Raw genomic sequence first — 457,926 nt, forward strand, 5'->3', positions numbered from 1 at the left:
GGGCATTCAGATCGGTTTCAACGCCCACGACGGAGACTGAGCATGCAGCGCCGCACCTTCATCGGCCTCGGCAGCGCCCTGCTCGCCGCCGGCGCGCTCGGCGGTTGGGCCATCGCCCGGCATGACGACGGCCCGCGCCTCTACTCCGCCCGCGACGATGCCGATGGCCGGCACTATGCGGTCGGCTATCGCCTCGATGGCACCCGCGTATTCGCCACGCCGGTCGCCGAGCGTTGCCATGACGTCTACGCGCATCCGCACCTGCCGCTGGTGGTGTTCGTCGGCCGCCGACCGAGCCGCGAGAGCTACCTGCTCGACAGCCGCGACGGCAGCCTGCTGCAAGTGCTGGCCTCGCCGCCGGAACGCCACTTCTATGGCCACGGCGTGTTCCACGCCAGCGGCGAATGGTTCTACACCACCGAGAACGACACGCGCGATCCGGGGCGCGGCGTGCTCGGCGTCTATCGCGTCGATCAGCAGCGCCTGCAGCGGGTTGGCGAACACTCGACGCACGGCATCGGCCCGCACCAGCTGCTGTGGATGCCGGACGGCGAAACCCTGGTGATCGCCAACGGCGGCATCCGCACCGAAGCCGACAGCCGCGAGAAGATGAACCTCGATGCCATGCAGCCGAGCCTGGTCCTGCTGCGGCGCGATGGCACGCTGATCAGCAAGGAGCAGCTCCCCGAGCAGATGAACAGCGTGCGCCACCTCGCCGTCGCGGCCGATGGCACCATCGTCTCCGGCCAGCAGTACGAAGGCGACCCGCAAGACCGCGTGCCGCTGCTGGCGATCAAGCGGCCGGGCCAGCCCTTCCAGCACTTCCCGCTGGACGAGGCGCAGCGCCAGAGCATGAACCAGTACACCGCCAGCCTGGCGATTCACGACGAGCTGCGCCTGCTGGCGGTAACCGCACCGCGCGGCAACAAGGTGTTTGTCTGGAATCTGGACAGCGCACAGCTGCGCGAGGAGATCGCGCTGGCCGACTGCGCCGGGATCGCGGCGGTCGAGCGGGGCTTCGTCGTCAGTTCCGGCCAGAGTCGCTGCCGGCTGCTCGATTGCCGCGGCGAACGCATCCGCAGCGAACCGCTGCAACTGCCCGCAGGGCTCTGGGACAATCATTTGCGGGCGATCTGAGCTCAAGTTACCGGGCCTACGGCCGAATAAAGGGACGCTCGTTTATCCCTCTACCGAGACGCCCTTTCCATGCTCAAGAAATCGTTGCGCGCGCAAATTCTCGCCCTGATCGGCGGCAGCCTGCTGTTGCTGCTGGTGATCGCCCTGCTCTGCATTCAGCAACTGTCCCACCACGTCGAGCATTTCGGCGATCTGCTCGACGGACCGCTGAGCGAATCGCAGCTGGTCGACGAGGCGAACCTGGAATTCAAGATTCAGGTGCAGGAATGGAAGAACGTCCTGTTGCGCGGCAAGAATCCCGAGCAGCGCAACAAATACTGGGCGCAGTTCCAGGCGCAGGAGCGCAAGGTGCAAGAGCTGCTCGGCCAGCTGCAACGTGCCAGCGCTCAGAGCTCGCAGCTGTCGGGCCAGATCGCGCGCCTGCAGAACGAGCACCGTCTGCTCGGCGAGGCTTATCGCAAGGGCTTTGACGCCTTCGTCGCCGCCGATGCCGACCCGACCGCAGGCGACGCTGCGGTGGCCGGCATCGACCGCGCCGCCAGTGCGCAGATGAGCGAGCTGGTCAGCCAGTTGCGCCAGACCGCCGCCCGGCAATCCACTGAAATCCGCGAGGGCGCCGGCTCCGCCGCGCTCACCGGCGTGCTGGTGATGCTGCTTGCCAGCGCGCTGGTAGGGCTGCTCAGCCTGTGGCTGGTCAATCGCAACATCATCGAACCGACCCGCTCGCTGATCGAACACATCGCCCGCCTCAGCCAGGGCCAGTTCGCCAATCGCGTGGATGCCTCGCGGGCCGACGAACTCGGCCGGCTGGCGGTGGCCGCCAACACGCTGCGCGACTTCCTCGCCGACACCTTCAACAACCTGCAGCAGAGCGCCGCCAATCTGGATAGCGCCAGCGGCGAGCTGAATGCGATCTCAACGCTGATGGCGCAGGGCGCGAGCGAGCAGTTCTCGCGTACCGATCAGGTCGCCACCGCGATGCACGAGATGTCCGCCACTTCCCAGGAAGTCGCCCGCCACGCCGGCGATGCGGCGCACGCCGCCGATGCCGCCGATCACGCCGCGCAGCAGGGCGAGGCGGTCATGCAGTCGACGATCCAAAGCATCACCGCCATTCGCAGCGAAATCACCAGCACTGCCGAAGTGGTCCGCCGCCTGGAAGGCGACAGCGAGCGCATCGGCAAGGTACTGGAAGTGATTCGCGGCATCGCCGAGCAGACCAACCTGCTGGCGCTCAACGCGGCGATCGAAGCCGCCCGTGCGGGTGAGGCGGGACGCGGCTTCGCCGTGGTCGCCGACGAGGTTCGCACGCTGGCGCAGCGCACCGCCGAATCGACGGCCGAGATCCACCAGATCATCGACTCGGTCCAGACCGGCGCGCTCAACGCGGTACGCGCCATCGAAAGCGGCCAGCAGCGCAGCGAACAGGGCGTGGAGCAGGTCACCGAAGCCGGACGGATGCTGCAGAACATCACCGAGGCGGTCGAAGCCATCCGCGACATGAATCGCCAGATCGCCACGGCGGCCGAAGAGCAGACTGCGGTGGCCGAGGACATTTCCCGCAACCTCACCGAGATCACCTCGATCGCCACCACCAATCAGCAGCACGTCGAGCGCACCCAGGCAGCCAGCCAGAACCTGCACAACCTCTCGCTGCAGCTGAGCGACGTCACCCGCCGCCTGGCCGGCTGACTACAAGCCAGTCTACGGCGCCGCCGTGGCGCCGTTCAGGCGTGGCGCTCAGCCGCGCCCGCCCAGGCTCTGCGAGAGTCCGTAGAGCAACAGCAGCAGGTCGCCATCCGGCTGCAACGCCAGCTGCTGCGCCCGGGCTGCCGCCGCCGGCAACGGGCAGAAGTCGCGGCTTTCGCTGCTGCGTATCACGTTCGCCGTTGGTTCGCTCCAGGCCGCGCCGCACAACGAGGCGACGGTCAGCGCGCTGGCGAGGAACACTCCTCGAGCAATTTCCAGCTTCATCGCGCAAGCCCTTGATCTGAAGGAAGTCTACTGACCGTAGTACAGCCTTGGTCGGCCATCGCGCTTTGCGACAGACGGTCGCGAAGCGGCCGCCGCGCAACGGCATGCGTCTTCGCTGGCGGGAAAGTTCCGAGCAATAAAAAACCCCGCGCGAGGCGGGGTTTTTTTACAGCTTAAGGGGCCGGTCGGCTTACATCATGCCGCCCATGCCACCCATGCCGCCCATGTCCGGCATGGCCGGGGCCGGCTTGTCTTCCACGATCTCGGCAACCATCGCCTCGGTGGTGACCATCAGGCCGCCGATGGAGGCAGCAGCCTGCAGCGCGGAACGGGTCACCTTGGCCGGATCGAGGATACCCATCTCGATCATGTCACCGTAGGTGTCGGACGCGGCGTTGAAGCCGTAGTTGCCCGAACCCTGCTTGACCTTGTCGACCACCACGCTCGGCTCGCCACCGGCGTTGGCAACGATCTGACGCAGCGGAGCTTCGACGGCGCGACGCAGCAGCGCGATACCGACGTTCTGGTCTTCGTTGTCGCCCTTGAGCTCGGAGATGGCCTGCAGAGCGCGAACCAGCGCGACACCGCCGCCAGGTACCACGCCTTCTTCGACGGCTGCACGGGTGGCGTGCAGGGCGTCTTCGACGCGGGCCTTCTTCTCTTTCATCTCGACTTCGGTGCCCGCACCGACCTTGATCACGGCAACACCGCCGGCCAGCTTGGCCAGACGCTCTTGCAGCTTCTCCTTGTCGTAGTCGGAAGTGGTGTCTTCGACCTGCTTGCGGATCTGGGCAACGCGGGCTTCGATATCAGCCTGGGCGCCAGCGCCGTCGATGATGGTGGTGTTTTCCTTGTTCAGTACGACGCGCTTGGCGTTACCCAGGTGCTCCAGGGTAGCGGTTTCCAGGCTCAGGCCGACTTCTTCGGAAATCACGGTACCGCCGGTCAGGATGGCGATGTCCTGCAGCATGGCCTTGCGGCGATCGCCGAAGCCCGGGGCCTTGACCGCAGCAACCTTGACGATGCCGCGCATATTGTTGACCACCAGGGTAGCCAGGGCTTCGCCTTCGACGTCCTCGGCAACGATCAGCAGCGGACGACCGGACTTGGCAACGGCTTCCAGCACCGGCAGCAGTTCGCGGATGTTGCTGATCTTCTTGTCGACCAGCAGCAGCAGCGGGCTATCCAGCTCGGCAACCATGGTGTCCGGCTTGTTGATGAAGTACGGCGACAGGTAGCCGCGGTCGAACTGCATGCCTTCGACGACGGACAGTTCGTTCTCCAGACCCGAACCTTCTTCGACGGTGATCACGCCTTCCTTGCCTACGCGCTCCATGGCTTCGGCGATGATGTCACCGATGGAGGAGTCGGAGTTGGCGGAGATGGTGCCGACCTGGGCGATGGCCTTGGAGTCGGTGCACGGCTTGGCCAGGTTCTTCAGCTCGGCGACGATGGCGATGGTCGCCTTGTCGATGCCGCGCTTCAGGTCCATCGGGTTCATGCCGGCAGCGACGGCCTTCAGGCCTTCGTTGACGATGGCCTGAGCCAGAACGGTAGCGGTGGTGGTGCCGTCACCGGCCTCGTCGTTGGCCTTGGACGCAACGTCCTTGACCAGCTGAGCGCCCATGTTCTCGAAGCGATCCTTCAGCTCGATTTCCTTGGCGACGGAAACGCCGTCCTTGGTGATGGTCGGAGCACCGAAGCTCTTCTCCAGCACGACGTTGCGGCCTTTCGGGCCGAGGGTCGCCTTGACGGCGTCCGCCAGGACGTTCACGCCAACCAGCATCTTCTTGCGTGCGGAATCGCCGAATTTGACTTCTTTAGCAGCCATGTTGATTGATCCTCAATTCTTGAATTATCGATGGAGATTCGCGGGGTAATCAGGCTTCGACGACGGCGAGGATTTCGTTCTCGCTCATCACCAGCAGATCTTCGCCGTCGACCTTGACGGTGTTGCTGCCGGAGTACGGGCCGAACACCACCTTGTCACCGACCTTCACGGCCAGGGCGCGGACTTCGCCGTTGTCCAGAACGCGACCAGTGCCTACAGCGACGACTTCGCCACGGTTCGGCTTTTCGGCAGCGGAGCCCGGCAGGACGATGCCGCCTGCGGTCTTGGTTTCTTCTTCGCTGCGACGAATCACGACGCGGTCATGCAGAGGACGAAGCTTCATTGTCGATCTCTCCTAACTGAGTTGTTCCATGCCAATCCAGGTGATCGGCGGGTTGACGAATCCGGCGGTGCCGGTTGCGGCCCGCTACGCGAGCCGCAGAAGACGGACTGTCGAACACGACAGCGACCTTGCGGTGTCCGCTACATGCGGGCGTTCAAGAGCATTTCAAGGGGCGCGGATGAAATTTTCGTGGCAGAAAAACAGAACCGGCATGCCGAATGACATGCCGGAGGTGACACTCACTGATCGCGATCGCGGCGCTCCCATTCCCCTTCGATGACGTTCGGCCGTTGCGGACCGGAACGCGCCTGCAGGTCGTCGGCAAAGGCACGCTGACGGCGCACCTGCTCCTCGATTCGCCGGTTGACCAGACGGAAGAGGAAATTGCGACTCGGCGGAAACAGCACGATCAGCGCCAGCACGTCACTGATGAACCCCGGCAGGAACAGCAGACCGCCGCCCAGCGCCAGCATCAGCCCCTGCAGCATCTCGCGCTCGGGCAGCTCGCCGCGCGCCAGTCGCTCCCGCGCGCGCCAGGCAGTGGCGAAGCCGGCCAGGCGCATCAACAGAACGCCGGCGATGCCGCTGAGCACCAGCAGCAGGATGGTTGCCAGCGCGCCGATGGAGCTGCCGACCTTGATCAGCACGTACAGCTCGGCCAGCGGAAACAACAGGAACAGCAGAAAGAAGATTCGCATCGATGATCCTTGGCGGAAGATAGGCTTCCAGTCACCTGTAGATGACGACGCCGCAGGCCAAATTCAACCCACACGCGACGCAGTCTGTAAGCGGATTATGCGAAAGCCTGCCTGACGCGAAGCTGAATCCGCTCAGCCACGCGCCATCGCCACCAGCGCCTGGCGCACCGCCAGCGGTGTTTCGCAGGGTTCGGCGAAAGGCAGCCAGTGCAGTGCCTGACCGATGCGCAGATGAAAGCCCTCGCTGTCGATACCGGCCATCTGCGCCGGCTCGGTGCCAGGCAAGCCGGCTTGGGCGACGTAGCGCGCAATGGCCGGCGCATGGTCATCGTTCATGTGCTCGACCATGCCCCGCTCCGCCGCGCCATCGCCGACGGCAAAGGGATTGGCCAGCGCCACGTGGTCCAACCAGTGGATCGCGCCGAAACCGCCGATGTAGCGCCAACGAACCGGTTCCAAGCGCCAGAAATCGAAATCGTGCACCCGATGGTAATCGCGCGACTCGGGGAAATAACGGTAATAGCGCTGCGCGGCCGCCTCGATATCCGCCGCCTCGCTCAGCTGACGTGCTTCGGCCAGCAGCGTGAGGCGACCGGCGGCCTGCACATCGGCAGCGGCGCGCTCACCGACCAGCAGCGAGCAGCGTCCGTCGGCCTTGAGATTGCGCGTGTGCTGGGCGATCCGACTGATCAGGATCAGCGGCCAGCCTTCGGCGTCCAGGCAGTACGGCACCACCGAGCCGAAGGGGAAACCCGGCATGGCCTGGGAGTGGGTGGAGAGCACACCGCGATATTCCTTGAGCAGAAGTTGTCGGGCATGCTTGGCGGCTTCAGCGCTCACAGGGGCTCCTCACAGGGCGGGTTCGACAGGGCGCTCAGCATAACGGTTTCCCCCGCGAGCGGGGTTCTCGCAGCGAGACAACAAGAAGGAGATGGGCATGCAGCTACAAGACAAGGTCATCATCATTACCGGCGGCGGCCAGGGTCTAGGCCGGGCGATGGCCGAGCATCTGGCCGGCAAGGGCGCGCGTCTGGCGCTGGTGGATCTCAACCCGGAACGCCTGGCCGAAGCCGTGGCCGCCTGCAAGGCCGCCGGTGGCGATGCCCGCGCCTACCTGTGCAACGTCGCCGACGAGGCGCAGGTGAGCGAGATGGTTACCCAGGTGGCCACGGACTTCGGCGGTCTGCACGGGCTGGTGAACAACGCCGGCATCTTGCGCGACGGCCTGCTGCTCAAGGTCAAGGACGGCGAGATCAGCAAGATGAGCCTGGCGCAGTGGCAGGCAGTGATCGACGTCAACCTGACCGGCGTCTTCCTCTGCACCCGCGAAGTCGCGGCGAAGATGGTCGAGCTGCAGAGCCAGGGCGCGATCGTCAACATCTCCTCGATCTCCCGTGCCGGCAACATGGGCCAGACCAACTACTCCGCGGCCAAGGCCGGCGTGGCCTCGGCCACTGTGGTGTGGGCCAAGGAGCTGGCTCGCTACGGCATTCGCGTCGCTGGTGTGGCACCGGGCTTCATCGAGACCGAGATGGTCGCCAGCATGAAACCCGAGGCGCTGGAGAAGATGACCGCCGGCATTCCGCTCCGGCGCATGGGCAAGCCCGCCGAGATCGCCCATTCGGTGGCTTATATCTTCGAAAACGACTACTACACCGGGCGCATCCTCGAGCTGGATGGCGGCCTGCGCCTGTGAGCCAGACGCTGCCTATATAGCCTATATAGAAAGAAGGGCAGCCCGAGGGCTGCCCTTCTTTTTCGGCACGTTCAGCGCGCGTTACCAGCCGACGCCGAAGCCGATGCTGTAGCGGGTTTCGTCGAGGCTTTCCTCGGCGCCGCTGATGATGTCCTTCTCGGCCTTCATGTTCAGCGAGGCCCAGTCGGTCACCTTGTAGCGCAGCCCCACCTCGGCATCCAGCGCGTAATCGGCGACGTTTTCCAGCGGCTTGCCCAGCTCGCCACTGCTGAACAGCTCGAACGTCTTGCCCACCAGGTAACGGTTGTAGTCCCACTTCAGCGCGGCGAGGTAGAAGTCCTCCTCCGAGCCGTCGGCGAACTCGTAGTCGCTACGGTTGATCAGCGCGGCCAGCGAGAATGCGCCCAGGTCGTTGTCCCAGAACTGGTAACCCGGACCGGTACCGATGGTGCGCTGGCGCCGCACATCCTCGATCTGGTCGCGCTTGTAATTCAGGCGCCCCTGCCAGAACCAGTGCTCGTCGATGAAACGGTCGAGCGCGTATTCGGCGTCCCAGTTGTCGGTCACGGTCACGCCGTCGCGGTACTCGCGGTTGTAGCTGGCCGCGCCGTTGTGCCGCCAGAGACCGTGGCGCGCCTTGGTATCGAAGGACACATCGTAGTCATCGGTGTCGGTTTCGGCGCGCTTGTAGTCCATCGCCACGTCGACGTTGCCCTTCCAGGTGAAGTCCTGGATCAACGGCTTGGGATGGATGATCTGCGAGATGCTGGCCAGCTCGACGGTACGTGGCTCGCCGCCGTTGACCAGCGTGACCTTTCCAGGCTCGGAAGCCTGCAGCGACTTCGCCACCTCGCCAACCGTATCGCCCTGTTTGACGAGCAGTTTCTGATCGCTTTCCAGCGTGGCGATCTGGTTCCACTTGAGCGGGATGGAGCCGCCGTAGCTGGTTTCGATCAGCAGCTTGCCACCGTCGAGCACGCTGATCTTGCCGGTCAGGCGATCACCGTTTTTCAGCCAGACGGTGTCGGCCAGGGTGGGCAGCGCAAAAGCGCAAAGGGAGAGGCAAAGCAGGGGTCGAAAAAACATAGAAGTGCGCAAATCTGGTCAGAAACGGTTGAAGGGCTGGCATTATCCCTATGCATCCTGCTCCAGCAACCACAGACCGCCGAACGGGAATCCGGTTCATTTCCAACGCAGCGGCCTGCCATTCGAGGAAACGTCACATGCACGAGCCTTCGCCCCTGCTACCGCCCGATGCCGATGCCGAGGCACGCCGCGCCGCTGTCTATCTGGTGATGGCGCAGATCCCGCCGGGCAAGGTGATCAGCTATGGCGAACTGGCCGCCATCGCCGGTCTCGGCCGCGCCGCGCGCTGGGTCGGCCGGCTGATGGCGCAGCTGCCGGACGACACGCGCCTGCCCTGGCACCGGGTCATCGCCGCCGGCGGTCGCCTCAGCCTGCCAGCCGGCAGTCCCGCCGGGCACGAGCAGCGCATGCGCCTGCGCGCCGAGGGCCTGACCATCCGCAACGACCGCGTGGACATGCGTCGCCACGGCTGGCATTCGACGGAGCACAGCGGTTAGAGTGCGCGCTCCGTCCAGCTGCCACAGATTGTCGATGTATGTCCCGTGAAACCTGGCGCGATGCCCTCGCCGCCTATGCCAGCCCCGCCAGTCTGGCCCTGCTGCTGCTGGGGTTCGCCGCGGGACTGCCCGCCGTGCTGGTGTTCTCCACGCTCTCGGTGTGGTTGCGCGAAGCGGGCGTGTCACGGGAAACCATCGGTTTCGCCAGCTGGATCAGCCTGGCCTACGCCTTCAAGTGGGTCTGGTCGCCGATGCTCGACCAGTGGCGCTTGCCGTGGATCGGCGCCCTCGGGCGGCGGCGCTCGTGGCTGGTGCTCTCGCAAGCGCTGATCGCCCTCGGCCTGGTAGGCATGGCGTTGTGCAATCCGCAGCACAACCTGACCCTGCTGATCGCCCTGGCGGTACTGGTGGCGTTTTCTTCCGCCACCCAGGACATCGCCATCGACGCCTACCGTCTGGAAATCGCCGAGGACAAGCTGCAGGCGACTCTGGCGGCCAGCTACATGACCGGTTACCGCATCGCCATGCTGCTGGCCAGCGCCGGTGCGCTGTTCCTCGCCGAGTGGCTGGGCTCGAGCAACCTGGACTACAACCAGGCCGCCTGGAGCTTCACCTATCTCGCCTTCGCGCTGCTGATCCTGCCCGGTCTGGTCACCAGCCTGGTGATCCGCGAACCGGATGCCGGCACACCGCTGCCCAACGAACCGGCGCGCTACACCTTCAACCACCAACTCGCCGCCGTCGGCCTGCTACTGGTGCTGCTGATTTCCGTTCCCGCCATGATCAACGCGCTGATCGCCCAGGCCTGGCCACGGGCGACGCTCTATGCGCTGTTCATCCTCGGTTCGATCTCGCCGGTGGGGCGCTCGCTGCTGATTCCGGTGCGGCACATCCTCCATCAGGCCGGACAGAAGCAACGCCCGCCGCGCTTCGATTTCGCCCACCAGGCGGTTTCGGTGATCGTGCTGATCATCCTGATGGTGTCGACCACCGGCATGTTCCAGTCGTACTGGGGCGGCTACTGGCCACGCGGCACCATGTATCTGCTGATCTGCTGGGGCTGTCTGTCGGCGCGCGGTCGCATCCTGATGGGACCGGTCCTGACGCCAATCACCGATTTCATCCTGCGCTATCGCTGGCAGGCGCTACTGCTGCTCGGGCTGATCGCCACCTACCGGATGTCGGACACCGTGATGGGCGTGATGGCCAACGTGTTCTACATCGACCAGGGCTTCTCCAAGGACCAGATCGCCAGCGTCAGCAAGCTGTTCGGACTGATCATGACCCTGCTCGGCGCGGCATTCGGCGGACTGCTGATCGTGCGTTTCAGCATCCTGCCGATCCTCTTCATCGGCGGCGTCGCCTCGGCGGCGACCAACCTGATGTTCATGGCGTTGGTGCAGATGGGTGCCAATCTGAACATGCTGATCGTCACCATTTCCTGCGACAACTTCAGTGGCGGGCTGGCCTCCACGGCGTTCGTCGCCTACCTGTCGAGCCTGACCAACCTGAAGTTCTCCGCCACCCAGTACGCGCTGCTCAGCTCGCTGATGCTGCTGCTGCCGCGCCTGCTCGGCGGCTATTCGGGGGTGATGGTCGAACACCTGGGCTACAGCGATTTCTTCCTCGTCACCGCACTGCTCGGCGTGCCGACGCTGGTGCTGATCGTCTGGCAATGGCGCCGGGGGCTGCGGCAACCCGAAGACCCCGGCCAAGAGGCCACTTCCCGGCCCTGAGCCTCCGTCAGCCCTGGACCAGATGCACCACCCGCTGCGGGAATGGAATGCCGACACCCGCGGCCATCAGCCGCTCTTTGGCCAGCTCCATGAAGTCGGCGGTCACCGCACCGACATCGGCGGTCGCCGCCCACACACGCAGCACCAGCGTCACGGCGTTGTCGCCCAGCGCGGTGACCACCACCACCGGCTCGGGATCGCGCAGCACCCGCGAGTCCTCGGCGATTTCCAGCAGGATGCGGCGCGCCAGCTTGATATCGCTGCTGTAGTCGATGCCGACGCTGATCTCCGCACGGCGCTGCGGCTCGCGCGAAAAGTTGGTGATATGGCCGTTGGACAGGCTGCCGTTGGGTACCACCACGGTCTTGTTGTCGCCGGTCTTGAGCACGGTGTGGAAGATCTGGATGGAGTGAACGGTGCCGCTGACCCCCTGCGCCTCGATCCATTCGCCGACACGGAACGGCCGGAACAACAGGATCAGCACACCACCGGCGAAATTCGCCAGGCTGCCCTGCAGCGCCAGGCCGATCGCCAGACCGGCGGCACCGATGGCGGCAATGAACGACGTGGTTTCCACACCGATCATCGAGGCGACGCTGACCAGCAGCAGCACCTTGAAGACGATCCCCGCCAGGCTGCCGACGAAGCCATGCAGCGTCGGGTCGACCTGACGCCGGCGCAGCAATGCGCCGACCCGTGCCGTCAGCGTATTGATCAGCCACCAGCCGATCAGCAGTGTGATCAGCGCCAGCAGCACCTTGCTGCCGTATTGCAGTACGACCGGAAGCCACGCCTCGGACAGCCCGACCAGATAATCCACACTCATGTCCATCGGACAGACTCCTTAAAAAAACGGCGCCCGGAACTGGCCGGGCGCGGGAAACGAAACAGGCGCGTCGGCGCGCCGGATCAGTCGCGGAAGTTGTTGAACTGCAGCGGCATGCCGAAATCCTTGGCGCGCAGGTGAGCGATGGCCTCCTGCAAGTCGTCGCGCTTCTTGCCGGTGACACGCACCTGCTCGCCCTGGATCGCGGCCTGCACCTTCAGCTTGGCGTCCTTGATGTGCGCGACAATCTTCTTCGCCAGCTCCTTGTCGATGCCTTCGCGCAGCACGACTTCCTGCTTGACGACCTTGCCCGACGGATACGGATCCTTGTATTCCAGGCACTGGATGTCGATCTTGCGCTTGACCAGGCTCAACTTGAGGATCTCGATCATCTGCTCCAATTGGAAGTCGGCGTCGGCCGTCAGCTGCACGGTCAGCTCCTTCTGCTCGAACGTTCCTTTGCCGCGCAGATCGTAACGACGATCCAGCTCCTTGATCGCGTTGTCGATCGCGTTGGTGACTTCGTGCTTGTCCAGTTCGGACACCACGTCGAACGAGGGTATGGGGCTTCCTCCAGAATAGATAGCGCGACGGTCACGGACCGACCCGCGCCTGGCTTGACGGTAAAAAAAGCGCGGTCATTATAACCGTTCGACGTGATACCGCCCGGTACTCCGGCAAAGCGTGACAGGACGTCCACCCTCTCCATTGATTGAGCTTGCCCATGCCCAACCCCTCCCTCGGGATTCTGGTCGTCGACGACGCCAAGTTCTCCAGCGTCATGATCGGCCGTGCGCTCAGTAAGGCCGGCTACACCGATATCCGCTTCGCCAGCAGCGCGGACGATGCACTCGCGTTGATGGCCGAACGCCCGACCAACGTGCTGCTGGCCGACTGGTTGATGCCGCAAACCGACGGCCTGCAGCTCACCGGCGCCGTGCGCCAGCAGGATGCCGCCAGCGGCCACTACACCTACATCATCCTGCTCACCGGGCGCGAAGGCGACGATGTGCTCGGCCAGGCGTTCGACCACGGCGTCGACGACTTCATCAGCAAGGCCGCCATGCATGACCAGCTGCTGCCCCGGGTGCGCGCAGCCGAGCGGCTGTGCGGCTCGCTGCAACGGCTCAAGCAGGAGAATCGCCGGCTCGCCGATAACGTCGCCAGTCTGGAGCAGAACAGCCTGGTCGACCCGCTCACCGGCCTGGGCAATACCCGCCACCTGCTGCAGCGCCTCGATGCCAGCCTGCGACAGATGGCGAACCGCGACACGGCGCTGTGCTACCTGCACGTCGGTCTGCCCGAGATACCAGCGCTGCACGAGCGCTACGGCGAGGCCTTCCAGGTGGAGCTGCTGCGGGCGGTGGCCGCGCGCCTGCGTCAGCTGGTGCGCCCGCTGGATGTGCTGGCGCGCATCGACGAGCAGCACTTCGGCGTGCTGGCGCTGGTGGACGACATCGAGAGTTGCTCGCCGGGCAGCTTCAAGCGCCTGCACGAGGGCCTCAACCTCAAGCCGTTCAAGAGCAGCGAAGGCTTCATCTCGCTCAAGGCCGGCATCGGCCTGTTGACGCTGGACGCCCGCGGTCTGCCGCTCGAAGCGCCGGCCCTGCTGGAGCGCGCCGGCGCGCTGCTGCCCAGCGCTTACAGCACCGGGCGCATCGTTCCGCTGCGCCTGCGCCAGCCGGCCTGAGATGACCACCTGGCACGTCCTCGGCGCAGGCAGCCTCGGCAGTTTGTGGGCCGCGCGTCTGGCCCGCGCGGGTGCGCCGGTACGGCTGATCCTGCGCAACCCTGAGCGCCTGGCGGCGTACCAGGCTGCCGGCGGCCTGCGCCTGAGCGAAGGCGGCGAGGCCCAGCGCCTGGGGATTCCGGCCGAACTGGCCGACGCGACGACGCCAATCACCCGCCTGCTGGTCGCCTGCAAGGCATACGATGCCGAAGCCGCGGTCGCCAGCGTGGCGTCGCGCCTGGCGCCGCGTTGCGACCTGCTGCTGCTGCAGAACGGCCTCGGCAGCCAGCAGGCCGTCGCCCGGCGCTGGCCGCAGGCGCGCTGCATCTTCGTCTCCAGCACCGAAGGCGCCTATCGCCAGGGTGACTTCGACGTGGTGTTCGCCGGTCAGGGACAGAACTGGCTGGGCGATCCGCAGGACACCACGCCGCCGGACTGGCTGGCAACGCTGAGTGCGGCGAGGATCGCCCATCAATGGAGCGAGGACATCCTGGCGCGCCTGTGGCGCAAGCTGGCACTGAACTGTGCGATCAATCCACTGACGGTGCTGCACGACTGTCGCAACGGCGAGCTGCTGGCCCACCGGGTGCAGGTGCTGGCGCTGTGCGACGAACTCGCCGAACTGCTGCGCGCCTGCGGCCAGCCCGAGGCCGCCATGGGCCTGGCGGACGAGGTGCTGCGCGTGATCGAATCGACCGCCGCCAACTATTCGTCGATGCACCAGGACGTGGCGCGCGGCCAGCGCACAGAGATCGCCTACCTGCTCGGCCATGCCTGCGCCAGCGCCGCCCGGCTCGGCCTGCAACTGCCGGCGCTCGCCGCCGTGCAGCAGCGCCTGCATGCCGAGCTGCTCCGCCGCGGATTGCCCGTCGACTGACGCACCGCTACCCTGCGCAGGTCTTTCACGTTATCCGTGGCCGCCATGACCCTGCGCCAGCGCCTCGAAAACCTGCCGGTCGGCCGCAAGCTGCTGATCGCCCTGCTCGTCCTGCTGGCCGCCGTGCTGCTGGTGTCCAACCTCACCTTCATCAGCGCCGCTTACTGGATCTCGCGCCAGAGTGTGGCGCCGCAGGCTATGCACACCATCGGCGAACTGTTCGCCAGCGAGGCGCTGAGCACGCAGGTGCTGGCCTCCACCGACGCAGCCGATGCCGCGCTGCGGCGACTCGACGGCTATTCGCCCTTGCGCGCCGCGGTGATCTACGACACCTCCGGCAACCAGTTGGCGCAGCTGCAGCGCGGCGAGCGCCTGCGGCTACCCGAGCGGCTCGGCGATGTCGCGGCCTGGCGCGCCGGGGAAATCCGCGCCAGCCTGCTGGTCGAGCTGCCGCAACCCGGCGATCGCCCCGGTCACCTGCTGCTGGTCGCCAGCAGTGAGCTGCCCGGCGCCTTCTACACCGGCACCCTGACGGCCAGCGTCGCCATCCTGCTGGCCAGCCTGCTGCTGTGGCTGCTGGTGGCGCGGCAGATTCGCCTGCTGATTACCCGGCCGATCCGCGAGCTAGAGGCGCTGTCGCGCCAGGTCACGCGCGACGAGGATTACTCGCTGCGCGCCTTGCCGAAGAACCAGGACGAGATCGGCCGCCTGGCCGATGCCTTCAACACCATGCTTTCGCGCATGCAGGCACGCGAGCAGCAGCTCAAGCGCGCCCGCGACGACGCGCAGGATGCCTTCGATCAGGCCCGCGGCCTGGCCGAGGAAACGCGCACTTCCAACCGTCGGCTGGAGCTGGAGGTACAGGTGCGCAGCAAGATCGAGAAGAAGCTCACCGGCTTCCAGAACTACCTCAACAGCATCATCGACTCGATGCCCTCGGCGCTCATCGCGCTGGATGAGCAGCTGTACGTCACCCAGTGGAATCAGGAGGCCAGCGTGCTGTCCGGCACGCCGCTGGACGAGGCACTGAACCAGCCGGTGTTCATCGCCTTCGAGCCGCTCAAGCCGTTCCTCGCGCAGATCCGCCACGCCTCCGAGCGCCAGCAGGTGCAGAAGATCGAGCGCGTCACCTGGCGCCGCAACGACGAGCTGCGCCATTACGCGCTGACCTTCTACCCGCTGATGGGCGGTGGCGGCCGCGGCGTGGTGATCCGCATCGACGACATCACCCAGCGCATCAACATGGAAGAAATGATGGTGCAGTCCGAGAAGATGCTCTCGGTCGGCGGACTGGCGGCCGGCATGGCCCATGAGATCAACAACCCGCTGGGCGCCATCCTGCACAACGCACAGAACATCCGCCGGCGGCTGTCCGCGGACCTGGAGCGCAATCGCGAAGCGGCCGCCGAAACCGGCGTCAGCCTCGAAGCGGTCAACCTCTACCTGCAAAAGCGCGAGGTGCCGCAACTGCTCGACGGCATCCAGCAGGCCGGCTCGCGTGCGGCGAAGATCGTCAGCCACATGCTCAACTTCAGCCGCATGAGCAACCGCCAGCTGGCCGACTGCCAGTTGCCGCTGCTGATCGACCAGGCGCTGGAGATCGCCGGCAACGACTTCGCGCTGGTCGAAGGCTTCGATTTCAAGTCGATCGAGATCGTCCGCGACTTCGATCCACAGGTCGACCGCGTGCCGTGCATCGGCAACGAGTTGGAGCAGGTGCTGCTCAATCTGCTGAAGAACGCCGCCCAGGCGATCCACCAGCACCGCGGTGCGGAGCCCGGCCGCATCATCCTGCGCACCCGGCTCAATCCGCCGTGGGCGGAAATTCAGGTCGAGGACAATGGTGGCGGCATTCCAGAAGCCGTACGCAAGCGCATCTTCGAGCCGTTCTTCACCACCAAGGAGGTCGGTCAGGGAACCGGCCTGGGACTTTCCGTTTCGTATTTCATCATTACCAACAATCATCAGGGGCAGATGGAGGTGCAGTGCCAGCCCGGCTACGGCAGCACCTTCACCCTGCGCCTGCCACTGGCGACGCCGGCCGAACCGGCGGATGCCTGACGCAAGGAATCCCGCATGGGCAATCGTTTGTCAAAGATCTACACCCGTACCGGCGATGCCGGCGAAACCGGCCTGGGTGATGGCCGCCGCGTGCCCAAGAGCCATCCGCGCGTGGAGGCGATGGGCGAGGTCGATACGCTCAACAGCCAGCTCGGCCTGCTGCTTGCCGAACTGGCCGAAGCGCAGGCGCAATGGCCAGCGCTGGCTGAGCTGACGACCGTACTCGCGCCCTGCCAGCACCGCCTGTTCGACCTCGGCGGCGAGCTGGCGATGCCGGACTACCAGGCCCTCGGCACCGCGGAAATCACCCGCCTGGAGGCGGCCATCGACCGCTGGAACGATGAACTCGGCCCGCTGAAGGACTTCATCCTGCCCGGCGGCTCACGGCTGATCGCCCAGGCGCACCTGTGCCGCAGCATGGCGCGCACCGCCGAGCGGCGCTGCCAGCAGCTGAATGCCGACGAACCCCTGCGCGGCGAGCTGCTGGGCTATCTCAATCGGCTGTCCGATCTGCTGTTCGTCGCCGCGCGCCTGATCGCGCGGCGCCAGGGTTGCGCCGAGGTGCTCTGGCAGGCCGCCGAGGCACCGCGTGGCTGAACGGCCGCTCGACCCGCGCGTGCGCACCCGCGAGGGTCTGCACGCCGCGTGGGAGGCGTTCATTGTTCTGCTGGTCTGCGTGAACCTCGCGCTGCTGCTGTTCGACAGCCTGTTCCTTCTGCAACCGATCAACGAGGCGCTGGCGCGCTGGCTGCCACAGCTGCACGAACGCTACGAACAGCACATCCATCGCAACCTGCAGTACATCGATCTGGGCTTCGTCAGCCTGTTCATCCTCGACGTTTTGCTCGGCTGGACCGTGGCGCTGTTCGAGCGGCGCTATGCGCGCTGGTACTACTACCCGTTCGCCCACTGGTACGACGTGCTCGGCTGCATTCCGCTGGCCGGTCTGCGCTGGCTGCGCGTGCTGCGCATCGGCGCACTGCTGGTGCGTCTGCAGCGTCTCGGGCTGATCGACATGCGCCGCTGGGCGGTGTACGGCGTGCTCAATCGCTACTACGTACTGCTGATCGAGGAGCTGGCCGACCGGGTGATGGTCCGGCTGTTCGGCCGCCTGCAGCAGGAGATCGGCGCCAGCGACGACCTGGCCCGCCGGCTGATCGACGAGGTAGTGCGCCCGCGCAAGCAGCGCCTGCTCGACGATCTGGCGCGGCGCCTGCAGGCCATGCTGGAGGTCGGCTATCGGGACAATCGCGGTGCCATCGAGGGTTACGTGAACGGCCTGCTGCACCAGGCGCTGACCGAAAATCCGCAGATGCACAAGCTGCGGCGGCTGCCGCTCGGCGGTCATATGGCCGACAGCCTCGATCAGGCCCTGCGCGACATCGTCGCCCGCCTGCTGCAGGGTGCCATCGACGGCCTGCGCGGCCCGCAGTTCCAGGCGCTGGCGCAGAATCTCGCCGACGAGTTCTTCGAGGCCTGGCTGTACCAGGACGAGCACACCGACCTGGCGCTGGAGGAGGTTCTGGTGGACATCATCGAGGTGCTCAAGCAGCAGGTACTGGACCGCCGCTGGAGTCGCTTCGTCGGTCCACCGCCACCGCCCACGCCGCCGCAGTGAACCGGCGCCCGCAGGTCAGGCGCCATCGACCGGACGGAAGCCGGCATGGGCGCGTTCGTCGAGGCGCGCACCGATGACCATCTCGGTCGCCCAATCGACCAGGATGGTGGTGTAAGCCTCCTGGCAGCGCTCGCTGCTCAGCGCATGATCGGCGCCATCGATGATGCGATGGGTCAGCGAATGGGTGCGCTGGAACGCGGCGCGGTAACTCATGATCGTCTCGTGCGGCACATAGCTGTCGTCTTCCGACTCGACGATCAGCACGTCACCGCGGAACGCCGCGCAGGCGGCCAGCGCGCGATTCTCCTCGGCCAGCACATGGCGGCGGCGCAGGCGGTTGAGCGTGTCGCGATCGAGTTGCCGCTTGGGCATGTCCCAATCGTCGTCGCAGTACAGCGCCGGCACCCGCAGCGCCAGCCATTTCACTGGCCGCAGCGCGGTGAGGATCGCCGCGAGATACCCACCATAACTGGTGCCGACCACGGCAATGGCGGCCGGATCGATATGCGGATGCGCCGCCAGCAGATCGTAGGCGGCCAGCAGGTCACGCAGGTTCTGCTCACGGGTCACGGTCTGCTGCTGCGCCGCCGTCTGCGCGTGCCCGCGCAGGTCGAACGACAGGCAGATGCAACCGAGCCCAGCGATCCCCCGTGCCCGCGTCAGATCGCGCTGCTGGCTGCCGCCCCAGCCGTGCACGAACAGCACGCCGGGCATCTTTTCCGGCGGTGTCAGGAACGTACCGGCGATATGTTCGTCATCGACGAGGATGTCGACCGTCTCGCTATGTGTTGCCATAGTCCTCCACCTTCACGCATTTGGTTATGAAGCCCACCTCCGCATCGTTGCCACGAAACAGCACGGTCGCGCCTTCGGGCGGAGCCTGCCGCTCGCCGTAGAGTTCCACCGACGAAGCGCGCACCACGGCCACCGCATCGTCCTCGCAAAAACGCTGCAGCGCGGCCACTTCGGCGCTGCTGGCGCCGCCGATCCGCCAGGACTGCTCCAGCACCCCGGAGCGCGGCTGGCCGCGGCCATCGACGCCCTGAGCGATGTCGTAATTGCGCCGCGAAGCGAAGAAATCCCGGTAGCAAGCGGCGGCCGCCGCGTCGTAGACCTGTGCCTGGCGAACCGCCAGGCGGATGGCCTCGGTCAGGTCCAGTGCCAGCAACGCATCGAAGTCGCCGCGCACCACCACCAGGTCCGATCCGCCGTAGACTTCCTCGCCGCCGTTGTCGGCGGTCAAGCGTTGCGTGCCGTAGTAACTGGCCAGCTGGCCGCCGACCCGCACCTGACCGACGCTGAAGGTGGTCACCTGCTCCAGATGGCCTTCCAGCACCAGACCGAACTCCGTCAGCTCGCGCTCGTCAAGCGCCGCCAGCGCCTGTTCGAGCGCCTCGAGATCGTCGACGCGCTGCTGGCCACGCCCGCCAGTGGCGCGCACGGGCTTGATGCGCAGCGCGCCTTCGTGCAGCAGGCGCCGGCCCGCGTCGTGCGCATCCTCCAGGCTGAACACGCTGTAGCCGGACAGCACGCTGTCCCTGACCCGTGCGCCGAACTCGCGCGACCACCCCAGAGGCGCCGCGGCCTCAGGACGCACCAGTGGATGGGTGATCGCCTTGGTTTCGACGAACGCGTGTGGCACCACACCGCCGAACAGATCGTCTTCTGCAGCAAGGCCGAGCTCCTGCGCCTCGCGCTGGCCGATCACCGTGCCGGACGGCACCAGATAGGGTTGGGTTTCGTGACCTCGGGTCGGATCGTACTCACCGCCATAGCTCAGCCCCAGCAAGCCGGCCAGCTGCTCGGCCAGAGCGGCATGGACACGGCGCTCGTGCTCGGGCTCGCGTGCGCGGTTGGCGTAGATCATCACGACCCGGCGCGGGTTCGATGTATCGGCATTGATCATTTCTTGGACAGCTCCTGGACTGCTCGGGCAGGTATGCAACGCCGGCAATGCATTCGCGCTGCCAAGCAGCGCCGGCCGGCTGTTGGGAAATAGACCCTGGCTCGAACGCAACGATCCGTCCCGGGCAATATCCGTCACGGTGTCCGCTCGCTTCTTTGCCGTATAAAAAAAGGGAGCCGGCAGGCTCCCTTCTTCATTGCGCGAGACGCCAATCAGGCCGGCGCGGAGGTGCGGATCAGGTGATCGAAGGCGCTCAGCGAGGCCTTGGCGCCTTCGCCAACGGCGATCACGATCTGCTTGTACGGCACCGTGGTCACGTCGCCGGCGGCGAACACGCCCGGGATGCTGGTCTGGCCTTTGGCGTCGACGATGATCTCGCCGAAACGCGACAGCTCCAGGGTGCCCTTGAGCCATTCGCTGTTGGGCAGCAGGCCGATCTGCACGAAGATGCCTTCCAGCTCGACGCTGTGCATTTCTTCGCTGCTGCGGTCCTTGTAGACCAGGCCGGTGACCTTCTGGCCGTCGCCTTTGACCTCGGTGGTCTGCGCCATCTTCAGCACGCGGACGTTGGGCAGGCTGTTGAGCTTGCGCTGCAGCACGGCGTCGGCACGCAGTTCCTCACCGAATTCGAGCAGGGTCACGTGGGCGACGATGCCGGCCAGGTCGATGGCCGCTTCCACGCCGGAGTTGCCGCCGCCGATCACCGCCACGCGCTTGCCCTTGAACAGCGGGCCGTCGCAGTGCGGGCAGTAGGCGACGCCACGGCCGCGGTATTCCTGCTCGCCCGGCACGTTCATTTCGCGCCAGCGCGCGCCGGTGGCGAGTATCAGGGTCTTGGCCTTGAGTTCGCCGCCGTTCTCGAACTGCACGCGGTGCAGGCCGTCGTCGCCGGCCGGGATCAGCTGGCTGGCGCGCTGCAGGTTCATGATGTCGACGTCATACTCGCGCACGTGCTCTTCCAGCGCGCGGGCCAGTTTCGGGCCTTCGGTTTCCTTCACCGAGATGAAGTTCTCGATGGCCATGGTGTCCAGCACCTGACCGCCGAAGCGCTCGGCCGCGACGCCGGTGCGGATGCCCTTGCGCGCCGCGTAAATGGCCGCTGCGGCGCCAGCCGGGCCACCGCCGACCACCAGCACGTCGAAGGCATCCTTGGCCTTGAGCTTCTCGGCGTCACGCGCGCCGGCGCCGGTGTCGAGCTTGGCGAGGATCTCTTCCTCGTTCATGCGGCCCTGGGTGAACAGCTCGCCGTTGAGGTAGATGCTCGGCACCGACATGATCTGCCGCGCTTCGACCTCGTCCTGGAACAGCGCGCCGTCGATGGCGACGTGCTTGATGTTCGGGTTGAGCACGGCCATCAGGTTCAGCGCCTGGACCACGTCCGGGCAGTTCTGGCAGGACAGCGAGAAGTAGGTTTCGAAGCGGTAATCACCGTCGAGCGCCTTGATCTGCTCGATCACCTCCGGTGCGGTCTTCGACGGGTGACCGCCGACCTGCAGCAGGGCGAGCACCAGCGAGGTGAACTCGTGGCCCATGGGGATGCCGGCGAAACGCAGGCTGATGTTTCCGTCGATGCGGTTCAGCGAGAACGACGGCTTGCGCGCATCGTCGCCGTCGGTCTTCAAGGTGATCTTGTCGCTGAGGCTGGCGATGTCCTGCAGCAGGCTCAGCAGCTCCCGGGATTTCTCGCCGTCATCGAGGGACGCGACGATCTCGAAGGGCTGGGTGACCTTCTCCAGGTAGGCTTTCAACTGGGTCTTGAGATTGGTGTCCAACATGAGCAGCGGTACCCCGTTCGGAATTCAGGAAATAAAACGCCCGGACGGTTCGCGTCCAGGCGTTGGGTTGCCAGAGGGCTTTGGCCAGCCCTCCGGCACGCAGGGCAGATAGGCGAAGCCTTAGATCTTGCCGACCAGGTCCAGCGACGGAGCCAGGGTCTTCTCGCCTTCTTTCCACTTGGCCGGGCAGACTTCGCCCGGGTGAGCGGCGGTGTACTGAGCGGCCTTCAGCTTGCGCAGGGTCTCGCCGACGTCGCGCGCGATCTCGTTGGAGTGAATTTCCAGGGTCTTGATGACGCCTTCCGGGTTGATGATGAAGGTGCCACGCAGCGCCAGACCTTCCTCGGCGATGTGCACATCGAACGCATTGGTCAGCTGGTGAGTCGGGTCGCCGATCAGCGGGAACTGGGCCTTACCGACGGCCGGAGAGGTCTCGTGCCATACCTTGTGCGAGAAGTGAGTGTCGGTGGTGACGATGTACACCTCGGCACCAGCCTTCTGGAACTCGGCGTAGTTGTTGGCAGCGTCTTCGATCTCGGTCGGGCAGTTGAAGGTGAACGCAGCCGGCATGAAGATCAGCACGGACCACTTGCCCTTGAGGGATTCTTCGGTGACTTCGATGAACTTGCCGTTGTGGAAAGCGTTGACCTTGAACGGCTGGACTTGGGTGTTGATCAGAGACATCTGCTCACTCCTTTGGGGGTTCAGAAAACTTAACGGGGCCTACGATAGCGCAACCAGCCGCATACGGTTAATTGATTAAGGGAATAAACCGAATAGCCGTTATCTATCACCACAGATCAGCCGCAGACACAATTGCATGCTACATCCGCAAAGACCGACGATCCGTTCAGGGGTTCAGTCAGGCCAGAACGCCCGGATTCCCGCGACTCCCTGCGCACCGGCATGCAGCGCACGAGCCAGATCGCCATGCCCGAGCCCACCCAGCAGATAGGCCGGCTGATTGAAGCCTAGCAGCAACTCGCTGGCCCGCGACCAGCCTAACGGGGCTGCGTCGGGGTGCGTTGCGGTGGCCTGCACCGGTGAAAGGGTCACGAAATCGACGCCGGCTGCCGTGGCCAGCGCCAGTTCCGTCGCATCGTGACAGGATGCCGCCAACCAGCGCTCCGACGGCAACGGCCGGCCCTGGGCGGCCATTCGCCGCAGCTGCGCCGACGTCAGATGCCAGCCGGCCGCCGGAAAATCCGCGGCCCACTCCAGCGGCCCCTTGAGCATCAGTTGCGCGCGGCCGGCACAGAGCGCCAGCGCGTCGTTCGCCAGCGCCCGGTACGCCGCATCCGACAGGTCAGGCGCTCGCAGCTGGAGCAGGTGGATACCGGTATCCAGCGCCGCGGCGATGCCCTCGAGCAGCTGGCGCGGCGAGCGGTCTTCCGGGGTGATCAGGTAGCGGCGCGGCAAGCGCGCCGCGGCGATGATCGGCTGGTTGGCGGCCGGAAACGCGTACTCGGGCAGCGCCGCGGGCTCGACCCAGGCCAGAGGCTGGCCCTCGGCGCCATGCGGCTCGCCGGCGAAAGCCAGCACTTCCCAGACATCCAGCAGCACCTGCTTGTCCGGATAATCGTGACGAACCTGGATCAGCGGACGCGCGCTCGTGACCTCGATGCCCAGTTCTTCCTGCAGCTCGCGCGCCAGCGCCGCCTCGACGCTTTCGCCCGCCTCGACCTTGCCGCCGGGAAACTCCCACAGCCCGCCCTGATGCTTGTCCAGCGGGCGTTTGGCGATCAGGACACGACAGTCGGCGGATCGAATGACCGCCGCGGCGACATGGATTCGGTGCATGACAGTTCCAGAACCGCAGCCCGGGCCACCAAGCCCGGGTTGCGGCATGCTACGCGGTCAGGTGCGGTATTCGGCGTTGATCTTCACGTACTCGTGCGACAGATCGGTGGTCCAGATGGTCTCGCTGCAGTCACCACGACCCAGCTCGATGCGGATGGTGATCTCTTCGCGCGCCATCACCGCCGCGCCCTGCTCCTCGGTGTAGCTGGGCGAACGACCGCCCTGGCTGGCGATGCAGACTTCGCCGAGATAGACGTCGATCAGGCTCACATCCAGGTTCGGCACGCCGGCATAGCCAACGGCGGCGAGGATACGCCCCCAGTTGGGGTCGGAGGCGAACAGCGCGGTCTTGATCAGCGGCGAGTGGGCCACGGCGTAGGCCACGTCCAGGCATTCCTGATGGTTGGCGCCGCCGTTGACCTGCACGGTGACGAACTTGGTAGCGCCTTCACCGTCGCGCACGATGGCCTGGGCAACTTCCATGAACACTTCGCACACCGCCTGCTTGAGCTTGGCGAACAGCTCGCCGGCGGCTTCGGTGATTTCCGGCAGCTTGGCCTGGCCGGTGGCGATCAGCATGCAGCAGTCGTTGGTGGACGTGTCGCCGTCGATGGTGATGCGGTTGAACGACTTGTTCGCTGCGTCACGCACCAGGTCCTGCAGCACCTCGCGCGCCACCTTGGCGTCGGTGGCGATGTAGCCGAGCATGGTCGCCATGTTCGGACGGATCATGCCGGCGCCCTTGGAAATGCCGGTCACGGTGACGGTCACACCGTCATGCTGGAATTGGCGGCTGGCACCCTTGGGCAGGGTGTCGGTGGTCATGATGCCGGTGGCGGCCTCGGCCCAGTGGTTCTCGGCCAGATCGTCCAGGGCTGCCTGCAGGGCGCCCTCGATCTTGGCCACCGGCAGAGGTTCACCGATCACTCCGGTGGAGAACGGCAGCACGGCAGACTCGTCGACACCGGTCAGCGCTGCCAGCGCGGCACAGGTACGGCGGGCATTGGCCAGACCATCGGCGCCGGTGCCAGCGTTGGCGTTGCCGGTGTTGGTCAGCAGATAGCGCACCTCACCCGCCATGCGCTCGCGGGTCACCAGTACCGGAGCCGCGCAGAACGCGTTGGTGGTGGTCACGCCGGCGACGCGCGAGCCTTCGGCGCAGCGCATCACGACGACATCCTTGCGCCCCGGACGCTTGATGCCGGCCGACGCGATGCCGAGTTCGAAACCGGGAACCGGATGCAGAGTAGGTAGGGGACCAAGACCGACCGCCATGAGCGCGCTCCTTCAGACATAGATGGCCCGCAGGCCGAAGAACAGGGAGAAAAACGCCGCGAGCGGCAAAACCGGTCGCGGCGCGGGTTCGCAGGGGACGGGACCGCTTACTGGACCTGCCCGTGGCAATGCTTGTATTTCTTGCCCGAGCCGCACGGGCAGAGCTCGTTGCGACCGATCTTGGGCTCGGTGCGCACCGGCATCGGTGCGATTTCCGCCACAGGCTCGCCCTGTTCGGCCTCTTCCGGCTGCTGCAGGGCCGACACTTCCTCGTGCTTGAACTGCATACGCTGCGCCATCTCCTCGGCCTCGCGGCGCAGGCGCGCCTCCTCCTCGGCAGGGTCCTCACGGCGCACCTGCACATGGGAGAGCACGCGGATGCTGTCCCGCTTGATGGAGTCGAGCAGATCCTGGAACAGCGCAAAGGACTCGCGCTTGTACTCCTGCTTGGGGTTCTTCTGCGCATAGCCGCGCAGGTGGATGCCGTGGCGCAGGTGATCCATCGTCGACAGGTGGTCCTTCCACAGATCATCCAGCACGCGCAGCACGATCTGCTTCTCGAACGTGCGCAGCGCGTCGGCGCCCGCAAGCTCTTCCTTCTCGCGGTAGGCCTCGACCAGCTTCTGGGAGATGCGCTCGCGCAGGGTTTCCTCGTACAGCTTGTCGTCCTCGTCGAGCCACTGCTGCACCGGCAGACGCAAGCCGAAATCGCTGTACAGCACCGCTTCCAGACCGGCGATGTCCCACTGCTCGGGCAGCGACTGCGGCGGAATGTGCTGGCTGATGGCGGCATTCAGCGCTTCGTCGCGGAATTCGCTGATGGTCTCGCCAATCTCCTCGGCGGCCAGCAGGCTGTTGCGCATGTGGTAGATCACCTTGCGCTGCTCGTTGGCCACGTCGTCGAACTCGAGCAGCTGCTTGCGGATGTCGAAGTTGCGGCCTTCGACCTTGCGCTGCGCCTTTTCGATCGCATTGGTAACCATGCGGTGCTCGATCGCCTCGCCCGCTTCCATGCCCAGCGCCTTCATGAAGTTCTTCACCCGGTCGGAGGCGAAGATGCGCATCAGGTTGTCTTCCAGCGACAGGTAGAAGCGGCTGGAGCCCGGATCGCCCTGGCGACCAGCACGTCCACGCAGCTGGTTGTCGATACGACGCGACTCGTGACGCTCGGAGGCGATCACGTGCAGGCCGCCTGCCTCGATCACCTGCTGGTGGCGCTTCTGCCACTCGGCCTTGAGCTGCGCGACCTGTTCGTCGGTGGGGTTCTCCAGCTTGGCGACTTCCACTTCCCAGTTGCCGCCCAGAAGGATGTCGGTACCGCGGCCGGCCATGTTGGTGGCGATGGTCACCGCGCCCGGACGACCGGCCTGGGCGATGATCTCCGCTTCCTTCTCATGGTACTTGGCGTTGAGCACCTGGTGCTCGATGCCTTCCTTGATCAGCAGCTGGGAAACGTATTCCGAGCTCTCGATGGTCGCGGTACCGACCAGCACCGGACGCCCCTGCCCCTGGCATTCCTTGATGTCGGCGATGATCGCGGCGAACTTCTCTTCCTGGGTCAGGTAGACCAGGTCGTTGAAATCCTTGCGCGCCAGCGGCTTGTTGGTCGGAATGACCATGACCGGCAGGCCGTAGATCTGCATGAACTCGAACGCCTCGGTGTCGGCGGTGCCGGTCATGCCGGACAGCTTCTTGTACAGGCGGAAGTAGTTCTGGAACGTGGTCGAGGCCAGGGTCTGGCTCTCGGGCTGGATCTGCAGGCCTTCCTTCGCCTCGATAGCCTGGTGCAAGCCCTCGGAGAGGCGGCGCCCCGGCATAGTGCGACCGGTGTGCTCGTCGATCAGCAGCACCTGGTTGTTCTGCACGATGTACTCGACGTTGCGATGGAACAGCTTGTGCGCGCGCAGGCCGGCATAGACGTGGGTCAGCAGGCCCAGGTTATGCGCCGAATACAGGCTCTCGCCTTCGGCCAGCAAGCCTGCCTGGGTGAGCATTTCCTCGATGAACTGATGCCCCTGCTCGTTCAGCTCGACCTGGCGGGACTTCTCGTCGATGCTGAAGTGGCCCTCCTGGGTCACGACGCCCTCTTCCTCCTCGATGTGCTGAGTGAGGCGCGGAATCAGCGCGTTGATCTGCTGGTAGAGCTTGGAGCTGTCTTCGGACTGGCCGGAGATGATCAGCGGCGTGCGCGCCTCGTCGATGAGAATCGAGTCGACTTCGTCGATAACCGCGAAATTGAGTTCGCGCTGATTCTTCTCCTGCAGGCTGAACGCCATGTTGTCGCGCAGGTAATCGAAACCGAATTCGTTGTTGGTACCGTAGGTGATGTCGGCAGCGTAAGCGGCGCGCTTCTCCTCCGGCGGCTGGAACGGCGTGACGATACCGACCGAGAGTCCAAGGAATTCGTATAGCGGACGCATCCAGTTGGCGTCGCGGCGGGCCAGATAGTCGTTCACTGTGACCACGTGCACGCCCTTGCCGGCCAGCGCATTGAGGTACACCGCCAGAGTCGCCACCAGCGTCTTGCCTTCACCGGTGCGCATCTCGGCGATCTTGCCTTCGTGTAGGGTCATGCCGCCGATCAACTGGACATCGAAGTGACGCATGCCCATCACCCGCTTGCCGGCCTCGCGGCAGACGGCGAAGGCTTCCGGCAGTATCTGATCGAGGGTCTCGCCTTTCTCGAGACGGGCCTTGAACTCTTCGGTCTTGGCGCGCAGTTGCTCGTCGGTGAGCGACAGCATCTGTTCTTCGAGTGCATTGACGGCCTGGACCGCCTTGAGCATGCGTTTGACTTCACGCTCGTTCTTGCTTCCAAAGAGTTTCTTCAATAAAGGCGCAAACATACGACAGGGACTTCCATGCTGAGGATGGAGGCACGACCGTGGGTGACCCCGCCAGCGTGCAAAGCGGCCATTCTACTCGGAAACGTCTATGAGGAAAGCAGCACGACTGCGCACCCCGGAGGACCGGCAAAGCGCGATTTCCCGGCGTTCGCACCGGCACAACGGCCGGCAGCGCGAACGGGCGGCTACTGGCATCTGCTACCATTGCCGCCCCATCTTTCAGGCAACCGCCATGGCCTCTCGTCCGCTCCCCGCACGCGCCACCGGCGCGTTGCTCCGCGAAGCGAAACCGCTGCGCGCGCTGTTCGGCGAGGCGCGGCGCATCGATCGCCTGCAGCACCTGCTGGAAAGCCAGCTGCAGCCGGCCGCCCGCGAGCACTGCCGCGTGGCGTCGTGGCGCGAGGGTTGTCTGTTGCTGATCGTAACGGACGGCCACTGGGCCACGCGCCTGCGCTATCAGCAACGTCGTCTGCTGCGCCAGCTGCAAGCCATCGAGGAGTTCGCCGGTCTCGAACGCATCCACTTCAAGGTGCAGCCGCCGCCCCCGGCGCGTCACGAGCCGCCTCGCACGACACCGTTGTCGGCCTGTGCGGCCGACAATATTCACGCAACCGCCGAAGGTATTCGCGATCCGCGGCTACGCGCCGCGCTGGAGCGCCTGGCCAGCCGTGGCAAACCCGACTGAACCGCAGCCGGCGCGGCAGCAACCACGCGAGCGAGCAGATACTCTCGGAGGGGCGAAGCGAATGCCTCGGCCACTGCCTTTCAGGAGCGGAATTTCATGTTGATCGGCGCCCTACTCATCCTCACCTGGCTGGTGCTGCTGGTTCGTTATCCGCTGCGGGCGGTACCGATCTCGCTCGGCGCGCTGCTGTTGCTGGGACTGGTAGCTGGTTGGGTGCTGTGGCAGGAGCATCGCGAGCGACAACTGCTCGGCAGGCTCGAACTGCACCTGAACTACGCACCCGGGCCATGCCCAGCCGCGCAGCCGCTGCGCGTCACCCTGCGCAATAACAGCGGACGCGCGCTGCGCGGCCTGCGCTGGGATGTCACGGCGCACGTGCCTGGCACCCGCATCAACCTGGTACAGAACGCCTACGACACCCCCATCTATCAAGGCCCTGGTGATCTTCAGAGTGGAGCGCAGTGGCAATCCTGCCTGCCGCTGCCACCGCTGCGTGCAGGCTATCGCGCCAGCACGCTGGAGTTCCAAGCCGAGAACCTGCGCGGCCGCTTCGGCGACGATTGAACGCGCGCCTTCCCATCCGACACCTCAGCCTTTATCCTGTATGAATAAACAGTATCAATCTGCCAACTGAGCCGAGGTGGTTAATGGCCGTCGAAGTGGTATACCGCAGCAGCCGGGACCTGGAGCGTTTGTTCATGGATAAAGCCGAAGCAGACCGTCACGACAAGATGCTGGAACTGGCCGAAGCGCTGGCGACCGTTCTGCAACACGCGGTACCGTCGCTGAACGAACAGCAGAGCGAGGATCTCGGCATCTTCATGGCGCGCCACCGTGACGTTTTCTCCAGAGCGTTCAAGAACAACGCCGAGGCGCTTGCTGAGCTACCGCCACGCGACGCCTGAAGCGCGCTCGATCTGTCGGGGGCCGGGCGGCGGAAACTTGTAGGGCCCAGGCCGGGTCAATGACTCGCAGCCTTTCCAGACAGGTATTCCGGCATGACGAATTCATTCCAGCGGATCAGCGATGCATTCCAGCCGCACTACTGCGTTAACTTCAGCATCGCGAAGCCCGACGGCAGCATTCTCCTGACGCTCACCGACGCCAAAGGCGTGGCCGTGAAGCGCTTCATCAGCGCCGAGCAATGGCGCGACCCGCAGCAATTGCAACGGCTGATCACCAGCCTGCGGGTCAGTCTGACGATCGAGCGTGGTGAGTCGCCACCGCTATCCGGCTTCGCCGAAGGGACCCGCGTCGCGGCGCTGTAATCCTTCGGCCGGCGACAAATCGCTCGCCATGCTCTCCTGCCACAACAAGAACAACAAGCATCCTGAAACCCGTCATGCCGCTCGCTCGAGCCGGCACGCTTCGCCCCGCCTGAACCCCGGCGCCCGGCGCTAGCACCCACTTGCCCGCATCGTTTCAGAGCCAGGCCAGCGCCTTGGCCTTGGCTACTGCCTGGGTACGGCGCGCCACGCCGAGCTTGGTGTTGATCCGTCGCGCATGCGTCTTGACGGTATGCAGCGAGATGAACAGCTGCTCGGCGATCTCCTGATTCGAGCAGCCCTGCGCGATCAGCCGCAGCACCGTCAGCTCACGGTTGCTCAACAGCACGTCGTCGCCACAGACAGGCGTCTCGCCCGGCTCGCGCTCGTACTGCTGCAATCGGTCGCGCAGACTTTCGCCGCGGGTCGCCGCGGGAAGGATGCGCGCCAGCCATTGCGACTGCCGGTGCTGCAGCTCATACAGCGGTTTGACCAGTTGCTGGCGTACCGCCTCGCTGAGCGCCTTGCGCAACTCCTGATCGGCCTCCAGCGGCTGGCCGCATGCCAACAGCGCTTCAGCCAGCGAGAAGCGGCACTCGCACGCCAACCCCAGCCGCTGCGCTCGCAGATTCCGCTCGATCAGCCCATGCAGCGCCTGAACTGCCGCCTCCGGCTGCCCCTCCAGCATGTCGATGACGGCCAGATAGCGGCGCAAGCGCGGCAGCAGCTCGTAGAATCCCGACGGCGGCAGGAAGCGCTGGCCCTCAAACAGCTGCCGCACTTGCTCCAGCGCCGTGCGCGCCTTCTTCAGCTCGCCCTGATGCAGCCAGGCAACGCCAGTAATCAGCCGCAGGATGCCGCGAAAGCGCGCCTCCGGTACGTGTCGCCATTGCGTGAGGCGCTCGGCCTCGCGCAGCCAGTGATACGCATCGGCAAACTCATGATTGCGCGCAGCCAGTTCGGCGAGGCCGACGTAGCCGAAAAAGGCGTAGGAATCGCCGCAGGTTTCGGTTTCCAGCCGCCCCTGCTGATAGGCCTCGCGGGCCTGTTCGTCCAGCCCCTGATACGCCAGCAAATGCCCCTGCAGCAACTGCAACCGGCCGATGATCGGACTGTGCCGGACCGTGTCGCGCAGCGCACGCAACGCCTCGTCGAGCACGCCGACGGCGCGCTCGAACTCGCCAGTCAGCTCCAGCAGCTGGATGCGATCGACGCTGAGCATTACCTCGTACAGCACGCTGCCCTTGAGCCGCGCGAGCTTCATGCCTTCGCTGTTGTAATGCTGAGCCAGCTCGAGCTCGCTCTCAGCCATCGCGTGCTGGGTAAGCGCTTGCAGACACAGCACGCGTTGCGCCCAGGCATGATCGGAAAGCACCTCGAGCGCCTGCAGACAGTGCTCGCGCGCTTCGGGCTCACCGCGCAGACGCGCCAGGAAGCCGCGCAGCGCCTGCCATTGCGCCAGCAACTGGATCTGCCGACGCGCATCGGGTTGCGGGAAGAACTTGGCGAGCTCGGCCAGACAGTCGTCGACCTCGTCGAGCCGCGCGGAAACGATCAATGCCCACCCCTGCAGCACGATCAGTCGCGTGGTACTGGCGAACAGATCCTGCGGCAGCTCGCTGCGCCACTTGAGAAAATGCGAGACGTTGTCGCCGATCAGCAACTGCTCCTGCCCGTAGCGCTGCAGATAGTTCGCCGCCACCTCAGGCTGGCCCGCCCACAGCGCATGCTCGACTGCCTCGCGCATATCGCCGCGGCTGGCGAACCACTGACAAGCACGCAGATGCACCTGTGTCGACGACGTCGCCTCGGGGAAACGCTGAAGCAGCAGCGCAAGCGGTCGCCACAGGCGAAACCATTCGCCGCAGTTGTCGATCTGCCGCACGAACAGCTGGAAGGTCTTGAGTACATCGAGCAGATCGGCGCCGGTGCAATCGAGCACGTGATCGCAAAGCTCGGCGGAAAAGCGCGGCATTCGTGCCAGGGCGAACAGTGCGCGCCGGATATCCTCGCTCTGGCCCTGCAGCACTTCGCGCTGGATGTAATCGCGCAGCAAAGGCGTACCGGCCAGCAGGCGTTCGCGCAGCGCCTGCTCATCGGCGTTGAGCAGCATCAGGCAAACGCCCGCCGGCCAACCTTCGGTGCCCGCCAGCAATTGCTGGAAACTGTCCGCGGGCAGTTGCAGCCGATAGGCGCGCAGAACCTGCGCCAACTCCTCGGCCGTGAGCGCGAGGGACGCGGCGTCGAGCTCGAACAGATGCCCCTGCAGCAACAGACGCGGCAGCTTCCACGCCGGCTGCCGCCGACTGTTGACCCACCAACTCACCGAATCCGCAGTCTGCTCCAGCAGCATATCCAGACAGGCGTCCAGAGCCGGGCAAACCTCGCGCGGATAATCGTCGAGCATGATCCAGAGCGGCTGGCGAACCTGCCCGAGCAGCGCAATCAGCTGCCGTTGCACATCGCCGTCCATGATCGGAAAGCCCAGCGCCGCGGCCAGCTGGGCGTACAGCTCCTGCGGCGAAAAGAATCGACCGCTCAGGTCCAGCCAGACCAGCGTGGTATCGGCCGGCATGCGGCGGGCACATTCGCTCATCAGTACCGTCTTGCCGAAACCAGCCGGTGCGCAGATCAACCGCAACCGGCAGTCCGCGGCAAGCAGGGCGTCGGCCAGTCGCGGCCGGGCAACATGCGCCGGCGGCAGACGTGGAATATTCGCAACCTGCGCCTGCGCCGTCGCGGCGCTGATCGCATCGGGGAGGAGGCGTACGGACATGGCAACGTTTCTCTTATTCGTATATTCAGTCCATGAAATGGCCAGCGGCCGGCCAGGCGTATCCCTTTCTGGCGGTCCGCTCCACCTGTGCAACCTGACGTATCAGCAGCGTTTTGTCGACCTGCTTGTGCAATCAGCGGCCCCGTTGCACGCAGGATCGCACCCAGTTCTTCATGTTCCCTCATCCCTGCGCGCACAAAAAAGGCGGCCTGCTGGCCGCCTTTTTTACACCGAATAGCCCCTCGAGACTCAGCGCACCCCAGCGTTACGCAAGGCCGCTGGCGTGAAGTCGCGGGCGGATGCCTTGTAACCCCAGTCGAACGGCTTCTCCTCGTTGCTCATGCCGATTGCGATGTAGCGGCCGGAAATGATGTCGTAGAGCGACTCGAACGCATAGGCCGGCACCTTGTGCTGGTAGTACTGCAGCATATGCCCCTCACCCACGCGCCACAGCTGGCCACGCCCGTCGTACAGCTCCGACTGGACGATGGTCCAGGTGTCCTCGTCGACGAAGAAACGACGCTTGGCGTAGATGTTGCGCTCGCCGCTCTTCAGGTTCGCCTCGATTTCCCACACGCGGTGCAGCTCATAGCGAGCGAGATCCTGATTGACGTGCCCGGCCTTGATGATGTCGGCGTACTTCAGGTCGCTGGAGGCAATTTCAAAACTGTTGTAGGGAATGTACAGCTCCTTCTTGCCGATCAGTTTCCAGTCGTAGCGATCTGGCGCGCCGCTGAACATGTCGAAGTTGTCGGTGGTACGCATGCCGTCCGACGCAGTACCCGGACCGTCGTAGGCGACCTGCGGCGCACGCCGCACACGGCGCTGGCCGGCGTTATAGATCCAGGCCTGACGCGGATCTTTCACCTGATCGAGCGAGTCGTGCACCAGCAGCACGTTGCCCGCCAGGCGCGACGGAGCCGTCACACGCTGCTTGAAAAACAGCAGCGCGTTCTTGGCGCGCTCGGCATCCAGATCGCTCATGTCGCTCGGGAAGGCAACCTCATCCTCGAAATGAACCAGCGTATAGCTGCCGTTGGTTTGCGGGGTCGCCTGAACGATGTTGCGGCGCACGTTGCCACCGCGATAACGGGTGATGTGGTTCCAAATCACCTCGAGGCCATTCTGCGGAATCGGGAAGGCGTAGTAGCGGCTCTCGGTGAAGCCACTGACACCGTTTCCGCCTTCGACCAGCGAGACGTTCAGCGCACTTTTCTTCGCCGCTTCATAGATTTTGTCCGGCACAGCGGCGCTACGGTGCGTCGGGAATACGCGAATCTTGTAGGTTTCCGGATAGCGCTTGAACATCGCCAGCTGGCCCGCAGTCAGCTTGCTCTTGTGCTGTTCGGCATTCTGCGCGGTGATGACGAGCTTCGGCTGCTCGCCCTTGAATGGATCGGTGAGGTGGCCGCTTTTCAGCGGTGCGGCATCGGTCGTCAGACCACCGGTCCACTCGGGAATGCTGCCGTCGGCGTTACCGGCTTTTTCCGCGCCCAGCGGCGTCAGCGTCGTACCAAGCTTGGCGGCCTCCTCAGGAGACACCGCCGCCATGACGCTGTTGGCGAGCAGGGAAAGAGCCAAGACACTGAACAGTTTTCTTGTTGTTTTCATACGATTCCAGTTCCTCTGATCTGTTTGGCCGGAGGCCATCGGTAACACTTGTCGCTGACCGGATGTGCCGTCCGACGCACCGGTCAGCCAACGCCCCCTTTAGAAGTTCACGCCCACGCTGAACGCGAGGAAGTCGCGGTCGACCAGCATGTTGTAGTCGCCATCGAAGAAATCGGTGTAGGACAGGCTGGCGGTGTAGGTGTTTTGGTACTCGGCATCCAGACCGATACTGAGCGCCTTGGAATCCTCGTTGAACAGACCGTTCGGGCCATAACCATCGACGTCGTGGGAGAAAGACAGGTTCGGCTTCAGGTTGATGCCGGCGAAGACGTTGTTGTAGTCGGCGATGGCGCGCAGGCGATAGCCCCAGGAGTTGGCGGTGACGAAACCATGCCAGCCGTTGGCAGCCAGCGCGGCAGCGTCGGTAGGCGTACCGAAGTTGGCGTCGCGGCCATAGCGAACCTCGCTTGTACTCTCCAGTCCGCCAACATGCGCGTAACCAATCTCGCCCACCACAGTCACGCGCTCCGCCCCCAGCACCTGGTCGAAGAAATGGGTGAAGGTAGTTTGCAGTTGGGTGATTTCCTTGCGGTTATAGCCGCGATTATCTAGCCCTGCCCGAGTGGGGTCAGTTAGCTCAAGCGTGACGTCGGTGGTATTGATCTGGATAGGCGCGTTAGGCCGGTAACTCATTTCACCGGACCAGGCTGTGCCGGTGGGCAACGTCGTAGAGAAGCTCAAACCGTAAAGCTGGATGTCTTCAGGATATTCCAAGTAGTACTGACCGTTGCCGAGCAACACCGCGCCGCCGATCGCGGTGCCGGCCTGAGCAGCGAGTCCTCCCGCCATCTGCTGAGCCATCGGAATTGCTTGAGCCAACGGAATCCCTGCCTGCACGAGCTGCGCCACAACCGACTCGATTACCGCTTGGCCGGCTGCAGCTCCAGCCCCTTGGGCAGCAGCAAAGGTCCCAAGGCCGGCAGTATGGGTGCTCACGATCGGCGTACGACTGTGATAGTTCATGAAATAGGCACCGTACTCGGTGCTGTCGCCAAGCCAGCGCAATGCCAGGCCATACTGACCGGAGTCACGAGCATCACGGTCACCACCGCGCGGGATCATCACGCCCTCGTCGGAATAGGAAACGCCGGCGGCCGTGGCGAAGCCTCCCAGTGGCCCGTTCAATGTCGAGGCAAGCGCAGCCGGCCCGACGTTGTAATTATTGTCACAGCCATCCGCCGCGACATCAGCTCCCGAGAAGAACGTTCCGCAGTTATCGACAATCGTCTGATCCCATTCCAGCTGATAGAACGCCTCCATGCTCAGGCGGTCGGTCAGGCTCTGCGAGACGTAGAGCATGTTGACCGGAATCAGGCCTTCCTTGATCTCCGCGCCCGGGCGACGGAACGCCGCGGCGTCCAGCGGGTTGATCGAGTTGATGGAGTTGCCGATGAAGGTGCTCTCGCCCCAGCTCACCACCTGACGACCGATCCGCACGGTGCCCGGCAGCTCGCCCAGGTAATAGTTGTGATAGAGGAACGCATCGAGGATCTCGGCGCCGGAAGACTGGGCGGCTTCCTTGCGGTTGCTGTCGCTGATGTCCTTGAACAGGCGGCTCTCGTCCTTAAGCTCGAAGTCGTACCAGTACTTGCCGCGCACGAACGCGCCGCTGTCGCGATAGCGCAGCTCGAGGTCATGCACACCCTTGAAGATCTTGGAGAAGGTCTCGCCCTTCTTGAAGTTCAGTCGCCCGTCGTCACCAGTCTGAGTGAAGCCAGTGCCGCCATTGGCTGCGCCAACCAGGTCCATATCCCGATCCGCCATCGACCAGCTGGCGCCGATCGACATGGATGAGTCGAACTGGCCTTCGATCTCACCAATGTTGAAGTTGACCGCGTAGGCCGGTGCCGCGGTGCTCAGGGCAATCGCCAGAGCGAGGGATGTGGGCTGGAAGATTCCTTGCCTTGTTGTTTTTGTCATGAGGCGCTCCTGGTTGGTTCGATGTACGCCAACCCTACCCAGAGCTCTGCGGAGGGTTAAGCGCACGAAGGTTTGATTTAGCCTGTCATCCTTAAGTATGAAAGACCGTCCCAGCATTGGATTTGAGCGCGATGGCACAGCGCCGCGCCGGGGTGTGGCACATCGAGCTTAGCCATGATTCCCCGGGCGGCAAAGGCCGATATAGAGCGGCCGTGACAAAACGACACGCAAACTTGTGACGTTTATCCGAAAGTCGTAGGTGTAGCTGGAGTGGTCTCGCTGTCGCGAGCACTACGGCGCGGAAAATGAAGGCGGGACGAAGGGAAGGCGCGCAAGCGCAAAACGCCTGATGCGTGTGGTTGCGTTACGCGGCCGCGGAGCGTTTGAGACGAAACGAAACACGATGCCGCGACGTAGCGTCATAGCGACCCGAACTTCGGGTCGCCAGGAATGGCTCTGGTGCTATCGGATACGGCGTTCGAAAGCGACGGCGGCTATCACAGCCCTTTGACGGCGAAGATACCCGGCGCGTTGCGCCAATAGCCCTTGTAATCCATGCCGTAACCGAAGATGAACCGGTCGATGCAGCGCAGGCCCACATAGTTGGCCTTGAGATCCGGGCGCGCCTTGCGCTGATGATCCTTGTCGATCAGCACTGCGGTGTGCACCGCGGCGGCACCGGCATGCCGGCAAAAATCGATGATCGCGCCCAGCGTGTGACCTTCGTCGAGGATGTCATCGATGATTAGCACATCGCGATCGATGAAGGAGATTTCCGGCTTGGCCTTCCAGAACAGCTCGCCGCCGCTGGTTTCGTTGCGATAGCGCGAAGCGTGCAGATAGGACAGCTCCAGCGGGAAATTCAGCTTGGTCATCAGCTTTCCAGCGAAGATCAGCCCGCCGTTCATCACGCAGAACACTACCGGATTACGCTCCGCCAGCTCGGCATTGATCTTCCCGGCGACGGCGTCGATGGCCGCTTCGACTTCGGCTTCGGTGTACAGGCAGTCGCTTTCGGCCATGATCTGGCGGATGTGTACGAGATCGACGGACATGGAGCATTTCTCCAGATGGGCTAGCGTTGAGAAGTCAGAATCGCGGGTACGGGCCTGGTTGAAAAGTCGCCAGGCGCTCGACCGCCTGAAAAAACGACCCGCTGCCCATGTAATCTGCCTGATCGGTCAGTCAGTTCAGACCACTGTGCGGTCCTGAAGCGAAGGGACGGCACGATACTCAACCGCCCCCGGCTCAGCAAGTCGTGAGATCAACGTAACCCGCGTAGCCCGTGGCACGGCGATGCTTTACTCTACGCCGGTTTAATCGAGCGCCGGAGCCGCCCCCATGTCTATTCGAGAGATCCGCCATCCGCTGATCCGCCACAAGCTCGGCCTGATGCGCCGTGCCGACATCAGCACCAAGAACTTCCGGGAACTGGCCCAGGAAGTCGGTTCGATCCTCACCTACGAGGCGACCAGCGACCTGCCGCTGGAGCACTGCAGCATCGACGGCTGGTGCGGCCCGGTGCAGGTCGAGAAGATTTCTGGCAAGAAGATCACGGTGGTGCCCATCCTGCGCGCCGGCATCGGCATGCTTGACGGCGTGCTCAGTCTGATTCCCGGAGCGAAGGTGAGCGCGGTCGGCATCGCGCGCAACGAGCAGACCCTGCAGGCGCAGACCTACTTGGAAAAACTGGTGCCGGAAATCAACCAGCGCCTGGCCATCATCATCGATCCGATGCTGGCGACGGGCGGCTCGATGGTGGCCACCATCGACATGCTGAAGAAGGCCGGCTGCAAGGAAATTCGCGCACTGGTGCTGGTGGCCGCACCGGAAGGCATCGCCGCGGTCGAGCGCGCACATCCCGACGTGATGATTTTCACCGCCTCCATCGACGAGCGTCTGGACGAGAACGGCTACATCGTTCCCGGCCTGGGTGACGCCGGCGACAAGATCTTCGGCACCAAGCAGAAGGACGTCTGAGCATGACGAACCCGCAAGAACCTGTCGCCCGCCAGGTGCTGGCCGGTGCGCAGATGCTGTTCGTCGCGTTCGGCGCGCTGGTGCTGATGCCGCTGATCACCGGCATGGACCCCAACGTCGCACTGTTCACCGCGGGTCTCGGCACACTGCTGTTCCAGCTGGTGACGCGCCGCCAGGTGCCGGTATTCCTGGCTTCCAGTTTCGCCTTCATCGCCCCGATCATCGCTGCCAAGGGCGAGTTCGGCCTGCCGGCTGTACTCGGTGGCGTGGTCGCGGCGGGCCTGGTGTATGTGCTGCTCGGCTTCGCCGTGCGCCTGAGAGGACCGGCCTTCATCGACCGCCTGCTGCCACCAGTGGTGATCGCACCGGTGATCATCTCCATAGGTCTGGCGCTGTCGCCGGTCGCGGCCAACATGGCGATGGGCAAGGCCGGCGACGGCAGCGCCCAGTTGGTGCCCTATGCCACCGCGATGATGATCTCGATGCCGGCGCTGGTCACCACGCTGCTGGTCGCCGTGCTCGGCAAGGGCCTGTTCCGCCTGGTGCCGATCCTCGCCGGCGTCAGCGTCGGCTACGGACTGTCGCTGGCCTTCGGCGTGGTCGATACCGATGCCATCGCCGCCGCGCCCTGGCTGGCGATGCCCAACTTCGTCGCACCGGAGTTCCATCTGGGCGCAATCCTGTTCATGGTGCCGGTCGCGCTGGCTCCGGCCATCGAGCACATCGGCGGTGTGGTCGCAATCGGCAGCGTCACCGGTAACAACTACATCAAGCAGCCCGGCCTGCATCGCACCCTGCTGGGCGATGGCCTGGCCACCTCGGCCGCCGGTCTGTTCGGCGGCCCGCCCAACACCACGTATGCCGAGGTAACGGGCGCGGTGATGCTGACCAAGAACTACAACCCGAAGATCATGACCTGGGCGGCCATCTTCGCCATCGTGCTGGCGTTCATCGGCAAGTTCGGCGCGGGCCTGCTGAGCATTCCGGTGCCGGTGATGGGCGGCATTCTCTGCCTGCTGTTCGGTTCGATTGCAGTGGTCGGCTTGAGCACCCTGATCCGCCATCAGGTGGACCTCTCCGAGGCACGTAACCTGATCATCGTCTCGGTCACGCTGGTATTCGGCATCGGCGGCATGGCGTTCGGCCAGGGCGAATTCAGCCTGTCCGGCATCTCGCTGTGCGCCCTCGTCGCACTGCTGCTCAACGTGCTGTTGCCGGGCGGCGAAGGCTGGCGCAACAAGCAGCTGAACGACAGCGTTTGAAGCGGAGGACGCCAGGCCGCAACGCGCTCGACAGCTGCGCCGCCGGTGAAATTCCGCATCGGCAGCTGGAGGATGCGCCAGTGAGCTGCAGCAGCTGCGCGGCCTGCTGCTGCCGTCTGGAGGTGTTGCTGTTCGGCGAGCGCGACGTGCCAGCCCGCTTCATCGATATCGATGCCTGGGGCGCGCAGGTAATGCGCCGACTGGATGACGGCTGGTGCGCGGCGCTCGATCGCGACAGCATGCGCTGCACCATTTACGCGGTACGCCCGTTGATCTGTCGCGAATTCGAGCTGGGTTCGGCGGACTGCCTGGAAGAACGCCAAGGCAGTGCTTCGGCCTATCGCTGAGTCGTGAGAAAGGTCGCGCAGCCCCGGCCCGGAGCTGCGCGCGGCGGAACTAGAAGTCCATCCGGTAGTGCAGCGCGTAGCTTTCCACGCCATCGTTGGGATTTTTCAGCCCGGCGTTGGAGTAGTGCAGTGCGCGGATGCCAATCTCGTGCCCGCCGGCCAGACGCAGGCCGACGCCGATACGATCCTCGAACTGGAACGAGGAACCCAGCTCGCGATCCTCGACCTCGGTGCTCTCGAACGCGGCGATGCCGATGCCTGCCTCGATGTAGGGCCTGACCGACTCGCCGGCGAACTCGTAGACGAATACCGGCGCGAGCGACAGGCTGTGGTTGGCAGAGGTCTCGTCGCCCTCCCAATAGGTGTAGCCGGCATCCCAATAGCCGGTCAGCCGGCCGACATCGCTCTGCAGCCAGCTACGGTTGAAATCGAACTGCACACCAAGCCGATAGGTCATGGTCGACTCGCCGGTCTGGCCGACGGCCGCCGTCACGCCCATTGCCTGCGCAGCCGTCACCTGACCTGCGCAAAGAGCCGCAGCGACGGTAAAAGGGATCAGTTTTTTCATCGGAACTTCCTTATTTCAAGGATGGCTATTTTTGGTTGTTGTACTTCATTGAGAAACGCAACCGCATCGCGAGTTCCTAACCGGCGAAGAACTCGACGCCCGCCTTTTCACCCCAAAGTATAGGCAGCACACCCTCCATTCGCAGCGGATCGCCGCTACAGAAGAAGCGCACCCGGGCCTCGCCGGTCGCCAGCAGCTGTCGCGCGGCCAGCACCTCCTCCAGACGCCTTGCGACCGCCGCGCCGGTATCGATGAGTTGCACGTGAGACGGGACCAGCTGCGCCAGCAGTGGCCGGATGAACGGATAGTGAGTGCAGCCGAGAATCAGCGTATCGCAGCCCTCCGCCAGCAGCGGTTCCACCCAGCCCGCCAGCAGATCGCGCGTCGCGGTGCCATTCAGCTCCCCGGCCTCGATACGCTCGACCAGCCCGGGACAGGGCTGCGTTATCACCCGCACATCGCTGGCGAAGCGGTCGAGCAAGGCCGCGAAACGGGCGCTTTTCAGCGTTCCGGTGGTCGCCAGCACGCCGACTACGCCGCTACGCGTCGCCCGCGCGGCTGGCTTTACCGCTGGCTCCATGCCGATGATCGGCAACTGCGGGTGGCATTCGCGCAACTCGGCGATGCCGGCTGCGGTGGCGGTGTTACAGGCCAGCACCAGCGCCTTGGCACCCTGCTCAAGGAGAAAATCGGTGATGGTACGGCAACGCTCGCGGATGAATTCCGGGCTCTTCTCGCCGTATGGCACATGCGCGCTGTCAGCCAGATACAGCAGCGATTCGTGCGGCAGGCGATGGCGAATTTCGCGCAGCACGGAAAGCCCGCCGACGCCGGAATCGAACACGCCGACCGGCGCCGAGCACTCAGCCATCGTGGTGTCCGCAGACGGCGCAGGCCGGATCGCGCTTGACCCGCAGCTCACGCATGCGCGTGGCGAAACCATCGACCAGCAACAGCCGCCCTACCAGCGGCTCACCGAAGCCAGCCAGCAATTTCAGCGCCTCGAGTGCCTGCAAGGTGCCCACCAGGCCGACCAGCGGGCCCAGCACACCAGCCTCGCTGCAGGTCAGCTCGGCCTCACTGCCATGGCCATAGAGACAGTGGTAGCAGGGGCTCGCCGCATCACGCGGATCGAATACCGACACCTGCCCTTCCAGGCGAATCGCCGCACCGCTGACCAACGGCTTCTTCGCCGCGACGCAGGCGGCGTTCACCGCTTCGCGAATCGTGAAGTTGTCGGTGCAGTCGAGGACCAGATCGACGCCGGCAACGGCCTGCGCGAGGGTATCGGCGTCCAGTCCCGCACGGTACGGCACCAGGCGGACATGCGGATTCAGCGCATGCAGGCGGCCCATCGCCGAGTCGACCTTGTGCATGCCGAGCGCCTGGCTGTCGTGGACGATCTGGCGCTGCAGATTGGTCAGGTCCAGCGTGTCGAAGTCCGCCAGGTGCAGCTCGCCGACACCAGCAGCCGCCAGATAGAGCGCCACCGGCGAGCCCAGCCCGCCAAGCCCGACGATCAGTGCGCGGCTCTGTTTCAACCGCAGCTGGCCCTCGACATCGACCTGCTTGAGCAGAATCTGACGGCTGTAACGCAGCAGTTCTTCGTCACTGAGCATGAAATGTCTCGCAAGATGAAGGAATCACGGCAGGCGCCCCAGGCTGATGCGCTCGTGGCCGCCCAAATCGCGGCGGCTTTCGACGGCGACGAAGCCCTGATGGCTCAATAACTGGCGCACCGCAGCGGCCTGATCGAACCCGTGTTCGAGCAGCAGCCAGCCGTGCGTTTCGAGATGCGCCGGGGCCGCGGCGATGATCTGGCGGATGTCATCCAGTCCGTCGCCGCCGGCGACCAGCGCACTGCGCGGTTCGAAGCGCACGTCGCCACGCGCCAGATGGGGATCGCTGGCCGGGATGTAGGGCGGATTGCTGACGATCAGCTGATAGCGCTCGCCGCCCAGCGCCGCAAACCAGTCACTCGCGAGGAAGCGCACGTTGTTCAGCCCCAGACGCAGCCGATTGCGCTCGGCCAGCGCGACCGCCTCGTCGACCCGATCCACGCCAGTCACCTGCCAGGCAGGACGCTCTGCCGCCAGCGCCAGCGCGATAGCGCCCGTGCCAGTACCCAAATCGAGCAGTCGCGCCGGTGTCGCCGGCAGCCGTTCCAGCACGGTTTCCACCAGCAGCTCGGTATCCGGACGCGGGATCAGCGTATGCGGCGCCACCTCCAGATCGAGGCTCCAGAAGCCCTGGCGCCCCAGGATGTAGGCCACCGGCTCGCCCGCGCGGCGCCGGTGCAGCAGTTCGGCGAAACGCGCGCAGGCTTCGGCATCCGGCTCCCGCTCTGGCCAGGTGCGCAGGAAGCTGCGCGATTTGCCCAACGCCTGCGCCAGCAGCAGCTCGGCGTCCAGCCGCGCGGTCGGCGAATCGGGCAGCTCGGCGGTGTCGAGCAGGGAGCGGATGGTGGGCATAACCTTCGAGCCTCGAGCGGCGCACTGCAACGGCCACGGCGCCCCGTGGGTCATGCGGCAGGTAGCCTTGTCGTTAATCTCCCAGCGCCGCCAACTGATCGGCCTGGTATTCCTGCAGCAACGGCTCGATGACCTGCTCCGCGGCACCGGCAATCACTTCGTTGAGCGAATACAGCGTCAGGTTGATGCGGTGATCGGTCACCCGGCCCTGCGGGAAGTTGTAGGTGCGGATGCGCTCGGAGCGGTCGCCGGAGCCGACCAGCAGCTTGCGCGTCTCGGAGATTTCCTTGTGCGCGGCGGCGTCCTGGCGGTCCTGCAGCTTGGCGGCCAGCCAGGCCATCGCCTTGGCGCGATTCTTGTGCTGCGAGCGCTCTTCCTGGCACTCGACGACGATGCCGGTGGGCAGGTGGGTGATGCGGATCGCCGAGTCGGTCTTATTGACGTGCTGGCCACCGGCGCCCGAGGAGCGATAGGTGTCGACGCGCAAGTCGGCCGGATTGATCTCGATCGCCGCCTGCTCGTCAGGCTCGGGCAGCACCGCGACGGTGCAGGCCGAGGTGTGGATACGGCCCTGGGATTCGGTCTCCGGCACGCGCTGCACACGATGGGCACCGGACTCGAATTTGAGCTTGGCGTAGACGTTGTCGCCCTCGACGCGGGAGATCACCTCCTTGAAGCCACCGTGCTCGCCCTCGTTTTCCGAAAGTATCTCGACGCGCCAGCCCTGTTTCTCGGCGTAGCGCGAATACATGCGGAACAGATCACCGGCGAAGATCGCCGCCTCGTCACCACCGGTACCGGCACGGATTTCGAGGAACACGTTGCGCCCATCGTTGGGGTCCTTGGGCAGCAGCATGCGCTGCAGATTGGCTTCCAGCGTCTCGAGCTGCGCCTTGGCCTCGGCGACTTCTTCCTCGGCCATCTCGCGCAGATCGGGATCACTGTCCTTGAGCAGCGCCTGCGCGCCTTCGAGGTCCTGCTGCACCTTGCACAGCTGGCGATAGGCGGCGATCACCGGCTCGACTTCGGCGTACTCGCGCGAATAGGCGCGGAAGCGATTCTGGTCGCTGATGATTTCGGCGTCGCCGAGCAGCGCGGTGAGTTCCTCGAAGCGGTCCTGCAGGACATCCAGCTTGTTCAGCAATGAGGGTTTCATGGTTTTTCCGTGCCCTCGTGCAGGGCAAAAAGATCCTGAGCCATGCTCAGGGCTTCGACGCGCCCTTCGGCCGAAAGCTTCTTCAGCTGCACGCTGGGCGCGTGCAGCAGTTTGTTGGTCAACCCGCGGGCGAGCTGGGCGAGGACGTCCTCGGGGTTGCCGCCATTGGCCAGCAGGCGCTGTGCCTTGGCCAACTCCTCGTCGCGAATTCGCTCGGCACTCTGCCGGTAGGCCTTGAGCACATCCACCGCAGCCAGCTCGCGCAGGCGCAGCATGAAGTCTTCGGTACCGGCGGCCACCAGCTCCTCGGCCGCCTGGGCTGCGCCCTGGCGACTCTTGAGGTTCTCCGCGACCACCTCGTGCAGGTCGTCGACCGAATAGAGATAGACATCGTCCAGGTCGCCGACCTGCGGCTCGATATCCCGCGGCACGGCGATGTCGACCATGAACATCGGCTTGTGCTTGCGCTTCTTCAGCGCCTGTTCCACCGCGCCCTTGCCGAGGATCGGCAGCTGGCTGGCGGTGGAACTGATGACGATGTCGCTGTTGTGCAGCTCCTCGGGGATGTCGGCCAGCAGGATCGCCTGCGCACCGAACTCGGCCGCCAGGGCACTGGCGCGCTCCAGGGTGCGGTTGGCGACCACGATCTTCTTCACGCCCTGCTCGTGCAGATGGCGAGCGACCAGAGTGATGGTTTCGCCGGCGCCGATCAGCAATGCCCGGCTGCGCTGCAGATCGCTGAATATTTGCCGCGCCAGGCTTACGGCGGCGAAGGCGACCGAAACCGGGTTCTCGCCGATTGCCGTGTCCGTGCGTACGGTCTTGGCAGTGCTGAAGGTCGCCTGGAACAGCCGGCCGAGCAGCGGGCCGATGCTGCCGGCCTCGCGTGCCACGGCATAGGACGACTTCATCTGGCCAAGAATCTGCGGCTCGCCCAGCACCAGCGAATCGAGCCCGGAGGCGACCCGCATCATGTGCCGCACCGCCTGGTCGTCGACATGCACGTAGGCACAGGCCTTCAGCTCATCGAGGCTCAGGCCGTGGTAATCGGCCAGCCACGCCAGCACGGCATCGGCCTCGATCTGATCCTGCTGCAGGTACAGCTCGCTGCGATTGCAGGTCGAGAGAATCGCCGCCTCGCGAGTCGGCGTGACGCGACACAGCTGCTGCAAGGCCTGGACCATCTGTTCGGGAGTGAAGGCCACGCGCTCGCGGACGTCCACCGAAGCGGTCTTGTGATTGATACCAAGCGCGAGGAAAGCCATGCAGGATCGCTGATCAGACTAACGGAGCGCGCAATTCTCCTACTTCGCCTGACTCAGAACAACCATTGCCCACGATTGTCCGATACCCCTGGAACCCGCCGGCACTGCGCAAACCGCGCCCCATGTGCTTGCCTGGCGGCTTGTGTCATCATGCCGCGACCGCAGACCAGCCGTATCCTCTATATGAACAGACTCGCTCCCCTCGTCGCCCTGCTGTTTCTCGCAGGCTGCCAGTCCATTGCGCCGAACGCCCCCGACGAGGTGCCGCCGGTACAGGACGCCGCGCCTGCGACCGAACAAGCCGACGCCGGCGAGCGTGGCTCGTTCAGCCAGGAAACCCTGTATGCCCTGCTGGTCGCGGAACTTGCCGGCCAGCGCAACCGCTTCGACATTGCCTTGGGCAACTACGTCCAGCAGGCCAACGCGACCCAGGATGCGGGCGTCGCCGAACGCAGCTTCCGCATCGCCGAATACCTCGGGGCGGAACAGGCGGCATTGGATAGCGCGCTGATCTGGGCGCGCAACGCCCCGGACAACCTCGACGCGCAGCGCGCCGCGGCGGTACAGCTGGCACGCGGCGGTCGCTACGAAGAGTCGCTGGAGTTCATGGAGAAGGTCCTGCAGGGCCAGGGCGACACGCATTTCGACTTCCTCGCGCTCTCCGCCGCCGAAACCGACCCGGACACCCGGGCCGGCCTGCTGCAGAGCTTCGAGCGCCTGCTGAAGAAGTACCCGGACAATCCGCAACTGGCCTTCGGCAAGGCCGTTCTGCTGCAGCAGGATGGCAAGAGCGAGGAAGCACTGGCCCTCCTGGAAGCGCAACCGAGCGCACAGCAGCAGGTGCCGTCACTCCTGCTGCAAGCACGCCTGCTGCACGCGCTCGAGCGCGGCGACGAAGCACTCGCACTGTTGGAAAAGGGCCTGCATCGCCATCCCGAAGACAAGCGTCTGCGGCTGACCTACGCGCGCCTGCTGGTGGAGCATGAACGCCTGGACGAGGCCATGAGCGAATTCGCCACGCTCATTCAGCAGAACCCCACCGATGACGACCTGCGATTCTCGATGGCACTGGTGTGCATGGAGGCCGAAGCCTGGCGCGAGGCCATCGTCTACCTGGAGGAGCTGATCGAGCGAGGCAGCCACGTCGACGCCGCGCAGTTCAACCTCGGTCGTGCGCAGCAGGCGCTGGGCGACCAGAACAAGGCGCTGCAGGCGTTCGCTCAGGTCGGTGCGGGCAACGAGTACCTGCCGGCCAAGCTGATGCAGAGCCAGCTGCTCTATTCGCTCGACCGCGACGAAGAGGCATCCCGGGTGCTGGCTAAGGCACGCGACGAGCAGCCCGACTACGCGATCCAGCTGTACCTGATCGAGATCGAAGCGCTTTCCGAGCACAACCGCACCACGCAGGCCTGGAAGCTCGTCCAGCAGGCCCTGGAGCAGTACCCCGACGATCTCAGCCTGCTCTACACCCGCGCCATGCTCGCCGAGAAGCGCGGCGATCTCGATCAGCTGGAGCGCGACCTGCGCTTCATCATCGAGCGCGAGCCGGATAACGCGATGGCCATCAACGCACTGGGCTATACCCTCGCCGATCGCACCGAACGCCACCAGGAAGCGCTGGAGCTGATCGAGCAGGCCTACCGAATCAATCCCGACGACCCAGCCATCATGGACAGTCTGGGCTGGGTGCATTTCCGTCTGGGCAACCTGCCAGAGGCGGAGCGCCACCTGCGCAAGGCTTACGCGCAGTTTGCCGATCACGAGGTCGCCGCCCACCTCGGCGAAGTGCTCTGGGTCCGCGGTGAGCGCCGTGAAGCCCGTACGATCTGGGCGCAGGCCCTGCAGAGGGAACCGGACAGCGCGATCCTGCGCAGCACCCTCAAGCGCCTGACCGGCTCGGAGAAGCCCTGAACATGACGCTGCTGAACAAGCTTCTCGCCCCCTGCCTGGCCCTGCTGCTGGCGGGCTGCGCCGGCCTCGGCCCACGCGAATCGGTCGAAGGACCGGGCAACGCGACCGCCTGGAAGGAGCACCGCCGCCAGATCGCCAACCTTGATGGCTGGCAGATCAGCGGCAAGATCGGCATCCGCGCCCCGCAGGAATCGGGTAGCGGCACGCTTTTCTGGCTGCAGCGCCAGGATTACTTCGACATTCGCTTGTCCGGCCCGCTTGGCCGGGGCGCCACCCGCCTCACCGGACGCCCTGACGCCGTGGCGCTGGAAGTCGCCGGACAGGGTCGCTTCGAGGCCGACTCACCGGAAGCGCTGGTGGAGACCCAACTGGGCTGGCAGCTGCCGGTATCGCATCTGCTGTGGTGGGTGCGCGGCCTGCCCGCACCGGACAGCCGCAGCCGCTTGAGCCTGGACAGCGAAAGCCGCCTGGCCCGCCTAGAGCAGGACGGCTGGCAGGTGGTCTACCTCGCCTACGCCGAGCACGACGGCTTCACCCTGCCCGAGCGCATCCGCCTGCAAGGGCACGACCTGCAGATCACCCTCGTGGTCAAGGACTGGCAGCCGCGCCAGCTGGGACGCTGAATGCCCACGCTCACCCTGCCAGCACCGGCCAAACTCAACCTGATGCTGCACATCCTCGGCCGTCGTGCCGATGGCTATCACGAGCTGCAGACGTTGTTCCAGTTCCTCGACTACGGCGACGAGCTGAGCTTCAGCCCGCGTGAAGACGGCCAGATTCGCCTGCACACCGACCTGCCGGGAGTCGATCACGACAGCAACCTGATCGTCCGCGCCGCACGCCTGCTGCAGCGCGAGAGCGGCTGCACACTGGGCGCCGACATCGCGCTGACCAAGCGCCTGCCGATGGGCGGCGGCATCGGCGGCGGCAGTTCGGATGCCGCCACTACGCTGCTCGGCCTCGATCACCTGTGGCGGCTCGATCTCGGCGAAGACCGCCTGGCGGGGCTGGGGCTCGCGCTCGGCGCCGATGTGCCGGTGTTCGTCCGCGGCCACGCGGCCTTTGCCGAAGGGGTCGGCGAGCGCCTGCAACCAGTCGATCTGGAGGAACCTTGGTTTCTCGTGCTAGCGCCGCAAGTCTCTGTTAGTACAGCGGAAATATTTGCCGACCCGGAGTTGACACGTAATACCCCGGCCATTACAGTTCGCAGCCTTCTTGCTGGGGGCGGTCATAATGACTGTCAGCCGGTGGTTGAGAGGCGTTATCCAGAGGTTCGTAACGCCTTGAGCTTGCTGAACAAATTCGTTCCGGCAAGCATGACCGGCACTGGAGCTTGTGTGTTTGGGAGCTTCCCAAACGAGGGCGAGGCTGATAAAGTCCGCCGCCAACTTCCAGCCAGTTTGCCAAGTTTCGTGGCCCGCGGTCGTAACGTTTCAATGTTGCATCGCAGTCTGAAACAGATGGCGCAGGAAGCCAGTGCGTAACAAGCGAGCGGTACGATACAGGGGCGTCGCCAAGCGGTAAGGCACCAGGTTTTGATCCTGGCATGCGTTGGTTCGAATCCAGCCGCCCCTGCCATAACCTTTATCAGGTTCGTACGCGTCGAATCGCACGCGATTTTTACTCTACAGGGGCGTCGCCAAGCGGTAAGGCACCAGGTTTTGATCCTGGCATGCGTTGGTTCGAATCCAGCCGCCCCTGCCATACACTTGAAGCTGTTCAAGAGCTCGCCTTTTGAACAGCTTTTTATTCATCGGACCCACCCTCAGGCAGGTACTGCGCGTGTCCAAGATGATGGTCTTCACGGGGAACGCCAACCCCGATCTGGCCCGGCGTGTCGTACGTCAGCTGCATATCCCCCTCGGTGATGCCTATGTCGGAAAATTTTCCGACGGCGAGATCAGCGTCGAGATCAATGAAAATGTCCGCGGCAAGGATGTCTTCCTGATTCAACCGACCTGCGCCCCGACCAACGACAACCTAATGGAGCTGGTGGTGATGGCCGATGCCTTCCGCCGCTCCTCGGCCACCCGCATCACTGCCGTGGTGCCCTATTTCGGCTATGCCCGCCAGGATCGCCGTCCGCGTTCGGCTCGTGTGCCGATCAGCGCCAAGGTTGTGGCTGACATGCTCGACGTCGTCGGCGTCAACCGTGTCCTGACCGTCGACCTGCACGCCGACCAGATCCAGGGCTTCTTCGACATGCCGGTGGATAACATCTACGGCTCGCCGGTACTGGTCGATGACATCCAGGCCCAGCGCTTCGAAAACCTGATGATCGTCTCCCCCGATATCGGTGGCGTGGTACGCGCTCGCGCCGTAGCCAAGTCCCTCGGCGTCGACCTGGCGATCATCGACAAACGCCGGCCGAAGGCCAACCAGTCCGAAGTGATGCACATCATCGGCGATATCGAAGGCCGTACCTGCATCCTGGTCGACGACATGGTCGACACTGCCGGCACGCTGTGCCACGCAGCCAAGGCACTGAAGGACCACGGCGCAGCCAAGGTCTACGCCTACTGCACGCACCCGATCCTGTCCGGCCGCGCCATCGAGAACATCGAAGGCTCCGTGCTCGACGAGCTGGTGGTGACCAACACCATCCCGCTGTCGGCCGCCGCCCAGTCTTGCACCCGAATTCGCCAGCTGGACATCGCGCCAGTGGTGGCTGAAGCGGTACGCCGCATCAGCAATGCCGAATCGATCAGCGCGATGTTCCGCTAAGCGAAAGCTATCGAACACGCCCTGACGTAATGTGCCCCGCCTCGCGCGGGGCTTTTTGCCCAACAGCCCGAGCGCTGGTCGCAAGCGCGACGGGTATTGTTGTTACTGGAGAAACGAAATGACTGACTTCACCCTGAATGCCCAAGAGCGTTCCGACCTGGGGAAAGGTGCGAGCCGCCGCCTGCGTCGTAACGCCAACCTCGTGCCGGCCGTGATCTACGGTGGCGAAGCTGCGCCGCAATCGATCAGCATTCTGGCCAAAGATCTGGCCAAGATGCTGGAAAACGAAATCGCCTTCAGCAACATCATCAAGCTGAACGTCGACGGCAAAGGCCAGGACGTGGTGATCAAGGCGCTGCAGCGCCATCCGGCCAAGGGCTTCGTGCTGCACGCCGACTTCCAGCGCGTCATCGCCGGTCAGAAGCTGACCGCCACCGTTCCGGTGCACCTGATCAACCAGGAAACCTCCATTGGCGTCAAGCAGCAGGGTGGCGAGATCTACCTGAACCTGCCGGATGCCGAAGTGACCTGCCTGCCGCAGGATCTGCCGGACTTCATCGAAGTCGACATCGCCCAGATGGAAGTTGGCCAGGTTCTGCACATGAGCGACCTGAAGCTGCCGAAAGGTGTTGCCTTCGTTGCCCTGCAGCATGGTAGCGACCTGCCGGTCGTGAACATTCACGCACCGCGCGTGAGCAAGGAAGACGCTTCGAAAGAAGAAGGCGCTGCCGAGTAATCCACTCGCAGCTGCCCGCTGAGAAAAGAGGCCCCCGCCGTGACCGCCGTCAAACTGATCGTTGGCCTGGGAAATCCAGGCCCCGAATACGACCAGACCCGGCATAACGCGGGGGCTCTTTTCGTTGAGCGCCTGGCCGCCCGCGAGGGCGTCCAACTGAGCGCTGACCGCAAGTACTTCGGCCTGGTCGGCAAGTTCAGCCATCAGGGCGAAGACATCCGGCTGCTGATCCCCACCACCTATATGAACCGCAGCGGTCAGGCGGTGGCGGCACTGGCCGGTTTCTTCCGAATTCCCCTCGAGTCCATCCTGGTTGCCCACGATGAACTCGACATGCCCCCCGGCGTCGCCAAACTCAAGCAGGGCGGCGGCCATGGCGGACACAACGGGCTGCGCGACATCATCGCCAAGCTCGGTAATCAGAACGGCTTCCATCGCCTGCGCCTGGGCATCGGTCATCCCGGCCACGCCAGCCTGGTCAGCGGCTATGTACTGGGTCGTGCTCCGCAAGCTGAGCGCGAGAAGCTCGACGCGAGCATCGACTTCGCGCTGGATGTCGTGCCGCAGATTCTCGATGGCGACTGGACCCGCGCCATGCAGCGCCTGCACAGCCAGAAGGCCTGAACCTAACTCCGAGGCAAGATCATCATGGGATTCAACTGCGGCATCGTCGGTCTGCCCAATGTCGGCAAGTCCACCCTGTTTAATGCGCTGACCAAATCCGGCATCGCGGCGGAGAACTTCCCGTTCTGCACCATCGAACCGAACAGCGGGATCGTGCCGATGCCCGATGCCCGTCTCGCGGCGCTGGCCGAGATCGTCAAGCCCGAGCGCGTGCTGCCGACCACGATGGAATTCGTCGACATCGCCGGCCTCGTCGCCGGCGCCTCCAAAGGTGAAGGCCTGGGCAACAAGTTCCTCGCCAACATCCGCGAGACCGACGCCATCGCCCACGTAGTGCGCTGCTTCGAGGACGACAACGTCATTCACGTTTCCAACTCGGTCGATCCCAAGCGCGATATCGAGATCATCGACCTCGAACTGATCTTCGCCGACCTCGACAGCTGCGAGAAGCAGCTGCAGAAGGTGGCGCGCAACGCCAAGGGCGGCGACAAGGAAGCCCTGGCGCAGAAGGCGCTGCTGGAGAAGCTGATCCCGCATTTCACCGAAGGCAAGCCGGCGCGCTCGCTGCTGAAGAACCTCGGTGACGAAGAGAAGCGCCTGGTTCGCGGCTTCCACCTGCTGACCAGCAAGCCGGTCATGTACATCGCCAACGTTGCCGAGGATGGCTTCGAGAACAACCCGCACCTCGACGTGGTGAAAGCCATCGCCGAGGAGGAAGGCGCCATCGTGGTGCCGGTCTGCAACAAGATCGAGGCGGAGATCGCCGAGCTGGACGACGGCGAGGAGAAAGACATGTTCCTCGAGGCGCTGGGCCTGCAAGAGCCTGGCCTGAACCGCGTGATCCGTGCCGGCTATGAAATGCTCGGGCTGCAGACCTACTTCACCGCCGGCGTTAAGGAAGTACGCGCCTGGACCGTGAAGATCGGCGCCACCGCACCGCAGGCCGCCGCGGTGATCCACACCGATTTCGAGAAGGGCTTCATTCGCGCCGAAGTCATCGCCTACGACGACTTCATCCAGTACAAGGGCGAAGCCGGCGCCAAGGAAGCTGGCAAATGGCGCCTGGAAGGCAAGGAGTACATCGTCAAGGATGGCGACGTGATGCACTTCCGCTTCAACGTCTGACGCCACACCCGTCTCAGCAGGGCCCCGCGCGATCACCTCGCCGGGGCCTTTGTCTTTTCAGCGCGCCCGCAAAGTCGCGCTCAATACCTCTCCCGTTAGCACTTCATTGCGAATTCACTGGCTATGCTGCGGATAACGCCTGCCGAGGCGCGTCCCAGGTCCGCGGAACAACCGCTCGGCCGTCGCATTTGACAGTAGCGCACGCCAGCATTACGTTAACGTAAAGGTAACAGGCCTGACGCGACTATTTGCGGCCGCTCGAACAGAACAATTACAAGACCAACAGGTACCCTCCATGAGTTACTCCAGCCTTAACTTCGCCCTCGGCGAAACCATCGACATGCTGCGTGAGCAGGTCCAGGCCTTCGTCGCCGCCGAGCTGGCGCCGCGTGCCGAAGCCATCGATCAGGAAAACCTGTTCCCGGCGGACATGTGGAGAAAATTCGGCGAGATGGGTCTGCTCGGCGTGACCGTATCCGAGGAGTACGGCGGCGCCGGCCTCGGTTACCTCGCGCATGTGGTGGCGATGGAAGAAATCAGCCGCGGCTCGGCCTCGGTCGCCCTCTCCTACGGCGCCCACTCCAACCTGTGCGTCAACCAGATCAACCGCAACGGCAACCCCGAGCAGAAGGCCCGCTACCTGCCCAAGCTGATCAGCGGCGAACACGTCGGCGCGCTGGCCATGAGCGAGCCGAATGCCGGCTCCGACGTGGTCTCCATGAAGCTGCGCGCCGAAAAGCGCGGCGACCGCTACGTGCTCAACGGCAGCAAGACCTGGATCACCAACGGCCCGGACGCAAACACCTACGTGATCTACGCCAAGACCGACCTGGACAAGGGTCCGCACGGCATCACCGCGTTCATCGTCGAGCGCGACTGGAAAGGTTTCTCCCGCGGCAACAAGTTCGACAAGCTCGGCATGCGTGGCTCCAACACCTGCGAGCTGTTCTTCGATGACGTCGAGGTGCCGCAAGAGAACGTGCTGGGCGTCGAGAACGGCGGCGTCAAGGTGCTGATGAGCGGCCTGGATTACGAGCGCGTGGTACTGGCCGGCGGCCCGACTGGGATCATGCAGGCCTGCCTCGACGTCGTGGTGCCCTACATCCACGACCGCAAGCAGTTCGGTCAGAGCATCGGCGAGTTCCAGTTCATCCAGGGCAAGGTGGCGGACATGTACACCCAGCTCAACGCCAGTCGCGCCTATCTCTACGCCGTCGCCCAGGCCTGCGACCGTGGCGAGACCACCCGCAAAGACGCCGCCGGGGTGATCCTCTATACCGCCGAAAACGCCACGCAGATGGCCCTGCAGGCGATCCAGATCCTCGGTGGCAACGGCTATATCAACGAATTCCCCACCGGCCGCCTGCTGCGTGACGCCAAGCTCTACGAGATCGGCGCCGGCACCAGCGAGATCCGCCGGATGCTGATCGGACGCGAGCTGTTCAACGAATCCAAATAATCCGTAGGGTGGAAAACGGCCAGAGGCCTTTTCCACCGCATTTACGACAAGGTGGAAATCGCTTCGCGGATTTCCACCCTACGGGAGCCCGTCCATGGCCATCCTGCACACCCAGATCAATACCCGTTCGCCAGAGTTCGCCGCCAACAGCGCGGCGATGCTCGAACAGGTGAACAACCTGCGCGCCCTGCTCGGCCGCGTCAGCGAAGGCGGTGGCGCGACTGCCCAGCAGCGCCATGTCTCGCGCGGCAAGCTCTTGGTGCGCGAGCGCATCGACTGCCTACTCGACGCCGGCTCGGCCTTTCTCGAACTCGCGCCGCTGGCTGCCCATGAGGTGTACGGCGAAGACGTCGCCGCCGCCGGTGTCGTCGCCGGCATCGGCCGCGTCGAAGGCGTCGAGTGCATGATCATCGCCAACGACGCCACCGTGAAAGGCGGCACCTACTACCCGCTGACGGTGAAGAAGCACCTGCGCGCGCAGACCGTCGCCCGCGAGAACCGCCTGCCCTGCATCTACCTGGTGGACTCCGGTGGCGCCAACCTGCCGCGACAGGACGAGGTGTTCCCGGACCGCGAGCACTTCGGCCGCATCTTCTTCAACCAGGCCAACATGAGCGCCATGGGCATCCCGCAGATCGCCGTGGTGATGGGCTCGTGCACCGCCGGCGGCGCCTACGTGCCGGCGATGGCCGACGAGACCATCATGGTGCGCAACCAGGCGACCATCTTCCTGGCCGGCCCGCCGCTGGTGAAGGCGGCCACCGGCGAGGTGGTGACCGCCGAGGAACTGGGCGGCGCCGACGTGCACTGCAAGACCTCGGGCGTCGCCGACCACTACGCCGAGAACGACGAACACGCGCTGGCCCTTGCCCGCCGCTGCGTGGCCAACCTCAACTGGCGCAAGCTCGGCCAGTTGCAGAGCCGCGCGCCGCGCCCGCCGCTGTACGCGGCCGAGGAGCTGTACGGGGTGATCCCGGCACAGGCCAAGCAGCCCTACGACGTGCGCGAGGTGATCGCGCGGCTGGTGGATGGCAGCGAGTTCGATGAATTCAAGGCGCTGTTCGGCACCACCCTGGTCTGCGGCTTCGCCCACCTGCACGGCTACCCGATCGCCATTCTCGCCAACAACGGCATCCTGTTTTCCGAGGCCGCGCAGAAAGGCGCGCATTTCATCGAGCTGGCCTGCCAGCGCGGCGTGCCGCTGCTGTTCCTGCAGAACATCACCGGCTTCATGGTCGGCCAGAAGTACGAGGCCGGCGGCATCGCCAAGCACGGCGCCAAGCTGGTCACCGCGGTGGCCTGCGCCCAGGTGCCGAAGTTCACCGTGCTGATCGGCGGCAGCTTCGGCGCCGGCAACTACGGCATGTGCGGACGCGCCTACGACCCGCGCTTCCTGTGGATGTGGCCCAACGCGCGCATCGCGGTGATGGGCGGCGAACAGGCCGCCGGGGTGCTGGCCCAGGTCAAGCAGGAGCAGAGCGAACGCGCCGGCAAGCGCCTCGGCGACGACGAGGTGGCGGCCATCAAGCAGCCGATCCTCGAGCAGTACGAGCGCCAGGGCCATCCTTATTACTCCAGCGCGCGGCTGTGGGACGACGGCGTGATCGACCCGGCGCAGACCCGCGAGGTGCTGGGGCTGGCACTGTCCGCCGCGTTGAATGCGCCAATCGAGCCGACCCGCTTCGGCGTGTTCCGCATGTAATCCGTGCCGCCGGCAGCCGAGCGCGCCGGCGCCTGCAGTCGCATCGAGGATGCCGAGATGACCGATTTCCAGACCATCGAACTGAACAAAGACGCGCGCGGCGTGGCCACGCTCTGGCTCAACCGCGCGGACAAGAACAATGCATTCGACGCCCAGGTGATCGGCGAACTGAACGCAGCGCTGGCCCAGGTGCAGGACGATGCGGGCATCCGCTTCCTCATCCTGCGCGGGCGCGGCAAGCATTTCTCTGCTGGCGCGGATCTGGGCTGGATGCGTGAGTCGGCCAAACTCGACTACCAGGCGAACCTGGCTGACGCCCACGAACTCGGCGAGCTGATGCAGCGCCTTTACCAGCTGCCGCAGCCGACCCTGGCCGTGGTACAGGGCGCGGCCTTTGGCGGCGCGTTGGGGCTGATCGCCTGCTGCGACATGGCCATCGGCGCCCGCGACGCACTGTTCTGCCTGTCGGAAGTTCGCATCGGCCTGGCGCCGGCGGTGATCAGCCCGTACGTGGTCAAGGCCATCGGCGAGCGCGCCACCCGCCGCTACGCGCTGACCGCCGAACGTTTCGACGGCGCACGTGCCCGCGAACTCGGCCTGCTCGCAGAAACCTACCCGGCCAGTGAGCTGGACGCCGCGCTGGAGCAATGGGTCGACAACCTGCTGCTCAACAGCCCGCAGGCGCTCAAGGCCTGCAAGGACCTGCTGCTGGAAGTGGGCGATGGCGATTTCAGCGCAGACCTGCGCCAGACCACCGAACAGGCCATTGCCCGCCTGCGCACCAGCCCGGAAGGTCAGGAAGGCCTGAGCGCCTTTCTGGAAAAACGCACGCCCGCCTGGCAGGAGAAGAAGTGATGAATCGCCATATCGATACCCTGCTGGTCGCCAACCGCGGCGAGATCGCCTGCCGCGTGATGCGCACCGCCAAGGCCATGGGCCTGACCACCGTTGCGGTGCACAGCGCCATCGATGCCAGCGCGCGCCATGCCCGCGAAGCCGATATCCGCATCGACCTGGGCGGCGCCAAGCCGGCCGAGAGCTACCTGCGCATCGACAAGCTGATCGAGGCGGCCAAGGCCAGCGGCGCCCAGGCGATCCACCCGGGCTACGGCTTTCTCTCGGAGAACGCCGAGTTCGCCCGCGCCATCGAACAGGCCGGGCTGATCTTCCTCGGCCCACCCGCCTCCGCCATCGACGCCATGGGCAGCAAGTCCGCCGCCAAGGCGCTGATGGAAGAAGCCGGTGTGCCGCTAGTGCCGGGCTACCACGGCGAAGCGCAGGACGTGGAAACCTTCCGTGCTGCCGCGGAAAAGATCGGCTACCCGGTGCTGCTCAAGGCCACCGCCGGTGGCGGCGGCAAGGGCATGAAGGTGGTCGAGCGCGAGGCGGACCTGGCCGAGGCGCTGGCGTCCGCCCAGCGCGAGGCGCAGTCGTCGTTCGGTGACTCACGCATGCTGGTCGAGAAGTACGTGCTCAAGCCGCGCCATGTGGAAATCCAGGTCTTCGCCGACCAGCACGGCAACTGCCTGTACCTCAACGAGCGCGACTGCTCGATCCAGCGCCGCCATCAGAAGGTGGTCGAAGAGGCCCCTGCCCCTGGGCTGTCCCCCGAGCTGCGACGTGCCATGGGCGAAGCCGCGGTGAAGGCGGCCAAGGCCATCGGCTACGTCGGCGCCGGCACCGTGGAATTCCTGCTGGATGCCCGTGGCGAATTCTTCTTCATGGAAATGAACACTCGTCTGCAGGTCGAGCACCCGGTCACCGAGGCCATCACCGGCCTCGATCTGGTCGCCTGGCAGATTCGCGTCGCCCGTGGCGAGCAGCTGCCGATTCGCCAGGAACAGGTGCCGCTGATCGGCCATGCCATCGAGGTACGGCTGTACGCCGAGGATCCGGACAACGATTTCCTCCCCGCCACCGGCACCCTCGATCTCTACCGTGAGGCCGCGGATGGCCCGGGCCGTCGCGTCGACAGCGGCGTCGCCGAGGGCGATAGCGTGTCGCCGTTCTACGACCCGATGCTCGGCAAGCTGATCGCCTGGGGCGAGAATCGCGAGGAAGCGCGTCTGCGCCTGCTGGCCATGCTCGACGAGACCGCCGTCGGCGGCGTGCGCACCAACCTCGCCTTCCTGCGCCGCGTCGTCGGCCACCGCGCCTTTGCCGAGGCCGAGCTGGATACCGGCTTTATCCCGCGCCACGAACGCGAACTGCTGCGCCCGGCCGTCGAGCTGTCCGATGCCTTCTGGCAACAGGCTGCCGAGTGCTTCATGCAGAGCGAACCGACCACCGTTCGCGACGACGATGCCCATTCGCCGTGGTCCAAACGCAGCGGGCTGCGTTTCGGCATGCCGGCGCAGATCAGTCTGCATCTGCAGTGCAATGGCGAGAGCCGCCGGCTGAAGGTCGACCCGGCAGCGGCGCGGCAGGATGTCCACACGCCCAGGGCGATTCGCCAGGGTGATGCACTGTACCTGCAGTGGAACGGCGAATGGTTGGCCGTGCGCACCTTCGACCCCATCGCCGAAGCCGAAGCCAGCCACCAGCATCACGGCGGCCTGACCGCACCGATGAACGGCAGCATCGTCCGCGTGCTGGTCGAGCCTGGACAAAGCGTCGAGGCCGGCACCGCGCTGATCGTGCTGGAAGCAATGAAGATGGAACACAGCATCCGCAGCGCCCAGGCTGGCGTGGTCAAGAGCCTGTTCTGCAGCGAAGGCGAAATGGTCAGCGAAGGCGCGGTGCTGCTGGAGATGGAAGAAGCGTGACGGTCGCCAAGGTGGACAAGGCTTCGCCGTTGTCCACCCTACGCACGAACGCAAGGCCTTAGGGTGGAAAACGCCGCAGGCTTTTCCACCGGTAGCCGGACGCCTCGGCTGACACACATGAACCGGTGAGCCGACCAATCGCGCTCGCCCCTGGAGGACATATGAGCCTGCCCAAACAGGTCCGGCTGGTGGAAGTCGGCCCGCGTGACGGTCTGCAGAACGAGCAGCAGCCGATCAGCGTGGCGGACAAGGTGCGTCTGGTCGACGACCTGAGCGCCACCGGGCTGTCCTATATCGAAGTCGGCAGCTTCGTCTCGCCCAAGTGGGTGCCACAAATGGCGGGCTCCGCCGAAGTCTTCGCGCAGATCCAGCGCAAGGCCGGGGTCACTTACGCGGCGCTGACGCCGAACATGAAGGGCCTGGAGGCGGCCGCCGAGGCCGGCGTGAAGGAAGTCGCGGTGTTCGGTGCGGCCTCCGAAGCTTTCTCGCAGAAGAACATCAACTGCTCCATCGCCGAGAGCCTGGCACGCTTCGCGCCTTTGATGGAGGCTGCCCGCGAACACGACATTCGCGTGCGTGGCTACGTTTCCTGCGTGCTCGGCTGCCCTTACGAGGGTGAGGTCTCGCCAGCCAAGGTCGCCGAAGTGGCCCGCGAGCTGTATGCCATGGGCTGCTACGAGGTTTCCCTGGGCGACACCATCGGCACCGGCACACCGGGCAAGACCCGCACGCTGTTCGATACCGTAGCCCGCGAAGTGCCGCGCGAACGGTTGGCCGGGCATTTCCACGACACCTACGGCCAGGCGCTGGCGAATATCTATGCGAGCCTCTTGGAAGGCATCGCGGTGTTCGACAGCTCGGTCGCCGGCCTCGGCGGTTGCCCTTACGCCAAAGGCGCCAGCGGCAATGTCGCCAGCGAAGACGTGCTGTACATGTTCAACGGGCTGGACATAGCCACCGGCATCGACCTCGATGCCCTGATCGCTGCTGGCGACCGCATCAGCCGCGTGCTGGGCCGTGTCAACGGCTCGCGGGTGGCGCGCGCCCGCCATGCAGGCTGATCGGCATCGTTGTTGCATTGACGCATTCAGCCTGTGGCCGGTTCAGCCGCGGGCACGGACACAACAATAAGTAGAGGTATTTCATGAACAAGCTCTACCCCAGCGCTGCCCACGCCCTGGAAGGCCTGGTCGAGGACGGCATGACGCTCGCCGTCGGCGGCTTCGGCCTGTGCGGCATCCCCGAAGCATTGATCGCCGCCTTGCGCGACTCCGGCAAGAAGAACCTTACCGCCATCAGCAACAACGCCGGCGTCGACGGCTTCGGCCTCGGCCTGCTGCTGGAAACGCGGCAGATCAGCAAGATGGTTTCCTCCTACGTGGGCGAGAACAAGGAGTTCGAGCGCCAGTACCTGGCCGGCGAGCTGCAGCTGGAGTTCACCCCGCAAGGCACGCTGGCCGAGAAGCTGCGTGCCGGCGGCGCGGGCATCCCGGCGTTCTACACCAGGACCGGCTACGGCACGCTGGTGGCCGAGGGCAAGGAAACCCGCCAGTTCAACGGCGAGTGGTACGTGATGGAGGAATCGCTGACCGCCGATATCGCGCTGGTCAAGGCCTGGAAGGCCGACAAGGCGGGCAACCTGCTGTTTCGCAAGACCGCGCGCAACTTCAACCCGCTGGCGGCGATGGCCGGCAAGGTCTGCGTCGTCGAGGTGGAGGAGATCGTCGAGACCGGCGAGCTGGACCCGGACCAGATCCATCTGCCGGGCATCTATGTGCAACGCATCGTGCACAACCCGAGCCCGGAAAAGCGCATCGAAAAACGCACGGTGAGGAGCTGAGACCATGGCCTGGACACGTGAACAGATGGCGCAACGCGCCGCCCAGGAGCTGCAGGACGGCTTCTACGTCAACCTCGGTATCGGCCTGCCGACCCTGGTCGCCAACTACATCCCCGAAGGCATGGACGTCTGGCTGCAGAGCGAGAACGGCCTGCTCGGCATCGGCCCCTTCCCCACCGAAGAAGAGATCGACCCCGATCTGATCAACGCCGGCAAGCAGACCGTCACCGCCCTGCCCGGCTCGAGCTTCTTCGACAACGCGCAGAGCTTCGCCATGATCCGCGGCGGCCACATCAACCTGGCCATCCTCGGCGCCATGCAGGTGTCGGAAAAGGGCGACCTGGCCAACTGGATGATCCCCGGCAAGATGGTCAAGGGCATGGGCGGCGCGATGGACCTGGTGGCCGGCGTCAAGCGCGTCGTGGTGCTGATGGAGCACACCGCCAAGGGCGGTGAGCACAAGATCCTGCCGGCCTGCGACCTGCCGTTGACCGGCGTTGGCGTGGTCGACCGGATCATCACCGACCTCGGCGTGCTGGACGTCACCGAGCAGGGCCTGAAGCTGGTGGAGCTGGCCGAAGGCGTCAGCTTCGAGGAGCTGCAAGAGGCCACCGGCTGCCCGATCCAGCGCTGAACCGTATGCGCGCAATGCCCGGCGCCCGCCGCCGGCATTGCACGCCACGCCGGGGACTGGCGCCAGCACTGGCCAGTCACCTGCGCGACCGTATACTCGCCGTCGAACGCGCCCGCTGCATTGCGTCGCGGCAACGCCATTTCCGATCTGGAGTTCGTCATGCAAGACGTCGTCATCGTAGCTGCAACCCGCACCGCTATCGGCAGTTTCCAGGGCACGCTGGCCAATGTGCCGGCGGTCGAACTGGGCGCCACCGTGATCCGCGCCCTGCTGGAAAAAACCGGTATCGACCCGGCCCAGGTCGATGAAGTCATCCTCGGCCACGTGCTCACCGCCGGCGCCGGGCAGAACACCGCGCGCCAGGCCTCGATCAAGGCCGGCCTGCCTCACGCCGTACCGGCCATGACGCTGAACAAGGTCTGCGGCTCGGGCCTCAAGGCCGTGCATCTGGCCGTGCAGGCGATCCGCTGCGGCGATGCCGACGTGGTCATCGCCGGCGGCATGGAGAACATGAGCCTGGCGCCCTACGTTCTGCCCGGCGCGCGCACCGGCTTGCGCATGGGCCACGCGCAGATCGTCGATACCATGATCACCGACGGCCTGTGGGATGCCTTCAACGACTACCACATGGGCATCACCGCGGAGAACCTGGCCGACAAGTACGGCATCGACCGCGCCCAGCAGGACGCCTTCGCCGCGCAGTCGCAGCAGCGTGCCGCGGCGGCCATCGAAAGCGGCCGCTTCGATGCCGAGATCACCCCGGTCATGATTCCCCAGCGCAAGGGCGACCCGGTCGCCTTCGCCCGTGACGAGCAGCCCCGCGCCGGCACCACGGCCGAATCCCTCGGCGGCCTGCGTGCAGCCTTCAAGAAGGACGGCTGCGTCACCGCCGGCAACGCCTCGACCCTCAACGACGGCGCCGCCGCGGTGGTGCTGATGAGCGCCAGCAAGGCCGAGGCCCTCGGCCTGCCGGTACTGGCGAAGATCGCCGGTTACGCCAACGCCGGCGTCGACCCGGCGATCATGGGCATCGGCCCGGTCACCGCCACCCGCCGCTGCCTGGAGAAAGCCGGCTGGTCGCTGGCCGAGCTGGACCTGATCGAAGCCAACGAAGCCTTCGCCGTGCAGGCGCTGTCGGTGGGTAAGGAATTGGGCTGGGATGCCGATAAGGTCAACGTGAACGGCGGCGCCATCGCCCTCGGCCACCCGATCGGCGCCTCGGGCTGCCGTATCCTGGTGACCCTGCTGCACGAGATGCAGCGCCGCGACGTGAAAAAAGGCCTGGCGACGCTGTGCATCGGTGGCGGCCAGGGCGTGGCGCTGGCCATCGAACGCCCCTGAGCGGCACGTGATCCCTCGTTCGCACCGCGCACCGGTGCGGACGAGCGCGACCGGACATCGAGAACGAGCATGGCTAAACAGACCTACAGCATTTCCGACCTGGCCAACGAGCTGGACATCACCACCCGCGCCATCCGCTTCTACGAAGAACAGGGCATGCTCACCCCGACCCGCCGCGGCCAGGAGCGCATCTACACGCCCAAGGATCGCGTCACGCTGAAGCTGATCCTGCGCGGCAAGCGCATCGGCTTCTCGCTAGCCGAATGCAAAACGCTGATCGAGCTTTACGACCCCAAGGCCGGCAACCAGAAACAGCTGAACATCATGCTGCAGATGATCGCCGAGCGCCGCCAGCAACTGGAGCAGCAGCTACTCGACATCCAGCAGATGCAGCTGGAGCTGGACACCGCCGAGGAGCGCTGCCGCAGCGCGCTGCAGAGCACACTGGCGAAGCAGACGGCCGGCTGAGGGTGCGTTCGGCCACTGCAGCCCTGCATTCCAGTCAGTCCAGAACTCGAGAAAAGACTCCAGAAAACTGGACACCCCGCCTTGTCGGTGTACGGCTTTGCAGACACTCTTGAGCAACTCGGCCGGAAACGCACGGTCCTAACGCCCGTAGCCAAGCGAAGCGGCATAGGCACGCTATCTGCAAACGATCTTTCCCACGACACATGTCTGCCGTGGCGCACCCGGGCGATGTCCGCACCCACGCCGAGTTTCGCTGACTGCCGCCCGCATCAGACGGGCATTCCAATAATGGCTGCAGAGAGAACCGAACCGCCATGAGCATTGCCCGCGACGTACTCGACCATAATGGCCTCATCGTCGGCGTATCCCCGGAACGCTTCCGCATGCTGGCCATGCCCCTGCTGTTCGACCACCTCAACGCCCAGTGCGAAGGCACCATCGCGGTCAACCGGCAGGCGCGCATCGTCTGGATCAACGACAAGTACGCCGAGAAGATCGGCATCCGCGACCCCGCCAGCGTGCTCGGCCTGGAGGTCGAGCAGGTGCTGCCGGCCAGCCGTCTGCGCGAGGTGATGGAAAGCGGGCAGCCGAGCATGCTCGACCTGATGGCCTTCGGCGGCGAGCATTTCGTCGTCACCCGCATCCCGCTGCGTGACGAGGACGGCACCCTGGTCGGCGCGCTGGGTTTCGTGCTGTTCGACCGCGCGCGGCATCTCAAGCCGCTGATGGCCAAATACACCAGCCTGCAGACGCAACTGCTCGCCACGCAGAACGAATTGGCCAAGGCCCGACGGGCGCGCTACACGATCGCCGGTTTCATCGGCAACAGCCCGGCCGCCAGCGAGATCAAGCGCCAGGCCCGGCGCGCCGCGCAGCTCGACGCCACCGTGCTGCTGCGTGGCGAGACCGGCACCGGCAAGGAACTGCTGGCCCAGGGCATCCACAACCTCTCGCCGCGCGCGCGCGGGCCGTTCGTCGCGGTCAACGTCGCGGCGATCCCGGAGACGCTGGTCGAGGCCGAGCTGTTCGGCACCGCACCCGGTGCCTTCACCGGCGCCGACCGCAAGGCGCGCATCGGCAAGTTCGAGGTGGCCAACGGCGGCACGCTGTTCCTCGACGAGATCGGCGACCTGCCGCTGTCGCTGCAGGCCAAGCTGCTGCGCGTGCTGCAGGAGCAGGAGGTCGAACCGCTGGGTTCCAACCAGGTCAAGGCGCTCAACGTGCGGGTGATCGCCGCCACGCATATCGATCTGGAAGCCAAGGTAGCCGCCGGGCAGTTCCGTGACGATCTGTATTACCGCCTCAATGTGCTGGCGCTGCGGGTGCCGCCGCTGCGCGAGCGCAGCGGCGACATTCCCGCGGTGATCGAACACCTGCTCGACGACATCGCCAACCGCTCCGGCCAGCCGCCGATGGAACTCAGCCCGCAGGCGCTGGCGCTGCTCTGCGCGCAACCGTGGCGCGGCAACGTGCGTGAGCTGGGCAACCTGCTGGAGCGCGCGCAACTGTGCACCGACGGTCCGCAACTGGAAGTCGAGCACCTGCTGCCGCTGCTCGGCGAGCAGGCGAGTCCGGCGAGCAGTGCCGCTCCCGCCGCGACCAGTCGGCCCGCCGTCCCGAGCGAGCCGACCAGCGTGGACGAGGACCTGCCGCTGCAACCGCTCGCGCAGACGCTCGCCCACGCCGAACGCCGTGCACTGCAAAGCGCCTTGCGCGCCTGCCACGGCAATCGCCGGCGCGCCGCCATGGAGCTGGGCATCTCCCGCGCCAGCTTCTACAGCAAGCTCGCACAACACGGACTCAGCCAGCGCTGAGCGGTGGCGTCACGCACGCGTGTTCTGCCTGATCTATCGTTCTGTTCAGGGTGGCGATACCCGTCACCGCTCGGGAGCGACGACGATGACTGAGGATATTGGCAAGCTGGTGCTGCGCCTGGCGCTGGGCGTGCTGATGCTGCTGCACGGCATTTCGAAAGTGGTCAACGGCGTGGACGGCATCGTCGGCATGGTCACCGGCCTCGGCCTGCCTGCCGCGGTTGCCTATGGTGTGTATCTGGGCGAGGTGGTCGGCCCGCTGCTGGTGATCGTCGGACTGTACACGCGCGTCGGCGCCCTGCTGATCGCCGGCAACATGCTTTTCGCCCTGCTGCTGGCGCACCGGGCCGAGCTGTTCACGCTGGCCCCCACCGGCGGCTGGGCGCTCGAACTGCAGGGAATGTTCCTGTTCGGCGCGGTGGCCGTCCTGCTGCTCGGCGCCGGGCGTTTCAGCGTCGGCGGAACGAGCGGACGCTTCAACTAGCGCGACTGTCCGGCTGCACGGACACCTTCCAGCGCGCTGGACATCGACCCGCGCCCCGGCCTGGCACGCCCTGGTGGCAGGCCCCTCCCCGATTCTTCCTTCACCCCGCGACGCAGAGCGGCCGGTACGCCATGGGCGACCGGCCGTCGCGTTGCCGTGCGCGATACACGCCGCTGGCATGGCGCTGGCTTGAGCGGCGTAGTGCCCACTTGAGCGGCCTCGCACCGCTGCGGCGCGCTTCGTCCGACAACAACAAGAAGGAAGCCTCGCATGATCGTTCATCCCGTCATCGCCTCGATCCGGCGCCTCACGCCACTGACACTGGCCCTGTGGTTTGCCAGCCCGACGCATGCCGCCGACTGCACCGCGCTGCTCGGCAGCGAGATACCGGCCGCGGCCATCGGCCTGCCCACGCGGGGCGCGCAGGTCGTAGCGGCCAACGCCATGGCGGCCGGCGGCACTGCGCCGCAGGCCTTCGGTGCCTATTGCGACGTCAGCGCCGAGATTCGCCCCATCGACCGCGCCGCACCGCCCATCCGCCTGCGCCTGGCGCTGCCCGAGCAGTGGAACCGCAAGGCGCTGATGCTCGGCGGTGGCGGCTACAACGGCACCCTGCCGAACGTTGCCGGCAATGTCCCCGCCGGCCCGCTGGACCAGCCCACGCCGCTCGGCCGGGGCTACGCCGTGTTCGGCAGCGACTCCGGGCACGCCTTCGATCCGCTCAGCCCCGGGGGCTTTGCCTGGAACGACGAGGCCCTGGCCAACTACGCCCACGACGCGCTGAAGAAGACCCGCGATGCCGCCGTCTACCTGATCCGGCAGCGCTACGGTGCAGCCCCCGAACGCAGCTACTTCGCCGGCGGCTCTACCGGGGGGCGCGAGGCACTGGCCGTGGCGCAGCAGTGGCCGACCGACTTCCACGGCGTGATCGCCCTTTACCCCGCCTACAACGCCCTGGCACTGGACCTGCAGTTCGGCCGCATCACCCGTGCGCTCGCCGCGCCCGGCGCCTTTCCCAGCCTGGAGCAGCGCGCCGCGCTGCTGGAAGCGGCGATGCAGGCCTGCGACGGACTGGATGGCGTACGCGACGGCGTGATCAGCCATCAAGCCGCCTGCAACGCACGTTTCGATCCGGCCCGCGCCAAACTCGACGGCCGACCGCTGCGCTGCCCGGACGGAGCCGATAGCTCGCCGCGCTGCCTGTCGGACGCGCAGATCCGCGCACTGCGGGTATTCAACACACCGATCCGCTTCGGCTTCCCGCTGGCCAGCGGCGAAACCCATTACCCTGGCTTCAACACCTGGGGCACTGACCTCGGCCGGCCGGGGGAAGGCCTGCAGCTGGTAGTCAACCGCCTGGGCCTCAACACCCTGCAGCCGACCTACCCGATGCCCGTGCACGGCACCGGCTTCGCCGATGGCGCGCCCTACCACGCCGGCTTCTGGGATGAGTGGGTGCGCCACTTCGTGACGCGCAATCCCACCTTCAACTCGCTGACCCTCGATCCGCAGAACCCCGGCCCCTGGCAGGCGCGCATCAGCGAGCTGTCGCTGCGTCAGGACGTCAATGAGACCGATCTCTCCGCCTTCGCTAACAACGGCGGCAAGCTGCTCATGGCCCATGGCACCTCCGACCAGCTGGTAAGCACCCGCGCCAGCGCCCAGTACTACCAACGCATCCGCCGCGACATGGGGCCGGGCAGGACGCGTCAGTTCATGCGCTACTACGAGATCCCCGGCTACGGCCATGCCGCCAGCACGGTATTCAATGCCGCCTGGGACTCGCTTACCGCGTTGGAGAACTGGGTCGAGCGCGGCATCGCCCCGCGCCGCCAGATCGTCGCCGACAGCGCCGGCGTACCAGGACGCACCCGCCCACTATGCGAGTACCCGGGCTGGCCGAAGTACGTCGGCAAGGGTGCCGTAGATGCCGCCTCCAGCTTCGTCTGCGTGAACGCCCGCTGACCCGGGACAGGTGGCGGCCAGCGTCGTGCGCGCTGCCGCCACCGCCGTCCGCGATGCTGGACACCCGCGGCCCGCATCGATCCGACGCTGAACATGTCCGCCGAACTGGACGCTCTGCACACCAGCCGTATTAGCTCATGCCCGAGCCACGCACCAGCTCTAGCACGGGCCTCAGCGCATAGCGATTGCGCCACCGGGCCGGCTGGCACGGCTTTCGCTCAGGACTGGCAGCCGCGCGAACGCGGCGCAGAACAACAACAAGAGGAAATCCCATGCGACTCAAGCAAACCGTCGTCTGCCCACTGCTGTGCGGCAGCGCCGTTCTGATCGCCACCGGCCCCACAAACGCCGCCTTCATCGAAGACAGCAAAGCCAGCGTGGACCTGCGCAACTTCTACATGAACCGCGACTTCCGCTCCGGCGACGGGCAGTCCAAGGCCGAGGAATGGGCACAGGGCTTCATGCTGAAAATGGAGTCCGGCTACACCGAAGGCCCGATCGGCTTCGGCCTCGACGCCATCGGCCTCCTCGGCGTGAAGCTCGACTCCAGCCCCGACCGCGTCGGCACCGGTATCCTGCAGAGCGACCGCGAAGCACCCAACCGCGCCCAGGACGACTACGGCTCGGCCGGCCTCACGGCCAAGGCGAGGCTTTCGCAAACCACCCTGCATGTCGGCACCATGCAACCGCTGATTCCAGTGCTGATGCGCAACGACAGCCGCCTGCTGCCACAGACCTTCCGCGGCGCGTGGCTGCAGAGCAAGGAAATCGACGGCCTGACGCTCGATGTGGGCAGGCTCGACCGGGTCAACCAGCGCAACTCATCGGACAACGAGGAAATGACCGCCTTCAACGGCGGCCTGCGTAACATCCGCTTCGGTCGGCAGACCACCAGCGACGAGTTCCTCTTCGCCGGCGGCCGCTACGCCTGGACCCCGGAACTGAGCAGCAGCTACTACTACGGCGGGCTGGACGGCATCTACAAGGAACACAACTTCGGCCTGCTCCACGTACTGCCGCTCGGCGACAAACAGAGTTTCAAAACCGACCTGCGCTACGTGCACCAGACCGATGACGGCGGCAGCAACGTCGACGCCGACACCTTCGGCGCGATGTTCACCTACCGCATCGGCGGCCACGCCTTCGGCGCCGGCTACCAGCAAGTCTCCGGCGACACCGGCTTCGCCTACATCGCCGGCAGCGACAACTCACTGCTCAACCTGGTGCAGATCAACGACTTCGGCAACGAGGACGAACGCTCCTGGCAGGTCCGCTACGACTACGACTTCGCCGCCCTCGGCATCCCCGGCTTAACCCTCATGACCCGCTACCTCTCCGGCGATAACGTCGACCGCGGCGCTGGAGCCGGCGAAGGCAAGACCTGGGAGCGCAACACCGACCTCGCCTACGTGTTCCAGAGCGGCCCACTGAAAAACCTCGGCCTAAAACTGCGCAACGCCACCACCCGCAGCAACTTCCAGAACGACCTCGACGAGAACCGAGTGATCATCAGCTACAGCGTACCGCTCTGGTAATGACTTGCCCGTAGCAGCCACGCCGGGGCATGACGATGCGTAGTCACCTGCCCCAGACAAAAAGGGGTTAGCTTTCGCTAACCCCTTTCTCGGCCTGCAACGAATCCTGGGGCATTCGTCGATCACGATGACCGTGCGCTATGCACTATGCGCATCTGTCGCCGGACCATCTGGAATCTGCGCTTCGCCTGTCTCCACTTATCCAAAGCGGCCATGCGGTGGTATTCGCTTAATGTCCTTGCAGGTATGCTATCAATGATTTCATTGGATTCACTCGGAGGTTCTATGGCCAGCATTACGATCCGAAACCTTGACGACGACCTGAAGGCGAAATTGCGCGTTGTAGCGGCTAGTCATGGACGCTCGATGGAAGAAGAAGCCCGAATCATCATTCGGCAAGCCCTGTCGCGTCAGGAAAAGCGTGGCGGACTGGGTACTCGCATTCGCTCCCGTTTTGCTACGCTCGGCGGTGCGGAGCTCGCATTGCCTGAGCGAAAAGATAAGGCCCGAGCAGCGAGCTTCGATGAATGATCTTGCTTGATACCAATGTGTTGTCCGAGCTCATGCGAGCCAAGCCGGCGCCGCAAGTAATTGAGTGGGTCGACGCCCAGCCAGCGAGCGAGTTAGCGATCAGTGCGATCACTGTTGCGGAGATTCTTTACGGCATTGCCAGAATGCCGGATGGCAAGCGCAAACAAGGGCTGCTCGACATAGCCTCGGCCATGTTTGAGGAAGATTTCGCCGGCAATATCCTGCCGTTCGATGCAGACGCAGCCGTCCACTACGCAGAGATTGCTGCCGCGACCGAAGCGAAGGGGCGAATAGTAGATATGGCAGATGCGCAGATCGCCGCGATTGGACGGCGACACGATGCCATCATCGCGACTCGCAATACCCGTCATTTCGAGCCGTTGGGAGTGGCTTTGATCGATCCCTGGAGCGAATAGGGGTAACAGCGTTTCGTCTGTAGACAGGGCGTAGTCACTTCGTAGTCACCGGCCCAAAACAAAAAGGGGCTAGCTTTCGCTAACCCCTTGTTTTTGTATGGTGGCTACACCGGGACTTGAACCTGGGACATCAGCATTATGAATGCTGCGCTCTAACCAACTGAGCTATGTAGCCGAGTGGCGCGCATTATTCTCTGGTGCTTTTTTGCTGTCAACCCTGCCACCAGTGAATTTTTATCCTTTTCAAGCGGTTAGACCAGCGGTTGCGCGGCTGGCCAGGCTTTCGCTCAGCTGTGTTGGCGGAACGACGGGCGGGTCGCCATCAGCAGGCCACCGAAGATCAGCGCGCCGCCGATCCAGTGGAATGTCTGCAGGGCTTCGTCCAGTAGCAGCCAGCCGAGCAGCGCGGTGATCACCGGCATCAGGTAGCTGGTCATGGCCGCCTTGGACGCGCCGATCACGCTTACGCCGTGGTTCCAGGCGAGGTAGGCGATCAGCGAGGCGAACACGGCGGTGTAGCCAATCGCGACAAGGTTGTCTGCGGTCGGCGCGAAACCGCCGACGCGGCTGAGTTCCAGCAGGTAGAACGGCAGGATCAGCGGCACGCCCAGCGCCATTAGCACACCGAGCAATGTCAGTGGCGGCACCGGCAGGCGCGTGGCCCAGCGTCGCAGCAGCAGGGTGTACAGCGCCCAAGCGGCAACGGCGGCCAGCATGATCAGATCGCCACGCTGGAATGACAGGCTGCTCAGGACCTGCCAGCTGCCGCGGCTGATCAGGTAGAGCAGGCCCACGGCGGCCACGGCCATGCCGAGCCATGCGCGGCGCAGCGGCCATTCGCCGAGCAGCAGGCCGGCGCCGATGAAGGTCGCCAGCGGCAGGCAGGTGTTGACCAGGGTGAGATTGATCGCTTCGGTGCTTTGCGCCGCTGTATACAGCAGCGAGTTGTAGCTGGCGATGCCGCAGGCGGCGAGTACCGGCAGGCGCCAGCCGGCGGCGCGCAGAACGGCGCGGTGGCGCCAGATCGAGCGCGCGACGATGGGCAGCAGCAATGTCGCGGCAAGTACCCAACGCCAGAACGACAGGCCCAGCGGCGGGATCTCGTCATGAAAAGCGCGGGCCACCAAGGCGTTGCCGCTCCAGCAGACCACCGCCACCAGCAGCCCGGCGAAAGCCAGGCCGTGGCGCCGGGACGCTACGCTGGGTTGAGTGGGCGCAGACGGTACTGGGTCGGCAACTGGTCGAGGCCGCTGACGGTGACGTTGAGGTTCTTCCACAGGCCATCCTTGATGCCGTAGATGCAGCCATGCACCGAGAGCGGCTGCCCGCGGTGCCAGGCGTTCTGCACGATGGTGGTATGGCTGACGTTGGCCACTTGCTGGATTACGTTCAGCTCGCACAGGCGGTCGACCCGCTCTTCTTCGCTGGGCAGGGTCGCCAGGTGCGCGCGGTGCTCATAATAGAGGTCGCGGATGGTCCGCAGCCAGCCGTCGATCAGGCCCAACTGGTCGTCACGCATGGAGGCGCGCACACCACCGCAGCCGTAGTGACCGGTGACCAGGATGTGTTTGACCTTCAGCACGTCGACCGCGTACTGGATCACCGACAGGCAGTTGAGGTCGGTATGCAGCACCACGTTGGCGACGTTGCGGTGCACGAACAGGTCGCCGGGCAGCATGCCGACGATCTCGTTGGCCGGCACGCGCGCATCGGAGCAGCCGATCCACAGGTATTCCGGTGCCTGCTGTTTGGCCAGCTGCTCGAAGAAGGTCGGGTCTTCCTGCTTGATGGCTTCGGCCCAGCGGGCGTTGTTCTCGAACAACTGATCCAGATCGTTCATTTCTTGTCCTCGAAGTCTGGCACGCGAATGCGAACCGCTGCCGCTATGACACACCGGTTCTGCGCGGCGTCACAGCCCCTTGCGGCATACCTCCTGCGAGCTATTCGCGCGGCTGCGAGACGAACGAGCGGAGGTCGCGCAGGAAATTGTCGCGCCAGGCACTCAGATCGGCCGCACGGATCGCCCGCATCATGTGCTCGTAGCGATCACGGCGTTCGGCCAGCGGCATGCGCAGCGCCCGATCCAGCGCCTCGGCCATGCCGATGCAGTCGTACGGGTTGACGATCAGCGCCGAGGTCAGCTCGCGCGCCGCACCGGCGAAGCGCGACAGCACCAGCACGCCGGGGTCCTCGGGATTCTGCGCGGCGACGTATTCCTTGGCCACCAGATTCATGCCATCGCGCAGTGGCGTGACGAAGCCGATGCTTGCCGAGCGGAACAGCCCCATGAGAATGCGCCGCTCGTGGCTCTTGTTGAGGTAGTGCAACGGCGTCCAGTCCAGGTCCGACAGACGCCCGTTGATGTGCCCGGCCTCGCTTTCCAGCTGGCGGCGGATGCTCTGGTAGGTACGTACGTCCGAGCGCGAGGTCGGCGCGATCTGGAAGAACTCGACGTTGCGCCGGTGCTCGGGGAAACGGTCGAGGAACGCCTCGTAGGCCTTGAAGCGTTCCACCAGCCCCTTGGAATAGTCGAGGCGATCGACGCTGATGATGGTCTTGCGCGCGGTGTCACTGGTACGCCGCATGGGATGGCGGCGGCCCTTGTAGGTTTCGCCGAGCTGCTGGATCTCGTCCGGCACGACGCCGATCGGGTAGACGCCGCTGCGAAAGTTCTGCCCGTAGGCGGTCAGGCTGCCATCGGCCTCGATCACGCCGCGCACTTCACGGGTCATGTAGTCCTGAAAGGCCAGCCGGTCGGTTTCGGTCTGAAAGCCGATCAGGTCGTAGTAGCAAAGCGTCTTGAGCAGCTCGTTGTGCGGCGGGATGACGGTGAGGATTTCCGGCGGCGGAAAAGGAATGTGCAGGAAGAAGCCGATGCGATTGCGGATGCCCAGGCGACGGCATTCCTCGGCGAAGGGGATCAGGTGGTAATCGTGGATCCAGATGATGTCATCGGGCTTGAGCAGCGGTTTGAGCTTCTGCGCGAGCATCTGGTTGACCCGCCGATAGCCTTCGTACTCGTCGCGGTCGTAGCGCGCCAGGTCAATGCGGTAATGGAAGATCGGCCACAGGGTCGCGTTGGAAAAGCCACGGTAGTACTGATCGTAGTCACGCTTGGTCAGCCCGAGCGTGACGTACGTGATGTTGCCCACCTGTTCGCTGTTGATCGGCGGATCGGCGCTGATGTCGCCGTTCCAGCCGAACCAGATGCCGCCCGACTGGCGCAGGGCATCGTAGACCCCCACAGCCAGCCCGCCGGCGGCGGCCTTGCCGGCCTTGATCGGTGCTACGCGGTTGGAGACTACGACTAGTCGACTCATCGGATTCTCGCTCTCGATTGATTGTTATTGGATGCGTCCCTCATGGCAGCGCGGCGAGCAGTCGCTGCAGCCACTCGCCCACCGCGGTGACCGAAGCCAGACGCTCGCGGGCCTGCGTCGGCCCTTCGCCGACCTTGATCGAATGGCCGCCGAGCGCGTTGACCACGGCGAAACCGGCCTCGTCGGTCAGATCATCACCAAGGAACACCGGCACCTGCCCGTGAAATGGCGGCTCGGCCATGAACGCGCGGATCACCTCGCCCTTACTCGCGCCGCGCGGTTTCAGCTCGAACACGCACTTGCCCGGCTGCAGGCTGAGCACCTCGCCGTAGCGGCGGGCGAAATCGTGGGCCAGCTCGGCGGCGGTCTGTTCGAGCTGCGGTGCGAGACGAAAATGCAGGGCGAAGGCGATGCCTTTGTTTTCCAGCAGCAGGCCGGGATGGTCGGCGCAGGCCTGCGCCAGCTCCGCTCCGATGCGTTGCAGCTGGGCGTGATCGAGCGCCAGGTCGCGCGGCGCACCATCGGCGGCGCGGCGCTCGGCACCGTGCACGCCCGCGGCTGGCAACCGCAAGGGCGCGAGCAGCCTGTCGAGCTGCTGCAGCGGCCGCCCGGATATCACCGCGACGGGAATCGCGGCGGCATGCAGCCGCTGCAGCGCAGCCAGGATCGTCGGAGGAACGAACACCCGTTCCGGGCGCGGCTGTATCTCGGCCAGTGTTCCGTCGACGTCGAAGAAGAATGCACAGCGTTGCGGCGCAGGCGCCGCCGAAGGTTGTTGATCGTCCATAGAGGGTATGGACTGCCGATCAGCGGTGCTGGTTCGCCTGTTTTTCACGGCTTTGACGTCTTGAATCTTCACCGCGCGGCCCGGTCACACCTTGCAAGACCCGCCATTCACCTACGGGAGACGATCATGAGCGAGCGCAAGCCGTACACGCCGACTGAAATCGACGACACCGAAGATCGCATGGGTTCGATCGAGCAGCTCGACTTCAGCGCACGCAAGGACGAACGCAAGGGCCGCATTGGCGATGAAGTTCCTGCCGACGAGCTGGCCGATGAATTTCCGCCGGAGCGCGTGGCCGAAGCCGGGCTTAGCGGCGCGGAAACGATCGACGGCAAGACCACACTGGACGATCTCACGCCGGAAACCCTGCTGCCCGACGATGGCGCCCGATCTCCGAGCGAGCGCGGTCACGGCGGGCCGGCCGATGAGGATCTGACCGTGGTGACCGATCAGCAGATCGGCGGCGCCACGGGCCTGGACGAGGCCGAACTGGCGCGGCGCCACCCGCTGGATGGCAAACCCTGGGACGGGCCGGCCGACGGTGACGAGGACAGCGGCGTCAGCGACGGCGACGCGCTGCTGGACGAAGACGACAGCGTGCTTTCGGACGAAGAGCTGGAGGGCGATGCACCGCTGGATTCGGGACGGGACAAGCACCCCGGACAGTGACCACGCGGCTCAGTCGAGCAAGGTACAGGCCATCACCAGGGCATCCTCACGCCCTTCAGCCGACGGGTAATAGGCCCGGCGCCGGCCTACTTCGTTGAAACCGTAGCGCTCGTAGAGCCGATAGGCCGAGGCATTGCTGGCGCGCACCTCGAGAAAGCACTCGCGGCCGCCGCGCTCGCGGGCGCGCTGCATCAGGTGCTCGAGCAACCGCAGGCCGAGGCCGCGGCCCTGGCTCTGCGGCTTGACGGTGATGTTGAGCAGGTGCGCCTCGTCGAGAATCACATTGATCACGCCGTGCCCGACCTGTTGCTCGCCCTCGAACATCACCCAGCATTCGTAGGCACTCAGGGCGTCGGTGAAGATGCCGCGCGTCCACGGGTGGCTGAACGCGGCGTACTCGATCTTCAACACGGCATCGATATCCGCCGCGGTCATCGGGCGGAAGCTGACTGCATCACTCATGGCTACTCACGAACTCCTGTGCCAACGCGGCAGACTGCGGCGCATGGCTTGCCACAGCTCGGCCTTGGTCGCCGGCTGTTCCATCAAGGTTTCCAGACCGGGAATCGCCAGCGCGCGCCCGAGCCCGTCGATGGCCAGTTCGCGGCAGCAGGCCTCGGCTCCCACTTCGCCGGCGAAGCGCAGCGCCGGCAGACCGACCAGCCAGATGCAGTCGCAGCCCATCGTTTCCAGTTCTCCAGCCAGCACGCCCTGCACGTAATCGCGCGCGGCCTCGGCACCCTGGTCGAGGCTACCGCCGTGCAGCAGCGGCCAGCGGATCGGCTCGCCATCGCCGACCTGCTGCGGGCTGTCCGGCAGGCGCGCGGCGCGCAGCAGGTCCTTGAGCAGGATGTAGCCCGGATCGCGACTCTGGAACGACTCGCCAGTCGGCAGCTCCACCAGCAGCAGCACGCTGCCGGCGCGCAGCAGCTGCAGGGCGAAACGGGGTGGCGGCTCGACCGCCTTCGGCCGTTCATCGGGCGCCTGCGGGGCCGCGACTGCTTCGGGCTGCTTCGGCTCGGGCACGACGACGCGCAGCTGCGGCTTTTCCGGGCGGGCCGGCGTCGGTTCGACAGCCCGCTCGCTGGCAACCGGCACTGCCGCGTCCGGCTGCACCGGCGCGGCCTCGACCGGCGGCTGCAGCAGCTCCAGCCGCGACGGTGCGGCGAAGGGCAGTTCGGTACGCGGCAGCCAGACGGCTACCTGCATGGCGTCGAGGTAGGCGCGACGCCGGGTTTCCGTGATCAAACCCCTTCCACCTGCGGATGCGCCTTGGCGCCGACCTGCATCAGGTTCAGTGCGTTGAGGTAGGCCTTCGCCGAGGCGACGACGATGTCGGTATCGGCGCCGTTGCCGTTGACGATGCGCCCGCCCTTCTCCAGCCGCACGGTCACCTCGCCCTGGGAATCGGTGCCCTGGGTGATGGCGTTGACCGAATACAACTGCAACGTGGCGCCGGATTGAGCGATGCTCTCGATGGCCTTGAAGGTGGCATCGACCGGGCCGGAGCCTTGGGCCTGGGCGCTGTGTTCGGCGCCCTCCACGCTGACCAGCAGCCTGGCTTCAGGCACGGTGCCGGTCTTGCTGGTCACCTCCAGGCTGGCCAGCTTGTAGTGCTCGGGCGCCTCGTCGGCCAGGGTGTCGGAGACCAGCGCCTGCAGGTCTTCGTCGAAGATTTCATGCTTCTTGTCGGCCAGCTCCTTGAAGCGGCCGAAGGCGGCGTTCAGCTCGTCGCCTTCCAGCACGATGCCCAGCTCTTCCAGGCGCGAACGGAACGCGGCGCGCCCGGAATGCTTGCCCATGACCATCTTGTTGGCGTTCCAGCCGACCGACTGCGCGGACATGATCTCGTAGGTCTCGCGGTGCTTGAGCACGCCGTCCTGGTGGATGCCCGACTCGTGGGCGAAGGCGTTGGCGCCGACGATGGCCTTGTTCGGCTGCACTGGGAAGCCAGTGATGCCGGAGACCAGACGCGAGGCGGCGAGGATGTGCTCGGTCTCGATACGGGTGTGCACGCCGAGCAGGTCCTGGCGGGTCTTGATCGCCATAACGATCTCTTCCAGCGCGGCGTTGCCGGCGCGTTCGCCGAGGCCGTTGATGGTGCATTCGACCTGCCGCGCACCCGCGACCACCGCGGCCAGGGAGTTGGCCACGGCCAGGCCGAGGTCGTTATGGCAATGCACGGAGAACACCGCCTTGTCGGCATTGGGGATGCGCTCGAGCAGCTGGCGGATGGTGTCGGCGTACTGGTGCGGAATCGCATAGCCGACGGTGTCCGGGATGTTGATGGTGCGGGCGCCGGCGTCGATGGCAGCCTCGATGATGCGGCAGAGGAAATCGATCTCCGAGCGGCCGGCATCCTCGCAGGAAAATTCCACGTCGGCGCACAGACTGCGCGCCTTCTTCACCGCCTTGACCGCCTGCTCGACCACCTGGTCCGGCTGCATGCGCAGCTTGTACTGCATGTGGATCGGGCTGGTGGCGATAAAGGTGTGGATGCGCCCGGAGTTGGCGCCGGCCAGCGCTTCGGCGGCACGCTCGATGTCGGCATCGACGGCGCGCGCCAGGCTGCACACGGTGCTGTCCTTGATGTTGTCGGCGACCAGCTTCACCGCGGCGAAGTCGCCGGGGCTGGCGATGGCGAAGCCGGCCTCGATCACGTCCACCTTCAGCCGCTCCAGCGCACGGGCGATGCGCAGCTTTTCCTCACCGGTCATGGACGCGCCGGGGCTCTGCTCGCCGTCGCGCAGGGTGGTGTCGAAGATGATGACGCGATCGTTGCTGCTCATAGGAAATCCTCACGGCTGCCGAGCGCCTCTCATGGGGCGCCTGAGTGGACGGATTGTCGCGTGAAATGGACGGGGCGGGAAGGCGCAGCTGCGTTTGGCGTGGGTTGTTGTCGCGTAGGGTGGAAAACGCCGAAGGCTTTTCCACCGCGGGGGAACGTTGGTGGAAAACGCTTCGCGGTTTTCCACCCTACGCCAGAAAACACAAAGCCCGCCTTTAGGCGGGCTTTGGGCTGATCGAGCGAGCTAGAGCCATGCAAGGCGCAACGACCAGCGGAAGTAACAGCCGAAGGCTGGCCCGTAGGGTGAGCGCCAGCGAATCAAAACAGGCGAGGAAGCGGAGTTTACTGCTGTAAATGAGCATGACTCGCTCCGCTCGCCCTTCGGGCCGGCCTAAAGGCCGTTCGGTGGCAAGCCACCGTCCGAGCCTGTTTTTAACGCAGCAGGGCCGACGCGCAGCCGATCAAGCCTGATCCCAGGGACGATCGCCGCGCTCATCCTTGATCCGGGTCGGCAGGCCCATGACATCGAGCAGCTTGAGGAACGGCTGGGCCGGCAGCTCTTCGACGTTGACCATGCGCTTGGCATCCCACTCGCCACGGGCTATCAGCAGCGCTGCAGCGACCGGCGGCACGCCGGCGGTGTAGGAAATGCCCTGGCTGTCCGTCTCGGCGAAGGCTTCTTCATGGTCGGCGACGTTGTAGATGAACAGCTCGCGCGGCTGCCCATCCCTGGTGCCCTTGACCAGGTCGCCGATGCAGGTCTTGCCGGTGTAGCCCGGCGCCAGCGAGGCAGGATCAGGCAGCACGGCCTTGACCACCTTGAGCGGAACCACTTCCAGGCCTTCGGCGGTGCGCACCGGCTGCTCGGAGAGCAGGCCGAGGTTCTTCAGTACGGTGAAGACGTTGATGTAATGCTCGCCGAAGCTCATCCAGAAACGGATGTTCGGCACGTCGAGGTGCTTGGAAAGCGAGTGCACCTCGTCATGACCGGTCAGGTAGAGGCTCTGTTCACCCACGACCGGCAGGTCGTCGGTGCGTTTGACCTCGAACATGCGGTTGGTCGTCCACTGGCTGTTCTGCCAGCTGTAAACCTGACCGGTGAATTCGCGGAAATTGATTTCCGGGTCGAAATTGGTGGCGAAATACTTGCCGTGGGAACCGGCGTTGACGTCGAGGATGTCGATCGACTCGATCTTGTCGAAGTATTCCTGCTGCGCCAGGGCGGCATAGGCGTTGACCACGCCCGGGTCGAAGCCGGCTCCGAGGATGGCGGTGATGCCCTTTTCCTGGCATTCGGCCAGGTGCTTCCACTCGTAGTTGCCATACCACGGCGGCGTTTCGCAGATCTTGCCCGGCTCTTCGTGGATCGCGGTATCGAGATACGCGGCGCCGGTGTCGATGCAGGCGCGCAGCACGGACATGTTGAGGAAGGCAGAACCGACATTGATGACGATCTGCGATTCGGTTTCACGAATCAGCGCCTTGGTCGCTTCCACGTCCATGGCGTCCAGCGCATAGGCCTTGATCTCGCCGGGCTGCTTCAGCCCGCCCTTGGCCTGGACGCTGTCGATGATGGCCTGGCATTTGGAGATGCTGCGCGACGCGATAGCAATACGACCGAGTTCGTCGTTGTGCTGCGCGCACTTGTGGGCCACCACCTTGGCAACACCTCCTGCGCCAATGATAAGAACGTTTTTCTTCAATTCCGGGATCACTCCTTAATCTGCCGGCCTCAGGAGAGGCTGGACAGGTAGTCGTTAAAGTCGAACTCACGAACCACCTCGACGCTGCCGTCGAGCTGCTTTACCACGATGGACGGCATTTTCAGGCCGTTGAACCAGTTCTTCTTGACCATGGTGTAGCCTGCCGCGTCGATGAACGACAGCCGATCGCCGATGGCCAGCGGACGATCGAATTGGTATTCGCCGAAGATGTCGCCGGCCAGACAGGATTTGCCGCACACCATGTAGCTGTGCTCGCCGTCGTTGGGCGCCATCTTGGCGTTGAGGCGGTAGATCAGCAGATCGAGCATGTGCGCCTCGATGGAGCTGTCGACCACCGCGAGATGCTTGCCGTTGTAGAGGGTGTCGAGCACCGTCACTTCCAGCGAGGCGCTCATGGTGATCGCCGCTTCGCCGGGCTCCAGGTAGACCTGCACGCCGAACTTTTCCGAGAACGCCTTGAGCCGCGCACAGAAGGCATCGACGGGATAGCCTTCGCCGGTGAAATGGATGCCGCCGCCGAGGCTGACCCACTCGACCTGCGCCAGCAGATGGCCGAAGCGCTCCTCGATGGTGGTCAGCATCTCGTCGAACAGTTCGAAGCTGGAGTTCTCACAGTTGTTGTGGAACATGAAGCCACTGATCTTGCCGATCACCGCCTCGATCTTCGCCGGATCGTGTTCACCCAGTCGGCTGAACGGGCGCGCCGGGTCGGCCAGCAGATAGTCGGAGCTGCTCACCTGCGGATTGACACGCAGGCCACGGATGGTGCCCTCGGTCGCGTCGGCGAAGCGCTCGAGCTGGCCGATGGAGTTGAAGATGATCTTGTCGCAGTTGGCGACCATCTCTTCGATCTCGTCGTCGGCCCAGGCCACGCTGTAGGCGTGGGTTTCGCCGGCGAACTTCTGCCGACCGAGCTTGAGCTCGTAGAGCGACGACGAGGTGGTGCCGTCCATGTATTGCTGCATCAGGTCGAACACCGACCAGGTAGCGAAGCACTTGAGCGCCAGCAGCGCCTTGGCGCCGGACTGCTCACGCACGTAGGCGATCTTTTCCAGGTTGCCCAAGAGCTTCTGTTTGTCGATGAGGTAATACGGCGTCTTGATCATTTATCGCTGCCCATGAGGTCGCCCGCAGGAAGCGGCCGGCTCCCCGTTTGGCAAAAGGGCGAATTCTGCCGACAACTGGTGCAGATCGAAAGAGCATTGAGACATTTCGTCACCATCCACGCGTCGGCTGACCTTGCCGGGCAGGCTACCGCGCCGCGGATGACGATCAGGTGACTCACCCGGTACCGGTAGCAGCCGGTCAGCAGTAGGCCAATCAGCGGGCGCCGATGCAGTACAATCAGCGCCTTTTTTCACTGGCCGGAACCAGCGCCACGATGATCGAACCCAAGCGCGTACTGCGTGCCCTCGCCGAACACTGGACCCTGCTCGAGCCGCTGTGCGAGCGTTTCGACGCCGGCACCCTGAGCCTGGTCGAACTGCGTCACCAGCTCGGTGCGCAACTGCCGGCAGGCACGCCCACCGATATCACCGCCCTGCTCGACCAGTGGATCCGCCTGGACATCCTGGTGCCGGTGGCCAAGAGTCCCAACCGCTTCGAGCTGAACGCGCAGATCCACGACTTCCTCGCTTACCTGCGCCGCGAGCACCGCCTCGGCCTGTGCCTGGAGATCGAAGCCTACCTGCGCCACCTGGAGCGTCTGGCCGGGCATATCCTCGATGCCTTCGAGATTCGCGACGGCAACGACCTGGCCCGCCAGCTGCGCCTGCTCGACATGCGCGTACGCGATGTACTGAAGAAACTCGACAATGACGAGCAGGCGCTGGTTGCGGTAGCCGACCGGGCCAAGACCAGCGACCGCCAGATCCCGCTGCGCCAGCGCTATGCCGAGGTGCTGGCGACCTGGGACGAGTACGTCGAGCCGATGATCCAGCTGGTGTCCGCCGACGGCGCCTTCGAGCAGGGCGTTCATCGCGTCGAGCAGGTGCTGATGAAGCTGCTCGGCGAACAGCAGCGCCTCGGCCAGCTGGTGGACGACGACCTCCTGCTGCGCACTCATGCGCGCATCCTCGAAATGCAGACCACCGCCCAGCTGACCCTGCGCAAGGCCCGCGAGCTGTTGCTGCCGCTGCGCGAGGAAGCGCGTCGGCACAACGCCGTGACCCGCGGCGCGGCACTGGCGCTGTCGGCGATCCGCAAGAAGGGCCTGGACGCCGTACCACAGGCCTCGCTGCCGCTGTTCACCCGTCCACAGAGCACCTTTCTCGGCACTGCCAGCCAGGTCGAGGCCTACGTCTACGCCCTGGCCCGCTTCGAGCCGAAGCGGGCGCAGTTCCCGCGGGCCAGCGGCAAGCGCAAGGGCGAGCAGCCGCGCGCACCGCGCACCGCGCGGGAGATGATCGAGCGTTGCCAGCAGGCACTGCCGCTGTCGGACCTGATGGCCTGGCTGCTGGAACAGGAACCCGAGGGCGCCACCGACGAGCTGCTCTACTGGTTCTCGCGCCTGTCCCGCGACGCCCGCTTCCAGCGCGACCGCCTGGAACGTCGCGAGTACCTGACCCGCGAACACCGCGTCAGCCTCAGCTCCTTTGCGCTGGTGGCCAATGCCAATGGCTGATCCCTACGTAGGGTGGACAACGCTTTGCTTGTCCACCGCTGACACCGAACTTTCCGGTGGAAAAGGCTGCGCCGTTTTCCACCCTACGATTGCCTGTGAGCCACGTTTATGAACATCGACCTCAAGGAAATGACCCAGCTGGCGCCGATCTTCCGCGAGCTGTTCAAGGGCTATCACCTGTCGCGCAGCGAGCCGGAGCCCTACGCGCAGCTGTCGAACATGCAGGACCAGTACCGCGCACTGTTCAAGGCGCTCGGCTTCGAGCTGGTCTGCGATCCGCGCGGCTTCTACTACTTCGTCCCGGAGCAGATGGGCGCGCAGGTGAACAAGACCGCCCAGCGCCTGGCGCTGTTCACCTTCATCCTCGTCGAGCACCTGGCCGACCAGGGCCGCGACCCGCTGGCCGTGCTCGACGGTGGCAGCCTCGGTCGCGATGAACTGCCGGCGCTGCTGGATAAGTACCGCGACCTGTTCCTTCAGGCCGAAGTCACCACCCAGGAAGAATTGGAAGAGAAGGTCATCCGCCGCCTGACGCAGCTGGGCTTCGCCGAGGACAGCAACGGCGTCTACCGCTTCCTGCCGCCGATGCACCGTTTCCTCGACGTCTGCCTGTCGGTGCAGCAGGACCGCGATCTGGCCGCCAGCCTGCACAGCAGCGACCTGCCGCTGCCCGCCCCGGAGCTGATCGCCGAGGACGAGGGCGAAGACGACATCATCCTCATCGAGGAAGCGGCCGAAGAATCGGAAGAAGACGCCTTGGCGCGCGCCATCGCCGAAGAAAAGGAGCTTGAAGCATGAGCCAGGAACGCTACGGCATCCGCCGCTTCGCCCTGCTGAACACCGCCGGCTACAGCCTCGGCATCTTTCCGCTGGAAAACCCGCTGTCGGTCTACGGCGCCAACAACCTCGGCAAGTCCGCGTCGATCAACGCGCTGCAGTTCCCGATCCTGGCGCGCATGTCGGACATGAGCTTCGGCAAGTACAGCCTCGAGCAGTCGCGCAAGTTCTACTTCGCCTCGGACACCAGCTACATCCTCGTCGAAGTCATGCTGCCCCACGGCCCGCATGTGATCGGCGTGGCTGGCCGCGGGCCGGGCGGCGGCTTCGGCCACCAGTTCTTCGTCTACCAGGGCGCACTGGATCTGGACCACTACCAGCAGAACGGCACCTGCCTGCGCCAGCGCGAGCTGTTCGCCAACCTCGAACGCGCCGGCCTCAAGGCCTACGAGGCCAAGCCGGACGAGCTGCGCCGGCTGCTGGTCGGCGGGCATACCTCGATCCCGCTGGACATGACGCTGATCCCGCTGCGCTCGACCGGCGAGCAGAGCCTGAAGACCTTCCGCGCACTGTTCATCAACCTGTTGCATATGCGGGAAATCACGGCTGCCAAACTGAAGCAGCTGTTCCTCGATGCCTTCGAGCACAGCCTGCGCTCGGGCAGCGTCGACTATATCGCCGCGACCGAAGAAGCCTTCCGCGACGTGCGCCGCATGGAGCAGGACTACCAGGCACTGGTCGCCGCCGGCCCGCTGGTCGAGGCGCTGGCGGCCGGTGTCGCCCAGCGCGAGCTGCTGCGCGGCAAGCTGCATCGCCTGTCGCCGCTACTCGACAACCTGCTCGGCACCTGGCACGACTACGCCGATGCGCGCAAGGAAGAGCTGGTGATCCAGGCCGAGCATTATCGCCGCGAGCAGGACGGCCTGCAGAACGAACAGCGCGGTTCGACCGGCGAGCTGATGCGCCTGGAGCGCGAGATCAGCGAAATCCAGCGCTGGCTGGGCGAGCTGGCGGTGCTGAAGAACCGCTTCGCCCTGGTCGAGGACGCCCATGTGCTGGAGCAGCAGCTGCTCGCCGCCAAGGACGCCCATGACGAGCTGGCCGGTGCGCTGGCGCAGTCCCGCCAGTTCTCCAGCGAAGACCTGGACGAGCGCCTGCGTGATCTGGAAAAACGCCTGAAGTCGGTCCGGCAACAGCTCGACCATGCCGACAACAACAGCTACTCGCGTTTGCGCGAAGAGTTCTCCCAGGGCGATGTGGATCGCCTGATGCGCCTGTTCAATGGCCAGCTGTTCAGCCTGCCGCTGGGTGAAAAAGGCATCAACGCCGAGGGCGACGACTGGGTCAAGGCCGTGGAAGCGGTGCTGGATCGTTTCAAGGGCGACACCTTCTCGGTGCCGGGCCTGTCCATCGACCTCTCGCATATCGAGCCACCGGCGCTGCAGGCCCTGGCCGACCGTGCCGCCCTGCGCGACCAGAAGGATCGCCTGGAGCGCGAACTCAAGCAGCTCAAGACCCAGCATGCGGTGGCCGTCGACCGCGCGGCGAGCAAGGCCCAGGCCGAGGCGCTGTATCAGGCCGTGCTGGATGCGCAGAAAGCGCTGGAAGACTTCCGCCGCAGCCAGACCCTGGCCGCCGAGGAGCCGGCGAAGCTGGAACAGCTGGCCCAGGCCGAGGCCGCCCAGGAAGAACTCAAGCGCACCAGCGATGCCTTCGCCGAACGCGTGCAGCAGATTTCCGCCAGGCTGCAACTGGTCGGCCGCCAGCTGGCCGATCTGGAAGCCAAGGAACGCACCCTGGAAGACGCCCTGCGCCGCCGCCAGTTGCTGCCAGCCAACCTGCCCTTCGGCACGCCGTTCATGGACCCGGTGGACGATTCGCTGGACAACCTGCTGCCGCTGCTCAACGACTACCAGGACAGCTGGCAGGCGCTGCAGCGCGTCGACGGTCAGATCGAGGCGCTGTATGCCCAGGTGCGCCTGAAGGGCGTGGCCAAGTTCGACAGCGAGGAAGATCCCGAGCGTCGCCTGCAGCTGCTGGTCAACGCCTACGCCCACCGTCAGGACGAGGCGCTGACCCTGGCCAAGGCCCGCCGCGCGGCGGTCACCGACATCGCCCGGACGCTGCGCAACATCCGCAGCGACTACGAGAGCCTGGAACACCAGCTCGCGCGGTTCAACCGCGAGATCAACAAGCGCCAGGTGTCCAACCTGGCGAGCTTCCGCATCGTGTTGGCGCCGAACAAGGATGCGCTCAAGCACATCGACCAGATCATCCACAGCGCCGGCCAGTACGAGGAAGGCGAGACGCTGTCGGTGTTCGATCTGTCCCAGTCCGCCGAGCAGGACGCGAAGAACGAGGAAGCCAAGGAGTACCTGGCGCGGCTGGTGGCGGCGAACAACAACCAGCTGGGCCTGAAGGACCTGTTCGAGCTGGCGTTCGAGATCACCAAGGTCGGCGGCCAGCCAGTGATTCATACCGACATCGACGGTGCGGCGTCCAACGGCACCACCATGACCATCAAGGCGCTGACCAACATGTACCTGTTGCTGCACCTGATGGATCGCGAGCAGGCCGGGCGCATCCGCCTGCCCTACTACCTCGACGAGGCGGCAGACATCGACGAGCGCAACCAGCAGGCGCTGATCGAAACCAGCCTGCAGCTGGGCTTCGTGCCGATCCTCGCATCGGTGAAGCCTCAGGTCTCGGCCCATGTCGCCATCGACCTTGAGGGCGGCAGCGGGCCGGCCGGCATCTACATCGACGAGGCGGACTGGAAATACATCAGCCGCCGCGAACCGGTCGCCAGCCAGACCACTGCTTCAGCCCAACGGACCGAAGAGACGGCCTGATCTCCCGCAACGAAAAAAGGGCCCCGAAAGGGGCCCTTTCCATATGTGCGCAGGGGGCTTGAGCCCTCCGGCAACGCCGGTCACCTGTCGCCGGCGGCTCGCTCCAGTTCGATCTTCGGTGCCCAGCCGAACCAATCGTCCTGCGGCTCCTTGAAGAGCGCGAAGGTCTGTCCCGGCAGCGCCCGGCGTCCCATCTGCTCGCCCTCCGGCGTGGCGAAGGCGACGCCGCCCTCGAGCAGCGACTCCAGCGAATCGGTGCGCAGGCTGGCACCTTTGAACAGACTGAAATCCACACCGAAGCCACTGGTCTCCCAGAAGCGGGTGCCGGTGTGCACCAGGGGCGCGTAGCGCGGCTCGATGACGACGCGGATCAGGACGCGATCGGCGTTCTGCCCCAGCTCATAACCGGTGACCTCACCGACTTTCACCTCGCGGTAGGTCACCGCGTTGCCCGGCTTGATCGAACCCAGCCGGGCCGCGCTGAGCACCAGGCTCAACCCTTCACCGGCCTTCTGTGGCTCCCGCTCCTGGCCGGTGAAACGCGTTTGCACGCCCGCATCCGCCTTGCCCGGTGCCACCTCCAAATAGGGGCCGCTGACCAGCGTATCCAGATTAGCCGTACGCATGATGCCGAGCTCCGGCCGAACCACCCAGAACTGGGTGCCGGCGCGGGTGATGCGCGACTCCGCTGCGGTGATGCGCGCACGCAGCACGACACTCTGCAGGTCGTCGCTGAGGGTCACGCTATCCACCTGGCCCACGGCCAGCCCCTTGTAGCGAATGGGCGTACCGGCACTCAGTCCATCGCCACGCGTCAGGCGGATCTCGATCGGCGTCCCGCGCTGGATTGCACTGTCCCTGTCCTTGTGCAGTACGAAGCGCGGCACCTTCCTCGTCCCGGCAGCCTGCGGATCGGGCGTTTCGAAGGCAATACCGCCGGCAAGCAGGCTCTGCAGCGACTCGCTACGCACCTCGATACCGGACAAACCGCCGCTCAGCGAGATGCCACTGGCATTCCAGAACCGGCTCGAGCTGTTCACCAGCTCGGCGTACGGCTGCTCGATGTGCACGCCAATGACGACCTTCTGCTGGTCGCGGGAAAATTGATAGCTCTGTACGGAGCCCACCCGAACTTGGCGGTACAGCACGGGACTGCCGACATCCAACGAGCCAAGAGTGTCGCTGGTGAGTACCAAGTGCCGTCCCGGCGCGCGGACGTCCAGCGGTGGGGCTTTGGCGCGAGCGACGAACTCCCGTTTGGGGGAGGCGCTCTTTTCGCCAGGCCGGACGGCAATGAAGTTGCCTTTCACCAGCGCCTCGAGGCCGGTGATTCCGCCCAGCGAGATGGATGGTTTGACCACCCAGAAATCGGTGCCATCGACCAGGTAATCCTCGAACAGCGGATCGACCGACAACTCAGCCTGGGCGCCCTTGAGATCAGCGTCGATATCCAGCTTCTTCAGCAGACCGACCTGCATCCCGTTGTACATGACCGGGGTGCGGCCGGCCTGCAGCCCGTCGAAATCCAGCAGCGAGACCACGGCCTTGATGCCCGCCTGGGCGGCATCGAAGTCTTCGTAGAGACGGAACGGAATGCTCGGATCGGTCGCTGGGCTGTCCTTGCGGTGCGCGGGCGTGGCGAAGGCGATACCGCCAGCGACGATGCTGGCCAAGGACTCGGTACGGAACTTCACGCCGGTCAGCCCGGCATCGACGGTGACGCCGCTGGCGTTCCAGAAGCGGGTGTGCTTGCGCACCAGGTGCGCATACTCCGGCTGGATATAGAGCTGCACCTCCACGGTGCTGTCATCTTCGGCGAGCACATAGTTCTTCACCTGACCGACCTGGATCTGCCGGTAGAACACCGGGCTGCCGCGATTCAGCGAACCGAGGCGCTCGGCCTTGAGCGTCAGGTGCAGGCCGATGCGACTGTCGGACATCGGCGGCTCTTCCGCCAGGGCTACGAAGCGTCGGGCCGGTTCGCCGTCCGCGGGGCTCACGCCAATATAATTCCCGGAAACCAGTGTTTCCAGGCCGGTAATCCCTGCGAGCGTAACGCTAGGCTTGACCAGCCAGAAGCGGGTGCCGCTGCGCAGATAGCCATCGACGTCCTGATTCATCTCGATGTCGGCGACAACAACCTGCCGCCGTGCCTCGTCCTCAAGGCGCAGGTCGCGTACTACACCGATGGTCATGCCTTTATAGAGGACCGAGGTCTTGCCAATCTCGATTCCTTCTGCGCTGTCGAACACTACTTCGATATGCACGCCGCGTTCGCTGTAGGCCTGCCAGGCGAGCCAGGCACCGATTGCCAGCGCGATCAGCGGTAATATCCAGATCGCCGACCAGTTGGAGGCTGGGCGGGTTCTCGCTTGTGGCAGATCAGTCATGCTTGTTTCCGGATTCGGTGTTATCCCAGATCAGACGGGGGTCGAAGGTAATGGCGGCAAGCATCGTCAGGACCACGACACTGGCGAACGCCACCGCCCCTGTACCGGCTTCCACACTGGCGAGGCTGCCAAAGTTGACAATCGCAACAAGGATCGCGATGACGAAGATATCCAGCATCGACCAGCGCCCGATCCACTCGATGAAACGGAACACCAGCAGGCGCTGACGCGGCGACATGGGATGATGCCGTTGCACAGAGATCAGCAACATGGCGATCCCGATCAACTTGAAGGTCGGCACCAGAATACTTGCAACGAATACTACCGCGGCGATTGGGTACATGCCGTGCCGCGCCAGCGTCACCACGCCTGACATGATGGTGTCCGGCGTGCCGTTGCCGAGCATGCGGACCGTCATGATCGGTAGCAGGTTGGCCGGTAAATAGAGCAATGCCGCGCTAAGCAACAGTGCCCAGGTACGGACGATGCTGTTCGGACGCCGCATGTGCACGCACGCTCCACAGCGTGTGCAGTGTTGCCGCGCGTGCGCCGGCTGATGACGATTGAGCTGATGGCACTCGTGACAGACCATCAACCCGGCATCAGCGGCGCGCATCGACAGGCTCCGCCAACGCTTCCCAGACCTGCTGCGGCGACATCACCAGTTCCAGCCATACCTGAACGACCAACAGCCCAGCAAAGCACGCCAGGCCGATCCCGAGGCTGAGCTCAGCCATGTCTCTAAGCTTGATGATAGAAACCAGGATGCCCAGCAGGTAAACCTCAAGCATCCCCCACTCGCGCAAATGATGATATATCCGGTAAAGCAGCATCCCTAACGGCTTTGCGCGGCGAGTGGCGATACAGAGCAAGACGACGAGCTGGCACAGCAACTTCAGCAACGGAACAACCATGCTGCACAAAAGAACGACAAAAGCGATTCCCTGCATATCACTACGGTAGAGGCTGAGCACGCCCGTCCACACCGTATCATCAGTAACTCTCCCCAGCAGGTTTAACCGCATGATTGGCAGGAAATTCGCCGGGAAATAAAGCAGCAAAGCGGCCAGCACTAACGCCAGCCCCGGCCCGACGAAGCGATGACGCAGACGGAGCAGCTCATAGCCACAACGCACGCACTCCGCAACCTGTCCGTGCGCAAGCGTGGGCCGGGCCATCAATAAATCGCATTCAGGACAAGCCACCAACTGCTCAAGCGGAAGCTGGGCGAGATCTGATGCCGCATCTGGTTCGGACATGCACGCTATCCAGATAAAGAAGTCATTCTAATCGAATGCTATCGGCCGGCTAGCCAAGCTGGATCACCGCCCCGCGTCCCGTGGTGGGTTGCTTAGCATTCCAAGCATCTTTAGGACTGCTCGCAAAACGTCCCATCCGTACGGACTTGCAGGGCCGCCCACGACTGCGCCAACTCGGTAGCTGTTCGCCTCCAACGTTCACCTGGTCAACCTAGTGCTGCATCGCAGGTAATTTCTTCCGCACAAAGACAAACCCCCGAACCGCGCAAGCGGATCGGGGGTTTGGGATAGAAGCTTGACGATGACCTACTCTCACATGGGGAGACCCCACACTACCATCGGCGATGCGTCGTTTCACTACTGAGTTCGGGATGGGATCAGGTGGTTCCAACGCTCTATGGTCGTCAAGCAATTCGGTTGCTGCCTCGGTTTAGCCGCTGCAGCGAGTTGGGTATGTGATGCTGGTAACGCGAATTCTTGCAAATTTTCGGTTTGTTTGTCGACTTACCGTCTAACAGCCAAATTGTTTGGGTGTTATATGGTCAAGCCTCACGGGCAATTAGTACTGGTTAGCTCAACGCCTCACAACGCTTACACACCCAGCCTATCAACGTCGTAGTCTTCGACGGCCCTTCAGGGAGCTCAAGGCTCCAGTGAGATCTCATCTTGAGGCGAGTTTCCCGCTTAGATGCTTTCAGCGGTTATCTCTTCCGAACATAGCTACCCGGCAGTGCCACTGGCGTGACAACCGGAACACCAGAGGTTCGTCCACTCCGGTCCTCTCGTACTAGGAGCAGCCCCTCTCAAATCTCAAACGTCCACGGCAGATAGGGACCGAACTGTCTCACGACGTTCTAAACCCAGCTCGCGTACCACTTTAAATGGCGAACAGCCATACCCTTGGGACCGGCTTCAGCCCCAGGATGTGATGAGCCGACATCGAGGTGCCAAACACCGCCGTCGATATGAACTCTTGGGCGGTATCAGCCTGTTATCCCCGGAGTACCTTTTATCCGTTGAGCGATGGCCCTTCCATACAGAACCACCGGATCACTAAGACCTACTTTCGTACCTGCTCGACGTGTCTGTCTCGCAGTCAAGCGCGCTTTTGCCTTTATACTCTGCGACCGATTTCCGACCGGTCTGAGCGCACCTTCGTACTCCTCCGTTACTCTTTAGGAGGAGACCGCCCCAGTCAAACTACCCACCATACACTGTCCTCGATCCGGATAACGGACCAGAGTTAGAACCTCAAAGTTGCCAGGGTGGTATTTCAAGGATGGCTCCACGCGAACTGGCGTCCACGCTTCAAAGCCTCCCACCTATCCTACACAAGCAAATTCAAAGTCCAGTGCAAAGCTATAGTAAAGGTTCACGGGGTCTTTCCGTCTAGCCGCGGATACACTGCATCTTCACAGCGATTTCAATTTCACTGAGTCTCGGGTGGAGACAGCGCCGCCATCGTTACGCCATTCGTGCAGGTCGGAACTTACCCGACAAGGAATTTCGCTACCTTAGGACCGTTATAGTTACGGCCGCCGTTTACCGGGGCTTCGATCAAGAGCTTCGCTTGCGCTAACCCCATCAATTAACCTTCCGGCACCGGGCAGGCGTCACACCCTATACGTCCACTTTCGTGTTTGCAGAGTGCTGTGTTTTTAATAAACAGTCGCAGCGGCCTGGTATCTTCGACCGGCATGGGCTTACTGAGTAAATCATTCACCCTCACCGGCGCACCTTCTCCCGAAGTTACGGTGCCATTTTGCCTAGTTCCTTCACCCGAGTTCTCTCAAGCGCCTTGGTATTCTCTACCCAACCACCTGTGTCGGTTTGGGGTACGGTTCCTAGTTACCTGAAGCTTAGAGGCTTTTCCTGGAAGCATGGCATCAACCACTTCGCTTTCTAAAAGAAAGCTCGTCATCAGCTCTCGGCATTAAGACCCCGGATTTACCTAAGATCTCTGCCTACCACCTTAAACAAGGACAACCAACGCCTTGCTGGCCTAGCCTTCTCCGTCCCCCCATCGCAGTAACTAGAAGTACGGGAATATTAACCCGTTTCCCATCGACTACGCTCTTCAGCCTCGCCTTAGGGACCGACTCACCCTGCGTCGATTAACGTTGCGCAGGAACCCTTGGTCTTTCGGCGTGCGAGTTTTTCACTCGCATTGTCGTTACTCATGTCAGCATTCGCACTTCTGATACCTCCAGCAAGCTTCTCAACTCACCTTCACAGGCTTACAGAACGCTCCTCTACCGCTCAACTTGCGTTGAACCCGTAGCTTCGGTGCATGGTTTGAGCCCCGTTACATCTTCCGCGCAGGCCGACTCGACTAGTGAGCTATTACGCTTTCTTTAAAGGATGGCTGCTTCTAAGCCAACCTCCTAGCTGTCTAAGCCTTCCCACATCGTTTCCCACTTAACCATGACTTTGGGACCTTAGCTGACGGTCTGGGTTGTTTCCCTTTTCACGACGGACGTTAGCACCCGCCGTGTGTCTCCCGTGCTGACACTTGCCGGTATTCGGAGTTTGCATCGGTTTGGTAAGTCGGGATGACCCCCTAGCCGAAACAGTGCTCTACCCCCAGCAGTGATACACGAGGCGCTACCTAAATAGCTTTCGAGGAGAACCAGCTATCTCCGAGCTTGATTAGCCTTTCACTCCGATCCACAGGTCATCCGCTAACTTTTCAACGGTAGTCGGTTCGGTCCTCCAGTCAGTGTTACCTAACCTTCAACCTGCCCATGGATAGATCGCCCGGTTTCGGGTCTATACCCAGCGACTAAACGCCCTATTAAGACTCGCTTTCGCTACGCCTCCCCTATTCGGTTAAGCTCGCCACTGAATATAAGTCGCTGACCCATTATACAAAAGGTACGCAGTCACCTAACAAAGTAGGCTCCCACTGCTTGTACGCATACGGTTTCAGGTTCTATTTCACTCCCCTCTCCGGGGTTCTTTTCGCCTTTCCCTCACGGTACTGGTTCACTATCGGTCAGTCAGTAGTATTTAGCCTTGGAGGATGGTCCCCCCATATTCAGACAAAGTTTCTCGTGCTCCGTCCTACTCGATTTCATTGAAAAGAGACTTTCGCGTACAGGGCTATCACCCACTATGGCCGCACTTTCCAGAGCGTTCCGCTAATCTCAAATCAACTTAAGGGCTAATCCCCGTTCGCTCGCCACTACTAAGGGAATCTCGGTTGATTTCTTTTCCTCAGGGTACTTAGATGTTTCAGTTCCCCTGGTTCGCCTCTTACACCTATGTATTCAGTGCAAGATACTGAGCTTGTGCTCAGTGGGTTTCCCCATTCAGACATCTCCGGATCACAGTCTGTTTGCCGACTCCCCGAAGCTTTTCGCAGGCTACCACGTCTTTCATCGCCTCTGACTGCCAAGGCATCCACCGTATGCGCTTCTTCACTTGACCATATAACCCCAAGCAATCTGGTTACTGTCTATAACGTGAAGACGACATTCGCCGAAAATTCGCGCTTGAATTCGCAAATTTTACCTTGAGCTATCCGATCATCAGTGAAAATGATCGAACAGTCACTTCTATCACATACCCAAATTTTTAAAGAACGATTCTGGTAAAGACCAGAAATCAACATTCCACAGAAAACCTGCAAATGTTCATTTCTGAACTCTAACGAGTGGTGGTGGAGCCAAGGAGGATCGAACTCCTGACCTCCTGCGTGCAAAGCAGGCGCTCTCCCAGCTGAGCTATGGCCCCAATGTCTTGAAGCCTGCGCCCCATAACATTGGTGGGTCTGGGCAGATTCGAACTGCCGACCTCACCCTTATCAGGGGTGCGCTCTAACCAACTGAGCTACAGACCCAATCGTCTTCGCAATGAATCAAGCAATTCGTGTGGGAGCTTATGAAGAAGCTGATGTCTTCGATTAAGGAGGTGATCCAGCCGCAGGTTCCCCTACGGCTACCTTGTTACGACTTCACCCCAGTCATGAATCACTCCGTGGTAACCGTCCCCCCGAAGGTTAGACTAGCTACTTCTGGAGCAACCCACTCCCATGGTGTGACGGGCGGTGTGTACAAGGCCCGGGAACGTATTCACCGTGACATTCTGATTCACGATTACTAGCGATTCCGACTTCACGCAGTCGAGTTGCAGACTGCGATCCGGACTACGATCGGTTTTATGGGATTAGCTCCACCTCGCGGCTTGGCAACCCTTTGTACCGACCATTGTAGCACGTGTGTAGCCCAGGCCGTAAGGGCCATGATGACTTGACGTCATCCCCACCTTCCTCCGGTTTGTCACCGGCAGTCTCCTTAGAGTGCCCACCATAACGTGCTGGTAACTAAGGACAAGGGTTGCGCTCGTTACGGGACTTAACCCAACATCTCACGACACGAGCTGACGACAGCCATGCAGCACCTGTGTCTGAGTTCCCGAAGGCACCCCGCCATCTCTGGCAGGTTCTCAGCATGTCAAGGCCTGGTAAGGTTCTTCGCGTTGCTTCGAATTAAACCACATGCTCCACCGCTTGTGCGGGCCCCCGTCAATTCATTTGAGTTTTAACCTTGCGGCCGTACTCCCCAGGCGGTCGACTTAATGCGTTAGCTGCGCCACTAAGATCTCAAGGATCCCAACGGCTAGTCGACATCGTTTACGGCGTGGACTACCAGGGTATCTAATCCTGTTTGCTCCCCACGCTTTCGCACCTCAGTGTCAGTATTAGCCCAGGTGGTCGCCTTCGCCACTGGTGTTCCTTCCTATATCTACGCATTTCACCGCTACACAGGAAATTCCACCACCCTCTGCCATACTCTAGCTCGCCAGTTTTGGATGCAGTTCCCAGGTTGAGCCCGGGGCTTTCACATCCAACTTAACGAACCACCTACGCGCGCTTTACGCCCAGTAATTCCGATTAACGCTTGCACCCTTCGTATTACCGCGGCTGCTGGCACGAAGTTAGCCGGTGCTTATTCTGTCGGTAACGTCAAAACAGCAAGGTATTAACTTACTGCCCTTCCTCCCAACTTAAAGTGCTTTACAATCCGAAGACCTTCTTCACACACGCGGCATGGCTGGATCAGGCTTTCGCCCATTGTCCAATATTCCCCACTGCTGCCTCCCGTAGGAGTCTGGACCGTGTCTCAGTTCCAGTGTGACTGATCATCCTCTCAGACCAGTTACGGATCGTCGCCTTGGTGAGCCTTTACCTCGCCAACTAGCTAATCCGACCTAGGCTCATCTGATAGCGTGAGGTCCGAAGATCCCCCACTTTCTCCCGTAGGACGTATGCGGTATTAGCGTTCCTTTCGAAACGTTGTCCCCCACTACCAGGCAGATTCCTAGGCATTACTCACCCGTCCGCCGCTGAATCATGGAGCAAGCTCCACTCATCCGCTCGACTTGCATGTGTTAGGCCTGCCGCCAGCGTTCAATCTGAGCCATGATCAAACTCTTCAGTTCAATACTGCTTGGGTTTTGAGAAAACCCTAAACTTGGCTCAGCAATCGCAAATCTCTTTACAAGTAAAGAGTAACTCTCGAATTAACGAGTGTTGCTTTGTGATGCTGATAATCATGCGACTATCAGTCTTACATTCACAAGCACCCACACGAATTGCTTGATTCAGTTGTTAAAGAGCGTTTCGATCAAGCCTTTCGTCTCAACCGAGGCCGCGCATTTTACAGCAGCCTTTCTCACTGTCAAGCTGTTTTTCGAAAATCTCTTTTCTACTCAACCGCTTGCCGCTCCGATCAATCTTTATCTCTCGTCAGCGGGAGGCGAATCATACAGCGTTCAAAACCGCTGTCAACCACCTCTTTCACCGCTTCCGATCAATCCGACCGAAGCCACCAACAGGACTCAACCACCACCCTGCCAGCCCGGCGCATTCTACTCGAATCCGCCACCAACGCAACCCTCAATCTCAAAGCAACTTGTTGATTTACAAGAACTTTTAGCAGAGGACCGCGCCAGAAGTGGTGCGCATTATAGGAGGCTGAAAGTGTGCGTCAACTATTATTTAGACACTAGGCAAAAAAGAGCGCCGGCAGACGCTGACGGCGCTGCGCGAAAATCAATCTTCGATGCGGTTGCGCCGACGCATCTGCATCAAATGCTGGACGGGACCGGAGGCGGCATATGCAAGAAAGATAAGCAGCAAGACTCGCGGCGGGTCGCTAAACACGACAGCAAACACCAGCACCACGACCAAGATCGCCACGAATGGCACGCGCCCTTTTAGATCGAGGTCCTTGAAGCTGTAGTACTTGATATTGCTGACCATTAGTAGACCAGCAGCGGCAACCATTAGCGCAAACAGCATGACCAGCACAAGCGGTAGGTCCGCACCACGAACACCTTGTTCGTCCAACGCCCAGACAGCCCATACCCAACCTGCAACCACCCCGGCGGCCGCAGGGCTTGCCAATCCGATAAACCAGCGCTTATCGACCTTGCCAATCTGGGTATTGAACCGTGCCAATCTCAACGCCGCGCAAGCCACATAAATGAAGGCCACCGTCAGCCCGACGTTACCCAGCTCGGACAGCGCCCATTCATAAGCCAAAACCGCTGGCGCAAGCCCGAAAGCGACCATATCCGAGAGAGAGTCGTATTCAGCACCGAACGCGCTTTGCGTGTTGGTCAGACGAGCCACGCGCCCATCCAGACTGTCGAGTACCATCGCCACGAAAACAGTCGCCGCAGCCACGTAAAAATTTCCGTTGATCGCCGTGATGATGGAAAAGAACCCGGCAAATAGATTGGCCGTGGTGAACAGATTAGGCAGCAGATAGATTCCGCGATGGCGGACCTTTCGACCATCGGGACCTTGAGTCTCCTCGACGTGCTCGTCGATCGGCAGAATGCTTTCCGCCTCAACCGCCTTGTTCGGTTCTTCAGGTTGCTCATTCATGCACTATCACCTTCACAACAGGTACGGATAAATTCGACCAAGCCTGAAGACAGGCGGTTTAGGTCAGGCCAAACACTCGTTTTATACCAGATGACTGGACACCAAAACGAAAAAACGCGGCCGAGGCCGCGTTTCTCCAGCAGAACAGAGATCAGTTCTTGCTCTTATCGACAATCTTGTTTGCCGCGATCCAAGGCATCATCGCACGCAGCTTCTCGCCGACCACTTCGATACCGTGCGCCGCGTTGTTGCGACGATAGGCCGTCATGGACGGGTAGTTGGCGGCGCCTTCGGTGATGAACATCTTGGCGTATTCACCATTCTGGATGCGCTTGAGGGCATTGCGCATGGCGGCACGGGATTCGGCGTTGATGACTTCCGGACCGGTGACGTACTCGCCGTACTCGGCGTTGTTGGAAATCGAGTAGTTCATGTTGGCAATGCCGCCTTCGAACATCAGGTCGACGATCAGCTTCAGCTCATGCAGGCATTCGAAGTAGGCCATTTCCGGGGCGTAACCCGCCTCAACCAGGGTTTCGAAACCGGCCTTGACCAGCTCGACACAACCGCCACAAAGCACGGCCTGCTCACCGAACAGGTCAGTTTCGGTCTCGTCCTTGAAGGTGGTTTCGATGATGCCGGTACGACCGCCGCCAACGCCGCAGGCGTACGACAGCGCAACGTTACGCGCATTGCCGGAAGCATCCTGATAGATGGCGATCAGGTCAGGGATGCCGCCGCCACGCACGAACTCAGAACGCACGGTGTGGCCCGGCGCTTTCGGCGCGATCATGATTACGTCGAGGTCGGCGCGCGGCACCACCTGATTGTAGTGGATCGAAAAGCCATGGGCGAAGGCCAGGGTTGCGCCCTTCTTCAGGTTCGGCTCGATCTCGTCCTTGTACAGACGACCCTGGAACTCGTCGGGAGTCAGGATCATCACTAGGTCGGCGGCCGCGACGGCTGCCGGCACATCACTGACCTTGAGGCCATGAGCCTCGGCCTTGGCGATCGAGGACGAGCCCGGACGCAGGCCGACGGTGACGTCAACCCGGAGTCCTTCAGGTTGCACGCATGCGCGTGGCCCTGGGAACCGTAACCGATGATGGCGACTTTCTTGCCCTGGATGATCGAAAGATCGCAATCTTTATCGTATGAAACCTTCATGAAACTACCCCTGTTACCGGCCTCGTGGGCCATTCGATAAAAACGTTGCCAACTGGCTCAGCGAGCGTGGCCAGTCAGATGCTCAGTACCTTGTCGCCCCGGGATATCCCGGTGACGCCACTGCGTACAACCTCAAGAATCGCTGCGGTTCCGATGGCCTGGATGAAACTGTCCAACTTGTCGCTGGTTCCGGCCAACTGGATGGTATAGACGCTGGTGGTCACATCGACGATCTGTCCGCGGAAGATGTCGGTGGTGCGCTTGACCTCGGCGCGCTGGGCGCCGGTAGCCTTGACCTTGATGAGCATGAGCTCACGCTCGATATGTGCGCTCTCCGACAAGTCCACCAACTTGACGACTTCCACCAGCTTGTTGAGGTTCTTGGTGATCTGCTCGATCACCTCCTCGTGGCCAATGGTGGTCAGGGTCAGGCGTGACAGCGTCGGATCCTCAGTCGGCGCCACGGTCAGGCTCTCGATATTGTAGTTGCGCTGCGAGAACAACCCGACCACGCGAGACAGTGCGCCCGGTTCGTTTTCCATCAAAAGGGAAATGATGTGTCTCATGATCAGGTCCGCTCCGTCTTGCTCAGCCACATATCACGCATCGCGCCGTCTTTGATCTGCATCGGATAGACGTGCTCGCTGGTGTCAACGGCAATATCGAGGAATACCAGGCGATCCTTCATGGCAAAGGCCTCTTCCATTTTCGGTTTGAGGTCCTTCAGGTCGGTGATGCGCATACCGACGTGGCCGTAGGCCTCGGCCAGCCTGACGAAGTCCGGCAGCGACTCCATGTAGGAGTGCGAGTAGCGACTGTTGTACACCATGTCCTGCCACTGGCGGACCATACCCAGCGCACCGTTGTTGAGGTTGATGATCTTCACCGGCAGATCGTACTGCAGGCAGGTGGACAGCTCCTGGATATTCATCTGGATGCTGCCCTCCCCCGTCACCACCGCGACATCGGCTTCGGGGAAATTCAGCTTCACGCCCATAGCTGCCGGCAGACCGAAGCCCATGGTGCCGAGGCCGCCGGAGTTGAGCCAGCGGTTGGGTTTATCGAACTTGTAGTACTGGCAAGCGAACATCTGGTGCTGACCGACGTCCGAGGCAACATAGGCCTCGCCCTTGGTCACTTCGCAGAGTATTTCGATGGCGGTCTGCGGCTTGATGATCGAACCATCGCCCTTGTCGTAGGGGAACAGCCCGCGGTTGCCGCGCCACTCATCGATCTGCTTCCACCAGCTGGCGACCGTCTCGGCGTTGGGCGCCTGGCCAATTTCCTTGACGATGGCGACCATCTCGGTCAGCACGCTGTCGACTGGGCCGACGATCGGGATGTCGGCCTTGATGGTCTTGGAGATGGATGCCGGGTCGATGTCGATATGGATGATCTTGGCGTTCGGGCAGAACTTCGCCGCACCATTGATCACGCGGTCATCGAAACGCGCACCCACCGCCAGGATCACGTCGGAATGGTGCATAGCCAGGTTGGCGGTGTAGCTGCCGTGCATGCCAAGCATGCCGACGAACTGGCGATCGCTGCCCGGATAGCATCCCAGGCCCATCAAGGTGTTGGTCACCGGCAGATTAAGCATCTTCGCCAGCTCGGTCAGCTGCGTCGAGGCACCGCCCAGGACCACGCCGCCACCGGCGTAGATGATGGGCCGTTTGGCTCCCAGCAGGAGTTCCGCCGCTTTGCGAATCTGCCCCGAATGCCCACGCACAGCCGGGCTGTACGAACGCAGCTTGGCCTTCTTCGGGTAGACGTATTCGAATTTTTCGGCCGGGTTGGTCATATCCTTCGGGATGTCGATGACAACCGGCCCTGGACGCCCGGACTCGGCGAGATAGAACGCCTTCTTCATCACCTCGGGGATTTCCGACGGATGCTTGATCATGAAGCTGTGCTTCACGATGGGCCGGGAGATGCCGATCATGTCGGTTTCTTGGAAGGCATCAGTGCCGACCATGGTGCTGGGCACCTGACCGGAGATGACCACCATCGGGATCGAGTCCATGAACGCTGTAGCGATACCGGTGATGGCGTTGGTCGCCCCAGGACCGGAGGTCACCAGCACCACGCCGGCCTTGCCGGTCGCACGCGCATAGCCATCGGCCATGTGGGTGGCAGCCTGCTCGTGACGAACCAGGATGTGCTCGATGGACTTTTCCTTGAAAAGTGCATCGTAGATATGCAGAACGGCACCGCCCGGGTACCCGTAGATGTATTTAACGCCTTCGTCACGCAGAAAGCGGACGACCATTTCAGCGCCGGATAAGAGTTCCACGTTGTTCACCTCTGAAACGCCAGATAGCGACTCCCGGATCGGAGCCACCTGAAATAGGTTTACTGCCGGCAGGGCATGAGCGACGGTGGTCGCCGACTACGTCAGCCACTGACTGAGCCAGTATTGGAAGAAACCCTGTTGTCGCGGGCTCTCCACCCAGCGCGAGGTAACGCGTTGCGGGTGATGCAGGTCGGCGCGGGTAGCACCTCATGTCTGTCTAGGCTGAGCCGGTATCACTTGCGGCGAAGCGGCTCAGGACAGCAAGTTTCGGATTGTTCGGATTCGGCGCCGGCAAGTCAAGCTTGCCGTTGCGTTGAGGTACATTCAGGCTGTGATCTGGTGCAGCAGCGGCACCCGGGCTTTTGGGTATAGTGCCGCTGTTCCGCTCACACGAAGGAAAACACATGCGATCGATGGTTATTGTCGGCAGCCTCCTGCTCGCCCTGAGTAGCAGCACAATGGCCGCGCAGGTATACAAATGGGTCGACGCGCAGGGCATCACCCACTTCAGTGCGCAACCGCCGCAAGGCCAGGCCGCCCAAACTCTGAATACGGTCACACCGCCACCGAAGCCCGCCGCCGCCGAGCCAGACGCCAGTGAAAGCAGCGCGTCACTGGTGGATCAGGAGAAAATCGACCGCAAGGTCAAGCAGCAGGTTGCCGAACAGGAAGCCGAGCGCAAGCGCTATTGCGAGACATTGCAGACTAACCTGGCGCAACTGCAAAACAATCCGCGCGTACGCGTCGAGGAAAACGGCGAAGTGCGCCGCCTGAAGGAAGAGGAACGCCAATCGCGCATTGCCGAAACGAAGCAAAAGATCGAGGAGAACTGCAAGCAGTAAAACCTCCTCGCCCCTGGTCCGACGCGCAGCGCCGCCTCGCGGCGTTATTCGTTGGCAATCAGACGATCGAATTCGAGCAGAGCAGCAAGCAAGCCCCCCACGGGGCGCTCCCGATACACCACCTCTGCCATCGGATGGATACCGGACACCGACGGCAAAGGCTGACCCTCCTCAAGAATCACCTTCATCCGCGGCAGGAAAATCCACTGCAGCCATTCCTCGAACTCCAGCGTGTCGACACAGAACGGCTCAGCGCTAGCCAGCGCCACGGGCGACGGCGGCACTGACGCCCACAGCCCGAGCACACGCAATTCCCGCTCGATCAGCAGCAACTGCTGCGCCACGTCCGCTAGCCGCTCGTCCATTACAGCGCGACCTTGGCGCGCTCGCGCGCCTGGGCCGCACCCGCGGCATCACCCTGGCGTTCCCGCGCCTGGGCGATCAGCTCCCACAGGCTGGCTTGCAGAGCAGGTCGTCCGCTGGCGTAGCTCAGACCGCGACGGGAAAGCTGCTCGGCCTGTACCGCATCGCCCTGCGCCAGCCGCACCTGTGCCAGGCGGTAGAGCACCTGCGGCTCACGCGGAGCGATCCGTTGCGCGCGCTCCAGGCTGGAGGCGGCGCCGTTGAGATCACCACTGCCCTGCAACTGCTGTGCGGTGGTCAACAGCGCCAGCACCGGGCCGTCAAGCTGTTCGTCGGCCGAAAGGCCGCGCGAAGAGGGAATGCCGCTCGGCTGCGGCGCGGGCGCTGGAGCGGCCATGGAGGGTGCGGACGGCGGTGCAGCATTCCACGCACCCTGAGTCATCGGCGCAGGATCGATCGAGCCGACGATGCCGCCATCCGGTGCTGCGTAAGTCTGCAGCGGCGCCGAAGTGCCCTGCGGCACCATTACCGTCACACCGGAATCCTCCGGCAGCGCCCGGGGCGCAGGAGCGCCGCCCGGCGCCCGGTACGCCTGGCGCGCGGCCATTTCTTCGGAAACCGGCGCACCCGCATCAACCACCGGGATCGCCCGTCGGTCAACCGTGGCGCATCCGGGAAGCAGGGCCGCGGCGGCCAGTAAGATCATCCATTGCCTGTTCAATCTGCAAACCTCTTAAAAAACGCGAATAGCCAAATCCGGCGAATCACTGCAGCCAGCCTCGTACCCAGTCCATGACCGATTCGGCCGGTGCCTGGAGCCCGCAGCCAGGCCCGGCGGCCGGCTCACTGCCGCGAATATAGGGCATCTGCACCGCGCCCGGGCAGCGCTGGTCGGTCGCCTGGCCGCTACCGGAGTCGACCCAGACCTGCACGACATTGTCCGGCAGCGGCATGTTCAGCGGCAGCGGATCGGCGCGGCGCATGAAATCGGTCCAGACCTGCAGCGCCCCGGTGGCGCCGGTCAGCGAGGTCTTGCCGTTGTCGTCGCGACCAAGCCAGACCACCGCCAGCAGATCCTGGCTGAAGCCGGCAAACCAGCTGTCGCGCGAATCGTTGGTGGTTCCGGTCTTGCCGGCCAGATTCAGCGACCGTGGCAGGCGGTTGTAGGCCGAGCGCCCGGTCCCCTCGTGCATCGCCCGCTGCATTGCGTACTGCGTGAGGTAGATAGCGCCAGCATCGAAGCGCTGCTCGATCTGGAACGGGTAGCGCTTGAGCGGCTCGCCGGTGGCGGTCAGCACGCTGCGAATGCCGCGCAACGGCGTGTTGAAACCGCCGTTGGCAAGGGTCTGGTACATATCCGCGACCTCGATCGGCCGCAAGCCGCCGGCTCCTAGCAGCATCGACGGATAGGCCGGCCAGTCCGGCGTGGCGCCAAGGCGTGCCAGCGTCTTGAGCACAGTCGGCACACCGAGATCGAGCCCCAGACGCGCTGTCGACAGGTTGTAGGAGTTCGCCAGCGCTTGATACAGGTATACCGTGCCATAGGCCTGGCGACCATAGTTCTGCGGCTTCCAGACCTTGCCGTCGCCACCCTTGACCGAAAACGGCTCGTCCTCCAGCAGGCTGGTCAGCGTGTACTGACTGGGCCGCTCCAGCGCGGCGAGATAGATCGCCGGCTTGATCAACGAGCCGATTGGCCGCACCGCATCCAACGCCCGGTTGAAGCCCGCATAGCCCGGTTGCCGACTGCCGAGCATGGCCTGGATCTCGCCGGTTTCCGGGTTGGTCACCAGCATCGCGCCCTCGACGGCTTCCGCACCCTTGCCGAGGCGCTTGAGCGTCTCGCTCATCGCCGACTCAGCCTTGAGCTGCAGAATCGGATCGAAGCTGGTGAAGACGCGCAGCCCCTCCTCGGTGAGGTCCTCTTCGCGGTAGTCCTCGCGCAGCTGGCGCTTGACCAGATCGAGAAACGCCGGATAGGAACTGTCCGCCATGCTGCCGCGCTGCGTAACCCCGAGCGGCAACTGCTTGGCCACCGCGGCCTCCTCCGCGGTCACCACCTGCTGCTCGGCCAGCATGTCGAGAATAAGGTTGCGACGCTCCAGCGCGCGCTCCGGATTGCGCCGCGGGTTGTAATAGGTCGGCCCCTTGACCATCCCCACCAGCAGCGCCACCTGATGCAGCTTGAGCTCGGCCAGCGGCCGGCCGAAGAAGTACTGGCTGGCCAAACCGAAGCCATGAATCGCGCGTCGACCGTCCTGTCCGAGGAACACCTCGTTGAGGTAGGCCTCGAGAATCTCCTGCTTGTCGTAATGCAGTTCCAGCAGCACCGCCATCATCGCCTCGGTGGCCTTGCGGCTGAGGCTGCGCTCGTTGGTCAGATAGAAGTTCTTGACCAGCTGCTGGGTCAGCGTACTGCCGCCCTGACGCACCTGGCCGGCCGTCAGGTTGACCCACACGGCGCGAGCGATCGACTTGGGCGATACGCCGAAATGTTCAAAGAATTCGCGGTCTTCGACCGCCACCAGCGTCTCCACCAGATACGGCGGCACCTGATCGAGCTTGATCAGGATGCGATCCTCGTTATGCGCCGGATACAGCCCGCCGATCAGCAGCGGCTCGAGCCGCGCGACTGCCAGCTGGCCGCCGTTGGCACGATTGAGCCCCGCGACGAAGTCACCGGAAAAGCGCACGCGCACTCGCTGCGACTCCTCCGCGCCCTCGTAGAACTGGAAGCCGCGGGTATGCAGCTCGACGTTGTTGCCGGCGACCGAAGCACTACCCGGACCACTGACAGCCTTCTCGCGGCGATAGCCCAGCGCGTCGAGTTCGGTGAGGAAGTCGTCCTTGGCCAGCTTCTGCCCGACGAACAGTTCGAGCGGCCGAGCGTAGACCTTGGCGGGGATGGTCCAGCGCTTGCCGGAGAATTTCTCCTGCACCACGGCATCCAGGTATATGGCGAATCCGGCGAGGATCACCACGCCGACGATAGAGAGTTTCAGCACCCACCCCAACCAAGGGCGAGCACCACCGGCACGGCGTTTCGAGCGGGTACGGGAAGAGCGGGATCTAGTCATGGCGGCGCATTATACGCAGCTTTGCCGTGACGGTCAGACGCCCTCTCGGCGGTTTGCAGCCTGGGCCTCAGTCGCCATAATGCCGGGGTTTTCGACCGCGTGACGGGCTTCTCAGCGAAGCGCCACGCTGCTTTCAACAACTTCAACAAGGAAAGACCGTGAGCCAAGCACTGATCGCCGCCCTGCAGAATCCGGCCCTCTATCCGCATCCGGTCAACGACTTGCGGGTCATCGAAACACACATCTCCTGGGTCATTCTCACCGGCCAATTCGCCTACAAGATCAAGAAGCCGGTGGACTTCGGCTTTCTCGACTTCACTGCGCTGGCGGCACGCAAGCACTTCTGCGAAGAAGAACTGCGCCTGAACCAGCGCATGGCTGCCGGCCTGTACCTGGAGGTGCTGCCGATCACCGGTAGCGAACAGGCGCCGCAGCTGAATGGCGCGGGTGCCCCCATTGAATATGCGCTGAAAATGCGCGAATTTCCGCAATCGCAATTGCTGGCGGAAATCCAGGCGCGCGGCGAGCTGACCGACGCTCACATCGATGCGCTGGCGCGGCAGATCGCCTCCTTCCACCTGCAGACCCCGCAGGTGGCCGCTAATCACCCGCTCAACACACCCGAGGCGATCGTCGCGCCGATGCGACAGAACTTCGAGCAGATTCGCCCATTGCTGAGCGAAGACGCCGATCTGCGTCAGCTCGACGCCCTGCAGGAATGGACCGAAACCAGCATCAGCCGTCTGTGGCCGCTGCTCCAGCGGCGCTGCCAGGAAGGCTTCGTCCGCGAATGTCACGGCGATCTGCACCTGGGCAACGCCACACTGATCGACGGCGAGGTGGTGCTGTTCGACTGCATCGAATTCAACGAGCCGTTCCGCCTGATCGACATCGCTTCGGATGCCGCCTTCCTCGCGATGGACCTCGAGGACCGCGGCCTGAAATGCCAGGCACGACGCTTCCTCAATGGCTGGCTGGAGCACACCGGCGACTACGCCGCGCTCGAGCTGCTCAACCTGTACAAGGCCTATCGTGCCCTGGTGCGCGCCAAGGTCAGCCTGTTCCGTCTGTATCAGGAGCAGGACGCGGTGGAGCGCAAGGTGATCCTGCGTCAGTACCGCAGCTACGCCAACCTCGCGGAGAGCTACAGCGCCATCCCGTCGCGCTTTCTGGCGATCACCCACGGTGTATCGGCCGTCGGCAAGAGCCATGTGGCGCTGCGTCTGGTCGAAGCCCTGGGCACCGTGCGCCTGCGCTCGGATGTCGAGCGCAAGCGCCTGTACGGGGTGCAGGCGGCCGACCAGCAAGGCCACCTCAACGCCGGCATTTACAGTCAGGATGCCAGCGCAGCGACCTACCAGCGGTTGCACCAGCTTGCCGAACACGCCTTGCTCGCTGGCTTTCCGGTCGTCATCGACGCGACATACCTCAAGCAGGCGCAGCGCGAAGCGGCCTGGCAGATTGCCGAAGCCACCGGCGTACCCTTTCTGATCCTCGACTGCCATGCGCCGGATGCGGTGCTGGATCAGTGGCTCGCGCAGCGCCAGGCCGAGGGGGGTGACCCTTCGGATGCCACGCAGGAGGTGATCCGTGCGCAGCAAGCCGGTCGCGATCCGCTCAGCGAGCAGGAACAGTCGCGCAGCCGGCGCATCGACACCCACGATGCCGGCAGCCTCGACAGCTTGGTCGAAGCCATTCGCCAGCATCTGCCGGGCGTCTGAGCCAGGGGCACCGCGAGCAGATCGTGGCGCCCCTTCTATACTCACACGCACCTCTACGCGGAAACCGAACATGTCCGGCTGCTCCACGCCCACACCGCCCGCACCTCAGGCCGCACGTGACAGCGTCGAACTGTTCTCGGTACGCGCCAGCGGCTATGCGCAGTTTCGCCCGCATTACCCAGCCAGCCTGTTCGCCTGGCTGGCCGGTCAATGCCGGCAAACCGGCATGGCGCTGGATATCGCCGCCGGCAATGGCCAGGCCAGCCTGCCGCTGCAGCAGCACTTCCGTCGCGTGCTCGCCTGTGACGCCAGCGCCGCGCAATTGGATGCAGGCGCGCACTGGGAGTCCGTCGAGCGATTCGTCGCGGAGGCCGAACAGTTGCCGCTCAAGGACAACCAGCTGGATCTGATCGTGGTGGCCCAGGCGCTGCACTGGTTCGCCTCGCCGGCCTTCTTTGCCCAGGCGCGCCGGGCGCTGAAACCGGGCGGGCTGTTCTGCGCCTGGTGCTATAGCTTGCTGGAAATTGATCCGGCGCTGGACGAAATCGTCAATCGACTGCACGGCAAGACGCTCGCCGGATACTGGCCGACCGGCCGCGCAAGCGTCGACGCCGGTTATCGGGACATTCATCTGCCTTTCGCGCGACTCGCCGTTCCGCCCTTCGCCCTCGAGGCGACCTGGAGCTTCGATCAGCTGATCGGCTACCTGCGTACCTGGTCGGCCGTGACGAAGTGGCAGCAAACGCACGGCAGCGACCCGATTGCCATCGTACAGGCTTCGCTGCGCGAGGCGTGGGGCGATGTGCAGGCGTCACGACGCGTTCGTTGGCCACTCCATTTTCTTGCAGGTTATTCCACCCAGTAGCTACGCAAGGAAGCTGCCATGCACGATGAACTGCTCACCCTGCGCAACCTCGGCAAGACTTCCTCACAGTGGCTGCACGCCTCCGGCATTCATACCGCCGCCGACCTGCGCCGTCTCGGCGCGGTAGGCTCTTACCGGGCGGTCAAGGCCCGCGGTTTCAGCGCCTCCCGCGTACTCCTGTATGCCATCGAAGGCGCGCTGCGCGATCTGCCTTGGCAGGAGCTTCCGACGTCGCTGAAGGACGAGCTGAACCGGCTTCTCGACGAAGGTCACAATAAGAGCTAGCTCACAACCTCCACCGGCCAGGATTTACTCCCCCAAAGGCCGTGCCTATTGTGCGCCAACCGCATCAGCCATCGATTTCGCCTGTTCGTTCAAGGATTACCGACATGTATCTACTCGGAGAGCAACCGGCCTATGCCGATCGTCTGATCAGCCTTCTGCAGAGTATTCCGGGCCAGTTGCTCGACGGGCTGCCCCCCTGCGCTGCGCCCATCGAGTACGGGCACAGCGACGACCTCGGCAGCGAACTGGCCGCCGAACGGCTGTATCTCGTCGACAGTGGCCTGCTGCATGCGCGAATCGATGACAAACCACTGTTCTATCTGCAGGAAGGCGATCTCCTCGGCTTGCATCAGGGCAGCGAACTGCCGCCCTGCCGGTACTGCAGCGATGAACCTGTCCGCCTGATTCCTTACGCCCGCAGCGAAGTGCTCGCGCATATCCAAGCCGACGCGCACCGCCAGGAGCTGCTCATCCAGTACCTCAGCGGACACACCGCGCTGCTCGGTGATGCCCTGGCGCGTCTGCGTCAGCCGGACGTCAGACCGGCCACCGGGTTCCGCCATTTCGCTGCCGGCGACGAACTGATCCGTCAGGGCGATGAGGCCGACAACGTGTTCATCATCGTCGACGGCCGCGCGGAAGCTCTCGTCGACGGGCAGAAAGTCGGCGATGTGCAGAAGGACGAGATTTTTGGGGCGATGGCCGTTTTTACGCGCGAAAGGCGCAACGCCACTGTAGTTGCCAGCGAACCATGCACCGTCATGGTGATTCCCAAAGAGCAATTCCTCAGCCTCACACAGAACAATCCCCGTATCGCCCACAGCCTCATCGAAAGCATGGCGCGACGCATCGATCTGCTGAACAAGGAAGTCACTCAGTTACGCTTGGCCGTTCCAGCATGACGACGCCGAAAATTCTTTCATCTCAAGCGTTGACTTGCTAATGAGAATTGTTACTATTACCTCAACTGGTCGCGAGATCAGCCGGTAACTGAAGGCCCAGGCAGTCGGACTTTCAGGTTATCTCCTCATCAGGCTAATCACGGTTTTAGACCCGACTCTGTCGGGTCTTTTTTTGTCCGGCAAACATGTCCCGGTTGCTCAGCGCTTGCGCATCTGTTCGCAGTAGTCCTTGGCCGGCTGCGCCGGCGTGTACCAGACGAAATTCGCCTGCTGCGCCGCCACACGTTCGCCGACCTCGGCAAGCATCAGCACCTGGACGTTGCCCGAGCCCCCGAGATCACGCAGGTGCAAGGGCGCACCGAGATCGCGGCGCGCGTGAAAGCCCCCGGCGATCAACATCGTCGGCTTCGGCGCCGCCAGCAGGCGTGCGGCCATGCGCCGGTCGCGCTGCTGTTGCACCGCCAGCATGGCCGGCACCTGGCTGTCCGGCAGCATTCCGCAGTGAGAGTCGACGATCTGCGCGCGCAACGCCTCAGCAACCTCGGCACGCGTGGACTCGCCATCGGGCAGGTGCGGAACCTCCCGGTAGATCTGGCCGATCTCGGCGCGCGTCAGATTCGCTGGCATAAGCGAGAAAGGCTGCGCTAGCGCATAGCTGACCAGCGGACCGTAGAGCCTCCATGGCCACCCTGGTGACCAGGCCAAGGTGGTCGGTAGATCCTCCACCGGCTCGCCGCGACGCAGCTGCGTTTGCGTCCGAGCCACCGCGAGCTGCTGCTCCGGCGTCAGCATCTCCAGCAGCAGGCTGCCCTGACTGCGCCGCTCGGCCAGCGCCTGCAGCAGCCAGAGCTGCAGCGCATGATGATCGGGATTGTCATGGCGCTCGCCGACCAGCACGTAATCCGCCTCCGCCAGCCGCTGGACCAGCTGTGCGGCGCTCAGCCGCTCGCCACTGCGCAGATCGACGATCGCCCCAAGGTCTGCGTGCCCGCGCCCCTCCGGGCTCTGCCATTCGGGCAATGGAGGCAACGTCTGACAAGCCGAAAGCAACAGCAGCAACAACGGCAAGACGAAAATGCGCAAGGCTAGCTCCTCAACGGGCAATGATAAGTGGATGATCACGCTCCGGATGACGCTGCACCAGCACCTCCAAGTCGAAGACGCTCTGCAGCAGGTCGGCCCGCAGAACCTCACGCGGCGTCCCGCTCGCGCGGTTGCAGCCTTCGGCAAGCAGCAGCAGGCGGTCGCAATAGCGCGCGGCCAGGTTCAGATCATGCAGGATCACCAACACGGCCGCGCCGCGGCCCGCGACATCCCTCAACACCCGAAGGACCCTGTGCTGGTGCGCCGGATCGAGCATGGAAGTCGGCTCATCGAGCAGTAGCACCTGCCCCTCGCCCCCCGGCCAGAGTTGCGCCAGCACCCGCGCCAGATGCACGCGCTGGCGCTCGCCACCGGATAGCTCCAGATAATTGCGCGCACGCAAATGCGCGGCATCGGCCGCCTCGAGCGCTTCGGTGACGATTCGCGCATCCGCCTCACGCCCGCTGTCGTGCGGCAAACGCCCCAGCGCCACCACTTCGTCCACGCGGAAGGCAAAGTTCAGCGTCGAGCTTTGTGGCAACACCGCGAGATGACGCGCCCGCTCGCGAGCCGGCCAGTCGACCAAGGCGCGACCGTGCAGCGACACCGCCCCGGCAGCGGTCGACAGCTCACCGCTCAGCGCACCGAGCAGGCTGCTCTTGCCGGCGCCGTTGGGACCGAGCACACCGAACAGCTCTCCGGCGTGCAACCGCAGATCGATCTCCTTCACGGCCAGCCGCGCGCCGCGCCGCACCGCAATCCCTGTTGCAGTCAGCATCGGGCACGCCTTCGCAGCAGCAGATAAAGAAAGAATGGTGCGCCGAGCAGCGCGGTGACGATGCCGATCGGCAATTCGGCCGGCTGCAATGCCAGCCGCGCAACGAGATCGGCGAGCAATAGCAGACTCGCGCCGGCCAGGGCCGACGCCGGTAGCACCACACGATGGTCCGGACCGGCCAGCAGGCGCACCAGATGCGGCACTACCAGCCCGATGAAGCCGATCATCCCGGCGGCTGCCACCGCCGCACCGACACCCAGCGCGGTACAGAGCACCAGCTCACGCTTGAGCCGCTCAACCTCGAAACCGAGATGTCGCGCCTCAGATTCGCCCAGCAGCAGCGCATTCAGCGCATTGGCGCGAGTGGGCAGCCAGAGCGCGACAATACCGGTGACCAACAGCAGCGGCCACAGCCGGCCGTAGCTGGCGCTGCCGAGGCTGCCGAGATTCCAGAAGGTCAGCATGCGCAGCGTGGCATCGTCGGCCAGGTAGGTGAACAGTCCGATCAGGGCGCCGGCCAACGCGGTCAGGGCGATGCCGGCAAGCAGCATGGTCGAAACCTCCGCCTGGCCGCTCCGGTGCGCCAGCCGATAGACCAGCGCAGTGACGCACAGTCCACCGCCGAACGCGCACAGCGACAACAGGTACGGCTCGAGTGCCTCCGGCAACCCGCCGAGCAATGCGCCGCCGACGATGGCGAATGCCGCCCCCAGCGCCGCGCCGCTGGACACGCCGATCAGTCCCGGATCGGCCAGCGGATTGCGAAACAGCCCCTGCATGGCTACTCCGGAAAGCGCCAGCACGGCGCCTACCGCCAGCCCCAGCAAGGCACGCGGCAGCCGAAGCTGGCCGACGATCAGCGCGGCCTGCGCCAGCTGCGGATCATCCGGTACCAGGCCGAGCAGTCCCGGGATCACGCGCAGCGTGTCGCCCAGCGGCAGCGACACCGGCCCCAGTGCCAGCGACAGCCACAGCACCAGCGGCAGCAACAGGCCGAGCGACAGGAACAGTGTGCGCGCGTGAAGGACAGGCCCCATCCGGTTGGTCCGCCAGTAAATGAACGGGCAAGCATATAGAGAGCGCTGCCGCCGCCGCCAGCCCCGCTGTGCCGCCGCGCGCCGATGCGCGATAATCGCCGGCCGAGCGAGGAGCCCCGATGATCCGTCTATGCGCGTCGAACGAACTGGTCGAAGGCCAGAGCCGCGGTTTCGTCCTGCCGCAGATCCGCGTGCTGGCTGTGCGTCGTGACGGCGTGCCGTACCTGTACGAAAATCGCTGCCCGCACCGCGGAATCGCACTTGAGTGGTTGCCCGACCAGTTCCTCGACAGCAGCGGCAGTCTCCTGCAATGCGCGACCCATGGCGCGCTGTTCCTGATCGAATCGGGCGAATGCGTCGCCGGCCCCTGCGCCGGCCAGGGGCTGCGACCGCTGATCGGCAGCGAACGCGAGGGGGTGATCTGGTTGCACGACGAGACAATACAACGCGAGTCCTGAACGCCCGGCTTGGTTATCATGCGCCAACGTTTTCTGTGAGATCGCCATGCGCCGTCTGCTGACCCTGCTGCTTTTCCTCGTCGTGCTGCCCGCCAGCGCCGGTTTGTTCGACAGTAAGCCAAGCCCCACACTTGGCGCCCCGCTCGGCGCCCCGCTCAACAACAGCGCGGACTTCCTGCCGGTGCGCGAGGCCTTTCGCCTAAGCCTGGTAGACAGCTCCCCAACACAGGTGAAGCTGCGTTTCGTCGCCGCCGAGGGTTACTACCTTTATCGCCACCGCTTCGCATTCAAGACCCAGGAACCGGGCGTCACCATCGGCGAGGCGCAACTGCCGGCCGGTGAGCAGAAGACCGACGACTACTTCGGCGAGGTGGAGGTCTACTACGGCGTACTGGATATCGAGGTGCCGGTCGACAATCCAGAGCAGCGCCCCTTCACGCTGCAGGTAAGCTACCAGGGCTGCGCGGACAAGGGACTGTGCTATCCGCCGGAAACCGAGAATCTGACCATCGGCGGTATCGGCGCCGCATCTACCGCCGCGCCGAATGCGCCAGAGGCAAAGGGCGAGCTTTCCTGGCGGGCGATCGGGCTGTTCTTCCTCGCCGGTCTGGGGTTGACGTTCACCCCCTGTGTGCTGCCGATGCTGCCCATCCTCAGCGGCGTGGTGCTGCGCGGCCAAACGGGCGGCATGCGCAGCTTCCTGCTGTCGCTGGCCTATGTTCTGCCGATGGCGGGCGGCTTCGCTCTGCTCGGGGCTTTGATGGGCGTATTCGGCGCCGAACTGAATCTGCAGGCGCGCCTGCAGTCGCCGTGGATTCTGGTGCCCTTCGCGCTGTTCTTCGTCGCCTTCGCGCTGGCCATGTTCGGCCTGTTCGAACTGCGCCTGCCGCAGGCGCTGTCGGCGCGTCTCGATCGCGTCGCCGGCAATGCCCGCGGCGGCTCGTTCACCGGCGCGGCGCTGCTCGGGGCGATTTCCAGCCTGCTGGTATCGCCCTGTGTTTCCGCGCCGCTGGCCGGTGCCCTGCTGTACATCAGCGCCAGCGGCGATGCCTTGGGCGGCGGCCTGAAGCTGTTCGCCCTGGGCCTGGGCATGGGTGCACCGCTGGTGCTGTTCGCCACCGGCGGCGGCGCGCTGCTGCCCCGAAGTGGTCCGTGGATGGTCAGTGTGCGCAATACCTTCGGCGTCCTGCTGCTGGCAGTCGCGGTATGGATGCTCGAACGCGTGTTGCCCGGTCCGCTGGCGCTGGCATTGTGGGGTCTGCTCGCCGCCGGTTCGGCGCTGTTCCTCGGCACCCTGGAGTTCACCCAGAAAACCGCGCGGCAGAAGCTTGCGCAGCTGCTGGGACTGGTCCTGCTGGTCTACGCGCTGGCGGCCTGGGTCGGTGCGCTGCAGGGCAACTCCGATCCGCTGCGGCCGTTACCCCAGTCCAGCGCAGTGCGGGCCGACAGCGCGACCGGCGATGGCTGGCTGACCCTTGCCACCACGGCCGAACTCGATGCACAACTGGCCGCCGCACGCGCCGCTGGCCAGCCGCTGATGCTGGACTGGTACGCCGACTGGTGCGTCAGCTGCAAGGTTTTCGAACGCGAGGTCTTTGCCCATCCACAGGTGGCGCCGCGGCTGGCTGGTTATCGGCTGATCCGTTTCGACATCACCGACAGCAACGCCGAGCAGCGCGCCCTGCTCGACCGCTACCAGCTGTTCGGTCCACCGGCGATCCTGTTCTTTGATCGCGCCGGCAACGAACTGAAGGACGTCCGCGTCGTCGGCGAACTGGACGCCCGGGAATTCGGCGAGCGGCTGGATCGCGCCGAGAGCTCGCTCTAGGGACTGTTGCAGCAATCTCCAGTCATAATGCGGGCATTTCCGGCGATCGCTGCATGACTGGACAGTCAGCCCTTGCTTCGGGCATAGTTTTTCCCCTTTCCGGTGGGCGCATCGCGCGCCGCCGTTTGCCCAGAACAACAAGGACCGCCAATGGCCACGCTGCTCGTGCTCCACGGCCCCAATCTCAACCTGCTCGGCACCCGTGAACCCGGTGTGTATGGCGCCGTGACGCTGGCGCAGATCAATCAGGATCTGGAACAGCGCGCGCGCGACGGCGGCCATCACCTCCTGCATCTGCAATCGAACGCCGAATACGAGTTGATCGAGCGCATTCACGCCGCTCGCGACGAAGACGTCGACTTCATCCTGATCAATCCGGCTGCCTTCACCCACACCAGCGTCGCATTACGTGACGCGCTGCTGGCCGTGAGCATCCCATTCATCGAAGTGCACTTGTCCAACGTGCACAAGCGTGAACCTTTCCGCCATCACTCCTATTTCTCCGACGTAGCGGTAGGAGTGATCTGCGGCCTTGGCGCCAGCGGCTACCGACTGGCATTGGAGGCCGCCCTGGAACAACTCGCCGCTTCCTGACAGGCCTGTGCTCATGCCGGACCTCGAAGACGCGCGCAGCAATGCCCTTTGAACTTACCTGGGAGTCAATGCTTCATGGATATTCGCAAAGTCAAGAAACTGATCGAACTGCTGGAAGAGTCCGGTATCGACGAGCTCGAGATTCACGAGGGTGAAGAGTCCGTACGTATCAGCCGCCACAGCAAGCAAGTCGCGATGCAGCAACCGGTCTACGCGCATGCCCCTGCCGCTCCGGCCCCTGCTCCAGTCGCCGCCGCGCCGGCTGCCGATGCCGCTCCGGCAGCACCGAAGCTGAACGGGAACGTGGTTCGCTCGCCGATGGTCGGCACCTTCTACCGCGCATCCTCGCCGGAGGCCAAGGCGTTCGTCGAAGTCGGCCAGACCGTCAAGAAAGGCGACATCCTCTGCATCGTCGAAGCCATGAAGATGATGAACCACATCGAGGCCGAAATCGGCGGCACCATCGAATCCATCCTGGTGGAGAATGGTCAGCCGGTCGAATACGACCAGCCGCTGTTCACCATCGTTTGAACCGCGGAGAGCCTGCGATGTTGGAAAAAGTACTGATCGCCAACCGCGGCGAAATCGCCCTGCGAGTGCTGCGTGCCTGCAAGGAACTGGGCATCAAGACCGTAGCGGTCCATTCGACTGCCGACCGCGATCTGATGCACGTGTCGCTCGCCGATGAGTCGGTGTGCATCGGCCCGGCCTCCTCCGCTCAGTCCTACCTGAGCATCCCGGCGATCATCGCCGCGGCAGAGGTCACCGGCGCGGACGGCATCCATCCCGGCTACGGCTTCCTGGCCGAGAACGCCGACTTCGCCGAGCAGGTGGAGAAATCCGGCTTCACCTTTATCGGCCCGACCGCCGACGTGATCCGTCTGATGGGTGACAAGGTGTCGGCCAAGCACGCCATGAAGAAAGCCGGTGTACCGACCGTGCCGGGCTCCGATGGCCCGCTGCCGGAAGACGAACAGCTGGCGCTGAAGATCGCCCGTGAAGTCGGTTACCCGGTGATCATCAAGGCCGCCGGCGGCGGCGGTGGTCGCGGCATGCGCGTGGTGCACAAGGAAGAGGATCTGATCGCCTCGGCCAAGCTGACCCGCAACGAAGCCGGTGCAGCCTTCGGCAACTCGATGGTCTACCTCGAAAAATTCCTGACCAACCCGCGCCACGTGGAGATCCAGGTGCTCGCCGACGGCCAGGGCAATGCCATCCACCTGGGTGACCGCGACTGCTCGCTGCAGCGCCGCCACCAGAAGGTGATCGAGGAAGCCCCTGCTCCGCTGATCGACGAAGAAGCCCGCCGCAAGGTCCAGGCCCGTTGCGTCCAGGCCTGCATCGACATCGGCTACCGCGGCGCCGGCACGTTCGAGTTTCTCTATGAAGACGGCAACTTCTACTTCATCGAGATGAACACCCGCGTGCAGGTCGAGCACCCGGTCACCGAGATGGTCACCGGCGTCGATATCGTCAAGGAGATGCTGCTGATCGGTGGCGGCCAGAAGCTGTCGATCAAACAGGAAGATGTAGTCATTCGCGGCCACGCCGTGGAATGCCGCATCAACGCCGAAGACCCGCGCACCTTCATGCCCAGCCCGGGCAAGGTGAAGCACTTCCACGCGCCGGGCGGCAACGGCGTGCGCGTCGATTCGCACCTTTACGACGGTTATGCGGTACCGCCGCACTACGATTCGCTGATCGGCAAGCTGATCACCTTCGGCGCCAACCGCGACGAGGCGATGGGCCGCATGCGCAATGCCCTGGACGAGCTGATCGTCGACGGCATCAAGACCAACGCCCCGCTGCACCGCGACCTGGTGCGCGATGCAGGCTTCTGTAAGGGCGGCGTGAACATCCACTACCTGGAAAAGAAATTGGGTATGGACAAGCACTGAGCCACGGCTCTGCGCTGACACAGGGGCTGCCTTCGGGCAGCCCCTGTCGTTTGTGGCGCCGAATGACAAGGTCGCGCGGCGGTTTTTCACCTACCCCCAAGCACCTGCGGTGGAAAGAACCTTCGCCCCACCTTCGCCCATCCCCTGCACTGGCCGCGACCCACGCCCTCCAGTAAGCTTGCGCGCCTTGCCCCGCCCGTTTCCCAAGAGGCCCCCATGTCCTGGTTGCAGATCCGCCTTGCCATAACCCCCGATCAGGCCGCAGCGCTGGAGGACCAGCTGTTGGCGCTGGGTGCCGTCTCGGTGACGTTCATGGATGGCGAGGACCAGCCGATCTTCGAGCCGGACCTGGGCACCACGCCGTTGTGGAGTCACACCCACCTGCTTGCGCTATTCGAGGCCGATACCGATGCGGACGCGGTACTCGCCCACCTGCGCCTGCTGCGCGGTGGCGAGCTGCCCGAGCACCATATCGAACGCATCGAAGATCAGGACTGGGAGCGCAGCTGGATGGACAACTTCCAGCCGATGCGTTTCGGCCGCCGCCTGTGGATCGTGCCGAGCTGGCATACCGCGCCGGAGCCGGACGCAGTCAACCTGTTGCTCGACCCCGGCTTGGCCTTCGGCACCGGCACCCACCCGACCACTGCGCTGTGCCTGGAGTGGCTGGACGGCCAGGAACTGGCCGGCTGCCGCGTACTCGACTTCGGCTGCGGTTCGGGCATTCTCGGCATCGCCGCACTGCTGCTCGGCGCCGAATCGGCGCTGGGCACCGACATCGATCCACAGGCGTTGGAAGCCTCGCGCGACAACGCCGGCCGCAACGGCCTGCCGGCCGAAGCTTTCCCGGTCTACCTGCCCGAACACCTACCAGCGCAGGCGGTCGACGTGGTGGTCGCCAACATCCTCGCCGGTCCGCTGGTGCAACTGGCAACGCAGATCACCACGCTGGTCAAGCCCGGCGGCCGACTGGCGCTGTCCGGCATTCTTGCCGAACAGGCCGAGCAGGTTCGCCGCGCCTACGAAGGCGCCTTCGATCTCGACCCGACCGCCGACCAGGACGGCTGGGTGCGCATCAGCGGAACCCGCCGCTGAACCGCATCCGCTGTCGCCACGCGACGGGCATGAACTAGACTTGCGAGCAATTTTTGCCGGAACCCCGCATGAGCAGCTTCATCACTCAATGTCCCCACTGCCGCACCAGCTTTCGTGTCAGTCACAGCCAACTCGGCGCGGCGCGTGGCGCGGTGCGTTGCGGGGCCTGCCTTGAAGTGTTCAATGCCGCGCGTCAGCTGCTGGCCGACGAGCATCCGACGCCACCACTTGTCGTCGCCGGCCCGGCGGCTCAGCCGCCTGCGCCGTCTACCGCGCAGAGCGCAGACGAGAGTCGTTGGATCCACGACGATCTGGATCTCGACAGCCTCAACCTCGACGAGGAACTGGCCAAGCTGGAAGCGCAGGAGCGCGAGCTTGCCCAGCGCTTCAGCGAGCCCGCCGGTACGCCGCCGGCAGTCGTTGCTCCGCCGCGCGCCGAGCCGGATGAGCCGGCCGTAGCGGATACACCGCGCGCCACGCCTGAGAGTGACTCACCCGCGCCCATCGAGGCGCCGGAATCGATCGCACCGACCGAAACTACGCCATCCTTCCCGCCGAGCCCCGCTTCGGCAGCGCCCTTGCCGCCCAGCCAGACGGCAACCGCCAGCGAGCGGATCACGGCGATCCACGCCGACGAGACGCCCGCACGTGTGGAGCCCGATATCGGCGGCGCGGACGAAGCCCCGGCCGCGCCAGCACCGGAAGTATCGTCTGCCAACCACACGGCCAATCAGCGCCACGAGCCGGAGCTGGCGAACACACCACTGTTCGAACTCGACGACGAGCCGCTGCAACTCGCCTGGCAGCCACCGCGCAAACGCTGGGGCCGTGGGCTGGCGTGGGGCACGCTGAATCTTCTCGCCCTGCTCGGCCTCGCCGGCCAGTACGTGGCGTACAACTTCGACGAACTGGCGCGCCAGGACCGCTATCGCCCCTGGTTCGAGCGTCTCTGTCCGACGCTGGGTTGCACCCTGCCGAGCAAGGTTGACGTCAGCCAGATTCGCAGTAGCAACCTAGTGGTGCGCAGCCATCCGGACTTTCGCGGCGCACTGGTGGTGGACGCCATCATCTACAACCGTGCGCCCTTCGCCCAACCGTTTCCGTTGCTGGAAATCCGCTTCGCCGATCTCACCGGCAAACTGATTGCAAGCCGCAGCTTCAAGCCCAGCGAATACCTGTCGGGCGAGCTCGCCGGACAGACGGAAATGCCCCCGCAGGTCCCCATCCATATCGCCTTGGATATCCTCGACCCGGGCTCGAAGGCGGTGAACTACAGTCTGAACTTCCGCTCTCCGGAATAGCGCGGCGAGCAGCGTATTCCGCGTCCCGCGCCGGCTTCTAACCATTGGCGATAAGCCGAAGACTGTTCAGAATTTGTTCAAAACCACCTTTAACCCGTCATCCGGAGCGGGTATTATGCCCACCCTTTTTTGCAGTCCCGATCGACCTAACAAGCAGGCTCCAGGCAGGGAATCTTCATGTCAGCGGTACGCATCGGCCCCTACACCTTATCGAATCGTCTGATTCTCGCGCCCATGGCCGGCGTGACCGATCAGCCGTTCCGCCAGCTCTGCCGACGCTTCGGCGCGGGCATGGTGGTCTCGGAAATGCTCACCAGCGACGTGCGCCTGTGGAACAGCCGCAAGTCGCGCCTGCGCATGCCGCATGCCGATGAGCCGGAGCCGCGCTCGGTGCAGATCGCTGGCGGTGATCCGCAGATGCTTGCCGAGGCGGCACGGCGCAACGTCGAGCTGGGCGCACAGATCATCGATATCAACATGGGCTGCCCGGCCAAGAAGGTTTGCAACAAGGCCGCCGGCTCCGCGTTGATGCGCGACGAGCGGCTGGTCGGGCAGATCCTCGACGCCGTGGTCGCCGCCGTCGACGTGCCCGTGACCCTGAAGATCCGCACCGGCTGGGACCGCCAGAACCGCAACGGTTCGACGATCGCGCGGATCGCCGAGCAGAGTGGAATCGCCGCGCTGGCCGTGCATGGCCGTACGCGCGCCGATCTCTACACCGGCGAAGCCGAATACGACACCATCGCGACGATCAAGCAGCAGGTAACCATTCCGGTTTTCGCCAATGGCGATATCGACTCGCCACACAAGGCGCGCCAAGTGCTGCAGGCGACCGGCGCCGATGCCCTGCTGATCGGCCGGGCGGCGCAGGGCCGGCCGTGGATCTTCCGCGAGATCGAGCATTTCCTCGACACCGGAGAGCTACTGGCCCAACCATCCTCCGACGCCATCGAAGCCACCGTGCTGCAGCATCTGGACGCTCTGCACGCCTTCTACGGCGATGTCATGGGTGCGCGCATCGCCCGCAAGCACGTCGGCTGGTATCTGCAAACACTGCCGGGCGCCCGGGAATTCCGCGCCCGGTTCAATCACCTGGAAGACAGGGCGGCACAGGCTGCCAGCGTTCGGGCGTTCTTCGCCGAGCAACGATCAAGGCCCGATTCGGGGGATGGACAGGGGGTGGCCGCATGACGCTGTTGAACGAAACCTTGCTAACTGGAACCGCATCCGTGAGCGACAACGTGAACCTGAAGCAGCACCTCAACACGCCGAGCGAAGCGGGGCATACCCTTCGCGGCAGCGTGGAGAAGGCGCTGCACAACTATTTTGCCCGTCTCGAGGGTGCCGACGTCACGGACGTCTACAACCTGGTGCTCTCGGAAGTCGAGGCGCCGTTGCTGGAAACCGTGATGAATTACGTCAAGGGCAACCAGACCAAGGCCTCCGAGCTGCTGGGTCTGAACCGCGGCACCCTGCGCAAGAAACTCAAGCAGTACGACTTGCTGTAACCGATTCGCTGGATGAAGGGCGCCGCGCCGGCGCCCTTTTTCTTTCAATTCTGTCCTGATGGAATCCGAGATGACCGACCAGACCACCCGCCTTCCCGTCCGCCGCGCGCTGATCAGCGTGTCCGACAAGACCGGCGTCGTCGACTTCGCCCGTGAACTCGCCGCCCTCGGTGTCGAGATCCTCTCCACCGGCGGCACGTTCAAGCTGCTGCGCGAAAACGGCGTCGATGCCGTGGAAGTCGCCGACTACACCGGCTTCCCGGAAATGATGGACGGTCGGGTGAAGACCCTGCACCCGAAGATTCACGGCGGCATCCTCGGCCGGCGCGACCTCGACGGCGCGGTGATGGCCGAGCACGGCATCGCGCCGATCGACTTGGTGGCAGTCAATCTCTACCCGTTCGCCGCCACCGTGGCCAAGCCCGGCTGCACGCTGCCGGATGCCATCGAGAACATCGACATCGGCGGCCCGACGATGGTCCGCAGCGCGGCGAAGAACCATAAGGACGTTGCCATCGTGGTCAACGCCGACGACTACGCCGCGGTGATCGACAACCTGAAGAACGGCGGCCTGACCTACGCCCAGCGCTTCGACCTGGCGCTCAAGGCCTTCGAGCACACCGCGGCCTATGACGGCATGATCGCCAACTACCTCGGCGGCATCGACCAGAACGCGCAAACCCTCAGCACCGAGGGCCGCAGCCTGTTCCCGCGCACCTACAGCATGCAGTTCATCAAGGCGCAGGACATGCGCTATGGCGAGAATCCGCACCAGCAGGCCGCCTTCTACGTCGAGAAGCCGGACGAGGCCTGCGTCGCCACCGCCACCCAGCTGCAGGGCAAGGAACTGTCGTTCAACAACGTGGCCGACACCGATGCCGCGCTGGAATGCGTGAAGAGTTTCGTCAAACCGGCCTGTGTGATCGTCAAGCATGCCAATCCGTGCGGCGTCGCCGTGGTACCGGAAGACGAGGGCGGCATCCGCAAGGCCTACGATCTGGCCTATGCCACCGACAGCGAATCGGCGTTCGGCGGCATCATCGCCTTCAACCGCGAGCTGGACGGCGAAACCGCCCGCGCCATCGTCGAGCGCCAGTTCGTCGAGGTGATCATCGCCCCCCGCATCTCCGCCGAAGCGCGCGCCGTAGTCGCTGCCAAGGCCAACATCCGCCTGCTCGAATGCGGCCACTGGCCAGCCGAGCGGACCCCGGGTTGGGACTACAAGCGCGTCAATGGCGGCCTGCTGATCCAGAGCCGCGACATCGGCATGATCACCACCGATGACCTGAAAGTGGTCACCAAACGCGCGCCCACGGAGCAGGAAATCCATGACTTGGTGTTCGCCTGGAAGGTGGCCAAGTTCGTCAAGTCCAACGCCATCGTTTACGCCAAGAACCGCCAGACCGTCGGCGTCGGCGCCGGTCAGATGAGCCGCGTCAACTCCGCGCGCATCGCCGCGATCAAGGCCGAGCACGCCGGCCTGCAGGTGCAGGGCGCGGTCATGGCCTCCGATGCGTTCTTCCCCTTCCGCGACGGCATCGACAACGCCGCCAAGGCCGGCATCAGCGCCGTCATCCAGCCCGGCGGCTCGATGCGTGACGAAGAGGTCATCGCCGCGGCCGACGAAGCCGGTATCGCGATGGTCTTCACTGGCATGCGCCACTTCCGCCATTGATCCGCTGGTGGATGGCTTGGGCCATCCACCCTACCCCGAACGCCAGACATCGTAAGGGTGGATAACGCTTTGTTTATCCACCAAGCGGGCCGCAGGCCCGCTCCCAACGGGAGAGAGAAATGAACGTTTTGATCATCGGCAGCGGCGGTCGTGAACACGCCCTGGCCTGGAAGGTCGCGCAGGACACACGCGTCGAGAAAGTCTTCGTCGCCCCCGGCAACGCCGGCACCGCCACCGAAGCCAAGTGCGAGAACGTCGCCATCGACGTGCTGGATATCGAGGCGCTGGCCGACTTCGCCGCGAAGAATGTGCAACTGACCATCGTCGGCCCGGAAGCGCCGCTGGTGAAGGGCGTGGTCGACCTGTTCCGCGCGCGCGGCCTGGACATCTTCGGCCCGACCGCCGCCGCCGCGCAGCTGGAAGGCTCCAAGGCGTTCACCAAGGACTTCCTCGCCCGTCACAAGATTCCCACCGCCGACTACCAGAACTTCACCGAAGTGGAACCGGCGCTAGCCTACCTGCGTGAGAAAGGCGCGCCGATCGTCATCAAGGCCGACGGCCTGGCCGCCGGCAAGGGCGTGATCGTCGCCATGACCCTCGAAGAAGCCGAGGACGCCGTGCGCGACATGCTCTCCGGCAATGCCTTCGGTGACGCCGGCTCGCGGGTGGTCATCGAGGAGTTTCTCGATGGCGAGGAGGCCAGCTTCATCGTCATGGTCGACGGCGAGCACGTCCTGCCGATGGCCACCAGCCAGGACCACAAGCGCGTCGGCGACGGCGACAGCGGTCCGAACACCGGCGGCATGGGCGCCTACTCTCCGGCCCCGGTGGTCACCGCCGAGGTGCACCAGCGCGTGATGGACGAGGTGATCTACCCGACCGTGCGCGGCATGGCGGCCGAAGGCAACGTCTACACCGGCTTCCTCTACGCCGGCCTGATGATCGACAAGAGCGGCGCCCCCAAGGTCATCGAGTTCAACTGCCGCTTCGGCGATCCGGAAACCCAGCCGATCATGGTGCGTCTGGAGTCCTCGCTGGTGCTGCTGGTCGAGGCCGCGCTGGCCAAGGCACTGAACAAGGTCGAGGCGACCTGGGATCCGCGTCCCACCGTGGGCGTAGTGCTGGCGGCTGGTGGCTACCCGGGCGACTACGCCAAGGGTGACGTCATCGAAGGCCTAGCCGATGCCGCGCAACTGGACGGCAAGGTGTTCCACGCCGGCACCGCGCTGAACGCCCAAGGCCAGGTAGTCACCGCCGGCGGTCGCGTGTTGTGCGCTACTGCCATCGGCCGCACGGTATCCGATGCCCAGCAGCAAGCCTACCGCCTGGCTGAGAAGATCCGCTGGAACGGCATGTTCCACCGGCATGACATCGGCTACCGCGCTATCGCGCGTGAACGAGGCGAAGGCTGAGCAACCGCTTACCGGAAAACACGCACGGAGCCCGGATTTCCGCGCTCCGTGCGATTACAGCCGATCGGCGGCATGGCTATAATCCGCCGTCACACACATGAAGGGACTTCACCCGTGGGTCGGCTTCGGATCGTCATCGCGTTCATCTTTAGCCTGCTCCTGACTGCGCTGACCCCGCTCTCGGCACACGCGCTCCCATCCCCTTCCACGACAGTCGATTCCACCGCGCAACCCTCCAACTGGCGCCTGCTGGTTGACCAGTCCGGCCGGCTGACGCTCAACGAAGTGCTGGCGCAGCGCCCGCTGTTCCAACGCTTGGAAAAACTCGCGTACGCCGGCCCGGCCAGCGACGATGCCATCTGGCTACAGGTCAGTCTGTCACCCTACACGCAGCCGCACTGGCTCTGGCTGTTTGCGCCACGGGTGCAGTATCTCGATTACTACCTGCTGCGCGATGGCGTGCTGGAGCAACACATCGCCACCGGCGAACTGCGGCCGATGACCTCGCGTCCGTTGCCGGAGCGTGCCTACGTCTTCTCGCTACCCAACGACGATCACCCGCGCGAAGCGTATATCCGCCTGCAGTCCAGCCACCCGGTCATGTCCTGGTTCAGGATTCTCGACGAGGCCGGTCTGGTGGCACAGGCACAGCCGGCCTATCTGTTCGGCGCGCTGTTCGGCGCGCTGGCGCTGCTCACGGTGTACAACCTGCTGCGTTTCGCCTACACCCGCAGTTACAGCCACATCTGGCTGAGTCTGCTGCACGCCGCCCTGCTCGGCTGCGCCGTGGCCAACCTTGGCCTACTCGCGGTATGGCTACCGCAACTGATCTACAGCCAGCCGCTGATCGCCGACGTGTGCGCGCTGATCGCCTGCCTGGCATTGCTGGGGTTCACGCTGGGCTTCTTCGGTCGCCAGCGGCGCAACTGGATCAACTGGCTGCTCGGCATGCAGATCAACCTGATGCTCCTCCTCGCTGGCGCCGTTACGCTGACGCAGTCGCTATGGCACAGCGGCGTCATCTACGCCTGCGTCCTGCTGGCGGCGCTCAGCACCCTGGCGGTGGCGACCTACCACTGGCGGCAGGGTTACCAGCCGGCCCGGCTGGTGGTTGGCGGTCTGCTGCTGTTCAATGCCGGTTTCATCTTCTTCATTCCCGCCTTGCTGGGCTTCGACCAGCTCGACCCGGGCTGGCTTACCGGCGGGCTGTTCAGCCTGACCACCCTCAGCGGGCTGATGCTCAGCTTCGCGCTGCTCGAACGGCAGCGGCAGGTGCAGGCCGACAGCCGTACCGAACACACCGCCGCGGCGGTGATCAGCGCCGAACTCAAGACCAAGGCCGATTTCCTCGCCAAGGTCAGCCACGAGATTCGCACGCCGATGAATGGCGTGCTCGGCATGAGCGAACTGTTGCTGGGCACCTCCCTGTCGGCCAAGCAGCGCGACTACGTGCAGACGATTCACAGCTCGGGCAATGAGCTGCTCAACCTGATCAACGAGATTCTCGACATTTCCAAGCTGGAGTCGGGGCAGATCGAACTGGACGACGTACAGTTCGATCTGCATGCGCTGCTCGAGGACTGCCTGAACATCTACCGCGCCAAAGCCGAACAGCAGAAGGTCGAGCTCATCAGCCTGGTCCAGCCACAACTGCCGCCGGTGCTCGCCGGCGACCCCACGCGTCTGCGCCAAGCCCTGCTCAACCTGCTGGAAAACGCCTTCAAACAGACCGACGAAGGCGAGGTACTGCTGATCGCCGCCATCGAGGAAACTGCCGAGCGACCACGCCTGCGCATTACCGTCCAGGATAGCGGCCGCCCGCTGGAAGCCTACGAGCGCGATGCCCTGCTCAACGCCGCGCTGGACAGCCAGGACTTTCTGGCGGCGACGCGTCACGGCGGACGCCTGGGTCTGATCATCGCGCGCCAGCTGGTGCAGCTGATGGATGGTGAGCTGGGCGTGCAGACCGGCACCGACCGCGGCAACATCCTGTGGATCAGCCTGCCGCTGGCCAACGAAGGGCTCGCACCGGCCGATTCGGCCCTCGACAGCGCGCTGCAGGGGACGCGCCTGCTGGTGGTCGACGACAACGACACCTGCCGTAAGGTGCTGGTCCAGCAATGCAGCAGCTGGGGACTGGAGGTCAGCGCCGTGGCCTCGGGCAAGGAGGCGCTCGCCCTGCTGCGCACCAAGACGCACCTGAAGGAATATTTCGACGTCGTGCTGCTCGACCAGGACATGCCGGGCATGACCGGCATGCAGCTCGCCACGCGCATCAAGGAAGATTTCAGCCTCAACCATGACATTCTGCTGATCATGCTGACCGGCATGAGCAGCGCGCCGAGCAAGGTCATTGCGCGTAATGCCGGAATCAAGCGCATCCTCGCCAAACCGGTGGCCGGATACACGCTCAAGACCACCCTGGCCGACGAGCTGGCCCAGCGCGACCAGCGCCGCGAGCGAAGTGCCGCCGTCTCGCCGCCGCCCGGAATCGCACCGCTGCAGGTGCCGGATGACTTCCACATTCTCGTCGCCGAGGACAACAGCATCTCCACCAAGGTCATCCGCGGCATGCTCAACAAGCTGCATTTGCAACCGGACACGGCCAGCAATGGCGAAGAGGCGTTGCGCGCGATCCAGTCCCACCCCTACGACCTGGTATTGATGGACTGCGAAATGCCGGTGCTCGATGGCTTCGAAGCCACCCGTCAGTTGCGCCTGTGGGAAGCCGCTCACGATCGCCCGCGTACGCCAGTGGTAGCGCTCACCGCGCATATTCTCAGCGAGCACCGTGAGCGCGCACGTGAGGCCGGCATGGACGGGCACATGGCCAAGCCGGTGGAGCTGTCGCAGCTGCGCGAGTTGATCGAACACTGGATACATATCAAGGCGGCGGGCTCGCTGGCCGAGTAATCTCGCCGCCCGGAGCATTCGCTCATCGCTGTACCCCCTGTCTGCGCCCGTACGTCATCGATCCGGGACGAGGCACTGAACAAAAGCGTCTGCCCGCTGCCGATTAAGCAGTACTGGTGAAAGTCGGCGAAGACATGTAATGCTCTGCGCCCCCCGCCGGGGGTACTCACCACCTGGGCTCGACCCGTCCTGACCGCACCGGCGAAGTAAGGAGCCGAGCGATGATGAAAAAAAGCGATGCCGCCTGGACCCTGTTCGGGCTCGTGGCGGTACTGCTATCGGGCTACCTGCTGTATCACGAAGTCCGCACCATTTCCTTGGACGAGCTCGGCAACAGCCTGCTGGCCATCGGCAAGATGCACTGGCTGCTGGCCGGCGCCGCAACCCTGGGCGCATATGTGGCGCTGGCCTGGTACGACCGCATCGCGATGGCGCATCTGGGCAAACGCATTTCCTGGTGGTTCATCACCCTCTGTTCCTTCACCACCTACGCGCTGGCTCACAACATCGGCGCCTCGGTATTTTCCGGCGCGGTGGTGCGCTACCGCGCGTATCGCAGCAAGGGCCTGACACCACAGGAGATCGGTATTCTCATCGTCTTCTGCTCACTGACCTTTGCGCTCGGCACGCTGCTGGCCTGCGGAGGCGTGCTGCTCGTGCGGCCGGGCGTGCTGGACCGCATCGTCGAAGTTTCGCCGTGGGTCGCGCGCGGACTAGGCGCCCTGCTGCTGGCACTGGTGGGACTCTACGTGTTCGGCTCCTGGCGCCAGCTGGCGCCGTGGCGGCTGGGTAAGTGGCATATCGAATACCCGCGGCTGAAGGTGGTGATACGGCAGCTGATGGCCGGGCCCATGGAGCTGCTGTGCGCGGCGGCAATCATCTATTTCGCCTTGCCGGCCGCCAACAATCCCGGCTATCTGACGATTCTCGGAGTCTTTCTGGCGTCCTTCTCGCTGGCGCTGCTGTCCCACGCGCCCGGCGGGCTTGGCGTGCTCGAAGTGACCTTTCTCGCGGCGCTGCCAGAGGTGCCCACGGCCGACGTACTCGCCGCGCTGATCGTCTTTCGCGGCTTCTACCTGCTGCTGCCGTTTGCCCTGGCGATCCTCGTGGTGCTGGGATTCGAGGCCGGCCAGTGGTCGGCACGCCGCCGCAGCACTTAACCGTCGGCGCAACATTCACTGGCGAAGCTGCACGCCTCGGGCGATCATGCGGCCCTTTCAGCAAGCTGCATCGAAGACATGACCGATACCCTGCACCACGCCGAACACAAGCCGCGTCCGCTGGTCGACCTGGCAATCAGCATCGTGATTCCTTCGCTGATCCTGATGAAGCTCAGCGGCGAGCAGCGCCTGGGCGCCGATGGCGCGCTGCTGCTGGCGCTGGCCTTTCCGCTGGGCTGGGGGCTGTGGGAGCTGGCGCGCTATCGCAAGTTCAACTGGATCGCCCTGCTCGGTTTGGTCAGCGTGCTGCTCACCGGGGGCATCGGCCTGCTGCAGCTGGACACGCAATGGCTGGCGATCAAGGAAGCGGCGGTGCCGGGCATCATCGGCCTCGTCGTACTGGCCTCGACCCGCACCTCCTACCCGCTGATCCGCACGATGCTCTACAACCCCAAGGTGCTCAATGTCGAGAAAATCCACGAGCAGCTGGAGCGCAACGGCCAGACCGCGCATTTCGAGGCACGACTGCTGCGGGCGACCTACCTGCTCAGTGGCACCTTCTTTTTCTCGTCATTCATGAATTACGTGCTGGCCAAATGGATCGTCAACAGCCCGGCCGGGAGCGAGGCCTTCAATGCCGAACTGGGGCGCATGACGCTGCTGAGCTATCCGATGATCGCCATCCCTAGCATGGTGATGATGATGGCGATCTTCTTCTACCTGTGGCGCACCATCCACGGCCTGACCGGGCTGCGTCTGGAAGACATCATCGCGACGCCCCACGAGCGCCGCCCGGAAAAGTGAGGCTGACGGCGTGACTCCGTCAGAACACCAGCTTGAACAGGCCGATCACCACGATCAGGCCGATGATGAAAATGATTCCCGCCGTACCACCGATGAATTTCAACATGCCGTACCTCCGCTTATCGGGTGTCTGTAATTTTGTGACACCCGTGCGTCTGGCATGTTCGCAGCACTCCGCTCGCTGGTAGCGCGGCCCTCTGTCAGACAGCTGCCGGGCGCCGCTCCTGCCGCGCCAGCTCGGCCAGCACCTCGGCGAGGTCGGCATGCCAGTCGTGTGCGGTCAGGCCGAACGTCGCCTCGAAGCGGCTGCAATCGAGCACGGACCAGGCCGGGCGCCGTGCCGGCGTCGGGTATTGCGCCGTGGAGATCGGCGAAAGCCGCGGCACGCGCGCGAGCAGCCCGAGATCGTGCGCCTGGCGGAAGATTTCGCCGGCAAATTCGTACCAGGAGCAGCGCGGCTGCCCGCTGTAGTGATAGAGCCCCCACGCCAGCGTTCCCTGACGCGCGTAACGGCTGGCCAGCTCCAGCAGCACATCGGCAATACGACCGGCCTGTGTCGGACAGCCGACCTGATCGCTGACCACTCCGAGGGCATCACGCTGGCGCGCCAGGCGCAGCATGGTCTTGACGAAATTATTCCCGTGCACGCCGTAGACCCAGCTGGTGCGCAGGATGAGATGCGCCGGCAGACGTTGGGCGATGGCCTGCTCGCCGGCCAGCTTGCTCGCGCCATACACACCGCCGGGGGCGGTGCGATCGGCTTCGCGATAAGGCACGTGCGCATCGCCGGCGAACACGTAGTCGGTCGACAGGTGCAACAGCGGGATGCCCGCCTGGGCCGCCGCCGCCGCCAGATTGGCACAGCCGTCCCGGTTGACCGCGTAGGCCTGCTCGGCGTGGCTCTCGGCGTTGTCGACATGGGTATAGGCAGCGGTATTGATGATCAGCCCCGGCCGTTGCAGCCCTATCTCGCGCGCAATCTGGTCGGCACAGGAGATATCCAGCTGCTGACGCGTACGGCCCAGAGCCACCAGACCGAAGCCGCTGGCGCGATCGACCACTTCATGGCCAACCTGACCGCCAGCACCGCATACAAGGATTCGCATTGTTTCTTCGCCTCATGGGGACGGCCGCAACGAGCAGGTCATCCGTACCGAATTCAAAGGGCGAGCCCATCGCCCACCGCGAAGCTCGTGTTCGCGCCATAGGGAAAAGGGACGCGCGCCGAGCTCACCGCAAACCTGGCTCAACACACCGAACCAGAGCATTCACCGGCTCTTGCGCCGGGCCACGTTGAGGCCAATCGAATCGACCTTTGTTCCGTGGCGGACGCATCCTGCTACAAGTTTTCGCCTAGCAGCCGACGAACGCGAGCTGAAACGCCGTTCATGCCAGTACCACGCCAGCATCGAGCAGCACGGGCAGCGGTCGCTCCAGCCGCAACTCCTCGGGCGACAGCCGCGCCGCGTAGGCCAGCACCTGCACACCGGCGTCATGCGCCGCGCGCAGGGCGTCCGCATACAGCGGATCGATCTCGCGAGCAGGCCGCACTGCCTCGATATCGGACAGGTTCACGCAGTACAGCTGCACCGCGCGTATGCCGGCGCGCGCCAGCGCCGTCAGTTCGCGCAGATGCCGCGCCCCGCGCGTGGTGACTGCATCGGGAAACGCCGCCACCGCGCTGTCGGCGAACCCCAGGGTGACACTCTTGACCTCGACATACGCCGGCCCGTCGGCATAGTCGAGGCGAAAGTCCACGCGACTACCCTCCACCCCGTAGGCCACCTCGCGCCTGAGCCCGCGGAAACCGGCCAGCTCGCCGATCACCCCGTTCAGCAGCGCTTCCTCCACCAGCGCGTTGGCCCGCGCAGTATTCACGCAGGCCAACCGCCCCTGTGGGGTTTCCACCAGCTCCCAGGTGCCGGGCAGCTTGCGCCGGGAATCCTGGCTGCGCTGGAACCACACCCGTGCGCCCTCGCCCTTGCAGTTGAGCATCGAGCCGGTGTTGGGGCAGTGGATACACAGCTCCTCACCGGCATCGGTGACGATATCGGCGAGAAAACGTTTGTAGCGGCGAACCAGCCGGCCCGCCTCCAGCGGGCTGGAAAAGCGCATCAGCCCTGCCAGCTCTGCAGCCCGCGCGCGATCCGCGCCACCGCCTGTTCCAGCCGGGGCAGGTCCTGGGTATAGGCGAAGCGCACATGATGGCCGGCCTGATGGCGGCCGAAATCCAGCCCGGGAGTGATCGCGACGAACTCGCGCTCCAGCATGTGCTGGCAGAACGCATAGGCATCGCCGCCGAACGCACTGATATCGGCATACAGATAGAAGGCGCCCTCCGGCTCCACGGCAATGCGGAAGCCAAGCTCGCGCAGCGCCGGCAGGAGGAAGTCGCGCCGGCGAGCGAACTCCGCGCGCCGCGCCTCGAGAATCTCCAGCGTCGCCGGTTCGAAACAGGCCAGCGCGGCATGCTGGGCCATGCTCGGCGCGCTGATGTAGAGGTTCTGCGCCAGCTTTTCCAGCTCTGCCACCGCACCCGGTGGCGCCACCAACCAGCCGAGTCGCCAGCCGGTCATGCCGAAGTACTTGGAGAAGCTGTTGAGCACGAAGGCCTCGTCATCGACCTCCAGCACGCTGGCGGCGTCCACGCCATAGGTCAGGCCGTGGTAGATCTCGTCGACAACCAGATGTCCGCCATGCGCCTTCAGTGCGGCCGACAGCGCGGCCAGCTCGTCACGCCCCAGCAGCGTGCCGGTTGGATTGGCCGGCGAGGCGACCAGCGCGCCGACGCTCTGCTTGTCCCAGTAGCGCTCGACCAGCTCCGGCGTGAGCTGGTAACGCACCTCGGGGCCGACGGGCACCAGCTGCGCCGCGCCTTCGACCAGCCGCAGGAAATGCCGGTTGCATGGATAGCCGGGGTCGGCCAGCAGCCAGTGCTTGCCGGGATCGACCAGCAGACTGGCGGCCAGCAGCAGCGCACCGGAGCCGCCGGGAGTAATCAGAATGCGTTCGGGGTCAATAGACAGTCCGTAGCGGCTGGCGTAGAAACCGGCTATCGCCTCACGCAACGCCGGCAACCCGCGCGCCGCAGTATAGCGGGTATGTCCGGCGGCCAGCGCAGCCTGGCCGGCGGCGACGATAGGGGCGGCAGTGGTGAAGTCCGGCTCACCGATTTCCAGGTGGATGACGTCACGGCCCAGTGCCTGCAGCTGATTGGCCCGCTCCAGCAGGGCCATGACGTGAAAAGGTTCGATTGCGCGGCTGCGCGCACTGTAAGAAGCGGTCATCTGACCTACCTGTAGAGGACGAAACGTGGATTCTACCCAAGGTCCCGGGAACGCTGTAGCCACCGGCGGGTACGGGAGTAGCGCACCCCGATCCGATCTGGTAAGTTCGCCCGCTTGCAGCCGCAGGGCCGGCACGGGCCGGCAGGGACATATCATCCTGCGCAAATGGACATAGCGAGAGGCGTTCATCCATGCCCATTACCAAAGCAACACCGTCGAGCAAGCAACTGATTCGCGCCTTCGAGCCCTACAAGGAAACCAAGGGCGAGGAATACATGAGCGACAAGATGCGCGCTCACTTCACCGGCATCCTCAACAAGTGGAAGCAGGAGTTGATGGAGGAAGTCGATCGCACCGTGCACCACATGCAGGACGAAGCGGCCAACTTCCCCGATCCGGCCGACCGCGCCAGCCAGGAAGAAGAATTCAGCCTGGAACTGCGTGCTCGCGATCGCGAGCGCAAGCTGATCAAGAAGATCGACGAGACGCTGCAGCTGATCGAAGACAACGAGTACGGCTGGTGCGACTCCTGCGGTGTCGAGATCGGCATCCGCCGGCTGGAAGCCCGGCCCACCGCCACGCTGTGCATCGACTGCAAGACGCTGGCGGAGATCAAGGAAAAGCAGATCGGTTCCTGATCCCGAACGGGGCGCTACGGCGCCCCGCTTCATTTCCAGCCCGCCGCCATGACCTCATCCCGCCCCGCTGATCGCTACATCGGCCGCTTCGCGCCGACGCCCAGCGGTTATCTGCACTTCGGCTCGCTGTTTGCCGCTCTCGCCTCCTACCTCGACGCCCGCGCCGTTGGCGGCGACTGGCTGCTGCGCATGGAAGACATCGATCCGCCACGGGAAATGCCCGGCGCTCAGGCCGCGATTGTCGAAACCCTGCGCCGCTACGGTTTCGCCTGGGACGGCGCCATGCTGCGCCAGAGCCAACGCCAGGCCGCCTACCAGGCGGCCATCGAGCACTTGCTGGACGCCGGCCTGGCCTATGCCTGTACCTGCTCACGCAAGCAGCTGCAGGCATACCCCGGCGCTTATCCGGGTTTCTGCCGCGATGCCGGCCACGACCCGCGTGACGCCGCGATCCGCCTGCGCGTACCGGATCGCGAGTACCACTTCTGCGATCGCGTGCAGGGCGAGTACCGCCAGCACCTGGGCCGCGAGGTCGGTGACTTCGTCATCCGTCGGCGTGACGGTCTGGTCGCCTATCAACTTGCCGTGGTGCTCGACGATGCCTGGCAGGGCGTCACCGACGTGGTGCGCGGGGCCGATCTGCTCGACTCCACGCCGCGCCAGCTGTATCTGCAGGAACTGCTCGGTCTACCGCAGCCGCGCTATCTGCACCTGCCATTGATCATCCAGCCGGACGGCCACAAGCTGGGCAAGAGCTACCGCTCGCCACCGTTGCCCCCCGACGAGGCCAGCCCGTTGCTGTTGCGCGCGCTACGCGCTCTTGGCCAGCAACCAGCCGCCGAACTCGCCGGCGCCCCGGCGGCAGCGATTCTCGCCTGGGCGGTCGCGCACTGGGACGCCGGGCGCATCCCGCGCACCCGCTCACTGGCCGAGGCGCAGCTGCGGTAGCCCCGACTCGCCGCCAACCTGAAGGTTTTGCCTGCCGCCGGTGGCTTGCCGCTTGCGGCTGCTCTACCATCGACGCACTTCCGACACGAGACCCGGCATGTACATCTACCGACTGGTGCTGCTCCTGGTGGTGGGAATCTATCTGTTTTCCCCGGCGATCATGGACTGGTGGATCGACCCCAACGGTGCCTGGTACCGACCCTACCTGCTGTGGCTGATCCTCATCGTGGTGACCTTCATTCTCCAGAGCCAACGCGATGCAGACGAGCTTTAGCCTCAGCCATCTGGTGCTGATCAGCGCCGCCTATCTGCTGGCGCTGTTCGGCGTCGCCTGGGTCAGCGAGCGCGGCATCATCCCGCGTTGGATCATTCGCCATCCGCTCACCTACACCCTTTCGCTGGGCGTCTATGCCAGCGCCTGGGCCCTCTACGGCACCGTCGGGTTGGCCTATCAGTACGGCTACGGCTTTCTCGCCACCTACTTGGGGGTGTGCGGCGCGTTCCTGCTGGCGCCGGTGCTGCTCTATCCGATTCTGCGCATCACCCGTACCTATCAGCTGGCGTCGCTGGCCGACCTGTTCGCCTTCCGCTTCCGCAGCACCTGGGCCGGCGCGCTGACCACGGTGGTGATGCTGATCGGCATGCTGCCGCTGCTGGCCCTGCAGATTCAGGCGGTGGCCGATGCCATCGGCATTCTCACGCTGGAGCCGATGCAGGAGCGTGTCGCGCTCGGCTACTGCGTCCTGATCATGCTGTTCACCATCCTGTTCGGTGCACGCCACATCGCCGCCCGCGAAAAGCACGAAGGGCTGGTGTTCGCCATCGCCTTCGAATCGGTGGTCAAGCTGCTGACCTTCGGCACGATCGGGCTGTACGCGCTCTATGTGGTCTTCGGTGGGCCGCACCAGCTGGAAATCTGGCTGCTGCAGAATCAGTCGGCGCTGCAGGCCCTGCACACGCCGCTGCAGGAAGGCCCGTGGCGCACGCTGCTGCTGGTGTTCTTCGCCTCGGCCATCGTGATGCCGCACATGTATCACATGACCTTCGCCGAGAACCTCAATCCGCGCGCGCTGGTCAGCGCCAGCTGGGGCCTGCCGCTATACCTGCTGCTGATGAGCCTGGCGGTGCCGCTGATCCTCTGGGCCGGCCTCAAGCTCGGCGTGCGGACCAACCCGGAGTACTTCACCCTCGGCCTCGGCCTCACCGCGCAGAACGATGCCCTCGCGCTGATCGCCTTCATCGGCGGGCTGTCGGCTTCCAGCGGACTGATCATCGTCAGTACCCTTGCGCTGTCAGGCATGGCGCTCAACCACCTGGTGCTGCCGCTCTATCAGCCGCCCAGCGAAGGCAATATCTACCGCTGGCTGAAATGGACGCGGCGCAGCCTGATCTTCGCCATCATCATCGCCGGCTACGGCTTCTACCTGCTGCTGGGCGCCGAGCAGGACCTGTCCAACCTCGGCATCGTCGCCTTCGTGGCCACCCTGCAGTTCCTCCCCGGCGTGCTGTCGGTGCTCTACTGGCAGACGGCGAACCGGCGCGGCTACATCACCGGCCTGCTGGCCGGCATCGCCGTCTGGGTGGTGACCATGCTGCTACCGTTGGTGGGCAATCTGGATGGCTTCTACATCCCGCTGTTCAACGTGGTCTACGTGCTCGACGACACCAGCTGGCATCTGGCGGCGATCGCCTCGCTGGCGGTCAACGTGCTGGCCTTCACCCTGGTGTCGCTGTTCACCGACACCAGCACCGAGGAGCAGAGCGCGGCCGAGGCCTGCGCCGTGGAGAACGTGCGCCGGCCGCAGCGGCGCGAGCTGATGGCCGCCTCACCACAGGAATTCGCCACCCAGCTGGCCAAGCCACTCGGCGCCAAGACCGCGCAGCGCGAAGTCGAACAGGCACTGCGCGATCTGCAGCTGCCATTCGACGAGCACCGCCCGTACGCCCTGCGGCGCCTGCGCGATCGTCTCGAAGCCAATCTCTCCGGCCTGATGGGACCGAGCATCGCCCAGGACATCGTCGAAAACTTCCTGCCCTACAAGAGCGCTGCCGAAGGCTACGTCACCGAGGACATCCACTTCATCGAGAACCGGCTGGAGGAATACCACTCGCGCCTGACCGGACTCGCCGCCGAACTCGATGCGTTGCGCCGCTACCACCGGCGAACGCTGCAGGAGCTGCCGATGGGGGTCTGCTCGCTGGCCAAGGATCAGGAAATCCTCATGTGGAACAAGGCGCTGGAAGAACTCACCGACATCCCGGCGCTACAGGTGGTCGGCTCGCGCCTGCCGTCGATCGGCGAGCCGTGGAAAAGCCTGCTGGAGGGCTTCATTCAGCAGCCAGACGAGCACCTGCACAAGCAGCGCCTGTCGTTCAACGGTCATCGTCGCTGCCTCAACCTGCACAAGGCGGCGATCGCCGAGCCGCTGGCACCGGGTAACAGCGGCCTGGTGCTGCTGATCGAAGACCTCACCGAGACCCAGGAGCTGGAAGACCGCCTGGTGCACTCCGAGCGCCTGGCCAGCATCGGCCGCCTCGCCGCTGGCGTCGCCCACGAAATCGGCAACCCGATCACCGGCATCGCCTGCCTGGCGCAGAATCTGCGCGAGGAGCGCGAGCACGACGCCGAAATCACCGAGGCGAGCAACCAGATCATCGAGCAGACCAAACGCGTGTCGCGCATTGTCCAGTCGCTGATGAGCTTCGCCCATGCCGGCGAGCGCCAGCAGCGCGCCTACCCGGTGAGCCTGGCGCAAATCACCCAGGAAGCCATCGCCCTGCTGTCGCTGAACAAGAACCGCACCGAGGTACAGTTCTTCAATCTCTGCGAACCCGAGCACCTGGCCGAAGGCGATCCGCAGCGCCTTGCCCAGGTGCTGATCAACCTGCTGTCCAACGCCCGCGATGCCTCGCCGCCGGGCGGCATCATCCGCGTCAGCAGCGAAGTCGCCGAGCAGTCTGTGTATCTGATCGTCGAGGATCAGGGCAGCGGCATCTCCAAGGAAATCCAGGGGCGGCTGTTCGAGCCATTCTTCACCACCAAGGACCCGGGCGAAGGGACCGGCCTAGGGCTTGCGCTGGTCTATTCGATCGTGGAAGAGCATTATGGCCAGATCGATATCGACAGCCCGGCCGACCCGATAGCACAGCGCGGCACCCGTTTTCGCATCACCCTGCCGCGGCATGTCGAAGTGCCACATGCCGTAAGTTGAGGAGGCAACCGCAGTAGCGGCCTTCCGGTCGCATCGCCTCCAGACCGTCGAGAGAGTACTGATGTCACATATTCTGATCGTCGAAGACGAAACCATCATCCGCTCCGCCCTGCGCCGTCTGCTCGAACGCAACCAGTACGAGGTCAGCGAAGCCGGTTCGGTACAGGAGGCGCAGGAGCGCTTCAGCATTCCCGGTTTCGACCTCATCGTCAGCGACCTGCGTCTGCCCGGCGCACCGGGTACCGAACTGATCAAGCTGGCCGAAGGCACGCCGGTCCTCATCATGACCAGCTACGCCAGCCTGCGCTCGGCGGTGGACTCGATGAAGATGGGCGCGGTGGACTACATCGCCAAACCGTTCGACCACGACGAGATGCTACAAACCGTCGCGCGCATCCTGCATGACCGCCAGGAACGCGCCAGCGCAACTGCGGCCGCACCGTCCCCGGCGATCACCAGCACTCCCGCCAGCGCCCAGGGCGACATCGGCATCATCGGCCATTGTCCACCGATGCAGGACCTGTTCGGGAAGATCCGCAAGGTCGCCCCGACCGATTCCAACGTCCTGATCCAGGGCGAGTCCGGCACCGGCAAGGAACTGGTCGCCCGCGCGCTGCATAATCTGTCGCACCGCGCCAAGGCGCCGATGATCTCGGTAAACTGCGCGGCAATCCCGGAAACCCTGATCGAATCCGAGCTGTTCGGCCACGAAAAGGGCGCCTTCACTGGCGCCAGCGCTGGCCGCGCCGGGCTGGTCGAGGCGGCCGATGGCGGCACGCTGTTTCTCGACGAGATCGGCGAGCTGCCGCTGGAAGCCCAGGCACGCCTGCTGCGCGTGCTGCAGGAGGGTGAAATTCGCCGGGTCGGCTCCGTGCAGTCACAGAAGGTCGACGTGCGCCTGATCGCTGCCACCCACCGCGACCTCAAGACGCTGGCCAAGACCGGGCAGTTTCGCGAAGACCTTTATTACCGCCTGCATGTCATCGCGCTGAAGCTGCCGCCGCTGCGCGAGCGTGGTAACGATGTGCTGGAAATCGCCCGCGCCTTCCTAGCCCGCCAGTGTCAGCGGATGGGCAACGACAGCATGCATTTCTCCCGCGACGCCGAGCAGGCCATCCGTCATTACAGCTGGCCAGGCAACGTCCGCGAACTGGAGAACGCCATCGAGCGCGCGGCGATTCTGAGCGAGAGTGCGGAGATAGACGCCACGCTGCTGGGCATCGACATCGAGCTCGACGGCTTGGACGACGAATTCGACGAGCCCTGCACCTCGCTGCTGTCGGCGGCCAGCAACGAGCCGACCGAGGACCTCTCGCTGGAAGACTATTTCCAGCACTTCGTCCTCGAACACCAGGACCACATGACCGAGACCGAGCTGGCACGCAAGCTCGGCATCAGTCGCAAGTGCCTGTGGGAGCGTCGCCAGCGCCTCGGCATCCCGCGGCGCAAGTCGAGCACCACTGCGGGCTGAGATGTTACCGTCCGGCCCATGCGCCGTAACAGAATCGGGATCATCGGTAACGACGGTCCCTTTTTTTTCGCCTCCCACTTTGCATGAAAAAACTTAACTCCTTGAAAATAAACGATTTTTAAAAAGTGGCACGGCATCTGCTTTATATCCAGCACAACAACAATAACAAGCCGTCCCATAACAAGAACAAAACGAAACGACTCCAGCAAAACAACGATAAGAACGCGGAGGCGCAGCTAACTGATTCTTTTGGAGAGGATTTGCCGAAGGGCTCAACCCCGACGACCAGGCCGAGAACAACAAAAACTGCATTGAGCAGGACCCGCACTGGTTGGATCAACGATCATCGGCAACTCAGCGACCAAAGCAATCCGTTTGCTATTGGTTCCCAGGTAGGGACCTCCCGGAGGCAATGGCCGAAGGGAACAGGCGGAACAACAAAAACAATACGCCTGCACCAATAACAACAAAGCACGCAATATCTTTTATGAGGGGAGCTTCGGCTCCCCTCAGTGCTTTAAGCCCACCGCGTTTTGACACCCCTCTCGCCTTCGTTCAACATCCAGCCTCCCGATGCTAGAATCCGCGCAGTTTTCGCGGCTTTCCACGGCCATCGCCCCCATTCGCCACACAGTGCTTACCCATGCTGAAAAAGCTGTTCCAGTCTTTTCGCTTTCCCCTGCGCCGAATTCCGCCAGCTCGCCGCACCCCCGAAATACTGTCCAGCAGGCAGCACTCTTTGCAGCGCAACGCCATCAGCCGCAATGCGGTGAACGTGGTCCAGCGCCTGCAGCAAGCAGGCTACGAAGCCTATGTAGTCGGTGGCTGCGTACGCGACCTGTTACTGGACCTCGACCCCAAGGACTACGACGTCGCCACCAGCGCCACCCCCGAACAGGTACGGGCCGAATTCCGCAACGCGCGGGTTATTGGGCGCCGCTTCAAGCTGGTACACGTGCATTTCGGCCGCGAGATCATCGAAGTCGCCACGTTCCGCGCCAATCACCCCGAAGAAGACGATGACGAGGATGCCAGTCACCTGGCCGCGCGCAACGAAAGCGGACGCATTCTGCGCGACAACGTCTACGGCACGCTCGACGATGACGCCCAGCGTCGCGACTTCACCATCAATGCGCTGTACTACGACCCGACCAGCGAGCGCATTCTCGATCACACCCACGGTGTGCACGACATCCGCAATCGCCTGATCCGCTTGATCGGCGACCCCGAACAGCGCTACCAGGAAGATCCGGTGCGCATGCTGCGAGCGGTGCGTTTCGCCGCCAAGCTCGACTTCGAGATCGAACGACACAGTGCCGAGCCTATCGCCGAGCTGGCCGACTTGCTCGACGGCATCCCCTCGGCGCGCCTGTTCGACGAAACGCTCAAGCTGTTTCTCGGCGGCAAGGCCGAGCGCACCTTCGAACTGCTGCTCGAATACGACCTGTTCGCCCCACTGTTCCCGGCCAGCGCCGCGGCGCTGGAGCGCAACCCCGAGTATGCCGGCACGCTGATCCGCAATGCCCTGGCCAACACCGACCTGCGCATCCAGCAAGGTAAACCGGTCACGCCGGCGTTCCTGTTCGCCGCCCTGCTCTGGCCCGCGCTGCCGGCACGCGTGCTCGAACTGCAGGACCGCGGCATGCCGCCGATCCCCGCGATGCAGGAAGCCGCACACGACATCATCTGGGAACAGTGCCAGCGCACCGCAATTCCCAAGCGCTTCACCATTCCCATGCGCGAGATCTGGGACATGCAAGAGCGCCTGCCGCGTCGGCAAGGGCGCCGCGCCGACCAGCTGCTGGAAAACCCACGCTTTCGCGCCGGCTATGATTTCCTGCTGCTGCGCGAGAGCGCCGGCGAGAAGACCGGCGGCCTGGGCGACTGGTGGACCGACTATCAGGAAGCCAGCGACAGCGACCGGCGCAGCATGATCCGCAACCTTAGCGGCAAGGACGACGCGGGCCCGCGCAAACGTCGCCGCAGTGGCGGGCGCCGCCGTCGCGGTGCCGACGCCCCGGCCGAATAGATGGAACGGGTCTACATTGGTCTGGGCAGCAACCTGGCCGATCCGCTGCAGCAACTGCGCGGCGCCCTGCAGGCACTCGCCGACCTGCCGTGCACGCAAGTGGTCGGCGTGTCCTCGTTCTATGCCAGCGACCCCCTAGGGCCATCCGATCAGCCGCGCTACGTTAACGCCGTCGCGGCGCTGGCCACCACCCTCGCTCCGCTCGAACTGCTCGACGCGCTGCAGGCGATCGAACTCGCCCAGGGTCGCGAGCGCAAGGCCGAACGCTGGGGGCCGCGCACGCTGGACCTGGATATCCTGCTGTTTGGCGACCGGGTGATCGACGAGCCGCGCCTCCAGGTGCCGCACTATCATCTGCAGGAGCGCGCTTTCGTGCTCTACCCGCTGGCCGAACTGGCGCCCGCCCACCTGCACCTGGCCGATGGCCGCAACCTCGACGATCTGCTGGCCGCCTGTCCGTACCGCGGTCTGGAGCGTCTCGACGAAACGGTGTAACCGGACGGGTAACGCTGTAACAGCGGGGTAACACTCGCGATTGACTTAGCCACTCGCCGACCGGACTATAAGCGCCCTCTGCCGCGCGCGACGCTTCGTCGCAACGCATCGGCAACCGTGATCCCTCCGAGGCTCGAAGAGGACGGCATTCATGCCAGAGGTAACCCTGACCACGCTGCAAGGGCTCAAGCAGAAGGGCGAGAAGATCGTCATGCTCACCTGCTACGACGCCACCTTCGCCAAGACGGCCTGCGATGCCGGTGTCGAGATGCTGCTCATCGGCGATTCGCTTGGCATGGTCCTGCAGGGACACGACAGCACCCTGCCAGTCACCGTCGCCGACATGGCCTACCATACGGCCAGCGTCAAGCGCGGCAACCGTGGCGCGATGATCGTCGCCGATCTGCCGTTCATGGCCAATGCCACCACCGAGCAGACCCTGAACAACTCGGCGCTGCTGATGCAGGCCGGCGCGCACATGATCAAGCTCGAAGGCAGCGCCTGGCTGGCCGAGTCGATCCGCCTGCTGGCCGAGCGCGGCATCCCGGTTTGCGCGCACATGGGGCTGACGCCTCAGGCGGTCAACCTTTTCGGCGGCTACAAGGTGCAGGGCCGCGAAGAAGCCCAGGCGCAGCAGATGCTGGCCGACGCACGCGCTCTGCAAGCCGCTGGCGCCGCCATGCTCCTGCTCGAATGTGTGCCCAGCGAACTGGCCTCGCGCATCACCCAGGCGGTCGACATTCCGGTGATCGGAATCGGTGCCGGTAGCGAAACCGACGGCCAGGTGCTGGTCCTGCATGACATGCTGGGCCTGTCGCTGAGCGGCCGCGTACCGAAGTTCGTGAAGAACTTCATGCGCGAGCAGGGCGACATCCCGGCCGCCATCGCCGCCTACGTGCGCGCGGTCAAGACCGTCGAATTCCCCGCAGCCGAACACGGTTTCTCCGCATGAACGTCGTCAAGACCATCGCCGACCTGCGTGCCGCGGTAGCCCGCGCCCGCAGCGAGGGCAAGCGCATCGGCTTCGTGCCGACCATGGGCAACCTGCACGCCGGGCATATCGCCCTGGTGAAGAAGGCCGGCCAACGCGCCGACTTCGTGGTGGCGAGCATTTTCGTCAATCCGCTGCAGTTCGGTCCCAACGAAGATCTAGACAGTTACCCGCGCACGCTGGCAGCCGATCAGACGAAGCTGTTCGATGCCGGCTGCCATCTGCTGTTCGCCCCGGGCGTGGAGGAAATGTACCCTCACGGCCAGGCGCAGCAGACGCTCGTGCGCGTGCCCGGGGTTTCCGAAGGACTCTGTGGCGCCAGCCGCCCGGGGCACTTCGACGGCGTCTCGACGGTGGTGACCAAGCTGTTCAACATGGTCCTGCCGGATCTGGCGGTATTCGGCCAGAAGGATTTCCAGCAGCTGGCAGTGATCCGCACGATGGTGCGCGATCTGAACATGCCGGTGCAGATCATTTCCGAGCCGATCGTGCGCGCCGAGGACGGCCTGGCGCTGTCTTCGCGCAACGGTTACCTCAGCAGCGAGGAGCGTGCGATCGCTCCGGTGCTGTATCGCACGCTGTGCGAGATGAAGACGGCCCTGCTCGGCGGACAGCGCGATTACGCCGCACTGATCGCTCAGGGCCAGGCGCAACTGCAAGCCTCCGGGCTGCGGGTGGATTACCTTGAAATCCGCCACGCGCCCGACCTGCAGCCAGCCGATGCGGGCGCACGCGAGCTGGTCATTCTGGTCGCCGCGTTCCTCGGCAAGACCCGCCTGCTGGACAACCTGCTGGTCGACGTCGCCCCCCACTAACCGTCCCGCCCTGTGGCCTTGATCACACTCAGGGCTTCGGGCACACTCTGCGCCGCTTGCGCACCGGAGGACCCTGCCATGCACGCCATCATGCTCAAGGCAAAACTGCACCGCGCCGTGGTGACTCACTCAGTGCTCGACTACGAGGGCTCCTGCGCCATCGACGGCGACTGGCTCGACCTCGCCGGCATCCGCGAGTACGAACAGATCCAGATCTACAACGTCGATAACGGCGAGCGCTTCACCACCTATGCTATCCGTGGCGAGGAAGGTTCGAAGATCATTTCCGTCAACGGTGCCGCGGCACACAAGGCCGGCGTCGGCCATCGCCTGATCATCTGCACCTACGCGCACTACAGCGAAGCCGAACTGGCGAACTTCAAGCCCCACGTGCTGTACATGGGGGCCGATGGCGACCTCAGCCATACCAGCAACGCCATTCCGGTTCAGGTTGCCTGAAGCCAGCCGTACCGTAGCCAATCCGCAGCCCGAAGCGTCCCCCGCTTCGGGCTTTTTTCTTGCCGCAACCTACGGGACGTCGAGCAGGTGGAACACATCGGTCGTTTCGTTGGTCAGAGCAGTCTCGGCGGAACCGGAGTGACCGCCGCCGGCACGGTCCATACCGCTGCCAACCGTGACAGCCGCATTCAGGATGAATGCCGGTGTGCCGATCAAACGGCTGTTGAAGCCACGTAGGCCCCGGCGCATGATCCGTGCGCGCGGAATCGCGATGTCTTCATGGCCCGTCCAAGCAAAGGAAGCCGCCTTACCATGAGCTATTACCAGCACCCGCTCGATGTCACCCGCCTGCCATCCTGGACCGTTCTGGAAGAACACCGCCTGGCCATGCAGCACTTCAACATGCGCGAGGCCTTCGCCGCCGATCCGGCGCGTTTCGAGGAGCTCTCGGTTTCCTGCTGCGGGCTGTTCCTCGATTACTCGAAGAACCTCATCACTCCGCAGACCCGTGCGCTGCTGGTCAACCTCGCGCGCGAGGCGGGCGTCGAGCAGGCCGCCCATGCGATGTTTAACGGTGAGCCGGTGAACGCCTCGGAGAACCGTCCGGCGCTGCATACGGCGCTGCGCCGACCTATGGGCGACGACCTGATCGTCAACGGCACCAACCTGATGCGCGAGGTGCATGCCGCACTGGCACAGATGACCGACATCGTCGGCCGTATCCACAACAACCTGTGGCGTGGCTACAACGACAAGCCGATCACCGACGTGGTCAACATCGGCATCGGTGGCTCCTTCCTCGGTCCGCAACTGGTGTCCGAAGCGCTGCTGCCGTTCACCCAGCAATCGGGCGTGCGCTGTCATTATCTGGCGAACATCGATGGCAGCGAGTTCCGTGAGGTAACCGCCAACCTCAACGCTGAAACCACGCTGTTCATCGTCTCCAGCAAGTCGTTCGGCACCCTGGAAACCCTGAAAAACGCTCAGGCCGCACGCACCTGGTATCTGGCCCGTGGCGGCACCGAGGAGAAGCTCTATCGCCACTTTATCGCAGTGACCAGCAACAAGCAGGCGGCGATCGATTTCGGCATCCGCGAGAAGAATATCTTCCCGATGTGGGATTGGGTCGGCGGCCGCTACTCGCTGTGGTCGGCGATCGGCCTGCCCATCGCCCTGGCGATCGGCATGCACAACTTCAAGGATCTGCTCTCCGGCGCCTACAGCATGGACCAGCATTTCCTCCACGAACCGTTCGAGACCAACATGCCAGTGCTGCTGGCCATGCTTGGCATCTGGTATCACAACTTCTGGGGCGCACAGAGCTACGCCTTCCTGCCCTACGACCATTACCTGCGCAACTTCGTCAAACACCTGCAGCAGATGGACATGGAGTCCAACGGCAAGAGCGTACGCCAGGACGGCACGCCGGTTTCCTGCAGCACCGGCCCGGTGATCTGGGGCGGCGTCGGCTGCAACGGCCAGCACGCCTACCATCAGCTGCTGCACCAGGGCACGCCGCTCATCCCGGCAGATTTCATCGTGCCGGTAGTTAGCCATAACCCAGTCGCCGACCACCAGGAATGGCTGTACGCCAACTGCTTGTCACAGAGCCAGGCGCTGATGCTCGGCAAGACCCGCGCCGAAGCCGAAGCCGAACTGCGCGCCAAGGGCCTGCCGGAGCGCGAAGTGCAGCGTCTGGCGCCGCACAAGGTGATCCCCGGTAATCGCCCAAGCAACACCCTGGTGCTGGAGAGCATCAGCCCTGGCCGTCTCGGCGCGCTGATCGCGCTCTACGAGCACAAGGTGTTCGTGCAGGGTGTCATCTGGGGCATCAACTCCTTTGATCAGTGGGGCGTGGAGCTGGGCAAGGAGCTGGGCAAGGGCGTCTACGGACGTCTGACCGGCTACGACAGCCCGCCGGCCGAGGACGCCTCGACCCAGGGCCTGATCGACTTCTTCCGCGGCCGTCATCGCGGCTGAGTGTCCATCGCCCGGTGCACCTGCGCCGGGCGATATGATTCCCACGTCGAAGGTAACGCCGGCATTACGGCCTTGACGCGAGCGCATCGATAGCTGCGCTGGATCGCAAGAGGAACCCGGCGGGCATGCCATACTCCAAGGCATCCAACCGCACGGAATATCCTCGGACATGCCCAACGGAATGAAGCGCGCGCTCACGGTCGTGGTGAGCGCCCTGGTCTGTTACTGCCTGCTCGGCTTCCTCATCCTGCCTGGTGTCGCCCAGCGCATCGCCAACCAGCAGTTGGCGCGCTATGCCACGGCGCCGGCATCGCTGGAACGCATCGAGCTGAATCCCTTTACGCTCGAACTGACCGCCTTCAACCTGAGCATCGGCGAGCCCGGAGCGCGCCAGGTTGCGTTCGAGCGGCTATATCTCAATCTCTCCTGGGACAGCCTGTGGACACGTACCTTGCACCTGGCCGACATCCAGCTCGACAGGCCTGCGGTGCAGGCCGAATTCGATCCGCAAGGCACGCTCAACCTCTCCCGTCTGTTTGAGTTACCGCCCAGTCCCGAGCCCGCTGCCGAGGGCCCGCGCGAGGTCTTTCCCCTGCGCATCGACCGCCTGCGGCTGGCCGATGGCGACGTCGGCTTCCGCGACCTGCGACCGAGCGAAGCCATCGACCTGCGCTATGACGCGCTGAACATCGAACTGCACAACCTGGCGACCCGCTCCGATGGCAGCGCCGACGCCAGCCTGGTGGCTAACGGCCCGAGCGGCGGACGCATCGCCTGGCAGGGGCAGTTCGGTCTGGCGCCGATTACCTCCAGTGGCAAGCTGAAGGCCGACGGCCTGCTGCTCAAGGACATCTGGCCCTACGTGCACGATATCGTCCCGCTACAGCTGCAGGACGGTCGTCTTGACGTGAGCACCGCCTATCGTCTGGATCTGAGCGAAGGCACCCGACTCCTGCTCGACAACGCGAAAATCAAGCTTGCGCCGCTGGCCATCGATGATCCCGACGGCAAGGCGCTGATCCGTCTGGAAAGCCTGGAAATCGACGACACCGCACTGGACCTGACCGAACAGCGCATCACCATCGGCAACCTGCGCAGCAGCAAGCTGGAAACCTGGGCGGCACGCAACGCCGACGGCACGCTCGACTGGCAGGCGCTGTTTGCCCGGCCGACGCCATCGCGCGCCGCCACACCGGAGCCGCTGCCGGAAGCCGCTGCCGAAACGCCCGCTGCCGACAGCACCAACGATCCCACTTCCCGCCGCCCATGGCAGGTCTTGGTGCGCAACGCCGAACTGCGCGATTACCGCATCCACCTCGCCGACCGCGTACCCGAGCAGGATGTCGCGCTGGACGTAGGGCCGCTCGACCTGACCCTGCGCGATTTCGACAGCCTCGGCACCTCGCCCTTCCAGCTCGCCTTGCAGAGCGGCATCGGCCGCCAGGGCTCGCTGCAGGCCGAAGGCCAGCTGCAGCTCAGCCCGGCCAGCGGCACGCTCGCCATCAGCACCCGCGATATCGACCTGCGCATCGCCCAGGCCTACCTCAGCCCCTTCGTGCACCTGGAACTGCGCAGCGGTCTGCTCGACAGCCAGCTGAAGGCCGAACTGCAAAGTACCGAGCCGCTGGCATTCTCGGTCACCGGCCAAGCCGACATCACCCAGTTGCACACGCTCGACACCATCGGCAACCGCGATCTGGCGAAATGGGAACGCCTGCATCTTGAAGAGATCGACTACCGCCATCCGCAGAGTCTGAGCATCGCCAAGGTGCAGCTGCAGCAACCCTATGCGCGCTTCATCATCAATCCGGATCTGACCACCAACATCAACGACCTGCTGATCAAGCAACCCGAACCTGCCACCGCTAGCCCGAAGGCCGCGCAACCGGAGCCGGCCAGCGCGCCGCTGGCGCTGCACATCGGCGGAATCGAGATCGCCGACGGTTCTGCAAATTTTGCCGACCTCAGCCTGCGCCCGCCCTTCGGCACAGCGATCCAGGGTCTGAACGGCCGGATCGGCACCCTCGACAACCGCCAGCAAAAACCCGCTGCGGTCGATATCAAGGGCAAGGTCGATCGCTACGCGCCGGTCAGCATCAAGGGCCAGCTCACCCCCTTCGATCCGCTGCAGAGTCTGGATATCGCCACCAGCTTCAAGCAGGTGGAACTGACCACGCTGACGCCCTACTCCAGCAAGTTCGCCGGCTATCGCATCCGCAAAGGCCGGCTGAACCTGGACCTGCATTACCGCATCCAGCAGGGTCAGTTGAATGCTGAGAACAAGGTGGTGGTCGAGCAGCTGCAGCTGGGCGAAAAAGTCGACAGCCCGGACGCAGTCGACCTGCCGATTCGCCTGGCCGTGGCGCTGCTGAAGGACACCAAAGGCACGATCTCGATCGAGCTGCCGGTCACCGGCAACCTCAACGACCCACAGTTCAGCGTCATGCCGATCGTCTGGCAGACCCTGCGCAATCTGGTGCTGCGCGCCGCACAGGCACCGTTCAAGTTCATCGCCGGTCTGGTGGACGGCGATCAAGTCGATCTCAGCCAGATCGCCTTCGCGGCCGGCAGCAGCGAGCTGGATGACGAAGCACGCAAGGCACTCGATACCCTGGTCGATGCGCTGCAACAGCGTCCGGCGCTGCGTCTGGAAGTCGAAGGCATGGCGGCGGGTTCCAGCGATGGGCCGCTGCTGGCCGAACAGCGTTTGCAGCGCGAGTATCAGCAGACCCAGTACCGCATTCTCCAGCGCCGCGGCGACAAGGTGCCGGCCGATCCCAGCCTGCTGCAGGTGGAAGAAGAGGACAAGGCCGTGCTGCTCGAAGGCATCTACCGCAGCCGGCTGAAGCAGCAACCGCCAGCACAGTGGAAGGAACTGGAGGACGACGAGCGTGCCGCGCGACTCCGCGAAGCCGTCATCGCCTCCTGGGCACAGAGCAGCGCCCTGCTACGCACCCTGAGTCGCGATCGCGCAGCGGCAATCAAGGGCTATCTGGTGGATCACGGGCTGGACGCCGAGCGGGTGTTCCTACTCGACACCGGCACCACCGAACCGCTGGCCGACGGCCGCGTCGCCACCGCTCTACACCTGGGCAGCGAATGAAAATGGACATGTTTGGAAAATCCTTCCTGTACGGCTTGCTGCTACTCACCTGCTCCGGCGCGGGTGCCGATACGCTACGCTGCGGCAGCCAGCTGGTCAGTACGGGCGACCGGGCCTTCGAGGTCGAGCGCAAGTGCGGCCCGCCGGCCCAGCGCGACCTTGTCGGCTATGGCCTGAGCCCCAATGGTCGGCAGGAATTCGTGCTGGAGGAATGGACCTACGGGCCGAACAACGGCACGTTCAGTATCCTCACGTTCGAGGGCAACCGCCTGGTGCGCATCGAGTCGCAGCGTACGCGGTGAACAAATTTAGGAGTTCGCATGTCCCGCTGTTCCCTGTTTGCTCTGTTCGTCGTGCTGCTGGCCAGCGAGCCGGCAAGCGCCTCGTCCACCTTTCGCTGCAACAGCCGGCTGGTCAGCCTGGAGGCCAGCACGGCACAGGTTCGCGAGCGCTGTGGCGAACCCAGCAGTAAGGCGATGGTCGGCTACAAGGAAGTCGTCGACGAATACGGCTACCTGCAGGAAGTAGTCGTCGAGGAATGGGTCTATGGCCCCAGTCACGGCATGTACCACTACCTGCGCTTCGAGGGCAATCGCCTGCGCAGCATCGACAGCCAACGCGGCAACTGAATAAAAAACCCCACACAAGGTGGGGTTTTGTCGGACTCAGCGCCTCTTATTCGGCGACCTTCAGGCCGTCGGCGGACACGTCGGTCACGCCCTTGATCTGCCGAGCCTTGGCAACTGCGGCTTCCTTCTCTGCCTCGGTCGCGACGGTACCGGACAGCGACACTACGCCGTTCTTGGTTTCGACTTCGATATCCATACCCGGAGTAGCGTCTTCGGCCAGCAGCGTCGATTTCACCTTGGTGGTGATCCAGGTATCGGAAGCGGCGTCCTTGGCCTCTTCCACATTTTCATTGGCGGCGAGCATGACGGCTTCGGTTTTCTCGATAGCAGGCGTGCTGTCGGCCATTGCCACACCCGCCAGCGGCAGACTGAAGGCGGCAACAACGGCGGCGGCAGTGAGGGAAGTCTGAATCTTTTTCATGATGTCACTCCTGTTTCTCGTGGTTTCCGGGCATCGCTCCAACCCGGAGTCGAGAATAACAGCGCAAGTGCCATGCCAACCGAAGCGAAGGATTAATATCCTTTAAATTCAATAAGTTATGGAAAAATGAAAAACCCCGTAGACGTGCAGTATGCACGCTTGCCCTGTGCCACGCATGCATCTTGCAATCAGCTGCGCAACGAACCCGGGGTGATCCCAGATAACAAAAAAGGCCCCGAAGGGCCTTTTCTGTTCGACTGAATGTCAGGCTCAGACGCCCGACGCCTCTGCCGCTGCGACGTCCTTGATCGAGAGCTTGATGCGACCGCGGTTGTCCACGTCCAGCACCAGCACCTTCACTTCCTGGCCTTCCTTGAGCACGTCGGTGACTTTCTCGATGCGCTGATCGCTGATTTGCGAAATGTGCACCAGGCCGTCCTTGCCCGGCAGGATGTTGACGAAGGCACCGAAGTCGACGATGCGCTCGACCTTGCCGACGTAGATCTTGCCAATCTCGGCTTCGGCTGTGATGCCCAGTACGCGCTGCTTGGCCGCCTCGGCCGCTTCCTTGGTCTCGCCGAAGATCTTGATCGAGCCGTCGTCTTCGATATCGATCGACGCCTTGGTCTCTTCGCAAATGGCACGAATGGTAGCGCCACCCTTGCCAATCACATCGCGGATCTTGTCCTGATCGATCTTCATCGCCAGCATGGTCGGGGCATTGCTCGACAGCTCGCTACGCGACTGGGCAATGACCTGGTTCATCTGGCCGAGGATGTTCAGGCGCGCCTCCAGGGCCTGGCCCAGGGCGATTTCCATGATCTCTTCGGTGATGCCTTGGATCTTGATGTCCATCTGCAGCGCGGTGACGCCCTTGGCGGTACCGGCCACCTTGAAGTCCATGTCGCCCAGGTGGTCTTCGTCACCGAGGATGTCGGTCAGCACGGCGAACTTTTCGCCTTCCTTGACCAGACCCATCGCGATACCCGCGACCGGCGCCTTCATCGGCACACCGGCATCCATCAGCGCGAGCGAAGCACCGCAGACCGAGGCCATCGAGGACGAGCCGTTGGACTCGGTGATTTCCGAGACCACACGGATGGTGTAGGGGAACTCGTCGTCACGCGGCAGCATGGCGGAGACGCCACGACGGGCCAGACGCCCGTGGCCGATCTCACGACGACCGGCGCCGCCCATACGGCCACACTCACCGACCGAGAACGGCGGGAAGTTGTAGTGCAGCATGAAGGCGTCCTTCTTTTCGCCTTCCAGAGTATCGAGCAGTTGGGCGTCACGCGCGGTGCCGAGGGTCGCGACTACCAGAGCCTGGGTCTCGCCGCGGGTGAACAGCGCCGAGCCGTGGGTCTTGGGCAGCACGCCGACTTCGATCTTCAGCGGGCGCACAGTGCGGGTGTCGCGACCGTCGATGCGCGGCTTGCCGTTGACGATGTTCTCGCGAACGGTACGGTATTCCAGCAGACCGAAGGCCTCCTTGACTTCACCGACGCTAGGCTGGCCTTCGCCTTCACCGGCGAAACGGGCAACGACCTGATCGCGCAGCTCGTCCAGACGGCTGTAGCGTTGCTGCTTGATGGTGATGGTGTACGCCTGCGAGATCGCTTCGCCGAACTCGGCCTTGATCGCCGACAACAGGGCAGTATTTTCTACCGGAGCGCTCCACTCCCACGCCGGCTTGCCAGCCTCGGCAGCGAATTCCTTGACGGCCTGGATCACAGCCTGGAACTCCTGGTGGGCGAACAGTACCGCGCCGAGCATCTGGTCTTCGGTCAGCTCTTGCGCCTCGGACTCGACCATCAGCACGGCCTCTTCGGTACCGGCCACGACCATGTCCAGGCTGGAGGCTTTTAGCTGTTCGTAGGTCGGATTCAGCAGATAGCCGGTGCTTTCGTGGAAAGCCACGCGCGCGGCGCCAATCGGACCATCAAACGGGATACCCGAAATGGCCAGCGCTGCCGAGGTACCGATCATCGAGGCGATGTCCGGATCGGTCTTTTTGCTGGTGGAAACGACGGTGCAGACGACCTGCACTTCGTTCATGAAGCCTTCCGGGAACAGCGGACGGATCGGACGGTCGATCAGGCGCGAGGTCAGGGTTTCCTTCTCGGAAGGGCGACCCTCACGCTTGAAGAAGCCGCCCGGGATCTTGCCCGCAGCGTAGGTCTTCTCCTGATAGTGCACCGACAGCGGGAAAAAGCCCTTGCTCGGGTCAGCGCTCTTGGCACCGACGACGGTGACCAGCACGCTGACGTCGTCATCGACGGTTACCAGCACGGCACCGGAGGCCTGGCGAGCGATACGGCCCGTCTCAAGGGTAACGGTCGACTGACCGAACTGGAATTGCTTGATTACCGGATTCACGGTTCTTCCTTCTCTTTGTTGCCTTGGGGAAATCGGCGGGAAACTCGGGAGTCGGACCCGGGGTTTCCTGCAGAAAAGCCTGTCGCTTAAAGCCGAAAGCTGGAAGCAAGAACGATGTCCTGCTTCCAGCTTCCGATTTCCAGCGTACAGCTCGGGCGCGTCTTAGCGACGCAGACCCAGACGGCCGATGAGGGCGCTGTAACGAGTGGTGTCCTTACCCTTCAGGTAGTCCAGCAGCTTGCGGCGCTGGTTGACCATACGGATCAGACCACGACGGGAGTGGTGATCCTTGCCGTTGGCCTTGAAGTGGTCCTGCAGCTTGTTGATGTTGGCGGTCAGCAGGGCAACCTGCACTTCCGGAGAACCGGTATCGCCTTCAGCTTGCTTGTACTCGTTAACGATCTGGGCTTTCTCTTCAACGCTCAGTGCCATGATGGGCTCCTTGAGTGAACAGGCCGGGAACGGGTCCCGTGTTTAATAGAGAGGAATGACCGCGCCTGTTGACAGCCACCCTCTGACGCAACGCGCGAACGCGATGCGTACCGGTCATTCCGACCGAATCAGTCGACGCGGCGCGATGCGCCCGTCTTCGCTCACCTCACCGATACCGATGAAGCGTCCGGCGTGATCCTGTACGCGGACCATGCCGTATTTCGGCGCCTCCGGCGCCCGCACTGGCTGCCCGTGCAGCCAGTAATAAGCGCTATGTTCGGACAATTGCAGCAGCGGCCAATGTTCCAGTCCGCTGTCCACCGGTTGCAGGAACCGGTCCAGCGCCTCGGCACCGCCTTCTGCATGCGCTTGCTCCAGAGCCTCGAGCGTCACGGTCTGCGCAAGACTGAACGGCCCGGCCTGAGTCCGGCGCAGCTCGGCGACATGCGCTCCGCAGCCCAGCAGCTGGCCAAGATCTTCGACCAGCGTGCGGATATAGGTACCCTTGCTACACGCCACGGCCAAGCGCGCCTTGTCGCCCTCGAGTGCGAGCAGCTCCAGGCGCGCAATATTAACAGAACGCGGCTCGCGCTCCACCACCTCGCCGGCGCGCGCCAGCTTGTACAACGGCTGGCCGTCACGCTTGAGAGCCGAATACATCGGCGGCACCTGCTGGATGTCGCCGCGAAAGCGCGGCAGCAGCGCTTCGAACTGTTCACGCAAAACCGCCACCGGCTTGCGCTCGAGCACTTCGCCTTCAGCATCCGCCGTCGTGGTAGTGACGCCCAGCTGCATGACCGTCTCATAGGCCTTGTCGGCATCGAGCAGATACTGCGAGAACTTGGTCGCCTCGCCGAAGCACAGCGGCAGTACCCCGGTCGCCAGCGGATCGAGACTTCCGGTATGTCCGGCCTTCTCCGCATTGAGCAGCCAGCGAACCTTCTGCAGCGCCGCATTGGAAGTGAATCCGCGAGGCTTATCGAGCAGGATGATGCCGTTCACATCGCGTCGAACACGCTTGACCTGGACCACGCTTACTCTCCGCTTCCGTCGCTGTGCTTGCGATCTTCGGCGACCGCGCGCTCGATCAGCGAACTCAACTCGACGCCACGACGGATGCTGGCGTCATAGTTGAAATGCAGCTGCGGCACGCTGCGCAGCTTCATGCTCTTGCCCAACTGCATGCGCAGGAAGCCGGCAGCCTCGTTGAGAATGCGCAGGTTATCCCTGACCGCCTCCTCGTTGTCGTCCTGCCCCATGATGGTGATGAAGATCTTCGCGTGGGACAGATCCCGGCTGACGTCAACGCCGGTGATGGTGACCAGGCCCAGCCGCGGATCCTTGATCTCGCGCTGGATCAACTGGGCCAGCTCGCGCTGCATCTGATCGCCGATACGCTGGGTACGGCTGAATTCTTTGGCCATAAAAACTGCCTCTGGCTGCACGCTGCAGGCTTGAAAAATTCGTGATACCGCAAAGCCAAACGGCAAGCGTCAAGTGATCACACTCGACGCTTGCCGCTGGAAGTTTGCAACTCGGATTACAGTGAACGGGCCACTTGGACCTTCTCGAACACTTCGATCTTGTCGCCGACCTTGACGTCGTTATAGCTCTTCACACCGATACCGCATTCCATGCCGGCACGGACTTCCGAGACGTCGTCCTTGAAGCGGCGCAAGGACTCCAGCTCGCCTTCGAAGATCACCACGTCGTCGCGCAGAACGCGGATCGGGCGATTGCGGTGCACCATGCCCTCGGTAACCATGCAACCGGCAACCGCGCCGAACTTCGGCGAACGGAACACATCGCGCACCTCGGCGATACCCAGGATATTCTCGCGCACATCGCTGCCGAGCATACCGGTGAGCGCCTTCTTGACGTCCTCGATGATGTCGTAGATGACGTTGTAATAGCGCATATCCAGGCCTTCGGCCTCGACGATCTTGCGCGCGCCAGCGTCGGCACGCACGTTGAAGCCGAAGATCACCGCATTGGACGCCAGTGCCAGGTTGGCATCGGATTCGGTGATACCACCGACACCGCCACCGACTACGCGCACCTGCACCTCGTCGTTGCCCAGACCGTTGAGCGAGCCCTGGAGCGCTTCGAGCGAGCCGCGTACGTCGGCCTTGAGCACGATGTTGAGCGTCTTCTTCTCGTCCTGCCCCATCGTCTCGAAGATGTTCTCCAGCTTGCCCGCGTGGGCACGTGCCAGTTTCACTTCGCGGAACTTGCCCTGACGGAACAAGGCAACTTCGCGCGCCTTCTTCTCGTCGGCGACCACGGTGAGGTCGTCACCGGCTTCGGGCGTACCATCCAGACCGAGGATTTCCACCGGAATGGACGGACCGGCTTCCTTCACCGGTTTGCCGTTCTCGTCGAGCATGGCGCGCACGCGGCCGAAGTTCACGCCACACAGGACCATGTCGCCTTGGCGCAGCGTGCCGTCCTGAACCAGTACGGTAGCCACCGGGCCGCGGCCCTTGTCCAGGCGCGATTCGACGACCACGCCGCGACCGGGCGCCGACGGCGTAGCCTTGAGTTCGAGAATCTCGGCCTGCAGCAGAACGGCTTCCAGCAACTCGTCGACGCCGGTACCCATCTTCGCGGAAACCGGAATAAACGGCGTGTCGCCACCCCACTCCTCGGGGATCACATCGAGCGCGGCCAAGCCGTTCTTGATGTTGTCCGGATTGGCTTCCGGCTTGTCGATCTTGTTCACTGCAACCACGATCGGCACACCCGCCGCCTTCGCGTGCTGCACGGCCTCCTGGGTCTGCGGCATGACGCCGTCGTCCGCTGCCACCACCAAGATGACGATGTCGGTCGCCTTCGCCCCGCGGGCGCGCATGGCGGTGAACGCCGCGTGACCAGGGGTATCGAGGAACGTAACCATGCCACGCTCGGTTTCGACGTGGTAAGCACCGATGTGCTGAGTAATGCCACCCGCTTCTCCGACCGCAACCTTGGCTCGGCGGATGTAATCGAGCAGGGAGGTCTTGCCGTGGTCGACGTGGCCCATCACGGTTACCACGGGCGCCCGGGTCATCTCCTCGCCTTCGAACTTCAGCAGTTCGGCCAGCTGTTCCTCCAGCGCATTGTCGCTGACCAGCTTGACCTTGTGGCCGAGCTCCTCGGCCACAAGCTGCGCGGTTTCCTGGTCGAGCACCTGGTTGATGGTGACCGGCGAGCCCATTTTGAACATGAACTTGATGACTTCGGCAGCCTTGACCGACATCTGCTGGGCCAGCTCGGCCACGGTGATGGTTTCGCCGATTGAAACTTCGCGTACGACCGGTCCGGTCGGACTTTGGAAGCCATGCGCATTGCGTTTCTTGAGCTTGGACTTGCCGCGACCGCCACGACGGAAGCCGTCGGCGTCGTCCTCGCCACTGCGCACGGTGCGTGTCAGCGGCGCCTTGGTTTTGAGCGACGGGCGATGCTGTGCATGCTTGCGATCACGACGATCGTCGTCGTCGCTGCGCGGCTTCTCGGCACGGCGCGCTTCTTCTTTCTTGCGCTCATCGCTCGGAGCGGCCGCGATAGCAACTTCGACAGCTGCCGGCTCGACGGCAACTTCAGCGGCACTGGGCGGAACTGCGGCAACCGTGCTCTGCTCTTGCTGCGCCTGGCGACGGGCTTCTTCCTCGGCACGCACGCGCGCCTCTTCCTCTGCCTTCAGGCGAGCCGCTTCTTCGGCCGCGCGCTGCTCTTCCAGTTCGCGTTGCTTCTCGGCCTCGATCTCATCCGGGCTGCGCTTGACGAAGGTTTTCTTCTTGCGCACCTCGACGCTGATGGTCTTGCTGCCGCCGACCTTCAGCTTGGTGGTGGTCTTGCGCTGCAAGGTGATCTTGCGCGGCTCGTCCATCTTGGCGCCGTGACTGCTTTTCAAATGAGCCAGCAGGGCCTGCTTTTCGTTATCGGTCACCACTTGCTCGGCGCTGGTGTGCGGCAGTCCTGCCTCACGCATCTGCTGCAGCAGTCGCTCGACCGGTGTGTCGACCACTTGGGCCAGTTCTTTCACCGTGACTTGCGTCATGCATCTCTCTCCTCAGGCCGCTAATTACTTACTCGAACCAATGGGCTCGGGCGGCCATGATCAGCTTGCCGGCACGCTCTTCATCGATGCCGTCTATGTCGAGCAAGTCGTCGATCGACTGCTCGGCCAGGTCTTCGCGGGTAATCACACCCCGCACAGCCAACTCGACCGCCAGTTCTTTGTCCATGCCATCCAGCGCGAGGAGATCCTCGGCCGGTTGCGCGTCCGCCAGTTTCTCTTCGGTGGCGATAGCCTTGGTCAGCAGGCGATCCTTGGCACGTGTACGCAGTTCGTTGACGATGTCCTCATCAAACCCTTCGATGCCGAGCATCTCCTCCATCGGGACGTAGGCGACTTCCTCCAGGGAGGTGAAGCCTTCTTCGACCAGCACCTGGGCCAGCTCCTCGTCGACGTCCAGCTCTTCGATGAAGCTGCGCAGGATGTCGCCGGTCTCTTCCTGTTGCTTGGCCTGGATATCGGCCTCGGTCATCACGTTCAGCGTCCAGCCAGTCAGCTGGCTGGCCAGACGGACGTTTTGCCCACCGCGACCGATTGCCTGCGCCAGGTTGTCCTCGGCGACCGCGATATCCATCGCGTGCGCATCCTCATCGACAATGATCGCTGCCACTTCCGCCGGTGCCATCGCGTTGATCACGAACTGAGCCGGGTTGTCGTCCCACAGGACGATATCCACGCGCTCGCCGCCAATCTCGCCGGAAACTGCTTGCACGCGCGAGCCGCGCATGCCGATGCAAGCGCCTTGCGGATCAATGCGCTTGTCCTTGGAACGGACCGCAATCTTGGCGCGCGATCCCGGATCTCGCGACGCGCCCATCACTTCGATGAGACCCTCGGCGATTTCCGGCACTTCGATGCGGAATAGCTCGATCAGCATCTGCGGGGCAGTACGCGACAGGATCAGCTGCGGACCGCGGTTTTCCGTACGAATCTCCTTCAGCAGCGCACGCACGCGCGCACCGACGCGGAAGGTCTCGCGAGCGATGATGTCCTCGCGCGCCAGCAGAGCCTCGGCATTGTTGCCCAGATCAACAATCACGCTGTCGCGGGTAACCTTCTTTACCGTTCCGGAAATAATCTCGCCGAGACGATCACGATAGGCTTCGACCACCTGCGCGCGCTCAGCCTCACGTACCTTCTGCACGATGACCTGCTTGGCGGTCTGCGCGGCGATACGGCCGAACTCGATGGACTCGATCTTTTCCTCGAAAACATCGCCGAGCTTTGCATCCGCCTTGCGCTCCTGCGCCTGATCGAGCGCCAGCTGATAAGCCGGATCCTCAAAATGCTCGTCATCGACCACCGTCCAGCGGCGGAAGGTTTCATAGCTGCCGTTTTGGCGGTTGATCTCCACGCGCAGGTCGACTTCGTCCTCGTAGCGCTTTTTGGTTGCAGTGGCCAGAGCCAGCTCCAACGCTTCAAAAATGACACCAGCCGGTACGCCCTTTTCGTTGGACACCGACTCCACAACCAGCAGTACTTCTTTGCTCATCGTACGCCTCGCCTTTCGCAATCCATTGGGGTCCGCGGGATCCGCATTTAGTCAAAACGGGGGACTATGTTGGCCTTGTCGATCAGATCGACAGGCAATAGATACTCATGATCATCAACGAGTATCACCACATCCTGCTCCTCCACCCCGCGGAGAAGCCCTTGGAAATTGCGCCGCCCCTCGAAGGGGGAACGCAGTTTGATTTTTACCTGCTCGCCCACATGGGCGGCGTATTGTTCCAACTTGAACAATGGCCGATCCATACCGGGAGAGGACACCTCAAGGGTGTAATCGACACTGATGGGGTCTTCGACATCGAGCACGCCACTGAGCTGACGGCTGACCTTCTCACAATCGTCGATCAGAATACCGTTGGCGTGATCGATGTAGACTCGCAGCAGCGAATGCCTTCCCTGAGAGAGGAACTCGATACCCCAACATTGATATCCGAGCGCCTCTACCACCGGGGCCAACAAGGCCTGCAACTGTTCTAGCTTGCTCGACATCGAAGTCCCTCGCGCATGCTGTACAAACGAAAAATGGGCGAAACGCCCATCCCTGTGATCGCCTGAAATGCCGACGACCTAGCCTGAAGCCAATAAAAAGCCCCTATACAGGGGCTCTTCACCTTCACTGGTTGCGGGGGCTGGATTTGAACCAACGACCTTCGGGTTATGAGCCCGACGAGCTACCAGACTGCTCCACCCCGCGACAAACTGGGCACGAATTGTACGATCATCTTGACAATCGGTCAACCGAAACCCTGATAACAAGAAAGCCCGCACTAGGCGGGCCTACTTGTATGGTACCGAGGAGGGGACTCGAACCCCTACAGCCTATGGCCACTACCACCTCAAGGTAGCGTGTCTACCAATTCCACCACCTCGGCAAAAACCCTTTACTGCTTCTCTTGCAAAGAAGGAACGTCACCCGCCGGGTCACGCTCTTCCAGAACCGGAACATCATTTTCTGCAGGCTTGCTTGCCGGAACCTCAAGCACCGCTGGATCGGGCAGGCCCGCCTGCGAAATATTGTCAGCCTGCTCCTTGGCAAAAAACGCCAAGCCCAGACTTGTCACAAAAAAAACGCCGGCAAGTATAGCAGTAAACCGACTCAGAAAGGTAGTACTACCTTGACTTCCGAATACGGTAGCCGAAGCACCCGAACCGAATGAGGCCCCCGCATCCGCGCCCTTGCCCTGCTGCAGCAACACCAACACAACCACACCCAGGGCGACCAGCAGATGCACCACGATCACAACAGTCTGCAACATCTGATCACTTCCCCGCAGCACGACAGATCGCGCCAAATTCATTCGCTTTCAAAGAGGCACCGCCGATAAGCCCGCCGTCTACATCAGCCTGAGCAAACAATGCAACGGCATTGTCCGGCTTGACGCTTCCGCCATAAAGAATCCGCAAGTCACCGGCAATACGCGCATCCCGCTGCGCCACCACCGCTCGAATGGCCGCATGAACCTCTTGCGCCTGCTCCGGCGTCGCAGTCAGCCCGGTACCTATCGCCCAGACCGGCTCATACGCAACCACAGCCGACTCAAACGCCTTCACACCAACCACGTCGAGCACACTATTTAGCTGTTGCGACACCACATCAAGCGTCTTTCCCAGCTGACGATCTTCTAGCACCTCACCAACACAGAGGATGGGCTTCAATCCATTCGCCTGCGCTGAAGAAAACTTTCGACATACAACCTGATCGCTTTCGGCAAACAGCGATCGCCGCTCAGAGTGCCCAACCAGAACCCACGCACACCCCAAATCACGTAACTGGGCGGCTGACTCTTCGCCGGTAAAGGCCCCAAAACCGGGCTCTGTCGAACAATCCTGCGCTCCCACCGCGATAGCTTCACTCCGGAGATTACTTAAGACCTGCGCAAGATGAATAGATGAAGGCAGAATTACGACATCCACATCACCTGGAAGCTCTTCAAACCGAAGGGAGCCAATCAGCTCTGCGACGCTAGCGCGGGTACCGTTCATCTTCCAGTTACCAGCTACCATCTTGCGGCGCATGCTTTACCTCGTCGGTCAAAGTGGGCGCAGATGTTACTCAACCGCCCCCACCCTGGCAAGCAGATCACGCACAAACTTTTGCTACTACTTTCGCCAACGCCTCAGCATGCTCGCGCACCTGCTTCTCATCGTCGCCCTCTACCATGACCCGTACCAACGGTTCTGTACCGGACTTGCGCAGCAATACGCGCCCGCGACCAGCCATACGCTCAGTAACATCGTCGCAGGCTGCCTGCACGTCAGGATGTGAAAGTGGATCGATTCCGCCAGAGTAGCGCACGTTTATCAGCACCTGCGGACATTTATGCCACGCGAGGCGCTCCTGCGCGAGGGATTGGCCTCGGCGACGCAGCGCCAGTACGACTTGCAGCGCTGCAATGATGGCATCCCCGGTTGTCGTATGCTGAGCGCAAACGATATGCCCGGAATTCTCTCCCCCTAGCGGCCAACCACGCTCCAGCATCTCGGCAATGACGTAGCGGTCGCCCACCTTGGCACGCACGAACGGAATCTCGCGCGCCTTCAACGCCAGCTCCAGACCGAGATTGCTCATCAACGTACCCACCACACCACCGCTCAGGCGCTCGCGCTCCTGCAGGTCGGTAGCAATGATGTACAGAAGCTCATCGCCATCCACGACTGCCCCGGTATGATCGACCATCATCACGCGATCGCCATCGCCATCGAAGGCGATACCCATATCGGCGCCGTTCTCGACCACAGCCTTCTGCAACTGGCCGACATGGGTCGAACCGACATCTGCGTTGATATTCAGCCCATCAGGCTGCACTCCAATCACGACCACCTGCGCGCCGAGTTCGCGGAATACGCTCGGCGCAACCTTATAGGTGGCGCCATGCGCGCAATCGATAACCAACTTGAGGCCACTGAAATCGGTACTTGTCGGCACGCTGCTCTTGCAGAACTCGATGTAGCGCCCAGCCGCGTCGTTGATCCGCGACGCCTTGCCCAACTGAGCCGATTCGACAACCGTCATCGGCGCATCCAGCAACTCCTCTATCATCAGCTCGACCTCGTCCGGCAGTTTGGTGCCACGACCGGAAAAGAACTTGATGCCATTGTCGTGATGCGGATTGTGCGAGGCGCTGATCACGATACCGGCCTCGGCGTGGAACGTGCGCGTCAGATATGCCACTGCCGGCGTCGGCATCGGCCCCAGCAACAACACATCGGCACCCGCCGCAGACAGCCCGGCCTGCAATGCAGATTCGAACATATAACCGGAAATGCGGGTGTCCTTACCGATCAGGATGCGGCACTTGCCCTGCTTACGAAAAGCCATGCCTGCCGCCCAACCCAGCTTGAGCATGAAATCCGGCGTGATCGGAAACTGCCCGACATGCCCGCGAATTCCGTCCGTGCCGAAGTACTTTCTACCCATGAACACCGTCCCTTTATTCTGCAGATTGGACTGCAGCTATCATTCGAACCACGTCAATCGTCTCGGCTACGTCGTGCACGCGAATAATCTGTGCCCCCTTGGTAACCGCTAGCGCTGCCAGTGCGAGGCTGCCATAGAGCCGTTCATTCACCTCGCGCCCGAGCACCTTGCCAATCATGGTCTTGCGCGACACACCGACCAGCAGCGGCCGCCCAAGCGCATGCAGCCGCTCAAGATGCTTGAACAGACTGAGATTGTGTTCGAGCGTCTTGGCAAAGCCGAATCCTGGATCGAGCACGATTCGCTCAGCCTTGATGCCAGCGGCCACACACTCGGCCATTCGCTGTGCGAGGAAATCGCACACCTCGCTGGTCACGTCGGAGTACTGCGGGTCGTCCTGCATATCGCCAGGCTCACCCCGCATGTGCATCAGACAAACTGGCAAGCCAGTATCGAGCGCCGCATCCAATGCGCCGTCGCGACGCAGCGAGCGCACGTCATTGACCAGACCAGCACCAAGCCGCGCAACCTCTCGAATCACCGCCGGAGTCGACGTATCGACAGAAATCACCACGTCCAGCTCGCGCGCAATCGCTTCCACCACTGGCGCCACACGCTCGAGCTCTTCTGTCGGCGAAACCGCACGCGCCCCGGGGCGCGTCGACTCACCACCGACATCAAGCAGCGTTGCGCCGGCACGCACCATCGACTCGGCATGCTTCAACGCCGCATCTTTCAGCGCGTAGCGCCCACCATCGGAGAAAGAATCAGGGGTGACATTCAGAATACCCATCACTTGCGGACGGGTTAAATCAAGAACCCGGCTACCACAGGATAGCCGGGCCACAGACAACGTTTCGCTCATTTGAACGCCTTGAGGCTTAATGTTCGCCGGCCGGGCCTCCGATCGGCGTTTCTGGCCGCCCGCTCTCGGGCTGGGTTGATTTGCCCGACGCCCCCGAACCACCCTGCCAATCACGCGGTTCGCGCGGAGGCCGTCCAGCCATGATGTCGTCGATCTGCTCGGCATCGATGGTTTCGTATTTCATCAGCGCCTCAGCCATCATGTCCAGCCGATCGCGATTATCCGCCAGTATCTGTTTGGCAGTGCCGTAGCAATGATCGATGATGCTGCGCACCTCCTGATCGATCAGCTTGGCCGTCTCACCCGAAACGTTGGTGTGCTGGCTTCCGGCACTGCGACCGAGGAACACCTCGCCCTCTTCTTCGGCATACATCAGCGGTCCAAGCTTTTCCGAAAGCCCCCACTTGGTAACCATGTTTCGCGCGAGTTGCGTAGCCCGCATGATGTCGTTGGACGCGCCAGTGGTCACACCCTCGAAGCCGAGCGTCATTTCCTCGGCGATGCGCCCACCGAACAGCGAACATATCTGGCTGATCAATGCGCGTTTGGACAGGCTGTAGCGATCTTCTTCAGGAAGAAACATCGTCACGCCGAGCGCGCGACCGCGCGGGATGATCGATACCTTGTAGACCGGATCGTGCTCGGGCACCACGCGACCGACGATTGCGTGCCCCGCCTCGTGATACGCGGTATTGAGCTTCTCCTTTTCGGACATGACCATTGATTTGCGCTCGGCGCCCATCATGATCTTATCCTTGGCCAGCTCGAACTCCTTCATTTCAACGATGCGCTTGTTGGCTCGCGCGGCGAACAACGAGGCCTCGTTGACCAGATTGGCCAGATCGGCGCCGGAGAAGCCTGGAGTACCACGAGCGATCACAGCCGGTTCGACGTTATCGCCCACCGGAACCTTGCGCATGTGCACCTTGAGAATCTGCTCGCGACCGCGGATGTCCGGCAGTCCCACCACGACCTGGCGGTCGAAGCGACCGGGACGCAGCAGGGCCGGATCGAGCACGTCCGGACGGTTGGTGGCGGCGATGACGATGATGCCGTCATTCATCTCGAAACCATCCATCTCCACCAGTAACTGGTTGAGGGTCTGCTCACGCTCGTCATGACCACCGCCTAAACCCGCGCCACGGTGGCGACCCACCGCATCGATCTCGTCGATGAAGATGATGCACGGCGCATGTTTCTTAGCCTGCTCGAACATGTCGCGCACACGGCTGGCGCCGACACCGACGAACATCTCGACGAAGTCGGAACCGGAAATGGTGAAGAACGGTACCTTGGCCTCGCCAGCGATGGCCTTGGCCAGCAGCGTCTTACCGGTACCGGGAGGACCGACCATCAACACGCCGCGCGGAATTCGGCCACCGAGCCGCTGGAACTTGCCGGGATCACGCAAGAATTCGACCAGCTCATGCACTTCCTCCTTGGCCTCGTCACAACCGGCAACATCGGCAAAGGTGGTCTTGACCTGGTCTTCGGACAGCAGGCGCGCCTTGCTCTTGCCAAAGCTCATCGGGCCGCCCTTGCCACCCGCGCCGCCCTGCATCTGCCGCATGAAGAACATGAACACCGCGATGATCACCAGAATCGGGAAGCTCGCCACCAGCAGCTGCGTCCAGATGCTCTGCTGCTCCGGCTGCTTGCCTTCGATGATCACATTGTTGTTGATCAAATCGCCAATCAGGCCATTGTCCTGGATCGCAGGACGAATGGTCTTGAAGGTTTCGCCGTCGCTGCGCTTGCCGATGATCACGAAGCCGTCGACGGTCACACGCTCGACACGGCCATCCTTGACCTGCTCGATGAAGTCGGAATAGTTGAGCGTCTGCGGCTCGTTCGGGCTGGAAAAATTGTTCATCACCGTCACCAGTACAGCGGCGATGATCAGCCACAGGATGAGGTTCTTAGCCATGTCGTTCAAATTCACTACCCTCTGGAGCAGGCCCGTCAGACGGGATCTGCATGACGGCCGGATGCTTGCTCAGCCTAACTTACTACACAACGCGCACGAGCTGACAGCTCGTCTGTAACCCTATATGAAACGGCCCGACCGGCAAAACAGCCCCTGACTATCGCCCGGCCGACTTTCCTCAATCGCCTTCACTCGCCCTGCTGACCCTTGAAACCTCGCGCCAGCAGATATTGCTCACGCGAGCGGTCGCGGGAGGACAGTGGCTTGCGCATCTGCACCTTGTCGAAGTTCTGCCGCACATCCTTCAAATAGGTATCGAAGCCTTCGCCTTGGAATATCTTGATCAGAAAATCGCCACCGGGGCGCAGTACACGCGTGGCGAGATCCAGTGCGAGCTCGCAGAGAAACATCGCGCGCGGCTGATCGGACGCCCTCACTCCACTCATGTTGGGGGCCATATCGGAGATAACAAGGTCCACCGGATGCTCGCCGATGGCCTCGAGAATCTGCGCGAACACCTCGTCCTCGGTGAAGTCGCCTTGAATGAAGGTCACATCGGCGATGCTGTCCATCGGTAGGATATCGGAGGCGATGAGCCGCCCCTTGTCGCCGATAACTCGGCTGGTGACCTGTGACCAACCGCCGGGCGCCGCGCCGAGATCAACCACGGTCATGCCCGGACGCAGGATTCGATCCTTATCTTGAATCTCCAGTAGCTTGTAGCTGGCGCGGGAGCGGTAGCCGTCCCTCTGCGCCATCTTCACGTAGGGATCGTCGAAATGTTCTTTCAGCCAACGCGGGCTGGTCTTGGAGCGTGCCAAGCTGATACCTCATCTGTGCGGCCCCGAACCTGTCGGTTACACTAGCCGCCGTTTTTCAAGGGTTCTGACGCAAGGGTCGAAATATGCCGCTCACCAACGAGCAGAAGAAACACTACAAGTCCATCGGCCACCATCTGAAACCGGTTCTGATCGTAGCCGAAAACGGCCTCAGCGAAGGCGTGCTGGCCGAACTGGAGCGCGCACTGAACGATCACGAACTGATCAAGGTGCAGTTCCGAATCACCGAGCGCGAGGATCGTCACGCGCTGATGGAAGAACTCTGCAAGGCCGCCCGCTGCGAACTGGTCCAGAACATCGGCAAGATGGCGCTGGTCTATCGCAAGAATCCCAAGGCCAACAAGCAGCTCTCCAACATCCACCGCTTCCAGGCCTAACTCTCACAGGGCCTAGCCTTCGCGAATACTCAGCCCTCACGCCCCGGTGGGGGTTGCAGCACCAGCAACAGCCCGCAAAACGCCATCGCCAGATAGCTGAACAGCGACCAGTAATTCGATTCGAAAACACCGCTGCGCTCGATGAAGAAGCTGATGGCCAGTAGCAATGTCGCCAGCAGCAACTGACCGCGCAACTCGGCCGCAAATCGCGCGAGCCCTGTCAGCGGAAGCAGCACCAAAGCCTGCAAAACCACGCAGAAACCGGCGAACCCTACCAGCAACGGCCGCAGCGCCTCCGCCAGCTCGTCTACCAGGAGCGGCGCCAGTCCTACCTTGGCCAACGCGGGCAGCACGACGAAGTGCAGCAACCACAGGCCGCCGACCCAGAACGTCTGGACCAGCAGCCAGGCGATGGTACCGCCACGCACGGGACGAAGTTCAGATATGACGAACCTCGACGATTTCGTACTCGATCAGTCCGCTAGGCGTCTTCACCGCGACTACATCGCCTTCTTCCTTGCCGACCAACGCGCGGGCGATCGGCGAACTCACCGACAGCTTGCCTTGCTTGATGTCCGCCTCATCGTCGCCGACGATCTGGTAGGTCACCTGCTCGTCGGTTTCGACATTGGCGATATCCACCGTAGCGCCGAAGATCACCTTGCCGGTCGGAGTGATATTGGCGATATCAATGACCTGCGCATTCTGCAGGCGACCTTCGATATCGCGAATCCGCGCTTCGACCATCCCCTGCTGCTCGCGGGCGGCGTGGTATTCGGCGTTCTCCTTGAGGTCACCCAGTTCGCGTGCTTCGGCGATGGCCTGGGTAATCTGCGGGCGCAGTATGGTTTTCAGGTGTTTGAGTTCTTCTTCCAGGGCGCGAGCACCCTGGACGGTCATGGGGAACTTGGTCATGCGTGGATTCCTGCATGGAGATCCTGCAAGCGGCGCACGGTCTTCTCGGGACCGAACTTGAGCGCCTCACAGATCGCCTGACCACCGGCAATGGTAGTGGTGATGCAGATCTTGTGCTGCAGGGCATTGCGACGAATGGAATACGAATCGGCGATCGACTGCCGTCCTTCGGTGGTGTTGATGATCAGTGTGACCTCGTCATTTTTGATCATGTCGACCACGTGGGGCCGCCCCTCGGTCACCTTGTTCACGCGGCGCACCGGCAATCCGGCCGCCTCGATGATGCGCGCCGTACCGGCGGTCGCGACCACCTCGAAGCCCAGCCCGATCAGATCGCGGGCGACCTGCTCGACGTAGGGCTTGTCGTCTTCGCGCACGCTGATGAATGCGCAACCGGAAGTCGGCAGAATTTCGCTGGCACCCAGCTGGGCCTTCGCGAAGGCCTCGGCAAAGCTGTCGCCAACGCCCATCACTTCGCCGGTGGACTTCATTTCCGGGCCGAGGATGGTATCCACGCCGGGGAACTTGGCGAAGGGGAATACCGCTTCCTTGACGCTGAAGAACGGCGGGATGATTTCCTTGGTGAAGCCGATCTCGGCCAGCGTCTTGCCAGCCATGACGCGCGCGGCAACCTTGGCCAACGACTCACCGATACACTTGGAAACGAACGGCACGGTGCGCGAAGCACGCGGGTTCACTTCCAGCACGTAGATGTCTTCGCCCTGCACCGCCATCTGCACGTTCATCAGGCCGACCACGTCGAGCTCGAGGGCCATCTTGCGCACTTGCTCGCGGATCTCGTCCTGAATGTGCTGCGGCAGCGAATAGGCCGGCAGCGAACAGGCGGAGTCACCGGAGTGCACGCCGGCCTGTTCGATGTGCTGCATGATCGCTCCGATCACCACCTGCTCGCCGTCGCACACCGCATCCACGTCCACCTCGATGGCGCAGTTGAGGAAGTGATCGAGCAGCACCGGGCTGTCGTTGGACACCTGCACCGCTTCGCGCATGTAGCGCTTGAGCTCCTCTTCCTCGTAGACGATCTCCATCGCGCGGCCGCCGAGTACGTAGGACGGACGCACCACCAGCGGATAACCGATGGCCTTGGACGCCGCGATGGCTTCTTCCTCGCTGCGTGCCGTGGCGTTCTGCGGCTGGCGCAGGTTCAGGCGCTGCACCATCTGCTGGAAGCGCTCGCGGTCTTCGGCGCGATCGATGGCGTCCGGGCTGGTGCCGATGATCGGCACGCCGGCCTCTTCCAGGGCACGGCAAATCTTCAGCGGCGTCTGGCCACCGTACTGCACGATCACGCCCTTGGGTTGCTCGACGCGGACGATCTCCAGCACGTCTTCAAGGGTCACCGGCTCGAAGTACAGCCGGTCTGAGGTGTCGTAGTCGGTGGAGACGGTTTCCGGGTTGCAGTTGACCATGATGGTCTCGTAACCGTCTTCACGCATGGCCAGCGCGGCGTGCACGCAGCAGTAGTCGAACTCGATGCCCTGGCCGATGCGGTTGGGGCCACCACCGAGAATCATGATCTTGTCGCGGCTCGACGGGTTGGCTTCGCACTCTTCCTCATAGGTCGAGTACATGTAGGCGGTGTCGGTGGCGAATTCGGCGGCGCAGGTGTCGACGCGCTTGTAGACCGGCAGCACCTTGAGCTTGTGGCGGTGGCTGCGCAGGTTCTTCTCGGTCACGCCGAGCAGCTTGGCCAGGCGCGCGTCGGAGAAGCCCTTGCGCTTGAGTTTGTACATCAGATCGCGGTCGATGCTGGACAGCCCCAGGGTCTTGACCTGCTCTTCTTCCTTGACCAGATCCTCGATCTGCACCAGGAACCACGGGTCGATCTTGGTCAGGGCGAATACGTCCTCGACGCTTTTGCCGGCGCGGAAGGCGTCAGCGACGTACCAGATGCGCTCAGCACCCGGCACGGTCAGCTCGCGCTTGAGCGTGCTCTCGGCCTCGGCGTCGGCGAGGTTCAGCTTCGGATCGAAGCCGGTGGCGCCAACTTCCAGACCACGCAGGGCCTTCTGCATGGACTCCTGGAACGTCCGACCGATAGCCATGACTTCCCCCACCGACTTCATCTGAGTAGTCAGACGGGCATCCGCCTTGGGGAATTTTTCGAAGGCGAAACGCGGGACCTTGGTCACCACGTAGTCGATCGCCGGCTCGAAGGAGGCCGGGGTGCGGCCGCCAGTGATGTCGTTCTGCAGCTCGTCGAGGGTATAGCCGACGGCCAGCTTGGCGGCGATCTTGGCGATGGGGAAGCCGGTGGCCTTGGAGGCCAGCGCCGAGGAACGCGACACACGCGGGTTCATCTCGATGACGACCATACGGCCGGTGTTCGGGCAAATACCGAACTGCACGTTGGACCCGCCGGTTTCTACGCCGATCTCGCGCAGCACCGCCAGGGAGGCGTTGCGCATGATCTGGTATTCCTTGTCGGTCAGCGTCTGTGCCGGAGCCACGGTGATCGAGTCGCCGGTGTGCACGCCCATCGGATCGAAGTTCTCGATGGAGCAGACGATGATGCAGTTGTCCTTCTTGTCGCGGACCACCTCCATCTCGTATTCCTTCCAGCCGATCAGCGACTCGTCGATCAGCAGCTCGCTGGTCGGCGACAGATCCAGGCCGCGCGCACAGATCTCCTCGAACTCCTCACGGTTGTAGGCGATGCCGCCGCCGGTGCCGCCCATGGTGAACGACGGACGGATGATGCAGGGGAAGCCGACCTTATCGAGCACGCCGTAGGCTTCGTCCATATTGTGCGCGATGCCGGAAACCGGGCACGCCAGGCCGATGTTCTTCATCGCCTTGTCGAAGCGCGAGCGATCCTCGGCCTTGTCGATGGTGTCGGCATTGGCACCGATCATCTCGACGCCGAACTTCTCCAGCACGCCGTGCTTTTCCAGATCCAGCGCGCAGTTCAGCGCGGTCTGGCCACCCATGGTCGGCAGCAGCGCGTCGGGACGCTCCTTCTCGATGATCTTGGCCACGGTGGCCCACTTGATCGGCTCGATATAGGTGGCGTCGGCCATCGCCGGGTCGGTCATGATGGTGGCCGGGTTGGAATTCACCAGGATGACGCGGAAGCCTTCTTCCTTAAGCGCCTTGCAGGCCTGCGCGCCGGAATAGTCGAACTCACAGGCCTGGCCGATAACGATGGGGCCGGCACCGAGGATCAGGATGCTTTTGATATCTGTACGTTTTGGCATTTTATTACTCTCGAATCCTTTGGTCAGTCGGCAGGCTTAGCGGCGCTTGGCCATGGCTTCGATGAAACGGTCGAACAGCGGCGCGACATCGTGCGGGCCGGGGCTGGCCTCGGGGTGGCCCTGGAAACTAAAGGCGACCTTGTCGGTGCGCTCGATGCCCTGCAGGGTGCCGTCGAACAGCGACTTGTGGGTGGCACGCAGATTGGCCGGCAGGCTCGCCTCATCCACCGCAAAACCGTGGTTCTGGCTGGTGATCATCACCACACCGCTGTCCAGATCCTGCACCGGATGGTTGGCGCCGTGGTGGCCGTTCGGCATCTTCATCGTCCGGGCGCCCGACGCTAATGCCAGCAATTGATGGCCCAGGCAGATGCCGAACACCGGAATATCGGTCTCGAGAATTTCCTGAATCGCCTTGATCGCGTAGTCGCAAGGCTCGGGGTCGCCCGGACCATTGGCCAGGAAGATGCCGTCCGGATTGAGCGCCAGCGCTTCGCTAGCCGGCGTCTGCGCCGGCAGCACGGTGACGCGGCAACCGCGCGCGACCAGCATGCGCAGGATGTTCAACTTGACGCCATAGTCATACGCCACCACGTGGTAAGGCAGCTCTGCGGCGGGAACTTCCGGGTGACTGTCGGTCTTCAGATCCCACACACTGGAACGCCACTCGTAGCGCTCGGCGGTGCTGACCACCTTGGCCAGATCCATACCCTTGAGGCCCGGGAAGCTGCGCGCCAGTTCCAGCGCCTTCTCTTCGGTGGCATCCGCACCGGCCAGGATGCAGCCATCCTGGGCGCCTTTCTCGCGCAGGATGCGGGTAAGCCGGCGGGTGTCGATTCCGGCGATGGCGACAGTGCCGTTGGCCTTCAGATAGTCAGGCAGCGACTGCTTGTTGCGCCAGTTGCTGGCCAGCAGCGGCAGATCGCGAATGACCAGGCCGGCCGCCCATACCTGACGGGCCTCGGCATCTTCCGGCGTGGTGCCGGTGTTGCCGACGTGCGGATAAGTCAGCGTGACGATCTGCTTGGCGTAGGAAGGATCGGTGAGGATTTCCTGATAGCCGGTCATGGCGGTGTTGAAGACCACCTCGCCAATGGTTTGCCCATCGGCGCCGATGGATTCGCCGCGAAAGATGCTGCCATCGGCTAGGGCCAGAATGGCTGGCGTAGTGGCTGGCTTAGTCAAGAGACCTCCCGTAGATCAAGGCTGAAGCAGACGCAGATTGTAAAAAAGCGGGATGACGTGTGAAGGTCATCCCGCTTTTTATTTGATTCATTTCTGCGCAACTTTTAGTGGACACACTAAAGCGGGAAGCTTACAGAAAATCCCCTTTCCGGTCCAGCCAATATAGCCCGCAAGCCGAGCGCGGGCAGACGGGACGGCATCCGCGTGCGCAAAAAACTCACTTGAGCCCCAGCACATCCTGCATATCGTAGAGCCCTGCGGGCCGGCCCTCCAGCCAAAGCGCAGCGCGTACCGCGCCCTTGGCGAAGGTCATGCGACTGGAAGCTTTGTGCGTGATCTCCACCCGCTCGCCATCGGCCGCGAACAGTACCGTGTGATCGCCCACCACGTCACCGGCGCGCACCGTGGCGAAACCGATGGTCTCGCGCTGACGCGCACCGGTCTGACCTTCGCGGCCGTATACAGCCACCTTCTGCAGATCACGCCCGAGCGCCTCGGCTACCACCTCGCCCATGCGCAGCGCGGTGCCCGAAGGTGCGTCCACCTTGTGCCGGTGATGCGCCTCGATGATCTCGATGTCCACCTCGTCGCCCAGCACCCGCGCCGCGGTATCCAGCAGCTTGAGGCAGAGGTTCACACCAACGCTGAAGTTCGCAGCGAAAACGATCGGAATTTCCTTGGCCGCAGCAGCCAGACGCTCCTTTTCCTCTGGCGAGAAGCCGGTGGTGCCGATCACCATCGCCTTGCCAGCACGCCGACAGACCTCGAGATTCTTCAGCGTCACCGAGGGATGAGTGAAATCGATCACCACGTCGAACTCGTCCACCGCTCGCGCCAGATCGCCGCTGAGCGGCACGCCAATACGACCGATCGCCGCCAGCTCTCCCGCGTCGGCACCGACCAGGGTGCTGTCCGGCCGATCCACCGCTGCCGTCAGACCGGCGGCACCCGCCGTCTGTTGCACCGCCTCGATCAGGGTCTTGCCCATGCGCCCGGCGGCGCCCATCACTGCAATACGTCGCATAGCATCAGCTCCAAGCTGCAAGCCCCAAGCGGCGGGCGGTCTCATCTAGGCCACTCGCCGCCTGCAGCGATCAAACATCACCAAAAAAGCGCTTCACGCCCTCGAACCAGCCACTGGCCTTCGGCGAGTGCGATGTGTCGCCCTGCAGCGTGCTGCGGAACTCCTCGAGCAGCTCGCGCTGGCGCTTGCCCAGATTGACCGGCGTCTCGACCACCACCCGACACATCAGATCGCCTGCCGCGCCACCGCGCACAGGCGCCACACCCTTGCCGCGCAGGCGGAACTGCTTGCCGGTCTGCGTGCCTTCGGGAATCTTCAGCTTGACCCGACCATCGAGCGTCGGCACTTCCAGCTCGCCGCCGAGCGCCGCATCGGCGAAGCTGATCGGCACCTCACAGTACAGATGCTTGCCATCGCGCTGGAAGATCGGGTGCTCGCGCACGTTGACCACCACATACAGATCGCCCGCTGGCCCACCCTGAGTGCCGGCCTCGCCTTCGCCGGACAAACGGATGCGGTCGCCGGTATCGACGCCTGCCGGCACCTTGACCGACAGCGTCTTCTGCTCCTCCACCCGCCCCTGGCCGTGACAACTGCCGCACGGATCGGAAATCATCTTGCCGCTGCCGTGGCAGCGCGGGCAGGTCTGCTGCACCGAGAAGAAGCCCTGCTGCATGCGCACCTGACCGATACCGCCGCAGGTGGTACAGGTCACCGGACTGGTACCCTTCTTCGCACCGGAACCATCGCAAGTCTTGCACTCGACCAGCGTCGGCACGCGGATGGTGACCGTAGTGCCGCGCACGGCCTCTTCCAGATCCAGCTCCAGGGTGTAACGCAGATCGCTGCCACGCTGCGCGCCGCCCCGCGAGGCACCACGCGCACCGCCGAAGAAGTCGCTGAACACATCGCCGAAGATATCGGAGAAATTGGCACCACCGTAGCCAGCACCCGCGCCGGCCCCCATCTGCGGATCTACACCGGCATGGCCATACTGGTCGTACGCCGCGCGCTTGCTCGCATCGGAGAGCACTTCGTAGGCTTCGTTGGCTTCCTTGAAAGCCTCCTCGGCCGCCTTATCACCCGGATTGCGGTCGGGGTGATGCTTCATCGCAAGGCGACGATAGGCCTTCTTCAGCTCCGCCTCGCTGGCGCCGCGCTCGACACCCAGCACCTCGTAAAAATCACGTTTGGCCATATGTTTCCTGAACCCTCAAATTCGTGCCCTCCAGACACGCCGACGCGGGAGCAAGCCCCCGCGCAGCGGTTACGCCCGCCCGGCCGAAGCCGGAACGGGTTGGAGCGGAAGCAAGCCGGGGCTTACTTGTTGTCCTTGACCTCTTCGAACTCGGCATCGACCACATCGTCGCCCGCCTGGTCCTTGTCCGCGGCCGGCTGACCTTCGGCGCCCTGCGGCTGCTCGGCATACATCTTCTGCGCCAGCGGCGTGGAGGCCTGGGAGACCGCAGCGATCTTGGCCTCGATCTCAGCCTTGTCGTCGCCCTTGATCGCCAGCTCCAGTTCGCCGATGGCCTTCTCGATGGCCGTCTTGTCATCGGCACTGGCCTTGTCGCCGGCCTCGGTCAGCATCTTGCGAGTGGCGTGGACCAACTGATCGCCCTGGTTGCGGGCGGTCGCCAGCTCCTCGAACTTGCGGTCTTCCTCGGCGTTGGCCTCGGCGTCACGCACCATCTGCTCGATCTCCTCCTCGGACAGACCGGAGTTGGCCTTGATCACGATCGACTGCTGCTTGCCGGTGGCCTTGTCCTTGGCGGACACATGCAAGATGCCGTTGGCGTCGATGTCGAAGGTGACCTCGATCTGCGGCATGCCGCGCGGTGCCGGCGGAATGTCGGCCAGGTCGAAGCGGCCCAGCGACTTGTTCTGCGCCGCCTGCTTGCGCTCGCCCTGCAGCACGTGGATGGTCACGGCGCTCTGGTTGTCATCGGCAGTGGAGAACACCTGCGACTTCTTGGTCGGGATGGTGGTGTTCTTCTCGATCAGCGGGGTCATCACGCCACCGAGGGTTTCGATACCCAGGGTCAGCGGCGACACGTCGAGCAGCAACACGTCCTTGACGTCACCGGCCAGTACCGCGCCCTGAATGGCGGCACCCATGGCGACGGCTTCGTCCGGGTTGACGTCCTTGCGCGCTTCCTTGCCGAAGAACTCGGCGACCTTCTGCTGCACCAGCGGCATACGAGTCTGACCGCCGACCAGAATCACGTCATCGATCTTCGACACGTCGATACCGGCATCCTTCAGCGCGATGCGGCAAGGCTCGATGGTGCGCTCGACCAGATCCTCGACCAGCGACTCCAGCTTGGCACGGGAGATCTTCACGTTCAGGTGCTTCGGACCGGACGCATCGGCGGTGATGTACGGCAGGTTGACGTCGGTCTGCTGGCTGGAGGACAGCTCGATCTTGGCCTTCTCGGCGGCTTCCTTCAGGCGCTGCATGGCCAGCGGGTCGCCCTTGAGGTTCATGCCGGTTTCTTTCTTGAACTCCTCGACGAGGTAGTCGATCAGCCGGATGTCGAAGTCCTCGCCACCGAGGAAGGTGTCACCGTTGGTGGCCAGCACCTCGAACTGGTGCTCGCCGTCGACCTCGGCGATCTCGATCACCGACACGTCGAAGGTACCGCCACCCAGGTCATAGACGATCACGGTGTGGTCGCCCTTGGCCTTGTCCATGCCATAGGCCAGCGCCGCCGCGGTCGGCTCGTTGATGATGCGCTTGACGTCCAGACCGGCGATGCGACCGGCGTCCTTGGTGGCCTGACGCTGGCTGTCGTTGAAGTAGGCCGGCACGGTGATGACCGCTTCGGTGACCGGCTCGCCCAGATAATCCTCGGCGGTCTTCTTCATCTTCTTCAGCACTTCGGCGGAAATCTGTGGCGGCGCCATTTTCTGGCCCTTCACTTCCACCCAGGCGTCGCCGTTGTCGGCCTTAACGATGCTGTACGGCACCATCTTGATGTCTTTCTGCACGACGTCTTCTTCGAAGCGACGGCCGATCAGACGCTTGACTGCATACAGGGTGTTCTGCGGGTTGGTGACCGCCTGGCGCTTGGCGGACTGACCGACGAGGGTCTCGCCATCATTGGTGTACGCGATGATCGACGGAGTGGTACGGCCGCCTTCGGCGTTCTCGATGACCTTGACGTTGCCGTTTTCCAGAATGGAGACACAGGAGTTGGTGGTCCCCAGGTCGATACCGATGATTTTGCCCATTTAATCTCTCTCCCGAATTTCGATTGGTCCGCGCCTGTTTACCGGCTGCGGTAACACAAAAACGCTTGGCTACCAGATGGGGGTCGCCCGCCCGAATTCAAGCCTGCTCGTCGATCGAAGGCACCGCTTGCGAAGGCGCCTTGCTCACCACGACCATCGCCGGGCGCAACAAGCGGCCATTGAGCAAGTAGCCCTTCTGGAACACCTTGAGCACGCTGCCCGGCTCGGCATGGGTGCTCTCTTCCATCGCCATTGCCTGGTGATGCTCCGGATTGAAGGGCTCGCCATGCGGATCGATCTGCGTCAACTGGTGGCGTGCCAGCGTGTCGAGCAGCAGTTTGAGGGTCAGCTCGAGCCCCTCGCGCACCGGTTTGACCGCTTCGTCGTCCGGCTTCGACAGCTCGAGGCCCCGCTCCAGACTGTCGGCGACGGCCAGCAGATCGCCGGCGAACTTCTCCAGCGCAAACTTGTGCGCCTTCTCCACGTCCTGCTCGGCGCGCCGACGGATGTTCTGCATCTCGGCCGCGACACGCAGCGACTGGTCCTGGGCGGCCGCCAACTGCTCTTCGAGCGACTGCACGCGAGCAGCCAGATCGTCGCTGGCAGCAGCCTGATCCTGCTCGTCAAAGGTCTGGTTTTCCAGGTTCTGCTCGTCGGCCATGCGTCCTCCTCCTCTCGATACGATTGCGGGCGAGCGCCCGCGCTTGTGCCGCTATATGGGGGCACCCTCGCGCGGTTCAAGGGCAGGTCGCGCCGACACCGATTGACGCGCGCCAGCCAGTTGCACTCCGTTCACAAATCCAAATCCGTCGGAGGCATATTGTGGCCGCCCCAAAAAGCACTGTATAAATAAACAGCCTCACAACCCGGAGCGCCTCCATGCTGATTCATCTTTCGGTTCACAACTACGCCATCGTCGAACACCTGGACCTCGAACTGAAACGCGGCATGAGCGTGATCAGCGGCGAAACCGGCGCGGGCAAATCGATCATGCTCGACGCCCTCGGTCTCGCGCTGGGCGACCGTGCCGACAGCAGCGTGGTGCGCCTGGGCGCCGACAAGGCGGACATTCTCGCCAGCTTCGACCTGGACGACATTCCCGACGCCCGCACCTGGCTCGCCGAGCGCGACCTGGACAACGACGGCCCGTGCATCCTGCGCCGGGTCATCACTGCCGAAGGGCGCTCGCGCGGTTACATAAACGGCGCCCCCTGCCCGCAAGGCGATCTCAAGGCGCTCGGCGAACTGCTGATCGACATCCACAGCCAGCACGAGCACCAGTCGTTGCTCAAACCCGACACCCACCGACGCCTGCTCGACGAATACAGCGCCGGCCAGGAGCTTGCCCGCCAGGTGCAACTCGCGGCCCAGCGCTGGCGCCAGACGCAACAGGCGCTCGAACGGCTGAGCAACAGCAGCGACGAGCAACGCGCGCGCCAGCAGTTGCTCAGCTATCAGCTCGAAGAACTGGAAAATCTTGCGCTCGCCGAAGGCGAACTCGAACAGCTGGAACAGGAACACAAGAACCTCGCCAACGCCGGCCAGTTACTGGACGCCTGCCGCCAGGTGACAGAACTGTGCAGCGAGAGCGACGCCGGCAATGTGCTTTCCGCACTGACCTCGAGCCTGCAGCGCCTGGCCGCGTTCCAGAATCAGGCGGGGGCGCTCGGCGAGGCCGTCAACCTGCTGGCCAGCGCCCAGATCCAGGTCGAGGAGGCGGTCGGTGAGCTCAATCGCTTCGTCGATCATTTCGATGCCGATCCTCAACGCCAGCAAGCGCTGGAAGAACGCCTGGACACCATCTATACGCTGGCCCGCAAGCACCGCGTGCAGCCTGTCGACCTGGTCGCGCTGCAGCAGCGCCTGCTGGACGAACTGGAAGGCCTGAACGCGGACGACGAAGCCATTGAACGACTGAGCGAGGAGTTGGCGGCCTATGCTCGCCACTACGAGGAAAAAGCCACAGAGCTGAGCCGCATCCGCCAGGCGGCGGCCGGGGAGCTGTCGCTCGCCGTGGAAGCCGAAATCCAGCGTCTGGGCATGCCCGGCGGACGCTTCAGCGTGACGTTGAAACCGGTCGCCGAGGGCGACTACCCGCCCTACGGGTTCGAGCAGGTGGAGTTTCTCGTCAGCGCCAACCCCGGGCAGCCACTACGTCCGCTGGCCAAGGTTGCCTCCGGTGGCGAACTGTCGCGCATCAGCCTGGCGATTCAGGTCATCACCGCGCAGACCTCGCGCGTTCCAACGCTGGTCTTCGACGAGGTAGATGTCGGCATCGGCGGCCCAACTGCGGAAATCGTCGGCCAGCTGTTACGTCGGCTCGGCGAGCGCGGCCAGGTGCTGACCGTTACCCACCTGCCTCAGGTCGCTGCCCAAGGCCACCATCATCTGTTCGTGCACAAGGCCCGCGACAACGAGCAGACGCGTACCGCCGTCGCCGAGCTGCGTGGCCGCGACCGCATCGAGGAAATCGCGCGCATGCTCGGAGGCGTCGATATCACCGAGCAGTCGTTGGCACACGCGCAGCAGATGGTCACAGCAGCGCAGGCCTGACCGCAGGTACGTCACGCATGAAAAAGGCGACTCACGAGTCGCCTTTTTCATTTCGCCGAAGGAGCTCAGTCCTTCTTACGTACGTAAAGCACCAGATTGTGATCGACCAGCTCATAACCATGACGCTTGACGATCTCTTTCTGGAGCTTCTCGATTTCCTGATCGAAGAATTCGATGACCTCGCCACTGTCGACGCAGACCATATGGTCGTGGTGACCGCTATCGGCCAATTCGAATACGGCGTGCCCGCCATCGAAGTTGTGCCGAACCACCAGCCCCGCGGCCTCGAACTGCGTCAGCACGCGATAGACCGTCGCCAATCCGACATCTTCACCCGCCTCCATGAGCGCCTTGTAGACATCTTCCGCACTCATGTGCCGCTGATCCGCGGTATCCAGCATCTGCAGGATCTTGACCCGAGGCAGGGTGACTTTCAGACCAACTTTTCGTAGTTCGTTATTTTCAACCATGGGTGGCTTTCTCGCTGCTGCTGTTTCGCAGCCTCCTTCAATGCAGGTATGATCCGGGTTTCGTTGCCCAGCCAAGATAGTGGAAGTCACCCACCGATGCAAAACACCAAGCTCATGCTGACCAGCCTCACGCTCGTGGGCTTGTTCGCAATCGCCGGTTGTTCTTTTCCCGGGGTTTACAAGGTCGATATTCAACAGGGCAATGTCGTCACGCAGGACATGATAGACCAGTTGCGCCCCGGAATGACCCGCAAGCAGGTGCGCTTCATCATGGGCAACCCGCTGATCACCGACACCTTCCACGCCAATCGCTGGGACTATCTGTACAGCATCCAGCCCGGCGGCAGCGTCCGGCAGCAGGAGCGCGTAAGCCTGGTGTTCGATGGCAGCGATCAACTGGTCGGCCTGGCCGGCGACTTCATGCCAGGCGTCAGCCGCGACGAAGCCATTCTGGGCACCTCGTCGACCACCACCCAGACTCCTGCCGAGCGCGACAACAAGCCGCAACAGACGCAGGAGAAACCCGCGCCGGGCTCGCTGCTGGAACAGATCCAGCGCGAAGTCGATGCCGCCGAGCCGGTGCCGGTGCCGATTCCCGAGCCTCTCGACGTCGAGTGATAAAAAAAGCCCGGTTCATACCGGGCTTTTTTATTCCTTCATTTCGGTCTCGGCGTCGTCGCTTTTGCTCTTCGCCGCGCGGGCGGCGCGCTGCTTGCGCACCTCTTTCGGATCGGCAATCAATGGCCGATAGATTTCCACCCGCTCACCATCCTCCAGCACTCGCTCATCCGGCTTGGCCACGGCTTTACCGAATATACCCAGCGGTGCATTCGCCAAATCCAGGCCCGGAAAGAACGCCTCCATTCCTGACCCCAGCGCCGCGTCGCGGACGGTGGTTCCGGCCGGCACGGTCAGGCGCAGCAGTTTCTGCTTGTCGGCCAGGGCGTAAACCACCTCGATCGCGACTACCGGCTTATCCATATAGTTGTTTAGCTCGCTCGCAGAACGCATCGACCAAGGTATTGGCCGCCTGATTGAACAGCGGGCCCAGCGTCGCCTTCACCAGCGGACCGGCATAGTCGAAGGTCAGATCGAGGCTTATTTTGCAGGCTTTCTCGCCGAGCGCCTTGAATTCCCAGATGCCGTGTAGATGACTGAACGGCCCTTCCTCCAGCGTCATCTCGATGCGCTTGCCGGCCTGCAACTCATTGCGCGTCATGAACTTCTGGCTGAGGCCCGCCTTGGCCACGGTCATGCTGGCATGCATCTGCGTGGCGCTGCTGGCCAGCACCTCGGTCGCCGAGCACCAGGGCAGGAATTGCGGATAGCTGGCCACGTCGTTGACCATGTCGAACAGCGCGCCTGCCGGGTACGGCAACAGCGCCGATCGTTGAATATGCGTCGTCATGCAGACCTTCTACTTCTTCATGCGCCAGAAGCGCGACCCGCCGGACCGTCACACAGGAAAGCCGGACTCCCCCGCACCACGGCGCGCGCAAAAAACCGACACATTGTCAGGGATAAGCACGCGCCCCTCAAGTTTCCTGCCGCAACGCCGCCGCTGCTTGTCGCCAGCCGCGATGCGACTGCCTATAATGCGCGCCCTATGGCCAAACAGAAGAAACAGTCCCCCGGGACCATCGCGCTGAACAAGAAGGCGCTACACGATTACTTCATCGAGCAGAAGTTCGAGGCCGGCCTCGTTCTGGCTGGCTGGGAAGTGAAAAGCATGCGCGCCGGCAAGGCGCAGCTGGTCGACAGCTACGTGCTGCTCAAGGACGGCGAGGCCTGGCTGATGGGCGCGCATATCACGCCGCTGACCAGCGCCAGCACCCACGTGATTGCCGATCCGACCCGCACCCGCAAGCTGCTGCTGAACAAGCGCGAGCTGGGCAAGCTGTTCGGTGCGGTACAGCAGAAGGGCTACGCCTGCGTGGCGCTGTCGCTGTACTGGAAGAGGCACATGATCAAGTGCGAAATCGCCCTCGCCAAGGGCAAGAAGGAATTCGACAAGCGCCACACCGAGAAGGAGCGCGACTCCGATCGCGAGATCCAGCGAGCGATGCGCACCAAGGGCAAGGACGACTGAGCCTCTCCCAGTCGAAGCCCCCATCGCGCACCCATAAGGCGCGCCAAACACTCAAGCCTTGTGACCGATCACGCTCCGATCACCGTGTCGACGCTGCGCGCGCGCCAGGCGCTGGGCCTCCTGCTGCCCCTCCGCAAGCACCTCCTGCACATAGTTGATGTGCCGATGAATCACTTCACGCGCCTCGCTGGCGCGCCGGGCCATGATCGCCTCGTACAGCTCACGATGCTGACGCAACAGCATGTCCCGGGTTTCATCCCGTAAGGCGTACATGCCGCCGATGTTGGTCACCACATTGCGCTTGAGCAGATCGAACAGGCCGCGAATCGTATGCAACAGCACGGCGTTGTGGCTGGCTTCGGCTATGGCCAGATGAAACTGCGCGTCGGCAGCCCCCTCTTCGGCCCGGGTCACCGTGCCCTCGCGGTCATAGCAGTCCTGCAGAGCCATAAACGCTTCGGTCAGACGCTGCTGATCCACCTCGGTAGCGCGCAAGGCTGCGTAGTAGGCGCAACTGCCTTCCAGCGTGTGACGAAACTCCAGCAGGTCCCGCTGAGCGTCACGATTGTTTTCCAGTAGATGCAGCAACGGATCGCTGAAGGTTGAGCCCAACGACTCGGCAACGAAGTTCCCACCGCCGTGGCGACTGATCAGCAGGCCCTTGGCCGCCAGCTTCTGAATCGCCTCGCGCAGCGAGGGCCGCGACACGCCGAACTGCTCGGCCAGCGCACGCTCGGCGGGCAGCCGCTCACCGGCCTTGAGCGTGCCCTCGAGAATCATGGTTTCCAGTTGCGCAACGATGTCATCAGCCAGCCGCCGCTGGCGCACCACTCCAACTTCCATCGCGACTCGCTCTCGATTGGTTTGACCACTTTAAGAATTACGTCAGCCTAACGATCAAGGAAACGCCTCGCAACGTTGCCGCGTACTACCAATGTCTAAAGTTGGCGAATTGACGCACTTGAGCGCGAACTCTTACGCTGGCATCTCGCTGCTGTAAATTGGTATTACCACTTTACAGCGCGTTCCCAACAAGAAGAGGTGCACTCCATGACGCCGTATCGAATCCGCCAATTGCCGCTTGCCGGCCCCCTCCAGCGCCTCGTGACGGCGGGAGTCTGAATCCATGTCAAACGGTCTTCTCGCGTTTCTCGCCTTCTCCCCCATTCTGCTTGCCGCCGTCCTGCTGATCGGCCTGCGCTGGCCGGCCAAGCGCGCCATGCCGCTGGTGTACCTGCTCACCGCGGGTATTGCACTGTATGTCTGGGACATGAGCTTCAACCGCGTACTCGCCTCGACCGTACAAGGTCTGGTGATCACCGCGGGCGTTCTGTGGATCATCTTCGGCGCGATCCTGCTGCTCAATACGCTCAAGCACTCCGGCGGCATCACCGCCATCCGCGCTGGTTTTACCACTATCAGCCCTGATCGCCGCATCCAGGCCATCATCATCGCCTGGCTGTTCGGCTGCTTCATCGAGGGCGCCTCCGGCTTCGGTACGCCGGCGGCCATCGCCGCACCGCTGCTGGTCGCCATCGGCTTCCCAGCCCTGGCTGCGGTCATCCTCGGCATGCTGGTGCAATCGACGCCGGTGTCCTTCGGCGCCGTCGGCACGCCGATCATCATCGGCATCAACGGTGGTCTGGACACCGCTACACTCGGCACCCAACTGACTGCCCAAGGCTCCAGCTGGGCAGCGTTCCTGCAACTGATCACCAGTGAAGTGGCGATTCTCCACGCGCTGACCGGCACCATCATGCCGCTGATCATGGTGCTGATGCTGACCCGCTTCTTCGGCAAGGAAAAAAGCTGGAAGGCCGGCTTCGAAGTCCTGCCGTTCGCCATCTTCGGCGGCCTGGCCTTCACCGTGCCCTACGTCGCCACCGGCCTCTTCCTCGGCCCGGAGTTCCCCTCCCTGCTGGGCGGCTTGATCGGCCTGGCCATCGTCACCAGCGCCGCGCGCGTCGGATTCCTGGTGCCGAAGAAGTCCTGGGATTTCGCTGATGCCAAAGACTGGCCGAGCGAGTGGCTCGGCAGCATCGAGATGAAGCTTGAGGATCTGACCGCCAAGCCGATGAGCACCTTCCGCGCCTGGCTGCCTTACGTGCTGGTCGGCGCGCTGCTGGTGATCAGCCGCACCATTCCGGAAGTCGGCGCCTTCATGAAGTCCATCGTGCTGGTGTTCCCGGATATCCTCGGCGAGGCCGGCATCAAGGCCGACTTCATGCCGCTGTACCTGCCGGGCGGCATTCTGGTCGCCGTGGTTCTCGCCACGTTCTTCCTGCACGGCATGAAGGTTCGCGAGCTGGCCGCCGCCGTCGGCGAATCGAGCAAGGTGCTGGTCGGCGCCGGCTTCGTTCTGCTGTTCACCGTTCCCATGGTGCGCATCCTGATCAACTCCGGCGTCAACACCGCGGAACTGGCGAGCATGCCGATCACCATGGCGCGCTACGTGGCCGACAGTGTCGGCTCGGTCTATCCGCTGCTGGCGCCGAGCATCGGGGCACTGGGTGCCTTCATCGCCGGCTCGAATACCGTCAGCAACATGATGCTTAGCCAGTTCCAGTTCGGTGTCGCGCAGAACCTCGGCATCTCCGGTGCACTGATCGTCGCCGCTCAGGCGGTAGGCGCCGCGGCGGGCAACATGGTGGCGATCCACAACGTCGTCGCCGCTTCCGCTACAGTCGGACTGCTCGGCCGCGAAGGAACTACGCTTCGCAAGACGGTATGGCCGACGCTGTACTACGTTCTGGTCTCGGGCCTGCTGACGCTGATCGCGATCTACGTGGTCGGCGTGACCGACCCGCTGGTCGGAGTGTGATTCAACCGTGAAGTCTTGCCCCGCCTTGCGCGGGGCAAGAGCGTTTCCAACATCCCGCAGTTTGCGGATAACCGGGCCCACCCGGAGACCAAGCCGATGAGCGAACTCTTCTACAACGCCGCGCCGAACGCCACCCGCGTCGCGCCGCCGCTGCCCAAGCCACGCGAGTACCCGGCCAAGCCGACCCAGGTCTACCTGTTCGGTACCTGCGTGGTGGATCTGTTCTATCCCGAGGCTGGCCTGGACGCCATCCGTCTGCTCGAACGCGAAGGACTGACCGTACACTACCCGCAGGGCCAGACCTGTTGCGGCCAGCCGGCCTACACCACCGGCTACACCGACGAAGCACGCAAGGTCGCCCGCGCGCAGCTGGCGCTGTTCGCCAACGACTGGCCGGTGGTAGTGCCCTCCGGCTCCTGTGCCGGCATGCTGCGCCACCATTATCTGGAGCTGTTCAAGGACGAGCCGGAAACGCTGAAGAACGCACAGGCACTGGCCGAGCGCACCTTCGAGCTGGCCGAGTTCCTGCTCAACGTCTGCCAGGTCGAGTTCAAGGATGCCGGCACGCCGACCAAGGTCGCCCTGCACACCTCCTGCTCGGCCCGCCGCGAGATGAACACCCACCTGCACGGCCGCGCCCTGCTCGCCCAGCTGGGCCAGGTCGAGCGCGTCGAGCATGACCACGAGAGCGAATGCTGCGGCTTCGGCGGCACCTTCAGCGTGCGCATGCCCGACATCTCCGGCGCCATGGTGCTGGACAAGACCCGTGCACTGAAGGAGTCCGGCGCGCATCAGGTGGTCAGCGCCGACTGCGGCTGTCTGATGAACATCAACGGCTCGCTCGAGAAGCAGCGTGAAGCCCTGCGCGGCCAGCACCTGGCGAGCTTCCTCTGGCAACGCACCGGAGGTGCCCGATGAACGCCGAACAGCGTATTCCCGCGATCCAGATCGAGAACGCCGGTGACCCGGATTTCCGCGCCCGTGCCCGCAAGTCGCTAAAGGACGAGCAGCTGCGGCGCAACTTCCGCACCGCCATGGACTCGCTGATGACTAAGCGCGCCGCGGCGTTCAGCGATGCCGACGAACGCGAGCGGCTGCGCGAGATGGGCAACCATATCCGCGCCCGCGCACTGTCCAAGCTGCCCGAACTGCTCGAGCGGCTGGAAACCAACCTGACCCGCAACGGTGTGCACGTGCACTGGGCGGAGACGGTGGACGAGGCGAACAACATCGTCCTCGAGATCGCCCGTGCTCACGAGGCGCGACAAGTGATCAAGGGCAAATCGATGGTCAGCGAGGAGATGGAGATGAACCATTTCCTCGAAGGCCATGGCATCGAATGCCTGGAATCGGACATGGGCGAGTACATCGTCCAGCTCGACCACGAGAAGCCTTCCCATATCATCATGCCGGCCATCCACAAGAACGCCGGCCAGGTCGCGTCCTTGTTCCACGAGAAACTTGGCGTGGAATACACCAAGGACGTCGACCAACTCATTCAGATCGGCCGCCGCACCCTGCGCCAGAAGTTCTTCGAGGCCGATATCGGCGTCTCCGGCGTGAACTTCGCGGTAGCCGAAACCGGCACCCTGCTGCTGGTGGAGAACGAAGGCAACGGCCGCATGAGCACCACCGTGCCGCCGGTGCACATCGCCGTCACCGGCATCGAGAAGGTGGTGGAGAATCTGCGCGATGTGGTCCCGCTGCTCTCCTTGCTGACCCGCTCCGCGCTGGGCCAGCCCATCACTACCTACGTCAACATGATCTCCGGCCCGCGCAAGGCCCATGAGCTGGATGGCCCGCAGGAAGTGCACCTGATCCTGCTGGACAACGGCCGCAGCCAGGCCTTCGCCGACAGCGAGCTGCGCCAGACGCTCAACTGCATCCGTTGCGGCGCCTGCATGAACCACTGCCCGGTGTACACCCGCGTCGGCGGCCACACCTACGGCGAGGTCTATCCCGGGCCGATCGGCAAGATCATCACGCCGCACATGGTCGGCCTGGACAAGGTGCCGGACCACCCCAGCGCCTCGTCGCTGTGTGGCGCCTGCGGCGAAGTCTGCCCGGTGAAGATTCCGATTCCGTCCATCCTGCGGCGCCTGCGCGAGGAGAACGTCAAGGCGCCGGACGATCCGCACAAAGTCATGCGCGGCCAGGGCAGCAAATACTCGAAGCAGGAACGACTGATCTGGGCCGGCTGGCGCCTGCTCAACACCAGCCCGACGCTGTACCGCGTATTCGGCTTCTTCGCCACCCGCCTGCGCGGCCTGACGCCATCGAACATCGGCCCCTGGACGCAGAACCACAGCGCACCGAAACCCGCCGCCCGCTCGCTGCACGAGCTGGCCAAGGAACACCTGGAGGGCAAGCGATGAGCGCCAAGGCCAATATCCTCGCCAAGCTGAAGAAAAGCCTAGAAGGCACCACGCCGATCGTCGATGACTACGACGAGTCGCTGGTCACCCAGCCCTGGAGCTATGCGCCGGGGCAGCGCATCGCCCGCCTGCGCCAGCTGATGGAAGCGGTGCACACCGAAATCCACCTGACCACCGACGCCGGTTGGCCCGCCCTGCTGGAACAGCTGCTGCACGACCGCCAGCTACCGAGCCTGCTGATCGCCCCAACCACGCCGTACGGCCAGCGCTTCACCGCGCATTGCGCCGGCCGTGAAGGCCTGCCGGCGCTGAAGGCCTACGATCGCCCGGTCGAGGAGTGGAAGGAAGAGCTGTTCAACGACACCCCGGCGAGCCTCACCGGCACCCTCGGCGCCATCGCCTCCACCGGCAGCCTGATCATGTGGCCCACCCGCGAGGAGCCGCGCCTGATGAGCCTGGTGCCGCCGGTGCATTTCGCCATCCTCAAGGCCAGCGAAATTCACGACAACTTCTACGAAATCCAGCAGAAGTTCCAGTGGGCCGCCGGCATGCCGACCAATGCGCTGCTGGTTTCCGGCCCATCGAAGACCGCCGACATCGAGCAGGTGCTGGCCTATGGCGCCCACGGGCCGAAGGATCTGATCGTGCTGATCCTGGAGGACGCATGAACGCCGCCCTGCCCCTCGAACGCACTCCGCTGCCGGCGGCGTTCCTCGCCGAGGTCGAGCGGCTGATCCCCGCCGAGCGCCGCTTCGATGATCCGCTTTCCACCCTCGCCTTCGGCACAGACGCGAGCTTTTACCGGCTGATCCCCAAGCTGGTGGTGCGCGTCGAATCCGAAGCCGAAGTGGTCGCGCTGCTCAAACTGGCCCACGCGGAAAACGTCCCGGTGACTTTCCGCGCCGCCGGCACCAGCCTGTCCGGCCAGGCGATCAGCGACTCGGTGCTGATCGTGCTCGGCGACAACTGGAACGGCCGCGAGATTCGCAACGGCGGCGAGCAAATCCGCCTGCAGCCGGGCGTGATCGGTGCCAATGCCAACGCCGTGCTCGCACCCTTCCAGCGCAAGATCGGCCCCGACCCGGCCTCGATCAACGCGGCGAAGATCGGCGGCATCGTCGCCAACAACTCCAGCGGCATGTGCTGCGGCACGGCGCAGAACAGCTACAAGACCCTCGCCGGCCTGCGTGTGGTACTGGCCGACGGCACCGTGGTCGACAGCGAGGATGCCGCAAGCGTTGCCGCGTTCCGCCAGAGCCACGCGGCGCTGCTCGAGCAGCTGGCCGAGCTGGGTCGAGAGACCCGCGCCAATACCGAACTGGCCGCGAAGATCCGCCACAAGTACCGGCTGAAGAACACCACCGGCTTTTCGCTCAACGCGCTGGTCGACTACGACGAGCCGCTGGACATCCTCAACCACCTGATGGTCGGTTCCGAAGGCACCTTGGGCTTCATCAGCGCGGTGACCTACGACACCGTGCCGGACCATCCGCACAAGGCCAGCGCGCTGGTCGTGTTCCCCGACGTGGAAACCTGCTGCCTCGCCGTGCCGGTGCTCAAGCAGCAACCGGTGTCCGCGGTGGAGCTGCTCGACCGCCGCAGCCTGCGCTCGGTCGAGCACAAGGCCGGCATGCCCGAGTGGGTGAAGGAACTGTCGCCGACGGCCTGCGCGCTCCTGATCGAATCACGCGCCGCCAGTCAGTCGCTGCTGCACGAGCAGATCAACCTGATCATGACCTCCATCGCGCACTTCCCGGTGGAGAAGCAGGTCGATTTCAGCGAGGACCCGGTCGTTTACAACCAGCTGTGGAAGATCCGCAAGGACACCTTCCCGGCGGTCGGCGCCGTGCGCCAGACCGGCACCACGGTGATCATCGAGGACGTGACCTTCCCGGTCGAGCGCCTGGCCGAAGGCGTCAATCGGCTCATCGAGTTGCTCGACAAGCACCGCTACGACGAGGCGATCCTCTTCGGCCATGCCCTGGAAGGCAACCTGCACTTCGTCTTCACCCAGGGCTTCGATGATCCGGCGCAGGTCGCCCGTTACGAGGCCTTCATGGGCGAAGTGGCGCAGCTGGTTGCCGTCGAGTTCGGCGGCGCGCTCAAGGCCGAGCACGGCACCGGGCGCAACATGGCGCCCTTCGTCGAGCTGGAATGGGGCAGCGAGGCCTATGCGCTGATGTGGAAGATCAAGCGCCTGCTCGACCCCGCCGGCATCCTCAATCCGGACGTGGTGCTCTCCGAAGACCCGGACATCCACCTGAAGAATCTCAAGCCGCTGCCGGCCGCCGACGAGATCGTCGACAAGTGCATCGAATGCGGCTTCTGCGAGCCGGTCTGCCCATCCAACGGGCTGACCCTGACGCCACGCCAGCGCATCGTCATCTGGCGCGACATCCAGGCGCGCAAGCGCGCCGGTGTCGACACCACGGAAATCGAGCGGCTCTACCACTACCACGGCGTCGAGACCTGCGCCGCCACCGGCCTCTGCGCCCAGCGCTGCCCGGTGGGCATCAACACCGGCGACCTGGTGCGCAAGCTGCGCGGCCGTGAGGCGAACCGCACCGGCACCGCCAACTGGCTGGCCGATCATTTTTCCACGGCCGTGCAGGGCACCCGCTTCATGCTGCATGTGGCCAACGGCGCGCACCTGGTCATGGGCACCAAGAATCTGGCCAAGCTGTCGGCGACCATGACCAATGCCAGCAAAGGGCGCGTGCCGCAGTGGACGCCCGCAACACCGCAGCCCCTGCAACGCCTGCACCTGCCTAAGCCGCCTACGGGCGACGAGCGCCCGCGGGTGGTCTACCTCGCCGCCTGCGTATCCCGCGCCATGGGCCCGGCGGCGCGCGATCAGGAACAGGAGCCGCTGCTCGACAAGACCCGCAGTCTGCTGGAAAAGGCCGGCTACCAAGTGATCTTCCCCGATGAGTTGAACGACCTGTGCTGCGGCCAGCCGTTTGCCTCCAAGGGCTATGCCGAACAGGGCGAACGCAAGCGGCAGGAAATGCTCGACGCGCTGCTCAAGGCCAGCCGCGGCGGGCTCGACCCGATCTACTGCGATACCAGCCCCTGTACCCTGCGCCTGGTCCAGGGCCTGACCGATCAACGCCTCGACATGTACGACCCGGTGCGCTTCATCCGCACGCATCTGCTCGACAAGCTGGATTTCGTCCCGCAGGACAAGCCGATCGCCGTGCACGTCACATGCAGCACCCAGCATCTTGGGGAAGCACAGGCACTGATCGATATCGCCCGCCGCTGCGCAAACGAGGTGGTCATTCCGGAAGGCATCCACTGCTGCGGCTTCGCCGGCGACAAGGGCTTCACCACGCCGGAGCTGAACGAGCACGCACTGCGCAGCCTGAAGAACGCCGTGCAGATCTGCGAGGAAGGCATCTCCACCAGCCGCACCTGCGAGATCGGCCTGTCGCGGCATGGCGAGATCGACTATCACGGCCTGGTCTACCTGGTCGACCGCGTCACCCGGCGTAAGGCGGCCACGCCGGCCTGAATGGCGAAACGGCCCCGCGCGCAATGCCGGGGGCCGTTTCGTTTATGGCATTTCGATGAACGCTCATGCGCAATCGCAGTCGGAATTTCAGAGCCCCTGACGGGTTCGATTCGACTCGGCGCCGCCATTTCCGCAGTTTTCAGGCAGGCCCGGGAAGTCCACAAGACTGGAGGACCCACCATGAAAATTCATGCACTGCTCGCATCCGCCGTACTGCTCGCCAGTCCCGCCGTCTTCGCCGCTCAGGACCTGTGCCAGACCAATCTTCAGGAGATCGAAGACAACATGGCCACCCAGAGCACCACACTCGGCGAACCAGCCAAGAGCCAGGTCGAGGAACATGTCATGCAGGCCAAGCAGGCCCAGCAAGCTGGCGACACCGAGGGCTGCATCGCTCACTCCACCAAGGCCCTGCAGGAACTCAAAGGCCCCGGCAGCTCCGGCAGTGGCGGCTCCAGCGGCTCGGGTTCGGGCGCCGGCAACTGAGGTACCGCGGCGGGTCCGCCCTGGCGATCCCGCCGCGTCCAGCTGTACATTCTGTAACCATCATGATTAAAAAGTGATCGACACCGTGTAACGATCACCGTACACTCGTCGCCAGCACCACAAGCGACACCAGGGGCCGATTAGGATTCGACGCCGGTAACGAAACTTGAGGGGCATGCCGAGTTGGTAACAGAACTCGTAAATAAACTGTTGCAAACCTATAGTTGCCAACGACGACAACTACGAAGGGTACGCGCTAGCCGCCTAACCTTCATCTGGTCGCTTCGGCGCCAGCGGTCACTAGGGGATGCCTGTAAACCCGAAATGACCGTCAGACAGAACAGGATCGCCGCCAAGTTCGCTGTAGACGTAACGGCTAAAACTCATACAGCTCGCTCCAAGCACCCTGCCAATCGGGCGGCGCGGAGTTAACTCAGTAGATTTGGCTAAGCATGTAGAACCGATAGCGGAGAGCTGGCGGACGGGGGTTCAAATCCCCCCGGCTCCACCAATTGAAGCAAACATAAACCCCTGATTTTCCTAGCGAATTTCAGGGGTTTTGTGTTTTCAGGGGCTTCGACTGTCCCGAAAGTGTCACACCTGCCAACGGGCTAAGTTTTACCGCTTCCGCCAGATGCTCCGGTGCCAAATGCGCATAGCGCATGGTCATGGCCAAGCTGGAGTGCCCCAGGATTTTCTGTAGCGTCAGGATGTTCCCGCCCTTCTGCATGAAGTGGCTGGCGAACGTGTGTCGGAGAGCGTGACTAGCCTGCCCTTTCGGCAGCACGATGCCCGACCGGCTCAACGCTCGACGGAAGGACGTGATAGCCCCGGTGAACTGGCCGTGACGCCTCCAGTGATCACGAATGAACGCTTCCAGCTCTGCCGGGATCGGTACGGTTCGCACCTTGCTGGATTTGGTCTTGCTGTACGTGACAGCACCATTGCGCAGCCTGGACGGTGTGAGCCCTTCCGCTTCCGACCATCGAGCACCAGTCGCCAGACAGAGCAGCACGATAGGTTCGACATGCGGGTTGTCGCAGCCTTCACGAATGGCTGTCAGCAGCTCGGCTATCTGTTCCTGAGTCAGCCAGGACAGTTCCTGTTCTTCAATCCGGTAGGGCTTCATCAACTCCAGCGGGTTCGCATAGTCGATCTGGCCCAGGCCTCGCAGCTCATTGAACACCGCCCGGATATAACCCAACTCGTTGTTCAGCGTCTTGGGCGTGATGCCAGCTTCTGCCCGCAAGCGGCGTTCATGGGCATAGGTGGCCGGGTCGAGCTTTATCGCAATCGGGTCACGCAGACGCACACACAGAGCATCGAGCTTGGCTTTTCGGCGTTCGCCATCCTTGAGCATATGGCCGTGCAGATCGAACCACAGGCCAACCAACTCAGACAGTCGGCGACGATCCTTGGCCTTTGGATTCCAGGCAGCGTCAGCCGCTTTGTTGGCGATGATGTACTGCTCGTAGCGCTGGGCTTCCGCCTTGGTTGTGAACAGCTTGCGGAAACGCTGGCCACGGATAGGTTGAACATCTGCCAGCCATCGACCATCAGGGCGCTTCTTGACCGTCATACCGCCCTGCCCCACCTCACATGGCGTTCCTGCAGCAGATCCTTGATGTGCTTGTAGAGGTCGCGCTCGCTCATATCCTTGGCGGCGTAGTGATCGCGGATCACCGGCCAGCAATCCCATTGCTTCAAGGTCTCGAATGCTTTCTTAGCGCCCACTCGCTCCCGTGCCAGCAGGCTTACGAAGTTTCCCAGGAACAGCTCCACGTTCTTCCCCGAGAAGCCTCGAGAGGTCTTGTAGTAGCGCTTGTACTCGGTTTCATCGACCAGGGAATCGACCGGCAGATCGACCCGCGCATCGTCGCGCATCAGTGTCCAGATCGGATCGAAGTAACCGGGCCGGGCGAGCAACTTGAACTGGCTCAGGCCATAGCGCCACAGGCCGTCGAGGTGTGCCGAGAAGGCGGCAAAGGAGTCCGTATCGATGGCTTGGCCGGTCTTCACGTCTACCGAGCCGCTGGCGAACTGCTGGATGATCGAATGGTGATAACGCAGCTCGACGCGCCATACCTCCTGGGCCGGGTTGTAGTTCTCCGGGTCTTTTGCATCGAACGAATCCCGGCGACGCCAGACGCTTTCCCAGTAGTCGAGCTTGTCCGTTGCCCGGGCCTGTTCGGTCTTGTTGTAGATACAGAGCTGGACGCCGCCAGCGGAGCCGAACATGGACGTTTCCCCGCGACCGTAGACGCTGGACTTCGTCGCCCACTCCACCTGATTGATGCCTGAGATATCCCGATGTGTTCTGGCCCGGCAGTGCAGGCGTGCTACCAGATCCACCGGCGGTTTCCAGCCCTGGAGGTCCAACGCCAGATGGACCGCACACTGGTTGCGTTCGCGGTGAGTCATCACGGCTGCAGCGTAGTAGTCCATCCGCTCTTGCAAGCGCTCAGGCGACAACGCGTCGATGGCGTGCGGTGACACTTCGATTTTCAGGTGCGGCCCGATCTGCTCCAGCTTGGCGTTGAAGTTCTTGATCAGCAGCACGAAGCCGAGATCGGCGTTCTGCAGCTTGTACTGGTAGCCCGAGTCCCGGCCCACTCGCCCCGAGTGCCAGATCTCCCCGGCGAACTCGACCATCGCGCCCGGCTTCTCAAACAGCGCCATGATCTCGGGACGGATCAGCCCGCGGTAAAGCTGGCGGACCGTATCGACGCCGCAACGCAGCAAACGGACCTTGGACAGATCGACGATTGCCGCCGTGCCCGGATCGACGAACAGACGCCCGTTGCGATCCTCACGGGCAAGCATATCGAGACGAAGAAAATCTTTTGGTTTGGCCATTTCGTTCACTTCCTAATGCTGATTAATGCGGTTCTCAACCTTCGTTTATCTGACGTGTTACAGGGACGTCAGCGAGGGGGCGCGCGCACGCCGGCACAGGCCACGCGCCCGCTACGCTCCGCGTAGAGCTGTGCAGGCGTGCGCGCGCTTTTGGCTGGCCATGCCGTAACCACGTCGGAGAACACGTCGGTCGGATCGTCCGGGCAGGGTTGTTCCTGGATGAAGGCGGGCAGGTAGGGATGCTCGGGCGGCGGCGTACCGTCCAGGGCGATGCAGAGCGCAAGGCAGGCCAGGCCGAGAAGCAGGTGCGGCAGGCAGAGATAGGCGCGGCGCGACAGAGCGAAGAACACCAAGGGCGCCGCCCTTGTCATCCCGCTCTTGCCGCCGAGGGCTCGGGAGCGTGGGGTGGAAAAGCTACCCCACACTCCCCGCGATAGGCTGGTCATGATCGTGCAGGGTCAAGGGTGCGCTGCGCCCGTGCTTCCGTTCGACGGGACGGTGAAGCTGTCCCGACGAGCCGGGAGCGCGGCCCCTGACCTTTCAGCGTTAGGGAGGGCGACGCGGCCCAGTACGTTGCCGGAACCGTGCCGGTCGCGGTACCGCATCGCCCTGATGGTAAGAATGTCCACGAAGGGGATTTCGCTCGGCGTGCGCCCGTCGTCGACGAAGCTCACCGCCATGAAGTAGGGGTAATCCCAGACGCCTTCCTTCGCCAGCACCACGCCGACGATGTGCACGCAGCACCAGTAAGGCGGCTCGTCTTCGTCCATATGCAGCTCCAGCAGCACGGACTGGCCGATGTAAGCCTTGGCAGCTTCAGCATCCAGGGTGACGGGCTTACGCATGGCTGTAGTCTCCTTCCTTGAACTCCTTCTTGCCTTTCTTCAGGTCGGCCCGCAGCCGCGCGAGGTTGACCATGCGGAAGTCCGCGAGGCGCATCGTCGGGATGGTGCCGGTGGCGGCCCAGTCGGCGGCCTCTTCGACGGATACCCCGCTCATTTCGGCGAAGGTCTTGAGGCTGCACAGGTCGAGGCTGTCGTCTGCCTTACTCATAGCGTCCACTCCTGTTCGAGAAGCTGCTGATGCAGCAGGGCCACGTTGACCATCGTGCGCTTGCCGACCTTCTGCGACGGCAGGTAGCCGCGCTCCAACCAGGTGCGCACCACGATGGGTTCGTCGCCCATGCCGATCCATTCGGCAAACTTCGGCCACGGCATCAGGGGCGGGGCGCCGTGCAGCTTTTGCGGGTCAAAACCTTCCGTATCCATCCGCTTTACTCCACTATGCTCTGCTGTATCTCCCCAGCGGCAACTGGGAAACTATTAACCACCGAGGAATTATTTACCATCTACTGGCGATGGTCAATAATTTCCCAATGATGATCGTCTATCGAATGACAGCGGCTGATAGGGCTAGGCTTCTTCTCAAGAAGCTAGGGCCGAAAAAAACGAGCGAGCACGGCGGGGACTACGAGCGCTGGAGAAGCGTTAGTAAGGGAGTGGTGCGAGTAAGCACAGAGGAGATAGACGTATTGGTGAAGATCTTCCCCCAGTACGCTCTTTGGTTGGCAAGTGGGCAGATCGCCCCAGAAGTAGGCCAGACCAGCCCCGATTACGACGAAGCCAACCGAAACTTGAGCCAACCCAGCGCGGGATAGCAATCACACGGAAAGTAGCTAGGCGATGGTATGCCCGAGGACAGGGAACAAAGTAGAAGCAAAACGTTGGTTAACGGTCGGACTTAGCGTTTCTCCTGAGTGGAGCGAACGCATTGAGCACAACGCTAGCGGCTACGCTCAAGGTCGAGCGAGGTGATATGAAATCCTAGCTCAGAGCGTAGTATTTGTAGCTTATACGCACCTTTTTGTGGAAGGCGAGCAAACCCGGCTTCGGTAATACACACGTGATTTGGAAATGCATTATCGATGTCATGACCTTTAAGGCGGAAATCGCAACCTTTTCTGCTGTGCTCGTAGTGTTTAGAAAGATTGCTTATTAGTTGATCTTCACGGCCAAGCACTTGCGTCGCAATGTCGCCAACGCCATGCATTATCGACAGAGAAAAAAGCATAAAGAGTAAGATAGGCCCAAAAAGAACAACAAGTAGTTTCATTGGTGCTGAGGTGCCTGGGCGGAATGCCGTTCGCCCTGTTAGCAAAGCCCAGTAGAAGGCAGCAGCACAGAGGACTGTAGCTGCCATTGCAAGACTAAAACCCGTGTCGATCCACGCCGCTGATGGCACAAAATCTGTCCACAATCCATATACGCTAATCAGTGTTACTACTAGAGCGACATTAGTTATGATGACTCGGCTTTTCGAAACATCAGCAGAACCATAGAACGCTGCCTTCCATGACACAGAGCGGCTCCTTAAAGCTTAATTAAGGGGCAGGCCTTGACCCGCCCCAGAGGGGTTAAAGTTAAGCCGTTAATCGGTACGCTGCGGCGAGTAGTGCTGGCACAAGCACAGATTTCGCAATGGCAATATAGCCAAAAATTAGAGCAGAAAAGGGGACAGATTTATTTTCCCTCCCACTTAAGAATAAACAAACTGGATGGACATCCGTTGATGGAAGGGCTAGGCCCTTGGATCGTCATGTTCACAGTTGCAGTAAAGATCGAAGTCAACAGATAGACCAAGCGCCGCGATTCGAGAGATTAATTGACTATCCATATGGAACCCTGGGTTTTCATTCGTGTAGTAGCCAACGCCCTGAAGACCACACTTGTACTTGGAGACTGCGTCAAATACCTGTTCTCGCCGGCCTTCTAAGGCTTCAAGCAGCGTAACAAGATGGCGATCTTGGAACGCCTCAGTCCGCGGGAGTGAACTATGCAACTCCCAGTTGCTGAACTTCCTCGGGCGATTAGCCGGGCCTAGCTCGCCCTTCATCCATGTGAGCGTTGGTGTCAGCTTAAGCAAGTCAGTCACTTGCTCGGCCTTGCCCTCGAAATCGCGGACATAGAAGTAGGCATATGTGTCGAATGGCATACGAGAGAAGCCTAACGTTTGGTTAAGGGGACGCTTTAGCTCATCCCCGATGAGCTGAAGATCATTGCACAGTCAGAGCCCCAAAAGTGTCACAGACACAGCAAGGTACAGCAGATCAATGCGTCAGAGATAAGATGGCGACAGGCCGAACTACCTAGGGAAGCAGGCTACAGCGGCACAATGCAGAGTCCTCGACATGGGTTCAAATCCCCCCGGCTCCACCAAACACGAAGCCCCGAGACTCGAAAGAGTCTCGGGGCTTTTTCTTTGCCGTGTCGAAAGCTGAGCGAAGACGCTCAGGCCGCTATTGTCGACGGTTTCAACCGCGATCTAGCCGCAGGCAGCATGCTTGGCCGCAAGATGTGCCAGCTCTGGCCCTACTCCAATCAGTCCTACCGTCGTATCCCAGCTCACCGCAACCCCGACTGTTTCTAGCTAGCAATTCACCCATATATCGCCGGCTCCCGGTAATGCCGCGCACACGCCTCGCCGTTCGCGCGGAACAGGTGGCACTTGTCGGCCTTGAGGCCGGCAGCGAAGGTATCGCCTTCGGTGACACGCAGGTTGCCGTCGACGCAGAGGGTGATCACATCCTGCAGGCGTTCAAGGGTGAGGTAGAGCAGGTTGTACTGGCCCAGACGCTCGGCCACGGTGATCTGGCCATGGAAGGTGAAGTCGGCTTCGTCCGGCATGACGAAGTGTTCGGGGCGGATGCCGAGGGTGAGCAGGTCGCCAGCGCTGACGGCGCTGCCATCCACCGGCAGGGTCAGTGGATAACCGCTGGGCAGTTCCACGGTGACGGCTTCCGGGCTGGCGGAGACGGCGCGCACCTCGACGAAGTTCATCTGCGGCGAGCCGAGGAAGCCGGCGACGAAACGGTTCTGCGGGTAGTGATACAGGTGCAGCGGCTGGCCGACCTGAGCAATTTCGCCGGCGTTCAGCACGACGATCTTGTCGGCCAGGGTCATGGCTTCGACCTGATCGTGAGTCACATAGATCATGGTGGAGCGGATGCGCTGGTGCAGACGGGCGATCTCGATGCGCATCTGCACGCGAAGGAAGGCGTCGAGGTTCGACAGCGGTTCGTCGAAGAGGAAGACCTTGGGCTCGCGGACCATGGTGCGGCCGATGGCGACGCGCTGGCGCTGGCCGCCGGAGAGGTCCTTGGGCTTGCGTTCGAGCAGCTTGTCCAGTTGCAGGATCGCCGCGGCCGCGTCGACACGGCGCTTGATCTCCTGTTTGTCGACGTGGGCGAGCTTGAGGCCGAAGGCCATGTTCTCGGCCACCGTCATGTGCGGGTAGAGCGCGTAGGACTGGAACACCATGCCCACCGAACGGTCCTTGGGCGGCAGGTCGTTGACGCGCTGGTTGCCGATGAACAGGTCACCGGAGGTGATGTCCTCCAGCCCGGCGATCAATCGCAGCAGAGTGGATTTGCCGCAACCGGATGGACCGACGAAGACGACGAACTCACCGTCCTCGATATCCAGGTCGATATGCCGGGTGATCGGCGTACCGTCGTAACTCTTGCAGATGTCGCGCAGCGTGACACTGGCCATCGTTGTTGTTCTCCGTAGATGTCGCCATGCACTTCGTTCGTTCGCAGCGGCGGGCCGCCCCGCCGCTGCCGGCTCCCTACCGCGCTAGCCGCACGTAGCCGAAGCCATGGGCCGGCAGCCGCGCCCAATGGTCATCGTACTCGGCGAAACTCGCCGGCACGTCCATCAGCGGCACCGCTTGCGCCGGCAGCTCGTAGCTGCGTGGCAGGGCGCCGAGGTTGAACAGGCACAACCAGGCTTCTTCGCCCAGCCGGCGCTCGAACACCAGCAAGGCGTCGTCATGGTAGACCATGCGGATATCGCCCTCGATCAGCAGACGCTGCTCGCGCCGCCAGCCGAGGAAGCGCCGGTAGCAGTTGAGCATCGAATGCGGGTCGGCATCCTGCGCGGCCACAGATAGCGAGCGGTGCGAATCATCCACCGGCAACCACGGCTGGCTGCCGGTGAAGCCGGCGTGATGCGCCTCGCTCTCCCAGGGCATCGGCGTGCGGCAACCGTCGCGGCCCTTGAATTCCGGCCAGAAGGTGATGCCGTACGGATCGACCAGATCCTCGTAGCGCAGTTCCGCTTCCGGCAGGCCCAGCTCCTCGCCCTGATAGAGGCAGACGCTGCCGCGCAGGGACAGCAGCAGTGCCATCAGCAGCCGGCCGCGTTCTGGGTCGGGCCGACCATTGAGGGCCCAGCGGGTCATCACCCGCACGACGTCGTGGTTGCCCATGGACCAGCAGGACCAGCCATCGGCCAGTTCGCGCTCGATGCCTTCCACCGTGCGACGGATATAGGCCGGGCTGCACTGCTCGGTCAGCAGGTCGAACGAATAGGCCATGTGCAGCGTGTCGCCGCCGCTGGTGTAGGCGGCCATGGTGCGCAGCGATTCGTCGCAGCCGATCTCGGCCACCGAGGAGGCACCGGGATAGCGCTGCAGCAAGGCACGCAGACGGCGGAGGAATTCCAGATTTTCCGGCCGCGTCTTGTCGTAGATATGCCGCTGGTAGGCGTAGGGGTTGTCCACCCGTACGCCGATGCTGCCTTCGCGGACCTCCGTGTTCGGCGGGTTGTCGCGCAGTTCGAGGTCGTGGAAGTAGAAGTTGGCGGCGTCCAGGCGGAAGCCGTCCACGCCGAGCTTGAGCCAGAACTCCATGTCATCGAGCAACTGATCCTGCACGGCCGGGCAGTGGAAGTTCAGGTCCGGTTGGCTGGCGAGGAAATTGTGCAGGTAGTACTGCCGGCGCCGGCTGTCCCAGCTCCAGGCCGGGCCGCCGAATACCGACAGCCAGTTGTTCGGCACGCTGCCGTCCGGCTTGGGGTCGGCCCAGACGTACCAGTCGGCCTTGTCGTTGTCGCGGCTGGAGCGGCTCTCCACGAACCAGGGGTGCTGGTCCGAAGAATGATTGAGCACCTGGTCGATCAGCACGCGCATGCCGCGTTCGTGGCAGGCCTCGACCAGGCGGACGAAGTCATCCAGCGTGCCGAACAGCGGGTCGACGCCGCGGTAGTCAGCCACGTCGTAGCCGAAATCCTTCATCGGCGAGGTGAAGAAGGGTGACAGCCAGATGGCGTCGACGTTGAGGCTGGCGATGTAGTCCAGCTTGTGCAGCACGCCGGGCAGGTCGCCCACGCCGTCGCCGTTGCTGTCGAAGAAGCTGCGCGGGTAGACCTGATAGATCACCCCGCCGCGCCACCAGTTCTGAAGTTGCTCGGACATACCACGTACCTTGAGTGAGCGTGAAGACGGGGTCACTCTAGGTGCGGCAAGCGGTCGCAACATCCTCCGGCGGCGGGCTCCTGCAGGCGTAAGGGCCGGGCGTAGACCGCCTGCTGGCCGAGGGCGTAGACGGCAACAGCGAGCCGGTCAGCGCACCCGCGCCGGGTTGCCGACCACGGTGGCGCGGGCCGGCACGTCGCGGGTGACCACACTGCCGGCGCCGATCACCGCATCGTCGCCCACCGTCACACCCGGGAGGATGATCGCCCCGCCACCGACCCAGACGTTGCGACCGATATGGATCGGCCGGCCGAACTCCACGCCCGAACGACGCGCCTCGGGGTCACGCGGATGGTCGGCGGTGTAGAGCTGCACCGCCGGGCCGATCTGCGCACCGGCGCCGATGTGCACCTCGACCACATCGAGAATCACACAGTTGAAATTGAGAAAGGCGCCTTCGCCCAGGTGGATGTTGTAGCCGTAGTCGCAGTGGAACGGCGGACGGATCACCGCGCCGGCACCGACCGAGGCCAGCCGCTCGGCCAGCAGCGCCCGGCGCTCGTCCGGCGAGGCCGCCAGCGCTGCGTTGTAGCGCACCATCCAGGCCTTGGCCGCGGCCTGGTCGGCGAGGATTTCCGGGTCGCCGGGGCGGTACAGCTCGCCGGCCAGCATCTTCTGCTTTTCGCTCATCGTCATCGTGGCGCCTCCATCGCGGGAAGCCTCGAAGGTGCCACAGACGGGCGCCGCCCTCCTCCTCCCCGGGCGTCCACTCGCGGGGAGGACGACCGGCGGTCAGCCAAACCTGCTAGTCGCCCTGAATCTTGCTCAGCAAGTCGCGCGCCAGCTGCACCGCTTCGCTGCGGTGGGTGATGTTGAGCTTTTGGTAGAGGCTGCGGATGTGCGTCTTGATGGTGGTCGGCGCGACGTTGAGGTGATCGGCGATCTGCTCGTTGGACTGCCCGGCGTGGATCAGGCTCAGCACCTGCCATTCGCGCCGGGTCAGCGGCGAACGGCGGATCAGCTCGGGCACGTCGGGGCGGTTGATGATGTCCTGGATCACCGCCTCGTCCAGGGTGATGCGAATGGCGCGGCTGAAATCGCGCTGCTGCTGCGCCAGCTGGATCAAGCGCGCGGCGCGCTGGGCCTCGGCCTCATCGAGGCTGCGCTCGTGCAGCAGGCACTTGAGCATGCCGATGATCGGCTTGCCGACGCGCAGGAAGCTGCCGATGGCGCCACTGCCGCTGGCCAGGGTCATGGCCCGCTGCAGGTGATCCAGCGCCTGCTGGCGCTCCTCGCGCAACCAGTGCAGCTGCGCCAGGAGGATGTGGTTGCGGTTGCGATCCATCTCCAGGCCGTGACGCTCGGCGTCGGTCAGCAGCTGGCGCAGGATCGGTAGCGCGCGCTCCAGCTGCCCCAGCGCCAGGTGGGCACGGGCATGGTTGCGCGCATTGAGCTGGGCGAAGTGGTTGGCGCCGCCGCTCACCGGCGGGGCACTTAGCAGCCACTGGCGGATCGCCTCGCGATCCTGGCTGGAGTCCCAGTAGGCAAGCATGATCGCGTGGGCATTGGCCAGCCAGTCGATGTGGTAGCGATCGTCGGCGAGCATCGTCTGCAGCTGGGCGATGTAGTCGGCACAGGCATGCTGCTGGCCGCGGGCGTAGGCGACGCCGGCCAGCAGCGCGTAACTCTGCAGGCGCCAGCGTGGGTCGTCCAGTTCGTCGAGTATCTGGATACCCTGCAGCGCGCACTGCTCGGCAGCGTCCAGCTGGTGCCATTCCAGCAGCACCTGGCCGCGCACCCGGTAGATGAACTCGACGATGGGCGTGGCCTGCAGGTTCTGCTGCTCGATGTACTGGATGGCGCGCTCCTGCAGGGTATAGGCCTTCTGCAGATGGCCCTGGGCGATGGCGATTTCCGACAGCTGGCCGAGGCTCCAGACCACCAGGTGCGAGGCATTGATCTCCCGCGCGCGGCGCTCGGCTTCCTCGTACTGTTTCTGCGCCTGCGGCAGTTCGCCCTGAACGAAATGCGCCTCGGCCAGGCCCGACATCGCCGCCACCCGTGAGGTGCGCATGATCAGCGGCTCGCGGGTCAGCGCCTCCTGGGCCAGGGCGACGGCGCGCTGCTCGTCGCCCTGGTTCATCGCGACCTGGGCGCGGACGGCATTGAATTCGCAGACGATGCGCGCCCAGTCCTGCTCGGAGCAGCTGCGCTGCAGCGCCAGCTCGCCGGCCTTGAACCAGCGCTCGACATGATCGAATTGATAGGAGTTCTGCGACACCCACGCCTGCAGCAGGGTGAGCAGTGGCGAGCCGGCGATCACCGCTTCCGGCAGGGTTTCCAGGCACTGTTGCAGCAACCCGAGACGACCCTGGCGATAGAACGCCCGGCCGTGGCGCTGCAGGATCTCGTCGACCTGCTGCGGGTCGCCGGCCTGTACGGCATGGCGCGCAGCTTCCTCGGGCATGTTCTCGGCCAGCAGCGCGGAGGCTGCACGCAGGTGCAGCTGGTTGACCCGCTGCGGCTGGTGGGTGCGCAGCTCGCCCTGCAGGAACACGGCGAACAGCGGGTGATAGCTGTACCAGCGGCGCAGGCTGTCCAGCGGCTGGATGAACAGGCCGCCACGCTCGAGCCGTTCGAGCATCTCGCGGCCGTGACAGGCTTCGGTCAGACGATCAGCCAGGGCGGCGTCGAAGCGGTCGAGCAGGCAGGTCGCCTCGAGAAAACCGCGCAGGTCCTCGGGCAGCCCCTCGATCACCTGTTCGCGCATGTAGTCGCGGATGTCCGGGTGGCCGAGCTGCAGGTTCTCCAGGAACAGGTCCATGCCGCGGCTGGTCTGCACCTCCTGCAGGGCCAACTGCAGCGCGCAGGGCCAGCCACCGATGCGGCGGTTGAGACGCTCGACCTGCTCGCGGTTGATGCTTGCCGGCACACCCAGTTCCAGCAGCGCCTGTACCTCGTCATCCTCGAAGGCCAGCTGGCGCGCGTCGAGCAGCAGCAGCTGATGCTTGACCCGCAGCTCGGCGACACCCAGTTCGGGCAGGCGCCGGCTACACACCAGCAGGGTCATCCAGCTCGGCATATGGCGCAGGAAGAAGCGCAGCCCGGCGATCAACTCGGCGTCGTGCAGCACCTCGAACTCGTCGAGCACGATCAGGATGGCCTCGTGCTCGCCCGGCAGTTCGGCCAGTAGCTGAGTGAACAACGCATCCAGCGACACCCGGCCCTGCTCGGCCAGCGCCACTGCCAGCGGACAGCCGGCGTCCAGCTGGCGGTCCAGCGCCTGGGTCAGGTAGCGACCGAACTGCAGCCCCAGGTTGTCGTTGGCATGCAGCTGGAACCAGGCGATACGCCCATCGAAGGCCCGCGCCCACTGCGCCGCCAAGGTGGTTTTGCCGAAACCGCTGGCGGCATGCAGCACCGCCAGGCGCACCTGCGGCAGGCGCTGCTGCCACTCGTCCAGGCGCGGCCGTTCGAGCAGGCCCGGCGGCAGCATGGGAATCGCCAGCTTGGTGGGGATCAATGGCAGCAGTGGTGGCATCGCGGCATTCATGGGCGGTTCCCTGTTCTTGTTCTGCTCTTCTTATGGGGCCTGGCGCACCGGTTCGCATGGCATCCGCTCCCCGGTCTCGCGCCTCGTTTCAACTCACACGTCAGCCCTTCACCCCGCCGGCGGTCAGGCCACCGACGATCCACTTCTGGCAGTAGAGGAACACGGCGGTGATGGGCAGCCCGGAGAGTACCGCGGCGGCGGCGAAGTCGCCCCACAGGTAGTTCTGCGGATAGAGGTACTGCTGCGCGCCGACTGAGAGGGTGAGCTTGTCCACGTCCATCAGCAGCACCGAGGCGATGGGGTATTCGGTGACGCTGGTGATGAAGGCGAGGATGAACACCACCGCCAGGATCGGCACGCTCATCGGCAGCAGAATATGGAAGAACGCCTGCCAGGTGGTCGCCCCATCGACGATGGCAGCCTCCTCCAGCGAGGCGTCGATGCTCTCGAAGTAGCCCTTGATGGTCCAGATGTGCAGCGCCATGCCGCCCAGCGAGGCAACGATCACCGCGCCGTGGCTGTTCACCCCGAGCCAGCTGACGTGCTGGCCGAGCTGGTCGAACAGGGCGTAGATCGCCACCAGCGAGAGCACCGGCGGGAACATCTGGAAGATCAGCATGCCTTTGAGGATCGGCGCCTTGCCGCCGAAGCGCATGCGCGCGAAGGCGTAGGCGCTGGTGGTCGACAGGAGCAGGATCAGCGCCGAACTGACCAGGGCGATCTTCACCGAGTTCCACAGCCACAGCAGCACCGGGAACGGCGGGTTCGTCACGCTGCCGTCCTCGTGGGTGTAGGGAATGCCGAGGGCCAGCGACCAGTGCTCCAGCGTCGGGTTCTCGGGAAACAGGCTGCCGGTGGCGAAGTTGCCCTCGCGAAAGGAGATCGACACCACCATCAGCAGCGGGAAGAGGATTGCCGCGACGAAGGCCAGCAGCGCCGCGTGGGTCGCCCAGAGCCGGTAACGCGCGGATTTCGGTTGCACCATGGCCATGACCGTCTCCTTATACCTTCACTTTCGAGAGTTTGAGATTCAGCAGCGCCATGGCACCGACGAGGATGAAGATCATCGTGGCGATGGCCGCGGCCAGGGCGAAGTCCTGCCCGGAATCCTGGAAGGCGATGCGGTAGGTGTAGCTGACCAGCAGGTCCGTGGTGCCGGCCGGTGTGGTCGCGCCGATGATGTCCGGTCCGCCACGGGTCAGCAGGGTGATCAGCACGAAGTTGTTGAAGTTGAAGGCGAAGCAGGCGATCAACAGCGGCATCAGCGGCTTGATCAGCTGCGGCAGGGTAATGCGCAACAGGTTGTCCAGCGGACTGGCGCCATCGATGGCCGAGGCCTCGTACTGATCCCGCGGGATGGCCTGCAGCAAGCCCATGCACAGCAACAGCATGTAGGGGTAGCCGAGCCAGGTGTTGACGATCAGGATCATCGTGCGTGCCAGGGTCGGGTCGCTGAACCAGTCCGGTCGGATGCCGAACAGCCCTTCCAGCAGCAGGTTGATCTCGCCGAAGTTCTGGTTGAACAGGCCGCGGAACACCAGGATGGAAATGAACCCCGGCACCGCGTACGGCAGGATCAGCATCAGCCGGTAGAAGGCCTTGCCGCGCACCAGTTCCCATTGCAGCAGGCTGGCCAGCACCAGCCCCACGGCGAGGGTGAAGACCACGGTGAGCCCGGCGAAGGCGAAGGTCCAGGCGAAGATCTGCACGAAGGGTTCACGGATGCTCGGCTCACTCAGCACCCGGGTGAAGTTGGCGAAGCCGGCGAACACGGTGAAGCCCGGCGGCACCGCTTTGCCCGTCTCGTCGACATAGAAGCCGCGCTCCATGTCGGCGGTCAGACGAGTACCGCTGCGGGTATCGACCAGCACGCCGGGGCCATCCTGCCGGTAGACCGGTTCCACCGCGGCGACCTCACGCAGGCCGTACAAGCGCAGCAGGCTGCCGTCCGGCCCCTGCATGACCCATTGTTCCAGCGCCTTGCGCCGCTGAATCACCTCGCGCAACGGCAGCGCCTCGCCCAGCCCTTCGACGCTTTCAGCCGGCTGCAGCACCAGCGGCGCTTCCGCGTCCGGCTCGCCGGTCAGCGGCGGGCTGACGAACACGCCCTGTTCGCCCTTGTCGATGCGCAGGCGCTCGCCATCAGGGCTTGGATGCAGGCTGAAGCGGAAGCGCTCGCCGGCCAGGTAGGTCTGGCTCAGGTGATAGCGCTCGACCTGGGTCTGGCTGAGCAGGTGGCTGCCGCTGTAGTTGGTGAAACCGATGCCCACCGTGTAGAGCAGCGGAAAGATCACGAACACCAGCATGCCCGCCACCGACGGGAAGATGTAGCGCTGCGCGTACATGCGCCGGTTGATGAACAAGTAGCTGGCGATCGCGGTGATCACCAGCCCGAGCAGGGCGAAGGCCATCTGCTTCTGGACGTAGAGGGCGACCACCAGGTACAGCGCGAAGGCGTTGAAGGCGAGCCACGCCAGCCAGCGCGCGCCAGTGGTCAGGGAGCGGGGCAGGCCCCGGGAGGTCGTACGGGTCATGGCTGGGCTGGGCAACTCGGCACGGGCATTCACGGGAGCGAAACCTTTGAGAACGGAGCATAGTCCGCCGGCGCGCCCGAGGCGGCGGCCGGCGACGGGGTCAACGGACGATGCGCTTGGCGGCGGCGTCCAGGGCGGCATCGACGTTCTGCCGGCCGGATGAGATGTTGGTCAGCGCGGCTTCCATCGCCGACCAGAACGCGCCCATCTCTGGCACGTTGGGCATCGGCTCGCCCATCTGCGCGTTCTCGAAGGTCGCCTTGATGTGCGGGTTGGCGGACAGCTCTTCCATGTAGGCGGTGTTGGCCACCGCACCCAGCGGCACGTCGGCGTTCACCGTCTTCAGGCCGTCGACCTCGAGCAGGTAGTTCTCGAGGAATTCCACGGCCAGGTCCTTGTTCGGGCTGGCCGCGTTGAGCAGCGCGGCGGCGACACCGACGAAGGGCTTGCTCGGCTCGCCATCGACCGCTGGGATCGGTGCCACGCCGAAGTCGATACCGCTTTTCTCGATGTTCGACCAGGCCCAGGGGCCGCTGATCATCATCGCGGAATCACCTTTGTTGAAGGCTGCCTCGGCCACGCTGTAGTCGGCACCCTTGGGCATCACGCCCTTGTCGATCAAGTCGCGCAGCACCTGTGCACCGGCCTTGGCGCCGGCGTTGTTCACCCCGGTGGATTTGACGTCGTAGCCGCCGTCGGTCTGCTCGAACACATAGCCGCCCTTGGCCGACAGCAGCGGCCAGGTGAAGTAGGTGTTGTTGTAGTCCCAGAGGATGGCGCGCTTGCCCTGGGCGGCGAGCTTCTCGTTGAGCGCGAGAACGTCGTCGAAGGTCTTGGGCGGAGTATCGACCAGCGCCTTGTTGTAGATCAGGCCGATGGTTTCCACCGAGATCGGGTAGCCCCACAGCTTGTTGTCGTAGGTCACCGCCTGCCAGGAGAAGTCGGCGATACCGGACTTGGTTTCGGCGCTGGGGGTGACGGGGGTGAGCAGGCCGCTCTTGGCCCATTCGCCGATGCGGTCATGGGCCCAGATGAAGATGTCCGGGCCGTTGCCGGTGGCCGCCGCCTGCTGGAACTTGTCGGTGGCGCTGTCCGGGTGAGCCACCTCGACCGGGATGCCGGTCTCGGCGGTGAACCGCTTGCCGACCTCGGCCAGGCCCTTGTAACCCTTGTCGCCGTTGATCCAGACGACCAGCTTGCCTTCCTCGATCGCTGCCAGCGCCGGCAGCGGCAGGCTGAAGGTGGCCGCCAGGCCAATGGTGGCGAGACACCAGAATTTCGTGTTCATGCTTCGCGTTCCTCGTGGCTTCTTATTAGTTGTTCCACCTGCTGCCGGCCTGAGGCTCTGACAGTCGTTCCATCCTCGGCATGTCCTGCGCCAAGTGCATCCTCCTCCTCTAGGGGGCGAAGGGCGTAGAAGCGGGGCGTAGATCGCCGCTGGCGACATCGCAAAATACGCTGCCAAGCCTAGCGCTTACGCCTGTTGCGGGCCGCCGATGCGCAGTCAAATGCAGCGAAATCATCACGGAGCCGCCTCGATGCCTGCCAATCTCTCGTTCGACCTGCTGCTAGCCCGCATGGAGCCGGATACTCGCCGCACCAGCCACGCACCAGGCACAGACAGCTGCCACCGCAACGAAGTGCCGCAAGCCGGTGAGCGCGGCGAGGCACGCCGCCGATGAGCGCTGCCTCGCTGAGCGCTTGGGCGCGGCGCCAGACCCAGCTCACCTTTCTCGCCAGCGGCACCGAATTTCGTCTGGGCCGTGCCGAGGATTGCCCGCTGCCACCGGCCGCGCTGGCCGCCGTCAGCGGCGATGAGCCCTGGGTGCGCGCCTGCCTCGATGATGGGCTAACGGCTCGCGTCTACCGCCTCCGGCTGGCTGGCCGCGACTGGGCGCTCAAGGTTGCCCGCCGCCCCTGTCGGGTGCAGAACCCCGACGGCCAGACGAGCTTTCTCAACGAACTGCAGCGCCGCCGCGACTTCGTCCGCTTGATGCGCACGCCGGAACAGGCCGAGCGTCTGGCCGGCATCGTGCCGACGCAATACGCCTCGCTGCAGCAGGGCATCATCCTCTCGCCGTGGGTCGAAGGCCGACGCATCGAGCGCTGGGACGAGCGTCAGCTCACCGAGCTGTTCGACCTGCTGATCGCCCTGCTGCTCGCCGGCCTGTTCGAGTGGGACCTGGCCGCCGGCAACACGCTGGACGACGGTCGCATCCGCCTGTTCGATTTCGGCTACCTCTACCCCTTCGACCCACTGCGCCAGTACAACAGCGACGGCCTGGCCTCGCCGGGCTTCCACGTCGCCGAACGCTTCGAGACGCGGCAGCTGTTCGCCTGCCTGCTGCGGCTGGAACGCGAGAGCGAGGCGCAGGCACTGGCCGATTTCGAGCTGGAGAAACGCATCGCGCTGGATGCCTACCAGCGCCTGCAGCAAGAACTCGCCACCCGCGGCGCCAGCCAAGGGGTGCTGGACTGGCTGGACGACATCATGCGTCGCTGGCGCGCGGCGCTGACCGGCAATCTGGGCGCGCTGTACCTGCAGGAGGCCTGGCGCTCGCACTGGCTGGACGTGAAGGACGACCTCAGCGGGCAGAGCTGCACGCCGCTGACCCTGCAGCGTCTGGCCTGGCTCAGAGACAAAGCCACCACCCAGCATACCGAGCTGCTCGCCGGCGGTGCGCTGGCCAACGAACGACGACCCGACCGCGAGGCGCTGCTCGACGACCTGCGCCAGGCCGAAGCGCAGGCGATTCGCTGGCAGCTGCGCGATACGCGGAGCGCCGAAGGGGTGTGAGCGGTGCGCAGATTGCGCCCCGGCGGAAAGGTATTGCGGTGGTGGGCTGAAGCCCACCACAACGGCCCCGGAAACAGCCGCGACCTTATCCACAACCCGCCGCTGCGCCCATGAGGCCCAAAAAAGCCCGCCTCCTATCGGCGAGGCGGGCCATCGCTACCGCTTAAGGCTAGAACCGCCCGGCCGTGGTGGCACCTTCGCTCGGCGTCAGGCTGTTGTTCGCCCCGCTCTGCCATTGCCGCACCTGGGTGGCGTTGGCCTCGTCGCGGATCAGGCATTTCCATTCCACCGTCTGCCCGGCCGGCACGGCGATACGGCCCTTCCAGGTCGGATAGCTGCTGGTGTCGATCAGCCGTACCGCGGAGGCCGGGCTCCAGTTGCCGAGCTGGCTGACGTTGCCTACCGCGTAGACGCTGTCACCGGGTTGCGTCACGCCGTTGTCGCAGCGGAAGTTCACATTGACCAGACCTCCCTCGCCACCGTCATTCCCGCCACCATTGCCGGTGCCGCTGCGCCATACGCGCACCTGGCCATTGCTGGTATTGACTGCTTCGCTGAAGCTGCCGCTGGCGACCTGGCCGGGATTGCCCAGGTCGGAGTTGAGCGCCACCACCAGGGTCTGCTGGCTGCCGGTGACGGTGGCGACCAGGCCACTGAAGCCGCTGTGGAAGCTGATCGCCGAATCGGCGCGCACGCCGGCGGCGCGACGCACCTGGATCAGTTGGCGGATGAAGTCGCCGTAGCCCCAGTCGTACATGTGCGACCAGTACACCACCGGCGTGCCGGGGCTGGTGAGGATGTAGGCGTAGGCCTGGCGGATCAGCCCGTCCTGCAGCGGCCAGTGATGCTGGCCACCGTTCTGCCCGGGCGAGTAGTCGGTGTCGTGGTTGTCGACGAAGGTCACCGCCACCTCGCGCCAGCGCGGATCGGGGTTGCCGTTCAGGCCGTGCTTCCAGTCGGCGACCGAGCCGTTCTGCATGCGCTCCTTGAGGGCGAAGTCGAACACCGGGCATTTGGCCCGGTCGGACCAGTCCTTGATGATTTGCTGCCAACTGGCGGTGTTGCGCCAGTCCCAGCTCGGATATTCAGAGGGGCCTTTCCACAGCTCGCCGACGCAGAAGCTGCTGTCGGCGCTGTCGCTCATCCAGCTGTCGACCCGCTCGGGCGCGTAGCCGCGCACGAAATCGAAACGGAAGCCGCCAGCGCCGTACTGACCGCGCAGGTTGGCGAGTTCGTCGCGGAACATGCCGTAGACCTGCGGATGACTGGTATTGAGGTCCGCATCGCCGCCGATGAAGCGGTCGCCGTCGTCGCAGTCATTGGGGTAGTTGCCCGGGTCGGCGCAGTCGTTGCGCCAGAAGCCCTGGCCGGCCGGCAGGTTGATTTCCTTGTTCGGGTAGCCGCGGTTCATGTGGTTGGGCACCACGTCGTAGAGCACCTTCACCCCGGCACCGCCGAGCGCGCCGGCGGCCTGGCGCAGCTGGACGTCGCTGCCGTAGCGGCCGTTCTTGTTGAAGTCGTGCCAGAAGTAGCCCTCACCGCCGCCGGACTTGCCGCCGTCGGTCCAGCTGGAGAAGTCACGCCAGGGCACCGGCATCCAGATTGCCGAGAAGCCGTCGGCGGCGATGGTCGCGGCCTGCTGGCGGAGGATGTTGTACCAGTCGTTGGGCGCCTCGCGGACGACATTCCAGTGGAAGCCCTGGAGGATGATTTCGTCGCCGCCGTGGTAGCGCACGGCGTTGGGGCTTTTGCCGGCCTGATCGGCCATTGCCGGCAACGGCAGCAGGATTGCCGCCAATACGGCGGCACGCAGGATGTGGCTCATCGCAATACTCCGGTTCTTGTGCTTGTACGGGTAGCCGACGGCAGAGCCGCCGGACGAGGATGAACGCCGGTCGGAGCATCGACCGGCCCGCGCAGGCTGCTCCTGCACGCCACCGTCACCAACCTCCCCCGCCCAGTTGCCGGCGGCGTAGTGGCCAGGCCGAAGGCGGCTGGCAATCATCTGCGCCCCTCTCGTCCCAGCCCCGCCCCGGGGATTACGCCGCTCTCATCCTGATTACGCCCTGGCGCTGCGCCAGCGAAATCCGCGCCGCGGAGGATGCCGCCCCCGGTGCCATCCCCGAGGCTTTCGCCACCGCGCTGCACCGTCACCGGCCGACAGCGAAGGCGTGAACGTTCGGCATTAACAAGAAAAACAAGGACCTCGTCATGAAGCACACCGCGCACCCAAGCTTTGTTCTCAAACCCGCCTGCCTGCTCGCCGCCCTGCTGGTCGGCGGTCCGGCCCTGGCGGTCGATTTCCACGGTTACCTGCGTTCGGGCGTCGGCGCCACGGCCGGCGGCGGCGATCAGGCCTGCTTCCAGGCCGCTGGCGCACCGGCGAAATATCGCCTGGGCAACGAATGCGAAACCTACGCCGAGATCGGCCTCGGCCAGGAGGTGTGGAGCGAAGGCAACCGCAGCTTCTACGTCGACAGCATGATCGCCTACCGCTCCGATCAGGGTAACGACTGGGAAGCCGGCGGCACCGATACCGATGGCGACGAGAACAACCCGTTCGACGAGGCCGGCACCACCTCCATCCGCCAGTTCCACGTGATCGGCAAGAACCTCATCCCGAGCCTGCCGGGCGCGGCGATCTGGGCCGGCAAGCGCTACTACAAGCGCCACGACGTGCACATCAACGACTACTACTACTGGGATGTCTCCGGCCCCGGCGCCGGCATCGAAGACATCGACCTGGGCTTCGCCAAGGCCAGCGTGGCGTGGATTCGCAACACCGACGGCGACTGGGTCTACCAGGGCTCGGGCACCGGCACCAACCTGGCCAACGACACCCTCGACTTCCGCCTCGGCGGGATCGACGTCAACCCGGGCGGCAAGCTGGAGATCGGCTACGACTACGGCAAGGCCAACCTCACCGACGAGCAGGAACGCGACCCCGGCTACGAGGACCAAAAGGGCCATCTGGTCACCCTCGAGCACACCCAGAGCAACTGGTTCGGCGGCTACAACAAGCTCGCCCTGCAATACGGCACCGACGGCATCATCGGCAGCAGCGGGCGCAACAGCACCGGTAACAGCGACGGCAAGATGTTCCGCCTGGTCAACCAGGGCGTGGTCGGCCTGAGCGACAACATCGAGATGATGTACGTGCAGATCTACGAGGACCGCGACTTCGATAACGACTCCGGGCAGACCTGGGCCAGCTTCGGCGTGCGCCCGGTGTACAAATGGAGCGACGTGATGAGCACGGCGCTGGAGTTCGGCTACGACCGGGTCGATCCGCAGGCCGACGGCGAACGCACCCGCGACCTGAAGAAGCTCACCCTGGCCCAGCAGTGGTCGGCCGGCAACAGCTTCTGGGCACGCCCGCAGATCCGCGTGTTCGCCACCTATGCGCAGTGGGACGGCGGCCGTTACCAGGCCGCCAGCGAATCCATCGACGCCGGTGACGACGACGGCATCACCTTCGGCATCCAGGCCGAGGCCTGGTGGTAACCCGCGTCGGCTGAACGCCGTTGCAGGCAACGGCAGCCTTTCCGCTCCCACCGTCCAGACGGTGCCTTTTGCCCCGGCTCTGGCAGGTCGGGGCATTTTTTATCCGGAGAATCGCCATGCACCCGTTATCTCTTCTCGCCGCCGGGCTGATCGCCCTGGCGCTCGCCGGCTGCGGCAGCGAGCCGCTGCGCCGGGTCGACGCCCTCACCACCAGCCCCAAGCCACTGGAACGACCGATCGAACAGGCCCGTGCCGCACTGGCCGCCGCGCCGTCCTGCTGCAGCGGCCTCGACCAGCTGCCGTACGAGCCGCTCGAAGCCGGTTTCGCCGGTGACGTACTGATCGACAGCCAGGCGCCGGCCTACCGCTTTGAGACCGGCAAGAGTTTCCTGCGCGCCTTCAAACTGCCGGCCGGCGGCCCGTCGTTCGAGCTGCGCCTGTACAGCCAGGCCGGCAGCAGCGTGCTGGCACCCAATGCCATGCTGCTCGACAGCCGCATGCGCCCGACCCGCCTGCTGGATGCCGACGACTTCGTCTACGTGCCGCCAACCGGGCTCAAGGGCGACAGTCTGGACGCGCGCCTGCGCATCGACCGCTCGCAGCCCGAGCATCCGGGCAACGAGCGCTACCTGATCCTCTACACCAGCGACGCGCAGATGGCCGGCCAGACCACGCTCGAACACCCGGCCAAGGCCTACGCCAAGGCGCTGGGCAACGAGCCGCCGAGCATCCCCGATCCGGTGGCGCAGCACTCGCCCGTAGGTGTGATCAAGCTGGTGATGATCCCCGACAGCACCGCCGGCTCGAGCGCCAAGGGCTATGTGCCGGGCTACAGCATCGGCCAGGAGATGGGTAACGAACTGCCCGCCACGCCGGCACCGGCGGTACTGCCGGAGACCTCGGCCTACTACCGCCAGGCCATCGATGCGGCGCTGGTGCAGAAAGATCTGGAGCGCGCACTGCGTCTGGCCGACGAAGCGGCACGGGTAGGCGACAGCACGGCGAAGCAGCACCTGCTCGAACGCATCGAGATTCGCTGATCGGTCAGGCGTCGCCGGCTGGGTAACGGTGCAAGGCCACAGCCGCCGGTGGCTGTGGCCTGACGTTCATTCGCCGCGGATGTACTGTTCGAGCTGCTGGATCAGGCTGTCCTGTTCGGCCATGGTTTCCTTGACCACGTCACCGATCGACAGCAGGCCGACGGTGCGGCCCTCGTCCAGCACCGGCAGGTGGCGCAGGTGCTTCTCGGTCATGATCTCCATGCACTCGCGGATGCTCTGGCGCGGCTCCACGGTGATGACCTTGCTGGTCATGATGGCGCTGACCGGGGTGACGAACGAGGAGCGCCCCTGGAGCACGATCTTGCGCGCGTAGTCGCGCTCGCTGACGATTCCCACCAACCGCCCCGAAGCATCGGCAACCGGCAGGGCTCCGACGTTCTTCTCGGCCATCAGCTTGAGCGCGTCGAATACCGAATCCTCGGGGGCGATCATCACGATGCCTTGTGTCTGCTTGGCACCAATCACCTGCGCAACCGTTTTCATGGGACAGCTCCTTCCTGTTGGTTTTGGCGGAAATGCGGCCCATGCATCCCCGCTTCGAGCAAGCCTGAGACAGAACATATAGCGTGGCCGCGAGCGCGGCAAAGCGTTTCCGCTCGCGCCGCGGCAAGCCTGTATGCAAATGCTTCCGCCGAGTCAGGCGCTCAGCTTCAGGCCGACCAGCCCGGCGAGCAGCAACAGCGCGCTGAGCAAGCGCACGGGCGAGGCGCTTTCGCCAAAGATGACGATGCCCAACGCGACAGTGCCCAACGCACCGATGCCGACCCATATCGCGTAGGCCGTACCAACCGGCAGCACCTGCATGGCGCGGGCGAGGAGGAAAAAGCTGCCAGCCATGGCCAAGACGGTGAGCACACTGGGCAGCGGACGGGTGAACCCTTCGGAAGCCTTGAGGCCAATGGCCCAGCCTACTTCCAGAAGGCCGGCAATGATCAGCATGATCCAGGCCGAATGCATGAGGATGACTCCATCAAAACGGCAGGGTCGTCCCCGCATGATCCGACACACCGGCGGGTCGTCCCGCGGCGAATGCGACCCTAGCACAGCGGCGCACGGTGTTGGGCCGTTCAAAGCGGCCGTTGACCGTTGGCATTAGCGGCGTGACTGCGAAAGCACGGGCACGAACGAACATCGATGGATGGTACTTTTGGATCGGGTAAACGCCGACTCTCATCCCGGCGCAAATGCCATGCGGTGGATGGGTGGAGCGTCATCCACCCTACGAACCGCTCGCGTAGGGTGGAAAACTGCGAAGCATTTTCCACCGTTCCGCCCTCGCCAGCAGAGGGACGCCCTCTCCGCAAACAGTCTCAGGCCACAGCATGCCCGCGGGCCGCTTCGCTGAGGTAGAACCAGGCGGGACGCTCCAGCTCCAGTTCAGCGCCCAGCAGCGCCTCCTCGATTCGCTCCCAGCGCAGGCTGCCGAGGATCGGCAACGGCCGGCCGGGTAACTGCCGCAGCCAGGCCAGCGCCACCTGGTTGGGCGTCACGCCCAGATCGGCGGCGACCTCACTGAGTGCGCTGCACAAGCGTTCACCAAAGCGTCCACCGCCCATGGGCGACCAGGCCAACACCTGCAGGCCGGCCGCCTGCAGCGCATGCAGACTGCCGTCCCATACCCAATGCTGAGCCTGCAGAGACAGCTCGATCTGGTTGCAGCGCAGCGGCACGCACTGCGCCAGGGCCTGGCAGTGCAGGATGCCGGCGTTGGACAGCCCCACCCAGCGGACCTTGCCGCTGGCGACCAGCCCGTTCAGCGTCTCGGCTACCTCGTCGACCTGCAGCAGCGGGTCCGGGCGATGCAGCAGGAAGCCATCGAGTCGTTCCACTCCCAGCCGCGCCAGGCTGTCGTCCACCGCTCGGCGCAGGTAGCGAGAACTGGAGTCGTAGTGCTTGACCCGCCAGCGCGAACGGTCCTGCCCCGCCGGCACGATGTCGGCCTTGCCGATGATCTGCAGGCGCTGGCGCAACCCGGGTGCCTGGCGCAGGGCCGCACCGAAGTGCGCCTCGCATTGCCCGCCGGCATAGATGTCGGCATGGTCGAAGCCGTTCAGCCCGAGCTCGATACAGCGTTCGATAAAGCCCAGCAGCGCCTGGGGTTCGCCCAGCTCGGGATATTCCAGCAGGCGCATCATGCCCAGCAACAGCGGCTGGGCGAGCACGGGTGCGGCCATCGTGGCGCTCCGTCAGAAGATGTAGTCGGTGGTCAGGAAGCTCGACTGGCGGTCACGAATGATCCGGTCGACCAGCTCCTTGTTGGCCTCGTTGAAGCGCGTCGCCACCAGGGTACGGATGGAGAACACGCGCAGGGCGTCATGTACCGACAGCGTGCCCTCGGCGGAATTCTTGCGGCCGTTGAACGGATAGCTGTCCGGCCCGCGCTGGCACTGGGCGTTGATGTTGATGCGCCCGACCTGGTTGACGAAGGCATCCACCAGCCGGCCTACCTGCGCCGGGTCGTTGCCGAAGATCGACAGCTGCTGGCCGTAGTCGGAGGCGGTGACGTAGTCGATCACCTCCTGCAGGTCGCGGTACGGCACCACCGGCACCAGCGGGCCGAACTGCTCTTCGTGATAGACACGCATGGACGAATCCACCGGGCTCAGCACTGCCGGCTGGAAAAAGGTCTGGTGCGACTCGCCGCCGCCGGCGTTGATCACCCGCGCGCCCTTGGCTACGGCGTCTTCGAGTACGGCATGCAGGTAATCGGTCTTGCCCGGCTCCGGCAGCGGTGTCAGCGCCACGCCCGGCTCCCAGGGCATGCCCGCCTTGAGCGCGTTGACCCGCGCAGCGAAGCGTTCGAGGAAGCCATCGAGCACCGCCTCATGCACGAAGAGGATCTTCAGTGCGGTGCAGCGCTGACCGTTGAACGACAGCGCGCCGGTCACCGCCTCCTCCACGGCATTGTCGAGATCGACCTGCGGCAGGACGATGCCAGGGTTCTTCGCATCCAGCCCCAGCGCGGCGCGCAGGCGGTGCGGACGCGGGTGCAGTTTCTTCAGGTCGGCGGCGCCCTTGTGCGTGCCGATAAAGGCGAACACGTCGATCTTGCCGCTGGCCATCAGCGCGCTGACCGTCTCGCGACCGCGGCCGTAGATGACGTTGATGACCCCCGCCGGGAAGCTGTCGCGGAAGGCTTCGAGCAGCGGGCGGATCAGCAGTACGCCGAACTTGGCCGGTTTGAACACCACGGTGTTGCCCATGATCAGCGCCGGGATCAGCGTGGTGAAGGTTTCGTTCAGCGGGTAGTTGTACGGCCCCATGCACAGCGCCACGCCCATGGGCACGCGGCGGATCTGCCCGAGGGTGCCCTGCTCCAGCTCGAAGCGGCTGGAGCTGCGGTCCAGTTCCTTCAGCGCGTGGATGGTGTCGACGATGTAGTCGCAGGTGCGGTCGAATTCCTTCTCCGAATCCTTGAGGTTCTTGCCGATCTCCCACATCAGCAATTTGACCACCGCCTCGCGCTGCTCGCGCATACGCGCCAGGAAGGCTTCGACATGGGCGATACGCTCAGCCACGCGCATGGTCGGCCAGGCTCCGCGGCCGTAGTCATAGGCGGCAACGGCGGCGTCCAGCGCACGCAGCGCGGCGTCGGCATCCAGCAGCGGCGTGCTGCCCAGCACCACCTGACGCTCGCTGCCATCGGCCTCGCGCAGAAACACCGGGCTGCGAACTTCCGCCAGCGGGCCGTCCCAGTGCATCAACTCGCCATCGACCAGATAGTCGCGCTGCTCGACCGGAGCATCCGGCTGATAGGCAGCGGGAATCTCATCGAGACGGGGAAACAGGTCGGCAAGCGGGGGCGCAGTAGTCATGGAACCTCCAGGTAGCGAATCGGGGCGATCACGGCAGGCCCCACGCCCACCGCGATGGGTCGGACGGATTACAGCTCGCGCTGTTCGGCACGCTCGGCGCGCAGGTCGAAGTCGCGCGGCAGTTCGGCTGGCGCTGCGCTGTCCAGCGCCTGCAGGGCCTGGCACGTGGCGCTTTCGATGGCGGCCCAGTCGCCGGCACGCACGGCCTTGGCGTCGACCATCCAGGTACCACCAACGCACATCACATTGGACTGCGCCAGGTAGTCCCTGGCGTTGCGCGCGTTGACGCCACCGGTCGGGCAGAAACGGATATTGCCGAACGGCCCGCCCAGCGCCTTGAGTGCGGCGACGCCGCCACAGACTTCGGCCGGGAACAGCTTGAAGCGGCGGTAACCCAGGGCGTAACCGAGCATGATTTCCGAGGCGCTGGCCACGCCCGGCAGCAGCGGCAACGGGCTGTGCAACGCGGCATCCAGCAGCTCGCCAGTGCTGCCCGGAGAGACGATGAATTGCGCACCGGCCGCCTCGGCCTGGGCCAGCATGGCGGCATCCAGCACGGTACCGGCACCGACGATCAGTTCGGGGCGCTGCTCGCGCAGCAGGCGGATGGCACTCAGACCCAGAGCCGAGCGCAGGGTGATTTCCAGCACCTTGAGGCCACCGGCGGCCAAGGCGTCGGCCAGCGGCAGGATGTCCGCCTCGCGCTCGATGGTGATCACCGGCAGGATGCGTGCGGCACTGCACCACTGGTCGATCAGGGCGATCTTGTCGGTCATGCTGACGGCGCGGGTTTGGGTAGATGTCATGGAAGATTCCTTGCGGCCTCAGGGGCACCAGTAGATTTCGAGGGGACGGGCGAGGAAGGCGCGGATCGGCATCGCTTCATAGGATTCGCCGGCCAGGGCCTGGTTGAGCGTGGCCAGCTTGCCCGGGCCGTGCAGGGCGAGCAGGGTCAGCCGCGCGCTGGCCAGCAGCGCCAGGGACATGCTCAGGCGCTGGCGCGGTACGCTCGGCGCCTGCATCGGCAGGCAGCGCCGCGCACCACGCGGGTCGAGCGCCGCTTCCAGGTTCGGGCTGTCGGGAAACAGCGAGGCGGTGTGGCCGTCCTCGCCCATGCCCAGCACCAGCACGTCGATCGGCGGCAGTTCGGCCAATACGGCATTGGCGCGGTCAGCTGCCTCGTCGAGACTGGCCGCGCTCTGATAAAGGCCGATCAGCCGCGCCGCGGCCGCTGGTCCCTGCAACAGGTGTTGGCGCACCAGGCCTTCGTTGCTGTCGGGATGGCTGACCGGCACCCAGCGCTCGTCGGCGAGGCTGATGGTGACGTTGGCCCAGTCCAGCTCCTGCTGCGCCAGGCGCTCGAAGAACGCGATCGGGCTGCGGCCGCCGGACACCACCAGGGTCGCCGCACCGCGCTCGGCGATCGCACTGCGCAGGGCGTTGCTCACCGTCAGCGCCAGTTCGCCGGCCAGCTGGTCGGCGTTGCCGAGGCTGAAACCGAGGGTCTGCACCGGCAGATCGAGATTAGAGATCGTCATACCAACTCCTGCCGTCACGGCTGATCAGGGCAATCGAGGCAGCCGGTCCCCAGCTGCCTGCTGCGTAGGGTTTGGGAGGCGCGCCGACGCGTTGCCAGCCGTCGATCAGCTGGTCGCACCACTTCCAGGCGTATTCGATTTCGTCCTTGCGCACGAAGAGGTTCTGGTTGCCCTTCATCACTTCCAGCAGCAGACGCTCGTAGGCGTCGGGGATGCGCGGGCTCTTGTAGGTTTCCGAGAAGTTCAGCTGCAGCGGGCCGCTGCGCAGCTGCATGCCCTTGTCCAGGCCCTGGTCCTTGGTCATCACCAGCAGCGAGATGCCCTCCTGCGGCTGCAGGCGGATGATCAGCTTGTTGCCGATCAGCTGGCGCTGCTCGGGGGCGAAGATGTAATGCGGCGGCGCCTTGAAGTGGATGACGATCTGCGACAGCTTCTGCGGCATGCGCTTGCCGGTCCGCAAATAGAAGGGCACACCCGCCCAGCGCCAGTTGCAGATTTCGGCCCGCAGGGCGACGAAGGTCTCGGTGTCGCTCTGGGTGTTGGAGTTTTCCTCCTCCAGATAGCCCGGCACCTGGCGCCCGAGGATGCTGCCGGCCACGTACTGGCCGCGCACCAATTGCTGACCGAGGTGCTCCGGAGCAATCGGCGCCAGCGCCTTGAGCACCTTGACCTTCTCGTCGCGGATGCTGTCGGCTGAGAGGTCGCTGGGCGGGTCCATGGCGATCAGGCAGAGCAGCTGCAGCAGGTGGTTCTGGATCATGTCGCGCAGCTGGCCGGCCTGGTCGAAGTAGCCCCAGCGGCCCTCGATGCCGACGGTTTCGGCGACGGTGATCTCCACATGGGAAATGTGGTTCTGGTTCCACTGTGTCTCGAACAGGCTGTTGGCGAAGCGCAGGGCGATGAGGTTCTGCACCGTGTCCTTGCCCAGGTAATGATCGATGCGGTAGGTGCGGTCTTCCGGGAAGAAGCGCGCCACCGCGTCATTCACCTCGCGGGACGACCCCAGGTCATGGCCGATGGGCTTTTCCAGCACGACGCGGGTGCGCTCGGCCAGCCCCGCCTCCGCCAGCCCGGCGCAGATCGCGCCGTAGACGGAAGCCGGCGTGGCGAAGAAGGCGACGATACGCTCGGCCTGGCCGGCCTTGTCCGCCAGCGCGGCGTAATCCTCGCGGCGGCCGAACTCCATGCTCAGGTAGTCCAGACGGGCCAGGAAACGCTGCAGAACGCTTTCCTCGAGTTCGCGCTCGGCCACATGGCGACGCAGGTGCTCGGCGATCAGCGCCAGATGCGAAGCAGGCTCGCCGTCATCGCGGGCGAGGCCGAGAATGCGGGTGTCCGCCGGCAGCAGGCCGGCACGGTCGAGCTGATAAAGCGCGGGAAACAGCTTGCGCAGGGCCAGATCACCGAGGGCGCCGAACAGCGCCAGGGTGCAGGGTTCGACAGATAGTGGCGTCATGATGTTTGTTCTTCTACTAACACTGCCCTATGAATACACGCGAAGCCGCGTTTATTCAAGGAGTATGTAGTAATAAAAACAACATTTAGCCAGAAAAGGAGATTCCGGTAGTCGCTCCGCAGCCCGCTCAGTAGCATAGGGCACCTCTGACCCGCCGCATCAGGATCGTCATGGACCGCGTACACAACCTGCTCGAGCAGATCCAGCGCCGCCTCGAAGACCTCAACAAGGCCGAGCGCAAGGTGGCCGAAGTCATCCTGCGCAACCCGCAGCAGGCCACCCGTTTCAGCATCGCCGCCCTGGCGCAGACCGCACAGGTCAGCGAGCCGACGGTGAATCGCTTCTGCCGCTCGTTCGGCGTCAGCGGCTACCCGGAACTGAAGATGCAGCTGGCGCAGAGCCTGGCCAGCGGCGCCGCCTATGTCAGCCAGGCGGTAGAGCCCGACGACGGCCCGGCGGAATACACACGCAAGATCTTCGGCTCGGCCATCGCCTCGCTGGACAGCGCCTGCCAGAGCCTCGACCCGCAGCTGGTCAGCCGCGCCGTGGACCTGATGATCCAGGCCCGCCAGATCCACTTCTTCGGCCTCGGCGCCTCGGCCTCGGTGGCGCTGGATGCGCAGCACAAGTTCTTCCGCTTCAACCTGGCGGTAACCGCCCATTCGGACGTGTTGATGCAGCGCATGCTGGCGTCGGTGGCGCACACGGGCGAGCTGTTCGTGATCATTTCCTACACCGGGCGCACCCGCGAGCTGGTGGAAGTGGCGCGCATCGCCCGCCAGAACGGTGCCTCGGTGCTCGGCCTGACCGCCGCCGGCTCGCCGCTGGCCCAGGCCAGCACGCTGAGCCTGAACATTCCGCTACCCGAGGACACCGACATCTACATGCCGATGACCTCGCGCATCATCCAGCTGACGGTGCTCGACGTGCTCGCCACCGGCATGACCCTGCGCCGCGGCGTGGATTTCCAGCCGCACCTGCGCAAGGTGAAGGAAAGCCTCAATGCCAGCCGTTATCCGGCGGATGAAGAGCCGGACTAAGAGAACGGAACCGGCGCGAACGCGGGATGTTGCTATAACAACATCCCGCCAACACACCCGATCAGCGTGCCAGCGCCTGTTCCAGCGCCACACCGGCACCCTCCAGCCCCGGATAGTCCGCAGTCACCAGCCACACCGGCACATCGCCGAGATAGCCGCTCATACAGCCCTTGCTGGTAAAGCCGCGGGCGAAACCACTGGCCGCGAAGAAATCGGCGAAACGCGGCACCACACCACCGACGATATACACCCCACCGCGCGCACCGAGCGTGAGCACGTTGTTGCCGGCAACCCGCCCGAGCCACACGCAGAACTGTTCCAACGTCGCCACCGCCACATGATCACCCGCGAGCGCGGCCGCGGTGACCTCGGCCGGCGACGCCAGTCGCGGCGTCAAACCGGCCAGGGCGCAGACCGCGCGGTAGAGCAGCAACAGGCCACCGCCACTGAGCACGTCTTCGGCACGCACATGGCCAAGCTGGGCGAAGAGCATCTGCCACAGCGCCGTCTCATGCGTATCCGCCACGGGCAGGTCGACGTGCCCGCCCTCCCCCGGCAATGCACGCCAGCTGCCACTGCCCAAGGGCATCAACGCGGCGACGCCTAGCCCGGTGCCGGGCCCGATCACCAGCGCTGGCGCATCCGGCTCTGCCTCGCCAGCACAGATTACGCGCCGCCCCGCCTCGCCTATCCGCGTCATGCCCAGCGCCATGGCCGCGAAGTCGTTGATCAGCAGCAGCTCATCCAGCTGCAGGGCACCACAGAAATCCCTGCGCCCCAACCGCCAGTGGTTGTTGGTGAACACGAACTGCTCGCCCTTGACCGGCCCGGCACAGGCCAGGCAGGCCGCACCGACGCTGCCCGGCGCAAGACCGAGCGACGCTAGGTAGTACTCGACCGCCAGCTCGGGCGTGGCGAAATCCGCCGTCGCCAGGACCCGCACCGACTCCAGCCGCGAGTCGCGCCACAACGCGAAGCGCGCATTGGTGCCACCGATGTCACCGACCAGCGCCAGCCTCATCGCAGCACCTCCAGCCCGGCGGTGAACACACTGGCACCCTGTTCCGCCGAACTGAACGCCGCACGCATAAAGCCGAACAGCTCGCGGCCGCAACCCTGCACGTTCGCCGCCGGCGCCGCTGCCGGCAAGCGATCGGCCAGCTCGGCGGCATCCACCAGCACCTCGAGCACGCCGCCCTGGCCATCGACGCGCAGCAGATCGCCATCGCGCAGCCGCGCCAGCGGCCCGCCATCGATTGCCTCCGGGCAGACATGGATCGCCGCCGGCACCTTGCCCGACGCACCGGACATGCGCCCGTCGGTGACCAGCGCGACCTTGAAGCCGCGATCCTGCAGCACGCCGAGATAGGGCGTCAGCTTGTGCAGCTCCGGCATGCCGTTGGCGCGCGGCCCCTGGAAGCGCACCACGGCGACGAAATCACGCTCCAGCTCGCCAGCCTTGAACGCCTCCACCAGTTCCAGCTGATCGGAGAAGATCCGCGCCGGCGCCTCGACCACGCGATGCTCCGGCGCCACGGCGGAGACCTTCATCACCCCACGTCCGAGGTTGCCGCTCATCAGCCGCAATCCGCCCTCGGCGGAGAACGGCCGCGCCACCGGCCGCAGGATGCTTTCGTCCAGACTCGCCGCAGCCCCTTCACGCCAGGTCAGCCGGCCATCTTCGAGGAAGGGCTCCTGGGTATAGCGATAGAGGCCTCGCCCCATCACGGTATGCACATCCTCGTGTAGCAGGCCGGCGTCGAGCAGCTCGCGTACCAGCAGTGCGACGCCGCCAGCGGCATGGAAGTGATTGATGTCCGCCGAGCCGTTGGGATAGACGCGGGCCAGCGTCGGCACCACCTCGGAGAGGTCGGCCATGTCCTGCCAGGTCAGCTGAATGCCCGCCGCCTGGGCGATGGCCGGCATGTGCAGGGTGTGGTTGGTCGAGCCGCCGGTGGCATGCAGCGCGACGATGGCGTTGACCAGCACGCGCTCGTCGACCAGCTCACCGAGGGGCGTATGGCAGCCCCCCTGAGGCGTGAGCCGCGTGACCTGGCGCGCCGCCTCGATGGTCAGCGCATCGCGCAGCGGCGTCCCCGGATTGACGAAGGACGAGCCCGGCAGGTGCAGCCCCATCACTTCCATCAGCATCTGATTGGTGTTGGCGGTGCCGTAGAACGTGCAGGTGCCGGGACTGTGATAGGCCTGCATCTCGGCAGCGAGCAGCTCGTCGCGACCGGCCTTGCCTTCGGCGTAGCGCTGGCGCACCGCGGCCTTGTCCTTGTTGGCCAGGCCGGAGGGCATCGGCCCGGCCGGCACGAACACAGCGGGCAGATGACCGAAGCGCAGCGCACCGATCAACAATCCGGGGACGATCTTGTCGCAGATGCCGAGCAGCAGCGCCCCATCGAACAGGTTGTGCGACAGCGCCACCGCGGTGCTCATGGCGATCACCTCGCGACTGGCGATGGCCAGCTCCATGCCGGGCTCGCCCTGGGTGACGCCATCACACATCGCCGGCACGCCGCCGGCCACCTGCCCCACCGAGCCGATCTCGCGCAGCGCCTGGCGCAGGCGCTCCGGGTAGTCCTCGTAGGGCTGGTGCGCCGAGAGCATGTCGTTGTAGGCGGTGACGATGGCGATGTTCGCCGCATCGGGCAGGCGCAGGCGCTGCTTGTCCTGCGCGCCACAACCGGCGACGCCGTGGGCGAAGTTCGCGCACTGCGCGCCGCTGCGCGCCGGTCCCCGCGCCGCCGCTCCTCGAATCAGCGCCAGATAGCGCTCTCGGGTTGGGCGACTGCGGGCGATCAAGCGCTCGGTAACGGCGAGAACACGAGGATGCATGCGGCTGACTCCAGATTATTTTTGTTGGTTTTATACCAACATAAGCCGTATACAACAACGATCTAGCGCATTAAAAAGTAAATATATTGTTTTTATAACAAGATCACCGATTCAGCAGTTCGAGCTTTCGACGCAACTGCGCCGCGTGGGCCTTTTCCGCACGCAGCCCCGCAAAGAACTCGGCCTTCTCCCGCTCAAGGCGCTCGATGATCGCGCCAACGTTCATCAGCAGTTCGCGCAACACACGCAACTCGCTCTGCTGCCGGCGATAGCCGAACCCGAGTGCGCAAAGCGCGATCAGCACTACCAGAACGACACACAGCGACACTCCCATCACCAGCCAGGACATGCTCAGCGCTTCCATCTCTCCACTCCTTGTGCATTGGCAAAACGCCATCTTCGAGCGAGACGATATGTAGTCTCACAAGACAGGTCGATAATGTTTACTTGCACAGGTAAAGGAATGCAGCAGGTTAGCCAGGCCCTGGCGTGCCATCAGGCCCAACCCTGGAAGTCGCCGGCCGGCGGACGGCGCCGGCTGCCGGCATCAACGCCCACGCGTCGGCATACGCACGGATATGTCAGGAAACCGGACAGATGATTGACCGCCGCAGTGCCGTGCCTAGTCGCCCATCGGCAGCGCGCCGCGCCCCTCGCGGGGCTGGCTGCCGTCATGCCGCTTCAACTGCAGGAAAATGCCCGCGCCCGCCAGGCTCATGCCGCCGAGGCAGAGGAACGTCAGCTCGAAGGCATGCAGCACCTCGGCGCCCTGCGCACCCGGCACGGTGAAACCGCCCAGCAGCGCGCCTGCGGTCGCGACCCCGAGACTCATCGACAACTGCACCACCACCGAAAGCAGGCTGTTGCCGCTGCTGGCGTTGGCGTTGCTGAGGCCGATCAACGTCACGGTGTTCATCGCGGTGAACTGCAACGAGTTACCCACACCGATCAGCCCCAGGTGCGCCAGCAGCAACAGGTAGGGCGTATCGGCATCCACCGTCGCCAGCCCGGCGATCAGCATGCCGAGCAGCGCGGTGTTGCCGATCAGCAGGTTGCGGTAGCCCAGGCGGTCGAGCAGCCCCTTGGCCAGCGGCTTGACCAGCATCGCGCCCACCGCCAGCGGAATCATGCTCATCCCCGCCTGCGCCGGCGAGTAGCCCAGCGCGACCTGCAGCAGCAGCGGCAGCAGGAACGGCAACGCACCGCTGCCCAGGCGGGCGAACAGATTGCCGCAGATGCCCACCGCGAAGCTGCGCGTATGGAACAGCCGCGGGCTGAACAGCGGCGCCGGGATGCGTGCGGCACGCAGCCAGTACGCCGCCAGGCAGGCAGCGCCGGCGAACAGCAGCACCAGCACCCGTGCGTGCGGCATGCGCAGCTCGCCGAGCCCTTCCAGGGCGATGGTGATCAGCAGCATCGCCGCGCCGAACAGGATGAAACCGAGGGTATCGAAGCGCATCCGCTTGTCCGCGCGGAAATCAGGCATGAAGCGGAACGCCGCGATGCAGCCGATCACCCCGACCGGCAGGTTGATCAGGAAGATCCAGTGCCAGGAGGCGTACTGCACCAGCCAGCCGCCGAGCGTCGGCCCGAGCAGCGGCCCGACCATGCCGGGCAGCGCGATGAAGGTCATCACCCGCACGAACTCGCTGCGCGGGAAGGCCCGCAGCACCACCAGCCGTCCGACCGGCAACATCAGCGCGCCGCCGATGGCCTGCACGACGCGGGCGCCGATCAACTGATCGAGGCTCACCGACAATGCGCAGAGCAATGAGCCGAAAGTGAACAACACCACCGCAGAGAAGAACGTCTTGCGCGTGCCGAAGCGGTCGGCGATCCAGCCGGATGCCGGAATCAGCAGCGCCACGGTGAGCATGTAGGCGATCACCACGCCCTGCATGCGCAGCGGGTCCTCGGCCAGATCACGTGCCATTGCCGGCAGCGCGGTGTTGAGGATGGTGCCATCCAGCGTCTGCATGAAGAAGGCGATGGCAACCAGCCAGGGCAGGACACGGGCGGTGCGGGCGTCCAGAACGGAGGTCGGCAGCATGGCGGGCTCTAGGGCGAAGGGTTCGTCATCTTAGAGGATTCGTCTGGGCAAGGTGCGCCGCGACCGGCGCCCGACGGCCGCAACGCGGTCACCCGCGCGGCGCTGCGACAACCGGACGCGGACCGGCGCCAGCACCCGCCGCTGCTGGGATCCAGGCTGGCAGCAGCTCGCCGAGCGCGCCCGTAACAAAATATTTCTTCGGAAATTGACACGAATCATTATCATTAGAAGCCGCAAGTGCGAGTCTGTTTCCGTACTTATCCCTACCGGAGGCTTCCATGCGTATCCCCGCCACCCTCGCTATCACCACCCTGCTGCTCACCCCGCTCGCCCAGGCCAAGGAATATCCCATCGGCGAGCCGCAGCAATGCGGTGGCATGGAAGTCGGCGCGGTCTATCTGCAGCCGGTGGAAATGGACCCCGCCGGCATGATGCTCGCGGCGGCCAAATCCGACGTGCACCTGGAAGCGGACATCTCCGCCACCGAAAACAACCGCAACGGCTGGCAGGAAGGCAGTTTCGTGCCGTACCTGAGCATCCACTACACGCTGCGCAAGAAGGGTTCGAGCGAAGTCATCGAAGGCGACTTCCATCCGATGGTCGCCAACGACGGTCCGCACTACGGCGACAACGTCAAGCTGCTCGGCCCGGGCAAGTATCAGCTGACCTACAAGATCCTGCCGCCGGGCTCGGGCCACGCGATGTTCGGCCGCCACGTCGACAAGGAAACCGGCGTCGCCCCGTGGTTCGAAGGCTGCGAGCTGAACTACGAGTTCACCTACGCCGGCATCGGCAAGAAAGGCGGTTACTGAGGCGGAGAAGGCCCATGCGTACATTCCTGCTCGGCGCCCTGCTGCTGACCGGCGCTGCCGGCAGCGCCCAGGCGGCACTGCCGACTTACGAGCTGACCATCCGCGACGGCCACTTCGAACCGGCCTCGATCGAAGTGCCGGCGCGCCAGCGCTTCAAGATCGTGGTGCACAACGCCGGCAGCGGCCCGACCGAGTTCGAGAGCACGCCGCTGCGGGTGGAGAAGGTGCTGTCGCCGGGAGTGACCTCGTTCGTCGTGATCCATCCGTTGAAGCCGGGGCGCTACCCGTTCTTCGACGAATTCCATCTGGACCTTCCCGAAGGCGAGATCGTCGCCAAGTAGTTCGCAGGAGCTAGTCATGGGCCAATCCATGTTCATCGTCTGGCGCGAGAGCGTCGAGGCACTGCTGGTGATCGGCATCCTGCATGCCTGGCTGCGCCAGCAGCCGGGCGCGGGCCACGCGCTGCGCATGCTCTGGGGCGGCGTCGCGGCCGGTCTGGGGCTGGCGGTCGCGCTGGGCTGGGGCGTGCTGCGCGCCGGCGACTGGCTGGCCGGCAGCGGCGGCGAGTGGTTCCAGTGCGGCATGCTGCTGGTGGCGAGCATGCTAATCCTGCACATGGTCGGCTGGATGCATCACCACGGCCGCACCCTCAAGAGCAGCCTGCAGAACAGCGCGGCGCAGAAGCTCAGCCAGGGCAGCGGCTTCGGCCTGCTGCTGCTCGCCATGCTCGCGGTCGGGCGTGAGGGCAGCGAAACGGTGGTGTTCCTCTACGGCATCGGCAACCAGCAGCAGGGCCACGACCTCACCGGCTTCGTCATCGGCGGCGTGCTGGGCTTCGTCCTCGCGCTGCTCAGCTACGCGGCGCTGCAGGCCGGTAGCCGTTTCTTCAGCTGGCGGCGCTTCTTCCAGGTCAGCGAAGTGCTCCTGCTGTTGCTCGGCAGCGCGCTGTTGATGGCCGGACTGGATCGTTTCAGCGGCCAGCTGATGGGCATGGACGTGCCGGAGCAGTTCTACAGCTTCTTCGGCGATCCGCTGTGGGACACCTCGGCGTGGCTGGACGACGGCAGCGCGTTGGGCAGCACCATCGCCGGCCTCACCGGTTACCGTGCGATGCCGTCGCTGGCCGCGGCGCTGACCCTGCTGCTGTACTGGCTGGCGGTGTGGACCTGGCTGCGTCCGGCGCGGCCGGTGGCGCTGGCGACGAGGCCGGCATGATCGCCCAGGCGCCCTGGCTGGCGCGCGTCGGTGACTGGCTGCGTGAGCACGCCAGAATCATCCGCGCGGTGCAGTGGCTGGTGGTGGGGTTCTACCTGGTGCTGCTGGTGATCCCCGCCGTGCTGCCGCTGCCGCCCGCCCAGGCGGGCATGCTCGACAACCTCACGCTGCTGGCGCAGTTCGTCTTCTGGGGCCTGTGGTGGCCGTTCGTGCTGCTGTCGATGGTGCTGTTCGGCCGCATGTGGTGCGGCGTGCTCTGCCCGGAAGGCTCGCTGAGCGAGTGGATCAGCTGGCGCGGGCTGGGCCGCGGCACGCCGCGCTGGATACGCTGGGGCGGCTGGCCGACCGTGGCGTTCATTCTCACCACCGTCTATGGCCAGCTGATCAGCGTCTACGACTACGCCCAGGCCGCGCTGCTGATCCTCGGTGGTTCAACCGTCGCGGCGATGCTGGTGGGCTACCTCTACGGACGCGGCAAACGCGTCTGGTGCCGCTACCTGTGCCCGGTCAGCGGCGTGTTCTCGCTGCTCGCGCGCCTCGCACCGCTGCATTACAAAGTCGATGAACAGCGCTGGCTGGAAAACAGCGGTCCGCACCTGCCTACCCCCAACTGCGCGCCGCTGCTGGACATCCGTCGCATGCAGGGCGCCAGCGACTGCCACGCCTGCGGTCGGTGCAGCGGCCAGCGCGGCGCGGTGCAGCTCAGCGCCCGCTCGCCGAACCAGGAAATTCTCATCGTCGGCAACCAGCCGCAGCACAGCCACTGGGACAGCACCCTGCTGCTGTTCGGCATGCTCGGCCTGGCGATGGGCGCCTTCCAGTGGACAGTCAGCCCGTGGTTCATCGCCCTCAAGCAGGCCGCCGCCGAATGGCTGGTCGATCGCGAACTGTTCTGGCCGCTGGAAGCCGATGCGCCCTGGTGGCTGCTGACGCACTATCCGCAGGTCAACGACGCGTTCAGCTGGCTCGACGGCGCGGCGATCCTCGCCTACATCGGCGGCAGCGCCGTGCTGCTCGGCGGCGCACTGTGGCTGCTGGTGCAGGCGGCCGTGCGACTGATGGGACGCAGCGGCAACGTGTTCCACCATCTGGCGCTGAGCCTGACGCCGCTGGGCGGCGCGGGGCTGTTCCTCGGTCTTTCCGCCACCACGGTCAAGCTGCTGCGCTACGAAGGCCTGCTGCTGAGCTGGGTGCCGCTGGCACGCGCGGCGCTGCTGGTCGGCGCGATCATCTGGAGCCTGTACCTGGCCTGGAAGGTCATCGGCCGCCACGGCGCCAACGGCCTGCGCCGGCTGCTGGCATTCAGCTGCATGAGCGGCGCCGCCGCGTTGATCGGCTATGGCTGGTGGCTGCAGTTCTGGGGCTGGAACTGAGACGCGCGACCGGCATCCGCCTCAGCGCGCCGACAGCGGCGCGTTGCCAGGAATGCCCTGCACCGGCGTGCCGAGCCCCAGCGCCCGCTCGGTGAACCAACCGCGGTTGGTTTCCAGCGCGTAGCGCGCCGGGGCCTGGGCGCAACGCATCTCCCGGCTGAACGGCTCGAGGTCGATCAGGTCGACGATCACCCCCCGCTCATCGAGGAACGCCGCGGACAGCGGCAGCGGCGTGTCCTTCATCCACAGGCAGTTGTGCCGCACCTCGTCGAAGCGGAACAGCATGCCGCTGTCGGTGGCCAGCTCGCGGCGTCCCATCAGGCCGAGCTGGCGCTGCTCGGCGGTCAGCGCGTACTCCGCAGACAACTCATGTTCTCCCAGGCGCAGAGCCAGCGGTTCGGCCGCCTGTACCAGCGGCGCCAGCAGCGACAACACAAGCGCAACACGCATCGAACATCCTCCCAAACCCGTAACGAATCGGCCGTGCCTGCCGACGCCAGCATCCATCGCAGCGCGGCCGATAATGGCCAGCATAGCCAGTGCGCAGACGCCCTGCGCCGCCCACACCGGCCAGCGCATGTCCATCACGGCGGACACATGGGTCCAGCCCGGCGGACATCAAGACCTGTCCGGATAACTGAACACTTGACTGAAAAGCCAGCCGGATCAAACAGTTAGCGATCTGGCACGGAACTCGCTAAACCGTCCGGGCGGCATCGTCCGCACGCCGAACAATAACAACAACATGCCTGTCACCGCCGCGAGACTCCCGAATGCCCCGGCAGCATCCGATCGCACGGCAACAGGTCAGGAGATCGTCCCGATGAGCGTCGTCATCGCCCTTGCCGCACTGGCTCTGCTGATGCTGGCTGCATACCGCGGCTACAGCGTCATCCTCTTCGCCCCCATCGCCGCCCTCGGTGCGGTGCTGCTCACCGATCCATCCGCCGTGGCCCCGGCCTTCACCGGCGTGTTCATGGAGAAGATGGTCGGCTTCATCAAGCTGTACTTCCCGGTATTCCTGCTCGGTGCCGTGTTCGGCAAGTTGATCGAGCTGTCCGGTTTCTCGCGCTCGATCGTCGCCGCGGCGATCCGCCTGCTCGGCACGCGTCAGGCCATGCTGGTGATCGTGCTGGTCTGCGCGCTGCTGACCTACGGTGGGGTTTCGCTGTTCGTCGTGGTGTTCGCCGTGTACCCGTTCGCCGCCGAGATGTTCCGCCAGAGCGACATGCCCAAGCGGCTGATCCCGGCGACCATCGCGCTCGGTGCGTTCAGTTTCACGATGGATGCCCTGCCCGGCACCCCGCAGATCCAGAACATCATTCCCACCACCTTCTTCGGCACCACGTCGTGGGCGGCGCCCTGGCTGGGTGTGATCGGCACGCTGTTCGTGTTCAGCGTCGGCATGTTCTATCTGCATCGCCAGCTGCGCAAAGCCAAGGCGCGCGGCGAAGGCTACGGCACGGAGCTGCGCAACGAGCCGGAGACCGCCGAGGACATCGCCCTGCCCAATCCCTGGCTGGCACTGTCACCGCTGATTCTGGTGGGCGTGGCCAACCTGCTGTTCACCCGCTGGATTCCCGAGGTCTACGGCAAGACCCACAGCCTGCAACTGGCCGGCATGGCGCAGCCGGTGACCAGCGAAGTGGCCAAGCTGACCGGCATCTGGGCGGTGCAGGCGGCGTTGCTACTGGGCATTCTGCTGGTGTTGATCTGTGGCTTTCGCGCGATCAAGGCCAAGCTCGCCGAAGGCACCAGAACCGCGGTCGGCGGCGCCCTGCTGGCGTCGATGAACACCGCGTCGGAATACGGCTTCGGCGCGGTGATCGCCTCGCTGCCGGGCTTCCTGGTGCTGGCCGACGCGCTGAAGAACATCCCTAACCCGCTGGTCAACGAAGCGGTCACCGTCACCCTGCTGGCCGGCATCACCGGCTCGGCCTCGGGCGGCATGAGCATCGCCCTGGCGGCCATGTCCGACACCTTCATCGCCGCCGCCAATGCCGCCAACATCCCGCTGGAGGTGCTACACCGAATAGCGTCGATGGCGTCCGGCGGCATGGACACCCTGCCGCACAACGGCGCGGTGATCACCCTGCTGGCGGTGACCGGCCTGACCCACCGCGAGGCCTACAAGGACATCTTCGGCATCACCCTGATCAAGACCCTGGCGGTGTTCGTAGTGATCGGCGTGTTCTACGCCACCGGAATCGTTTGAGCCCGCGCGGCGAGGAGAACAACACATGAATCTGCAAGGCAAGACCGCCCTGGTCACCGGTTCCACCAGCGGGATCGGCCTGGGCATCGCCCTCAAGCTGGCCGAGGCTGGCGCCAACCTGGTCCTCAACGGCTTCGGCGACGTCGACGCGGCGCTGGCGGCGGTCCGCGCATGCGGCGGGCAGGCCATCCACCAGCCGGCCGACGTGAGCGATCCCGAACAGATCGCCGCGATGTTCGCCGCGGCCGAGCAGCAGTTCGGCGGCGTCGACATTCTGGTCAACAACGCCGGCATCCAGCACGTCGCACCGGTGGAGCAGTTCCCGGTCGAGCGCTGGGACGCGATCATCGCCATCAACCTGTCGTCGGCCTTCCACACCACGCGGCTGGCGCTGCCGGGCATGCGCCAGCGCGGCTGGGGGCGCATCATCAACCTCGCCTCGGTGCACGGTCTGGTGGGGTCGGCGCAGAAGGCCGCCTACGTGGCGGCCAAGCACGGGCTGGTCGGTCTGACCAAGGTGGTGGCGCTGGAAACCGCCACCACGGCGATCACCTGCAACGCCATCTGCCCCGGCTGGGTGCTCACGCCGCTGGTGCAGCAGCAGATCGACGAACGCGCCCGCGCCGATGGCGACACCCAGCGCGCGCGCCACGACCTGCTGGCCGAGAAGCAGCCGTCGCTGGACTTCGTCACCCCGGCGCAGCTCGGCGCACTGGTGCTGTTCCTCTGCAGCGAAGCCGGCGAGCAGGTGCGCGGCGCGGCGTGGAACATGGACGGCGGCTGGGCCGCGCAATAGCCGCTTTTCGCTGACCTGCGACAACGTCGTGGCGGGCCAGGCCCGCTGCGGCTTGGCAAGCGCCCGGCGGCTGAGGCTAGATAGCCAGCATCTCCCAGCGAAAGTCCGCGCATGACCACCATTACCAGCGAAACGCCGAACAGCGGCAAAGCTCCGGTGCACCTGGCACTGCGCCGGGTCGCCATCGACACCTACCGTGAGAACGTCGCCTACCTGCACCGCGATTGCGCGGCCTGCCGCGCCGAAGGTTTCCAGGCGCTGGCCAAGGTCGAGATCCGCGTCAACGGCAAGCGCATCCTCGCCAGCCTCAACGTGGTGGACGACTCCGCCATCGTCGGCTGCAACGAACTCGGGCTGTCCGAGGACGCCTTCGCCCAGCTCGGCGCGGAGCCCGGCGTGCCCGCGTCAATCTCCCAGGCCGAGCCGGCACCCTCGATCCCCGCGCTGCACCGCAAGATCGCCGGCGAGCGCCTGCGCCGCGAGGACTTCCACGCGATCATCCGCGACATCGCCGAGCACCGTTACTCGAAGATCGAACTGACCGCCTTCGTCGTCGCCTGCAACCAGGGTGAGCTGGACCGCGAGGAGGTGTACTTCCTCACCGACGCGATGATCCAGGTCGGCCGCCGCCTCGACTGGCGCGAGCATCCGGTGGTGGACAAGCACTGCATCGGCGGCATCCCCGGCAACCGCACCTCGATGCTGGTGGTGCCGATCGTCGCCGCCCACGGCATGCTCTGCCCGAAGACCAGCTCGCGGGCCATCACCTCGCCGGCCGGCACCGCCGACACCATGGAAGTGCTGGCCAACGTCGAGCTGCCCTTCGAGCGCCTCTGCGAAATGGTCCGCGAGGAACGCGGCTGCCTGGCCTGGGGCGGCAGCAGCGACCTCTCCCCGGCCGATGACGTGCTGATCGCCGTCGAGCGGCCACTGTCGATCGACTCGCCGGGACAGATGGTCGCCTCCATCCTGTCGAAGAAGATTGCCGCCGGTTCCACCCATCTGCTGCTGGACATTCCCATCGGCCCGACCGCCAAGGTGCGCTCGATGGCCGAGGCGCAACGCCTGCGCAAGCTGTTCGAGTTCGTGGCCACGCGCCTGGGCCTGACCCTGGACGTGGTCATCACCGACGGTCGCCAGCCGATCGGCAATGGCATCGGCCCGGTACTGGAGGCGCGCGACGTGATGCAGGTGCTGCAGAACGACCCGGCGGCGCCGATCGACCTGCGTCAGAAGGCCCTGCGCCTGGCCGGACGCATGCTCGAGTTCGATCCCGATGTGCGCGGCGGCGACGGTTATGCCATTGCCCGTGACATCCTCGACTCGGGGCGGGCGCTGAAGAAGATGCACTCGATCATCGCCGCGCAGGGTGCCAAACCCTTCGACCATAACCAGCCGCCGTTGGCACGGCTCAGCTTCGACGTGCTCGCCGACCGCGACGCCGTGGTCACCGGCATCGACAACCTGCAGCTGGCGCGCATCGCGCGGTTGGCCGGCGCGCCGAAGGTACAGGGCGCCGGCGTCGACATCCTGCGCAAACTCGGCGAACCGGTACAGGCCGGCACCTGTCTGTATCGCGTCTACGCGGACTTTCCCGCCGACCTCGCCTTCGCCCGTCAGGCCACCGAGCGCGCCAGTGGCTTCAGCCTCGGCGGGGCCGACGAGGTTCCCAGTGTATTCGTGGAGTTCTGATGCAAAGCCAGCTGCTGTATTTCGATGACGAACGCGCCGCCGCCCTGCGCCTGGCCGAGGCCTGCGGCCTGCCTGCGGCGCAGATCGAACGCCACCGTTTCCCCGATGACGAGCTGCGCCTGCGCCTGCCGCTGACCGAAGGCGAAGCGATCGCCGAGCAACTGGTGCTCTACCGCGGCCTCGATCACCCCAACGAAAAGCTGGTCGAGCTGCTGCTGGTGGCCGGCGAAGCGCGCCGCCTGGGCGCCAAGCGACTGATCCTGGTCACGCCCTATCTGGCCTACATGCGCCAGGACATCGCCTTCAACCCGGGCGAGGTGGTCAGCCAGCGGGTGATCGGCCAGCTGCTGGCCGGCCAGTTCGACGCACTCATCACCGTCGACCCGCACCTGCACCGCGTCGCCACCCTGCAGGAGGCGGTGCCGCTGGCCGATGCCGTCACCCTCTGCGCGGCCCCGGCGCTGGCGCGACTGATCGCCGAGCGGCATCCCGATGCCCTGCTGATCGGCCCGGATGCCGAGGCGCTGCAATGGATCGAAGCGGCGGCCGCCGAACATGGTTTCGACTACGGCGTGTGCCGCAAGGTACGCCACGGCGATCATCAGGTGGACATCGCCCTGCCCGATCTGACGTTCGCCGGACGCCCCGTGGTGCTGCTCGATGACGTCGCCAGCTCCGGGCGCACCCTTGCCGAGGCCGCGCAGAAACTGCTGGCCGCCGGCGCCGCCTCGGTGGACGTGGCCGTGACCCACGCGCTGTTCGCCGGCGATGCGCTGCAGGTGATCCGCGCCGCCGGTGTCGGGCACGTCTGGAGCACCGATTGCATCGCCCATGAAAGCAACGCGGTGTGCATGGCACCGCAGCTGGCCGAGGCGCTCAGGCCGCTGCTGCGCTGACGCAGGGTGGAAAACGCGCGCAGCGCTTTTCCACCGGAACCCGGCTAACCACCTCGGCGGCGGATCAACCGCGTGGACAAGGCTGCGCCGTTGTCCACCCTACGCCTCATCCAAGGCCCTCGGTTCGTCGGCGCCGACCTGCGCGGAATCGCCGTAGCGCTTCTGGCAGCGCTCGCAGAAGAACGCCCGGCGCCGGCTGCGCCCCAGTTCTTTCACCTTCACCAGCGCAATCCGGCAGCGCACGCAGGTGCGCTTGCCGTGCGCCAGCCAGTTGGCCTTGAGCACGCCGGCCCGCTTCCAGTCGAGGAACTGGAAGCTGTAGGTACGCGCCTCGCGCACCAGTTCGCGTAGCTTGGCCGGCGGCAGTTCGCCGATCAGCGACAGCGGGTGCACGCGGATGCGGTAGAGCACCTCGTTCTTGATGATGTTGCCGGAGCCGGCGAACAGCGTCTGGTCCAGCAGCGCATCACAGGCCAGCAACCGCGGGCGTTCGCGCAAGCGCTTGAGCGTCGTGCGCGGGCTCCAGGCCTCGCTCATCACATCCATGCTCCAGTCGTACGTCGCATCCAGCGGCCCGTCGATGAACTGCACCGAACAGGCATAGAAGTTCAGCTCGCCGTTGGCGAAGCCGAGGCTCAGGCGCGGCGTGGAGTCCTTGCGCTCGTTGATGCGGTAGCTGCCGAACAGCAGCAGATGGATGCGCACGGACACATCCTCCAGTTCGATCAGCAGATGCTTGCCCCAGCTGTGAAAGCCACGCACCACCTGGCCGGCCAGCCGTGCCTTGTCCACCTTGGCACTGCCTTCGGCGCGCTCGATGCGTTGACCGGTGAACGCCGCGACTTGCTCGCGGAGAATGACGATGGATGGACCTTCGGGCATGGAGGCACCAGTGGCTGGCCTGTCTCGGTTGAGACTCGCCCCGGCGCTGAAGGTGCGTCCGCCGCCGTCACCACTCCAGCTGCAGGGTGCTCTCGAACTCGCGAGGTTCACCACTCAGTGGATCGCGAAAGCGCAATCCGCGCGCCAGTAGCTTGAGCGGCCGCGCGTAGTCGTCGGCCTCGCGCGCGCAGCGTTCGAGCAACTCGGGATAGAACGGATCGTTGCAGATACCGGCACCGAGGGTCGCCATGTGCAGACGCAGCTGATGCTTGCGCCCGCTGATCGGCGTCAGCCCGTAGCGCCAGAGATCGCCGCGGCGCTCGAGCACCTCGATCAGCGTTTCGCTGTTGGGCTCGCCCTCACCTTCGCGCATGAGGAAGAACGGCTCGCCCGGCACCATGCGCAGGCGTCGGCGCAGCGGAAATTCCACATGCGGCAGCGCCGGGCAGATCGCCTCGTAGCGCTTGGCGATCTCACGCTCGCGGAACAGCGCCTGGTAGGCGCCGCGGCTGTCGCGATTGGCGGAGAACAGCACCAGCCCGGCGGTGAGGCGGTCGATGCGATGAATCGGCACCAGATCGGCATTGCCCAGGCGTTTGCTCAGGCGCGCCAGCAGGGTTTCGTTGACGTATTCGCCGGCCGGCATCACCGAAAGAAAGTGCGGCTTGTCCGCCACCACCAGGTGCTCGTCGACATGGAGGATGCGCTCCTCGAACGGCACCGGCGTCTCGTTCGGCACTTCGCGAAAGTAATGAATGCGCATGCCGACCCGGTAAGGCTGGTCGAGCGCAATCGGCTGCATGTCGGCGTCCAGCACCCGCTGACGGTTTATGCGGTCGATCCAGGTGTCACGGTCGATGGCCGGGAAGTGTGCGCACAGACAATCGAGCACGCTGCGCCAGTCGCCCTGGGGCAGATGCAGTGTGCTCGGTCGGAAATGGCAGGCGGGCATGATGTGCGGCGCGGCAGTCGGGGGGTGCAGATGATACCCGCTGCGCGCGCCGCACGAGGGCTGGATGCGGCTGGAATCACTCCTGCTTGTCGCGAGTCACTTCACCGGTCTTGCCGTCGATGCTGAACTCGTACTTCTTGCCATCCTGCTTCATGCCCTCGCCTTCCCAGCCATCGTCGTCGGCCTCGATGCCGTGCAGCTCGGTGTAGCCGGCGGCCTTGGCCTTCTCCACAGCCTGCTCGAGGGTGATCCAGTCGGCGCCCGGCTTGTCGGCGGCAATCGCGACGGCGGAACCCGAACCGAGAACGGCGATGGCCAGGGCGGCGGTGAGTTTTTTGTTGTACATGGCGCTCTTCCTTCAGTAGTGACGGACACTGAATCCGAGCCCAACCGCCGCGCCGAAGTTCAACCCGCGCGCCCGGCTACTGTTTGCGAATCGTGACAATGCGCGGGTCCATCTCGCCGTTGGTGAACTCGAACTCCACCGCATCGCCGACCGCCAGGCCCTCGAGCTGCCGCGCATCGATGCGAAACGGCATGACCATCGCCGGCCACTTCAGCTCGACCACCGGGCCGAGGGCGATGGTCACGCTGCCCTGCGTCGCGTAGATAGCGCGCAGCGTGCCGCTGGCGTGGTGCGTGACTTCGGCCTCCAGGCTGCCGCTCGCGGCCCTGTCGTCGATGGGCGGCGGCACGGTCTCGGGTTTGAGCAGGTCTTCGGCCAGCGCCGGCTGCATCAGGCAGAGAGCGGCGAGCGTCGCGACGAGGTGATTCATGATCAGGCTCCAGTGACCGAGGCAACAGCAAGCCTAGTCCTTGCGCCTGCGTCTGCCCTCGCCCGAACGATGCAAAAAACCGCCGTGGATGACATTCAGTTTCATTTAAGCCAGGGCGCATAACCTGTGAACCGTCGAAACCAACCACAGGAATCCAGACATGAAAACCCTGACCACTCTGTTCACCGCTGCCACCCTCGTCTTCGGCGCCAACCTGGCCATGGCCAAGGATCTGGGCCCGGACGAAGCCCTGAAACTGCGCGACGCCGGCACCATTCAGTCGTTCGAGAAGCTCAACGAAGCGGCGCTGGCCAAGCACCCGGGCGCTACCATCGAGGACACCGAACTCGAAGAAGCCTACGGCCGCTACGTCTATCAGCTTGAACTGCGCGACGACAAAGGTGTGCAATGGGACGTAGAACTCGACGCCAAGACCGGCGAAGTACTGCAGGACCAACAGGACGACTGAATCCAGCCATGCGTGCCCCTCTCCTCATGACGCTCCCCTTGGCACTGCTGCTCGCCGCCAACCCGGCGGCGAGCCGCGACCTGGATCAGGACGAAGCCCTGCGCTTGCGTCGGGACGGCCTGATCCAGCCGCTGGAAAACCTCCTGCAGCAGGCGCTGCAGCGGCATCCCGGCGCCAGCCTGCTGGAGGCGGAGCTGGAGGAAGAGGAAGGCCGCTACGTCTACGAAATCGAACTGCTGACCCGCGACGGCGTGGCCCGCGAACTGGAACTCGATGCGCGCGACGGCACGCTGCTCAAGGATGAGGTGGACTGATGCGCCTGCTACTGGTCGAAGACAGCGTACCGCTGGCCGACGAACTGACCGCCAGCCTCACCCGCCAAGGCTACGCCATCGACTGGCTGGCGGACGGTCGCGACGCCGACTACCAGGGCACCAGCGAACCCTATGACCTGATCATTCTCGACCTCGGTTTGCCCGGCAAGCCGGGGCTGGAGGTGCTGCGCGACTGGCGCGCACGCGGCCTCGCCACACCGGTGCTGATCCTCACCGCGCGCGGCTCCTGGGCCGAGCGCATCGAAGGGCTGAAAGCCGGTGCCGACGACTACCTGACCAAACCCTTTCATCCCGAAGAACTGCTGCTGCGCATCCAGGCGCTGTTGCGCCGCGCGCATGGCGTGGCCAATCAGCCGCTGCTGCAGGCCGGTGGCCTGGCGCTGGACGAAGCGCGCCAGAGCTGTCGCAAGGATGGCCAGGAGATCGAACTGACAGCCGGCGAATTCCGTCTGCTGCGCTATTTCATGCTGCATCCCGGCCAGCTGCTGTCCAAGACGCAGCTGACCGAGCACCTGTACGACGGTGAAACCGAGCGTGACTCGAACGTCATCGAGGTGCACATCAACCGGCTGCGCGGCAAACTCGGCCGCGAGCTGATCGAAACCCGCCGCGGCCAGGGCTACCGCTTCGGCAGTGCGCCTTGAAATCGATTCAGCGCAGTCTCAGCTTCGGTCTGGTGGCGATCCTGGTGATCGTCGGTCTGCTGCTGTTGCAGACCAGCCTGTGGCTGTTCGAGGCCGGCCTCAAGCGCAGCCTGGAAACCGACCTGCGCGAGGAGGCCGAAGGGCTGCTGATCGCCGTGGTGCGCGGTCCCGACGGCATTCAGCTCGACACCAAGCGGCTCAACCCACGCTACCACCGGGCCTTCTCCGGGCACTACTTCCAGATCGAACTGCCGGGTCGCTTGTGGCGCTCGCGCTCGCTGTGGGACGCCGCTCCGGCATGGCCAACCGAGCCCGGCATGGCCGCGGACCTGCTCGACGGCCCGCAGGAGCAGCGCCTGCTCGCCTACCGCGCCGAGTATCAGCGCGACGGCCAGCCGATCGTCATTGCCGTGGCGCAGGACTACACGCCGATCCTCGACAGCTTCGCCCGCGTACGCCTGAGCGGCCTGGGCCTGGTCGGCGTGGCGCTGCTGGTGTTCCTGCTGCTGCAACGCTACGCGGTGAGCCTGGCGCTGCGGCCGCTGGAGCGCGCCCGCCTGCAGATCGCCCAGCTGCAACAAGGCCAGCGTCAGCAGCTCGAAGGCAACGTGCCACTGGAGCTGCAACCGCTGGTCGAGCAGATCAACCATCTGCTGCAGCACACCGACGACACCCTCAAACGCTCGCGCAATGCCCTGGGCAACCTCGGCCACGCGCTGAAGACTCCGCTGGCGGTGCTCGGCAGCCTGACCCAGCGCGATGAATTCGCCGCCCATCCGGAACTGCAGGCCGCGCTGCAGGAACAGCTCGCGCAGATCCAGCAGCGCGTCAGCCGCGAATTGGGCCGTGCACGGCTGGCCGGCGACGTACTGCCCGGCGCGCATTTCGATTGCGACGTCGAGTTGCCCGCGCTGTTCGACACCCTGGCGACCATCCACCGCGCCGATCTCGACCTGCGCTGGCAGGCACCGGCAAGCTGCCGCCTGCCGTGGGACCGCGAGGACATGCTGGAACTGCTCGGCAATCTGCTGGACAACGCCTGCAAATGGGCCGGCCACACCGTCACGCTGAACATCACGCGCAGCGCCAGCGACTGGCAGATCGAAGTGAACGACGACGGCCCCGGCATTCCCGCGCCGCTGCGCTCCAAGGCAATGAGCCGCGGCATGCGGCTGGACGAAGCAGCACAAGGGCATGGTCTGGGATTGGATATCGTCGGCGACATCATCACCGCCTGGCGCGGCAGCTGGGAACTGGGCGAAAGCCCGTTGGGTGGCCTGCGGGTGACGATTCGTCTGCCGGCCGCGCAGCCACCGGGCCGTAGCGGCTGACGGCGCACCTCAGCCCGAGCGGGCCAGCTCGTTGCGAATGTCTTCGAGCAGCGTCTCGACCAGCAGAGTGTTCTGCACCTGCCGCCCGGCAATCACGCGAATCGCCTCGACGCCATTGATGGGATAGGAAACCCGTACCAGCAGTTGTCCATCGGATTGCGGCTCCACGCGCGTGCGGTATTGCGCGGAAAAATTCTCTGCCAGGTGGCGCGACATCGTTTTCATGCAGCATCTCGACACGGGTAGCCTGCAGACAAAGACCACGCGTTCTACTCGGAATCTCCCGCCACTCATCGGGAAGCCGCGACCACTCGTTCAACTGTCACCTAATGGCTCTAGGCGGGTGCTATCCGCCCTCGCGCTCGGCATATGCCAGCCAGGCCAGAAGCACCATCGCGACCAAGGCGACGGATGACATTCCCACGGCTTGCCACAACAGACTCATCGCGACCTCCTCGGCTGAATCAGCTTGAATCACGCCCCGAATATATGTAGCGTCCGACGACACGTCGAGCATGCAGACATAGGCATGTAAAGTTTTCGAACGGAACCGCCGCCATGAAAAGGGAACAATCGCTCAGCCATATCCGCTGGGACCTCGCCCTGCGCTACCGCCTGATCGAGACGGTCGCCTGGTGGGAAGGCCGCCTGACCACGGGCCATCTGATGCAGAGCTTCGGCATCAGCCGGCAGCAGGCGTCGAAGGACATCAACACTTATCTGAACGAGCATGCGCCGAAAAACCTGACATATGACCGTCACCTGAAGGGCTACAAGCCGGCGAAGAACTTCCGCCCACGCTTCATCGATGCCAGCGCCAGCGCCTACCTGCACCTGCTCGACCAGAACCGCATGCGCGCGCCGCACATCGAAGGCCTGGCGCTGGCCTATGCGCATACCGAGGTCCTGCAGGTGCCCGACCGCAGCATTCGCCCGGAAGTGCTGCGGCCGATCCTGCAGGCCTGCCGCGAAGGCCTGCGGCTGGAGACCGAATATGTATCGCTGGCCAACCCGGCGGTGGAAATCCGCGTGATGGCGCCACACACGCTGGTGTACACCGGCATGCGCTGGCACGTGCGCGCCTACTGCGAGAAGAACCGCGAATACCGCGACTTCGTCCTCAGCCGCTTTCGCGGCGAGCCGGACCTGATGGACGCAAGCGAACACACCCGCGAGCAGGACGAGGCGTGGAACACGCCGGTGACGGTGCTGATCGAGCCGGACGCACGGCTGAGCCCGGCGCAGAAGGCGATCATCGAGGTTGACTACGGCATGGCCGACGGCCAGCTGCCGGTGGAGACGCGCGGCGCGCTGGTGCAGTACGTGCTGCAGCGCTTCGGCATCGATCCGAATACGGTGCAGGCGAATGCGGCGGCGCAGCAGCTGCAGGTGGGGAATCTGCAGGCGTTGAAGGGGTGGTTGTACTCGTGAGGGGCTGGCTTGGCTCGGCAGCGGCCACAGAGTGCGCCTTGTACGGCGCCTCACTTTTTCCAGTCGCGGAAGAGGCCGTAGGGTGGAAAACCGCAGAGCGTTTTCCACCGGGGGTGGCGCGCACGCTTGTGGCTGACGTGGCGCTTTCCTCGGCTCGGGCTACAGGTTGCGCCTGGAACGGCGCCTCACTTTTCTTTGCACGCGCAAAGAAAAGTAAGCAAAAGAAAGCGCGCCCCTTCATCCGGGTCCGGGAGCTTCGCCCCCGGACTCCCCTCCTTCCGCCAGCACTCCGGGGGCCGGCGTACAAGGGCCATCCTTGGCCCTTTACGCCTCTCGCGGCATCCATGCCGCTCGTCCCCCTGCGCGCTGGCTCCACTCGGCCATCTGCAAGGAGAAGGGTGATATCGCCTGTTGGGGTGTGCATGGAAAAGCAGAGCGAAGCTGGCTTTCGATCCTTCAGGCAACTCGGACTTCCTTCCCCTTCAGGAGGCCGAACGCAGGCGTTGTGCAGGGGGACGCGAGGCATGGACGCCGAGCGAGGAACGAAGGGGCAGGGATGCCCCTTCGTGACATGCCCCCGGAGCAATGCCGGAGTGAGGGAAGTCTGGTCGTGTAGCGGCCAGACCCGGATGCAGGGGGCGCCTTCTCTTTGGTTACTTTCTCTTGGCGAGACAAGAGAAAGTGACGCGCCGTGCAAGGCGCAACCTGTAGCTCCGGCCGAGGAAAGCGCTGCGCCGTTCGCAGGCATAGGCGCCCAACAAGGTGGAAAACGCTGCGCGGTTTTCCACCCTACGGAAAGCGCCACACCCAGACACCGGGCATTGCGCTCCGCCCCACCAAAATCTCCAAACAAATTGCGTCCCGTCCCAACGTCACGGCGCGCCCACCTTCGCTCAACGAGAGCCCAAAGCCCATGCGCCTGATCCACACCTCCGACTGGCACCTCGGCCAGACCCTCCACGGCCAGGACCGCGACCACGAACACGCGCAGTTCCTCGCCTGGCTGCTCGACCAGCTGATCGCCCGCCGCGCCGACGCCCTGCTGATCGCCGGCGACGTGTTCGACACGGTCAACCCGCCACTCAAGGCCCAGGAGCGCCTCTACGACTTCATCGTCCGCGCCCACGAGAAGCTCCCGCAGCTGGACATCGTGATGATCGCCGGCAACCACGACTCGGGCGGGCGCATCGAGCTGCCGGCGCCGCTGATGAAGCGCCTCAATGCCCATGCCGTCGGCCGCATCAGCTGGGTCGCCGAGCGCCAGCTGGACCACCAGCGGCTGCTGGTGCCGCTGCACGACGCCGCTGGCAACACCGCCGCCTGGTGCCTCACCCTGCCCTTCCTGCGCCCGGCCGAGGTCACCGGAATGACGCTGGGCGACGACTACATGGCCGGCATTCGCCAGGTGCATGAACGCCTCATCGCCGCCGCCGAGGCCGTGCGCCAGCCCGGCCAGGCGCTGGTTGCCATGAGCCATGCGCACATGGCCGGCGGCGTGGTGTCGGAGGAGTCCGAGCGCAATATCGTCATCGGCAATGCCGAGGCCCTGCCGGCCAGCCTGTTTCCCGAGTCCGTCGCCTACGTCGCCCTCGGCCACCTGCACAAGCCGCAGCAGGTCGCCGGGCAGGCGCGCATCCGCTATAGCGGCTCGCCGCTGCCGCTGTCCTTCGCAGAGGTCAACTACCCGCATCAGGTGCTGCTCGTCGAACTCGACGGCGAGCAGCTGGCGCAGGTCGAAAGCCTGCCGGTGCCGCGTGCGGTGGAGATGATCCGCATCGGCCGCGCCCCGCTGGCCGAGGTGATCGCCGCGCTGGAGGCGCTGCCGCCCACCGGCCTGTTCGACGAACACCTGTCCTGGCTGGAGGTACGCGTGCTGCTCGACGAGCCGCTGCCGGACCTGCGCCAGCGCATCGAAACTGCGATAACCGGCAAGGCCTGCCGACTGGTGCGCATCGCCAGCGAGTACGCCGGCAAACGCGGCGAGACGGAATCGGACGTGCTGCTCGGCCTCGACCAGATCACCCCGCAGGAGCTGTTCGCCCGCTCCTGGGAAGAACAGTACGGCAACCCGGCAGACGAGCAGGCGCTGGACGATTTCGCCACGCTGCTGCAACGGGTCGAGTTCGCCCATGAGGAAGATGACCGATGAGAATCCTCGCCATCCGCCTGAAGAACCTGGCATCGCTGGCTGGTGAGCAGGTCATCGACTTCACCGCGGAACCCCTGGCCAGCGCCGGGTTGTTCGCCATCACCGGGCCCACCGGCGCCGGCAAGAGCACCATTCTCGACGCCCTGTGCCTGGCGCTGTTCGGCAGCACGCCGCGACTCGACAGCGTTTCGCCGCTGAACAAGGTGCCCGAGGTGGATGCCGAGATCGGCGGTGGCGACGAGCGCAACCTGCTGCGCCGCGGCTGCGGCAGCGGCTACGCCGAGGTCGATTTCGTCGGCGTCGACGGCCACCGCTACCGCGCACGCTGGGAGGTCAAGCGCGCCCGCGAGAAGATCGACGGCCGCCTGCAGGCCAGCAGCCAGAGCCTTACGGATCTCGACAGCGGCACGCTCCTGGCCAGCGGCAAGAAACGCGAATTCAAGGAATTGCTCGAAGCCCGCCTTGGACTGACCCTGGCCCAGTTCACCCGCGCCGTGCTGCTGGCGCAGAGCGAATTTTCCGCCTTCCTCAAGGCCGACGACAACGAGCGCGGCACCCTCCTGGAAAAGCTCACCGATACCGGCCTCTACAGTCGCCTCGGCCAGGCCGCGTTCGAGGCCGCCAAGGAGGCGAAGGAAGGCCTCGCCCGTCTGGAACAGCAGGCCGGTGGCCTGCAGCCACTGGAGCCGGAGCAGCGTGACGAATTGGAGCGCGAACATCAGGCCCAGCTCGACGAACTGAAAGCGCTGCAGCAGCAGCTCAAGGCGCTGGAAGCGCAGCGGCAATGGCTCAGCGAACTGCAGCGTCTGGAAAACGAGCACGAAGCCGCACGCCAGCAACTGCAGGACGCCGAAGATGAGCGCGACAGCCTTGCCGAGGCCCGGCGCATCCTCGACCTGTTCGAGCAACTGGCGCCGCAACGCCATCGTTTCCTGCGTCTGCAGGATCTCGGCCCGCTGCTGGACAAGGCCGCCGACAGCCTGGCGCGCCTGCAGCATGAGGAACAGGCCGTGCAGCAGCGCCTGGCCGAGCTGCAGAGCCAATGCAGCGCCGCCAGCGAGCAACTGCGTTCGGCCGAACAGGCGCGCCAGGACGCCGAGCCGCGGCTCGTCCAGGCGCGCCGTGAGGAGGAACGCCTGCAGCATCTGAACGCCGACCTGACCACTATCCGCGAGGACAGCACCCGGGCCGATGCCGAGGTGACTGCAGGCGCAGCGACGCTCACGCAGCTCGCCGAGCGCCAGCAGCGCGCCGCCGCGGAACTTGCCGCGCTGAGCCAGCAACTGGACAAGAGCGCCGCGCTGCAACCGCTCTGCAGCGCCTGGGACGGCTACCGCCCGCGTCTGCAACAGGCCGTCCAGCTGGCGGCACGTCTGCAGCAAGGTCAGGGCGAGCTCCCCGCGCTGGAAGCGCAGGCCCAGGCCGCCGAAACCCAGCAGAATGTGGCCCGCGAGGCACTGGACAACTTGCAACGCGAGCGCGACAGCGACGTCGGGCTGGCCGAACAGCTGGCCCGGCTGCATCGACAGCTCGACGACTGGCGCCAGGCCGAGCGCGAAACCGATGCGCTACAGCAGCTCTGGGCGCAGCAGCTGACGCTCGTCGCCAGCCAGCGCGAACTGGCCGACGCCGCCACCGTCCAGCAGACCGAGCTGGACAACCTTGTCCCGCTGGGCAAACAGGTCCGCATCGATCGAGATGCGGCCGAGCAGGCGCTCACGGTCACCCTTGCGCTGCTCGAACGCCAGCGTCTGGCACGCAGCGAGAATGTCGAGGCGCTGCGCGCGGCGCTGATCCCCGGCGAGCCCTGCCCGGTCTGCGGCAGCCACGAGCATCCCTGGCAACAGACCGATGCGCTGGTCGCCAGCCTTGCTCGGCACGATGACAGCGAGGCCGAGCGCGCGCGTCAGGCACTACAAGAACAGGACCAGCGCCTGCAGGAGCTGCGCGATCGCCATGTCGCGCTCAGCACACAGTTGCGCCAGACCCAGCAGCGCCAGAGCGAAGTCGACGCGCAGCTGCAGGCCCTGGCGCCGCGCCTGCTCGCCCTGCCCGCGCACGCACGATTGCTTGAGCAGCCTGAAGCCGAGCGTTCGCAATGGTTGGAAACGCAGCTGACGACTCTCAAAGGCCAGATCACCAGCGCCAGCCAGCGTCAGCAGCAATTGCTCGCCCTGCAACAGCGCAGCGAAACCCTGCAGCAAGCCTGGCAGACCGCGCGCGAGGCCTGTGTCGAGGCGACTCAACAGCTCGCGCGCCAGCGCGATGCCTTGGCCCGCGACAGCCTACAACTCGACGAGGAGCTGGCGGCCTTTGCCGAACTGCTGCCCGTCGAGCAACTGCAGCGCTGGCGCGAAGATCCGGCGCAGACCTTTATGCAGCTGGACGCCAGCATCGCCACGCGATTGCAGCAACTGCAGACGCAAGCCGAGCTGGCCGAGGAGCTGCGCCAGTGCGAGCAGCGCCGCAGCGACGAACAGCTGCAGCAGCGCCATCGCCAGGAGAAGCAGGCTGGCTGCAACGCGCGACTGGCTGAGCGCGAAAAGCTTCTGCTCGCCTGCCAGCAGGCGCTGCGGACCAGCCTTGGCGAGCATGGCAGCGCCAGCGCCTGGCAACAGCAGCTGGACGCAACCATCCAGGCTGCGCGGCAAACCCAGGCCGAGATCGACCAGCAACTCAACGAGAGCAAACTTGGCCTGACGCGCCTGCACAGCGAGCAACAGAACTGTCGCCAGCGCCACGCCGAATTGCAGCAGGAACGCGACGCGCTGAACGCGGAACTAGCGACCTGGCGCGTCGGCCATCCGCAGCTGGATGACGCCACCCTCGCGCAGCTGTTGCACATGGACGACCAGCTGATCGCCGAGGCGCGACAGCGCTTGCGAGAGAACAGCGAAAACCTGACCCGCTGTCGCGAACGTCTGGATGGCTGCCTCAATCGCCTGAACCTGCACAACCAGCAGCAGAGCGAAACACCGGATGCCGAGCAGCTGCAGCAGCGCCACGCCGAACAACTGCAGCAGTGCGAGCTGGCCGACCAGCACTGCGCGGAAACCCGCGCCAGGCTGATCGACGACGACAAACGCCGCAGCCAGAGCCAGGCGCTGCTCGCCGAGATCGACGCGGCGCGCGCCGAGCACCAGCGCTGGGGGCGTATCGCTGCGCTGATCGGTTCCAGCGACGGCGGTGCCTTCCGCAAGATCGCTCAGGCCTACAACCTCGATCTGCTGGTGCAGCACGCCAACGTGCAGCTGCGCCAACTGGCGCGGCGCTACCGGCTCAAGCGCGGCGGCAGCCCGCTGGGGTTGCTGGTGATGGATACCGAAATGGGTGACGAGCTGCGCTCGGTGCATTCACTGTCCGGCGGCGAGACCTTCCTCGTCTCGCTGGCGCTGGCGCTGGGCCTGGCCTCGATGGCTTCGAGCAAGCTCAGGATCGAGTCGCTGTTCATCGACGAAGGCTTCGGCAGTCTCGATCCCGAGTCGCTGCAGATCGCCATGGATGCGCTGGATTCGCTGCAGGCCCAGGGCCGCAAGGTGGCGGTGATCAGCCACGTCGCGGAGATGCACGAGCGCATTCCGGTGCAGATCCAGGTGCAGCGCCAGGGCAACGGCCAGAGTGCGCTGAAGATCGTCGGTTGAGGGGCGCCGGCGCGGTAAGCCGGCTAAGTTTCGCTTAAGTTTCGCCGCCTAGAATCACCCTCCGTTACCCCTACGTGGAGCAGGTGAAATGAACGGTAAAACGGGTGTGGCAAGCTACGGACGGCTGTCCATCGGCTTGCACTGGTTGATGCTGCTGTTGATCGCGGCGGTCTACGCGACCATCGAGCTGCGGGTCAACTTCGCCAAGGGCAGCGAGCCGCGCGAGCTGCTCAAACACTGGCACTTCATGCTCGGCATGGCAGTGTTTGCACTGGTCTGGCTGCGACTGCTGGCGCGCTGGCTGCACCCGGCGCCGAAGGCAGTGCCGGGCGCCGGCTGGGAACAGGCGCTGGCGAAGCTGATGCACCTGGCGCTGTACGCATTGATGATCGGCCTGCCGCTGCTGGGCTGGCTGACGCTGAGCGCGGCCGGCAAGCCGATTCCGTTCTTTGGCCTCGAGCTGCCGGCGCTGATCAACGCCAACAAGGACCTCGCCGGTCAGTTTAAGGAGCTGCATGAAACCCTGGCGGTTGCCGGCTACTGGCTGATCGGCCTGCACGCCGCCGCCGCGCTGTTCCACCAGTACGTGCGCCGCGACGGCACCCTGCAGCGGATGCTGCCGCAGCGCCACCGGGCCTGACCCGCCGACGCCAAAACGCCCGGTCGACTCGTCATCGACCGGGCGTTTTCGTGTCTCAGCCGAGCAGTGCGCTGAACGGCAGGTACTCGACGGTTTCGCCCTCCTCCAGCGTGCGCTCGCGCTCGACGATGGCCAGGCCATCCGCCCAGCTGGCGGAGGTCAGCATCGCCGAGCCCTGACGCGGATGCAGGCAGACGCGCAGCTCGCCATCGACCTGCTCCAGCCGCGCGCGCAGGTACTGGCGACGGTTGTTGCGCTTGCGCCAGGCGAAGCCGGCGGTCAGGCGCAGCGGGGTCGGCAGCGCATCGCGGCAGCCCTGCGCACGCAGCAGGAACGGCCGCGCCACCACCAGCGAGGTGATCAGCGCCGCCGCCGGATTGCCCGGCAGGCCGATCCACGGTTTGCCGTTGACTTCACCGAAGGCCAGCGGCTTGCCCGGCTGGATCGCCAGGCGCCACAGGTGCAGCTCGCCGAGTTCGCGGATCGCCTGCTTGAGGTGATCCTCCTCGCCCACCGAAACGCCGCCGGAGGTGATCAGGATGTCCCACTCGGCTGCCGCCTGCGCCAGGGCCTTGCGACTGGCGTCGAGGTCGTCGACCAGCACTTCGTAGTCGTGCACTTCCAGCCCGAGGCTGCGCAGCACGCCGAGCAGGCAGTAGCGGTTGGAGTTGTAGATCTGCCCCGGTGCCAACGGCTGGCCGGGTTCGCGCAGTTCGTTGCCGCTGGACAGCAGGCCGACACGCAGGCGCCGGTAGACCGCCACGCGGGCGACGCCGAAGCTCGCCAGCAGCCCCAGCTCCTGCGGACGCAGGCGTTTGCCGGCTTCCAGCACCGGCGCACCGGCTTGCAGTTCCTCGCCCTGGCGCCGTACATGGGCGCCGAGGCTGACGCCGGGGAAATGCACGCGCTCGGCCTCGATCTGGCAATCCTCCTGCGCCACCACAGTGTCGGCACCCGGCGGCAGCGGCGCGCCGGTGAAGATACGCACCGCGTGGCCGGCCGGCAGTTGCTGGTCGGCGGCATCACCCGCGGCGATGCGCCCGGCGAGCGGCAGCCAGCCACCTTCGGCCGGCAGATCGGCGGCGCGCAGGGCGTAACCGTCCATCGCGCTGTTGTCCCACGCCGGCACCGGGAACGGAGCGGCGAGCGGCTCGGCCAGCACCCGACCGAGCGCATCGGAAAGCGCCACGTGCTCCACCGCCGGCAGCGCCGGCACCCGCGCCAGCAGCGCCTCGATGGCCTCGTCGACCGGCTTCAGTCCGCTGGTGTCGCAGCCGCAGGCGCTCATGAGCGTGGCCCGCAGTAGGCGACCGCCGAGGCCTTGAGGTGCGGCACGAAGTTGCACGGCTTGGTCCGACTGTCCAGCTGCTCGACGAGAATCTTGTTCCAGGCGGTGCGGCAGGCGTTGGTCGAACCCGGCAGGCAGCAGACCAGCGTGCCGTTGCTCATGCCGGCCAGCGCGCGCGACTGCACGGTGGAGGTGCCGATCTCACCCAGCGAGAAGTGGCGGAACAGCTCGCCGAAACCATCGACGGACTTGTCCAGCAGCGGCTGCACCGCCTGCGGGGTGTTGTCGCGGGCGGTGAAGCCGGTGCCGCCGGTGATCAGCACGACCTGCACGTTCTCGCTGGCGATCCAGCTGCAGACGCGGGCACGAATCTGCCAGATGTCGTCCTTGACGATGGCGCGTTCGGCCAGGGTGTGGCCAGCGCTCGTGAGGCCGTCGATCAGCGCTTGGCCGGAGGTATCGGAATCGATGTTGCGGGTGTCGCTCACCGTGAGCACGGCGATGTTCAGCGACTGAAACTCGGTGTTGGACAGGTGAGCCATTGCTCGAAACTCCATAAAAGAAGAGGTGGCGCAGGCCAGGCCTGCGGCTGCCCGGGGACCGTTCCCCGTGGCGGGTGGTTCGTGTCGCCGGCCTCGTTCGCGGGCCACGCGAGGTGTCGCTCAGCCGCCAGTGACCGGCGGAAAGAAGGCGATCTCATCGCCATCGTGCAACGTCTCGGCGCTGCTGCACAGCGCCTGATTGCGCGCACACAGCAGATTGCGTTCGGCGAGCAGCGCCCAGGCGTGCCCGCGACGCTGCAGGTAGCGACGCAGGTCGTCGATGGTGGCGAACTCCGGCCGCCAGGGCAAACGTTCGAACTCGCAGCCAAGCAACTCACGATAACGGGCGAAGTAGCTGATGCGCAGCATGGCACCCTCAGCCGCCGCTGGCGTTCATGAAGCGCAGCACCTGCACCTCGCCGCTGCTGGCGAACTCGTGGCGCAGCGGTTTGCGCTGCAGCGCGGCGTGGATGGCGTCGATGATCGGCTGGTCGCTGGTCGGATGGCGCCGCAGCAAACCGCGCAGGTCGATGGAATTCTCGTGGCCGAGGCACAGCAGCAGGCGGCCTTCGACGGTCAGCCGCACGCGATTGCAGGTGGCGCAGAAGTTGTGCGAATGCGGCGAAATGAAGCCGATGCGCGTCTGCGGATGCGCCGGCAGGCGCACGTAACGCGCCGGCCCGCCGCTCTGCTCGGCCGAGTCGATCAGCGCGTGGCGTTCGGCGATCAGCGCGCGCACCTCGTCGCTGGAGCAGAAGCTCTCGCCGCGCGAGCGACCGACGTCGCCCAGCGGCATTTCCTCGATGAAGCTCAGGTCCAGCCCGCTGGCGATGGCGAAATCGACCAGATCGGCGACTTCTTCGGCGTTGCGGCCCTTCATCACCACGGCGTTGAGCTTGATCCGCTCGAAGCCGGCGGCACACGCTGCATTGATGCCGTCGAGCACCGGCTGCAGTTCGCCGGTGCGGGTGATGGCGTGGAATTTGTCGGCATCCAGGCTATCCAGGCTGATATTCAGCCGCTTGACCCCGGCGCGGGCCAGTGGTTCGGCGAGCTTGACCAGCTGCGAGCCGTTGGTGGTCATCACCAGTTCACGCAGGCCGGGCAAGGCCGCGATGCGTTCGCAGAGGCCGACGATGCCCTGGCGCACCAGCGGCTCGCCGCCGGTGAGGCGAATCTTCTTCACCCCCAGGCCGACGAAGATCCGCGCGATGCGCTCCAGTTCCTCCAGGCCGAGCACCTGCTGGCGCGGCAGGAAGGTCATGTCCTCGGCCATGCAGTAGACGCAGCGAAAGTCGCAACGATCGGTCACCGACATGCGCAGGTAGTCGATCTGGCGGTCGTGGGCATCGCGTAGTTGAGTCATCGCCAAGCTCTCTGTACGTCGTGGGGGATGGCGCGTCGCGAGACGGTGGATGGTCGAAACGCCATCCACCCTACCCGCCGTTACTGCATCAACGGCGTTTCCGCACCCTGGATGCGAATGCCTTCGATGTTCGCCGCGGCCACCAGGTTCTGCAGGTATTGGCTGACGCCGATCTGCCAGACGCGCTGGTTGAGCTCCGCGCGGATGGTGCCGGCTACCGCCTCGTAAGGCAGTTGCTGGCCCTCGATGCGCTGGTCGACGAACACCAGATGGAAGCCGTAGCGGCTCTCCAGCGGCTGACCGCACAGCCCCTGCGGCAGGCGGAACAGCTGGCGCTCGAACTCGGGCACGGTCTGGCCTTTGCTGATCTGACCGAGCGCACCGCCCTGAGCCTTGGATGGGCAGGCCGAGTGCGCCTCGGCCAGTTCGGCGAAGCGCTGCGGCGCCTGCGCCAGTTGGTCGAGCAGTGCCTGCGCCTGTTCGCGCGCCAGGCTGCGGGCTTCGTCGTCATCCGCCGGGCAGGCGAGCAGGATGTGCCGCACGGCCAGCAGGGGGGCGCTGAAGAAGCGCGACTGGTTGCTCTGGTAATACTGCTGGCAGGTCGCATCATCGGCCAGCGGCAGCGGAATCTCTTTTTCGATCAACGCACGGGTAGCGGCTTCTTCTTCGCTCTCGCCGTTCTCCGCAGTCACCTGCAGGCCCAGCTCGGCGATGCGTTGCTGCAGCAGCTCGCGCAGCACCAGCGCCTGGGTGGCGAGGAATACCGCTTCGTTGCGCGTATCGGCCGGGTGGTACTGCAGTTCGCGGGCGATCGCCTCGGGGCTGATCGCCACGCCGTTGACCTTGGCCCGCGGCCACTCCTGTTCGCTGGTGGCGATCAGCACCGGCGCGGCTTGCTGCACCTCATCGGTCTGTTCGTCGCTCTCGTTGGGCAGCTCCTCGAACAGGGGCGCCTCCACCGGCAGCTCTACCGCCGGCCGCGTTTCACCGCCGCAGCCACCGCCACCACCCGTACCGCCGCATCCACAACCCATGATGGTTACCTCACTCAAGCTCGAAATTCGGTTCAGTCGCGGCGGCCGGTGTCAGGCACCGGCCGCCCATCGACTCAGTTCACGCCATCCTTGAGTTTGCCCGCGGCGAAGCCCGGCTGCGGAACAGCCACACCGCTGGTTGCTGCCGGAGCCTCATAGCCACGCGGCCGCTGCGGGCGCGGCATGGCCGGCTTGACGCCCTTCTGCCGGACGATCTGGTAGCGCCGGCCCAGGTACCACACCGGCGCACTGACGATGTGTACCAGGCGGGTGAAGGGGAACAGCACGAACAGGGTCAGGCCGAGGAACACGTGCAGCTTGTACACCACGTTGACCGTCTCGATGGCGCCTGCGGCCTTGAGCGGCTGCAGGGTGACGATGCTCTGCGCCCAGGTGCCCAGCAGCACCATCACCGAGCCGTCGAGGTGGCCGAGCGAGGCAACGATGGTCAGCAGGCCGAGTACCAGCTGGGCCAGCAGCACGAAGAGGATCGCGATGTCGGAACGGCTGGACGAGGCGCGCACGCGCGGATCGCCGAGGCGGCGCTGGATCAGCAGGACCAGGCCGATCAGGCAGAGGATGCCGAAGAAGCCACCGGAAACCATCGCCACCACCTGCTTCTGACCGCTGGTGATGAAGGAGTGGTACAACGCTTCAGGCATCAGCAGGCCGACGAAGTGGCCGCAGAGGATGAAGATCACCCCGACGTGGAACAGGTTGCTCGCCAGACGCATGCCCTTGGGCTGGAGCATCTGGCTGGAGCCGGCCTTCCAGCTGTACTGCGACAGATCGAAACGCGCCCAGCTGCCGATCAGGCAGATCGCCAGGGCGATGTAGGGATAGACCCCGAACAGCAGGAAATTGAAGTTAGACATTAACGCACCTCCTGGGCCAGCGCGGCTTGCCCGTCATGCTTGAAATCGGTCCAGTGCAGCGGCACCGGGCTTTCCTCGCGAACCTTGCCCGGCCCGCTCGGCATGGATGGACACCGGTCCTGCTGCTCGGCCTGGAGGAAGTTGACCTGCTCCTCCTCCCAGACCTTGTCCAGCGCTTCCAGCGAGTCGTCGCGCTCCTCCGCGGCGACCTGCTCGCGCAGCTCGCCGACGGCCTGTTCGACGGTCTCGCCGGCGATCTGCAGCAGCGCGTGGAAGCACGCCGCGTGCGGGCTTTGGCGTTCTTCCAGACGCGCGGCCAGCAGCGCCAGCAGGTGCGCCACGTCGGCCAGCCCCTCGCGGGCCTCGAGGTCCTCGCGGGTGGCGAGGTACTCGAGGTACAGCGGGATGTAGTCGGGCAGCTCGCGCACACCGATGGCGAACCCGGCGGCCTCGTACTGCGCCATCAGATCGACCATCGCCTGGCCACGATCACGCGACTCGCCGTGCACGTGCTCGAACAGCAGCAGCGACAGCGTGCGACCGCGGTCGAACAGCTCGGTGTAGCGCTCCTGCACGTCCATCAGATCGCCGGCAGCCAGCTCGTCGAGCAGGCTGCGTAGCGCGGCGCGCTGCGCCGGACTGATCTCGCGAGCCGCGGCGATGGCCTCGGCCAGTTCGGCATGGCCATCGCGCAGCGCCTGCTCGGGATAGTCGAGCAGCAGGGAAATCACCTTGAGGATGCGCATGCTCAGTCCTCCCACAACTGGACGGTCTTGATCACGTCGCGACGGTTGGCCTTCTTCGCACCGAACATGTTGGTGTCCGAGGCGCCGGAGCAACCGCTGCCGAAGCTGAAGCCACAGCCGGAACGCTCGGCGAAGGCGTCGCTCATGGCTTCCTCGCGGTGTGCCGACGGGATCACGTAGCGGTCTTCATAGTTGGCGATGGCCAGGTAGCGGTACATGTCCTCGACCTGGGCGACCGACAGGCCGACGCTCTCCAGCACCTTGAGGTCCTGCACGCCGTCGACCTGCTCGGCGCGCTTGTAGGCGCGCATGGCGAGCATGCGCTTGAGCGCCAGCTTGACCGGCTTCTCGTCACCGGCGGTGAGCAGGTTGGCCAGGTAGCGCAGCGGAATGCGCAGGCTGTCGACGTCCGGCAGTACGCCGTCCATGCTGACGTGGCCGGCGCTGGCGGCGTTCTGGATCGGCGACAGCGGCGGCACGTACCACACCATCGGCAGCGTGCGGTATTCCGGGTGCAGCGGCAGGGCCAGCTTCCAGTCCACCGCCATCTTGTACACCGGCGACTTCTGCGCGGCCTCGATCACCGACATCGGCACGCCGTCGGCCTGGGCCTGGGCGATGACCTTCGGATCGAACGGGTCGAGGAAGATGTCCAACTGCTTCTGGTAGAGGTCCTGCTCGTTGGGCGTGCTGGCCACTTCGAGGATGCGGTCGGCGTCATACAGCAGCACGCCGAGGTAGCGGATGCGGCCCACGCAGGTCTCGGCGCAGACGGTCGGCATGCCGGCCTCGATGCGCGGGAAGCAGAAGATGCACTTCTCGGATTTACCGCTCTTCCAGTTGAAGTAGATCTTCTTGTACGGGCAGCCGCTGATGCACATGCGCCAGCCGCGGCACTTCTCCTGGTCGATGAGGACGATGCCGTCCTCCTCGCGCTTGTAGATCGCACCGCTCGGGCAGGCCGCCGCGCACGCCGGGTTGAGGCAGTGCTCGCACAGGCGCGGCAGGTACATCATGAAGGTGTTCTCGTACTGGCCGTAGATGTCGGCCTGCACCTTGTCGAAGTTCTTGTCCTTGCGGCGCTTGGCGAACTCGGTGCCGAGAATCTCCTCCCAGTTGGGACCCCACTCGATCTTCTCCATGCGCTGGCCGGAGATCAGCGAGCGCGGGCGTGCCACCGGCTGGTGATCGGAGATCGGCGCGGTGTGCAGGTTCTGGTAGTCGAAGTCGAACGGCTCGTAGTAGTCGTCGATCGAGGGCAGGTCCGGGTTGGCGAAGATGTTCGCCAGCACGCGGAACTTGCCACCGATGCGCGGGTTGATGCTGCCGTCGCTGTTACGTACCCAGCCGCCCTTCCACTTGTCCTGGTTTTCCCACTCTTTCGGGTAGCCGATACCGGGCTTGGTCTCGACGTTGTTGAACCAGGCGTATTCCATGCCTTCGCGGCTGGTCCAGACGTTCTTGCAGGTGATCGAGCAGGTGTGGCAGCCGATGCACTTGTCCAGGTTCAGGACCATGCCTACTTGTGAACGAATCTTCATGGCCTTTTTCCTCAGATATCTTGCGGCAGGGGTTGCGGCAGTGCATCGCCGTTCGGGCCGTCGAGCCAGTCGACGTTCTTCATCTTGCGTACCACGACGAATTCATCGCGGTTGCAACCGACCGTGCCGTAGTAGTTGAAGCCGTACGCCAGCTGGGCGTAGCCGCCGATCATGTGGGTGGGCTTGAGCACCACGCGGGTCACCGAGTTGTGGTGGCCGCCGCGGGTCTTGGTGGTCTCGGAGCCGGGCACGTTCACGATGCGTTCCTGGGCGTGGTACATCATCACCATGCCTTCCATCACGCGCTGGCTGACCACCGCACGGGCGGTCAGGGCGCCGTTGGCGTTGAAGCACTCGATCCAGTCGTTGTCCTCGATGCCGACCTTCTTCGCGTCGATCTCGCTCATCCACACGATCGGGCCGCCACGGCTGAGGGTCAGCATGATCAGGTTGTCGGTGTAGGTGGAGTGGATGCCCCACTTCTGGTGCGGGGTGATCCAGTTCAGCGCGATCTCCGGGTTGCCGTTGGACTTCTTGCCCTGCACGTAGCCGGTGGAACGGGTGTTGATCGGCGGCCGGTAGCTCATCAGCCCCTCGCCGAACGCCAGCATCCACGGGTGATCCTGATAGAACTGCTGGCGGCCGGTGATGGTGCGCCATGGGATCAGCTCGTGAACGTTGGTGTAGCCGGCGTTGTAGCTGACGTGCTCGTCTTCCAGGCCGGACCAGGTCGGGCTGGAGATGATCTTGCGCGGCTGCGCCTGGATGTCACGGAAGCGGATCGCCTCGTGCTCCTTGGGCAGCGCCAGGTGGCTGTGATCACGGCCGGTGAATTCCGACAGCGCGGCCCAGGCCTTGACGGCGACGTGGCCGTTGGTTTCCGGCGCCAGCGAGAGGATCACTTCCGCCGCGTCGATGGCCGTTTCGATCTTCGGCCGGCCCTGGCTGACGCCCTCCTCGCGCACCTTGTAGTTCAGCTCGCCGAGGAACTCGACCTCGTGCTCGGTGTTCCAGTTGATGCCCTTGCCGCCGTTGCCCAGCTTGTCGAGCAGCGGGCCGAGCGAGGTGAACTTCTTGTAGGTGTTCGGGTAGTCGCGCTCGACCACGGTGATGTTCGGGCAGTTCTTGCCCGGCACCGGGTCCTTGCCCTCGGTCTTCCAGTCGGTGCCGCCGAACGGCTGCGCCAGCTCACCGGGGGTGTCGTGCAGCAGCGGCACGGTGACCAGGTCCTGCTCGACGCCCAGCTGCCCTTCGGCCATCTTGGAGAAGGCCTTGGCGATGCCCTTGTAGATTTCCCAGTCGGACTTGGCTTCCCAGGCCGGGTCGATCGCCGCGGACAGCGGGTGGATGAAAGGGTGCATGTCCGAGGTGTTCATGTCGTCCTTCTCGTACCAGGTCGCGGTCGGCAGGACGATGTCGGAGTACACACAGGTGGAGGACATGCGGAAGTCGAGGGTGGTGACCAGGTCGAGCTTGCCGATGGCACCGTTATCGACCCACTCGGCCTCGGTCGGCTTGAAGCCGTCGGCGCGCTTGCCAAGGTCTTCGTTCATCACGCCGTTCTTGGTCCCCAGCAGGTACTTGAGCATGTACTCGTGGCCCTTGCCGGAGGAACCCAGCAGGTTGGAACGCCAGACGAACATGTTGCGCGGGAAGTTTTCCGGGCTGTCCGGCTGCTCGCAGGAGAAGCGCAGCGTGCCGTCCTTCAGCGACTTGGTGACGTAGTCGACCGGCGACATGCCGGCGGCCTTGGCGTCACGGCAGATCTGCAGCGGGTTGCGGTTGAGCTGCGGAGCGCTCGGCAGCCAGCCGGCACGTTCGGCGCGGATGTTGTAGTCGAGCATGTGCTCGGGGAACTGCGACTTGTCGGCCAGCGGCGAGAGCACTTCGTGGATGCTCATCTTCTCGTGACGCCACTGCGAGCTGTGGTTGTAGAAGAAGCTGGTGCCGTTCATCTGGCGCGGCGGACGGCTCCAGTCGAGGCCGAAGGCCAGCGGCAGCCAGCCGCACTGCGGACGCAGCTTTTCCTGACCGACGTAGTGGGCCCAGCCGCCACCGGTCTGACCCACGCAGCCACACAACATCAGCATGTTGATCAGGCCGCGGTAGTTCATGTCCATGTGGTACCAGTGGTTCATCGCCGCACCGACGATGATCATGGAACGACCCTTGGTCTTGTCGGCGTTGTCGGCGAACTCGCGGGCGATCTGGATCGCCTTCTCGCGCGCCACGCCGGTGATTTTCTCCTGCCAGGCCGGGGTACCCGGCACGCTGGCGTCGTCGTAGCTGGCAGCGACGTTGGCGCCGCCCAGGCCACGGGCGATACCCAGGTTGGCGGCCATCAGGTCGAACACGCTGGCGACCTTGGCGCTGCGGCCGTCGGCCAGGGTGACGCTGAGTACCGGCACGCGGCGCAGCTGGACTTCGTCGCCCTCGACCGCGGTGAAGTGCTCGTGAACCTGCCCGCCGAAGTAGGGGAAGGCAATCTCGGCGGTTTCGCCGCTGTCGATCTGGCTGAGTCGCAGATCGACGTCACGACCGGCGCCGCCCTCACGCGCCTCGATGTTCCACTTGCCCTTCTCGCCCCAGCGATAGCCGATCGAACCCTGCGGCGACACCAGCTCGCCGTTGGCGTCGACGGCAATGGTCTTCCACTCGGGGTTGTTGTCCTGGCCGAGGTTGCCGGTCAGGTCGGAGGCGCGCAGGAAGCGGTCGGCGATGAAGCTGCCGTCCTTCTCGTTGAGCAGCACCAGCATCGGCATGTCGGTGTAGCGCTTGGCGTAGTCGGTGAAGTAGGCGCTCGGCTTCTCGAGGTGGAATTCCTTGAAGATGACGTGGGCGAAGGCCTGTGCCAGCGCGGCGTCAGTGCCCTGCTTGGGGTTCAGCCACTGGTCGGTGAGCTTGGCCACCTCGGAGTAGTCCGGGGTGATCGACACGGTCTTGGTGCCCTTGTAGCGGACTTCGGTGAAGAAGTGCGCGTCCGGGGTACGCGTCTGCGGGACGTTGGAGCCCCAGGCGATGATGTAGTTGGAGTTGTACCAGTCGGCCGATTCCGGCACGTCGGTCTGCTCGCCCCATACCTGCGGCGAGGACGGCGGCAGGTCGCAGTACCAGTCGTAGAACGACAGGCACACGCCACCGATCAGCGACAGGTAACGGCTACCGGCAGCGTAGGAAACCATCGACATCGCCGGGATCGGCGAGAAGCCGACCACGCGGTCCGGGCCGTACTGCTTGACGGTGTAGACGTTGGCGGCGGCGATGATCTCGTTGACCTCGTCCCAGCTGGAGCGGATGAAGCCGCCCATGCCGCGCTTGCTCTTGTACGATTCAGCCTTGGCCTTGTCCTCGACGATGCTGGCCCAGGCATCCACCGGCGCCATGTTGCGGCGTGCCTCGCGCCAGAGTTTCAGCAACGGCTTGCGCACCTTGGGGTACTTCAGGCGGTTGGCGCTGTAGATGTACCAGCTGTAGCTCGCGCCACGCGGGCAGCCGCGCGGTTCGTGGTTGGGCAGGTCGTTGCGGGTGCGCGGGTAGTCGGTCTGCTGGGTTTCCCAGGTGATCAGGCCGTTCTTCACGTAGATCTTCCAGGAGCACGAACCGGTGCAGTTCACCCCGTGGGTGGAACGCACGATCTTGTCGTACTGCCAGCGCGAGCGGTAGACGTTCTCCCAGTCACGCGATTCGATGCGGGTTTCGCCGTGTCCGTCGGCGAACTCTCCTTGCTTGCGATTGAAAAAGCGCAGCTGGTCGAGTAGGTAACTCATCGTTTCTTTCCTCTCAGACTGAGCGCAGGTCGTGCCTGCGCTCTACTTTTAATCTCGAAGTCGACTCAGCAGGGGGTCTCGGCGCCTTTGCGCGAGTACCACCACCAGGTCACCAGAATGCAAGTCACGTAGTAGGCAACGAAGCCGTACATGGCCATCTCCGGGCCGCCGGTGAGGGCGATGGAGGAGCCGAACGACTTGGGAATGAAGAACGCACCGAAGGCGCCGATCGCCGAGCTGAAGCCCAGAACCGCAGCCGATTCCTTGCCGGCGGCACGCAGCGCTTCCTCACGGGCGGCGGCGTTCTTGCCGGCACGACGCTCGTGCAGCGTGCGGAAGATCACCGGGATCATGCGGAAGGTGGAGCCGTTGCCGATGCCGGTGGTAACGAACAGCAGCATGAACATGGCGAGGAAGCCGTAGAAGCTGCCGCCCTGTCCGGCCTCGGGCAGGAACTGCAGCACGCCGAACACCGCACCGATCATCACCACGAAGTTCCACAGGGTGACGCGCGCGCCGCCCAGCTTGTCCGCCACGAAGCCACCCAGCGGACGCACCAGGGCACCGACCAGCGGGCCGAGGAAGGCGAAGCTCAGTGCGTTGACTTCCGGGAAGGAGGTCTTGATCAGCATCGGGAACGCGGCGGCGAAGCCGATGAACGAACCGAAGGTGGCCAGGTACAGCCAGCACATCAGCCAGTTGTGCTTGCGCTTGAAGATCACCGCCTGCTCGCTGAACGAGGCGCGTGCCGACGACAGATCGTTCATGCCGAACCAGGCCGCGACGGTCACCGCGAGGATGAACGGCACCCAGATGAAACCGGCATTCTGCAGCCACAGCTGGCCGCCATCGGCCAGTTCCTGCGGCTGGCCACCGGCGGCGCCGAACAGGCCCATGCCGATCAGCAGCGGCACGCTGAACTGCATCACCGACACGCCAAGGTTGCCCAGGCCGGCGTTCAGGCCGAGCGCGGTGCCCTGCTGTGCCTTGGGGTAGAAAAAGCTGATGTTGGACATCGACGAAGCAAAGTTGCCGCCGCCGAAGCCGCACAGCAGCGCGATGATCACGAACACGCTGTAGGGCGTCTCCGGGTTCTGCACGGCGAAGCCCATCCACAGCGCCGGGATGGCCAGCGACGCGGTGCTGATCGCGGTCCAGCGGCGGCCGCCGAACACCGGCACCATGAACGAGTAGAAGATGCGCAGCGTCGCGCCAGACAGCCCCGGCAGCGCCGCCAGCCAGAACAGCTGGTCGGTGCTGAAGCCGAAACCGATGGCATTCAGCCGCACGATAACCGTGCTCCAGACCATCCACACGGCAAACGCCAGCAGCAGCGCGGGGATCGATATCCACAGGTTGCGCGTGGCGATGGCCTTGCCGGTGGCGGCCCAGAACTGAGCGTCTTCCGGGCGCCAGTCATGGATGACCGGTCCCTGTTTGGGCGGCCGTTTGGCCGCGGATGAATCGATGGCTGTCATGGACATGCTCCAGGTGGGATCAGGACGCGGAGGGCTGCTGGCCTTGGCCGGCCTTGCCCATCAGAGGGGTTTTGCGCACTTCGCTGAAGTACATCCAGATCAGGGAGACCCAGACCACGCCGTACAGCAGCATGAAGGCGGAGGAGCGCACGCCGGTGAGGTCCACCAGGGCGCCGAACATGATCGGCAGCACGAAGCCGCCCAGGCCGCCGGCCAGGCCGACGATGCCGGAGATGACGCCCATGTTTTCGGGGTAGTCATCGGAGATGTACTTGAACACCGAGGCCTTGCCGAAAGCGAAGGCGATGCCGACGATGAACATCAGCGCGGTGAACACCCAGGCGTTGAGCCCGATGTGGAAGGTGCGCGAGCCCTCGACGGTCTGGATGGTGAAATCGGTCTGCGGGTAGGACAGCAGGAACAGGCACACCCAGCTCACCCACATCACCCACCAGGTCACGCTCTGCGCGCCCCATTTGTCCGACATCCAGCCGCCCACGGCGCGCAGTACGCCGCCGGGCAGCGAGAAGCAGGCGGCCAGCAGCGCGGCGGCCTGCAGGCTGAAGCCATACTCCTGCACGTAGTACTTGGTCATCCACAGCGCCAGCGCGACGTAGCCGCCGAAGACGATTGAGTAGTACTGGCAGTAGCGCCACACGGCCGGATCCTTCAGCGCCTGCAACTGGCTCTTGAGGGTGACGGTGCTGGCCACGCGGTGCGCCTTGTTCTCGCTGGTCAGGAACCAGAACAGCAGCGCGGTGATGAACATGATCGCCGAGTAGACCTTGGGCACCATCTGCCAGCTGCCAGCGGCGATGATCGCCGGGGCGATGAACTTGGTCAGCGCCGAACCGGCGTTGCCGGCGCCGAAGATGCCCATCGCCAGGCCCTGGTTGCTCTTGTCGAACCATTTGGCGACGTAGGCGATGCCGACCGAGAAGGAGCCGCCGGCCAGGCCGACGAACAGGCCCAGCACGAGGAAGTGCCAGTAGGCGGTCGCTTCGCTGATCAGGTAGATCGGCAGCACGCAGATCAGCATCAGCATGAAGAACACGATGCGCCCGCCGAACTTGTCGGTGAGCATGCCCAGCGGCAGACGCACCAGCGAACCGGTAAGCACCGGCGTCGCGGCGAGCAGGCCGAACTGCGTTTCGTTGAGCTGGAAGATCTCCTTGATCGGCACCCCGAGCACGGCAAACATCATCCAGATCATGAAGCAGATCGTGAATGCGACGGTGCTCATCCCCAGCACCAGCCCCTGTTGCATGTTCAACTTAGCCATTGTCGGACTCCCCCGAACGCTCGACCTGGCTTGCAAGCTATTAACGCGCGGGCCGGATTCCGTTGACTTGGATCAAGACGAAATTCCCGACCAAAAGAGTATGATTTGCCCGCTACCACCTTGGAGGTAGTTAGTTTTTTTGGTTTTTTTCCTTTCAAATTCAGCTAGTTATTCAATCAGAGCCCGAACCGGCAGGCGAAGCGGCGGTCCTGGAACTCTTTGGAGGTAGCGTGCGGATATTCCACTGGTTCCGTGGGTCGCTGCCGGCAAGGGCCGGGGTCGCGGTCCTGCTGATCGGCACCCTCGCGCTGGGCAGCGCCGTCAGCGCCGGGCTGATCGCCTGGCTGAGCGAGGACGATGCCGCCGCGATCAATACCGCCGGTTCGCTGCGCATGTCGGTATACAAACTGAGCTGGCGGCTGCAGGCTGGCACCGACAACGCGGAAATCCAGCGCCAGGGCGACAACTTCCGCCACCGCCTGGAAAGCATCAACCTGACCCGCATCCTGCGCAGCGATCAGCAGTCGCCGCTCAATCAGGCCTATGCCGGCCTGCGCGAGCGCTGGCACAACCAGCTCGCGCCCGCGCTCGAGCGTGGCGATGTCGCGGTCTTCCATGCCAATGCCGACGATTTCGTCGAACAACTCAACCAGTTCGTCCTGCTGCTGCAGCGCCAGAGCGAGCGCAAGCAGAGCTGGCAGCTGGCGATCCAGGGCACCGCGCTGTTCGTCACGGTGATGGTGCTGATGGTCGGCATGTACAGCCTGCAGAGCAGCGTGCTCAGCCCGCTGCAGGAGCTGGTGCGCGCCACCGAGCGCTTCCGAGCCGGCGATCTCAGCGCGCGCGTGCAGTACCGCTCGGAGGACGAACTGGGGCACATGGCCAACAGCTTCAACGCGATGGCCGAGGCGCTGGAGCAATCGCATCACACCCTTGAGAGCCGCGTCGCCCAGAAAACCGCGCACCTCGCCCAGGCCAACGCCGCGCTGCAACTGCTCTATCAAGGCAGCCGCAGCCTGGCCAGCGGGCCGGCCAGCGCCGAATCGCTGGACAAGCTGATCGACAGTTTCCAGAACCGCCTGCCGGGCCTGCGCCTGACCCTGTGCCTGCACGGCGATCCGCGCGAACCGGCCGAGCAACTGATCGCCCTGCACGGCAGCGAGCTGCGCGAAATCTGCTCGCCGGGCGACTGCGCCACCTGCACCCTGCACCAGCGGCGCAATATCGTGGCCAGCCCGGTGGTCAACCAGGGCAGCGAGCTGGGCGAGCTGCGCGCCGCCTTCGCCGACGGCCGGCCGCCGCAGCAATGGGAGCTGGAGCTGATCGAGGCACTGGCCAACCTGATCGGCACCGCGCTGTCGCTGGAGCGTCGCCGCGAGCAAGACCACCGCCTGCTGCTGTTCGAGGAGCGCGCCATCATCGCCCGCGAACTGCACGATTCGCTGGCCCAGGCCCTGTCGTACATGAAGCTGCAGGTCAGCCGCCTGCAGACGCTGATGCACCGCGGTGAGCCGCCGGAGCAGCTGGAAAAGGTCACCGAGGAAATCCGCGACGGGCTGAACAACGCCTACCGCCAGTTGCGCGAGCTGCTCACCACCTTCCGCCTGAAGATCCAGGAAGGCGGGCTGCGCAAGGCGCTGGACGACACCGCGCGCGAATTCTCCGAGCGCGGCCAGTTCCCGGTGCAGCTGAACGTCAAGACGCTGCCGTTCGGCCTGTCGGCCAGCGAGCAGATCCACCTGCTGCAGATCGCCCGAGAGGCGCTGTCCAACTGCGCCCGCCACTCCGGCGCCAGCCATGTCTGGCTCACCGTGCAGCAGATCGGCTCGGAAGTGGAAATGCTCATCGAGGACGACGGTTGCGGGGTTTCCCTGGATTTCGACCCGCGCCTGCACCACGGCCTGACCATCATGCTCGAGCGCGCCCGCAATTTGCACGGGCGCCTGCGCATCGAACAGCGCGAGCCCAACGGTACTCGCGTGCAACTGAACTTCGCGCCGCAGTTCCTCGGCCGCGACCTCGAGAGAGACACCGCATGAACGACTTCCGCCACAGCATCCTGCTCGTCGACGACCACCCCATGATGCGTCGCGGCATGCGCCAGCTGCTCGAACTGGAAGACGACTTCGTCATCGTCGGCGAGGCCAGCGATGGCGAGGAGGCCCTGCGCCGGGTGCCGGAACTGCAGCCGGCGCTGATCCTGCTGGACAACAACATGCCCACGCTCAACGGCATCGAGACGCTCAAGCGCCTGCGCCAGGATGGCTACGACGGCAAGGTGCTGCTGTTCACGGTGTCCGATGCCGAAGAAGACGTGCGCGACGCGCTGCGCTTCGGCGCCGACGGCTACCTGCTCAAGGACATGGAGCCGGAGAAACTGATCCAGCAGATCCGTGAGGTGCTGCAAGGCGACCTGGTGGTCAGCCCGGCACTGGCGCGGGTCATGGCGCAGGCGCTGCGCGTCGGCCAGCCGGTTGCGCCGGAGGTGGAGTTGACCGAGCGCGAGCGTCAGGTGCTGAAGATGATCGCCGGCGGTAACAGCAACAAGATGATCGGCCGCAAGCTGGGCATCACCGAGGGCACGGTGAAGGTCCACGTGAAGAACCTGCTGCACAAGCTCGGGCTGCGCTCGCGGGTCGAGGCCGCCGTGTGGGCGCTGGAAAACGAGCGCCAGCGCGGCTGACACGGCGTCGCACGCCGGCTGCCCCGGCGTATCCCCAAAGACATAGTCGCCCGGCAGCCGCGCAAGGCCCGCCAGCCCTGCCTCGCAGCGCGGCAGGCAGGGCGTGCATGCGCTGGTCGCGCCCGTCTCCGCCGCACCGGGGAATACCTCCTTCGACCCCGTACCGCTTGACTCGCATCATTGGCCAACGGGCAAAGGCTCCTATCGTTCGCGCCGTCTCGCACGCCGGTCCGCTGTCGCGGATACGGCAGCGACAGCCGAATCCACATGGAAGGAGACCACATGTTTCAACACCTGCTTCGCGGCACGCTGCTGCTCGGCCTGCTGCTCGGCGCCCTGCCCGGCCAAGCCGCCATCAGCGATGCCGAAGCCATCAACCGCGCCGGCCAGCAACGCATGCTCGGCCAGCGCATCGCCAAGAGCTACCTGATGATCGGCACCCAGACCCGCAGCGAACTTGCGCAGGCGCAGCTCGATGCCAGCGTCGCCAGTGTCGAGGAAAACAGCCAGCTGCTCGGCGACTACGCCCCCAGCGCCGCGATCCGCGGGGCAGTCGACGAGGCCGGGCTGACTTGGCAGCAGCTGCGCGAACAGGCGCTTGCCGCGCCGGACAAGTCGCGCTCGCTGGAGATGCTCAAGCTGGCCGAACGCTTCCTCGCACAGAGCGAGACGCTGGCGCTGCGGATCGAACAGCACAACGGCAGCCAGCCCGCGCATCTGGTCAACCGCAGCGGCCGGCTGCGCATGCTCAGCCAGCGCATCGCCATGCTCTACCTGGCACTGAGCTGGAACCTGCCGGACGCCGAACTGCGGAGCAAATTCGATACGGCGGTGGAGGAATTCGACCAGGGCCTGGACGAACTGCACGCGGCCAAGCAGAACACCGAGCAGATCAACGATCGCCTCGAACACATCAGCAACCAATGGCGTTTCGCCCGCGTCGGTTTCAAGCTGACGGAAGACGGTCGCTACGTGCCGACGGTGATCGTCACCACCGCCGAATCGCTGCTGCAGAAGCTGGAAGCGTTGACCGCCGACTACGCCCAGCTGGCCCAGGCGACGCGCTGACTCAGGGCTGGGGATCGCCGCGGCGGAACGCTTGCGGCGCCGCGGCGTCCGCCGCCGGCGGCTCGGGTCGCGCATCGCCCACACGGAACGGCTGCGGCGGCTCGTCGACCAGCCGCCGCGTCGGCGGTTCGATCCGCTGCGCCGGGGCTTCATCGGCCTCCACCGCAGCCGGCTCGCGCAGCAACCACAGGGCCAGCGCCGCCAAAGCAGCAGCCAGCAGACGGTAGAGCAACGAGGCCAGGTCGAAGCCGATCAGCTCGCCGCCATCCAGTGCCAGCGCACCGAGGCGTCCCCCCACCAGCGCCAGCATGGTGATCACCAGCAGCACCAGTGCCGCTCGCGCGCGCTCGGGCCCGCGCATGGCCCAGAACAGGAACAGCGCCAGCCCCAGCTGCAGGCCGCCGTAGTACACCCGCATATGGCTGATCGACGCCGACTCCATCAGCAGCATGCCGTTGAGATTGGCCATTTCGTAGGGACGCAGCCAGTACGCCAGGCTGAGCGCGAACATGATCAGCGCCTGGATCGCCAGAACCAAACGGGCAAAACGCATCGAAAACTCCTGCTGTGCGACTTGGACTCCCGGTCGCCATCGGACCGTCCATCGGGCCTTTCGTTCGCCCTGCGGTGCCGGCTGGCGCATGCGCGAAGCACGGCAAGCCTGACGTCCGCGTGCAGCTATGCTCTAGTCCAGCCGGTCTGATACCGGTAGTCGTCCAACAGAGGAAACATCACCATGCGCTGGAACCGGGCTCGTCGCAGCGACAACGTAGTGGATGCCAGAGGCCGCAGCGGCATGCGCCTCGGCGGTGGGCTGGGGCTGGGCGGCATCGCCATCGTGGTGGTGCTCGGCCTGCTTTCCGGCCAGGACCCGTTGCAGATTCTCGGCCAGCTGGCCAGCCAGGGCGGTCCGGCGGTGTCGCAGCAGGGCGAACAGCCGGCCGCTGACGACCCGCAGGTGGAATTCGTCCGCGCCGTGCTCGGCGACACCGAGGACACCTGGCGCGCGCTGTTCCAGCAGAGTGGCGCACAGTACCGCGACCCGACCCTGGTGCTGTTTCGTGGCGGGGTGAACTCGGCGTGCGGCTTCGCCAGCTCGGCGGTCGGCCCGTTCTACTGCCCCGGCGACCAGCAGGTCTATCTCGACCTGCAATTCTTCGATGACATGGCCCGGCGCTTCGCCGCCGCCGGCGATTTCGCCCAGGCCTACGTGATCGCCCATGAGGTCGGTCACCATGTGCAGACGCTGCTCGGCGTCTCGCAACGGATGCAGACGGCCCGCCAGCGCGGCGCGCAGATGGAAGGCGACAATGGCCTGCTGGTGCGCCAGGAGCTGCAGGCTGACTGTTTCGCCGGCGTCTGGGCCTATCACGCGCAGCAACGCCTGGACTGGCTGGAGCAAGGCGATCTGGAGGAGGCGCTGAACGCCGCCAATGCCATCGGCGACGATCGCCTGCAGCAGCAGAGTCAGGGTCGCGTGGTGCCCGACGCCTTCACCCACGGCACCTCGGCGCAGCGCGTGCGCTGGTTCCGCGCCGGCTTCGAGCACGGCGAACCGGGACGCTGCGACACGTTCAAAACGGCGCGCCTGTAGCGCGAACGGCCGGCAGAACTAGCGGCTGGCGCTTTCCAGCAGCGCGTGCAGCGCGCGGCAGTCGCGCACGTACAGGTCGGCCAGCTCCGGCCAGGGATTCTCCGGCAGGTTGACCAGCACGCTGCGCGCCCCCGCGGCGCGGGCACACTCCAGATCGAAGCGATAGTCGCCAACCATCATCATCGCGCACGGCTCTATACCCCAGCGCGCGGCCAGCTGCAGCAGGCCGCCGGGATGCGGCTTGGGTGGTGCCTCGTCGCGGCCGAGGATGTCTTCGGCGCTGAAAAAATCGCCCAGGCCGACCGTTTCCAGCGTCACCAGCGCCAGCTCGTGGGCATTGCGGGTGAGCACGCCGAGGCGGCAATCGCGCTCGCGCAGTGCCTGCAACAACTCGAACGCACCCGTGGCCGGACGCGCCGCGCAGGCCAGCTCGCGCTCGTGCGCGAGCAGCCAGGCGCGCTTGGGCGCGGCCTGCTCCGGCGGCAGCGCAGCGAGGTGATGGAGGATGTCGTCGCTCTCGGGAATCTGCAGCGCGCGGCGGATCGCGGCGAAATCGTGCACGGCGATGGTCAGCGTGCCGTCCATGTCGAACACCCAGTAGCGCGCACCGGCGAGGTTCACATCCAGTCCTCGCGCACGCGGATCAAGCCTTCCTGCGCCACCGAGGCGACCAGCTGGCCCTGACGGTTGAAGATGCTGCCGCGGGCGAAGCCACGGGCATTACCGGCCCAGGGGCTATCGATGGAATACAGCAGCCAGTCGTCGATCTTCACCTCGCGGTGGAACCAGATCGCATGATCGAGGCTGGCCAGCTGGATGAACTTGCTCCACGAACTGACCCCGTGCGGCTGCAGCGCGGTGCCGATGAAGCTGAAGTCCGAGGCATAGGCCAGCAGGTACTTGTGCAGCGCCGGGTTGGCCGGCAGCGCGCCGTCGGCACGGAACCACAGATGGCGCACCGGCTCGATCGGCTGCGGGTTGGCCGGGTCCTGCACGGTAACCGGGCGGATCTCGATCGGCTTGGGCCGGCGCAGCTTTTCCATCACCCGCTCGGGCACCAGCGGCGAGAGCTTGTGCAGCAGGTCCCACTCGCTGGGCAGCTCGTCCGGGCCGACCACGTCGGGCATCGCCAGCTGGTGTTCGTAGCCGTGCTCGTCGGCCTGGAACGAAGCGATGCCGGTGAAGATGGTCTGGCCTTTCTGGATCGCGCTGACGCGGCGGGTCGAGAAGCTGCCGCCGTCACGCACGCGGTCAACGTCGTAGACCACCGGCTGATGCGAGTCGCCCGGGCGCAGGAAGTAGCCGTGCAGCGAGTGCACGTGGCGCGCGGCGTCGACCGTCTGGCTGGCGGCGGAAATCACCTGACCGAGTACCTGACCACCGAACAGCTGAGGAAACCCCAGATCCTGGCTGGCGCCACGGAACAGATTTTCCTCGATGCGTTCCAGCGTCAGCAGGTTGACCAGGGTATCGAGTGTCTGGGTCATGGCGGGTCCTGGATATGCGTTGATGCGGGTCGGCGATATTACGGACTTCGCCGTCAACGCTCCACCAATAGCCGACATCTACGCCCATCGCAACGACCTGCCGCGAACCGCGCAATCCTTGAGCCGCGCACCGGGCGCCACGCATACTCATTCGCCACCGCCGCCCGATTGCATCGTCCATGTCGCTCCCGCTGGTCTTTCACGACGACTACAGCCCGCCGCTGCCACCCGGGCATCGCTTCCCGATGGAAAAGTTTCGCCTGCTGCGCGATCACCTGGTCGACAGCGGCCTGACCACCGACGCTGCGCTGCGGCGCCCGATGCTGTGCCGCCATGACGTGCTCAACCTCGCCCACGACGCCGATTACGTCGCGCGCTACTGCAGCGGCGACATGAGCCCGGCGGAGCTGCGCCGGCTCGGCCTGCCATGGAGCCCGGCTCTGGCGCAGCGCACCGTGCGCGCCGTGGGCGGTTCGCTGCTCACCGCCGAGCTGGCGCTGCAGCATGGACTGGCCTGTCATCTGGCCGGCGGCACCCACCACGCACATCGCGACCATGCCTCGGGCTTCTGCATCTTCAACGATCTGGCGGTGGTGGCGCTCTATCTGCTGGAAAGCGGGCGAGTCGGCCGCGTGCTGATCTTCGACTGCGACGTGCATCAGGGCGACGGCACGGCACGCATCCTCGACGGCGTGGCGGACGCGGTGACGGTGTCGTTGCACTGCGAGAAGAACTTCCCGGTGCGCAAGGCCACCAGCGACTGGGACATTCCGCTGGCGCCGGGCCTGGGCGATGCGGAATACCTGCGGATCGTGGACGACACGCTGAACTACCTGCTGCCGCTGTATCAGCCGGACCTGGTGCTGTACGACGCCGGCGTCGACGTGCACCGTGACGATGCCCTCGGCCTGCTCGCGCTCAGCGATGCCGGGCTAGCCGCGCGCGACAGTGCGGTACTCGAGCATTGCCTCGGTCGCGACATCCCGGTGGCTGGGCTGATCGGTGGCGGCTACGACAAGGACCGCGCCCGGCTCGCCCGCCGCCACGCGCAGCTGCACATCAGTGCAGCGCAAGCCTGGCGGCAGTTCGGTCTGGAATGAAACCGCGCCGGTAAAGACCGGCGCGCTGCAAGAGATCGCTGCTACTGGCGCAGCCACGGCGGAGACGGCGGCTCGTCGCTTGGCGCATCGTCGGCGTTGCGCAGCGCTTCGCGGCGCGCCTGCTCGGCCAGGGTGGCCTTGATCTCGCGCATCACCGCATCCAGATCGGCGGCGTCTTCCGGCTCGGCGAACTCGCCGGTCAGCTCGCTCTCCGGCGTCAGCTTGCCCTGCTCGTAGAGCGCCCACATCTCCTTGGCGTAGCGGGTGAATTTCAGCTCCGGCGCGAAACGCCCGAAGTAGGCCGCCATGTTGCCGACATCGCGCTCAAGCATCTCGAAGGCGTGGTTGTTGCCGGCCGCGTCCACCGCCTGCGGCAGGTCGATGATCACCGGGCCGTGCTCATCGAGCAGCACGTTGAACTCCGACAAGTCGCCATGCACCAGCCCGGCGCAGAGCATCTTGACGATCTCGTGGATCATGAAGGCGTGAAACTCGCGGGCATCGTCCGGGTGCAGCTCGACGTCATTGAGACGCGGCGCGGCATCGCCATCCTCGCCGGCGATCATTTCCATCAGCAGCACGCCGTCGAGAAAGTCATACGGCTTGGGCACCCGCACGCCGGCGTCGGCCAGACGGAACAGCGCGGCCACCTCGGCGTTCTGCCAATTCTCTTCCTTCTCCTTGCGGCCGTGCTTGGAACCCTTGGCCATGGCGCGCGCATCGCGGCTGCTGCGTACCTTGCGGCCTTCCTGATACTTCACGGCCTGGCGGAAGCTGCGCTTGTTGGCTTCCTTGTAGACCTTGGCGCAGCGCAGTTCATCGCCACAGCGCACCACATATACCGCTGCTTCCTTGCCGCTCATCAGCGGCCGCAGCACCTCGTCGATCAGGCCATCCTCGATCAGCGGTTCGAGTCGTTTAGGCGTTTTCATCAGCGGCTTGCAGGTCCTTCTCGGTGAATGCGGGGCTGCAGGTTACGGTAAACCCCGGCGGGCTTCCATGCTCGCCCGGCAGTTTGAAAGCGCGCTGCGGATTGGCGCTCGCACAGCGAAGGCGGACAATCCCCCCAACTCTCATCGGAGCACCGCCATGCTCGACCATGACCGCTGCTGGGAAGCGCTCTGCGCGCGCGACGCCCGCTGTGACGGCGAGTTCGTCTTCGCCGTACGCTCGACCGGCATCTACTGCCGCCCCAGCTGTCCGGCGCGGCGACCGCGACGCGATCGCGTGCAGTTCTTCGGCACCGCCGAGCAGGCCGAATCCGCCGGCTTCCGCCCGTGCCGGCGCTGCTGGCCGCAGGCGCAAAGCCCGGCCGAGCAGCTCGACACGCTGGTGGCAGCCGCCTGCCGCCTGCTGGACGAAGCGCCTGAGCCGCTGACGCTCGCCCAGCTGGCGGCGCGCATCGGCCTGTCGTCCTCGCACCTGGCGCGTGCGTTCAAGGCACGCACCGGCCTCACGCCCCGCGCCTGGGCCGCCGCGCGCCGGCGCGAGCGCCTGCAGGCACAGCTGCCCGTCGCCGATAACGTGCTCGATGCGGCGCTGGCCGCCGGCTACCCGAGCACCCGCGCGCTGTATGCCGAAGCGCAGGCGCTCAGCCCGGCACAGCGCCTGCGCAAGGGAGCCGGCGAGACCTTGCGCTACGCCATCGCCCCTTGCCCGCTGGGCCTGCTGCTGCTCGCCGCGAGCGAGCGCGGCGTCTGCGCGCTGCTGTTCGGCGACGACGAGCCGGCGCTGGAACAGGAGCTGCGCGAACGTTTCGCCGCCGCTCGCCTGCAGCGCGATCAGGCCGGTCTAGGCGACTGGCTGCAGGCCGTGGTCGGCCAGCTCGAAGAACCGGCGCGCGCGGCGAAGCTGCCGCTGGATCTGCGCGGCAGTGCCTTCCAGCAGCGGGTCTGGCAGGCCTTGCAGGCCATTCCGCCGGGGCAGACGCGGCGCTATGGAGAACTCGCCCACGCACTCGACAGTCATGCCCGCGCCGTCGCCCGCGCCTGCGCGAGTAATCCGGTTGGCCTGCTGGTGCCCTGTCATCGTGTGGTCGGCGCACAGCAGGCGCTGACCGGCTACCGCTGGGGGCTGGCGCGCAAGGCCGCGCTGCTCGCCGGCGAAGCGCGGGAGAAGCCGGGAGACTGACGGCGTTTTTGCGGTCCGATGTTGTGTCGAGGCTTCTCGCCGCCGCACCGGACCCGCGCCATGACCGACCTTAAACGCTACCGCATCCATTACCGCATCAACGGCGCGCCCGCCTCGCTGCTGCTGAGTGCCTTCGAGGAACCGAGCCTGGAACAAGCCGAACTGGAAATCCTCCTAGCGCACGTACGCAACCCGCAGGCGGCGGTCGACGCGCCGTGGGAATCGCCGCTGCGCGCCAGTGAGCACAGCCGCATGGCCGAGCTGGGCGTCAGCGATATCCAGATCGAAGAAGAGTGCCGCTGAGCGTTAGCATGAGCGCCGAACCCGACTCCATCGAGCGCAGACCGTCCGTGCCACTGATCGACACCCACACCCATCTGGACTTCGAGGACTTCGACGCCGACCGCCAGGCCGTGCTGGCGCGCTGCGCGGCGCTCGGTGTCGAGCGCATCGTCGTGCTCGGCGTGCACGCGCAGAACTGGCAGCGCGTCTGGCAGCTGGCCGTCGAGCAGCCCGCCGTCTACGCCGCGCTCGGGCTGCATCCGGTGTATCAGCGGCAGCACCGCGACGAGCACCTCGCGGCGCTGGGCGAATGGCTGCAGCGCCTGCGCGGCGAAGCGAAACTGTGCGCCATCGGCGAGATCGGCCTGGACTACTACATCGACGCGCCGGACCACGAACGTCAGCAATACCTTCTCGAGCGCCAGCTCCAGCTGGCCAGCGACTTCGAACTGCCGGTGCTGCTGCACGTGCGCCGCGCCCATGCGGCGATGATCGCCACGCTCAAGCGCCATCGGCTGCGCCGCGGCGGCATCGTGCATGCCTTCAGCGGCAGCTGGGAGGAAGCGCGCGAATATCTGAAGCTGGGTTTCAGGCTGGGCCTCGGCGGCGCCGGTACCTGGCCACAGGCCCGGCGCATGCAGCGCGTGCTCGAACAGTTGCCGCTGCACGGCATCGTGCTGGAAACCGACGCGCCAGACATGCCTCCGGCGGGCCACGCCGGCGAGCGCAACAGCCCGGAGCTGCTGCCGGAAATCTGCCAGCGGCTGGCCGAACTCAAGGGCATCAGCGCCGCAGAACTCGCCGCCGCCAGCTATCGCAACAGCTACGAACTGTTCGGTTGGCCGCTCGGCGAGTCCTAGCGCCCCGCTAGACGCGGAAGGCGCCAATCAGCCGCTGCAACTGGCCCACCAGCTGAGTCAGTTCGCGGCTGGCCTGCTCGGTATGCCCGGCGCCCTCGGCGGTGCGCTTGCCGGCTTCGTTGATCGCCACGATGTTGCGGTCGATGTCGTGCGCCACGGCCGTCTGCTGCTCGGCCGCCGCGGCGATCTGCTGGCTCTGGTCGACGATGCTGCCGACCGCGCCGAGGATGTGCTCCAGCGCCTGCTCCACCTGCGCCGACTGGCTGACCGTGCCCTCAGCCAGCGCATGGCTGGCGTGCATGGTCTTCACCGCCGCGCCGACGCCGCCCTGCAGGCGCGCGATCATCTGCTCGATCTCCTCGGTGGACTGCTGCGTGCGCCGCGCCAGGTTGCGCACCTCGTCGGCGACCACGGCGAAGCCGCGGCCCTGCTCGCCGGCGCGCGCCGCCTCGATCGCGGCGTTGAGGGCGAGCAGGTTGGTCTGTTCGGCGATGCCCTTGATCACGTCGAGCACCTGGCTGATCGCCGCGCTGTCGTCGGCCAGGCGGTTGATAACCTGCACCGACTGCTCGATTTCCTCGGCCAGCCGCTGGATGCCGCTGACCTGCGCGCTGACCAGGCCACGACCGCTGACGGTTTCGGCGTTGACGTCCTGCGCACTGCCCACCGCCGCCTCGGCGCTGGTGGCCACCGCCTGGGCGGTGGCGGACATCTGGTTCATCGCCGTGGCGACCTGTTCGATCTGGCTGCGCTGCTCGGAGACCGTCTGGTTGCTCTCGCCGGAGACGTTCTCCACGCGCCCGGCCTGACGCTCGACTTCGCCGACCGTCAGGCCGACCCGCTCGATCAGCTCGCGAATCCGTGCCACACCGTCGTTGAACAGCTGGCCCAGCTCACCCAGCTCGTCGCGGCTCTGCACCGTGTAACGCGCGGTCATGTCGCCCTCGGCGACGCACTCCATGACCCGCCCGAGCCCCCGCAGCGAGGCCCGCGTCGAAACGTAGAAGCCGCCGTAGAGATAGGCCACCAGCAGCAGCACGACGCCCAGCGCGCTCAGCAGCAGGGTCATCAGCAGGCGCTTCTGCGCCAGCCGCTCGGCGAGGTCGCCTTCGAGCAGCTGCAGGATCCGGTCATTGAACTGGTAGGTCTTCGCCATCTCGGCGCCGATCCGGTCGTAGAACTGCGCCCAGGGGCGATCGAAGGCGTCGGCCATGATCACCTCGTCCTGCAGGATCTCGCTGGCAAGCCCCAGCGAATCGCGACTGGCACTGGCGTACTGGTCGAGCTGCGCGCGGGCCTCGGCGCTGCCGGCGAGGCTGTCCTGAAGCTGCGCGGCGTACTGCGCCTGCAGCCGCTCCAGCTCGAGCACCAGATTATCCAGCGTGTTGCTGGCATCGGAGTTCAGGTAGCCCTGGCCGAAAGTGTAGGAGCCCACCGCGCGCCCCTGCCCGAGCGTCGCGGTGATGGTCGGCGTCACGCTGGTCAGCAGTTCGGCCAGCTGGCGCACTTCGCGCTGGGCGTCCTGGCTGAGGCCGGACTGCCCGGCGATCAGCCGGATCATCACCTGCACGCGCCCCAGCAGGCTCGCCGCCATCGCGGCCTTGGACTGCAGCGACTGCTCCGCCTGCGCGCGGCCTAGCGCCGTGTTCAGCTCATCGCGGCGGGCGCTGAATTCGGCGATCTGCTCGGGATCGTCGCTCACCGGTTGCAGCGCCTGCAGGCGCGCCGACAGCTGGGATTCGACCTGGCCGCGACGCTCGTCGAGTACCGCGGCATTGCCGGTCTGGCCGATGATCGCCTCGATCTGCACCAGGTCGTGCCAGTCCTCCACGTCGCGCCGCAGCTGCAGCGCGGAGCCGAGCAGCGCAAGGCTCTGCAGTTCGTTGCGGGTACCGACGAACTCCCGGTACGAATCACGCACCAGGTAGAAGTTGGTCAGCAGCATGGGGACGAAGAACAACAGGCTGACAAGACTGAACTTCATGCCGAAGCTCAGCCGGTTCATGAACGCGACTGCGGGATACAACAGAGTTTTCACACGACGTCTCCCAATCTTATTGGTATGTGCTTGCGGCTGTTGCAGCCGCAGCGGGGCTCGTCAGAGAGAAGTAGCGGATCGAGTTATACGGGATATCGGTAGGCGCTTTTGTAACTTAAGGTAATGGCCTTATGGCATCGCAGCGCTGCTAGCCCGCGATGCAGCGGCCCGCGGGTATCCGCGGGCGGTTATGGCGCATCATTCAGCCAGGCGGGGTGGTTCAAGCGAGCAGCGTCCACAGCGCGAGCGCCGCGTACCAGAGCACGCGCGCGCGCACCAGCAGCGCGCCGAGGGCGTCGAGCCGGGCGACCCCCGCCTCACCGGCAATCTGCGGCTCGAGGTCGGCCGCCTGTGGGCCGACCTCGGCGAGCAGCTGGCGCGCCGGCATGTCCCAGTCGAGCAGCCGATGCAACAGCGCACGGTTGAGCGCGACGAAATTGCCGACCAGGGCGAAGCTGGCCAGCAACACCCGTACCGCCAGCCAGTCGAAGGCGTGACGCACCTGCGCGGCGCGTTCGCGCAGCGGCTCCAGCTGGGTGTGCTCGACGGTCAGCGCCAGCAGCCGATAGGCCAGTGCCGCCATCGGTCCGAGCAGCACATACCAGAAGATCACCGCAAAAAACCCCTCGTAGCTGCGCCACAGCAGCAGGCCCTGCGCCGCCTGCAGCAGGCTCGCCGGTTGCGCCTCGCGCAGCTTCAGATCGCGCTCGGCCACCAGCGCCGCGGCCTCCTCGTCGCCACGCCGCCAGGCATCGCGGAACGGCCCGAGCTCGCGCTTCACCGCACCGCGTCCGAGGCTGTACAGCACCACCAGCACATGCAGCGGCAGGCTCAGCCAGCCGTAGGCCAGCGGTTCGAGCAGCCACAGCACGCCGCCCAGCAGCAGTACCGGCAGCAGCACCAGCAGGGCGAGTGCCAGCCAGGGCGACGCGGCCTGCGGTGGCCGCGCCTCGAGCCGACGCAGCTGGGTGAGCCAGGCGCCATCGTGCTGCAGCCGATGCCGCCAATCCGAGAATTTCTCGATCAGCAGCACCAGCAGAATCACCAGAAAACTCATCGTCACGTCTTCGCTTCCTCGTTAACAGGTGATGGCGGCGGCACGCAGCCGCAGCCAGTCGAATGCGGGACCGGGATCGGTCTTGCGTCCCGGTGCGATGTCGCTGTGGCCGCAGATCCGTTCGCCGGTGATCGCCGGATAGGCCCGCTGCAGCAGCCGGCACAGCTCGATCAGCGCAACGTACTGCGCCTCGCTGTACGGCTGACAATCGGTACCCTCCAGCTCGATACCGAGGGAAAAATCGTTGCAGCCCTCGCGCTCGCCGAAGCGCGACACCCCGGCGTGCCAGGCGCGATCGAGGCAGGAGACGAATTGGGTGATCGTGCCGTCGCGCTCGATGAGGAAATGCGCCGACACACGCAGCTCGGCGATCTCGGCGAAGAACGGATGCTCGCCGCACGGCAGGCAGTTCTGGAAAAACTGCTGGACACGGCCGGTGCCGAACTGGCCGGGCGGCAGGCTGATGTTGTGAATGACCAGCAGCGAGATCTCGCCGTCCGGGCGCTCGTTGAAGTTCGGCGATGGGCAATGGCGAACGCCCTCGCACCAGCCGGTCGCGCGATCCAGATACATGGGGTGACCTTGGTTGACGGCAGGCTGGCAGGCTAGCCGCAGCGGCCCCGCCGCCGCAAGTCGGCCTGCTACCGTCGCAGCCGCGCAGCAGCCGCCTTCTCATCCCTGCGCGAGGCCAGCCGATCGGCCAACCGGGTGGGTTCGGGCAGCCGGTAGCGGGTGACATACTGCATCACCAGCCGCGGTGCACTGGCCAGGCTGACGCGGTTGCCGGGCGACACGATCAGCGGACGCACGCGCTCCTTGCTGCGCAGCACCGTACCCAGCACCTCGCCGGTCTTGCGATCGCGCAACGGCACCTGCGCGCCGCGCGCCTCGCCCAGCTCCTCGTGTTCGCCAGTGAGAATCTTCTTCGCCACGCCGATGGTCGGCAGCCCGGTCACCACGCCCAGATGCGCGGCGATCCCCAGCCGGCGTGGATGAGCGATGCCGTGGCCGTCGGAGAAGATCAGGTCGGGTACCGCCGGCAGCGCTTGCAGTGCCTGCAAGACTGCCGGCAGTTCGCGAAACGACAGCAGCCCAGGTATGTAGGGCATCGAGGTGGGAATGCGCGTCAGGCTCTGCGCGACCACCTCCAGCGTCTGCGCATCGAGCAGCACGACGGCCGCCCGGGTGATCTGTCCCTGCTCCTCGAAGCCCACGTCGACACCGGCGATTAGCCGTAGTGGCGGGAAGTCGTCCACCAGCCGCACCTGCGCCGCCAGCGTCTGCTGCAGCGCGCGCGCGGCGGCGGGCGTGCCATCCCAATCGGCGAACGGTTGCGACGGATAGGGGCTGCTCATCGTTTTCTCCTCGGTGAAAATCGTGCGCACGATCAGGCGACGGACGGCAATGGCGGCTGGACAGTCAGGGAAAAACAGACGACGCTTGCGCCGCACGACGGCAGTTTCATCCTACAGCCGGTTTACCACACAACAATCAGAAACGCCCATGAACTCGCCCGCCCTCAGTCGCATCAGCATCCTGGCCACCGAAGGGGTCTTCGCTTCGACCCTCATGCACGCCAAGGATTTCTTTCACATGGCCAGCCTGCGCCGCGGCCGGCAGCGCGGTGCGGACCTCGCGCCCGCCTTCGAAACCCGCCTGGTCAGCCCCGACGGCCAACCGGTGACCACTTTCAGCGGCACCACTATAGCCGTCGATGGCGCGCTGGAAGACGCCGACGTGGTGATCCTGCCCGCCTTCTGGGGCGACTTCGATGCACTCTGCGCGCGTTATCCGCAGGTGCTGACGTGGCTGCGGCATCGCCATGCGGCCGGCAGCACGATCTGTGGCGAGGCCACCGGGGCGTTCTGGATGGCTCAGGCCGGGCTGCTGGATCATCGCGAGGCGACGACCCACTGGCGCTTCGCCAGCGAGTTCGCCGAGCGTTTCCCGCAGGTACAGCTGAGCCCGGACAAGCACCTGACCGACAGCGATAACCTCTACTGTGCCGGCGGCACCACGTCGTCGTGCGATCTGTATCTGTACCTGGTCGAGCGCTTCTGCGGAGCTGCCGTCGCGCAAGGCATGGCGCGCGATGTGCTGTTCGAGGTGCAGCGCAGCTACCGGCCGGGGCGGCTCGGCTTCGGCGGCCAGAAGCTGCATCTTGACAGCCGCGTGCTGCAGATTCAGGAATGGCTGGAAGACCACTTCGCCGAGAAATTCCGCTTCGAGGACGTCGCGCTGCAGCACGGCATGAGCATCCGCAATTTCATGCGGCGATTCCAGGCCGCCACCGGCGACAAGCCGCTGCATTACCTGCAGCGCCTGCGCATCGAGACAGCCAAGAGCCTGCTGTCGACGACGCGCAAGAGCATCAAGACCATCAGTTATGAGGTGGGCTACGACGACGCCAGCTTCTTCGCCCGCCTGTTCCGCCAGCACACCGATGTGTCGCCGAACCAGTATCGGCAGCAGTATCGGCACAAGAGCAGCTGACGTCGGGAGGCTGTCCGAGCGGTCCGCCTCCCGCGCAAGGAACGCCCGTTCGCGTTAGGGCTTGTGCGGCCGCGCGAGGTATTCGTGCGACTGCATCTCCAGCAAACGGCTGAGGGTGCGCTGGAACTCGAACTCCAGACGTCCGCCGGCATACAGGTCCTTGAGTTCGACCTCGGCGGAAAGGATCAGCTTGACGTTACGGTCGTAGAACTCGTCGACCATGTTGATGAAGCGCCGCGCCATGTCGTCCTTGGCCACGTTCATCTGCTCGATGTTGGATACCAGCACCGCCTCGAAGATCTTGCCCAGCTCGATGTAGTCGTTCTGGCTACGCGGACCGTCGCACAGGGCACGGAACTCGAACCAGGCAACATCATTGGCTACCCGGCGCGCCATGATCTCGCGGTTCTCGATCAGCAACGCCTCGTTTTCCAGCACCGTACAGTTTTCCGTCAGCAAGCTGCGGAAGCTCTTTTCCAGGCTCAGCTCGGCCTCGGCATCCAGCGGGAAGTGATACAGCTCGGCCTGTTCCAGCGCGCGCAGGCGGTAGTCGATGCCGCTGTCGACGTTGACGATCTCGGTGTGCTTCTTCAACAGCTCGATGGCCGGCAGGAAGCGCGCGCGCTGCAAACCGTCCTTGTACAGGCCGTCCGGGACGATGTTGGAAGTCGCGACCAGACTCACACCGTTCTTGAACAGCTCGTCGAGCAGGGTCGCGAGGATCATCGCGTCGGTGATGTCGGAGACGAAGAACTCGTCGAAGCAGATCACTCTTGCCTCATCGGCAAAACGCTTGCCGATGATGGTCAGCGGGTTCTTCTCGCCCTTGAGCGTGCGCATTTCCTCGTGCACGCGCTTCATGAAGCGGTGGAAGTGCGTGCGCATCTTCTGCTTGAACGGCAGCGCATCGAAGAACGTATCGACCAGGTAGGTCTTGCCGCGACCCACGCCACCCCAAAAATAGATGCCCTTGATCGGCCCCTGCGGTTTCTTGCCGAAGAGCTTGCCGAACAATCCACTGCCGCCACGCTCGTCGGCTACCAGATCGTCGTACAGCCGCTGCAAATGGCGCACCGCGTTTTCCTGGGCGGCATCGTGGAAAAAGTCAGGACGTTGCAGGTCGGCCCGATAGCGCTCAAGAGGAGTCATGGCGGAGTCTGGGTAGTGAAACGGGGCCGACACTTTAGCGGCGCCCTCGGTCGTTGGCAATTTGCTCAGCTTGGTCAAACCTCTCGCCCTCCTCTATGGATCGGTCTCACAACGCACCGGCCGGACGCCGCGTGGTCCCGCTTACTCGGCCAGTGTCGCCAGCGCCGCGCGCACGCGCAGCATGGCTGCATCCATGGCCTCGGCGGTGTCGTAGCTGGGGCTATCGGCGATGCACTCGTCGTCCAGCCACAGGGTGAACTGGCTGCCTTCGTCCTCGCGCAGCTCCAGCGCATCCGGCCCACCGGCGATCAATCGCTGCGTCAACTGGCCGATCGCCTTCGGATTGCTCAGCGGCCGCGACAACAGCAGCTCCTCGCCATCGGCGGCGAAGAAGCGGAAGCGGAAGGCGCCGTCGGCCTCGCGAAAACTGGCGAAACGCGCGACCTTGCCGGCTTTTTTCTTCGCCGGTGCCGCGCTCTGCGTTTGGCTGGAGAAATTGCGCAGGCCTACTGCCTCGCGCAGCTCGCCGAGGAACGGCGTAGCGATCCGGCGCGCCTTGGCGGCGCCGGCCTGGAGAATTTCCTCGAGCTCGGCGGGCTTGGCGATCAGCTGACGATAGAGTTCGCGCGGCTCGCTCAGTTCATTGTCGAGCAGCTCGAACAGTCGCTGTTTGGCCTCGCCCCAAGCCAGACCGTCACTCAGCTCGGCCCTGAACGTGGCCAGTTGCGCCGGGGTGGCGAAGGCCTGGTAGAGCGTGAACAGGTGCGAGCTGTCCGGATCCTTCGGCTCGCCCGGCAGCTTGGAGTCGGTGACGATGCGCGCTACCGCAGCCTTCAGCTCCTTGGCGCTGCCGAACAGCGGGATGGTGTTGTCGTAGCTCTTGGACATCTTGCGTCCGTCAAGGCCCGGCAGCGTTGCCACGCTCTCTTCGATCACGGCCTCGGGCAGCGTGAACAGCTCGCGGCCCTGGCCAAACAGGTGGTTGAAGCGCTGGGCGATGTCACGCGCCATCTCGACATGCTGGATCTGGTCGCGACCGACCGGCACCTTGTGCGCGTTGAACATGAGGATGTCCGCCGCCATCAGCACCGGGTAGCTGTACAGCCCCATCGTCACGCCGGCGTCCGGGTCTTCGCCGTTCTCGACATTCTTGTCCACCGAAGCCTTGTAGGCGTGCGCGCGGTTGAGCAGACCTTTGGCGGTGACACAGGTGAGCAGCCAGGTCAGCTCGGGGATTTCCGGCACGTCGGACTGCCGGTAGAAGGTCACGCGCTCGGCGTCCAGACCGCAGGCCAGCCAGGTCGCGGCGATTTCCAGACGCGAGCATTGGATGCGCAGCGGGTCGTCGCACTTGATCAGCGCGTGGTAGTCCGCGAGGAAATAGAACGAGTCGGCCGAGGCCGCACGGCTGGCGATCACGGCCGGACGGATGGCGCCGGCGTAGTTGCCCAGGTGAGGCGTGCCGGTGGTGGTGATGCCGGTGAGAATTCGGGTCTTCATCGCGTTGATCTCGTATCGATGCGATGCAGGCACGGACAAGGACGTGCCTGCGCGTGGCGGGCGAAAAGCTACAGGCGGGGTGCCACCAGCTCCTTCAGCTCCACCAGCTTGGCGTGGAAAAAGTGGCCGCATTCTGCCACTTTCAGCAGCTCATGGGGGCGCGTAAGCGCGGCCGAATAGGCGTACACCGAGGCGGGGTCGATCACTTCGTCCTGCTCCGGCTGGATGATGGTCAGCGAGCCCTGCGCGGGCTGTGCCTGGCCGGCCAGGCGCGACACCGCTGGCGCCACCAGAAACAGCTTATCCGGCGCCCTGCCCTGTGCCTCGAGGCGTACAGCCAGAGCAGCTGCGACGAACCCACCGAAGGAAAACCCCAGCAGGCAGAGCGGCAGATCGGGACGCTGCGCCGCCAGCCAGCGCAATGCGGCTTCGGCGTCGTCCACCTCCCCTTCCTGCATGTCGTGCTCGCCGGCGCTGCCGCCGACCCCGCGATAGTTGAACCGCAGCGTGCTGTAGCCCTGGTCGCGCGCCGTACGCTGCAAGGTCGAGACAACCTTGTTCAGCATCGTGCCGCCCTTGACCGGGTTGGGATGGCAGATCAGCGCCAGCCCCCGGGCCTGCGGTTGATCGAAGTACAGGGCCTCGAGCGCACCGCATGGGCCGTCGAGAGAGAGGGGGGTTTCGCGTTTCAGCAAGGGAAGGAACTCCGTGACCTTGGGACGAGTCGACTCGTCTTGCTTTACCAGTTGCCGAATGCCGCGGGCTTGCCACGGTGTACAGCGCAGGTATGAGAAGTTAACGTAAGCACAGCCGTTTTACATAGAAGGAAGGACTCGTGGAACAGACCCTCGCGACCTGGTTGCTCCCGATCGTCGGCCTCATCGCCGGCATCGCCATTGGCTACCTGGTGGCTCGCAACAGCGCGCCCAACCGTACGCAACGCCAAGTGGACGACCTGCAGGAGCGTTTCGATACCTACCAGAGCGAAGTGGTTACCCACTTCAACACGACTGCTGCCCTGCTGCGCAAGCTCACCAGCAGCTACCAGGACATTCAGGACCACCTGAGCGAAGGCGCCGACCGCCTGGCACTCGACGAGCAGACCCGCGAACGCCTGCTCGCCGCGCTGCGCAATGATGACCATTCCAGCCCGCGCGAACGCCTGAGCTCGCCGGCGTTCACCGAACCACCGAAGGACTATGCGCCCAAGGACGACGACGCGCCCGGCACGCTGCACGAGAACTTTGGTTTCAAGCAGCGCCACTGAGGCGTTGGCGGGAGCACCATGGCGTTCCCGCACCCCTCCTTTTTTTACTGCCGCAGACGCATCGACAGATCCACCGCGCGCACGTGCTTGGTCAGCGCACCGATGGAGATGTAATCCACTCCAGTCTGCGCCACCGCAAGCAGCGTCTCCTCGCCGATACCGCCAGACGCCTCCAGCTTGGCGCGACCACGCGCCAGGTCGACCGCCGTGCGCATGTCGTCGAGACTCAGCTCGTCCAGCATGACGATATCGGCGCCAGCCTGCAGCGCCTGCTCCAGTTCGTCGAGACTTTCGACCTCGACCTCGACCGGCTTGCCCGGGGCAATACGATGCGCCGCCACGATCGCCTGAGCGATACTGCCGCAGGCAGCAATGTGGTTCTCCTTGATCAGGAACGCATCGTAGAGGCCGATACGATGGTTATGGCAGCCACCACAGGTCACCGCGTACTTCTGCGCAAGACGCAGGCCAGGCAGCGTCTTGCGGGTGTCGAGCAGTTTCACGCCGGTACCCTCGACCAGATCGGCATAGTGCCGGCAATTCGTCGCGACGCCGGATAACGTCTGTAGAAAATTCAACGCCGTGCGCTCGCCGGTCAACAGCGCGCGCGCCGGTCCTTCGAGATTAAACAGCACCTGATCGGCCTCGACTCGCTCGCCATCGGCCACTTGCCAGTGCACCGCGACCCGCGGATCAAGCTGGCGGAACACCGCATCGACCCATGCCACACCGCTGATTACCGCCGCTTCCCGGGTAATGACCGAGGCATGCGCGAGGCGCTCCGCCGGGATCAGCTGCGCGGTGATGTCGCCGCTACCGACATCTTCCGCAAGCGCCCGACGAACGGTGGCATCAATTTCAGCGGAAAGATCGGCAAGTGTCAGGTTAGGCATGGCAGACTCCACATGGTTTGATCCGAAGTATAAAGGCGGCCCGCAAAGTAGTGCGACCTCCGACATAGACCGCCTGCGCTGACCGTTCGGCAGAAACTCGCCGGGGATCTGTGACCTGGATCATGCCGGACAAAAATCCGGATTCGATTAGCCACAATGGTGGTCGATAATCGGCTTAATTATTCTGGCGCCACATAAATGACGCCATTCAGCTCCTTTTGTTACCCTTGACGCCCACGAAGCGTACGTGACCGCCCGACCGGCCGGCGACCACAGGAGAGTCTCGATGCGAACCGATGCCAAAGTGGTGCACCTGAACAAGGCCACCCCTGAGCTCAGACCAACGTCACCGGCCGCCAAGCTGCCGGTGGCGCTGATCAGCGTGCGCGACAAGGCCGCCCAGCAACTGCGTCAGGCGTTGCAAACGCTGTTCGACAATGCCGACGATTCGCTGTTCGAGATCGCCGATCGCGCCACCAGCAACACCGAACAAAGCGCGTTCTTCGAAGCCATGCGCGACCTGCGCATGAAGCGACGCACCATCGAGCGCAGCTTCCTGCATCAGCTGTTCGAAGCCTTCGCCACGCTCAACCAGTACGAGATCGGCAAGCCCCAGCCGCTGGAAGGTGTGTCCTTCGACAGCCTTAGCCTGGTGCAGAATGACGAACTGGAAGAGTCCGTTGCGATCGACACGATGGTGACCAAAGTGACCGGGCGCACCATTCCTGCGCTCGGCCACCTGACGACGCGCATGAACGCGCTGGTCAGCAGAAAGCTCGACGACAAGTCCAACCCGCTCGGCCCGAGCGCGATCTGCGACTACTTCCTCGCCGCCTGCAGCAGTCTCGGCGTGCCGATCAAGGTCAAGCTGATCATTCTCAAACTCTTCGAAAAGTACGTACTGACCGAACTGGATCAACTCTACACGGAAGCCAATCTAACGCTCGCAGCAGCCGGCATCCTGCCCGAACTGCAGTCGACCGCTCCACATCGCTCTCACCGGCCGAGCACTGGCGCCAGCACCAGCAGCTCCGCAAGCACGCATGCCAGCCAGACGAACATGCACGAGAGCGGCCAGCAGGAAGCCGTCTTCAGTGCACTGCTTGACCTGCTTTCCGAAGCTCGCAACAGCAGCGCACTGACCCCACGCAGCGCGCCCAGCGATGCAATCCCGATTTCCAGCAACGACCTGCTGCGCCTGCTATCGCACATGCAGGCGCGCGCACCGCAAACCGTTGACGAGCACAACCTGCAGGGACAGCTCGATCAGCTACTCCAGCGCGTGAGCGCCAAAAGCGGCAGATCGCGCGTGGTCGGCGAAGTCGACGAAGACGTGATCAATCTCGTGTCGATGTTGTTCGAGTTCATTCTCGACGACCGCAATTTGCCGGATTCGCTCAAGGCGCTGATTGGCCGCCTGCAGATACCGCTGCTCAAAGTAGCGGTACTGGACAAGACGTTCTTCAGCCGCGGCAGTCACCCGGCTCGCCGCCTGCTCAACGAGATCGCCTCGGCAGCTTTGGGCTGGAGCGACCAGGATGAAGCGCAGCGCGATAGTCTGTATCAGAAGATCGAGCAGATCGTGGCGCGCCTGCTGAACGATTTCACCGACGACCCGAGCATTTTCTCCGAGTTGCTGGCGGACTTCCTCGCCTTCATCGGCGACGAGCGCCGGCGCAGTGAACTGCTCGAGCAACGCACCCGCGATGCAGAGGAAGGACGCGCCAAGGCCGAGATCGCCCGCCAGGCCGTTGAACAGGCACTCAATCAGCGACTTCTCGGCAAGACCCTGCCTGAAGTGGTGGTACGCCTGCTACAGGAGGCCTGGAGCAAAGTCCTGCTGCTGATTTGCCTGAAACATGGCACGCAGTCGACGCAGTGGGACGATGCGCTGATGACGATGGATGAACTGATCTGGAGCGTGACGCCGCATGCCGACGAACAGTCGCGCGAGCAGCTCATGCAGCTGGTGCCTAACCTGCTCAAGTCCCTGCGCGAAGGTCTGACCAGCGCTGCATTCGATCCGTTCTCCACCGGAGAGTTCTTCACCCAGCTGGAGGCTCTGCACGTTCAGACGCTGCAACGTTTTGAGCAGCCTGTAACCGAAGCGGCCGTGAGCATGGACGCTGCCCAGCCCGCGACCCTACCGGAAACCACCACTCCGCCAACGCCTGTCATGGTTGAAGTGGTCGAGGAGATTCAGCTGCTGACGCCCGGCGAAAGTCGCGAGCGCCAGCCCGAGGCCTGCCTGCCCGAGCACGACGAGGCACTGAACCAGGTCGACAACCTGCGTGTGGGTAGCTGGGTGGAGTTCCAGGAAGATGAAGAGCACAAGCTGCGCTGCAAATTGGCTGCGGTGATCAAACCGACCGGCCGCTACATCTTCGTCAACCGCACCGGCATGAAGGTCCTGGAGAAAACCCGCATGGGCCTGGCCAGCGAGTTCCAGCGCGGCGCCATCCGCCTCCTCAACGACACGCTGCTGTTCGACCGCGCGCTGGAGTCCGTGATCGGCAACCTGCGCAAATTGAAGAACAACTGACCCTCCTCCCCCGCGACGCGAGCCCTTTGCGGGCCTCGCGGCCACGCGCTTGGCATTTCACCCGGTACGACTAGACTCAGCGCATGCCATTCGAGGTGCTTATGTCCAGCCGCCTGAATCCCGAAGACCAGCAGCGCGTAGACGACTATCTCAGCGCACCACAGCATCAGGTCGAGCGTCAGCCGTTCCGCCCGTGGCTCCTGCTCGCATTGGTACTGAGTGTGGTTCTCGGCCTCGGCCTGCTGAGCCGCCTGCTTGGCCGTCTGGTGACATGAGGCAAGGCACTAGCGCGAGCGGGATCCGTCTTCACAAAAACGAGCCATAAAAAAAGCTGGATGCCATTTCTGACATCCAGCTTTCTATGACTTCTTGCGAAGCCTTGTATGGTGGGTCGTGTAGGATTCGAACCTACGACCAATTGGTTAAAAGCCAACTGCTCTACCAACTGAGCTAACGACCCAAAAATGGTCGGGGTAGGGGGATTCGAACTCCCGACATCCTGCTCCCAAAGCAGGCGCGCTACCGGACTGCGCTATACCCCGATTGGAATTTGGCTCCGCGACCTGGACTCGAACCAGGGACCCAATGATTAACAGTCATTTGCTCTACCGACTGAGCTATCGCGGAACAACTTACATTCCAGCTCTTCGGCGGTACTTATGTTCCCGCTTCAGAGGCGCGCCATTTTACGGTTCCCGATAACGCTGTCAAGCCTGGAAATGCGATTCAGGACAATGTGTTGCACTCACACGAGCTGACCCTAGCGTCGCTCGACGACTCATATGCCCGCGCAGCACCTCCGAGGCACCGCGCAGGCCTGTTCCGTCACCTCAGGCGAAAACCACCTGATCCCCCTCCACCCGCGCCTTGATCGTGCTGCCCGGCGCGAACTGGCCGGCCAGGATCTGCTGCGCCAGCGGGTTCTCGATCCAGCGCTGGATCGCACGCTTGAGCGGCCGCGCACCGTATACCGGGTCGTAACCGACGGCAATCAGCTTGTCCATCGCCTCTTGCGTCAGCTCCAGGCTTAGCTCGCGCTCCGCCAGACGCTTGCGCAGGCGCGCCAGCTGAATTTCGGCGATACCGGCGATCTGTTCGCGTGCCAGCGGATCGAATACCACGACCTCATCGATACGGTTGATGAACTCCGGACGGAAATGATGCCCCACCGCATCCATCACCGCCGCACGCTGGGCGTCAGGATCGCCGACCAACTCCTGGATCTGCATCGAACCGAGATTGGAGGTCATCACGATCACGGTGTTCTTGAAGTCCACGGTACGCCCGTGGCTATCGGTCAGGCGGCCATCCTCCAGCACCTGCAGCAAGACGTTGAACACGTCCGGATGGGCCTTTTCCACCTCATCCATCAGCACCACGGAGTATGGCTTGCGCCGCACCGCCTCGGTCAGGTAGCCGCCCTCCTCGTAGCCGACGTAGCCCGGCGGTGCACCGATCAGCCGCGCCACCGAGTGCTTCTCCATGAACTCGGACATGTCGATGCGGATCATTGCCTCCTCGGTATCGAAGAGGAACTCGGCCAGCGCCTTGCATAGCTCGGTCTTGCCCACACCGGTCGGACCGAGGAAGAGGAACGAGCCGCTCGGCCGATTCGGATCGGCCAGACCGGCGCGCGAGCGGCGCACCGCATTGGCCACCGCGACCACCGCCTCGTGCTGACCAATGACGCGCTGGTGCAACATATCCTCCATGCGCAGCAGCTTTTCGCGTTCTCCCTCGAGCATTTTCGACACGGGGATGCCGGTCCACTTCGAGACCACCTCGGCGATCTCTTCGTCGGTCACCTTGTTGCGCAGCAGCTGATTCTCGGTCTTGCCGTGCTGATCGACCATCTGCAGGCTGCGCTCCAGGTCGGGAATGATCCCGTACTGCAGCTCGGCCATGCGCGCCAAGTCGCCCTTGCGCCGCGCCGCCTCGAGATCGGCCTTGGCCTGCTCGATCTTCTGCTGCAGCTGCGCCGAGCCCTGCACCTCTGCCTTCTCCGACTTCCAGATTTCCTCGAGGTCGGCGTACTCCTTCTCCAGCTTGGCGATATCGTCTTCCAGCTTGGCCAGGCGCTTGCGGGTCGCCTCATCGTCTTCCTTCTTCAGCGCCTCGCGCTCGATCTTCAGCTGGATCAGCCGGCGGTCCAGACGATCCAGCGCCTCGGGCTTGGAATCGATTTCCATGCGGATGCGGCTGGCCGCCTCGTCGATCAGATCGATGGCCTTGTCCGGCAGCTGGCGGTCGGTGATGTAGCGATGGCTGAGCTTGGCCGCGGCGATGATCGCTCCGTCGGTGATGGTCACACCGTGGTGCACTTCGTAGCGTTCCTTCAGGCCACGCAGGATGGCGATGGTGTCCTCCTCGCTCGGCTCGTCCACCAGCACCTTCTGGAAGCGCCGCTCCAGCGCGGCGTCCTTCTCGATGTACTGGCGGTACTCATCCAGCGTGGTGGCGCCCACGCAATGCAGCTCACCGCGCGCCAGGGCTGGTTTGAGCATGTTACCGGCGTCCATCGCCCCCTCGGCCTTGCCGGCGCCGACCATCGTGTGCAGCTCGTCGATGAACAGGATCACCCGCCCTTCCTGCTTGGACAGCTCGTTGAGCACCGCCTTGAGGCGCTCCTCGAACTCGCCGCGGAACTTGGCACCGGCGATGAGTGCGCCCATGTCCAGCGCCAGCAGGCGCTTGTCCTTCAGGCCGTCAGGGACCTCGCCATTGACGATGCGCTGCGCCAGCCCCTCGACGATGGCCGTCTTGCCCACGCCCGGCTCGCCGATCAGTACCGGGTTGTTCTTGGTGCGCCGCTGCAGAACCTGGATGGTGCGACGGATCTCGTCATCACGGCCGATCACCGGATCGAGCTTGCCGTCCTCGGCACGCTTGGTCATGTCCACCGTGTACTTGTCGAGCGCCTGACGTGATTCTTCGGCGTTGGGATCGTTGACCGCCTCGCCCCCGCGCAGGTTGGCGATGGCGTTTTCCAGCGCCTTCTTCGATACGCCTTGTGCCAGCAACAGTTTGCCGAGACGGGTGTTCGCATCGAGAGCAGCCAGCAGCACCAGTTCGCTGGAGATGTACTGGTCGCCCTTCTGCTGCGCCAGGCGATCAGCCTGGTTGAGCAGGCGCGCCAGATCCTGGGACATGTTCATGTCGCCAGTCGGGTTCTGCAGCTTGGGCAGCTGATCGAGCTCTTTGGTCAGCGCCTGGCGCAGCGCGGCGATATCGAAGCCGACCTGCATCAGCAATGGCCTGATCGAGCCGCCCTGCTGCTCCAGCAGGGCCTGCATCAGGTGCAGCGGTTCGATAGCCGGATGATCCAGGCCAACCGCGATGGATTGTGCATCGGAGAGCGCAAGCTGGAGCTTGCTGGTCAGACGATCGATACGCATGAACGTTCATCCTCAAGTGAAGCGGGCCGGCACACCGAATCGCGCCATGAGAAACGCCCGCGAGATGCAGAATAGATGAGGATTATTGTTGGCGATTCAAGCCAGGCGGCATTGATGCATGTCATGCGGCAGGGCAAACCGGCGACAGGCCAGCGCTTCGCTCAGCCGTCGATCCATACCAGACTGGCGAAGCGGCCGGTACGCGCGGTTCGGCGATACGAATAGAAGCGAGCGTCGCTGAACGTGCACAGACCGCCGCCATAGACGGCGTCGACGCCGACCGCAGCCAGCCGAATGCGGGCCAGCTGGTACAGATCGGCCATGAAGCGCCCGGCATTGCGGCTCGGCACAAACGCCTCGGTTGCATCGGCATGCTGCGCCACGAATGCCTCGCGCACCTCGGGGCCGACCTCAAACACCGCCGGACCGATGGCCGGCCCGAGCCAGACCAGCAGCTCCGCAGCCGGTACCGCCAGCGCGCCGAGCGTCGTCTCGAGCACGCCGCCGGCCAGCCCCCGCCAGCCCGCGTGCGCCGCCGCGACGCGCGTGCCGGCGCGGTTGCAGAACAGTACCGGCAGGCAATCCGCCGTCAGCACAGCGCAGGCCTCACCCGGCACATCGCTCCAGCTGGCATCAGCCGTCGCGCAACTGTCGGCCATGGCCTTGATCGCCGTACTCGAATGCACCTGGCTCAACCAGGCCGGTCGGCAGCCAAGCAGGTCCTGCAAATGCTGGCGATTCCAAGCGACCGCCGACGGATCGTCGCCGACGTGATCACCAAGGTTGAAGCTGTCGAACGGCGGCACGCTAATACCGCCCGTACGAGTGGTCACGCAGGCGCGGATCATCGCCGGGGCCGGCCAGTCCGGCAGCAGCCAGCCATGCGGCCAGCTACTCACCCGACGAACGCCTCGCGATCTTGCTGCAGCAGCGTCAACAGCCAGACGAAGTCATCCGGCAGCGTCGACTCCCACTTCATCCGCTCGCCGGTGGCCGGATGATCCAGCTCGAGGAAACGCGCATGAAGCGCCTGGCGCGGAAACTCGCGCAGGGTCTGCACCAGCGTCGGATTGGCCGCCGGGGGAATACGGAAGCGTCCGGCATATAGCGGATCGCCCACCAGCGGATAGCCGATATGGGTCATGTGCACGCGAATCTGGTGGGTGCGCCCGGTTTCCAGCTTGACCCGCACATGGGTGTGCGCACGGAAGCGTTCGAGCACGCGGAAATGGCTGACCGCCGGCTTACCGCCCTCCACCACCGCCATGCGCTGGCGCTGCTGGCCGTGGCGACCGATCGGCGCATCGACGGTGCCGCCGGTGATGACCACACCGACCACGATCGCCTCATAGATACGACTGACGCTACGCGCCTGCAACTGCTCGACCAGCCGCGTCTGCGCCTGCAACGTCTTGGCGACCACCATCAGGCCGGTGGTGTCCTTGTCCAGACGATGCACGATGCCGGCGCGCGGCACGTTGATCAGATCCGGCACGTGGTGTAGCAACGCATTGAGCAGCGTGCCGTCGGCATGTCCGGCAGCTGGATGCACGACCAACCCGGCCGGCTTGTCGATGACCAGGATGTGCTCGTCTTCGTAGACGATATCAAGCGGAATCTCCTGTGCCAGCCACTCGCCCTGCGCCTGCTGCTCGGCGTTCAGTTCGAGGATCGCGCCGGCGTGCACCGTATCGCGCGGGCGCAGCACGGCGCCGTCGACCCTAAGCAGGCCGTCCTTGATCCAGGCAGCCAGGCGCGAACGCGAATACTCGGAAAACAACTGTGCTGCGACCTGGTCGAGACGTTGGCCGCCGAGGTCGAACGGCACCTCGGCACGCATATGAATAGCCTGTTTGGAAATCTCGGACATAGGGGCACTGCGGCGGGGGCGCAGGCTTTGGTTTCGCCTGCACGCTTGTGTTTAAATACGGCGTCTTTGTCCCGGCTGACCGGGGCGCTCATCATAACAGGACGGCTCCGTGCGAGACAGCCAGCCGTCACAGGGACGCAAGCCGCCATGCAAGTGAAACACCTGCTGCTGATCGCCATCCTCGCACTTACCGCCGCCTGCTCCTCCACCGAGACCGTCGACGAAAACCTGGGTGAGGTCGAACTGTATCAGCAGGCCCAAGCCGACCTGGACAACAAGGCTTACACCAGCGCCATCAGCAAGCTCAAGGCCCTGGAATCGCGCTATCCGTTCGGCCGCTTCGCCGAGCAGGCCCAGCTGGAACTGATCTACGCCTACTACCGCAACCTCGAACCGGAAGCCGCGCGCTCCTCGGCGGAACGCTTCATCCGCCTGCACCCGCAGCATCCGAACGTCGACTATGCCTACTACCTCAAGGGGCTGGCCTCGTTCGATCAGGATCGCGGCCTGCTCGCCCGCTTCCTGCCGCTGGACATGACCAAGCGCGACCCTGGTGCCGCCCGCGATTCGTTCAACGAGTTCGCCCAGCTTACCAGCCGCTACCCCAACAGCCGCTATGCCCCGGACGCCAAGGCGCGCATGATCTACCTGCGCAACCTGCTGGCGGCCAACGAGATCCACGTGGCGCATTACTACCTCAAGCGCCAGGCCTACGTCGCCGCTGCCAACCGTGGCCGCTACGTGGTGGAAAATTTTCAGGGCACGCCGGCAGTCGCCGACGGCCTGGCAGTGATGACCGAGGCCTATCAGCGTCTGGGCCTCGAGGAGCTGGCGGCGACCAGCCTGCAGACCCTCGAGGCCAACTACCCGGACCACGAGACGCTGGAAGACGGCACCTTCACCCCACGCGAAACCGAGGCCGACACCCGCGGCTGGTTGAGCCAGGCCACCCTCGGCCTGATCGAAAGCGAAGCGCCGCGCCCGGACACCTCGCGCGCCAATCGGGACGTGATTCGGCAGTACGAAGCCGCCGCGCAGGACCTGCCAGAAGAACTGCGCCCCGTACTCAAGGAAGCCGAACAACCGAGTGGAGAACGCTCCTGGTGGAGCTACCTGACCTTCGGCCTGTTCGACTGACACCCGCGTCAGCAACCGTCAGGCCCGGTGAGCCCCAACGCCGCCGGGCGTTATGCAATCTTGTTGCGCCTGTCAGGAAGAGATAAATGGGCCTGATTCGTCTACTGTTCTGGATCGCTCTGATCGCAGCGGCCTTCTGGCTGTGGCGACGCATGACGCGCAAGCCCAAGCGCAGCCCCGAGCCGAGCGCGCAGCCGATGGTGCGCTGCGCTCATTGCGGAGTGCACCTGCCGCGCTCGCAGGCGGTACAGGGCAAGGAGCGCTGGTACTGCAGCCAAGCGCATCTGCAGGATGGCGAGGCTGGTGGGCACTGAGAACCTGGCCTTCCTGGGCGACCAGGGCCGGCGCATCCTGCGGCTGTATCATCTTTATCGCCTGACCATTGGTCTGGCGCTGGTGCTGCTGATCAGCAGCGATCTGCACGACAGCCTGCTGCAGATGAGCAACCCGGCGATGTTCAGCAACGGCGCCTGGCTCTACCTGATCCTTAACATCGTCGTGTCCGTGCTGGTGCAGAATCCGAAACGGGATATGCCGGTGCTGGGCCTGGCGCTGATGGATGTGATCCTGCTATCGGGCCTGTTCTATTTCGCCGGCGGCACCCCCAGCGGCATCGGCAATCTGCTGATCGTCGCCGTCGCCATCGCCAACATTCTGCTGCGCGGTCGGGTGGGCTTCTTCGTCGCGGCGGTCGCGGCCATCGGCCTGATCTACCTGACCTTCTATCTCAGCCTGAGCAGACCGGAAGCCGCGCGCCAGTTCGTCCAGGCCGCAGCGCTGGGCACCCTGTGCTTCGCCGCCGCCCTGCTGGTTCAGGGGCTAACCCGCCGCCTGCAGGCCAGCGAACACCTGGCACGGCAGCGTGCCGAGGATGTCGCCAACCTGGAAGCACTGAACGCGCTGATTCTGCAACGCATGCGCACCGGCATCCTGGTACTCGACCCGCAACGACAGGTGCTGCTGGCCAACCAGGGCGCGCAACAGCTGCTCGAGCAGCCGGAGACCGGCGGGCTGCCGCTCGCCGAATACTGCCCGGACCTGCTGAATCGCCTGCAGCAATGGCAGAGCAACCCGACCCTGCGCCCGGAGCCGCTGAAGATCGGCCAGAGCGGCCCGATCGTGCAGCCGAGTTTCGCCTCGCTGCAGCATGGCGAGAAACGCAACACGCTGGTGTTTCTCGAGGACAGCTCGCACATCGCGCAGAAGGCCCAGCAGCTCAAGCTCGCCTCGCTCGGCCGCCTGACTGCCAGCATCGCCCACGAGATCCGCAACCCGCTTGGTGCCATCAGCCACGCGGCCCAGCTGCTGCACGAGTCCGAATCCCTGGATGCGGCGGACCGCCGTCTGGCGCAGATCATCCAGGATCATTCGCGGCGCATGAATCTGGTCATCGAGAACGTCCTGCAGCTCTCGCGCCGACGCCAGGCCGAACCGCAGCTACTGGATCTCAAGTATTGGCTGCACCGCTTCGTCAGCGAGCTGCGCAACACTCTGGCACCGCAGCAGAGCGTTCACCTGGAAGTCATCGGCAGCTCGCTGCAGACGCGCATGGACCCCAATCAGCTCACCCAGGTGCTGACCAATCTCGTGCAGAACGGCCTGCGCTACAGCGGCTTGCGCCATGCGTGCGCCCAGGTATGGTTGCGCCTGTATCGCGACCCGGCCAGCGACCTGCCGGTGGTGGAGGTCCTCGACAATGGCGACGGAGTGGCCGCCGAGCAGCTGCAGAACATTTTCGAGCCCTTCTTTACTACCGAGAGCAAAGGTACCGGACTGGGCCTGTATATTTCTCGCGAGCTGTGCGAAAGCAACCAGGCGCGCCTGGATTACCGCGAGCGCCCGGAGGGTGGCAGCTGCTTTCATATCGTCTTTGCGCATGCGAGCAAGACCAGCTGAGCGCACCGATCACGGGCGCACCCGATCACACAACGACCAACCCGGTCTCCGCCAGGCCGAGCCGGGGCGTTAACATGACCCACCGCCGCCATCGGCGAACCGAACCAACGAAGCAGGACCCATGAGCGCCCGCCAGAAAGCACTGATCATCGATGACGAGCCCGACATTCGCGAACTCCTGGAAATCACCCTGGGGCGCATGAAGCTCGACACCCGCAGCGCCCGCAACCTCAAGGAGGCCCGCGAGTGGCTGGCGCGCGAGCACTATGACCTGTGCCTGACCGACATGCGCCTGCCCGATGGCAGCGGACTGGAGCTGGTGCAGCTCATCCAGCAACAGCACCCGCAGCTGCCGGTTGCGATGATCACCGCCTACGGCAGCCTGGACACCGCCATCAGCGCGCTCAAGGCCGGCGCCTTCGACTTCCTGACCAAGCCGGTCGATCTCAACCGTCTGCGCGAGCTGGTCAGCACCGCACTGCGCGTACGCAGCGCCCCCACCGAAGCGGCACCTGTGGACAGCCGTCTGCTCGGCAGCTCACCGCCGATGAAGGTGCTGCGCAAGCAGATCGACAAACTCGCCCGCAGCCAGGCGCCGGTCTACATCAGCGGCGAATCCGGCAGCGGCAAGGAGCTGGTGGCGCGGCTGATTCACGAACAGGGGCCGCGCAGCGAGCGGCCGTTCGTACCGGTCAACTGCGGAGCGATTCCCTCGGAACTGATGGAGAGCGAGTTCTTCGGTCACAAGAAGGGCAGCTTCAGCGGTGCCATCGAAGACAAACCCGGACTGTTCCAGGTAGCCAATGGCGGCACCCTGTTCCTCGACGAAGTAGCCGACCTGCCGCTGCCGATGCAGGTCAAGTTGCTGCGCGCCATTCAGGAAAAAGCCGTGCGCGCGGTTGGCGGCACTCAGGAAGTGCTGGTCGATGTGCGCATCCTCTGTGCCACCCACAAGGATCTCGCCGGCGAAGTCGCCGCCGGGCGCTTCCGTCAGGACCTGTACTACCGCCTCAACGTCATCGAACTGCGCGTGCCGCCGTTGCGCGAGCGTCGCGAAGACATCGCCCTGCTGGCCGATGCGATGTTGCGCCGCCTGGCGCAGGAATGCGGCGACAGCCCGGCGCACCTGCACCCCGACGCCTTGGCAAAATTGCTGGCCTACCGCTTTCCAGGCAACGTGCGCGAACTGGAGAACATGCTCGAACGAGCCTACACCCTGTGCGACGGCGACGAGATCAAGGCTGCGGACCTGCGCCTGGCCGACAGCCCCGGCCCAGGAGAAAGCGGAGAAGTCAGCTTGGCGCAGATCGACAGTCTGGAAGACCATCTGGAAGAAATCGAACGCAAGCTGATCATGCAGGCGCTCGAGGAAACCCGCTGGAACCGCACCGCCGCGGCACAGCGCCTGGGGCTGACCTTCCGCTCGATGCGTTATCGACTGAAGAAGCTCGGCCTGGATTGAGCCGCCAGCAGGTCACGCATCGCGCCGATCCTCCGGCGCGATGCCGCCTGCCGTAGTCCTTACCCCTGCGAGAGCAGGTTGCGCAGATCGATGATCGCCGCGTTGGCACGCGAGATGTAGTTGGCCATCACCAGCGAGTGGTTGGCGAGCATCCCGTAGCCGCTGCCATTGAGCACCATCGGACTCCACAGCGGCTCCTGCACCGCCTCCAGTTCGCGAATGATCTGCCGGACGCTGACGGTGGCGTTTTTCTTGGCCAGCACGTCGGCAAAATCCACTTCGATGGCCCGCAGCAAGTGCGACAGCGCCCAGGCCTGACCACGCGCCTCGTAGAACACGTTGTCGATCTGCAGCCAGGGCGTCTCGACCACCTGCTCGCGGACCTCGGGCACGACGCCGGCGCGCTCCTGCTCGGGCGCCAGGTTGGTATCCAGACGCACGCGACCGACGCTGGCGGACAGACGCTGCGACAGCGAGCCAAGTCGTGTCGCGACATCGCCCAGCCAGTTGTTCAGATTGTCGGCGCGGGTATAGAACAGCGCTTTCGGCGCCGGATCGCTCAGGCGCGCCAGATAACGATCCAGCGCGCGGATGCCGTTGCGGTATTCGGACTCGGACGCCGGCAATGCCCAGCTACGATTGTCGAAATTGAACAGCGGCTCGCTCTTCGACAGATCAGGGTCTTCGGTGGACTGCGACTGCGAGCGGGTGAAGTCCTTGCGCAGCGCGCGGCTCAGGTCGCGTACCTGAACCAGCACGCCGTATTCCCAACTCGGCATGTTGTCCAGCCAGAGTCCCGGCGGCGCGACGTCGTTGCTCAGGTAGCCACCCGGCTTGTCCAGCAAGGTGCTGGCCACACGCTTGAGGGTTTCGACGGTGGTATAGCCATTGACCAGCTGGCGTTGCGAGTTCGCCGCCGCCTCGCGTGCGTGCTGCGGGACCTGGAACAATGCGGGCTCGCGGCTCCAGTACCAGCCCACGATCAGCGCCGCCAGCAGAAGCAGCCCGACCACCACGGCAAGTGCCGACCACAGCGGGCTTCCCGCGCGCGAAGCGGTTGCCGTCGCACCGCCGCTCGAGCGGCCGAAACGGGCAAAGCGGTTCTTCCAGTCCAGCATGGGCAAAATGTCCTTCTCTTGGATTCAGAGGGTCTGACCGCCTGAGGCGGGCCGCGTTGCGGTAAGGATGCTCACTATAACGTAGCTCCCAGGCATCCTCTGCCGCAATTTGCGAACCACTACCGCCTGCGGCAGCCTCCAGACCCGCACACCGGTGATAGCATGGCGCCACCACAAAACGGCGCCGCCCCCGAATGGCCAGCGCAACGGAAAGGCTCATGGCGGACCAGGAAGAACTCAAGCAACACTTTGCCCAGCGCGTGATTCATCAGGCTCGCGAAGTGCTCGACGTCTGGCAGCAATTGCAGCGCGGCGAATGGAGCGAGCGGCACCACAGCGCGCTCGACGACGCCACGCAACGCCTACGCCGCTTCGCCGAGCGTTTCGAGCAGCCCGAGCACAGCGCCCTGGCGATCGGCATCGAAGATTGTCTGGGCGATATCCGCGACAATCGCGGCCGGCTGTCCAGCGAGACCATCGCGACGCTCAGTCAGCTGATTTACCGCCTGGCGCGCACCGGTCTGCGCCACAATGACCCGCTGACACAGCCTTTCCTGCCACCGCTGAGCAAACCGGTCTACCTGGCGCTGCAGAACGGCCAGCGAGCGGACTACCTGATGCGTCAGCTGGAGTTCTTCAGCATGTCGGCCCAGGCTTTCGACAGCGAGGCGGCGTTTCGCGCCGCCATGCACCAGCGCCATCCCGCCGCGATCGTCATGGACGTCGACTTCACCGGCCCCGGCGCCGGACTGCGACTGGCCGAGCAGGTCCAGCAGGGGCTGGAAGACAAGCTGCCGATCCTGTTCTTCAGCCACAGCGAAACCGATACCCCGACACGCCTGGCGGCCGTGCGCGCCGGCGGCCTGGAATTCTTTACCGGCACGCTGGACGCCTCGACCCTGCTGGAGAAGATCGAAATCTTCACCCGCACCGCGCACAGCGAACCGATCCGCGTACTGATCGTCGACGACTCCCGCGCCCAGGCCACGCACACCGAACGGGTGCTGAACAACGCCGGCATCATCACGCGCATGCTGATCGAGCCGATCCAGGCCATCGGCGCACTAGCGGAGTTTCAGCCGGACCTGATCATCCTCGACATGTACATGCCCGACTGCATGGGCACCGAACTGGCCAAGGTGATTCGCCAGCATGAACGCTACGTCAGCGTGCCGATCATCTACCTGTCGGCCGAGGACGATCTGGATAAGCAGCTCGATGCGATGGGCGAAGGCGGCGACGACTTTCTTACCAAGCCGATCAAGCCGAGCCATCTGATCGCCACCGTGCGCACCCGCGCCGCTCGTGCCCGCAGCCTCAAGGCACGCATCGTGCGCGACAGCCTGACCGGCCTGTACAACCACACCCACAGCCTGCAACTGCTGGAAGACGCGCGCTTCCAAGCCCGCCGCGACAATCGCCCGTTGAGCTTCGCCATGCTCGACATCGACCACTTCAAACGGGTCAACGACACCTACGGCCACCCGATGGGCGACCGGGTGATCCGCAGCCTGGCGCTGTTTCTCAAGCAGCGCCTGCGCAAGACCGACCACATCGGCCGCTATGGCGGCGAGGAGTTCGCCGTAGTGTTGCCGGATACGCCGGTGGAAGCGGCGTGCAAGGTGCTCAACGACATTCGCCAGCGCTTCGCCGAGCTGCGCTTTCCCGCACAGCCGCAAGACCTGAGCTGCACCTTCAGCTGCGGAATCAGCGAACTGAGCGCCGACACCGACGTCAAGACGCTCACCCAGCAGGCGGACGAGGCGCTATACCGCGCCAAACGCGGCGGCCGAAACCGGGTCGAACGCTTCTAGCCGACCAGCCGCGCCTACCGGTTCACAAAATCACGAGGCGGGCGCGGCTGTCACGCGAATGACATCAAATCGCCATATCTTGCTAGCCTTCCTGGCCTGCTCGAAGAGGCGATGATGCGCCTGAAGTCGCTCACCACGCTCAACACCCTCCTGCTCATCGCGGTTTGTCTGGCTCTCGGAGCGACCCTCTGGTGGTCAGAGCGGGCAATGGAGCGACCCTACCAGCTCATGGCGCGTTACCTGGGATTGTCCCAGCAGTTCCAGCACCAAGCCGCGGAGAACATTAGCGCCTACCTGGCCAGCGGCGATGCCCTGCGCCACAGCCAGGCGCAAAAAGCACTGGAAACGCTGCAGCAGGACATCGCCGGATTACCGGCCGGGTTCGCCGAGCGGCTGCAGCCCAGTCTGGACGAGCTGAGTCGTTTCACCTCCAGCGATCTGCTCGCCGCTGGCAAGCTGGCGGGCGATCCACAGGGTTTGCTGCTGCAGGCCGAGCGCGAGATGGCCGGCGCACTATCGCAGCTCGATCAGTACCGCAGCGTCGCCAACCATCCGAACGCCGCGGACTATCAGCCGCCGTTGTTTGCCGCCAGCCAGCAGCTGCTGCGCCTCAGCCACGCCCGCGGCAAGCTGGTCGGCAGCGGTCGCGACGAACTGGCCGGCGAGGTCGAACAGGCATTGCAGGGCTTGCAGCAGGAGGTCGGCCGCCTTGACGCGCTGCCGCTGCTGGACGTCGCCGCCGAACAGAAATCCGCCGCCAGCAGCTTCGCCGCGCTACTCGAACTCGACGGTTCGGCGAACCAGCAGCAGGCCGAAGACCGCGGCATCGCGCTCAAGCGCGAACTGGCCAGCCTGACCAAACGTTACCCGGCCGAGCTGCAGCGCACCCGCGAACTGATCCGCCAGCGCAGCGAGCTGCACGACAGCAGCGCGCGCAAAGTCGCCGCCGTGCAACAGGCGCTGGCCGAGCTGGAGCCGGCGGTGCGCGCCGAACATGGGCGCATCCAGAGCGAGGTGCGGCTGATCCAGGGCGCGATCATCGCGCTGATCCTGCTCATCGCCCTGGCCGTCGACCGCCTGCAGCGCCAGCTCACCCGCACCCTCGGGCAGCTGGTACCGGCCCTGTCGGCATGGGCCGAAGGCGACTTCAGCCGGGACGCGCGGATCGACTCGAAGATTCGCGAAATCATCGATATCGAGACCTCGCTCAACCGTCTGCGCAGCTACCTGCTGCAGCTGGTCGGCACCCTGCGCCAGCAGGCCGAACAGGTCGCCGCCAGCAGTCGCGATCTGGACGAAATGAGCAGCGACCTGCACGACGGCGCGCAACGTCAGACCGGCGACACGGCACAGATCCGCGATTCGCTCGGCGAGCTGGAAGCCACCATCCAGCAGGTGGCCGACGGTGCCGGCGAAGCGGCCGAGGCCAGCCGCGCCGCGGCGCACGCCGTGCAGCAGGGCCAACGGGTGATCGGCCAGAGTCTGACCGGGCTGCATGATCTGGTCAGCGAGGTGCAGGACAACGCCGTGGCCATCGAACGCCTGGCCGCCGAAACCACCACCATCGGCAACGTGCTGACGGTGATTCGTTCCATCGCCGAGCAGACCAATCTGCTGGCGCTCAACGCCGCCATCGAAGCGGCCCGCGCCGGCGAGCACGGCCGCGGCTTCGCCGTGGTGGCCGACGAAGTGCGGTCGCTGGCGCAGCGCACCAGCGGCGCCACCGCGGAAATCCAACAGCTGATCGGCGACCTGCAGCAGGCAGCCACGCACTCGGTCGAAGCCATGCGCAGCCAGGTCGCCCACGCCGAAGGCACCGCCAGCCTGGCGCAGAGCGCCGATCAAGCGCTGGGCGAAATCGTCGCCACCATCGCCACCATCAGCCGCATGGCCGAGCAGATCGCCCAGGCCACCGCGCAGCAGGGCGAGGCCGTCAGCGAGATTCGCGGGCACAGTGAGCGCATCCATCAGCTCGGCGATGCCAACCTGACGCACATCAGCCGCGGCCGCGAACAGAGCGCGCAGATGCTGCGCCTGGGGGGCGAGCTGGATCAGGCGACTCAGGCGTTCAGGTTCTAGTTTCGACGGGCGCACCGCCGCGCAGCGGCCATCATGCCAGAGCGACTGAGCGCTCGCGGAAGCGGCTGACGGCGGGCGTACCGGCGCAATGCGGCAGGCTCGCGCGTCAGCAATACGCGATCAGCGCGGCGCCACCGGCCGTTGCGGTTTGCGCCCCTTGCCGGCCGGCTTGCCGCTGCCATTGGCCGCCTTGCGCCGCGCCTCGGCGGCGGCCTTGGCCTGCTCGCGCTTGTCCCAGGCATTACCGTCGTGACTGCGCGGCGGCAGGCCGGTGTGCTGGGTAAGAATCTTGCCGCCCTGCCCGGCCTTCTTGCTGCCCGCCGGCGTTGAGTTCTTGCGTCGTGCGCTCTGATAACCGTCCACCGCCGGCTGATGCGCCGGAATCAGCTGGTGCTTGCCGCTGCCGATCAGGTCGGCGCGCCCCATGCGGATCAGCGCTTCGCGCAGCAGCGGCCAGCCCTTGGGATCGTGGTAGCGCAGGAACGCCTTGTGCAGACGGCGCTGCTCCTCGCTCTTGACGATGGTGACGCCCTCGCTCTTGTAGGTCACCTTGCGCAGCGGGTTCTTGCCGGTGTGATACATGGCGGTCGCCGAGGCCATCGGCGACGGATAGAAGGCCTGGACCTGATCGGCGCGGAAGCCATTGGCCTTCAGCCACAGGGCGAGGTTCATCATGTCCTCGTCGGTGGTGCCCGGATGCGCGGCGATGAAGTACGGGATCAGGTACTGCTCCTTGCCCGCCTCCTTGGAGAACTTGTCGAACATCCGCTTGAACTTGTCGTAGGTGCCGATGCCCGGCTTCATCATTTTGTCCAGCGGGCCACGCTCGGTGTGCTCCGGGGCGATCTTCAGATAGCCACCGACATGATGGGTGACCAGTTCCTTGACGTATTCGGGCGACTCCACGGCGAGGTCGTAGCGCAGGCCGGAGGCGATCAAAATCTTTTTCACGCCCGGCAGCGCGCGCGCCTTGCGGTACAGCTTGATCAGCGAGCTGTGGTCGGTGTTGAGGTTCTCGCAGATACCGGGGAATACACAGGACGGCTTGCGGCAGTGCTTTTCGATGTCATGGCTCTTGCAGGCCAAGCGATACATGTTGGCGGTCGGCCCGCCCAAATCGGACACCACACCGGTGAAGCCGCGCACCTTCTTCATTTCCTCGATTTCGTGGAGGATCGATTCGTGCGAGCGGCTCTGGATGATGCGTCCCTCGTGCTCGGTGATCGAGCAGAAGGTACAGCCGCCGAAACAGCCGCGCATGATGTTGACCGAGAAACGAATCATCTCGTACGCCGGAATCTTCGCCCCGCCGTACACCGGGTGCGGCACGCGCTGGAAAGGCGCGGCGAACACGTAATCCATCTCCTCGGTGGTCAGCGGAATCGGCGGCGGGTTGAGCCACAGCTCGCGGTCGTCGTGGCGCTGCACCAGCGCGCGCGCGTTGCCGGGATTGGTTTCCAGATGCAGCACGCGGTTGGCGTGGGCGTACAGCGCCGGGTCGTTGCGGACCTTCTCGAAGGACGGCAGACGGATCACCGTGCGCTCGCGCGTGAGCTTGGGATGCGGCAACAGCTCGACCGGCTTGGCTTCCTCGGGATCGTCCTGCGGCCCCTTCTGCTGTTCGATGGAACAGGCGGACAGGTCCTGCGTGTTGACGTAGGGATTGATGATCTGATCGATCTTGCCGGGCCGATCGATGCGCGTGGAGTCGATCTCGAACCAGCCTTCCGGCGTGTCCTTACGGATGAAGGCAGTGCCGCGCACGTCAGTGATGCTCTCGATCGGCTCACCACGCGCGAGCCGCTGCGCCACTTCGACGATGGCACGCTCGGCATTGCCGTAGAGCAGGATGTCGGCGGTGGCGTCCATCAGGATCGAGCGGCGCACCTTGTCCGACCAGTAGTCGTAGTGCGCGATGCGCCGCAACGACGCCTCAATGCCGCCAAGCACCACCGGCACATGCTTGTAGGCCTCCTTGCAGCGCTGGCTGTACACCAGACTGGCGCGATCCGGCCGCTTGCCGGCCAGTGCGCCGGCGGTATAGGCATCATCCGAACGCACCTTGCGGTCAGCGGTGTAGCGATTGATCATCGAGTCCATGTTGCCGGCGGCGATGCCGAAGAACAGGTTCGGCTCGCCGAGCTTCATGAAGTCGTCTTTGCTGTGCCAGTCCGGCTGGCTGATGATGCCGACACGAAAGCCCTGGGCCTCCAGCAGACGGCCGATGATCGCCATGCCGAACGACGGATGGTCGACGTAGGCATCGCCGGTGACGATGATCACGTCGCACGAATCCCAGCCGAGCTGATCCATCTCCTCCCTGCTCATCGGCAGGAACGGCGCCGGACCGAAACACTCGGCCCAGTACTTGGGATAGTCGAACAGCGGCTTGGCGGCAGGCATGGCGGGAAACCGGGCTACGAAAACGGGCGCGGAATATAGCACAAAAAATGATCAGGAAGGCCGAGTGCACAACTCGGCCTTTGCCTGGCGGACGAAGGGAAATTTGCTCCGGCGGTCAGCCGCCGATGTAGCGACGCGGCACGCGGCCGGTGACCTTGGTCAGCAGCTCGTAGCCGATGGTGCCGCAGGCCGTCGCCAGTTCATCGATCGGCAACTGCGCGCCCCACAGCTCCACCGCGTCGCCAAGCTGCGCTTGCGGCAAGTCGGTCAGATCGACCGCAAGCATGTCCATCGATACGCGCCCGGCCAGCGGCACGCGCTGCCCGCAGATGACCACCGAGGTACCGGACGGTGCGCTGCGCGGATAACCGTCGGCATAACCACAACTGACGGTGCCGATGCGCGACGGGCGCTGCGCCACCCAGCTGGCGCCATAGCCGACGCTGTCACCGGCCGGCACGTCGCGAATAGCGATCAGCGCGCCGGTCAGCGTCATCACCGGCTTGAGGCCGAGTTCCTGCGCGCTCAGCGTGGCGAACGGCGTGGCACCGTAGAGCATGATGCCGGGACGAATCCAGGCCATGTGCGCCTGTGGCAGCGTGAGCACCGCGGCGGAGTTGGCCAGCGAGCAGTGGTCGAACGCCAGCTCCAGCAGCCGGCCGTAGCGCTCGAGCTGACTCTCGTTCAGAGAATGGCCACGCTCGTCGGCGCAGGCGAAATGGCTGATCAGGTTCAGTTCGCCGACCTGCGCGGCGCCCTTCAGTCGCGCATAACACTCTCGCAGACCATCGACCGTGAAACCGAGCCGGTGCATGCCCGAGTCGAGCTTCATCCAGACATTCAGCGGCCGCTCAAGCTCGGCATCCAGCAACCAGTCGGCCTGACGCCGATCCTGCACGGCGACATCCAGACCGAGCTCGGCGGCACGTCGGTACTCGCAAGGTTCGAAACAGCCTTCAAGCAGCAGGATGCGCGCGTCCGGGGCACCAGCGCGCACCACTTCGGCCTCTTCCAGACAGGCCACGGCGAAACCATCGGCCACATCGCGCAGCGCTGTCACCACTTCGTGCGCGCCATGTCCGTAGGCATTGGCCTTGACCACGGCGAAAGCCTTGCGCTGCGGCGCGCATTGCTTGGCGAGCAGATAGTTGTGGCGAAGCGCAGTCAGATCGACCGTGGCAACCAGCGGACGCATGGGATTTTCCTGTCGGCGGAGGTAAGGCGCAAATCTTAGGCCGATCCGCCGGACGCGGGAAGCACGCGGACTGCCGTTCGCCCGCCGCGCTTACTCGTCGTCGAACTGATAGCTGCCCGGCGCGAGGTTCTCGAAGCGCGAATACTTGCCGAGGAATGCCAGGCGGGTGGTGCCGATCGGGCCGTTCCGCTGCTTGCCGATGATGATCTCGGCGACACCTTTGTATTCGGTTTCCGGGTGATACACCTCGTCCCGGTAGACGAACATGATGATGTCGGCGTCCTGCTCGATGGCGCCCGACTCGCGCAGGTCGGAGTTCACCGGACGCTTGTTGGGGCGCTGCTCCAGCGAACGGTTGAGCTGCGACAGCGCGATGACCGGACAGTTGAATTCCTTCGCCAGGCCTTTGAGCGAGCGGGAAATCTCGGAAATCTCGTTGACCCGGTTGTCACCGCTGGAACCCGGAATCTGCATCAGCTGCAGGTAGTCGACCATGATCATGGCGATCTCACCGTGCTCGCGCGCCAGTCGGCGGGTACGCGCCCGCATCTCGGAGGGGCTGATACCGGCGGTATCGTCGATGAACAGCTTACGGTCATTGAGCAGATTCACCGCCGAGGTCAGCCGCGGCCAGTCGTCATCGTCCAGCTTGCCCGCGCGGACCTTGGTCTGGTCGATGCGCCCGAGCGAGGCGAGCATACGAATGACAATGGAGTCGGCGGGCATCTCCAGGGAAAACACCAGCACGGCCTTGTCGGTACGCAGCACGGCGTTTTCCACCAGGTTCATCGCGAAGGTGGTCTTACCCATCGACGGACGACCGGCAACGATGATCAGGTCGGCGGGCTGCAGGCCGCTGGTGGCTTCGTCCAGATCGGTGAAGCCGGTGGACAGGCCGGTGATCGCCTCGCCGGCATTGAACAGCGTATCGATGCGGTCGATGGCCTTGACCAGGATGTCGTTGATGCCCACCGGGCCGCCGGTTTTCGGCCGCGCCTCGGCGATCTGAAAGATCAGCCGCTCGGCTTCATCGAGAATTTCCTCGCCGGTGCGCCCTTGCGGTGCGTAGGCGCTGTCGGCAATCTCGTTGCTGATACCGATCAGCTGCCGCAACGTGGCGCGTTCGCGGATGATCTGCGCGTAGGCCTTGATGTTCGCCACCGACGGCGTGTTCTTCGCCAGCTCGCCCAGATAGGCCAGACCACCGACCTGCGGCAGTTGCCCTTCCTTGTCCAGCTGCTCGGACAGCGTCACCACGTCGAACGGCGAGTTGCGCTCGGCCAGCTTATAGATGGCCCGGAAGATCAAACGATGATCGTGGCGGTAGAAATCGCCATCGGAGACCTGGTCGAGCACGCGCTCCCAGGCGTTGTTGTCCAGCATCAGACCGCCCAGCACGGCCTGCTCGGCCTCGATGGAGTGCGGCGGCACCTTGAGCGCGGCGGTTTCCAGGTCGTACTGCTGGGGCACACTGATGTCGTTCATGATTCTTTCGCGATTCGAAACAGCAGAAAAACAAAGGGCACGTCCCGCTCGCGCGGAAACGTGCCCGATGTTACGCGTCAGGCACCGGAGGTGCCAGACGACACCTTAGGCGGCGACGACGATGAGCTTGACGGTCGCTTCGACGTCGGTGTGCAGGTGCACGGCCACGTCGTATTCGCCGGTCTGGCGGATGGTGCCGTTCGGCAGGCGAACTTCGCTCTTGGCCACTTCAACGCCGGAGGCGGTCAGGGCATCGGCGATGTCGTGGGTACCGATGGAACCGAACAGCTTGCCTTCATCGCCCGCGGTTGCGGTGATGGTGACTTCCAGTTCGGCAAGCTGCGCAGCGCGAGCTTCGGCCGAAGCCTTCTTCTCGGCAGCAGCCTTTTCCAGCTCGGCGCGGCGTGCTTCGAACGCTGCGATGTTGGCAGCGGTCGCGGCAGTGGCCTTGCCTTGCGGCAGCAGGTAGTTACGGCCGTAACCGGATTTGACGTTTACCTTGTCGCCCAGGTTGCCCAGGTTGGCGATCTTTTCCAGCAGGATGACTTCCATTTGAGTCTTACCTCTTAACTTTTAACCTTCACCGTTCGCAGGTCCCGCGCCGTTCTTGCCGGCCGCGCGACCACGAAAATCAAACAGACTGTCGACGATGGCCAACACGGCCAGCAACGGATAGATCAACTGCATGAACAGCACCAGCGTAACGTACAGCCCCACCAGCCAGAACCGCGGCAGACGCCCCTGTGCCACCAGACCGTGCATCAGCGCAACCCCGGCGAACACCAGCGGCACGCTGCACAGCGGCGTCAGCACCGCGAACTGCGCACCGAGACTCGGGCCGAGCAACATGCCCACCAGCAGCATGATTGCCACCACCGGCGGAAAACGCAGCGCTCGAAACTCGCCCCCGAATCCGCCCGGGTTGTACAGCGCCGCTTGCCAGTAACGCGCCAGCATCAGGCTGAGCAGCGTGACGATTTGCAGCAGCGCCGCCAGCAGGCCGGTCAGCACCGGAGCCAGCAGCGCGCCCAAACGCGCACGCTCCTCGTCAGAGAACTGCTCGTAGGCGCCCGACAACGTCTCGGGCAATACCTTCTGCAACTCCCCGGCCAGCGCCGCGATGGGCTCGCCGAATACCGCTGCGAGCCCCCAGACATACAGCAGTCCGAGGCCCACGCTGCACAACATCACCCGCGCCCAGGACGCCTGGTTGCGCAGCAGAAGCGCCAGTCCCAGCGAACCGAGCAGCACCAGCAGCGTGCGCGGATCACCGAAGTACCACCACGCCAGCGCCGGCACAATCGCCCAGACCAGTACGCTCAGCGCGTCGTTGAGCCCTCTGCGAAGCAGCACCAGGCTGCCCGCGGCGGCACTGAGCCAGAACAGCATTGGCAGCGCGGCGGCAACACCAACCACCAGGATGGCCTGCATACGGCCACGCATGATGAATTCGGCCAGCGCACGCATACGCTCTATCTATCCCTTACGTTCGTCGACCAGCCCGATCAACGGCCGTGGCTGTCGGTGTAGGGCAGCAGGGCCAGGTAGCGGGCGCGCTTGATAGCGGTGGCCAGCTGACGCTGATAGCGGGCTTTGGTTCCGGTGATGCGGCTAGGAACGATCTTGCCGGTCTCGGAGATGTAGGCCTTCAGGGTGTTGAGATCCTTGTAATCGATCTCTTTCACGCCTTCGGCGGTGAAACGGCAGAACTTACGACGACGGAAAAAACGTGCCATGAAATAGGCTCCTCAATAGATCCGTGGATTACTCGTCAGCGCTGTTGTCGCTGTCGCTGTCACTGTCGGCGGAGCCGTCGGTGTTTTCAGGACGATCACGACGCTCGCGGCGCTCGCTACGGTTTTCCTCAGCCTTGAGCATCTCGGACTGTTCGGTCACGGCTTCGTCGCGACGGATGACCAGGTTACGGATGACGGCGTCGTTGTAGCGGAAGTTGTCTTCCAGCTCGGCCAGTGCCTTGCCGCTGCACTCGACGTTCAGCATCACGTAGTGAGCCTTGTGCACGTTGTTGATGGCGTAAGCCAGCTGACGACGGCCCCAGTCTTCCAGGCGGTGGACCTTGCCACCATCTTCTTCGATCAGCTTGGTGTAACGCTCCACCATGCCGCCGACCTGCTCGCTCTGGTCCGGGTGCACCAGAAAGATGATTTCGTAATGACGCATAACTGCTCCTTACGGGTTGCAGCCTGCCGACAATGCGGTCAGGCAAGGAGTGAATGACTTGTTGACCTTGCCGGCACGAAGGCGCGCGAGCGCCTGCCATGCAGGCAAGGGGCGCCATTCTAGAGAAGGGCCTGGACCGGCGCAAGGCGAAGTGGTGAAATTTTAACCACCCTCTCCCGCATGGTCGCGGCCCCGTTCGTGCGCGATCGTGTCCAGTAGCTCGCGCACCTGATGGATGTCGTAGGGCTTGAGCATGACCCGCAGCGAGTCGATACCCTCCTCACGCGCATCCACCGCATAGCCGGAGGCGATCACCAGGGCCAGCCCCGGGTGTCGCTGCTGCGCCTGACGGACCAGCTCGATGCCGCTCATGCCGGCCAAACCAACGTCGGTGAGCAGAACATCGAAGGGCTGCGCCGCCAGCTGCTCGAGCGCATCCTCGGCCGACTCGCTGAGCACGACCTGATGGCCGAGCTCAGCGATCACCTCGCCGGTAAGCATGCGCAGCGTCGGGTCATCCTCGACGAAAAGCACTTTCAGCACCCTATCTATCTCCTTCGCCGCCGGCACGCTTGCCGTAGCACCGGCATCGGCATCGGCCTCCGAGCTACGCGGCAGATACAGATGCACCGCCGTGCCGCTGCCCGCCGCACTATCCAGCGTGACGAAGCCGCCGCTCTGCTTGACGAAGCCGTAGACCATGCTCAGCCCCAGTCCCGAGGCGCTGCTGGCCTGCTTGGTCGTGAAGAAGGGCTCGAAGGCCCGCTGACTGACCTCAGGCTCCATGCCCCCCCCCTCATCGATCACGCTCAGCTGTACGAACTCGCCTGTCGCCGGCTGGGCCTGCAGCTTGCGGTTGCGCAAGCGCACCAGCAGCCGCCCGCTTCCGCTCATGGCGTCGCGAGCATTAGTGGCCAGATGGATGAGCGCGCTCTGCAGGTGGCCGATATCGACCGATACCGGCCATAGTGCCTCGTCGGTATCGAGCTCGACACGCACCCCGGCACCAAGAGCGCCCTCAAGCAATTCGCGCATCTGCGCAACGAGCTGACCGAGCTGCACCGGCTGCGGCCGCTGCGGTTGGCGGCTGGCAAAGGCCAGCAGCTGCGAGGCCAGGCGGGCGCCTTTCTCGACCCCGCCAACCGCCGAATCCAGGCGACGCAGCGCAGATTCGTCGTTGCCCAGACTGCGGCGCAACAGTTGCAGGTTGCCGCCGATGACCTGCAGCATATTATTGAAGTCGTGCGCGATGCCGCCGGTCAGTTTGCCTATCGCCTCCAGCTTCTGTGCCTGCAACAGAGCCGATTCCGCAGCCTGGCGCTGCATTTCGCTGCGCGACAGCTCCTCGGTCGTGGCCCCCACGAGTTCTTCTAGATGCCGGCGGTAGCGATACCGGTCCTCGTCACGCTCCGAAGCCCCTTGCAGCGCGAGGCACTGCAGCAGCGCCACGGCCTCGCCACGCTCGTCCAGCAGCGGTGTATGCACCAGTCTTGCACCAAGCGCCCCCTCGCCTACCGGCGGCAGCGTATCGCTGGTCCCACTGTCGAGCGCCCGCGTGCAGGATGCCAGCATTGCAGCAACATCGAAGCGCACGTCATCGGCGAACGCGTCGTCCAGACGGCGGCCAATCAGCTCGTGGTGCGCCCGCCCGAGCAGCGCCAGGGCGGCCGGATTGGCATCCACCACCCACAGCTGCGGATCGAACAATAGGTAGGCATTCGGAGAAGCCCGGAACAGGCTTTCAAAAGACAGGCGTTGCATACAACCTCCATGATACGAGCCTGACGCCATTGTCTAGATTGCTCGTACGACATTCCCTGGCCGGGCGGCCGTCACAGGATGCAAGCGGATCGGAAGAAGGCGCTGACTGTCGTCAGGCACAGGTCAGCCATTGACCGCGAAACGGGCAAAGCGTTTCCCTGCAGTGGAAAAAGCGTACGGCAGCCATCTCTGCAGACAGCCGCCGCTGGTCAGCCGCGTGTCGCGACCGCGCTGCGCTGGCGCAGCGCCTCGAACAGACAGACGCCGGTGGCGACCGACACGTTGAGGCTGCTCACGCTGCCTGCCATCGGCAACCGCACCAGATAATCGCAATGCTCACGGGTCAGCCGGCGCATACCCTTGCCTTCGGCGCCCATCACCAGCGCAATTGGCCCGGTCAGATCCTGCGCGTAAAGTTCCTGCTCTGCCTCGCCAGCAGTACCGACGATCCAGATGCCACGCTGCTGCAGTTTTTCCAGTGAGCGCGCGAGATTGGTCACCGCTACCAGCGGAATCACCTCGGCGGCACCGCAGGCCACCTTGCGCACCGTAGCGTTGAGCGTCGCCGACTTGTCCTTCGGCACGATCACCGCCAGTGCCCCGGCGGCGTCGGCCGTGCGCAGGCAAGCGCCCAGGTTATGCGGATCGGTCACCCCATCGAGCACCAGCAGCAACGGCGCAACTTCGGCGCGATCAAGCAGCTCATCGAGCATCGCCTCGCCCCAGACCTGGCTGGGACTTACTTCGGCGACCACGCCCTGATGCACGCCTTCGACCCAGGTGTCCATTTCGCGGCGCTCGCATTGACCGATGCGCACGCGCGCCTGGCCGGCCAGTTCGATCAGCGTCTGCACACGCGGATCGCCACGTCCTTCGGCCAGCCAAACCTGCTTGACCCGCCGGGGATGATGACGCAGCAGCGCCTCGACCGCGTGCAGGCCGTAGATTTTCTCCAAGTCGCTCATGATTTGGCCTTGCGTTTTCTCGCACCGGCAGGGCTCGATCCGCCGGGAGCCGGCTTGCCGTCAGCCTTGCGTTTCGACCCGCCGCGCTTGGGTTTTTCCGAGCTATGGTCGCGCCCGCTCTTGCCCTTGGCTTCAGTCAGCAGCGCCTTCTTCAGCTCGCGGCTCTTGCGTACGCTGACATCGGCCGGCTCCTGGCTGCGCGCCGGACGCCGGTCATCGGCCTTGCCGCGTCCCGCTCCACCCTTGCGCACACCGCCTTCGCCCACACCGGCGACCTTGCTGCCGCCACTGATCAGCTCGAAGTCGATCTTGCGTTCGTCCAGATCCACGCGCATCACCCGCACCTCGACGCTGTCGCCGAGACGGAAGCTTCGCCCGCTCCGCTCGCCGGAGAGGCGGTGATGCAGAGGATCGAAGTGGTAGTAGTCGCCCGGCATTGCCGTGACGTGCACCAGCCCTTCGACATAGATATCGGTCAACTCGACGAACAGACCGAACCCGGTCACTGCGGTAATCACGCCGGGGAATGTTTCGCCGACGCGATCGCGCATGAACTCGCACTTGAGCCAGTTGACGACATCGCGGGTAGCCTCGTCGGCGCGTCGCTCGGTCATCGAGCACTGCTCGCCAAGCTGTTCCAGCGCCGCCTCGTCGTAGGGGTAGATACGCGCCTTGGGCATGCTCGCCGCACCCTCGCGTCGCACGTGCGGCGTGTCACGCCGCGAACGGATCACGCTGCGAATCGCGCGGTGTACCAGCAGGTCCGGATAGCGCCGGATCGGCGAAGTGAAGTGGGCGTAAGCTTCGTAGTTCAGACCGAAGTGGCCATGATTGTCGACGCTGTAGACCGCCTGGCTCAACGAACGCAGCATGACCGTCTGGATCACGTGGAAATCCGGACGATCCTGAATGCGCTCCAGCAGAGCCTGATAATCCTTCGGCGTCGGCCCTTCCTTGCCCTTGTGCAGACTCAAGCCCAGTTCGCCGAGGAAAGCGCGCAGCTTCTCCTGACGTTCCAGCGGCGGACCGTCGTGCACGCGATACAGCGCGGGGATGTCGTGCTTTTGCAGGAACGCGGCAGTGGCCACGTTGGCGCACAGCATGCACTCCTCGATCAGCTTGTGAGCGTCGTTGCGCTCGGTCGGCTTGATCTCGGCGATCTTGCGCCCGGCGCCGAAAACGATACGAGTCTCCTGGGTCTCGAAATCGATCGCCCCCCGAGTGTGACGTGCCTTGAGCAGCAACTTGTACAGCGCATAAAGCTGCTTGAGATGCGGCAGTACCTCGGCGTACTCCTCGCTCAGCCGCTTGCCCTCGGGAGACTTGGGCCGCTCGAGCATATCGCTGACCTTGTTGTAGGTCAGCCGCGCATGAGAGTGGATCACCGCCTCGTAGAACTGGTAGTCGGTCATCTTGCCCGACTTATTGAGGGTGATCTCGCAGACCATCGCCAGACGGTCCACGCCAGGATTCAGCGAGCACAGACCGTTGGATAGCTGCTCGGGCAGCATCGGCACCACTCGCTCGGGAAAATACACCGAGTTGCCGCGCACCTCGGCTTCGCGATCCAGCGCCGAACCGACCTTCACATAGTGCGAGACGTCGGCGATGGCGACGTACAGACGGAACCCGCCGGTCAGCAGCTTCCAACCACCGGGCCTTTCGCAGTAGACCGCGTCGTCGAAGTCCCGCGCATCCTCGCCGTCGATGGTGACGAATGGCAGATGCCGCAGGTCTACGCGCTTGAGCTTGTCCTTCTCTTCGACCTCGGGCTTGAGCCGCGCCGCTTCCTTGAGCACCGCCTCGGGCCACACATGGGGGATATCGAAGCTGCGCAACGCCACGTCGATTTCCATCCCCGGCGCCATATAGTTGCCGATCACCTCGATGATGTCCCCCTGCGGCTGGAAGCGCGGGGTGGGCCAGTGGGTGATCTTCACTTCGACGAACTGACCGGGTTTGGCATTCAGCGCACGGCCCGGTGTGACCAGGACCTCCTGCTGGATCTTGGGGTTGTCGGCAACCACGAAGCCGACGTCGCTCTCGATCTGATAGCGCCCGACGATGGTTTCATGGGCTCGACTGATGACCTCGACAATCGCCCCCTCGCGACGCCCACGCCGATCCAGCCCGGACACCCGCGCCAGGCAGCGATCGCCATCGAAAACCAGGCGCATCTGCGCCGGCCCGAGAAAGAGGTCATCGCTACCGTCATCGGGAATCAGGAAGCCGAAGCCATCGCGATGACCGCTGACTCGGCCACAGACCAGATCGAGCTTGTCCACTGGCGCGTAGGTTCCGCGTCGGGTGTAGATAAGCTGACCGTCGCGCTCCATCGCGCGCAGTCGACGGCGCAGTGCCTCGACGTCCTCATCGGAAACCAGGCCGAACTCTTCGACCAGCTGTTCGCGCGCGGCCGGTGAGCCACGCTCAGACAGGTGCCGGAGGATCAGTTCGCGGCTGGGAATGGGGTTATCGTACTTTTCCGCTTCACGGGCGGCCTCGGGATCGAGGGATTGCCAATCGGCCATTAAGAAGTGTCACCTTTCTATTCAATTATCGAGACGGAACGTCATAAGTGTATTGAAGCGCGAAATGCCCACGGGCGGCACCTTTACGCTGAATTATTTTTCGGGATCAGGGGTTTACAACCCCGAACCTCGCCCGTATAGTTCGCGCCCACAATGTCCAACAGACGTTGTATCACGGAAACGCTCAAGCAATACTGTTTCCCGTGCCCAGGTGGCGGAATTGGTAGACGCACTAGGTTCAGGTCCTAGCGGTGGCAACACCGTGGAAGTTCGAGTCTTCTCCTGGGCACCACTCTTCAAATGAAACCCGCATCATCGATGCGAGTCTCAAGTAGCAACGAAGATTGTCGACTTCGACCGATGATTCGGTACAAACGACAGCAAAGCCGGTGAGCAATCATCGCAATGTGCCCAGGTGGCGGAATTGGTAGACGCACTAGGTTCAGGTCCTAGCGGTGGCAACACCGTGGAAGTTCGAGTCTTCTCCTGGGCACCACTCTTCAAGAAAAAACCGAGCTTATGCTCGGTTTTTTCGTTTTCAGCACCATAAAGCTTTCCACCAGCCCGAGCAGACTTACCCGCAGCCGGCCGCCAGACAGCAAAAGGCCGCCCGACGGCGGCCTTTTTCAGCATCGCACCCGATCAGGCGTACGGATGACGCAGCACGATGGTTTCGTTGCGGTCCGGACCGGTGGAGATGATGTCAACCGGCGCCTCGATCAATTCCTCCAGACGCTTGATGTAGGCCCGCGCATTGGCCGGCAGCTCGTCAAGGCTCTTGGCACCGAGGGTCGACTCGCTCCAGCCCGGCACCTCCTCGTATACCGGCTGCAGGCCGTCGTAGCTATCGGCATCGGTCGGCGCATCAACCAGCACCTGACCGTTGCGGTCCTTGTAACCGACGCAGATACGGATGGTCTCCAGGCCGTCGAGCACGTCCAGCTTGGTCAGGCAGATGCCGGAGATGCTGTTGATCTCAATGGCACGCCGCAGAATCACCGCATCGAACCAGCCGCAACGACGCGCACGACCGGTGGTCGAGCCGAATTCGTGACCACGCTCGGCCAGGCGCGCGCCAATCTCATCGAACAGCTCGGTGGGGAACGGACCGGAACCCACTCGCGTGGTATAGGCCTTGGTGATTCCGAGGATGTAGTCCAGATACAGCGGACCGAAGCCAGAACCGGTCGCAGTACCGCCGGCAGTGGTGCTGGAGCTGGTCACGTACGGGTAGGTGCCGTGGTCAATATCCAGCAGCGAACCCTGCGCGCCTTCGAACATGATGCACGCGCCCTCCTTGCGCAGCTCGTGCAGGCGCGCAGTAACGTCGGTGATCAGCGGCTTGAGGACCTGGGCGTAGCCCAGCGCCTCGTCCAGCGTCTTCTGGAAATCGACCGGCTCGACCTTGTAGAAATTCTGCAAAACGAAGTTGTGGTACTCCAGCAACTCGCGCAGCTTGACCGCAAAACGCTCCGGATTGAACAGATCACCGATGCGCAGGCCACGACGCGCGACCTTGTCTTCATAGGCCGGACCGATGCCACGACCAGTAGTGCCGATCTTGCCTTCCGAACGCGACGCCTCGCGCGCCTGATCCAGCGCGACGTGATACGGAAGGATCAGAGTGCAGGACGGGCTGATACGCAGGCGCTCGCGCACCGGCACGCCCTTTTCCTCGAGCTTGGTAATTTCCCGCAGCAGCGCATCGGGAGCAACCACCACTCCATTGCCGATCAGGCACTGCACGTTGTCGCGCAGGATGCCGGACGGAATCAGGTGCAGCACGGTCTTCTCACCGTCGATCACCAAGGTATGACCGGCGTTGTGACCACCCTGGTAGCGCACCACCGCGGCCGCCTGATCAGTCAGCAGATCGACGATCTTGCCCTTGCCCTCATCACCCCACTGGGTGCCCAGGACCACGACATTCTTACCCATAACCCTCTGTCCTCTTCGGAGAAGCGTACCGGCATTGACCGGCAGAAATCGAAACCAGCCTGGGCCGCATCGCGGCAATCTCAGGACGCCAGCGGCGCCACGATCCAGGAATTGTCTTGAGCCAGTAGCTGCCGATCACAGCCAAGCCCCGCGGCAGCGCCAGCCGTCTGACCATCGAGGGCCTGCACCACGCGCTCACCGTCGCGACGCAGGCGGCAGATCGCCTGCCATAGCGCGGGGTCGTCGCCGTACGGCGCCCAGATGCCGCCGACCGGAGTCGACAGATCGGCGTTACCGAGACTCACCAGCGTCTTCAGATCGGTCGAGAAGCCGGTGGCCGGGCGCGCTCGCCCGAAGTCGGCGCCGATGTCGTCATAACGCCCACCCTGGGCGATCGACTGACCGACGCCAGGAACGAACACCGCGAAGACGACACCGGTGTGGTAGTGGTATCCGCGCAGCTCGCCCAGATCGAAGTAAAGCGGCATTTGCGGATAACGCGCGGCCAGCTGGTCGGCAATACGAATCAACGTCTGCAGCGCCAGACGAACCTCGACTGGCGCCTCCACCAGCGCGACCTGCGCCTCATCTAATGCCTCGCGACCGCCACACAGCCGTGCGAGCGCGCGCAGCATTCCGGCCATCGTCGGCTCCAAGGCAGCGGTCAGGCACTCGATCTCGTCCATCGCCTTGCGCTGCAGCGCATCGAACAGCCGCTGCTCAGCCTCACCCATCAGCCCAGCCGCGCGAGCAAGGCCGCGGTAGATGCCGACATGCCCGAGATCCATGTGCACATCAGGCACATCAGCAAGCTCCAGCATTTCCAGCATCAGGCTGATCACCTCGATGTCGCTCGAGGCACTGCCGTCGCCATACAGCTCGGCCCCGAGCTGGATCGGGCTACGCGACGTCGCCAACGCCTGCGGCTTGGCGTGTAGCACACTACCCGCGTAGCACAGGCGGCTCGGCCCTTCGCGACGCAGCGTATGCGCATCAACCCGCGCCACCTGCGGTGTGATATCGGCGCGCAGGCCCATCTGTCTCCCCGACAGCGGATCGGTGACCTTGAAGGTACGCAGATCGAGATCCTGACCGGAACCGGTCAGCAGCGATTCGAGGAATTCAACATGAGGCGTTATGACCAGCTCGTAACCCCAGCGCTGGAACAGGTCCAACACGCGACGCCGTGCAGTCTCGATACGTGCAGCCTCGGGCGGCAGCACCTCTTCGATGCCATCTGGCAGCAGCCAGCGGTCTACCGTTGCCATTTCGCCAATCACCTCTCGATACGGCAAGCCTAGTCAAGCGGACGAGAACCGGGCTGCCGTCGAGGCTGGCCATCGGTCGCGTGCAGTTCTGTTCAAACCCTGACATCAGCGCCAGGCCCCGCAAGGGGAGCGGCATGGTTGCCCATGCTCGGAGATCGCCTGCTCCCGTGGGCGCAGACGCAAAAAAGCCGGGGTTTTCCCGGCTGGCGGATCATAGCAATGTTTTCCCGGTGGGTCACCCGGCGGCCAACATCGGCCGCCGGTCGAACCTTGCGAAGCGCTTAGCGGGACTGCTCCAGATAGCGGAAGAAATCGCTCTTGGGATCCAGCACCAGCACGTCTTCCTTGCTGGAGAAGCTTTCGCGGTACGCTTGCAGACTGCGGTAGAAGGAATAGAACTCCTTGTCCTGACCATAGGCGGCCGCGTAGATCGACGCTGCACGCGCATCGCCATCACCGCGCAGCTCTTCCGCCTCGCGGAATGCCTCGGCAAGCAAGACGCGGCGCTGGCGATCGGCGTCGGCGCGAATACCTTCGGCCAGCTCCTTGCCCTTCGCGCGGTGCTCGCGCGCCTCGCGCTCTCGCTCGGAGCTCATGCGCTCGAACACGCTGCGATTCACCTCACGCGGCAGATCGATACCCTTGACCCGCACGTCCACCACTTCGATGCCCAGCTCCTTCTGCACGGCGCGATTGAGGCTGTTGGTCACCTGCCCCATCAGCTCGTCGCGCTGGCCGGATACCGCCTCATGCAGGGTGCGCTTGCCGAACTGGTCGCGCAATGCCGCTTCCAATCGACGAGCCAGCCGCTCATCGGCGATCTGCTTCATGCCGGACGTTGCGGTATAGAACAGCTCGGCATCGGCGACCCGCCACTTTGCGTAGGCGTCGACCATCAGCGCTTTCTTCTCCAGGGTCAGGAAGCGTGAAGTCGTCGAATCCAGCGTCATCAGGCGCGCGTCAAACTTGCGCACACTGTTCACGTACGGGATCTTCATGTGCAGACCGGGCTTCACGTCGGGCTCGACAATACGACCGAAACGCAGCAGCACTGCACGCTCGGTCTGCGAGACGATATAGAAGCTGTTCCACAGCACCAGCGCCAGCACCACACCCACGATCAGCGCCGTAAGGGATTTATTGCTCATCAGCGACTCTCCCTCGTACGAACTTCACGCGGATCCAGTTCCGGCGGCAGCCGCGTCGCCTGGCTGGCCGCGCCTGATGCCGTTCCGGCCGACGCGGCGTTGCTGCTGGCGGCGCCACGGCCGTTGATCATCTTGTCCAGCGGTAGATAAAGCAGATTGTTCTGGCCACTCTCGCCAGTCACCATGACCTTGCTGGTGTTGCTCATGACTTCCTGCATGGTTTCCAGATACAGGCGCTCGCGCGTGACCTCCGGCGCCTTGCTGTACTCAGTCAGCAGTTTGGTGAAGCGATCGGCCTCACCCTCGGCACGAGAAATCACCGCATCACGATAACCACTGGCCTCCTCCAGCATGCGCTGGGCCTGGCCGCGCGCTTCGGGAATCACGCCGTTGGCATAGGATTCGGCTTGGTTCTTCTCGCGCTGCTCGTCTTCGCGGGCGCGGATCACGTCGTCGAAGGCTTCCTGAACTTCTCGCGGCGCAGCCGCACTCTGCAGGTTCACCTGCGTCACGGTGATACCAGTGCCGTAGTTATCGAGGAAACGCTGCAGACGCTCCTTCACTTCGCCAGCCATGGCCTCGCGGCCCTCGGTCAACACCTGATCCATCGCCGTCGAACCGACCACATGGCGCACCGCGCTGTCGGTGGCGTGCTGCAGGCTTATCTCCGGCTGATCGACGTTGAGGACGAACGACTGCAGATCACTGATCTTGTACTGAACGGTCAACGGCACCTCGATGATGTTCTCATCCTCGGTGAGCATCTGCCCCTGCTTGCTGTAGGAGCGCTCGCGCGTGACGTTTTCCTGGAATTTACGGTCGATCGGCGGGAAATAGAGATTCAGACCCGGCCCGACAGTTTCATGATATTTGCCGAAGCGCAGTACCACCGCCTGCTCCTGCTCGTCGACGATATAGATGGCATTGAACAGCCACACCGCCAGCAGGACCACGAGCGAAATCCAGACAAGACCGAAGCCGCCGCGGCGACTGCCGCCGCTGCTGCCACCACCACTGCCGCGCTTCTTGCCACCGAACATGCCGTTGAGGCTGTCCTGCAGCTTGCGGAAGGCCTCGTCGAGATCGGGCGGTCCCTTTTGATCGCCGCCGCGACGACCACCGCCACCGCCGCCCCAGGGATCCTGGTTGTTCGAGTTGCCACCCGGCTCATTCCAAGCCATAGCGCTCTCCATTCAGATAAAGCTAAAGACGCGCCCCGTGGCGCACCCACCAATGCTACCGAAAGCCTGTAGCAAGCGGCCAGATCGCCGCCCGGGCTTTATTGCAAAGTGTGTTGCTCCAGAAACTCTGCCGGCTGCTGCCCTTCGCGACTGAGCAACCGATGCAGCTCCACCCGCGGCAGGCGCACTTCAAGGAGGCTACCGCCCTCCTCGTCATGGCTCTCGCGCTGCACGGCGCCAAGCTCGAACAGCTGAGCGCGCATACGACCAAGGCGCTGCGGGAGGCGGAGCGTGCCTACGAACAGATCGTTGCCGAGCAGCTCGGCGATTGCCTGGCGCAGCAGGTCCAGCCCCAGCCCGTCACGCGCCGATACCCAGACGCGCTCTGGCCTGCCATCGGCATCGCGCTGAATGTGCGGCTCGATACCCTCCATGAGATCGACCTTGTTGTAGACCTCCAGGACAGGCAACTCATCCGCACCGATCTCCGCCAGCACGGCCAGGACCTGTTCGATCTGCTGATCACGCTCGGGCTCGTGAGCGTCGATCACGTGTAGCAGCAGATCGGCATTGCTGGATTCCTCTAGCGTCGCGCGAAACGATTCGACCAGCTTGTGCGGCAGATGACGAATGAAACCCACCGTATCCGCCAGGACCACCGGCCCGATATCCGGCAGCTCCAGGCGCCGCAGCGTCGGATCGAGCGTAGCGAACAATTGATTGGCCGCGTAGACCTCGGCTTCCGTGAGCGCGTTGAACAACGTGGATTTGCCGGCGTTGGTGTAGCCGACCAGCGAGACCGACGGGATGTCGGCGCGCTTGCGTCCGCGGCGTGCCTGCTCGCGCTGCCCGCGGACCTTTTCCAGGCGCTGCTTGATCTGACGGATGCGCACTCGCAGCAGGCGCCGGTCAGTTTCCAGCTGGGTCTCGCCAGGACCGCGTAGACCGATACCGCCTTTCTGCCGCTCAAGGTGTGTCCAGCCGCGCACCAGGCGCGTGCTCATGTGCTCGAGCTGCGCCAGCTCGACCTGCAACTTGCCTTCGTGGGTACGCGCACGCTGGGCGAAGATATCCAGAATCAGACCGGTGCGATCGAGCACCCGGCATTCCAGAACGCGCTCCAGGTTGCGCTCCTGGCTGGGGGTCAGCGTGTGATTGAAGATCACCAGCTCGACCTCGCCCTCATGGACGAGATCGCGCAGCTCTTCGACCTTGCCGGTGCCAATCAGGAACTTCGCCGACGGCTGATGCCGGCTCACGGTGACGAACCCGACCTGCTCGGCACCAGCCGAGCGGGCCAGCTCCTGAAATTCCTGAGGGTCCTCGCGCGACGCGGGGTCCTGACCTTCCAGATGAACCAGAATGGCCCGCTCCCCGCCACCGGGACGTTCGAAGAACAAAGACGCCTACCTTAGTCGTTGCCCGACTCGGATTGCTCGGCGTCACCTGCGGTCGGCAGGCGAACCGGACGACCCGGCACGACCGTCGAGATCGCATGCTTGTAGACCATCTGACTGACAGTGTTCTTGAGAAGAATGACGAACTGGTCGAAGGATTCGATCTGGCCCTGCAGCTTTATGCCGTTGACCAGATAGATGGAAACCGGAACGCGTTCCTTACGCAGTGTGTTGAGGTAAGGGTCTTGTAGCGAATGCCCTTTTGACATGTGCCGCACTCCTTAGAGGATCTTTATTCAATAATTTCTAGGTAAACCGACGATCCACTTGTCTGAGAATAGACGGTCAATTTGCAGTGTCAGCTCAATATGGAGAGCGATTGCAGGTATTTCAATGCTCGCGGCAGATTGTCGCGGGACAGACTGTCCAACCAGTCAACTTCCCCCCAGCCACGCAGCCAGGTGAACTGTCGTTTGGCCAGTTGGCGGGTTGCGATGATGCCGCGCTGAATCATCTCGTCCCTGGACAGGTTTCCATCCAAGTAATCCCACACCTGCCGATAGCCCACCGCCCGAATCGACGGCAACCCGGAGTGCAAGTCGCCACGACAACGCAGGGCTTCGACCTCTTCGATAAAGCCCTGTTCAACCATCTGAAGAAAGCGTTGCTCGATGCGCTGGTGCAGAACCGACCGCTGTGCCGGAGCGATGGACAAGTGCGCGACAGTATAAGGCAAGACGCCCGAGCCAGGCGCGCCCGCTGCAGCTTTTTGCGACCATTGTCGGGCGCGATGTTCGCTCATGGTCAATCCGCTGACGCGATAGACCTCCAGCGCACGCACCAGTCGTTGCGGATCGTTGGGATGGATGCGCGCCGCCGACTGCGGATCGATTTCGGCGAGCCTGCGATGCAGAGCCCGCAATCCCTCCCGCGCGGCCAGCGCTTCCAACTCGGCGCGCACCTGCGCATCGGCCGCCGGCAGGTCGGCAAGGCCATCGCGCAGCGCCTTGAAATACAGCATGGTGCCGCCGACCAGCAACGGAATACGGCCCGCTGCCGTGATTTCCGCCATCGCCGCCAGCGCATCAGCACTGAATTCCGCGGCCGAATAGCTCTGCGCCGGATCGAGAATATCCACCAGACGATGTGGATAAGCGGCCAGTACCTCACGGGAGGGCTTGGCGGTACCGATGTCCATGCCGCGATAGACCAGGGCCGAGTCGACACTGATCAGCTCGCACGGCAGCACACGCGCCAGCTCCAGTGCAAGATCGGTCTTGCCGGAGGCGGTGGGACCCATCAGAAAGATGGCGGGAGGCAGGCGTGACATCGGAGGACTCGCGGCGAGGGGCGGCATAGTTTCAAGCTGCCGGCAATAAGCTGCAAGCCGCGCGAGCGGCTCGCAGTCGCCGCGTGCAGCTAGCGTCCGCGCAGGAACAGCCGGTCCAGCTCGTCCATGCCCAGCTGCGTCCAGGTCGGGCGGCCGTGGTTGCACTGGCCGCTGCGCTCGGTCTGCTCCATGTCGCGCAGCAGTGCATTCATCTCCGGCAGCGTCAGGCGACGATTGGCACGCACCGCGCCGTGGCAGGCCATCGTCGCGAGCAGCTCGTTCAGATGCGCCTGAATGCGATCGCTGGTGCCGTATTCGAGCAGATCGGCCAGCACATCGGTCACCAACCGAGTCGCCTCGGCCTGTTTAAGCAGCGCAGGCGTCTGGCGAATCGCCAAGGTTTCGGGCCCCAGGCGCTGCAACTCGAAGCCGAGCCTCTGGAACCACTGCGCGTGTTCCTCGGCGCAATCGGCCTCGCGCTGGCTTACAGCGATGGATTCGGGCACCAGCAGCGGCTGACCACGCAGACCCTCACTGGCCATCGCGGTTTTCAGGCGTTCGTAGGTGATGCGCTCGTGCGCGGCATGCATGTCTACCAGCACCATGCCCTGAGCATTCTCCGCAAGGATGTAAATGCCCTTGAGCTGCGCCAGGGCATAGCCCAACGGCGGCACATCGTCCTGAGTGGCGGGCAACGGCGCGGGGCCGGCTTCCGGTAGCGGGGCGAAGAATTCCCGATATGCGCCCTGCGCCTCGGCGACAAGGCCGCCGGACGCCGGACGCTGCATCTGATAGCCAGCCCCGACGCCGCGCCACGCTGGTGCTTCGCCCGGCGCGCGTTCGGGCACGCTGGTCGACAGGCTCATCTCGCTCTGCCCCGCGAACTCGCCTGCGGCCGCACCGCTGAGCGGACTCATCGATGTCACGCTGGCCGGCGCTGCCAGCTGGTCTTCGGGGCGCACATCACCCAGCGCGCGGTGCAGCGTGCCATAGAGGAAGTCATGCACCATGCGGCTGTCGCGAAAGCGCACCTCGTGCTTGGTCGGGTGCACGTTAACGTCCACCACCGCAGGATCGACATCGAGGAACAGCACGAACGTCGGATGCCGGCCGTTGAACAGCACATCGCGATAGGCTTGGCGCACCGCATGGGCGACCAGCTTGTCACGCACCATGCGCCCGTTGACGTAGAAATACTGCAGGTCGGCCTGGCTGCGCGAGAAGGTCGGCAGGCCGACCCAGCCCCAAAGGCGCAGCCCGTCACGCTCGACTTCGATCGGCAGCGCCTGCTCGAGAAACGCCGGCCCGCAGACCGCCGCCACCCGCCGGGCGCGCGCCGCGTCGTCGCTCGCCTGGTGCAGCGCCAGCACGCCCTTGCCGTTGTGCCGCAAGTGGAAGGCGACGTCGAAACGCGCCAGCGCCAGACGCTTGATCACTTCCTGCAGATGGTCGAACTCGGTCTTCTCGGTGCGCAGGAACTTGCGCCGCGCGGGCGTATTGAAGAACAGGTCGCGTACCTCCACCGAGGTGCCGACCGGATGCGCCGCCGGCTGCACCCGCGCCTCCATCTCGCGGCCTTCGGTTTCCACCTGCCAGGCCTCGCCGGCATCGACCGTGCGCGAGGTCAGCGTCAGGCGCGAGACGGAGCTGATCGACGCCAGCGCCTCGCCACGAAAACCGAGGCTCATCACCCGCTCAAGGTCTTCCAGATCGCGGATCTTGCTGGTCGCATGGCGCGCCAGGGCCAACGGCAGATCGTCCGCCGGAATGCCACAGCCGTCGTCGCGCACGCGCAGCAGCTTGACTCCGCCCTGCTCGACATCCACTTCGATGCGCGTTGCACCAGAATCCAGGCTGTTTTCCAGCAGTTCCTTGATCACCGAGGCCGGCCGCTCGACCACTTCCCCGGCGGCAATCTGGTTCGCCAGCCGCGGACTCAGCAGCTGGATGCGCTGCAACTCGCTCATGGCTGGGAGGCCAGCGTGGTGGCCGGGATGCTGAGCGTCTGACCGACCTTGATGGTGTCGTTGCGCAGCTGGTTGGCGCTGCGCAGGGAGGTCAGGCTGACCTGATAGCGCTCGGCGAGCAGCGCCAGGCTCTCGCCGGAACGCACCACATGCTCGCGCGGCCCGATGGCGAGCTTGCCGGCATCGCGCAGCCAGGCGACATAGGTGCCCGGCGGCGGATTTTCGTGGAAGAACTGCCGCACGCCGCTGTGGATCGAACGCGCCAGCGACTGCTGATGGCTGGCTGTCTGCAGCTTGCGCGCCTCGGACGGGTTGGAAATGAAGCCGGTCTCGACCAGGATCGAGGGAATGTCCGGCGATTTCAGCACCATGAAACCGGCCTGTTCGACGCGGCGCTTGTGCAGCGGCGTGATGCGGCCCATGTTGCTCAGCACCTTCTGCCCGACGTTGAGGCTGGAGGACAGCGAGGCGGTCATCGACAGATCCAGCAGCACGCCGGCAAGCATCTGATCCTTGTCGTCGAGACTCACGTTGCCGGCACCGCCGATCAGGTCGGAACGGTTCTCGCTGTCGGCCAGCCAGCGTGCCGTCTCGGAGGTGGCGCCGCGGTCGGAGAGGGCGAAGACCGAAGCGCCGTATGCCGACGAGCGCGGCGCGGCGTCGGCATGCACCGACACGAACAGGTCAGCCCCCTTCTGGCGGGCAATTTCGGTGCGCTTACGCAGCGGAATGAAGTAGTCGCCGGTGCGTACCAGCTCGGCACGGAAGCCCTTCTCGGCATTGATCTGCCGTTGCAGTTCCTTGGCAATCTGCAGCACCACGGTCTTCTCGTAGATCTTGCCCGGACCGATGGCACCTGGGTCCTCGCCGCCGTGACCGGCATCAATGGCAATGACCACGTCACGCTTGCCACCCGGCGACACCGGCAGCTTGACCGCGGGCAGCGTCGGCGACACCGGCGGCACCGGTTTCGCCGGTGCGCTGTTGGCCGGAACCTGGGCGACGGGCGCGGCGGCGCCCTGGTCGAACAGGTCGACTACCAAGCGATGCCCGTACTGCTGATTCGGCGCCAGGCTGAAGCTCTTGGGCGCGACGGGCGCCTTAAGGTCGATCACCACGCGCAGCGTGTTCGCGTCGTGCTGCCCGGCGCGCAAGGCGGCGACCGGCGTGTTCTGCAGTGCCAGTTGGTCGAGCTGTGCTTTGAGCGTAGCGCCGGTGACATCGATGACGATGCGGTGTGGCGCCTCGAGCGTGAAGACGTTGTGCTTCACCGGGCCCGACAGGTCGAACACCAGCCGCGTATTGTCCGGTGCCCGCCACAGACGCACGCTTTGCACGTCGGTGGCGGCAAAAACCTGCACGGCAGCCAGCAGGACCGCCAAACCGCTAACCAGCGCGCGTATGCGCATACCCAACCTCATGCGTTTCATTGATTTCCGGCGCTCAGGACGACGCACCAGGCGTCACCGCGTTCGCCCCGCGGCGACAGGCGCAGCGTACGGCCGGCCCCATGCGGCGTAATGGTAATGTCAAGGTCGGTCTTTGGCAAAACGCCGGCACCGCGTTCCGGCCACTCGACCAGGCACAGCGCGCTCCCTTCGAAATAGTCGCGAATACCGAGAAACTCCAGCTCCTCGGGATCGACCAGGCGGTACAGATCGAAGTGGAACACCCGCACGTCGCCAATCTCGTAAGGTTCGACCAGGGTGAAGGTCGGACTCTTGACCTTGCCCTCGTGGCCGAAGCCGCGGATCAGCCCGCGCGACAGCGTGGTCTTGCCGGCGCCGAGATCGCCATGCAGATAGATCACTCCGCGCCCACCGGTCGCCTGCGCGATCCGCGCGCCCAAGGCGAGCATGGCCGACTCGTCTTCGGCGTACAGCGTCACTTCAGGCATGGCGACTGCTCCTCGAGCAACTGACGGATCACGGGAATCAGATCGGCGGCGGCGAGCCCCCGGCCCTGCTCACCAAGGCGCTCGCCGGCCGCAGCATGCAGCCAGGCGCCCAGGCAGGCCGCGTCGAAGGGCGCGAGATCCTGCGCCAGCAGCGCGCCGATCAGCCCGGCCAGCACATCGCCGAGGCCGGCACTGGCCATCGCCGGATGGCCGCGGTCGCACAGCGCCAGCCGTCCGTCCGGCGCGGCGATCAGCGTGCCAGCGCCCTTGAGCAGCGCCACGCAGGCATAACGCCGGGCCAGTTCGCGCGCTGCCACCGGACGATCGCCCTGTACCTCGGCGACCGTACATTGCAGCAACCGCGCCGCCTCGCCCGGATGCGGCGTGATCACGCAGCCGGTCGGCAGTTGGACGCCACCGGCCGCCAGCAGGTTCAGCGCATCGGCGTCCCACACCTGCGGCAGTCCGCTCTGCGCCGCCAGCGACAGCAGGCTGCGTCCCCAAGGGGCCTGACCAAGCCCGGGGCCGACCACCAACACATCGGCGCGCTCGACGAGCGTCGTCAGGCTGTAGGTCGACTCCACGCCGCTGCACATGATCTCCGGACGACGCACCAGCGAAGCGGTGACATGCTCCGGCCGGGTCGCCAGGCTCACCATGCCGGCGCCGCCACGCAATGCTGCCTCGGCGCTGAGCAATGCCGCGCCGCCAGTGCCCAGATCGCCACCGATCACCAGCACCTGCCCGAAGCTGCCCTTGTGCGCGGTCGGCGAACGGGGCGCGATCCGCGCCAGCGAGCCGTGATCGAGGCGCACGGCCTCGCTCGCCACCTGCGCGACGATTCCCGGATCGGCCTGCAGATCATCGAACACCAGCGTACCGACGCGATCGGGGCCGTCGGCGGTGAACAAGCCGAGCTTGAGGCCGATGAAGGTGACACTCAGATCGGCACGCACTGCCTGCCCGAGCACCTGTCCGGTATCGGCGCAGAGCCCGCTGGGCAGATCGATGGCCAGCACCGGCAGGCCGCTAGCGTTGATCGTCGCGATGGCTCCGGCAAAGGGCTCACGCACCGCGCCGGAAATCCCCGTTCCGAGCAATGCATCCACCAGCACGCCCTGCAATGCCGCCGCGGCATGCCAGGGTTCGATGCTCACGCCGCACGCCCGCGCTTCGGCCAGCGCCTGCGCAGCATCGCCCTGCAAGGCCTGGACATCCCCCACCGCCAGCACCCGGACTTGCCAGCCGGCGCGCTGCGCCAAGGCTGCGACGAGATAGCCGTCGCCGGCATTGTTGCCACGCCCGGCCAGGACGGTGACCGCCCCGGCATCCAGCCAGCGCCGACGCAGGGCGCGCCAGGCGGCATGGGCGGCACGCTGCATCAGCTCGAAACCGGGAGTGCCGGCAGCGATCAGGCGCGCATCGAGTTCGCGCACCTGGGCGGCGGTGTACAGGGCGACGGGCAGGGAATCGGTCATCGGTGCTGGGATCATCGCGGCGGAATGTCTGGCAGAATTATACGCACCCGCCCGCCACGCCGCCGTACTCTCCGATGCCCAGCCCCGCCCTCGACGCCGCCGCCCTCGCCCAGTCCATCAAGGAGTGGGGCCGCGAGCTCGGCTTCCAGCAGGTCGGCATCACCGGCGTCGATCTCGGCGAGCATGAAGCGCACCTGGATGCCTGGCTGGCGGCCGGTTATCAGGGCGAGATGGATTACATGGCCGCGCACGGCAGCAAGCGCTCGCGACCGGACGAGCTGGTGCCGGGCACGCTACGGGTGATCTCGCTGCGCATGGATTACCTGCCTGGCGACACGCGCATGACCCAGCAGCTGGCCAATCCGGAGAAGGCCTATGTCTCGCGCTACGCACTGGGCCGCGACTACCACAAGCTGATCCGCAAACGCATCCAGCAACTGGCCGAGCGCATCCAGCAGGTGGTCGGGCCGCTGGGCTTTCGCGCGTTCGTCGACAGCGCACCGGTGCTGGAAAAGGCCGCCGGGCAACAGGCCGGGCTCGGCTGGATCGGCAAGAACACCCTGCTGCTGAACCGCAAGGCCGGCAGCTGGTTCTTCCTCGGCGAGCTGTTCGTCGACATCGCCCTGCCGGTCGACGAGCCGGTGACGCGCGACCACTGCGGCAGCTGCCACGCCTGTCTCGATGTCTGCCCGACCGAGGCCTTCGTCGGCGAGCGGCTGCTGGATGCGCGGCGCTGCATTTCCTACCTGACCATCGAGCTGAAAGGGCCGATCCCGGTCGAGCTGCGCGACAAGATCGGCAACCGCGTGTTCGGCTGCGACGACTGCCAGATCGTCTGTCCGTGGAACCGCTTCGCGCGGCCGACCGAGCAGCATGATTTCCAGCCGCGCCACAGCCTGGACAACGCCGACCTGGCGGTACTGTTCCGCTGGAGCGAAGAGGAATTTCTCAGCCGCACCGAAGGCTCACCGCTGCGCCGCGCCGGTTACGAGCGCTGGTTGCGCAACCTGGCAGTGGGCCTGGGCAATGCGCCGTCGAGCATTCCGGTACTGGAGGCGCTCGAGGCGCGGCGTGACGATCCTTCCGAGCTGGTGCGCGAGCATGTCGAGTGGGCGCTGGCGCAACATGCTCAGCGTCAGGCGGCTGAGCGCTAGCGCCCGACCACCGCTAGACGTGCGGTGCCGGCTGCGCCGCGCTCAGCGCGCGCAGTGCCTCGGCATCCAGCGTTTCCTGCTGCAGCAGCTGGCGGGCGCAGCGTTCGAGCAGTTCGCGCCGCGCCTCGAGCAACGTCAGGCTGCGCTGGAAGGCGGACTGCACCAGCTCCTGCACCTCCTCATCGATCGCCGTCGCGGTGCTTTCCGCGTAATCGTGCTGCGGTTTCAAGCCGAGCAGCGCCTCGCTACCGAGAAACGAATTGGGCTCGCGCTCCAGTGCAAGATGGCCGAGGCGCCTGGACATGCCGTAGCGCGTGACCATCGCGCGGGCGATGTCGGCGACGCGCGCCAGATCGTCCGCCGCGCCAGTGGACAGATGACCGAATACCAGCCACTCGGCGGCGCGCCCGCCGAGCAGCACCGCCATCTTGTTTTCCAGCTCCTCGCGGGTCATCAGGAAGCGATCCTCGGTGGGTCGCTGGATGGTGTAGCCCAGCGCGCCCATGCCGCGCGGGATGATCGACACCTTATGCACCGGATCGACGCCCGGTAACGCCATGGCCACCAGCGCGTGGCCCATCTCGTGGTAGGCGACGATCTCGCGCTCGCGCGGGTTGAGCAGGCGGTTGCGCTTCTCCAGGCCGGCGACGATGCGCTCGATGGCGGCGTTGAAATCCTCCATGCCTACCGCCTCGGCATTGCGCCGGGTGGCCAGCAGCGTCGCCTCGTTGACCAGGTTGGCCAGATCGGCACCGGTGAAGCCCGGCGTCAGCGCGGCGATGGCCTGCGGATCGACATCGGCGCCCAGCTTCGACTTCTTCAGGTGCACGTGGAGAATCTGCACCCGCCCGACCTTGTCCGGCCGGTCCACCAGCACCTGACGGTCGAAACGCCCGGCACGCAGCAGCGCCGGGTCGAGGATTTCCGGGCGGTTGGTGGCCGCCAGCAGCACCAGGCCGCTGGACGTGTCGAAGCCGTCCATCTCCACCAGCAGCTGGTTGAGCGTCTGCTCCTTCTCGTCGTGCCCGCCGGACAGCGGCCCGGCACCGCGGGCGCGGCCGAGGGCATCCAGCTCGTCGATGAAGATGATCGCCGGCGCCTGCGCGCGCGCCTGCTCGAACAGGTCGCGCACACGCGCGGCACCGACACCGACGAACAGCTCGACGAACTCCGAACCGGAAATGGAGAAGAACGGCACCCGCGCCTCGCCGGCCACCGCGCGCGCCAGCAGTGTCTTGCCGGTACCCGGCGGGCCGACCAGCAGCACACCCTTGGGCATGCGTCCACCGAGACGGCCGTAGGTTTGCGGATCGCGCAGGAACTCGATGATTTCCTTCAGTTCGTCCTTGGCCTCGTCGACGCCGGCGACATCGGCGAAGCTCACCTTCATGTCGGTCTCGACGTAGACCCGCGCCTTGCTCTTGCCGATCTGCATCATGCCGCCACCGCCGATGCCGCTGCCAATGCGCCGCAGCAGGAACAGCCAGATACCGAAGAACAGCGCCGCCGGGACGATCCACGACAGCAGGTCGCGCATCAGCGTGCTTTCCACCTTGCCGGTGTAGCGCACCGGAAACTGCTGCAGATGCTCGGCCAGCTGCGGCTCGACGCGATTGGCGATGAAGCGGCGCTGGCCGCCCGGCAGCGGCTCCTTGAGCGTGCCCTCGATGCGCCGCTCGGTAATCGCCAGCGACTCCACGCGGCCGTCCTTGAGATGCTGCTCGAATTCGCTGTAGGGGATGGTGGCGATCTCCTGCTGCGCCGACAGCAGGTACTGGATACCGATGAAAGCCAGGATGGCGATCAACCAGTAGCTCATGTGGAACTGGGCCTGCTCTTTCACTCCTGCTCTCCTTGCGCCAAGGGCTTCGGCCGGATTATGCCTGTCGCGCCATCAACCGGCCTGGACCTGGATCAGTTACGCCTCAGAGACCGCCACGCACGCCCAGGCCGACACCCAGCTCGGCCGCCACCGCAAATGGCAGCAGCAGCGTGTCCAGCACCGCGCTGGCCGGCAGGTCGAGCGCCGCATGCCGTGGCGCCTCGGCGCCGAAGCGCTCCAGCGGGCAACAGCCGCCGTGAAGGCTGTACCAATCCAGGCGGGTGCCGGAATAGATGATCGGCGCCCCAGGCTTGGCGGCATCCAGCGTGCGCACGGTGGCGCAGCCGCCGAGCAGCATCAGGGCGAACAAGGACAGCAGCGCTCGCCCGATCATCTCAGTCGTCGCTGACGATATGGTGCTCGCCCCAGCGCGGCAGCATGTCCTGCGGGATATTGAGCAGGTTGAGGATGCGCGCGACGACGAAATCCACCAGATCGTCGATGGTCTGCGGCTGATGATAGAAGCCTGGCGAGGCCGGCAGGATCACCGCGCCCAGATTCGACAGCTTGAGCATGTTCTCCAGATGGATGCTCGAATACGGCGCCTCGCGCGGCACCAGGATCAGCTGGCGGCGCTCCTTGAGGGTGACGTCGGCGGCACGCTCGATCAGGTTGTTGCAGGCGCCGGTGGCGATTGCCGACAGCGTGCCGGTGGAACAGGGCACCACCACCATGGCGGTCGGCGCGCCCGAGCCGGAAGCCGGTGGGGCCATCCAGTCTTCCTTGGCGAACACACGGATCTGCCCGGCGGCGGCACCGGTGTACTCGGAGAGGAACGCCTGCATGGCCTGCGGCTTGGCCGGCAGCACCACATCGGTTTCGGTGGCCATCACCAGCTGTGCGGCCTTGGAGATCAGGAAGTGCACCTCGCGGTCTTCCTGGATCAGGCAATCGAGCAGGCGCAGACCGTACTGCGCGCCGGAGGCGCCGGTCATGGCCAAAGTGATGCGTTCCGGTCCGCTCATTCAATTTGCTCCTGATGCCATTCGCGTGGAAATGCCTGCGGCGATTTCCACCCTACCCACGGTCCCCGTAGGGTGGAAAACCGCGAAGCGTTTTCCACCGTTACGCCAGTGCGCCAGCCAACTTGCCGTGCAGCCCGCCAAACCCGCCGTTGCTCATGACCACCACCTGCGTACCCGGCGTGGCGTCGGCCTTGACCTTGGCGATGATCGCCTCCAGCGAATCACAGACGGCGGTCGGTACCGGCGAGTCGGCGACGGTCGCGGCCAGATCCCAGCCGAGATTGGCCGGCGCATACCAGATCGCCTGATCGGCCAGCGCCACCGATTCGGCCAATCCCTCGCGATGCGCGCCGAGCTTCATCGAGTTCGAGCGCGGCTCGATGATGGCGATGATCGGCGTCGTGCCGACCTGCTTGCGCAAGCCGTCGAGGGTGGTGGCGATGGCGGTCGGGTGATGAGCGAAGTCGTCGTAGATGGTCACACCGCGCACTTCAGCCACCTTCTCCATGCGCCGCTTGACGCTCTTGAAGGCGCAAAGCCCGGCAATCGCCAGCTCTGGCACCACGCCGACATGCCGCGCCGCCGCCAGCGTGGCCAGCGCGTTGTTGACGTTGTGCCGGCCGGTCAGCTCCCACTCCACCACGCCCTGCACGGCGCCGTCGAAGCTCACCTCGAAGCGCGAACCGTCCTCGCGGAGCAGCCGGGCCTGCCACTGGCCACCCTCGCCGGTGGTCTGCACCGGCGTCCAGCAGCCCATGCCGATCACGCGCTTGAGCGCCGTTTCCGACGCGGGATGGATGATCAGCCCCTCACCCGGCACGGTGCGCACCAGATGGTGGAATTGCCGTTCGATGGCGGCGAGATCCGGAAAAATATCCGCGTGGTCGAATTCCAGATTGTTCAGGATCGCGGTGCGCGGGCGGTAGTGGACGAACTTGCTGCGCTTGTCGAAGAAGGCGCTGTCGTATTCGTCCGCCTCGACCACGAAGAACGGCGTGTCGCCCAGCCGCGCCGAGATGCCGAAGTTCTGCGGCACCCCACCGATGAGGAAGCCCGGACTCATGCCGGCATGCTCCAGCACCCAGGCCAGCATGCTGCTGGTGGTGGTCTTGCCATGGGTGCCGGCGGCGGCCAGCACCCAACGGCCCTGCAGCACGTGATCGGCCAGCCACTGCGGGCCGGAGACATAGGGCATGCCCTTGTTCAGCACGTACTCGACCGCCGGGTTGCCGCGTGACAGCGCGTTACCCACCACCACCAGATCGGGCGCGGGTTGCAGATGCGCCGGTTCGTAACCCTGCATCAGCTCGATGCCCTGGGCTTCGAGCTGCGTGCTCATCGGCGGATAGACGTTGGCATCGGAACCGGTGACGCGATGGCCAAGCTCCTTGGCCAGCACCGCGAGCGAACCCATGAAGGTGCCGCAGATGCCGAGAATATGGATGTGCATTGAAGACCTCTGCAATGCCTGCGCGACGCCCGTCGGGGGCGGCCGGCAGGGGCCGGAAACTGCGCGGCAGATTAGCACAGCGCCGCGCCGCATCGGCCGCTCGACGGCGGCGCCGCACCCGAATGTCGGCTCGGTCGCAGACTGCCTGAAGCTGATCTACGCTGAAACGACCGCCGTTTTCACGACCCTTGCAAGAACCGGAGACTCACCATGCGTTACGCCCATCCCGGCACCGAGGGTGCCCTGGTCACGTTCAAACCCCGCTACGGCAACTACATCAACGGTCAGTTCGTCGAGCCGGTCGGCGGTCAGTACTTCACCAACCTGTCGCCGGTCAATGGCCAGCCGATCGCCGAGTTCCCGCGCTCCGACGCCGCCGATATCGAAAAGGCGCTGGACGCCGCGCATGCCGCCGCCGACGCCTGGGGCAAGACCAGCGTGCAGGCGCGCGCACTGATCCTGCTGAAGATCGCCGACCGCATCGAAGCCAATCTGGAAAAGCTCGCCATCACCGAAACCTGGGACAACGGCAAGGCCGTGCGCGAGACGCTGAACGCCGACATCCCGCTGGCGGCCGACCATTTCCGCTACTTCGCTGGCTGCATCCGCGCCCAGGAAGGCACCGCGGCGGAGATCGACGAGCACACCGCGGCCTACCACTTCCATGAACCGTTGGGCGTGGTCGGGCAGATCATTCCGTGGAACTTCCCGATCCTGATGGCCGCCTGGAAACTCGCCCCGGCGCTGGCCGCCGGCAACTGCGTGGTGTTGAAGCCCGCCGAGCAGACGCCGCTGGGCATCACCGTGCTGCTCGAATGCATCGGCGACCTGCTGCCGCCGGGCGTGCTCAACATCGTGCAGGGCTTCGGCCGCGAGGCCGGCGAGGCGCTGGCTTCGAGCAAGCGCATCGCCAAGATCGCCTTCACCGGCTCCACCCCGGTCGGCTCGCACATCATGAAGCGCGCCGCCGAGAGCATCATCCCGAGCACCGTGGAGTTGGGCGGCAAGAGCCCGAACATCTACTTCGAGGACATCATGCAGGCCGAGCCGACCTTCATCGAGAAGGCCGCCGAAGGGCTGGTGCTGGGCTTCTTCAACCAGGGCGAAGTCTGCACCTGTCCGTCACGCGCGCTGGTGCAGGAATCGATCTACGCGCCGTTCATGGAAGCGGTGATGAAGAAGGTCGCGCAGATCAAGCGCGGCGACCCGCTGGACACCGAGACCATGGTCGGCGCCCAGGCCAGCCAGCAGCAGTTCGACAAGATCATGTCGTACCTCAAGATCGCCCGCGAGGAAGGCGCCGAGGTGCTCACCGGTGGCGACGTGGAGCATCTGGAAGGCTCGCTGGCGACCGGCTATTACATCCAGCCGACGCTGCTCAAGGGCAACAACAAGATGCGCGTGTTCCAGGAGGAAATCTTCGGTCCGGTGATCGGCGTCACCACCTTCAAGGACGAAGCCGAGGCGCTGGCGATGGCCAACGACACCGAATTCGGCCTCGGCGCGGGCGTCTGGACGCGCGACATCAACCGCGCCTACCGCATGGGCCGTGGCATCAAGGCCGGTCGCGTGTGGACCAACTGCTACCACCTCTACCCGGCACATGCCGCGTTCGGTGGCTACAAGAAGTCCGGCGTCGGCCGCGAGACGCACAAGATGATCCTCGACCACTATCAGCAGACCAAGAACCTGCTGGTGAGCTACGACATCAATCCGCTGGGTTTCTTCTGATGGGCTGAAGGCGGCGGGCACCGCGCCCGCCGCCGGTTAAAACAAGACGCCTGCGAGCGCCGCCGTGGTGCCGCGAAGCTCGATAAAGGTGCGTTCCTGCCAGACTTGGCTGACAAAACACCGCAACCGCCAGGTTTGCGGCGCGGGGCATGACGCTTGCTAGGGAGAGTTGCCAACCACCTGCGAGGAACGATCATGGCTCTCGAACACAGCAGTTCAACGCCCCCGCAACACACCGTCGATTTCGAAACCGTCGGCAGCAGCTATTTCCAGGAACGCGAACTGAAGAAAGGCGCCGCTGGCTGGGTGCTGCTGGTCGGCCTCGGCGTGGCCTACGTGATCTCCGGCGACTACGCCGGCTGGAACTTCGGCCTCGCCCAGGGCGGTTGGGGCGGGCTGTTCATCGCCACGCTGCTGATGGCGACCATGTACCTGTGCATGTGTTTCTCGCTGGCCGAGCTGTCCTCAATGGTGCCCACCGCTGGCGGCGGCTACGGCTTCGCCCGCACCGCGTTCGGCCCGCTGGGCGGCTTTCTCACCGGCACGGCGATCCTGATCGAATACGCCATCGCGCCGGCGGCCATCGCCGTGTTCATCGGCGCCTACTGCGAGTCGCTGTTCGGCGTCGGCGGCTGGATGGTGTACCTGGCGTTCTACATCGTCTTCATCGGCATCCACATCTTCGGCGTCGGCGAGGCGCTGAAGCTGATGTTCATCATCACCGCCATCGCCGCGCTGGCGCTCGCAGTGTTCATTTTGGCGATGGTGCCGCACTTCTCCGTCGACAAGCTGCTCGATATCGCGCCGACCACCGCTGCTGGCGCCAGCAATTTCCTGCCCTACGGCTACGTCGGCATCTGGGCGGCGATTCCCTACGCGATCTGGTTCTTCCTCGCCGTGGAAGGCGTGCCGCTGGCGGCCGAAGAGACCAAGAACCCGCAGCGCGACATGCCGCGCGGACTGATCGGCGCCATGCTGATCCTCGCCGCCTTCGCCGGGCTGATCCTGCTGGTCGGCCCCGGCGGCGCCGGCTCCAGCACGCTGGTCGAATCCGGCAACCCGCTGGTGGAGGCACTGACCAGTGCCTACGGCGCGTCGACGTGGATGAGCGGCTTCGTCAACCTGGTCGGGCTGGCCGGGCTGATCGCCAGTTTCTTCTCGATCATCTTCGCCTACTCGCGGCAGATCTTCGCGCTGTCGCGGGCCGGCTACCTGCCGCGCAACCTGTCGCTGACCAACAGCAAGAAGGTGCCGGTGCTGGCACTGGTGATCCCGGGCATCATCGGTTTCGCCCTGTCGCTGACCGGTCAGGGCGATCTGCTGATTCTCGTCGCGGTGTTCGGCGCGACCATCTCCTACGTGCTGATGATGGCCTCGCACATCACCCTGCGCCTGCGCCGGCCGGACCTGCATCGCCCATACCGCACGCCCGGCGGCATCTTTACCTCGGGCGTGGCGCTGATTCTGGCGTGCGTCGCGGTGGTGGCGGGCTTTCTGGTCGACCCGCGCGTGGTCATCGGCGCGGTGATCATCTACGGCGTCTTCATTGCCTACTTCGCGCTCTACAGCCGGCATCACCTGGTGGCCGGTACGCCCGAAGAGGAATTCGCCGCGATCGAGAAAGCCGAAGCGTCGTTGCACTGAAGAAGGAGGCCGACAATGACGTACTCGCACAGCGTGGGTGGCACCACCTGGCGCTTCGACGATCTGCGCGAGGTGATGGCCAAGGCCAGCCCGGCGCGCTCCGGCGACCTGCTCGCCGGGGTCGCGGCGGGCAGCGACGCCGAGCGCGTGGCGGCGCAGATGTGCCTGGCCGCCGTGCCGCTCAGGCGCTTTCTCGAAGAAGCCCTGATCCCCTACGAGAGCGATGAAGTCACCCGGCTGATCATCGACAGCCACGACGCCGTCGCCTTCGCCCCGGTCAGCCACCTGACCGTGGGCGATTTCCGCAACTGGCTGCTCGGCGAGGAGGCGGACGAGTCGTCGCTGACAGCCCTCGCACCGGGGCTGACGCCGGAGATGGTCGCCGCGGTGTCGAAGATCATGCGCGTGCAGGACCTGATCCTGGTGGCGCAGAAGGTTCGCGTCGTCACCCGCTTTCGCAACAGCATCGGCCTGGCCGGACGCATGTCCACCCGACTGCAGCCGAACCATCCCACCGACGACGGCGCCGGCATCGCCGCGAGCATTCTCGACGGCCTGCTCTACGGCAACGGCGACGCGGTGATCGGCATCAACCCGGCCACCGACAGCACCGCCGGCATCTGCGAGCTGCTGAAGATGCTCGACGCCGTGATCAGTCGCTACGAGATCCCGACCCAGGGTTGCATCCTCACCCACGTCACCACCTCCATCGAGGCGATCAACCGCGGCGCGCCGCTGGACCTGGTGTTCCAGTCCATCGCCGGCACCGAGGCGGCCAACGCCAGCTTCGGCATCAACCTGGCAACGCTGCAGGAAGGCTACGAGGCCGGCCTGTCGCAGAAGCGCGGCACCCTCGGCGACAACCTCATGTATTTCGAGACCGGCCAGGGCAGCGCGCTGTCGGCGGGCGCCCATCACGGTGTCGATCAGCAGACCTGCGAAGCCCGCGCCTACGCCGTCGCGCGCCGCTACAAGCCGCTGCTGGTGAACACCGTGGTCGGCTTCATCGGCCCGGAATACCTCTACAACGGCAAGCAGATCATCCGCGCCGGGCTGGAGGACCACTTCTGCGGCAAGCTGCTCGGCGTGCCCATGGGTTGCGACATCTGCTACACCAACCACGCCGAAGCCGACCAGGACGACATGGACATGCTGCTGACCCTGCTCGGCACGGCGGGCATCAACTTCATCATGGGCATCCCGGGCTCGGACGACGTGATGCTCAACTACCAGACCACCTCCTTCCACGACGCCCTCTACGTGCGTCAGGTGCTCGGCCTCAGGCCCGCGCCGGAGTTCGAGGAATGGCTGGCGAAGATGCAGATACTCCGGCAGGACGGCAATCGCCTGCAGCTCGGCCGCGAGCTGCCCGAGCCGTTTCGCCGGGCGCTGGAGCAGCTGGCATGAAGCCGCTCTTGCTGTCTCGGCCAGCCCCAGGTGGAAAACGCTGCGCGGCTTTCCACCCTACGCCGAAGCCCTCACCCGGCCCCGTAGGGTGGAAAACGACCGCAGGTCTTTTCCACGCGTCTGCTCACGCGTCTGTTCACGCGCCTGACCGCCACGCTCCGAGGTAGCCATGCCCGACCGCTCGCCCACCATCGACAACCCCTGGCAGCACCTGCGTCAGCTGACCCCGGCACGCATCGCCCTTGGCCGGGCTGGCGTCAGCCTGCCCACCAGCGCGCAGCTGGACTTCCAGTTCGCCCATGCGCAGGCCCGCGATGCCGTGCACCTGCCGCTGGACTGCGAAGCGCTGGCCGCCGAACTGGACAAGCACGGCCTCGCCCATCTGCAGCTGCACAGCGCCGCCACCGATCGGCAAACCTATCTGCAGCGCCCGGACCTCGGCCGCCGACTCGACGAAGCCAGCGCCGCCATCCTCGATGCGCACGCGAAGGAAGGCTGCGACCTCACGCTGGTGATTGCCGACGGCCTCTCCGCCCTTGCCGTGCAGCGCCATGCCGTGCCGATGGCCCTGAAAATCGCCGAACAGGCCCGCACCGAAGGGTGGTCCCTCGGGCCGATCGGCCTGGTCGAGCAAGGCCGCGTCGCGATTGCCGACGAAATCGGCCAGCGGCTGAAGGCGCGCATGGTGGTGATCCTGCTCGGCGAGCGCCCGGGCCTCAGCTCGCCGGACAGCCTCGGGCTGTATTTCACCTGGGCGCCGCAGGTCGGCCGTCACGACGCGCAGCGCAACTGCATCTCCAACATCCGCCCGGAAGGCCTGAGCTACAACCTCGCCGCGCACCGCCTGCTTTATCTGCTGCGCGAAGCCAGCCGTCGCCAGCTCTCCGGCGTGCAGCTCAAGGACGAAGCCGAAGTACCGACGCTGGACGGCCAACCGCGCGCCGGCAATTTCCTCCTCGGCTAGTCGGCTCAGGCCGACTGCCAGGGCTCCAGCGTCTGGCTGTAGACCACCGCCCCGTCGAGGCCGCGTAGGCTGACGTCGAGCGCACCTGTCTGCGCATCGATCTCCACCTCGCCGAAGAACTGGAAGCCCGCGCGCGGCGAGCTGTTGGCCACCGGCGCGGCCTTGTGGAACACCACCTCGGGGCCGAAGGTGGCATCCAGCGGATTCGGCCCGAAGCTGCCGGCGTTCAAGGGACCTGCGACGAACTCCCAGAACGGCTCGAACTGCTGGAACGCGGCGCGATTGGGGTGATAGTGGTGCGCCGCGCAGTAGTGCACATCCGCCGTCAGCCACACGGTGTTGCGCACCCGCGCGCGCTGGATGAAGGTCAGCAGCTCGGCGATTTCCAGTTCGCGGCCCAGCGCCGGGCCATCGTTGCCGTTGGCGATGGCCTCCCAGCGCGGGCCGTCCGGTACGTGCAAACCGATGGGCATGTCGGCGGCGATGACCTTCCAGGTTGCGCGCGAGGACCGCAGCTCGCGCTTGAGCCAGTCCAGCTGCTCGCGGCCGAGAAACGCCGTGTCCGCGCCCTGCTCGGCCTGCAGGTTGTGCGTGTTCGGCCCGCGGTAGCTGCGCATGTCCAGCACGAACACCTCCAGCAGCGGCCCGTAGCTGACCTTGCGGTAAATGCGCCCGAGCCGGTCGCCACGCGCGATGCGCATCGGCGCGTATTCCAGATAGGCCTGCCGCGCGCGCCGCACCAGCGTATCGATATCGCGCACCTGCTGATAACGGTCATCCAGCACCTTGCTCGGCGACCAGTTGTTGGTCACTTCATGGTCGTCCCACTGCCAGATCTGCGGCACCTCGGCATTGAAGGCGCGCAGGTTCTCGTCCAGCAGGTTGTAGCGGTAGTTGCCGCGGAACTCGTCGAGCGTCTCGGCGACCTTGCTCTTCTCTTCGGTGACCAGGTTGCGCCAGGTGCTGCCGTCCTCGGCGGTCACTTCGGTGGGGATCGGCCCGTCGGCGTAGATCACATCGCCGCTGTGCAGGAAGAAGTCCGGCCGACGCTGGCGCATGGTTTCGTAGATGCGCATGCCGCCGAAGTCGGGGTTGATGCCATAGCCCTGCCCGCAGGTGTCGCCGCCCCAGACGAAGCGAATGTCGCGCGGGCGCTTCGGCGCGCTGCGCAGGTGGCCGAACCAGGGCTCGCTGAGCAGGCCGCTACGGGCATCCTCGAAACGCGCGCGGTAGAAGATCGACTGATCCGCCGGCAGCCCGCGCAGGTCCACGCGGGCGGTGAAGTCCAGGCTGGCGTCGGTGACCGGCGAAACCATGCGCCGCGGATTGCCGAAGCGACTGCGCGTATCCCACTCGACGATCAGCCGGCCGGGGCGGTCGCAGCGGCTCCAGACCAGCGCACGGTTGCCCTCGACCTCGCCGGACTGCACACCGTCGAGCATCTGTGGCCGCGCGCGCGGCGCGGCGATGATGGCGGGCGCGATGCCCAGGGCCGGCAGGGCGAGGCCGGCGCCGATGCCCTGCAGCAGCAGGCGGCGGTTGTGGTCCGGTGCGGTCATGACGGGGGTCTCCTTGCGGGTGGGTTTGTTCCGGTCTACCCACCGTGCTTGACAGTCCCGTGACGCGCCGACCGGCGGCACGCCTATTCGGCGGTCAGCACCAGCACGGCTTCGATCTCGAACAGCATGCCGTCGAGCGCCAGGCGCGGCACCGGGATCAGCGTGCAGGCCGGTTTCGGCCCCGGCCCCAGTGCGCGCGCCAGCTCCTCGCCGAACACGTGCAGCCGAGCCTCGCTGTGCTCGACGATCAGAACACCGAGCTTGGCGATCTGCGCCGGCGAGCCGCCCGCCGCCTCGATGGCGACACACAGGTTGCGCAGCGCCTGGCGCACCTGCTGGCGGAAATCGGCCGACAGGCTGCCGTCGGCCGTCTCGCCGCCCTGCCCGGCGATGAACGCCAGCCGCGCGCCGGCCGGCAACAGCGCGACGTGCGAGTAACCGTTGGGCGACGGGTCGTACAGACCCGGCGGGTTGATCAGTCGCAGCCCGCTGCGCTCGGTTTGTTCGCTCATGCAATATTCCTTTTGGTGGTGGGACGCAGATCGGCAAAACGCTCCAGTGCGCGGTTCATCGCGCCCTTGAGGTCGCCCGAACGGTACTGGCCGGGCTCTTGGCCGAAGGCGACGTTCAGGCGGTTCCAGCTGTTGATGGCGATGATGGCAAAGGTCAGCCGAGTGATCGCCCGCGGCGAAAAATGCGCGGTCAGCTCACCGTAGCAGCGGTCCAGGGTTTCGCCGTCGGGCAATCGGGTCACCGCCTCGGTCCAGGCCAGCGCCGCGCGTTCGGCCGGGCTGTAAACGCTGGCTTCACGCCAGGCCGACAGCAGCAGAATGCGCGGCAGCGGCGTTTCCAGCGCCAGCAGGTCTTTGCTGTGCATGTCGATGCAGTAGGCGCAGCTGTTGAGCTGCGAGGCGCGCAACTCGATCAGTGCCAGCAGCTGCGGGTCCAGGTCGGATTCGTGCAGGTAGCCGCTGATCGCGGTCAGCGCCTGCAGCGGCAGTGCGTCAGCGTGCTTGAAGTAGTCGAGGCGAACGGTCATGGCGGTCTCCAGTCGGTTTGTCGGTAATGACCCAGCCAGGACGCAGCCGCGCGCAAGGTTGTGACAGCGCCGCGCCGAAAAGATCGGCTGTCACAGCGAGCACGACCGATCCGTCCATACTGGACGGGTCATCGTGAGGAGCTGACGTGCAGGACCGGACCGATTTTTTTCAGACGCTGCGACCGAAGCTGTTCGGCCTGGCCTACCGGCTGCTGGGCAGCCGCGCCGACGCCGAGGATCTGCTGCAGGACGCCTGGCTCAAGTGGAGCGGCGCGGATGCGGCGACGATTCGCGACGCCGAGGCCTGGCTGGTCACCGTGGTGACGCGGCTGGGCATCGACCAGCTGCGCCAGCGACGCGCACGCCGCGAGGAGTACCTCGGCCCCTGGCTGCCGGAACCGCTGCTCGGCCTCGGCGACCACGAAGGCGAGCGGCTGGCCGACCTCGGCGCGGACATCTCGATGGCCTTCATGGTGCTGCTCGAACGCCTCGGCGCCGAGGAACGTGCAGCCCTGCTGCTGCGCGAGGTGCTCGAACATTCCTACGAACAGATCGCCGCGACCCTCGGCAAGAACGCGGCCGCCTGCCGGCAGATCATCAGCCGCGCACGGCGCCGGGTGCGCGAGGAGCGGCCGCGCTTCGCAGTCGATGGCGAGGCGCATCGACGGCTGGTGGAGCGCTTCGCCGCCACGCTGCTGGAATCGGACAGCACGGCCTTCGCCGAGCTGCTCGCCGAAGACGTGAGCTGGATGGCCGACGGTGGTGGTCTGGTCTCGGCCGCCTCGAAGACGCTGCACGGCGTGCGGGCTTCGACGCGCCTGGCCCGCGGCATCGCTCGTCGCGCGGCGGGTCAATGGCAGGCACGCGTCGCCTGGATCAATGGCGAGCCCGGCGTGCTGGTACTGCACGGCGAGCACCTCCACGCGGCGATGACGCTGGTCAGCGACGGCCGGCAGATCCGCCGCATCTATGCAGTGCTCAACCCACACAAGCTCGGACAGACGTCGCCGGACGCGGCGACCTGAGCGCCTGCGCGCGGCTTGCCGCACATCGCCGCCGCGCTTATGGTGAGCGCCCGCCTCGCTGGAACCTGCACGCATGTGGTCCTTTCGCGCCTGGCAGCGCAAACGCATCCTCGCCCGCAACCCGGTGGCCCCGGAGCTGTGGCAGCAGGTGCTCGACAGCCTGCCGATTCTCGATGGCCTCGGCGACGACGAACTCGCCCGCTTGCGCGAACGTGCCGTGCTGTTCCTGCACGATAAGCGTCTGACCGCCCTGCCGGGCGTCGAGCTGCAGGCCGAGGATCGCCTGCGCCTGGCACTGCAGGCCCAGCTGCCGCTGCTGCATCTGGCCGATCTGGGCTGGTATCGCGGCTTCCACGAGATCGTCATCTATCCGGACGACTTCCTCAGCCCGCAGAAGCACCGCGACGCCGCCGGCGTCGAGCATGAGTGGGACGCCGAACACAGCGGCGAGGCCTGGCTGCAGGGCCCGGTGATCCTCGCCTGGCCCGGCGTGCAGCAGAGCGGCGGCTGGGAGGCCTACAACCTGGTGATCCACGAGCTGGCGCACAAGCTGGACATGCTCAACGGCGACGCCAATGGCCTGCCGCCGCTGCACCGGTCCATGCGCATCGACGCCTGGGCGACGGCCATGCAGCAGGCCTACGACCAGCTGAACGCCACCCTCGACGCCGATCCGGACGCCGAAACCCCGATCGATCCCTACGCCGCGGAAAACCCGGCGGAGTTCTTCGCCGTCACCAGCGAATACTTCTTCAGCGCGCCAGACGTGCTGCACGCCGCCTTCCCCGAGGTCTACGCCCAGCTCGCCGATTTCTATCGCCAAAACCCGCTACAACGCTTGCAACGACTGCAGGCCGAACACCCGGCCTACCGGGAACCTGCCTAGGCCGTACGCGTCGAACCCGGCGTGCATTGCGCGCGACATTGCGCCTATAATCGCGCCCACTTTTTTCCGCCCCCCCGGCCACGCTGGCCGATCACGGAGCCTTTCCTTCATGAGCTACAGCAAAGTCCCGGCCGGCAAAGATCTGCCGAACGACATCTACGTCGCCATCGAGATCCCGGCCAACCATGCGCCGATCAAGTACGAGATCGATCACGACACCGACTGCCTGTTCGTCGACCGTTTCATGGCCACCCCGATGTTCTACCCGGCCAACTACGGTTTCATCCCGCACACCCTGGCTGACGACGGCGACCCGCTGGACGTGCTGGTCGTGACCCCCTATCCGGTCGCACCGGGCTCGGTCATCCGCTGCCGTCCGGTCGGCGTGCTGAACATGACCGACGAAGCCGGCGGTGACGCCAAGCTGATCGCCGTCCCGCACGACAAGCTGACCCAGCTGTACAAGGACGTGAAGGAATACACCGACCTGCCGCCGCTGCTGATCGAGCAGATCAAGCACTTCTTCGAGAACTACAAGGATCTCGAGAAGGGCAAGTGGGTCAAGGTCGAAGGCTGGGAAGGCGCCGACGCAGCCCGCGCGGCAATTATCAAGGCGGCGGAGGCTTATCAGAAGTAAGCCAGCGCCACCCCTGAAAGCCGGCCACAAGCCGGCTTTTTTATTGCCTGCGAAACGCTGTGGCTCTCCGGCGGACCGGCGTCGCCGACACCTGCGCCGAAGCTGAATTGGCCCTAGACTTTTTGCGGGATTCACGCGGCTGTGCGACTCCGCTATGGTGGCACTCAACCATCACGAGGTCGCAGGATGCGCCTGACACTTCTGTTGCTGCTTGGACTGATTGTGCTCGGTTGCCAGCCGAACACCGAACCGACCCGCGTCGGCAGCAATCGCTGGCTGGGCTATGGCCCGCTCTACCTGGCCGACGATCTGCGCTGGACCGAATCCGGCGGCGTGCGCCTGGTCGAGTACCCGACGACCACCGGCGTGCTGCGCGGCTTTCGCAACGGCATGCTGGACGCCGCGCTGCTGACACTGGACGAAGTGCTATTGTTGCAAGACCGCGCGCCGGAACTCGACCTGGAAATCGTGCTGGTCGCCAACGTCTCCGCGGGTGCCGATGTGCTGTTCGCGCGTGCCCCGATCGCCTCGCTGGACGCGCTGAAGGGACAGCGCATCGGTGTCGAGAACACGGCGCTCGGCGCATTCTTCCTGGAGCGCCTGCTCGACCAGACGCAGCTGAGCATCGACGACGTGACCGTGGTCAGCCTGCCGGTGCACGAGCACGTCGGGGCTTTCCGCGAGGGCAAGGTCGATGCAGTCATCACCTTCGCCTCGGAGGGACCGGCCCTTGAGCGCCACGGCGCGCGACGGCTGTTCGACAGCCGCCAGCTACCCGGCGAGATCGTCGACGTGCTGGTGGTCGACCGCCGGCACGTCAGCACCGAGCGGCGCCTGCAGCTCAAGGCGCTGTGGTTCACCTCGCTGCGCACCTGGCAGGAAAACCGTGCGGAAACCGATCCGCGCCTGCAGGCGCGCCTCGGGCTCAGCGCCGAGGCGATGCAGGTCACGCTGGCCGGGATGGTGATGGGCGACGCCGCGCTCAACCGCCAATGGCTCGACAGCGGCCAGCTGCTGCGCAGCATCCAGCATCTGAGCGATTATCTGAACGAGCGCGGCCTGCTCGCCAATCCGCGCCCCGCACACCAGTTGCTTGCCGAATGCCGAGGTAGGAAATGCTGACCCGCTATTCCCTGCGTCTGTCGCTACCGCTGCTGCTCGGCCTGTTCGCCCTGACGTTCACCCTGCTGCTGACTGCCTGGCACCTGCCGGGCCGCGTCGAGGAGACGCTGCAGCACTGGCGCGTCCATACCCGCCAGCACCTGGCGCTGCTGCAGAGCAGCCTCAGCGACCACCAGCGCATGGGTCGTACCGCCGAGCTGCAGACCGAGCTGGCCGATGTCGCCAGCCTGCAGGGGGTGCGCTGGGCGATGGTCATTGACCAGCAGCTGCGCGTCATCGGCAGCACCCGACTGGGGCTGGACCCGACGAAGCTGACGCTGATCGACCCGGACGCGCTCGCCGAGTATGTGCGCAGTGGTCGCGTCGGCTGGCTGGGCGATTCGTCGGCGCGGCAGCTGGTCATTTACCCGCTGGACCGTACCACCCAAACAGGCGCGCCGCTGCGCGAAGCGCTGCTGGTGGAGTTCGATTTCGCGCCGGTCGTGGCGCAAACCCGCCGCGACGGCTGGTTCTACCTGGCGCAGACGCTGAGCCTGCTGGTATTGCTCGGCCTGGCGCTCAACCTGCTCTACAACCACCTGATCACCCGCCGCCTGGCCCGCATCGACCGGGCCGCACGGACCTTCGCCCAGGATCAGCAGCCGCAGCCGCCAGCCGTCAGCGGCCAGGACGAGATCGGTCAGCTCGCCACCACCTTCAGCCAGATGATGAACCAGCTGCACCAGCGCCGGCTCGCCCAGCAGGAAAGCGAGCAGCTGATGCGCAACCTCATCGACACGGCGCCGATCGGCATGCTGGTGGTCGACGGCGAGCTGCGCGTGCAACAGGCCAACCCGGCCGCCGCCGCCCTGTTCGACTGCGCACCGGGCGAGCTGGTGGGCAATGTTCCGGCCGACCGTCTGCTCGAGCCGGACGCCACCGAGCGGCTGCAGCGCGCACCGGCCAACAGCGTGCTGCAGCTGACCGGGCACCGGCACGGCCAGCAGGTGCCGCTGGAAATCACCTGCACGCCGTTCCTGCGCAACGGTGAAACGCACGCGCTGGTGCTGCTGCGTGACATCGGCGACCGTCTGCGCGCCGAGCAGCGTCTGCGTTTCCTGGCGCATTTCGACCCGCTGACGCAGCTGGCCAACCGCAACTTCCTGGTCCAGCGACTCGAACAACTGCTCAGCGAGCGCGTGGCGCTGAGCCTGCTGTACCTCGATCTGGATCATTTCAAGCGCATCAACGACGCCCTCAGCCACGAGATCGGCGACCGCCTGCTGGTCCAGGTCGGCGAGCGCCTGCGCCAGCTGGCACCGGAGCCGGCACTGCTGGCGCGCACCGGCGGCGACGAGTTCATGCTGCTGCTGGAACGCAGCGACGCGCAGCAGGCCGGACAACTGGCCGAGCATCTGATCGAAGGCTTCCAGCCGCCCATGCGCATCAACCAGTACGAGTGTTTCGTCAGCCCCAGCATCGGCATCGCCAGCAGCGACGGCCGCGGCAGTGCCAGCGAGCTGCTCAAGCAGGTCGACCTGGCGCTGTACGCCGCCAAGGATGCCGGGCGCAACTGCACGCGCTTCTTCAGCCAGGAGCTCAGCGCCGCGGCCGAGCGCCGCCGTCAGCTCGAGCAGGCGTTGCGCCGCGCGCTGGACGAGGAGCAGTTCGTGCTGCATTACCAGGCGCAGGTGAACGCCGCGGGCGAGCCCGAGGTGATGGAAGCGCTGCTGCGCTGGAATTCGCCCGAGCGCGGCCTGGTACCGCCGGGCGAATTCATCCCGGTGCTCGAAGACAGCGGGCTGATCATCGAAACCACCCGCTGGGTGTTCCGCCAGGCCTGCCGGCAGGCGCGCCAGTGGCGCGAACAGGGTCACCAACTGCGGATCGCGGTGAACCTTTCGCCGCTCGATTTCCGTCAGGCCGATCTGGCCGGCAGCCTGCTCGCCATCCTTGCCGAGGAAGACACGCCGGCGGAACTGCTGGAACTGGAGATCACCGAGAGCGCGCTGCTGGAGGCCGACGAGCATGTGCAGCAGACCCTCACGCGCCTCAAGGCCGCCGGCCTGCCGCTGCTGCTCGACGACTTCGGCACCGGCTACGCCTCGCTGACCTACCTGCAGCGCTTCCCCTTCGATGGCATCAAGATCGACCGCGAATTCGTCGCCGGCCTGCCCGACAGCGAGCACTCGGTGGCGCTGGTGCGCGGCATTCTGACGATGGCGGCACACCTGGGCTTGCACGTGGTCGCCGAGGGGGTGGAGAACGAGCGGCAGGCGGCGTTCCTGCGGCTGAACAACTGCCCGAGCCTGCAGGGCTACCACTACGCGCGCCCGCTGGCCGCACAGGAATGCCTGCTGGCCGGTGTCATCCCGCCGACGCCGGCGCTGTTATTGCCGCTAGACGGCTGAGCCGCGCCATGTGCGGCTGGCCTTGGCGCGACGGGCTGGCTACCCTGCCCGTTTTTGCCACGGACCCTGCCTCATGTCGATCCTCGAGATTCTGCTGCTGGTCGCCGCCGGTTTCGCCGCAGGCGGGATGAACGCACTGGCCGGCGGCGGCACCTTCTTCTCCTTCCCGGCGCTGCTGGCCATCGGCCTGCCGCCGGTGACCGCCAACGCCACCAATGCCGTGGCGCTCTGGCCCGCCAGCCTGGCCGGCGCCTGGGCGGCACGCGCAAGTCTGCGTCCGCTCGGTCGCTACCTGCTGCCACTGTTGCTGGCCGGTCTGGCCGGCGGCCTGCTCGGCGGCCTGCTGCTGCTGGCCGGTGGCGACGACGTGTTCAGCCTGCTGATCCCCTGGCTGCTGCTCGCCGCTACCGCGCTGTTCGCCGCCAGCCCGCGACTGAGCCGCTGGCTGGCCGCGCGGCGCAAGGAAAGCGCCGTGCCACCGCATTCGCCGCTGTCGCTCGGCGCACATAGCCTGGTGTCGATCTACGGCGGCTACTTCGGCGCCGGCATGGGCATCCTGCAGCTGGCGGCGTTCTCCATCGAGGGGCATGCGCTGGTGCGCGCCAACGCGCTGAAGAACCTGATCTCGGCGGTGATCTACAGCGTCGCCAGCCTGACCTTCATCTTCGCCGGGCGGGTCAGCTGGTTCGAACTGCTGATCCTGCTCGGCGGCGCGACGCTCGGCGGTTACGCCGGCGGGGCGCTGAGCCAGAAACTGCCGGCGAGCTGGCTGCGCGCGCTGGTGATCCTGGTCGGCAGCGGCATGACGCTTTACTACTTCTGGGCCATCTACCTCGCTTGAGTGGATACCGGCAAACGGGTGGCTGCGACAGGGCTTCTTTGCTAATGTCGCGCCCGTTTCCGACCCGCCGCCGACAGGTGCCCGCATGGCCCGCAAGAAAGCCGCCCTCGACTTCGAACAATCCCTCGCCGAACTGCAGCAACTGGTCGAACGCCTGGAAAGCGGCGAGCTGTCGCTCGAGGACTCGCTGACCTGCTTCGAACAGGGCATCGGCCTGACCCGCGACTGCCAGGCGGCGCTGAGCCAGGCCGAACAGAAGGTGCAGATCCTGCTCGAACGCGACGGCGCGCTGCAGGAAGCGCCCTTCGAGCCGGACGCCCAAGCATGATCATCGTCGACTACCAGAAAGACTGTCAGCAACGCGTCGACAGCTGTCTCGAAGCGCTCTTCGCCCCCCCGCGCCCGCAACTCGAACGCCTCTACCAGGCCATGCGCTACAGCGTGATGAACGGCGGCAAGCGCGTGCGCCCGCTGCTGGTGTACGCCGCCTGCGAAGCGCTGCGCGGCGACCGCGCGACGGCCGATGGCGCCGCCTGCGCGGTCGAGCTGATCCACGCCTACTCGCTGGTGCACGACGACCTGCCGGCGATGGACGACGACGACCTGCGTCGCGGCCAGCCGACCACCCACAAGGCCTTCGACGAAGCCTGCGCGATTCTCGCCGGCGATGGCCTGCAGAGCCTGGCCTTCGAGGCGATGGCCGAGGAAAAGCACAATCCTGCCGATGCCGCGTTGCGCCTGCGCATGTTCGCCGTGCTGGCGCGTGCCGCAGGCCCGGCCGGCATGGTCGGCGGGCAGGCCATCGACCTCGGTTCGGTCGGGCTGAAACTCGATCGCGCCGCGCTGGAGCTGATGCACCGGCACAAGACCGGCGCGCTGATCGAAGCCAGCGTGCAGCTCGGCGCACTGGCCAGCGGCCATGCCGACGCCGACAGCCTCGGCGCGCTGAGCCACTACGCCCGGTCGATTGGCCTGGCATTCCAGGTGCAGGACGACATCCTCGATGTCGAGAGCGACACCGCCACGCTCGGCAAACACCAGGGCGCCGATATCGCCCGCGACAAGCCGACCTACCCGGCGTTGCTCGGACTGGATGAGGCCAAGGCCTACGCCATCGAGCTGCGCGATCAGGCCCTGCATGCGCTGCGCCCCTTCGATATCGCCGCCGAACCGCTGCGCGAGCTGGCGCGTTTCATCGTCGAGCGCCGCAGCTGAAGCGTCCGGCCGCAGGCAGCGCGGCCGCGACGAAGCCCCACCGAGCGCGCGGCCGTTCTTATCGTCGCCCCCATCGGGTAAACTGCCGCTCTTTTTTCAACGACAAAACGATCCGCCTGATGCCCAAGACGTTCCATGAGATTCCTCGGGTGCGCCCTGCGACGCCCGTTCTTGACCGAGCGGCGACGCCCGAGCAGCTGCGCCGACTGGGCGAGGCGGAACTCGACGAGCTCGCCAACGAACTGCGCCAGGATCTGTTGTTCAGCGTCGGCCAGACAGGCGGCCACTTCGGCGCCGGCCTCGGCGTGATCGAGCTGACCATCGCGCTGCACTACGTCTTCGACACCCCTGACGACCGTCTGGTCTGGGATGTCGGCCATCAGGCCTACCCGCACAAGATCCTCACCGGGCGGCGCCAGCGTATGGGCACACTGCGCCAGAAGGACGGCCTGGCCGCCTTCCCGCGGCGCAGCGAGAGCGAATACGACACCTTCGGCGTCGGCCATTCCAGCACTTCGATCGGCGCCGCGCTGGGCATGGCGATCGCCGCCCGCCTCAAGGGTGAGAAGCGCAAGGCCATCGCGGTGATCGGCGACGGCGCGCTGACCGCCGGCATGGCCTTCGAGGCGCTCAACCACGCGCCGGAAGTCGGCGCCAACATGCTCGTCGTACTCAACGACAACGATATGTCGATCTCGCGCAACGTCGGCGGCATGTCCAACTACCTGGCCAAGATCCTCTCCAGTCGCACCTACGCGAGCATGCGCGAGGGCAGCAAGAAGGTGCTGTCGCGCCTGCCCGGCGCCTGGGAAATCGCCCGTCGCACCGAGGAGTACGCCAAGGGCATGCTGGTGCCCGGCACGCTGTTCGAGGAACTCGGCTGGAACTACATCGGCCCGATCGACGGCCACGACCTGCCGACGCTGATCGCCACCCTGCGCAACATGCGCGACCTCGATGGCCCACAGTTTCTCCACGTGGTCACCAAGAAAGGCAAGGGCTTCGCCCCGGCCGAGGCCGATCCGATCACCTGGCATGCGATCAGCAAGCTGGAGCCGGTCGGCGCGCCCGCCAAGCCGAAGCAACCTTCCGGGCCGAAGTACTCCAACGTGTTCGGCCAGTGGCTGTGCGACATGGCCGCCGCCGACCCGCGCCTGACCGGCATCACCCCAGCGATGAAGGAAGGCTCCGATCTGGTGGCCTTCAGCGAACGCTACCCGGATCGCTACTTCGACGTCGCCATCGCCGAACAGCACGCCGTGACGCTCGCCGCCGGCATGGCCTGCGAGGGCATGAAGCCAGTGGTGGCGATCTATTCGACGTTCCTCCAGCGCGCCTATGACCAGCTGGTCCACGACGTCGCAGTGCAGAATCTCGACGTGCTGTTCGCCATCGACCGCGCCGGTCTGGTCGGCGAAGACGGGCCGACCCACGCCGGCAGCTTCGATCTGTCCTACCTGCGCTGCATCCCCGGCATGCTGATCATGACGCCGAGCGACGAGAACGAGATGCGCCGCATGCTCACCACCGGCTATCTGTTCGAGGGCCCGGCAGCGGTGCGCTACCCGCGCGGCAGCGGGCCGAACGCGACCATCGAGCCGGGCCTGGCGCCGCTGGAAATCGGCAAGGGTGTGGTGCGCCGTCAAGGCGAACGCGTCGCTCTGCTGGTATTTGGCGTGCAGCTGCCCGAGGCGCTGCGGGTCGGTGGAACGCTGGACGCCACCGTGGTCGACATGCGCTTCGTCAAGCCGCTGGACGAAGCCCTGTTGCGCGAACTGGCAAGCAGCCACGAGCTGCTGGTGACGGTCGAGGAGAACAGCATCATGGGCGGCGCCGGCAGTGCGGTTGCCGAGTTCCTCGCGGCCGAGGCCATCGTCATGCCGCTGCTGCACCTCGGCCTGCCGGACAGCTACGTCGAACACGCCAAACCGAGCGAAATGCTCGCCGAATGCGGCCTGGATGCCGTCGGCATCGAAGCGGCCGTGCGCAAGCGCCTGGCAGCTCTCGGCGAAGCCTGACGGGCGTTGCGGTGGATGGAGAAAGCGCCATCCACCCTACGATCTCCGCGCCAGCCATGTAGGGTGGAAAACCGCGCAGCGTTTTCCACCGCGGCACGGTTCACCTGATAGGCAAATCACGCACCTTCCTGCATTGCCCCAGTGGATGGATGAAGCGTCATCCACCCTACATTCAGCCACGCAGCAGTAACTCGCCCTCGACCGGCACATAACGCGTCGCCGCGCGGATCAGCGACTGCGCCGTCAGCCCAGGCACGCCATAAGCAGTCGCTTCGCCGCCGCCGGCGCGCACGCGTTCGAGCAGCAGATCGAAATCGCCGTCACCGGAGGCCAGCACCACCTCGTCGACCCGCGCCGCGGCGTCCAGCACGTCGATGGTGATGCCCACGTCCCAGTCGCCCTTGGCCGAGCCGTCGCTGCGCTGGATGTAGGGCTTGAGTTTCACCGTGAAACCGAGGTTACGCAGGATCTGCTGGAACTGCTGCTGGCGCGCATCACCGCGGTCGATGGCGTAGGCATAAGCCTCGACGATACGGCCATGCCGGCTGACGTCGGCCCACAGCGCGGCGTAGTCGAAGTGGCAGCCATAGGCCTGGCGTACCGTGTAGTAGAGGTTCTGCACATCGGCGAACAGGGCGATCTTCTTCACGCGGCGACTCGTTGGGTACGGGGCCGCCAGTATGGACGGCTACATCGCACATGTCCTGCCCGCGGCGCATCGGCTACAGTGGCGCCCCGATTTGCTGCTCAGCCTTCGATGCGATGAACGTTCTAGCCATCCTGCGTGACGCCTGGTTCTTCTATACCCGCCACTTCGGCGCGATCGTGCGCCTGTGCCTGCCGCTGATCCTGCTCGAGAGCGGCGCGCGGCTGGCGGTGGACCATTGGCTGGGCAAGGATTCGCTGCCGGCGCAGGAGCTGCTGGTGGGCATGCTGTTCTATCCGCTCTACACCGGCGCACTGATCCTTTTTCTCGACGCCCGCAGCCGTGGCCATGCGCCCGGCCCGCGCGCCGTGCTGGCACGCGCGCTGCCGCTGTGGCCGGCGCTGGCAGTGCTCACCGGACTCGGCACGCTGCTGATCATGCTCGGCGCCTCGCTGTTCGTGCTGCCGGGCATCTGGGTGATGGTGAAGATCGCCTTCGCCGAATTCCTCCTGGTGCTGCGCGGGTTGTCGCCGCTGGCGGCGATCAAGGCGAGTTTCGCACTCACCCGCGGACGCTTCCTGCTGGTGCTCGGCTGCGTGCTGAGCGTGCTGCTGCCGCTGTGGCTGATCGAGGCCTGGCTGGCCGGTGCGCTGGTCGGCGACGGTGCGGTCGAGCCGCTGCCGCGGCTGGCGCTCGATGCGCTGGTGGGCGTGCTGCAGCTGCTGCCGACCATCATGCTGTTCCGCTGCTTCATGCTCTGCAGCGATACGCCGGCGGGCGATCGCGGCCACATCTGACCGTTCGCCCGACGCCCCGGCAGCACCGCCGGGGCCTGCTAGGCTTGCTCCGTCACCCGCCATGTGAGCACCGCCATGACCGTAACCAACCCCAGCATCCTCTCGCACATCTCGCTCGGCACCGCGCAGTTCGACGCCGCGGTTGCGTTCTACGACCAGGTACTCGCCACGCTCGGCTGCAAGCGCATCCTCGAGCATCCCGGCGCGGTGGCCTGGGGCCGCGAATACCCGGAGTTCTGGATCCAGACACCGATCGACGGCGCCCCCGCCTCGGTGGGCAATGGCAGCCACGTCGGCTTCTTCGCTGCCGACCGGGCCACGGTGGATGCCTTCCATCGCGCCGCGCTCGCCGCCGGCGGCCGCGATGAAGGCGCCCCGGGGCCCCGCCAGGAGTATGGCGAACCCTATTACGGCTGCTTCGTACGCGACCTCGACGGCCACAAGATCGAAGCGACCTACTGGGACGAGGCCCTGATGCACAGCCTCTACGGCACGCCGGCCTAGCGGTGAGGCCGGGCCACTCAGCGCGCGCGCGCGCCGAGCAGGCGCGGCAACAACAGGCTCTGGTACAGACGCGGGAAGCAGCGCGCCAGCAGTTGCGCCCGCCAGTCGAGGTTGGATAGCACCAGCAGCTTGCGACGCCGGAGCGCGCCGCGGTAAATCGCCTCGGCCACATCCTGCGGCGACGCCACCCGCCCCAGGGTCAGCACCGGCTGCGGCGCAGTGGAGCCGTCGCCGACCAGCACGTTCTTGCGCAGATCGGTGGCGGTATAGCCCGGACACACCAGCATCACGTTGACGTCGCTGCCCTGCAGTTCACCGCGCAGGGTTTCGAACAGTCCATGCAGTGCGTGCTTGCTGGCGTTGTAGGCGGCGCGGTCCGGCACCGGGGCGTACTGCGACAGCGAACTGAGCACTATGATCTGCCCACCACGGGCGAGCAGGCTCGGCAGCGCCGCCTGGGTGCAATGCAGCGCGCCGTAGAAGTTCACCGCCATGACCCGCTGGAACACCGCCAGGCTGGTGTCCGCCACGCGGCTGCGATGGGTGATGCCGGCGTTGTTGACCAGCACGTCGATGCCGCCGTAGCGCTCGATGACCAGTGTGATCGCCTGCTGCACCGCCTCGGGGTCGCTGACATCGCAGCGCAGTCCCAGTGCCTGGGCATTGTGATGATCGGCCAGATGCTGCACCAGACTGTCGAGCGCGACCTGATCGAGATCGAAGATCACCAGCCGCGCACCCGCCTGCGCCATGCGCACCGCCAGCGCGCGACCGATGCCGGCGCAACCGCCGGTAATCAACACCACCTTGCGCTCGAACACTCTGCTGGTGAAAACCTTGCGCCGCATAGGCGTCTCCTCGATCCGGCTCGTGCGCCTTGAGCATAGGCGCCGCGGAAGCGGCTTTCCTGCGCCGCTGACATTCGGCGCATGGACAAACCCCGAAGGAGTGCGCATTCTGCCCCCCGCGACACACCACGGATGGCGTTTTTTCACCTTGAAAGTTTCTTTCCTGTTCATCGCCCTGTTGCTGGTCAGCCATTTCCCGGCGCATGCCGATGCGCTCGTGCAGCCGCGACTGATCGTCGGCTATGCCGAATTCGCCCCGGTGATCTACAGCGACGCCCAGCAGCGTGCCCGCGGGCCGATGGCTGATCTGACTCGCCGGGTCGCGCAGCGAGCCGGCTACCGTGCGCAGTTTCGCGCCTTACCCAGCGCTCGCCTGTACGCCGCGTTGCAGAACGGCAACATCGATATGTGGGTCGGCACCCCGGGCAAACCCGAGCTCGCGGCGCATACGCTGGAAAGCCAGCAGACGCTCGGGCATGCGCAGCTCAATCTCTACTTCCGCCCAGACACGCCGGCGCCGCGCCTTCCCGAGGGGCTGACCGGGCAGGGGGTGATCGTCATCGGCGGCCACAGTTACTGGCCCGCCGTCACCCAGTTGCTGCACGATCCGGCGCTGAAGGTGCGCTTGCTGCGCACCAGCAACCACGAATCGGCCCTGCGGATGCTGCGTTACCGGCGCGCCGATTTCCTGCTCGACTACGGCCTGTCGGTAGACCTGATGCGCGAGCGGCTGCAGCTGGACGAACTGCCCTTCCTGCCGATCGGCGCTACACCGATCCACTTCATCGTCTCGCGCCATACCCGCGACAGCGCGGCGGTGCTCGCCGCCCTGGACAAGGCCTATGCCGAACTGCGCGACGCCGGTGAAGATGTCAGCGTGACCGGCGCGGCGAGTGCACCCGCTACTGCCCGCGTGGCTTTGCCCGCGCGGTAGGCTCGGCGATCAGCGGGTCGTCCGGCCAGTAGTGCTTGGGATAACGCCCCTTGAGGTCCTTCTTCACCTCGGCATAGGTGTTGGCCCAGAAACTCGCCAGGTCCTGCGTCACCTGCACCGGGCGCCGCGCCGGCGACAGCAGATGCAGTTTGACCGGCTGGCGGCCGCCGGCGATGCGCGGCGTCTCGGCCAGGCCGAACAGCTCCTGCAGACGCACTGCCAGCACCGGCGGCCGCTCGCTGTAGTCCAGGCGGATGCGCGAACCGGAGGGCACCGCAAGCGCCTGCGGTGCCTGCTCTTCCAGGCGCTGCGGCAACGGCCAGGGCAGCAGCGTGGCGAGCATGGCCGCGAGGTCGAGCTGGGCGAAGTGCGCCAACCGCGACACCTTGCCCAGATAGGGCAGCAGCCAGTCTTCCAGGCGTGCGAGCAGCGCGGCATCGCTGACGTCCGGCCATTCGCTGTCGCCGTCGCGGTCCCGATCGAGCTGCCGCAGCAGGGCGATGCGCGCCTGCCACTGGCGCAGCTCGGGCGTCCACGGCAGCAATTCCAGGCCCTTGCGCCGCACCAGGCCGAGCAGCGCCCGCCCGCGTGCGTCGTCGTCCAGCTGCGGCAGCGGCTCACGGCCAAGCACCAGCTCACCGACGCGGCGCTGACGCTCGGCGCGTAGCACGCCCTCGCGCTCGTCCCACTCCAGCTCGTCGTGCAGGCTGACCTGCTCGGCAAGCACATCGTCGAACAGCGCCGGGTCGAGCGCGACGGCACGGTAAATGCGCTCCTCGCGTCGGCCCTGATGACTGCCGAGTTCGGCGATCACCAGCCAGGGTTCCTTCATCAGCGCATCGGGCTCGTCGAACTGCGCCGCGCGGCCGTTGGCCAGGCGATAGGCACCGCCGCCTTCGCGGCGCTGGCGGGCAACACGGTCGGGGTAGGCGAACGCCAGCAGCGCGGCGATGGCATGCGCCTCGTCCAATCTAGCCGGCATCACCCCGCTGCCACGCAGCAGACCGCGGAACTGCCGGGCCAGCTGGCGCACGCGCTGCACGCTGGCGCCACGGCCGTCCTGCAGCTGATGCAGGCGCAGGGCAAGGTCGGCGCCGCCGCCACGCTGGGTATCGCGTTCGCTGAGCAGTGCGGCGATGTCCGCCGCCAGCGCCGCCTGTCCCAGCGCCTGGCCGCGCAGTAGCAAATGCGCCAGCCGTGGATGTACCGGCAGTTCGGCCATCGCCTGGCCGTGGCCGGTCAATTGCCAGCTGCCTTGCGGACCGTGGCGCAAAGCCCCGAGGCGCTCCAGCAGCGCCTGCGCCTGGGCGTAGGCGGCGGCCGGTGGCGCATCGAGCCAGACCAGTTCGTCCGGCTCGGCGCCCCAGCGCGCCAGCTGCAGGGCGATGCCTGCCAGATCAGCCTGAAGGATTTCCGCCTCGCCATAGGCCGCCAGCTGCGCGTGCTGCTCCTCGGACCACAGCCGGTAGCAGACGCCGGGTTCCAGGCGACCGGCGCGTCCGGCGCGCTGGGTCGCCGAGGCGCGCGCGATGCGCCGCGTCTCCAGGCGCGTCATGCCGCTGCCGGGGTCGAAGCGCGGCACCCGCGCCAGACCGGCGTCCACCACCACGCGCACGCCCTCGATGGTCAGGCTGGTCTCGGCGATATTGGTCGCCAGCACCACCTTGCGCTTGCCGGTCGGCGCCGGCTCGATCGCCGCGCGCTGGGCGGCCAGCTCCAGCTCGCCGTGCAGCGGGCAGAGCAGCAAGTCGCCGCGCTCGCCCAGTTGCTCGGCCAGCGCCTCGTTGACGCGGCGAATCTCCGCCTGGCCGGGGAGGAACACCAGCAGGCTGCCATGCTGCTCCTCCAGCGCTTGCAACACGGTCTGCACCACCCGCGCCTCGATGCGTTCGCCGGCCTGGTATGGGCGCCCCCAGCGCAACGTCAACGGATGCATGCGCCCCTCGCTGCGCACCACCGGCGCCTCGGCGAGCAGGCTGGAAAGCCGCGCGCCCTCCAGCGTGGCCGACATCAGCAGCAACTTGAGCGGCTCGTCGCGCAGCAGCACCCGCGCATTGAGCGTCAGCGCCAGCGCCAGATCGGCGTCCAGGCTGCGCTCGTGAAACTCGTCGAAGATCACCAGGCCGACGCCTTCCAGCGCCGGATCGTCCTGCAGGCGCCGCGCGAGAATGCCCTCGGTGACCACCTCGATGCGCGTTTGCGGCCCGACCTTGCTGTCCAGGCGGATGCGATAGCCAACGGTCTCGCCAACCCGCTCGCCCAGCTCGCTGGCCAGCCGCTCGGCTGCCGCGCGCGCGGCCAGACGCCGCGGTTCGAGCATGATGAGCTTCTGTCCGGCCAGCCACGGCTCGTCGAGCAGCGCCAGCGGCACACGGGTGGTCTTGCCGGCGCCCGGCGGTGCTTCGAGCACCGCTTCGTCGCGCTGTAGCAGGGCCTGGCGCAGCGCGGGCAGCGCTTCGTCGATGGGTAGCGGGGTCATGGGCGGCTCCATTCAAGGCGCACGATTGTAAGAGCAAACGGGCACGCACCGAACGGCTGCACGTAAGCGGCATTGCCGGGCGCTCATCCTCGCGAACAGCGATGCCCGCGCGGCGGTCCGATATCAGGAAAACATCACGCAGCCCTTGTATAGTTGCGCCACTTTCTGCGGAGGTCCCCATGCGTACTCGTTCCCGCGTCATCGGCGGCCTGCTGGCCGTCTCCCTGCTGACCCAGCTGGCCGCCTGCGGCACGCTGTTCTATCCGGACCGCCGCGGCCAGATCGAGGGTCGCATCGACCCGGCGATTGCCGCACTGAACGCCATCGGCCTGCTGTTTTACGTGATCCCCGGGCTGATCGCCTTCGGCATCGATTTCGCTACCGGCGCCATCTACCTGCCCGAAGGCCAGTATTCGGTCGCGCCGAACAAGCTGCAGGATGCCCTCGGCGCCGACGGTCAGGTCGACCCGACGCGCCTCAAGGCCATCCTCGAACAAGAAATCGGCCGCAGCCTGCCGCTGGATGATCCGCGCCTGATCGAGCAGCACGGCAGCCACGAACAGCTCGCCACCTACGGCCTGCGGACTGCGGCCTGATGGCAGCGGGCAGCCGTAACATCAGCGCCGAGCACGCTCGCCTGCTGCGCCGCGCCACCGGCGCCGCGCTGGCGGTGGCGCTGTTTTTGGCCGTGAGCAAAGCGGTGGCCTGGTGGTTGAGCGGTTCGGTGAGCCTGCTGGCGGGGCTGACCGACTCGCTGCTCGACGGCGCCGCCTCGCTGCTCAACCTGCTGGCGGTGCACTATTCGCTGCGTCCGGCCGACGACGATCACCGTTACGGCCACGGCAAGGCGGAGGCACTCGCCGGGCTCGGGCAGGCGGCGTTCATCGGCGTCAGTGCGCTGCTGGTTGGCGCCCAGGGCGTCGACCGCCTGCTGCATCCGCAACCGTTGGGCGCCCCGCTGCTGGGTATCGTGGTGATCGTCGTTTCGCTGGTGCTGACCGTGGCGCTGCTGGCCTATCAGCGGCATGTGGTGCGCGTCACCGGCTCGACAGCGATCCGCGCCGACTCGCTGCATTACCGTTCGGACCTGCTGCTCAACAGCAGCATCCTGCTGGCGCTGGTGCTGGCCAGCTACGGCTGGGAGCAGCTGGACGCCCTCTTCGGCATCGCCATTGCGTTCTACATCCTGTGGAGCGCGGCGAGCATCCTGCGCGAGGCCGGTGCGGTGCTGATGGACACCGAGGTATCCCCGGAGATCAGCGAAGACATGCACCGGCTGGTCTGCAGCGTGCCCGGCGTGCTCGGCTGCCACGACCTGCGCACGCGGGTTTCCGGCACGCGCTGGTTCGTCCAGTTGCATCTGGAGCTGCCCGGCGAGCTGTCGCTGTCGCGCGCGCATGCGCTGTGCGACGAGGTCGAGGCGATCATTCACCAACGCTACCCGCGCGCCGAAGTGCTGGTGCACGCCGATCCACAGGAAGTGGTGAAGCCCGAGGCACGTTAGCGGGCAAAAAAAAGACCACGCCGAAGCGTGGTCTCTGATCATCTGGCGGGCCGATGGTAACGGCATCTTCATCCAGCGCCTTGTGGGCGGTGGGGTCCCGGACCGCTACGCAGGGTAAGCGCAGCGGGGATGCACCAGCCGGTTGACCGGTACCGTTACTGCCGGGAGCGGAAGTTGTGATCAGGTTACGCGCCCTGCGGCGAAAGATGCTTGCGAAGATTGCTCAAATAAGCCCCTCTTGCGCAACGAACTTCAACTGGATCATCCTTTGGCGCAATATCACAGTTGGCGACAGCAAAAATGAGCAAACTCGATCGTTACGACCTGCGCATCCTCGCCGAGCTGCAGCACGACGCGCGCATCTCCAACCAAGAGCTGGCCGAACGCATCGGCCTGTCGCCCTCGCCCTGTTCACGGCGGGTCAAGCAGCTCGAGGACGACGGCTACATCGCCCGCCAGGTCGCCCTGCTCGACCGCAAGAAGCTCGGTCTGACGCTCACCGCCTACGTGCTGATCGGCATGGATCGGCACACCCCGGAACGCTTCGAGCACTTCGAGGGCGTGATCGGCAAGTGCCCACAAGTGCTCGAATGCAGCCTGGTCACCGGGATGGATGCCGACTACCAGCTCAAGGTGGTGGTGCCGGACATGGAGCATTACCAGCAATTCCTGCTCGGCACGCTGACGCGCATCGAAGGTGTGTCGAGCGTGCGTTCGAGCTTCGTACTGCGCCAGGTGGCCTCCAGCACCGAACTGCCGCTGGAGCACCTGCGCGGCTGAGACACCGCTCACGAACCCGCGCCCCACCGGCCGAGGTGATTGCGTATAATCCGCGCCGCCTTGCTATGCCCCGCACGCAATCCAATAAGAGCCCCGCTCGACAACTATCCGCCTGCCGCTGTCATAGCTCTCGTCGTCTGTTTTCAGACCTAGTCATGCGGAGGATTCGATGGATCCAGCTGTTTTCGAAGAATGGATGATGATCATCCTGGTCGGTGGCCTGGTGGCCTTCATGGCCTTCATCGTCTGGGATCTCGCCAAAAAGTCGAAGGCCGGACGCTACGGCACGCTGGTGCTGTTCGGCGCGCTCGGGCTGGGCGTACTCGGTTTCGTCATCAAGACCCTGGTGATCGGTAGCCTCGAAGGCATCTGATCGCCCTCCCCATCCGAACCTGCGGCCGCGTCATGTCGATGCGGTCCGGGTCGCTATTTGCCAAGGAAAAGCCATGAAACCCACTGATCGGGTTATGCAGAGCTATGGTCGCTGCTGCGCCAGCGCAAGCTTCTTCGACGATTTCTACGTCAACTTCCTCGCCAGCTCGCCGATGGTGCGCGAGAAGTTCGTGCAGACCGACATGGCCGCGCAGAAGCATCTGCTGCGTGCCGGCATCCTCAATCTGGTGCTGTTCGCCCGCGGCATGCCGGACACCAAGCTCAAGGCGCTCGGCCAGAGCCATTCGCGCAGCGGCTTCGACATTCGCCCCGAGCTGTACGATCTCTGGCTGGCGGCGCTGCTGCGCACGGTCGGCGAGCACGACGAGGCGGCTCGCAAGGAAGACCTGCAAGCCTGGCGCGAGGTGCTGGGCAAGGGCATCGACGTGATCAAGTCCTACTACTGACGCCGCAGCCGGTGCGCTACAGCCGCGCCGGCACTTCCCGCCATTCGCCGGGCTGCAGCCCATCGAACGACCACGGTCCGATGCGCACGCGCACCAGCCGCAACGTTGGCAGCCCGACCGCCGCCGTCATGCGTCGCACCTGACGGTTGCGCCCCTCGCGGATCACCAGTTCCAGCCAGGCGGTGGGTACGCTCTTGCGAAAGCGCACCGGCGGGTTGCGTGGCCACAGCTCGGGTTCATCCAGCTGCCGTGCCTCGGCCGGCAACGTCAGGCCATCGTTCAGCTCGACGCCCCTGCGCAAGCGTTCCAGCTGCTCTTCGCTGACCTCTCCCTCTACTTGCACCCAGTAGGTCTTGGGCAGCTTGTGCCTGGGATCGGCAATGCGCGCCTGCAGGCGGCCGTCGTTGGTCAGCAGCAGCAGGCCCTCGCTGTCGCGATCGAGGCGCCCGGCGGGATAGACGCCGGGCACGTCGACGAAATCCTTCAGCGTGGCACGCCCATCGGCATCGGCGAACTGGGTCAGCACGTCGAATGGCTTGTTCAGCAGCAGCAGGCGCGGCTCGGCCGGCGGCGCCTTGGCGACACGGCGCGGCGCGGCGGGTCGGGCAGCGCGCGCCGGCGAATGGGGCGCACGGGGACGCGGGGGACGAGGCATGACGATTCGGTCCGATAGGGGCCGGCCATGCTAGAAGTCGCTGCCCGCGGCTGCAAGCGGCCCGCAGTGCGAAGCCACACGCCGGACGCATGAACGAGCGTGTGCAGGGCGTGACCGCCATCTAGCATTGCTGAAGAGGTGCGCGGGAGACGCCTGATCAGTGTCAATGCCGCAGCGCACGGCCAGGCGGAACATCGTCACCGGCTCAATCCACATCAGGATCTAACGCATGCCCGAAGCGCCCGGCTTTCACGAGCCACCCGAGAATGCCAAGCCGCTGGTCTGGCTGTCCTGGCTGCTGGGCGCGGCGCTGCTGGGCGCGCTGGTACTCGGCGTCTTGCAGCTGTCGGATGCCAGCCATTTCGCGGCGATTTTTCGTCAGGCCGAGCCCGGCTGGCTGCTCGTCGCTATTGCCCTGCAGTGTGCGACCTACCTGGCCCAGGGTCTGCTGTACCGCATGGTCCTCAGCGCCGCCGGCGCCGCGCTGCCGCTGTGGGACGCCACCAAGCTCAGCCTGAGCAAGCTGTTCATCGACCAGGCGCTGCCATCGTCCGGTTTCAGCGGCGCGGTAGCAGTGGGCGCGCTGCTGCAGCGCCGCGGCATCGGCCTGTCACAGGTTTCCAGCTGCTTCATCATCAGCCTTTCGGGCTACTTCGCCGCTTATCTGCTGGCCTTGGCCGCCGCGCTTGTCATTGCGATCGGCAATGGTCATGGGAGCCTGGCCGTGATCTCGACCAGCATCGTGTTCATGCTGTTCTGCTGCCTGATGGCCGTCGCCGCGCCGCTGATGGCCGGACTGCCGCAGAGCCGCCTGGTCGGACGCCTGCAACGGGTGCGCTGGATGCAGCGATTGCTGGCGATGGTGTTTGCCGCGCAGCCGCGCCTGACCCGTGACCCGCGCCTGTTGTTGAAGGCAAGCGGCTACTCGCTGGCCATCGTACTGTTCGATGCCCTGACCCTGTGGGCGCTGCTGCACGCAGTGGGGCACAGTGCGCCGTTCGCCGGCATCTTCGCCAGCTTCATGCTGGCTAGCGTGCTGCGTAGCGTCGGCATCGTGCCGGGCGGCCTCGGCGCGTTCGAGGCCGCGGCAGTGGCCACCCTCAGCTGGGTCGGCGTGCCACTGGCGGCGGGGCTATCGGCAACCTTGCTGTTTCGCGTGCTGAGCTTCTGGCTGCCGATGCTGCCCGGCTTCTGGCTCACCCGCCACGCGCTGCACGGCAGCCCGGCAGACGCGGCCGAGGCGACCGTGACGGATTACTGGAGCGTGCCGCTGGAGGCGCTGTACGCCGAGCTGCAGAGCGGCCCAGACGGGCTTGTCAGCGCGGCAGCGGCGATGCGCCAGCCATCCGTGCGGCGCACGTACCGGCCGAGCCTGGCGCGGCAGATCGGCGCCTCGCTGGTGAGCCAGCTGTCCAGTCCGCTGGTGCTGATCCTGCTGATCGGCGCGCTGGTGGCGCTGGCGGCGCACGACTGGCTGGACGCGCTGATCGTGCTGAGCATCGTGCTGGCCAGTGCGCTGGTCGGCAGCCTGCACGAAATCCGCTCGAACCGGGCGATCGAGCGTCTGCGCAAGCAGGTGGCCAGTCGCGCCGACGTCTGGCGCGACGGCCGCCTGCAGAACCTGCCAGCCAGCGAAGTCGTCCCCGGCGACATCGTCGAACTCTCCGCCGGCAGCCTGATCCCCGCCGATGGCCGGCTGGTCGAGGCGCGCGATTGCTTCGTCAATCAGGCGCTGCTGACCGGCGAAACCTTTCCGGTCCACAAACAGGCCGGTCAGGTGGAGGCCGCCGCCGGCCTCGCCCAGCGCGACAACTGCCTGTTCCGCGGCACCTCGCTGCGCAGCGGCACGGCACGCCTGCTGGCGGTGAACTGCGGCATGCACACCGAGCTGGGACATATCGAGCGCTCGCTGGTGCTGCGCCCGCCGGAAACCGAGTTCGAGCGCGGCCTGCGCCATTTCGGCGCGCTGCTGTTGCGGGTCATGCTGGTGATGATCACGGCGGTGCTCGGCCTCAACCTGTTCCTCGACCGCCCGCCGCTGGACACGCTGATGTTCGCCATCGCGCTGGCCGTCGGGCTGTCGCCCGAGCTGCTGCCGGCGATTCTCAGCGCGACCCTCTCGGCTGGCGCCCGGCGGATGGCCGCGCGCGGGGTGATCGTGCGCCACCTCAATGCGATCGAGAACCTCGGCGCGATGGACACCCTGTGCACCGACAAGACCGGCACCCTGACCCGCGGCGTGGTGGCGCTCGACGGCGCGGTCGACGCCGACGGCCAGGCCAGCGCTGCGGTGCTGCGCCTGGCCTGGCTCAACGCCGCGCTGCAGACCGGGTTGCGCAATCCGCTGGACGAGGCGATCTGCGAACATGCCCGCGGCCTGCCACAGGCGCCGGCCGGTGCCGAAAAGCTCGACGAGGTGCCCTACGACTTCACCCGCAAGCGCTTGAGCGTACTGGTGCGCGAGGCCGGGCAGGCCGCGCCCCGGCTGATCTGCAAGGGCGCGCTGGAAACCATTCTGCAGGCATCGCAGTCCGTGCAGCAGGGCGATGCCGTGCTGCCGCTGAGCGCGCCGCTGCGCGCAGCGCTTGGCGAACGCTTCGCCACCTGGAGCGCAGCCGGCTACCGCGTGCTGGGTATCGCCTACCGCTGGCTCGAGCAGCCGAACTGCAGCGCCGATGACGAACAGGGCCTGACCTTCGCCGGCTTCCTGTTGTTCTTCGATCCGCCCGAGCCAGGCGTGCGCGAAGAGCTGGACGCACTGCGCGAGCTGGGCGTGGCGGTGAAGATCATCAGCGGCGACAACCGCCTGATCGCCCGGCAGGTCGCCGAGAGCGTCGGCATCCCGGTCGAACGCGTCATCACCGGCAGCGAGCTGGGGCAGATGCGCGACGAGGCGCTGATCAACCTGGCGCCGCGCATCAGCTTGTTCGCCGAGGTCGATCCCAACCAGAAGGAGCGCATCATCCGCGCGCTGCAGAAGACCGGCCATGTGGTGGGCTTTCTTGGCGACGGGATCAACGACGCGCCGGCGCTGCATGCGGCGGATATCGGCATTTCCGTGGACACCGCGGTGGATGTGGCCAAGGAGGCCGCCGACTTCGTGCTGCTGCGCCACGAACTGGCGCTGGTCCGCCAGGGCATCGACGAAGGCCGGCGCACCTTCGCCAACACGCTCAAGTACATCTACCTGACCACCAGCGCCAACTTCGGCAACATGATCAGCATGGCTGTGGCGTCGTTCTTCCTGCCGTTCCTGCCGCTGCTGGCCAAGCAGATCCTGCTGAACAATTTCCTCTCCGACATCCCGGCCATCGGCATCGCCGGCGACCGTGTCGATGCCGACTGGTCGCGCACGCCGCACCGCTGGGACATCGGCGAGGTGAGGCGCTTCATGATCCTGTTCGGGCTGATCAGCTCGGCCTTCGATCTGCTGACCTTCGGCCTGCTGCTGTATCTGGTGGGCGAGCAGCCGGAGCTGTTTCGCAGCGGCTGGTTCGTCGAGTCGCTGATCACCGAGCTGGTGATCATCTTCGTCGTGCGCACGCACAAACCGTTCTACCGCAGCCGCCCGGGCCGCTTCCTGCTGGCCAGCTCGCTGCTCATCGCGCTGCTGACCGTGCTGCTGCCCTATACGCCGGTGGGCGGCTGGTTCGCCCTGCAACCGCTGCCGGCCACGGTGCTTATCGCGGTGCTGCTGATCACGCTGCTTTACGCGGCCTGTTCGGAATGGGCCAAGCAGCGCTTCTTCGCCCGGCTCAGCGGCTCCAGACAGCCGTGACGCCCCGTGCCTGGAGCGCCGTTCGCGCCGCGCGGACGGCCGCGCCTTTTTTCCGCAGCGCAGCGCAGCGTGTCGCCATCGCTCAACCAATTGTCTGAGAGACTGGTCAATGTGTTCTCCGGCCCATTTCCCAAGGACTGCAACGTGCTGATACGCGACGCCCGTGAAACCGATCTGGAAGGCATCCTCTTCATCTACAACGACGCCGTGCTGAACAGCACGGCGATCTGGAACGACACGCCGGTCGATCTGGCCGACCGCCAGGCCTGGTTCGCCGAGCGAGAGGCACAGGGTCATCCGGTGCTGGTGGCGCTGGACGATGCCCAGCAGGTGGTCGGGTATGCCAGCTACGGCCCGTGGCGGCCGCACGAGGGGTTTCGCCACACCGTCGAGCATTCGGTCTACGTGCGCGATGGCCAGCGCGGTGGCGGCATCGGTCGCGGCTTGATGCGCGAGCTGATCGAACGCGCCCGCCGCGCCGGGCAGCACGTGGTGGTCGGCGCCATCGAAAGCGAGAATCGCGCCTCGGTGCACATGCACCAGCAGCTGGGGTTCATCCATGTCGGGCAGATGCGCCAGGTCGGCTGTAAGTTCGGCCGCTGGCTGGACCTGACGCTCATGCAACTGATCCTCGATACGGCACGCCGCGCGCCGTGACCACGTGCCGCTCGATCAGCGCAGCTGACTGTCCTTGCTGCCTCGACGGTTGTAGCCGCTGAAGGCGGCTTCCTGCTTGTCCGCCTCGGCCTGGCAGGCAATGCACAGACGCACGCCGGGCACGGCCTGGCGGCGTGCCTCGGGTATCGCCACGCCGCATTCCTCACAGTGTTTCAGGCTTTCGCCACGCGCCAGTTTGCTGCGTGCACGCTGCACCGCGTCCTCGATGGTGCTGTCGATCTGCTCCTGGACGGCGCCGTCGCCGGCCCAACCTGTTGCCATGATCACCTCCCGCAGCGCGCGGTTGCTGCTCTGAGTTTTGACGCCCGCCCGGCGACGGTGCTCACCACCGGCACGACCGCCGGTCGATGACTGCCGCGCGGCCGACGGATGGTGCCGCCGCCGCGTCGCCAGCGCCTATCCTGCGCCGGTTGGAAAATCTGCGTCAAAGCCCATGTACCGCTTCACTCCACTCCTCACCGGCCTGCTGCTGATGACGGGCTGCGCCGGTCAGCCAGGCACGCTCGAGCGCGATCTCGGCGCGTTCGATCTCAGGCTCGGCACCGAACCCGCGCGCAGCATGGCCCAGGGCCTGGTGCAGCCGGGCGCGAGCGGCGCGTTCCACGGCGGCCTCGACCTCAGCCACGCCAGCGGCCTGTATGTCGGCCAGTGGACGCCGAGCGTCGGCCTCAGCGAGGGCCGCCAGCTGGAGGTCAATTCCTACCTCGGCTATCTGCAGCACGCCGTGGACGGCCAGCTCGGCTACGAACTCGGCCTGATGCGCTACAGCTTCCCCGAGAGCGACGACTGGGGGCGTCTGCAGTATTACGGCGGCCTCACGCTGGGCAGCCGCAGCCTCGGCGCGGCGCTGAACAGCACGGCCGAGCGCCGCGACAGCACGCTGTATCTCGATCTGGGCCGGGTGACGCCATTCGGTGTCGGGGTGCGCCTGAGCTACTCCAGCCACGCGCTGGCCACGCCGCGCCGGTTCGCCGACGGCAGCCTCAGCCTGTTCAGCGACTGGTCGCTCAACCTGTCGCGACCCTGGCTCGGCCTGCAGTTCGATCTCTCCTACAGCGATTCGAATCTGGAGCGCACCGAGTGTGGCGCCTATTCCGGGCGCAATCCGCGCTGCGACGGCCTGCTGACCCTGCGCGCCGAGCGCCGGCTGTTCTGAGCGCGGCTCATTCCTTGACCTGCATGTACTCCTCGGCCCAGACCACGTATTCGTCGGCGGTCGAGTACTTGACCGACAGCTGCGAGGCGTTGAGGTCCAGCGCATCGATCTGACGCTGCTCGCGCAGGCAGTCGTAGGTGGCCTTGATCGCGGCGAAGTAGGCGGCGTGGCCGTTGACCACGATGCGCACGCCGAGCGCGGCCAGGCGCGCGTTGTCACGCAGGTTGGGGTTGCCGTAGGTGACCAGCATCAACGGCCGGGTCAACTGGCTGGCGATGCTTTGCAGGTGGTCGAAGTCCTCGATGCCGACCAGACAGATCGCGTCGGCGCCGGCCTTCTCGTAGGCCTGGGCACGGGCAATCACTTCCTCGAAACCGATCACGCCGGCGTTGGTGCGGGCGATGATGGCCATCTGCGGATCGATCCGCGCCTCCAGCGCCGCGCGGATCTTGCCGACCGCCTCGAACATGCCGATCAGGTCGGTGGACTTGCGGCCGAATTTGGCCGGCAGAAGGGTGTCCTCGATGGTGAGGGCGGAGATGCCGGCACGTTCCAGGTCGGTCACCGTGCGCATGACGTTGAGCGCGTTGCCATAGCCGTGGTCGGCGTCGGCCAGCACCGGCAACTGGGCGACCCGGCAGATGCGCGTGGCCTGCTCGACAAACTCGCTGAGGGTGATGAGGTTGAAGTCCGGGGCCGCGAGCACCTGCAGCGACGCCACCGAGCCGCCGAGGATGCCCACCTCGAAGCCGAGGTCGGCGGCGATGCGCGCCGACATCGGGTCGAACACCGAGGCGGTGTGGAAGCAGCGGTCAGCCGCGAGCAGCTGGCGGAAGTTCTTGCGCAGATCGTGGTGCGAGATTCGTAGCATTGTTGGTCACCTGGTCAAACAGCACGCAAAGGGGTCGGGTTGCCCCTGTCGAAACACCTTGTTGGAAGCTGTCCGCGGGGTCAAACGACACATTCGCTGAACCCCGCGGGAAAACCGCTCGCCGACGCCGCGAACGAACGCTCAGGCCGGCACCCGCCGCCGTTGTACGTAGGCCATGCCCAGCCCGCTGGCGATGATGATCGCCATGCCCAGCAGCGCGCCGCCGTCCGGTGCATGGCCGAAGGCGAAGAAGCCGACGATGCCGGCGAAGACGATCTGTCCATAGGTGAACGGCGCCAGCATCGCGGCGCTGGCGTAGCGGAACGCCTGGGTCAGCAGCAGGTGGCCGAGCATCGCCATGCCGCCGAGCGCGGCCATCAGCGCGGCGTCGTGCAGGGTCGGCGTGCGCCAGTTGAACAGCACCAGCCCGCTCAGCACCACGCAGCCGACCAGGCTGGTGAGGTAGTTGCTGGTGACCGGATGCTCCGTGCCGGCGAGGCGACGGGTCACCTGCTGGTAGAGCGTGAACGACAGTGCGGCACCAAGCGGCAGCAGCGCGGCCGGCGTGAACAGCGCCGAGCCCGGTCGCACGATGATCAGCACGCCGAGCAGGCCGAAGCCGAGGGCGATCCACTGGCTGCGGCCGATCCGCTCGCCGAGCAGCGCCGAGGCGATGGTGACCAGCACCGGCGTGAGGAAGATCACCGCGGTGGCCTCGGCCAGCGGGATGTAGTGCAGGCCGTTGATGAACAGCAGGCTGACGCCAACCAGGCTCAGCCCGCGCAGCAACTGCGCCCCGGGCCGCCGGGTGCGCAGCACGCGCGGCCCCATGCGCGGCACGAACAGCAGCGTCATCAGCACGGTCTGCGCGATGTAGCGCGCCCAGATCACCAAGAACACCGGGTACAGCCCGGACAGGTGCTTGGCCAGGCCGTCATGGCTGGCCAGCAGCAGGCCCGAGAGCAGAATCAGCAGAACCCCGTAGAGCGGGTGACGACCATCGTTCAAGGCAACTTCCGAACAGCTGTTAGCAGGCTAAGCATTATGCCTGCCTCGGCCTCCGCGCGCAGGCGGAATTCGACCGGCGCGCCGCTGGCGGTCGCCTGACGGCCGAAACGCCGGACTTTTGCGCTATGATCGCGGCCTTTTGCCGGGCCGCACGGCGTTTCGCGGTGTTTGAGCGTAGTCGAGATGTATCAGTTGAGAGCGATGCAGGAGCGCGATATCCCTGCCGTCCTGGCGATCCAGGAAGAGTCTTATGCCGCCGCGGTGCTGGAAGACGAGGCGGTGATCCGTTCACGGCTGGCAGCCTGTCCGGAGCTGGCCTGGGTTGCCGAAGACGCCGAGGGCGTGTGTGCCTACCTGTTCGCCTACCAGTCGCGACTCGGCAGGATCACCCCGCTGGACGGTGAGTTCGAGCCACATGCCGAGGCCGACTGCCTGTACCTGCACGACCTCGCCGTGGCGCGCCGCGCCGGCGGCCGCGGCATCGGCCCGGCGCTGGTGCGACGCAATCTGCAGCAGGCGCAGGCCGCCCGGCTGCGTTACTCGGCGCTGGTCTCGGTACAGGACTCCGCCGAATTCTGGTCGCGTCAGGGCTATCGCGCCCACGACGGGCTGGAACCGCAGCAGGCCGACAACCTCGCCAGCTACCCGATTCCGGCGCTGTACATGGTGCGCAACCTGCACCCTTGAGCGGCCTCAGGCGCTGGCGCGGCGCAGTGCCAGGCTGAGCCGGTCGACCACCTCGGCCCAGTCGGCATCCTCGAGCAGCTCATCACGCAGAAAAGCCGCCTGGGCGGGGTTCCAGAACGGCGCGTCGGCCAGGCGCATGCTCTCCGGCAACGGCGCGTGCGTGTCGATGAAGCGCCGGATCGAGGCATCGTCGTTGGGCAGGCCCAACTGCTCGAACAGGTTGTGGAAGGCGTGAATCGACTGTTCCATGTGAACCTCCGATGGCTGAAGCAGGAATGCGACGATCTTCAGTATCGTCCATTCCCGCCTCGGCGCACGGTTCAGCGGAACGGCGGTTCGTCGAAGCTGCGCAGCTTGCGCGAATGCAGCGAGTGCTGCTGGCTGCGCAGCAGGTCCAGCGCGGTGATGCCGATCTTCAGGTGCTGGCTCACGGCACGCTCGTAGAACGCATTGGCCGAGCCAGGCAGCTTGATCTCGCTGTGCAGCGGTTTGTCCGACACGCAGAGCAACGTGCCGTAGGGCACCCGCAGGCGATAGCCCTGGGCGGCGATGGTGCCGCTTTCCATGTCCACCGCCACCGCGCGCGACAGGTTGATCAGCGGCCGCTCCTGCGCCCAACGCAGCTCCCAGTTGCGGTCGTCGTAAGTCAGCACGGTGCCGGTGCGCAGGCGTTTTTTCAGCGCCTCGCCCTTCTCGCCGGTGATCTGCGCCGCCGCTTCCTGCAGCGCCTGCTGCACCTCGGCCAGCGCCGGCAACGGGATGTGCGGCGGCAACACGCGGTCGAGGATGCCATCGCGGCGCATGTAGGCGTGCGCCAGCACGTAGTCGCCAATGGATTGCGACTGCCGCAGCCCGCCGCAGTGGCCGATCATCAGCCAGCAGTGCGGACGCAGCACCGCCAGGTGATCGGTGATGTTCTTGGCGTTGGACGGGCCGACACCGATGTTGATCAGGGTGACGCCGTGGCCGTCTTCGGCGATCAGGTGGTAGGCCGGCATCTGGTAACGGTGCCAGAGCACGCCGCCGATGATCGCCTGCGCCTCACCCTCCTCCATGCCGCGCTCGATGACCACGTTGCCCGGCAGCACCATGCGCACGAAGCGGGTGTCGTCGCGCAGCATGTCGAGGCCGTGGCGGATGAACTGGTCGACGTAGCGGTGATAGTTGGTCAGCAGGATCCATGGTTGCACGTGGCGCCAGTCGCTGCCGGTGTAGTGCACCAGCCGACGCAGGGAGAAATCCACCCGCGCGCCGTCGAACAGCGCCAGCGGATACGGATCGGCATGCTCCCAGTCGTAGAGGCCGTCGGCGATGTCGTCGGTCGCCGCCGACAGATCGGTGCTGGGAAATACCCGCGCCAGCTCGGCCGCGGTCACGCCGCTGCCGGCCAGCTCGTCGCCCTGTTCGATGACGTACGGATAGGGAATGTTGCGCTCGCTGATGCCGACCTCGATCTTGACGTTGAAGTCGTGCATCAACGGCCGCAGCTGGTCGAGCAGGTAGGCGCGGAACGCCGCCGGATGGGTCACGGTGACGCTGTAGACGCCGGGCGCCTGCACCTTGGCGTAGGCGCGAGTGGAAGCCGGCACCTCGCCGTGGCATTCGTAGGTCAGACGCAGCTCCGGGTAGCGGAACAGATCGCGTTCTTCCGCGCTCGGCTCGGTGCGGTCGGCGACGTAGCGCTTGAGTGCCCGGTTGAGCGCAGCCGTGGCGCGCTGGTGAAGCTCGGCCAGGTGATCGACCGCGGCCTCGGCAGAACTGGCGACGGTGAAACGCTGGGTATCGGGAGTCATGCGGCAAGGTCCTGTCTGTGCGAATGGCAGTATCTTGGCCGGAATCCTTTACGAATGTACATGCCGGACGACCGCCACGGCGCCTGCGCGCAGGCACAAAAAAACCGACGCCGGCTGCCCGGCATCGGTTTCTTCGAGGGTTCCGACGGCGCTCGAAAAGTCGGGCGACCGCCGGTCCCGTCACTCAGCTGACAATTACTTGTTCAGCTTCATGGTGCCGTGCTCGGCCAGGTGGGTGTGCCAGGAGAAGGCCTTCTCCAGCACGTGCGGGGTATGACCGCCGCGCACCTTGGCCTCTTCCAGGTAATCCAGCGCCTGCTGCTTGTAATCGGGATGCATGCAGTTGGCGATGATGCGCTGGGCGGCTTCAGCCGGAGCCAGGCCACGCAGATCGGCATAACCCTGTTCGGTGATGATCACGTCGACGTCGTGGTTGGTGTGGTCGACGTGAGTCACGAACGGCACGACCGACGAGACGTTGCCGTTCTTCGCGGTGGAGGCGGTCACGAAGATGGTGATGCGGGCGTTGCGGGCGAAGTCACCCGAGCCGCCGATACCGTTCATCATGTGGGTGCCGCTGACGTGGGTGGAGTTCACGTTGCCGTAAATGTCCACTTCCAGCGCGGTGTTGAAGGAGATGATGCCCAGGCGACGGATGACTTCCGGGTGGTTGGAGATCTCCTGCGGACGGAACACCACCTTGCCGGCGTACTTGGCCATGTCCGAGGCGAGGTTTTCCACGCGCTTCTTCGACAGGGAGAACGCGGTACCGGCAGCGAACTTCACCACGCCGGCATCGATCAGGTCGAATACGCCGTCCTGCAGCACTTCGGAGGCCACGACCAGGTCCTTGAACTCGGACGTCTTCATGCCGTTCAGCACGGCGTTGGCCACGGAACCCACACCGGACTGCAGCGGCGCCAGGCTGTTGGTCAGGCGGCCGGATTTGACTTCGGCACGCAGGAAGTCCAACAGATTGTCGGCGATCTTCTGGGTTTCTTCGTTCGGCTCGAACAGCGGCGATGGGATGTCCGGCTGGCTGGACAGCACGATGCCGCGCACCTTGGCCGGGTCGACCGGAATGCCGACGGTGCCGATACGGGTGCTGACGTCGAACACCGGGATGGCTTCGCGAGTGTTCTCGCCGGCAGGCCCCGGGATGTAGATGTCGTGCATGCCTTCGTATTCACGCGGAGCGGAGGTGTTCAGCTCGATGATCACGTGCTTGGCGGTCTGGACGAAGATCGGCGAGTTGCCCACCGAACCGGTCGGGATGATCTGGCCGTCTTCGGTGATGGCAGCGGCTTCGATGATCGCGTAGTCGACCTGCGGCAGCACGCCCTGGCGGATCAGTTCGGCCATGTGCGACAGGTGCTGATCGATGTAGAGGATTTCGCCGGCGTTGATCTTTTTGCGCTGCACCGGGTTGCCCTGGTACGGAATACGCTTGTTGATGATGCCGGCTTCAGCCATGGCCTGGTCGGCAGCCGGACCCATCGAGGCACCGGTGAACAGGTTGACCTTGAACTTCTCGTTCTGGCCACGCGCGGACAGGGCGCGCGGGAATTCCTTGGGCTCACCGAACAGGGTGAAACCGCTCATACCCAGCGTCATGCCGTCTTCGATCCACGACGCGGCCTCTTCTGCCGAGACAACCTTATCGAGAAACGCCGCGTTGCGAATGTACTTGTTTAGATCCGTTGCCATGAATTCACCTCTGAAACTCATCGAATGCTCGTCCGTGAAAGCTCTGCATAGAATTAGCTAGAGCCTGACGAGGCATGGAGACGGCGGCTTCAAGTTCGGAGACAAAACGCCCATGTCTTTTGCCGCTCAATCCGTCGGAACCTCAAAAAATCATGCCGCGCTTGCAACCCCGTAGTGTAGTCGCTCGCTTTATTCTAGGGTCTTCAGCTCGTTTGGCTGTTATACGAAGGTACTAGCAGGCCTACGGGACAAAGAGCCCAAAGCTGGTATAGACGGGGCATAAGTAACCGGCAAATCGGCCGGTCCGAGTCTGCTAGCACCGCCTTACAGCTGCGGCGCACTGTGCGCCAGCCACGCTCCGATAGCCAGCCCCAGCCGCCGGCCGCGTGCGGTAGAGCCGTGGCGCTTGGCGCTGGAGCGATAAAAAATCGCTCTTCACCAGCGGGCTCCCTGAACTACGTCGTCTTGATTCCACGCAGCCAAGCGCCGTTCACGACGCCCGCTGATGAGGCTAAAGCCGCTCAAACGGCCAGATCGACCTGCTGCACACTGCCCACCTGGCCATTCTCGAACAGAAACAACCCGGTGCTCCTGACCCGCCCTTCCAGTTGCTGCTGGGCGATCAGGTCGAAGTCACCATACGCACGCGCCAGACCGATGGCGCCGACTCCGGCGGAGCGCAGATCAACCTGTTCGCCCGCGCCTTGCGCGTCCGGGCGCCACAGGCGGAGTTGCTCGAAGATGCTGTCACCTTCGTCAATGAAGCCGTTGCCGTCCTCGTCATACGCGCTCAGATCGGCGAAGCCATCGCCGGAGAGGGCGCCAAACAGCTCGCGACCGTCATCGACACGACCATTGCCATTGCGGTCCAGCGCCAGGAAGGCGCTGCCGGAGGCGAGACTGGCCAGGCTGTCGCGGTCACCGTCGGCATCCAGGTCGAAGCCGACGCGGTTGCTGGCATCCAGGCGTACCGGGCCGCCCCCGAGGTTGAGCACCAACGGGTCCTGCAATACCGCGCCAGCACGCATCGAAACGCTGTCGCTGCTGTAGTGCACGCTGAGCATTTCGAGACTGAGCCCGTACTGGATCGTGCGGCCGTCGGCGGTGTTGACCGTGCCGCTGGCGCTGACGCTCAGCGACTCGCCGCGCCATTCCTGCGCGCTGTACTGGTAGTTCAGAAAATCGCCATTCCCAGTCGGCTCCACCTGCGGCATGGCACCGCCTGCAGATGGCGCCGCTGGCGCTGACATGGCCAGGCCCGCGGAGAGCCTGTCGAGGGTGGCGTCGATCTCTTCAACCTCGCGACCCAGCACGGCCAGCAACATACGCAGCTTGCGCAGGCTTTCTTCGTCGGGCGTGAAATCCAGGCTGTGTGCGCCGCTCTCCGTGGCGGCGGGAGCCGCTTGCGGCAGGCCGTCAGCCAGGCTCTCCAGCTGTTTCGACGAGATCACCGGACGGTCCTGGGCAAGAAGCACTTCGGCCCGGTTGGAGCTGCTCACTTCGCTGCGCTCATGCCGACTGATCTGCAACCGCTGGCCGCCACGCTGCATTTCCAGTGTCTCGTTGACCTCGCGTCCTGCCGTGTAATGCCGCTCGGCACTCAACCCAAACTGTGCACTTGAGGTAATTCTCATGCTGCAACCCTCCGCTCGTCGCCACCATTTCGGCATCACTGAGCAAAAAGTTGAGCAATTACCCCAAAGACGGGGCGCTGCGGCTTAGCAGCGCCTGGATATCGAGCCCCTTCGGCAAGGTGCCATAAACGCGCCCGCGTCCCTCCAGACGACTGGTGATAAACGCATCACTGACTGCAGAGTTACCCGCCTCCAGCAACAGCCCGGCCTGCAAGGCCACGGCAACATCCTCGGTGAGTTGGCGAGCGCGGTACTGGATATCGTCGGGATCGCGCAACGCCGTGCGAAGTCGCTCGATATGTAACTTCAGGCGCGCGTCGCCATGGCCGTCGCCGAGTACGTCGAACAGCGCGTCGAGCACACCGGCCTCCTTCGACATCGCACGCAGCACATCCAGGCACTGCACGTTGCCGGAGCCTTCCCAGATGGAGTTGACCGGCGCTTCGCGGTACAGGCGCGGCAGGATGGTTTCCTCGACGTAGCCGGCGCCGCCGAGGCATTCGCTGGCCTCGGCGATCATTTCCGGGGCGCGTTTGCAGATCCAGTACTTGCCGATGGCCGTGACCAGGCGAGCAAACTTGTCTTCACGCTCGTCATGGCGATTGTCCTGCGCGCGGCCCATGCGCAGCGTCAGCGCCAGCGCGGCTTCGCTCTCCAGCGCGAGGTCGGCCAGCACGTTGCGCATCAGCGGCTGCTCGATCAGCGCACGCCCGCCGACATGCCGGTAGGTGCAGTGATGCAGGGCCTGGGTCAGCGCCTGTCGCATCAGCGAGCTGGAGCCGATCATGCAGTCGAAGCGCGTCGAGGCGACCATCTCGATGATGGTCGGCACGCCGCGCCCGTCCTCGCCGACCATCCAGGCCAGCGCACCGCGGTACTCCACCTCGCTGGAGGCGTTGGCCCAGTTGCCGAGCTTGTTCTTCAGTCGCTGAATATAGAGCTGGTTGCGCGTGCCGTCCGGGCGATGGCGCGGCAGCAGGAAGCACGACAGGCCCTTGTCGGTCTGCGCCAGGGTGAGGAAGGCATCGCACATCGGCGCCGAGCAGAACCACTTGTGGCCGACCAGTTCGTAGGGCTGGCCGGGGCCGCCGGCACCGACCGGAAACGCGCGGGTGCTGTTGGCGCGCACGTCGGTGCCGCCCTGTTTTTCGGTCATGGCCATGCCGATGGTGACGCCAGCCTTCTGCTCCATCGGCAGGTTACGCGGGTCGTACTCGGTGGCGAGGATTTTCGGCAGCCAGTGTTCGGCGAGATCCGGCTGCAGGCGCAGCGCCGGCACGCTGGCGTAGGTCATAGTCAGCGGGCAGCTGCTGCCCGCCTCGGCCTGATTGTGCAGATACATCAGCGCGGCGCGCGCCACCTGCGCACCGGGCTGCGGAGCGGTCCAGGGCAACGACGGAATGCCGTGGGCGATGGCCGTGCGCATCAGCTCGTGATAGGCCGGGTGAAATTCCACCACATCGATGCGATGGCCGTAGCGGTCGTGTGTGCGCAGCACCGGCCGGTTTTCGTTGGCGAGAAAGCCCGCCGTCATTAACGGTCCGCCGGCAAGCGCGCCGTAGGCGTCCAGCCGGGCACCGGCCCAACCAGCGCCGAAGCGCTGCACCCACTGCCGCAGCGGTAGGTCGATGCGATAGAGATTGGCGCCGTCGAGCGGCGGCACCTGGTTGGTCACCTCATGGGTTTCGGCTGGCGGCAGGTTCATCGTGCATTCCTCGATCCGGTGACGGCACGGCTCGCTGACAGGCCGAGCGCGCTTCTATGCAGGCGCCCTCAGGCGCGCTTGCTCAGCGGGAAGTGAAGCACGTCGATGGCGTGGCCGAGGCGCGGTATCGGCCAAAAGCACCGCGTCTCAGGCAATCGAGCCGGACGGCGCGACCGGGCTGTGGTGCGATGTCGGCAGACCCAGCTCCAGGCGCAGACGGAAACAGCTGCCGCAGCCCGGCTGCGACCGGTGGTCGAGCTGACCATCGAGCAGCGCGGCCAGCCGCCGGCTGATCGCCAGACCGATGCCGAGGCCGCCGTAACGGCGCGTCAGCGAGGCGTCCAGCTGGCGAAACTGCTGATACAGCGACGCATCGGCAGCCGCCCCGAAACCGATGCCGGTGTCGATCACCTCGAACTGCAGCGGCAGTTGCAACGTAGCCTCGCCGGCCGGACTGACGCGCAAGGTGACGCTCCCGGCGCTGGTGAACTTGATCGCGTTGTCCAGCAGATGACCGATGATCAGCGCGAGCTTCTGCGCATCGCCGAGCAACCGATCGGGCAGCGCGCCGTCCAGCTCGACGGCAAACGCTAATCCCTTCTCGCCGGCCTTCGCGGCGAAGCGCTGCTTCAGGGCTTGGCTCCACTCATGCAGACTGAACGGCGCCCAGGCGGGCTGCAGCTTGCCGGCACGCAGCTCGCTGAGCAGCAGGATATCGTTGACCAGGCGCAGCATGTCGCGCGACGACTCGGTGGCAATGCGCTGGTACTCGTCGCGCTCTTCGGGAGTCTGCGAGCCCGGCAGCAGCTCCAGTGCGCCCATCACGCCGATCATCGGCGTGCGCAGCTCGTGGCTGATGTTGGAGAGGAATTCGTCCTTGAAGCGGTTGCTTTCCGCCAGCTCGCGGTTGAGTTGTTCAAGCCCGGCGCGCGAGGCTTCGAGCAGGCTGGCGCGTTCGTCCTTGAGCACATTGATGCGGTCGGCCAGCGCCATGGACAGCAACACCACTTCCAGCGCCGCGCCGATCTGGCTGGCGTACATCGTCAGGAAGGTGTTGGGCAGATAGCCCAGCACCATCAGCGTGTTGATCTGACCGCCGATCAGCAGCGCGCTCCAGGCGAAGATGAAGTAGCGCGCCATGCGCATGCCGCGCCACCACGCCGCTATGCCCGCGGCGAACACCGCCAGGGTAAACAGCAACGCCATGATCGTCGCCAGGCGCAGCGACACCCCATAGTCGGTCAGCAGCGCCAGCGTCATCACCAGCGCACCGAGCCCCATCATCAGCCACAGCAGGCGGTCGACCCACGGACTGTGCTCGGCCGTGCGCAGGAAGCTGCGCGTGAACTGGCAACCGAACAGGCCGGCCGCGCCGATCAGCAATGGCGTGGCGACGTTCGCCCACCAGGGGTTATCCGGCCAGAAATACTGCACCGCGGCGCCGTTGACCGACAGCTGGTAGAGACCGAACGAGGCGATATAGAGGATGTAGTACAGGTAGCTGCGATCACGGATGCTGACGTAGATGAGCAGGTTGTAGACCAGCATCGCCAGCAGCACGCCATAGATCAGCCCCAGCGCATAGATGTGCCCGGGCCGCTCTTCGAGATACGCATGCATGCTCCACAGCGTCAGCGGAACCTGGATCGAGCCCTGACTCTGCACCCGCAGGTAGAAACGCTGCGGCTGGTTCGGCGGCAGTTCCAGCTCGAACAGGAAGTTACCCTGCCCGATCTCGCGGCTGGCCCACGGCAGCGTGTCGCCAGTGGGCTGCGCGGCAAGGTAGCCGCCGCTGCCATCGGGACGGTAGAACTCGACACGATCCAACGGTGGATAGCCCAGCTCCAGCAGCCAGCGCTGCGGCTGGCTTGGGTTCGTGGGCCGGTAGTTCAGATCGATGCGGATCCAGTAGGCCGCACGCGAGTAACCGCCATTGAACACGGCGGCATCGTGCCGGCGAAACTGTCCAGCAAAGTCGACGGCACTGACCTGCTCGATAGTCGCCGTACCGCGCGGATCCTCATAGATATCCATGAGCGAGCCCAGCGGCACGCGGCGGGCGTGCTCGTCGAATTCGGCGGCCCCCGCCAGCAGCGGCGACAGCGCGAGCAACAACAGAAGAAGGAACCGCATGTCGCCTCGCTGATGCAGATCGAGGACACCACCGGCCCAGCGCTCGGATAGCGGCGCGGCGGTGGGAGAGATTTGAAGTGCCGACAATCTAGCACAGCACTGCGACAATAAACCGCCACCAAGAACGACCTCGCCCGGCGGACCGCCGCGAGGGCACGCCCCGCGCCCCGCGCGCATGGTTTGGTGATAAGCTCGCCGGCCATGAAAACGCATACTTCCCGCCCCATCGTCCTCTGTCTCTCCGGCCACGACCCTGTCGGCGGTGCCGGCCTGCAGGCAGATATCGAGGCCCTGCTCGCCCAGGGCTGCCATGCCGCACCGACCGTTACCGCGCTCACCGTGCAGGACACCGTCGACGTCAGCGACTTTCGCGTGCTCGACCGCGAATGGGTGCTCGCCCAGGCGCACGCGGTGATCGCCGACGTGCCGATCGCCGCCGTCAAGCTGGGCATGCTCGGCTCGGTGGAGATGGTCGACACCGTGCTCGAAATCATGCGCAAGCTGCGCGGCGCGCCGCTGATCTGCGACCCGGTGCTGCGTGCCGGCGGCGGTGGTGCGCTGGGCAAGGACGACGTCGGCTACGCCATGCGCGAACGTCTGTTTCCGGTCGCCACCATCGCCACGCCGAACCTGCCCGAAGCACGCATCCTCGCCGAACTGCCCGACGGCAGCGCCGACGAATGCGCCGAGCGCCTGCTGCCGCACATCCGCCACCTGCTGATCACCGGCGGCCACGGCGACGAGCGCGAAGTGCACAACCGTCTGTACAGTCGCGACGGCAGCCGCCATGAATTCACCTGCGCGCGCCTGCCGGGCAGCTATCACGGGTCCGGCTGTACCCTGGCCAGCACCCTCGCTGGCCGTCTGGCGCTCGGCGAAGGCCTGAGCAGCGCGGTGCAGTCCGCGCTCGATTACACCTGGCGCACCCTGCGCGACGCCGAGGCCCCGGGCCACGGTCAGTACATTCCGCGGCGCCTGCCGCTGGACCTGGCCTGAGAGGAGCGCTGCGCATGACGGGCACCACCGGACTTCGCGGCCTCTACGCCATCACCGACAGTCAGCTGCTAGCCGACGGCCGCCTGCTGCCCTATGTCGAAGCCGCACTCAAAGGCGGCGCGCGGCTGCTGCAGTATCGCGACAAGTCCGCCGAGCAGGCCCGTCGCCTGCGCGAGGCCGAGGCGCTGCGCGAGCTATGCGCCCGCCACGGCGCGCAGCTGGTCATCAACGACGACGCCGAGCTGGCGGCACGGCTGGGCGTCGGCCTGCACCTGGGCCAGGAAGACGGCTCGCTGGCCGCCGCGCGCGCGCTGCTGGGTCCGCGCACGATCATCGGCGCCACCTGCCATGCGCAATTGCCGCTCGCCGAGCAGGCCGTCGCCGAGGGTGCCAGCTACGTCGCCTTCGGCCGCTTCTTCAACTCCAACACCAAGCCCGGCGCGCCGGCCGCGGATGTCGCACTGCTGCAAGCGGCCCGCAAGCGCTTCGGCGTGCCGATCGCCGCGATCGGCGGCATCACCCTGCAGACCGCGCCACCACTGATCGCCGCCGGTGCCAGCCTGATCGCGGTGATTCACGCGCTGTTCGCCGCCGACTCCGCCGCCCAGGTGCAGCGTCGCGCCGAGGCGTTCAGCCAACTGTTCAGCCCATCCTGATTCCCAACGGCGAGCCGCGCCACGCCGGCCCGCCCTGCCATTCGCGAGGCCCCGCATGTCCCGTTCCGAAACCCTGTTCGCCAGCGCCCAGACCCACATTCCCGGCGGCGTCAACTCGCCGGTACGCGCCTTTCGCAGCGTCGGCGGCACACCGCTGTTCCTCAAGCACGCTGAAGGCGCCTATGTGATCGACGAGGACGACAAGCGCTATGTCGACTACGTCGGCTCCTGGGGCCCGATGATCCTTGGCCACAGCCATCCCGAAGTGCTCGACGCGGTACGCCGCCAGCTCGACCACGGGCTGTCCTATGGTGCGCCGACGGCCATGGAAACCCAGATGGCCGAGCTGGTCTGCAGTCTCGTGCCGTCGATGGAGATGGTGCGCATGGTCAGCTCCGGCACCGAGGCGACCATGAGCGCGATTCGTCTGGCCCGTGGTTACACCGGGCGCGACGCGATCATCAAGTTCGAGGGCTGCTACCACGGCCACTCCGACAGCCTGCTGGTCAAGGCCGGCTCCGGCGCGCTGACCCAGGGCGTGCCCAGCTCCGCCGGCGTGCCAGCGGATTTCGCCAAGCACACCTTGACGCTGGCCTACAACGACCTCGCCGAAGTCGAGGCCACGCTGAAGGAAAAGGGCGAGCAGGTCGCCTGCATCATCGTCGAGCCGGTGGCCGGTAACATGAACTGCGTGCCGCCGGCGCCGGGCTTCCTCGACGGCCTGCGCCGGTTGTGCGACGAGCACGGCGTGGTGCTGATCTTCGACGAGGTGATGACCGGTTTCCGCGTCGCCCTCGGCGGCGCTCAGGCGCACTTCGGCGTAACCCCGGACCTGTCCACCTTCGGCAAGATCATTGGCGGCGGCATGCCGGTCGGCTGCTTCGGCGGCAAGCGCGCCATCATGGAATGCGTCGCGCCGCTCGGCCCGGTCTACCAGGCCGGCACGCTGTCGGGTAATCCGCTGGCCATGGCCGCCGGCCTGACCACGCTGAAGCTGATCAGCCGCCCGGGCTTTCACGCCGAGCTGAGCGACTACACCAGCCGCATGCTGCAGGGCCTGCAGGATCGCGCCGATGCCGCCGGCGTCCCGTTCGTCACCACCCAGGTGGGAGGCATGTTCGGCCTGTACTTCAGCGGCGCCGACGACATCGTCACCTTCGCCGACGTGATGGCCAGCGATGCCGAGCGCTTCAAGCGCTTCTTCCATCTGATGCTCGAGGGCGGCGTCTATCTGGCGCCCAGCGCCTTTGAAGCCGGCTTCACTTCCATCGCCCACGGCGATGCCGAGCTGAAGATCACCCTGGACGCCGCCGAGCGGGCCTTCGCCAACCTCAAGTGAGCCTCCGCGTGTGGGCAGGACCGTTCCCCGCCCACACGATCGCGTGCTCCTTGTCGCCCGTCGCGGCGACATGCGACGGATAAACCGTCGCGGCGGGCGGAAAGGCTTTGTAAGCCCGCGGTCACTTATCCATAATGTGACCGCCGACGCGTTTGCGCCGGCCACGTCCGTAAACGCCCTGCTTCTCGAGGCGCCCCGATCCATGACCCGCACCGGCCGCATCCTGTCTTTGGGCTGTCTGCTGCTTTCGCCACTGCTGGCTGACGCCGGTGGCAATTCGCTGCTGATTCCGGCGACGGCGCGCTGTGCGCTGAACACCGTACCCGAAGAGTTGCCGGCAGCCCTGCGCGCGTGTCAGCAGGCGGCCAGCGAGGGCGACCTGCAGGCGGCGTTCGAGCTGGGCGAGTTCTATTACGACGGCCGCCGCGCGCCGCGCGACCTAGCCAAGGCACTGCACTGGTTCGAGCAGGCCTCCCTGCAGGGGCACGCGACCGCCCAGCATCGGCTCGGCGTGATGTTCTTCCGCGGCGAAGGCGTGCGCGCGAACAACGTGCAAGCCTATGTCGTGCTCAAGATGGCCGCGGTCAACGGCGACGAGGATGCCCTCGACACCGCCGACCGGGTCGCCGAGCAGATGCGCCGCGACGAGCTGGAGATCGCCACCCAGGTGCTCGGCCAGATCTTCCGCGACTATCTGCTGGAGCTGCAGGCCGCCGAAGGCCGCGAGCCGCTGCGCCCCTGACCGGCGGCCGGCTTTCTTGACCGCCATACTTTTATCGCTCTTGCGCTGCGCCTATAATCGCCGGTCATTTTTTGCACAACGCCGGCCCGTAACATGACCCGCAAGCTTTTCATCGAAACCCACGGCTGCCAGATGAACGAGTACGACAGCTCGCGCATGGTCGACCTGCTGGGCGAACACCAGGCCCTGGAAATCACCGAGAATCCGGCCGAAGCCGATGTGATCCTGCTCAACACCTGCTCGATTCGCGAGAAGGCGCAGGAGAAGGTCTTTTCCCAACTGGGCCGCTGGCGCGAGCTGAAGCAAGACAACCCGCAGCTGGTGATCGGCGTCGGCGGCTGCGTGGCCAGCCAGGAAGGCGCGGCGATCCGTGATCGCGCGCCCTACGTCGACGTCGTGTTCGGCCCGCAGACGCTGCATCGCCTGCCGGAAATGATCGACGCCGCGCGCACCACCCAGCAGCCGCAAGTGGACATTTCCTTCCCCGAGATCGAGAAGTTCGACCGCCTGCCCGAGCCGCGCGTCGACGGCCCCAGCGCCTTCGTCTCGGTGATGGAAGGCTGCAGCAAATACTGCTCGTTCTGCGTGGTGCCCTACACCCGCGGCGAGGAAGTCAGCCGGCCGATGGCCGATGTGCTCGCCGAGATCATTCACCTGACCGAAAACGGCGTGAAAGAAGTCACCCTGCTCGGGCAGAACGTCAACGGCTACCGCCACGACGGCCACGATTTCGCCGATCTGCTGCATGCGGTGGCGGCGGTCGAGGGCATCGAGCGCATTCGCTACACCACCAGCCACCCGCTGGAATTCTCCGACGCCATCATCCAGGCCCATGCCGACATCCCGCAGCTGGTGCGCTATCTGCACCTGCCGGTGCAGTCCGGCGCCGACCGCGTTCTTGCGGCGATGAAGCGCAACCACACGGCGCTGGAGTACAAATCGCGCATCCGCAAGCTCAAGGCGGCGGTGCCGGGCATTCTGATCAGCTCGGATTTCATCGTCGGCTTCCCCGGCGAGACCGAGAAGGACTTCGAGCAGACCATGAAGCTGATCGAAGAGGTCGGCTTCGACTTCTCCTACTCCTTCGTCTACAGCGCACGCCCGGGCACGCCGGCCGCCGACATGGCCGACGACACCCCGGACGAGGTAAAGAAGCAGCGCCTGGCCAGACTCCAGCACCGCATCAACGAGCTTGGTTTCGAGAACAGCCGGCGGATGGTGGGTACTACCCAGCGCATCCTCGTCAGCGATTACTCGAAGAAGGACCCGGGCATGCTCCAGGGCCGCACCGAGCACAACCGCATCGTCAATTTCCGCTGCGACAATCCGCGGCTGATCGGGCAGTTCGTCGACGTTCACATCGACGACGCCCTGCCCCATTCGTTGCGTGGCACTTTGCTGTCTTGAGTCGCGCGCCGCACGCCCCCATGTGAACGCAGCGGGGGCCGTGCCGCCCACGCAACTGCGCTTTTCGCATCGCGCGCGCAGCGCTATCCTCCATTCATCTATCCGCCGAGTCCGGCCATACCTACAAGCCCTTGAACGCACCCATAGAACCTCATCGCTTCACCCTCGAACCCTTTGAAGCCCGCCGCTTCGCCAATCTCTGCGGCCAGTTCGACGAGCACCTGCGCCTGATCGAACAGCGCCTCGCGCTGGAAATCCGCAACCGCGGCAACCAGTTCGAGCTGGTCGGCCCGACCGACGCGGCCAAGTCCGCCGAGAACCTGTTGCGCCGTCTGTACCGCGAAACCAAGACCACCGAGCTGTCGCCGGACATGGTGCATCTGTACCTGCAGGAATCGGGTCTGGAAGAGCTGGCCAACCCAAGCGCCCATCAAGGCGTGGCCCTGCGCACCAAGAAGGGCATGATCCGCCCGCGCGGCGCCAACCAGCAGCGCTACGTCAAGGCGATCCTCGACAACGACATCAACTTCGGCATCGGCCCGGCCGGTACCGGCAAGACGTACCTGGCGGTGGCCGCTGCGGTGGACGCGCTGGAGCGCGAACAGATTCGCCGCATCCTGCTGGTGCGCCCGGCGGTGGAAGCGGGCGAGAAACTCGGCTTCCTGCCCGGCGATCTCGCGCAGAAGATCGATCCCTACCTGCGCCCGCTGTACGACGCGCTCTACGAGATGCTCGGCTTCGAGAACGTGGCGCGGCTGATCGAGAAACAGGTGATCGAGATCGCTCCGCTGGCCTACATGCGCGGCCGTACGCTGAACAACAGTTTCATCATCCTCGACGAAAGCCAGAACACCACCCAGGAGCAGATGAAGATGTTCCTGACCCGCATCGGCTTCGGCTCCACCGCGGTGATCACCGGCGACATCACCCAGGTCGACCTGCCGCGCGGCACCAAGAGCGGCCTGGCTCACGTGATCGAGGTGCTCAAGGGCGTCAACGGCATCAGCTTCACCCACTTCCAGCCCAAGGACGTGGTACGCCATCCGCTGGTGCAGCGCATCGTCGAGGCCTACGAGTCGTTCGAGGACCGCCAGGCGAGTCGTCCGGGACAAGCCTCATGATCGAGCTGGATCTGCAACTGGCCAGCAGCGGTACGGTGCCGGCGACCGCGGAACTGCAGCGCTGGTGCGAACTGGCGCTGCGCCAGCGCAGCGGCGCCTCCGAACTGACCATCCGTCTGGTCGACGAGGACGAAGGCCGCGAGCTGAACCGCACTTGGCGGCACAAGGACTACCCGACCAACGTGCTGTCGTTCCCCGCCGACGTGCCGGACGGTTTGCTCGATATCCCGCTGCTCGGCGACCTGGTGATCTGCGTGCCGGTGGTCGAGCGTGAGGCCGCCGAACAAGGCAAGCCGCTGGCCGCGCACTGGGCGCATCTGGTCATCCACGGCTGTCTGCATCTGCTCGGTTACGACCACATCGAGGATGCCGAGGCCGAGGAAATGGAAGCACTGGAGCGTCAGCTCCTGGCCGAACTCGGCCATCCCGACCCTTACGCCGAACTTTCGCCCGAGACGGGCACCGACAAGGACTCTTGAGTCGCACACCATGAGCGAAGATCGATCGACCAGCGGGCAGAAGTCCTGGCTGGAAAAACTCACCCAGGCTTTTGTCCATGAGCCGAAGACGCGTCAGGACCTGCTGGATATCCTGCGCGAAGCCCATCAGAACAAGCTGCTCGACAACGAGGCGCTGGCCATCGTCGAAGGCGCCATCCAGGTCGCCGACCTGCAGGTGCGCGACATCATGGTGCCGCGCTCGCAGGTGATCAGCATCCGCGCCGATCAGTCGCCCCGGGAGTTCCTGCCAGCGGTGATTTCGGCCGCGCACTCGCGTTACCCGGTCGTTGGCGAAAGCCTCGACGAAATCATCGGCGTGCTGCTGGCCAAGGATCTGCTGCCGCTAATCCTTCGCGAAGAGCAGCACGGTTTCGACATCAAGGAACTGCTGCGGCCGGCGACCTTCGTCCCGGAATCCAAGCGTCTCAACGTGCTGCTGCGCGAGTTCCGCGCCAATCACAACCACATGGCCATTGTCATCGACGAGTACGGCGGCGTGGCCGGCCTGGTGACCATCGAGGACGTGCTGGAGCAGATCGTCGGCGACATCGAGGACGAGCACGACGTCGAGGAAGACAGCTACATCCGTCCGCTGCCCAGTGGCGACTTCCTGGTCAAGGCGCTGACGCCGATCGACAGCTTCAACGAGTTCTTCGGCAGCGAATTCCCGGACGACGAATTCGACACCGTCGCCGGGCTGGTGATGAGCACCTTCGGCCACCTGCCCAAACGCAACGAGATCACCGAGATCGACGGTTTCCGCATCCGCGTGCTGAACGCCGACAGCCGTCGCGTGCACATGCTGCGGGTCAGTCGACTGAACGCCTGATCGCGGCAGGCCTGCGGTTGGCGAGTGCCGCGGCATTCGCCCGCCGCGCGCCGCCCCCATTGTCCTTTCGAGGTTTCCGATGCTCTGGATCACCCGTCCCGGCTGGCCGGGCAACCTGCTGGCGCTGGCGGCCGGCGCGCTGACCACGCTGGCGCTGGCGCCGTTCGATCTCTGGCCACTGGCGCTGCTGTCGATCGCCCTGCTCTATCTCGGTCTGCGGCGATTAACGCCCAAGGCCGCCGCGGGGCGCGGCTGGTGCTACGGCTTCGGCCTGTTCGCCTCGGGCGTCAGTTGGGTCTACGTCAGTATCCACGACTTCGGTGCCGCCTCGCCGGCGCTGGCCGGGCTGCTGACGCTCGGTTTCGTCGCCGGGCTGGCGCTGTTCTTCGCGCTCCTCGGCTGGCTCTGGGCGCGCGGGCTGCGCCGCGAGCAGGCGCCGCTGACCGATGCCCTGGCCTTCGCCGCGCTATGGCTGGCGCTCGATGCGCTGCGCGGTTGGCTGCTCACTGGCTTTCCCTGGCTGTATGTCGGCTACAGCCAGCTGCACGGGCCGCTGGCCGGGCTGGCACCGCTCGGCGGCGTGTGGCTGCTGAGCTTCGCCATTGCGCTGAGTGCCGCACTGCTGGTGAATCTGCCGCGCCTGCTGGCAGCGCGCGCGCAGTTGGTGATCGCCCTGGCGCTGCTGGCCGCACCGTGGTTGGCCGGTTGGTGGCTCGCCGGGCATGCCTGGACGCAGGACAAGGGCGCACCGCTAACCGTCGCCGCGGTACAGGGCAACGTCGCCCAGAGCATGAAGTGGGATCCGAAGAAGCTCGAGATGCAGTTGCTGCTGTATCGCGACATGACCTTCCGCAGCCGCCCGGCCGACCTGATCGTCTGGCCGGAAACCGCGGTACCGATCCTCAAGGAACACGCCGCGGGTTATCTGGACATGATGGCGGGCTTCAGCCAGCAGCGTGACGCCGCGCTCATCACCGGTGTGCCGGTGCGCCAGCCCAACGCCGCCGGCGAGATGCGCTACTACAACGGCCTGACCGCGGTTGGCGCAGGCGCTGGCACCTACCTCAAGCAGAAGCTGGTGCCGTTCGGCGAGTACGTGCCGCTGCAGGAGGTGCTGCGCGGGCTGATCGCTTTCTTCGACCTGCCGATGTCCGATTTTGCCCGCGGCGAGCCGGGCCAGCCGCTGCTGCAGGCCAAGGGCCTGCAGATCGCCCCGTACATCTGCTACGAAGTGGTATATCCGGAGTTCGCCGCCGGCCTCGCCGCGCAGAGCGATCTGCTGCTGACGGTGAGTAACGATGCCTGGTTCGGCCGCTCCATCGGCCCGCTGCAGCATCTGCAAATGGCGCAGATGCGCGCACTGGAAGCCGGACGCTGGATGATCCGCGCCACCAACAACGGCATCACCGTGCTGATCGACCCGCGCGGGCGCATCACCGAGCAGGTGCCGCAGTTCGAGGAAGCGGTGCTCTACGGCGAGGTCACGCCGATGCAGGGGCTAACGCCCTATCTGCGCTGGCGCTCGTGGCCGCTGATCGTAGTCTGCACGCTGCTGCTCGGCTTTGCGCTGCTCAGGCGCAAGTTTGCGTGAGGACATTCAGGCTGTAGGGTGGGCTTCAGCCCACCACCATCCTGCACACGCCCATTACCAGAGGGCTGAACGTGCACACCGCGACCCTACGCCCCAGACAACCTCTACCGCTCAGTCGTTCGCCGAGCGGTACACCAGCGGGTAGACCGCCATCCCGACGATCTCGTTGAGCAGCATGCCGTTCTGCCAGTACGCCTTCACCTCCGGCAGCCAGCCACCCAGCGGCCGGCCGTTGGGCACCCCGACGAAGCCCACCGGCGCGGCGATCACCTCGATGCCGTTCTGCTCGAAGCACCAGCGCGAACGCGGCATGTGCGCCGCGGAAGTCACCAGCACCACCCGCTCGATGCCTTCGGCCTTGAGCATGCGAGCGCTGTAGACAGCATTTTCCCAGGTGGTACGGCTGCGCTCCTCGAGCCAACGGGTCGCCACGCCGAAATCCTTCTGCAGCACCTGGGCCCCGATCGCCGCTTCGCTCGGCGGCTGACCGTAGTGCAGACCGCCGCTGGCGAGAATCGGCAGGCCGGACGCCTTCGCCACCCGCGCCGCATAGCGCAGGCGCTCGAGCGCGATGTAACCCGGCTGATCGCCACCCCAGGCCGGATCGGCCTGTTCACGCCCCGCGCCGAGGATCACGATGGCGCCGGCTCGCGCCGCCAAGTCCGGCCACTGCGCCGCCTCCAGCGCCGGCTCGCGCTCGATCGCCCGCGCCGTCCACTCGGCCACGATCGGCAGGCTCATCAGCCAGAGCCCGCCGAAGCCACCGATGAAACACAGCGCCGCCAGCCGCGGTGCGCGCCGGCGCAGCCACCAGCCCAGCAGCAACAGCAGCAGCAGGCCGCCCGGCGGCAGCATCAGCTGTTTGAAGATATAACGAAGGGGCATGCGGCATCTCCGAGTCGACCGCCGGCAACTCTACGTGGCCGGCGCCCGTGCCGCTATGCGGTGCTCAATGGCGTCGGTAGGAAAACAGCCGCTGACGCGCGCGCAGCAGCTGCGAACCGCACACTGGGCAGATCGCCGGCCCAGGACCATCAGGCCAGTGCACCTCGCTACTGCACAGCGCGCAGCTCATCGACTGCTGCAGCGACAGCGGCACATGCTTGCCATGTCCGCTATGACGCCCACGCGAAACGCTGCGCAACGACGGCCGCTGGGCCTGGCGCGTCAGCAGCTCCTGCTCCTCGGCGGCCGCATGCCAGCCCGAGAGCCATTGCGCGTCGCGCTGCAGATATGCACGAATCAGTTCGAATTCGGCTGGTGTCAGGCCCCTGACCTCCAGCTCGGTATTCCCGGTTTCCCCTGCCACCGCATTACGCTCCGCCTCTTCCAGGGCCTGTGTCAGGCGTCGCAGCACGCGGCCGTAGAGACTGCTTTCTTCCGAGGGCTCTTTACCCATGATTCACCTCGCCTTCTTCCCGCCCCCAATCCAAGCGTAGACGAGAGTTGAGCGCAGGCGTCGAGGACGACAGACGGCAGTACGCGACTGGCGGCAAATCGGGTTTCCCTAGGCTGCGGGGGGTCATGTATGCTACGGCGCTTCCATGCCCTCCGCCTGCAACCGCCTCGCGGCTGCTGTCCCGCCCCGCCGGACCTGCCAGCCGAGCCTGTGCATTTGCGGAGAGCCAGCCCCCATTCCCAACGCCAGTAGCCATGCACGAACAGTATCAGCCCCGCGAAATCGAAGCCGCCGCGCAGTCTCACTGGGACGCGCAGAAATCTTTTGAAGTGAGTGAGCAGCCCGGCAAGGACACCTTCTATTGCCTGTCGATGTTCCCCTATCCCAGCGGCAAGCTGCACATGGGCCACGTGCGCAACTACACCATCGGCGACGTGATCGCCCGCTACCAGCGCATGCAAGGCAAGAACGTGCTGCAGCCGATGGGCTGGGACGCCTTCGGCATGCCGGCCGAGAACGCCGCGATGAAGAACAACGTCGCGCCGGCCAAGTGGACCTACGAGAACATCGCCTACATGAAGACCCAGCTGAAATCGCTGGGCCTGGCCATCGACTGGTCGCGCGAAGTCACCACCTGCAAGCCGGACTACTACCGCTGGGAGCAGTGGCTGTTCACCAAGCTGTTCGAAAAGGGCGTGATCTACCGCAAGAACGGCACGGTGAACTGGGATCCGGTCGACCAGACCGTACTGGCCAACGAGCAGGTCATCGACGGCCGTGGCTGGCGCTCGGGCGCGCTGATCGAGAAGCGCGAAATCCCGATGTACTACTTCAAGATCACCGCTTACGCCGATGAGCTGCTGAACAGCCTCGACGAGCTGGACGGTTGGCCGGAACAGGTCAAGACCATGCAGCGCAACTGGATCGGCAAGTCGCGCGGCATGGAGATCAGCTTCCCCTATGATGTCGCCAGCATCGGCAGCGAAGGCGCGATGAAGGTCTTCACCACCCGCCCCGACACCCTGATGGGCGCCACCTACGTGGCCGTGGCCGCTGAACATCCGCTGGCCACTCTCGCCGCGCAGAACAACCCCGAACTGCAGGCCTTCATCGACGAATGCAAGCGCGGCGGCGTCGCCGAAGCCGACATCGCCACCCAGGAGAAGAAGGGCCTGGCCACTTCCCTGCGTGTGCAGCACCCGCTGACCGGCGAGCTGCTGCCGGTATGGGTCGCCAACTACGTGCTGATGAACTACGGCGAAGGCGCGGTCATGGCCGTGCCGGCGCACGACGAGCGCGACTTCGAGTTCGCCAGCAAGTACGGCCTGCCGATCAAGCCGGTAATCCGCACCCGCGCCGGCGACGAGACGCCAGCCCCCTGGCAGGACGCCTACGGCGAGCATGGCCAGCTGATCAATTCCGGCATCTTCGACGGCCTGGATTTCGAAGGCGCCTTCGACGCCATCGAAGTGGCGCTGCAGAAGAAAGGCCTTGGCCAGGCCCGCACCCAGTTCCGCCTGCGCGACTGGGGCATCAGCCGCCAGCGCTACTGGGGCTGCCCGATCCCGATCATCCATTGCGACAGCTGCGGCGACGTGCCGGTGCCGGAAGACCAGCTGCCGGTGGTACTGCCTGAAGACGTGGTACCGGACGGTGCCGGCAGCCCGCTGGCGAAGATGCCCGAGTTCTACCAGTGCAACTGCCCGAAGTGCGGCGCCCCGGCCAAGCGCGAAACCGACACCATGGACACCTTCGTCGAGTCGTCCTGGTACTTCGCCCGCTACGCCAGCCCGAACTACGACAAGGGCATGGTCGACCCGCAAGCGGCCAACCACTGGCTGCCGGTGGATCAGTACATCGGCGGCATCGAGCACGCCATCCTGCACCTGTTGTATGCGCGCTTCTTCCACAAGCTGATGCGCGACGAAGGCCTGGTGTCGTCCAACGAGCCGTTCAAAAACCTGCTGACCCAGGGCATGGTGGTCGCCGAAACCTACTACCGCACCCTGGAAAACGGCGGCAAGGACTGGTTCAACCCCGCCGACGTCGAAGTCGAGCGTGACGCCAAGGCCAAGGTCATCGGCGCCAAGCTGAAGACTGACGGCCTGCCGGTGGAAATCGGCGGCACCGAGAAGATGTCCAAGTCGAAGAACAACGGCGTCGACCCACAGGCGATGATCGATGCTTACGGCGCCGACACCTGCCGTCTGTTCATGATGTTCGCCTCGCCGCCGGACATGAGCCTGGAGTGGTCCGACTCCGGCGTCGAGGGCGCCAGCCGCTTCCTGCGTCGCGTCTGGCGTCTGGCCCACGCGCACGTCAGCGCCGGACTGCCGGGCGCGCTGGATGTGGCCGCACTGAACGATGAGCAGAAGACCGTGCGCCGCGCGATTCATCTGGCGATCAAGCAGGCCAGCACCGATGTCGGCCAGCACCACAAGTTCAACACCGCCATCGCTCAGGTGATGACGCTGATGAACGTACTGGAGAAGGCGTCGACCGTCAGCGAACAGGACCGTGCCCTGCTGCAGGAAGGCCTGGAGGCCGTCGCCCTGCTGCTCGCGCCGATCACCCCGCACATCTGCCACGAACTCTGGCAGCAGCTGGGCAAGACCGGCGCGATCATCGATGCGCAGTGGCCCACGGTCGACGAGTCGGCCCTGGTACAGGACAGCCTGACCCTGGTGGTGCAGGTCAACGGCAAGCTGCGCGGCCAAATCGAAGTACCGGCCAGCGCCAGCCGCGAAGAGGTGGAGACCGCCGCACGCGATAACGAAAACGTGCTGCGTTTCACCGAAGGCCTGACCATCCGCAAGGTCATCGTGGTGCCGGGCAAGCTGGTCAATATCGTCGCAAACTGATCCGGTCCAGGCGCCTGCGCCTGGCCTGCAATGGGGATACAAGATGAACAAGGGCAATCTGGTAGTGCTGGGCCTGACGCTGCTATTGAGCGCCTGCGGCTTCCAGCTGCGCGGCACCGGCGATGTGGAGTTCGGCCTGAAGGAGCTCGACCTGCAGGCACGCAACAGCTACGGCGACACCGTTCGCGAGCTGGAGACGCTGCTCGAGCGCAACGACGTTCGCGTCCATCCGGGCGCCAAGTACAGCCTCAACCTGGCCAACGAGCAGACCCGCCAGCGCACCGCCAGCTATACCAGCTCGGCACGCAGCGCCGAGTACGAGCTCACCAGCACCCTCGACTATCAGTTCCGCGGACCGCAGGATCGCCTGCTGCTGGAGGACCGCGTCGAGGTGCAGAAGGTTTATGTGCACGACAGCAACAACCTGATCGGCTCCAGCCAGGAAGGCGACCAGCTGCGCCAGGAAATGCGCCGCGAGCTGCTGCAGCAACTGGTCATGCGCATCCAGCGCATCACCCCAGACGAACTCGACCGCCTGCAGCAGGAGGCCGAAACCAGAGCACGTGCCGAAGCCGAAGCCCTCGAAGCGGCGCGGCGCGCGCAGGATGCGCAGCCGCAGCAATCGCCCATCGAACTGCCCATCCAGTAATGCCCATGGGGACGGCGACGTCCCCGCGCCTGCCCGCATGAAACTCGCCCCCGCGCAGCTCGCCAAGCATCTGCAAGGCCCGCTGGCCCCGGTCTACGTGGTCAGCGGCGACGAGCACCTGCTCTGCCAGGAAGCCGCCGATGCCATCCGCGCGGCAACTCGGGCCCAAGGTTTCAGCGAGCGTCAGGTATTCCACGCTGAAAGCGGCTTCGATTGGAGCCAGCTGATCGAAGCCGGCGCCAGTCTTTCGCTGTTTGCCGAAAAGCGTCTGCTCGAACTACGCATCGCCAACGGCAAGCCCGGCGACAAGGGGGCTGCAGCACTGCTCGAATACCTCGCCCGCCCGGCCGACGACACCGTATTGCTGATCAGCCTGCCCAAGCTCGACGGCAGCACGCAGAAGACCAAGTGGGCCAAGGCGCTGATCGACGGCAAGGACGTCCAGTTCCTGCAGATCTGGCCGGTGGAGGCGACGCAGCTGCCGCAATGGATTCGCCAGCGACTGGCGCAGGCCGGCCTATCCGCCGACCAGGACGCCATCGAGCTGATCGCGGCGCGGGTCGAAGGCAATCTGCTGGCTGCCGCGCAGGAGGTCGAGAAGCTCAAGCTGTTGGCCGAAAGTGGTCAGATCAGTGCTGCGACCGTGCAGGCCGCTGTCGCCGACAGCGCCCGCTATGACGTCTTCGGCCTGATCGACGCGGCACTGCACGGCCAGGCTGCCCACGCGTTGCACATGCTCGAAGGTCTGCGAAGTGAAGGCGTGGAGGCGCCGGTGATTCTCTGGGCGCTGGCTCGCGAGTTGCGTCTGCTGGCCAACATCGCCATGCAGTACAGCCAGGGCACGCCGCTGGAACGCGCGTTCGCGCAAGCCCGCCCGCCTGTATGGGACAAGCGCCGTCCGCTGCTGAGCAAAGCGCTGCAACGCCACAGCGCCACGGCCTGGAACCAGCTGCTGGTAGAGGCGCAGCAGATCGACGCACAGGTCAAGGGGCAAGCCGAGGGCGATCCCTGGATCGGTCTTTCCCAGCTGTGCCTGCGCCTCGCCGGCAAGCGCTTCGGGCTCACCTGACCGCTCGCCAGCCACTGGACATTTTTTGTACAACGCCTATGATGCGCTCGCCTGCTCCCACGACACGAGGGCACACCATGAGCAAGAGCACGAAGCACACCAACAAGGCCAAGCGCCTGATTGCCCAACCGCTGTTCCGCAGCCGCCAGGAAACGCCGAAGAAAGGCAAAGGCAGCTACCGCCGCGAAGCCTCCCACTGGGAGGCTTCGGTCCTTCTGGCAGGCTGAAAAACCAAGCCCGGCAAAGCGTGTTAAGGTTTGCGACCTACGACACGGTCCGAGAGTTGTGCATGTTTTACCCCTTCGTTCCCGTCCTGCTGTTGCGCACGCTGGTCACCGCAGCCGGCCTGAGCCTGATCGTTGCCTGCGCCGCCGAACCACTGGCCCGCGCCGCCTCGGGAACCAGTCCCCGGACGATCGCCGCGTCGGAGGCCAGCGCGGCGAATATCGTTACCACGCCGCTCAGCTTCAGCGAATGGCGCGAGGCCTTTCGCACCGAGGCGCTCGCCGCCGGCATCTCGCCGGAGCTGTTCGATCGCGCATTTGTCGGAGTGACGCCCGACGCCAGCGTTATAGCCGCCGATCGCAGCCAACCCGAATTCACCCGGCCGGTCTGGCAATACCTCGATGGCGCGCTCTCCGACCAACGCGTGCGCAACGGCCAGCGGCTGCTCGCCGAACATGCCGCGACGCTGCAGGGCATTGAGGCGCGCTATGGTGTGGACCGCCAGGCACTGGTCGCGATCTGGGGGCTGGAAAGCAGCTTCGGCCAGATCCAGGGCGACAAATCGGTGATCCGCTCGTTGGCCACCCTGGCGCATGAAGGCCGCCGGCCGCAGTTCGCCAAGAGCCAGCTGATCGCGGCGCTGCAGATCCTGGAGACCGGCGACATCCCGCTCGAACAACTGCGTGGCTCCTGGGCCGGCGCGATGGGCCAGACCCAGTTCATTCCGACCACCTACAACACCCACGCGGTGGATTTCGACGGCGACGGCCGCCGCGACATCTGGAACAGCCCGGCCGATGCTCTGGCCTCGGCCGCGCATTACCTGCAGGCGTCCGGCTGGCAGCAGGGCCAGCCTTGGGGTTTCGAGGTGCGCCTGCCGGAACCGTTCGACTATGCGCTGGCCGACATGGCGCTGCGCAAATCGCTCGCCGAATGGCGCCGCCTGGGCCTGCGCGGCCTGCCGACAGGCTCCGATGAGCGCAGCGCGAGCCTACTGCTGCCAGCCGGCCATCGCGGGCCGGCATTCCTGGTGCTGGATAATTTCCGCGCCATTCTGCGCTACAACAACTCCTCGGCTTATGCGCTGGCCATCGGCCTGCTCGGCGAGCGCTTCCAGGGCAGCGGCCAGATTGCAGCCTCCTGGCCGCGCGGCGAGCAGCCGCTGAGTCGCTCCGAGCGGCTGGAGTTGCAGGAGCGACTGGATCGCCAGGGCTTCAATCCCGGCACCCCGGACGGCATCATCGGCGCCAATACCCGCAAGGCCATCCGTGGCTTCCAGCAACAGCTGGGCTGGCCGGCGGACGGCCATCCCAGTCAGGAGCTGCTGGGGCGCTTGCGCGACCGGCCATAATGTCTGCGGTAGCCTCAAGGCCACCGATCGACTGGCTAACCGGCGAATTCAAGCCACAAAAAAACCCTGCCGGAGCAGGGTTTTTGCGTTTCGGCAATCGGGTTCAGTGCTTGACGGCCACTTCGTAGAGGTAGTCCGGCAGCGGATCGATCACCACCTGGTGGCCGGCGTAATGTGCCTGCACTGCTTCGCGCGGCACCACACCGTGCGGCGCGCGTTCATCGCCACCGAGGCGCTGGCGGGCACGGTAATCGATCACGCAGCCATCGGCTTCGACCCAGAAGTGTGGCGACAGCACCTTGCCGTCCAGCTCGACCTGCCCCAGCATCGCCTGATAGGGGATGTGCTGACGCGCCAGGCGTGTCACCACGAGGCGGCTCATGGCGTCGCATTCAACCTTGGCGGCGTCCAGATCATCGAGCAGGTTCTTCAGCTGGGGATAACTCATGTGCGGTGGCCCTCGGCCTTGTGATGTCAGACGCGGGGCACTATAGACCAAAGTCTAATGCGGCGAAATGGCGCAATTTTCTTGCCAAGCGCAACGGGAAACACAAACAGTTGCGAACGCGACGGGGAAGACTATGCGAAACCGCGTGGAGGACTCGCGCGAGGGCCGTAGACGGGCGAACCGCCCGGCGTTGCGCCGGGACGGCTCGGGGCGCATTAGTCCTTGGCGGCGTGCGCCTGCTGGTCGGCGTGGTACGAGGATCGTACCAGCGGGCCCGAAGCGATGTTCTTGAAGCCCATCTTCATCCCCTCTTCGGCAAACCAGGCGAAGGTGTCCGGATGGACGAAGCGCTGCACCGGCAGGTGGCTGCGCGACGGTTGCAGATACTGACCGAGGGTCAGCATGTCGATGTCATGCTCGCGCATGCGCTGCATGACCTCGATGACCTCCTCGTCGGTCTCGCCGAGGCCGAGCATCAGTCCCGACTTGGTCGGCACGCCCGGCACGCGCTGCTTGAACTTCTCCAGCAAATCCAGCGACCACTCGAAATCCGAGCCGGGACGGGACGACTTGTACAGCCGCGGCACGGTTTCCAGGTTGTGGTTGAAGACATCCGGCGGCTCGCTGGCAGTGATGTCGAGGGCGATGTCCATACGCCCGCGGTAGTCCGGCACCAGCGTTTCCAACTGGATGTTCGGCGACAGCTTGCGGATTTCGCGCAGACAGTCGGCAAAATGCTGAGCGCCACCGTCGCGCAGGTCATCGCGGTCCACCGAGGTGATCACCACATACTTAAGGCGCATGTCGGCGATGGCCTGGGCCAGGTTCTTCGGCTCGTCGGGGTCCAGGGCGTTGGGCCGGCCGTGGCCGACGTCGCAGAACGGACAGCGCCGCGTGCAGATATCGCCCATGATCATGAACGTCGCGGTGCCGCTGGAGAAGCACTCGCCCAGGTTCGGGCAGGAGGCCTCTTCGCAGACGCTGTGCAGCTTGTGCTTGCGCAGGGTGTTCTTGATCTGGTCCACCTCTGGCGAGACCGGGATGCGCACGCGGATCCAGTCGGGCTTCTTCGGCAGCTCGTCGGTGGGGATGATCTTCACCGGAATGCGCGCGACCTTGTCCGCGCCACGCAGCTTGACCCCGGCCTCAACCTTCGCCGGGCGCTTGCCGGCCGTATCAACAGTACTCATATGTTTTCGATTCCGCCCGCGAGGGTCTTCTGTTGCGCGTATCCGAGGTGCCGGGCCAGTTGCGTGCGCAGTCGACCGACGACTTCGGAGAAGTCCACCGGACCGATCAGATCGCGCAGCTGTGTCATCGCCAGCCCCGCATAACCGCAGGGATTGATGCGCCGGAAAGGTTCCAGGTCCATGTCCACGTTCAGCGCCAGGCCGTGGAAGGAGCGACCGTTGCGAATGCGCAGGCCGAGCGAGGCGATCTTGGCGCCGTCGACATATACACCCGGCGCATCCGGTTTGGCCAGCGCGGCGACGTCGTAGCTGGCGAGGAGATCGACCAGGCTCTGTTCGATATGACTGACCAGCGCGCGTACGCCGATACCGCGCCGACGGACATCGATCAGCAGGTAGCAGACCAGCTGCCCCGGGCCGTGATAGGTCACCTGACCGCCGCGATCGACCTGCACCACCGGGATGTCGCCGGGAAACAGCACGTGCTCAGCCTTGCCGGCCTGGCCCTGGGTGAACACCGGGGGATGCTGCAGCAACCAGAGCTCGTCGCCGGTTTGCGGACCGCGCTGATTGGTGAACCGCTGCATGGCCTGCCAGGCCGTCTGGTAGTCGATCAGCCCAAGCTCGCGGATGCCGAGCACCTCGGCATCCATCACAGCACCATGTGGACGCGGCCGGTGGCGCGCAAATCGACGTGGATCGCCTGCAATTGCTCGACGCCGGTGGCGGTGATCAGCACCTGCACGGAGAGAAAGCGCCCGTTGCGGCTGTCACGGGTGACCAGTGTGGTCTCGTCGCAATCCGGCGCATGGCGCTGGATGACTTCGAGCACCAGCTCGCGAAAGCCCTCGCCGGCCTCGCCGATCACCTTGATCGGATAACGCTCGCAGGGAAATTCGATTTTCGGCGCAGTAGGTTCGCTGTGGTTATCGGTCATGGCGACGGACTCGTGATCCGCAGGCACGCCGGCGCGGGATAGGCGCTGACGTGCCGACGCGTTGTCAGTTGAACAGGCTGTAGAAGAACAGGCGAATGCTATCCCAAAGACGGCGGAACAGCCCACCTTCTTCTACCGCTTCCAGCGCGACCAGATCGGCGCTGTGCAGCACTTCCTCGCCGAGCTTGACCTCGACCTTGCCGACTACCTGGCCCTGGCTGATCGGTGCAATCAGCGTGTCGCTGAAGCTCATGCTGGCCTGGAGCTTGTCCAGTTGGCCGCGCGGCAGAGTCAGCGTCAGGTCCTCGGCGAGGCCGGCCTTGACCTGGCTCTGCTGCCCTTTCCAGACCTGCTGCTGAGCCAGTTCGACACCTTTCTGGTAGAAGGTCCGGGTCTCGAAGAAACGGAAGCCGTAGGTCAGCAACTTTTGCGTTTCGGCAGCGCGCGCCTGCTCGCTGTCAGTGCCGAACACCACCGAAATCAGGCGCATGCCATCGCGCACGGCCGAGGCAACCAGGCAGTAGCCAGCCTCTTCGGTATGGCCGGTCTTCAGGCCGTCGACGGTCTTGTCGCGCCACAGCAGCAGGTTACGGTTGGGCTGCTTGATGTTGTTCCAGAAGAATTCCTTCTGCGCGTAGATGGCGTAGTGCGCCGGGTCTTGGTAGATGATCGCGCGCGCCAGCTTGGCCATGTCATGGGCGGAGGAGTAGTGCTCCGGGTCCGGCAGGCCGGTGGCGTTCATGAAGTGGGTGTTGCTCATGCCCAGGCGCTGCGCCGTGGTGTTCATCATGTCGGCGAAGGCTTCTTCGCTGCCGGCGATGTGCTCGGCCATCGCCACGCTGGCATCGTTGCCCGACTGGATGATGATGCCGTGCAGCAGGTCGTCCACCGAGACCTGGGTATTGACCTGAATGAACATGCGCGAACCGCCGGTGCGCCACGCCTTCTCGCTGACGGTCACCATGTCGCTGTCGCTGATCTGCCCTTTCTGGATCTCCAGCGTGGCGATGTAGGCGGTCATCAGCTTGGTCAGACTGGCGGGCGGCAGGCGCTCGTCGCTGTTGCTTTCAATCAGCACCTTGCCGCTGGCCGCGTCCATCAGCATGTAGGATTTGGCCGCCAGCTGCGGCGGCGACGGGATGGCGGGAGCCGCCCAGGCCACTGGGGTGGCAGTGGTGACGATCGCCAGCAAGGCGAAAACTATGAAGCGAGGCATGCAAGTCTTGATGTTCATCCGTTTCTCGAATTGGTTTCAGGTAAGACAGGGGTTCGCGCTGCGACGGCGGCTCAATCGGCCTGCACCCGGCGGGGCTGTCCGAGATTGGCCAGGCGCACGCTTTGCTCCAGCTGCGACGCCTCGTCGGCGCTGCCGATGGGGCCGAGACGGACACGGTGCAGGGTCTGCTGGTTGTGCACCACCGAGCTGATGAACACCGGCGCGGAGACCACGCCGCTCAGCTTGTCCTTAAGCAGTTCGGCAGCGTCCGGGTTGGCGAACGCACCGACCTGGAGGAACAGTCCCGAGGACTGCACCGCGTCAGGCGAGCGCTCCAGCTCGACCGGCAAGACCGCGGCAGCATGCTGTTGCGGCGGCGGCGTGTACTGCTCGATGGGTTGCGCCAGGGTGCTGCTGGCGGGCTTGGGCGCGGCTGTCTGAGCCTGCGCCATGACCAGCGGCACCGGCTTGCCCTGTGCGGCCCACCATTGCTGCGGGTCGATTCCCTCGACCTTGACCCGTGCCGTGCCGGTCTCGGCATAGCCGAGCTTCTTCGCCGCGGCGAAGGACAGGTCGATGACCCGATCGGAGTAGAACGGCCCGCGATCGTTGACCCGCAGCGTCACGCTGCGGCCGTTGTCCAGATTGGTGACCTTGACGTAGCTGGGCAGCGGCAGGGTCTTGTGCGCCGCGCTCATGCCATACAGGTCGTACTTTTCACCATTGGCGGTCGGCTGGCCATGAAACTTGGTGCCGTACCAGGAGGCGGTACCGACCGCGGAATAGCGGCGGCCGTCGCTCATCGGGAAATAGGTCTTGCCCAGCACGGTATAGGGATTGGCCTTGACCGGCCCGTAGTGCGGCATCGGCGTCGCATCGGGAATCTGCGAGACGTCGACATCCCACCAGGGCGCGCCGTCCTTGCTCGGCCGGGTGAAATCGCCCGGACCACTGATGCCTGGCTTGCGCGCGGGCGCCTGCGTCGTCGGCGACGACGAGCAGCCGGCGAGCAGCACGCCGGCGAGACCGAGCGCCAGTAGCGCTGTGGTACGCGTCATGGTTGTTGCCCTCGCGCCGCTGCCAACGCCTCGGACAGCTGATGCACGGCCATCGCGTACATCACGCTGCGGTTGTAACGGGTGATGACGTAGAAGTTGGGCAGCCCCAGCCAGTATTCCTCGCCGTCGGCACCCTCCAGGCGGAAGGCGGTGACCGCCGTATCGTCGGCGACCGGAGAATTAACGTTCCAGCCCAGCTCGCGCAGCTCGGCCACGCTTTTCACCGGATCGAGACCCGGACTCAGACCCTCGGCGACGCGTTCGCCGTCGACCTCGGCGCGTGCCACCACCGGCTCGCCACTGGTCCAGCCGTGCTGCTTGAAGTAGCTGGCCGCGCTGCCGATGGCATCCACGGGGTTGTTCCAGATGTCGATGCGTCCGTCGTCGTCGAAATCCACCGCATAGGCGCGAAAGCTGCTCGGCATGAACTGCGGCAGGCCCATCGCGCCGGCGTAGGAGCCCTTGAGTGTGAGCGGATCGACCTGCTCCTCACGCGCGAGCAGGAGGAACTCCTTGAGCTGCTGGCGGAAGAACGGCTGGCGCGGCGGATAATCGAAGCCCAGCGTCGACAGCGCGTCGATGACCCGGTAATTGCCGGTATTGCGGCCGTAGAAGGTTTCCACGCCGATGATCGCCACGATCACCTCGGCCGGTACGCCGTAGACCTGCTCGGCGCGGGCCAGCGCCTCCTCGTTCTGCCGCCAGAAGTCCACGCCCTGGGCGATCCGCGAGTCGGTGATGAAGATCGGCCGGTACTCCTTCCATGGCTTGACCCGCTCGGCCGGACGCGAGATGGCATCGAGGATCGCCTGCTTGCGCTCGGCCTGGGCGAACAGGTCGAGCAGCTGCTCGCTGGCGAAACCGTAATCGCGGGTCATCTCGGCGACGAACTCGTCCACGTTCGGCCCCTGGTAATCGGCGGCGAGGGCTGTCTGCCCGCCCGCAGCCCCAAGGATTCCTGCCATGCAGAGGATTCGCGCCGTCCAGCCACGCCGTAATGAAATCAAGAAATACACTCTCGTCAAACCTGGGCGATCCACTTGCGATGGGTGTGGATCGACATCAAAACCCCGAACCCTGACAGCAGGGTCACCAGTGAAGTTCCGCCGTAGCTAATGAAGGGTAACGGCACGCCCACCACCGGCAGCAACCCGCTGACCATACCGATATTGACGAAGACGTAAACGAAAAAGGTCATCGTCAGCGCACCAGCCAGCAGTTTGCCGAACAACGTCTGCGCCTGCACGGTGATCACCAGACCGCGGGTAATCAGCAGCAAATACACCAGCAGCAGCAAGCAGACGCCGACCATGCCGAACTCCTCGGCGAGGACCGCAATGATAAAGTCCGTGTGGCTTTCCGGCAAAAAATCCAGGTGCGATTGCGTGCCCAGCAGCCAGCCTTTGCCGAATACACCGCCCGAGCCGATGGCGGCCTTGGACTGGATGATGTTCCAGCCGGTACCCAGCGGATCGCTCTCCGGGTCGAGGAAAGTCAGCACCCGCTGCTTCTGGTAATCGTGCAGCACGAAGTACCACATCGCCACGGCGATCGGCACCACGGCCGCGGCCGCGCCCATGATCCAGCTCCAGCGCAGGCCGGCGACGAACAGCACGAAGGCGCCGGAGGCAAGGATCAGCAGCGCGGTGCCGAGGTCGGGCTGCTTCACGATCAGCACGAACGGCACCACGATCAGCGCCAGACTCACCAGGGTGTGCTTGAAGCGCGGCGGCAGCGGGCGTGCCGCCAGGTACCAGGCGATGGTCATCGGCATGATGATCTTCATGAATTCCGAAGGCTGGAAGCGGATCACCCCGGGGATGTTGATCCAGCGCGTAGCGCCCATCGCGGTGTGCCCCATGAACTCCACCGCCAGCAGCAACCCCACCACCGCGAGGTAGCCCAGCGGCACCCAGCGCGCCATGAAGCGCGGCTCCAGCTGGGCGATGACCAGCATGGCGCCGAGCCCCAGGCCAAAGGATGACGCCTGCTTGAGCAGCAGATCCCAGTTCTTGCCGCTGGCCGAATAGAGGATGAACAGACTGCCGGCGGCCAGCAGCAGCAACAGCAACAGCAGCTGCGCATCGATGTGCAACCGCTGCAGCAGGCTGGCGCGGCGGCGCATGACGTCTTCGCGAGACAGGGTACGGTCGAAATTGCTGTTCATGGCTTTTTGGCGCCCGTGGTGGTCGGCGCGGCGTACTCGGCCTTCAGCTGGCCATTCTCATCCAGCAGCCAGGCATCCATGACCTGTTTGGCCACCGGCGCGGCGACGCCCGAGCCCGACTCGCCATTCTCCACCATCACCGCCACGGCAATCTGCGGATCATGGACCGGGGCGAAGGCGACGAACAGCGCGTGGTCGCGGTGACGCTCGTTGAGCTTGCCGCTGTCGTAGCGCTCGCCCTGCTTGATCGCCACCACCTGTGCCGTGCCGCTCTTGCCGGCGATACGATAGGCGGCGCTGTCGCCGACCTTGCGCGCGGTGCCGCGGGCACCGTGCAGCACCTGCTCCATGCCGCGGATCGAATAGTCCCAGAACTTCGGATCGCGCAGCTCGATGTCCGGCAGCGGATTCGGATCGACCGGCGGCTGGTCGCCGATGCGCTTGGCCAGGTGCGGGCGAATCCATTTGCCGCGCGTGGCCATCAGCGCGGTCGCCTGCGCCAGCTGCAGCGGCGTGGCCTGCATGTAGCCCTGGCCGATGCCGAGAATGACCGTCTCGCCGGGATACCAGGCCTGGCGATAGCGCGCACGCTTCCACTCGCGCGACGGCATCAGCCCGGCGGTTTCCTCGTACATGTCCAGCGCCACGCGCTGGCCGAGGCCGAAACGGGTCATGTAGTCGTGCATGCGATCCACGCCCAGCTTGTGCGCCATGTCGTAAAAGTAGGTGTCGTTGGAACGCATGATCGCCACTTCCAGATCCACTGGGCCATCGCCGCCGCGATTCCAGTTGCGGTATTTGTGTTTCACGTTGGGTAGCTGGTAGTAGCCCGGGTCGTACACCCGGCTGGTCGGCGTAATGACCCCGGCATCCAGCCCGGCGATCGCCATCATCGGCTTGATCGTCGAGCCGGGCGGATAGAGACCGCGCAGTACGCGGTTGTACAGCGGCCGATCGATCGAGTCGCGCAGCTCGCCATACGCCTTGAAGCTGATGCCGGTGACGAACAGGTTAGGATCGAAGCTCGGCTGACTGACCATCGCCACCACCTCACCGGTATCCGGCAGCAGCGCGACGATCGCCCCACGCCGGCCGCCCAGCGCGGCCTCGGCGGCCTCCTGCAGTTTGAGGTCAAGGGTCAGCGTCAGGTCCTTGCCGGGAATCGGGTCGGTGCGTTTGAGCACGCGCAGCACGCGGCCGCGGGCGTTGGTCTCGACTTCTTCGTAGCCGACCTGGCCGTGCAGCACGTCCTCGTAGAATTTTTCGATGCCGGTCTTGCCCATGTGATGGGTGCCGCTGTAGTTCACCGGGTCGAGCGACTGCAGCTCCTTTTCGTTGATCCGCCCGACGTAACCGACCGAGTGGGCGAAGTGCGGCCCCTGCGGATAGTGCCGTACCAGCTGCGCCGACACCTCGATACCGGGCAGACGGAACTGATTCACCGCGATGCGGGCGATCTGCTCCTCCGACAGCTCGTACATGATGGGCACCGGTTCGAACGGCCGGCGCCCCTGCAATACGCGCTTCTCGAACAGCTCGCGCTCCTCGGCCGGCAGCTCCAGCACCTCGACGACCCGGTCAAGCACGCCGCGCCAGTCCTGCCCGGCGCGCTCGCGGGTGACCGTCAGACTGAAACTCGGGCGGTTGTCGGCGATCACCCGGCCGTTGCGATCGAAGATCAGCCCGCGGTTGGGCGGGATCGGCTGCACGTGCACACGGTTGTTTTCCGACAGCGTCGAATGGTGCTCGAACTGCACTACCTGCAGGTAGTACATGCGCGCCACCAGCACACCGATCAGCAGCACCACCACGACAATGCCGACCAGCGCGCGACTGCGCACCAGCAGGGCATCCTTTTCGTGGTCCTTGAGGGGGATCGGTTGCGGCATGGATCGGTCGTCGGACTACTTGTGATAGGGGTGGCCGGACAGCAGTGTCCAGGCACGATAGATCTGCTCACCCACCAGAATCCGCACCAGCGGATGCGGCAGCGTCAGTGGCGACAGCGACCAGCGCTGCTCGCTGCGCGCGCAGACCTCTGGCGCCAGCCCTTCCGGGCCGCCGACCATGAGGTTGACGTTGCGCGCATCCAGCCGCCAGCGCTCCAGCTCTGCCGCCAGTTGCTCGGTGCTCCACGGCTTGCCGTGTACCTCCAGCGTGACGATGCGCTCGCCCGGCTGCACCCTGGCCAGCATCGCCTCGCCTTCCTGGCGGATCAGGCGCGCCACATCGGCGTTCTTGCCACGGGTGTTGAGCGCAATCTCCACCAGATCGAGCGGCAGCTCGGATGGCAGGCGGCGGGCATATTCCTGCCAGCCCTCCTCCACCCAGCGCGGCATCTTCGAGCCGACGGCGATCAGCTTGATCCGCACGGGTTACTCCGGATCGTGGCTGTGCTGCGCGCGGCTCTGTTCGGCGCCCTGCCAGAGGCGTTCGAGATCGTAGAACTGGCGAGTCGGCACCTGCATGACGTGCACCACCACGTCGCCCAGGTCGAGCAGGGCCCACTCGCCGCCTTCCAGGCCTTCACTGCCCAGCGGGCGCACGCCCTGTTCCTTGACCTTCTCCAGCACGTTGTCGGCCAGCGCCTTGACCTGGCGACTGGAGCCGCCGCTGGCGATCACCATGTAGTCGGTGACGCTGGTCTTACCGCGCACATCGATGGTGACGATGTCCTGGGCCTTCAAATCTTCCAGCGCGGCGACCGCCAGCTGGACCAAAGCTTCAGTTTGCATAACGTGAAAACAACCTCAGTTCGACGCCCGGTAGAGTCCGTGCGCGTTGATGTAAGCCAGAACGGCGTCGGGCACCAGAAAACGCACCGACTTGCCGCTGGCCAGCAATTGACGAATCTGCGTGGCGGACACCTCCAGCGGTGTCTGCCAGACGAAGGCGATCTGCCCGGCAGCGCCGGCCAGTGCCTGTGGATCGGAAACACTGCGCGCGGCCAGCAGATCGCGCAACGCCTGCGGCGCCTCGCTGCCGGCATCCGGCCGCTGCAGCACGAGGATGTGGCAATAGTCGAGCAGCTCCTCCCAGCGATGCCAGGTCGGCAGCCCACAGAACGCATCCCAGCCGACGATCAGCAGCAGCTGGTCGTCGGCCGCCAACTCCTCACGCAGCGAGATCAGCGTCTCGATGGTGTAGGACGGCTTCGCCCGCTCCAGCTCACGGGCATCGACGCACAGCGGCGGCAGGTCGGCCACCGCCAGGCGGACCATCGCCAGACGGTCCTCAGCCGAGCAGCTCGGCGTTTCGCGGTGCGGCGGGCGCGCATTGGGGATCAGCCGCAACTCGTCGAGACCGAACATCTCGGCCACCTCCAGCGCGCCGCGCAGGTGACCGATGTGTACCGGATCGAAGGTACCGCCGAGGATGCCGATGCGCCGTGCGCCGCTGCCGTGGCGCATCAGGTGCGGACGTGACCGTCGCCGAAGACCACATACTTCTCGCTGGTCAGCCCGTGCAGACCGACCGGCCCGCGGGCGTGCAGCTTGTCGGTGGAGATGCCAATCTCCGCGCCCAGGCCGTACTCGAAGCCGTCGGCGAAACGCGTCGAGGCGTTGACCATCACCGAACTGGAATCGACTTCGGTGAGGAAGCGCCGCGCATCGGTAAAGTTCTCGGTGACGATCGCATCGGTGTGCTGCGAGCCGTAGCGATTGATGTGCTCGATGGCCTCATCCAGCGAATCGAGGATGCGGATCGACAGAATCGGCGCATTGTACTCGGTGGACCAGTCTTCTTCGCTGGCCACCAGCACGTCGCCACCGAGCAGCGCCCGGGTGCGCTCGCAACCGCGCAGCTCGACACCCTTTTCGCGGTAGATCGCCGCCAGCGGTGGCAGCACACGCTCGGCGATGCCCTGGTGTACCAGCAGCGTCTCCATCGCATTGCACGGCGCGTAGCGCTGGGTCTTGGCGTTGTCGGCGACGCGGATTGCCTTGTCGACGTCCGCAGCGATATCGACATACACATGGCAGATGCCATCCAGGTGCTTGATCACCGGCACTCGGGCATCGCGGCTGATGCGTTCGATCAGCCCCTTGCCGCCGCGCGGCACGATCACGTCGACGTATTCGGGCATCGCGATCAGCGCGCCGACGGCCGCGCGGTCGGTGGTCTCCACCACCTGCACGGCAGCGGCGGGCAGGCCGGCCTCGGCCAGACCGAGCTGGATGCAGCGAGCGATGGCCTGGTTGGAATGAATGGCCTCGGAACCGCCACGCAAGATGGTGGCGTTGCCCGACTTCAGGCACAGGCTGGCAGCGTCGATGGTCACGTTGGGCCGCGACTCGTAGATGATGCCGACCACGCCCAGCGGCACGCGCATCTTGCCGACCTGGATGCCCGAGGGCATGTAGCGCATGTCGCGGATTTCACCGATCGGATCGGGCAGCGCGGCGACCTGGCGCAGGCCCTCGATCATGCTGTCGATCACCTTGGGCGTGAGCGCCAGGCGGTCGAGCATTGCCGCGTCCAGGCCATTGGCACGGCCGCCGGCCAGATCCAGTTCATTGGCGGCGACCAGCTCGGCACGCGCGGCATCGAGCGCGGCGGCGGCGGCCTGCAGGGCACGGTTCTTCTGCGCGGTGCTGGCGCGCGCGAGCACCCGCGAGGCGTCGCGCGCGGCGCGGCCCAGGCGGGTCATGTAGTCGAGCACGGACTCGGTCATGGTCTTGCTGGCCTGACGAAAGGGAAAGCGGCTGATTATAGCCACCCCAGCCCGTGCCGCACAGCCGCGTCGGGCGAACGGGCCGGCCTCGTCGGCGCGCAGTGGCATCGCTATCATCCGCGCGGTGAAACCCGCGCCGTCAGCGACGGGTCGAAAAGGCCTCACCCGAACAAGGAATCGCGCATGAGCCAGTGGCTCGACCCGTTCACCGCCTGGCTTGGCGCCCATCCGCAATGGCTCGGCCTGGTGCTGTTGATCGCCGCCTGCGTCGAATGCCTGGCGGTGGTCGGGTTGCTGGTCCCCGGTACCGTGCTGCTGTTCGCCGTCGCCATGCTCGCCGGCAGCGGCGCGCTGACGTTGAGCGAGACGCTGCTGCTGGGCTTCTCCGGCGGCCTGCTCGGCGATCTGATTTCCTACGGCCTCGGGCGCCGTTACCACCAGGGCATCCGCCGTCTGCCGGGGCTGCGCCACCATCCCGAATGGCTGCTACGCGCCGAACACTACTTCGCCCGCTATGGCGTCGCCAGCCTGCTGGTCGGCCGCTTCATCGGCCCGCTGCGACCGATGCTGCCGATGACCGCGGGGATGCTCGACATGCCGTTCGGCCGCTTCCTGCTGGTCAGTCTGGTGGCAGCGGCCGGCTGGTCGATGGCCTACCTGCTGCCCGGCTGGACCGCCGGTGCGGCGCTGCGCCTGCCGCTGGCCGAGGGTTTCTGGGGCGAAGCGGGGGCGGTTGTCGGCGCGATCGTACTGCTGATCGGTGCGATCATTCACGGCAGTTTCCGCCACCAGCGCTGGGTCAGCGCCGTCGCCGCCGGGCTGAGCACGCTGATCCTGTTAGGACTGTTCTTTGGCTGGCCGCACCTGCGCGAGTTCGACGAAGGGCTGCTGACGGTGATCCAGGCCGAACGCAGCGCACCGATGGACCGTGTCATGGTGCTGATCACCCGCCTGGGCGATTTCCACACGCAGCTGTGGGCCGCGGTGCTGCTGAGCCTGCTGCTGCTGTTGCTGCGCCAGTGGCGCGCCGCGCTGTTCGCCATCGCCACGCTGCTCGGCACAGCACTGGCCAACGGCGCGCTGAAGGCGACTTTCGCCCGCGTGCGGCCGGAAGTGCTGCTCGAACCGCTGGGCAGCTACAGCTTCCCCAGCGGACACAGCTCGGCGGCGTTCGCCCTGTTCCTCACCCTCGGCGTGCTGGCCAGCCGCGAGCAGCCGCCACGCCTACGCCTGGCATGGCTGCTGCTGGCGGGGCTGCCGGCCACCGCCATCGCACTGTCGCGGGTCTATCTGGGGGTGCACTGGAGCACCGACGTACTGGCCGGCGCGCTGCTCGCCGCCACGTTCTGTTCGCTCAGCCTGACGCTGGTGCAATGGCGCACACCGCTGCCGGCGCTGTCGCCGCGCGCATGGTGGCTGATTCTGCCGGCGTGCCTCGGCCTGCTGGGCGCCTTCTCGCTCTGGGCACTGCCAACGGCGATGCTGATGTATCGGTACTCCTAGCCGGCCAGCTCGCCCTGCAGCGCTTCCAGCAGGGACTGGATCAGCTCGAGCTGCGCCTGCGGCGCCTCCAGCGCCAGCAGGTCGAGCTTCTGCCGGGGCTGGAACGGCAGCAGATAGGCCAGCTGTGCGGCGAGATCGCGCTGCCCGGCCGGCGTGCCGCCCATGCCCAGGCTTTCGACCATCGGATGGCGACCCAGCGCCTGCAGCAGCATCAGCAGATCGGCATGGCTGTCGTCCAGCGGCCGCTCGGCGAGCTCACCGAGCCAGCGTACGTGGGCAATGCTGAGCTGATCGCGCTGGACCTCGGAAGACTCCACGCAGAAGCGCCGCCCGCCCTCGACGCGAATACCCAACAGGCCGTTGGGCTGCTGCTGCCAGTCCCTGATCAGCGCCTCGCAGCCAATCCGGGCGAACGCCGCCGGCGCCGGACCGACTTCACTGCCCTCAAGAATATGCACCACACCGAACCCATGACCGGCCTTCAAGCAGCCGCTGAGCATGTCCAGGTAGCGCGGTTCGAAAACCTGCAGATCCAGCGTGCAGCCAGGAAACAACACGGTATCGAGCGGAAACAGCGGCAGCTTCATGCAGGCTCCATCACAGCAACAGGGTCACCACCAGCGGCAGCAGCACCGCCGTCATCACGCCCATCAGGCTCATTGCCAGCGCGGCGAAGGCGCCGCACTCGTCACTCTCCTGCAGCGCCTGGGCGGTACCCACCGCGTGGGCAGTCAGGCCGAGGGCCATGCCGCGGGCCGCCGGATGGCGCACACCACAGCGGCGCAGCAGCGCGGGGCCGAAGATCGCCCCGAGCACGCCGGTGATCATCACGAACACGGCCGCCAGCGCGACCACCCCGCCGATCTGCTCGGCCACCAGCATGGCGATGGGCGATGTCACCGACTTCGGCGCCAGGGTCATGAGGATCATCCGCTCGGCGCCGAACAGCCACGCCAGCGCCATGCCCAGCGCGGTGGCGGTGACGCCGGCTACCAACAGAGTGATCACGATCGGCGCGAACAGTTCGCGGATTCGCCGCAGATTCAGATACAACGGCACCGCCAGCGCCACCGTCGCCGGGCCAAGCATGACCGTCAGCAGCTGCGCGCTGTCGGCGTAATCGGCATAGCTGAGCCCGCACAGCAGCAGCACGCCGATGACCAGCAGCGCCGAGAGCAGGACCGGCTGCAGAAATACCCAGCGAGTCTTCTCGTAGGCGGCAAACGACAGCTGGAACGCGGCGAGCGTGACGCCGACACCGAATAGCGGGTGATGGATCAGCGCCTGCCAGGCGGCATGCCAGTCGAGCATCGTCGTCATGCGTCCTCCCGCCGGCGGGTCTGCCGCTGGATCAGCGCCTGCATCAACCAGCCGGTGAACACCAGCGAGAGCAGCAGGGAAATCACCAGCACACCGACGATCGCCCAGAAGTCCTGCAGGATCGCCTCGGTATAGACCATCACGCCGACGGCAGGCGGCACCAGCAGCAGCGGCAGATAACGCAGCAGGCTGCTCGCCGCCACCTGCAGCGACTCGCTCGCACTGCCGCGCAGCAGCAGCGCCGCGAACAACAGCAACAGGCCGATGATCGGCCCCGGCAGCATCGGCACCAGCAACACATTAAGTACCGTGCCGAGCAGCTGGAACAGCACCAGCCAGGTCAGACCGCGCAGCAGCATGGGAGCCCCCTCCGGCAAATGTCAGCGATTATAAGCCGCAACGGCGCGCCTCACGCAGCGGCGGCTTCGCTATGACGCGCCATTCGCCCGGTCATGGGTGATTGCGCGGGCAAAGGGTGCGTGCTGATCTTCAAGGACATCCACGCCCCGCAGAGGAACCGCCCCATGCCCCAGGTACCGCTCGATGAACTCAAGGACTACATCGGCAAGGAACTCGGCCACTCCGACTGGCTGACCATTGACCAGAGCCGCGTCGACCACTTCGCCGAGTGCACCGGCGATCACCAGTTCATTCATGTCGATCCGGAGAAGGCCAGGCAGACGCCGTTCGGCGGCACTATCGCGCACGGCTTCCTGTCGCTCTCGCTGCTGCCGCTGCTCATGGAAGACCTCATGGTGGTGCCGCAGGGCACCAAGATGGCAGTCAACTACGGGCTGGACAGTCTGCGCTTCATCCAGCCGGTGCGGGTCGGCTCGCGGGTGCGCCTGCACGCCACGCTGCTCGACGCCCACGAGAAGAACCCCGGCCAGTGGCTGCTCAAGACCCGCGCCGAGATGCAGATCGAAGGCGCGGAGAAACCTGCCTATATCGCGCAGTCGCTGGCACTCTGCTTCGTCTGAGGCGATGCGGCATACTGCGGGTGTTCCGTCGTCTGGATGCCCGCATGCGTCACCTGACTCCCCTGCTCCTTGCCTGCCTGCTCGCCGCCTGCGGCGACGGCGAACCGCTGCTGCCGCCGGACGCCGTGCTGCCCGATGGCGGGCGTTACCGCGGCACGCTGGTAAATGGCCTGCTGCAGGGGCAGGGACGCATCGACTACCCCAACGGCAGCAGCTACCGCGGGCAGTTCAAGGAAGGCCAGTGGCACGGCCAGGGCAGTTGGACCGGCGCCAACGGCGACCGCTACGAAGGCGCCTTCGAACACGGCCTGTTCCACGGCGAGGGACGCTTCAGCTACGCCGCCGGTGGCGTCTATGCAGGCCAGTTCCGCCAGGGCCGCATGCACGGGCTGGGCACCTTCAGCCAGGACGGCGCCCGCTACAGCGGCGAGTTCCAGAACGACCTCTATCACGGCGAAGGCGTCCTCGAATATGCCGACGGTGCGCGCTATCAGGGGCGCTTCGCCAACGGCCAGCCAGACGGCACCGGCACGCGCAGCGATGCGGACGGCTCGTACAGCGGGCAATTCCGCGATGGCTTGCTCAACGGCGACGGCGTCTACCTTTCCGAGGACGGCGAACGCTATCGCGGTGGCTTCGCCGACGACAGTTTCCACGGCGCGGGCCGCTATGAAGATGGCGGCGGCGATGTCTGGGAGGGCCAGTTCGTTCACGGCGAACTCACCGGCGCCGGCCGCCACGCCAGCGCCGATGGCAGCCAGTATCGCGGTGAATTCCGCCGCTGGCAGTACCACGGTAGCGGCGTGCTGGAACGTGCCGACGGCAGCGTCTACCGCGGCGGGTTTCGACACGGCAAATTCAGCGGCGACGGCCAGCTGACCCTCGCCAACGGCAGCGTGCAGCGCGGCAGCTGGCGCAACGGGCACCGCGTGCGCGACGAGCACGGCAGGCGGCTGCCGGACCCGCTGGAAATCGGCCTGCTGCGCCAGGGCGCACTGCTCGACCAGGCGCTCACCGCAGTTCCGGCTTCCACGCCCGCCGCAGAGCTGTACAGCCTGGTGCTGGCCGGCGACGGTCGCCAGAGCGTGTTCCTGCGCGAGGCCGACTATGTGCAGCGCCTGCTAGCCGAGCGCTTCGCCGCGCGCGGACAGATCAGTCTGGTCAACCACCGCGATCACCTCGGCGATCGCCCGCTGGCGACCCGCGAGAACCTGGCGCGTGCTGCCGCCATCCTGGCCGAACGCAGCGGGCCGGAAGATCTGGTGTTCATCTACCTCACCAGCCACGGCACGGCCGATCACCACTTGATCCTGCAGCAGCCACGCCTGGGGCTGGACGACTTGAGCGCGCCGGAGCTGGCCGATCTGCTCGCCCCGCTGGCCGAGCGCAACCAGGTGGTGGTGATCTCCGCCTGCTATTCCGGCGGCTTCATCGAACCGCTGAAAGACCCGAGGCGGCTGGTGATGACCGCCGCGCGCGCCGACCGCGTGTCGTTTGGCTGCTCGGAGGAAAGCGATTTCACCTATTTCGGCCGCGCGCTGTTCGCCGAGGCGCTGCAGCAGACCGACGACATCGTGCACGCCTTCACGCTGGCGCAGGCGAGGGTTGCCGAACGCGAGCAGGCCGACGACTATCAGGCATCGGAACCCCAGATATGGGCGCCCGAGCCGGTCGTCGAACACTGGCGCAGCCTGCAGCAACGACGCGCCGCCTCACACTGATTCGCCAAGGAGCATGACCATGTATCTGACGCCCCAGCGCATTCTGCTTGCCGGCGCCACCGGACTGACCGGCGAACACCTGCTCGACCGACTGCTCAACGAACCCACCGTCGAACGCGTGCTGGCGCCGACGCGCAAGCCGCTGGCGGCGCACCCGCGCCTGGAAAACCCGGTCGGGCCGTTGCAGTCGCTGCTCGGACAGCTCAACGGTCCGGTCGATACCGCGTTCTGCTGCCTGGGCAGCACGCTCAAGCAGGCTGGCACCCAGGAAGCGTTCCGTGCCATCGATTTCGATCTGGTGCTGGCCTTCGCCCGCCGCGCACGCGAGCTGGGCGCGCGGCACCTGCTGGTGATCAGTTCGCTGGGTGCCAGCCCGGACAGCCCGATCTTCTACTGCCGGGTCAAGGGCGAGATGGAAGCAGCGCTCGAGGCCCAGGACTGGCCGCAGCTGACCATCGCGCGGCCGTCACAGCTGCTCGGCCCGCGCCTGGAGTTGCGCCTGAGCGAGCGGATCGCCGCGCCGCTGTCGCAACTGCTGCCGGGCAAGTACCACGGCATCGAGGCCTGTACGCTGGCCCGCGCGCTGTGGCGTCTGGCGCTGGAGGAAGGCGACGGCGTGCGCATCGTCGAGTCCGACGAGCTGCGCAAGCTCGGCAAATAGCGGCGCCCCGGCAGCACGGACGCCGCCGACAGGATCACACCTTGATGAAATGCTCGCGGTAATGACGCAGCTCGGCGATGGAGTCGCGGATGTCATCCAGCGCCAGGTGCGTACCGCTCTTGCTGAACCCCTGCATGATCTGCGGCGCCCAGCGCGCGGCCAGCTCCTTGAGTGTCGAGACGTCCAGATTGCGGTAGTGGAAGTAGCGCTCCAGCTCCGGCATCTGCCGATAGAGGAAGCGCCGATCCTGGCAGATGCTGTTGCCGCAGATCGGAGACTTGCCCTTCGGTACCCACTGTTCGAGAAACGCCAGGGTCTGGGCCTCTGCCTCGGCGGTGCCGATGCGGCTCTCACGCACCCGCTGGGTCAGGCCCGAACCACCGTGCTGACGGGTGTTCCACTCGTCCATGCGTGCCAGCACCTCGTCGCTCTGATGCACGGCGATCACCGGTCCCTCGGCCAGCACGTTGAGCTGACTGTCGGTGACGATGGTGGCCATTTCGATGATGACGTCGGTATCCGGGTCCAGACCGGTCATTTCCAGGTCGATCCAGATCAGGTTCTGCGGGTTCTGCATGATGGGCTCCTTGGCTGTGGCGCGCAGTTTAGCCGCTCGTCTGCGGGTCGTCAGGCCGGGGCGCACCGGGGCGCCAGAGCAGCAGCTGCGATTGCCGCCAGTCGTCGACCGCCAGCCGCTCTTCGGGCTCGATGTCCGGCACCGCGAAGCTGTTGCTGATCAGCAGCGCGTCCGGCCGCATCTGCGCGCTGGCCTTGCGCCACAGCGCCGGCATCGGGGCCGGCGAGAGAAAGCAGTAGACCACCTCGTACTGCGCCAGATCGACGCGCCACAGGCTGCGCAGGACGATGTGGCAATTGCGCCGCGGCAGGCAGCGCAGCCAGGCGATAATGAACGCCAGCGGCGCGGTCTCCACGCCGACGAAGCGCGCCTGCGGATAGATCCGCGCCAGGCGCGACAGACTGCCGGCCAGACCACAGCCCAGATCGACGAAACGGAAGTCCGCCGGCAGCCCGGCCAGGCGCTCGGCCAGGCGCCGCTCGGCCGCCCGACCGGTCAGATACAACGGCACACGCTCGAAAAAGACGTTCCAGTTCAGCAATAACAGCGCGGCGAAGGCCGCCAGCGGCAGCCATCCCGGCAGGCTGTGATCACGCAGCGCAACCAGCGCGGGCACGAAGGCCAGGTTGATCGGCCACCACCAGCGCGACAGGCCCAGCCGTGCGCCCAGCAACGCAGCAAGCGCACCCTGGATGACGGCCGCCTGCAGCAGCGAGACGTGCAGACCCAGCAGGCGCGCCGCGGCCAGCAGCATCAACCAGGTCAGCAGCAGCGCCGCCAGCTGCGCACCCAGGGCGAGCAAGATCGGCGGACGAAAGCGCGGCGAGTCGGACATGACGAACACGAAGACGGAACGGCAGGCCAGTCTACCTGCCGCCTGCGCGCCGAAACAGGCGGTCAGCGGCGCCGGCCGGCCGTGCTAGACTCGCGCACCTTCATCGACCGACGCCCCGCACATGGCCAAACGCCAACTCAACCGCCGCCAGAACTGGCGCATCGAGAAAATCCAGGAAGAACGCGCCGCCCGCGCGGCACGCCGCGAATCTCGCGCGCTGGAAGAACTGGAAGGCGGCGATCTGGGGCCGGAGCAGTTCGGCCTGGTGATCGCGCACTTCGGCGTGCAGGTCGAGGTCGAAGCACAGGAAGGCGAGCACAGTGGCCAGGTCTTCCGCTGCCACCTGCGCGCCAACCTGCCGGCGCTGGTCACCGGCGACCGCGTGGTATGGCGCCCAGGCAATCAGGGCATCGGCGTGATCGTCGCGCAGCTGCCGCGCCACTCCGAACTGTGTCGTCCCGACACCCGCGGCCAGCTCAAGCCGGTGGCGGCCAACGTCGACCTGATCGTCATTGTCTTCGCGCCGCTGCCCGAACCGCACGCCAACCTGATCGACCGCTACCTGGTCGCCGCCGAACATGCCGGCATCCGGCCGCTGCTGCTGCTGAACAAGGCGGACCTGATCGACGAGCACAACGAGGGCGCGCTCAACGCGCTGCTGGCGGTCTACCGCACGCTTGGCTATCCGCTGCTGGAGGTGTCGGCCCACGGCGGCGCCGGCATGGACGAACTGCGTGCGGCGCTGGACGGCCACGTCAGCGTGTTCGTCGGCCAATCCGGGGTGGGCAAGTCGTCGCTGGTGAACAGCCTGCTGCCAGGCGTGGACACCCGCGTCGGCGCACTCTCGGAGCAGACCGGCAAAGGCACCCACACCACCACCACGGCGCGGCTGTTCCATTTCCCCGGCGGCGGCGAGCTGATCGATTCGCCCGGCATTCGCGAATTCGGCCTCGGTCATGTCAGCCGCGACGATGTCGAAGCCGGTTTCATCGAGTTCGCCGAGCTGCTCGGGCATTGCCGCTTCCGCGACTGCAAGCATGATCGTGAGCCGGGCTGCGCGCTGCTCAAGGCACTCGAGGACGGGCGCATCCAGCCGCAGCGGATGAACAGCTACCGGCACATCCTCAGCAGCCTGCCCGACCCCGACTACTGATCGTCGCCGCCGGCGGGCAGCGGCTGGTCGAGCTTGAGCACGCCTTCATCGAAGATGTTCAACCGCTCGCGCAACTGCCCCGGCTGCAGCGGCTCGCCCGCGGCGCCCGCCGGAGCGGACGGGTTCGATGGCGCCGCTGGTGCCTTGTTCGCCTCGTCGCCATCAGCCGGCACGAACTGCTCGTTCTCGATGTTGCGCTGCGCCTTCTTGGTCAGCACCAGAATGTCGATGCGCCGGTTGATCGGGTTGAGCGGATTCTTGCGGTCGAACAGCGCCGAGGAGGCGTAGCCGACGACACGAGCGATCTGCTCCTCAGGGTAACGCCCGGCGACGAGCGTGCGACGCGCGGCGTTGGCGCGACTGGCGGACAGTTCCCAGTTGCCGAAATCGCCATTGCCGGCGTACGGCTTGGCGTCGGTATGCCCGCTGATGCTGATCTTGTTCGGCACCGCGCGAATGGTGTCGCCCATCGCCAGCAAGATGTCCTCGAAATACGGCTGCAGCTGCGCGCTGCCGAGGGCGAACATCGGGCGGTTTTCGTCATCCATGATCTGGATGCGCAGCCCGTCCTTGGTGATCTCGAACAGGATCTGGTCCTTGAAGCGCTCCAGCTCGGGGTTCTCGTCGACCTTGTTCTGCAGCTCCTGCAGCAGCAGCTCCAGGCGCTCGCGTTCGATCTGTTCGGCGAGGGTTTCCACCTGATCGCCGTCGATCTGCACATCCGCCTGCGGCACCGTGGGGTCGATCTCCGGATTGAGCGTGCGGTCCGGCGACGGCGTCGGCGTGCCGCCCAGGTCGATCACGTGCGGGCTGGCGCTTTCGGTGAAGCCGATGGGGTCCTGGAAATAGCCGGAAATGGCGCGCTTCTGCTCCGGCGTCGCCGAGCTCATCAACCACATCACCAGGAAGAACGCCATCATCGCGGTCATGAAGTCGGCGAAGGCGATCTTCCAGGCACCGCCATGATGGCCGCCGGCGGTCTTCTTGACCCGCTTGACGATGATCGGTTGATTGTTGTCCATAGCCGCGCTTAGCCGCCACGCATGGCTTGCTCAAGCTCGGTGAAGCTCGGGCGGTGGGCGTGGAACAACACCTTGCGGCCGAACTCGACGGCCAGCGTCGGCGGCATGCCGGAAGCCGAGGCGACCAGAGTGGCCTTGATTGCCTCGTAGAGATTCAGCTCCTCGCGCGCGTCGTGCTCGAGCGAGGCGGACAGCGGGCCGAAGAAGCCGTAGGCAGCAAGGATGCCGAGGAAGGTACCGACCAGTGCGGCGCCGACCTTCTCGCCGATTTCGGCGTTGTTGGCATCGGCCAGCACCGACATGGTCAGCACGATGCCGAGCACCGCAGCAACAATACCCATCGCCGGCAGGCCGTCGGCAATGCGATTCACCGCATGCGAGGGATGCTCCAGCTCTTCCTTGAGGCTGGCCAGCTCCATGTCGAACAGCCCTTCGAGTTCGTGCGGGGCCATGTTGCCCGTGGACATGATGCGCAGGTAATCGCAGATGAACGCGGTCATGCGCTCGTCCTTGAGCACACCAGGGTACTTGCTGAACAGCGGGCTGGCGGCCGGGTCCTCGAGGTCGGCCTCGATCGCCATCATGCCTTCGCGACGGCTCTTGTTGAGCACCGAATAGAGCAGACCGAGCACTTCCAGGTAATAGGTCTGGGTGAAGCGGCTGCTGAACATCTTCAGCGACTTCTGAAACACGATCTTCGTCGTGCTGCCCGGATTGGCCTGCAGGAACGCGCCAAGCGCGGCGCCACCGATGATCAGCACTTCGAACGGATGCATGAGTGCCGCCAGGGCGCCGCCGGAGAGCATGAAGCCGCCGAGCACGCTGCCGATTACCACGAGGATGCCGAGAATCTTGACCATAGGTACGTCTGGGAAGCCTGATTACCAACCGCTCGAAACGAATCGAAGCACGTTCGCACAGCGGCTCGGCGCTCCGTCAAGGAGGGGTATCTGAAAGAATTGTTCGGGTTATCGGAACTTTTGCGCCAGACTAAAGAGCATCCCGACGAAAAGCCAGTTCGGCGCCATGACCACAACGACTTCGCTCCCTCGCAGTATCCCCGCCTGGATCAAGCTTCTCGACGATTCTCCGCTGCCGGCATTCGCCGCGGTGCACGACAGCGTGCGCCGGGCGCTGCGCGACAACAGCCAGTCCATGCGCCAGATTGCCGAGCGGGTGCAGCCCAGCCCGGTACTGGCGCTGAGTTTTATCCGCGAAGCCAACCGGCATGGCGGCGAGGGCCAGCCTGCGGAGAATCTCGAAACCGCGCTCAGCCGCATCGGCGTGGAGCGCGCCGAACGCCTCCTCGACCGCATTCCCGCCACGGCAACCGCCGACATGCCGCCGGCGCTGCGGCAGATGGTGCTGATCAGCCGGCACGCCAGCCAGCAGGCCAGCGGCCTGTTCGCCGGCCGCCTGGCACGTCTGTGGCAGGACATCCACTGGGGTAGCCTGTTGTTTCTCTCGCCGGTTTGGGCACTGCTGGCCGCGCGCCCGCAGCTGTTCGAGGCCTGGGAACAGCGCGTGCTGGTCAGCGGCGAGCCGCTGCGGCGCGTCGAACAGCAACTGCTCGGCGTGCCGCTGCTGGAGCTGTGCCTGAGAATCGCCGAGCACTGGCATCTGCCCGACTGGATCATCCAGGGCTACCGACTGCTCGGCGGCAATCGTCGCCTGCTGGTCAAGGCGCTGCACATCGCCCGCAACAATGCTCACCCCTTGCAGCAGCAGCAACGGCTGGACGCCGACCCCGAACTGCGTCGCTGGCTGACCCTGCCGAGCAACACCATCGTGCTGGCCAACGGCCTGGCGCTCGCCGCGCATCACAGCTGGAGTGGCGTGCACAGCCTGCGCTGGCAGCAGTTGATCGGCCTGTACCTACAACTGCCGATGGCGCAGGTGCAGCAGCTGGTCCACCAGCAGGCCGTCGACAGTGCGCGAGCCATCGGCCCGACCGACCTCTGGCACCCGGCGCAAGGACTGCTGTGGCCGTGGGACAGCCGCTTCCAGCACAAGAAGACCGGCACGGCCAGCGTACCCGACGCCGAGGCGCTGGCGCGCTGGCGTGACTGCTGCCGTGAGCTGCTGAGCGCGCCCAGCCCCTTCACCAACGTGCATCAACTGACCGCCTGCGCGCGCACCGCGCTGGTCAGCATCGGCATGCAGCGCGTGCTGCTGATGCTGCTGGATCGCAAGAATCAGCGGCTGGTCGCGCAGCAGGACGTCGGCCTGCCGGAGCATGCCGCGAACCTGATCCTCAATCCGCAGCACAGCCAGGTGCTGCGCCGGTTGCTGGACAAGCCGGCGCAGCTGCACCTGCAGCCAGACAACATCGCGATCTTCTCGGCGCTGCTGCCCGGCACGCTCAAGGCGCTGTTCGCCGGCGAGCATCTGCTGCTGCGCTCGCTGGGCAGCAACGGTCGTGTGCTGATGCTGCTGATCGCCGACCAGGACAACGCCGCACTCAGCGCCCCGACACTGCAGGCGTTGGACAAGACCGCGCAGTGCATCGAGCGGGCGCTGGGCAATTTCAGCAAGCGCGGCACCTGAGGTTTTTCGCTAGACTGCGCCTTCACCGACTCGCCGAGACCTGCCGTGTCCGTCTTCGCCAACCTGCCACTGGTAATCGAGCCTGCCGATCTGGCCGAGCGCCTGCACGCCCCCGAACTGATCCTGGTCGACCTCACCAGCGCCGCCCGCTATGCCGAAGGCCACCTGCCCGGCGCGCGCTTCGTCGACCCCAAGCAGACCCAGCTGGGCCAGCCACCGGCGCCGGGATTGCTACCACCCAAGGCGCAACTCGAAGCGCTGTTCGGCCTCCTCGGTCATCGCGCCGATGCGGTCTATGTGGTCTATGACGACGAGGGCGGCGGCTGGGCCGGACGCTTCATCTGGCTGCTCGACGTGATCGGCCATCGCCACTACCACTACCTCGACGGCGGCCTGCACGCCTGGCTGGCCGAACGCCGCCCGCTGTCGCGCGAAGTGCCGGCCGCCGCTGGTGGCCCGGTCGCATTGCACCTCGACAGCGCACCCATCGCCACGCGCGAGTACCTCGAAAGCCGCCTCGGCGCGGATGACCTAGTGGTCTGGGACGCCCGCTCGCCGCAGGAATACCGCGGCGAGAAGGTGCTCGCCGCTCGCGGTGGGCACATTCCCGGCGCCGTGAATTTCGAATGGACCGCCGGCATGGACCCGGCACGCGCGCTGCGCATCCGCAGCGACATCGCCGAACAGCTCCAGGCAATCGGCATCGTGGCGGAGAAGGAAATCATCACCCACTGCCAGACGCATCACCGCTCCGGCTTCACCTACCTCCTGGCCAAGGCTCTGGGCTACCCCAGAGTCAAGGGCTACGCCGGTTCCTGGGGCGAATGGGGCAACCTGCCCGATACGCCGATCCAGTCATGAAAAGGTCATCCATGAAAGATCGCTTGTTCGTCATCAGCCAGTACTTGCTGCCGCATCACCTGATTTCGCGCCTGGCCGGCTGCCTGGCCGAATGCCGCATTCCCTGGCTGAAGAACGCCTTCATCAAGTGTTTCGCCCGGCATTTCCAGGTGGACATGAGCCAGGCACAGATCGAAGACCTGAGCGCCTACGAGCACTTTAACGCGTTCTTCACCCGCGCACTGAGAGATGGCGCCCGCCCGCTGGACCCGACGCCCGGCGCCATTCTCAATCCCTGCGACGGCGCCATCAGCCAGCTCGGCAAGATCGAGCAGGGCCGCATCTTCCAGGCCAAGGGCCACAGCTACAGCGTCACGGAGCTGCTCGGCGGCGATCACCAGCGCGCCGCACCGTTCATGGGCGGCGACTTCGCCACCGTCTACCTGTCGCCCAAGGATTACCACCGGGTGCACATGCCGATCACGGGCACCCTGCGCGAGATGGTCTACGTACCGGGACGCATTTTCTCGGTGAACACGGTGACCGCCCAGGGCGTGCCGGAACTGTTCGCACGCAACGAGCGCGTGGTGTGCATTTTCGACACTGAACGCGGACCGATGGCGATGGTGCTGGTCGGCGCGATGATCGTCGCCAGCATCGAAACCGTCTGGGCCGGCCTTGTCACGCCACCCAAGCGCACGCTGAAGACGTTCCTGTACGACGAATCCGCGCGCGCACCGATCCGGCTGGAAAAAGGCGCGGAAATGGGCCGCTTCAAGCTCGGCTCCACGGTGATCCTGCTGTTCGGACCGGAGCAGGTTCGCTGGGCGGAGCAACTGGGCCCGCTGAGCCCGGTGTGCATGGGCGAAGCGCTCGGCCAGGCGCAGACAGAATGATGCCGGCAGGGCCTGCAGAATGAGCAGGCCAACCCGCGCGCGGCGCCGCACCCGACACGCCCTGCGACAACCCCGCGTACCGGAACGACCAATCATCGGATAATATCAAAATGCCATCGTCGACCATCAACACGACGAAGCGCAGCTGATAGAGTTCGCTGACAAGGCACCGATGGTCGGTGCTGCGGGAGTTTCCGGTTGCAGAGTCTTCATTTGCCATTGCGCGTACCCACGCCGACCCAGCAGAGCCTGAGCTTCTGCGAGGCGAGCGTGCGCGCACTGCAGGTGTGGCTCGCTGGCCTGCCCAAGGCCAATCTGGGAGAAATGGCACGCCAGCTCTACCAGGCGCTGGTGGAAATCAACCAGCTGCGTGTGCCGTCGCAAACCCGTCTGCAACTGCTGGAACTGCTACGCCCCGAGGTGCACTACGTCTGCGGGCACCTCGAGCGGCACTACCTGAATCAACCGATCGTGCTCGACGAGCGACCACGCAAGGTCGCCGGTCTCTGCCAAGCGCTGCAGAATCACCTGGCCACCGGCTACAAGCTGATCGTCGTGCGCGCCCTTGCACGCCCCGAGCAGGATCGCCGGCAGCTTCTGACGATCGCCCTGCAGCGCGCGGTGCACAGCCTCGGCGCGCTGCTGACGCGCTCTGCCCAGCTCTACAGCCCAGCCGCCGAGAGCCTCTGGCTCGAGCTGCACCAGCTCTATCAGCTCGCCGCGCAGTACGCCGTGCAGGGTACTGCGGTGCGCGACCCGCTGGCGCACCACGGCCCGGGCCTGAGCACCGAACAGTGCTACCTCGCCGCCCTGCTGCTGGGCTGCGCGCGCTGCAACCAACTGCGCCAGTCCGGCATCGCCCGGCTGGCCAAGGCCCTGGAGGCCTGGAGCACGCTGGCGGTCCTTCAGCCGGCCAGCGCACCGTCCAGCCTGTTCGTCTTCTCGCCGCAGCAGGACAGTGCGCCGCGTTATCGCTCGCTGTTCGCCCGCGACGCGCTGCCAAGCATGTGCGGCGTCGACACCAGCCGGCTGGTCGCAGCGCTCGCCGAGCACCTGCGCCTGCCGCAAGAGCATCGCGAGCGCTCGTCGCTGCCGGACGCCAGCGGCATCGGCGACGACCTGCTGCTGCACCTGAGCGCGGCCTGGGGCGACATGTCCGAGCGCTCCTTCCAGCGCACTCCGGCCAACGGCACCCTGCACCTGTGCATCGGCATGACCGCCCTGCACTACCAGCTCGCCGGCCGGCGCCCGTTCAACGCCGTGCTGGAGCGCCACGAGGAGCCCAACTCGGCGGTGTTCAAGGCCAACAACGGCGCCCCCGACATCTGGGCGAACGCCTTCGACGCGCAAAGCCTCAACAGCGACGGACTGCTGCCTGACGAACACATCGAGTTCGTTCGCCCGACCAGTCCCAGCCAGGCCCCGGCGGCCACGCAAGCCAGCGAGCAGACCTATCCCGAGTTCGAGGTTCGCCTGGTCAACCACAGCCCCGGCGGCTACTGCCTGGCCTGGCCGGCGGAGGTTCCCGCACAACTGCAGACCGGCGAGCTGCTGGGACTGCGCGACGGCGACAACGGCTGGAGCGTCGCCGTGGTGCGCTGGGTTCGCCAGGTGCGCGGCGGCGGCACGCAGATGGGCGTCGAGCTGATCGCGCCGCAAGCGCAACCCTGCGGCCTGCGTCTGCTGCGCAAGACCGAACTGGGCAGCGAATACCTGCGCGCGCTGCTGCTGCCGGCAATCCCGGCCATCGGCCAGGCGGCGACCCTGATCGCTCCATGCCTGCCGTTTCAGCAGGGCCACAAGGTGCTGATCAATCAGGAAGGCAATGAACAGCGCGCCGTGCTGCAGCGCCGCCAGAGCCATACCGGCAACTACAACCAGTTCGAGTACCAGCTCCTCGGCCAGCCGCCGGCCGAGCCGGAGATGCCGGTCACAGCCTGGGGAACCCGCGGAGTCAATGGGGACGCAGATTTTGACTCACTCTGGAAGTCGCTGTAGATTGCCGGCACCCGTATTTTCGCCCGCCCGCGCACCTTCGGCGCGCTTCTGATCTGTCGTCATGGCCCTGCAAAAGAAAACCATCCGCCTGTTGATTCTCGAAGATTCGCAGAACGAAGCCGAGCGTCTGGTCAGTCTGTTCCGCAATGCCGGACAGGCCACCCGGGTGCATCGACTCACGTCCAGCGACGACCTCGCGAGCGCGCTGCAACAGACCTGGGACCTGCTGATCGCCGCGCCGAGCAGCGAAAATCTCGAGCCGAGCGAGGCCATCGCCACCATCCGCCGGCAGGCCAAGGACATTCCGATCATCCAGCTCACCGCGAGCAACGACGCCGAAGCGATCATCGATGCGCTGACGCTCGGCGCCCAGGATGCGCTGCCGCAAGGCGAGGACGAGTGGCTGCTATTGGTGGCTAACCGCGAGCTGGCCAACCTCGAGCAGCGGCGCGCTCGGCGCTCAGCGGAGGTGGCGCTGCGCGAGGCGGAGAAACGCTGTCAGCTGCTGCTCGACAGCTCGGTGGACGCCATTGCCTACGTGCACGACGGCATGCACATCTATGCCAACCGCGCCTACCTGGAGCTGTTCGGCTACGCCGACGTCGAAGACCTGGAAGGCATGCCGATGATCGACCTGATCGAAGCCTGCGATCAGGGCAGTTTCAAGACCTTCCTGAAGAACTACCAGACGATGGAAGGCCACTGCGAGCTGACCTGCAGTGGCGTGCGCGCCGATGGCGATAGCTTCAAGGCTCGCATGCACTTCTCGCCGGCCACCTACGATGGCGAGCCGTGCATCCAGGTCGTGATCCGCGCCGAAAGCGACAGCGCCGAGCTGCAGAAGCTGCGCGAAATCAGCACGCAGGACCCGATTACCGGCCTGCACAACCGCAACCATTTCACCGAACTGGTCGACAGCGCCGTCGAGCGTGCGGTCAATGCCGGCCAGATCGCCAGTCTGGCCTATATTCGAGTGGACCGCTTTGCCAGCCTGCAGGCCGAAATCGGCCTGAGCGATGCCGATCAGCTGCTGCGCCAGCTGGCCGACGTGCTGCGCGCGCACTTCGACGCCCAGACGCCGCTGGCCCGCTTCGCCGACGATGTGTTCACCGCGCTGCAGCCAGGTATCGCACCGGACCAGGCCGAAGCTTCGCTGCGCAAGCTGCTGACTCGCATCGAGGGTCACCTGTTCGACATCGGCGGTCGCACCGTGCAGACCACCCTGAGCATTGGCGTCGCTGGCTTGGACGAGAAGACCGCGCGCGCGCAGGACGTCATCGAGCGCGCCCATCGCTGTGCCGACGAACTCACCGACGGCAACGCGCTCAAGCGCTATGACCCGGCCGACGAACTGGCGGCGGCGGCAAGTCGCGGCAATCTCGCCGCCATGCTGCAGCAGGCGCTGGACACCAACAGTTTCCGCCTGCTGTTCCAGCCGATCATCAGCCTGCGCGGCGACAGTCACGAGCACTACGAGGTGCTGCTGCGCCTGCTCGACCCACAAGGCGTCGAAGTCCCGCCGGCCCAGTTCCTCAGCGCCGCCAGCGACGCCGGCCTGGCGGGCAAGATCGACCGTTGGGTGATCCTCAACTCGATCAAGCTGCTCGCCGAACATCGCACCAAGGGCCACAGCACGCGGCTGTTCCTGCACCTGTCTAGCGCTAGCCTACAGGATGCCGGCCTCTTGCCCTGGCTCAGCGTTGTGCTGAAGGCCGCCCGCCTGCCGGGCGACGCGCTGGTGTTCGAACTCAACGAACCGGATGCGGTGGCCTATCTCAAACCCGCCAAGGCGCTGGGCCAGGGCCTCGGCGAGCTGGGTTGCCATCTGGCGCTGAGCAACTTCGGCTGCGCGCTCAATCCGTTCAACACGCTGCGCCACCTGAACGCGCTGTTCGTCAAGGTCGACGGCTCCTACACCCAGGATCTGAGCCGCCAGGAAAATCAGGAAGCGCTCAAGCAGCTGCTCGCCGATCTGCACGAACACAAGCGCCTGAGTATCGTGCCCTTCGTCGAAAGCGCCACGGTGCTGGCGACACTCTGGCAGGCGGGCGTCAACTATATCCAGGGCCACTATCTGCAAGGCCCCAGCCAGTCGATGGACTACAACTTCTCCTCGGACGAGGAGTGACCACCCCCCGGCATCAGGCACGACCTTGATCGGGATCAGCGAGGCGTCACACCACTCGACTAGAGTGCGCTGACGTTCTTTTGATCCGAGAGGAGTCGCCATCATGGCCATGATGAAAGCCGCGGTGTTCGTCGAACCGGGCCGTATCGAACTGCAGGACAAGCCGATTCCCGAGATCGGCCCCAACGACGCGCTGCTGCGCATCACCACCACCACCATCTGCGGCACCGATGTCCACATCCTCAAGGGCGAATACCCGGTCGCCCGCGGCCTGACCATCGGCCACGAGCCGGTGGGCATCATCGAGAAACTCGGCAGCAACGTGCAGGGCTACCAGGAAGGCCAGCGGGTCATCGCCGGCGCCATCTGCCCGAACTTCTCCTCCTACGCCAGCCAGGACGGCCTCTCCTCGCAGGATGGCGGCTGCAGCTGCCACGGCTACAAGCCGATGGGCGGCTGGCGCTTCGGCAACACCATCGACGGCACCCAGGCCGAATACGTGCTGGTGCCCGACGCTCAGGCCAACCTGGCGCCGGTGCCTGACGGACTGACCGACGAACAGGTGCTGATGTGCCCGGACATCATGTCCACCGGCTTCGCTGGCGCCGAGGCGGCCAACATCAAGATCGGCGACATCGTGGTGATTTTCGCCCAAGGGCCGATCGGCCTCTGCGCCACCGCCGGCGCCAAGCTGCGCGGCGCGAGCACCATCATCGCGGTCGATGGCGTCGATGCACGGCTGGATATCGCGCGGCGCATGGGCGCCGACGTGACGCTGAACTTCCGCAGCGTCGACGTCGTCGACGAAATCATGAAGCTGACCGGCGGCCGTGGCGTCGATGCCGCCATCGAAGCACTCGGCACCCAGACCACCTTCGAGCAGGCGCTGCGCGCGCTCAAGCCCGGCGGCACACTGTCGAGCCTGGGCGTCTATTCCAGCGATCTGACCATTCCGCTGGGCGCGTTCCACGCTGGCCTCGGCGACAACAAGATCGTCACCTCGCTGTGCCCCGGCGGCAAGGAACGCATGCGCCGGCTGCTCAACGTGGTGGCATCCGGGCGCGTCGACCTCGGCCCGCTGGTGACCCACCAGTACGCGCTGAACGACATCGAAACGGCCTACGATCTGTTCGCCAACCAGCGTGACGGCGTGCTCAAGGTCGCAATCAAGCCCTGAAGCAGCCAGCCCCCGGAAACGACAAGCCCCGAGTCGGGATCGACTCGGGGCTTGTCGTTTCTGCCGCTATGCCTGACGGCGACCGTGTTACTCCGCGCCTTCCCGGTCGCGATAGCCGAGCAGGTAGAGGATACCGTCCAGCCCCAGGGTGGAAATTGCCTGCTTGGCCGACTGCTTGACCAGCGGTTTGGCGCGGAACGCCACACCGAGCCCGGCCAGGCCGAGCATCGGCAGGTCGTTGGCGCCGTCGCCGACCGCGATGGTCTGCTCCAGGCGCAGCCCTTCCTGCTCCGCCAGCTGGCGCAGCAGATCAGCCTTGCGCTGGGCATCGACGATCGGCTCGACTGCCACGCCGGTGACCTTGCCGTTGACGATCTGCAGTTCGTTGGCGAACACGTAGTCGATGCCCAGCTTGGCCTGCAGCTGCCGGGCGAAGTAGCTGAAACCACCGGAGAGGATTGCGGTCTTGTAGCCGAGCCGCTTGAGCTCGGCGAACAGCAGCTCGGCGCCCTCGGTCAGGCGCAAGCTGGCACTGATGTCCGCCAGCACGTCCTCCGAGAGCCCTTCGAGCAGCGCCAGGCGCTCCTTGAAACTGGCGCGAAAATCCAGCTCGCCGCGCATGGCGCGCTCGGTGATCTCCGCCACCTGCTCGCCGACGCCGGCGGCCTTGGCCAGCTCGTCGATGACCTCCGCCTCGATCAGCGTCGAATCCATGTCGAACACCGCCAGACGCCGATTGCGGCGGAAGATCGAGTCGCGCTGGAAGGCGATATCGACATTCAGCTCCTGCGCCACGCTGAGGAATTCGGCACGCAGCGCCGCGGTGTCCTCCGGCTCGCCGCGCACGGAGAATTCGATGCAGCCCTTGCCCAGCTCCTCGGGCACGTCCAGCGGCATGCGCCCCGAGAGGCGGTCGATGTGGTCGATGTTCAGGCCGAACTTCGCGGTGATCGAGCTGACCCGGTGCAGCTGCTCGGCGGTGACCTTGCGCGTCAGCAGGGTCACGATATGCCGCGACTTGCCCTGACCGGCCACCCAGTGCTGGTAGTCGTCTTCGGAAACCGGCGTGAAGCGCACCTGCTGGTCGTGCTTGTAGCCCATGAACAGCACGTCCTTGAGCACCGCCGAAGCGCCTTCGCTATCGGGCAGCTCGACCAGGATGCCAAAGGACAGCGTGTCATGGATCACCGCCTGACCGATGTCGAGGATGTTCACGCCACCCTGCGCCAGGACGCCTGTGATGGCCGCAGTCAGACCGGGACGATCTTCCCCGGTGATGTTGATCAGGACGATTTCGCGCAAGGCGCAACTCCCATGACAAAGAAGGCGCGCATTCTACAACATCCACGCCGGGCTATCCGGTACGCACGGGACGTCGACGTTTCGTCCGCTTTACCGCGCAGACCTTCAGCCGCCATCGCGCTTTCCGTATACTGCCCGCCAATTTCCTTCGAGAAGAGCCGCGCTCTGTGAACCGGCCCGCATCCGTCAAGCCAGACAATTTCTTCCTCATGCTCTACCGTGCCGTGCGCCAGCACCGCGTCCCACTGGTGCTGCGCATCGCCAGCCACACGCTGCTGCTGGTCGCCCTGGCATTGGTCATCTATGCGTGGGTGATCGGCATGCAGTTCAAGCAGGCGATGGAGCAGCAGGCCGATGCGCTCGGCCAGAGCCTGGTCACGCAGACCGCCGCCTCGGCTACCGATTTGCTGGTGGCCAACGACATCCTCAGCCTCAACGTGCTGCTCAGCAATCTGGTGAAGAACCCGCTGGTCGCCCATGCCGCCATCTACAGCGTGGACAACCGCGTGCTGGCCGAATCCGGTACGCGGCCGCAGCACAGCCTGCTGGGTGACGACAAAGGCCTGTATTCCACGCCGATCAGCTTCCAGGAAGTGATCGCTGGCCATCTGCGCATCAGCCTGGACATGCAGCAGTTCCAGCAACCGATGACCATCAGCCTGCAGAGCATGGGGCTGCTCAGCCTGATCCTGCTGGCGCTCGCACTGGTGCTGAGCATGCGCCTGGGCCGCCAGCTGTCCACGCCGCTGTTGCAGCTGCGCCTGTGGCTGCGCGATCCGGACGATCCGGCACCGGGCGCCGGGCGCCAGGACGAGATCGGCGACCTCGCGCGTCAACTGCAGGCGCGTCTGGTGCCGGAAAAACCCGAGCCGGAACTGGATCTCGGCGAAATGCTCGACGATGGCTATTTCGATCAGCCCGACCCGCGTTACGTCGGCGAACCGCCTGCGGTGGCGCCGACACAGTCGATCGAGCCGTCATTCGGCGAGCCGTCGGCCCTACGCGCCGACGATGATTTCGAACCGTTCGGCGCCTTCGACGACGAAGATCCGCCTTTCGCCGCCCCGGCGCCGCCGGTCCCGACACCACCGGTCGCACCGCGCAAGAGCGCAGTGCTGGCCATTCAGCTCGGCGGCCAGGAACAGCTGCGGCGCCTGCCGCGCGAACGCCTGACCGATCTGCTGCAGCGCTATCGTGACTCCCTGCAGCAAGCGGCAACGCTCTATCAGGCGGAACTGCAGACGCTCAACGACGGCAGCAGCCTGATGCTGTTTCATAGCCAGGACGATGAACAGAACTACCTCACCCACGCGATCTGCTGCGGCGAGCTAATGCGCGCGCTGAGCCACGCGCTGCAGATCGAGGTCGCCGACAGCGGGCTGACCCTGCAGCTGCAACTGGGCCTGACCGAAGGCGAAGGTCTGTACGAACTCAGTCAGGGCGATCTGCTGCTCAGCGATGCCGCTCAGGCGGCATTGGCGATGTCGCTGCACAGCCGCAACCTGCTGCTGGTCGAGCGCAGCATCGGCGACGACCCGCTGATCAGGCAGCGCGCGCGCATCCGCCCGATCGCCAGCCCGGAAGGTGCCTGCTGCGTGGAGCGCCTGCTGGAGCCGTACCCGTCGCTGCTGGAGCGCCAGCTGACCCGTATGCACGAGCTGCGCCAGCGCAGCTGAGTCGCTGCGTGACCTTCATCCCTCCCCTCGCGCCGCTAGCCGGCGCTTCCGTACCGACAGATGGCCACACGGAGCCTGGCCACACAGAGCCAGAGCCGGCCGCGGCTGCACGAAACATGAGGAATCGGGAAGCTGACGAGCCGGCCAGCGTCTTTCAGGGCCGGCTCGTGGGCGATTATCAGAAGCGGAATACTTCCATATCGGTACGGATCGGCTCCAGTGCGGGGATGCGCGGCACCTTCGCCTCGGCGGCCTTGTTCGGCCTGGCCGGTTCGCGCTTGGGTGCAGCCGGCTTGGCGACGGCCAGCGGCTTTGCCGCGGTCGCCAGCATTTCACCGAGACGCTGTAGCAGCACGCTCTGCGCATGCACCTGGTCGGCCGGCGTGCCCTGATGCTCCTCCTGCAGGCGAACCAGACGACTGCCCTGCAGCTTGCCCTGCTTGTCCAGCAGTCGCCATTGCGCCTCCAGCACCGCTGGATGCGCCGGGCCGGAATCCAGCCGGGTAATGGCCAGTTCAACCTGAACATCCGGGGTGAATCCAGCGGCGGCCGGACTCAACTGCACACGCTGGGTCTCGAGCCCGGCGGCGAGCTGGCGCAACAGCAGCTGTTCGATGTCACCCTGCAGGCTGCCGGCCCAGCGCGCGTGCTGCCCATCGGCCGCCAGGCTGCCGTCGGGCAGGCGCTGCAGCATGGCATCACGCTGCAGATAATCGGCGAGGGTCACCGGCCCCAGCAGCACCGCCGGGCCATCGATCCGTTCCGGCATGGTGGCCGAACCATTCTCCAGGCGGTACATGGGCAGCGGCTGCTGCAGCATGCAGCCAGACAAGCTGGCGCTGAGTACCAGCAAGACAGTCGAAAGACGCAGCAACTTGTTCATTACCCTCTTACACCATGATCCAGGCTATGCCGCGGTAGACACCGGCCACCCCGATCGTCGGTGACGGCCAGCCATGCGACTGCTGGACGGTCCGAAAGTCGGATCGACAGAGCGTCGCCGGTTTGAAAGGTGGCTATCTTCCGTGAATCCGACCCCGGACGCCAGCACTGAAGCGTGCCACTCAGCCCTGGCGCTCGACCTGCAAGCTATCGACTCGCTGGAAGCCACGCGGCAGCTTGTTGCCACGTCGCCCACGCTCGCCCTTGTAATGTTCCAGGTCGTCGGCCTTGAGCGACAGCGTGCGCTTGCCGGCCTGCAGCGTCAGCGTCGCGCCCGCTGGAAGCACCGCCAGATCGACCAGGTACTCCTCGCGGCTGGCCACACGTTCGCCAGGAATGCCGATGATCTTGTTGCCCTTGCCCTTGCCCAGCTGCGGCAGGTCACGCACGGGGAACACCAGCAGACGCCCTTCGGTCGTCACCGCCGCCAGCCAGTCGTCGTCGCGGCTGTGCAGCGGCCGCGGTGCCACCACTTTCGCACCGGCCGGCAGCGACAGCAGTGTCTTGCCGGCCTTGTTCTTGGCCTGCAGGTCATCACCCTTGACGACGAAGCCGTAGCCGGCGTCCGAGGCAATCACGTACAGCGCATCGTCATCGGGCAGCAGCACGCATTCGAAACTCGCGCCTGGCGGTGGCGTCAGGCGGCCGGTGAGCGGTTCGCCCTGGCCACGCGCCGAGGGCAGCGAATGCGCCGCCAGCGAATAGCTGCGCCCGGTGCTGTCGATGAACACCGCGTACTGGTTCGAGCGCCCGCCAGCGGCGGCCTTGAAGCCGTCGCCGGCCTTGTAGGAGAGCCCGGTCGCGTCGATGTCGTGACCCTTGGCGCAACGCACCCAGCCTTTCTCGGAAATCACCACGGTGACCGGCTCGGACGGCAGCAGTTCGTTTTCCGACAGCGCACGGGCTTCGGCGCGCTCGATGATCGGCGAGCGCCGCGCATCACCGTAGGTCTCGGCGTCGGCCAGCAACTCCTTACGCACCAGCTTCTTCAGCTTGGTCTCACTGCCGAGCAGTGCCAGCAGCTGCTCGCGCTCCTTCATCAGCTCGTCCTGCTCGGCACGGATCTTCATCTCCTCGAGGCGTGCCAGCTGGCGCAGACGCGTATCGAGGATGTAGTCGGCCTGCAGCTCGGACAGCTCGAAGCGCGCCATCAGCACCGGCTTGGGCTGGTCCTCGGTACGGATGATGTGGATCACCTCGTCGAGATTGAGGAAGGCGACCAGCAAACCGTCCAACAGGTGCAGGCGCTTCTCCACCTTGTCCAGGCGGAACTGCAGACGGCGACGCACCGTGCCGATGCGGTAGGTCAGCCACTCGCCCAGCAGCACACGCAGGTTTTTCACCTGCGGCTTGCCGTCCAGGCCGATCACGTTGGTGTTGACCCGGTAGCTCGACTCCAGCTCGGTGGTGGCGAACAGGTGGGTCATCAGCTCGTCGGCATCCACGCGGTTGGAACGCGGGATGATGACGATACGGCAGGGATTCTCATGGTCCGATTCGTCGCGCAGATCGGCGACCATCGGCAGCTTCTTGGCCTGCATCTGCGCGGCGATCTGCTCCAGCACCTTGGCGCCGGACACCTGGTGCGGCAGCGCGGTGACCACGATATCGCCGTCCTCGACGCGATACACGGCGCGCATGCGCACCGAGCCACGGCCACTTTCGTAAATCTTCAGCAATTCCGCACGCGGCGTGATGACTTCCGCCTCGGTGGGAAAATCCGGGCCGAGGATGTGCTCGCAGAGCTGCTCGACGGTGGCGTTCGGCTCGTCGAGCAGACGCACGCAGGCGGCCGCGACCTCACGCAGGTTGTGCGGCGGCACATCGGTGGCCATGCCCACGGCAATGCCGGTGGTGCCATTGAGCAGCAGGTTGGGCAGGCGCGCCGGCAGCGTCGCCGGCTCGTCGAGGGTGCCGTCGAAGTTCGGCACCCAATCCACCGTACCCTGTCCCAGCTCGGACAGCAGCACCTCGGAATAGCGCGACAGCCGCGCCTCGGTGTAGCGCATGGCGGCGAAGGACTTGGGATCGTCCGGCGCCCCCCAGTTGCCCTGGCCGTCGACCAGTGTGTAGCGGTAGCTGAACGGCTGGGCCATCAGCACCATCGCCTCGTAGCAGGCGCTGTCGCCGTGCGGGTGGAACTTGCCGAGCACGTCGCCGACGGTGCGCGCGGACTTCTTGTGCTTGGCGTCGGCGTTCAGGCCGAGCTCGCTCATGGCATAGACGATGCGCCGCTGCACAGGCTTGAGGCCGTCGCCGATGTGCGGCAGAGCGCGATCCATGATCACGTACATGGAGTAGTTGAGATAGGCCTGCTCGGTGAAGTCGGCAAGGGAGCGGCGCTCCACGCCGTCCAGGCTCAGGTCGAGAGTTTCGCTCATGGTCGATCCGTGGCGTGTTGGCGCAGCACCAGGGTGCCGGCGCGCTGGGTGAATTCGAGACGTTTCAGGGCACTCATGCCGAGCAGGATCTGCTCGCTGTCGAAGCCCGGGGCGATGACCGCGCGTACGTCGCGCAGGACGATGTCGCCCAGCTGCAGGCGCTCGATCTGCGTGCGATAGCCGGTGGTGCGGCCATTGGCGGTCTGCAACTGAACCGGCGGGCCGCGCTCGAGCTGCAGACGCCCGGCCAGCTCCACCGGCACCGCCACGTCGGTGGCGCCGGTGTCGAGCAGAAAGGTGACGGGCGCATCGTTGATTCGGCCATCGGCGACAAAATGCCCGCTGCGGTTACCCGCCAGCTGTACCTCGATCTGGCCGTTCTCGACGCGCGAGAGCGGTTCGCGATTGGGATTGGTGCGTTCACCTTCCCAATCGGCGAAAAAGCGCGTGGCGAGGAACAGGCCGGCAGCCCAGGCGAGCACCAGCATCACCCGCCCGGCGCGTCGACCGGCCGTCTGGCTCACGGCGCGTTCCAGCCGCCGGCCGGCGCGGCGAAACGCCAGACGATCGGACGCTGCTCACCATCGGCGCGGCGCATGTCGTTGTTGTCGACGCCGATCCAGGCGCCTTCGGCGTCGAGCCACAGCGCTTCGGCGGTACCGAAGCGCGTCGGGTAGCGTCGCTCCTCGCTCAACGCCGTCGCGACGAACGACCAGCAACGCTCCACGGTGCCGGTCGCCGGTACGCGGCGGCAGACCTGATGCGCCAGCGGCTCCAGAGTAAACAGCTTGTCCTGATGGAAGGCCACGGCGGTGAAACCAGGCGCCGTGGGCTGTTGCCCGAGCGCTGGCGGCGGCAGTTCCTGACCGCCCTCGGACAGCAGCACACAACCGCCGGTGCAGTGCCAGCTGTTCTGCCGGCGATGCAGCACCAGCAGCCCGCGGCGCTCGCGCTCGGCCGCCAGCCACATGCGCTCGGCAGCCGGATCGACAGCGATGCCTTCGAACATCGCATTGAAATGCAGCAGCATGCCGCTGGCCCGCGCCTGGCGTACCAGCGACGATGGCAGGCGCAGCCATTCGGCGCTGCCCGCCGGATTCACCCGCAGCACGCTGGCGTGCGCCTCGCTGACCAGGTACCGATTGCCCAGGCTGTCGCAGCTCAGGCCTTCGAAATCCATCTGGCCGCCGCGCAGCTGGCCGCTGACCCAGGTACGCATACGCATACCCCAGGGCAGGCCGCTGGCGGGTGGCGTCGGCAGATCGAAACGCTCCGCCTCCGCTTGCCATTCGCCGGCGCCGCCGGAGAGTCGGTAGAGGCGGTCGTCGTCGCGATCGGATACGGCCCACAGCGCATCGCCGCACCAGGCCAGGCCGGAAAGGTTGCCACCGCTCATGCCGGCGACCACATGCTCGCTGACCAGCGGCAGCTCGACCGGCGCCGCGCTGGCCGGCACGGCCGCACCGAGCAGGCCGAGCAGCACCAGGCAGCGGCGAATCAAACCAGCACCTCGGCCAGGTTGCCCTTCGACTCCAGCCAGTTCTTGCGGTCGCCGGCACGCTTCTTGGCCAGCAGCATATCCATGATTTCGCGGGTGCCGTCGAAGTCATCGAGAGTCAGCTGGACCAGCCGACGGGTGTTCGGATCCATGGTGGTTTCGCGCAGCTGCGGCGGGTTCATCTCGCCGAGACCCTTGAAGCGCGTGACCTGTGGCTTGCCGCGACGCTTCTCGGCCACCAGGCGTTCGAGGATGCCGTCACGCTCGGCCTCGTCGAGGGCGTAGAAGATGTCCTTGCCCAGGTCGATGCGATACAGCGGCGGCATCGCGACGTAGACGTGGCCGGCTTCCACCAGCGGGCGGAAATGCTGGACGAACAGCGCGCAGAGCAGCGTGGCGATGTGCAGACCGTCGGAGTCGGCGTCGGCGAGGATGCAGATCTTGCCGTAGCGCAGCTGCGACAGATCGCTGGAGCCGGGGTCGAGCCCCACCGCCACGGCGATGTTGTGCACTTCCTGACTGGCCAGCACCTCGCCGCCGTCCACTTCCCAGGTGTTGAGGATCTTCCCGCGCAGCGGCAGGATCGCCTGGAATTCCTTGTCGCGCGCCTGCTTGGCGCTGCCGCCGGCGGAATCACCTTCCACCAGGAACAGCTCGGCGCGCGCCGGGTCCTGTCCGGCACAGTCGGCCAGCTTGCCCGGCAGGGCCGGCCCCTGGGTGATCTTCTTGCGCTCGATCTTCTTGCTTGCCTTCAAGCGCCGGCCGGCGTTGCTGATCGCCAGTTCGGCCAGTTGCAGACCCAGCTCGGGGTTGGCGTTGAGCCACAGACTGAAGGCGTCCTTGACCACCCCGGAAACGAACGCGGCGGCCTCGCGAGAGGACAGCCGTTCTTTAGTCTGCCCGGAGAACTGCGGCTCCTGCAGCTTCATCGAAAGCACGAAGGCGATGCGTTCCCAGACATCCTCCGGCGCCAGCTTCACGCCGCGCGGCAACAGGCTGCGGAACTCGCAAAACTCGCGCATGGCGTCGAGCAGGCCCTGACGCAGTCCGTTGACATGGGTGCCGCCCTGCGCGGTGGGAATCAGGTTGACGTAGCTTTCCTGCACACTGTCGCCACCCTCGGGCAACCACAGCAGCGCCCAGTCGACCGCCTCGGTATTGCCGGAAAGCGTGCCGACGAAGGGCTCGTCAGGCAGACGGGCGAACTCGCTGACAGCATCGACCAAATAAGAACGCAAGCCGTCCTCGTAATGCCACTCGACCTTCTCGCCGCTGGCCTTGTCCTCGAAGCTGACGTTCAGCCCCGGGCACAGCACCGCCTTGGCCTTGAGCACGTGCTTGAGCCGGCTGATGGAGAACTTCGGCGAGTCGAAGTACTTGGCATCCGGCCAGAACTGCACGCTGGTGCCGGTGTTGCGCTTGCCGACCGTGCCGATGACCTGCAGGTCGCTGGCCTTGTAGCCGTCGGCGAAGCTCATGCGGTACTCGTTGCCGTCGCGGCGGACGGTGACCACCACCTGCGTCGACAGGGCGTTGACCACCGAGATGCCGACGCCATGCAGGCCGCCGGAGAACTGGTAGTTCTTGTTGGAGAACTTGCCGCCGGCGTGCAGCTTGGTGAGGATCAGCTCGACGCCAGGAACGCCTTCCTCGGGATGGATATCCACCGGCATGCCGCGGCCATCGTCGATGACTTCCAGCGAATTGTCGGCATGCAGGATCACCTGCACCGAACGGGCATGGCCGGCCAGTGCCTCGTCGACGCTGTTGTCGATGACTTCCTGGGCAAGGTGATTGGGCCGCGAGGTATCGGTATACATGCCCGGGCGCTTGCGCACCGGATCGAGGCCGGAAAGGACTTCGATGGCTTCTGCGGTGTAAGACATGGGCGTCTCGATAGCTTATGAATCGGAAAAATCGGTCTCGAGCCAGAGCGTCGGAGCGAATCCGGCGAACGCCAGCAACGCCGGCAGACGCTCGGCAAAGCCCTGGAAACCGTGGTCGCCCCCGGCCTGGATACGCAGCGCGCAGCCACGGTAGAAGTCGACGGCCTGGCGATAGTCCAGCGTTTCGTCGCCGGTCTGCAGCCAGACCTGATAGCGCCCGGCATCCTGCGGCGGCGGCACTTCCAGCTCCGCCAGCGCCACCACATGGTCATGGGTGAGTTCCCAGACTTCGCCGCTATAGAGGTTGGTCTGCGGCCCCAGATAGCCATCGAAACGCCGATGCGGCAGCACCGCGGGATTGATCAGCAGCGCACGCAGACCGTGGCGCTCGGCGAGGTGGGTCGCATAGTAGCCGCCGAGCGAGCTGCCGACCAGCAGCGGCCGCCCCAGCACGGCCAGCTCCGTTTCCAGCTGGGCGATGGCCCGGCGCGGATGATGGTGCAACGCCGGCACCCGCAGGCTGCCGGCCATGCCGATGCGCGAGAGCGCGGCGCTGAGCTGGCGGGCCTTCTGCGACAGTGGCGAGCTGTTGAGCCCGTGAATATAGAGGATGGCGGGACGATCGCTGGTCATTCGATTCGCTGGCAGGCAAGGGACGGGGAAGGCTACAAGGCGGACGCCGCACGGTGCAAGCCGCCTGCCGGCGCGGCTCAGTAGCCTTTGACGCTGTAGTCCACCGCGAAGTCGATGCCGCTGACGCGCGACACGCCACTGTCCAGGCGTCCGTCGCCATGCAGACGCAGCCAGCGATAACCCGGTGCCAGGCTATCGACCTTGAAGCGCTCACTGCGCGGCGCGAACTGCACGCCGGTGGAGGGCGAGGCGAGCAGCCGCACGCCGTTACGCACCTGCTCGAATTCCTGATGAATGTGCCCCCACAACAGCGCACGGACGTTGCGGTGGCGGTCGAGCACCTCGAACAGCCGTTCGGGCTCGCGCAGGCCGATGCTGTCCATCCAGCGACTGCCGATCGCCACCGGATGATGGTGCAGGCAGATCAGGTGATGCTGCTCGGGCGCGGCACGCAGCGTCGCGTCAAGCCACTCGAGTTGCGGCTCGTCCAGCACACCGAACACCTCACCGGATTGCAGGGTATCGAGCAGGATCACCCGCCAGTTGCCGCACTCGAACAGCGGCTCCATCAGGCTGGTCTCACGCGTCGCCTCGCGCATGGCTTCGCGCTCGTCATGGTTGCCTGGACACCAGCGCGCAGGCGCGGCGATGCGCGTCGACAGCTCGCGAAAGCGCTGGTACGACTCGACCGAGCCGTCCTGCGAGAGATCGCCAGTGGCCAGCAGCAGGTCGATGCACGGCTGCTCCTCGAGCACCAGATCGATCACCCGCTGCAGGCTGTCGCAGGTGTCCATGCCCAGCAGGGTGCCCTGCCCGGGCGCGAACAGATGGCTATCGGTGAGCTGCACCAGCAGCACCGACTCTTCAGCAGCGGTCAGGGATGCACCAAGCAAGGCCCTTCTCCTCGGGAAAATCGCAACCGAATTATGGTTGGCTGCAGACGGGAGGGAAACCGCGGGAAGTGGGCGTGGGTCACAGAACGGCGCCGGCGACGGACGCTCAGAGCACCGGCTCGAGTTCGTGGCCGCACGCCTGGCAATGGCTGAGCCACTCGCCGAGGAACAGGTTGAGCTGGCTCTTTTCGTCCGGCTGATGCATCTGTGCGTTGGGGTAATGGTAGATGCCACGCAGGCGCCGGGCATTCTGCGCGCGGACCACTTCGGCCATGCGCGCGTCGTGATACACGCGCACCTCCATCCTCGGCACCGGCAGCCAGCTCAGGCAGTGCTCCTGGCTGACCTGCACGGTGGTGGTGTAGGGGCAGTTTTCCAGCACCTGCAGCACCAGCACGCCGAGCAGCTGATCGCCCTGGCTGATGGCGATGCGCCGGGTACGGCCGGGCTGGCGCATCTCCGGCAGCAGACGCAGCAGGCGCAGGTAATTGGCCTCGCAGGTCGCCTGCAGCTCGGGCAGGTCGACCCGGTAGCGCTCGCGGCGCCGGTTCATTGCCAGGCTCCCCGCACGTCATCGCGGTTCAGCGCCAGCCATTGCAGGGCGATGATGCTCGCAGCGTTGTCGATGCGCCCGTCACGCACGGCCTGCAGCGCCTGCTGCAGCTTCCAGACGTGCACACGAATGTCCTCGCCCTCCTCGGCCAGGCCGAATATACCTTCAGCGTTTTGGCTGTCGCACCGACCGACGAACAGGTGGACCTGCTCGTCGCTGCCGCCCGGCGACGGAAAGTAGCGGGTCACCGGCCACAGCTCGCCCAGCTCCAGCCCGGCCTCCTCGATGGCCTCGCGGCGCGCCACCTCCTCGGGCTGTTCGTCCGTATCGATCAGCCCGGCGACCAGCTCGATCAACCAGGGATTGCTCGCCTTGCCCAGCGCGCCGACGCGGAACTGCTCGATCAGCACCACCCGGTCCAGGCATGGATCGTAGGGCAGCACGCACACCGCATCATGACGCACGAACAGCTCACGACTCAGCTCCGCGCCCATCGCACCGTTGAACTGGCGATGACGCAGGTGCAGGCGCTCCAGGCGGTAAAAACCGCTGAAGCATTGCTCGCGTCGCAGGATCTGGACATCATCCGGGCCGGGCTTGAAAGTCTCGCTCATCTGGACATCACTCACATTCGGTTGGACCGCACCCGCGCAGCGGCTGACATGATCCGCACTGCGCCGGCACTGGCATGACTACAGCCGCACATCGTGAGCCGTCTCCGTGATCATCCTAGCGCGCCGTCAACACCGCCGCAGCCCTCAGCTGACCGATGCAAGGCGCCCGGATTCGCTCACGGCCGAACTTCAGACACCCGACGAACTCGAAACGGCACCTCACCCCGACAGGCGAACCATGAGCCATCCGACCGCTACCGCACGTTTTCCCGTCTACGCCCTGCTGGCCAGCCTGCTGTTGCTCGGCGCCTGCCAGCACAGCCCATTGCAACAAGCGCCGCAGGCCACGCAGCGCCTCACCGAGGAACGTCCGCGCGGTTGCGAAGGCGAGGATTGTCCGCTGGTCAATATCGACACGCTGCACTTTGCCGACGAGCCGCAGCTCGACCGTCTGATCGACGAGCGCCTGCGTCGCATGACGCTCAACGCACCGGATGCACGGCTGCCGGCGTCGCTGGACGCCTACCAGACCGAGTTCCTGCGCGACGCCGAACCTGGCTGGGCCAGCTATCTGCAGGCCAAGGTGCGTGAGCAACATGGCGACATCACGGTGATCGAGCTGTCCAGCTACCTCTATACCGGAGGCGCCCACGGCATGCCGGGGCGCGGCTTCATCAATTACGACAGCGCACGGCACCGCGAACTGCGCCTGGAAGACCTGCTGATCCCCGGCCAGGAAGGCAATTTCTGGCGCGCCGCCCGCCAGGCCCACCAGCGCTGGTTGACGCAGAACGACCAGGCACAGAACTCCGACTTCCGCGAGCAGTGGCCGTTCCAGCAGACCGCGCATATCGCCCTGCTCGAGGACGGCGTGCTGCTCAAGTATGACGTCTACAGCATCGCGCCTTACTCCAGCGGGCATCCGGAGCTGTTCATTCCGCATGCGCAACTCCAGGGCATTCTCAAGCCGGAATACCTCTGAGCGTGCGCCGACGGGCATCCGCGCCCGCTCCCACGCCCAAACAGCGCTTCCATTCGCGATGGTGATTTTTTAGACTATTCCGTCCGCTCGCCCATCCGGGCCCGCTATACCGCTATTGCTCACGAGGAACACCATGGCCCGCGTTACCGTTGAAGATTGCCTGGACAACGTCGATAACCGCTTCGAGTTGGTCATGCTGGCCACCAAGCGTGCACGCCAGCTGGCGACCGGCGGCAAGGAGCCGAAGGTGGCCTGGGAAAACGACAAGCCGACCGTCGTCGCCCTGCGCGAGATCGCTTCCGGCCTGGTCGACTACGATGTCATTGCACAGGATGAAATCGTCGACGACGAGCCGCTCTTCATCCAGTACGAGGAAGAGCCCAACGAGGCCATCTGATTAAATGCCAGGTCGAAGTCGAACCGCCGAGCCTACATCGCGCCGGCAAGGAGCACAGCCTTGCCAGCCATAGATACGCTTGCCGATCGCCTGTCGACCTACCTCGGCCCGGACCAGGTCAACCTGGTCCGCCGGGCCTACTTCTACGCCGAGCAGGCCCACGACGGGCAGCGCCGGCGCAGCGGTGAAGCGTACGTCACCCATCCCCTCGCGGTAGCCAACATCCTCGCCGACATGCACATGGACCATCAGAGCCTGATGGCCGCAATGCTGCACGACGTCATCGAGGACACCGGCATTCCCAAGGAAGCGCTGGTTGCGCAATTCGGCGAAACCGTTGCCGAACTGGTCGACGGGGTCAGCAAGCTGACCCAGATGAACTTCGAAACCAAGGCCGAGGCGCAGGCCGAAAACTTCCAGAAGATGGCCATGGCCATGGCGCGCGACATCCGCGTCATCCTGGTCAAGCTCGCCGATCGCCTGCACAACATGCGCACCCTCGAAGTGCTGGCCGGCGAGAAACGCCGGCGCATCGCCAAGGAAACCCTGGAAATCTACGCGCCCATCGCCAACCGTCTGGGCATGCACTCGATGCGCGTGGAGTTCGAGGACCTCGGCTTCAAGGCCATGCATCCGATGCGCTCCGAGCGCATTCGCGCCGCGGTGCGGCGCGCCCGCGGCAACCGCAACGAGATCGTCGAGAAGATCGAGCAGTCGTTGATTCACTGCCTCGCGCGCGATGGCCTGGAAGGCGAGGTGATGGGCCGCGAGAAGCACCTGTTCAGCATCTACAAGAAGATGCGCGGCAAGCGCAAGGCATTCAACGAGATCATGGACGTCTACGCCTTCCGCATCGTGGTCGACAAGGTCGATACCTGCTACCGCGTGCTCGGCGCCGTGCACAGCCTGTACAAGCCGCTACCCGGCCGCTTCAAGGATTACATCGCGATTCCCAAGGCCAACGGCTACCAGTCGCTGCACACCACGCTGTTCGGCATGCACGGCGTGCCCATCGAAATCCAGATCCGCACCCGCGAGATGGAAGAGATGGCCAACAACGGCATCGCCGCGCACTGGCTGTACAAATCCGACGAGAACGACGTGCCCAAGGGTACCCATGCCCGCGCCCGGCAGTGGGTCAAGGGCGTGCTGGAACTGCAGCAGCGCGCCGGCAACTCGCTGGAATTCATCGAGAGCGTGAAGATCGATCTGTTCCCGGACGAGGTCTACGTCTTCACGCCCAAGGGTCGCATCATGGAGCTGCCCAAGGGCTCCACCGCGGTGGACTTCGCCTACGCGGTGCACACCGACGTCGGCAACACCTGCATCGCCTGCCGCGTCAACCGGCGCCTGGCGCCGCTGTCGCAGGCGCTGGAAAGCGGCTCGACGGTGGAAATTGTCACCGCGCCGGGCGCACGGCCGAATCCGGCCTGGCTGAACTTCGTGGTCACCGGCAAGGCGCGCACCCATATCCGCCATGCGCTCAAACTCCAGCGCCGCTCGGAATCCATCAGCCTCGGTGAACGCCTGCTGAACAAGGCACTCACCGGCTTCGAGACCAGCCTGGACAAGATCAGCGCCGAACGCATCCGCCAGGTTCTCGCCGAGTACCACGTCGAATTCATCGAGGATCTGCTCGAGGACATCGGCCTGGGCAATCGCATGGCCTACGTGATCGCCCGGCGCCTGCTGGCCAGCGACGGCGAGCAGGCCCCCAGCGCCGAAGGCCCGCTGGCGATTCGCGGCACCGAGGGTCTGGTACTCAGCTACGCCAAGTGCTGCACGCCGATCCCGGGCGACCCGATCGTCGGCCACCTGTCAGCCGGCAAAGGCATGGTGGTGCACCTGGACACTTGCCGGAACATCGCCGAATTCCGCCACAACCCGGACAAATGCATCCAGCTGTCCTGGGCCAAGGACGTCACCGGCGAATTCAACGTCGAGCTGCGCATCGAGCTGGAGCACCAGCGTGGCCTGATCGCCCTGCTCGCCGGCAGCGTCAACGCCGCCGACGGCAACATTGAGAAGATCGGCATGGACGAGCGCGACGGGCGTGTCAGCGTGGTCCAGCTGGTGGTCAGCGTGCACGATCGCGTGCACCTCGCGCGGGTGATCAAGAAACTGCGCGCAATCAAGGGCGTCACCCGGATCACGCGACTCAGGGCCTGAGTTTCGTCCCGCAAGGCACCGGAGCCGCCAACTCGCACGTCATCGCCGACGGTGGCTGCGGTTGTCACAAGCCATTATGCTGATCGGCCAATTGCCTATTCCGCAGAGGAGTTTCCATGAGCAAGACCGTCATCAACACCGACAAGGCCCCCGCTGCCATCGGCACCTACTCCCAGGCGATCAAGGCCGGCAATACCGTTTACCTGTCCGGCCAGATTCCGCTGGACCCCAAGACGATGGAGCTGGTCGAGGGCTTCGAGGCCCAGGCGGTGCAGGTCTTCGAGAACCTCAAGGCCGTGGCCGAAGCCGCTGGCGGTTCGCTGAAGGATGTCGTCAAGCTCAACATCTTCCTCACTGATCTGGGCAACTTCGCGACCGTCAACGAGGTAATGGGCCGTTACTTCCAGCAACCCTATCCGGCGCGCGCCGCCATTGGCATCGCTGCGCTGCCCAAGGGTTCGCAGGTGGAAATGGACGCGATCCTGGTCATCGACTGACCTGATTGGCGCACCGCCAGCCGGTGCGCCTCCTCCTTCAGCGCAGACCGCGCTCAGCGAATCAATACCTCGACCCGGCGATTGCGCGGCTCGGCGGTCGCATCCGGCGTCGCCACCAGCAGATTGCGCTCGCCGTGACTGGTCACCCGCAACTCCATCGTCTCCAGCCCACGGGCCTTCAACAGCTCGGCAACCGCCTGCGCGCGACGCAGGCCGACCCGCACATTGGCCGCCTCGGCGCCGAGCGTATCGGTATGGCCGATCACCGTAACCACCGGGTAATCGCGACGCCGTACGGCTTCCAGAATCTGCTGCACGACCACCTCGGCGGCGGCGTCGGCTTGGCCGTCGGCGCGCAGCTGGAGCATGTGGCGCTCCGGCAGTGCCGGTTGCGCCGCCAGTGTCCGCTGGAAGTCCCGCTCGCGACGCAACGCGCTCACGCTGAACGGGCGCGCATCGGCCAGCGTCATGCCCTGCCCGGCTTGCGTCAGCTGCGGTGGCTCCTGATCGGCGAGCGCCACGCTGCCGGCGCCAGGCAGCATCACGTAGGAGCGTCCACTGCAACCGGCGAGCACCGCCGCCAGCAGGACCAAGCCCCACCCACGCCAGCCGGTCATCATTCCACCACCTTCAGCAACATCTGGCCGCCGTGCAGCCGCACACGGCCGTCTGGGGTGTCCACGGCAATGGCGCCCGGTGCCAGACGGGCTATATCGCCGCCGAGCAGATTCAACGTGCCACGCTGCAGGCGCGCATCGAACCGCAACTGATCCTCGGCCGGGGCGAAGCGATAGTCGTCCAGCACCAGCTCGCTGTGCGGACCGAACGAAAGCACACTGCCGTCGCTGAGGATCACGCCCAGCGCGCCGCCTTCGCCGGTGCTCAGCGTTACCCCGGGGATGATCGCCTGGCCGACCCGGGCAGCATTGGTATAACCACGGCTACTGACATAGGCCGCGCCCTCGACGCGGGCCACATGCCCGCTGGGCTCGGGCAGGTCGGTTGCAGCGGCCGTGGCCAGCCACAGCGCCGGCAAACCGGCCACGCAGCGCAACAGCTTCAGGTGCGGATCGTTCATCGGTCTCTCGAATCGACAGCTAGCGGAACGGCAATGATTAAGCCGAACCACTAAGGCAGTTGAAATCGGCAAAAGATTCCGCAGCGCCGCATGCAATCGCACCGGCGCGAGCGGTGTCGGGTGTGCATACGCTCTTGCTCCCAAGAGCACGAAAGGGTTCCGTCGACGACCTGTCATTCGTCGCAAACCTGCCGTCCGTTCGTCGCGTGACGGTCCGGGCGACCTCGCTTGCCGTATCCTCGCCGCTGGCGGTTGATTAAAAACCGACCAGCGGTCTGGCACAGAACAGCATCCATAAGCTAGCGACCGCACGCACAGCGTGCTGTGCGCCGGCGGGTTTCGCCCGCATCAGAAAACTGTGGTCTGCCCTGTCGGGCAGTGTTTTTATCGACGCGTCGGGCCTGCCCCGATTGGATGTGAAATGAAGAAACCACGTTTGCACCAGGGCCGTCCGGGTCTTGCGCTGTCCATGTTCGCCCTGCTGCTGCTCGCAGTGCTGGCTTTCTGGGCGACTCGTCCCGCCACACCCGTGCAACCGCCGGCCGCCGGTTCCGCGGCCGCCATGCTGGCCGAACTGCAGACCTCGCGCGAAAGCTGGGAAGCCCATCGCGGCGACCTCTCCCGACTGCTCGCCGACCTGCGCGACGGCGCCATCGCCAGCGCCGCACTGGGCGCCGACGCGGTTTACATCAGCGCCCGCGACGGCCAGCGCTACTGGGTGCCGGAGCAGTCCGGGCAGGTCGCCGCACTGCTGCTCGACCACTACGCCAGCAGCGGCGAGCTGTTTCCATTGACGCTGTTCGAAACCGCGGCGGACAAGCCGTTCTACCTGTCCCTGCTGCCTTACTCGCCCATGGTCCTGCTGCTGCTCGGCGGCGCCCTGTTCTTCATCCTCAAGACCCGCGGCTTCGAGGTACAGCGCAAGGGCAGCGGCGTGACCTTCGCCGATGTCATCGGCGCCGCGGAGGCCAAGCAGGCGCTCGCCGATGTCACCGCTTACCTGCGCGATCCGGCCGCCTACGCGCGCCTCGGTGCACGGCCGCCCAAGGGCGTGCTGCTGACCGGCGAGCCCGGCACCGGCAAGACCCAGCTGGCCAAGGCACTGGCCAGCGAATCGAATGCCAGTTTCATCCAGGTGACCGGCAGCGACTTTTCCTCGATGTACTTCGGCGTCGGCATCCAGAAGGTCAAGGCGTTGTTCCGCACCGCGCGCAAGCAGGCGCCGTGCATCATCTTCATCGACGAGATCGACGGCATCGGCAAGCGCGCCGAACAGCAACGCTCCAGCGATGCCGAGAGCAACCGCATCATCAACCAGTTCCTCGCCGAGCTGGACGGCTTCGACGGCGCCAGCGGCGTGCTGGTGCTGGGCGCGACCAACTTCCCCAACTCGCTCGACCCGGCGCTGGTGCGCGAGGGCCGTTTCGACCGCAGCATCGCTGTCGGTCTGCCGGGACTGGACGACCGCGAGGCGCTGTTTCGCCTGTACGCCGGGCGGATCAGCGCCGCCAGCGATCTGGACTTCCCCCAGTTGGCACGCAACAGCGTAGGGCTGACGCCAGCGGCCATCGCCTACATCGTCAACCATGCCGCTCTGCTGGCGGCCCGCACGGGCGCCACGCAGGTCGACATGGGCCACTTCGTCGATGCCGTCGAAACCTGCCGCATCGGCGAGCAGCCGTCGGGCGTGACGCCGATGTCGCCGACCGACCGCAAGCGCATCGCCGTGCACGAGGCCGGACACGCGCTGGTGGCAGCCGAACTCAAGGTCGGCCGCGTAGAGAAGGTCACCATCCTGCCGCGCGGCCAGGCGCTGGGCGTGACCCTGGTGACGCCGGTGGAGGACAAGCGCCTGCACATGGAGTCCGAGCTGCGCGCGCGCATCCAGATGCTGCTGGCCGGGCGCTGCGCCGAGCAGCTGTACTTCCATGAGGTCTCGTCCGGTGCCGGGCAGGACCTGCAGGAGGCCTCGAAGATCGCCCTGTCGATGGTCGGCGCGCTGGGCATGGGGCCGAAAGGCTCGCTGCTCAGCCTGCAGGCGGTGCGTGATGCGCACATCGAGTTCGACTCGGGCGACACCATCCGCGCCGCCGATGATCTGCTCCGCCAGCTCGAACGTGACTGCCAGGCACTGCTGCAGCGGCTGCGGCCGGCGCTGGACGAGGTGTCCGCGCGGCTGCTGGCCAGCGAAACCGTGCCCGGCGAAGAGGTGCTGGCGGCTATCGAGCGGCTGCCCGCGCATCACCGCGACGCCAGCATCAGCAGCATCGGCGGCCAGATCGGCACCCTCGATCGCGTCGCCGCCAGCACGCTGGAGCATGCTGAGCACTTCGAGCTCTCGCCTGCGCCACAGGACAAGCCGTGCGACGACGGGCCGGGGATGGCCTGAGGCCGGCGCGAGGCGCACCTCGGGAACGGGTTCGGCGGAGCTGCGGTGGCCTCCTCGAACGCCGCTAGTCCAGCACCACCAGCCGATTGGGCAGCTCGTTGCGCGCATGGGTGGCCGGCACATGCCGCGCCAGCAGCGCGCCGGCCGACTCGATGCAGCCGAGGAAGCCCTCGAGCACCTGGCCCTGCTTCACCCGTTCGGTGAAGGCGGCGACAATCGTCTCCCAGGCGGCATTGTCGATACGGCTGGCGATGCCGCGGTCGACGAGGATCTCCACATAGCGCTCCGCCTCGCTGACGAAGATCAGCACGCCGGTATCGGCCTCGGTGTGATGCAGGTTCAGCTCGATGAACTGCCGTCGCGCCAGGTTGCAGGCCCGCCAGTTGCGCACCGCGCGCGGAATCAGCCGACTGGTCAGCGCCGGCGCGCGGAACGCCACGGCCAGCACGAGAAACGTCGCCCATTGCACCAGCAGCTGCTGCCAGGCATTCAGCCAGCCGCCGAAGAACAGCAACGCGCCGGGCAGCAGCAAGGCGATCAGGCTGGCCCAGAGCAGCGGAATGTAGCGGTAGTCGTCGGCCTGCGCGGCCAGCACGGTCACCACCTCGGCATCGGTGTCGCGCTCGATGCGCTCGATCGCCGCGGCTACCTGTTGCAGCTCGCTCTCGCTCAGTAAGGTCATTGCGCGTCCATCGTTCGATTACCAGCCACCAGAGGCACCGCCGCCGCCGAAGCCGCCGCCCCCTCCGCCAAAAACTCCACCGCCGCCGAAGCCGCCCCCACCGCCGCGACCCATGCCACCCAGCAACGCGCCGAGCAGCAGCGCGCGGCGACCACCGCGCCCGCCACGACCGCCGCCGATGAGGAAGATCGCCACCAGCATCAGGAAGAATCCGAGGATGCCCAGGCCGCCCGGCTCCTGCGAACCCATCGGCATTGCCGGGCGCAGTGCCGCGCTTTGCAGCGGATCGCCGCCGAGCACCTGGATCATCGCCTCGGCGCCGGCGCTGATGCCTCGCGCAAAATCGCCCTCGCGAAAGGCCGGCACGATGATGCCGTTGATGATCAGCGAAGACTGCGCATCGGTCAGCCGCCCTTCCAGGCCATAGCCGACCTCGATGCGCACTCGCCGTTCGTCGCGCGCCACGATCAGCAGCGCGCCGTTATCCTCGCCGCGCTGACCGATCCCCCAGGCGCGTCCCAGCGCCACGCCAAACTCCTCGATACTGCGGCCCTGCAGATCCGGCACGGTCACGACCACCACCTGCTCGGTGGTGGCCTGCTCGTGCGCGGCGAGCATGCGCGTCAGGCGCGCCTCGGTCGCGGCGTCGAGCAGCTCGGCGCCATCCACCACCCGACCGCTCAGCGCCGGCAACGCCAGCGGCTGCGCGGCGACGCCCGCAGCCCAGAACAGCAGGCCGAGCAGCAGAACCGACGCGAATCTCACTGGAATTTCACTTGCGGCGCCTGTTCGGCGTTCTGGGCGGTGGCCTCGAAGGTTTCGCGGATCGGCATGTCGCTGTACATCAGCGTGTGCCAGATGCGCCCGGGGAAGGTGCGAATCTCGGTGTTGTAGCGTTCGACCGCGGCAATGAAGTCACGCCGTGCCACGGCGATGCGGTTTTCGGTGCCCTCCAGCTGTGACTGCAGGGCCAGGAAGTTCTGGTTGGATTTCAGCTCCGGATAGCGCTCGGAAACCACCATCAGGCGACTCAGCGCACCGGTCAGCTGGTTCTGCGCCTGCTGGAACTGCTGCAGCTGCTCGGGGTTGTCCAGGGTGCTGGCGTCCACCTGGATGGAGGTGGCCTTGGCCCGCGCCTCGATCACTGCGGTCAGGGTTTCCTGCTCCTGGCGGGCGAAGCCCTTGACTGTCTCCACCAGGTTGGGGATCAGGTCGGCGCGGCGCTGATACTGGTTCTCCACCTGCGCCCAGGCGGATTTCACCTGCTCGTCGTACTGCGGAATGTTGTTGATGCCGCAGCCGCTGAGCAGCGCGGAGAAAAACAGCAAAATCGCCAGTTGCCAGGTAGATCTGAAGCGCTGCGTCTGCATGATCCGCTCGTCCATTTCAGTGGTGGGTTACTGCATAAGGATAGCCAAGCGCCGGCAGAGTTCAGGCGGACCGATTGCCGCTGCGCCTAGGCACCGGCCAGAACGTAAGCACCATTGCGCCAGGGCGCCTGCGCCAGCAGTGCCGAACAGCGCGTTTGCAGATAGTCGTGCAGCAGCCGTACCGGCTTGCCGAGCTGCGCGCGATGGGCGCAGAGCAGGCTGAGCGGCGCCGCCTCGCCGAGACAGTCTGGCAACAGCACCTGTAGACGGCCCGCGGCCACGTCGTCGGCGATGTCCAGCCAGGACTTGTAGGCCAGCCCACCGCCGGCCAGCGCCCAGCGCCGCACCACGTCGGCATCGTCGCTGACCCGATCACCGCTGACCTGCACGGTGAGCGCCCGCCGTCCCTCCTGAAAGCACCAGCGGTCGTGCACACGTCCGGCGAGCATGAAGCGCAGGCAGTTGTGCGCCGCCAGCTCGTCCAGCCGCCGTGGTTCGCCGTGGCGCTGCAGGTAGGCAGGCGAGGCGCACAGCACACGGCGGTTCTCGCCAGCGACCGGCAGCGCGACAAGGCTGGAATCCTCCGGCGCGCCATAGCGCAGGACCAGGTCCACCGGCTGACGGAACAGATCGGTCAGCCCGTCGCCCAGCAGCAGGCGCAGCTGCAACTGCGGATGACTCGCCTGGAATTCGTCGAGCCAGGGCAGCAGAACGTTGCGACCGAAGTCCGATGGCGCCGACAGCTGCAGCACACCACTGATCGCCTCACGCCCGCCAGCGAGCGCCTGGGCGCCCTCGTGCAGGCTGGCCAGTGCTGCCCGGGCATGCAGCAGATACGCCTCTCCCTCGGCGGTCAGACGCAGGCTGCGGGTGGAGCGCACGAACAGTCGCGCGCCCAGGCTCGCCTCCAGGCGCTTCAAGGCCGCACTGGCCACCGCCGGCGACACGTCGAGCCCGCGCGCGGCGGCGGAAAGGCTGCCACTGTCGGCGGTACGGACGAACAGCTGCAGGTCGTCGATACGCAGCATTTTCAAAATCCTGTTGAAAGAGCCTCGCTTATCGCCCCGTTTTTCCGCCGCGTCAAATAGCTGAGCATGCCCCTCCACCGAATCCATACGGAGCAACAGCATGAAAGCGGTCGCCTACTCTGAATCCCTCGCCATCGACGATCCCCGCGCGCTGCAGGACGTGGAACTGCCCGAGCCGGTACCCGGCCCGCGCGATCTGCTGGTGGAGGTGCGCGCCATTTCGGTCAACCCGGTGGATACCAAGGTACGCCGCAACACGCAGCCCGAGGGCGGTCAGCCGAAGGTGCTGGGCTGGGACGTCGCCGGTGTGGTCGTCGGGGTGGGCAGCGAAGTCAGCCTGTTCAAGGTCGGCGACGAGGTGTTCTACGCAGGCTCCATCGCCCGCGCCGGCGGCAACAGCGAACGCCATCTGGTGGATGAGCGCATCGTCGGGCGCAAGCCGCGGAGCCTGAGCTTCGCCGAGGCCGCCGCACTGCCGCTGACCGCCATCACCGCCTGGGAGCTGCTGTTCGAACGCCTGCAACTGGTGGAAGGCCAGGGCGCCGGGCAGCAGTTGCTGATCGTCGGTGCCGCCGGCGGCGTCGGTTCGATCATGCTGCAGCTGGCCCGTCAGCTCACGAAGGTCAGCGTGATCGCCACCGCCTCGCGCCCGGAAACCCAGGCCTGGGCCCGCGAACTCGGCGCCCATCATGTCATCGACCATAGCCAGCCGCTGCACGCCGAGCTGCAGCGCGCCGGTTTCGCCAGCGTCAGCCATGTCGCCAGCCTGACCCAGACCGATCAGCATTTCGACCAGCTGGTCGAGGCACTGACGCCGCAGGGCCGCCTGGCGCTCATCGACGATCCGGCCCAGCCGCTGGACGTGATGAAGCTCAAGCGCAAGAGTCTGTCGCTGCACTGGGAGCTGATGTTCACCCGCTCACTGTTCGAGACGCCGGACATGATCGAGCAGCACCACCTGCTGCAGCGCGTCAGCCAGCTGGTCGATCTGGGCGTGCTGCGCACCACCCTCGGCGAGCACTTCGGCACCATCAACGCGGCCAACCTGCGTCGCGCCCATGCCCTGCTGGAAAGCGGCAAGGCCAAGGGCAAGATCGTGCTGGAAGGCTTCTGAGCTAGATAGCCTCCAGGCTAGATCACTCCGGCCGCGCGCAGGCCGGCGATCTGCTCGTCGTTCATGCCCAGCAGCCGCTGCAACAGCGCCTCGCTGTGCTCGCCGAGCAGTGGTGGCGGGTTGCGGTACGCCACTGGCGAAGCGGACAGCCGCAGCGGGCTGGCCACCTGCGGCACGCTACCGGCCAGCGGGTGCGGCATGTCGACCTTGAGGCCACGATGCCGTACCTGCGGGTCGGCAAACACCTGGGCAAGGTCGTTGACCGGCCCGCAAGGCACTCCAGCCCGCTCCAGCGCCGCCAGCCATTCGGCGGTGGTGCGGAACACCGTGGCCTGGCGAATCAGCGGAATCAGCTCGGTACGATGAGCGACCCGCGCCTTGTTGCTGGCGAAACGCGGGTCAGCGGCCCATTCGGGATGACCGGCGACTTCGCAGAACTTGCGAAACTGACCGTCGTTGCCGACGGTGAGGATGATGTCGCCGTCGGCAGTGGGGAAATCCTGATAGGGAACGATGTTCGGATGGGCATTGCCCATGCGCCTGGGCGCCACGCCGGTGGTGAGATAGTTGAGCGCCTGGTTGCCGAGGCAGGCGACCTGCACGTCGAGCAGCGCCGTGTCGATATGCTGGCCCTCGCCGCTGCGTTCGCGATGTGCCAGCGCAGCGAGCACGCCAACGGTGGCGTACAGACCGGTGAGGATATCGGTCAGCGCCACGCCGACCTTCACCGGCCCGGCGCCCTCCTCCGCATCGCTGCGGCCGGTCAGGCTCATCAGCCCGCCGAGCCCCTGGATCATGAAGTCGTAGCCGGCGCGTGTGGCGTAGGGGCCGTCCTGGCCGAAACCGGTGATCGAGCAGTAGATCAGCCGCGGATTGATCGCCTTCAGGCTTTCGTAATCCAACCCGTAGGCGGCCAGCCCACCGACCTTGAAATTCTCCAGCAGCACATCGCACTGCGCCACCAGCTCGCGGATGACGCGTTGGCCCTCGGGCCGGGTGAAGTCGGCGGTCAGCGACTGCTTGTTGCGGTTGGCGGTCAGGTAATAGGCCGCCTCCGAGGTGTTCTCGCCGTGCTGGTCCTTGAGATAGGGCGGGCCCCAATGGCGGGTATCGTCGCCCGTGCCGGGGCGCTCGACTTTGATCACCTCGGCGCCGAGATCACCGAGGATCTGCCCGCACCAGGGCCCGGCGAGCACGCGCGACAGGTCGAGAACGCGGATATGGGACAGGGCGCCGGGCATCGCGACTTCCTTCGTGGGTAGGGTGGAAAATGACCGCAGGTCTTTTCCACCAATGGATACGGGACCGGGAGCAAAGGTGGAAAACGCTGGCGCGGTTTTCCACCCTACGAACCGTCAGAAGAACGCCTGGATGCCGGTCTGCGCGCGGCCGAGGATCAGTGCATGCACATCGTGGGTGCCCTCGTAGGTGTTCACCACCTCCAGGTTGACCAGGTGCCGGGCCACGCCGAACTCGTCGCTGATGCCATTGCCGCCCATCATGTCGCGCGCCATGCGCGCCACGTCGAGTGCCTTGCCGCAGCTGTTGCGCTTCATGATCGAGGTGATTTCCACCGCGGCGGTGCCCTCGTCCTTCATGCGGCCGAGGCGCAGGCAACCCTGCAGGGCCAGGGTGATCTCGGTCTGCATGTCGGCCAGCTTCTTCTGGATCAGCTGGTTGGCCGCCAGCGGCCGACCGAACTGCTGGCGGTCGAGCACGTACTGGCGCGCGGTGTACCAGCAGAACTCGGCGGCGCCCAGTGCACCCCAGCTGATGCCGTAGCGGGCACTGTTCAGGCAGGTGAACGGCCCCTTCAGCCCGCGCACATCGGGGAAGGCGTTCTCTTCCGGGCAGAACACGTTGTCCATGACGATCTCGCCGGTGATCGAGGCGCGCAGGCCGACTTTTCCGTGAATCGTCGGGGCGGACAGCCCTTCCCAGCCCTTTTCCAGCACGAAGCCGCGAATCTCGCCGGCGTCATCCTTGGCCCAGACCACGAAGACATCGGCGATCGGGCTGTTGGTGATCCACATCTTGCTGCCGGACAGGCGATAGCCGCCGTCGACCTTTTTCGCCCGGGTGACCATCGAGCCAGGGTCGGAGCCGTGGTTCGGCTCGGTGAGGCCGAAGCAGCCGATGTATTCGCCGCTGGCCAGCTTGGGCAGGTACTTCTGCCTGGTCGCCTCGTTGCCGAACTCGAAGATCGGCACCATCACCAGCGAGGACTGCACACTCATCATCGAGCGGTAGCCCGAATCGATGCGCTCGACCTCGCGGGCGATCAGACCGTAGCACACGTAGTTCAGCCCGCTGCCGCCGTAGGCTTCGGGAATGGTCGCGCCGAGCAGGCCGGTCTCGCCCATCTCGCGAAAGATCGCCGGATCGGTGCGCTCATGGCGGAAGGCTTCCAGCACCCGCGGCGCCAGCTTGTCGGCGGCGAACTGCGCGGCGCTGGTCTGCACCATGCGCTCTTCCTCGGTCAGCTGCTGGTCGAGCAGCAGCGGGTCGATCCAGTTGAAGCTTGCTTTGCCGGCCATTCGGGAGGCTCCTCTTGTTGTCTTCGGCACCGCGGGCGCGCGGGCGGGATGAGCTGATCCTAGGCGCCGCGACGGTGCGTCGCAAACGAGGATTTCGCACCAAGCTGTGCGTTTTGATCACTCCGAGATAAGCTCCGGGTCCATTATCAGGCTTATCCCGTGAGGTCTTTGCATAATGCGCCGCAAGATCCCTAGTACCGCCGCGCTGATCGCCTTCGAGGCCGCCGCCCGCCACGAGAGCTTCACCCGCGCGGCCGACGAGCTGGCGCTGACCCAGAGCGCCATCTGCCGGCAGATCGGCGGGCTGGAGGAATTCCTCGGCCTGGCGCTGTTCCGCCGTTCGCGGCGCGGCGTGAAGCTCACCGCCGCCGGCCAGTCCTACGCCCGCCGCATCGCCGCGCAGCTGGACGCGGTGGAGCGCGACACGCTGTCGGTGATGGGCCAGCAGGGCGCCATGAGCCTGGAGCTGGCCGTGGTGCCGACCTTCGGCACTCAGTGGCTGGTGCCGCGCCTCAGGCATTTCCAGGCGCTGCATCCGGAAATCACGGTGAACCTGACCAACCGCACCCGGCCCTTTCTCTTTGCCGATACCGAGTTCGATGCTGCCATCTACTTCGGCGATGCCGACTGGTCCGGTACCGAGGCGCACTACCTGATGCCCGAGGACCTGCAGCCAGTCTGCAGTTCGGCCCTGCTATGCGACGGTCAGCCGTTCACGACCCAGGCCCTGGCCGAAATGCCGCTGCTGCAGCAGACCACCCGACCTTATGCCTGGCGCCAGTGGTTCGATTCGTTGGGGTTGAAAGTCGCCCGCGACATGACCGGACCGCGGCTGGAGCTGTTCTCCATGCTGGCGCAGGCGGCCGAGCATGGCATGGGGGTGGCGCTGATCCCGCCGTTCCTGATCCAGCGGGAACTGGCCGAGGGACGGCTGGTGCTGGCGCATCCGCACGCCTATCGCAGCGAGACGCGGGCGTACTACCTGATGATTCCGGAGCGCAAGGTGGAGTCGGCGAGTTTGGTGGCGTTTCGCGATTGGTTGAAGGAGGAGGCGAGGGTTTGGCGGGAGCAGGACGGGGCATAGTCCCGCGGACCGGCTTATCGGCGAATGCTGGAGCCTGCGCTTCGGTCGTGCCGAGGAAAGCGCGGCGTCGTCCGCCGGCAGGGACGCCCTACGAGGTGGAAAACGCTACGCGGTTCTCCACCCTACGGTTCTTGAAGGTGACGCGGCAGAGTCACTTCTTCTTACGAGGCGTCAGGTATTTGGTCAGACCCTGAAACCACATCACCAGCGCCGGATTCCCCTGAATCTGAATGTTCTTGTCCTGAATCCCCTGCATGAACGCCAGTTGCTTGTTCTTTGCCGTCATGGTCTCAAACCCATAGACCGCGTCCCTGAAACCCAGCGAAAACGCCGGCTCGCTCGCCGGGCCGCTTTTGCTGGTGACACGCTGGTCGCGCACGACGAACTGCCGCGCCACCTTGCCGTCGAGCGTATGCAGCTGGAAGGTCAGGTTCTTGTCGCCCAGCTGCTGCTGGAACTCGGGGTTGGTACGGCTGGCCTTGGCCATCAGGCGGCCCAGCATCCAAAGCAGGAAACGGAATTTCATGGTGACGTCCGACCGATTCGAGGAGAAGGCCGCATTGTAGAGGCTGGATCGGCGGACGAAAGTGCGGGTACGGCGGGGTCGGCGGCCGACCGGGCGGTCAGTTGACCCGGAGCCGCTGGGGCTCCGGGTAACGCACGTCAGCTGACGGCGTCCTTGAGCATCTTGCCGGGCTTGAATGCCACGGTGTTGCTGGCCTTGATGGTGACCGGCTCGCCGGTCTGCGGGTTCTTGCCGGTGCGGGCGCCGCGATGGCGCGGTACGAAGGTGCCGAAGCCGACCAGGGTCACGCTGTCCTTGCGGTGCAGCGCATTGGTGATTTCATCGAGCACGGCGTTGAGTACACGATTGGCCTGATCCCTGGAAAGGTCGGCCTTCTCGGCGATGGCTGCGGCGAGTTCCGGTTTGCGCATTGGAAGCCTCTGAGACTTTGTTGTTGTTGTGTCCTGCTGCTCCGAGGAGCAGCGTTCTAAGGCGCTGCGACGGCTCTAGACCGGGCAGACGCGTCGAGAATGGCATGCTGCTAGCACCTGCGCCAGTCTTCTACGACTCAAGTCCGATCCCGGCTCAGGCCTTTAGCGACAGAACTTGCGGCAGTTCCGCCAATACCGGCGGAAGCTGCCGATTCAGCGCCATCCGCTCCTGCGTTGCCGCGCCTGTCAGAGCATAGCCGAGCAGCTGGCCGGAGGGCGCCAGATAGCGTGCACGCACGTCGGCTCCCTGGGCCTCCACGGACCAGTGGCCCTCGGCACCAACGGCCGGCGGCGAGACCACCAGCGGGCATACCGGCGTCTTGACCGTGACCGGCATGGCACCGTAGCTGACCATCGTCGGGGTGCCCGCCAGCGTCCTGGCCAGTGCGCGCACGCCGCTCATCAGCGGCATCACGTAGAGCAGGCTGAGCCCTTCCACTTCGGCGCAGTCGCCCAGTGCGTAGATGTGCGGCTGCGAGGTCTGCAGCAGCCGATCGACGACGATGCCGCGCGCCACCTGCAGACCGGCCTCGGCGGCCAGTTCGGTGCGCGGTCGCAGGCCGACGGCGCTCACCACCAGGTCGCAGCTCAGCGTCTGCCCATCCGAGAGACGCGCCTGCAGACCGTCGCCCGTGCGATCGAGGCGTTGCAGTACCGGCCCCAGGTGAAAGCGCGCGCCGAGCTGCTGCAGTCCGCCCTGCACCGCGGTGGCGGCCTCGAGCGGCAGCAGCCCGGGCATGATCTGCGTGCTCGGCGCAACCACGTCGACCTGATAGCCGCCGGTCAGCAGGTCGTTGGCGAATTCGCAGCCGATCAGCCCGGCGCCGAGAATCAGCACACGCCGCTTGCCCTGCGCCGCCGTGCGGAAACGGCGGTAGTCGTGCAGGTCGTTGATCGGGAAGATCGCGTCCTGCGCATCGCCCTCGACCGGCACGCGAATGGTCTGCGCGCCCCAGGCCAGCACCAGATCGCGATAGGCCACCGGCTCGTTGTCGATCCAGATGCGGCGCGCCGCGGGCTCGAGGCGGGTGACCCGGGTGTGGGTGCGGATTTCGGCATTGAGCTTCTCGGCCATCTCGCCGGCATCGGCCTGGCCCAGGCCGTCGGCGTCCTTACCCATGGCGAAGCCGGTGGACAGCAGCGGTTTGGAATAGGATCGCCCGTCATCGCTGGTGATCAGCAGCAGCGGCGTCGCGCTGTCGAGCTTGCGCAGCTCGCGCGCCAGGTTGTAGCCGGCCAGGCCGGTGCCGATGATCACGATAGGTGCTGTCACGTTGTCCTCCTCGTTGTAGTGCGAAGCGTGGCTCAGGCGACCACGACCATCTCGAAATCCACCTTGCCGACGCCGCAGTCGGGGCAGGTCCAGTCTTCCGGTACGTCTTCCCAGCGGGTGCCCGGCGCGATGCCCTCCTCGGGCAACCCCGCCGCTTCGTCATAGATGAATCCGCATACCACGCATTGCCATTTGTTCATTCCGGACCTCGATACCGTATTCATCGAACCGCACGCTATACGAGCACGCACGGACTTGCCATCCACGAACGAAACGGGCGGCCAAGGCCGCCCGTCGTTCAGGGTTGCTGCGTACTCAGCGGGCGACGCCCACCAGCGGATCGGTGATGCCCAGTACGTAGAAGCCTAGCAGGCCGATGCTGCCGGCCAGGACGAGGTAGTACAGCGTCGGCAGCATGGTCTTGCGCAAGGTGATGCCTTCGCGCCCGAGCAGGCCCACGGTAGCCGAAGCCGCGACCACGTTGTGGATGGCGATCATGTTGCCCGCCGCCGCGCCCACCGACTGCAGCGCCACCATCAGCGCACCGGACAGACCCAGCAGGCCCGCGGTGTTGAACTGGAACTGCGAGAGCATCAGGTTCGACACGGTGTTGGAACCGGCGATGAAGGCCCCCAGTGCACCCACCGCTGGCGCGAAGAACGGATACACCGAACCCACGCTGTCGGCCACCAGCTGCGCCATCGCCACCGGCATCGACACCAGATCGGAGCCGTTGACCCCCGAGTTGATCAGGATACGCACCATCGGAATGGTGAAGATCAGCACGAAGCCCGCGCCGAGCAGCGTCCGGCTCGACTCGTTGATCGCCGCCCCCAGCTCGCGCGCGCTCATGCGATGCAGGAAGAAGGTGATCGCCACGACGATGCAGAGGATGCCACCGGGCAGGTACAGCGGCTCCAGCGTACCGGAGACGCCGGCTTCACCGAGGATGTCCTTCCAGCCGAAGGAGAGCGACATCAACGCCGCCTTGACGTCCGGGAACACCCGCGAGATCACCAGGAATGCCGCCAGCAGCAGGTACGGCGCCCAGGCCATCGGCACGGAGATCGGCGTCTTGCCGGCGATGTCCTCGATCTTCATCTCGATCTTGCCCATCCACTCCGCCGGCCATTCGCTGGCCGGGGCAAAGTCCCAGCTCTGCTTGGGCAGCAGGAAGCCGGCCTTGGCCGCCGGTACGACGATGGCCAGACCGACCAGAGCACCGATGATCGAGGGGAATTCCGGACCGAGGAACACGCCGGCAGCGGCATACGGAATCACGAAGCAGAGGCCGGTGAAGATGGCGAACGGCGCCACCACCAGCCCTTCGGACCAGGACTTATTGCGGCCGAAGAAGCGCGTCATGATGCTGATCATGATCAGCGGCATGAGGATGCCGCACAGCGCATGGATGATCGCCACCCGCGAGAAGATCAGGTGGAAGAACACCTCCCAGTTACTGCCCACGGTCGCCAGCTGCGCGCTGATGCCGGTCTTGTCCAGACCCGCGCCGACACCGACCAGAATCGGCGTACCCACGGCACCGAAGGACACCGGCGTGGATTGCACCATCATGCCCAGCACCACCGCGGCCAGCGCCGGGAAGCCCAGCGCCACCAGCAACGGCGCCGCCACCGCCGCAGGCGTACCGAAGCCGGAGGCCCCTTCGATGAAGCAACCGAACAGCCAGGCCACGATCAGCGCCTGCACGCGACGGTCGGGGCTGATGTCGGAGAAGCCGCGCCGGATCGCCGAGATGCCACCGGAGTGTTTGAGGGTATTGAGCAGCAGGATCGCACCGAAGATGATCCAGAGGATCGCCGCGGTGAGGATCAACCCTTGCAAGGTAGAAGCGATGACCCGGTTGAGGGTCATGTCCCAGGCCAGCAGGCCGATCAGCGCAGTGAGGACGAAAACCAGCGGCATCGCGTACTTGGCCGGCCAACGAAAGCCGATCAGCAGGACACCCGCCAGCACCAGCGGCACGAAGGCCAGTATGGACAGTAGTGTTTGACTCATTAGTAGTCCCTGTTTTTGTTGTGAACCGCTTTTCTTATGTCCGGGCAAGCCCGGTGCCTTGCATGGAACCCCGCGCCGTCACGGCCTACGGCCGTCTGTTGCGGACCCCCCGGGTGCCTGCCGTACCGCGTGGCAGATCCCCATGCTCGAAAGCCCCGAACGCGAAAGCGGCGTCCGGGGCTCCTGTCTTGTACCGGCGGGAGACAAGCTCCCGCCTTGCCGTTCATGGCTCGCTTCAGGCCGGGTTGGCCGCCTTGAAGCGCTGGCGCCACTGGTGCAGCAGCGGCTCGGTATACCCGGCCGGCTGCTCGCGGCCCTTGAACACCAGGTCGCTGGCCGCCTGGAAGGCGATGGACTTGGCGTAGTCCGGCGCCATCGGGCGGTACAGCGGGTCGCCGGCGTTCTGCTGGTCGACCACCTTGGCCATGCGCTCCAGGGTTTCCTGCACCTGCCCGCGGCTGACCACGCCGTGGTGCAGCCAGTTGGCGATGTGCTGGCTGGAGATGCGCAGGGTGGCGCGGTCTTCCATCAGGCCGACATCGTGGATGTCCGGCACCTTGGAGCAACCGACGCCCTGCTCCACCCAGCGCACCACGTAACCGAGGATGCCCTGGCAGTTGTTGTCCAGCTCCTGCTGCTTCTCTTCGGCGCTCCACTTGTCCTCGGCGACCACCGGGATGGTCAGCAGGTCGCTGAGCAGTTGCTCGCGCTCGGCGGCCAGGTCGACCTTCTCCAGTTCGCGCTGCACCGCCTGCACGTCTACCTGATGGTAGTGCAGTGCGTGCAGAGTCGCGCCGGTGGGCGACGGCACCCAGGCGGTGTTGGCGCCGGATTTCGGATGGCCGATCTTCTGTTCGAGCATGGCGGCCATCAGATCCGGCATGGCCCACATGCCCTTTCCGATCTGCGCGCGCCCGGCGAGACCGCAGGCCAGGCCGACCAGCACGTTGTTGCGCTCGTAGGACTTGATCCACGGGGTGTTCTTCATGTCGCCCTTGCGCAGCACCGGGCCGGCTTCCATGCAGGTGTGCATCTCGTCGCCGGTACGGTCGAGGAAACCGGTGTTGATGAACGCCACACGGCTCTTGGCCGCCGCGATGCAGGCCTTGAGGTTGGCGCTGGTACGGCGCTCCTCGTCCATGATGCCCATCTTCAGGGTGAAGCGCGGCACGCCGATCAGGTCCTCGACGCGGCCGAACAGCTCGTCGGCGAAGGCGACTTCGGCCGGGCCGTGCATCTTCGGCTTGACGATGTAGAAGCTGCCGGTGCGCGAGTTGCCCTTGCGCGCCAGGTCATGCTTGGCGATCAGGCTGGTGAACACGCCGTCCATGATGCCTTCGGGGATCTCGCTGCCGTCTTCGAGCAGGATCGCCGGGTTGGTCATCAGGTGGCCGACGTTGCGGATGAACAGCAGCGAACGGCCGTGCAGCTTCAGCGTGCCGCCGTTCGGCGCGCTGTACTCGCGGTCCGGGTTGAGGCGGCGGACGAAGCTGGAATTGCCCTTGGCGACTTCCTCGCTGAGGGTGCCCTGCACGATGCCCAGCCAGTTGCGGTAGGCCAGCACCTTGTCGTCGGCATCCACCGCGGCGACCGAGTCCTCGCAGTCGAGGATGGTCGAGACCGCGGCTTCTATCAGCAGGTCTTTCACGCCGGCCGGGTCGGTCTGGCCGATCGGGCTGTTCGGGTCGATCTGGATCTCGATGTGCAAGCCGTTGTTCTTCAGCAGCACGGCGCGCGGCTCGACCGCTTCGCCCTGGAAGCCGACGAACTTCTCCGGTTGCTTGAGGCCGGTGACGGTGCCGTTTTCCAGGGTGATCTTCAGCTGGCCGTCCTGCACGCGGTAAGCGGTGGCGTCGGCGTGGCTGCCTTCAGCCAGCGGCGCGGCCTGGTCGAGCACGTTGCGCGCGTAGGCGATGACCTTGGCCCCGCGCACTTCGTTGTAGCCCGGCCCCTTCTGCGCGCCGCCTTCTTCGGAGATGGCGTCGGTGCCGTAGAGCGCGTCGTACAGCGAGCCCCAGCGGGCGTTGGCGGCGTTCAGCGCGTAGCGCGCGTTCATGATCGGCACCACCAGCTGCGGGCCGGCCTGGGTGGCGATCTCGCTGTCGACATTGGCGGTGTCGATCTTCACCTCGCCCGGCACCGGCAGCAGGTAGCCGATGGACTCGAGGAAGGCGCGGTAGGCGGCCATGTCCTTGATCGGGCCCGGGTTGGCCTTGTGCCAGGCGTCCAGTTCGAGCTGCAGCCGATCGCGCTCGGCGAGCAGGGCGCGGTTCTTCGGCGCCAGGTCGTGGGCCAGCTGGTCCAGGCCCCGCCAGAACGCGGTGGCGTCGATACCGGTGCCCGGCAGGACTTCGTCTTCGACAAAACGCTTGAGGTTGGCCGCGACCTGCAGGCGGCCCAGGGTTACACGCTCGGACATCTATTGTTCTCCTTGTGCCTGAATCAGTGAGCGAGGGCGGCAACGCCCGCCTTGGCGATCTGCGCGTCCTGCGCGGCAGTCACGCCGGACACGCCAACCGAACCGATGACCTGGCCGTCGACCACCAGCGGCACGCCGCCCTCCAGCGAGCAAACCACCGGCGCGGAGAGGAAGGCATTGCGGCCGTTGTTGACCATGTCCTCGTAGCCCTTGGTTTCGCGGCGACCGACGGCCGCGCTGCGGGCCTTCTCGGTAGCGATGTAGGAGGCGATCGGCGCGCAGCCGTCCAGACGCTCCAGCGCCAGCGGATGGCCGCCGTCGTCGGCGACGACGATGGTCACGGCCCAGCCGTTGGCCTGCGCTTCGGCACGGGCGGCGGCGAGGATGGCGGTCACTTCGGTCTGGCTCAGTACGGCTTTGCTTTTCATCTCGATTCTCCTGTCTGCGTATTTCGATTGTTCGGTTGGCGCGCGGCGGGCGGGCCGGAGTGGCTCGGTGGACATGCGCTGCGCGAGATGTCCACCCTACGGCTCGCGCGTCGTAGGGTGGAAAACGGCGCAGCCTTTTCCACGGTTAGCCCATCGATTCCTCGACCACTTCGATCCAGTGCTTGACCGGCGTGCGGCCGGCGCCATCGAGGTGGGTCTGGCAGCCGATGTTGGCGGTGACGATCACCTCCGGCTTGCCGCTCTCCAGTGCATGGAGTTTGTTGTCGCGCAGCTGGTGGGAAATCTCCGGCTGGGTGATCGAATAGCTGCCGGCCGAGCCACAGCACAGGTGCGCATCGGGCACCGCGGTGAGCTGGAAGCCCAGGCGGGTGAGCACGTCTTCGACCGCGCCGCCGAGCTTCTGCGCGTGCTGCAGGGTGCACGGGCAGTGGAAGGCCATGCGCTTGTCGGCGCGCACATCGAGCTTTTCCAGCTCGGCGCTGCGCAGCACCTCGACCAGATCCTTGGCCAGTTCGCTGACACGCGCGGCCTTGGCCGCGTAGGCCGGGTCATCCTTGAGCAGGTGGCCGTATTCCTTGACGAAGGCGCCACAGCCGCTGGCGGTCTGCACGATGGCTTCGGCACCGGCTTCGATGGCCGGCCACCAGGCGTCGATGTTGCGCCGCGCGCGGTCCAGGCCGGCCTCCTGGGCGTTGAGGTGGTAATCCACCGCGCCGCAGCAACCGGCCTCACGCGCCGGACTGACGCTGATGCCGAGGCGATCGAGCACCCGCGCGGCGGCGGCGTTGGTGGCCGGCGACAGGCTCGGCTGCACGCAGCCTTCGAGCATCAACACGCGACGGCTGTGCATCACCTGCGGGCGCGGCTTGGCCGGGCGGATCTCGCGCGGCAGGTGGTCCTTCAGCGAGGCCGGCATCAGCGGTTTCAGCGCATTGCCGGCACTGAGCAGCGCCTTGAACAGGCCAGGACGCGGGATCACCGTGCGCAGACCGCTACGCAGCAGGCGCTCGCCGCTGGAACGCGGCACCTGGCGCTCGATGAAGTCGCGGCCGATGTCCAGCAGGTTGTGGTACTTCACCCCGGACGGGCAGGTGGTCTCGCAGTTGCGGCAGGTCAGGCAGCGGTCCAGGTGCAACTGGGTGCTCTCGGTCACCTCGCCGCCTTCGAGCATCTGCTTCATCAGGTAGATGCGCCCGCGCGGGCCGTCCAGCTCGTCACCGAGCAACTGATAGGTCGGGCAGGTGGCG

At 65.2% G+C, this 457,926-nt stretch carries 408 protein-coding genes, 12 tRNA genes, 3 rRNA genes, 1 other RNA gene and 5 pseudogenes (2 of these 429 cut by a window edge); 191 read left to right on the forward strand and 238 right to left on the reverse strand.

What is annotated here, in order from left to right:
* From HU825_RS00900 to HU825_RS00910, 3 genes are all read left to right on the forward strand, one after another.
* Positions 1-40 carry the 3' portion of an imelysin family protein gene (locus HU825_RS00900; RefSeq protein ID WP_234302723.1) on the forward strand. Its footprint begins 1,031 nt before the window's first position, so 40 of the gene's 1,071 nt are visible here — the last part of the coding sequence; its start codon lies beyond the left edge, outside the window; the stop codon is at positions 38-40.
* A gap of 2 nt (positions 41-42) precedes the next feature.
* Complete coding sequence (locus HU825_RS00905) at positions 43-1,137, forward strand: DUF1513 domain-containing protein (RefSeq protein WP_155550189.1); 1,095 nt, start codon at positions 43-45, stop codon at positions 1,135-1,137.
* Between the two features lie 69 nt (positions 1,138-1,206).
* Positions 1,207-2,829: a methyl-accepting chemotaxis protein gene (locus HU825_RS00910; RefSeq protein ID WP_234302724.1), complete on the forward strand. Its 1,623-nt coding sequence runs from the start codon at positions 1,207-1,209 to the stop codon at positions 2,827-2,829.
* 48 nt (positions 2,830-2,877) lie between these two features.
* Here the strand turns inward: HU825_RS00910 and HU825_RS00915 are convergent, their stop codons facing one another.
* From HU825_RS00915 to HU825_RS00935, 5 genes are all read right to left on the reverse strand, one after another.
* Positions 2,878-3,111 carry a hypothetical protein gene (locus tag HU825_RS00915; RefSeq protein WP_003291381.1) on the reverse strand — a complete coding sequence of 78 codons (234 nt, stop codon included), beginning with the start codon at positions 3,109-3,111 and terminating at the stop codon, positions 2,878-2,880.
* Between the two features lie 190 nt (positions 3,112-3,301).
* Entirely contained in the window at positions 3,302-4,942 is a 1,641-nt protein-coding gene (groL, locus tag HU825_RS00920; protein WP_043297516.1) for a chaperonin GroEL, read from the reverse strand.
* Between the two features lie 49 nt (positions 4,943-4,991).
* On the reverse strand, positions 4,992-5,285 hold the full coding sequence (locus HU825_RS00925; protein ID WP_003294630.1) for a co-chaperone GroES: 294 nt from the start codon (positions 5,283-5,285) through the stop codon (positions 4,992-4,994).
* A 239-nt stretch (positions 5,286-5,524) separates the two neighbouring features.
* Positions 5,525-5,983: an FxsA family protein gene (locus HU825_RS00930; RefSeq protein WP_043297515.1), complete on the reverse strand. Its 459-nt coding sequence runs from the start codon at positions 5,981-5,983 to the stop codon at positions 5,525-5,527.
* A 132-nt stretch (positions 5,984-6,115) separates the two neighbouring features.
* Entirely contained in the window at positions 6,116-6,823 is a 708-nt protein-coding gene (locus tag HU825_RS00935; protein ID WP_234302725.1) for a HugZ family pyridoxamine 5'-phosphate oxidase, read from the reverse strand.
* Between the two features lie 97 nt (positions 6,824-6,920).
* On the opposite strand from HU825_RS00935, the gene HU825_RS00940 reads away from it, so the two are divergent.
* Entirely contained in the window at positions 6,921-7,679 is a 759-nt protein-coding gene (locus tag HU825_RS00940; protein WP_043297513.1) for an SDR family oxidoreductase, read from the forward strand.
* Positions 7,680-7,760: 81 nt separating this feature from the next.
* Here HU825_RS00940 and HU825_RS00945 read toward each other — a convergent pair whose 3' ends face one another.
* Positions 7,761-8,765, reverse strand: coding sequence for a DUF481 domain-containing protein (locus tag HU825_RS00945; protein ID WP_155550185.1), 1,005 nt, complete (start codon positions 8,763-8,765; stop codon positions 7,761-7,763).
* A gap of 137 nt (positions 8,766-8,902) precedes the next feature.
* Between HU825_RS00945 and HU825_RS00950 the strand changes: the two genes are divergently transcribed.
* Positions 8,903-9,262, forward strand: coding sequence for an MGMT family protein (locus tag HU825_RS00950; RefSeq protein ID WP_054095026.1), 360 nt, complete (start codon positions 8,903-8,905; stop codon positions 9,260-9,262).
* Between the two features lie 38 nt (positions 9,263-9,300).
* On the forward strand, positions 9,301-10,998 hold the full coding sequence (locus HU825_RS00955; RefSeq protein WP_102828719.1) for an AmpG family muropeptide MFS transporter: 1,698 nt from the start codon (positions 9,301-9,303) through the stop codon (positions 10,996-10,998).
* A gap of 7 nt (positions 10,999-11,005) precedes the next feature.
* On the opposite strand, the gene HU825_RS00960 is transcribed toward HU825_RS00955, so the two are convergent.
* Together HU825_RS00960 and HU825_RS00965 are read right to left on the reverse strand one after the other, a co-directional pair.
* On the reverse strand, positions 11,006-11,830 hold the full coding sequence (locus tag HU825_RS00960) for a mechanosensitive ion channel family protein (RefSeq protein WP_054095027.1): 825 nt from the start codon (positions 11,828-11,830) through the stop codon (positions 11,006-11,008).
* 77 nt (positions 11,831-11,907) lie between these two features.
* The gene (locus tag HU825_RS00965) at positions 11,908-12,387 is read right to left on the reverse strand and encodes a YajQ family cyclic di-GMP-binding protein (RefSeq protein WP_077683754.1); all 480 of its coding nucleotides are present in this window, start codon (positions 12,385-12,387) and stop codon (positions 11,908-11,910) included.
* Positions 12,388-12,548: 161 nt separating this feature from the next.
* Between HU825_RS00965 and HU825_RS00970 the strand changes: the two genes are divergently transcribed.
* The 5 genes from HU825_RS00970 to HU825_RS00990 are packed head-to-tail and all read left to right on the forward strand — an operon-like array spanning position 12,549 to position 18,109.
* Entirely contained in the window at positions 12,549-13,514 is a 966-nt protein-coding gene (locus HU825_RS00970) for a response regulator (protein ID WP_077683753.1), read from the forward strand.
* A gap of 1 nt (position 13,515) precedes the next feature.
* The gene (locus HU825_RS00975) at positions 13,516-14,430 is read left to right on the forward strand and encodes a putative 2-dehydropantoate 2-reductase (protein ID WP_234302726.1); all 915 of its coding nucleotides are present in this window, start codon (positions 13,516-13,518) and stop codon (positions 14,428-14,430) included.
* Between the two features lie 45 nt (positions 14,431-14,475).
* Positions 14,476-16,491 (forward strand): HAMP domain-containing sensor histidine kinase, encoded by a 2,016-nt coding sequence (locus tag HU825_RS00980; protein WP_234302727.1) that lies wholly within the window; start codon positions 14,476-14,478, stop codon positions 16,489-16,491.
* A gap of 15 nt (positions 16,492-16,506) precedes the next feature.
* Positions 16,507-17,088: a cob(I)yrinic acid a,c-diamide adenosyltransferase gene (locus HU825_RS00985; RefSeq protein ID WP_054095032.1), complete on the forward strand. Its 582-nt coding sequence runs from the start codon at positions 16,507-16,509 to the stop codon at positions 17,086-17,088.
* Positions 17,081-18,109, forward strand: a complete 1,029-nt coding sequence (locus HU825_RS00990) for a hypothetical protein (protein ID WP_077683750.1) — start codon at positions 17,081-17,083, stop codon at positions 18,107-18,109. Before HU825_RS00985 ends, HU825_RS00990 begins: the two co-directional genes overlap by 8 nt.
* Positions 18,110-18,124: 15 nt before the next feature.
* Here HU825_RS00990 and HU825_RS00995 read toward each other — a convergent pair whose 3' ends face one another.
* The 7 genes from HU825_RS00995 to secA form a co-directional block, all read right to left on the reverse strand.
* Entirely contained in the window at positions 18,125-18,904 is a 780-nt protein-coding gene (locus HU825_RS00995; protein WP_043297504.1) for an alpha/beta hydrolase family protein, read from the reverse strand.
* Positions 18,891-20,015, reverse strand: a complete 1,125-nt coding sequence (locus HU825_RS01000) for a DUF3182 family protein (protein WP_234302728.1) — start codon at positions 20,013-20,015, stop codon at positions 18,891-18,893. The genes HU825_RS00995 and HU825_RS01000 overlap by 14 nt, the downstream gene beginning before the upstream one ends.
* Before the next feature lie 212 nt (positions 20,016-20,227).
* Positions 20,228-21,790 (reverse strand): alkyl hydroperoxide reductase subunit F, encoded by a 1,563-nt coding sequence (ahpF, locus tag HU825_RS01005; protein WP_234302729.1) that lies wholly within the window; start codon positions 21,788-21,790, stop codon positions 20,228-20,230.
* A gap of 120 nt (positions 21,791-21,910) precedes the next feature.
* A complete protein-coding gene (gene ahpC / locus HU825_RS01010) occupies positions 21,911-22,474 on the reverse strand; it encodes an alkyl hydroperoxide reductase subunit C (protein ID WP_003288553.1) in 564 nt (187 codons plus the stop codon).
* 174 nt (positions 22,475-22,648) lie between these two features.
* Positions 22,649-23,590, reverse strand: a complete 942-nt coding sequence (locus tag HU825_RS01015; protein ID WP_234302730.1) for a Nudix family hydrolase — start codon at positions 23,588-23,590, stop codon at positions 22,649-22,651.
* 57 nt (positions 23,591-23,647) lie between these two features.
* Positions 23,648-24,865, reverse strand: coding sequence for a bifunctional glutamate N-acetyltransferase/amino-acid acetyltransferase ArgJ (gene argJ / locus HU825_RS01020; protein ID WP_054095037.1), 1,218 nt, complete (start codon positions 24,863-24,865; stop codon positions 23,648-23,650).
* Between the two features lie 107 nt (positions 24,866-24,972).
* Positions 24,973-27,711 (reverse strand): preprotein translocase subunit SecA, encoded by a 2,739-nt coding sequence (secA, locus tag HU825_RS01025; RefSeq protein ID WP_077683747.1) that lies wholly within the window; start codon positions 27,709-27,711, stop codon positions 24,973-24,975.
* Between the two features lie 232 nt (positions 27,712-27,943).
* Between secA and HU825_RS01030 the strand changes: the two genes are divergently transcribed.
* From HU825_RS01030 to HU825_RS01045, 4 genes are all read left to right on the forward strand, one after another.
* Positions 27,944-28,396 carry a DciA family protein gene (locus HU825_RS01030; RefSeq protein ID WP_008567035.1) on the forward strand — a complete coding sequence of 151 codons (453 nt, stop codon included), beginning with the start codon at positions 27,944-27,946 and terminating at the stop codon, positions 28,394-28,396.
* A 96-nt stretch (positions 28,397-28,492) separates the two neighbouring features.
* A complete protein-coding gene (locus tag HU825_RS01035) occupies positions 28,493-28,960 on the forward strand; it encodes a multidrug transporter (RefSeq protein ID WP_234302731.1) in 468 nt (155 codons plus the stop codon).
* 83 nt (positions 28,961-29,043) lie between these two features.
* Positions 29,044-29,301: a YebG family protein gene (locus HU825_RS01040; RefSeq protein WP_043297497.1), complete on the forward strand. Its 258-nt coding sequence runs from the start codon at positions 29,044-29,046 to the stop codon at positions 29,299-29,301.
* A 93-nt stretch (positions 29,302-29,394) separates the two neighbouring features.
* Positions 29,395-29,664, forward strand: a complete 270-nt coding sequence (locus tag HU825_RS01045; RefSeq protein ID WP_043297496.1) for a DUF3509 domain-containing protein — start codon at positions 29,395-29,397, stop codon at positions 29,662-29,664.
* Positions 29,665-29,818: 154 nt separating this feature from the next.
* On the opposite strand, the gene HU825_RS01050 is transcribed toward HU825_RS01045, so the two are convergent.
* The 4 genes from HU825_RS01050 to HU825_RS01065 form a co-directional block, all read right to left on the reverse strand.
* The gene (locus HU825_RS01050) at positions 29,819-32,437 is read right to left on the reverse strand and encodes a LuxR C-terminal-related transcriptional regulator (protein ID WP_234302732.1); all 2,619 of its coding nucleotides are present in this window, start codon (positions 32,435-32,437) and stop codon (positions 29,819-29,821) included.
* Between the two features lie 249 nt (positions 32,438-32,686).
* Positions 32,687-34,048, reverse strand: coding sequence for a DUF1329 domain-containing protein (locus tag HU825_RS01055; protein ID WP_234302733.1), 1,362 nt, complete (start codon positions 34,046-34,048; stop codon positions 32,687-32,689).
* A 99-nt stretch (positions 34,049-34,147) separates the two neighbouring features.
* On the reverse strand, positions 34,148-36,028 hold the full coding sequence (locus HU825_RS01060) for a DUF1302 domain-containing protein (RefSeq protein WP_008567042.1): 1,881 nt from the start codon (positions 36,026-36,028) through the stop codon (positions 34,148-34,150).
* Between the two features lie 497 nt (positions 36,029-36,525).
* Complete coding sequence (locus HU825_RS01065) at positions 36,526-37,083, reverse strand: hypoxanthine-guanine phosphoribosyltransferase (RefSeq protein WP_008567043.1); 558 nt, start codon at positions 37,081-37,083, stop codon at positions 36,526-36,528.
* 286 nt (positions 37,084-37,369) lie between these two features.
* On the opposite strand from HU825_RS01065, the gene upp reads away from it, so the two are divergent.
* Genes upp through HU825_RS01080 form a run of 3 tightly spaced genes read left to right on the forward strand, consistent with a single transcriptional unit; the run spans position 37,370 to position 39,617 of the window.
* Positions 37,370-38,008 (forward strand): uracil phosphoribosyltransferase, encoded by a 639-nt coding sequence (gene upp / locus HU825_RS01070; RefSeq protein ID WP_008567044.1) that lies wholly within the window; start codon positions 37,370-37,372, stop codon positions 38,006-38,008.
* A 2-nt stretch (positions 38,009-38,010) separates the two neighbouring features.
* Entirely contained in the window at positions 38,011-39,270 is a 1,260-nt protein-coding gene (locus HU825_RS01075; RefSeq protein ID WP_234302734.1) for a uracil-xanthine permease family protein, read from the forward strand.
* Positions 39,267-39,617 (forward strand): YkgJ family cysteine cluster protein, encoded by a 351-nt coding sequence (locus HU825_RS01080; RefSeq protein WP_234302735.1) that lies wholly within the window; start codon positions 39,267-39,269, stop codon positions 39,615-39,617. Before HU825_RS01075 ends, HU825_RS01080 begins: the two co-directional genes overlap by 4 nt.
* A 49-nt stretch (positions 39,618-39,666) precedes the next feature.
* Here HU825_RS01080 and HU825_RS01085 read toward each other — a convergent pair whose 3' ends face one another.
* The 6 genes from HU825_RS01085 to hemA all read right to left on the reverse strand — a co-directional run bounded on the left by HU825_RS01085 (position 39,667) and on the right by hemA (position 45,077).
* Entirely contained in the window at positions 39,667-40,185 is a 519-nt protein-coding gene (locus HU825_RS01085) for an acyloxyacyl hydrolase (protein WP_037019337.1), read from the reverse strand.
* 76 nt (positions 40,186-40,261) lie between these two features.
* A complete protein-coding gene (murI, locus tag HU825_RS01090) occupies positions 40,262-41,056 on the reverse strand; it encodes a glutamate racemase (protein ID WP_234302736.1) in 795 nt (264 codons plus the stop codon).
* Complete coding sequence (locus HU825_RS01095) at positions 41,049-41,804, reverse strand: molybdopterin-synthase adenylyltransferase MoeB (protein ID WP_234302737.1); 756 nt, start codon at positions 41,802-41,804, stop codon at positions 41,049-41,051. Before HU825_RS01095 ends, murI begins: the two co-directional genes overlap by 8 nt.
* A gap of 24 nt (positions 41,805-41,828) precedes the next feature.
* Complete coding sequence (gene prmC, locus HU825_RS01100; protein WP_234302738.1) at positions 41,829-42,656, reverse strand: peptide chain release factor N(5)-glutamine methyltransferase; 828 nt, start codon at positions 42,654-42,656, stop codon at positions 41,829-41,831.
* Positions 42,657-42,729: 73 nt separating this feature from the next.
* Entirely contained in the window at positions 42,730-43,812 is a 1,083-nt protein-coding gene (gene prfA / locus HU825_RS01105; protein ID WP_043297485.1) for a peptide chain release factor 1, read from the reverse strand.
* Positions 43,809-45,077 (reverse strand): glutamyl-tRNA reductase, encoded by a 1,269-nt coding sequence (gene hemA, locus HU825_RS01110; protein WP_043297484.1) that lies wholly within the window; start codon positions 45,075-45,077, stop codon positions 43,809-43,811. Before hemA ends, prfA begins: the two co-directional genes overlap by 4 nt.
* Before the next feature lie 183 nt (positions 45,078-45,260).
* Between hemA and HU825_RS01115 the strand changes: the two genes are divergently transcribed.
* The 25 genes and pseudogenes from HU825_RS01115 to HU825_RS01235 all read left to right on the forward strand — a co-directional run bounded on the left by HU825_RS01115 (position 45,261) and on the right by HU825_RS01235 (position 69,151).
* A complete protein-coding gene (locus HU825_RS01115) occupies positions 45,261-46,988 on the forward strand; it encodes a tetratricopeptide repeat protein (protein WP_234302739.1) in 1,728 nt (575 codons plus the stop codon).
* A 2-nt stretch (positions 46,989-46,990) separates the two neighbouring features.
* On the forward strand, positions 46,991-47,611 hold the full coding sequence (gene lolB, locus HU825_RS01120) for a lipoprotein insertase outer membrane protein LolB (protein ID WP_054095048.1): 621 nt from the start codon (positions 46,991-46,993) through the stop codon (positions 47,609-47,611).
* Positions 47,612-48,472: a 4-(cytidine 5'-diphospho)-2-C-methyl-D-erythritol kinase gene (gene ispE, locus HU825_RS01125; RefSeq protein ID WP_043297482.1), complete on the forward strand. Its 861-nt coding sequence runs from the start codon at positions 47,612-47,614 to the stop codon at positions 48,470-48,472. It abuts the gene before it with no gap.
* A 19-nt stretch (positions 48,473-48,491) separates the two neighbouring features.
* A tRNA-Gln gene (locus tag HU825_RS01130) sits at positions 48,492-48,566 on the forward strand.
* A 51-nt stretch (positions 48,567-48,617) separates the two neighbouring features.
* Positions 48,618-48,692: transfer RNA gene (locus HU825_RS01135), tRNA-Gln, on the forward strand.
* Between the two features lie 78 nt (positions 48,693-48,770).
* Positions 48,771-49,712 carry a ribose-phosphate pyrophosphokinase gene (locus HU825_RS01140; protein ID WP_008567058.1) on the forward strand — a complete coding sequence of 314 codons (942 nt, stop codon included), beginning with the start codon at positions 48,771-48,773 and terminating at the stop codon, positions 49,710-49,712.
* Between the two features lie 118 nt (positions 49,713-49,830).
* Positions 49,831-50,448, forward strand: a complete 618-nt coding sequence (locus HU825_RS01145) for a 50S ribosomal protein L25/general stress protein Ctc (RefSeq protein ID WP_043297481.1) — start codon at positions 49,831-49,833, stop codon at positions 50,446-50,448.
* Positions 50,449-50,487: 39 nt separating this feature from the next.
* Positions 50,488-51,072 (forward strand): aminoacyl-tRNA hydrolase, encoded by a 585-nt coding sequence (pth, locus tag HU825_RS01150; protein ID WP_043297480.1) that lies wholly within the window; start codon positions 50,488-50,490, stop codon positions 51,070-51,072.
* A gap of 24 nt (positions 51,073-51,096) precedes the next feature.
* Entirely contained in the window at positions 51,097-52,197 is a 1,101-nt protein-coding gene (gene ychF, locus HU825_RS01155; RefSeq protein ID WP_043297479.1) for a redox-regulated ATPase YchF, read from the forward strand.
* Positions 52,198-52,492: 295 nt separating this feature from the next.
* Entirely contained in the window at positions 52,493-53,656 is a 1,164-nt protein-coding gene (locus HU825_RS01160; RefSeq protein WP_234302740.1) for an isovaleryl-CoA dehydrogenase, read from the forward strand.
* Positions 53,657-53,750: 94 nt separating this feature from the next.
* Positions 53,751-55,358: a carboxyl transferase domain-containing protein gene (locus HU825_RS01165; protein ID WP_234302741.1), complete on the forward strand. Its 1,608-nt coding sequence runs from the start codon at positions 53,751-53,753 to the stop codon at positions 55,356-55,358.
* A gap of 57 nt (positions 55,359-55,415) precedes the next feature.
* Positions 55,416-56,213: a gamma-carboxygeranoyl-CoA hydratase gene (locus HU825_RS01170; RefSeq protein ID WP_234302742.1), complete on the forward strand. Its 798-nt coding sequence runs from the start codon at positions 55,416-55,418 to the stop codon at positions 56,211-56,213.
* Positions 56,213-58,123 carry an acetyl/propionyl/methylcrotonyl-CoA carboxylase subunit alpha gene (locus tag HU825_RS01175; protein ID WP_234302743.1) on the forward strand — a complete coding sequence of 637 codons (1,911 nt, stop codon included), beginning with the start codon at positions 56,213-56,215 and terminating at the stop codon, positions 58,121-58,123. Before HU825_RS01170 ends, HU825_RS01175 begins: the two co-directional genes overlap by 1 nt.
* Positions 58,124-58,284: 161 nt before the next feature.
* Positions 58,285-59,184, forward strand: coding sequence for a hydroxymethylglutaryl-CoA lyase (locus tag HU825_RS01180; protein ID WP_234302744.1), 900 nt, complete (start codon positions 58,285-58,287; stop codon positions 59,182-59,184).
* 83 nt (positions 59,185-59,267) lie between these two features.
* The gene (locus HU825_RS01185) at positions 59,268-59,963 is read left to right on the forward strand and encodes a CoA transferase subunit A (protein WP_234302745.1); all 696 of its coding nucleotides are present in this window, start codon (positions 59,268-59,270) and stop codon (positions 59,961-59,963) included.
* Between the two features lie 4 nt (positions 59,964-59,967).
* Positions 59,968-60,597, forward strand: coding sequence for a CoA transferase subunit B (locus HU825_RS01190; RefSeq protein WP_234302746.1), 630 nt, complete (start codon positions 59,968-59,970; stop codon positions 60,595-60,597).
* A 159-nt stretch (positions 60,598-60,756) separates the two neighbouring features.
* Positions 60,757-61,938 (forward strand): acetyl-CoA C-acetyltransferase, encoded by a 1,182-nt coding sequence (locus tag HU825_RS01195; RefSeq protein ID WP_234302747.1) that lies wholly within the window; start codon positions 60,757-60,759, stop codon positions 61,936-61,938.
* Positions 61,939-62,007: 69 nt separating this feature from the next.
* Positions 62,008-62,406 (forward strand): MerR family transcriptional regulator, encoded by a 399-nt coding sequence (locus HU825_RS01200; RefSeq protein ID WP_043297472.1) that lies wholly within the window; start codon positions 62,008-62,010, stop codon positions 62,404-62,406.
* A gap of 314 nt (positions 62,407-62,720) precedes the next feature.
* Positions 62,721-64,220: a sigma-54 interaction domain-containing protein gene (locus tag HU825_RS01205; protein ID WP_138300344.1), complete on the forward strand. Its 1,500-nt coding sequence runs from the start codon at positions 62,721-62,723 to the stop codon at positions 64,218-64,220.
* An 85-nt stretch (positions 64,221-64,305) separates the two neighbouring features.
* Positions 64,306-64,704 carry a DoxX family protein gene (locus tag HU825_RS01210; protein WP_043297470.1) on the forward strand — a complete coding sequence of 133 codons (399 nt, stop codon included), beginning with the start codon at positions 64,306-64,308 and terminating at the stop codon, positions 64,702-64,704.
* Between the two features lie 270 nt (positions 64,705-64,974).
* Positions 64,975-66,669: a tannase/feruloyl esterase family alpha/beta hydrolase gene (locus HU825_RS01215; protein ID WP_234302748.1), complete on the forward strand. Its 1,695-nt coding sequence runs from the start codon at positions 64,975-64,977 to the stop codon at positions 66,667-66,669.
* A 272-nt stretch (positions 66,670-66,941) separates the two neighbouring features.
* The gene (locus HU825_RS01220) at positions 66,942-68,204 is read left to right on the forward strand and encodes an OprD family porin (protein WP_234302749.1); all 1,263 of its coding nucleotides are present in this window, start codon (positions 66,942-66,944) and stop codon (positions 68,202-68,204) included.
* 88 nt (positions 68,205-68,292) lie between these two features.
* Positions 68,293-68,437, forward strand: a pseudogene (locus tag HU825_RS01225) (phage integrase); the annotation flags it as partial.
* Positions 68,438-68,489: 52 nt separating this feature from the next.
* On the forward strand, positions 68,490-68,735 hold the full coding sequence (locus HU825_RS01230; RefSeq protein ID WP_077683726.1) for a FitA-like ribbon-helix-helix domain-containing protein: 246 nt from the start codon (positions 68,490-68,492) through the stop codon (positions 68,733-68,735).
* Positions 68,732-69,151, forward strand: a complete 420-nt coding sequence (locus tag HU825_RS01235; protein WP_234302750.1) for a type II toxin-antitoxin system VapC family toxin — start codon at positions 68,732-68,734, stop codon at positions 69,149-69,151. Before HU825_RS01230 ends, HU825_RS01235 begins: the two co-directional genes overlap by 4 nt.
* 98 nt (positions 69,152-69,249) lie before the next feature.
* Here the strand turns inward: HU825_RS01235 and HU825_RS01240 are convergent.
* The 5 genes from HU825_RS01240 to otsB form a co-directional block, all read right to left on the reverse strand.
* Positions 69,250-69,326 (reverse strand) — tRNA-Met (locus HU825_RS01240).
* 112 nt (positions 69,327-69,438) lie between these two features.
* Complete coding sequence (locus HU825_RS01245) at positions 69,439-70,329, reverse strand: DMT family transporter (protein WP_348983348.1); 891 nt, start codon at positions 70,327-70,329, stop codon at positions 69,439-69,441.
* 17 nt (positions 70,330-70,346) lie between these two features.
* On the reverse strand, positions 70,347-70,991 hold the full coding sequence (gene can / locus HU825_RS01250) for a carbonate dehydratase (RefSeq protein ID WP_008567215.1): 645 nt from the start codon (positions 70,989-70,991) through the stop codon (positions 70,347-70,349).
* A gap of 100 nt (positions 70,992-71,091) precedes the next feature.
* Positions 71,092-72,471, reverse strand: coding sequence for an alpha,alpha-trehalose-phosphate synthase (UDP-forming) (gene otsA, locus HU825_RS01255; protein WP_043297467.1), 1,380 nt, complete (start codon positions 72,469-72,471; stop codon positions 71,092-71,094).
* Positions 72,472-72,511: 40 nt separating this feature from the next.
* A complete protein-coding gene (otsB, locus tag HU825_RS01260; protein ID WP_234302751.1) occupies positions 72,512-73,258 on the reverse strand; it encodes a trehalose-phosphatase in 747 nt (248 codons plus the stop codon).
* 126 nt (positions 73,259-73,384) lie between these two features.
* Between otsB and HU825_RS01265 the strand changes: the two genes are divergently transcribed.
* Positions 73,385-73,927: a hypothetical protein gene (locus HU825_RS01265; RefSeq protein ID WP_234302752.1), complete on the forward strand. Its 543-nt coding sequence runs from the start codon at positions 73,385-73,387 to the stop codon at positions 73,925-73,927.
* A 9-nt stretch (positions 73,928-73,936) separates the two neighbouring features.
* On the opposite strand, the gene rimI is transcribed toward HU825_RS01265, so the two are convergent.
* The 5 genes from rimI to HU825_RS01290 form a co-directional block, all read right to left on the reverse strand.
* On the reverse strand, positions 73,937-74,389 hold the full coding sequence (gene rimI / locus HU825_RS01270) for a ribosomal protein S18-alanine N-acetyltransferase (protein WP_043297464.1): 453 nt from the start codon (positions 74,387-74,389) through the stop codon (positions 73,937-73,939).
* A 6-nt stretch (positions 74,390-74,395) separates the two neighbouring features.
* Positions 74,396-75,175: an energy transducer TonB gene (locus HU825_RS01275; RefSeq protein ID WP_234302753.1), complete on the reverse strand. Its 780-nt coding sequence runs from the start codon at positions 75,173-75,175 to the stop codon at positions 74,396-74,398.
* Positions 75,172-76,716 (reverse strand): 2-isopropylmalate synthase, encoded by a 1,545-nt coding sequence (locus tag HU825_RS01280; protein ID WP_234302754.1) that lies wholly within the window; start codon positions 76,714-76,716, stop codon positions 75,172-75,174. Before HU825_RS01280 ends, HU825_RS01275 begins: the two co-directional genes overlap by 4 nt.
* A gap of 460 nt (positions 76,717-77,176) precedes the next feature.
* Entirely contained in the window at positions 77,177-78,418 is a 1,242-nt protein-coding gene (locus HU825_RS01285) for a saccharopine dehydrogenase family protein (protein ID WP_234302755.1), read from the reverse strand.
* A gap of 29 nt (positions 78,419-78,447) precedes the next feature.
* Positions 78,448-79,545 (reverse strand): carboxynorspermidine decarboxylase, encoded by a 1,098-nt coding sequence (locus tag HU825_RS01290; RefSeq protein WP_234302756.1) that lies wholly within the window; start codon positions 79,543-79,545, stop codon positions 78,448-78,450.
* Between the two features lie 275 nt (positions 79,546-79,820).
* Here HU825_RS01290 and mksB point away from each other — a divergent pair, with 275 nt between their 5' ends.
* From mksB to mksF, 3 genes are all read left to right on the forward strand, one after another.
* Positions 79,821-81,062 (forward strand): Mks condensin complex protein MksB, encoded by a 1,242-nt coding sequence (gene mksB, locus HU825_RS01295; RefSeq protein WP_234302757.1) that lies wholly within the window; start codon positions 79,821-79,823, stop codon positions 81,060-81,062.
* Positions 81,063-81,170: 108 nt separating this feature from the next.
* The gene (gene mksE, locus HU825_RS01300; RefSeq protein WP_013983820.1) at positions 81,171-81,860 is read left to right on the forward strand and encodes an Mks condensin complex protein MksE; all 690 of its coding nucleotides are present in this window, start codon (positions 81,171-81,173) and stop codon (positions 81,858-81,860) included.
* Complete coding sequence (gene mksF, locus HU825_RS01305) at positions 81,857-84,691, forward strand: Mks condensin complex protein MksF (protein WP_234302758.1); 2,835 nt, start codon at positions 81,857-81,859, stop codon at positions 84,689-84,691. The genes mksE and mksF overlap by 4 nt, the downstream gene beginning before the upstream one ends.
* 80 nt (positions 84,692-84,771) lie before the next feature.
* Here the strand turns inward: mksF and HU825_RS01310 are convergent, their stop codons facing one another.
* The 12 genes and pseudogenes from HU825_RS01310 to HU825_RS01365 all read right to left on the reverse strand — a co-directional run bounded on the left by HU825_RS01310 (position 84,772) and on the right by HU825_RS01365 (position 98,695).
* Complete coding sequence (locus HU825_RS01310; RefSeq protein ID WP_234302759.1) at positions 84,772-87,081, reverse strand: PqiB family protein; 2,310 nt, start codon at positions 87,079-87,081, stop codon at positions 84,772-84,774.
* Entirely contained in the window at positions 87,074-87,697 is a 624-nt protein-coding gene (locus HU825_RS01315) for a paraquat-inducible protein A (RefSeq protein WP_043297452.1), read from the reverse strand. Before HU825_RS01315 ends, HU825_RS01310 begins: the two co-directional genes overlap by 8 nt.
* Positions 87,684-88,340 carry a paraquat-inducible protein A gene (locus tag HU825_RS01320; RefSeq protein WP_043297450.1) on the reverse strand — a complete coding sequence of 219 codons (657 nt, stop codon included), beginning with the start codon at positions 88,338-88,340 and terminating at the stop codon, positions 87,684-87,686. Before HU825_RS01320 ends, HU825_RS01315 begins: the two co-directional genes overlap by 14 nt.
* Before the next feature lie 293 nt (positions 88,341-88,633).
* Positions 88,634-88,749 (reverse strand): 5S ribosomal RNA (gene rrf, locus HU825_RS01325).
* A 129-nt stretch (positions 88,750-88,878) separates the two neighbouring features.
* A 23S ribosomal RNA gene (locus tag HU825_RS01330) occupies positions 88,879-91,769 on the reverse strand.
* A 230-nt stretch (positions 91,770-91,999) separates the two neighbouring features.
* Positions 92,000-92,075 (reverse strand) — tRNA-Ala (locus HU825_RS01335).
* Between the two features lie 29 nt (positions 92,076-92,104).
* Positions 92,105-92,181, reverse strand: a tRNA-Ile gene (locus HU825_RS01340).
* A gap of 64 nt (positions 92,182-92,245) precedes the next feature.
* A 16S ribosomal RNA gene (locus tag HU825_RS01345) occupies positions 92,246-93,782 on the reverse strand.
* The 16S, 23S and 5S rRNA genes sit together here with 2 tRNA genes alongside, the layout of an rRNA operon.
* Positions 93,783-94,395: 613 nt before the next feature.
* Positions 94,396-95,235, reverse strand: a complete 840-nt coding sequence (gene pssA / locus HU825_RS01350) for a CDP-diacylglycerol--serine O-phosphatidyltransferase (protein WP_234302760.1) — start codon at positions 95,233-95,235, stop codon at positions 94,396-94,398.
* Between the two features lie 151 nt (positions 95,236-95,386).
* Positions 95,387-96,402, reverse strand: a pseudogene (ilvC, locus tag HU825_RS01355) (ketol-acid reductoisomerase).
* A 74-nt stretch (positions 96,403-96,476) separates the two neighbouring features.
* Positions 96,477-96,968 (reverse strand): acetolactate synthase small subunit, encoded by a 492-nt coding sequence (gene ilvN / locus HU825_RS01360; protein ID WP_003288852.1) that lies wholly within the window; start codon positions 96,966-96,968, stop codon positions 96,477-96,479.
* A 2-nt stretch (positions 96,969-96,970) separates the two neighbouring features.
* Positions 96,971-98,695, reverse strand: a complete 1,725-nt coding sequence (locus HU825_RS01365) for an acetolactate synthase 3 large subunit (RefSeq protein WP_234302761.1) — start codon at positions 98,693-98,695, stop codon at positions 96,971-96,973.
* Between the two features lie 404 nt (positions 98,696-99,099).
* Here HU825_RS01365 and HU825_RS01370 point away from each other — a divergent pair, with 404 nt between their 5' ends.
* A complete protein-coding gene (locus HU825_RS01370) occupies positions 99,100-99,537 on the forward strand; it encodes a DUF4124 domain-containing protein (protein ID WP_043298111.1) in 438 nt (145 codons plus the stop codon).
* A gap of 44 nt (positions 99,538-99,581) precedes the next feature.
* Here the strand turns inward: HU825_RS01370 and HU825_RS01375 are convergent, their stop codons facing one another.
* From HU825_RS01375 to mrcB, 3 genes are read right to left on the reverse strand one after another with little or no spacing between them, the layout of a single operon-like run.
* The gene (locus tag HU825_RS01375) at positions 99,582-99,902 is read right to left on the reverse strand and encodes a YqcC family protein (protein ID WP_054095242.1); all 321 of its coding nucleotides are present in this window, start codon (positions 99,900-99,902) and stop codon (positions 99,582-99,584) included.
* Complete coding sequence (locus HU825_RS01380) at positions 99,902-100,606, reverse strand: tetratricopeptide repeat protein (protein ID WP_054095243.1); 705 nt, start codon at positions 100,604-100,606, stop codon at positions 99,902-99,904. Before HU825_RS01380 ends, HU825_RS01375 begins: the two co-directional genes overlap by 1 nt.
* Positions 100,607-100,664: 58 nt before the next feature.
* The gene (mrcB, locus tag HU825_RS01385) at positions 100,665-102,977 is read right to left on the reverse strand and encodes a penicillin-binding protein 1B (RefSeq protein WP_077681956.1); all 2,313 of its coding nucleotides are present in this window, start codon (positions 102,975-102,977) and stop codon (positions 100,665-100,667) included.
* Between the two features lie 158 nt (positions 102,978-103,135).
* Between mrcB and HU825_RS01390 the strand changes: the two genes are divergently transcribed.
* The 4 genes from HU825_RS01390 to HU825_RS01405 all read left to right on the forward strand — a co-directional run bounded on the left by HU825_RS01390 (position 103,136) and on the right by HU825_RS01405 (position 106,750).
* A complete protein-coding gene (locus HU825_RS01390) occupies positions 103,136-104,698 on the forward strand; it encodes a bifunctional aminoglycoside phosphotransferase/ATP-binding protein (RefSeq protein ID WP_234302762.1) in 1,563 nt (520 codons plus the stop codon).
* Positions 104,699-104,768: 70 nt separating this feature from the next.
* Positions 104,769-105,563 carry a class I SAM-dependent methyltransferase gene (locus HU825_RS01395; protein WP_234302763.1) on the forward strand — a complete coding sequence of 265 codons (795 nt, stop codon included), beginning with the start codon at positions 104,769-104,771 and terminating at the stop codon, positions 105,561-105,563.
* An 18-nt stretch (positions 105,564-105,581) separates the two neighbouring features.
* Positions 105,582-105,848, forward strand: a complete 267-nt coding sequence (locus HU825_RS01400; protein ID WP_043298116.1) for a TfoX/Sxy family protein — start codon at positions 105,582-105,584, stop codon at positions 105,846-105,848.
* A 104-nt stretch (positions 105,849-105,952) separates the two neighbouring features.
* Positions 105,953-106,750, forward strand: a complete 798-nt coding sequence (locus HU825_RS01405; protein ID WP_234302764.1) for a cyclic nucleotide-binding domain-containing protein — start codon at positions 105,953-105,955, stop codon at positions 106,748-106,750.
* Positions 106,751-106,948: 198 nt separating this feature from the next.
* Here HU825_RS01405 and HU825_RS01410 read toward each other — a convergent pair whose 3' ends face one another.
* Genes HU825_RS01410 through HU825_RS01420 form a run of 3 tightly spaced genes read right to left on the reverse strand, consistent with a single transcriptional unit; the run spans position 106,949 to position 109,648 of the window.
* Positions 106,949-107,833: a ChaN family lipoprotein gene (locus HU825_RS01410; RefSeq protein ID WP_234302765.1), complete on the reverse strand. Its 885-nt coding sequence runs from the start codon at positions 107,831-107,833 to the stop codon at positions 106,949-106,951.
* Positions 107,834-107,843: 10 nt separating this feature from the next.
* The gene (locus HU825_RS01415) at positions 107,844-108,611 is read right to left on the reverse strand and encodes a heme ABC transporter ATP-binding protein (protein ID WP_077681961.1); all 768 of its coding nucleotides are present in this window, start codon (positions 108,609-108,611) and stop codon (positions 107,844-107,846) included.
* Positions 108,605-109,648, reverse strand: coding sequence for a FecCD family ABC transporter permease (locus tag HU825_RS01420; protein ID WP_043298120.1), 1,044 nt, complete (start codon positions 109,646-109,648; stop codon positions 108,605-108,607). The genes HU825_RS01415 and HU825_RS01420 overlap by 7 nt, the downstream gene beginning before the upstream one ends.
* A 119-nt stretch (positions 109,649-109,767) precedes the next feature.
* On the opposite strand from HU825_RS01420, the gene HU825_RS01425 reads away from it, so the two are divergent.
* From HU825_RS01425 to HU825_RS01490, 14 genes are all read left to right on the forward strand, one after another.
* On the forward strand, positions 109,768-110,106 hold the full coding sequence (locus HU825_RS01425; protein WP_043298121.1) for a Rieske (2Fe-2S) protein: 339 nt from the start codon (positions 109,768-109,770) through the stop codon (positions 110,104-110,106).
* 46 nt (positions 110,107-110,152) lie between these two features.
* Positions 110,153-111,934 (forward strand): protein-disulfide reductase DsbD, encoded by a 1,782-nt coding sequence (locus HU825_RS01430; RefSeq protein WP_234302766.1) that lies wholly within the window; start codon positions 110,153-110,155, stop codon positions 111,932-111,934.
* A gap of 150 nt (positions 111,935-112,084) precedes the next feature.
* Positions 112,085-112,528: a type II 3-dehydroquinate dehydratase gene (aroQ, locus tag HU825_RS01435; protein WP_043298123.1), complete on the forward strand. Its 444-nt coding sequence runs from the start codon at positions 112,085-112,087 to the stop codon at positions 112,526-112,528.
* Between the two features lie 75 nt (positions 112,529-112,603).
* Positions 112,604-113,059 (forward strand): acetyl-CoA carboxylase biotin carboxyl carrier protein, encoded by a 456-nt coding sequence (accB, locus tag HU825_RS01440; RefSeq protein WP_043298124.1) that lies wholly within the window; start codon positions 112,604-112,606, stop codon positions 113,057-113,059.
* 17 nt (positions 113,060-113,076) lie between these two features.
* Entirely contained in the window at positions 113,077-114,426 is a 1,350-nt protein-coding gene (accC, locus tag HU825_RS01445; RefSeq protein WP_043298125.1) for an acetyl-CoA carboxylase biotin carboxylase subunit, read from the forward strand.
* A gap of 216 nt (positions 114,427-114,642) precedes the next feature.
* The gene (prmA, locus tag HU825_RS01450) at positions 114,643-115,521 is read left to right on the forward strand and encodes a 50S ribosomal protein L11 methyltransferase (RefSeq protein WP_234302767.1); all 879 of its coding nucleotides are present in this window, start codon (positions 114,643-114,645) and stop codon (positions 115,519-115,521) included.
* Between the two features lie 68 nt (positions 115,522-115,589).
* A complete protein-coding gene (locus tag HU825_RS01455) occupies positions 115,590-116,822 on the forward strand; it encodes a DUF3426 domain-containing protein (protein ID WP_102829562.1) in 1,233 nt (410 codons plus the stop codon).
* 177 nt (positions 116,823-116,999) lie between these two features.
* On the forward strand, positions 117,000-118,013 hold the full coding sequence (gene dusB / locus HU825_RS01460) for a tRNA dihydrouridine synthase DusB (RefSeq protein ID WP_043298128.1): 1,014 nt from the start codon (positions 117,000-117,002) through the stop codon (positions 118,011-118,013).
* Positions 118,010-118,330, forward strand: a complete 321-nt coding sequence (fis, locus tag HU825_RS01465) for a DNA-binding transcriptional regulator Fis (RefSeq protein WP_043298129.1) — start codon at positions 118,010-118,012, stop codon at positions 118,328-118,330. The genes dusB and fis overlap by 4 nt, the downstream gene beginning before the upstream one ends.
* 70 nt (positions 118,331-118,400) lie before the next feature.
* Entirely contained in the window at positions 118,401-120,005 is a 1,605-nt protein-coding gene (gene purH, locus HU825_RS01470) for a bifunctional phosphoribosylaminoimidazolecarboxamide formyltransferase/IMP cyclohydrolase (protein ID WP_234302768.1), read from the forward strand.
* Between the two features lie 119 nt (positions 120,006-120,124).
* The gene (purD, locus tag HU825_RS01475; protein ID WP_234302769.1) at positions 120,125-121,417 is read left to right on the forward strand and encodes a phosphoribosylamine--glycine ligase; all 1,293 of its coding nucleotides are present in this window, start codon (positions 120,125-120,127) and stop codon (positions 121,415-121,417) included.
* A gap of 114 nt (positions 121,418-121,531) precedes the next feature.
* Positions 121,532-124,330 carry a hybrid sensor histidine kinase/response regulator gene (locus tag HU825_RS01480; RefSeq protein ID WP_234302770.1) on the forward strand — a complete coding sequence of 933 codons (2,799 nt, stop codon included), beginning with the start codon at positions 121,532-121,534 and terminating at the stop codon, positions 124,328-124,330.
* 221 nt (positions 124,331-124,551) lie between these two features.
* Positions 124,552-125,490 carry a lysylphosphatidylglycerol synthase transmembrane domain-containing protein gene (locus tag HU825_RS01485; protein WP_054095256.1) on the forward strand — a complete coding sequence of 313 codons (939 nt, stop codon included), beginning with the start codon at positions 124,552-124,554 and terminating at the stop codon, positions 125,488-125,490.
* A 78-nt stretch (positions 125,491-125,568) separates the two neighbouring features.
* A complete protein-coding gene (locus tag HU825_RS01490; RefSeq protein WP_054095257.1) occupies positions 125,569-126,294 on the forward strand; it encodes a VC0807 family protein in 726 nt (241 codons plus the stop codon).
* 200 nt (positions 126,295-126,494) lie between these two features.
* Here HU825_RS01490 and rfbD read toward each other — a convergent pair whose 3' ends face one another.
* The 3 genes from rfbD to HU825_RS01505 form a co-directional block, all read right to left on the reverse strand.
* Positions 126,495-127,400, reverse strand: a complete 906-nt coding sequence (gene rfbD, locus HU825_RS01495; RefSeq protein ID WP_077681969.1) for a dTDP-4-dehydrorhamnose reductase — start codon at positions 127,398-127,400, stop codon at positions 126,495-126,497.
* A 280-nt stretch (positions 127,401-127,680) separates the two neighbouring features.
* The gene (gene sfsA / locus HU825_RS01500; RefSeq protein WP_054095259.1) at positions 127,681-128,409 is read right to left on the reverse strand and encodes a DNA/RNA nuclease SfsA; all 729 of its coding nucleotides are present in this window, start codon (positions 128,407-128,409) and stop codon (positions 127,681-127,683) included.
* Positions 128,409-129,581 carry a pyridoxal phosphate-dependent aminotransferase gene (locus HU825_RS01505; protein ID WP_054095260.1) on the reverse strand — a complete coding sequence of 391 codons (1,173 nt, stop codon included), beginning with the start codon at positions 129,579-129,581 and terminating at the stop codon, positions 128,409-128,411. Before HU825_RS01505 ends, sfsA begins: the two co-directional genes overlap by 1 nt.
* Before the next feature lie 191 nt (positions 129,582-129,772).
* Here HU825_RS01505 and dksA point away from each other — a divergent pair, with 191 nt between their 5' ends.
* From dksA to panD, 10 genes are all read left to right on the forward strand, one after another.
* Positions 129,773-130,219, forward strand: coding sequence for an RNA polymerase-binding protein DksA (dksA, locus tag HU825_RS01510; protein WP_008568911.1), 447 nt, complete (start codon positions 129,773-129,775; stop codon positions 130,217-130,219).
* Positions 130,220-130,267: 48 nt separating this feature from the next.
* Positions 130,268-131,167, forward strand: coding sequence for a tRNA glutamyl-Q(34) synthetase GluQRS (gluQRS, locus tag HU825_RS01515; protein WP_234302771.1), 900 nt, complete (start codon positions 130,268-130,270; stop codon positions 131,165-131,167).
* A 97-nt stretch (positions 131,168-131,264) separates the two neighbouring features.
* The gene (locus HU825_RS01520; RefSeq protein ID WP_003095129.1) at positions 131,265-131,441 is read left to right on the forward strand and encodes a hypothetical protein; all 177 of its coding nucleotides are present in this window, start codon (positions 131,265-131,267) and stop codon (positions 131,439-131,441) included.
* A complete protein-coding gene (locus HU825_RS01525) occupies positions 131,425-134,379 on the forward strand; it encodes a sensor histidine kinase (RefSeq protein ID WP_043298139.1) in 2,955 nt (984 codons plus the stop codon). Before HU825_RS01520 ends, HU825_RS01525 begins: the two co-directional genes overlap by 17 nt.
* Positions 134,380-134,440: 61 nt before the next feature.
* The gene (locus HU825_RS01530; RefSeq protein WP_234302772.1) at positions 134,441-135,850 is read left to right on the forward strand and encodes a sigma-54-dependent transcriptional regulator; all 1,410 of its coding nucleotides are present in this window, start codon (positions 134,441-134,443) and stop codon (positions 135,848-135,850) included.
* 643 nt (positions 135,851-136,493) lie between these two features.
* Entirely contained in the window at positions 136,494-137,879 is a 1,386-nt protein-coding gene (locus HU825_RS01535; protein ID WP_043298141.1) for a polynucleotide adenylyltransferase PcnB, read from the forward strand.
* The gene (folK, locus tag HU825_RS01540) at positions 137,880-138,374 is read left to right on the forward strand and encodes a 2-amino-4-hydroxy-6-hydroxymethyldihydropteridine diphosphokinase (protein ID WP_043298142.1); all 495 of its coding nucleotides are present in this window, start codon (positions 137,880-137,882) and stop codon (positions 138,372-138,374) included. It abuts the gene before it with no gap.
* A 151-nt stretch (positions 138,375-138,525) separates the two neighbouring features.
* On the forward strand, positions 138,526-139,326 hold the full coding sequence (gene panB, locus HU825_RS01545) for a 3-methyl-2-oxobutanoate hydroxymethyltransferase (protein WP_043298143.1): 801 nt from the start codon (positions 138,526-138,528) through the stop codon (positions 139,324-139,326).
* Positions 139,323-140,180, forward strand: a complete 858-nt coding sequence (panC, locus tag HU825_RS01550; protein WP_043298144.1) for a pantoate--beta-alanine ligase — start codon at positions 139,323-139,325, stop codon at positions 140,178-140,180. The genes panB and panC overlap by 4 nt, the downstream gene beginning before the upstream one ends.
* A 78-nt stretch (positions 140,181-140,258) precedes the next feature.
* Complete coding sequence (panD, locus tag HU825_RS01555) at positions 140,259-140,639, forward strand: aspartate 1-decarboxylase (RefSeq protein ID WP_008568931.1); 381 nt, start codon at positions 140,259-140,261, stop codon at positions 140,637-140,639.
* A gap of 69 nt (positions 140,640-140,708) precedes the next feature.
* Here panD and HU825_RS01560 read toward each other — a convergent pair whose 3' ends face one another.
* Complete coding sequence (locus HU825_RS01560) at positions 140,709-140,888, reverse strand: hypothetical protein (protein ID WP_043298145.1); 180 nt, start codon at positions 140,886-140,888, stop codon at positions 140,709-140,711.
* A 63-nt stretch (positions 140,889-140,951) separates the two neighbouring features.
* Here HU825_RS01560 and pgi point away from each other — a divergent pair, with 63 nt between their 5' ends.
* From pgi to HU825_RS01580, 4 genes are all read left to right on the forward strand, one after another.
* Positions 140,952-142,619 carry a glucose-6-phosphate isomerase gene (gene pgi / locus HU825_RS01565; RefSeq protein ID WP_234302773.1) on the forward strand — a complete coding sequence of 556 codons (1,668 nt, stop codon included), beginning with the start codon at positions 140,952-140,954 and terminating at the stop codon, positions 142,617-142,619.
* 169 nt (positions 142,620-142,788) lie between these two features.
* Positions 142,789-145,722, forward strand: a complete 2,934-nt coding sequence (locus tag HU825_RS01570; protein WP_234302774.1) for a DUF748 domain-containing protein — start codon at positions 142,789-142,791, stop codon at positions 145,720-145,722.
* Between the two features lie 8 nt (positions 145,723-145,730).
* The gene (locus tag HU825_RS01575; RefSeq protein ID WP_431978437.1) at positions 145,731-146,024 is read left to right on the forward strand and encodes a DUF2845 domain-containing protein; all 294 of its coding nucleotides are present in this window, start codon (positions 145,731-145,733) and stop codon (positions 146,022-146,024) included.
* Positions 146,025-146,042: 18 nt separating this feature from the next.
* Entirely contained in the window at positions 146,043-146,351 is a 309-nt protein-coding gene (locus tag HU825_RS01580; protein WP_043298149.1) for a DUF2845 domain-containing protein, read from the forward strand.
* Positions 146,352-146,397: 46 nt separating this feature from the next.
* Here HU825_RS01580 and HU825_RS01585 read toward each other — a convergent pair whose 3' ends face one another.
* The 16 genes from HU825_RS01585 to rlmE all read right to left on the reverse strand — a co-directional run bounded on the left by HU825_RS01585 (position 146,398) and on the right by rlmE (position 162,180).
* On the reverse strand, positions 146,398-146,772 hold the full coding sequence (locus HU825_RS01585; protein ID WP_008568936.1) for a BON domain-containing protein: 375 nt from the start codon (positions 146,770-146,772) through the stop codon (positions 146,398-146,400).
* Positions 146,773-147,042: 270 nt separating this feature from the next.
* Complete coding sequence (gene pnp, locus HU825_RS01590; protein WP_138300378.1) at positions 147,043-149,151, reverse strand: polyribonucleotide nucleotidyltransferase; 2,109 nt, start codon at positions 149,149-149,151, stop codon at positions 147,043-147,045.
* A gap of 162 nt (positions 149,152-149,313) precedes the next feature.
* The gene (rpsO, locus tag HU825_RS01595) at positions 149,314-149,583 is read right to left on the reverse strand and encodes a 30S ribosomal protein S15 (RefSeq protein ID WP_011914369.1); all 270 of its coding nucleotides are present in this window, start codon (positions 149,581-149,583) and stop codon (positions 149,314-149,316) included.
* Positions 149,584-149,697: 114 nt separating this feature from the next.
* Entirely contained in the window at positions 149,698-150,615 is a 918-nt protein-coding gene (truB, locus tag HU825_RS01600; RefSeq protein ID WP_043298151.1) for a tRNA pseudouridine(55) synthase TruB, read from the reverse strand.
* A gap of 2 nt (positions 150,616-150,617) precedes the next feature.
* Complete coding sequence (rbfA, locus tag HU825_RS01605) at positions 150,618-151,007, reverse strand: 30S ribosome-binding factor RbfA (protein ID WP_043298152.1); 390 nt, start codon at positions 151,005-151,007, stop codon at positions 150,618-150,620.
* Between the two features lie 116 nt (positions 151,008-151,123).
* Entirely contained in the window at positions 151,124-153,622 is a 2,499-nt protein-coding gene (gene infB / locus HU825_RS01610) for a translation initiation factor IF-2 (protein ID WP_054095269.1), read from the reverse strand.
* 28 nt (positions 153,623-153,650) lie between these two features.
* Positions 153,651-155,132: a transcription termination factor NusA gene (gene nusA / locus HU825_RS01615; protein WP_008568943.1), complete on the reverse strand. Its 1,482-nt coding sequence runs from the start codon at positions 155,130-155,132 to the stop codon at positions 153,651-153,653.
* Between the two features lie 47 nt (positions 155,133-155,179).
* Positions 155,180-155,638 (reverse strand): ribosome maturation factor RimP, encoded by a 459-nt coding sequence (rimP, locus tag HU825_RS01620; RefSeq protein ID WP_054095271.1) that lies wholly within the window; start codon positions 155,636-155,638, stop codon positions 155,180-155,182.
* Positions 155,639-155,766: 128 nt separating this feature from the next.
* Positions 155,767-155,843: transfer RNA gene (locus HU825_RS01625), tRNA-Met, on the reverse strand.
* Between the two features lie 92 nt (positions 155,844-155,935).
* A tRNA-Leu gene (locus tag HU825_RS01630) sits at positions 155,936-156,021 on the reverse strand.
* Positions 156,022-156,030: 9 nt separating this feature from the next.
* Entirely contained in the window at positions 156,031-156,405 is a 375-nt protein-coding gene (gene secG / locus HU825_RS01635; protein ID WP_054095272.1) for a preprotein translocase subunit SecG, read from the reverse strand.
* A gap of 4 nt (positions 156,406-156,409) precedes the next feature.
* Positions 156,410-157,165, reverse strand: coding sequence for a triose-phosphate isomerase (tpiA, locus tag HU825_RS01640; protein WP_054095273.1), 756 nt, complete (start codon positions 157,163-157,165; stop codon positions 156,410-156,412).
* Between the two features lie 64 nt (positions 157,166-157,229).
* On the reverse strand, positions 157,230-158,567 hold the full coding sequence (gene glmM, locus HU825_RS01645; protein ID WP_054095274.1) for a phosphoglucosamine mutase: 1,338 nt from the start codon (positions 158,565-158,567) through the stop codon (positions 157,230-157,232).
* A 13-nt stretch (positions 158,568-158,580) separates the two neighbouring features.
* On the reverse strand, positions 158,581-159,432 hold the full coding sequence (gene folP, locus HU825_RS01650) for a dihydropteroate synthase (RefSeq protein ID WP_054095275.1): 852 nt from the start codon (positions 159,430-159,432) through the stop codon (positions 158,581-158,583).
* Between the two features lie 16 nt (positions 159,433-159,448).
* The gene (gene ftsH / locus HU825_RS01655; protein WP_043298265.1) at positions 159,449-161,359 is read right to left on the reverse strand and encodes an ATP-dependent zinc metalloprotease FtsH; all 1,911 of its coding nucleotides are present in this window, start codon (positions 161,357-161,359) and stop codon (positions 159,449-159,451) included.
* A 188-nt stretch (positions 161,360-161,547) separates the two neighbouring features.
* Positions 161,548-162,180: a 23S rRNA (uridine(2552)-2'-O)-methyltransferase RlmE gene (rlmE, locus tag HU825_RS01660; RefSeq protein ID WP_043298160.1), complete on the reverse strand. Its 633-nt coding sequence runs from the start codon at positions 162,178-162,180 to the stop codon at positions 161,548-161,550.
* 83 nt (positions 162,181-162,263) lie between these two features.
* On the opposite strand from rlmE, the gene yhbY reads away from it, so the two are divergent.
* Positions 162,264-162,575, forward strand: coding sequence for a ribosome assembly RNA-binding protein YhbY (gene yhbY / locus HU825_RS01665; RefSeq protein WP_054095276.1), 312 nt, complete (start codon positions 162,264-162,266; stop codon positions 162,573-162,575).
* Positions 162,576-162,604: 29 nt separating this feature from the next.
* Here the strand turns inward: yhbY and HU825_RS01670 are convergent, their stop codons facing one another.
* The 8 genes from HU825_RS01670 to grpE all read right to left on the reverse strand — a co-directional run bounded on the left by HU825_RS01670 (position 162,605) and on the right by grpE (position 172,812).
* Complete coding sequence (locus HU825_RS01670) at positions 162,605-163,003, reverse strand: DUF4149 domain-containing protein (RefSeq protein ID WP_234302775.1); 399 nt, start codon at positions 163,001-163,003, stop codon at positions 162,605-162,607.
* Between the two features lie 10 nt (positions 163,004-163,013).
* Positions 163,014-163,490 (reverse strand): transcription elongation factor GreA, encoded by a 477-nt coding sequence (greA, locus tag HU825_RS01675; protein WP_043298163.1) that lies wholly within the window; start codon positions 163,488-163,490, stop codon positions 163,014-163,016.
* Positions 163,487-166,708: a carbamoyl-phosphate synthase large subunit gene (gene carB, locus HU825_RS01680; protein ID WP_234302776.1), complete on the reverse strand. Its 3,222-nt coding sequence runs from the start codon at positions 166,706-166,708 to the stop codon at positions 163,487-163,489. Before carB ends, greA begins: the two co-directional genes overlap by 4 nt.
* Positions 166,709-166,744: 36 nt before the next feature.
* Complete coding sequence (carA, locus tag HU825_RS01685; RefSeq protein ID WP_043298165.1) at positions 166,745-167,893, reverse strand: glutamine-hydrolyzing carbamoyl-phosphate synthase small subunit; 1,149 nt, start codon at positions 167,891-167,893, stop codon at positions 166,745-166,747.
* Between the two features lie 217 nt (positions 167,894-168,110).
* Positions 168,111-168,917, reverse strand: coding sequence for a 4-hydroxy-tetrahydrodipicolinate reductase (gene dapB / locus HU825_RS01690; protein ID WP_043298166.1), 807 nt, complete (start codon positions 168,915-168,917; stop codon positions 168,111-168,113).
* A 70-nt stretch (positions 168,918-168,987) separates the two neighbouring features.
* Complete coding sequence (dnaJ, locus tag HU825_RS01695) at positions 168,988-170,115, reverse strand: molecular chaperone DnaJ (RefSeq protein ID WP_077681982.1); 1,128 nt, start codon at positions 170,113-170,115, stop codon at positions 168,988-168,990.
* A gap of 122 nt (positions 170,116-170,237) precedes the next feature.
* Positions 170,238-172,151: a molecular chaperone DnaK gene (dnaK, locus tag HU825_RS01700; protein WP_043298168.1), complete on the reverse strand. Its 1,914-nt coding sequence runs from the start codon at positions 172,149-172,151 to the stop codon at positions 170,238-170,240.
* Positions 172,152-172,248: 97 nt separating this feature from the next.
* Positions 172,249-172,812: a nucleotide exchange factor GrpE gene (gene grpE, locus HU825_RS01705; protein WP_043298169.1), complete on the reverse strand. Its 564-nt coding sequence runs from the start codon at positions 172,810-172,812 to the stop codon at positions 172,249-172,251.
* 218 nt (positions 172,813-173,030) lie between these two features.
* On the opposite strand from grpE, the gene recN reads away from it, so the two are divergent.
* On the forward strand, positions 173,031-174,704 hold the full coding sequence (recN, locus tag HU825_RS01710; protein WP_138300387.1) for a DNA repair protein RecN: 1,674 nt from the start codon (positions 173,031-173,033) through the stop codon (positions 174,702-174,704).
* A 65-nt stretch (positions 174,705-174,769) separates the two neighbouring features.
* Here recN and fur read toward each other — a convergent pair whose 3' ends face one another.
* Positions 174,770-175,174 (reverse strand): ferric iron uptake transcriptional regulator, encoded by a 405-nt coding sequence (fur, locus tag HU825_RS01715; RefSeq protein WP_043298171.1) that lies wholly within the window; start codon positions 175,172-175,174, stop codon positions 174,770-174,772.
* 96 nt (positions 175,175-175,270) lie between these two features.
* Between fur and HU825_RS01720 the strand changes: the two genes are divergently transcribed.
* Positions 175,271-175,792: an outer membrane protein assembly factor BamE gene (locus HU825_RS01720; protein WP_043298172.1), complete on the forward strand. Its 522-nt coding sequence runs from the start codon at positions 175,271-175,273 to the stop codon at positions 175,790-175,792.
* 30 nt (positions 175,793-175,822) lie between these two features.
* Here the strand turns inward: HU825_RS01720 and HU825_RS01725 are convergent, their stop codons facing one another.
* Both HU825_RS01725 and HU825_RS01730 read right to left on the reverse strand, forming a co-directional pair.
* Positions 175,823-176,155, reverse strand: a complete 333-nt coding sequence (locus HU825_RS01725; protein WP_077681983.1) for an RnfH family protein — start codon at positions 176,153-176,155, stop codon at positions 175,823-175,825.
* Complete coding sequence (locus HU825_RS01730) at positions 176,148-176,582, reverse strand: type II toxin-antitoxin system RatA family toxin (RefSeq protein WP_008568970.1); 435 nt, start codon at positions 176,580-176,582, stop codon at positions 176,148-176,150. Before HU825_RS01730 ends, HU825_RS01725 begins: the two co-directional genes overlap by 8 nt.
* A 198-nt stretch (positions 176,583-176,780) precedes the next feature.
* Between HU825_RS01730 and smpB the strand changes: the two genes are divergently transcribed.
* The gene (gene smpB, locus HU825_RS01735) at positions 176,781-177,263 is read left to right on the forward strand and encodes an SsrA-binding protein SmpB (protein ID WP_234302777.1); all 483 of its coding nucleotides are present in this window, start codon (positions 176,781-176,783) and stop codon (positions 177,261-177,263) included.
* Between the two features lie 51 nt (positions 177,264-177,314).
* Here smpB and HU825_RS01740 read toward each other — a convergent pair whose 3' ends face one another.
* Positions 177,315-178,106 carry a GntR family transcriptional regulator gene (locus HU825_RS01740; RefSeq protein ID WP_037020250.1) on the reverse strand — a complete coding sequence of 264 codons (792 nt, stop codon included), beginning with the start codon at positions 178,104-178,106 and terminating at the stop codon, positions 177,315-177,317.
* A gap of 283 nt (positions 178,107-178,389) precedes the next feature.
* Between HU825_RS01740 and HU825_RS01745 the strand changes: the two genes are divergently transcribed.
* The 7 genes from HU825_RS01745 to ssrA all read left to right on the forward strand — a co-directional run bounded on the left by HU825_RS01745 (position 178,390) and on the right by ssrA (position 186,970).
* Positions 178,390-180,084 (forward strand): L-lactate permease, encoded by a 1,695-nt coding sequence (locus HU825_RS01745; protein WP_234302778.1) that lies wholly within the window; start codon positions 178,390-178,392, stop codon positions 180,082-180,084.
* 96 nt (positions 180,085-180,180) lie between these two features.
* Positions 180,181-181,002 (forward strand): (Fe-S)-binding protein, encoded by an 822-nt coding sequence (locus HU825_RS01750; RefSeq protein ID WP_234302779.1) that lies wholly within the window; start codon positions 180,181-180,183, stop codon positions 181,000-181,002.
* Complete coding sequence (locus tag HU825_RS01755) at positions 180,999-182,459, forward strand: LutB/LldF family L-lactate oxidation iron-sulfur protein (protein ID WP_043298176.1); 1,461 nt, start codon at positions 180,999-181,001, stop codon at positions 182,457-182,459. Before HU825_RS01750 ends, HU825_RS01755 begins: the two co-directional genes overlap by 4 nt.
* The gene (locus HU825_RS01760; protein ID WP_077681987.1) at positions 182,456-183,127 is read left to right on the forward strand and encodes a LutC/YkgG family protein; all 672 of its coding nucleotides are present in this window, start codon (positions 182,456-182,458) and stop codon (positions 183,125-183,127) included. Before HU825_RS01755 ends, HU825_RS01760 begins: the two co-directional genes overlap by 4 nt.
* Complete coding sequence (locus HU825_RS01765; protein ID WP_234302780.1) at positions 183,124-185,973, forward strand: FAD-binding and (Fe-S)-binding domain-containing protein; 2,850 nt, start codon at positions 183,124-183,126, stop codon at positions 185,971-185,973. The genes HU825_RS01760 and HU825_RS01765 overlap by 4 nt, the downstream gene beginning before the upstream one ends.
* A gap of 180 nt (positions 185,974-186,153) precedes the next feature.
* Complete coding sequence (locus HU825_RS01770) at positions 186,154-186,459, forward strand: hypothetical protein (protein ID WP_008568977.1); 306 nt, start codon at positions 186,154-186,156, stop codon at positions 186,457-186,459.
* Between the two features lie 132 nt (positions 186,460-186,591).
* Positions 186,592-186,970, forward strand: a transfer-messenger RNA (tmRNA) gene (gene ssrA, locus HU825_RS01775).
* Between the two features lie 39 nt (positions 186,971-187,009).
* On the opposite strand, the gene HU825_RS01780 is transcribed toward ssrA, so the two are convergent.
* The 15 genes from HU825_RS01780 to malE form a co-directional block, all read right to left on the reverse strand.
* Entirely contained in the window at positions 187,010-188,038 is a 1,029-nt protein-coding gene (locus HU825_RS01780) for a phage integrase (protein WP_234302781.1), read from the reverse strand.
* A complete protein-coding gene (locus HU825_RS01785) occupies positions 188,035-189,315 on the reverse strand; it encodes a hypothetical protein (protein ID WP_234302782.1) in 1,281 nt (426 codons plus the stop codon). Before HU825_RS01785 ends, HU825_RS01780 begins: the two co-directional genes overlap by 4 nt.
* A 68-nt stretch (positions 189,316-189,383) precedes the next feature.
* Positions 189,384-189,665 (reverse strand): hypothetical protein, encoded by a 282-nt coding sequence (locus HU825_RS01790; RefSeq protein WP_234303360.1) that lies wholly within the window; start codon positions 189,663-189,665, stop codon positions 189,384-189,386.
* Between the two features lie 108 nt (positions 189,666-189,773).
* Complete coding sequence (locus tag HU825_RS01795; protein ID WP_207619015.1) at positions 189,774-190,160, reverse strand: hypothetical protein; 387 nt, start codon at positions 190,158-190,160, stop codon at positions 189,774-189,776.
* Positions 190,153-190,368 (reverse strand): hypothetical protein, encoded by a 216-nt coding sequence (locus HU825_RS01800; RefSeq protein ID WP_045666264.1) that lies wholly within the window; start codon positions 190,366-190,368, stop codon positions 190,153-190,155. Before HU825_RS01800 ends, HU825_RS01795 begins: the two co-directional genes overlap by 8 nt.
* Positions 190,365-190,583 carry a hypothetical protein gene (locus HU825_RS01805; protein ID WP_014852368.1) on the reverse strand — a complete coding sequence of 73 codons (219 nt, stop codon included), beginning with the start codon at positions 190,581-190,583 and terminating at the stop codon, positions 190,365-190,367. Before HU825_RS01805 ends, HU825_RS01800 begins: the two co-directional genes overlap by 4 nt.
* Before the next feature lie 514 nt (positions 190,584-191,097).
* On the reverse strand, positions 191,098-191,673 hold the full coding sequence (locus HU825_RS01815; RefSeq protein WP_234302783.1) for a hypothetical protein: 576 nt from the start codon (positions 191,671-191,673) through the stop codon (positions 191,098-191,100).
* 219 nt (positions 191,674-191,892) lie between these two features.
* The gene (locus HU825_RS18815; protein WP_431978438.1) at positions 191,893-192,306 is read right to left on the reverse strand and encodes a DUF4279 domain-containing protein; all 414 of its coding nucleotides are present in this window, start codon (positions 192,304-192,306) and stop codon (positions 191,893-191,895) included.
* 443 nt (positions 192,307-192,749) lie between these two features.
* On the reverse strand, positions 192,750-193,865 hold the full coding sequence (malK, locus tag HU825_RS01820) for a maltose/maltodextrin ABC transporter ATP-binding protein MalK (RefSeq protein WP_234302784.1): 1,116 nt from the start codon (positions 193,863-193,865) through the stop codon (positions 192,750-192,752).
* Positions 193,866-193,941: 76 nt separating this feature from the next.
* Positions 193,942-195,570, reverse strand: a complete 1,629-nt coding sequence (locus tag HU825_RS01825) for an alpha-glucosidase (protein ID WP_234302785.1) — start codon at positions 195,568-195,570, stop codon at positions 193,942-193,944.
* A gap of 147 nt (positions 195,571-195,717) precedes the next feature.
* A complete protein-coding gene (locus HU825_RS01830; RefSeq protein ID WP_234302786.1) occupies positions 195,718-196,266 on the reverse strand; it encodes a sugar O-acetyltransferase in 549 nt (182 codons plus the stop codon).
* A gap of 109 nt (positions 196,267-196,375) precedes the next feature.
* A complete protein-coding gene (malT, locus tag HU825_RS01835) occupies positions 196,376-199,123 on the reverse strand; it encodes an HTH-type transcriptional regulator MalT (RefSeq protein ID WP_234302787.1) in 2,748 nt (915 codons plus the stop codon).
* Positions 199,124-199,223: 100 nt separating this feature from the next.
* Positions 199,224-200,114, reverse strand: coding sequence for a maltose ABC transporter permease MalG (malG, locus tag HU825_RS01840; protein WP_003283570.1), 891 nt, complete (start codon positions 200,112-200,114; stop codon positions 199,224-199,226).
* A 10-nt stretch (positions 200,115-200,124) separates the two neighbouring features.
* Positions 200,125-201,690, reverse strand: coding sequence for a maltose ABC transporter permease MalF (malF, locus tag HU825_RS01845; protein ID WP_234302788.1), 1,566 nt, complete (start codon positions 201,688-201,690; stop codon positions 200,125-200,127).
* 67 nt (positions 201,691-201,757) lie between these two features.
* A complete protein-coding gene (gene malE, locus HU825_RS01850; protein WP_102827758.1) occupies positions 201,758-202,945 on the reverse strand; it encodes a maltose/maltodextrin ABC transporter substrate-binding protein MalE in 1,188 nt (395 codons plus the stop codon).
* Between the two features lie 250 nt (positions 202,946-203,195).
* Here malE and HU825_RS01855 point away from each other — a divergent pair, with 250 nt between their 5' ends.
* Both HU825_RS01855 and HU825_RS01860 read left to right on the forward strand, forming a co-directional pair.
* Positions 203,196-203,339 carry a hypothetical protein gene (locus tag HU825_RS01855; RefSeq protein WP_156113682.1) on the forward strand — a complete coding sequence of 48 codons (144 nt, stop codon included), beginning with the start codon at positions 203,196-203,198 and terminating at the stop codon, positions 203,337-203,339.
* On the forward strand, positions 203,336-204,454 hold the full coding sequence (locus tag HU825_RS01860) for a hypothetical protein (protein WP_234302789.1): 1,119 nt from the start codon (positions 203,336-203,338) through the stop codon (positions 204,452-204,454). The genes HU825_RS01855 and HU825_RS01860 overlap by 4 nt, the downstream gene beginning before the upstream one ends.
* A 169-nt stretch (positions 204,455-204,623) precedes the next feature.
* On the opposite strand, the gene mta is transcribed toward HU825_RS01860, so the two are convergent.
* Complete coding sequence (mta, locus tag HU825_RS01865) at positions 204,624-206,279, reverse strand: glucan 1,4-alpha-maltotetraohydrolase (RefSeq protein WP_234302790.1); 1,656 nt, start codon at positions 206,277-206,279, stop codon at positions 204,624-204,626.
* A 386-nt stretch (positions 206,280-206,665) separates the two neighbouring features.
* Here mta and HU825_RS01870 point away from each other — a divergent pair, with 386 nt between their 5' ends.
* Together HU825_RS01870 and HU825_RS01875 are read left to right on the forward strand one after the other, a co-directional pair.
* Entirely contained in the window at positions 206,666-207,958 is a 1,293-nt protein-coding gene (locus HU825_RS01870; protein ID WP_043298200.1) for a maltoporin, read from the forward strand.
* Between the two features lie 116 nt (positions 207,959-208,074).
* Positions 208,075-208,998 (forward strand): MalM family protein, encoded by a 924-nt coding sequence (locus tag HU825_RS01875; RefSeq protein WP_234302791.1) that lies wholly within the window; start codon positions 208,075-208,077, stop codon positions 208,996-208,998.
* A 66-nt stretch (positions 208,999-209,064) separates the two neighbouring features.
* Here HU825_RS01875 and HU825_RS01880 read toward each other — a convergent pair whose 3' ends face one another.
* From HU825_RS01880 to zwf, 7 genes are all read right to left on the reverse strand, one after another.
* Entirely contained in the window at positions 209,065-209,502 is a 438-nt protein-coding gene (locus HU825_RS01880; RefSeq protein WP_043298204.1) for a CBS domain-containing protein, read from the reverse strand.
* A 153-nt stretch (positions 209,503-209,655) separates the two neighbouring features.
* Positions 209,656-209,976: a quaternary ammonium compound efflux SMR transporter SugE gene (gene sugE, locus HU825_RS01885; RefSeq protein ID WP_234302792.1), complete on the reverse strand. Its 321-nt coding sequence runs from the start codon at positions 209,974-209,976 to the stop codon at positions 209,656-209,658.
* A gap of 353 nt (positions 209,977-210,329) precedes the next feature.
* Positions 210,330-211,193, reverse strand: a complete 864-nt coding sequence (locus tag HU825_RS01890) for an aldo/keto reductase (RefSeq protein WP_234302793.1) — start codon at positions 211,191-211,193, stop codon at positions 210,330-210,332.
* A gap of 12 nt (positions 211,194-211,205) precedes the next feature.
* Positions 211,206-212,834 (reverse strand): NADP-dependent glyceraldehyde-3-phosphate dehydrogenase, encoded by a 1,629-nt coding sequence (locus HU825_RS01895; protein WP_234302794.1) that lies wholly within the window; start codon positions 212,832-212,834, stop codon positions 211,206-211,208.
* Positions 212,835-212,902: 68 nt separating this feature from the next.
* On the reverse strand, positions 212,903-213,640 hold the full coding sequence (locus HU825_RS01900; protein ID WP_077682066.1) for a bifunctional 4-hydroxy-2-oxoglutarate aldolase/2-dehydro-3-deoxy-phosphogluconate aldolase: 738 nt from the start codon (positions 213,638-213,640) through the stop codon (positions 212,903-212,905).
* Positions 213,641-213,658: 18 nt separating this feature from the next.
* Entirely contained in the window at positions 213,659-214,372 is a 714-nt protein-coding gene (gene pgl, locus HU825_RS01905; protein WP_043298213.1) for a 6-phosphogluconolactonase, read from the reverse strand.
* Positions 214,359-215,828: a glucose-6-phosphate dehydrogenase gene (gene zwf / locus HU825_RS01910; RefSeq protein WP_156715338.1), complete on the reverse strand. Its 1,470-nt coding sequence runs from the start codon at positions 215,826-215,828 to the stop codon at positions 214,359-214,361. Before zwf ends, pgl begins: the two co-directional genes overlap by 14 nt.
* A 170-nt stretch (positions 215,829-215,998) precedes the next feature.
* On the opposite strand from zwf, the gene HU825_RS01915 reads away from it, so the two are divergent.
* The gene (locus HU825_RS01915; RefSeq protein ID WP_054094610.1) at positions 215,999-216,868 is read left to right on the forward strand and encodes a MurR/RpiR family transcriptional regulator; all 870 of its coding nucleotides are present in this window, start codon (positions 215,999-216,001) and stop codon (positions 216,866-216,868) included.
* Between the two features lie 61 nt (positions 216,869-216,929).
* On the opposite strand, the gene HU825_RS01920 is transcribed toward HU825_RS01915, so the two are convergent.
* The 4 genes from HU825_RS01920 to mdtD all read right to left on the reverse strand — a co-directional run bounded on the left by HU825_RS01920 (position 216,930) and on the right by mdtD (position 221,762).
* On the reverse strand, positions 216,930-217,889 hold the full coding sequence (locus HU825_RS01920; protein ID WP_054094609.1) for a glucokinase: 960 nt from the start codon (positions 217,887-217,889) through the stop codon (positions 216,930-216,932).
* A complete protein-coding gene (edd, locus tag HU825_RS01925) occupies positions 217,886-219,712 on the reverse strand; it encodes a phosphogluconate dehydratase (protein ID WP_234302795.1) in 1,827 nt (608 codons plus the stop codon). Before edd ends, HU825_RS01920 begins: the two co-directional genes overlap by 4 nt.
* Positions 219,713-219,815: 103 nt before the next feature.
* Positions 219,816-220,076, reverse strand: a complete 261-nt coding sequence (locus HU825_RS01930) for a hypothetical protein (protein ID WP_054094607.1) — start codon at positions 220,074-220,076, stop codon at positions 219,816-219,818.
* A gap of 258 nt (positions 220,077-220,334) precedes the next feature.
* Complete coding sequence (gene mdtD / locus HU825_RS01935; RefSeq protein ID WP_234302796.1) at positions 220,335-221,762, reverse strand: multidrug transporter subunit MdtD; 1,428 nt, start codon at positions 221,760-221,762, stop codon at positions 220,335-220,337.
* A gap of 278 nt (positions 221,763-222,040) precedes the next feature.
* Between mdtD and HU825_RS01940 the strand changes: the two genes are divergently transcribed.
* The 4 genes from HU825_RS01940 to HU825_RS01955 are packed head-to-tail and all read left to right on the forward strand — an operon-like array spanning position 222,041 to position 225,162.
* Positions 222,041-222,574 carry an iron transporter gene (locus HU825_RS01940; protein ID WP_003289031.1) on the forward strand — a complete coding sequence of 178 codons (534 nt, stop codon included), beginning with the start codon at positions 222,041-222,043 and terminating at the stop codon, positions 222,572-222,574.
* A gap of 14 nt (positions 222,575-222,588) precedes the next feature.
* Positions 222,589-222,915, forward strand: coding sequence for a cupredoxin domain-containing protein (locus tag HU825_RS01945; protein ID WP_003289033.1), 327 nt, complete (start codon positions 222,589-222,591; stop codon positions 222,913-222,915).
* Positions 222,916-222,931: 16 nt separating this feature from the next.
* Positions 222,932-223,789 (forward strand): FTR1 family iron permease, encoded by an 858-nt coding sequence (locus tag HU825_RS01950; RefSeq protein WP_054094606.1) that lies wholly within the window; start codon positions 222,932-222,934, stop codon positions 223,787-223,789.
* Entirely contained in the window at positions 223,786-225,162 is a 1,377-nt protein-coding gene (locus HU825_RS01955; RefSeq protein WP_234303361.1) for a 4Fe-4S binding protein, read from the forward strand. The genes HU825_RS01950 and HU825_RS01955 overlap by 4 nt, the downstream gene beginning before the upstream one ends.
* A gap of 21 nt (positions 225,163-225,183) precedes the next feature.
* Here the strand turns inward: HU825_RS01955 and HU825_RS01960 are convergent, their stop codons facing one another.
* Positions 225,184-225,612, reverse strand: coding sequence for a DUF192 domain-containing protein (locus tag HU825_RS01960; protein WP_043298232.1), 429 nt, complete (start codon positions 225,610-225,612; stop codon positions 225,184-225,186).
* A 373-nt stretch (positions 225,613-225,985) separates the two neighbouring features.
* Between HU825_RS01960 and HU825_RS01965 the strand changes: the two genes are divergently transcribed.
* From HU825_RS01965 to HU825_RS01980, 4 genes are all read left to right on the forward strand, one after another.
* On the forward strand, positions 225,986-227,377 hold the full coding sequence (locus HU825_RS01965) for a GntP family permease (RefSeq protein WP_043298236.1): 1,392 nt from the start codon (positions 225,986-225,988) through the stop codon (positions 227,375-227,377).
* A gap of 25 nt (positions 227,378-227,402) precedes the next feature.
* Positions 227,403-228,173, forward strand: coding sequence for a 3-hydroxybutyrate dehydrogenase (locus HU825_RS01970; protein WP_138300426.1), 771 nt, complete (start codon positions 227,403-227,405; stop codon positions 228,171-228,173).
* 111 nt (positions 228,174-228,284) lie between these two features.
* Positions 228,285-229,865, forward strand: a complete 1,581-nt coding sequence (locus HU825_RS01975; protein WP_234302797.1) for a thymidine phosphorylase family protein — start codon at positions 228,285-228,287, stop codon at positions 229,863-229,865.
* Positions 229,865-230,761 (forward strand): ribose-phosphate pyrophosphokinase, encoded by an 897-nt coding sequence (locus HU825_RS01980; protein WP_234302798.1) that lies wholly within the window; start codon positions 229,865-229,867, stop codon positions 230,759-230,761. The genes HU825_RS01975 and HU825_RS01980 overlap by 1 nt, the downstream gene beginning before the upstream one ends.
* A 99-nt stretch (positions 230,762-230,860) precedes the next feature.
* Here the strand turns inward: HU825_RS01980 and HU825_RS01985 are convergent, their stop codons facing one another.
* From HU825_RS01985 to HU825_RS02000, 4 genes are all read right to left on the reverse strand, one after another.
* Positions 230,861-231,643 carry a DNA-formamidopyrimidine glycosylase family protein gene (locus HU825_RS01985; RefSeq protein ID WP_234302799.1) on the reverse strand — a complete coding sequence of 261 codons (783 nt, stop codon included), beginning with the start codon at positions 231,641-231,643 and terminating at the stop codon, positions 230,861-230,863.
* A 67-nt stretch (positions 231,644-231,710) separates the two neighbouring features.
* The gene (locus tag HU825_RS01990) at positions 231,711-232,595 is read right to left on the reverse strand and encodes an RluA family pseudouridine synthase (protein ID WP_234302800.1); all 885 of its coding nucleotides are present in this window, start codon (positions 232,593-232,595) and stop codon (positions 231,711-231,713) included.
* A gap of 76 nt (positions 232,596-232,671) precedes the next feature.
* Positions 232,672-232,941 carry a PepSY domain-containing protein gene (locus HU825_RS01995; RefSeq protein WP_043298247.1) on the reverse strand — a complete coding sequence of 90 codons (270 nt, stop codon included), beginning with the start codon at positions 232,939-232,941 and terminating at the stop codon, positions 232,672-232,674.
* A 76-nt stretch (positions 232,942-233,017) separates the two neighbouring features.
* The gene (locus tag HU825_RS02000) at positions 233,018-233,371 is read right to left on the reverse strand and encodes a copper-binding protein (RefSeq protein ID WP_156715354.1); all 354 of its coding nucleotides are present in this window, start codon (positions 233,369-233,371) and stop codon (positions 233,018-233,020) included.
* A gap of 160 nt (positions 233,372-233,531) precedes the next feature.
* Between HU825_RS02000 and HU825_RS02005 the strand changes: the two genes are divergently transcribed.
* From HU825_RS02005 to HU825_RS02020, 4 genes are read left to right on the forward strand one after another with little or no spacing between them, the layout of a single operon-like run.
* The gene (locus HU825_RS02005) at positions 233,532-233,840 is read left to right on the forward strand and encodes a PepSY domain-containing protein (RefSeq protein WP_008569787.1); all 309 of its coding nucleotides are present in this window, start codon (positions 233,532-233,534) and stop codon (positions 233,838-233,840) included.
* An 8-nt stretch (positions 233,841-233,848) separates the two neighbouring features.
* Positions 233,849-234,154 carry a PepSY domain-containing protein gene (locus HU825_RS02010; RefSeq protein WP_043298252.1) on the forward strand — a complete coding sequence of 102 codons (306 nt, stop codon included), beginning with the start codon at positions 233,849-233,851 and terminating at the stop codon, positions 234,152-234,154.
* The gene (locus tag HU825_RS02015; RefSeq protein WP_043298254.1) at positions 234,154-234,819 is read left to right on the forward strand and encodes a response regulator transcription factor; all 666 of its coding nucleotides are present in this window, start codon (positions 234,154-234,156) and stop codon (positions 234,817-234,819) included. The genes HU825_RS02010 and HU825_RS02015 overlap by 1 nt, the downstream gene beginning before the upstream one ends.
* Positions 234,816-236,150, forward strand: a complete 1,335-nt coding sequence (locus HU825_RS02020; RefSeq protein WP_234302801.1) for a sensor histidine kinase — start codon at positions 234,816-234,818, stop codon at positions 236,148-236,150. The genes HU825_RS02015 and HU825_RS02020 overlap by 4 nt, the downstream gene beginning before the upstream one ends.
* Before the next feature lie 9 nt (positions 236,151-236,159).
* On the opposite strand, the gene HU825_RS02025 is transcribed toward HU825_RS02020, so the two are convergent.
* A complete protein-coding gene (locus HU825_RS02025) occupies positions 236,160-236,375 on the reverse strand; it encodes a DUF3509 domain-containing protein (protein ID WP_043298258.1) in 216 nt (71 codons plus the stop codon).
* A 333-nt stretch (positions 236,376-236,708) separates the two neighbouring features.
* Here HU825_RS02025 and HU825_RS02030 point away from each other — a divergent pair, with 333 nt between their 5' ends.
* The 4 genes from HU825_RS02030 (at position 236,709) to HU825_RS02045 (ending at position 244,011) form a co-directional block, all read left to right on the forward strand.
* Positions 236,709-237,581, forward strand: a complete 873-nt coding sequence (locus HU825_RS02030; RefSeq protein ID WP_054094596.1) for a helix-turn-helix transcriptional regulator — start codon at positions 236,709-236,711, stop codon at positions 237,579-237,581.
* Positions 237,582-238,494: 913 nt separating this feature from the next.
* A complete protein-coding gene (locus HU825_RS02035; RefSeq protein ID WP_234302802.1) occupies positions 238,495-239,730 on the forward strand; it encodes an exonuclease SbcCD subunit D C-terminal domain-containing protein in 1,236 nt (411 codons plus the stop codon).
* Entirely contained in the window at positions 239,727-243,371 is a 3,645-nt protein-coding gene (locus HU825_RS02040; RefSeq protein WP_234302803.1) for an SbcC/MukB-like Walker B domain-containing protein, read from the forward strand. Before HU825_RS02035 ends, HU825_RS02040 begins: the two co-directional genes overlap by 4 nt.
* Before the next feature lie 88 nt (positions 243,372-243,459).
* Complete coding sequence (locus tag HU825_RS02045; protein ID WP_234302804.1) at positions 243,460-244,011, forward strand: cytochrome b; 552 nt, start codon at positions 243,460-243,462, stop codon at positions 244,009-244,011.
* A gap of 55 nt (positions 244,012-244,066) precedes the next feature.
* On the opposite strand, the gene HU825_RS02050 is transcribed toward HU825_RS02045, so the two are convergent.
* The 11 genes from HU825_RS02050 to HU825_RS02100 all read right to left on the reverse strand — a co-directional run bounded on the left by HU825_RS02050 (position 244,067) and on the right by HU825_RS02100 (position 257,930).
* The gene (locus tag HU825_RS02050) at positions 244,067-245,299 is read right to left on the reverse strand and encodes a molybdopterin molybdotransferase MoeA (protein ID WP_234302805.1); all 1,233 of its coding nucleotides are present in this window, start codon (positions 245,297-245,299) and stop codon (positions 244,067-244,069) included.
* The gene (gene moaB / locus HU825_RS02055; protein ID WP_043299122.1) at positions 245,296-245,841 is read right to left on the reverse strand and encodes a molybdenum cofactor biosynthesis protein B; all 546 of its coding nucleotides are present in this window, start codon (positions 245,839-245,841) and stop codon (positions 245,296-245,298) included. Before moaB ends, HU825_RS02050 begins: the two co-directional genes overlap by 4 nt.
* A gap of 120 nt (positions 245,842-245,961) precedes the next feature.
* The gene (locus tag HU825_RS02060) at positions 245,962-246,210 is read right to left on the reverse strand and encodes a MoaD/ThiS family protein (RefSeq protein WP_043299124.1); all 249 of its coding nucleotides are present in this window, start codon (positions 246,208-246,210) and stop codon (positions 245,962-245,964) included.
* A 7-nt stretch (positions 246,211-246,217) separates the two neighbouring features.
* A complete protein-coding gene (moaA, locus tag HU825_RS02065) occupies positions 246,218-247,207 on the reverse strand; it encodes a GTP 3',8-cyclase MoaA (protein ID WP_234302806.1) in 990 nt (329 codons plus the stop codon).
* An 80-nt stretch (positions 247,208-247,287) separates the two neighbouring features.
* Entirely contained in the window at positions 247,288-248,241 is a 954-nt protein-coding gene (locus HU825_RS02070; RefSeq protein WP_234303362.1) for a peptidylprolyl isomerase, read from the reverse strand.
* A 74-nt stretch (positions 248,242-248,315) separates the two neighbouring features.
* Positions 248,316-249,116, reverse strand: a complete 801-nt coding sequence (narI, locus tag HU825_RS02075; RefSeq protein WP_043299131.1) for a respiratory nitrate reductase subunit gamma — start codon at positions 249,114-249,116, stop codon at positions 248,316-248,318.
* On the reverse strand, positions 249,116-249,862 hold the full coding sequence (gene narJ, locus HU825_RS02080) for a nitrate reductase molybdenum cofactor assembly chaperone (protein WP_043299133.1): 747 nt from the start codon (positions 249,860-249,862) through the stop codon (positions 249,116-249,118). Before narJ ends, narI begins: the two co-directional genes overlap by 1 nt.
* Before the next feature lie 2 nt (positions 249,863-249,864).
* Complete coding sequence (gene narH, locus HU825_RS02085; protein ID WP_077682084.1) at positions 249,865-251,403, reverse strand: nitrate reductase subunit beta; 1,539 nt, start codon at positions 251,401-251,403, stop codon at positions 249,865-249,867.
* Between the two features lie 11 nt (positions 251,404-251,414).
* The gene (locus HU825_RS02090) at positions 251,415-255,170 is read right to left on the reverse strand and encodes a nitrate reductase subunit alpha (protein ID WP_102827791.1); all 3,756 of its coding nucleotides are present in this window, start codon (positions 255,168-255,170) and stop codon (positions 251,415-251,417) included.
* Positions 255,171-255,235: 65 nt separating this feature from the next.
* Positions 255,236-256,648 carry a NarK family nitrate/nitrite MFS transporter gene (locus HU825_RS02095; RefSeq protein WP_054094589.1) on the reverse strand — a complete coding sequence of 471 codons (1,413 nt, stop codon included), beginning with the start codon at positions 256,646-256,648 and terminating at the stop codon, positions 255,236-255,238.
* Positions 256,649-256,667: 19 nt separating this feature from the next.
* Positions 256,668-257,930 (reverse strand): MFS transporter, encoded by a 1,263-nt coding sequence (locus HU825_RS02100; protein WP_043299139.1) that lies wholly within the window; start codon positions 257,928-257,930, stop codon positions 256,668-256,670.
* Between the two features lie 236 nt (positions 257,931-258,166).
* On the opposite strand from HU825_RS02100, the gene HU825_RS02105 reads away from it, so the two are divergent.
* The 3 genes from HU825_RS02105 (at position 258,167) to HU825_RS02115 (ending at position 261,681) form a co-directional block, all read left to right on the forward strand.
* Complete coding sequence (locus tag HU825_RS02105) at positions 258,167-259,969, forward strand: histidine kinase (RefSeq protein WP_234303363.1); 1,803 nt, start codon at positions 258,167-258,169, stop codon at positions 259,967-259,969.
* On the forward strand, positions 259,966-260,613 hold the full coding sequence (gene narL / locus HU825_RS02110) for a two-component system response regulator NarL (protein ID WP_077682087.1): 648 nt from the start codon (positions 259,966-259,968) through the stop codon (positions 260,611-260,613). The genes HU825_RS02105 and narL overlap by 4 nt, the downstream gene beginning before the upstream one ends.
* Before the next feature lie 282 nt (positions 260,614-260,895).
* On the forward strand, positions 260,896-261,681 hold the full coding sequence (locus HU825_RS02115) for a type IV pili methyl-accepting chemotaxis transducer N-terminal domain-containing protein (RefSeq protein WP_234302807.1): 786 nt from the start codon (positions 260,896-260,898) through the stop codon (positions 261,679-261,681).
* Between the two features lies 1 nt (position 261,682).
* Here HU825_RS02115 and HU825_RS02120 read toward each other — a convergent pair whose 3' ends face one another.
* Positions 261,683-262,234, reverse strand: a complete 552-nt coding sequence (locus tag HU825_RS02120; RefSeq protein WP_234302808.1) for a DUF4345 domain-containing protein — start codon at positions 262,232-262,234, stop codon at positions 261,683-261,685.
* 183 nt (positions 262,235-262,417) lie between these two features.
* On the opposite strand from HU825_RS02120, the gene ypfJ reads away from it, so the two are divergent.
* The gene (ypfJ, locus tag HU825_RS02125) at positions 262,418-263,275 is read left to right on the forward strand and encodes a KPN_02809 family neutral zinc metallopeptidase (protein WP_102827794.1); all 858 of its coding nucleotides are present in this window, start codon (positions 262,418-262,420) and stop codon (positions 263,273-263,275) included.
* 18 nt (positions 263,276-263,293) lie between these two features.
* Here the strand turns inward: ypfJ and HU825_RS02130 are convergent, their stop codons facing one another.
* Positions 263,294-263,860, reverse strand: a complete 567-nt coding sequence (locus HU825_RS02130; protein ID WP_431978456.1) for an HAD family hydrolase — start codon at positions 263,858-263,860, stop codon at positions 263,294-263,296.
* A gap of 32 nt (positions 263,861-263,892) precedes the next feature.
* Positions 263,893-264,762, reverse strand: coding sequence for an acyl-CoA thioesterase II (gene tesB, locus HU825_RS02135; RefSeq protein WP_043299150.1), 870 nt, complete (start codon positions 264,760-264,762; stop codon positions 263,893-263,895).
* A gap of 179 nt (positions 264,763-264,941) precedes the next feature.
* On the opposite strand from tesB, the gene HU825_RS02140 reads away from it, so the two are divergent.
* Entirely contained in the window at positions 264,942-265,862 is a 921-nt protein-coding gene (locus HU825_RS02140; RefSeq protein WP_234302810.1) for a histone deacetylase family protein, read from the forward strand.
* Positions 265,863-265,903: 41 nt separating this feature from the next.
* Here HU825_RS02140 and HU825_RS02145 read toward each other — a convergent pair whose 3' ends face one another.
* A complete protein-coding gene (locus HU825_RS02145) occupies positions 265,904-266,794 on the reverse strand; it encodes a PA4780 family RIO1-like protein kinase (RefSeq protein WP_234302811.1) in 891 nt (296 codons plus the stop codon).
* A gap of 157 nt (positions 266,795-266,951) precedes the next feature.
* Here HU825_RS02145 and ada point away from each other — a divergent pair, with 157 nt between their 5' ends.
* The 3 genes from ada to HU825_RS02160 are packed head-to-tail and all read left to right on the forward strand — an operon-like array spanning position 266,952 to position 269,134.
* Complete coding sequence (ada, locus tag HU825_RS02150) at positions 266,952-267,992, forward strand: bifunctional DNA-binding transcriptional regulator/O6-methylguanine-DNA methyltransferase Ada (protein WP_234302812.1); 1,041 nt, start codon at positions 266,952-266,954, stop codon at positions 267,990-267,992.
* A gap of 60 nt (positions 267,993-268,052) precedes the next feature.
* Positions 268,053-268,295 (forward strand): hypothetical protein, encoded by a 243-nt coding sequence (locus HU825_RS02155; RefSeq protein WP_008569756.1) that lies wholly within the window; start codon positions 268,053-268,055, stop codon positions 268,293-268,295.
* Positions 268,296-268,303: 8 nt separating this feature from the next.
* Positions 268,304-269,134 (forward strand): TatD family hydrolase, encoded by an 831-nt coding sequence (locus tag HU825_RS02160; protein WP_077682092.1) that lies wholly within the window; start codon positions 268,304-268,306, stop codon positions 269,132-269,134.
* 7 nt (positions 269,135-269,141) lie between these two features.
* Here the strand turns inward: HU825_RS02160 and HU825_RS18820 are convergent, their stop codons facing one another.
* From HU825_RS18820 to nfi, 5 genes and pseudogenes are all read right to left on the reverse strand, one after another.
* Positions 269,142-270,071 carry a methyl-accepting chemotaxis protein gene (locus HU825_RS18820; RefSeq protein ID WP_431978457.1) on the reverse strand — a complete coding sequence of 310 codons (930 nt, stop codon included), beginning with the start codon at positions 270,069-270,071 and terminating at the stop codon, positions 269,142-269,144.
* Positions 270,060-271,139, reverse strand: a pseudogene (locus HU825_RS18825) (methyl-accepting chemotaxis protein); the annotation flags it as partial. The gene HU825_RS18820 and the pseudogene HU825_RS18825, both read right to left, overlap by 12 nt.
* 253 nt (positions 271,140-271,392) lie before the next feature.
* Positions 271,393-272,229 (reverse strand): regulatory signaling modulator protein AmpE, encoded by an 837-nt coding sequence (gene ampE, locus HU825_RS02170; RefSeq protein ID WP_234303364.1) that lies wholly within the window; start codon positions 272,227-272,229, stop codon positions 271,393-271,395.
* Between the two features lie 21 nt (positions 272,230-272,250).
* Positions 272,251-272,802 (reverse strand): 1,6-anhydro-N-acetylmuramyl-L-alanine amidase AmpD, encoded by a 552-nt coding sequence (gene ampD, locus HU825_RS02175; protein ID WP_043299162.1) that lies wholly within the window; start codon positions 272,800-272,802, stop codon positions 272,251-272,253.
* 68 nt (positions 272,803-272,870) lie between these two features.
* Positions 272,871-273,584: a deoxyribonuclease V gene (nfi, locus tag HU825_RS02180; RefSeq protein ID WP_102828255.1), complete on the reverse strand. Its 714-nt coding sequence runs from the start codon at positions 273,582-273,584 to the stop codon at positions 272,871-272,873.
* 148 nt (positions 273,585-273,732) lie between these two features.
* Between nfi and HU825_RS02185 the strand changes: the two genes are divergently transcribed.
* On the forward strand, positions 273,733-274,722 hold the full coding sequence (locus HU825_RS02185) for a GlxA family transcriptional regulator (RefSeq protein WP_077682094.1): 990 nt from the start codon (positions 273,733-273,735) through the stop codon (positions 274,720-274,722).
* A gap of 54 nt (positions 274,723-274,776) precedes the next feature.
* On the opposite strand, the gene zapE is transcribed toward HU825_RS02185, so the two are convergent.
* The 3 genes from zapE to HU825_RS02200 form a co-directional block, all read right to left on the reverse strand.
* Positions 274,777-275,871 (reverse strand): cell division protein ZapE, encoded by a 1,095-nt coding sequence (zapE, locus tag HU825_RS02190; RefSeq protein WP_138300445.1) that lies wholly within the window; start codon positions 275,869-275,871, stop codon positions 274,777-274,779.
* Positions 275,872-276,012: 141 nt separating this feature from the next.
* Positions 276,013-277,371 (reverse strand): tryptophan--tRNA ligase, encoded by a 1,359-nt coding sequence (locus HU825_RS02195; RefSeq protein ID WP_234302813.1) that lies wholly within the window; start codon positions 277,369-277,371, stop codon positions 276,013-276,015.
* A 68-nt stretch (positions 277,372-277,439) separates the two neighbouring features.
* Complete coding sequence (locus tag HU825_RS02200; protein ID WP_043299168.1) at positions 277,440-278,066, reverse strand: alpha/beta hydrolase; 627 nt, start codon at positions 278,064-278,066, stop codon at positions 277,440-277,442.
* A 140-nt stretch (positions 278,067-278,206) separates the two neighbouring features.
* Between HU825_RS02200 and HU825_RS02205 the strand changes: the two genes are divergently transcribed.
* The gene (locus HU825_RS02205; protein ID WP_008569745.1) at positions 278,207-278,638 is read left to right on the forward strand and encodes a Z-ring associated ZapG family protein; all 432 of its coding nucleotides are present in this window, start codon (positions 278,207-278,209) and stop codon (positions 278,636-278,638) included.
* 44 nt (positions 278,639-278,682) lie between these two features.
* Here the strand turns inward: HU825_RS02205 and nadC are convergent, their stop codons facing one another.
* Positions 278,683-279,531 (reverse strand): carboxylating nicotinate-nucleotide diphosphorylase, encoded by an 849-nt coding sequence (gene nadC / locus HU825_RS02210; protein WP_234302814.1) that lies wholly within the window; start codon positions 279,529-279,531, stop codon positions 278,683-278,685.
* Between the two features lie 286 nt (positions 279,532-279,817).
* On the opposite strand from nadC, the gene HU825_RS02215 reads away from it, so the two are divergent.
* Both HU825_RS02215 and HU825_RS02220 read left to right on the forward strand, forming a co-directional pair.
* Entirely contained in the window at positions 279,818-282,073 is a 2,256-nt protein-coding gene (locus HU825_RS02215) for a DUF1631 domain-containing protein (RefSeq protein WP_234303365.1), read from the forward strand.
* 101 nt (positions 282,074-282,174) lie between these two features.
* Positions 282,175-282,348 (forward strand): DUF3094 family protein, encoded by a 174-nt coding sequence (locus HU825_RS02220; RefSeq protein ID WP_008569742.1) that lies wholly within the window; start codon positions 282,175-282,177, stop codon positions 282,346-282,348.
* Between the two features lie 109 nt (positions 282,349-282,457).
* Here HU825_RS02220 and HU825_RS02225 read toward each other — a convergent pair.
* From HU825_RS02225 to rluD, 6 genes are all read right to left on the reverse strand, one after another.
* Positions 282,458-282,533, reverse strand: a tRNA-Lys gene (locus HU825_RS02225).
* Positions 282,534-282,538: 5 nt separating this feature from the next.
* Positions 282,539-282,615 (reverse strand) — tRNA-Pro (locus HU825_RS02230).
* A gap of 9 nt (positions 282,616-282,624) precedes the next feature.
* A tRNA-Asn gene (locus HU825_RS02235) sits at positions 282,625-282,700 on the reverse strand.
* 203 nt (positions 282,701-282,903) lie between these two features.
* Entirely contained in the window at positions 282,904-285,468 is a 2,565-nt protein-coding gene (clpB, locus tag HU825_RS02240; RefSeq protein ID WP_043297622.1) for an ATP-dependent chaperone ClpB, read from the reverse strand.
* A 161-nt stretch (positions 285,469-285,629) separates the two neighbouring features.
* Positions 285,630-286,316: a peptidoglycan editing factor PgeF gene (gene pgeF / locus HU825_RS02245; protein WP_431978458.1), complete on the reverse strand. Its 687-nt coding sequence runs from the start codon at positions 286,314-286,316 to the stop codon at positions 285,630-285,632.
* A gap of 47 nt (positions 286,317-286,363) precedes the next feature.
* Positions 286,364-287,338 (reverse strand): 23S rRNA pseudouridine(1911/1915/1917) synthase RluD, encoded by a 975-nt coding sequence (gene rluD, locus HU825_RS02250; protein WP_234302815.1) that lies wholly within the window; start codon positions 287,336-287,338, stop codon positions 286,364-286,366.
* 147 nt (positions 287,339-287,485) lie between these two features.
* Here rluD and HU825_RS02255 point away from each other — a divergent pair, with 147 nt between their 5' ends.
* The 4 genes from HU825_RS02255 (at position 287,486) to HU825_RS02270 (ending at position 291,833) form a co-directional block, all read left to right on the forward strand.
* Entirely contained in the window at positions 287,486-288,475 is a 990-nt protein-coding gene (locus HU825_RS02255) for an outer membrane protein assembly factor BamD (RefSeq protein WP_043297625.1), read from the forward strand.
* 86 nt (positions 288,476-288,561) lie between these two features.
* Positions 288,562-288,789, forward strand: coding sequence for a PP0621 family protein (locus HU825_RS02260; RefSeq protein ID WP_043297626.1), 228 nt, complete (start codon positions 288,562-288,564; stop codon positions 288,787-288,789).
* Positions 288,779-290,371, forward strand: a complete 1,593-nt coding sequence (locus tag HU825_RS02265) for a sensor histidine kinase (RefSeq protein WP_284692200.1) — start codon at positions 288,779-288,781, stop codon at positions 290,369-290,371. Before HU825_RS02260 ends, HU825_RS02265 begins: the two co-directional genes overlap by 11 nt.
* A gap of 121 nt (positions 290,372-290,492) precedes the next feature.
* Entirely contained in the window at positions 290,493-291,833 is a 1,341-nt protein-coding gene (locus HU825_RS02270) for a sigma-54-dependent transcriptional regulator (protein WP_043297627.1), read from the forward strand.
* A 59-nt stretch (positions 291,834-291,892) separates the two neighbouring features.
* On the opposite strand, the gene HU825_RS02275 is transcribed toward HU825_RS02270, so the two are convergent.
* Positions 291,893-292,951 carry a DUF2333 family protein gene (locus HU825_RS02275; protein WP_043297628.1) on the reverse strand — a complete coding sequence of 353 codons (1,059 nt, stop codon included), beginning with the start codon at positions 292,949-292,951 and terminating at the stop codon, positions 291,893-291,895.
* A 218-nt stretch (positions 292,952-293,169) separates the two neighbouring features.
* On the opposite strand from HU825_RS02275, the gene HU825_RS02280 reads away from it, so the two are divergent.
* Positions 293,170-294,765, forward strand: a complete 1,596-nt coding sequence (locus HU825_RS02280) for a response regulator (protein WP_043297629.1) — start codon at positions 293,170-293,172, stop codon at positions 294,763-294,765.
* 1,569 nt (positions 294,766-296,334) lie between these two features.
* Positions 296,335-296,844: pseudogene (locus HU825_RS18830) on the forward strand (methyl-accepting chemotaxis protein); the annotation flags it as partial.
* 120 nt (positions 296,845-296,964) lie between these two features.
* On the opposite strand, the gene HU825_RS02290 reads toward HU825_RS18830, so the two are convergent.
* The 10 genes from HU825_RS02290 to rnr all read right to left on the reverse strand — a co-directional run bounded on the left by HU825_RS02290 (position 296,965) and on the right by rnr (position 309,365).
* Positions 296,965-299,247 carry a YgiQ family radical SAM protein gene (locus HU825_RS02290; RefSeq protein ID WP_234302818.1) on the reverse strand — a complete coding sequence of 761 codons (2,283 nt, stop codon included), beginning with the start codon at positions 299,245-299,247 and terminating at the stop codon, positions 296,965-296,967.
* 115 nt (positions 299,248-299,362) lie between these two features.
* Positions 299,363-300,442: an alanine racemase gene (gene alr / locus HU825_RS02295; RefSeq protein ID WP_043297631.1), complete on the reverse strand. Its 1,080-nt coding sequence runs from the start codon at positions 300,440-300,442 to the stop codon at positions 299,363-299,365.
* Between the two features lie 90 nt (positions 300,443-300,532).
* Positions 300,533-301,927, reverse strand: coding sequence for a replicative DNA helicase (gene dnaB, locus HU825_RS02300; RefSeq protein WP_008569729.1), 1,395 nt, complete (start codon positions 301,925-301,927; stop codon positions 300,533-300,535).
* Between the two features lie 105 nt (positions 301,928-302,032).
* The gene (gene rplI, locus HU825_RS02305) at positions 302,033-302,479 is read right to left on the reverse strand and encodes a 50S ribosomal protein L9 (RefSeq protein ID WP_003288134.1); all 447 of its coding nucleotides are present in this window, start codon (positions 302,477-302,479) and stop codon (positions 302,033-302,035) included.
* A 21-nt stretch (positions 302,480-302,500) separates the two neighbouring features.
* Positions 302,501-303,394, reverse strand: a complete 894-nt coding sequence (locus tag HU825_RS02310; RefSeq protein ID WP_043297632.1) for a YybS family protein — start codon at positions 303,392-303,394, stop codon at positions 302,501-302,503.
* 38 nt (positions 303,395-303,432) lie between these two features.
* Positions 303,433-303,663, reverse strand: a complete 231-nt coding sequence (rpsR, locus tag HU825_RS02315) for a 30S ribosomal protein S18 (protein WP_003283112.1) — start codon at positions 303,661-303,663, stop codon at positions 303,433-303,435.
* 28 nt (positions 303,664-303,691) lie between these two features.
* The gene (gene rpsF / locus HU825_RS02320) at positions 303,692-304,108 is read right to left on the reverse strand and encodes a 30S ribosomal protein S6 (protein ID WP_008569726.1); all 417 of its coding nucleotides are present in this window, start codon (positions 304,106-304,108) and stop codon (positions 303,692-303,694) included.
* Between the two features lie 162 nt (positions 304,109-304,270).
* Positions 304,271-305,869, reverse strand: a complete 1,599-nt coding sequence (locus tag HU825_RS02325; RefSeq protein ID WP_234302819.1) for an ATP-binding protein — start codon at positions 305,867-305,869, stop codon at positions 304,271-304,273.
* A 209-nt stretch (positions 305,870-306,078) separates the two neighbouring features.
* Entirely contained in the window at positions 306,079-306,834 is a 756-nt protein-coding gene (rlmB, locus tag HU825_RS02330) for a 23S rRNA (guanosine(2251)-2'-O)-methyltransferase RlmB (protein ID WP_054094567.1), read from the reverse strand.
* Positions 306,831-309,365 carry a ribonuclease R gene (rnr, locus tag HU825_RS02335; protein WP_138300457.1) on the reverse strand — a complete coding sequence of 845 codons (2,535 nt, stop codon included), beginning with the start codon at positions 309,363-309,365 and terminating at the stop codon, positions 306,831-306,833. Before rnr ends, rlmB begins: the two co-directional genes overlap by 4 nt.
* 205 nt (positions 309,366-309,570) lie before the next feature.
* Between rnr and HU825_RS02340 the strand changes: the two genes are divergently transcribed.
* A tRNA-Leu gene (locus tag HU825_RS02340) sits at positions 309,571-309,657 on the forward strand.
* A 117-nt stretch (positions 309,658-309,774) separates the two neighbouring features.
* Positions 309,775-309,861 (forward strand) — tRNA-Leu (locus HU825_RS02345).
* Positions 309,862-310,007: 146 nt separating this feature from the next.
* Here the strand turns inward: HU825_RS02345 and HU825_RS02350 are convergent.
* The 11 genes from HU825_RS02350 to HU825_RS02400 form a co-directional block, all read right to left on the reverse strand.
* Positions 310,008-311,303, reverse strand: a complete 1,296-nt coding sequence (locus HU825_RS02350) for an adenylosuccinate synthase (RefSeq protein WP_043297637.1) — start codon at positions 311,301-311,303, stop codon at positions 310,008-310,010.
* A gap of 80 nt (positions 311,304-311,383) precedes the next feature.
* A complete protein-coding gene (locus tag HU825_RS02355; RefSeq protein ID WP_043297638.1) occupies positions 311,384-312,571 on the reverse strand; it encodes an ATP phosphoribosyltransferase regulatory subunit in 1,188 nt (395 codons plus the stop codon).
* Between the two features lie 281 nt (positions 312,572-312,852).
* Complete coding sequence (gene hflC / locus HU825_RS02360; protein ID WP_008569719.1) at positions 312,853-313,719, reverse strand: protease modulator HflC; 867 nt, start codon at positions 313,717-313,719, stop codon at positions 312,853-312,855.
* Positions 313,719-314,900: an FtsH protease activity modulator HflK gene (gene hflK, locus HU825_RS02365; protein WP_043297639.1), complete on the reverse strand. Its 1,182-nt coding sequence runs from the start codon at positions 314,898-314,900 to the stop codon at positions 313,719-313,721. The genes hflC and hflK overlap by 1 nt, the downstream gene beginning before the upstream one ends.
* A 98-nt stretch (positions 314,901-314,998) precedes the next feature.
* Positions 314,999-316,300 carry a ribosome rescue GTPase HflX gene (gene hflX / locus HU825_RS02370; RefSeq protein WP_077682110.1) on the reverse strand — a complete coding sequence of 434 codons (1,302 nt, stop codon included), beginning with the start codon at positions 316,298-316,300 and terminating at the stop codon, positions 314,999-315,001.
* 11 nt (positions 316,301-316,311) lie between these two features.
* Positions 316,312-316,566: an RNA chaperone Hfq gene (gene hfq, locus HU825_RS02375; protein WP_003283098.1), complete on the reverse strand. Its 255-nt coding sequence runs from the start codon at positions 316,564-316,566 to the stop codon at positions 316,312-316,314.
* An 89-nt stretch (positions 316,567-316,655) separates the two neighbouring features.
* Entirely contained in the window at positions 316,656-317,627 is a 972-nt protein-coding gene (gene miaA / locus HU825_RS02380; protein WP_043297642.1) for a tRNA (adenosine(37)-N6)-dimethylallyltransferase MiaA, read from the reverse strand.
* Between the two features lie 89 nt (positions 317,628-317,716).
* A complete protein-coding gene (gene mutL / locus HU825_RS02385) occupies positions 317,717-319,594 on the reverse strand; it encodes a DNA mismatch repair endonuclease MutL (protein ID WP_234302820.1) in 1,878 nt (625 codons plus the stop codon).
* The gene (locus HU825_RS02390; protein WP_008569713.1) at positions 319,591-321,003 is read right to left on the reverse strand and encodes an N-acetylmuramoyl-L-alanine amidase; all 1,413 of its coding nucleotides are present in this window, start codon (positions 321,001-321,003) and stop codon (positions 319,591-319,593) included. Before HU825_RS02390 ends, mutL begins: the two co-directional genes overlap by 4 nt.
* Before the next feature lie 17 nt (positions 321,004-321,020).
* A complete protein-coding gene (gene tsaE, locus HU825_RS02395; protein ID WP_234302821.1) occupies positions 321,021-321,491 on the reverse strand; it encodes a tRNA (adenosine(37)-N6)-threonylcarbamoyltransferase complex ATPase subunit type 1 TsaE in 471 nt (156 codons plus the stop codon).
* Entirely contained in the window at positions 321,479-322,969 is a 1,491-nt protein-coding gene (locus HU825_RS02400) for an NAD(P)H-hydrate dehydratase (protein WP_234302822.1), read from the reverse strand. The genes tsaE and HU825_RS02400 overlap by 13 nt, the downstream gene beginning before the upstream one ends.
* A gap of 74 nt (positions 322,970-323,043) precedes the next feature.
* Here HU825_RS02400 and queG point away from each other — a divergent pair, with 74 nt between their 5' ends.
* Positions 323,044-324,123: a tRNA epoxyqueuosine(34) reductase QueG gene (gene queG, locus HU825_RS02405; protein WP_008567980.1), complete on the forward strand. Its 1,080-nt coding sequence runs from the start codon at positions 323,044-323,046 to the stop codon at positions 324,121-324,123.
* A 13-nt stretch (positions 324,124-324,136) separates the two neighbouring features.
* Here queG and ftsH (HU825_RS02410) read toward each other — a convergent pair whose 3' ends face one another.
* From ftsH (HU825_RS02410) to mpl, 4 genes are all read right to left on the reverse strand, one after another.
* A complete protein-coding gene (gene ftsH / locus HU825_RS02410) occupies positions 324,137-325,966 on the reverse strand; it encodes an ATP-dependent zinc metalloprotease FtsH (RefSeq protein ID WP_043297649.1) in 1,830 nt (609 codons plus the stop codon).
* 82 nt (positions 325,967-326,048) lie between these two features.
* Positions 326,049-326,339, reverse strand: coding sequence for a YceK/YidQ family lipoprotein (locus HU825_RS02415; protein ID WP_138300461.1), 291 nt, complete (start codon positions 326,337-326,339; stop codon positions 326,049-326,051).
* A 1-nt stretch (position 326,340) separates the two neighbouring features.
* Positions 326,341-326,970, reverse strand: coding sequence for a flavin prenyltransferase UbiX (gene ubiX / locus HU825_RS02420; protein WP_017246067.1), 630 nt, complete (start codon positions 326,968-326,970; stop codon positions 326,341-326,343).
* Between the two features lie 100 nt (positions 326,971-327,070).
* Positions 327,071-328,420: a UDP-N-acetylmuramate:L-alanyl-gamma-D-glutamyl-meso-diaminopimelate ligase gene (mpl, locus tag HU825_RS02425; protein WP_234302823.1), complete on the reverse strand. Its 1,350-nt coding sequence runs from the start codon at positions 328,418-328,420 to the stop codon at positions 327,071-327,073.
* Between the two features lie 210 nt (positions 328,421-328,630).
* Between mpl and exaC the strand changes: the two genes are divergently transcribed.
* The 4 genes from exaC to eutC all read left to right on the forward strand — a co-directional run bounded on the left by exaC (position 328,631) and on the right by eutC (position 334,166).
* Positions 328,631-330,151, forward strand: coding sequence for an acetaldehyde dehydrogenase ExaC (exaC, locus tag HU825_RS02430; RefSeq protein WP_008567986.1), 1,521 nt, complete (start codon positions 328,631-328,633; stop codon positions 330,149-330,151).
* Between the two features lie 195 nt (positions 330,152-330,346).
* A complete protein-coding gene (gene eat / locus HU825_RS02435; protein ID WP_043297655.1) occupies positions 330,347-331,795 on the forward strand; it encodes an ethanolamine permease in 1,449 nt (482 codons plus the stop codon).
* A gap of 15 nt (positions 331,796-331,810) precedes the next feature.
* Entirely contained in the window at positions 331,811-333,202 is a 1,392-nt protein-coding gene (locus tag HU825_RS02440; protein WP_234302824.1) for an ethanolamine ammonia-lyase subunit EutB, read from the forward strand.
* A 169-nt stretch (positions 333,203-333,371) separates the two neighbouring features.
* The gene (gene eutC, locus HU825_RS02445; RefSeq protein ID WP_234302825.1) at positions 333,372-334,166 is read left to right on the forward strand and encodes an ethanolamine ammonia-lyase subunit EutC; all 795 of its coding nucleotides are present in this window, start codon (positions 333,372-333,374) and stop codon (positions 334,164-334,166) included.
* Between the two features lie 5 nt (positions 334,167-334,171).
* Here eutC and HU825_RS02450 read toward each other — a convergent pair whose 3' ends face one another.
* The 3 genes from HU825_RS02450 to HU825_RS02460 form a co-directional block, all read right to left on the reverse strand.
* Complete coding sequence (locus tag HU825_RS02450; protein ID WP_234302826.1) at positions 334,172-335,725, reverse strand: alkaline phosphatase D family protein; 1,554 nt, start codon at positions 335,723-335,725, stop codon at positions 334,172-334,174.
* 83 nt (positions 335,726-335,808) lie between these two features.
* Positions 335,809-336,237, reverse strand: coding sequence for a RidA family protein (locus HU825_RS02455; RefSeq protein ID WP_054094553.1), 429 nt, complete (start codon positions 336,235-336,237; stop codon positions 335,809-335,811).
* Complete coding sequence (locus HU825_RS02460; RefSeq protein ID WP_043297660.1) at positions 336,234-336,764, reverse strand: carboxymuconolactone decarboxylase family protein; 531 nt, start codon at positions 336,762-336,764, stop codon at positions 336,234-336,236. Before HU825_RS02460 ends, HU825_RS02455 begins: the two co-directional genes overlap by 4 nt.
* Before the next feature lie 146 nt (positions 336,765-336,910).
* Between HU825_RS02460 and sigJ the strand changes: the two genes are divergently transcribed.
* The 9 genes from sigJ to dxs all read left to right on the forward strand — a co-directional run bounded on the left by sigJ (position 336,911) and on the right by dxs (position 346,898).
* Complete coding sequence (sigJ, locus tag HU825_RS02465; protein WP_234302827.1) at positions 336,911-337,789, forward strand: RNA polymerase sigma factor SigJ; 879 nt, start codon at positions 336,911-336,913, stop codon at positions 337,787-337,789.
* A 73-nt stretch (positions 337,790-337,862) separates the two neighbouring features.
* A complete protein-coding gene (locus HU825_RS02470) occupies positions 337,863-338,675 on the forward strand; it encodes a M90 family metallopeptidase (protein WP_234302828.1) in 813 nt (270 codons plus the stop codon).
* A gap of 109 nt (positions 338,676-338,784) precedes the next feature.
* Positions 338,785-339,312 (forward strand): inorganic diphosphatase, encoded by a 528-nt coding sequence (gene ppa, locus HU825_RS02475; RefSeq protein ID WP_003290517.1) that lies wholly within the window; start codon positions 338,785-338,787, stop codon positions 339,310-339,312.
* A gap of 186 nt (positions 339,313-339,498) precedes the next feature.
* Positions 339,499-340,434 carry an ABC transporter substrate-binding protein gene (locus HU825_RS02480; protein ID WP_234302829.1) on the forward strand — a complete coding sequence of 312 codons (936 nt, stop codon included), beginning with the start codon at positions 339,499-339,501 and terminating at the stop codon, positions 340,432-340,434.
* On the forward strand, positions 340,428-342,824 hold the full coding sequence (locus HU825_RS02485) for a putative bifunctional diguanylate cyclase/phosphodiesterase (protein ID WP_234302830.1): 2,397 nt from the start codon (positions 340,428-340,430) through the stop codon (positions 342,822-342,824). The genes HU825_RS02480 and HU825_RS02485 overlap by 7 nt, the downstream gene beginning before the upstream one ends.
* Positions 342,825-342,897: 73 nt before the next feature.
* Positions 342,898-343,665: a sulfite exporter TauE/SafE family protein gene (locus HU825_RS02490; protein ID WP_234302831.1), complete on the forward strand. Its 768-nt coding sequence runs from the start codon at positions 342,898-342,900 to the stop codon at positions 343,663-343,665.
* Positions 343,666-343,750: 85 nt separating this feature from the next.
* Positions 343,751-343,993: an exodeoxyribonuclease VII small subunit gene (locus tag HU825_RS02495; RefSeq protein ID WP_043297667.1), complete on the forward strand. Its 243-nt coding sequence runs from the start codon at positions 343,751-343,753 to the stop codon at positions 343,991-343,993.
* Positions 343,990-344,880 (forward strand): polyprenyl synthetase family protein, encoded by an 891-nt coding sequence (locus HU825_RS02500; protein WP_175415051.1) that lies wholly within the window; start codon positions 343,990-343,992, stop codon positions 344,878-344,880. The genes HU825_RS02495 and HU825_RS02500 overlap by 4 nt, the downstream gene beginning before the upstream one ends.
* Before the next feature lie 119 nt (positions 344,881-344,999).
* The gene (dxs, locus tag HU825_RS02505; protein WP_234302832.1) at positions 345,000-346,898 is read left to right on the forward strand and encodes a 1-deoxy-D-xylulose-5-phosphate synthase; all 1,899 of its coding nucleotides are present in this window, start codon (positions 345,000-345,002) and stop codon (positions 346,896-346,898) included.
* Between the two features lie 172 nt (positions 346,899-347,070).
* On the opposite strand, the gene HU825_RS02510 is transcribed toward dxs, so the two are convergent.
* A complete protein-coding gene (locus HU825_RS02510; RefSeq protein ID WP_305128078.1) occupies positions 347,071-347,577 on the reverse strand; it encodes a LabA-like NYN domain-containing protein in 507 nt (168 codons plus the stop codon).
* Between the two features lie 83 nt (positions 347,578-347,660).
* Between HU825_RS02510 and HU825_RS02515 the strand changes: the two genes are divergently transcribed.
* Positions 347,661-348,341, forward strand: a complete 681-nt coding sequence (locus HU825_RS02515; RefSeq protein WP_043297787.1) for a YciC family protein — start codon at positions 347,661-347,663, stop codon at positions 348,339-348,341.
* A 75-nt stretch (positions 348,342-348,416) separates the two neighbouring features.
* Entirely contained in the window at positions 348,417-348,845 is a 429-nt protein-coding gene (locus HU825_RS02520; protein WP_043297672.1) for a VOC family protein, read from the forward strand.
* A 17-nt stretch (positions 348,846-348,862) separates the two neighbouring features.
* On the opposite strand, the gene HU825_RS02525 is transcribed toward HU825_RS02520, so the two are convergent.
* Positions 348,863-349,693 (reverse strand): SDR family oxidoreductase, encoded by an 831-nt coding sequence (locus HU825_RS02525; RefSeq protein WP_043297674.1) that lies wholly within the window; start codon positions 349,691-349,693, stop codon positions 348,863-348,865.
* Positions 349,694-349,841: 148 nt separating this feature from the next.
* Between HU825_RS02525 and HU825_RS02530 the strand changes: the two genes are divergently transcribed.
* Positions 349,842-350,627: a substrate-binding periplasmic protein gene (locus HU825_RS02530; protein ID WP_234302833.1), complete on the forward strand. Its 786-nt coding sequence runs from the start codon at positions 349,842-349,844 to the stop codon at positions 350,625-350,627.
* Here HU825_RS02530 and hrpB read toward each other — a convergent pair.
* Positions 350,596-353,106 carry an ATP-dependent helicase HrpB gene (hrpB, locus tag HU825_RS02535; protein WP_234302834.1) on the reverse strand — a complete coding sequence of 837 codons (2,511 nt, stop codon included), beginning with the start codon at positions 353,104-353,106 and terminating at the stop codon, positions 350,596-350,598. The genes HU825_RS02530 and hrpB overlap by 32 nt on opposite strands.
* Positions 353,107-353,285: 179 nt before the next feature.
* Between hrpB and HU825_RS02540 the strand changes: the two genes are divergently transcribed.
* The 5 genes from HU825_RS02540 (at position 353,286) to HU825_RS02560 (ending at position 356,229) form a co-directional block, all read left to right on the forward strand.
* Positions 353,286-353,702 (forward strand): polyribonucleotide nucleotidyltransferase, encoded by a 417-nt coding sequence (locus tag HU825_RS02540; protein ID WP_102827843.1) that lies wholly within the window; start codon positions 353,286-353,288, stop codon positions 353,700-353,702.
* Complete coding sequence (locus tag HU825_RS02545; RefSeq protein WP_043297683.1) at positions 353,702-354,610, forward strand: cation diffusion facilitator family transporter; 909 nt, start codon at positions 353,702-353,704, stop codon at positions 354,608-354,610. The genes HU825_RS02540 and HU825_RS02545 overlap by 1 nt, the downstream gene beginning before the upstream one ends.
* Before the next feature lie 300 nt (positions 354,611-354,910).
* Complete coding sequence (locus HU825_RS02550) at positions 354,911-355,390, forward strand: Lrp/AsnC family transcriptional regulator (RefSeq protein WP_054094542.1); 480 nt, start codon at positions 354,911-354,913, stop codon at positions 355,388-355,390.
* 169 nt (positions 355,391-355,559) lie between these two features.
* Complete coding sequence (locus tag HU825_RS02555) at positions 355,560-355,763, forward strand: DUF2788 domain-containing protein (protein ID WP_003290551.1); 204 nt, start codon at positions 355,560-355,562, stop codon at positions 355,761-355,763.
* Between the two features lie 73 nt (positions 355,764-355,836).
* Positions 355,837-356,229 (forward strand): globin, encoded by a 393-nt coding sequence (locus HU825_RS02560; RefSeq protein ID WP_234302835.1) that lies wholly within the window; start codon positions 355,837-355,839, stop codon positions 356,227-356,229.
* Between the two features lie 16 nt (positions 356,230-356,245).
* Here HU825_RS02560 and HU825_RS02565 read toward each other — a convergent pair whose 3' ends face one another.
* Positions 356,246-356,884, reverse strand: a complete 639-nt coding sequence (locus tag HU825_RS02565; protein WP_234302836.1) for a pseudouridine synthase — start codon at positions 356,882-356,884, stop codon at positions 356,246-356,248.
* Positions 356,885-357,113: 229 nt separating this feature from the next.
* On the opposite strand from HU825_RS02565, the gene mgtA reads away from it, so the two are divergent.
* Both mgtA and HU825_RS02575 read left to right on the forward strand, forming a co-directional pair.
* Positions 357,114-360,662, forward strand: coding sequence for a magnesium-translocating P-type ATPase (gene mgtA / locus HU825_RS02570; RefSeq protein ID WP_234302837.1), 3,549 nt, complete (start codon positions 357,114-357,116; stop codon positions 360,660-360,662).
* A 144-nt stretch (positions 360,663-360,806) separates the two neighbouring features.
* A complete protein-coding gene (locus HU825_RS02575) occupies positions 360,807-361,319 on the forward strand; it encodes a GNAT family N-acetyltransferase (RefSeq protein WP_234302838.1) in 513 nt (170 codons plus the stop codon).
* 15 nt (positions 361,320-361,334) lie between these two features.
* Here the strand turns inward: HU825_RS02575 and HU825_RS02580 are convergent, their stop codons facing one another.
* Complete coding sequence (locus HU825_RS02580; protein ID WP_043297692.1) at positions 361,335-361,601, reverse strand: DksA/TraR family C4-type zinc finger protein; 267 nt, start codon at positions 361,599-361,601, stop codon at positions 361,335-361,337.
* A 172-nt stretch (positions 361,602-361,773) separates the two neighbouring features.
* Between HU825_RS02580 and HU825_RS02585 the strand changes: the two genes are divergently transcribed.
* Complete coding sequence (locus tag HU825_RS02585) at positions 361,774-362,496, forward strand: TorF family putative porin (protein ID WP_234302839.1); 723 nt, start codon at positions 361,774-361,776, stop codon at positions 362,494-362,496.
* A gap of 7 nt (positions 362,497-362,503) precedes the next feature.
* On the opposite strand, the gene HU825_RS02590 is transcribed toward HU825_RS02585, so the two are convergent.
* Both HU825_RS02590 and HU825_RS02595 read right to left on the reverse strand, forming a co-directional pair.
* On the reverse strand, positions 362,504-363,367 hold the full coding sequence (locus HU825_RS02590; protein ID WP_234302840.1) for an isocitrate lyase/PEP mutase family protein: 864 nt from the start codon (positions 363,365-363,367) through the stop codon (positions 362,504-362,506).
* A gap of 141 nt (positions 363,368-363,508) precedes the next feature.
* On the reverse strand, positions 363,509-364,375 hold the full coding sequence (locus HU825_RS02595; protein ID WP_234302841.1) for a DMT family transporter: 867 nt from the start codon (positions 364,373-364,375) through the stop codon (positions 363,509-363,511).
* 201 nt (positions 364,376-364,576) lie between these two features.
* Here HU825_RS02595 and HU825_RS02600 point away from each other — a divergent pair, with 201 nt between their 5' ends.
* Positions 364,577-365,062, forward strand: coding sequence for a GNAT family N-acetyltransferase (locus tag HU825_RS02600; protein ID WP_008569674.1), 486 nt, complete (start codon positions 364,577-364,579; stop codon positions 365,060-365,062).
* 6 nt (positions 365,063-365,068) lie between these two features.
* Here the strand turns inward: HU825_RS02600 and HU825_RS02605 are convergent, their stop codons facing one another.
* The 6 genes and pseudogenes from HU825_RS02605 to HU825_RS02630 all read right to left on the reverse strand — a co-directional run bounded on the left by HU825_RS02605 (position 365,069) and on the right by HU825_RS02630 (position 374,034).
* Positions 365,069-365,311 carry a DUF2789 domain-containing protein gene (locus tag HU825_RS02605; protein ID WP_234302842.1) on the reverse strand — a complete coding sequence of 81 codons (243 nt, stop codon included), beginning with the start codon at positions 365,309-365,311 and terminating at the stop codon, positions 365,069-365,071.
* 71 nt (positions 365,312-365,382) lie between these two features.
* A pseudogene (gene amn / locus HU825_RS02610) lies at positions 365,383-366,880 on the reverse strand (AMP nucleosidase).
* A 170-nt stretch (positions 366,881-367,050) separates the two neighbouring features.
* Complete coding sequence (locus HU825_RS02615; RefSeq protein ID WP_234302843.1) at positions 367,051-368,562, reverse strand: succinyl-CoA:acetate CoA-transferase ScpC; 1,512 nt, start codon at positions 368,560-368,562, stop codon at positions 367,051-367,053.
* A gap of 521 nt (positions 368,563-369,083) precedes the next feature.
* Positions 369,084-370,196 (reverse strand): hypothetical protein, encoded by a 1,113-nt coding sequence (locus HU825_RS02620; protein WP_234302844.1) that lies wholly within the window; start codon positions 370,194-370,196, stop codon positions 369,084-369,086.
* Between the two features lie 58 nt (positions 370,197-370,254).
* A complete protein-coding gene (locus HU825_RS02625) occupies positions 370,255-371,901 on the reverse strand; it encodes an acyl-CoA dehydrogenase family protein (RefSeq protein WP_234302845.1) in 1,647 nt (548 codons plus the stop codon).
* Between the two features lie 147 nt (positions 371,902-372,048).
* Complete coding sequence (locus HU825_RS02630; protein ID WP_234302846.1) at positions 372,049-374,034, reverse strand: sensor histidine kinase; 1,986 nt, start codon at positions 374,032-374,034, stop codon at positions 372,049-372,051.
* A gap of 201 nt (positions 374,035-374,235) precedes the next feature.
* On the opposite strand from HU825_RS02630, the gene HU825_RS02635 reads away from it, so the two are divergent.
* The 9 genes from HU825_RS02635 (at position 374,236) to lnt (ending at position 383,215) form a co-directional block, all read left to right on the forward strand.
* Entirely contained in the window at positions 374,236-375,030 is a 795-nt protein-coding gene (locus tag HU825_RS02635; RefSeq protein WP_234302847.1) for a bifunctional hydroxymethylpyrimidine kinase/phosphomethylpyrimidine kinase, read from the forward strand.
* Positions 375,031-375,044: 14 nt separating this feature from the next.
* On the forward strand, positions 375,045-375,686 hold the full coding sequence (gene thiE, locus HU825_RS02640; protein ID WP_234302848.1) for a thiamine phosphate synthase: 642 nt from the start codon (positions 375,045-375,047) through the stop codon (positions 375,684-375,686).
* A gap of 55 nt (positions 375,687-375,741) precedes the next feature.
* A complete protein-coding gene (hemL, locus tag HU825_RS02645) occupies positions 375,742-377,025 on the forward strand; it encodes a glutamate-1-semialdehyde 2,1-aminomutase (protein WP_077682137.1) in 1,284 nt (427 codons plus the stop codon).
* Between the two features lie 202 nt (positions 377,026-377,227).
* Positions 377,228-377,767, forward strand: coding sequence for a tetratricopeptide repeat protein (locus HU825_RS02650; protein WP_008569664.1), 540 nt, complete (start codon positions 377,228-377,230; stop codon positions 377,765-377,767).
* 93 nt (positions 377,768-377,860) lie between these two features.
* A complete protein-coding gene (gene miaB / locus HU825_RS02655) occupies positions 377,861-379,174 on the forward strand; it encodes a tRNA (N6-isopentenyl adenosine(37)-C2)-methylthiotransferase MiaB (RefSeq protein WP_043297708.1) in 1,314 nt (437 codons plus the stop codon).
* A 131-nt stretch (positions 379,175-379,305) separates the two neighbouring features.
* Positions 379,306-380,295, forward strand: a complete 990-nt coding sequence (locus tag HU825_RS02660; RefSeq protein WP_054094530.1) for a PhoH family protein — start codon at positions 379,306-379,308, stop codon at positions 380,293-380,295.
* Positions 380,292-380,774 carry an rRNA maturation RNase YbeY gene (ybeY, locus tag HU825_RS02665; protein ID WP_054094529.1) on the forward strand — a complete coding sequence of 161 codons (483 nt, stop codon included), beginning with the start codon at positions 380,292-380,294 and terminating at the stop codon, positions 380,772-380,774. The genes HU825_RS02660 and ybeY overlap by 4 nt, the downstream gene beginning before the upstream one ends.
* Before the next feature lie 10 nt (positions 380,775-380,784).
* A complete protein-coding gene (locus tag HU825_RS02670; RefSeq protein WP_043297711.1) occupies positions 380,785-381,624 on the forward strand; it encodes a CorC family transporter in 840 nt (279 codons plus the stop codon).
* A gap of 79 nt (positions 381,625-381,703) precedes the next feature.
* Positions 381,704-383,215 (forward strand): apolipoprotein N-acyltransferase, encoded by a 1,512-nt coding sequence (lnt, locus tag HU825_RS02675; protein ID WP_138300488.1) that lies wholly within the window; start codon positions 381,704-381,706, stop codon positions 383,213-383,215.
* Positions 383,216-383,326: 111 nt separating this feature from the next.
* Here lnt and HU825_RS02680 read toward each other — a convergent pair whose 3' ends face one another.
* Together HU825_RS02680 and HU825_RS02685 are read right to left on the reverse strand one after the other, a co-directional pair.
* Positions 383,327-384,100, reverse strand: a complete 774-nt coding sequence (locus tag HU825_RS02680) for a YdcF family protein (protein WP_234302849.1) — start codon at positions 384,098-384,100, stop codon at positions 383,327-383,329.
* Positions 384,101-384,164: 64 nt separating this feature from the next.
* Positions 384,165-384,614, reverse strand: coding sequence for a hypothetical protein (locus tag HU825_RS02685; RefSeq protein ID WP_175415052.1), 450 nt, complete (start codon positions 384,612-384,614; stop codon positions 384,165-384,167).
* Positions 384,615-384,868: 254 nt separating this feature from the next.
* On the opposite strand from HU825_RS02685, the gene leuS reads away from it, so the two are divergent.
* The 5 genes from leuS (at position 384,869) to HU825_RS02710 (ending at position 390,769) form a co-directional block, all read left to right on the forward strand.
* Positions 384,869-387,475: a leucine--tRNA ligase gene (leuS, locus tag HU825_RS02690; RefSeq protein ID WP_234302850.1), complete on the forward strand. Its 2,607-nt coding sequence runs from the start codon at positions 384,869-384,871 to the stop codon at positions 387,473-387,475.
* Between the two features lie 43 nt (positions 387,476-387,518).
* The gene (gene lptE, locus HU825_RS02695) at positions 387,519-388,124 is read left to right on the forward strand and encodes an LPS-assembly lipoprotein LptE (RefSeq protein ID WP_043297715.1); all 606 of its coding nucleotides are present in this window, start codon (positions 387,519-387,521) and stop codon (positions 388,122-388,124) included.
* A gap of 37 nt (positions 388,125-388,161) precedes the next feature.
* A complete protein-coding gene (gene holA / locus HU825_RS02700; RefSeq protein WP_077682141.1) occupies positions 388,162-389,193 on the forward strand; it encodes a DNA polymerase III subunit delta in 1,032 nt (343 codons plus the stop codon).
* A 77-nt stretch (positions 389,194-389,270) separates the two neighbouring features.
* Complete coding sequence (gene arfA / locus HU825_RS02705; protein ID WP_008569653.1) at positions 389,271-389,420, forward strand: alternative ribosome rescue factor ArfA; 150 nt, start codon at positions 389,271-389,273, stop codon at positions 389,418-389,420.
* Between the two features lie 62 nt (positions 389,421-389,482).
* On the forward strand, positions 389,483-390,769 hold the full coding sequence (locus HU825_RS02710) for a lytic murein transglycosylase (protein WP_043297718.1): 1,287 nt from the start codon (positions 389,483-389,485) through the stop codon (positions 390,767-390,769).
* A gap of 103 nt (positions 390,770-390,872) precedes the next feature.
* On the opposite strand, the gene HU825_RS02715 is transcribed toward HU825_RS02710, so the two are convergent.
* The 13 genes from HU825_RS02715 to HU825_RS02775 all read right to left on the reverse strand — a co-directional run bounded on the left by HU825_RS02715 (position 390,873) and on the right by HU825_RS02775 (position 402,460).
* On the reverse strand, positions 390,873-391,217 hold the full coding sequence (locus HU825_RS02715) for a hypothetical protein (RefSeq protein ID WP_043297719.1): 345 nt from the start codon (positions 391,215-391,217) through the stop codon (positions 390,873-390,875).
* 215 nt (positions 391,218-391,432) lie between these two features.
* Positions 391,433-392,407 carry a lipoyl synthase gene (gene lipA, locus HU825_RS02720; RefSeq protein WP_043297721.1) on the reverse strand — a complete coding sequence of 325 codons (975 nt, stop codon included), beginning with the start codon at positions 392,405-392,407 and terminating at the stop codon, positions 391,433-391,435.
* Positions 392,404-393,060, reverse strand: coding sequence for a lipoyl(octanoyl) transferase LipB (lipB, locus tag HU825_RS02725; RefSeq protein ID WP_043297722.1), 657 nt, complete (start codon positions 393,058-393,060; stop codon positions 392,404-392,406). Before lipB ends, lipA begins: the two co-directional genes overlap by 4 nt.
* On the reverse strand, positions 393,060-393,344 hold the full coding sequence (locus tag HU825_RS02730; RefSeq protein ID WP_008569648.1) for a DUF493 domain-containing protein: 285 nt from the start codon (positions 393,342-393,344) through the stop codon (positions 393,060-393,062). Before HU825_RS02730 ends, lipB begins: the two co-directional genes overlap by 1 nt.
* Before the next feature lie 64 nt (positions 393,345-393,408).
* On the reverse strand, positions 393,409-394,578 hold the full coding sequence (locus HU825_RS02735; RefSeq protein ID WP_054094521.1) for a D-alanyl-D-alanine carboxypeptidase family protein: 1,170 nt from the start codon (positions 394,576-394,578) through the stop codon (positions 393,409-393,411).
* A 53-nt stretch (positions 394,579-394,631) separates the two neighbouring features.
* The gene (locus HU825_RS02740) at positions 394,632-395,618 is read right to left on the reverse strand and encodes a septal ring lytic transglycosylase RlpA family protein (RefSeq protein ID WP_043297725.1); all 987 of its coding nucleotides are present in this window, start codon (positions 395,616-395,618) and stop codon (positions 394,632-394,634) included.
* A complete protein-coding gene (gene mltB / locus HU825_RS02745; protein ID WP_138300494.1) occupies positions 395,615-396,583 on the reverse strand; it encodes a lytic murein transglycosylase B in 969 nt (322 codons plus the stop codon). The genes HU825_RS02740 and mltB overlap by 4 nt, the downstream gene beginning before the upstream one ends.
* A 56-nt stretch (positions 396,584-396,639) precedes the next feature.
* Positions 396,640-397,743, reverse strand: coding sequence for a rod shape-determining protein RodA (gene rodA / locus HU825_RS02750; protein WP_175415105.1), 1,104 nt, complete (start codon positions 397,741-397,743; stop codon positions 396,640-396,642).
* Positions 397,744-397,781: 38 nt separating this feature from the next.
* Positions 397,782-399,674, reverse strand: coding sequence for a penicillin-binding protein 2 (gene mrdA / locus HU825_RS02755; RefSeq protein WP_054094520.1), 1,893 nt, complete (start codon positions 399,672-399,674; stop codon positions 397,782-397,784).
* Between the two features lie 15 nt (positions 399,675-399,689).
* Positions 399,690-400,157: a 23S rRNA (pseudouridine(1915)-N(3))-methyltransferase RlmH gene (rlmH, locus tag HU825_RS02760; protein WP_043297728.1), complete on the reverse strand. Its 468-nt coding sequence runs from the start codon at positions 400,155-400,157 to the stop codon at positions 399,690-399,692.
* 3 nt (positions 400,158-400,160) lie between these two features.
* Positions 400,161-400,520 carry a ribosome silencing factor gene (gene rsfS / locus HU825_RS02765; protein WP_003286539.1) on the reverse strand — a complete coding sequence of 120 codons (360 nt, stop codon included), beginning with the start codon at positions 400,518-400,520 and terminating at the stop codon, positions 400,161-400,163.
* A 15-nt stretch (positions 400,521-400,535) separates the two neighbouring features.
* Complete coding sequence (nadD, locus tag HU825_RS02770; protein ID WP_008569641.1) at positions 400,536-401,195, reverse strand: nicotinate-nucleotide adenylyltransferase; 660 nt, start codon at positions 401,193-401,195, stop codon at positions 400,536-400,538.
* On the reverse strand, positions 401,195-402,460 hold the full coding sequence (locus tag HU825_RS02775) for a glutamate-5-semialdehyde dehydrogenase (RefSeq protein ID WP_234303366.1): 1,266 nt from the start codon (positions 402,458-402,460) through the stop codon (positions 401,195-401,197). The genes nadD and HU825_RS02775 overlap by 1 nt, the downstream gene beginning before the upstream one ends.
* A 183-nt stretch (positions 402,461-402,643) precedes the next feature.
* On the opposite strand from HU825_RS02775, the gene HU825_RS02780 reads away from it, so the two are divergent.
* Complete coding sequence (locus HU825_RS02780) at positions 402,644-403,963, forward strand: bifunctional DedA family/phosphatase PAP2 family protein (protein WP_043297730.1); 1,320 nt, start codon at positions 402,644-402,646, stop codon at positions 403,961-403,963.
* Here the strand turns inward: HU825_RS02780 and HU825_RS02785 are convergent.
* From HU825_RS02785 to HU825_RS02795, 3 genes are read right to left on the reverse strand one after another with little or no spacing between them, the layout of a single operon-like run.
* Positions 403,960-404,550, reverse strand: a complete 591-nt coding sequence (locus HU825_RS02785) for an LON peptidase substrate-binding domain-containing protein (protein WP_234302852.1) — start codon at positions 404,548-404,550, stop codon at positions 403,960-403,962. The genes HU825_RS02780 and HU825_RS02785 overlap by 4 nt on opposite strands.
* Positions 404,551-404,560: 10 nt before the next feature.
* On the reverse strand, positions 404,561-405,274 hold the full coding sequence (locus tag HU825_RS02790) for an LrgB family protein (RefSeq protein WP_431978459.1): 714 nt from the start codon (positions 405,272-405,274) through the stop codon (positions 404,561-404,563).
* Positions 405,275-405,279: 5 nt separating this feature from the next.
* A complete protein-coding gene (locus HU825_RS02795; protein WP_234302853.1) occupies positions 405,280-405,642 on the reverse strand; it encodes a CidA/LrgA family protein in 363 nt (120 codons plus the stop codon).
* Between the two features lie 165 nt (positions 405,643-405,807).
* Between HU825_RS02795 and HU825_RS02800 the strand changes: the two genes are divergently transcribed.
* Genes HU825_RS02800 through HU825_RS02810 form a run of 3 tightly spaced genes read left to right on the forward strand, consistent with a single transcriptional unit; the run spans position 405,808 to position 408,645 of the window.
* Complete coding sequence (locus HU825_RS02800; RefSeq protein WP_054094516.1) at positions 405,808-406,263, forward strand: MaoC family dehydratase; 456 nt, start codon at positions 405,808-405,810, stop codon at positions 406,261-406,263.
* Positions 406,264-406,307: 44 nt separating this feature from the next.
* Positions 406,308-407,984, forward strand: coding sequence for a C13 family peptidase (locus tag HU825_RS02805; RefSeq protein ID WP_234302854.1), 1,677 nt, complete (start codon positions 406,308-406,310; stop codon positions 407,982-407,984).
* A 19-nt stretch (positions 407,985-408,003) separates the two neighbouring features.
* Complete coding sequence (locus tag HU825_RS02810) at positions 408,004-408,645, forward strand: oxidoreductase (protein WP_054094514.1); 642 nt, start codon at positions 408,004-408,006, stop codon at positions 408,643-408,645.
* A 34-nt stretch (positions 408,646-408,679) separates the two neighbouring features.
* On the opposite strand, the gene orn is transcribed toward HU825_RS02810, so the two are convergent.
* Positions 408,680-409,222 (reverse strand): oligoribonuclease, encoded by a 543-nt coding sequence (gene orn / locus HU825_RS02815; RefSeq protein WP_043297737.1) that lies wholly within the window; start codon positions 409,220-409,222, stop codon positions 408,680-408,682.
* 28 nt (positions 409,223-409,250) lie between these two features.
* The gene (locus HU825_RS02820; protein ID WP_234302855.1) at positions 409,251-410,057 is read right to left on the reverse strand and encodes a class I SAM-dependent methyltransferase; all 807 of its coding nucleotides are present in this window, start codon (positions 410,055-410,057) and stop codon (positions 409,251-409,253) included.
* A 121-nt stretch (positions 410,058-410,178) separates the two neighbouring features.
* On the opposite strand from HU825_RS02820, the gene rsgA reads away from it, so the two are divergent.
* Positions 410,179-411,210 carry a small ribosomal subunit biogenesis GTPase RsgA gene (gene rsgA / locus HU825_RS02825; RefSeq protein ID WP_054094512.1) on the forward strand — a complete coding sequence of 344 codons (1,032 nt, stop codon included), beginning with the start codon at positions 410,179-410,181 and terminating at the stop codon, positions 411,208-411,210.
* On the opposite strand, the gene motB is transcribed toward rsgA, so the two are convergent.
* On the reverse strand, positions 411,204-412,232 hold the full coding sequence (gene motB, locus HU825_RS02830) for a flagellar motor protein MotB (RefSeq protein ID WP_043297739.1): 1,029 nt from the start codon (positions 412,230-412,232) through the stop codon (positions 411,204-411,206). The genes rsgA and motB overlap by 7 nt on opposite strands.
* Positions 412,233-412,240: 8 nt before the next feature.
* Complete coding sequence (motA, locus tag HU825_RS02835; RefSeq protein ID WP_043297740.1) at positions 412,241-413,092, reverse strand: flagellar motor stator protein MotA; 852 nt, start codon at positions 413,090-413,092, stop codon at positions 412,241-412,243.
* 166 nt (positions 413,093-413,258) lie between these two features.
* On the opposite strand from motA, the gene HU825_RS02840 reads away from it, so the two are divergent.
* From HU825_RS02840 to HU825_RS02865, 6 genes are all read left to right on the forward strand, one after another.
* Positions 413,259-414,779: an HDOD domain-containing protein gene (locus tag HU825_RS02840; protein WP_234302856.1), complete on the forward strand. Its 1,521-nt coding sequence runs from the start codon at positions 413,259-413,261 to the stop codon at positions 414,777-414,779.
* 45 nt (positions 414,780-414,824) lie between these two features.
* Positions 414,825-415,640, forward strand: a complete 816-nt coding sequence (locus HU825_RS02845; RefSeq protein WP_165593731.1) for a rhodanese-like domain-containing protein — start codon at positions 414,825-414,827, stop codon at positions 415,638-415,640.
* Between the two features lie 11 nt (positions 415,641-415,651).
* A complete protein-coding gene (gene asd / locus HU825_RS02850; protein WP_234302857.1) occupies positions 415,652-416,515 on the forward strand; it encodes an archaetidylserine decarboxylase in 864 nt (287 codons plus the stop codon).
* Positions 416,516-416,713: 198 nt separating this feature from the next.
* Positions 416,714-418,513 (forward strand): molecular chaperone, encoded by a 1,800-nt coding sequence (locus HU825_RS02855; protein WP_234302858.1) that lies wholly within the window; start codon positions 416,714-416,716, stop codon positions 418,511-418,513.
* 61 nt (positions 418,514-418,574) lie between these two features.
* The gene (locus HU825_RS02860) at positions 418,575-420,641 is read left to right on the forward strand and encodes an EAL domain-containing response regulator (RefSeq protein ID WP_138300500.1); all 2,067 of its coding nucleotides are present in this window, start codon (positions 418,575-418,577) and stop codon (positions 420,639-420,641) included.
* Between the two features lie 100 nt (positions 420,642-420,741).
* Entirely contained in the window at positions 420,742-421,818 is a 1,077-nt protein-coding gene (locus HU825_RS02865; RefSeq protein ID WP_175415106.1) for an NAD(P)-dependent alcohol dehydrogenase, read from the forward strand.
* A gap of 87 nt (positions 421,819-421,905) precedes the next feature.
* Here HU825_RS02865 and serB read toward each other — a convergent pair whose 3' ends face one another.
* On the reverse strand, positions 421,906-423,120 hold the full coding sequence (gene serB / locus HU825_RS02870; RefSeq protein ID WP_043297748.1) for a phosphoserine phosphatase SerB: 1,215 nt from the start codon (positions 423,118-423,120) through the stop codon (positions 421,906-421,908).
* A gap of 167 nt (positions 423,121-423,287) precedes the next feature.
* Here serB and HU825_RS02875 point away from each other — a divergent pair, with 167 nt between their 5' ends.
* The gene (locus tag HU825_RS02875) at positions 423,288-424,796 is read left to right on the forward strand and encodes an AhpA/YtjB family protein (protein WP_043297750.1); all 1,509 of its coding nucleotides are present in this window, start codon (positions 423,288-423,290) and stop codon (positions 424,794-424,796) included.
* Positions 424,797-424,974: 178 nt separating this feature from the next.
* On the opposite strand, the gene HU825_RS02880 is transcribed toward HU825_RS02875, so the two are convergent.
* The 9 genes from HU825_RS02880 to HU825_RS02920 all read right to left on the reverse strand — a co-directional run bounded on the left by HU825_RS02880 (position 424,975) and on the right by HU825_RS02920 (position 434,196).
* Complete coding sequence (locus HU825_RS02880) at positions 424,975-425,679, reverse strand: PqiC family protein (protein ID WP_234302859.1); 705 nt, start codon at positions 425,677-425,679, stop codon at positions 424,975-424,977.
* 181 nt (positions 425,680-425,860) lie between these two features.
* Complete coding sequence (gene parC, locus HU825_RS02885; RefSeq protein ID WP_234302860.1) at positions 425,861-428,119, reverse strand: DNA topoisomerase IV subunit A; 2,259 nt, start codon at positions 428,117-428,119, stop codon at positions 425,861-425,863.
* Positions 428,116-428,643 carry a retropepsin-like aspartic protease family protein gene (locus HU825_RS02890; RefSeq protein ID WP_234302861.1) on the reverse strand — a complete coding sequence of 176 codons (528 nt, stop codon included), beginning with the start codon at positions 428,641-428,643 and terminating at the stop codon, positions 428,116-428,118. The genes parC and HU825_RS02890 overlap by 4 nt, the downstream gene beginning before the upstream one ends.
* Positions 428,640-429,620, reverse strand: a complete 981-nt coding sequence (locus tag HU825_RS02895; protein ID WP_234302862.1) for an esterase-like activity of phytase family protein — start codon at positions 429,618-429,620, stop codon at positions 428,640-428,642. The genes HU825_RS02890 and HU825_RS02895 overlap by 4 nt, the downstream gene beginning before the upstream one ends.
* Positions 429,617-431,503 carry a DNA topoisomerase IV subunit B gene (gene parE, locus HU825_RS02900; protein WP_043297755.1) on the reverse strand — a complete coding sequence of 629 codons (1,887 nt, stop codon included), beginning with the start codon at positions 431,501-431,503 and terminating at the stop codon, positions 429,617-429,619. Before parE ends, HU825_RS02895 begins: the two co-directional genes overlap by 4 nt.
* Before the next feature lie 15 nt (positions 431,504-431,518).
* Positions 431,519-432,136, reverse strand: a complete 618-nt coding sequence (locus tag HU825_RS02905; RefSeq protein WP_054094082.1) for a YqiA/YcfP family alpha/beta fold hydrolase — start codon at positions 432,134-432,136, stop codon at positions 431,519-431,521.
* A 77-nt stretch (positions 432,137-432,213) separates the two neighbouring features.
* Entirely contained in the window at positions 432,214-433,029 is an 816-nt protein-coding gene (gene cpdA, locus HU825_RS02910) for a 3',5'-cyclic-AMP phosphodiesterase (RefSeq protein ID WP_043297759.1), read from the reverse strand.
* Between the two features lie 106 nt (positions 433,030-433,135).
* Entirely contained in the window at positions 433,136-433,582 is a 447-nt protein-coding gene (locus HU825_RS02915; protein ID WP_054094081.1) for a DUF1249 domain-containing protein, read from the reverse strand.
* On the reverse strand, positions 433,579-434,196 hold the full coding sequence (locus tag HU825_RS02920) for an NUDIX domain-containing protein (protein WP_234302863.1): 618 nt from the start codon (positions 434,194-434,196) through the stop codon (positions 433,579-433,581). Before HU825_RS02920 ends, HU825_RS02915 begins: the two co-directional genes overlap by 4 nt.
* Before the next feature lie 238 nt (positions 434,197-434,434).
* On the opposite strand from HU825_RS02920, the gene HU825_RS02925 reads away from it, so the two are divergent.
* From HU825_RS02925 to HU825_RS02940, 4 genes are all read left to right on the forward strand, one after another.
* Positions 434,435-435,178: an RsiV family protein gene (locus HU825_RS02925; protein ID WP_043297762.1), complete on the forward strand. Its 744-nt coding sequence runs from the start codon at positions 434,435-434,437 to the stop codon at positions 435,176-435,178.
* 133 nt (positions 435,179-435,311) lie between these two features.
* Positions 435,312-435,575, forward strand: a complete 264-nt coding sequence (gene rpoZ / locus HU825_RS02930) for a DNA-directed RNA polymerase subunit omega (protein WP_043297764.1) — start codon at positions 435,312-435,314, stop codon at positions 435,573-435,575.
* 60 nt (positions 435,576-435,635) lie between these two features.
* Positions 435,636-437,744, forward strand: a complete 2,109-nt coding sequence (gene spoT / locus HU825_RS02935) for a bifunctional GTP diphosphokinase/guanosine-3',5'-bis pyrophosphate 3'-pyrophosphohydrolase (RefSeq protein ID WP_043297765.1) — start codon at positions 435,636-435,638, stop codon at positions 437,742-437,744.
* 116 nt (positions 437,745-437,860) lie between these two features.
* On the forward strand, positions 437,861-438,241 hold the full coding sequence (locus HU825_RS02940) for a RidA family protein (RefSeq protein WP_043297766.1): 381 nt from the start codon (positions 437,861-437,863) through the stop codon (positions 438,239-438,241).
* A gap of 53 nt (positions 438,242-438,294) precedes the next feature.
* Here HU825_RS02940 and HU825_RS02945 read toward each other — a convergent pair whose 3' ends face one another.
* The gene (locus HU825_RS02945; RefSeq protein WP_431978441.1) at positions 438,295-438,861 is read right to left on the reverse strand and encodes an OmpA family protein; all 567 of its coding nucleotides are present in this window, start codon (positions 438,859-438,861) and stop codon (positions 438,295-438,297) included.
* Complete coding sequence (locus tag HU825_RS02950) at positions 438,858-439,319, reverse strand: FecR domain-containing protein (protein WP_054094077.1); 462 nt, start codon at positions 439,317-439,319, stop codon at positions 438,858-438,860. Before HU825_RS02950 ends, HU825_RS02945 begins: the two co-directional genes overlap by 4 nt.
* A 421-nt stretch (positions 439,320-439,740) precedes the next feature.
* Here HU825_RS02950 and HU825_RS02955 point away from each other — a divergent pair, with 421 nt between their 5' ends.
* Positions 439,741-441,708 carry an AAA family ATPase gene (locus tag HU825_RS02955; protein WP_234302864.1) on the forward strand — a complete coding sequence of 656 codons (1,968 nt, stop codon included), beginning with the start codon at positions 439,741-439,743 and terminating at the stop codon, positions 441,706-441,708.
* Between the two features lie 64 nt (positions 441,709-441,772).
* On the opposite strand, the gene HU825_RS02960 is transcribed toward HU825_RS02955, so the two are convergent.
* From HU825_RS02960 to HU825_RS02975, 4 genes are all read right to left on the reverse strand, one after another.
* A complete protein-coding gene (locus tag HU825_RS02960) occupies positions 441,773-442,390 on the reverse strand; it encodes a TPM domain-containing protein (protein ID WP_234302865.1) in 618 nt (205 codons plus the stop codon).
* 18 nt (positions 442,391-442,408) lie between these two features.
* Positions 442,409-443,155 (reverse strand): TPM domain-containing protein, encoded by a 747-nt coding sequence (locus HU825_RS02965; protein WP_234302866.1) that lies wholly within the window; start codon positions 443,153-443,155, stop codon positions 442,409-442,411.
* A complete protein-coding gene (locus tag HU825_RS02970; protein WP_175415054.1) occupies positions 443,152-443,775 on the reverse strand; it encodes a LemA family protein in 624 nt (207 codons plus the stop codon). The genes HU825_RS02965 and HU825_RS02970 overlap by 4 nt, the downstream gene beginning before the upstream one ends.
* Before the next feature lie 71 nt (positions 443,776-443,846).
* Positions 443,847-444,788 (reverse strand): LysR family transcriptional regulator, encoded by a 942-nt coding sequence (locus HU825_RS02975; protein ID WP_234302867.1) that lies wholly within the window; start codon positions 444,786-444,788, stop codon positions 443,847-443,849.
* 100 nt (positions 444,789-444,888) lie between these two features.
* Between HU825_RS02975 and HU825_RS02980 the strand changes: the two genes are divergently transcribed.
* Positions 444,889-445,902 carry a zinc-binding alcohol dehydrogenase family protein gene (locus HU825_RS02980; protein ID WP_234302868.1) on the forward strand — a complete coding sequence of 338 codons (1,014 nt, stop codon included), beginning with the start codon at positions 444,889-444,891 and terminating at the stop codon, positions 445,900-445,902.
* A gap of 17 nt (positions 445,903-445,919) precedes the next feature.
* On the opposite strand, the gene HU825_RS02985 is transcribed toward HU825_RS02980, so the two are convergent.
* Both HU825_RS02985 and HU825_RS02990 read right to left on the reverse strand, forming a co-directional pair.
* Positions 445,920-447,143 carry a CaiB/BaiF CoA transferase family protein gene (locus HU825_RS02985; protein ID WP_234302869.1) on the reverse strand — a complete coding sequence of 408 codons (1,224 nt, stop codon included), beginning with the start codon at positions 447,141-447,143 and terminating at the stop codon, positions 445,920-445,922.
* Positions 447,144-447,257: 114 nt separating this feature from the next.
* A complete protein-coding gene (locus HU825_RS02990; RefSeq protein WP_234302870.1) occupies positions 447,258-448,439 on the reverse strand; it encodes an acyl-CoA dehydrogenase in 1,182 nt (393 codons plus the stop codon).
* A gap of 175 nt (positions 448,440-448,614) precedes the next feature.
* On the opposite strand from HU825_RS02990, the gene HU825_RS02995 reads away from it, so the two are divergent.
* Positions 448,615-449,523: a LysR family transcriptional regulator gene (locus HU825_RS02995; protein WP_234302871.1), complete on the forward strand. Its 909-nt coding sequence runs from the start codon at positions 448,615-448,617 to the stop codon at positions 449,521-449,523.
* 151 nt (positions 449,524-449,674) lie between these two features.
* Here the strand turns inward: HU825_RS02995 and HU825_RS03000 are convergent, their stop codons facing one another.
* The 8 genes from HU825_RS03000 to glcF form a co-directional block, all read right to left on the reverse strand.
* Entirely contained in the window at positions 449,675-450,049 is a 375-nt protein-coding gene (locus tag HU825_RS03000) for a hypothetical protein (RefSeq protein ID WP_043299593.1), read from the reverse strand.
* A gap of 137 nt (positions 450,050-450,186) precedes the next feature.
* On the reverse strand, positions 450,187-450,459 hold the full coding sequence (locus HU825_RS03005) for an HU family DNA-binding protein (protein WP_043299591.1): 273 nt from the start codon (positions 450,457-450,459) through the stop codon (positions 450,187-450,189).
* A gap of 154 nt (positions 450,460-450,613) precedes the next feature.
* Positions 450,614-451,792 (reverse strand): FAD-dependent oxidoreductase, encoded by a 1,179-nt coding sequence (locus HU825_RS03010; protein WP_234302872.1) that lies wholly within the window; start codon positions 451,790-451,792, stop codon positions 450,614-450,616.
* 32 nt (positions 451,793-451,824) lie between these two features.
* Positions 451,825-451,992 carry a rubredoxin gene (locus HU825_RS03015; RefSeq protein ID WP_234302873.1) on the reverse strand — a complete coding sequence of 56 codons (168 nt, stop codon included), beginning with the start codon at positions 451,990-451,992 and terminating at the stop codon, positions 451,825-451,827.
* A gap of 115 nt (positions 451,993-452,107) precedes the next feature.
* Positions 452,108-453,811 (reverse strand): L-lactate permease, encoded by a 1,704-nt coding sequence (locus HU825_RS03020; protein WP_054094066.1) that lies wholly within the window; start codon positions 453,809-453,811, stop codon positions 452,108-452,110.
* Positions 453,812-454,046: 235 nt separating this feature from the next.
* Positions 454,047-456,230 carry a malate synthase G gene (locus tag HU825_RS03025; RefSeq protein WP_234302874.1) on the reverse strand — a complete coding sequence of 728 codons (2,184 nt, stop codon included), beginning with the start codon at positions 456,228-456,230 and terminating at the stop codon, positions 454,047-454,049.
* Between the two features lie 23 nt (positions 456,231-456,253).
* Positions 456,254-456,658 carry a heme-binding protein gene (locus HU825_RS03030; protein ID WP_043299583.1) on the reverse strand — a complete coding sequence of 135 codons (405 nt, stop codon included), beginning with the start codon at positions 456,656-456,658 and terminating at the stop codon, positions 456,254-456,256.
* Between the two features lie 145 nt (positions 456,659-456,803).
* On the reverse strand, positions 456,804-457,926 hold the 3' portion of the coding sequence (gene glcF, locus HU825_RS03035) for a glycolate oxidase subunit GlcF (protein WP_234302875.1). It continues 95 nt past the right edge of the window; the window shows 1,123 of its 1,218 coding nt (coding positions 96-1,218); its start codon lies off the right edge, out of view — the gene reads right to left on this strand; its stop codon occupies positions 456,804-456,806.

Origin of the sequence: Pseudomonas phenolilytica (assembly GCF_021432765.1) — a bacterium.
Classification (GTDB): Bacteria; Pseudomonadota; Gammaproteobacteria; order Pseudomonadales; family Pseudomonadaceae; genus Stutzerimonas; species Stutzerimonas phenolilytica.

Excerpts from the sequence above, each read along its gene's own strand:
- HU825_RS00905 (WP_155550189.1), top strand. The coding sequence starts at position 43 with ATGCAGCGCCGCACCTTCATCGGCCTCGGCAGCGCCCTGCTCGCCGCC.
- HU825_RS00910 (WP_234302724.1), top strand. The coding sequence starts at position 1,207 with ATGCTCAAGAAATCGTTGCGCGCGCAAATTCTCGCCCTGATCGGCGGC.
- HU825_RS00915 (WP_003291381.1), bottom strand. The coding sequence starts at position 3,111 with ATGAAGCTGGAAATTGCTCGAGGAGTGTTCCTCGCCAGCGCGCTGACC.
- groL (WP_043297516.1), bottom strand. The coding sequence starts at position 4,942 with ATGGCTGCTAAAGAAGTCAAATTCGGCGATTCCGCACGCAAGAAGATG.
- HU825_RS00925 (WP_003294630.1), bottom strand. The coding sequence starts at position 5,285 with ATGAAGCTTCGTCCTCTGCATGACCGCGTCGTGATTCGTCGCAGCGAA.
- HU825_RS00930 (WP_043297515.1), bottom strand. The coding sequence starts at position 5,983 with ATGCGAATCTTCTTTCTGCTGTTCCTGTTGTTTCCGCTGGCCGAGCTG.
- HU825_RS00940 (WP_043297513.1), top strand. The coding sequence starts at position 6,921 with ATGCAGCTACAAGACAAGGTCATCATCATTACCGGCGGCGGCCAGGGT.
- HU825_RS00945 (WP_155550185.1), bottom strand. The coding sequence starts at position 8,765 with ATGTTTTTTCGACCCCTGCTTTGCCTCTCCCTTTGCGCTTTTGCGCTG.
- HU825_RS00950 (WP_054095026.1), top strand. The coding sequence starts at position 8,903 with ATGCACGAGCCTTCGCCCCTGCTACCGCCCGATGCCGATGCCGAGGCA.
- HU825_RS00955 (WP_102828719.1), top strand. The coding sequence starts at position 9,301 with ATGTCCCGTGAAACCTGGCGCGATGCCCTCGCCGCCTATGCCAGCCCC.
- HU825_RS00960 (WP_054095027.1), bottom strand. The coding sequence starts at position 11,830 with ATGGACATGAGTGTGGATTATCTGGTCGGGCTGTCCGAGGCGTGGCTT.
- HU825_RS00970 (WP_077683753.1), top strand. The coding sequence starts at position 12,549 with ATGCCCAACCCCTCCCTCGGGATTCTGGTCGTCGACGACGCCAAGTTC.
- HU825_RS00975 (WP_234302726.1), top strand. The coding sequence starts at position 13,516 with ATGACCACCTGGCACGTCCTCGGCGCAGGCAGCCTCGGCAGTTTGTGG.
- HU825_RS00980 (WP_234302727.1), top strand. The coding sequence starts at position 14,476 with ATGACCCTGCGCCAGCGCCTCGAAAACCTGCCGGTCGGCCGCAAGCTG.
- HU825_RS00985 (WP_054095032.1), top strand. The coding sequence starts at position 16,507 with ATGGGCAATCGTTTGTCAAAGATCTACACCCGTACCGGCGATGCCGGC.
- HU825_RS00995 (WP_043297504.1), bottom strand. The coding sequence starts at position 18,904 with ATGGCAACACATAGCGAGACGGTCGACATCCTCGTCGATGACGAACAT.
- HU825_RS01000 (WP_234302728.1), bottom strand. The coding sequence starts at position 20,015 with ATGATCAATGCCGATACATCGAACCCGCGCCGGGTCGTGATGATCTAC.
- ahpF (WP_234302729.1), bottom strand. The coding sequence starts at position 21,790 with ATGTTGGACACCAATCTCAAGACCCAGTTGAAAGCCTACCTGGAGAAG.
- ahpC (WP_003288553.1), bottom strand. The coding sequence starts at position 22,474 with ATGTCTCTGATCAACACCCAAGTCCAGCCGTTCAAGGTCAACGCTTTC.
- HU825_RS01015 (WP_234302730.1), bottom strand. The coding sequence starts at position 23,590 with ATGCACCGAATCCATGTCGCCGCGGCGGTCATTCGATCCGCCGACTGT.
- argJ (WP_054095037.1), bottom strand. The coding sequence starts at position 24,865 with ATGGCGGTCGGTCTTGGTCCCCTACCTACTCTGCATCCGGTTCCCGGT.
- secA (WP_077683747.1), bottom strand. The coding sequence starts at position 27,711 with ATGTTTGCGCCTTTATTGAAGAAACTCTTTGGAAGCAAGAACGAGCGT.
- HU825_RS01030 (WP_008567035.1), top strand. The coding sequence starts at position 27,944 with ATGGCCTCTCGTCCGCTCCCCGCACGCGCCACCGGCGCGTTGCTCCGC.
- HU825_RS01035 (WP_234302731.1), top strand. The coding sequence starts at position 28,493 with ATGTTGATCGGCGCCCTACTCATCCTCACCTGGCTGGTGCTGCTGGTT.
- HU825_RS01040 (WP_043297497.1), top strand. The coding sequence starts at position 29,044 with ATGGCCGTCGAAGTGGTATACCGCAGCAGCCGGGACCTGGAGCGTTTG.
- HU825_RS01045 (WP_043297496.1), top strand. The coding sequence starts at position 29,395 with ATGACGAATTCATTCCAGCGGATCAGCGATGCATTCCAGCCGCACTAC.
- HU825_RS01050 (WP_234302732.1), bottom strand. The coding sequence starts at position 32,437 with ATGTCCGTACGCCTCCTCCCCGATGCGATCAGCGCCGCGACGGCGCAG.
- HU825_RS01055 (WP_234302733.1), bottom strand. The coding sequence starts at position 34,048 with ATGAAAACAACAAGAAAACTGTTCAGTGTCTTGGCTCTTTCCCTGCTC.
- HU825_RS01060 (WP_008567042.1), bottom strand. The coding sequence starts at position 36,028 with ATGACAAAAACAACAAGGCAAGGAATCTTCCAGCCCACATCCCTCGCT.
- HU825_RS01065 (WP_008567043.1), bottom strand. The coding sequence starts at position 37,083 with ATGTCCGTCGATCTCGTACACATCCGCCAGATCATGGCCGAAAGCGAC.
- upp (WP_008567044.1), top strand. The coding sequence starts at position 37,370 with ATGTCTATTCGAGAGATCCGCCATCCGCTGATCCGCCACAAGCTCGGC.
- HU825_RS01075 (WP_234302734.1), top strand. The coding sequence starts at position 38,011 with ATGACGAACCCGCAAGAACCTGTCGCCCGCCAGGTGCTGGCCGGTGCG.
- HU825_RS01085 (WP_037019337.1), bottom strand. The coding sequence starts at position 40,185 with ATGAAAAAACTGATCCCTTTTACCGTCGCTGCGGCTCTTTGCGCAGGT.
- murI (WP_234302736.1), bottom strand. The coding sequence starts at position 41,056 with ATGGCTGAGTGCTCGGCGCCGGTCGGCGTGTTCGATTCCGGCGTCGGC.
- HU825_RS01095 (WP_234302737.1), bottom strand. The coding sequence starts at position 41,804 with ATGCTCAGTGACGAAGAACTGCTGCGTTACAGCCGTCAGATTCTGCTC.
- prmC (WP_234302738.1), bottom strand. The coding sequence starts at position 42,656 with ATGCCCACCATCCGCTCCCTGCTCGACACCGCCGAGCTGCCCGATTCG.
- prfA (WP_043297485.1), bottom strand. The coding sequence starts at position 43,812 with ATGAAACCCTCATTGCTGAACAAGCTGGATGTCCTGCAGGACCGCTTC.
- hemA (WP_043297484.1), bottom strand. The coding sequence starts at position 45,077 with ATGGCTTTCCTCGCGCTTGGTATCAATCACAAGACCGCTTCGGTGGAC.
- HU825_RS01115 (WP_234302739.1), top strand. The coding sequence starts at position 45,261 with ATGAACAGACTCGCTCCCCTCGTCGCCCTGCTGTTTCTCGCAGGCTGC.
- lolB (WP_054095048.1), top strand. The coding sequence starts at position 46,991 with ATGACGCTGCTGAACAAGCTTCTCGCCCCCTGCCTGGCCCTGCTGCTG.
- ispE (WP_043297482.1), top strand. The coding sequence starts at position 47,612 with ATGCCCACGCTCACCCTGCCAGCACCGGCCAAACTCAACCTGATGCTG.
- HU825_RS01145 (WP_043297481.1), top strand. The coding sequence starts at position 49,831 with ATGACTGACTTCACCCTGAATGCCCAAGAGCGTTCCGACCTGGGGAAA.
- ychF (WP_043297479.1), top strand. The coding sequence starts at position 51,097 with ATGGGATTCAACTGCGGCATCGTCGGTCTGCCCAATGTCGGCAAGTCC.
- HU825_RS01160 (WP_234302740.1), top strand. The coding sequence starts at position 52,493 with ATGAGTTACTCCAGCCTTAACTTCGCCCTCGGCGAAACCATCGACATG.
- HU825_RS01165 (WP_234302741.1), top strand. The coding sequence starts at position 53,751 with ATGGCCATCCTGCACACCCAGATCAATACCCGTTCGCCAGAGTTCGCC.
- HU825_RS01170 (WP_234302742.1), top strand. The coding sequence starts at position 55,416 with ATGACCGATTTCCAGACCATCGAACTGAACAAAGACGCGCGCGGCGTG.
- HU825_RS01175 (WP_234302743.1), top strand. The coding sequence starts at position 56,213 with ATGAATCGCCATATCGATACCCTGCTGGTCGCCAACCGCGGCGAGATC.
- HU825_RS01180 (WP_234302744.1), top strand. The coding sequence starts at position 58,285 with ATGAGCCTGCCCAAACAGGTCCGGCTGGTGGAAGTCGGCCCGCGTGAC.
- HU825_RS01185 (WP_234302745.1), top strand. The coding sequence starts at position 59,268 with ATGAACAAGCTCTACCCCAGCGCTGCCCACGCCCTGGAAGGCCTGGTC.
- HU825_RS01190 (WP_234302746.1), top strand. The coding sequence starts at position 59,968 with ATGGCCTGGACACGTGAACAGATGGCGCAACGCGCCGCCCAGGAGCTG.
- HU825_RS01195 (WP_234302747.1), top strand. The coding sequence starts at position 60,757 with ATGCAAGACGTCGTCATCGTAGCTGCAACCCGCACCGCTATCGGCAGT.
- HU825_RS01200 (WP_043297472.1), top strand. The coding sequence starts at position 62,008 with ATGGCTAAACAGACCTACAGCATTTCCGACCTGGCCAACGAGCTGGAC.
- HU825_RS01205 (WP_138300344.1), top strand. The coding sequence starts at position 62,721 with ATGAGCATTGCCCGCGACGTACTCGACCATAATGGCCTCATCGTCGGC.
- HU825_RS01210 (WP_043297470.1), top strand. The coding sequence starts at position 64,306 with ATGACTGAGGATATTGGCAAGCTGGTGCTGCGCCTGGCGCTGGGCGTG.
- HU825_RS01215 (WP_234302748.1), top strand. The coding sequence starts at position 64,975 with ATGATCGTTCATCCCGTCATCGCCTCGATCCGGCGCCTCACGCCACTG.
- HU825_RS01220 (WP_234302749.1), top strand. The coding sequence starts at position 66,942 with ATGCGACTCAAGCAAACCGTCGTCTGCCCACTGCTGTGCGGCAGCGCC.
- HU825_RS01230 (WP_077683726.1), top strand. The coding sequence starts at position 68,490 with ATGGCCAGCATTACGATCCGAAACCTTGACGACGACCTGAAGGCGAAA.
- HU825_RS01235 (WP_234302750.1), top strand. The coding sequence starts at position 68,732 with ATGATCTTGCTTGATACCAATGTGTTGTCCGAGCTCATGCGAGCCAAG.
- can (WP_008567215.1), bottom strand. The coding sequence starts at position 70,991 with ATGAACGATCTGGATCAGTTGTTCGAGAACAACGCCCGCTGGGCCGAA.
- otsA (WP_043297467.1), bottom strand. The coding sequence starts at position 72,471 with ATGAGTCGACTAGTCGTAGTCTCCAACCGCGTAGCACCGATCAAGGCC.
- otsB (WP_234302751.1), bottom strand. The coding sequence starts at position 73,258 with ATGGACGATCAACAACCTTCGGCGGCGCCTGCGCCGCAACGCTGTGCA.
- HU825_RS01265 (WP_234302752.1), top strand. The coding sequence starts at position 73,385 with ATGAGCGAGCGCAAGCCGTACACGCCGACTGAAATCGACGACACCGAA.
- rimI (WP_043297464.1), bottom strand. The coding sequence starts at position 74,389 with ATGAGTGATGCAGTCAGCTTCCGCCCGATGACCGCGGCGGATATCGAT.
- HU825_RS01280 (WP_234302754.1), bottom strand. The coding sequence starts at position 76,716 with ATGAGCAGCAACGATCGCGTCATCATCTTCGACACCACCCTGCGCGAC.
- HU825_RS01290 (WP_234302756.1), bottom strand. The coding sequence starts at position 79,545 with ATGATCAAGACGCCGTATTACCTCATCGACAAACAGAAGCTCTTGGGC.
- mksB (WP_234302757.1), top strand. The coding sequence starts at position 79,821 with ATGATCGAACCCAAGCGCGTACTGCGTGCCCTCGCCGAACACTGGACC.
- mksE (WP_013983820.1), top strand. The coding sequence starts at position 81,171 with ATGAACATCGACCTCAAGGAAATGACCCAGCTGGCGCCGATCTTCCGC.
- mksF (WP_234302758.1), top strand. The coding sequence starts at position 81,857 with ATGAGCCAGGAACGCTACGGCATCCGCCGCTTCGCCCTGCTGAACACC.
- HU825_RS01310 (WP_234302759.1), bottom strand. The coding sequence starts at position 87,081 with ATGACTGATCTGCCACAAGCGAGAACCCGCCCAGCCTCCAACTGGTCG.
- HU825_RS01315 (WP_043297452.1), bottom strand. The coding sequence starts at position 87,697 with ATGCGCGCCGCTGATGCCGGGTTGATGGTCTGTCACGAGTGCCATCAG.
- HU825_RS01320 (WP_043297450.1), bottom strand. The coding sequence starts at position 88,340 with ATGTCCGAACCAGATGCGGCATCAGATCTCGCCCAGCTTCCGCTTGAG.
- pssA (WP_234302760.1), bottom strand. The coding sequence starts at position 95,235 with ATGAATGAGCAACCTGAAGAACCGAACAAGGCGGTTGAGGCGGAAAGC.
- ilvN (WP_003288852.1), bottom strand. The coding sequence starts at position 96,968 with ATGAGACACATCATTTCCCTTTTGATGGAAAACGAACCGGGCGCACTG.
- HU825_RS01370 (WP_043298111.1), top strand. The coding sequence starts at position 99,100 with ATGCGATCGATGGTTATTGTCGGCAGCCTCCTGCTCGCCCTGAGTAGC.
- HU825_RS01375 (WP_054095242.1), bottom strand. The coding sequence starts at position 99,902 with ATGGACGAGCGGCTAGCGGACGTGGCGCAGCAGTTGCTGCTGATCGAG.
- HU825_RS01380 (WP_054095243.1), bottom strand. The coding sequence starts at position 100,606 with ATGATCTTACTGGCCGCCGCGGCCCTGCTTCCCGGATGCGCCACGGTT.
- mrcB (WP_077681956.1), bottom strand. The coding sequence starts at position 102,977 with ATGACTAGATCCCGCTCTTCCCGTACCCGCTCGAAACGCCGTGCCGGT.
- HU825_RS01395 (WP_234302763.1), top strand. The coding sequence starts at position 104,769 with ATGTCCGGCTGCTCCACGCCCACACCGCCCGCACCTCAGGCCGCACGT.
- HU825_RS01400 (WP_043298116.1), top strand. The coding sequence starts at position 105,582 with ATGCACGATGAACTGCTCACCCTGCGCAACCTCGGCAAGACTTCCTCA.
- HU825_RS01405 (WP_234302764.1), top strand. The coding sequence starts at position 105,953 with ATGTATCTACTCGGAGAGCAACCGGCCTATGCCGATCGTCTGATCAGC.
- HU825_RS01415 (WP_077681961.1), bottom strand. The coding sequence starts at position 108,611 with ATGCTGACTGCAACAGGGATTGCGGTGCGGCGCGGCGCGCGGCTGGCC.
- HU825_RS01420 (WP_043298120.1), bottom strand. The coding sequence starts at position 109,648 with ATGGGGCCTGTCCTTCACGCGCGCACACTGTTCCTGTCGCTCGGCCTG.
- HU825_RS01425 (WP_043298121.1), top strand. The coding sequence starts at position 109,768 with ATGATCCGTCTATGCGCGTCGAACGAACTGGTCGAAGGCCAGAGCCGC.
- HU825_RS01430 (WP_234302766.1), top strand. The coding sequence starts at position 110,153 with ATGCGCCGTCTGCTGACCCTGCTGCTTTTCCTCGTCGTGCTGCCCGCC.
- aroQ (WP_043298123.1), top strand. The coding sequence starts at position 112,085 with ATGGCCACGCTGCTCGTGCTCCACGGCCCCAATCTCAACCTGCTCGGC.
- accB (WP_043298124.1), top strand. The coding sequence starts at position 112,604 with ATGGATATTCGCAAAGTCAAGAAACTGATCGAACTGCTGGAAGAGTCC.
- accC (WP_043298125.1), top strand. The coding sequence starts at position 113,077 with ATGTTGGAAAAAGTACTGATCGCCAACCGCGGCGAAATCGCCCTGCGA.
- prmA (WP_234302767.1), top strand. The coding sequence starts at position 114,643 with ATGTCCTGGTTGCAGATCCGCCTTGCCATAACCCCCGATCAGGCCGCA.
- HU825_RS01455 (WP_102829562.1), top strand. The coding sequence starts at position 115,590 with ATGAGCAGCTTCATCACTCAATGTCCCCACTGCCGCACCAGCTTTCGT.
- dusB (WP_043298128.1), top strand. The coding sequence starts at position 117,000 with ATGTCAGCGGTACGCATCGGCCCCTACACCTTATCGAATCGTCTGATT.
- fis (WP_043298129.1), top strand. The coding sequence starts at position 118,010 with ATGACGCTGTTGAACGAAACCTTGCTAACTGGAACCGCATCCGTGAGC.
- purH (WP_234302768.1), top strand. The coding sequence starts at position 118,401 with ATGACCGACCAGACCACCCGCCTTCCCGTCCGCCGCGCGCTGATCAGC.
- purD (WP_234302769.1), top strand. The coding sequence starts at position 120,125 with ATGAACGTTTTGATCATCGGCAGCGGCGGTCGTGAACACGCCCTGGCC.
- HU825_RS01485 (WP_054095256.1), top strand. The coding sequence starts at position 124,552 with ATGATGAAAAAAAGCGATGCCGCCTGGACCCTGTTCGGGCTCGTGGCG.
- HU825_RS01490 (WP_054095257.1), top strand. The coding sequence starts at position 125,569 with ATGACCGATACCCTGCACCACGCCGAACACAAGCCGCGTCCGCTGGTC.
- rfbD (WP_077681969.1), bottom strand. The coding sequence starts at position 127,400 with ATGCGAATCCTTGTATGCGGTGCTGGCGGTCAGGTTGGCCATGAAGTG.
- sfsA (WP_054095259.1), bottom strand. The coding sequence starts at position 128,409 with ATGCGCTTTTCCAGCCCGCTGGAGGCGGGCCGGCTGGTTCGCCGCTAC.
- HU825_RS01505 (WP_054095260.1), bottom strand. The coding sequence starts at position 129,581 with ATGACCGCTTCTTACAGTGCGCGCAGCCGCGCAATCGAACCTTTTCAC.
- dksA (WP_008568911.1), top strand. The coding sequence starts at position 129,773 with ATGCCCATTACCAAAGCAACACCGTCGAGCAAGCAACTGATTCGCGCC.
- gluQRS (WP_234302771.1), top strand. The coding sequence starts at position 130,268 with ATGACCTCATCCCGCCCCGCTGATCGCTACATCGGCCGCTTCGCGCCG.
- HU825_RS01520 (WP_003095129.1), top strand. The coding sequence starts at position 131,265 with ATGTACATCTACCGACTGGTGCTGCTCCTGGTGGTGGGAATCTATCTG.
- HU825_RS01525 (WP_043298139.1), top strand. The coding sequence starts at position 131,425 with ATGCAGACGAGCTTTAGCCTCAGCCATCTGGTGCTGATCAGCGCCGCC.
- HU825_RS01530 (WP_234302772.1), top strand. The coding sequence starts at position 134,441 with ATGTCACATATTCTGATCGTCGAAGACGAAACCATCATCCGCTCCGCC.
- HU825_RS01535 (WP_043298141.1), top strand. The coding sequence starts at position 136,494 with ATGCTGAAAAAGCTGTTCCAGTCTTTTCGCTTTCCCCTGCGCCGAATT.
- folK (WP_043298142.1), top strand. The coding sequence starts at position 137,880 with ATGGAACGGGTCTACATTGGTCTGGGCAGCAACCTGGCCGATCCGCTG.
- panB (WP_043298143.1), top strand. The coding sequence starts at position 138,526 with ATGCCAGAGGTAACCCTGACCACGCTGCAAGGGCTCAAGCAGAAGGGC.
- panC (WP_043298144.1), top strand. The coding sequence starts at position 139,323 with ATGAACGTCGTCAAGACCATCGCCGACCTGCGTGCCGCGGTAGCCCGC.
- panD (WP_008568931.1), top strand. The coding sequence starts at position 140,259 with ATGCACGCCATCATGCTCAAGGCAAAACTGCACCGCGCCGTGGTGACT.
- HU825_RS01560 (WP_043298145.1), bottom strand. The coding sequence starts at position 140,888 with ATGCGCCGGGGCCTACGTGGCTTCAACAGCCGTTTGATCGGCACACCG.
- pgi (WP_234302773.1), top strand. The coding sequence starts at position 140,952 with ATGAGCTATTACCAGCACCCGCTCGATGTCACCCGCCTGCCATCCTGG.
- HU825_RS01570 (WP_234302774.1), top strand. The coding sequence starts at position 142,789 with ATGCCCAACGGAATGAAGCGCGCGCTCACGGTCGTGGTGAGCGCCCTG.
- HU825_RS01575 (WP_431978437.1), top strand. The coding sequence starts at position 145,731 with ATGTTTGGAAAATCCTTCCTGTACGGCTTGCTGCTACTCACCTGCTCC.
- HU825_RS01580 (WP_043298149.1), top strand. The coding sequence starts at position 146,043 with ATGTCCCGCTGTTCCCTGTTTGCTCTGTTCGTCGTGCTGCTGGCCAGC.
- HU825_RS01585 (WP_008568936.1), bottom strand. The coding sequence starts at position 146,772 with ATGAAAAAGATTCAGACTTCCCTCACTGCCGCCGCCGTTGTTGCCGCC.
- rpsO (WP_011914369.1), bottom strand. The coding sequence starts at position 149,583 with ATGGCACTGAGCGTTGAAGAGAAAGCCCAGATCGTTAACGAGTACAAG.
- rbfA (WP_043298152.1), bottom strand. The coding sequence starts at position 151,007 with ATGGCCAAAGAATTCAGCCGTACCCAGCGTATCGGCGATCAGATGCAG.
- infB (WP_054095269.1), bottom strand. The coding sequence starts at position 153,622 with ATGACGCAAGTCACGGTGAAAGAACTGGCCCAAGTGGTCGACACACCG.
- nusA (WP_008568943.1), bottom strand. The coding sequence starts at position 155,132 with ATGAGCAAAGAAGTACTGCTGGTTGTGGAGTCGGTGTCCAACGAAAAG.
- rimP (WP_054095271.1), bottom strand. The coding sequence starts at position 155,638 with ATGTCGAGCAAGCTAGAACAGTTGCAGGCCTTGTTGGCCCCGGTGGTA.
- secG (WP_054095272.1), bottom strand. The coding sequence starts at position 156,405 with ATGTTGCAGACTGTTGTGATCGTGGTGCATCTGCTGGTCGCCCTGGGT.
- tpiA (WP_054095273.1), bottom strand. The coding sequence starts at position 157,165 with ATGCGCCGCAAGATGGTAGCTGGTAACTGGAAGATGAACGGTACCCGC.
- glmM (WP_054095274.1), bottom strand. The coding sequence starts at position 158,567 with ATGGGTAGAAAGTACTTCGGCACGGACGGAATTCGCGGGCATGTCGGG.
- folP (WP_054095275.1), bottom strand. The coding sequence starts at position 159,432 with ATGAGCGAAACGTTGTCTGTGGCCCGGCTATCCTGTGGTAGCCGGGTT.
- ftsH (WP_043298265.1), bottom strand. The coding sequence starts at position 161,359 with ATGGCTAAGAACCTCATCCTGTGGCTGATCATCGCCGCTGTACTGGTG.
- yhbY (WP_054095276.1), top strand. The coding sequence starts at position 162,264 with ATGCCGCTCACCAACGAGCAGAAGAAACACTACAAGTCCATCGGCCAC.
- greA (WP_043298163.1), bottom strand. The coding sequence starts at position 163,490 with ATGACCAAGTTCCCCATGACCGTCCAGGGTGCTCGCGCCCTGGAAGAA.
- carB (WP_234302776.1), bottom strand. The coding sequence starts at position 166,708 with ATGCCAAAACGTACAGATATCAAAAGCATCCTGATCCTCGGTGCCGGC.
- dapB (WP_043298166.1), bottom strand. The coding sequence starts at position 168,917 with ATGCGACGTATTGCAGTGATGGGCGCCGCCGGGCGCATGGGCAAGACC.
- dnaJ (WP_077681982.1), bottom strand. The coding sequence starts at position 170,115 with ATGGCCAAACGTGATTTTTACGAGGTGCTGGGTGTCGAGCGCGGCGCC.
- dnaK (WP_043298168.1), bottom strand. The coding sequence starts at position 172,151 with ATGGGCAAAATCATCGGTATCGACCTGGGGACCACCAACTCCTGTGTC.
- grpE (WP_043298169.1), bottom strand. The coding sequence starts at position 172,812 with ATGGCCGACGAGCAGAACCTGGAAAACCAGACCTTTGACGAGCAGGAT.
- recN (WP_138300387.1), top strand. The coding sequence starts at position 173,031 with ATGCTGATTCATCTTTCGGTTCACAACTACGCCATCGTCGAACACCTG.
- fur (WP_043298171.1), bottom strand. The coding sequence starts at position 175,174 with ATGGTTGAAAATAACGAACTACGAAAAGTTGGTCTGAAAGTCACCCTG.
- HU825_RS01720 (WP_043298172.1), top strand. The coding sequence starts at position 175,271 with ATGCAAAACACCAAGCTCATGCTGACCAGCCTCACGCTCGTGGGCTTG.
- HU825_RS01725 (WP_077681983.1), bottom strand. The coding sequence starts at position 176,155 with ATGGATAAGCCGGTAGTCGCGATCGAGGTGGTTTACGCCCTGGCCGAC.
- HU825_RS01730 (WP_008568970.1), bottom strand. The coding sequence starts at position 176,582 with ATGACGACGCATATTCAACGATCGGCGCTGTTGCCGTACCCGGCAGGC.
- smpB (WP_234302777.1), top strand. The coding sequence starts at position 176,781 with ATGGCCAAACAGAAGAAACAGTCCCCCGGGACCATCGCGCTGAACAAG.
- HU825_RS01740 (WP_037020250.1), bottom strand. The coding sequence starts at position 178,106 with ATGGAAGTTGGAGTGGTGCGCCAGCGGCGGCTGGCTGATGACATCGTT.
- HU825_RS01745 (WP_234302778.1), top strand. The coding sequence starts at position 178,390 with ATGTCAAACGGTCTTCTCGCGTTTCTCGCCTTCTCCCCCATTCTGCTT.
- HU825_RS01750 (WP_234302779.1), top strand. The coding sequence starts at position 180,181 with ATGAGCGAACTCTTCTACAACGCCGCGCCGAACGCCACCCGCGTCGCG.
- HU825_RS01755 (WP_043298176.1), top strand. The coding sequence starts at position 180,999 with ATGAACGCCGAACAGCGTATTCCCGCGATCCAGATCGAGAACGCCGGT.
- HU825_RS01760 (WP_077681987.1), top strand. The coding sequence starts at position 182,456 with ATGAGCGCCAAGGCCAATATCCTCGCCAAGCTGAAGAAAAGCCTAGAA.
- HU825_RS01765 (WP_234302780.1), top strand. The coding sequence starts at position 183,124 with ATGAACGCCGCCCTGCCCCTCGAACGCACTCCGCTGCCGGCGGCGTTC.
- HU825_RS01770 (WP_008568977.1), top strand. The coding sequence starts at position 186,154 with ATGAAAATTCATGCACTGCTCGCATCCGCCGTACTGCTCGCCAGTCCC.
- HU825_RS01780 (WP_234302781.1), bottom strand. The coding sequence starts at position 188,038 with ATGACGGTCAAGAAGCGCCCTGATGGTCGATGGCTGGCAGATGTTCAA.
- HU825_RS01785 (WP_234302782.1), bottom strand. The coding sequence starts at position 189,315 with ATGGCCAAACCAAAAGATTTTCTTCGTCTCGATATGCTTGCCCGTGAG.
- HU825_RS01795 (WP_207619015.1), bottom strand. The coding sequence starts at position 190,160 with ATGCGTAAGCCCGTCACCCTGGATGCTGAAGCTGCCAAGGCTTACATC.
- HU825_RS01800 (WP_045666264.1), bottom strand. The coding sequence starts at position 190,368 with ATGAGTAAGGCAGACGACAGCCTCGACCTGTGCAGCCTCAAGACCTTC.
- HU825_RS01805 (WP_014852368.1), bottom strand. The coding sequence starts at position 190,583 with ATGGATACGGAAGGTTTTGACCCGCAAAAGCTGCACGGCGCCCCGCCC.
- HU825_RS18815 (WP_431978438.1), bottom strand. The coding sequence starts at position 192,306 with ATGCCATTCGACACATATGCCTACTTCTATGTCCGCGATTTCGAGGGC.
- malK (WP_234302784.1), bottom strand. The coding sequence starts at position 193,865 with ATGGCCAGTGTCACGCTGCGCGACATCTGCAAGAGTTACGACGGTACG.
- HU825_RS01825 (WP_234302785.1), bottom strand. The coding sequence starts at position 195,570 with ATGTCCGAGCAACTTCAGAACTGGTGGCGCGGCGGGGTGATCTATCAG.
- HU825_RS01830 (WP_234302786.1), bottom strand. The coding sequence starts at position 196,266 with ATGACGATGAGCGAAAAGCAGAAGATGCTGGCCGGCGAGCTGTACCGC.
- malT (WP_234302787.1), bottom strand. The coding sequence starts at position 199,123 with ATGAATGCCGCGATGCCACCACTGCTGCCATTGATCCCCACCAAGCTG.
- malG (WP_003283570.1), bottom strand. The coding sequence starts at position 200,114 with ATGGCCATGGTGCAACCGAAATCCGCGCGTTACCGGCTCTGGGCGACC.
- malE (WP_102827758.1), bottom strand. The coding sequence starts at position 202,945 with ATGAACACGAAATTCTGGTGTCTCGCCACCATTGGCCTGGCGGCCACC.
- HU825_RS01855 (WP_156113682.1), top strand. The coding sequence starts at position 203,196 with ATGCCTGCCAATCTCTCGTTCGACCTGCTGCTAGCCCGCATGGAGCCG.
- HU825_RS01860 (WP_234302789.1), top strand. The coding sequence starts at position 203,336 with ATGAGCGCTGCCTCGCTGAGCGCTTGGGCGCGGCGCCAGACCCAGCTC.
- mta (WP_234302790.1), bottom strand. The coding sequence starts at position 206,279 with ATGAGCCACATCCTGCGTGCCGCCGTATTGGCGGCAATCCTGCTGCCG.
- HU825_RS01870 (WP_043298200.1), top strand. The coding sequence starts at position 206,666 with ATGAAGCACACCGCGCACCCAAGCTTTGTTCTCAAACCCGCCTGCCTG.
- HU825_RS01875 (WP_234302791.1), top strand. The coding sequence starts at position 208,075 with ATGCACCCGTTATCTCTTCTCGCCGCCGGGCTGATCGCCCTGGCGCTC.
- HU825_RS01880 (WP_043298204.1), bottom strand. The coding sequence starts at position 209,502 with ATGAAAACGGTTGCGCAGGTGATTGGTGCCAAGCAGACACAAGGCATC.
- sugE (WP_234302792.1), bottom strand. The coding sequence starts at position 209,976 with ATGCATTCGGCCTGGATCATGCTGATCATTGCCGGCCTTCTGGAAGTA.
- HU825_RS01890 (WP_234302793.1), bottom strand. The coding sequence starts at position 211,193 with ATGGCCGCACCCGTGCTCGCCCAGCCGCTGTTGCTGGGCATGATGCGC.
- HU825_RS01895 (WP_234302794.1), bottom strand. The coding sequence starts at position 212,834 with ATGACTACTGCGCCCCCGCTTGCCGACCTGTTTCCCCGTCTCGATGAG.
- HU825_RS01900 (WP_077682066.1), bottom strand. The coding sequence starts at position 213,640 with ATGACATCTACCCAAACCCGCGCCGTCAGCATGACCGACAAGATCGCC.
- pgl (WP_043298213.1), bottom strand. The coding sequence starts at position 214,372 with ATGACGATCTCTAATCTCGATCTGCCGGTGCAGACCCTCGGTTTCAGC.
- zwf (WP_156715338.1), bottom strand. The coding sequence starts at position 215,828 with ATGACGCCACTATCTGTCGAACCCTGCACCCTGGCGCTGTTCGGCGCC.
- HU825_RS01915 (WP_054094610.1), top strand. The coding sequence starts at position 215,999 with ATGGACCGCGTACACAACCTGCTCGAGCAGATCCAGCGCCGCCTCGAA.
- HU825_RS01920 (WP_054094609.1), bottom strand. The coding sequence starts at position 217,889 with ATGAGGCTGGCGCTGGTCGGTGACATCGGTGGCACCAATGCGCGCTTC.
- edd (WP_234302795.1), bottom strand. The coding sequence starts at position 219,712 with ATGCATCCTCGTGTTCTCGCCGTTACCGAGCGCTTGATCGCCCGCAGT.
- HU825_RS01930 (WP_054094607.1), bottom strand. The coding sequence starts at position 220,076 with ATGGAAGCGCTGAGCATGTCCTGGCTGGTGATGGGAGTGTCGCTGTGT.
- mdtD (WP_234302796.1), bottom strand. The coding sequence starts at position 221,762 with ATGCTGCCGACCTCCGTTCTGGACGCCCGCACCGCCCGTGTCCTGCCC.
- HU825_RS01940 (WP_003289031.1), top strand. The coding sequence starts at position 222,041 with ATGCGTATCCCCGCCACCCTCGCTATCACCACCCTGCTGCTCACCCCG.
- HU825_RS01945 (WP_003289033.1), top strand. The coding sequence starts at position 222,589 with ATGCGTACATTCCTGCTCGGCGCCCTGCTGCTGACCGGCGCTGCCGGC.
- HU825_RS01950 (WP_054094606.1), top strand. The coding sequence starts at position 222,932 with ATGGGCCAATCCATGTTCATCGTCTGGCGCGAGAGCGTCGAGGCACTG.
- HU825_RS01955 (WP_234303361.1), top strand. The coding sequence starts at position 223,786 with ATGATCGCCCAGGCGCCCTGGCTGGCGCGCGTCGGTGACTGGCTGCGT.
- HU825_RS01960 (WP_043298232.1), bottom strand. The coding sequence starts at position 225,612 with ATGCGTGTTGCGCTTGTGTTGTCGCTGCTGGCGCCGCTGGTACAGGCG.
- HU825_RS01965 (WP_043298236.1), top strand. The coding sequence starts at position 225,986 with ATGAGCGTCGTCATCGCCCTTGCCGCACTGGCTCTGCTGATGCTGGCT.
- HU825_RS01970 (WP_138300426.1), top strand. The coding sequence starts at position 227,403 with ATGAATCTGCAAGGCAAGACCGCCCTGGTCACCGGTTCCACCAGCGGG.
- HU825_RS01975 (WP_234302797.1), top strand. The coding sequence starts at position 228,285 with ATGACCACCATTACCAGCGAAACGCCGAACAGCGGCAAAGCTCCGGTG.
- HU825_RS01980 (WP_234302798.1), top strand. The coding sequence starts at position 229,865 with ATGCAAAGCCAGCTGCTGTATTTCGATGACGAACGCGCCGCCGCCCTG.
- HU825_RS01985 (WP_234302799.1), bottom strand. The coding sequence starts at position 231,643 with ATGCCCGAAGGTCCATCCATCGTCATTCTCCGCGAGCAAGTCGCGGCG.
- HU825_RS01990 (WP_234302800.1), bottom strand. The coding sequence starts at position 232,595 with ATGCCCGCCTGCCATTTCCGACCGAGCACACTGCATCTGCCCCAGGGC.
- HU825_RS01995 (WP_043298247.1), bottom strand. The coding sequence starts at position 232,941 with ATGTACAACAAAAAACTCACCGCCGCCCTGGCCATCGCCGTTCTCGGT.
- HU825_RS02000 (WP_156715354.1), bottom strand. The coding sequence starts at position 233,371 with ATGAATCACCTCGTCGCGACGCTCGCCGCTCTCTGCCTGATGCAGCCG.
- HU825_RS02005 (WP_008569787.1), top strand. The coding sequence starts at position 233,532 with ATGAAAACCCTGACCACTCTGTTCACCGCTGCCACCCTCGTCTTCGGC.
- HU825_RS02010 (WP_043298252.1), top strand. The coding sequence starts at position 233,849 with ATGCGTGCCCCTCTCCTCATGACGCTCCCCTTGGCACTGCTGCTCGCC.
- HU825_RS02015 (WP_043298254.1), top strand. The coding sequence starts at position 234,154 with ATGCGCCTGCTACTGGTCGAAGACAGCGTACCGCTGGCCGACGAACTG.
- HU825_RS02025 (WP_043298258.1), bottom strand. The coding sequence starts at position 236,375 with ATGAAAACGATGTCGCGCCACCTGGCAGAGAATTTTTCCGCGCAATAC.
- HU825_RS02030 (WP_054094596.1), top strand. The coding sequence starts at position 236,709 with ATGAAAAGGGAACAATCGCTCAGCCATATCCGCTGGGACCTCGCCCTG.
- HU825_RS02035 (WP_234302802.1), top strand. The coding sequence starts at position 238,495 with ATGCGCCTGATCCACACCTCCGACTGGCACCTCGGCCAGACCCTCCAC.
- HU825_RS02040 (WP_234302803.1), top strand. The coding sequence starts at position 239,727 with ATGAGAATCCTCGCCATCCGCCTGAAGAACCTGGCATCGCTGGCTGGT.
- HU825_RS02045 (WP_234302804.1), top strand. The coding sequence starts at position 243,460 with ATGAACGGTAAAACGGGTGTGGCAAGCTACGGACGGCTGTCCATCGGC.
- HU825_RS02050 (WP_234302805.1), bottom strand. The coding sequence starts at position 245,299 with ATGAGCGCCTGCGGCTGCGACACCAGCGGACTGAAGCCGGTCGACGAG.
- moaB (WP_043299122.1), bottom strand. The coding sequence starts at position 245,841 with ATGGCTCACCTGTCCAACACCGAGTTTCAGTCGCTGAACATCGCCGTG.
- HU825_RS02060 (WP_043299124.1), bottom strand. The coding sequence starts at position 246,210 with ATGCTGCGCATCAGCTACTTCGCCCGTTATCGTGAGTTGCTTGGCTGC.
- moaA (WP_234302806.1), bottom strand. The coding sequence starts at position 247,207 with ATGACTCAACTACGCGATGCCCACGACCGCCAGATCGACTACCTGCGC.
- HU825_RS02070 (WP_234303362.1), bottom strand. The coding sequence starts at position 248,241 with ATGGGTTGTGGATGCGGCGGTACGGGTGGTGGCGGTGGCTGCGGCGGT.
- narI (WP_043299131.1), bottom strand. The coding sequence starts at position 249,116 with ATGTCTAACTTCAATTTCCTGCTGTTCGGGGTCTATCCCTACATCGCC.
- narJ (WP_043299133.1), bottom strand. The coding sequence starts at position 249,862 with ATGCGCATCCTCAAGGTGATTTCCCTGCTGCTCGACTATCCCGAGCAG.
- narH (WP_077682084.1), bottom strand. The coding sequence starts at position 251,403 with ATGAAGATTCGTTCACAAGTAGGCATGGTCCTGAACCTGGACAAGTGC.
- HU825_RS02090 (WP_102827791.1), bottom strand. The coding sequence starts at position 255,170 with ATGAGTTACCTACTCGACCAGCTGCGCTTTTTCAATCGCAAGCAAGGA.
- HU825_RS02095 (WP_054094589.1), bottom strand. The coding sequence starts at position 256,648 with ATGACAGCCATCGATTCATCCGCGGCCAAACGGCCGCCCAAACAGGGA.
- HU825_RS02100 (WP_043299139.1), bottom strand. The coding sequence starts at position 257,930 with ATGGCTAAGTTGAACATGCAACAGGGGCTGGTGCTGGGGATGAGCACC.
- narL (WP_077682087.1), top strand. The coding sequence starts at position 259,966 with ATGAACGACTTCCGCCACAGCATCCTGCTCGTCGACGACCACCCCATG.
- HU825_RS02115 (WP_234302807.1), top strand. The coding sequence starts at position 260,896 with ATGTTTCAACACCTGCTTCGCGGCACGCTGCTGCTCGGCCTGCTGCTC.
- HU825_RS02120 (WP_234302808.1), bottom strand. The coding sequence starts at position 262,234 with ATGCGTTTTGCCCGTTTGGTTCTGGCGATCCAGGCGCTGATCATGTTC.
- ypfJ (WP_102827794.1), top strand. The coding sequence starts at position 262,418 with ATGCGCTGGAACCGGGCTCGTCGCAGCGACAACGTAGTGGATGCCAGA.
- HU825_RS02130 (WP_431978456.1), bottom strand. The coding sequence starts at position 263,860 with ATGGACGGCACGCTGACCATCGCCGTGCACGATTTCGCCGCGATCCGC.
- tesB (WP_043299150.1), bottom strand. The coding sequence starts at position 264,762 with ATGACCCAGACACTCGATACCCTGGTCAACCTGCTGACGCTGGAACGC.
- HU825_RS02140 (WP_234302810.1), top strand. The coding sequence starts at position 264,942 with ATGTCGCTCCCGCTGGTCTTTCACGACGACTACAGCCCGCCGCTGCCA.
- HU825_RS02145 (WP_234302811.1), bottom strand. The coding sequence starts at position 266,794 with ATGAAAACGCCTAAACGACTCGAACCGCTGATCGAGGATGGCCTGATC.
- ada (WP_234302812.1), top strand. The coding sequence starts at position 266,952 with ATGCTCGACCATGACCGCTGCTGGGAAGCGCTCTGCGCGCGCGACGCC.
- HU825_RS02155 (WP_008569756.1), top strand. The coding sequence starts at position 268,053 with ATGACCGACCTTAAACGCTACCGCATCCATTACCGCATCAACGGCGCG.
- HU825_RS02160 (WP_077682092.1), top strand. The coding sequence starts at position 268,304 with ATGAGCGCCGAACCCGACTCCATCGAGCGCAGACCGTCCGTGCCACTG.
- HU825_RS18820 (WP_431978457.1), bottom strand. The coding sequence starts at position 270,071 with ATGACCGCGCGTTACACGGTGCAGAGCCGCGACGAGCTGGGTGAGCTG.
- ampE (WP_234303364.1), bottom strand. The coding sequence starts at position 272,229 with ATGAGTTTTCTGGTGATTCTGCTGGTGCTGCTGATCGAGAAATTCTCG.
- ampD (WP_043299162.1), bottom strand. The coding sequence starts at position 272,802 with ATGTATCTGGATCGCGCGACCGGCTGGTGCGAGGGCGTTCGCCATTGC.
- nfi (WP_102828255.1), bottom strand. The coding sequence starts at position 273,584 with ATGAGCAGCCCCTATCCGTCGCAACCGTTCGCCGATTGGGATGGCACG.
- HU825_RS02185 (WP_077682094.1), top strand. The coding sequence starts at position 273,733 with ATGAACTCGCCCGCCCTCAGTCGCATCAGCATCCTGGCCACCGAAGGG.
- zapE (WP_138300445.1), bottom strand. The coding sequence starts at position 275,871 with ATGACTCCTCTTGAGCGCTATCGGGCCGACCTGCAACGTCCTGACTTT.
- HU825_RS02195 (WP_234302813.1), bottom strand. The coding sequence starts at position 277,371 with ATGAAGACCCGAATTCTCACCGGCATCACCACCACCGGCACGCCTCAC.
- nadC (WP_234302814.1), bottom strand. The coding sequence starts at position 279,531 with ATGCCTAACCTGACACTTGCCGATCTTTCCGCTGAAATTGATGCCACC.
- HU825_RS02215 (WP_234303365.1), top strand. The coding sequence starts at position 279,818 with ATGCGAACCGATGCCAAAGTGGTGCACCTGAACAAGGCCACCCCTGAG.
- HU825_RS02220 (WP_008569742.1), top strand. The coding sequence starts at position 282,175 with ATGTCCAGCCGCCTGAATCCCGAAGACCAGCAGCGCGTAGACGACTAT.
- clpB (WP_043297622.1), bottom strand. The coding sequence starts at position 285,468 with ATGCGTATCGATCGTCTGACCAGCAAGCTCCAGCTTGCGCTCTCCGAT.
- pgeF (WP_431978458.1), bottom strand. The coding sequence starts at position 286,316 with ATGATCCGCGCCTGCGTGACCACTCGTACGGGCGGTATTAGCGTGCCG.
- rluD (WP_234302815.1), bottom strand. The coding sequence starts at position 287,338 with ATGTCCGAGATTTCCAAACAGGCTATTCATATGCGTGCCGAGGTGCCG.
- HU825_RS02255 (WP_043297625.1), top strand. The coding sequence starts at position 287,486 with ATGCAAGTGAAACACCTGCTGCTGATCGCCATCCTCGCACTTACCGCC.
- HU825_RS02260 (WP_043297626.1), top strand. The coding sequence starts at position 288,562 with ATGGGCCTGATTCGTCTACTGTTCTGGATCGCTCTGATCGCAGCGGCC.
- HU825_RS02270 (WP_043297627.1), top strand. The coding sequence starts at position 290,493 with ATGAGCGCCCGCCAGAAAGCACTGATCATCGATGACGAGCCCGACATT.
- HU825_RS02275 (WP_043297628.1), bottom strand. The coding sequence starts at position 292,951 with ATGCTGGACTGGAAGAACCGCTTTGCCCGTTTCGGCCGCTCGAGCGGC.
- HU825_RS02280 (WP_043297629.1), top strand. The coding sequence starts at position 293,170 with ATGGCGGACCAGGAAGAACTCAAGCAACACTTTGCCCAGCGCGTGATT.
- HU825_RS02290 (WP_234302818.1), bottom strand. The coding sequence starts at position 299,247 with ATGCCTGCCGCCAAGCCGCTGTTCGACTATCCCAAGTACTGGGCCGAG.
- alr (WP_043297631.1), bottom strand. The coding sequence starts at position 300,442 with ATGCGTCCGCTGGTTGCCACGGTCGATCTGACTGCGCTTCGCCACAAC.
- dnaB (WP_008569729.1), bottom strand. The coding sequence starts at position 301,927 with ATGAACGACATCAGTGTGCCCCAGCAGTACGACCTGGAAACCGCCGCG.
- rplI (WP_003288134.1), bottom strand. The coding sequence starts at position 302,479 with ATGGAAGTCATCCTGCTGGAAAAGATCGCCAACCTGGGCAACCTGGGC.
- HU825_RS02310 (WP_043297632.1), bottom strand. The coding sequence starts at position 303,394 with ATGCGTGCGCTGGCCGAATTCATCATGCGTGGCCGTATGCAGGCCATC.
- rpsR (WP_003283112.1), bottom strand. The coding sequence starts at position 303,663 with ATGGCACGTTTTTTCCGTCGTCGTAAGTTCTGCCGTTTCACCGCCGAA.
- rpsF (WP_008569726.1), bottom strand. The coding sequence starts at position 304,108 with ATGCGTCATTACGAAATCATCTTTCTGGTGCACCCGGACCAGAGCGAG.
- HU825_RS02325 (WP_234302819.1), bottom strand. The coding sequence starts at position 305,869 with ATGCAACGCCTGTCTTTTGAAAGCCTGTTCCGGGCTTCTCCGAATGCC.
- rlmB (WP_054094567.1), bottom strand. The coding sequence starts at position 306,834 with ATGAGCGACTTGGAGAAAATCTACGGCCTGCACGCGGTCGAGGCGCTG.
- rnr (WP_138300457.1), bottom strand. The coding sequence starts at position 309,365 with ATGGCCGATTGGCAATCCCTCGATCCCGAGGCCGCCCGTGAAGCGGAA.
- HU825_RS02350 (WP_043297637.1), bottom strand. The coding sequence starts at position 311,303 with ATGGGTAAGAATGTCGTGGTCCTGGGCACCCAGTGGGGTGATGAGGGC.
- HU825_RS02355 (WP_043297638.1), bottom strand. The coding sequence starts at position 312,571 with ATGGCAACGGTAGACCGCTGGCTGCTGCCAGATGGCATCGAAGAGGTG.
- hflC (WP_008569719.1), bottom strand. The coding sequence starts at position 313,719 with ATGAGCAATAAATCCCTTACGGCGCTGATCGTGGGTGTGGTGCTGGCG.
- hflK (WP_043297639.1), bottom strand. The coding sequence starts at position 314,900 with ATGGCTTGGAATGAGCCGGGTGGCAACTCGAACAACCAGGATCCCTGG.
- hfq (WP_003283098.1), bottom strand. The coding sequence starts at position 316,566 with ATGTCAAAAGGGCATTCGCTACAAGACCCTTACCTCAACACACTGCGT.
- miaA (WP_043297642.1), bottom strand. The coding sequence starts at position 317,627 with ATGTCACGCCTGCCTCCCGCCATCTTTCTGATGGGTCCCACCGCCTCC.
- mutL (WP_234302820.1), bottom strand. The coding sequence starts at position 319,594 with ATGAGCGAGTTGCAGCGCATCCAGCTGCTGAGTCCGCGGCTGGCGAAC.
- HU825_RS02390 (WP_008569713.1), bottom strand. The coding sequence starts at position 321,003 with ATGCGCATACGCGCGCTGGTTAGCGGTTTGGCGGTCCTGCTGGCTGCC.
- tsaE (WP_234302821.1), bottom strand. The coding sequence starts at position 321,491 with ATGCCTGAAGTGACGCTGTACGCCGAAGACGAGTCGGCCATGCTCGCC.
- HU825_RS02400 (WP_234302822.1), bottom strand. The coding sequence starts at position 322,969 with ATGACCGATTCCCTGCCCGTCGCCCTGTACACCGCCGCCCAGGTGCGC.
- queG (WP_008567980.1), top strand. The coding sequence starts at position 323,044 with ATGCCCAGCCCCGCCCTCGACGCCGCCGCCCTCGCCCAGTCCATCAAG.
- HU825_RS02415 (WP_138300461.1), bottom strand. The coding sequence starts at position 326,339 with ATGATCGGGCGAGCGCTGCTGTCCTTGTTCGCCCTGATGCTGCTCGGC.
- ubiX (WP_017246067.1), bottom strand. The coding sequence starts at position 326,970 with ATGAGCGGACCGGAACGCATCACTTTGGCCATGACCGGCGCCTCCGGC.
- mpl (WP_234302823.1), bottom strand. The coding sequence starts at position 328,420 with ATGCACATCCATATTCTCGGCATCTGCGGCACCTTCATGGGTTCGCTC.
- exaC (WP_008567986.1), top strand. The coding sequence starts at position 328,631 with ATGCGTTACGCCCATCCCGGCACCGAGGGTGCCCTGGTCACGTTCAAA.
- eat (WP_043297655.1), top strand. The coding sequence starts at position 330,347 with ATGGCTCTCGAACACAGCAGTTCAACGCCCCCGCAACACACCGTCGAT.
- HU825_RS02440 (WP_234302824.1), top strand. The coding sequence starts at position 331,811 with ATGACGTACTCGCACAGCGTGGGTGGCACCACCTGGCGCTTCGACGAT.
- eutC (WP_234302825.1), top strand. The coding sequence starts at position 333,372 with ATGCCCGACCGCTCGCCCACCATCGACAACCCCTGGCAGCACCTGCGT.
- HU825_RS02450 (WP_234302826.1), bottom strand. The coding sequence starts at position 335,725 with ATGACCGCACCGGACCACAACCGCCGCCTGCTGCTGCAGGGCATCGGC.
- HU825_RS02455 (WP_054094553.1), bottom strand. The coding sequence starts at position 336,237 with ATGAGCGAACAAACCGAGCGCAGCGGGCTGCGACTGATCAACCCGCCG.
- HU825_RS02460 (WP_043297660.1), bottom strand. The coding sequence starts at position 336,764 with ATGACCGTTCGCCTCGACTACTTCAAGCACGCTGACGCACTGCCGCTG.
- HU825_RS02470 (WP_234302828.1), top strand. The coding sequence starts at position 337,863 with ATGTGGTCCTTTCGCGCCTGGCAGCGCAAACGCATCCTCGCCCGCAAC.
- ppa (WP_003290517.1), top strand. The coding sequence starts at position 338,785 with ATGAGCTACAGCAAAGTCCCGGCCGGCAAAGATCTGCCGAACGACATC.
- HU825_RS02480 (WP_234302829.1), top strand. The coding sequence starts at position 339,499 with ATGCGCCTGACACTTCTGTTGCTGCTTGGACTGATTGTGCTCGGTTGC.
- HU825_RS02485 (WP_234302830.1), top strand. The coding sequence starts at position 340,428 with ATGCTGACCCGCTATTCCCTGCGTCTGTCGCTACCGCTGCTGCTCGGC.
- HU825_RS02490 (WP_234302831.1), top strand. The coding sequence starts at position 342,898 with ATGTCGATCCTCGAGATTCTGCTGCTGGTCGCCGCCGGTTTCGCCGCA.
- HU825_RS02495 (WP_043297667.1), top strand. The coding sequence starts at position 343,751 with ATGGCCCGCAAGAAAGCCGCCCTCGACTTCGAACAATCCCTCGCCGAA.
- HU825_RS02500 (WP_175415051.1), top strand. The coding sequence starts at position 343,990 with ATGATCATCGTCGACTACCAGAAAGACTGTCAGCAACGCGTCGACAGC.
- dxs (WP_234302832.1), top strand. The coding sequence starts at position 345,000 with ATGCCCAAGACGTTCCATGAGATTCCTCGGGTGCGCCCTGCGACGCCC.
- HU825_RS02515 (WP_043297787.1), top strand. The coding sequence starts at position 347,661 with ATGAACGTTCTAGCCATCCTGCGTGACGCCTGGTTCTTCTATACCCGC.
- HU825_RS02520 (WP_043297672.1), top strand. The coding sequence starts at position 348,417 with ATGACCGTAACCAACCCCAGCATCCTCTCGCACATCTCGCTCGGCACC.
- HU825_RS02525 (WP_043297674.1), bottom strand. The coding sequence starts at position 349,693 with ATGCGGCGCAAGGTTTTCACCAGCAGAGTGTTCGAGCGCAAGGTGGTG.
- hrpB (WP_234302834.1), bottom strand. The coding sequence starts at position 353,106 with ATGACCCCGCTACCCATCGACGAAGCGCTGCCCGCGCTGCGCCAGGCC.
- HU825_RS02540 (WP_102827843.1), top strand. The coding sequence starts at position 353,286 with ATGCGTACTCGTTCCCGCGTCATCGGCGGCCTGCTGGCCGTCTCCCTG.
- HU825_RS02545 (WP_043297683.1), top strand. The coding sequence starts at position 353,702 with ATGGCAGCGGGCAGCCGTAACATCAGCGCCGAGCACGCTCGCCTGCTG.
- HU825_RS02550 (WP_054094542.1), top strand. The coding sequence starts at position 354,911 with ATGAGCAAACTCGATCGTTACGACCTGCGCATCCTCGCCGAGCTGCAG.
- HU825_RS02555 (WP_003290551.1), top strand. The coding sequence starts at position 355,560 with ATGGATCCAGCTGTTTTCGAAGAATGGATGATGATCATCCTGGTCGGT.
- HU825_RS02560 (WP_234302835.1), top strand. The coding sequence starts at position 355,837 with ATGAAACCCACTGATCGGGTTATGCAGAGCTATGGTCGCTGCTGCGCC.
- HU825_RS02565 (WP_234302836.1), bottom strand. The coding sequence starts at position 356,884 with ATGCCTCGTCCCCCGCGTCCCCGTGCGCCCCATTCGCCGGCGCGCGCT.
- mgtA (WP_234302837.1), top strand. The coding sequence starts at position 357,114 with ATGCCCGAAGCGCCCGGCTTTCACGAGCCACCCGAGAATGCCAAGCCG.
- HU825_RS02580 (WP_043297692.1), bottom strand. The coding sequence starts at position 361,601 with ATGGCAACAGGTTGGGCCGGCGACGGCGCCGTCCAGGAGCAGATCGAC.
- HU825_RS02585 (WP_234302839.1), top strand. The coding sequence starts at position 361,774 with ATGTACCGCTTCACTCCACTCCTCACCGGCCTGCTGCTGATGACGGGC.
- HU825_RS02590 (WP_234302840.1), bottom strand. The coding sequence starts at position 363,367 with ATGCTACGAATCTCGCACCACGATCTGCGCAAGAACTTCCGCCAGCTG.
- HU825_RS02600 (WP_008569674.1), top strand. The coding sequence starts at position 364,577 with ATGCAGGAGCGCGATATCCCTGCCGTCCTGGCGATCCAGGAAGAGTCT.
- HU825_RS02605 (WP_234302842.1), bottom strand. The coding sequence starts at position 365,311 with ATGGAACAGTCGATTCACGCCTTCCACAACCTGTTCGAGCAGTTGGGC.
- HU825_RS02615 (WP_234302843.1), bottom strand. The coding sequence starts at position 368,562 with ATGGCAACGGATCTAAACAAGTACATTCGCAACGCGGCGTTTCTCGAT.
- HU825_RS02620 (WP_234302844.1), bottom strand. The coding sequence starts at position 370,196 with ATGAGAATTACCTCAAGTGCACAGTTTGGGTTGAGTGCCGAGCGGCAT.
- HU825_RS02625 (WP_234302845.1), bottom strand. The coding sequence starts at position 371,901 with ATGAACCTGCCGCCAGCCGAAACCCATGAGGTGACCAACCAGGTGCCG.
- HU825_RS02630 (WP_234302846.1), bottom strand. The coding sequence starts at position 374,034 with ATGCGGTTCCTTCTTCTGTTGTTGCTCGCGCTGTCGCCGCTGCTGGCG.
- HU825_RS02635 (WP_234302847.1), top strand. The coding sequence starts at position 374,236 with ATGAAAACGCATACTTCCCGCCCCATCGTCCTCTGTCTCTCCGGCCAC.
- thiE (WP_234302848.1), top strand. The coding sequence starts at position 375,045 with ATGACGGGCACCACCGGACTTCGCGGCCTCTACGCCATCACCGACAGT.
- hemL (WP_077682137.1), top strand. The coding sequence starts at position 375,742 with ATGTCCCGTTCCGAAACCCTGTTCGCCAGCGCCCAGACCCACATTCCC.
- HU825_RS02650 (WP_008569664.1), top strand. The coding sequence starts at position 377,228 with ATGACCCGCACCGGCCGCATCCTGTCTTTGGGCTGTCTGCTGCTTTCG.
- miaB (WP_043297708.1), top strand. The coding sequence starts at position 377,861 with ATGACCCGCAAGCTTTTCATCGAAACCCACGGCTGCCAGATGAACGAG.
- ybeY (WP_054094529.1), top strand. The coding sequence starts at position 380,292 with ATGATCGAGCTGGATCTGCAACTGGCCAGCAGCGGTACGGTGCCGGCG.
- HU825_RS02670 (WP_043297711.1), top strand. The coding sequence starts at position 380,785 with ATGAGCGAAGATCGATCGACCAGCGGGCAGAAGTCCTGGCTGGAAAAA.
- lnt (WP_138300488.1), top strand. The coding sequence starts at position 381,704 with ATGCTCTGGATCACCCGTCCCGGCTGGCCGGGCAACCTGCTGGCGCTG.
- HU825_RS02680 (WP_234302849.1), bottom strand. The coding sequence starts at position 384,100 with ATGCCCCTTCGTTATATCTTCAAACAGCTGATGCTGCCGCCGGGCGGC.
- HU825_RS02685 (WP_175415052.1), bottom strand. The coding sequence starts at position 384,614 with ATGGGTAAAGAGCCCTCGGAAGAAAGCAGTCTCTACGGCCGCGTGCTG.
- leuS (WP_234302850.1), top strand. The coding sequence starts at position 384,869 with ATGCACGAACAGTATCAGCCCCGCGAAATCGAAGCCGCCGCGCAGTCT.
- lptE (WP_043297715.1), top strand. The coding sequence starts at position 387,519 with ATGAACAAGGGCAATCTGGTAGTGCTGGGCCTGACGCTGCTATTGAGC.
- holA (WP_077682141.1), top strand. The coding sequence starts at position 388,162 with ATGAAACTCGCCCCCGCGCAGCTCGCCAAGCATCTGCAAGGCCCGCTG.
- arfA (WP_008569653.1), top strand. The coding sequence starts at position 389,271 with ATGAGCAAGAGCACGAAGCACACCAACAAGGCCAAGCGCCTGATTGCC.
- HU825_RS02710 (WP_043297718.1), top strand. The coding sequence starts at position 389,483 with ATGTTTTACCCCTTCGTTCCCGTCCTGCTGTTGCGCACGCTGGTCACC.
- HU825_RS02715 (WP_043297719.1), bottom strand. The coding sequence starts at position 391,217 with ATGAGTTATCCCCAGCTGAAGAACCTGCTCGATGATCTGGACGCCGCC.
- lipA (WP_043297721.1), bottom strand. The coding sequence starts at position 392,407 with ATGAGTACTGTTGATACGGCCGGCAAGCGCCCGGCGAAGGTTGAGGCC.
- lipB (WP_043297722.1), bottom strand. The coding sequence starts at position 393,060 with ATGGATGCCGAGGTGCTCGGCATCCGCGAGCTTGGGCTGATCGACTAC.
- HU825_RS02730 (WP_008569648.1), bottom strand. The coding sequence starts at position 393,344 with ATGACCGATAACCACAGCGAACCTACTGCGCCGAAAATCGAATTTCCC.
- HU825_RS02735 (WP_054094521.1), bottom strand. The coding sequence starts at position 394,578 with ATGAACATCAAGACTTGCATGCCTCGCTTCATAGTTTTCGCCTTGCTG.
- HU825_RS02740 (WP_043297725.1), bottom strand. The coding sequence starts at position 395,618 with ATGACGCGTACCACAGCGCTACTGGCGCTCGGTCTCGCCGGCGTGCTG.
- mltB (WP_138300494.1), bottom strand. The coding sequence starts at position 396,583 with ATGGCAGGAATCCTTGGGGCTGCGGGCGGGCAGACAGCCCTCGCCGCC.
- rodA (WP_175415105.1), bottom strand. The coding sequence starts at position 397,743 with ATGCGCCGCCGCGCCAGCCTGCTGCAGCGGTTGCACATCGATGCGCAG.
- mrdA (WP_054094520.1), bottom strand. The coding sequence starts at position 399,674 with ATGCCGCAACCGATCCCCCTCAAGGACCACGAAAAGGATGCCCTGCTG.
- rsfS (WP_003286539.1), bottom strand. The coding sequence starts at position 400,520 with ATGCAAACTGAAGCTTTGGTCCAGCTGGCGGTCGCCGCGCTGGAAGAT.
- nadD (WP_008569641.1), bottom strand. The coding sequence starts at position 401,195 with ATGCGCCACGGCAGCGGCGCACGGCGCATCGGCATCCTCGGCGGTACC.
- HU825_RS02775 (WP_234303366.1), bottom strand. The coding sequence starts at position 402,460 with ATGACCGAGTCCGTGCTCGACTACATGACCCGCCTGGGCCGCGCCGCG.
- HU825_RS02780 (WP_043297730.1), top strand. The coding sequence starts at position 402,644 with ATGAGCCAGTGGCTCGACCCGTTCACCGCCTGGCTTGGCGCCCATCCG.
- HU825_RS02785 (WP_234302852.1), bottom strand. The coding sequence starts at position 404,550 with ATGAAGCTGCCGCTGTTTCCGCTCGATACCGTGTTGTTTCCTGGCTGC.
- HU825_RS02790 (WP_431978459.1), bottom strand. The coding sequence starts at position 405,274 with ATGCTCGACTGGCATGCCGCCTGGCAGGCGCTGATCCATCACCCGCTA.
- HU825_RS02795 (WP_234302853.1), bottom strand. The coding sequence starts at position 405,642 with ATGCTGCTGCGCGGTCTGACCTGGCTGGTGCTGTTCCAGCTGCTCGGC.
- HU825_RS02800 (WP_054094516.1), top strand. The coding sequence starts at position 405,808 with ATGCCCCAGGTACCGCTCGATGAACTCAAGGACTACATCGGCAAGGAA.
- HU825_RS02805 (WP_234302854.1), top strand. The coding sequence starts at position 406,308 with ATGCGTCACCTGACTCCCCTGCTCCTTGCCTGCCTGCTCGCCGCCTGC.
- HU825_RS02810 (WP_054094514.1), top strand. The coding sequence starts at position 408,004 with ATGTATCTGACGCCCCAGCGCATTCTGCTTGCCGGCGCCACCGGACTG.
- orn (WP_043297737.1), bottom strand. The coding sequence starts at position 409,222 with ATGCAGAACCCGCAGAACCTGATCTGGATCGACCTGGAAATGACCGGT.
- HU825_RS02820 (WP_234302855.1), bottom strand. The coding sequence starts at position 410,057 with ATGTCCGACTCGCCGCGCTTTCGTCCGCCGATCTTGCTCGCCCTGGGT.
- rsgA (WP_054094512.1), top strand. The coding sequence starts at position 410,179 with ATGGCCAAACGCCAACTCAACCGCCGCCAGAACTGGCGCATCGAGAAA.
- motB (WP_043297739.1), bottom strand. The coding sequence starts at position 412,232 with ATGGACAACAATCAACCGATCATCGTCAAGCGGGTCAAGAAGACCGCC.
- motA (WP_043297740.1), bottom strand. The coding sequence starts at position 413,092 with ATGGTCAAGATTCTCGGCATCCTCGTGGTAATCGGCAGCGTGCTCGGC.
- HU825_RS02840 (WP_234302856.1), top strand. The coding sequence starts at position 413,259 with ATGACCACAACGACTTCGCTCCCTCGCAGTATCCCCGCCTGGATCAAG.
- asd (WP_234302857.1), top strand. The coding sequence starts at position 415,652 with ATGAAAGATCGCTTGTTCGTCATCAGCCAGTACTTGCTGCCGCATCAC.
- HU825_RS02860 (WP_138300500.1), top strand. The coding sequence starts at position 418,575 with ATGGCCCTGCAAAAGAAAACCATCCGCCTGTTGATTCTCGAAGATTCG.
- HU825_RS02880 (WP_234302859.1), bottom strand. The coding sequence starts at position 425,679 with ATGAACAAGTTGCTGCGTCTTTCGACTGTCTTGCTGGTACTCAGCGCC.
- parC (WP_234302860.1), bottom strand. The coding sequence starts at position 428,119 with ATGAGCGAAACTCTCGACCTGAGCCTGGACGGCGTGGAGCGCCGCTCC.
- parE (WP_043297755.1), bottom strand. The coding sequence starts at position 431,503 with ATGTCTTACACCGCAGAAGCCATCGAAGTCCTTTCCGGCCTCGATCCG.
- HU825_RS02905 (WP_054094082.1), bottom strand. The coding sequence starts at position 432,136 with ATGACCAGCGATCGTCCCGCCATCCTCTATATTCACGGGCTCAACAGC.
- HU825_RS02915 (WP_054094081.1), bottom strand. The coding sequence starts at position 433,582 with ATGAACCGGCGCCGCGAGCGCTACCGGGTCGACCTGCCCGAGCTGCAG.
- HU825_RS02920 (WP_234302863.1), bottom strand. The coding sequence starts at position 434,196 with ATGAGCGAGACTTTCAAGCCCGGCCCGGATGATGTCCAGATCCTGCGA.
- HU825_RS02925 (WP_043297762.1), top strand. The coding sequence starts at position 434,435 with ATGAGCCATCCGACCGCTACCGCACGTTTTCCCGTCTACGCCCTGCTG.
- rpoZ (WP_043297764.1), top strand. The coding sequence starts at position 435,312 with ATGGCCCGCGTTACCGTTGAAGATTGCCTGGACAACGTCGATAACCGC.
- HU825_RS02940 (WP_043297766.1), top strand. The coding sequence starts at position 437,861 with ATGAGCAAGACCGTCATCAACACCGACAAGGCCCCCGCTGCCATCGGC.
- HU825_RS02945 (WP_431978441.1), bottom strand. The coding sequence starts at position 438,861 with ATGATGACCGGCTGGCGTGGGTGGGGCTTGGTCCTGCTGGCGGCGGTG.
- HU825_RS02950 (WP_054094077.1), bottom strand. The coding sequence starts at position 439,319 with ATGAACGATCCGCACCTGAAGCTGTTGCGCTGCGTGGCCGGTTTGCCG.
- HU825_RS02955 (WP_234302864.1), top strand. The coding sequence starts at position 439,741 with ATGAAGAAACCACGTTTGCACCAGGGCCGTCCGGGTCTTGCGCTGTCC.
- HU825_RS02960 (WP_234302865.1), bottom strand. The coding sequence starts at position 442,390 with ATGACCTTACTGAGCGAGAGCGAGCTGCAACAGGTAGCCGCGGCGATC.
- HU825_RS02970 (WP_175415054.1), bottom strand. The coding sequence starts at position 443,775 with ATGGACGAGCGGATCATGCAGACGCAGCGCTTCAGATCTACCTGGCAA.
- HU825_RS02975 (WP_234302867.1), bottom strand. The coding sequence starts at position 444,788 with ATGCTGCGTATCGACGACCTGCAGCTGTTCGTCCGTACCGCCGACAGT.
- HU825_RS02980 (WP_234302868.1), top strand. The coding sequence starts at position 444,889 with ATGAAAGCGGTCGCCTACTCTGAATCCCTCGCCATCGACGATCCCCGC.
- HU825_RS02985 (WP_234302869.1), bottom strand. The coding sequence starts at position 447,143 with ATGCCCGGCGCCCTGTCCCATATCCGCGTTCTCGACCTGTCGCGCGTG.
- HU825_RS02990 (WP_234302870.1), bottom strand. The coding sequence starts at position 448,439 with ATGGCCGGCAAAGCAAGCTTCAACTGGATCGACCCGCTGCTGCTCGAC.
- HU825_RS02995 (WP_234302871.1), top strand. The coding sequence starts at position 448,615 with ATGCGCCGCAAGATCCCTAGTACCGCCGCGCTGATCGCCTTCGAGGCC.
- HU825_RS03000 (WP_043299593.1), bottom strand. The coding sequence starts at position 450,049 with ATGAAATTCCGTTTCCTGCTTTGGATGCTGGGCCGCCTGATGGCCAAG.
- HU825_RS03005 (WP_043299591.1), bottom strand. The coding sequence starts at position 450,459 with ATGCGCAAACCGGAACTCGCCGCAGCCATCGCCGAGAAGGCCGACCTT.
- HU825_RS03015 (WP_234302873.1), bottom strand. The coding sequence starts at position 451,992 with ATGAACAAATGGCAATGCGTGGTATGCGGATTCATCTATGACGAAGCG.
- HU825_RS03020 (WP_054094066.1), bottom strand. The coding sequence starts at position 453,811 with ATGAGTCAAACACTACTGTCCATACTGGCCTTCGTGCCGCTGGTGCTG.
- HU825_RS03025 (WP_234302874.1), bottom strand. The coding sequence starts at position 456,230 with ATGTCCGAGCGTGTAACCCTGGGCCGCCTGCAGGTCGCGGCCAACCTC.
- HU825_RS03030 (WP_043299583.1), bottom strand. The coding sequence starts at position 456,658 with ATGAAAAGCAAAGCCGTACTGAGCCAGACCGAAGTGACCGCCATCCTC.